Origin of the sequence: Flavobacterium sp. LAR06 (assembly GCF_041946075.1) — a bacterium.
Classification (GTDB): Bacteria; Bacteroidota; Bacteroidia; order Flavobacteriales; family Flavobacteriaceae; genus Flavobacterium.
Genome location: NZ_JAUTYT010000004.1, coordinates 57,672 through 396,501, shown reverse-complemented (window position 1 = coordinate 396,501; position 338,830 = coordinate 57,672). Strand labels below are relative to the sequence as shown.

The window sequence follows — 338,830 nt, the reverse complement described above, 5'->3', positions numbered from 1 at the left end:
CTCCTGCAGCTGTAGTTCCGCAATCACCAGATCCTGTAAATGCATCAGCTTGCGCTTATGCGGATCAGGCTGCTTTGAATGCTGCATTTGAAACTTTCAAATTAGGTTTTGGCGTAACAGGCGGTTGTGATCCAAAAGGCACTTTTGTTGGAGATCCAATTTTGCCAACTTTATGCGAAGGAGGTACAGTAACGGTAAGTTTTATGATCACTGATAAATGTTATAGTAATACAATTACCAGAGATTTTACGATTCTTAAAAGTGATTTACTAAGCGTTGAACGTCCTGCTGATAAAACAGTTGTTTGTGGTGAAGATGTTGATGCTGCATTTGCTGCGTGGATCTCAGGTTTCAAATTTACTGGAGGGTGTCTTGGAAATGTTGACGCTACAGATTTATCTCAGTTTGTAAAACCTCAAATAGGAGTACCATTAGTTATTGAGTATATTGTTTCCAACAGATGTGAAACTGTTACAAAAACTTCAACATTTTTGATTACGCCATGTACCACTCCAATTTGTACTTATACTCAGGGATATTATGGAAATGTAGGAGGTATGGCATGTGCTGGAGGAGTTACTTATACTACCAAAGCGCTTATTGCGAAATCATTAAGTACTTATCCAGGTGGAACAATGAGAATTGGATTAGTAGGAAAATCTGTTTTAGTGTCTAACAATCCAGTTGATATTGATGCTGTGATTGCCGTTTTACCGGGAGGAGGAGCAAGTAAAGTTTTACTAAGCGGGAATCCTCAAATAAGTGCATTGCCACCATCATACCTTAAAAAAGGAACGATCAATAATACCTTATTGGCTCAAACTATTACTTTAGGTCTTAATTTAGGTATTGATAGTGAGTTAGGCAATTTCAAATTACAGGCAGGTATATTGGCAGTAGCAGAACCTGAAGGTGGCTGTGGATCTAAAAATCCAAAAGTGCGTACTTGTAATCCTGACGGAACGGTAAGTAATGAGTATACTTATTACACTATTCCGAATAATGTAGTGAGTAAATTAGGTGGAGGTAAAACTGTTGGTGATCTGTTCAATTTGGCCAATCAGGCACTTGGAGGTGGAGATACTTACGGACTTTCTCTTTCTGATATTGCCAATTTAGTAGACCTGATCAATAATGTATTTGATGAATGTAGAATTTCAATAGGATACAACATACAACCTCTTGCCTGTGTCGCTACTGAAGAAACGATAGTTACGCAACCAACCACACCAGAAACAACTGTAGTTGAAGAGACTGGTAAAGGAGGTAAAAAAGCAGATTTTGATGCTTATCCAATGCCATTTAAAAACTACATCACAATTCGTTATAATTTTGAATATGCAAGTGATGTTAAAATTGAATTATTCAATACATCTGGAGTACTGTTATCTTCAAAAACGGATACAGACTCTTACTCTGGTAAAGAGTACAATTTCAATATTGATTTCTATGTAGGTAAATTCCAGGTTTACATTCTTAAAATTACCACAAGTAAAGGCAGTAGTTCTAAAAAAATTATTTCCGATGGTAATTAATTATTTATAAAATTTTATTTAAAAGCATCCGTTAAAATCGGATGCTTTTTTTTGAAGTTTTTTTTAATATTAGCCTTTGATTGTTAAAGTATTATATTTTAAAAGGTGGCATGAAATGCAAAATAGTATAAAAAGATTAAAAAAAAAGTTATGTAATTTATTTTTTGGTTTGGTTTTTGGAAGTACCTTTATATATAAAACTTAAAAAAAACAAATATTATGAAAAAGATACTTACACTCTTTGCAGTTGTTGGATTAGTTGCATTTTCAAGCTGTGAAGGACCAGAAGGGCCTCCGGGACAAGATGGAGTTAATGTAGAGGCTGAAGTTTATCAGGTTAAAGGTGTTTCATTTACTGATGCTAATGGTTATAACCCAATAATTCCTTTAGATCCTGCAATTTTATCATCTGATATGGTGTTGTTGTATCGACAAGATGGTACCGATAATGGTGCCCCTGTTTGGAAATTAACACCTGAGTTGTATTATTTGCCTGATGGAACATTGGATTTTGGATATAATTATAATTTTACTGTAAGAGATGTTAGTATTTATATGGATGGATTTGATTTAGCAGGTGTTTCAACTGCTCTTAGATTGAATCAAACATTTAGAATTGTAATTATTCCAGGATATTTAACAGGTACAGCTAAATCTGCTAACAAATCTAGTTTTTCAGATTACAATGCGGTAATTAAAAAATACAATATTGATGATAGTAATATAAAATCAATTAAATTGTAAATCAAATAAATAAAAAAAGGAGATCAATTGATCTCCTTTTTTTCTGAAGTATATATTCATAAAACTAATCTAAATCCAAATCTGTCAGTTCTTTTTCTTTACCAAATTTAAGAGAAACCATAATTCCCACTAAAAGAGAAAGTGCAATAAAACCTAAAGAAGCCCATTCCGGAACATGGATGAAATCGTGTAGAATCATTTTTAATCCAACAAAAGCTAAAATGGCAACAAGACTGTATTCTAAATAACTGAATTTCGCCAGCATATTCGCTAGGAAGAAATACATAGAACGTAATCCAAGAATTGCAAAAATATTAGAACTGAACACTAAAAACGGGTCAGAAGTAATAGCAAGAATTGCAGGAACACTATCAACAGCAAATAAAACATCCATTACTTCAATAACAATTAAGGCAACAAACAATGGAGTTGCGGCTCTTTTTGCAGTTTTTGTAGGGATGAAAAATTTCTCCCCATCTGTTTCAGATGTAATCGGAATAATTTTTCCTAATGTTTTGTATACGAAAGAATCTTTTGGATGAAAATCTTCATCTTCACCAGAGAACAACATTTTTAGAGCAGTAAAAATTAAGAACGCACCAAATAAGTAAGTAGTCCAGGTAAATTTATTGATCAGCATTACTCCGAAGAAGATCATTAATCCACGGAAAACAATCGCTCCAAGAATTCCCCAAAATAAAACACGGTGTTGGTATTTTTGCGGAATCTTAAACGAAGCAAAAATAATTGCAATCACAAAAATATTATCAACGCTTAAGGATAGCTCAATTAAGTAACCTGTAATAAACTTCATAGAAGCGACTGCAGGTTTAAGACCATCAGGATTGGCAATATAATCTGTAGTATAAAGCCAGTAGATAACTCCTGAAAAGGCAAATGACAGTGTTACCCAAATCAATGTCCATTTGCTTGCTTCTTTTGTACTAATGATATGAGGTGTTTTGTTGAAAACGCCTAAATCTAAAGCAAGAATAATAATTACGGCCAATAAAAAGAAAATCCAAACCATTATGAGATAATTTTAAATGATTTACAAAGATAGGTTTTGAAGTTTAACTTAAAAATTAATTATTTGAAAAAGTTCTCCCCAAATTAATATAAAATAAAAAAAAGTGCCATCAATTGAGATGGCACTTTTCGGTATAATGTAAGCTTTGAATTATAGTGCTGATTTTACAGTTTTGATAATTCTTGCGGCAATTTTGTATGGGTCTCCGTTTGAAGCTGGTCTTCTGTCTTCTAACCAACCTTTCCATCCTTTTTGAACAGTCATTAAAGGAATTCTGATAGAACATCCTCTGTCTGAAACTCCATAAGAGAAATCGTGGATAGATGCAGTTTCGTGTTTACCAGTTAAACGTTGGTCGTTGTAAGCTCCGTAAACAGCAATGTGCTCAGCAGTAACAGGACGGAAAGCCTCGCAAATTCTTTCGTAAGTTGCTTGATCTCCACATGTTCTTAACACCTCGTTAGAGAAGTTAGCATGCATACCTGAACCATTCCAGTCTGTATCTCCTAATGGTTTTGGGTGATATTCAATATAGTAACCATATTTCTCAGTCAAACGATCTAATAAGTAACGAGCAACCCAAATTTCGTCTCCGGCTTTTTTAGCACCTTTAGCGAATAATTGGAACTCCCATTGTCCGCAAGCAACCTCTTGGTTAATACCTTCAAAGTTAATTCCGGCAGCGATACATAAGTCAGCATGCTCTTCTACTAATTTTCTTCCGTGAGTGTTTTTTCCACCAACAGAGCAGTAGTACATACCTTGTGGAGCAGGATATCCTCCAACAGGGAAACCTAATGGCAATAAAGTTTTAGTATCCATGATGAAATATTCTTGTTCGAAACCAAACCAAAAATCTTCATTATCATCATCAATTGTAGCTCTTCCGTTAGAAGGGTGTGGTGTTCCATCAGCGTACATAACTTCAGACATAACTAAATATCCGTTAATACGTGTTGGATCTGGGTAAATTGCAACAGGAACTAAAAGACAGTCTGAAGAACCACCTTCTGCTTGTTTTGTTGATGAACCATCAAATGACCAGTTTCCAAGTTCTTCTAATGTTCCTTTGAAATTTTCGTGTTCTTCAACTTTAGTTTTACTTCTAAGATTTTGAGTTGGTTCATATCCATCTAACCAAATGTACTCTAACTTAATTTTAGCCATAATAATATAATTTATTTTTTTGTTTTTTTTCGCTGGGTCAAATATAGATTTATTTTTTTAGTCCTAAAAATTAGGGGGCTATTTTGTTTTACGGAGTATAATTTTTTAGAGAAGCGCAATTTAGATGGGGGTATATTTTTAAAAAAGCAATTTTTAACACTATAAAAAAATAAATTCGTAATAATTACGGGAGTTTTTTGAATTTCTGAGTTAAGGAATTATGAAAAAATGTTTATTTAATGAATAATACCGGTGTATTTTGTTACATTTCTTTAAATTGAATTCATTATTCTTTAAAAAAACGACCTTCTGTTGAAATATTACCACATAAATTTCCAAAATATATCTTTCAAATAGCCTCTTTTATTGCTTATATTTGTTCCTCTTTTTTTAGTGAAATTTATTACGAATCTTTAAACTTATATACATGTCAACATTACGTTTCCAAGCTTTAAAAGAAGCTTCGACAAGAAAGCCAGTACATTTTGAAGAAATTGATAGAAAGTCTAACATTTTTGGATCCAATGTATTTAATGAGAAAGCAATGAAGCAATATTTAACTTCAGATGCTTTAAAGGGAGTTAGGGATGCAATTCAGCACGGAACTAAAATAGACAGAAAACTGGCAGATTATATTGCCATGGGAATGAAAGAATGGGCTTTGGCCAAAGGTGTTACGCATTATACGCACTGGTTTCAGCCGCTTACAGGAACAACAGCAGAAAAACATGATGCTTTTTTTGAAACATCATATGACGGAAGTGACCCTGTAGAAAAATTTGGCGGAGCTCAATTGGTTCAGCAAGAGCCTGATGCATCAAGTTTCCCGAATGGAGGAATCAGAAATACATTCGAAGCCAGAGGTTATACGGCTTGGGATCCAACTTCACCAGCATTTATATATGGTACAACTTTATGTATTCCAACGGTTTTTATCGCTTACACAGGTGAGGCTTTAGATAATAAAATTCCATTATTAAGAGCATTATCTGCAATGGATGAAGCGGCGACGGAAGTATGCCGTTATTTTGATAAAAATGTAAAAAAGGTAACAGCAACTTTAGGTTGGGAGCAGGAATATTTCCTTATTGATAAAGCTTTGGCTAATTCACGTCCTGATTTAATGATGACAGGAAGAACCTTATTAGGACATACTTCTGCAAAAGGACAACAGCTTGATGATCATTATTTTGGTTCTATTCCAACTCGTGCCTTAACCTATATGAGAGATTTAGAGCAGGAATGTATGTTGTTAGGGATTCCGGTAAAAACGCGTCATAACGAGGTGGCACCAAATCAATTTGAGTTGGCACCTATTTTCGAAGAAACAAATTTAGCCGTTGATCACAACTCTTTATTAATGGATGTGATGCAAAGAGTGGCAGAGCGCCATGATTTTAAAGTGTTATTCCACGAAAAACCTTTTAAGGGTGTAAACGGTTCAGGAAAACACAACAACTGGTCGTTGGCAACTGATACCGGAGTTAATTTATTGAGTCCGAGTAAGACACCCATGAGTAATTTACAATTCTTGACTTTCTTTATTAATACCATAAAAGCGGTTAACGATTACGAAACTTTATTAAGAGCCTCTATCGCAACAGCAAGTAATGACCACAGGTTAGGAGCCAATGAAGCACCACCGGCAATCATCTCTGTTTTTATTGGAGCACAATTAACTAAGGTTTTATCTGAATTAGAAAGTGTAACTACCGGGAAATTATCACCGGAAGAAAAAACCGATTTAAAACTGAATGTGGTAGGTAAAATTCCGGACGTTCTTTTAGATAATACAGACAGAAACAGAACATCGCCTTTTGCCTTTACAGGAAATAAATTTGAGTTTAGAGCAGTCGGTTCAAATGCAAACTGTTCTAATGCTATGACAACGCTGAATGCAATTGTTGCCAAACAATTGAAAGACTTTAAAATCGAAGTTGACAATTTGATTGACACTAAAGACATGAAAAAAGATGACGCCATCTTTAATGTTTTAAGAGAATACATTAAACAATCTAAAAAAATACTTTTTGAAGGTGACGGTTATAGCGACGCCTGGGAAAAAGAAGCAGCTAAAAGAGGTTTAAGTAATTTTAAAACTACTCCTGAAGCTATTAAAGCAAAAGTTTCTAAGCAAGCACTTGATTTGTTTGATGAATTAGGAATCTTAAATCATGTTGAAGCGGAAGCCCGCTACGAAATTGAATTGGAAGAATACACTAAAAAAATCCAGATTGAAGGAAGAGTTTTAGGGGATATTTCCAGAAATCATGTTATTCCAACAGCGATTCGTTACCAAAATACATTAATTGAGAATGTAAAAGGCCTAAAAGAGATTTTCGGAAAAGAATTCGAAACCATTGCCAAAGAGCAAATTGTTTTGATTAAAGAAATTTCAGGCCATATTGAAGGAATCAATTCTAAAGTATTAGCCATGACGAATGAAAGAAAGAAAGCTAATCAATTGACTGATGCCCAAAAAATGGCTGAAGTGTATTGTAATAATGTAAAACCTTATTTTGAAGATATCCGCAATCACTGTGATAAATTAGAATTATTAGTAGACGACGAAAGCTGGACACTAACTAAGTACAGAGAATTATTGTTTACTAAATAGTTTTTAAGCGACTAATTACACGAATTTGTTTTTTACTATTTGCGAAAAGTATTTAAAGCATGCAAAAATCATCCGATAAGGATGATTTTTGCTTTTTAAGAAAAAAATTAGTGAAAATTTGTGTAATTCGTGGCAAACTTTTTTACAATCAACATCCGAATCAATCAAAGAATTAAAAAAAGGGATTATCTTTGCATCACATCAACACAAACTAATTTTCATGAGTTCAGATTCTAGCAAAAGGTACGCGCAAAGAGGTGTTTCAGCATCAAAAGAAGACGTACACAACGCCATTAAAAATATTGATAAAGGTTTATTTCCTCAGGCATTCTGCAAAATTGTCCCTGATTACTTAACTCAGGATTCAGATCATTGCTTAATTATGCACGCTGACGGAGCCGGAACAAAATCGTCTTTGGCGTATATGTACTGGAAAGAAACTGGCGATATTTCAGTTTGGAAAGGAATTGCTCAGGATGCTTTAATCATGAATATTGATGATTTATTATGTGTTGGTGCAACAGATAATATCCTGCTTTCTTCTACTATAGGAAGAAATAAAAACTTAATTCCTGCTGAAGTTATTTCGGCCATTATCAACGGAACAGAAGAATTAATCAACGAACTAAAATCTTTCGGTGTAACCATTCATTCAACAGGTGGAGAAACTGCCGATGTTGGAGATGTAGTTCGCACTATTATTGTAGATTCGACCGTAACAGCTCGTATGAAACGCAGCGATGTTGTTGATAATGCCAATATTAAAGCAGGCGATGTAATTGTTGGTTTGGCATCTTTTGGTCAGGCAACTTACGAAAAAGGCTATAATGGCGGAATGGGAAGTAACGGATTGACATCGGCACGTCACGATGTATTCGGAAAATATTTAGCTAAAAAATATCCGGAAAGTTATGATGCTCTTGTTCCTGAAGAATTAATTTATTCAGGTCAGGTAAATCTAACAGATGAAGTAGAGAACAGTCCAATAAACGCTGGTCAGCTGGTACTTTCTCCAACAAGAACTTATGCGCCAATTATCAAGAAAATTTTAGATACTTATACGCCAAATGAAATTCACGGAATGGTACATTGCAGTGGAGGAGCGCAGACTAAAATTCTTCATTTCGTTCAAAATTTACACATTATAAAAGATAATTTATTCCCGATTCCACCATTGTTCAAGTTAATTCAGGAACAATCAAAAACCGATTGGAAAGAAATGTATCAGGTTTTCAATTGCGGTCACCGTATGGAAATCTATGTTCCTGAAAATATTGCTCAGGATATTATTGCGATTTCAAAATCATTCAATGTAGATGCACAAATCGTTGGTAGAGTAGAAGCAGCTGATGCTAAGAAATTGACAATTAGCAGCGAATACGGAACTTTTGAATATTAAAAAATATTTCACCATATAAGTATATAAGTTCGTTTAATAAGCTTCAGAAAAACTTTAATGGACTTGTATCGCTTATATGGTTTAAAAAACATATCACTCATGTACGAACTACTTTTTTGGAGATATTTGGATGAGATTTATTTAAATCATCATGAAGTTTATGAAGCACTTCTTGAAAAAGAAGAAGTTGAGGGATTAGAAACACTTCCGGTCGAGGTAATCTTTAACCGAATCGCTTCAGTATTCTCAGAATGGGAAAAAGTAGATGAGAACAGCTGGCAAAACACAAAAGGTAAAGGTGCATTCCAGGTTATTTCAACTCCACAAAGCATCAAAATCGACTGTTACGGAACCGAAGGCAAAACCATGAATAAGCTGGTCGAGCTAATGGAAGAATTCAAATGCCCGTTATACGACCCGCAAGTGCCGGAACGTTACGATGAAATGAGCGAATAATTATAAAGAACTGTCCCAATTTTAGGGACAGTTTTTATTTATATGCAATTCTAATTTTTCGCCATTTCTGTCGATGGATTTAAAAGAATTGGTGCTCCAAAACCAACTTGTTCTAATTTTGGCAGCTGCGTTTTTGCGTCACCTGCTACTACATAAATCATTTCATTTACGTTTAAATATTTGTCGGCAAGTTTTTGAATCTCCTCAATTGTCATACCTTTTACAATGTTTTCACGCTGTTTAGCATAGTCATTTGGAAAGTTATAGTTGCCGATCTCATAAAGCATATTCAGTTTAGCTGATAAAGTTTCAAATGCCCTTGCATTACTTTTAATTAAAAAGTCTTTAGTGACATCAAGATCGCTCTTGCTGAATTTTTTACCGTACTGCTCTGTTATTTCTTTTATCAAACTAATTGATTCATAGGTTATGTTAGATCGTACACCACTTTCAATAGAAAATGAACCTTTGTTGTTTGAACCTTCAAACATAGATGAAATACCATACGTATATCCTTTTCCTTCTCTTAATTGTTGTGTCAGTTCAGAGGCAAAGCCACCTCCTCCCAAACGGTAATTCATTACTTTGGCAGGATAAAAATCTTTGTCAGTAGCGGCAAGAGCAAGATATCCTATTCGAATAACAGATTGTTTTGCATCAGGAACGTCATAAAAATAAATTTTTGATTTGGCTACTCCTTTTGTGCTTTCTATTTTAGGAATAATAATATCTTTCGACTTCCATTCTTCATTTAATGAATTTAATGAACTATTCACATCTGACTCCGAAATGGCACCAACAATTTGAAAATTAGAAACAGAGGGAGAAATATTCTTCGTATAGTAGTTTTTCAAATCTTCAATAGTAGTGTTTTTTACAGAATTCTCGGTTCCAATATTGTTATTGGACAGAATAGATGCTTCGCCGTGAATTATTTTTTTAAACTCATTGTCTGCAATATCGTTTGGACTTGCTTTTTGCTGTAGAATTTTGCTTAAAGTACTTTGTTTGATTAAATCAAATTCTTTTGCATCCCAACGTGGTTGAAGTATTATTTCCTGAACCAGTTTCATTGTTTCGTTATAGTTCTTTGCCAGTGTATTTCCCTTAATAAAAACAGCTTCATCAGTTGCATAGGCTTTAATTACTGCACCAAGACTTTCGATTGCATTTTCTAATTGTTCAGGTGTTTTGTTTTTTGTTCCTTTTGTCATCAATTCTGCCATCATATTAGAAATGCCTATTTTATTTGCAGTTTCTAAAAGCATTCCGCCCTTAATTTGTAATTGAAACTGAACAAGAGGTACTTCATGGTTTTCAATTCCCAAAACGTTTATACCAGATGATAATTTCTTTTTCCAGACCACAGGCAATTTTACATTAGGGCTTTCTCCGTAGGGAGGCTCTACACTTCTGTCAAAAGCTGAAGGTGTTTTTTTATACGTAGCTGCAATACTGGCATCAAAAGTATCCTCTTTACCGTTAATTATTTTTTCTTCCTCAAGCACAGCTAACTCAGAACCTTCCAAAGCTAAATTGGCCTGACCTTTTGGTACGAAACTCGTAGCTACAAAATGTTTTCCTTTTATATATGTATTATAAACCCGCGTAACATCTTCAGAAGTTACTGCAAGAATATTTTTTATATCCTGATTAATATAATCTGGCGTTCCCGCATAAATCTTATATTGGGCCAATTGAAATCCTTTTCCCAGAACACTTGCTAAATCATTGTAAAAGGCGGTTTCCTGTGTGGCTTTAATTCTGTTTAAATCCTGTTGTGAAATTCCTTCGGCTTCAAAATTTTTAAACGATTCGTTTATTCCTTTTTGTACTTCATTTAAATTTGTTTTATCAAAAGCAGTAACCTGAACGAGATACTGTCCCGCTATTTCAGAATTATATTGAGACATATCGACATCGTCAGTCAATTTTTTGTCTTCTACAAGTGTTTTGTATAGAGGTGCTTTTTTACCCCTTGAAAGGTAATTGGCCAAAACTTCTAAGGCATAACTATCAGGGTGATATTTATAAACAGATGGCCATGTAATAGTTAATTGCGGTAAACGGGCAAAATTATCTTCATAATAAAGTTTTTTAGATGCTGTAAGCGTTACAGGTTGCTTCTCCATATTCGGAATATCTACGCCACGTTTTATTTCGCCAAAGTATTTTTCCACCCATTTTTTTGCTTGATTTGTATCAAAATCACCAGCAATGGTTAACGTTACATTATTAGGCACATACCAGCGATTGTAGAAGTTTTTTACGTCATCTAATGTCGCATTTTGTAAATCTTCCAAAGAACCAATAACTTCCCAGCTATACGGATGTGAAGCAGGATATAGATTTTTATCAATTACGGCAAAAGTATTTCCGTAAGGTCTATTATCGTAACTCTGTCTTTTTTCATTTTTAACTACTTGTTTTTCTTTGGAAAGAACAGGATCTGTTACAGTGTTAATAAAATAACCCAGTTTATCGGCTTCGGCCCAAATCATTTTTTCCAAAGCATCTTTAGGTACCGTTTGATAATAATTCGTACGATCTCTGCTTGTTGAACCATTCGCACCAGAGCCACCAATTCGTGCGCTCATTTTATCAAGTCCTCCTTTTCCTAAGTTTTCTGATTCGAGAAAAAGTAAATGTTCAAATAAATGGGCAAATCCAGTACGGCCTGTAGTCTCTCTGGCTGATCCTACATGACAGGTCAAAGCGACAGCAACAACCGGATCAGATCGATCAATATGAAAAATTACATTTAGTCCGTTATCTAATGTAAACTGTTCAAATTCTACCTTAAATTCCTTCGACTGGCTTGTTTTATTCTGATTTTGCGAATAAGAATAAAATCCAGTAAAAAAAACAAAGAGAAGTATTAAAAAAGGGTTTGATTTCATGGTTTGGCTTTTGTAGTTGAAACTTGATTTTTATTTTAACTAATTTGGTTATTGATCTTACAACGAAATTAATGAAATAAAAAGAATAAATTATTGAATGTTAATAAGTTAAATTTTGTTAATTTTTGACTGAAATAAGCACAAATGCGGTTGGTTGTAAAACTTGGTTTTTAATTTTTATTCGATCATTTTTGACAGTTCATATGATCAATGTTTAAAAGAACTTCGTTTCTTTGTATTCATCCAAAATAAGGTAGACATGAATTTGAATTTTCCTCAAAATGTAGTACTCGAAGACGAAATGGTTTTACTTCGTCCGCTAGAACCCACCGACATCGAAAATCTATTAGAAATCTCCATCAACGAACCAGAAACCTGGAAATATTCTTTAGTAGGAGCAGATGGAAAAGAAAACCTCATTAATTATGTTGAGTCGGCACTAAAAGCAAGAGAAGAAAAAAGAGAATTCCCATTTATCGTTTTCGATAAAAAATCTCAAAAATATGCAGGTTCGACTCGTTTTTATGATATTCAGCTTCAATATAAAACTTTACAATTAGGCTACACCTGGTACGGCTCTGCTTTTAGAGGTACCGGTCTTAACAAACATTGTAAATTCTTATTACTTCAATTTGCCTTCGAAACTTTGGGAATGGAACGTGTAGAATTCCGTGCTGATAATAACAACGAAAGAAGTATCGCTGCGATGAAAAGCATCGGATGTAAAGTCGAAGGTGTTTTAAGAAGCCACATGCCAACCGCAAACAGCGAGGTTCGCCGTGATTCGATAGTTTTAAGTATTCTTAAAAACGAATGGTTTGACGAAGTAAAAGAAAATCTGAAAGGGAAATTATAATTGACTAGGAATTCTAATAATAGTCATTATTTTGGAATTCCAGTTTTAGAACTCAAGAGAGTATATAATTTTCTGTTGTCTTTTGACAATGAAGACCAACTATCTATCGATGAATATTTGCATGAAATACTGGTACTGCAATAACTGATTTCGATTGATATATTTTCGCCAGCGCCACAAGTTAGCATTGTATGAGAAAGAGCTGGATTTTTTATGATTTGGTAGGCGTATTTTGCCAAACTGTCACACTCCTTCTTAGTAAAATTTAACTTCTTTTGTACTTTTTCGTATTTCCCATTTTTCTGCTTAACCAATTCTTCTGAAAAACTGTAATCATAAGTTACATAAATACTTTTCTTATTTGATTCAAAAATAATCGTACAATAATCTCTCAAATTCGGATCTTTATTTTCTTTTTTTTGAGAACAAGAGTAAGTTATAATACATAGTATAACTGTTGAAGCAATTAATATATATTTTTTCATAATTCATGAAAGTTGATTCATTAAAGTTGAAAACTTTATTGTTATTGAGTTAGAGTTAACTACCGATCTTTCAATAATAACCCCTGTTCCTTTCTTATTTTCTCGACTAAGTTATCTACATAAACCTTTATTTTCTGCGGTAATAAATTCCAATTCGCATCTTTTTTAAAACTCCTGCATTCATCGAAAACACATTCAACTGCGCGAATTACATATTTTTTATTTTTATAAACGGTAATGATTTTCACTCGGCTTATTTCGTCGTCTTCATTTCTTGTTCCATAAATAATAATGGGTTCAATATAACCATCTCCATCAAGATCTTTAGTACTGCAATATTTCGTCCAAAACCAGATGTTGGTTTCTTGTGGTTCTGTGATTTCAAGTAGATCGTTTATTCGCCATTTTTCGAGAAAACCACCATGATCATTGATAGAACAAATGGCTTGAATTTTAGTATTTAAAGTATCTTTTTTATTAATTTTTTTTTGATTTTCACATAACAGTAATTCATAAACACCGCCTTTATCACTGTACTCAAACGCTTTGTATATTGGAAAATCTGAAACGCCGTCCAGTTCTCGTTCTGTAATTTGCTCTTTTGTCAGTCTGTAACTTTCGACTTTTTGAGCATATATAAATGTCGCAGTTAAATGAAGCAGAATGAAAATATAATTTTTCATGAATGGGATTATATTTTTAGTAACTCAAAGATATTTAAAACGTTTTAAACTCAGAGTAATTTATATTTTTTAAAAAGCATATTTTATTGTATTTTTCTAACCTAAAAGTATTGATAAAACGTTTTAGTAAATGCCTGATATTGTTTTATTCAAAAAATAATGATTAAATAAAATACCCAATGAATAGAGTAAATTGTAAAAAGATTCTTTTTGGATTGTCATTTTTAATGCTTGGATACGTTGCCAATGCACAGAAAAAAGTAAATGAAAAGCGAAGTTTGATTCAATACGTCGATCCCATGATCGGAACAGCGAGAATGGGACATACTTATCCTGGTGCAACAGTGCCTTTTGGAAGTGTACAATTAAGTCCGGAAACAGATACGATTGCTTATGGCTTAAACGGAAAATATAACGGTGAGGTTTATAAATATTGTGCAGGATATCAATATGAAGATAAAACGATCGTTGGTTTCAGTCATACTCATTTCAGCGGAACAGGACATTCTGATTTAGGTGATTTTCTAATTATGCCAACAACGGGTAAGTTGCAATTGAATCCGGGAGTGGCTTCAAAATCTCAATCAGGATATCGTTCTGCATTTTCTCATACAACCGAAAAGGCTGAACCCGCTTATTACAGTGTTGTTTTAGAAGATCATAATATCAAAGCAGAATTGACAGCAACAACTCGTGTTGGAATGCATCAATATACTTTTCCAAAATCGGACGAAGCGCATATTATTCTGGATTTAACTTCGGGAATTTACAATTACGATAAAAAGAATGTCTGGACATTTGTTCGAGTGGAAAATGATACTTTAATTACCGGATATAGACAAACAAACGGTTGGGCAAGAACGAGAACCGTTTATTTTGCAATGTCTTTCAGTAAGCCCATTAAGAGTTACGGACAAGCTGCACAGGAAAAAAGTGTTTACAGAGGTTTTTGGGGAAGATTTGATCAAACCAAAAATTTCCCGGAAATGGCAGGTCAAAATCTAAAATTGTTTTTTGACTTTAATACCGCAGAAGGAGAAAAAATCAAAATAAAAATGGCTTTATCTCCAGTGAGTTCTGCCGGAGCGTTAGAAAACATGAAGAAAGAAGTTCCGGGCTGGGATTTTGAAAAAGTAAAAAAACAAAGTCAGGAAGTGTGGAATAATGAGTTGAATAAAATTCAGATTGACGCCATTCAAAAAGAAGATTATGTCAATTTTTACACTGCCATGTACCACGCCTTTTTAGGTCCAACGGAATACATGGATTTAGATGGAAATTATAAAGGTTTGGATATGAACGTTCATAAAGCAGATAACTTTAAAAATTATACAAGCTATTCTTTATGGGATACTTACAGAGCGTTGCATCCGTTTTTTAATATTGTACAGCCAACAAGAAATTCAGATATGGTGAATTCGATGCTGGTACATTCGGAGCAAAGTGTGCATAAAATGCTGCCAATCTGGTCGCATTATGCGAATGAAAACTGGTGTATGATTGGCTATCATTCGGTTTCTGTAGTGGCTGATGCCATTGTGAAAGGCAATACCAATTTTGATCCGGAAAAAGCACTTCAGGCTTGTGTGAACACAGCAAAAGTACCATATTATGACGGATTGGAATATTATATGAAAATGGGTTATGTTCCTGAAGATAAAAATGGTTCTTCGGTTTCAAAAACTTTAGAATATGCTTATGATGATTGGGCGATTGCACAGGCTGCTAAAAAATTAGGTAAAACAGAAATTTATAATGAATTCATCGAAAGATCTAAAAATTATAAAAACGTTTATGATGCTAAAACAGGTTTTATGCGTCCTAAACTAAATGACGGAACTTTCAAAAAAGAATTTGATCCATTAGATACGCACGGACAAGGTTTTATTGAAGGAAATTCATGGAATTACAGCTTGTACGTACCGCAAGATCCAGCCGAAATGATTAAGATTATGGGTGGAAATGACAAATTCAATGTTCGTTTAGATTCGTTATTCAATATGCATTTGCCGGACAAATATTTTGAGAATACAGAAGATATTACCAGAGAAGGAATTATTGGAAATTATGTTCATGGAAATGAACCTTCGCACCACGTTGTATATTTATACAATTGGACCAATTCTCCTTGGAAAGCACAAGATAAAATAAGAATGATCCTGAAAAAAATGTACCGAAATGGTGCAGACGGTTTAGGAGGAAATGATGATTTCGGGCAAATGAGCGCTTGGTATATTTTTAGCAGTTTAGGATTTTACCCTGTGGCACCGGGCTCTGATGAATATGCATTAGGAAGTCCGCTGGTGAAAAATGCTGTTTTCAATTTAGAAAACGGAAAAACATTTGAAGTTGAAACAGTAAATCAGTCGGATAAAAATGTATTTGTGAGCAAAGTACTTTTAAACGGAAAAGAATTATCGAAACCTTTTCTAAAACATGGAGATGTTATGAATGGTGGAAAAATCACGTTTTATATGAGTAGTAAACCGAACAAGAAGAATTATCAAAATTAATAAAAAGACAAACGTGACAGATTTTGAAAAAACTTCACGAAATTTGCATCTCAAATAAAAGACACGAATTATGAAAATAAATCTAAAATCAGGAATTGATAAATTGCTTTTCGGAATGAAGCAAAATGATGTTACAGCTGTTTTTGGCAAACCTGATAAAAACTATAAAGACGAAGATGATAATGTGATTTTCGTTTACAATGCGCATAAAATCAGATTGACATTTTATGAAGAAGAAGAACTGAAATTAGGTTATTTAGTAGCGTCAAGCAATGATTTAGAAGTTTTTGGATTTAAGATTATTGGAAGGAAAATTGCAGATGTAAAGAAAGATTTAGCAACAAAAGGAATCACAAAATACACTCAGGAAACTTTTGACACTTTTGAAAATTACTTTAATGAAGACAATTGGTTTATTCTTCAAACTGAATTTGATGAAGTTGTAAAATTCGAAGTTGGAGCAATCATCAATGAAAAAGATGAATTTGCTTGGAAGTTTCCAGTTAAAAAATAATTACGCCTATTTTGTGTCATTTCGAGGAACGAGAAATCACATTCAGAGAGCGACGAACTGTATGTCTTTACTTTATGAGATCTCCTTCGTCGACATGAAAAAGCAAACGTCAAAATACCATAAAAAAAACCGACAATCACTTGTCGGTTTTTTTGTTCATTCATTAAAGGAAAATTATCCTTTCAACCATGCATTTTTTAGTTTCTCTTTAGAAGCGTCTGTTGCTTTAAAAGTTTCTGTTTCTTCGTATGGTAATTTCACAGTTCCTTTGATAGTCTGTTCAACACCGGCACGTTTTATTTTAACTGTAATAGGATCATTTTCTTTCCAGTTTTCACTTTCTCCAATTAAATCATAAATGTTGTCTAAGTTGTATGCTTTATCATTAATAGAAACAATTCCATCACCACCTTTAAGATTTAAATTAGTAAAGAATACGTTCAAGTCAATATCAGCACGTACACTAATCGCTTTCGTTGCTTTGTCAACACCAATATAAGGAGTTTGTCCTTTAATGAAAATTGACCCTGGTTTTTTCTCAGTTGCTTTTGTTACGCCTACTTTTGCTAAATAAAAATCATAAGGAATTGGAGTAGTTCCAGCCACATATTTAGTTAAGAATTCACCAACTTCAGGATAAGTCAATTGGGTAATTTTTGCAAAAAGTTCATTGTCATTAAATGGTTTTTCAACACCATATTCATTAGCTAATTTATGCATTAAATCAAGAATACCTCTTTCTCCGTTGCTTTTCTCTCTAATGATAATATCAATGCACATTCCGATTAAAGCTCCTTTTTGATATACGTTTAAGTATTGATCTTTATAAGGCTGCTCTAAAACATTTTTACTCATTACAGTAAACGACATTGTATCATTTAAGCCTTTAGCCTGTTCAATTTTGTCTGCTATACGAGTATAAAATTCTGCTTCATTAATTAATCCCTGATTGATTTGGAAAAGATTCGCAAAATATTCCGTTACACCTTCATACATCCATAAATGTTCAGACATTTGAGGAGCATTATAGTCAAAATACTGAATTTCTTTTGAGTGGATGGTAAGTGGAGTCACAATATGAAAAAATTCATGTGAAACGACATCTTTCATCGATTCTACTAATTTTTCTTTTGGCATTGATTCAGGTAAAACAACTGTAGTTGCCGTTGGATGCTCTAAAGCTCCAAAACCATGTGCATCATCTTTAGCCATGCTTGATAAATATAATAAAACGGTATATTTTTTAGTAGCATTTACTTTTCCTAAAAAGTTTTTCTGAGCCGTCATCATTGTTTTCATTTCCGGAGTAATGCTTTCTGCAGTAAATTTTCCTGTTGGAGAATAAACAGCAATCAAGATATCCATTCCATTAACGTTGAATGTAGTGTAGTCTGGCTTAGAATACATAATTGGATTTTCCACCAAAATAGCATAACGAGGAGTTTTAAAAACGTCATTTGTTTTACTTGCATCTTCATCAGTCATTGAAGTTGCTCCCCATAATGTTTCAGGATGTGTAATCGTAACATTATATGGAACATCTAGTTTATCTTTAAAATAACCTACAAAACCATGCGTGTTAACCATGAAGTTAACTCCTGCATTGATATTAGTTCCTGCTGGCGAAAAAACATCGTCATTACCAAATCCAGTTCCTTTTTCGGTATCAAAAGTATCTCCAACTAAATAAGTAATCTTTTTTAATGTTTTTGCATTCGAAATTGACCATGAATTATCGTCAATTCTTTTTACTGTTAATTCATTTCCTTTAGCATCAAAAGCTTTAAAACCATCTGAATATTTTCCGTAATTATCCGTAGAATACGTTCCCGGAACTGTTTTTGGAATACTGTAGATAATTTCGTCTGTTTTAATTGAAGGAGGAGTAACGGTTACCAAAACTTTGTCGTCTTTCACATCGACAAGATTGATGTTTACATCTACAGTGTTGCTTTTTGCAGCGCCTGATGTACTACCTGTTTTACAGCTCCATAGTGTTACAGCAAGAGCTAAGGTGTAAATTATTTTTTTCATTTGTTCGCGTTTAGTTATGTGTATTTGACTGATAAAATTGAAAATTGTTACAATACTTATATAAAAATAAAAAAAACTCCTGAATTACAGGAGTTTTATGCTAGTCGAGTTTGTTCTTTATATAATATTTACCATCCAAATCTTCATCAAAATCGTCTATTTTAACTGGTTTTGGTTTCGGTTTATTTGCAATTGCCTTCTTTTTCCACATTTCAAATTTTTCAAGCGGCATTTTCTTTTTCATGATTTCCAAAACTTCTTTTTCTGCCAATCCAAATTCTTTTTTAATAATTTCAAATGGATTTCTTTCTTCCAAGGCTAGCGAAACAAGTTTTTCTGTTTGTTCCCAGCTCAACTCTTTGCGGTTACTCTTTTTCATCACGTGAAAATTAATTCAAAATAGGGGTTAATGATTAATAGATTGATTTTCAATTTAAGTATCAATATTAATAAAAAAAATAATTAGTTGGTTCGATCAGGGATGTTTTTTTTAATGATTTTAACTGTTTTTTATTGATCTTGATTTTTGAAACGGAATTTGTAGCAGATTTTTCAATTTGTTGTGCTCTTCGGGGGCCATATGCGTGTCAACTCCATATATTAATTCTCCTTTTGGGAGCGTTGTAAAAGTGCCAAAAAGCCGATCCCAAACAGAAAAAATGTTACCATAATTACTATCTGTGTATGGCAAAACATAATGGTGATGAACTTTATGCATATTGGGAGATACAATGAAATAACTCAGAAAAACATCTAATTTATTTGGTAGGGAAATATTGGCATGATTAAACTGAGAAGCAACCACAGATAAGGATTGATATAGAAAAACCATCCACATCGGACTTCCTACAATTAAAACACCGGCAGTGGTAAATAAAAAGCGAATAACACTTTCTCCTGGATGATGTCTGTTGGCCGTTGTAGTGTCAATCCACGTATCAGTATGATGAATAAGATGAAATCGCCACAGAAATTTTACTTTATGCTGAACAAAATGTGCCAGGTAAGCGCCAATTAAATCCAAAAGAAGCAATCCAATAATAGTATGCAGCCAAATAGGAATTTCAGGTAACCATTGCAGGATTCCGAAATGATTTTCTGTCGTCCAGCTGGCCGTTTTAATCAGGATAAAAGCCAAAACAAAATTGACAATAATTGTAGTAAGTGTCAGGAAAAAGTTGATTCCGGCGTGATGCCATTTTCTGTATTGCATTTGAAATAAGGGGAACGTATTTTCAATTAACCAAAAAATAGTGATTCCTCCAACTAGAATCAAACTTCGGTGCGAAGACGGAATTGTACTGAAATAAGCAATAATATCATTCATGATAATGCGATTTTAAAGGAAGCCATTCATCAAAATAAAGCAATAAAAAAAGAGAAAATCAAATATAAATATATCTGATTTTCTCTTAAAATTTTATAATTGAGTAAAAAAATTACGCCGCGTCCTGATTCTGAAGCAATGACTTATAAATAAAACCAGCCACAATAGCTCCTAAAATTGGTGCAACCCAAAACAACCAAACCTGAGATAGTGGTTCTCCACCAACAAAAACAGCTTGTGATAATGATCTTGCAGGATTTACAGAAGTATTGGTAATAGGAATACTTATTAAGTGAATTAAAGTTAAACCTAATCCGATGGCGATGCCGGCGAATCTTCCGTTTGCAAATTTATCAGTTGCTCCTAAAATGATTAGTAAGAAGAACAATGTTAGTACAAACTCAGCAATAAAAGCCGATTGTAAAGAATATCCATCTGGAGAAAATGCGCCAAAACCATTAGACGCAAAAGCCCCGGCTTTAGTGTTATCAATTGCAAAACCTGCTTTTCCTGAAGCAATTGTGTACAAAGTTCCTGCTGCTGCAACTGCACCAACACATTGTGCGATGATGTATGGAATTAAATCTTTGGCAGAAAATCTTCCTCCAGCCCATAAACCAAAAGATACAGCAGGATTAAAATGCCCGCCTGATATATGCCCAACAGCATAAGCCATTGTTAATACAGTTAAACCAAAAGCTAAGGCTACACCGGCAAATCCAATTCCTAATTCAGGAATTCCAGCAGCAAAAATGGCGCTTCCGCAACCTCCAAATACAAGCCAATAGGTTCCGAAAAATTCTGCAAATAATTTTTTCATAATAAAATAATTTAATGGTTAATGTTAGAATGTATATTGGTAAGCCCAATAAATCAAAATAATTTGTAAAGGTAAACGTATAAATAAAATCCATTTTGGCAAGCAAAAACCAGCTTTTTTATCTTGAAACATGAAGAGGTTAGCAGGAAAAATAGCAATCAATAATGCTATAATTCCCCATGCAGCAAATCTTTTTGAGAAAGGAAACATCAGCAGAACACCAAATAGTATTTCGGCAGCTCCACTTAAAGTATTTATTAATTTAGGGTTTTTAAATATAGGTGGAATGATTCGAATGTACATTCCTGGGCTTCTAAAATGATTAATTCCGGCAATTATATACAGAAAAGCCATTAAATATAAATGCCAGGGTAAGTTCATGATATCTTATTGTTTATCACGAATTTATAAAAAAATTAACAATTATTGCATTACAAGAAGCTTTTTTTTGATAGTATATAAAATGAACTAGTTTTTACGTTTAAAATTTACATTCATTATAATAATGGCGAGGATAATTAAAACAATTCCAACCCATTGAGAAAAGATAACTTTTTCGTTTAAAAGTACATAAGCCATCATTGCCGAAACAGGTAATTCTAAAGCAGAAACAATACTTCCTAAACCAATTCCGGTTAACGGAAAACCTGCATTCATAAGCATCGGAGGGATGATAGTTCCAAATAGAGATAACACAATTCCCCATTTCATAAAAATCTCCAGATTAAATGGCGTTACCTGAGTAACAAATGCAAATGAAAAAACAATTACGGCACCTCCTAAAAGCATATATAAACTACGCTGTGCTGATGAAATTTCAGTAGCAACACGATTTGCGGTAAACATAGTTGTAGTGAAAGAAGTCGCAGCCATTACTCCCCAAGCCAGTCCTCTCCAATCTAATTGTATATCATTATTGATGATATTAGTAGCCAAAACAGTTCCGATAAGGACAATGAAAACGGCAATTACTTTTTGCTTTGAAGGTAATTTTTTCTCTAAAATCATCTCCAGTAAAACACCCATCCAAACAGTTTGCATCAATAAAACGATTCCAATAGAAACTGGAATGTATTTGACAGCCAAATAATAAAACAAACTTGTCATTCCTAAAGAAGTACCAGCCAGCATTAAGCTAAAAATGTTTTTTGGAGTGGCTTTTACCACCTTGTCTTTGTGCTTTATTTTTTGAAAAGTATTAATTAACAGAATTCCAATAATCCCCAAAACAAATTGAGAAGTTGTTACTTCGGCGGTTGTGTATCCTTCAGAATAGGCCATTTTTACAAAAGTGGCTAACATCCCGTAAGTTGTAGCTCCTAAAGCAACTAAAAATACTCCTTTTAATACATTGTTTTGTGACATCTGAATTTATTTTTTAAAAAATTTAAGCCGGCAAAGGTAAGCTATTTTGTTTGTGATTTAGCATAAAATTGAGGCAAACGTTATTCTTTATCTATTTTTTAAGATCTGATTAAAGTGTAAATTGAATATTTCTCAGAATGATAAAAAGGAATTAAAATATAAAAGCCACCAAATTCTGTGATTTGATGGCTTTGTATTTTTGGTTAAAATAATCTGAATGAATTACTTCACAGGTTGATTTTGATACGTTTCAATTTCAAAAATTAAAGTGGCGTTTGGCGGAATTACACCTCCGGCACCTTTTTCTCCATAAGCTAAATTGGATGGCAGGAAGAAAATTGCTTTTTGTCCGTCAGTCATCATGTCAAGCGCTTCAATGAACCCAGGAATCATTCCGTCTTTTTTACCTACTGTAAAAGGAAAAGCTTTGTATCCGCCTTGTGCATCTCTGTTGGCATCATATTTACCGTACGCTTTTGCTACACTTGGCATACTGCTGTCAAATAAGGTTCCATCTTCAAAATAACCTGCGTAATGAAAGTAGATGTTTGATCCCTCAGCACCTTTTACTCCGGTTCCTTTTTGTGTAATTACATATTTTAAACCAGAAGCAGTTGTTGTTGCTTTTGCTTTAGTGGCAGCAAAATAAGCAGCTTTTTCTGAAGCTACTTTTTTAGTTAGTTCCTTTTGTGCTTCTAGTTTTTGAGCTTCTATTTTTTTATCAGCTTCCCGATTTTTTTCATAGTCGCTAAAAACTTTTACAGCGTCAAATTTCTTAGCTGCAGCACCTTTACGCGTAATGGTAATTTTTGTCATAATATCACCCTGAACAATTTTATTTACATTGTCCATTCCAGAAACTACATGTCCAAAAATAGTATGTTTGCCATTTAACCAAGGTGTTTCTTTGTGTGTGATAAAAAACTGGCTTCCATTAGTAGCAGGGCCAGAATTTGCCATTGCTAAAATACCGCCTTTGTCAAATTTTAATTCTTCTCTAAACTCATCTTTAAAAGCATAGCCCGGTCCTCCAGAACCATTTCCATCAGGATCTCCACCCTGAATCATGAAATCGTTAATAACTCTGTGGAATTTTAATCCGTCGTAAAATGGCTTTCCTTTTAGTTTTTCGACTTTAACATTAGGATTTTTACCTTCTGCCAAAGAGATAAAGTTAGCAACCGTAACAGGAGCTTTTACATATTCTAAAGAAACAACAATATCTCCTTTTGTTGTAGCAATAGTAGCAAAAATACCATCATTTGGATCTGCTTTTGCAACTGTTTTTGTTGGCGCAGCTTTTGGCTTGGCGACAGGTTTTTTTGTTGTCTGAGCCTGCATATTTACTATTGCAAGGCAAAATAAAAATAGAAATTTAAATTTCATCGTATTCCGAATTTAAGTCTATGATAAGTTTTAAAATATATTATTGTTGTTTTTCTAATAATTGAATTTCGAAAACAATATTAGCATTTGGTGGAATAACATTACCAGCTCCAGTTGCGCCATAAGCCAAATGAGATGGAATGAAAATAACCGCCTTATCTCCAAATGAAAGTTGTTCAATTCCTTCAATAAAACCTGGAATCAGACCTGATTTGCTTCCCGCTGTAAAAGGAATTGGCTGATATGCTTTTGCCTCAGCTCTTGCAGGATCAAATTTTCCAAAAGTTGTAGCAACTTCTTCTACACTTGAATCAAAAAGAGTTCCGTTTTCTAAGAAACCTGAATAGTGAATGTAAACCTGAGTTCCGGTTGCAGGTTTTTTTCCTGTTCCTTTTTCAGTAATTACATATTCTAATCCAGTACTTGTTTTTGTAGCTTTAGCTTTTAAAGCAGCAAGAGCCTCTACTTTTTCTTTTTGAACGCCTGCATATTTACTTTGTTCTTTTGCTATTTCCGAAAAATAATCATGAAATACTTTTACAGCATCAAACTTTTTAGCGGCCTCGCCATTTCTGATGATCGTTACAGTAACAATTTTATCGTCTTGTTTTACCTGATTTACTATTTCTTGCCCTTTTTCAACTACATGACCAAAAATAGTGTGTTTTCCATCTAACCACGGAGTTTCAACATGTGTGATGAAAAATTGGCTGCTGTTCGTTCCAGGACCGTTATTAGCCATTGCCAGAACGCCACCTTTGTCAAATTTTAAATCAGTGATTTCATCTTTAAATTTATATCCGGTATCTCCAGAACCAGTTCCTTCAGGATCTCCGGTTTGAATCATAAAATCTTCAATTACTCTGTGAAATTTTAAACCATCATAGAAAGGTTTTCCTTTAAGATATTCTTTGGTTACAAATTCGTTTTTACCTTCCGCTAAGGTTACAAAATTGGCTACTGTAATTGGTGCTTTTTTATAATCCAATTCAACAATAATGTGTCCTTTGTTAGTTTCAATGTCAGCATACAAACCATCTGGCAAATTGCTATGCTCGTCTTTACAAGAATAAAATGAGGTAACGGCTAATAGTAATAATAAAATACTTTTTTTCATTTTTAAAATGTTGTTTTTATGGGTTTATTGTATCTTTTTTAGTTTGAACTGCTGGTTTTACTGCCGCAGGTTTTGCTGCTACAGGTTTTGGAGTTTGTCCAGGTGTTGTTGGAGGTGCAGTTTGCCCTGTTGGAGTTTGTGTCGCTGGAACTGCCGCTTTTGGAGCTGCTGGATCCTGAACAAAATTACGTAGGGTAACGGTACAGATTAAGGATTCATTAGGACCAATTTTCTTGTTGTCGCCATGGTATCCATAAGCAATATGCGATGGAAATAAGAAAGTTACGGTTTCGTTTTTATGCATTAGTTTGATACCATCACGTAATCCCATCATGATTTCTTGTTTGTCTACATAATAAGTTTGTGGGCCAAGATCAGCTTCTGAATAAATCACATTACCTTTCATGTCTTTTACTTCCAAATTATAATAAGCAATATCTCCTTTTCGGGGAGTTTGCGTTTCGGTTAGATTTCTTTCGTCATAAGAAAGCCAATAACCTTTTCTTGTTGCGTAATATTTTACTTTTGGATTGCTTTTGATGATCTTCTTAATAACATTTTCTTCGTCTGCTATTAATTTTTTGTTACGATCAACTGATTTTTTCATGAAAGATCCTGAGGCTCTCGAAATAGGTCTTCTGGCATCTTCATGTTGTTTACAGCTAACCAATAAAACAGCAAAAAGGAGCGTGTAAATGCTTAGTTTTATGTAGTTCATAGTAGGTTATATTTTTAGTTTAGTTACTAAATCTTCAAATTTTTTCAAGGTTTCTTCCATCGAAACATCTGATCTTCCACCGGCAGCATTACTATGTCCTCCACCATTAAAATGATCTCTGGCAAACTGATTCACATCAAATCCACCTTGTGAACGGAAAGAAATTTTGATAATTTTCTCGTCTTTATTTTCGATAAAAATAGCAGTAAAAACAATACCTTTTATACTTAACCCATAATTTACAATTCCTTCAGTATCACCTTTAACATAATTAAAAGAGTCAAGTTCGTCCTGAGTAAGCGAAGTATAAGAGGTTTTATGTTCTTCAAATACTTTCATATTCTGCAAAGCACGTCCTAATAATTGTAAACGACTGTATGAACTATTATCAAATAATAAAACAGGAATCTGAGTGTTTTCAACTCCTAAGTCAATCAATTCTGCAATAATTCGATGTGTGTTACCCGTAGTTCCTGGAAAACGGAATGATCCTGAATCGGTTAAAATCCCGGTATAGATACAAGTTGCAATGGTTTTATCTAAATCTTCTTTTTTGTTTAAAAAAGAAATGAAATTGTAAACCATTTCGCAAGTTGATCCGTATGATGTATCAGAGTAAGTGTAAGCAGCATAATCATCAGGTTTTTGATGATGATCAATCATGATAAATGGAGCAGTTAGTTTTACTAAAGTATGTTCCATTTCTCCTGTACGATGAAAAGCATTAAAGTCAAGTGTAAAAATCAACTCGGCTTCTTCTAATATTTTGGTACAGTTTTCAGTATCTTTTTCAAATATTTTTACAGTTTCTGAACCTGGAAGCCAGGCTAAAAAGTCAGGAAAATCATTAGGAGCAATAACCGTTGGCTGGTGATTGTTTTTTAATAAAAAATGGTATAAAGCTAAAGTAGAACCCATAGCATCGCCATCTGGTCCTCTGTGCGGTATAATTGCAATTTTCTTTGGAGTCGCAAGCAACAATTGTATTTCCTGAATATCTTGTATTTTCATAGTGTGCGAATTTACATTTTTTTAATGTAATGTTGAAAACATTTTGGAGATTAACACACTTTTATAAATTATGAGTTAAGAGTTATTAGTTATGAGTTATAGTGAACTTTATTTTATTAAAATAGTATTTGAAATTTGATGAAAGTTATTTTGTTTTATGTGGAGAGCGAAATTCCAATTTTAATTTAAGTCTTAGATTTTGCTTTACTGATTTGATTCATAACACTTGATATTTTGAAGCTTAGAGCAAGCATTTTTTCATCATATAAAGTGCTGTTTTCCACTATTTTTTTATAGGCAAGTTCATAAAAGCTAATTCTCAATTTGCAATATTCGATCAATCTTTCATTTTGCTCGTGAATTTCTTTTGGGAGATATAGTTTATCCAGTTCAGTCATCAAAGTAATATTTTCATTCCAATAATAAATACCTCGGTCTTTAATTAAATACAGAGTACTTTCTTTATTTTCAGAATATGAATTGCCATATTGAACACTATAAGCTTCTAGAGCCATTTTTTCCATATCAACAAACTCTTGCATTCTTTTTTCATATTCCATTATCTGATAAATATAAACTTGAGAACTTTTGAAATTTAGATAGAGACAAATAATTGAAATTATGGCGACTGAGTAAATAGAGGTAAGCCCAATTTTTCTTTTTTCGCCCGAAATAAAAACAGTTAAGCCAAAAACAATTCCTGCAAGAAATCCGCCTATATGAGCGGCAGTGTCAATTCCGTCACTAAAGCTGTAACAAATGTTTAGAACTACCAGAACGACAATTTTACCAGTTAGTTTTGTGTCTATTTTTTTTCCTAGAGCAGCAATCAGCAAAACACCAAACATTCCAAATATAGCTCCCGATGGGCCAGCACTTACAAGGTCCTTATTCCAATATAAACTGCTTAAGCTTGCCAGGATTCCGCAGAATAAATATGTAATTAGAAAACTCCATTTTTTTAGATAAGGTTCTAAAAGCAATCCAACGTAAGCAAGCGTAATGCAATTGGCTGCTAAATGAAAAAATCCAATATGTATAAAACAGGCTGACAATAGCCTCCAATATTGGTTTTCATAAGTAAGCGGACCATAATTTCCTCCCCAATCAATTATTTCCTGAACTTCTGGAGCAAAAAAATGAACCCCTGAAAATATCATTATCAGAAAATATATAATATTTAAATAAATTAAAATTGGCGTGATGAAATAGCCTTTTGTTGGGATAAAAATTGAAAAAACAGAATAAAATGAAGTAATTTTTCGTTCCGTTTCTTTTAGTGTTGAAAGGTTTTTTTGTTCTATTTTAATTTGTTCGTGAAAAGCATCCTGACTCAAATTTAGATTTGAAATTTCTTTTAATTCTTCGAAATAAAGGTTTAAAAAATTGTCAGTGTTTTTTTTATTTCGTCCTCGATCGTAAAATTGATTTCCGTTTGATGAACTTGTAACAATTGCAGTGTTCTCCTCATCAAATGCAATGGTAATAGTTTCATTCCAGGTTTTCTTTTTATTTTTTGAAATAGCAAGAACTTCTTTTTCGTTAACAGAAATCAAATTCCAATCTAGTTTTTTACAAATGCTGATTGTCAACAGTATGAAGGCCGATTGTGATAAATTGTTTAACGGAATTAATTCTGAAAAGTTCGCTGGGAATCCAAATGCCATTGTAGTAAGATTTGATTTAGGAAAAACAATACTACAAAAAAAGTCTTAATTATTTAGAAAAAATATTTGTCTACAAATGTTCCAATTCTTTTTTCTGTAATTTCTGGTACAATTTATATTTTGCACCCCTTACAATCTGCGATTTATATATTCCAACAGAACCTGAAGAAAAATAGGCAATTGTACAGGCGATTGCAATGAAAATTCCAGGCTGAATTCCGAATAATTCCATTCCCATAATCGTACAGGCAATAGGAGTGTGGGTAGCTCCTGAAAATACAGCTACAAACCCTATTCCCGCTAAAAGTGCGATTGGCATGGGTATAATTGCAGAAAGAGCACTTCCTAAAGTTGCACCAACAAAAAATAACGGAGTCACTTCGCCACCTTTAAAGCCAGCACCTAAAGTAAAACCTGTAAATAATATTTTAAGCAAAAAATCATACCATTGATTTTGGTTTGAGAAGGATTCTACAATAACAGGAACACCTAATCCTGAGAATTTTGTAAAACCGAAACCAGCAATTGCAATGGCTAAAATGATTCCGCCAATAAAAGGTTGTAATGGAGGATATTTGATGTTTTTTGAAAAAAGAGAACCCCAAAAATGAGTACTTCTGGAGAATAGTAAAGCGGCAAAGCCCGATAAAACACCAACAATTGCGGTATATATGATATTGTGTAAATTGATTGCTGGAATATCGGGAATGCTATAATGGGTATGTTTTACCTGCCAGAATTCGACAGTAAAGTAAGCGGCGTAAGCAACAAGAAAAGATAAAATAATACTTTTGATATTGATTTTACTGAAGTATAAAACTTCCAAAGCAAAAATAGCACCTGCCAAAGGAGTTCCGAAAACAGAGGCAAATCCGGCGCTGATTCCAAGAATAATCAATATTTTTCTTTCGGAATTGTCTAAATTGAAAATTTTGGTGAGTTGGTCTGCGATAGCGCCTCCCATTTGTACAGCAGTTCCTTCACGGCCCGCAGAACCTCCAAATAAATGTGTGATTAAAGTTCCTAAAAGAACTAAAGGAGCCATTTTAAACGGAATAACTTTCTTTGGATTTTCGTATTCTTCCAGCAATAAATTATTGCCTTTTACAACAGATTCTCCCCAAAAATAATAACTGAATCCGACGATTAATCCGCCTAAGGGCAATAGCCAGACGATCCAGTTGTTGTGAATTCTAAATTGTGTAACCCATTCCAATGAAACTAAAAAAAATGCTGAAGCCGATCCGGACAAAATACCTATCAAAAAACAGATCAAAATCCATTTGAAAGTAGTCAGGAATATTTCTTTTAGTTTTTGAGAGATCATCAATTAGGAAGGGCAGATTTTTCGCCACGAATTCACGAATTTAGAAAAAAATATCTGTTTTGATATTTTTAAAATATTAATTCGTGAATTTGTGGCAAAAAAAATATTTACTGTACAACAGCTGTAAATTCAATTTCAACTAAATATTCAGGAGCAACCAGTTTACTGATTTCATAAAAACCAGTTGTAGGTTTTACGTCTTTAAAGAAGGCAGAGTGCGCTCTGGCAACTTCTTCAAAAGTTGAAATATTGGTAGTAAAAATTCTTGTTCTGATAACATCTTTCATTCCAACATTCAAATCTTCCAGTACTTTTTCAACACGTTCTAAAATATTATAAGTTTGAGCATAAGCATCATCGGCTTTTACTTTATCGCCATCAACAATAGCCACAGTGCCCGAAACTTCAATAATATTGCCAATTCGTACTGCACGGCAATATCCCATTTTGTCTTCCCATGGTGACCCTGTCAAGATGTTTTCTCTTTTCATTTCTTCTGTTTTTGTGAATTATTTTCATCGATTTTTAAAAACAATTCTGGTTAGTTAATACGGTTGCAATTTATAAAATATGTAACTGAAAAGAGTATAGATTTATTTGAAATCAATCTGTAAAATAGTCTTTTTTGTGATATTTAAGAACCAAGTTTCTAATGGCTAGTCAATTCGATGGTGTTCAAAAAGGCGAAGTTTGTTTTGCGTTGCGGTTAAGTTTTGCTGTAAAGTTTCAATCTTGTTTAATAAATGATAAATAGCGTCAATTCCCTCCAGGTTTATTTTGAGATCGTAATGCATGCGAATCATTTTTTCGATGGCTGGCAACTGCTCAGGTTGTAAATATTCATCATCTTCCTGAATAATAATTTCAACAAGACCGTAATTATTCAACTCCGTTATAAACGTGTGTTCAATTTCGTGGTATACGCAAAATTGTTTTATCTGGATTAAGTTTTTACTACTCATGATTTCTTAGTTTAGCTAATTCTTCAAATAATTCTTTTTCTTTTTGAGATAATTTTGTTGGCGTTTTGACCTTATAAGTAATGTATAAATCACCAAACTGATTCTCTTTTTTGTAGACCGGAAATCCTTTTCCTTTCAGTTTGACTTTCGTTCCGGTTTGGGTTTCAGAGAGGACTTTCACTTTTACTTTTCCATCAAAAGTATTTACAAAAACTTCGCCTCCTAAAAGGGCGGTATATAAATCAAGATCGACATCAGAATACAAATTGTTCCCTTCTCTTTTAAAGTCTGAATTGTTTTCGATATTAAAAGTGATATACAAATCTCCATTTGGTCCGCCGTTTGCACCTGGTCCGCCATGTCCTGGAATTTTTATAATCTGACCATTTTCAACACCGGCCGGAATTGTAATTCGGATATTTTTACCATTTACGGTTAAACTCTGTTTGTGTGTAGTGTAAGCCGAAGCTAAATCCAATTGTAATTCGGCATTAAAATCCTGTCCACGATATTTTGATTGGGATCTGTTACTCCTTCCTCCGCCATACATCGAATTGAAGAAATCAGAAAAATCACTTCCCGAAAAATCTCCTCCAAAACCAGAAAAATCCTGAGCACTTCCTTGTTGCTGTTGTCGTGAATACTGTTGCTGACTTGGATCGTAACCTGCTTTTTCGAATTCATCAGCGTGTTTCCAGTCTTTTCCGTATTTATCATATTTTTTACGATTTTCCGGATTACTCAAAACTTCGTTGGCTTCGTTGATTTCCTTGAATTTTTTCTCCGCTTCTTTGTCATTCGGATTCAAATCAGGGTGGTATTTACGAGCCAGTTTTCGATAAGCTTTTTTAATTTCCGCTTCAGTGGCTGATTTTGAAATGTCCAATATTTTGTAATAGTCGATATAATCCATTTTATATGTTTTTTATAAAATTCAATTAAAAGACTCAAGTTATGAATAAGTTGCTAATTATCAAAACAGTGTCTTTTTTTTAAGTAAAAAATAACGAAGTGTTTTATAATTAAGTGAGTTAATTTGAAATTTAGAATTTTTCAAATTGGATTTTAATTTCAGAAGATAGTAATTCTTGGCAAGTTTTTTGTTTCCAAAAATTTGCCTAATATATTGTTATAAAAGTCTTAAAGTTAAAGTGAGTAATTAAATTATGCTATTTTTGCTTTGCTAGACTATTATTTTATAAAATTATAAAAGCCGATTCGATAAAACTTTTTCAATGAAGCACATTTTATTATTCATATTATTTTTTACCGCTGTAACAGTATCAGCCCAGACGGAGTTTGGTACAAAGTATAAAGCTATTCCGGCTCCAAAATTTAGCGCTAAACCCAAGAAAATTCCGAAGCCTGAAACATTAGATCCTTCGGCCCCGGAATCAGACGTACCGAGTATAAAAACGCCAAGTGTTTATGATAATAATACTATTACAACTAAATCAAAATTTCAGATAGGAGAGCAAAAAAGCAAATTTACCATGTCTACAGAAACGGACTTTGCCAATCCAGGCGATCGTTATGTAGCTAAAATGGAAAAAGATTTAAATAAAGCATTAAAAGATGCTGGTTTAAAGGAAGATCAACAACCTTTAGTTACAACCGATGTAAGTTATGGTGATATTAGAACGGGTTCTGCTTATTTTATTATCAAATGTCGTGATTATGGTGCTATAGATGGAGATTTAATTAAAGCTGTTTTAAATCAAGACGTTATAAGAGAGAGGATGCTTTTACAATCTAATTTTCAAGAATTTAAGATATATCTTCAGGAAGGTATCAATACTTTTGAACTACAGGCTCTTAATAAAGGGGAACTTGGAGGGAATACTGGTGAGTTTCAGATATATGATGCTGAAGGTCAGTTTATTTTGTCTGACTATTGGCAGAATTTTAATACAGGGGTACAGGCTAAATTTGTTATTGTAAAGGAGGATAAAAAATTAAAAAAGTAATATTGACTATCGAATACACTTTACGTAAAAATGATTTTTAAAGGAAAATAAGATACTAAGATTATAAGTTTTTCTTTTGAATATAAAATCTTATAATCTTAGTATCTCTGCAGCTTAGAAACTTTAAAGAAAAAAAATCAAAATTCCATTTTTCAAATTCGAATATAAAAAGTATTTTTGCGCATGCAACACAACGTACTTATTTTAGATTTCGGATCGCAATATACTCAGCTTATTGCGCGTAGAGTTCGCGAATTAAATATATTCTGCGAAATTTTCCCTTACAATCACTTTCCTAGTGATTTATCACCTTATAAAGCAGTAATTTTAGGAGGAAGCCCATTTTCTGTTCGTGCAGAAGATGCTCCACATCCTGATTTATCTCAAATTCGAGGCAAGCTTCCTATGTTGGCTGTTTGTTACGGAGCGCAATACTTAGCTCACTTTAGCGGAGGAGAAGTAGCAGCTTCGAACACTAGAGAATATGGTAGAGCTAATTTATCTTTTATTAAGGAGAATGAAGTTTTCTTTAACGGAGTTTCAGAAAACAGCCAGGTTTGGATGAGTCATAGTGATAGTATCAAGGCTTTGCCAACAAATGCAGTAAAATTGGCAAGCACGCATGACGTAGAATATGCGGCTTATAAAATTGAAGGTGAAACAACTTATGCTATTCAATATCACCCTGAAGTTTTCCATTCTACTGATGGATCAAAAATGCTTAAAAACTTTTTAGTAGATATAGCTGAAGTTCCTCAAAACTTTACACCAAACGCTTTCGTAGAAGAGATGGTGGGAGAATTAAAAGAGAAATTAGGTAATGATAAAGTAGTTTTAGGATTATCCGGAGGAGTTGATTCAACTGTAGCAGCAGTTTTATTGCACCAGGCAATTGGTAAAAACCTTTACTGTATTTTCGTAAATAACGGTTTACTTCGTAAGAATGAATTCCAAAATGTATTAGATCAATACAAAGGAATGGGATTGAACGTAAAAGGAGTAGACGCAGGAGATCGTTTCTTGGGCGAATTAGCCGGAATCAGTGATCCTGAAACCAAACGTAAAACGATTGGTCGTGTATTTATCGAAGTTTTTGATGATGAATCACATTTGATCGAAGATGTAAAATGGCTGGCGCAAGGAACTATTTATCCTGACGTTATCGAATCGGTTTCTGTAAAAGGACCATCGGCAACTATTAAATCGCACCACAATGTTGGTGGATTGCCAGATTATATGAAATTAAAAATTGTAGAACCACTAAGAATGTTGTTTAAAGACGAAGTTCGTAGAGTTGGAGCTACTTTAGGAATAGATCCTGAATTATTAGGAAGACACCCTTTCCCGGGACCAGGATTATCAATTAGAATTTTGGGAGATATTACTCCTGAGAAAGTGCAGATTTTACAAGATGTTGATGCTGTTTTTATTGACGGATTAAAATCTTGGGGATTATATGATAAGGTTTGGCAGGCTGGAGCAATTTTGCTTCCGGTTAATTCTGTTGGTGTTATGGGCGATGAGCGTACTTACGAGAAAGTAGTGGCGCTTAGAGCTGTTGAATCTACAGATGGTATGACTGCTGACTGGGTTCATTTACCTTATGACTTCTTGATGAAAGTGTCAAATGACATTATAAACAAGGTAAAAGGCGTGAATCGCGTTGTTTACGATATAAGTTCAAAACCACCTGCAACAATTGAGTGGGAATAGTACTAATTTTCAAATTAAGGCGTTACATTTGTAACGCCTTAATTTTTTAAACCTACTATTTATGAGAGAACTTTTAACGATTTCTCTTGTCTTTATTTTGTCTTTTAACAAAATAACTGCACAAGATTCAATTATTGAACACAAAATTCAAAAAGGGGAGACTGCTTATTTTATTGCCCAAAAATATAAGGTTTCTGTTGATGAAATTTACAAACTCAACCCTGAATCACAAAGCGGAATCCAAGACAATCAAGTTCTTAAAATTCCAGTCCACCCAACAGAAAAACAAAATCAGAAGCAACAAATCACCCACATCGTTGTTGCCAAAGAAACGCTTTACGGCATATCGAAACAATATAAAGTTACAGTTGATGCCATTCAAAATGCAAATGCTGAAGTTCTTGCCGGCGGACTTTAAATTGGTCAGGAATTAGTAATTCCGCAAAATCTTACAAATCTTCCAAAAACTGAAATGGCGACATCTTCAAAAGTGAACCATCAGGTAGTTGCTAAAGAATCGTTGTTTAGTATTGCCAGACAATACAACGTTTCGGTTCAGGATCTTGAAAACCTGAATAAAGAGCTTCTTCAAAATGGTTTGCAAATTGGTCAGACAATTGCTATTCCGAATAAAAGAAAAACGTTGGACGGAAGAGTTCGTGTTATAAATCAGGAAACCATTTTTCATGTTGTTGAAGCTAAAGAAACTAAATTTTCGATTGCTAAAAAATACGGTATTTCAATTGATCAGCTAGAATCTCAAAATCCTGAAATTGTAAACGGATTGGTTGTTGGCAATAAACTAGCCATCAATACAAAAGAGATTAAACCCGCAAATGAAAGCGAAGAATTGATGTTGGCTCTTGCCGAAAAACAAGTTGTGGTCGAAAAAACAAAAGCCAAAACAGTTGAGATTGATGATTTAAAAGACAGGCTTGTTGTTCAGAAGGAAATGAATCAAAAGATCATTAAGATTAATGATTTGAAAGTCAATCTGAATGATATGAATGGTTCTAAGGAAAATTCAGTTGAAAAACTGCGTTTGGTTTTGGAAGCCAATAAAAATGTACAGGATATTTTGATGGCCAAATTAGATTCGTTAGTCAATACGATGAATGATGATTTGATTGAGTTAAAAAGAATGGATGTTTTGAATGTTGATGAATCAAAACGTTTAGAAAAACAATCGTATGAAAGCATTGGAAAAACAAGTGAATTATCTTCTCAATTAAAAAAGGAATTAGCTGAAAACAGAAAAGTGTATGCCGGTTTAATGAATAAAGTAGAGAAGATCGCTGTTGAAGAAAATCAGGAGTACAAAAAGAAACTCCGCGAAAGCGAAAAAAACACTAACATTACTTCATTGCAACAACGACTTTCATTAGAAGAAATAAAGCGTTATAAAATTGAGCAGGAGCAAGGCGACGCGCAAAACCAACTTTTGATTGCTAAAATTGATTCGCTGGATACCCAGAAAAAAATTGAGGTAAAAAGACATATTAGTAAAGCTTCATTTTACAGTATGGAAGCACGTAAATTTGATGATAAACTGGCTTTGATCAAATTGAAAAAATATCAGGATGAAGCACTAAAAAATCAAAGCAAAACTACTTCTGAACAGGTTTCAAAATCAATTTCATTAGAAGAAATGAAGCGAGAACTTAAGGAAAATCCACTTAAAAATGATAAAATAATAAAAGTCGAAGTTTTTGATAATCTTAAAGAAGTTTCAAATGGCTATTACTTAGTTTTAGGTATATTTACAGACGCGACACCGAGAGATAAGTTTATCATGAAACTTATTGATTCCGGGGATTTTAACGCTAGTTTTTTCTTTAATATAAACAGTCTTTCGTATTATGTTTACTCAGACAGATACCAAAATATGGAAGAAGTTTTATATAAATGCAAGAAAAAGGAGGAAGATGAGTTATATAAAGACATCATTATTGCTAAGGCAGAAATTGACCTTAGATAATAATTGGATAAAATTAACAAGTGGCCTGAATCTTGCTTTGAACAAAATTAGTATATTGTTTTTGAATTAAAAATTAAATTGTTTAAGCCATATTATGAAGTATTATTTTGCCTTATTATCTCTTGTGTTTTTTATTACTTTTTCTGCCTTTTCGCAGGAAAAAGTGGTAAAATATACCGTTTCTAGTGGAGAAACTATAAACCAGATTGCCGTAAAATTTAAAATTACTCCTTACGATATCTATCAGTTAAATCCAGATGCAAGGAATGGAGTGAAACCTAATACAGTTTTATTGATTCCAACTAGTGGAGCTAAAACTGCAGAGGTAAAAACGGAAGCGCCTAAAGCTAAAGTAGCTGTAAATTCAAAAGAAGTAATTCATGAAGTTCAACCAAAGGAAACTTTTTACAGTATCGAAAAAAAATACGGTGTTTCTGATGAAGCTTTAAAAGCTGCAAATCCTGGTCTTGAAAAAACGGGAGTGCAGATTGGTCAAAAATTAGTAATTCCAGCAAAAGGATCTGCTCCAAAAGCTAGTTCTGCTGCTACAAAAACAACTAAAGGGCCTGAGAAATATGTTTATCATGATGTTGTAGCAAAAGAAACTAAGTTTTCGATTGCGAAAAAATACAATACTACGGTAGAAGATTTAGAAAAACGCAACCCGGAAATTGTGACTAGTTTGCCAATAGGATACCGAGTTACTGTAAAAGGAACCGCTCCTAAAACAGAAAATTCAACTCCAGTTTCACATGTAGCAAAGCCTGCTGAAGCTCCAAGAAAAGTAACGACTTATATGGAGTATCAGGTAAAACCTAAAGAGACTTTTTATAGTTTAGGAAGAACGTTTCATATTACTCAGGAAGAATTGACTGAATTGAACCCGTCACTTTCTGAGGGAGTAAAAGAAGGAATGGTTTTAAAAGTACCGTCAGGATATTTGGCACCAACTCCAATCATTGCGCAAGCAGTACCAGTTGAAAAGGTAGCTGAGAAACCAATTGCTAATGCAGGTAGTGGTGGTATTTCGGTTTTAGAAAAAGTAAAATCTGAAACGGTTTCTGCAAATCCTGAAGTGGTTGAATTGACAAAAAAAAGAGGACAAACGGAACGTAAAAAAATGGTTTTATTATTACCATTCAATTTAGCTAAAATGCAAAACGATACGACAAGCAGTGCGACTCGTATTAAAAATGATAAGTTCCTGAACATGACACTTGATTTTTATTCAGGTGCTATGATGGCGATCGATTCTGCTAAAACTTTAAAATTACCTATTGATGTTTCCATTTATGATTCTGGAGAAACTAAAACAGCATCGAATGTTTCGAGTTTAATTGCTCAGAATAAATTGCAGGATGCCAGTGCGGTTATTGGGCCATTTTATCAGACTAATGCTGAAGCGACAGCTAATTCATTACGCTTGTATAATGTTCCTGTGATTTCACCATTGTCAAAAGATACGGCGAATCCAATTGATAATTTGTATCAGTCTATACCAACAAATGACGTAGTGAGAAACGCTATTTTTGATTATATGCGTGCTAAAAATGGAAATATTGTTGCGGTTGTAGATAAGAAGAAAGAATCTGTTATCAGTTACATCAAACAAAATCAAAAAGGGGTTGTATTTGCTGCTTTAACAGAAACTGGCGGATTGGATGTTGCCAACTTAAAAAGTTTGTTATTACCAAACCGAATGAATTATGTGGTGATGGAAACCGGAAATACCGCGATGGTTAAAACGACTATAAAAGCCTTGCTTGATGCGCAAAAATCTTGTCAGGTACAATTGGTGATTTTAGAGCCAAACAGCACGCTTGACACAGACGAAATTAGTTTTGAAAACCTAATTAAACTGAAATTAATGTATCCGTCAGTGACGCGCGAAAGTGATGATCAAGGTGTTTTTATTTTTGAAAAGGAATATCGTCTGAAAAATAAGGTAAATCCAAACACGTACGCAACAAGAGGATTTGATGTCACTTTTGATACCATGATGCGTTTGGTTCAAGGAAAAACGTATCAGGAAACAGCGGATTTAATGACAACAGAACAAGTTGATAATAAATTTCAGTATTACAAAAAAGAAGACGGAGGACACGCTAACAAAGGAGTGTACATTTTATATTACGATTCAGATTTAACTTTAAAAGTAGCAAACTAATGACATCAAAAGTAACCTATTTAGGTGATTTAAGAACACAATCAATTCACGTGCAATCAGGAAGCGAAATCATTTCAGATGCACCACTAGATAATAATGGAAAAGGGGAAGCTTTTTCTCCAACAGATACTGTTGCCAATGCTTTAGCAAGCTGCATGATGACTATTATGGGAATCAAAGCGCGCGATTTGAATGTCGATTTTGTTGGATCTACTGCTGAAGTGACAAAAATAATGAATGCTGAACCAAGAAGAATTGGGGCAATTGAGATTGTTTTTGACATGCAAGGAGTTGAAGATGCAAAAAGCAGAACTATTCTGGAACGTGCCGCAATGACTTGCCCGGTGTTTTTAAGTTTAAGTTCAGAAATTGAAAAACGAATTACTTTTAACTGGAAGTAATATTTATAATTTTATAAAATAAGAAAAGGGTACTTTTAAAAGTACCCTTTTCTCGTTCTAACTAACCAAAATATTTATTCTGAGAATTCTAATTTTTGTAATTTGTTCCAGCCACCGCGTGTGAAATCTGGAATTTCTACTGGTGCAGAACCTTTATCAAGTGAAATTTCGGTTAATGGACCTAAACAAGACCATTCTGCTAAATCGTAAACATCCATATCTAATGGAAGTCCTTTTTGAAGACAATGGATCAGACGATAATCCATTACGAAATCCATTCCGCCGTGACCACCAACTTTTTTAGCCTGTTCTTCTATATTTTTAACAATTGGATGTTTGTATTTTTCCATTAAAGCTTTTTTTACTTCTGCAGGAACAAACGAATGTGCACTTAATTTTTCGTGATTTGGCTTAACGTCGTCACCTAATTCTTTTCCATCCAAAGCATAACCTTCCAATGGGTATTTGTTTGCAAAACCTTTAGTTCCACTCACCTGATACATTCTGCTGTAAGGACGCGGAGAAGTTACATCATGCTGAATTTGAATTGTTTTTCCGTTTTCAGTACGAATCATGGTCATAGTATGATCTCCGTTTCTGAAATCTTTAATTTCCTTACCTGATTTTTCTTTGATATAAGCTGGATTTCCAACTGCTTTTGTATCCATAGAAACAAGGAAATTCATTTTATCACCACGGTGAATATTCAATGCCTGACACGCTGGCCCCATACCATGAGTCGCATAAACATCACCGCGGTGTTTGATGTTATAATCCATTCTCCAGTTGTTCCAGTATTCTCCCCAGAAAGGCTGTAAACCGTGAATGTAAGATCCTTCAGCATGAAGTATTTCTCCAAATAATCCTTGTTGTGCCATATTTAAAGTTGTAAGCTCAAAGAAATCGTAAACACAATTTTCAAGTTGCATACAGTGTTTTCTGGTTTTTTCAGAAGTATCAATTAAGTCCCAAATTTCTTTCATAGTCAGGGCACCAGGAACTTCAATAGCGACATGTTTACCATCTTTCATGGCCTGAACACCTATTTGTGCATGATGCAGCCAATCTGTTGCTACATATACTAAATCAACATTTGGAAGAGCTGTTACCTTTCTCCAGGCATTTTCATCACCAAAAAATTCCTGAGCTTTTGGAAGTCCTGCCTTAGTTAAAATTTCATTTGCCGATTGTGTATTTTTTTCTAACATATCGCAAAGTGCAACGATTTCAACTCCTGGAATATGTGTCATTCTTTCTACAGCTCCAGGTCCGCGCATACCAAGCCCAATGAAAGCCACACGAACTGTTGGAAGGGGTGCTGTCGCCAAACGCAAAACATCTTGTTGACCTTTTGGACGAGTAGGAGTTTTGGTTTTAATCATTTGTGCTGATGCAATTGTCCATCCGAAGAAAAGACAAAAGACCAAAATGTACTTTAAAATAGTAGTTTTCATGGTTTAATTATTTTTTAATCAATTATTTAAGGTAAGTTACTAAAATTTATTTCTGGTTTTTTATTGTTTAAAGTTCTGGTATATATTGTTTTTGGTGTGGTATAATTATTGAAGAAACCTCCGTCTTTTAAATAAAAAGAATCTTTTTCAATTCCACCGGCAAAATCCATTCGGTATCCTTGAGCGCCAGTATTATCTGTAGTAAAACGAGCCGAATTCACCTCGATCCAATTTCCTTTTTCATCACAAATCCATTGATTATTGAATAAAACGCGACGGGATAAATCACCTTGTTCCGGAACAAAATTTTCTAAAAAAGAATGGAATCTTTTTAGATAAGTATTCGTTTGAGGACGGTTAAAACTGGCAATTAAAAACCATTTTTTTAATTCCGGAGCAAAAAAGTAGGCCGTATAATTGGTACTATTGTTATTTTGTGGAATTCCGTGCAGCAAAAACTTATAGGTCGTTCCTGCTTTCCAATTGTATTTCAAATAACTTTGACCGCCCGAACCTTCATTTCCGAATTCACCAGTATGCACTTTTTCGCCTTTTTTTAGCATTTTAATTTTATGAGAATCTGGAATACTTTTAGGATCATCTGTAGAAAACGGACTCCAAACGGAGAATAAAATCCTTCTTTCAGTTGACGAATTTACCTGAATACCGAAGTAACCTTCTCCAAAACCATTTGCCATAAAATAAGAACCAATTTTGTCTTCGTTTACAGGAACGGTAACTTCATTGTAATACCATTCGGCATTTGCACTTTCAGGAACCTGATAATTTAAATGTACTGATGGACCACGACGTCCCCAGTGATAAAAATTTCCTTCATCATTTGGTACATAAGAGATTTTGCCATCATAGTCTGTACTGGAAATACTAAGACGATTAATAGAGGGAAAACGATCCCCGGTTTTACTGATTCCTTTTATTCTGATGGCTACATATCCTTCCTGATCGATTTTCCAGTTTCCGATCGTTAATGCTTTTTTGGAAGAAGTAAAATTTACTTTTTTTGATTCTTTATTTATTGAAAATTCAAGTTCTGATTTCCCAAACACTTCCACAGATTCTTCTACAGTAATTTGAAAATTTCCTGCTTTTGAAACTCTAAAATAAGCCGTAAAATATTCATTTGAATCTGTCCAGTTTTCAATTCCATTATCTGTAATAGTATTACTTCCGTCCATGTGTTTAGAGCTAAAAGCATTCCCGGCTAAAGGAAGCGAAATCTTCATTTGAGGATCTGTATTTATCCTTTGATTTTTGGCATACGAGCATGATACTAGTAAAGAGAGAATTAAGTAATAGAAATTTTTCATTTTTTGATGGATATATAAGTTTTTTATTTTAAAAATAACCTCTCTAATGAACCAAATTAGAGAGGCTTCAAAAACAAACAATTCTAAAAATAATTATGAGTTTTGAATTAAAGTTCCATTATTAGGTATTAAAAAAACATTTTTTTATGGATTAAAACTTTTAGTTTGCTTTTGGTATTTCTACGGTTAATTCATTGTTTTTTAAATTTAATTCTTCTCGTTTCATTCCTTTGAGAAGAATATTTTTGCCTAATACATTTTTTCCTATTTTATTGCCACTGATTTCTACATTTTTGCAAGCCTCAATTCTGAAATTATATTTTCCCGGATGCCAGGGCGTGAAAGCAAAACTGCGCGTGATTGTATTGTTTTTAAAACTTAAACCATCTACCGATACAGCATAAAGAATTGGATAATCTGATGGGTTAAAGCTGTTGTTTTCGATTTTTATATTTTTATGGAAAGGTTTTAAAGCATTTGGTTCCGGAATTTCAGGATAAATACTGATAATAGCTTCACAGAATTGATAACTAGACGAGTTACAAGGAAATCTAAATTCATTGTTCTTAATGGTTATCTCTTTTACAGCACCACTTTCATACCAATAATTGGCATCACCGGCAATAAGAATGGCCGAACCGCTGGTTTCGAATGTGTTGTTTTCAATTATGACTTTACCTGGCGTAGAAATCAAATAACCTCGCGCTCGGTTGCTGCCTACAAAACAATTGGTAATTGTGGCATTTGGAGTCCAGCTTAAATTTTCTAAAACAAAATTGGCATCTATATTAGCCGGAATTTTTTCTTTGAATCTGATGATGAAATGATCTACATCTAAAGGTTCAAAACTTGCCACTGTTCCATAAGAAAATGTATTCATTTCTTTCTTTTGAATAAAACCAACCTTGTCTCCAACAACGGCCCACAATAATCCGTGCGACATATCTTGTCCAAATTTGCATTTTACGGCAAAGTCATCTACTTTTTCGACTACAGGTACATAGGTGCCATGAATGTTAATTGGGTCATCCATTAGTCCTTGTGCATCACAATTGTCAATTATAATTTCACCTTTACATCCCATAAAATGTAGTCCATCGTCGTGGCCGCTGAGATAACGATTTTTATGTGGATTAGGGATCATATTTATATTTCGCATTTCTATGTTTTCGCAGTATTGAGATAAAATACCCAATCCGGAGGTGTGATATACATTTATATTCTCGAGTTTGGTGTTTTTACTATGAAATAAAAACATTCCGGCATGATCCCGTCTACCATGTCTAAGGATCAGAAAATTTCCAACCTTTGGAGTTTTGGTAAAATTACCCTGCATTAATACTAATCCGGGTTTTACTTCACTGTATTTTACATTTTTCAGATCACCTTTTACACAACCATTATCACCGGTGTTTGCTGGAATAATGTGATTTTTATCAAATTCAATTAACCAGGAACCCTCAGATAAAGTCCAGTTTTCGTTTGCATTTTCGCCTACGAAAGTCAATCCTTTTTCATGGATTTTATATGGAGATTGAGCGATATCAATTTTCATTAAAATGTGTTTTTCATCTGCTTCAATAACTTCGCTCTCGGAGGTCAAAGGTACGTCCCAATCGATGTTTACATTCTTTATACTTATGTTTTCTGCATTGTCTAATGTGAATGGCTGAATGTGTCCATGATATATAAAATCAGATTGTTGCGCATCTATGATGATGTTTTTTTTGTTTTTAATAAGTATAGCTAATTTTCGACTGTCGGCATCATAAGTATTGCTCTCATAATAGGTTCTGTAATATTTGGCGTCCGGATAGAAGTCATACCGTCCTTTCGGAAAAATTATTTGTACGGATTCGTTACCTATTCCCTCAATAAGCTGATTGACTTTAGCCGTCAAATTTTCCTTTGTATTAGCAAGAATACCATAATCTTTTACATTTATTCTTTTAACCTTCTCTTGCGCGGCACAAAAGGTCAAAATTGAAAATAAGATGTACGTTATAAAAAGTTTTTGCATGAGTGTTTTTTATATTATCAAGAAAAATGATATTTAACTTAGTACTTCAATAAAGCGTAGATTTGTAAAATCAGAATCTTTACTTGATTACTTCTGTTTGGCAATACATAAAATTTTTGTGAACTGTTTTTTATTTATTCAGCCTTTTGATCGATCCCGTTACATGTTTTTTAGTGTCATCATCCAAAGATGACAATGCTTTTTCTCCTTCAGCTGGTGCATATTTAGTCAGACCAATTATACCTCCTGCAATTACATTGTAAGACTGATTTTTGATGCTTTCCTCCATTAATGCTTTATAAGACATATCACCCGTAGCGGCTAATTTTATAATTGCATTTGCTCTGGAAGTTGTCTTTTTATCGTTTTTAGCAATATCAAGCAAAGTCTTAATTGCCTCATCTTTAATTTGATTATCCCCTAAATCAATTGCTTTGATGCTAAGCGTTCGCAAATCATCCTGCTTATCTTTTAACCCTGCTAAAAGGATAAGCTGAGCGTCATGACCTTTATCTTTAGCGGCATATTTTATTGCTTCAATACGGTTGTAATACGTTGGAACATTTTTGTATTGGTACAAATAATCAGCTATTTTTTTGTTGTCTTTTACTTGTCCAACTAAGATTTTATCAGGATCAAGATCTACAAAGGTAGGTTGAGACGGAATGTCAAAACTGAAATTTTGTTCTCTTTGATCGATTAAAATTTCTTTTCTGATTTTCGTTCCGTTTACATAATAATCCACTTTTAAAGGAAGAATAAAGGTCTGAACGGTAGTTTCCTGAACTTGTTTTACTGCAATTGTTGCTTTTCCATTCGAGTATCCGTATTCGATATTCAAAATCGGATTTCCGCCTTGATAATACCATTGATTAAAATAGGGGCTCCAGTCTTTTCCGGTCACTTCTTCCATCGATAGACGCAGTTGGTGAGTTTCTCCCGATTTATAGGCATTAGTTATCAAATAATGGTTTAGAGATTTGAAAAATGCTTCGTCACCCATTTGATTTTTGATGGCATACAAAATGATAGAACCCTTTGAGTAGCTGATATTGTCAAACATATCATCTTTGTTTTTATAGTGAAAACGAGCTAAAATCTGGCTGTCACCGTTTTTCTGAGAACTCAGATAATTTTGTAATTTTCCATATCGTGATCTGTCTTCAGCATCCTGTCCTTCATCATGTCCGTGCCAAAGAACTTCTCCAAAAGTGGCAAAAGATTCATTCATGGTTAAATTTGACCAGGATTCAGCCGTTACATAATCACCAAACCATTGATGAAAAAGTTCATGAGCTACGGTACTTTCTTCGTTATCATCTAATAATTCTCTTTCCGTTTTTTGCACATAACCACCGTGAACTGTTGCAGAAGTATTTTCCATTGCTCCTCCAAAAAAATCAGTTACAACAATCTGAGAATACTTTGCCCAAGGATATTCTACTCCCAGCATTTTGCTGTAAAAGTTCATCATATCAGGCGTTTTCCAGAAAATTTGTTTGGCGTATGGCGCATATTTAGGCTCTAAATAATAGCTCACTTCTTTACCATTATAGCTGTCTTTATATACTTTAAAATCTCCAACTGCCATCATAAATAAGTAGGGTGCATTTGGCTGTTCCATTTTCCAGATATCCGTTCTGGTTCCGTTTTTATTGTCTTTTTGAGAAGTCAATTTTCCGTTTGACAATGTTGTATACTTTGAATCCACCGTCATTGCGATTTCAGAAGTTGTTTTTTGATTTGGTTTATCAATAGTAGGAAACCAAGCCGAAGAAGCTTCTGTTTCGCCTTGTGTCCAAATCTGTACCGGTTTGTCTTCTTTTCCGTCAGGATTAACAAAATACAATCCTTTTGAATCCGTAATTGATTCACCACCTTTTGTTTTTAGTTCATTAGGTTTTGCGATGTAATCTATGTAAACAACATATTTTTCAGTGCTTTTATATTTTCTGTTTAAAGTAATAAAAACCTGTTCGCTGTCCTGCGTATATTTTAATGGAATATTTTTTTTGCCGTCGATGATGGCAATTTCTTTGAACTCCATTCCTTTAGCATCTAGTGTAAGCTGATCAGTTTCGTAGAAATGAGGTTTTAAAGTAATCCACTCTTTTCCATTTAAATGGCGTTTTCCATAATCAAATGAAACATCTAGTTTGGTGTGTACCAAATCATGTACTTTTATGGCAGTAACCCGGTAAGTAGTTAATTCATCTGCTTTTTTATCTGTCGTTTGTGCTTCCATTTTTTGTACCATTATGGCAACAAGACTTAAAAAGGTATATTTTATAAATTGCTTATTCATTTTTTTATAGTAATCTGGTTTAGTATATCTTAAAAATTTCAATTTTTGCTTTGAAAATTAATCAGTCAAGGTTGTTATATCTAAAACGGGTTTAGGATAATTTTTTGATTTTATTTCATTTTTACAATCCATTGCCATTTTTTCGGTCATATTGTAGTGATAGGCTCCATAACAATCTCCTTCAAAACTGCCCACATAAAAGAATCCATAGGAATCAAAAAAATCGGTTAAATCAACTTTACTTACTTCACATGCCGTTTTTATAAAATTGAGTTGGTAAACAGCCGGATTTTCATCGGCTTTTACTTTTAGTTTATCATTGTTGTGAGCTTGTTTTCTAAATGCTTCAAAAAGGTCAGGGTAAAAATCGGGATTTTTGCCTGCTTTTTCAAAGTATAATTGCAGTTGCCAAAAAGGTACAAGTGGTTCAAAACTCCCACCCACTTTTAAATAACTTTCTTTTTTTTCGATAACTTTTTTTCTTGCAGCATCATAGTAGTTACCTTCCATAAGACGAGATTTAATCCCTAATGATTTGAGAACATACATTGTGAAAACATTATTACTTACTTCACAAAGTCCTCCCCAATTAAAATAGGGTTGCAATTGATGTACATGCCCGGTTTCGTGGCTAAATCCCCATGCGGGATCACCAGCTATTACTTTTTGGGGATCAAGTACCATTCCTAATGCATAACCTGATTTACCACCCATATAAGCTATTCCATCTTCGTCTCTAAACATATAGTAATTGTAGTTTACACGAGCCAATATTCTATTGTTTGGTACAAGATTGTATTTAATTAATCCCATAAGGCGATGCTGGCGATAGATCAAAGTGTCATAACAATTTAGTAATTCCACCCCTTTGTTGTAAGCATATTTTTTTAAATCAGCTTTAGGATAAATGGTTTGAATATACTTTCCTCTGGCATCTATCATAGGATAAATAGTGTTGTCCAGAAGTTTATTCCAATCTTCATTTTTTTGTTTTCCTGAATCAAAAAATCCATTTATTTGGGCATCAATAAAATGAATTTTAATTGCATTTTCCTTTTTAGGTTCTTCAGAATAATAATTGATATAAGCCAAACCATCGAAGTCTTTAACATCTATAATGTTTATACCATTTTTTAAAGGATATGATTTTTTTTCAATTCCCCAATTTGGGTCCTGATCAGGGGCAATTCCTGTAGGTGGCTGTCTGTTCCAATTAGGTATAATTAAATCGACAGTTTTATTTTTTGCAATATTGTCTACCAGAATTATGTGTTTACCTAAGGGTAAATAAATACCTGTAATGTTTTCATATTTACTGTAACCATCACCAATGGATAACTTTTTTCCTAGGATTGCTGGCGATAAATAAGCTTTGTAAGTAGCTAATCTATAATTGAAATCATAGTCACCCTTAAGCATTTGTATGGCTGCATTACGAATTTCTTTATTTTTAATCTTATCTAATTGTTGAGATTTTATGTTCTTTTTTAGTTTCGTAGCTAAATTATCTTTAAAAAAAGCTAAATCTTCTTTTAAGGAAATGGAGTCTATAGAACTTTGAGCATAACTATTAGAAAGGAAAAATAAAATGCAAAGTAAAACTAGGTGTTTCATTCGTGTTGGTTTTTATTAACTGTAGTTAGTTTAGTTGGTAATTGATTATGTACTCAGTGGTTTTTTATAATTTTTCAATGATTCTAACTTCGCCATCTTTTTCATCTTCAGTCAAAATATTTGATGGTTTTTTGGTGTAAACCAATAAACTCCATTGAACAATTTTATTTGTCGGATATAATTCTGCCTGATGTTTCAACCATTCTTCTGCTTGCTTTGAAGAAGAAGTTTTTTCAATAGCCCATGCCGAAACCAGTTGGTTAGCCGGTAAAAAGTTCATAACCGTATTATCAATTTTCGGATTGAACGTAACGATTTTTTCTAAAGATTTTTTAGCCGTTTCGGTATCACCAAGACTCGTATAACATTGATAATCTAACCAATTTTCCAGTCTTTCATCAATATTTTCATCGTATGGTTTTCCTACACCTAAATTTTCCGGCCATAATTTTGCTTCGCTAATAAATTGAAGTGCTTTTTTATACTGCTTATTTTTCATTTGCGCGACAGCCTGCATTAGTTTGGCTTCATGGTACAATTGTCTTCCACTTGTTGCTCCTTCAAAAGGAAGGATTTTCAGTTTGGTTAAAAAGGCATCGGCTTCAGCGTATTTTTTATTCAGTAAGAGCGTTTTTCCGTATAACATTCCCACGACATAATTTTCAGTGTGGCGTTTGTAAAAGGGTTCTATAGTCGCTAATGCTTTATCATTTTGTTTTTGGATGATATAGTGTTCGGCCAATAATTTAGGATATCTCCAACTCTGAGCATCTAATTTTATTGCTTGCTGAAGACTCGTTACAACCAGTTGGGAATCATCTTTGAATAACGAAGCTTTAGAGGCATAAAAGGCAGGATCATTTGGTTTTGCACCACATTGAGCGAACAATTCTTTTGCTCTGGAAATGTTATTACGATTCCATTCAATTAAAGCCATATGATATTTCAATTGCCATTGCTCATTGTTTTTTATCAAACTTTCCAGAATTTCGGCAGTTTCGCCACGGAAAGGAAAACTAATTCCAGGTTGAATTTTGCTCAAATCAACTGCTTTGTTTTCTAAAAATGATTTCCAATATATTATTTCAGCACTTGGAGCCGCCACCGTAAAAACTTTTACAGCTTCGTCCGTACGGCCCAGATGCTGATACCAAATACCTAATTCAAGATAAGTCTGCTCTGGTATTTCATTTTGAATTAACGAAGTGAAATCTGATTTTGAAGCATTTGAATTGTTCCAAAGGAATTTTTCAAAACCAACAAAATGATTTAAAGGATCGACTTTATTAATTTTATCTAAGATCGAATTTGCTTTTTCAGATTTGTTTTGAAGACGATAGATCACTGCTAGCAATTGTAAACCTTCGAGATTATTCTGATTGTTTAACAGGCTTTTTTCAGCATATTCAATTGCTTTCGTCTCATCGTTTTCTGCAAAATAAATTTTACTCAACGCAGTGTAAGCAGGGCTGCGATATTCAACGCTTGCAGCAGCAATATCGAAACCATCTTTTGCATCTGTTGTATTACCTAAATGAAGATTTGCAATTCCATAGTAATAGTTCGCAACGGGATTATAGGTGTCGATTGCTAATGCTTTACTGGCAGTTGCAATTGCTTCTTTATATTCTAATTTTCTAATTTGCAAACCAGCCAGATCAGAAAGGGCAGGAGCGTAGTTAGGATCTTTTTTCAAACAAGCCGTCAAGAACTCTTCTGCTTTTATATAATCTTTAAAACTGATATAATTTTTTCCCTGCAGATACAAACCGTACACCGAATTATTATCAAAATCTTTAGGAACTTCTAATGGTCGTGCCAAATTTCCATCTTCAGGAACTGAACTCCAAACCAGTTTATTTTCTCCAAGAACCAATTTTAGTTTGTTCGGATCAACAGCAACCTGAATCGAATCTTTGAATAATTGTAACGTGTTTAAAGTAATATTTTTAGAATACACTTTTTTGCCATTATCAAAAACTTCTAACCTTTCATTTAATTTTTGAAGTGGAGAAACGTAAATTTTAAGCCAACCATTTTCGTTTTTAACATTGACAGAACCATAATTATTTGCTTTTACAAAACCTTTAGTTTGTTTTACCGGAAACCAATATTCTGTCCATGCATCTGTTTGATAAGGTGCAAAAGAGCGTTGTTTAAAAGGTGTTAAATTACTACTGTCACTTGCCTGATTAAACAATCTTCCGCTTTGTACTTCAACATATTGTCCATCTGTATCGGTCAGTAATTTTTCCCAGATCATACCTTGTTGGGATAATCCCCAAATCCATATTTTCTTGCCGGGTTTGTCATCGTGATTACCATATCTTCCCATTCCGAAATCTTCATCATGATAATATCCTCCAAAGAAATCATTGTATTTACCAAAAACATGATAGGATTTATAACCACCAAAATCATTGTTTTTGTAAAAGGATAAATCTTTGCCGTTTTCTTTATCAATAGGCCATGCATTATGTTCGCCATTATGTCCAATATAACTTTGTCCCGGATAGATAAATTGCAAGCTTTGTGATGCCTTAATTCCTGTATTCATCCAGGTATAATAAGGCTGTTCAAATTCAGTTGAGTTGAACCAAAAGGAATTTGTCGTAAAATAGGCTTTATCTTTTGGTAAATTGATGTCCAATTTCCATGAAGTACGCGTCAGTAAATCTAAAGCACCAATTACGCAGCTGATACTTCCGTCTTCTCGTGTTATTATTTTGTAATCAACAGGAGTTGCGCAATTAGGAGTATGACCTATAATTCCGTAATTCCCTTCAACACCACCGCTTGTCCACGGACCACGCATGGCGATATCTCTAAATTTGATTACATGATTGTTGTAAATAAAATCTTTTCCGGTTGATTTTTCGACTGCTGACCAAACTTTTCCTCCAATTTCAGGAAGAATCATCAGTTTAATATAATCGTTTTCTACCTCAATTACTTTCCATTCTTTTTGGACAGGTTTATCTGTAAAACCATCAAAACGGAAATAAGGATACACTTTTGTATCTGGTTTTGGAATTGGATCCGGATCTGAAAAAGGATAGGTTGTAAAGACTTTTTTATATTCCTTATAGGTTGGTTTATTTTGTGCGGTGACAAAGAGGCTTCCAAAGAGTAAAATCGATAAAAAAGGTTTAAGTTTCATATGGAAAGCTATTTAGTGTGGTTATTTGGTAGTTAATTTGATTGCTTTTAATTGGGTAAAAAGCAACCAAATTTATTTTTTGTATTAATCAAATCTTTTTCAGGATCTAATCCCGCTATCCGTTTCAATCTTTTGTAGCGAACCCAGCCACAAAAGGATTTCCACTTCTATCGGGGCTAGGCAATCATTTTCATAATAACATTTTCGCGATCTTGTCATTTCGCGGAACCAAAAATCACATTTACGGATTCACGGTTCGTTGCTCTCTGGATGTGATTTCTCGTTCCTCGAAATGACAAATAATACAGGCAATTATTTATTATTACTTAACAATCAGCAACCATCCTTTTCCTTTGCTTACTGGCAATTCGTCTTTAGCGGTAAAGGTTTGTGCAGGTTGGAAATTAGCAACTTCTGGAGCTGTTATTGTAGCTTTTGAAGGATCGATTCCTAGTTTTTTCCAGTCGATGCTTAATTTTACTTTTACATCAGCATCAGCCCAGCTTGCAATTGAAATTAAAGTTGAACCGTTCTTTTTGTAAACAGTTGCCAGTACTTTTTCGTTATTTGTTTTTACCGGACAGTTTTCGCTCCAATATCCAATCATTTCAGAACCTTTAATTCCGAAAGTATCCCATAATTTCCATACTGGTCTTGGATCAGCATTGTGGCTCCAAGGCATTCTGTTTGTCATTCCGTAAACCATTCCTCTCCAAGGATTTCCTCCATCTTGTAACATTTCGCCCATCAATCCGAAAGGAATTCCGCTTACTTCGGTTAAGAAAAAGTCAGGTTGATTTTTTTCGTAATCAAAATATTCTCCAAACCATAATTTATTGATGTAGGGAAAATGCTCCATGTATAAGTTCGCACTGTTGTTAAATCCGTCACTTTTATTGTACTGATTTGCACTGTGCAAATCGATAATTCCAGGATGTCCGTCTTTAGTCAAAACTCTTTTGATACGTTTCATCGTGATTCTGTCAAAAGCAACATCATCAAGATAAATACCATCAATACCAACGTTTTGCGTTAACCAATTCATTCCTTCAACATAATAATTATGCCAACGGTTCATACCGCTATTAACGATTGCAGCATCTTTAATTTCAGGAACAAACCAAGCCGCGATATAATCGTCGCCAACGTGTTCTTGCAACCATGAGAATCCACCGCCTTTTCCTGGAGAGTAGATTTCGTGGCCTAAACTTCTTAGAGCAAATGTCTCATAAGCTTTGTTTGAAACTTCTCTGACAGTATTGTAAATTTTTACTTTTAATCCTTTTTCATGCGCTTCATCAATATAACTTTTCATCTTTTTAAATTCAATAAAAGGATAATTGATATATGGATTAATTGCATTTGCGTGGTGAATATTAATTACTGTAGCACCAGTTTTAGCAATGGTATCGATTGGACTGTATTTGTGATAGAATTTAGTATTCCATTGAAAGTCTGTGTTTAATGCATGGAAAGGTGTGATTAATAAATTGAAGTTATAGTATAACACATCTCCTTTTTTAACGGTACGCGCTCCACTATAAGCATTTACCAAAACTGATTTTTGGTTTGGTGCTATTGTGATTCCACCTTTGTTATCATTACCCCATGAAGTTGGTAATAATAATGGTTTCTGTAAATAGAAATTTGTGTTTAACGGACGGCTGTATTTTTCATCTCTTAAAGAAAATTGCAACCCGGAATTTACATTTCCGATCCACGCTCCGTCTTGGCTTTTATGAGCGACATCCCATTTCCAGTCAAAAGTTTCAGGACGATTTCCACCTTTTTGACCTAATCCCATCATATATTTTGCTGATGAAGATTGCATTGGTAAATGAATATTGATATCATTAAAAGAAGCATCTTCAAGAGCCGTAATTTTGACAGTATAATGTACAAAACCATCAAATTCAATTGAAGCATTTACATCCATTTGAAGCGATTTCGAAGTCGAAACACTTTCCCATGCTACAGTTCCGGCTTCTTTTTTAAGGAATTTAACTCCTGTATTTTGCCATTGTAATGATTCTTTTCCAGCGCCATCTACAAAATGAAAAGCAATTGGAGCGCTCAAGATATCGTTAGCTTTTGTTCCGATAACAGTCATTTCAGGTGTGAAGAAAGTTTGAATTTGTGCAGGAAAACCATCAGCTCCTAAAATTAATTTTCTACCTAGTAGGGAAATTTCAGAACCTTTTATTTCTAATGGAGTATAAGGCGCGATAACCGTATTTTCCTGTGCTAAAGTTGAGTTTAACCATTTCAGACGCGTCATTTTTTCAGGACTGTCGATTCCTCCATTTTTAGTAACTTCATTTGTTACTTTTATCTGAAGTGTAATTTCTTTTGATTTTCCGTCAGCAACAACGGTAGCTTTTCCTGTGTATGTTCCTGCAGCAGCAGTTTCCGGTACATCAACACCGCACCACATTGCCTGAACTTTTCCTTTTGAAACAGAAACAGTTGCAGCAAAATTAGAGGCGTCATAACGAGTACCGTCTGTATTGATACAATTGAGGTTTTTTGCTGCAATTACAGCACCACTTTCATTTTTTAAATCTGAAAACTGAACTTTTACATTGCTTAAATTTTCTAAGGCATAAACACCTAATTGAAAAGCTAAATATTCACCTTTCATAGCAGTATCAGCAAAACTATTTTGAACTCCTTTTTGAATCCATCTTTGTGGAAAATCATTTTTCATTCGGATAGAATACAATCTGTCTTCCGGGAAAACTAAAAAAGAATTTCCATTGTTTTTAGCAATGATGTCTTTGGTTTCAGCTGCAGTTGCAATGACTTCCATCGGGTAAAAACTATTGAAAGCATTTACACTCTGAATTTCCTTAACCGTACAATTATCTTTTAAATTAGTTTTGATTTTAGACAACCATGCCGCATCAGCTTTGCTTTCTGGTTTTGCATACACTCCTTTCGGGTAATTAGCATCTCCTTCATCAATATAAGGCATATAGTAAACATAATATGTTCCTTTTCCTGAAACAGGCTCGAAGAAAATCGCACCGTTTTCTCTATTGATATTTTCTGTTTTTGTGTTTAAAACTTCTTTTCCGTTCGCATCCTGAACAATAATTCTTTTAAGTTCCGGATTTTCATCTCTTCTGCGCCATTCAATAGTAGTTTTTGCAACATTATCTTTTCCGGTAAATTCAACAACAACGCGATGGTTTCCTAACAAATTAGGATTCCAGCTGTCATTTCCATCTGAATACTTTATTTGTTGTGCAGCCAATGGTATACTGAAAATGCAAAGGCACATAATCAATATTTTACTTAAAAGCGGTCTGTTTTTTAGGTTTAGTTTCATTTTTTTGATGTTCAGGTTAAAAGGGTATGCGTAATTAATAATTTAGTAAACTGCTTTCCATCCATTTTTTTTCCAGTAAGCAATAATAGGTTTGTAAGGCCCATATTTGTGTTGTTCTTCGGTAAAATTGTCCTGAAAAGGACTATGTGAGTAATCAATGGGTTTGCCCATTTTGTTTGGATAATCAAGTGTTTTTGGATTAGGCCTTGGATGTATAGCGTCATCATTTACAAAGGCAGCAATATCCAATGCCTGCTGATCTGTTAAATGAGGTTTTCCAATAGTCACCTTATCATAAGGCATGTTACTTTTTAGCCACTGAGCTTGTTTGATAACACGGTGCATGCTTGAACCAGGTTGGTAGCCGTATTCGCCCCAAAGCGGCGGATAAGTATATCCAGATTTATCAGCGTTGTAAACGCCTTCGCCATTATTTCCGTGGCAACGGGCACAATTTTCAACAAAAAGAGCTTTTCCTCTTTCCGGACTTGCAGCAACATCTGGGAATTCTATTTCTAAGTTTTTAGCACCTTTAAAATCTCCGTCTTTCGGAACAAATTTGCTGATCCATTTGAAATAAGATAAAAAGGCAACCATTTCATCACTGTCAAGTGGAAGCGGTTTTCCTGAATGCGGACGCATAATACAGTTGTTTACACGTTCAGCAAGTGTAAGTACTTTATTTTCGCGTCCACGATATTGCGGATAATTGTCATGAGAAGACATTAAATTGAAAGCATGAGGTTTTGTACCAGCATCCTGATGACAATTGGTACAATTCATTTTATTGCCCAAATATTTTCCTTTAACGCCATTTGGTCCAATATAATAGGCCGTTTTCATCATTAATTCTCTTCCATAACGAACCGATTCTCCAAATTGGTCATCCGGAATTTTCGAAGTATCAATAGTAATGTATGCCTCGTCTTCAGAAGTTTTTTCTGCCAAAGTTTGAGAATTTGAAGTATTGCAGGAATTGAAAACAACAATTGGCAATGCCGAAAAGATACCAATAAGAATTATTTTTTTCATGTCTAAAATTTTTAATCAATTATTTAATTCAGAAGAAAAGGTTTCATATTTTCTTCGGGAATAAACTGTGTACGGTAAGGAGGAATTTCAGACTCTAAAGCCCAAAGTAAAACTCCTTTTTTATTTGTTAATACTGTTATATGTCTTTTTGAACAGCAAACTAAAATGGTTTCTTTGTCAATCATATAAGCACTTCCCATTCTGTCATTGTAAATGTCTCTTGGCAGGTTGATATGGAAATCCAGTTTTACCGTTTTGCCTTTTTCATCAACTTTCAAAGCAAAAACAGAAGATTGTTTTTTATCAACTCCATTATCAAAGAACATTAAACTTCCATCTACGTTAATGTGTGCGGCATGTCCCTGAGAGAAATTAGTATCTGCAGCCATTTTCATGTTGCCATCTTTTCCTAATTTCCAGATTACTTTTCCGGTTTTTGAATCTACTTTCCAAATCTGACCGTTGTTGTAAAATGAAATTAAAAAGTTTCCATCTGTATCATAATTAAGACTGTTGGCGTGCGTCCAGTCTTTTTTTGTTTTCAATAATTTTTTATCTTTCAATGGATCCAAATCATCAAAAACACTCCATTTCCAGAGTTGTTTTCCTTTTCTGTCCATGATCAAAATTCCGTCGCCGTTTATGGTGTCGTTCTTTTTTCCTCCAATGGAAGTTAAATCCATTATTTTTTGATCCACGGTTATCGTAACAATTTCGTTAGCGGATTTTTTGATAATTTCATGGTGAATAACTTGTTTTAAATTGCCTTGTCCCTTTTTGATATGCATTAACGTGTCACCTTGCAAATTGATTTCCAGAATCTCACTTCCGTAACTTGTTGGCTCATCATTTGTGCCTAGTATTGAAAGAATGGTTTGGTCTTTTGTAAAATGAGCCACCTTAAATCCGGTTCCTTCAACAGTATGATACCATCTTAAGTTGCCTTTGTAATCAACAATATAAGCAACGCCAGGTGTTTCTCTTTTGGCTAAAAGCATAAACCCTTTTTTGAAATTTGCTGGCAAAAGTTCCGGTTTTGGACAATTAGCCTTGAATTGCTTTTGTAGCCATTCCGGTAAACTTCTGGATTTAAAATTGTAGATTTTACTACTGTCTTTTTGCTGATTCTGAACAGTTACCAATTGAAAATTGTAATTGGTTTCAGGAGTAATGTTGCAAAGAACTAAAGAGTGGGAGAGACCTGTTTTTGAAATAGGAGAACTTATTTTGCTTTTTATTCCTTTTTTTTCAGACCAATATTCGGCATATACCTGAACATTGTCACTCGTAATAACATCGATTTGAATTTTCAATTCGTTGTTGCTATGTGTCCCAATATTGATATTTGTGATACGCGCCTGATTTTTAGAACAACTTGCCAATGCAAGTAATGCCAAAATAAAACTCCCTTTTACTATTATTTTTTTGATCATCTTTTAGCTCCTTTAATGAAACAGCAAAGTACTTATTTTTATAAAAATCAAGAATAGACAGACAATTTTAACTGTCTATTCTTGATTAACCTTCTTATTATTGTCTATCGGCGTTACTTAATTTAGGATTAAGATCGACCTGACTTTGTGGATAAGTATAATATTTATTTTGTGGCATTTTTATTGGTGCACCATCACCAACTCTAAGGTGGTATGCATTTACAAGAACATCATATTTGCCCATTCTAATTAAATCCGCACGACGTTTTCCTTCGTAGAAGAATTCCCATCCTCTTTCCTGTAAAATGGCATCTCTCAAAGTAGATTGATTGTAATCTGCTAAGACTAATAGTTTAGCGTGCGATCTTCCTTTAACCTGATTAATTAAATTTATTGCTTCTGTAGTTGGGCCACTAATTTCGTTTAGGGCTTCAGCTCTGCATAATAATACATCAGCATAACGTAGAATGTTTACACTATGACCATCATAATAAGTTGTGGTTTCATCATCAGCATATTTTCTTGTTGCCACATCCTGCATATAAAACTCGCCTTCAGGTGGTTCTGCTCCCAATGATGGTGCTTGTTTATATAATAAACCATCGATTCCTACATATTCAGGAAAGAAACATTGTTTTCTTTCATCTTCATCACCAAATTGATTGTAGAAATCCCAATTTACAGTATAATATTGCCATCTGTTTTGAACTACCGGGTGATTAACTGGTCCAAAATGATTTAATAATTCTGTTCCGTTTGTATTGGCATCACTTAAAGAAGAGAAAATGTTCTCACTACACCATTTGTTACTTTCTTTAAACAGTCCTAAGTAGGAAGGGTAAAGACTGTATTCGTTAAGATTTATGATCGTTTGAGTAAGTGTAGCTGCTTTTTGCCAATCATGACTGCGCATGTAAAGTTTCATTAACAAGGTAAGTGCAGCTCCTTTTGTTGCACGACCAACATCATTGGTGCCATATATAGCATTAGTTTTGTAATTGACAGGTAATACATCTGCTGCTTCTGTTAATTCTTTAATAAGAAAAGCATCGATTTCTTCAACTGACGAAGGCGGCGTTTGATCTAAATACCCTGGGTTTCCTAAGTTAGCCTCTGTTATCAAAATAACTGGCCCCCACGCATCAGTCAAATCCATATAAGCAGAGGCTCTTAAAAATTTGGCTTCAGCAATAAACTGTGCTTTTTCCGCACCCGAAATTCCGGCCATTGGTAAAATGTTAAAAATTGCATTGTTTGCGTTTGCAATTAATTTATACATCGCATTCCAGTCTTCTCTAAGTAGTCCGTTAGTTGAGCTCCAGGTACCTAATGATAGTTGTCCGGGATCTCCACCAAATTGACAATGTCCTAAGTCTGTTGCAATATCTGTTAGTGCAAAGTGTCTTGTTGCCCAATAAGAAAAGTTATCGCCAACAGAAGGTCCTTTTAACCTACCGTAAATTGAATTGATCGCTGCTATAGCATCTGACTTTGTTTGATACCCATTGGTATTGGTCAAATTGCTATACACTGTAGGATCAAGATCCTGGTTGCAAGAAAATTGCATTCCTGCAGCAAGTAAAAGTAATATTAGTGTATATTTTTTCATTTTAAATAATTTAATGTTACCAAAAAAGCTTTTTTTGATTAGTGAATAGCTACTTTAATACCTAGGATAAAGGTTCTTGAAGCTGGGAACGAGTTGAAGTCAATTCCTCCACCTAAATTGTTACCTGAGTGTCCATTAATCTCTGGATCGTTTCCAGAATAATTAGTAAATGTTGCTAAATTTTGACCAATAGCATATAATCTGATACTATCTATAAACTTAGCTTGTTTCAGGGCACTTTCTGGAATAGTATATCCAATAGAAATATTTTTTAAACGTAAATAGGATGCTTCTTCAACAAATTTTGAATTTACATAGCTACCATATTTACTTTTGTAATAACCATCTCTTGGAATATCAGTATTTTCGTTTGTTCCGGCAACCCAACGGTTTAAAGCATCCGTACTTGTTGATGATTCACCCACCATATCAGTCATGTTATAAACTGAATAATCAAAAGCACCTTGGAAGAAGATATTTATATCAAAATTTCGATATCTAAAATCATTATTAAGTCCGGCGATAAAATGCGGTGTAGAATTTCCTAAATAAGTTCTGTCAGCTGCTGTAATCGCTCCGTCACCATTCAAATCTTCAAATTTTGGATCTCCTGGTTTAGAAAGAGGCTGTGGAGCATAAGTTTCCCCAGTTTTTACTACTCCGGCATATTTATATCCATATAAAACACCCATTTCTTTTCCTGGTTCTAATCTTGTAAATTCTTGTCCTGAAACGGTACCACTTGGATTTGAAGTGTTTGTGCTAATGATCTTAACATTATCAGCAAGTGATACAATTTCTTGTTTGTTGTAAGCAAGGTTTAAAGAGGTATTCCATGTAAATTTATCCGTTCTATAATTAACCGTACTAATTCCTACTTCAAGTCCTTTGTTATCAATTACTCCTGAATTTACTCTTTGTGTACCGAATCCCCACCATCCTCCGACAGGGACATTTAGTAACGCATCAGTAGTTCTTTTTTTGTAGGCATCAATGGTAACGCTTAATCTGTCGTTAAAGAATCCCATATCTAAACCTAAGTTCGTTTGTGCAGTTTCTTCCCATTTTAAATTAGGGTTTGCCAAATTTGCTGGTTCGGTACCTGCAACAAAATCATCTGGAGCAATGATAACACCCCATGAAGTTAATCTACTCATGTACGAATAGTCACCAATACCATCAGATCCAGTAATACCATAACTAGCTCTTAACTTAAGTTCAGAAAAAGTATTTAAGTTTTGAATGAACGATTCATTAGACATTTTCCATGCAACAGCACCAGAAGGGAAAATTCCGAATTTGTTGTTTGGTCCAAAACGTGAAGAACCGTCTTTTCGTATTGTAAAGGTTGCTAGATACTTGTCATTAAATGAGTAGTTTAGCCTTCCAAAATAAGAAGTTAATTTAGTTTCTGTTTTTTCTGTTTCCGGTTTTGAATAAACTGCTGCGCCCTGAAGATTGTGATAAGTCAGTAGGTCACTTGAAAAACCAGTTCCTGCTGCTCTTAACCTTTCGTAAGTATCTTTTTGATTCGAAGTACCAATCATTGCTGTTATAGCATGTTCTTTAATATTGAACTTATAAGTCAAATATTGCTCTGTACTCCATCTGAAATAAGTTTTGTTTTCTTCTGATCCTGAACCTTTTAATGCAGCTCCGGCTACTAATGTACTTGGAGTGTATTTTCCTTCAATGTTTTCTTGCCATTCAGCTCCAGCCCCAAAATGATAAGTTAAGTTTTTGATAATTTCATAATCAAGGAACATATTTCCATTAACCATTCTGTTTATGACATGATTTGTTGGCTCCAATAGTAAAGCTAAAGCATTATCTTTTCCTTGGTATTTATAATAAGACCCATCAGCATTATAAATTGGGATTGCTGGAGGAGCTGTTTGAATGGAGAACATTGGAGATAAAATATTATCACCGAAGTCACTGTTATTTCCTTCGCTTACAGCACCATAAACATTGGTTCCCATATTTAATTTCTCATTAAATCTCTTTTCAGCGCCCATTCTAACTGTATATCTCTCAAAATCAGTATTTACAATTGCTCCGGTTTGTTTCAGATAGTTTCCTGAAAGGAAAAATTTAGAAGTTTTGTCGCTCCCGCTAAAAGTAAGGGTTCTGTTCAACACTTCTCCGGGACGCGTTGCTGCATCAAACCAATTGGTATTGGCAACTGGAAAACTAGCTGGAAAAAGTGGTGGTATTTTATTTTCAAGTGCAATAGCATTTTGAATGTCAGCATATTGTCGCCCTGTAAGTAATGACGGTTCCTTGATAATATTCTGGAAACCATCTGAAATTTCTGCCTCAACCAACATTTTTCCTGATTTCCCTTTTTTGGTCGTAATAAGGATAACCCCATTTCCTCCTCGTGCACCATAAATTGCTGTAGATGCAGCATCTTTAAGGATTTGAATATTTTCAATATCATTTGGACTAATAGAAGCTCCAGTACTAGTAATAAAACCATCAACTACATATAATGGTGAATTAGAGGTATTAATAGAGTTACCTCCTCTAATTACAACTGATGGAGTAGTTCCCGGTGCATAGCTGTTTTGTTGAACCTGAACTCCCGAAGCGCGTCCTTGTAAAGCCTGACCAACATTTGCTACCGTACCACCTAAATTTAAATTGTCCTTGCCAATAGAAGCAACAGAACCGGTAAGATCTTTTTTCTTTGATTTTCCATATCCAATAACAACTTCTTCTAATTTTTGTCCTGCTTCTTTCATGACAATTTTTAGTGTTGCACCTGTTATTGTTACTTCCTGATCTTCCATACCAATGTAAGTCACAATAAGTTTGGTTGCATTATCTGGAACAGTAATCGCGAAACTTCCGTCAACATCTGTCTGGACACCTGTTTTAGTGCCTTTTACTATTACGTTTGCACCAGGTAAAGGAAGGCCGTTTTGATCGGTTATTGTCCCTTTTACCGTTTTTTCAAAAAACAAGACCGTATTGTTTTTGTGCGATGTAGTTATTGTCGAAGCAGCCGAAGCCTGAAATGTAAAAGCTAACAACGAAAGAACGGTTAGTTTAATTTCTTTTCTGGATAAATTGTTAATCCGAAAATCTCTTGGCTTTTTTTGGGTTAATAATTTCATACTTAAAATTGGTTTTGGTTAATGTTTAATTGTTTTTTCTTGATTGTAAGTTTTGGACTTCTTTTTTTGATTCAGGAATTCATTTTTACTTTTCTATTTGACTATTTTCTTTTTGAAATATTCAGTTCATTTTTCGATCTCAAAACGCATTATTTTATTCGTTTTTCCTCTTTTTTGAAGTGCTGAAATTGCTTTAAATTTTAACGATTTAACTTCGTTTTAAGATTATTGTCTGACGAAACTATAGATTATATTTTTATAAAACAAGAAAAAACACAAAAAATGTGCTCGAACACACAAAATTCATGTTCTCGAGCACATAAAATTGTTCGAAACGTTTTTTTTGACTTAAAAAGATGTGATTTTTACAATTATCTTTGGAAATAAATGACTTCTTTATTTGAGCTTATTTAATGCGAATTTGTTCTTTAGGTGAATAATAAATGATGTTTTTGTAAAATCTTATGAATTTCGCAATGGGCACATTAAATAGATAATAATTAAACAGTATTTTCTTATTGTTTTATTTAACAAAAAAATTGCTTTTATCGAAGTTTTATTTAAAATTTGCTGAACTGTTTTTACTTCCAGTTTTTAGGCTAAATTGGTACCTCCAAAAATGACTTAAAATAACCTCCTGTTTCTGTCATTTACATTTTTGAAGAAAATAAAAATTAACAAAATTTAAAACCCTGCACTGTGAAAGAATATCAAGTTGTTTTAATAGATAAATATCAAAAAATTAATGCAGAAATTTTAGATGCTTCTTTATGGGAAAAAGCAAATTGTTTAACTGATTTTTCTTCTCCGTGGAAAAATGATCCAATTTCAAATATTGAGTTTCGTGCTCTTTATGATTTGGAAAATTTGTATTTTAATTTTCGGGTTTTTGATACTGATATTTATATTGACCAAAAAGATGATAGTGTGGATAGTATCGGGAACTCAGATCGAGTAGAATTATTTTTTAGAGCTAATGATTCTCTCAATCCCTATTATTGTCTTGAAATGGACACTGCAGCGCGAATAATGGATTTTGAAGCGAAACCAAATAAAAATTTTGATTTCAATTGGAATTGGCCTAAAAAGGATTTAGAAGTTCAATCTTCAAATCAGGAGAGTTCTTTTACTGTTGAAGGAAGAATTAGTTTGGCTTCTTTAGAAGCTTTAAATTTAATTCAGAGCAATTGTATTGAAACAGGAGTTTTTAGGGCTAAATTTTCTAAAGATGAAAATCAAAATTATCAGCCAACCTGGATTTCTTGGGTAAATCCAAATACGACGGAACCTAATTTTCATATTGCTTCTTCTTTCGGAAAATTTATTTTAATGAAGTAATTTGCCACGAAGGCACAAAGTCGCAAAGAAGTATAAAATTAGTGTCTTAGTGGCAGGTCTTAGCTTATATAAAAGGAAGCATTCTCTACATTAATAATGTCAATGGGAAGCAAAATAGTTTCCGGAATTTCTTTTCGGAATAAAAAATGCTCTACTAAAGTGCTGACTCCTAAATAAGCCTGTCTCTTTTGATTTTGGTGAATTAAAAAATGAACCAATCCTTCATTTAGAAAGTTTACATTTTTCTTAATTAAATCATAGCCAATAAGTGCAATTTTTCGATCTTTTAGAGGAGATAAAAAAGAGGCAATTTGATAAGCTTTTGAAGTGGTAATGAAAATGCCGCTTAAATTTGGGTTTTCTTCCAGAAATGCAGGCAGCTTAGTGTCAATATTGGAATATTTTAATTTTAATGTTGTTAAAGAAAAATCAGATAACTTTTTTTCTTCAAAATAGTTTCTGAAGCCTTTTTCTTTTTCCTGCATGTGTACTGCATTTTTTAGACTTTCATCAATATGGATAATGGCAATTTGGCCTTTATCTAAAATCAGGTTCATTAAACTGGCTGCAACACGGCCGCTTTTGTATAAATCTTGCCCGACAAAACTTTTAATAGATGAAGATTCAACCTGGTTATTGAAGGTATTAACTATAATTTCTAATTCGTCATATTGCTTAATAATTTCAATAGTTTCTTTATGGAATAAAGGTGCTATCAAAACAGCGTCGGGTGACTTTTCGATTATTTTTTCGTTAGTACTTAAAAACGATTTTGTACTTTCAGGATTAAAAAAATAGGTTTCGATAATAATGCTGTAAGCTTTAAATTCCGTTATAGCCTCCTGAATTCCATTAACGCAAGGATACCAATAAGGATCAATTTCCGGATCAGGCATTAAAACACAAATGTGATAGACTTTCGTGTTTTTTAAATTTCGGGCAATTAAGTTAGGCTCGTAGTTAATGACGTTTAAAACTTCATTTATCTTTTCGAGTGCAGTAGGAGAAACCTTTCCTCTATTATGCAAAACACGATCAACAGTTCCTTTAGAAACTCCTGCCATTTTTGCTATATCCTTAATTGTGTACTTTTTATCCATATAAGCAAATATAGAAACTTTGTTTTAAATATTTGTATAATTTTTTAGAAAAATGAATTAGTGTGCTCGAGAACATTATTTTAGTGTGTTCGAGCACATTTTTTATTTTTTTCTTGTTTTATAGAAATATAATATATAGTTTCGTAGAATCAAAACCGAAATCGTAAAATAAATTCATAACCACATTTCATTGTAAATATTTGAATTACAATGTTTTAATATAAATTTTTCAAGTGATAAAAATTACTTCATTAGCCCCGGGTCGAACATGTCTCTTTGGAGATCATCAGGATTATTTAGGATTACCCGTGATAGCCTGTGCTATAAATCGAAATATAAAACTAGTTGCCGAAGAAAATAAAACCAAAACGTTTGTTCTTAATATGGTCGATATCAATGAAAAACGTGTTATTGATATCGATGCGACTTTTGAAAAACTGGAATCCAGGGATTACTTTGCCTCATCGCTTCGTGTTTTACGCAGGCATGGCTGTGTACCAAAAGTAGGGTACGATATTACCGTTACAGGAGATATTCCAATTAATTCAGGAACATCGAGTTCGTCAGCTTTATTAATGGGCTGGATTCAGTTTTTAATAACGGCCTTTGGAGTTGATGACGAAGTAACACCAGAGTTTATTGCTAAAATTGGATATGCTTCAGAGGTTTTGGAACATGGGGAGCCAGGCGGAATGATGGATCATTTTAGTATTGGAGTAGGGAATATTGTGTATATTAATACAAAAGATCCTTTTTCGTATAAAATTATTGGGACTAATTTGAAAGGCTTAATTACTGGAGTTTCGGGCGTTCCTAAAGAAACGATTGGACTGATTGGTGAATTGAAAGGAAATGCTTTAATGGCAATTGATATGGTAAAACAGCATTTTCCGGCTTTTGATTTGAATACTTCTGAAATTGGAGATATTGATCGTTATCGAAATTGTTTGCCAGACAGATTAATTCCATTTTTTGAAGCAGCCTTAAAGAATTACCATTATACCAAAGAAGCTTTAAAAGAATTCGAAAAACCAGTTTTAGATCTTAAAAAAATTGGGGAATTAATGAATCAGCATCATGAAGTTTTGCGTGATTTATTAAAAATTACAGTTCCGCGAATTGATGATATGATAAATGCGGCCTTACGAGCTGGTGCCTATGGAGCTAAAATTGTAGGTTCTGGCGGTGGCGGAAGTATAGTCGTAATTGCAGATCCTGCAAAAGAGGCCGCCGTAATTGACGCTATTTTGAAAGCCGGAGCACAGGAAGCATATGCTGTTACCGTTGATCCGGGTGTGAGAATTATTGAAAATATTGAAATTTAAAAAATAAATATGCACAACAATTTAGTTATTCTTGCGGGCGGAGCATCTTCCCGTATGAAAAAAGAAGCCATTTTAGATAATTTATCTCCAGAAGAAATTGCACAAGCCAATGAAAGAAGTAAAGGTTTAATTGGAGTCGGAGCAAGCGGAAGACCTTTACTGGATTATCTTTTATTAAATGCTAAAAAAGCGGGTTATAAAAACATCTATATTATTATAGGAGAACAAGGTGAGTTGTTTAAGGAATTTTATGGAAACCAGAATGAAAATAACAATTTTCACGGGCTTACTATTTCTTTTGCTGTTCAATATATTCCTGAAGGCAGAGTGAAACCTTTTGGTACTGCTGATGCCTTGTTTCAGGCAGTAGAACAATTTCCGGAATTAAATACACAGGAATACTCCGTTTGCAATAGTGATAATTTGTATTCGGCGAAAGCTTTACTGGCGTTAAGAGAAACACAAAGTCCAAATGCTTTTATCAGTTATGATCGCGATGCTTTAGAATTTCCTTCTGAAAGAATTTCACGTTTTGCTATCGCCAAATTAGATCAGAATAATCAATTATTGGATATTTTAGAAAAGCCTACAGCAGACGACTTAGAACATTATAAAGACGTTGAAGGAAAAATAAGAGTGAGTATGAATGCTTTCAAGTTCAATGGAAACACTTTGTATACGCATCTTAAAAATTGTCCTGTAAATCCGGAAAGGGATGAAAAAGAATTACCGACAGTACTTTTGAATTCGGTTAAAGCAAATCCCAATACAACTTTAGGTATTCCTTTTTCTGAGCACGTACCAGATTTAACGGCTAAAGAAGATATTGCAGATGTAAAAGAATATCTAAAGAAGCATTATCCGGTTTTAGACTGGAATGTTTAACAAATATTAACACAAAATTGATATTTAAAGTAGTAATAGGTAGCGTATGTTATCTAATTTTTGCTTTACTTTGCAAAAAAAACGCAAAAAAGTGTATTTAATTTGCAAAATTGTCGCAAAAGTGTTGGTGCTATTTTAGATGGATAAAAGTATAATCTATTAACAATCAACCAAAAAGTATTATGTCAAACATTGAAAGTATCATACAAGTAGAAAAAAGGAGTGCAATTCTTCCGATGGTTATCCTGACCGCATTATTTTTTATTCTCGGATTTGTAACCTGGTTAAACGGTCCTTTAATTCCATTTTTTGAGTTAGCTTGTGAGCTTTCTTCTTCACAGGCTTACTTTGTAACTTTTGCCTTTTATATTGCCTATTTTGTAATGGCAGTTCCATCATCATGGGTAATCGAAAAAGTGGGATACAAAAACGGTATCTCTTTAGGATTATTGATCATTGCATTTGGCGCATTCATGTTTTATCCTGCTGCAGGAAGCCGTACGTTTTTACTGTTCTTAATAGCACTTTTTGTAATGGGAACTGGTTTGGCAATTTTACAAACGGCTGCGAATCCTTATGTAGTAGTTATTGGTCCAAGAGAAAGTGCAGCAGCCAGAATAAGTGTTTTAGGAATCGCCAATAAACTCGCTGGTTTTTTGGCGCCACTTATTTTGACAGCATTGGTTTTGTCTAATATGCAGGAGTTTACAGCCGATAAAATTGCGATACTGGATTCCGTTTCAAAAGCAAATGCTTTAAATTCTCTTGCATTACAATTACAAAGACCTTATCTTTATATGGGATTGATAATTACGGTGTTAGCTTTGTTAGTTAAGCTTTCTCCGCTTCCTGAAATTGATTTGGATGAAGAAGGAAATATCTCAAATTTGAGTATTTTCAAACAAATTAAAAACGCCTTCAGACGTCCTCAATTGGTTTTGGGAGTGATCACTTTAATGTTGTATTTGGCTGCCGAAGTTTTGGCTGGAGATTCAATTGGAGGCTTCGGAAAACAATTAGGAGTGTATGGAGAGGAAGGAAATTTTTATTTAAAGTTGACTTCTTTTACTATGTCAGCAATGGTTGTTGGATATATTTTAGGAATAACGTTGATTCCGAAATATCTATCGCAGGTTACGGCTTTAAAAGGTTCAGGGATTTTAGGAATCATTTTGGTTTTAGCAATCGTTATTATTTCACCAAAATTAACGATTCAATTGCCTGGAGTTCCAAATTTGCCAATTGTAATTCTTTTAGTAGCATTACTTGGTTTGGCAAATGCACTTTGCTGGCCGGCAATTTGGCCAATGGCTCTTGAAGATTTAGGAGGATACACTAAAATAGGAAGTGCTATTTTGATTATGGGAATTATCGGTGGAGCTATTTTTCCTTTATTATATGGATTAATTACAGAAACTATAAATACATCAAATATTGCAGCTGGAACTCAGGGTGTTTCAAGAAGCGGAAATCAGCTTGCGTATTTAATGCTATTGCCATCGTATATAATGATCCTTTTCTATGCGGTTAAAGGTCATAAATACAGAAAATGGTAGAATAAACTAGAGAAATTAAATAAAAACTATATCATGTTAAAAAGTAAAATCGACAAAGCAACAGGATTCGAAAAACGATTCGAAAACATCAACACGGTTGTTTTTGAAAATTCTTCTGATGCTTCAAAAGCCGTTGCTCAGGAAATTGCGGCTTTAATTCAATCCAAACAAAAAGAGAATCAACCTTGTATTTTAGGTCTTGCAACTGGTTCTTCTCCAAAAGGATTGTATGCAGAATTAGTTCGTTTGCATAAAGAAGAAGGATTGAGTTTTAAGAACGTAATCAGTTTTAATCTGGATGAATATTATCCGATGGAACCAAACTCAATCAACAGTTATGTTCGTTTTATGAAAGAATTACTGTTTGATCATGTCGATATTTTACCTGAGAACTACCACGTTCCAGACGGACTTTTAACAAAAGAACAAATCGCAGATTATTGCCACGATTATGAAGCTAAAATTGAAGCTTTAGGTGGAATCGATTTGCAGATTTTAGGAATTGGGGGAAACGGGCATATCGGTTTTAACGAATCTGGGTCGCTTCAAAACTCTAAAACGCGTTTAGTCGCTTTGGATCATATTACAAGAGTTGCGGCAAGCAAAGATTTCTTCGGATTAAGTAATACACCAAGAACGGCAATAACGCTTGGGGTGAAAAAAATCATGGAAGCTAAACAAGTTATTTTGATGGCTTGGGGAGAAGGGAAATCAAACATTGTGAAAAAATCGGTAGAAGATGAAGTGACGAATCGAGTGCCAGCTTCATTTTTGCAGGAACACAACAACGCCGTTTTTATTTTAGATAAGGAAGCTTCTTCAAAGCTAACCAGAATCAACAAACCTTGGTTAGTAGAAAAAGTAATCTGGACAGATAAATTGACGCGTAAAGCGGTTTTAGGATTGGCGCTTCAACTTAAAAAACCAATCTTAATGCTAACTGATGCTGATTATATCGAAAACGGAATGAGTGATTTATTGGCAGATTCAGGTCCTGCTTATGATATCAATATCAAAATCTTTAATAAACTTCAGAATACTATTACAGGCTGGCCAGGTGGAAAACCAAATGCAGATGATTCAAATCGTCCGGAAAGAGCTGAACCGGCTAAAAAACGTGTATTGATTTTCAGTCCACACCCTGATGATGATATTATTAGTATGGGAGGAACTTTCATGCGTTTGCAGGAGCAGGGACATGAGGTGCATGTAGCATATCAGACTTCAGGAAATATCGCTGTAGCGGATGATGAAGCATTACGTTTTGCAAGATTCGTTATTGATTACAATGAGAAATTCGGAATTAAAAGTGCGCAGGCAGATGATATTTACCAAAAAGCTGCCACCTTTTTAACTAATAAAAAGAACAGCGAAATTGATATTCCGGAAGTTCGTTATATAAAAGGATTGATTAGAAAAGGAGAAGCAAGAGCAACGAGTCATTTTGTTGGATTGACAGACGATCAGATTCATTTTATGGAATTACCATTTTATGAAACCGGAACAATCGAGAAAAAACCACTTGGAAAAGAAGATATTCAATTGACGATGGATTTGATTGAAAAAATAAAACCACATCAAATTTATGCAGCCGGTGATTTAGCAGATCCACACGGAACACATAAAGTATGTCTGGATGCTATTTTTGAAGCTGTAAAAGCCTTGAAACCAAAATCATTCATGGATGATTGCTGGTTATGGTTGTACAGAGGAGCTTGGCAGGAGTGGGGAATTGATGAAGTCGAAATGGCGGTACCAATGAGCCCGGATCAGGTTTTGGCAAAACGTCATGGAATCTTCAAACACCAATCTCAAAAAGACGGTGTTGTTTTCCAGGGAACCGATGCAAGAGAATTTTGGCAAAGAGCTGAAGACAGAAACGCAGAAACAGCAGCTTTGTACCAACAATTAGGTTTGGCAACTTATGCGGCTATGGAAGCTTTTGTGAGATGGCATTATTAAGATTCTGAGTTGCTGAGATTCTAAGATTTATATTCGTGGCGTTTTTTTTTAATCTATCCTCTAAAAAGTATAAAAAGTACTGAAATAATCATAGCTTTGTACCAACAAGAAGCAAGAAAGAGAATAAATCTATATTCTTTTCTCTTGCTTCTTTCTTCTTTAAAAAATGGAACAAGACAAAAAACTTCTCATAAAATTAGCTCATACCAAAATGCCTTTCGGGAAATACGAAGGTCGTTTTTTAATTGATTTACCTGAATATTACGTGGTCTGGTATCACAATAAAGGGTTTCCCAATGGAGAATTAGGACAGCAATTACAGCTTATTTATGAATTAAAACTTAATGGATTAGAAGAATTAATTCGAAATATTAAGAAGCAATACCCCAAACCAATTAAATAGTAGGAAAAATCTTTGGTAGTTTGATTTTTTTTATTTAAGTTTGATATATATAATATTATAATTTTTAAAAACTAATTGATACCACAGAATTCAAGACTGAATTTGTAAATGTGTACAAGTCAATATTTTGAAATTATAATACACATCAAAAAAATATTATAATTTTTAAAAACAAATTGGCACCACAGAATTCAAGACTGAATTTATAAATGTGTACAGGTCGATGTTTTAAAATTATAATATTTTTTTTGCTTAAACTTTCCTGTAAAACTTATAATTTAGGAAGAAAGTGAAATAACTTTGCAATCATTATTAAATTAGAGAGTAATAATTAGTCTCAATTTAAATACATTCTTCAAAAATAATACTAATAAATCCTTAAAATTATCGATTACAAAACCAAGTAATCGATCTAATTAAAATTTTGCAAATTATCTCATTCTCTTATTGACAAATTATCTAATTAAATTTGTACTTTTGCCAAGTTTTTTACACAACTACAATACAAACAACAACAGAATGAATCAAACAAAATATATTTTTGTTACAGGCGGTGTGACTTCTTCATTAGGAAAAGGAATTATTGCGGCATCTTTAGCAAAATTGTTACAAGGAAGAGGATACCGTACAACTATTCAAAAATTTGATCCGTATATCAATGTAGATCCGGGAACATTAAATCCCTACGAACATGGTGAGTGTTATGTAACAGATGATGGTGCTGAAACGGATTTAGATTTAGGTCACTACGAGCGTTTCTTGAATGTTCCTACTTCTCAGGCAAATAACGTTACTACAGGAAGAGTTTATCTTTCAGTTATTGAGAAAGAAAGAAGAGGGGAATTTTTAGGAAAAACAGTTCAGGTTGTTCCTCATATTACAAACGAAATCAAAGACAGAATGCAATTGCTGGGTAAATCTGGCGATTATGATATTGTTATTACTGAAATTGGTGGAACAGTTGGTGATATTGAGTCTTTACCTTATATCGAGTCTGTTCGTCAGTTGGTTTGGGAATTGGGCGAAAATAACGGAATTGTTATTCATTTAACATTAGTTCCTTATTTGGCTGCAGCAGGTGAGTTAAAAACAAAGCCGACACAGCACTCTGTAAAAACTTTGATGGAAAGTGGTATCAAAGCTGATATTTTAGTTTGTAGAACAGAGCATGAACTTTCAGATGAATTACGTAATAAATTAGCATTATTTTGTAATGTAAAAAGAGAAGCTGTAATTCAGTCTATTGATGCTTCAACAATATATGAAGTTCCAAATTTAATGCTTGAAGAAGGATTAGATGTGGTGGCTTTGAAAAAATTAGATTTACCTAAAAAAGCAGCTCCTGATTTAAAAAACTGGAATACTTTTTTACGCAGATTAAAAAATCCAAAACATACTGTTAATATCGGTTTGATTGGAAAATATGTAGAAATGCAGGATTGTTACAAATCTATTTTAGAGGCGTTTATTCATGCTGGAGCTTCAAATGAAACAAAAGTAAATGTAATTTCTATACATTCAGAGCATATTAATAGTGATAATGTTGCTGAAAAATTAGGGCCTCTTGATGGAGTTTTAGTTGCTCCTGGTTTTGGTGAAAGAGGAATCGAAGGAAAAATTGAAGCGGTTCGTTACGCAAGAGAAAATAATATTCCATTTTTCGGAATTTGTTTAGGAATGCAAATGTCTGTTATCGAATATTCAAGAAATATTTTAGGTTACGCTGAAGCGAATTCTACAGAGATGAATGAGAAAACAAAACATCCTGTGGTGAATTTGATGGAAGAGCAAAAAACAATTACAGACAAAGGCGGTACAATGCGTCTTGGGGCTTGGAAATGTGATATTAAACCAAACTCACTAGCACATAAAATCTACGGTCAAAAAACGATTTCAGAGCGTCACCGTCACCGTTATGAGTATAATAATACTTATAAAGATGAATTGCAGAAAGCTGGTTTGATTGCTTCCGGAGTTAATCCTGATACCGGGTTAGTAGAAATTATAGAACTTGAAAATCACCCATTTTTTATTGGTGTACAATACCATCCTGAATACAAAAGTACGGTTGCAAATCCGCACCCAATTTTCGTAAACTTTGTGGCTGCTGCAGTTATTGCGCATAAAAAATAATAATTAATATTCTAAAGGGATGTAACGTTTGAGTCGAACTCATTACTAATAGCCTTTAACGAATAACTTTTTTAAATTAATAATGGAAGAAAAAAAATTTGATCTTAATTCAATCATTGGTTTTGTATTGATATTTGGAATTTTGATTTGGATTATGTACCAAAATCAACCTTCAGATAAGGAAAGTGCTGCTGAAAAAGCCAAGAAAGAATTAGTTGCTAAGCAAGAAGCTCAGGCTAAAGCTGATAAAACTAAAACAGCTGTTTTACCTGTTGCCGCTGCAACACCTGGTGATACGGTTCAATTGGCAAAATTGCAACAAACTTTAGGTGGTTTTGCTTATTCAGCTACACTTCCTTCTGCAAAAGAAGGCTTTACAACTATTGAAAACGAAAAGATGATACTAAAAATCGCCAATAAAGGTGGTTATATAGTTGAAGCTAAGTTGAAAGAATTCAAAAGATTTGAAAAAAATTCTGGACAGTTAATAGAATTGATTAGAGATAATAATTCGAATTTAAATATTCAATTACAAACGACAGATAACAGAACGTTAAATTCTAAGGATTTATATTTTGAACCAACGTTAACTAAAAATGGAGCAGATCAAATTCTAACGATGCGTTTAAAAGCGGGTGCAAACGAATTTTTAGAATATAAATATATCTTAAAAGCAAACGATTATTTAGTTGGTTTTGATATTCGTTCTCAGGGATTAAATAAAGTCTTAAATTCTTCTAAACCATTAGATTTGCAATGGGATTTAAAAAGCTACAGAAACGAGAAAAGCGTTTCTATTGAAAAGAGATATGCTCTGTTAGAATATGAATATGGTGACGAAAAATACAGTTCAGTAAGTGATGGTGTAGGAAAAGAAGATACTCCTGAAAAAGTGAGTTATATAGCTTTTAAACAGCACTTTTTCACTGCTATTTTAGCAACTGACAAACCATTCGAAAAATCTAAATTGCAATCTGATGCGTTAATTAAAGATGAAGTTATCGACACCACATTTGTAAAGCAATTTAGAGCGACAGTTCCTTTAGCTTTTTCTAATGGAGAAGTTGATTATAAGATGCACTGGTATTTTGGACCATCTGATTACAAAACTTTAAAATCATACGATAAAAACTTCGAAAAAATTATTCCATTAGGTTGGGGAATTTTTGGATGGATTAATAAATGGATTTTCATTCCATTATTCGGATTCTTAAGCTCTACAATTGGATTGTCATTAGGAATTGCAATTATCATTTTTACCATTATTATCAAATTGGCTATGTCGCCAATTACATATAAATCATTCTTGTCACAGGCTAAAATGAAAGTTTTGCGTCCTGAAATTACAGAGTTGGGAGAAAAGTTTAAAAAAGACCCAATGAAGAAACAACAAGAAACAATGAAATTGTACAACAAAGCAGGAGTAAACCCAATGGCCGGATGTATTCCAGCCTTGATTCAGCTTCCTTTTATGTATGCATCATTCCAGTTCTTTCCATCAGCTTTTGAGTTAAGACAAAAAAGTTTCCTTTGGGCAGACGATTTATCATCTTTTGATGCAGTAGTACAATTACCATTTAATATCCCATTATATGGAAGTCATATTAGTTTGTTCCCAATTTTGGCAGCAATTGCGATTTTCTTTTACATGAAAATGACATCTGGAGATCAACAAATGGCAGCGCCTCAGCAAGAAGGTATGCCGGATATGGCTAAAATGATGAAAATCATGATTTATGTTTCGCCATTAATGATGTTGATTTTCTTCAATAGTTATGGTGCTGGTTTGAGTTTGTATAACTTTATTTCAAACTTAATTACTATTGGAATTATGTTTGTAATCAAAAACTATATTGTTGATACAGATAAAATTCACGCTCAGATTCAGGAGAATAAATTAAAAGAGCCTAAAAAACAAAGTAAGTTTCAACAACGCCTTCAGGAAGTTATGGAACAACAAGAGGCTGCAAAAAAGCAAGATAAGAAGAAATAATATTTCTACACATATAAAAAAAACCGCTATTTTAAAACAGCGGTTTTTTTGTGCTTAAAAATTTGGTAATAAAACTTTATCAATTACATGGATAATTCCATTTGCACATTGAACGTCTGTAGCAACAATATTACTTACTCTGTCGCTGGCATCAGTAATTTTTGCTCCGCCAGTTAGGCCAATTGTAAAATTTTGTCCGGCAAATGTGCTCACAACTTGTCCGTTTGTTAATGCGGTTGATTGTACATTTGCTCCAGCAACAACATGATATTTTAAAGTGGTCTCTAAAACATTCGCAGGAATAGCAGCAAGTCCGGAAAATCCAGTTTCAGTTAAGAAACTTGTAAAAGCCGCATTTGTGGGAGCAAAAACAGTAAACGGTGAACTAGCTGTTCCTGATAGTATTCCTGCAAAACCAGATGAAGGATTGAAAGTTAAAGCTGCAACAAGGGTAGTGAAGTTTTTATTGGCTACGGCATGATTAACAATAGTAGGTAATCTGATAACGCCGTCAACTATATGAATAATTCCGTTTGATGCTTCAACATCTGCAGTAGTGACTGTTGCTCCACCATTTGTTTTTCCACCATTGATATCGACACCAGAGCCTTTTTCAAGATACATACTTATGGTATTTGAAGATGAAGCACTTCTTTTTGATAAAGTCTTTACATATCCCGTGGTAATTTCTGTCGATTTTACTTTCGTAATTAAAACATGATTTAATAATATTTCTTTTAGAGCGGGAACAGGAACTGCATTTAAATTGGCATAACCATTGGCAGTTAAAAATACACTAAAAGCGGTATTAGTAGGTGCGAAAACGGTATAATAACCGGAAGTGTTCAGTGTGGTTGCCAAATCAGCTTTTTCAAGAGCCGCAACCAAAGAGGTTAGATTAGGATTTGCTTTCGCAATAGAGACGATCGTTTGGGGTTGTTGAGATGAATCATCATCATCATTGTTACATGAAATACTGACGAAAGCAATTAATGCCAATAAAGCAATTAATTTAATTTTGATTGTTTTCATAAATATTGATTTTTTGTTTGTTATTGCTAAGTTATCTATTTTGTTTAACAATTTGTAAAAAAGATTAAACAATTATTTATTTTAATATTAATTTAACTTTTTTGTTTAATGGATTTAATATGTTGGTTTTCAGTATTTTTTAATTGTTTTGTTGTTTTTTTTGTACTTCCTTGTTTTTTTGTGAGTCACAAAAGTTAAACAGAATTTAAATTTGATTTTAATTAAAAAAAGCGCAATTAATGTTGAAATGATCCTACTTTTGTAAATACTAAAAAGTAATTTTTGCTGTTATATAGAAAAACGAATTATGAGAAAATTTTGGATTTTATTGTTAATAAGCGCTGCTGTCTTTTCACAAGATTTCAATAAACTTGATACTAATGGAAAGAAAGACGGAGTTTGGAAAGGAACTTACGAATTTTCGAAACGCCCGCGTTATGAAGGAGCTTTTAGCCACGGAAAAGAAACTGGACTTTTTAAGTTTTTCGATGATACTAAAAAAGGAGATGTTGTTGCAACACGGGATTTTACTTCTAATGACGGAAGTTCGTACACTATTTTTTATGATCAGAATAAAAATAAAGTAAGTGAGGGAAAAGAAGTAGGTAAAGCACGTGAAGGCGAATGGAAGTATTACCATAAAGCTTCGAAAGTTGTTATGACACTTGAAAATTATAAAAATGGAAAGCTGGAAGGTGTAAGATCTGTTTTTTACCCGGATTCTAAAATTGCGGAAGAAATGACGTATAAGAATGGTTTAAAAGAAGGAACTTATAAAAAATACGGCCAAAACGCATTGCTTCTAGAACAAAGTACCTATAAAAATAATGAATATAACGGAGAAGCTGTTTTTTACGATTCTGATGGAGTAATGGCTTCTAAGGGAAAATTTTTAAATGGAAAGAAAGTTGGAATGTGGCAGTTTTACCTAAAAGGAAAGTTAACCAAAGAAGTAAATATGAGCGATCCAAAAAGCAATTATAAAGCCGATTCAAAACCTAAAATGGAATAATAGTTCTCGAAATTGCTCGAGTAAAAAGAATTTTTTTGCCACGAATTCACGAATTTAAATATTGATTTATAAATTCGTGAATTCGTGGCAAACTTTTTTCTAAATTTGATTAGCTAATACTTTGATTAAATGGATTTAAACGAGCTTATTGGAAGGTTTTTATTATTGTTTTTCTCAATTTTGATTTTGTATTTTTCCTCCAACAGAAAGGATAACGAAACTATAAATCCATTGATGGTAATTGTTGGTCTTTGTACTTTTTCTCTTTGCTATTTATTCACCAAAATAGAAATTGGAGTAGGGATTGGTTTTGGATTATTTGCTATTTTTTCAATTCTAAGATTCAGAACACAGTCTTTTACCGTAAATGCGATTATTTTTCTTTTTGCGACAATCACACTTTCTATTTTAGACATAATGTATCCGTATGAAAAAATTGAGGTGTTATTGTTTTTTCAGGTTATCATTATCGGATTTTATATTTTTGCTTCAATTTTAGTAAATAAAAAAGCTTCTAAATATTTGAATGTTGTTGATGTCAAAATTCCTTTGGAAGGAGATTTTTCATTGGAGCACAAAAGGATTAGTCAATCGGTACAACAAAAAATAAATGTTGACGATTTTGATTTTAAAATCATCCTTATCAATACAGTTTCGAATGAAATAGATTTGCAGGTTTTCTATTGATTATTCGTTAAAAGGACGGACCTGCTTAATATATAAATCACGATTTTCTCCAACAATTTTAAATTCAATATCAACCGGATTTAATCTGTTCTTTTTCCAGTACCGATTCATTTGAGTTTCGATTTTTTGACTGACAAGATTCAATCTGATCATTTCTTTTCTGCTTAACAAAGGCTCATTATTGTTCAGATTGGAATTTGATGTATAATCGACATTAAACTCTTCATCTTTAGTTTGGGTTGGTAAATAATACGCAGTAAATTGTTCGCATATTTCTCCTTTTTCAGGCTTAACAACTGAATTTTCTCCCTTTTGAATATTAACGGTAATACCGGGAAAATTTTTTCTGAAGATATTTTGGGTAATGATGACACCATTGGCTATTTCATCAGGAAAAGATCGATGCACCAAAACACCCATGGCAATACTTTGCTGATCGATTCCGAAAAGTTCTCTTTCAGTATATGATCCTTCATTCCACACGCTTGTCCATACTTGTTTGATTGCTTTTTCGAATGTTTTTATGCTATCACCTAAAATCCCGGTTTTGGAATCGTAAAGACCAGCGCCATTAAAATCATCTAAATCTTCAGCATTGGTTGACGATCTGAATCTGAAATTTTTAAAAGCTGCATTTTTAAAAGTTTCATTTAGTTTTTCAATTAAATTAGGATCAATTGGTTCTTTTTTTATGGCGTCGCGAATCTTTTTTAATTGATGATTGATCCAGACTGTAGAATCTTTGTGTTGATTAGTCAAAAGCTCATTAATTAAAGATGAAATTGATTTTTTCTGAATATGTTGTGTATAGAAATAAAACGGAATGGCATGAGCATCTTCCGGTGTTTTAAAAGAGATTTCTTTTGCTATAGCAATCAGGTAAGCCATATTCTGTGCTTTTGAACCTATAAAATTGACGCCTTTTTTCGGAATTGAATTCAGATCAACTAAATCTGTAACACTATTGTCAACAACCAATAACTTCTTTTTTGAAATGCTTTTTTGTACTATTTTTTTAGTGGTTTCTTTGATGTAAAAAGTATCAATTTCAATTTTTAATTCTACCTTCTTTGAAATTATTTTTTGGATATTATTGTCCTTCAAAACAGTAGTATAGGCCATAATCGGAATTTTTCTGTTTTTACCTAAAAGAACCAAATGACTTAATGGTGTTTGTAGTTCATTCACAATAATTCCTCTTACATCGGGTAAAATATCTGGTGTTCCATCCAAAATTATGATTTCATCTCGGTTTGGCTGAACCTTTTCCAAATCCTTTATTTTGTATTGTTTTAGAACGCCAACAGTGCTTCCTGAAACGACTTCCTGATAGGTGATATCATTAAAAATGTAATCTGATTTTACACACGGAATTTTGAATTTATTTTGTTGAAACCATTCCATTTTTTCAAGATTATTCAAATAAAATTTTAAATCGGGGCCAATAAAACTGGATTTTAAAATTAAATTATAAAAAATCTCAATTAACGGAATGGGCATACGATCTGAAGCTGCTAATTCAAAAATCCATTTCTCAGTTCCTTTGATGTGATTTAGATTTCCTAATAAATAGGTCCTGTCCTTTTCTGTATCGCTATAATTTTCTTTATTAAAAACATCTACTTCTTGGTCATAACTTAAATAGTTGGTTACAAAGTCATAATGATGAGAAATTAATGTACTATTGAAATAATACATTTTTTTAGATTTCAGATCATAAACAATTTTTACGGATTCGATATTGGAGAATTTATCTGATAAAGGTTTACCTCTGAATGCCTTGTACGCTTCGTAATTAGACAAAGTAGCGCTGTAATTTTGAGCACTCAATGAAGTAACTAGAAAGAGAAAAATAAAGCTGTAAACAAATTTTTGCATGACATTTTTATTGATGATTAAAAGTAATTAAAAAAAACGATAGGTTTTGTCTACTATGGGATTATATAAACTAATCAAAACTGCCAGAATTATCTAAAATATGGTTTATCTTTGCACCCTTGTAAAAATATAAACAATTTAGAATGAAACGTGTAGTAGTTGGACTTTCTGGTGGAGTAGATTCGAGTGTTGCAGCTTATTTATTGCAACAACAAGGATACGAAGTTATTGGCCTTTTTATGAAGAACTGGCATGATGACTCGGTTACTATTTCTAACGAATGCCCATGGTTAGAGGATAGTAATGACGCTTTACTGGTTGCTGAAAAACTCGGAATACCGTTTCAAACTGTCGATTTAAGCGAAGAATACAAAGAAAAAATCGTTGATTATATGTTCAACGAATATGAAAAAGGGAGAACTCCAAATCCTGATGTACTTTGTAACCGCGAAATCAAATTTGATGTTTTCATGAAAATTGCCTTAAGTCTTGGTGCTGATTATGTGGCAACAGGACATTATTGTCAAAAAAGTGAAATTGAAGTAGATGGAAAGCCAGTCTATCAATTGATTGCCGGAGCTGACAATAATAAAGATCAATCCTACTTTTTATGTCAATTATCACAAGAGCAATTGGCAAAAGCTTTATTTCCAATTGGTGCTTTAACTAAACCGGAAGTGCGTGAAATCGCTGCCGAAATGGATTTGGTAACCGCTGAAAAGAAAGATTCTCAAGGATTATGTTTTATTGGAAAAGTACGTTTACCGGAATTTTTGCAACAAAAATTGCAGCCTAAAGAAGGTAAAATTGTTCAGATTGATAAAAATGACCCAATCTACAATATAGAAAAACCAGTTGGTTTATCATTAGAAGAGGAGTTAAAATTAGAAGCTCAAAAACGTGCTTATCTTCCAACAATGGGGAAAGTAGTTGGAAAACATCAGGGTGCTCATTATTTTACCATTGGACAAAGAAAAGGGTTGAACGTTGGTGGAACAACAGATCCGTTGTTTATTATTGCAACTGATGTTGAAACCAATACTATTTATACAGGCTTAACGAGCAATCATCCGGGATTATTCAAAAAAGCTTTATTTATTGAAAAATCTGAAGTGCATTGGATTCGCACAGATTTAGCCTTAAAAGCTGGTGAAACAATGGAAGTGATGGCAAGAATTCGTTACCGTCAGCCTCTGCAAAAAGCGACTTTGCTTCAGTTTGAAGATGGAATGTACGTTCATTTTGATGAACCACAATCTGCTATTACTGAAGGTCAGTTTGTTGCCTGGTATTTCGATGATGAATTAGTTGGTTCGGGAGTAATTTCTTAGCTTTATACTTTTTTACGGAGGTTTTTCCTCTAAAAAAAGTATACTATGAAATACTATTTTACGTTTGTTTTATTGTTTATTTTTTCTGCGATGTTTTCGCAAGAAGACGCATGGGTTTATTTTAAAGATAAACCAAGTTCGCAAGTATTTCTAGATAAGCCTTTAGATATGCTAACTCAGCGTTCTTTAGATCGAAGAACGAATCAGAGTATTCCTCTGGCTGATAGTGACGTTCCTATAGAAAAAAGCTATATCAGTCAAATAAATGCAAGTTCAGGAATTACCATTATGGCAAAGTCAAAATGGTTAAATGCACTTCATATCCGAGGAACTCAAGCTAATATTTTGGCACTTAAATCATTTTCATTTGTTGATAAAGTTTCATTTGCGAATAAGGCATTAAATACAACAGCTAAAAAGGTTTCAGTGCATAAAGAATCTCAGACAAACGACAAACTGAAAACTACTATTGATTATGCTTACGGAAATTCTGCAAGTCAAATACAAATGTTGAACGGGCAAGCTTTACACAAGCAAAATTATACTGGCACCGGAAAAATTATTGCAGTTTTAGATGCTGGTTTTCCGGGTGTAAACATAGCACAGCCTTTTCAAAATTTGCAAACCAAAAATCAAATTTTGGGTGGTTATGATTTTGTTAACCGAAATGCCAATTTTTATACAGGAGATGATCACGGAACTTTAGTACTCTCGACTATGGGTGGTTATAAAGAAAATGCATTAGTGGGTACAGCTCCTGATGCTTCATATTACTTATTTATAACAGAAAATGATGCTTCTGAGAACCCGGTTGAAGAATCGCTTTGGGTAGAAGCGGCTGAAAGAGCAGATAGTTTAGGAGTAGATATTATCACTACTTCATTGGGATATTTTGAATTTGATAATGCCAATTATAGTCATACTTACAGTGATATGAATGGCAGTACCAATTTCATTTCTCGTGGCGCAGAAATCGCTTTCAGTAAAGGAATAATCGTGGTAGCTTCAGCAGGAAATGAAGGAAGAACAGCTGAACCTCATATTGGAGCGCCGGCCGATGCGGTTTCAGTTATAACAGTTGGTTCTGTTGATTCAGCAAAAATAAAATCTAATTTCAGTTCGATTGGCCCTAGTTTCGATAATCGAATAAAACCTGATGTGATGGCCCAGGGGACCGCTACTGTTGTTTCTAATGCTTCGGGTACGATCGGAACTTCTAACGGAACTTCATTTTCATGTCCGGTAATGGCTGGAATGATTGCATGTTTATGGCAAGCTTTTCCAACGAAAACAAATAAGGAAATTAGGCAAATACTTTTGGAGATTTCGGATCGATATGCCAATCCAAATAATGATTACGGATATGGGATTCCGAATTTTGGATCTACTTTAGGAGTTGAAAATTTTCTGGCTTCTTCTGATTTTTCAATGTTTCCGAATCCAGCTAAAACTTTTGTTTCTTTTTCTTTTTCAAGTGAAAATTATGAAGCATCAGTCTCAATTTACTCCGTTTTGGGGCAAAAATTAATCGAAAAACAAATTACAAATCAAAACCCAATTCTTTCTGTCGAAGCATTAAATAGTGGACTTTATTTCTATACTTTTGACGCCGAAGGTTTGCATAAAACCGGAAAGATAATCAAACAATAAGAACCTGCCTGTATGAATAAAATTACCCAACTCTTCAATATAAAATACCCAATAATTCAAGGCGGAATGATCTGGAACAGCGGTTATAAACTCGCCTCTGCAGTAAGTAACTCAGGAGGCTTAGGTTTAATTGGTGCTGGTTCAATGTATCCCGAAGTATTAAGAGAGCACATTCAGAAATGTAAAAAAGCGACTGATAAACCTTTTGGCGTTAATATTCCGATGTTATATCCAAATCTTGAAGAAATTATAAATATCGTGGTCGAAGAGGGCGTGAAAATCGTTTTTACTTCGGCAGGAAATCCTAAAACCTGGACTTCTTTTCTTAAGGAAAAAGGAATTACAGTAGTTCATGTAGTAAGTAGTAGTGTTTTTGCCTTAAAAGCGCAGGAAGCAGGAGTAGATGCTATTGTTGCAGAAGGTTTTGAGGCTGGCGGACACAACGGTCGTGATGAAACTACAACATTGACTCTGATTCCGATGGTGAAAGAAAAAATTCAGATTCCGATTATTGCCGCTGGTGGAATTGCTACAGGAAGAGGCATGTTGGCTACAATGATTTTGGGTGCTGATGGCGTTCAGGTTGGAAGCCGTTTTGCAGCATCAATAGAATCTTCTGCGCACAATAATTTCAAAGAAACAATAGTTAAAGTAAAAGAAGGAGATACACAATTAACTTTAAAGGAGTTAGCCCCGGTTCGATTGGTTAAAAATAAGTTTTATCAGGATGTTCAGGAATTGTATGAAAAATGCCCTTCGAAAGAAGATTTAGTACAGCTTTTAGGTCGTGCCAGAGCCAAAAAAGGAATGTTTGAAGGTGACCTTGATGAAGGAGAACTTGAAATTGGACAAATTGCCGGACTCATTCACGAAATTTTGCCTGTTGAACAAATTATTCAACAAATGATGAGTGAATTTGAGGTGGCAGCCAAAGAAAAGGCTAAATTTGAGTTTTAATTATCCCCAAGAAATACAATATGAATTCATTACGAACCTACATACTATTACTTTTTCTGGCATTTGGTCTGCAACAGGTTCAAAGCCAGTCTTATCAGTTTAAAACATCGGGATTTAGTGTTTTAGAAAAAAACGAAAGAGGAAAATGGGGCGATTGGTCGAATCTTGATTTAGTGAATTTATCGGTAATTCTGGATACTAACAAACATCGAATTGTAGTTTATTCGCAGGAAATTCAACTTTTTAATATTTTAAGTTATATTGAAAGAGAAGAGAACGATACTGATGTCGTTTATTCTTTTATGTGTAAAGATAATGATGGGCGAGAGTGTAAGTTGTCTATCATTACACGTAAAAAGCAAGAGTATCGCAAACAGCTTTACATTAACTATGACGATCATATTATTGTTTATAATCTGTCTAGTGTATAGCTATCTTCACAGCGCTTTACCTGAAATAGAAAACCCGATAGTTTTCAAAACCGGATCGGGCTTGTTATTAAATGTTTTTTAAATCGGTATTTTAGGGCTTTCGGAATTACTCTATATCCTTAATAAACTCATCATACTCTAAATAAAACATTTCAAGAGAATGCATTTTCTCATTAAAGAAATCAAAAATAGCATCCCAATTATTTCGGTTGCTAAAGCCTAATCCTGTTTTTTCAACCCAGATTCGGCTAATAGTTTTACCACTTTCTAAGGTGTAATTTTTCTCGTAAACTAAATCCTTAACAAATTCTTCTTCGAGAATATTTTTTAAAGCTTCTATTTTTTCAAAATAAGCTGTTCTTTTTTCGTCACTCCTGTGTTCGATATCAATTAAAACCTGAGCTTTTTTGTTATCAACGAAAAATTTAAAAGAAAAGTCTTTTATTTTAGTGTCATAAAGAACCCATTTGCGTGGATATTTCTCGGCGAAAGCCACCCAAAATTCTCTTTTTATTTTTTGTGATTCTTCTTTACTGTACATTTTTATAGGCTTTGGTTCCGGAAAACTTGTAAAACCGCGTTTTCTGGACTATATTTATATTTTATTTGAAAATACAAAAATAAACTTTGAATATGGATTTTCAAGATTTTTTACAATATGTTCCTAATTTAATTCCAGTTGAATTGCCGGCTACTTTGGCCCACATAAAGATGGCTCCAAAAGGACGCATTGAAGAACTTAAAAATTTTGATATAGCAACCAAAACTCCAAGAATTGCCGCAGTGATGATGTTGTTTTATCCTAAAAATGAGGAAACACATTTGGTTTTAATTGTTCGGAATGCTTATAATGGCGTTCATTCCTCTCAGATAGCCTTTCCAGGAGGTAAATATGAAATTTCAGATGTCAATTTTGAAGAAACAGCACTTAGAGAAACAGAAGAAGAGGTTGGTGTATCATCTGAAAAAATTGAAATAGTTAAGCATTTTACTCCTATGTATATTCCGCCAAGTAATTTTTTAGTACATCCCTTTTTGGGAATTGCCAAAGAAGAACTTTCATTCTTTCCCGATATCAGAGAAGTAGCTGATATTATAGAATTGCCGTTGTCCGTCTTTTTGGATGATGAAATTATTATCGAAACCACATTGTCAACTTCTTACGCTGCAAATGTTTTAGTTCCGGCATTTAATATTCAAAATCATGTTGTTTGGGGAGCGACCGCGATGATATTGAGCGAACTAAGAGAAGTTCTGAAAATAACTTTTGAGGAAAATTCGTAAAAATGAAAAATTAATGATTTGATATTCATTATAATAACAATTTATTTCCGAAATTGCTTATTAGTATTGCTAAAAGAATAATTTTTGTATGTTTGCGACCTAACAAAAAAATACAATAAGCACTTATGGGATTGTTTAAACGAAATCCTTTTGGACATATATTATTCATCAAGAAATGGTTAATCCGAATCTTGGGCTCTATGACGCACCGCAGATACAGAGGTTTTAATGAATTGCAGATTGAAGGATCCGAAATTATTAAAACTTTGCCGGATAATAATGTGTTGTTTATTTCGAATCACCAAACCTATTTTGCTGACGTTGTAGCAATGTTTCATGTCTTTAACGCAAGTTTAAGCGGACGTCAGGATACTATTAAGAATATTGGTTACTTATGGCAACCCAAAATGAATATCTACTATGTTGCTGCAAAAGAGACGATGCAAGCGGGTTTATTACCAAGAATTTTGGCTTACGTTGGTGCTATTACAGTAGAAAGAACATGGCGCGCTAAAGGTGTTGATGTTACTGAAAAACGTGAGGTAAATCCAAATGATACTGAAAATATTAGAATTGCACTTGAAGATGGTTGGGTAATTACTTTTCCGCAAGGAACTACAAAGTCTTTTAAGCCAGTTCGTAAAGGAACAGCTCATATTATCAAACAGCATAAGCCAATTGTAATTCCGATTGTTATTGACGGTTTCCGTCGCTCATTTGACAAAAAAGGATTACGAATGAAGAAAAAAGGGATTCTACAATCTTTTATAATCAAAGAACCTCTTGATATTGATTATGAAAACGATACTATTGAAGAAATTGTAGAAAAAGTTGAATATGCTATCGAACAACATCCGTCATTCTTAAAAGTTATTCCAGCCGAAGTAATTAAGGCAGAGGAAGAACTTAACGAAATGAGAAGATGGAGTTATAAGGAAAATGAAAATTAGATTTATAAATAATTTATCAGGTTTGATGAAAACTTAGGAAGTTAGTTTTTCTTAAGATGCTTAAAAGAAGCCTTTGAACCTTTGCCTCTCTGAACCTTTGTGCCTTTTTTAAAAATCAATTTTTTTCAACTCTTTATAATTAGCATATAATCTTCGCAATAGCGTTCCGTAAAGTAAGCGGTAAAAACACCAGAAGAGCCCAAAAAAGGCGCAGGAAACTAATAATGCTATCCCAAAAGTTATAAACATAGCTCTGCCATTTGCAGCTAATTTTTCTCTTATAAAAGCCATATCAGGATTATATACAAAAGCGACAAAGAAGCTTAATATAGCTATTATAACAATCATTCCCAAGTTATACCAAACATAGTACTGCACGGTTTTTCGAGTTCTTAAAATAGCACTCATTAGTGATTTGGTGGCAACAGTTGTTGAAATTGTGGTGTAGTTTTTATAGAAAATAAATACGAAAATCAATCCTACTAAATAATTTAGGTAAGTCAGATATTCAAGTGCATTGACAATTTCCGGATGATTGATTTTTTGCAAAGCATCATCAGTATTAAGGAATAAGTTTGAAAAAGTCCAAAACGAAATCTCCAAAATACTGATTATCAAAATCCACTTCACAATAGAAGATGATTTTTTGTGAATCATTTTGTAGATTTCCTGTTCAGAAATTTGTTGAAAAGAATCCGAGTTCTTTTTCCAGTCTTTTTTTAATAAATCCAGTTCTTTCATAATAATTTTTAAGGATTTAGTATTTTTTTAAGTTTCCCCTTAATTCTGTTCATTTTCACGCGCGCATTCACTTCGCTGATCCCTAGGGTCTCTGCTATTTCTTGATAATCTTTGTCTTCTAAATACATAAAAACTAATGCTTTTTCGATGTCATTAAGCTGATAAACGGCTTTGTACATCAATTTAATCTGTTCTTCCTCTTCATAGTTGTAATCAACATCTTTTACAAAATGCTGATGACTTTCATATTCTACGGTCGATATGGTTCTTTTGGTTTTTCGGTATAAGGTAATGGCGGTATTTAAAGCCACACGATACGTCCAGGTCGAAAATTTACTGTCACCCCTAAATTTAGGATATGCTTTCCAGAGCTGAATGGTAATTTCCTGAAACAAGTCCTTGTGTGCATCTTCGCCAGCAGTATACAATCTACAAATCTTGTGGATTATATTCTGATTAGCCTTCAATTGCGCAACAAATGACTGTTCTAAATTTTCGCTCATAAAGTATTAGTAGTAGTGTAATCTATTTTGTTACAGCTTGATTATAATTTTCTGGTTTTATAATAATTCACCATCAAATCTACAAATTTACTGTAACTGTCCATGCCGTCTTTTTGATTGTTTGTTTTTAGGAAATTATCATAAAAAACATGAAAACCCTCATCTATGAAAGTGTCATACTTTTTCCAGAAATCATGGCTTTCCTGATAATTTTTTAGGATTCCGATATGAGTCTGTTTCTTTAACTGCTCAAATATCTTATCGTTCTTAACTTGCCAGATTCCTAAACAATAACGTAAAGCAAAACTGTATCCGGAATATTGAAAGTATAAATTTTTGTTTTTTACAGAAGCTAAAACACCAATAAAATTACATTCACTTTCACTTGCAAAACCTATTTGATGCGCCATTTCGTGACTGGTAGTTACTGGAAAATTATACATTGGTAATAAGTCATTTACCTGAGCTTCATTCGTAAAAGGATTCAGATAACCACCAAATCCCATATATGTCAAAGGAAGACTAAAAAGAGATTTTTTGACACTTAAAATTTCATATTTAAAATAAGGGTGTTCTTTCGCTAAGTTTTCATAACCTTTCAAGTTCATCTGAAAAGCTTGTTTTTGAGAGTATGGAAAAATAACTTTTGAACTGTCATTTTTGGTAATTTGAAATTGGATTTCATTTGTTTTTTTAATTAGTTTTTTGGTAAAAACCAATAATTCAGCATCAGTATATTCTCTTTTGATCTCCATTTTTTCAAAAAGTGGTTCGCGATAATAATTAAAAGCCCACAATAGATGAAAGAAAAAGTAAAAAACGGAAATTTTGCCTACGATTTTTAGCAGATGATTTTTCCAGTCTGTTCTCCATGTTTTTCGGATTTGCCAAAACCAGATTACTATTGATATAATAATAATAGCATAAATAAGATCACCAATAGAAAACGGAATTTTGCCTAAAACTATTCTAGAGAAATGTGAAATTCTGATGTATAAATTGTTGCTGTAAGCGCCTTCGACAAAATCCGGGAAGAAAGGAAGGATCTTTAAAAATATAATTTGAATTACTAGAAATAGGGGGAGAATGTATTTTGATTTCACAGTGCAAATTTTGGATACGTAAATATAAATACAATATTATGAGTAAAAAAAGATTGTATTTATGAAATTTAATTTTAAAATTGATAATTAGTGCTAATTCGTGAAATTTGTGGCAGAAAAAAATATAAACTTTGTAACTTTGACATTCTTAATTGTTAAACTTCAAACAAAATATAATGAGTCAGGAAATAAGAAATCTGGAACCTAAGGCACTATGGAATAAGTTTGCCGATTTGAACGCTGTTCCACGTCCGTCAAAGAAAGAAGAACGTGTGATCGAGTTTATGAAAAACTTTGGAAACGGTTTAGGTTTAGAAACTTTTGAAGACGAAATTCGAAATGTAATAATTCGTAAACCCGCAACTCCAGGAATGGAGAATCGTAAAGCAATTGTAATGCAGGGGCATCTTGATATGGTACATCAAAAAAATGCAGATACTGTTTTTGATTTCGATACGCAGGGAATCGACATGTATGTTGATGGTGACTGGGTTCGCGCTCGTGGTACTACACTTGGTGCTGATAATGGATTAGGAGTTGCTACAATTATGGCTATCCTTGAAAGTAAAGATATTCCGCATCCGGCAATCGAAGCTTTGTTTACTATTGATGAAGAAACTGGAATGACAGGAGCTTTAAACCTTAAAGGAGGAATTCTTCAAGGTCAGATTTTATTGAATTTAGATACTGAAGAAGATGACGAGATTGATATTGGATGTGCTGGTGGAATCGATGTAACGGCTACAAGGACCTATCATGAAGAAGAAGTTCCGGAAGGATCAGTTGGTCATATTATTACGGTAAAAGGCTTAAATGGAGGTCATTCAGGAATGGATATTCATAAAGGTTTGGGTAATGCCAATAAAATAATGAACCGTTTGTTGTTTGATGCTTTTGAAAACTTTGGTTTGCAGGTTGCTGAAATCAACGGAGGAAGTTTGCGTAACGCTATCCCAAGAGAAAGTGTTGCAAAAGTGATTATTTCTGAAATGTTTGATGAAGCCTATATTTTTGATATGCAGGAAATCATCAACGATATTAAAGCGGAATATAAAACGACTGAACCAAACTTATCTATCGAAATCGTAAAATGCGATTTACCTGAGAAAGTAATGGATTTAGGTGTTCAGGAAGGAATTATCAGAGCAATTTATGCTGCTCAAAATGGTGTCTACAGAATGAGTGCTGATATGGCTGATTTAGTTGAAACTTCAAATAATATTGCCCGTGTTATTGTAAAAGACGGTGAAATTTTAGTTGGGTGTTTAACGCGTTCCTCTGTTGAAACTTCAAAATTTGATTTGGCTAATTCATTACGTTCTGCTTTTGAATTAGTAGGTTGTGAGGTTGAACTTACGGGCTCTTATCCAGGTTGGACGCCAAATGTAAATTCTGAAATTTTAGATACCTTAGTTGGAATCTACGAAAAGCAGAATAATGAGAAGCCAAAAGTGGTTGCTTGTCATGCTGGTTTAGAATGTGGAATTTTAGGAACAAACTACCCAGATATGGATATGATTTCTTTTGGGCCAACAATTCACGGTGCACATTCACCTGATGAAAGAGCAAGCATTTCATCTGCTCAAAAATATTGGAAATTTATATTAGAAATTCTTTCGAATATTCCAGTTAAGTAATAGTTTTCAGTGTTCAGTTTTTTAGTATCCAGTAAATCTGTATACTAAAAAAACTGGACACTGTTTACTTTTTTTAATCTCTCTTCGGAGAGTTTTTTTTCTCTCTTTTCTCTTCTTTCTTTTCTTTAGCCGTTTTTAACGGTTCTTTTTTTGCTGTTTTTTTAGCATCCTGACTCTTTGACATATTTTTTTTGATTAAGTTATTTTATTTATTTTCAAGTAAATATAAGTTTTGTTTTGGTTTATGCCGTTAGTTTTGCTGATATACTTCAATAGAATCTTTGGCAAGTCTTTGTTTTAGCCACAAATTCATTTTTATTTGTGTTGGTTTACCTAGACTCTTTTTGCTTTGAAAAAGAATTACCGGAATAACTTTCGATTTACTTGTTTCGTTCTCAATAGTATAATTTCCAATCTTAAGAGAAGTTATTTCTGGGAATAAAATTTTAGCTTCATTGTTAATCTGGTTCGCGCTGAAATTATATTGTGATAATTGATTTCTAAGGTTATTGATTAAAATATCCTTTTGATCGACAACACTTTGATTATTGTTAATCTGGTTCATAATGTCTTTTCTCAAATTAACGGTATCTTGTCTAATAATGAGTTTTGTATTGGGTAAGTCGTAATTAATTAGCTTCTTGTTAAGATTTGCAATTTCATTATCATTAAATTTTTTGGTTAAAAAAGCTATCTCAATTTTTTTAGGATCTGCATTGTATCGTATTTTTTTATAAATAATAGGATAATCTTTATTTTGGAATTCATCCTCAAGAAAAACTTCTACTTTAGAATTATAGCTTTTTTGATTATATAACTGGTAAGCAAAATAAACACTAGGTGTAATTAAGAATAAAATTAAAATCGAGATTCCGTATTGTACACGTTTTTGATGTTTTTGATCAAGCTGTTTTGCAATTGGGTATTTTAAGTATTTCACAATCAAAAAGGTAGCGATGCAAATAAAAACACAATTAATAGTGTATAGATACATGGCTCCTAAAAAGTACATGTAATTCCCTAATGCCAATCCATAACCTGCTGTGCAAAGAGGAGGCATTAAAGCGGTTGCAATAGCTACTCCTGGAATCGGATTTCCTTTTTCTACCCGTGTTACGGCTATCACACCCACTAATCCTCCAAAAAAAGCAATTAAAATGTCATAGATATTAGGAGAAGTTCTGGCTAATAATTCTGATTGTGCCTCTTTAAATGGGCTGGCATAAAAATATAGTGTAGAAGTTACTAAACTTACAAGAGTTGCAATTGTCAGATTTTTAATTGATTTTTTTAAAAGCTCAAAATCATACATTCCTAAACCAAATCCGGCACCAACAATTGGTCCCATTAGCGGAGAGATTAACATAGCTCCAATAATGACCGCTGTCGAATTCACATTTAATCCAACAGATGCAATAATTATCGCACAAGCTAAAATCCAAATATTAGAACCTCTAAACGATACAGAACCTGTAATATTTTCTATTACTGATTTTTTGTTTTCTTCTCCTTTGTGAAGATCAATAAAGTTTAGAATTTTTTGAGTTAAATCTGTCATAGTGTTTAAAGAAAAAAAAGTAAGGATGTCTAATTTAGTTAAAAAAGACATTAAATAGGTGATTTGAGAAAGAAACTATGGGAAATAATTCAAAAAGAAAAGTAAATGTTTCTTTTCAGATAAAAAAAATCCCCAACTTAAAATTGAGGATTTTGAATGTTATACTTTAATTGAATATAGGTTTAAGAGTAATTAGTCTTATTTCAAAAAGTCTCCATCAATTATTAGCAATTCAACAGCTTTTGTTGTTATAGATCGATGAGAACTCATATTGTCAGAAACAATATAAGTCATTCCTTTTGATAGTATAAACTTTTGACTATCCTCTAATTCACTAACAAGTTCTCCTTCCAGGCAATGTACAATATGCCCTTTTTGGCACCAGTGGTCAGCAATATAATTTTCAGAATAAGTCACTTTTCGAATACGTAAACCGCCTATTTGCAATGTTTGCCAATAGGCAGTTCCGCTTTCCCCGGGGTGTTCTGTTTTTGCAATTTGATTCCAGTCAATAGTTTCAAAAGGTATCATATTCATGTTTGTTTATTTTAATGGATGTTTCGTTCTAAAGTAAAAAAAAATCCCCAACTTAAAATTGAGGATTTGAATATTTGTAATTAAAGTACAAAATTAATTTCGTTTTAAAACTTTGTATTGTTCGTAACAACCGCTAATAGCATCCAGAATTTGCAAATCGTTTGCAGATTGAATAAAAGAATCAGAATAGTTGCAACGTTGTAAAATGTCGGGAATTTCGTCTTTGCTTATTCCTAAAAGAACAGCAAGTGTTTCTCTATCGTATTTCGATTCCAGAAGATTTCGAATGGTGTCGTCTTTTTTCATATCCTTTAACTTCTTCAGTTCTTTACCGTTTTTTCCAAAGAAATTGTAGAGCATATCAGCTGGATTAAAAATAGATCCCAATACCTTTCCAAAGGCATTTGGAGCATATTCACCAGCTTCATAACCTTGTGTTAGACCAGAAATACTATATCGATAATTTTCTTTGGTTGGAATTAATTTTGAATCGATTTCAAGATATCCTGTCAAATTAAAAGGAGCAATAACTACTTCTTCCAAAGCAATCGCTTTTTCTGTAAGTTGAATCCTTGTTACTTTATTTTTTATCCAGTCATTTGTCACTCTGATTCGCAGAGACTGAAATCCTAGAAGTGAGAAATGAAGTGTGTCGTTTGGCTGCACATCAATTTCAAAATATCCTTTAGCATCAGACTGGGCACCACGTACTTTGTTTGTGTTAATGATATTTACATTAGGAATAGGCTGTTTACTATTATCGTTGTAGATGTAACCAGAAACTCTCTGAGGAGTTGTAGGTTCTGTTTCTTGTGCGAAACTGATGGTCGATACTAGTATAAAAAAGAAAACTGCGAAATATTTCATATCCTGATTTAAAGCACTAAAAGTAGTAAATAGGGATTAAATATTTCGCAGTCTTCGAATATAATTATAAGAAAATTAACAAAGCAAGTTGTGTTGCTTTTACAATTTAGATAAAAAGGTAAAAGGATGATTAGACTAATTGTCTTTTAAGTTACAAAACTTATCCGTGCAGAGTTCAGGGTATAAAAAAGTCCCAAATTCCAAGTATGTCTGGAATTTGGGACTTTATATTTAAAGATAGACTAAATGATTAGTCTCTTCTTGGTCTTCTTGGTCTTGGTGAATCACCAAAGCTTTCAGAACGTCTTGGAGCTCTGTCTGAACTTCCTTCAGTTCTTGGAGTAGAACTTCTAAAACCACCTTCTCTTTTAGGAGCAGATGAATTTCTGTCGCTTCTGAAACCACCTTCTCTTGGAGCTGAGCTTCTGTCGCTTCTGAATCCACCACCAGAACCTTCACGTCTTGGTCCGAAACTTCCACCACCAGAACCTTCACGTCTTGGTCCTCCAGTGCTTCTTCCGCCACCAGAACGTCCGTTATGGTCACGTCTTCCGCCACCATCATTTTTAGAAATTTCAACATTAATACGACGTCCTTCTAATTGTACGTTGTTTAATACTTCCATTACTTTTTCAGTATGCTCAGGATCAGTGTTAAAGAAAGAGAAACCTTCTTTTACATCTACTTTGAAAACGTCATCACGACCTAAGTCTAATGTTTCTTTCAAGTAATCTTTTAGCGTCATCCAATCGAAATTGTCTCTTGAACCGATGTTTACAAAATAACGAACTGCTCCGTTATTATTGAATTCTCTTGGTTCAGAATCACTTCTTTCACGTCTCTCTCCAGCTTGAGATGAAATATCTCTGTTCTTTTTATAGTAAGCAATAAAACGGTTAAATTCTACTGATACCATTTTCTTGATCAACTCTTCTTTAGATAAACCTTCAAGAACATTGTTGATTGCTGGTAAGTAGTTGTCAATTTCGTGATCAACTTCAGTATCTTTAATTTTGGTTGCTAAGTGTAACAACTGAATTTCGCAGATTTCGATTCCAGAAGGAATAGATTTTTCTTCGAATTTCTGTTTGATGATTCTTTCGATAGAAGAAATTTTACGCAACTCACTTTTTGTAACAATTACAATAGAAGTTCCTAATTTTCCAGCTCTACCAGTACGTCCAGAACGGTGATTGTATGTTTCAATTTCGTCAGGAAGTTGGTAATTTACTACGTGAGTAATATTATCAACATCAATACCACGTGCAGCAACGTCAGTAGCAACAAGCATCTGAATTTGTCTTCCACGGAAAGATTTCATTACACCATCACGTTGCGCCTGAGATAAGTCTCCGTGCAATGCAGCAGCGCTGTATCCATCTTCAATTAATTTTTCAGCTACAGCCTGAGTATCTCTTTTAGTACGACAGAAAACCACAGAGAAAATATCTGGATTTGCATCGGCTAAACGTTTTAAAGCTTCGTAACGGTCACGTGCATTTACTAAGTAAAATTCGTGAGAAACTGTTGCAGAACCTGAGTTCTTAGCTCCAACAGTAATTTCAACCGGGTCGCTCATGAATTGTTTTGCAATTCTGGCAACCTCTTGTGGCATAGTTGCAGAGAACAACCATGTACTTTTTTGGTCAGGAGTATCAGATAAAATAGATACGATATCCTCATAAAATCCCATATTCAACATCTCGTCAGCCTCATCCAAAATACAGTAATCTATATTTTTAATGTTAACCAATCCTCTGTTGATCATGTCTTGCATTCTTCCCGGAGTAGCTACAATAATTTGTGCACCTCTTTTAATGTCCCTAGCTTGCTCTGTAATACTAGCCCCGCCGTAAACTGCTACCACATTAATACCTTTCTCGTATTTTGAGTAGTTTTTAAGTTCGTTGGTAATCTGTAAACAAAGTTCTCGTGTTGGCGATAAAACTAATGCTTGTGTATTTCTGTTGTCAGCATCAATTTTTTGAATTAGCGGAAAACCGAAAGCTGCCGTTTTCCCTGTCCCTGTCTGAGCCAACGCAACCATATCTGTGTCTTTTTCCAATAATAGGGGAATCGCTTTCTCCTGTACTTCTGACGGATTCTCAAATCCTAGATCTAAAATCGCCTTCAGTAACGATTCATTCAATCCTAATTGTTCAAATTTATTCATATGTGTATTTAAAATAGGGTGCAAAATTACTGTTAATATTCCATATAAACTAATGCATTTTTAAGAATTATGCATTTGTTATGATTTGATTATCAAAAAGTTATGTTTATCGCAAAATCAATTTGATCAGAAAATGAATAATTTTACGTCTAGTAATATAAAATATACCCTTTAAAATGTTGTATTTTAAACAATTATTTTGTGGAGTTCAGGAAATCAATTAGTTGCTGAGTTGCTTTGGCACGATGACTGATTTTATTTTTGATTTCTGAAGATAATTGGGCAAAAGTCTCCTTATAACTTTCAGGCTGAAAAATAGGATCATATCCAAAACCATGATTTCCTGCCTTGTTGAAAGTAATCTCTCCTTTTGCAAGTCCGGTAAATAAATGTTGTCCTCCTTTTAAATTCAAAGCAATAACAGTCTTGAACTGTGCACTGCGATCTGATTTGTCTTTTAAAGCGTCTAAAAGTTTACTCATATTATCATCAGCAATGCGCTGTTTTCCCGCATATCTTGCAGAATAAACGCCAGGTTCTCCATTTAAAGATGCAACTTCTAACCCAGTATCATCCGCAAAACAATCGTATCCATATTTTTCGGTTACATAATTGGCTTTTAAAATCGCATTTCCTTCTATGGTATCAGCTGTTTCCGGAATTTCTTCAAAACATCCAATTTCTTCAAGACTTAATAATTGAATAGATCCGTTTAAGATGCTTTGAATTTCTTTAATTTTATTTAGATTGTTTGATGCAAAAACGAGTTTCATAATAACGAGTTTAGTTGATGGAGTAATTGTAATACAAATTTAGAATTCTTATATTTGATAAGTTGCCTAAAAATAAAATAAATGGAGATATCTGCCCTCTATAATAAGATAACGCCTTTCGTCAGACCCTATCGAAAAATGGTTATTGCCACTTTGTTACTTACTTTTTTAGGTTCCTTTGCTGCACAGGTAAATGCTTTAATCTTAAAATATACTGTCGATACTATTAGTAATTTGATGGTGGCGCATGAACCATTATCAAAAGGATTTCATTTATTAGGTATTATAAGTGTCGTTTTATTATCAAAAGAATTGATTTATTCAGTAGTTCAATTTGGTCAGAAATTTTATGGAGAAAAATTACGAATCTTTATAACCCGTGATATTTCTCAGACAATTGTCGAAAAGATTTTAAGCTACAGAATGGAATTTTATACTTCTAATGAAAATGAAAGCGGAAAACTTCAAACCAGAATTGATTTAGGAATCAGTAGTCTGACAAGATTGGTACAGAACTTTTTTATCGATATTTTGCCTTTATTTGCTAATGCTTTTGTGGCTTTGCTTTTAATGTTTTATGCTAATGTTTATGTAGGCTTGGTGAGTCTGTGTATTATTCCGATTTATTTTTATGTGAGCCAATTGCAGGCTAGTAAATTGAGTGGTTTTAGAAGAAGAATGCGTTCGTATCGAGAAACAAAAAACAACGGAATTATTAGTTTAATTGAATCGATAACTGTAATTAAATCGTTTGTACGGGAACCCATGGAAGCGGATCGTCATCAGAAAATTCAATTTGAAATGACTGAAAATCAATTGGCGACCAGAAAAACCAGTTTCATTTTTGAAAGTATTAAAGGTTTTATTGAACAAATTGGAGTTGTAATTATTATCATTCTGACGGCTTATTTTGTTTTAAATAATACCATGACCATTGGTGCAATCATGTTTCATATCATGTTGTTTAACAATGTTTCATCGCCTATCAGACAATTGCATAGAATTTATGATGAAGTAAATGATGCCTTAATTTATTCCGAAGGATTTTTTGATATTTTAGAATCGGACAAAGAGAAAGAAACAAGCGGAAAATATATTCCGGAGAAAATTGTGGGACTAATAGAAGTTAAAAATGTCGATTTTAGTTATCCAAACGGAACAAAAGCGCTTTCGGATATTAATTTTACAATTAAGCCAAATGAAACCAGTGCTTTGGTTGGGCTAAGCGGCGCAGGGAAAAGTACGATTATCAATTTATTAGATAAATTTTATCTGCCTTCATCAGGAAAAATTTATTTGGATGGAGTCGATCTAAAAGATTATGATACTGATTTTCTTCGAAAAAATATTGGATTGGTTTTACAAAAGAATCATATTTTTAAAGGAACTATTGCTGAAAATATTCTCTACGGAAATCCTGATGCGACACAATCTGAAATAATAGATGCAGCCAAACAGGCTTATATTCATGAACAAGTGATGCAATTGCCAAAAGGATATGATTCTGATGCGCATCTACTTTCAGGCGGACAACAACAACGAATTGCTATTGCAAGATTGTTTTTAAAAAATCCGCCAATTATTTTTCTGGATGAACCAACAGCCAGTCTCGATGCAATTGCAACAGAACAAATCAAAAAATCACTGGATGCTATTAAAAAAGACAGGACCGTAATTATTATATCACATAGTATTTCTCAAATTATTGATGCATCTCATATAATAGTTTTAGAAAAAGGAAAATGCATAGAACAAGGGACACACGATGAATTATACGATAATAAATCAGTTTATTATGGAATATTTATGGCTATGGCGAATAGTCTGAATATTGAGAAAATTACGCAGACCCTTGATTAGATAAACGTTTTAAAGTCAGGTTTTCGAGTAAAAAAGCAATTGTAGTTCCAAAAGTATACGCAACCATATCAATCCAAAGAAAACCTTGTCCGAGAACATATCTTCCAAAAAGCGTTTTTCTGAGTTCGATCATCCATTCGCCCTGATACAATTGTAGAAATTCGATGGCGTAACAAATCAATAAAGAAGTAATTGCTATCTGAATCCCTTTTTTTTTGATAAATACTAGTCTGGTCAGAACGTAAATCATAACGGCATACAGTAAGTCACCTATAAATAGTGGAATAAAACTTATTTTTCTGGAAAGGATTCCGAGGCAAATAATTCCAAGGCAAATAATGAAATAGTGAAATCGGTATTTTTTCAAAATTAAATTTTATTGGGCGTCATTAGTACATTTTGAGGTAAACAAAAGTACAAAGATTCGAATAGATATACTTTATTTTATAAATTTATCAATTCTAAAAAACTTTACAAAAATAACCACATGATTACAAGATTTACACCATTCATTTTATCCGTGTTTCTTTTAACGGGTTCTGCCTATTCTCAAAAAAGCGATTCATTTAATGTTAAAAAACAACTTGAATATTGTGCTGAGCAAGCTTCAAAAACATTGAAAGTAATTCCAGATGACGGAACTTCTCCAAGAACGGTTCCGAATGGAAGCAAAGAATGGAAGTTTGTAGGGTATAAAGACTGGACAAGCGGATTTTGGCCAGGGGAATTATGGTATTTATATCAGGCAACCGGCGATAAAAAATGGGAAAAAGAAGCGGATAAATTCAGTCGATTTTTAACACCATTGTCAGTAAGTAAAGCTGGTGATCACGATTTAGGTTTTCAGGTTTTCAATAGTTTTGGAAATGGCTATCGCTTAACAAAAAACAAAGAGTATAAAGATGTTATCCTGAAAACGGCTGATACTTTGGCGACACTTTTTAATCCAAAAGTAGGAACAATTCAATCGTGGCCACATAATAAAATGGGAGGGCATAATACGATTATCGATAATATGATGAATTTAGAATTGCTTTTTTGGGCTTCTAAAAACGGTGGAAATAAAAAGTTATATGATATTGCCGTAAAACATGCTGAAACCACAATGGCCAACCACTTTAGACCTGACAATTCATCTTATCATGTTATTATTTATGATTATGAAACAGGTAAAAAAATAAAAGGAAGAACGGCACAAGGTTATTGCGATGACAGTATGTGGGCGCGTGGTCAGGCTTGGGGTATTTATGGATTTACAATGGTTTACAGAGAAACTAAAGATCCTAAATTTTTGGATTTTGCGCATAAAATCACGCGCGTTTATTTGGACAGATTAACAACAGAAGATTTGGTTCCCTATTGGGATTTTAATGCACCAGGCATTCCGGATGAGCCAAGAGATGCTTCGGCAGCAGCCATTGTATCTTCGGCATTGATTGAATTGAGTTCTTATACAAAAGATGCAACTCTGAAAAATGAATATTTGTCAAAATCTAAAAAGATGATTGTGTCACTTTCAGATGATTATCAAAGTCATGATATAAATTCAGCATTCCTGCTTCATTCAACAGGTCATAAACCGGCCGGAAGTGAAGTTGACTGTTCTATAAATTATGCTGATTATTACTATTTAGAAGCGCTTTTAAGACTTCAAAAACTAAAATAAAAAAGATTATGATGAAGAAAATAGGTAGAATTTTATTTGTAATTGCCATTGCATTGATGGTTGTGAGCTGTAAAAACACAAAACAGAAACTTCAGGAATATGTAGTTTCGTACAATAAAACGGCTGTTAGTTTTAAAAGTGAAAATGTTACACTAACCACTGCAAGAGGTTATATTAATGATAATAAAATTGAACTGCGATTTGAAACAGATTTAGAGCAAAATGAATCTAATAAAACAAAAGCGGCATCACAATTCCCAAAGCTGCTGAAAGAGATGATAAATAAGGACGAGAATTTTAAGGGACTGGTAAAAGAAGGGGTGCAGTTTGATGTTTACTTTTTGGCAAATGATAATACCGTTCTGGAGAAAAGAATAATTAATACAGAAGAAATGTCTTCATTATTGAAGTAATAATCCTGAGTATAACTTCCTGAATATTTTAAACCTCTTTGATGCATTTTTAAAGAGGTTTTTTTGTGGAAAATGACCGCTTTTTTGTTTTCATAAAAGGAATGATTTCTTTTCGCTAATCGATTTGTAGTTAAATAATTACGTTTTACTGTTTTTTTTGTCTCATGTTGCTTTTGTGTTAAAAGTTTGTTATGTTTGAGTTAAAAAATAACTATAAAACCAAAAAATTATGAAAAAAATTACCCAAATCGCATTTGCTATTTCCTTTTTATTACTGCTGGCAAGCTGTAAAAACACCAAGCAGAAGATACAGGAGCATGTTAGTAATTATAATACTTCCTCTTCTATAAAAGGTGGAAATGTTGTTAGTACAAGTGCAAAAGCATTTTTAAATGATAACAAAATTGAAATCAGAATTGAGACAAATTTGGAAGGTACTGATGCGAATAAATTAGCCTATAAAGATACTTTTCCTGAATTGTTGAAAGAAATGGTTAAGAATGACCAAATTTCGCCAGAGTTAATCGAAGAAGGAGTAAAATTTGATGTGTACTTTATATCTTACAATAATATAATTCTTGCGCAGCAATTAGTTGATAAGGAAGAATTGGCGGTTATAGAAAATGGTTCTGCAGCTGGGAAAGAAACGGCAAAGCTTTAATTGAAATAAATACCAAAAAACATAAATCACCAAAATATAAGAAAGCCTCTTTGAAATTTACAAAGAGGCTTTTTTTATTCTTAATGTTTGGTAACGTTGGTTAATTGATCAGGGAAATAAGAATCTGATAAATTGGCAAACTCATCACCACGCATGAAGATATTAATATCAACGTCCGCAAAGCTTTTCTTTCCTGCTGCTGCTAAGAGTTCATTAGCTGCGTGCAAAGTATTTTTATGAAAATGATAAACACGTTCTGACTTATCTGTGACAACCAAACCTTTCATCAACATTTTATTTTGAGTTGCGACTCCGGTTGGACATTCATTGTTATGACAACGTAAGGCCTGAATGCAGCCTAATGAAAACATGAATCCACGGGCACTGTTACACATGTCGGCACCTAAAGCTATAGCATGCAGAATAGAATAACCAGAAATAATCTTTCCACTTCCTATAATGCGTATTTTATCACGAATATTTAATCCGACTAAAGTTTTGTTTACAAATATCAGGGCAGGTTCAAAAGGCATTCCAACGCCATCTGCAAATTCAAGTGGAGCGGCTCCGGTTCCGCCTTCGGCACCATCAATAGTTATAAAATCGGGATAGATATCTTCGGCAATCATTTCGTGACAAATGGCTTCAAATTCGGCCGTATTTCCAATACATAATTTAAATCCGATAGGTTTTCCGTTTGATAATTCACGTAGCTGGGCTATAAAACGAATAAGTCCTTTACTGTCTGAAAAAGCATGGTGTCCGGGAGGAGAAAGAATAGTTGTATGTGGTTCAACTCCCCTGATTTTAGCAATCTGAACTGTGTTTTTTGCAGCGGGAAGTACTCCACCATGACCAGGTTTTGCTCCTTGCGAAAGTTTAATTTCAATCATTTTTACATTCGGAAGATTCGCTTTTTCAGAGAATTTTTCCGGACTGAAAGTTCCATCAGCAGCGCGACAACCAAAATAACCTGTACCAATTTGCCATGTAATATCACCACCGCCTGCCAAATGATATTCGGTTAAACCACCTTCTCCGGTATTTTGGTAGAAATTTCCTTTTTTAGCACCAATATTTATGGCACGGACCGCATTTTCACTTAGCGAGCCAAAACTCATTGCAGAAACATTAAATAAAGAAGCTAAATAAGGTTGTTTACAATCTCTTCCACCAACCAAAACACGTGGTAATTCTTCGTTTACTTTGGCAGGAAAAATGGAATGTTTTATTCCTTCGTAATTATCCTGATTTAAATTTAGTTGTGTTCCGAAAGGTGAATTCGAATCAATATTTTTAGCTCTTTGATAAACTAAAGAGCGTTGATTTCTGGAAAAAGGTTTTCCGTCAGTAGATCTTTCAATAAAATACTGCTGAATTTCAGGGGCAATCATTTCAAATAAATACCTGAAATAACCTAATACAGGAAAGTTTCTTAGAATAGCATGTTTTTTCTGAATTGCATTATAGACGCCGACAATAAGTAAGATTGGCAGTATAATGACAAGCAGAAAACCACGTTCTGTATAATAATAAATTGCGGCAACAATTAGAAACAATAAGAATCCGTAGATAAAGAATTTTTTTCTCATGTTTTTAAAATATTTAAAAAGTAATAATTAATTGAATCTTAGGCGAACATAAACGTGCTTAATACCTTTTTTGTCTGATTCTCTCTCGTCGATTTCAAGAATATCAGTTAGTGATTTTAACATAGGCGTAAGCTTGGAAAAGCCATAATTCCTAGGGTCAAATTCAGGTTTTTTCTTAACTATTAAATTTCCGACATCGCCTAAAAATGCCCATCCATCGTCATCTTCAATGTCTTCAATGGTGTCTTCAATTAATTCAATAGTTTGTTTGTCAATTTTGTGCAGTGCTTTTTCTGAAGGTTTTTCTACTGGTTTTTTAGCGTCAGCAGCGATAGTGGTTTTTGGCTTTTTCTTCTGAATAGCGCCATCCAAAACTTCAATATATATAAATCTGTCACAGGCAACGATAAAGGAGTTTGGTGTTTTCTTTTCTCCAATACCAATAACTTTCATGCCAGATTCACGCAAACGTATAGCTAAACGTGTAAAATCGCTGTCACTTGATACAATGCAAAATCCGTCTAATTTTCCAGAATAAAGCAAATCCATTGCATCAATAATTAAGGCAGAATCAGAAGAGTTTTTTCCAACTGTGTAACTGTATTGTTGAATAGGAGTAATGGCATGTTCGAGCAAGACACCTTTCCATCCATTTGAGTTGGGCTTGGTCCAATCTGCGTAGATACGTTTGGTGGTTGGTGTTCCAAATTTTGCTATTTCTTCCATCATACCTTTTACATTGCTGTAAGGTACGTTATCGGCATCTATAAGAACCGCTAATTTTAAATCTTTGGAGTTGCTTAAAGGCATATCTGCATATTAAATATTTACAATACTTCCAAAGGTAAAAACTAAAATTGGTTTTATAGGAATTTGGTATTAAATAAGTCTTTTGTATTTTATAAATTATTTTGGTTATAAATAAGAGATTATATCGTAAAAAACGCATACGATTTAGGTCAAAAAACGCCAATTATTACTTACAAAAAAGCTGTGTATTTTAAAATTTAATCTTTAAATTTTAAGTTTAAACTTATTAAATTTCCGGTATTATTATGCGCTTTCCCCATTAAATATTGATATTCAGATAAATTTTTAATAAAAATAATGGCCCAACTCTATTTTAGAATAATAATCATTATTTTTGCTCGCTGATAAATAAAATTATTACTTCAAATATATTATGGTAAAAGATTTATTCGAAAGAATCCAGAACAATAAAGGTCCTTTAGGAAAATGGGCGTCACAAGCAGAAGGTTATTTTGTATTTCCTAAATTAGAAGGAGAATTAGGTCCAAGAATGCAGTTTGGTGGAAAAGAAATTTTAAACTGGAGTATAAACGACTATTTAGGTCTTGCTAACCATCCGGAAGTTCGTCAGGCTGATATTGATGCTGCAACACAATTTGGAGCAGCTTACCCAATGGGTGCGCGTATGATGTCAGGACATACTAAATACCACGAACAACTAGAAAATGAATTAGCTGAGTTTGTAATGAAACCTGCTGCTTATTTATTGAACTTTGGTTACCAAGGGATGGTTTCGATAATTGATGCATTAGTTACTAAGAATGATATTATTGTTTATGATGTAGATTCTCATGCTTGTATCATTGATGGTGTTCGTTTGCATATGGGTAAGCGTTTTACTTACAAACACAATGATTTAGAAAGTATGGAGAAAAACCTGCAACGTGCTACTAAAATGGCTACCGAAACAGGTGGAGGGATTCTTTTTATTACTGAAGGTGTTTTTGGTATGAGAGGACAACAAGGAAAATTAAAAGAAATTGTTGCTTTAAAAGAAAAATATAATTTCAGATTATTAGTAGACGATGCACACGGTTTTGGTACTCTTGGTAAAACAGGAGCAGGAGCAGGTGAGGAGCAGGGAGTTCAGGATGGTATTGATGTTTACTTCTCTACTTTTGCAAAATCTATGGCAAATATTGGGGCTTTTGTAGCTGCAGATCAGGATATTATTGATTATTTAAAATATAATTTACGTTCTCAAATGTTTGCAAAAGCATTGCCAATGATCCAGACTATTGGTTCATTGAAACGTTTAGAATTATTGCGTAATAATCCTGAATTGAAAGACAAACTTTGGGAAAATGTAAATGCATTACAAAATGGTTTACGTGAAAGAAACTTCAATATTGGAGATACTAATACTTGTGTAACGCCTGTTTATTTAGAAGGAAGTGTTCCGGAAGCAATGGTGATGGTAAATGACTTAAGAGAAAACTACGGTATTTTCTTGTCTATCGTGATTTATCCGGTAATTCCGAAAGGAATTATTTTGTTGAGAATGATTCCAACTACTTCTCATACAATAGCAGATATTGATGAAACTTTGGTTGCTTTTGAAGCAATTCGTGAGAAATTAGTTAACGGAACCTATAAAGAAATTGCTAGTAGAACTACAGTTGATTTAGACGCTTAAGTAGTATTTAAAAAAAAAGAGATTTCCTTAAGTGGAAATTATGTAAAAAAATCCATTCGTTATACGAGTGGATTTTTTTTATTTGGGGTAACTTTATAATTCAAAATAAGTAAATAATAAGAATTATGAAAAAAGTATCAGCATTAATAATCGTTATTTTAAGTGTTTTTATTTCTTGTAAAAAAGAAACAACACTTCCACCTCCCCAAATAGAGCCAAATCCTCCTAAAGAAGCAGAAATTGCAGAGCCTGCAGGAGATCAATGTTATACTTCAAGACTTAATGGTAATATTGTAGCGTTAAGTTTTAATGTGAACTCACATCAGGAAGTAAACGGAAAATTAAGTTATAATATAACAGGAAAAGATAAAAATGAAGGAACTTTAATCGGTAATATGAAAGGAGATACGCTTATTGCAGATTACACTTTCATGTCTGAAGGAGTTTCTTCGGTTAGAGAGGTTGTTTTTTTACAAAAAGACGGTACTCTTATTGAAGGATATGGAGATGTAGTTGATGCTAATAATAAGGTTACTTTTAAAGATAAAAGGAAATTAAAATTTGATGCAAAAAATACGTTGACAAAGTCAGATTGTCCACAATAAAGAAAAAAATGTAAAAAAGAAAAATCCATTCCAATATGTTGGAATGGATTTTTTATTGAAAACGGTCATGATGCTACTCTTCTTAGAGATCTTTTCTATATGTTTTTCTCTGACAATGAATTTTTGGATCAAAGTTCTTCCAAAGTAAATGAATTGCGTTATTTTCTAATAACTCCGGAGTTCTAATACAGTTTTGAATTCCTTTTTCTGAAAAGGTTTTGTAATATTCATCAAAAATAATAGCGGTAACACCTTTGTTTTGATAATCAGGATGAACGCCGATAAGGTAAAAAACAACATCTTTACTGTGTTTTTTTGCTTTTAATAACTGTAAAAAACCAAATGGGAATAATTTACCTTTTATTTTTTGCAATGCCTCTGTAAAACTTGGCATAACAATACTAAAGGCAACTAAATTATCGTCTTTATCAACTACAAACTTAATATATTCAGGATTGATAAAGCTGATGTATTTCTTTTTAAAATATGCTTTCTGAACATCAGAAATGGCAACAAAAGAAGCAAGATTAGCATAAGTTTCATTAAACAAATCAAACATTTTGTCTACATGAGGCATAATGTCTTTAGTCTTAGTAAAATTTAACGCTCTTAACTCATAGCGTTTTTTTATCAAAGCCTGTGCTTTTAAGAAGAACTCAGGTTTTACATTTGAAAAAGGAAATATACTTTCGATATATTGTTTCTCAACCAGAAACCCTAATTGCTCTAAATGTGTTACATAATACGCATGATTGTACCAGGTAATCATGGTTCCAACCTGATCATAACCTTCGGTAAGAACGCCAACTTTATCTAGGTTAGAAAATCCCATTGGACCTTCAGCATGCTCCAGATTATGTTTTCTACCTAATTCATATACTTTTTCAAGCAAAGCCTTCGTTACTTCGATATCATCAATAACGTCAAACCATCCAAAACGAACTTTTCTTTTATGTTGATTATTAACTTCAGACCAATTTATAATTGCGGTAATACGACCAACAACTTCATTGTTTTTGTATGCCATAAAAAAATAGGCTTCCGCATGATCAAAAGCAGGATTTTTTGTTTTGTCAAAAGACTCTAATTCATCAGCAATAATTGGCGGAACCCAATATGGATTGTCTTTATATAATGAAAATGGAAATTTAATATATTCTGTTAATTCCTTTTTGGTTTTGGCTTCTTTAATTGTAATCATTAAAAGTCTTAATTGTTTTCTCTTTTAAGAGAAGTTCAGTTAGTAATTTATTCGTATTTAGCTTTACGCTTTCTTTCTTGCTCCTGATAGTCTATGTTTTCTTCTGTTTCTTTCTTCTTAGACTTTTTGTCTTTCTTGAATGTCATTTCTTGTTTTTCTTTATACCAGCCATCATAACGCCATGAAAATCCAACACCACCATATAATATAGAAGGTGTATCTTTAAAATTAGTACTTATAGAAGCGTCAATCTGCATGTTTGAATTAAGCAAATAGGCAGCACCACCACGAAGAATGGCATCGCTGTAAAAATCGCTTTTATAACCTTGATTTTCAATAAAACCAGACCATTTGTCGTTAAATCCGTGCGTCAAAGTTAATACATATCCGTAACTTGGATAATCAGTTGTGATATAATCGGCAATAAAGTTAGTTACAAAAACCCATTTTCCGCCTCCAAAAAGATTTTGAGTAATCAACATTACTTTAGGTGAAATGCTCGATTCAGGAGAAAAAGAATAAGGGTTATCCGCACCAACAAAATTTGCTCCGGCAAATACCGATACTGCAGGTATCAATTGATGCCAATTGAAAGAGTGATTTGCTTTATAGCTATAGATGTTAGCTGTTGGTTCGTAATTTTTATAAGGATCGTACACTAAATATTTGGCCCCTAAAACAGTCTGTCTGAAATTGTTCTTTTTATAGCTAGTGTATGGAGTGTCAAAGTTTTCCATTTGATATTGTAAATCAAGAACAAATTCCAATTGTTCTAAAAAAGCACCATAACGCACTGTTAAATCGGTTCCAAAACCGCTTGCGTCATAATCTAGTAAATCGTGTTTTTCTTTAATTCCGTAAACACCAATTTCGCCCTGAATAACTGATTTTCCAACGGCATAAGCAGACATTGTTTCGCCGGGACGATTTGAATTGATAACATCTGTGTATTGTGCAAAGAAAAGTTGGGATGATAATAAAAGAGTTGTAATAAATAAGTTTTTAATTTTTAACATAAATGTATTTTTTGATTAAAAAACTATAACGCATTTCAAATGTACTATATTTTATTATTTATTTAAGATTGATATTTTAATTTTAAACAACGGATTTATTAATTTTGGCAAAAATTATACGATTATGCAAGAAGCATCTTTTACAAATTTGTTTAAAACGATAATGTGGATCATTGCGTTTTATTATATTTTTAAATTTTTAGCCAGAATCTTTTTGCCAGTATTGGTAAAAAAAGCGGTTGAAAAAGCAGGTGAAAATTTTCAGAGACAGCAACAATATACCCAGGATAATTCATGGCAAAAAACGCGTACTAATAATGATGAGATAATCATCAACACCGCTAATGCAAAAAATCCTCGCGAAACCAAAAAGGTTGGCGATTATGTTGATTACGAAGAAATAGATTAAGTTTGTGTCCTAGTTAATAGGATTCATCATTTAACCCAAACCAACCTAAATTGAAAATAGTAAATAAGTTCTATCCGCACGCCCTTGTTATATTGGGTTTTATTCTCGTTTCGTTAATTTATTTTTATCCAGTCTTACAAGGAAAACAAATTTTCCAATCGGATATTGCACAATACACCGGAATGGCAAAAGAGCAAAATGACTTTAGAGCCGTTGAACATGCGGAACCTTATTGGACAAACTCTGCTTTTGGTGGAATGCCAACTTACCAGTTAGGAGCTAATTATCCTAATGATTTTGTGGGTAAGCTAGATGATGTTTTACGTTTTTTACCTCGTCCTTCTGATTACCTGTTTTTATACTTTTTAGGTTTTTATGGTTTGTTATTAGTTTTAAAAACAGATCCGCTTAAAGCATTTATCGGCGCAATTGCGTTTGGATTTTCTACGTATTTAATTATTATTCTGGGAGTTGGTCATAATGCAAAAGCGCATGCGATTGCTTATATGCCTCTGGTTATTGCCGGTTTCATATTGGTCTTCCAGAAAAAATATATTTGGGGAGGTTTACTTACCATGTTTGCAGTTGCGTTAGAAGTCAATGCAAACCACTTTCAAATGACGTATTATCTTTTGATTTTCTTACTGATTCTTTCGGGATATTTTGCTTTTCAGTTTATTAAGGGAAAAGATTATAAAGGACTTTTAAAAGCTATTGGAGCTTTAACTGTGGCTGGAATTTTTGCAATTGGTGCCAATGCCGGAAATTTATTAGCAACGAGTGAATATGCAAAGTATAGTATTCGTGATAAAAGTGAATTGACTTTTAATCCTGACGGATCTAAAAATGAAACAACTGCTTCAATGACAACAGACTATATTACAGAATATAGTTATGGAATTGCAGAAAGTTTAAATTTAATTGCACCAAGAATCTTCGGTGGTTCAAGCCATGAAAATGTAGGGACAGACAGTCGAATGTATTCGTTTATGATCGAGCAGGGAGTTCCTTCAGATCAGGCACAGGATTTTGTTTCGGGAATGCCAACATATTGGGGAGATCAGCCTATTGTATCAGCGCCAGCATATATTGGTGTAGTGGTTTTCTTTTTGGCGGTTCTGGCGATGTTTATTGATGAAAGAAAAATAAAATATGTATTTCTTGGTGGAGCTTTATTTACGTTGATGCTATCCTGGGGGAAAAATTTCTCATTGCTGACTAACTTTTTTATAGAATACGTTCCGATGTACGATAAGTTTAGAGCAGTATCTTCGATTCAGGTTATATTAGAATTATGTATTCCTGTACTTGCAGTGATGGGATTACAATCCTTTTTTAAAGCTAAAGATGAACCAAAACTACAGCAAAAAGCTCTAGTTCAGACAGGAGTTTTTGGACTAGGGGTTTTATTGATTTTAGTTATTGCTAAAGGGATGTTCCACTTTACTGGAATGAGTGACAATGCTTACTTGCAAAGTTATGGACCTGCATTTGTAGATGCTTTAAAAGAAGACAGGATGAGTTTATATTCTGCAGATTTATTGCGTTCTGGATTTTTTATTGTGATTACATTTGGAATTTTATGGCTATTTATCAAAAATAAATTTTCGCAAAATACAACTTTAATTATAGTTGGAATTTTAATGATTTTCGACTTGTTTTTTGTTGATAAAAGATACGTTTCTGCTAAAGATTTTGTGAGCCCGGTGCAAATTGCGGCTCCTTTTCAGGAGACTCCAATTGACGCTAAAATTTTAGAAGATAAATCAATCTATCGTGTTTTTGATGTACAGGGACAGTTACAGGGAAGATCTTCTTACTTTCATAAAACCATTGGGGGTTATAGTGCTGTACGCCCGAGAAGAATGCAGCAGTTAATGGATTATCAAATTCAAAAAGGAAATATTGAAGTGCTTAATATGTTAAATGTTAAGTATGTAATTCAAACAGATAAAGAAGGAAATGAAGTTCCTGTTGCAAATCCTGAAGCAAACGGAAACGCATGGTTTGTAAGTGCGGTAAAGCTGGTTAACAAACCAGACGATGTTATGAAAGCTTTGAATAACATCGATACAAAAAAGGTAGCAGTTTTTAACGTTCATGATTATGAAAGTAAATTTGAAAATGCACGAGCCAAAAAACAATGGGATACCACCGGAACAATAAAAGTAGTAGAATATAAACCAAACTACATTAAATATCAATCAGATAATGGAAAAGAAGGTTTAGCTGTTTTCTCTGAAATGTACTATAAAAATGGATGGAATGCTTACGTTGATGGTAAATTGACTGATCATTTTCCTGTAGATTACGTTTTAAGAGCTATGGAAGTTCCAGGCGGAAAACACACTATTGAGTTTAAATTTGAACCACAAGTTGTAAAAACCGGAGGTACAATTACTTTAATAAGTTCTATAGGAATGTTATTGCTTTTGATTGGTGGGATTTATTTTGAAAAATTCTTTCGTAAAGATTCACAAAGAAATCACGGAGATACTGAAAAGTAATTTTAAATAATCTTTGAAAAACTTTGCGGGAACTTTGCTTCTCTGTGAAACCAATTCAATCTAATGGAACCAAAAAAACTCTTAATTATTACTTACTATTTTCCACCTGCTGGAGGTCCTGGCGTTCAGCGATGGTTAAAATTTGTAAAGTATCTACCTGAATTTAATGTTCAGCCAATTGTTTATGTTCCTGAAAATCCGACCTATCCAATTATTGATGAAGGTTTGGTAAGTGAAATATCAGATAAAGTAATTGTTCTTAAAAATAAAATTTGGGAGCCTTATCAACTGGCTTCCATTTTTTCAAAAAAGAAAACCAAGAAAATCAGTTCCGGAATTTTTCCACATCAAAAAAAGCAAACTTTTTTAGATAAAACTTTTCTTTGGGTTCGTGGTAATCTTTTTATTCCGGACGCCCGTGTATTTTGGGTGAAGCCTTCTGTAACTTACCTTGAGAAATATATTAAAGAAAACAATATCGATACAATTGTTACATCTGGACCGCCGCACAGTTTGCATTTGATTGGTCTGGAATTACAAGAAAAATTAAATGTAAAATGGTTTGCAGATTTCCGTGATCCCTGGACCACAATAGGATACCACAAAGCATTACGTTTGTCTGCTTACGCTGCTAAAAAACATAAAAAGTTAGAGCATAAAGTATTAAATAGTGCTGATACGATTATTGTAACCAGTAAAACGACTAAAACCGAATTCCAGGCTATTACCAATAAGCCAATTTCGGTAATTACAAACGGTTACGATATTGAGAATATTGAAAAACAAACTTTAGATGCTAAATTTACTTTAGCTCATATCGGATCTTTTTTATCAGACAGAAATCCTAAGTTTTTATGGGAGTGTCTGGTAGAATTGCTTCAGGAAATACCGGATTTTAAATCGCATTTAGAAATCAAATTGATTGGAGCAGTAAGTCAGGAAGTTCTTGATTCTATTCAGGAGTTTGATTTAAATTCTTATCTAAATCTTCTGGGTTATGTTTCGCACCATGAAGCCATTGCGCATCAAAAGAAATCTCAGGTTTTACTTTTAATCGAAATAAATTCGGATGATACTAAAAGTATTATTCCGGGTAAATTGTTCGAATATATGGTGTCTAACCGCCCAATAATCGCTATTGGTCCACAAGGTTCTGATTTTGCAGATATTATAAAAGAAACCAATACAGGAGTATTTTTTGATTATTCTGAAAAAGCGAGGTTAAAAAGTGTAATTTTGGACTTTTATAATCAATTTTTGGAAGGGAAATTACAAGCTAATGGAGTTGGTTTGCAGCAATATTCTAGAAAAAACCTTACCAAACAATTGGCACAATTGATTAATGAATCATAAGATTACAATAATCTAAAATCTAAAATCTAAATTCAGCAATCAAAAACATGGGTATTGTTTTAAATCAGTCTTTCAAAAATACAATTATTACTTATATAGGCTTCGGAATTGGAGCTATCAATACACTTTATTTGTACCCAATTTATTTAGGGGCAACCTATTATGCCCTTACTAATTACATATTATCTGCCGCAAATGTGATCATGCCATTGTTTGCCATTGGAATGCAAAATACCCTTGTCAAGTTTTATTCACAATATAAAACCGAAGAAGAACGAGAGCAGTTTTTGTCTTTTACTGCGTTATTTCCAATCTTAATGTGTATTCCATTAGGTATAATCGGTATTTTTTTCTTTGATGATATTACTGCTTTTGTTTCTAAGGAAAATCCTGTAGTAAGAGAGTTTATGCTTTTAATTCCGTTCGTGGGATTATGCATGGCTTACTTTGAAATTTTTTATGCTTGGGCAAGAGTTCACATGCATTCTGTTTTTGGGAATTTTATAAAGGAGGTCGGTCTGCGCTTAGTTTCTACTATTGCATTAATCGGTTTGTATTTTAATTGGATGACTTTAATTCAGTTCGTTTACTTTACTGCGGCGATTTATTTTGTAGCATTTTTGATTACAATGTTTTATGCTTTCTATATTAAAAAGCCTAATTTTCAAATAGCAATACCTGCTAATGTAAAAAGTGTTATGGAATATACTTTTTATATTATTTTATCGGGAAGTGTGGCTAATTTGCTTTTAGATGGTGATAAATTAATATTGAATCAATATATGGAAATCGAAAATATTGCATATTATTCGGTTGCGACCTATATTGCTTTAGTTATTTCAGTTCCAAGTCGTGCAATGCACCAAATTGTATATCCAATCACTGCTAAATTAATGCATGAAAATAAACATGATGAACTTAATAGTTTGTATAAAAAAACATCTATAAATCTTCAAATTGTTGGCGGTTTTGTAATGTTGTGTATATTCGTGAATATTAATCAATTGTATGAGATTGTTCCTGAGGATTATAGAGGTGGTATTCCTGTAGTTTTTATGATTGGTTTGTCAAAATATTTTGATCTGATTTTAGGGAATAATAATGCTATTATTTTTAATACAAAATATTACCGCACTGTATTATTTTTAGGATTAGGACTGGTTGTTTTGACTTTTGTTTTAAATGTGATTTTTATACCAATTTTTGGTATTATGGGTTCTGCATTTGCTACGTTATTATCTATAACTTGCTATAGTTTGGCTAAATTACTTTTTGTGGTAAAAAAGCTTGATTTATATCCTTTTACAAAACAAAACTTATATTCTCTTGCAATAACAACGCTTCTGTTTTTGATTTTTTACTTTTGGGAATTTCCAGTTTATCCTTTAGTTGGAATAGCATTAAAATCTATTTTGGTTACAATTGTATATGTTTATCTAAATTATAAATTTAATATTTCTCCGGATATTAATGAGGTGCTAAACAATTTATTGAAAAAGGCAAAAATTAGAATTTAACACGATTTTATTGAGAAAGTAAGAAGTAATTAAATTTCGAAGCTATTTTGTTTTTATATTTGTTAGAAAGGATAATCAATTTATTTCTAGCATTCTATGAAAAAGAAATTACTTTGTTTTTTACTATTGTTTTTTATTTTATTTTCTTCAGTAGTCTCCGCTCAAAAAGACACTTTAAAAACGGGACAAACCACTATTCCTGATTTGAAATTAAAAGGATATCCAATAGTTCCTTTTAAAGACACGCTTTTTTATGTTTATAATAAGGTAGGTTCTTTTTCCGCAGAAAACAGAGCAAACGCTATTACTGAAAAAATCAGGAAACTTTATCATGATTCTTTTTTTGAAAGTGATTCGATTGTTGTTGTTCCTTCAGATATTTCTCAGGATATCACTTATAAAGGAGATTTTATTATAATGTCCGTTTTGGATATTGATGCCAAGGTTGAAAATGAAACCCCTGCATTTATTGCAAAACGTAATTTAAGTTTAATAAAAAATGCTGTTGTTTATCAAAATGCAAACTATTCCCAACTTCCGAAGCGCCTTGGGTACACGGTTTTATTGATTTTAATAATTGGTTTGGTTTTATACTTTGTTGGTAAAATTTTTAATTGGATAAAATACCGAATTTTAAAAAAGAGTGATAAATATTTTAAAGGTTTCAATTATAATAATATCAATATTTTGTCTCCTCATAAACAGCAGTTTGTGTTGATGCGATTATTTGGGGTTATTAAAATCATTACCCTTATTTTTATTGTTTATCTCTCATTGCCAGTTTTATTTAGCATATTTCCGGCAACAGAAGCTTATACAACGACTTTATTACGTTGGATATTGACTCCTGCAAAATTGGCTATAATGGGCTTTGTAGACTTTTTGCCTAGTCTGATCACGATTATTGTTATTATTGTCATTTTTAGATGTAGTATAAAAATTATCAAATTCTTCTTTGATGAGATAAAAAAGGAAAACATAAAAATTGATGGATTTTATAATGATTGGGCCATGCCAACATTTAATATTATCAGATTGTTAATGTACGCTTTTATGCTGGTAATTATTTTCCCCTATTTGCCAGGTTCTGATTCTCCTATTTTTAAAGGTGTTTCCGTATTTGTTGGGGTTTTATTTTCATTAGGTTCCTCCAATGCTATTGCTAATATGGTAGCGGGTTTGGTAATTACGTATATGCGTCCGTTTAAAATTGGCGATTTTATTAAGATTGGCGATGTAAGTGGCGAAGTAATAGAAAAAACAGCATTGGTTACACGTATCAGAACGCCTAAGTTTGAAGATATTACTATTCCAAATGCGACAGTTTTATCCAGTACTTCAACCAACTTTTCAGCCAATACGAAACATGCAACAAATGGACTATTAATTCATACTACCGTTACTATTGGTTATGATGTGCCATGGAAGGGCATTCATAAAGCACTAATTGATGCGGCTTTAAAGACAGACATGACAGAGAAAACGCCAGAGCCTTTTGTTCTGCAAACAAGCCTGGATGATTTTTATGTATCCTATCAAATAAATGTTTATACGAAAGAACCTACGAAGCAGCCAAGAATTTATTCGTCACTGCATCAGAATATTCAGGACTCGTTTAATGCGGCCGGAATCGAAATCATGTCGCCACATTATAATGCGCTACGTGACGGAAATACTACAACTATTCCTGAAAATTATTTAAAACCTGACTACGAATCCCCGTCGTTTAGTTTTAAGAAGAATGATTGATAAAATGATAAGGTATTGATATGGTGTTGTTAATATGTTAAATTTTAACAGTTATTCGCTTTGTAGTTTAATTTATTAAAATTAACTTTATGTTCAATTTTTGACAGCGTTTTATTTGATTAGATATAGAATATGTTATAAAAATGCAATAAAAATAGAACTATAAAGTTTTTATCTGAATTGTTTACCTACTAGAATTGTTAAAGTTAAAGAAGTGTTTATTAATTTTAAAAAAGGAGGGTTATGAAAAAGAATCAACTGAGTCAGGAAAGTTTACAAGTATTTTCTAATATGATATCCAGTAAGGTTCACAAAGGATTTACACTAGAAGAAAGAAATGATAAATTACTTTTTGCAGTTCTTTCTAAGGGAGGAAAGGTTGTTAATCATGGTTTAAATTTTACCATTTTTTGCTTAACCTTAGGATTATGGTCATTTGCCTGGTTATATCTCACCGTACACGCATCTAAAAAGAAAAAAATATTGGTAGCTATCGATGAAGATGGTTATCCATTTGAAGAGAAATGTTTGGTTGCTTAAAAAAAACTACTTTAATCAAAATGTATTAGCCATAAATTACGTATAATCACCGTAATTTATGGCTAATTTATTTATAGCGATTTTGATTTATTAAAGTTTATCTTTTAAATAAATTCCGGTAACAGATTCCTTTATTTTTACAATATCTTCAGGTGTTCCAACTGCTAATAAGTGTCCTCCATTTTCTCCGCCTTCCGGACCAAGATCAATAATCCAGTCTGCACATTTTATTAGATCGAGATTGTGTTCTATTACAATTATTGAATGTCCTTTTTCTATTAAGGCATCAAATGATGCTAATAATTTTTTAATATCGTGAAAATGCAATCCCGTTGTTGGCTCATCGAAAACAAATAGTGCTTTATCTTTTGTGGCTCCTTTTACTAAAAAGGAGGCCAATTTAATACGTTGCGCCTCACCACCTGACAATGTTGAAGAAGATTGCCCTAACTGTACATACCCTAAACCAACATCTTGTAAAGGTTGCAATTTTTGAGTTATTTTAGTTTGTTTGTTTTTTTCAAAGAAAGCAATGGCGTCATCAATAGTCATAGTTAGAATATCATTGATGTTTTTTTCGTCAAAATTGATTTCCAGGATTTCTTTTTTGAAACGTTTTCCTCCACAAGTTTCACACGGTAAAGAAACATCGGCCATAAAGACCATCTCCACGTTTATTGAGCCTTCTCCTTTACAAGTTTCACATCGGCCTCCATCAACATTAAAAGAAAAATGTTTTGCCTGATAACCTCTTATTTTAGATAATTTTTCTTTGGCATACAAATCACGTATATCATCGTAAGCTTTAATATAAGTTACGGGATTCGATCTTGAGCTTCTTCCAATAGGATTTTGATCTACATATTCAATATGTTTGATCTGAGAAAAAGAACCTTTTATTTCGGTAAACTGACCCGCTTTTTCAGCAGCGTTTTCCAGTTTTTTCTGCATAGCAGGAAATAAAATTTTCTTTATTAAGGTGCTTTTTCCACTTCCTGAAACTCCTGTAACAACCGTTAGAACATCTAAAGGAAACGTTACATCAATATTTTTTAAGTTATTTTCCCTCGCGCCAACAATATCGATATGGTTTTTGAATTTTCGTCTTTTCTTCGGAACCGAAATTTCTAAATCTCCATTTAAATATTTGGCAGTAAGTGATTCTGATTTCAGGATTTCGTCATAAGTTCCCTGAGCTACTAAATTCCCTCCAAAAGTTCCTGCTTCGGGACCAATATCAATAATCATATCAGCCGCTTTCATGATGTCTTCATCATGTTCCACTACAATAACCGTATTCCCTAAATCACGAAGCGAAAGTAATACTTTGATCAATCGTTCTGAGTCTTTTGGATGTAAACCTATACTTGGTTCATCCAGAATATACATTGACCCAACCAAACTACTTCCAAGTGAAGTTGCCAAATTAATACGCTGTGACTCTCCTCCTGAAAGTGTTGAAGAGTTTCTGTTTAATGTAAGATAATCCAATCCAACTTCGGTCAAAAACGATAGACGATTGTTGATTTCAACCATCAAACGTTTAGCGATTTGCTGTTCGTATTTGTTTAATTGAAGATCTTTGAAGAATGTAACCAAATGTTTAATCGGAAGATCAACTAAATCTGAAACTGTTCTTCCGCCTATTTTTACATAAGAAGCTTCTTCGCGTAAACGTTTTCCGCGACAAGCATGACATTTTGTTTTTCCACGATAGCGAGACAACATTACACGGTTTTGAATTTTATAATTTTTCTCCTCTAATTCTCTAAAGAAATCATTTAATCCCTGGAAATATTGATTTCCTTTCCAGATTAAATCTTTTTGATCTTCTGTTAATTGGAAATAAGGTTTGTGGATTGGGAAATCGAATTTGTAGGCATGTTTCACCAATTCGTCTTTATACCAGCTCATGCTATCACCTCTCCAAGGATAAATCGCACTTTCAAAAACAGATAAAGAAGTGTTTGGAACCACTAAATCAGCATCAATACCAATTATATTTCCGTAGCCTTCACAAACCGGACATGCACCATATGGATTATTAAAACTGAATAAATGCACATTGGGTTCTAAGAAAGTAATTCCGTCCAATTCAAAATTATTTGAATAGGTAAATCTTTTATCTGAATTTAATTCCTGTAAGTAACAAATACCTTTTCCTTCAAAAAAAGCAGTTTGTACGGCATCGGCTAAACGATTATAGAATTCTTCTTCCTCCTTAACAACAATTCGGTCAATAATCAGGAGAATATCTTTATTATCTAATTTATGGATTTCTGTTGGTGTAAATTCATCTAAACGAACCATTTCGTTATCAACTAAAATACGGGCAAAACCTTGCTGTAAAAGTACTTTTAATTTGTCTTCAAGCTGCCTTCCTTCCTCTAAATGAATAGGAGAAAGTAAAAGCCATTTGCTGTCTAATTCTAATGTTTTTACATCAGAAACAACATCGGTAACCGTATTTTTTTTGACTTCAAGTCCTGAAATTGGCGAATAGGTACGACCAATTCTGGCGAATAAAAGTTTAATGTAATCGTAGATTTCAGTTGATGTTCCAACAGTCGAACGCGCATTGGTAGTATTGACTTTTTGTTCAATAGCAATGGCAGGCGCAATACCTTTTATATATTCAACTTTTGGTTTGTCTAAACGGCCAAGAAATTGACGTGCATATGATGATAAACTTTCAACATAACGACGCTGCCCTTCAGCATATAAAGTATCAAATGCCAAACTTGATTTACCTGATCCTGAAAGACCTGTGATGACAACAAGTTTGTTTCGGGGAATAGCGACATCTACATTTTTTAGATTGTGTACCTGCGCTCCTTTAATGATAATATTATGTTTTGGGTCGAGTGTCGAAAGATCAATTTGCATAAAAAAAGTCAATTTTTACAAAAGTAATCAATTTTGAATTGAGTTTTGTTAATGAGATTGTTCCAAATTTTAACTAAATCTACCAAGTATAGTTGCTTTTTGCCATTGATGCTTTTTTTGCCAAAAACTTGCTGGTTCAACATAAAATAAACTATTTTAGAACTGTTTTTATACTAAATTAATACAATCGTAATTTTGAAAACAAAACTAGCTACACTATTCTTTCTGATGAGTTTTTTCCTGTTTTCTCAGGAGTTTCCACCAATCGTAAAATATTCTTCTTCTGCTTATGGTGCAGGAAATCAAAGTTGGATGATTTCACAGGATGATCAAAACTATTTGTATTTTGCCAATAATGACGGACTTCTGGAATATAACGGAACAACCTGGCAATTGTATCCGGCTCCAAATGAAACTATTATTCGCTCCGTTAAAGTCATCGGAACAAAAATTTATACGGGTTGTTATATGAATTTTGGTTATTGGACCCGACAAGCAAATGGTAAATTAAAATATACTTCGCTTAGCGATACCATTAAAAATAAAATACTAGACGACGAACAGTTTTGGAATATTCTGAAGTACGATCAATGGATTCTGTTTCAATCTTTAAACCGAATCTATATTTATGATACTAAAACAGGAAAGTTCAAAATCATTGCCCCAAAAAATGGCGTTATAAAATCGTTTGCCCCAAAAAATGCCATCTATTTTCAGACGATAAAAGAAGGCCTTTTTGAAATTGAAAGCGGTAAAGCGAAATTAGTTTCAGATCATCCAATTCTTAAGAAATTTACGATTGTCAATATTTTTACTACAGATGATGGATTGCTTATTCAAACCCAATTGGATGGTATTTATAAGTTAGTTGGAAATACAATAAGTCGTTTTGTTACCGATGTTGATGCCGAATTAAAGTCAAGTTTTGTGTATAGCAGTCAATTTCTTCAGAACGGGAGTTTCGCGTTAGGAACAGTTTCGAATGGAATTTTTATTTTATCAAATAACGGAAAATTAAAATATCATATTTCACAGCGCAAAGGGTTAAGTAATAATACCGCCCTTTCACTTTTTGAAGATAAAGATCAGAATTTATGGGCAGGATTAGATAACGGAATCAATTGTATTAATATTAATTCTCCAGTACATAGTTTTACAGACGATTCCGGCGTTTTGGGAACTGTTTATGCATCGGCAACTTTTAATGCTATGCTATATGTTGGAACGAATCAGGGGCTATTTTGTAAACCAAATCAGAGTAATACGGAGTTTAAATTTATAAATGGTACAAAAGGACAAGTCTGGTCGCTTTTTGTGTATGATAATACACTTTTTTGCGGACACGATTCCGGAACTTTTATCATTACAAATGATGCTGCCCGAAGCATATTTTCAGCGTCCGGAACCTGGAAGTTTGAATCTGTACCAAATAATAAAAATCAATTGCTCCAGGGAAATTATTATGGAATTTCAGTTCTTGAAAAAATAAACAATCAATGGGTTTTTAAAAATAAAATTGAAGGTTTTGATTATTCGTCAAGGTACTTTGAGATCACAAATAATTTTGATGTTTATGTAAGTCATGAATATAAAGGGATATTTAGGTTGAAATTAGATAAATCATTATTAAAAACACGTGGTTTTTACACTTATAAATCTCCTCTTAAAGGAATAAATGCAAGTCTTACTAAATTTAATAATCAGATTTATTATGCTTATAAAGGTGGGATTTTTAAGCTAAATCCAAATACAAAATTATTTGAAAAGGATAATTTACTGAGCTCTATTTTTGAAAAAGACGAATATACTTCGGGTAAATTAATTGTCGATAATTCAAATAAAATCTGGCTTTTTTCTAAAAATTATATTCATTATTTCTCTGCCAGCAAATTGAGCAATCAGTTAAAACAAAATGTCATTCCGATTCCTTCTTCTTTGACCAATTCAATGCTTGGTTTTGAAAATATTACGCAAATTTCAAAATCAACTTATTTAATAGGTACAACAGATGGTTATTATACTTTAAATATTGAGGATCTAAGTTTTAAAAATTATACCGTTTTTATAACGGATATCACAATTAACAAACAAAACGAAACGCTTAAAAATGTGGTAATTCAAAATGAGGGAAGTTTTCATTTTAATGAAAATAATATCACTTTAAATTACACGGTTCCGGAGTACAATAAATATATTAATTCAGAATATCAATATTTACTGGAAGGTTTCCAGAATGATTGGAGCGAGTGGAGCACTAAAGCCACAGTAAATTTTAAAAATTTATCTCCTGGGAAGTATACCTTTAAAGTAAGAGCACGATACGCTAATACAATTCTGCAAAATACAGCTACGTACACATTTATCGTTTTAAAACCCTGGTATTTGACTAATTTGGCCTGGTTTATTTATTTTCTGTTTTTTTTAGTGTTAGCCTATTTTATCAATAAGGCCTATATAAATTACTATCATAAACAAAAAGAGAAATTGATTGAAGAAAATAATCTCTTACTTGAGATTAAAGAATTGGAAAATGAAAGACAATTAATGAAAGTAAGAAACGAACAGCTTTCTCAGGATGTAGATAGTAAAAATCGGGAATTAGCTGTTTCCACAATGAGTTTAAATAGTAAAAACGAATTGTTAGCCTTTATTAAAGAAGATTTAAAGAAAACGAGTCAGGACGATAATAAAAACATCAAATCTGTAATCAGTACCATTAATAAAAATATAACGGAAGAAGATTCCTGGAATGTTTTTAAAGAAGCATTTGATAATGCTGATAAAGATTTTCTAAAAAGAATCAAACAGCTTCATCCTTTATTAACTCCTAATGATTTGAGACTTTGTGCTTACCTGCGACTAAATCTTTCTTCGAAGGAAATAGCTCCTTTATTTAATATCTCTGTTCGAAGTGTAGAGATAAAAAGATATCGTTTGCGTAAAAAAATGGATTTACAGCATGAAATTGGCTTAGTCGAATATATTCTAGCTGTATAGGAAGCTTAAAATCGCTTTCAAAAAACTATACATTACCTCAACATTAACGTTTTGTTGTGCTTTTGTCGTGTTTTTGTTAAATAAATTAACATTTGTAATTTATAGTTAAACCAAGGGTTTTTTTGATATATATGTAATTAAGTGATATTTTTTTTGTGATGTATGTTTTTTGTTGAGGTTAACTTTGTCGTTTTCCTAATTGGATCAGATAAATTTATCTTTCAATAAAAACTAACTAATTATGAAATCAAAATTATTACTAACCGTACTATTACTGTTTACATCTTTTGCGTTTTCGCAATCTTTTGATGTTAACGGAACTGTACAAGATGGCGCTGGGTTATCATTACCAGGCGTAAATGTAAAAGTTAAAAATTCGTCAAAAAGTACAACCACAGACTTTGACGGATCCTTTAAACTTTCTGGTGTTTCAACCGGAACCACAATTGTTTTAAGTTATATTGGTTATCGAACGCAGGAAGTTGTTGTTTCAGCTGCCAAAATTACAGTCAAAATGAGCGATGATACCAGATCTCTCGAAGAAGTCGTTGTAATTGGTTATGGATCTCAAAAGAAGAGAGAAGTAACAGGAGCAGTTTCTATAGTAGACAGTAAAACATTAGATCTTTTAAAACCTATAAAGGTAGAACAAGCTTTACAAGGAACTGTTTCAGGAGTAAATGTAACTACCCAATCCGGAGCTCCCGGTGCAAAATTGGATATTCGTATTCGTGGTATTGCAACCAATGGAGAAAATGGCCCGCAAGCAATTATTGATGGTTATGTAGGCGATCTAAGCTTATTAAATCCTAATGACATTGAAACTATTACTGTTTTAAAAGATGCACAAGCTGCCATTTATGGAACTATTGCGGCAAACGGAATTATTTTGATTACTACTAAAATGGGAAAGAAAAATTCAAAAACAAAAGTCTCTCTTAATAGTTATTCAGGATTTCAGGAAGCTTCAAGAAAATTACCAATGCTAGATGCCACTGAATATGCTTTATTATTAAATGAAAGTTATGCTAATGGAGGAAAAGCACTTCCTTATCCAAATGTAAGTGGTTTAGGAAAAGGAACGAACTGGCAAAAAGAAGTTTTAGGAACAGGTGTACCTATTTTAAACACTGATTTAACAATATCCGGAGGATCTGAAAAGATTACGTATTCTATCAGTGGTTCACATTTAGATCAGGAAGGTATAGTGGGACAGGATAAATCAGGTTTCTTAAGAAATACGGCCAGATTAGCTTTGGGAGCTGATTTAAGTGATAAATTCAAAGTAAAAACTAATGTAATTTACACTTATTTTAATAGAAAATCCATTAATGAAAATGGATTAGGATCTGTATTGTTTAATGCTTTAAACGTACCGGCAACTTTTGTTCCTTATGATGCAAATGGCGATTTTACTTTAGTGCCAAGTACAACAGGATTGGGAACAGAAATTATAAATCCGTTAGCGCAAATCGCGAATACTTACAACGATTACAACTATAAAAAACTGAATGGTAATTTTGGTTTGGATTATAAAATTTTCAAAGGATTTACCCTTTCAAGCTCAATAGGATTTAATACCTCAAACAGTGAAGGCAAAACGTTTGGAAAAAAAATAAGTTATGGCGGAAAAGTTTTTGATGTACAAAGAAGTTCTGTAACACAAACCACAACAAATGATAATGATTATTCATTTGATATTTATGGAACATATGTTACGAAAATCGGAGAGAATCATAATATCACAGCAACATTAGGTAATACGATTTACAAGCAATGGGGGAATTCTATGAATGCAACTGGCTTTGATGTTCCTAATAATTCATGGGATTATGCAGATCTTTCTTTAACCAAAGGGTTACCAACAGCCTTGAATACCGGAGGTTATGTTTACGATCAAAGAAGGTTATCTTATTTTGCAAGAGCACAATACGATTATAAAGGGAAATATCTTCTTTCTGCAATGATCAGACGTGATTCCTCGACAAAATTTGGACCAGATAATAAAACGGGATATTTTCCGTCATTTACAGCGGGATGGGTGATTTCTGATGAAGATTTCTTTGGTGAATCGAAAACATTTAATTTCATGAAACTAAGAGCTAGTTATGGTACATTAGGAAATGATCAAATTCCGAATAATGGTTATTTGAGCCTTTTAAATGGAGAAGCGACCTATTTATTTGATGGTAATTTGGTTAGTGGAGTAGCTACAGGGCAAATACCAAATCCTAACTTGAAATGGGAAGAAGCCAAAAAATTTGATGTTGGTTTAGATCTTCGATTATTCAACGATAAAATATCTATAGTAACAGATTATTTTATTGATACCAGAAAAGACTTATTGATACCGGATATTCCAGTTTCAGGGATTACAGGCGTTGGTGCTCCGGGTGCAACCCCACCAACCTTAAATGCGGGTACAGTTAGAAATTCAGGAATTGAATTTGCAATTGATTATAAAGAGAGATTTTCAGAAAACTTTAGCTTGAGTGTAGGTTATAATGCAACCTTTATCAAAAATGAAGTGCTTGAAGTAAAAAACGGAACCGGAATTATTGAACAGGGAAATTTTGGAGTAGGACAGCCAGCGGCATCGCGCATGGAAGCCGGAAAACCAATTGGATATTTCTATGGTTATAAAACTGACGGATTGTTTCAAAATCAGGCCGAAGTCGATGCCCATCCCTCACAATTAGCTTTAGGAGCAAATGCGTCACCAGGAGATATTCGTTATGTAGATGTAAATGGTGATGGAGTGATTGATACTAAAGATAAAACCAATATTGGAGATCCAATTCCAAATGCTACAATGGGTTTTAATATTCAATTAAATTATAAAAATGTTGATTTTGCACTTTATAGCTTCGCTTCTATAGAAAATGGTATGGTTCGTAACTACGAACGTGTACTTTCTGATGCTAATCGATTAGATTATGTTTTGGATAGATGGACAGGTCCCGGAACAAGCAATTCTGTACCTAGAGTAACTACAGGAGCAACTGCAAACAATGTGCTTTCAGATTATTTTGTTGAAGATGCTTCTTACTTCAGAATTCAAAATATACAATTAGGATATACAATTGATCCAAAAGTAACTCAAAAAGCGGGAATTACTAAACTAAGACTTTATACAGGCGTAAATAATTTATACACTTTTACTAAATATAAAGGTTTTGATCCAGGCGCTTCATTTGGGCCAACTAATAAAGATGGAGTTTCTCAATCACCAATTGGTGCCGGAATTGATTATGGATTTTACCCAGTTCCAAGAACCTATTTATTGGGTTTAAACATTAATTTTTAATTTCAATAAAAATGAAAAAGTATTTAATTACAACCATTATAACACTTGCACTGTTCTCGACAATTAGTATTTCTTGTTCAGATGAGTTTGTAAGTCCAAGACCTCAATATTCTATTGATTCTGAAAATTATTTCAATTCAAAAGAAGACTATAATGATGCCTTAGTTGCTGCTTATGATTTATTGCAGTCCTCTTATGCTAATGCTTTATTGGGAGAAATTGCTTCAGATAATACATTAGCAGGAGGTGAGAGCCCAACAGATGTAATTGGCTGGCAGCAAATAGACGACATGATTCATACACCAGTAAACAGTAACTTGAGAGATATATGGAATTGGATGTTTGCAGGAGTTCAGAGAGCGAATTATATTCTTGAATTTAAAGATAAAACCGATTTTGAAGGAAAAAACCAGCTACTTGCAGAAACACGTTTTCTAAGAGCGTATTACCAGTTTGAGTTAGTGAAATGGTTTGGTGGAATCCCGATGAAAGGAGATGTTAGATTTAAAGTTGGAGATGAAAAAATAGTGCCACGTTCATCAGTTGAAGAAGTTTATGCTTCGATAGAAGCTGATTTGATTTTTGCGGTTGCTAATTTATCTCCAACAGCATCTCAAAAAGGGCGTGTTACTAAAGGTGCCGCTCAGGCATTATTAGGAAAAGCTTATCTATACCAAAATAAATTTGCACAGGCGGCTACGGCTCTTGACGGCGTAATAACTTCTGGGGAATATAGTTTGCAAACGGATTATAATGCAATGTTCGAATTGGATGGAGAAAATGGAAGTGAATCTGTTTTTGAAGTACAATATACAGATGTTGAAGGAGCTGGTTTTACATGTTTACAATGTAGTGAAGGTAACGTCGCAGTTGGTTTTAGCGGAGTAAGAAATTATTCAGGACCACTTTTTTCTTCGGGATTTAGTTTTAATGTTCCTACTGCAGAAGCTGCAAGCTCTTTTGAAGTTGGAGATAAACGTAAAGATGTTGCCATACTGGACATTGCAGCATGGGCAGCAGCAAATACAAATTATGATGGAGGAAAAGGAGTTTCATTTGGAAAAGGAAATGAGGACACTGGTTATTTTAATAGAAAATATTTGCCAAGAAAAAGAAGTGATAATGCTCAGGGAGATTTGAATTTGACAAATCCTAACAATTACAGAGCGATACGTTATGCAGATGTTTTATTAATGGCGGCTGAAGCATACAACCGTAGCGCAATTGATGACGGAAAAGCAAGAACTTATTTAAATCAAGTCAGAAGACGTGCTTTTGGCGACAATAACCATGACATTACAGTTTCTGGTGCAGCCCTTACTGATTTTATTTGGGCTGAAAGAAGAGCAGAACTTTTTGGAGAAGGGCAACGTTTCTTTGACTTGGTTAGAACAGGAAAAGCAGTTGGGAAAATCCCGGGTTTTACTGCTAATAAAAATGAATTATTTCCGCTTCCAATTGAAGAAATTCAATTCGCAAATGGAAATTGGCAACAAAACCCTGGATACTAAATAAAAACACTATTATGAAAAAAATACATTTTATTATAAGTCTTTTCGTTATAACCATTTTCAGTGGTTGTTCAAGCGATGAAAGCAGCAATATTGATTTAGATGGTGTAAGCACACCAACTAATATATCTGCTTTGACCACCATAGCACAAGATAATTCAGGTAAGGTCACTTTTTTGCCTAAAGGAGAAGGTGTTACACAGTACAAAGTAAATTTTGGAGATGGAAGTTCAGAATCAGAATATCTGGCGCCGGGAGCTACGGTTGATCACACCTATCCTGAAGGAGTTTATCAAGCCAAAATTAAGGCTATGGGAATTAATGGAAAAATAACAGAGGTAACTCAGGAAGTAGCCGTTTCGTTTTTGGCACCAACTAATTTACAAGTGACATTGGCACATGTTATAGGAGATAATTTGTCAGCCTCAGTTACTGCAAAAGCAAACTTAGAAACTTTCTTTCAGGTTTATTTTGGTGAAACTCCAGATGAAACTCCAGTAGATTTCATGGAAGGCGAAACCATTAAACATACGTATGCTAATGTTGGAGAGTATAATGTAAAAGTGGTAGCATTGAGCGGTGGTGTTGCAACCACAACTTATGAAGAAACAATTACAATCTCGAATCCGGTTTTATTACCAGTTGATTTTGAATCTACAACCCTGAATTATGCTTTTACTAATTTTGGAGGAGCAAACACAGTTGTGGCTAATAATCCAGGTGTAAACGAAGAAAATCCAAGCGCAAAAGTGGCTAAGTTAAATAAAAGTGCAGGTTCAGAAGTTTGGGCCGGTTCGTTTATGGAATTAGGCGCACCAATTGATTTTTCAACATTGAAAAAAATCAAACTGAAAGCATGGTCGCCAAAAGCAGGAATTGTAGTTAAGATGAAATTAGAGAACTTAACAAATCCTGATATTAATGCAGAAGTGGATGTAACTAATACAATTGCAAACGGTTGGGAAGAATTAACTTTCGATTTCTCTGCAGTTGATAATGCTAAGAATTATCAAAGACTGGTAGTGTTCTTCGATTTTGGAAATAATGGAACAGGAGCTGATTACTATTTTGATGATATAGAATTGACTGCAGGTGTGGAAACATTAAAATTACCATTAACTTTTGAATCTTCTGTATTGACCTATGGGTTTACCAGTTTTGGAGGAGCTAATTCAGTATTAGCTGATAATCCGGATAAAGCAGGAATTAATACATCTGCAAAAGTAGGAGCTTTAACAAAAGGAAGTGGTGCTGAAACCTGGGCTGGATCGTTCATTGAATTGGCAAATCCGCTTAATTTTTCTACTTTCAAAAAGATGAAGATGAAAGTATGGTCGCCTCAGGCAGGAATTGTTGTAAAAATGAAGTTTGAAAACATGTCTGATAGTGCAATTAATAAAGAAGTAGATGCAACTACAACTGTAGCGAACGGATGGGAAGAACTAACTTTTGATTTCAATGGAGCCACAACAGCCAATCAATTTCAGCGAGTAGTAGTATTCTTTGACTTTGGAGTTAACGGCACAGGAAAGACCTATTATTTTGATGACATTAAACAATCCAATTAAAAAAACGAAATCATGAGTAAAAAGATAATTATAAATATAATAGGATTACTGTCACTATTTTTGACAGTAAGTTGCCAGAAAGATGATTATGCATTTGGCGATTTGTCAGCACCATCAAATCTTAAAGTAACAGCTGAAATTGTCGGAAAAACTGCCGATGCTCCGGATGGAGATGGTTCAGGAATGGTAAAGCTAATTGCAACCGCAGATAATGCAGTATCTTATAAATATGTATTTAGTGACGGAACCTCAGAAAATTCTCCAAGCGGTGTGTTTACTAAGCGTTTTACAAAAACAGGAGTGAATACTTATACTGTTACAGTAATCGCATCAGGTAAAGGCGGTATAGCTACCAACACGACATTGGATGTTACGGTACTTAGTAACTTTAATGATGAAGAAGCTGTTCAGTTCCTGACCGCCGGAACCTCTAAGAAATGGTATTGGTCAGCCTCAGAACCAGCACATTTAGGAGTAGGTCAAAATGATGGAGATGCTACCAAAAATTACTATTCAAATTATTATTCAGCTGCACCTTTTGAAAAAGCAGGATCACCAACAAGCAGCTGTTTATACGACAACGTATTGACATTCTCTCTCGTAGAAGGACAATTGAAATTCGAACTAGATAATGGAGGAGCAACCTTCTTTAATGCATCATTCAAAAATGTAGCAGGAGGAAGCGGAGATGGAGATGATTGTTTGGCTTATGATGCATCAGGAGTTAAAACAGTTTCATTGAGTCCTTCGGAATCAGTTGTAACAAAAAATCCGGATCATGCAACGCAGACAAGAGGAACAATGTTAAACTTCTCTGATGGTGGATTTATGGGCTACTATATTGGTCAGAGTTCGTATGAGATCTTATCAATTACAGAAAACAGAATGGTGGTTAGAGCTGTTATGGGCGGAAACTCAAGTTTGGCATGGTATCATATTTTTACAACTACAAAACCAACTCAAACTCCACCGGCAGATTTTACAGAACTAGTTTGGTCAGATGAGTTCAATACTGATGGAGCTCCCGATGCAACAAAATGGAACTATGATTTAGGCAGAGGTGATAATGGTTGGGGAAATAATGAGAAACAGAATTACACTAACTCAGCAACAAATGTAATTGTACAAGGAGGAAACCTTAAAATTACAGCGAAAAAGGAAGCTTCTGGTGGTGCAGAATATTCTTCGGCAAGATTAAAAACAGATGCTAAATTTGCCTTTACTTATGGAAAAGTTGAGGTTAGGGCTAAACTTCCAATTGGTGTAGGGACATGGCCGGCAATCTGGATGTTGGGCCAGAATTATGCGACTAAACCGTGGCCTGCCTGCGGAGAGATTGATATTATGGAACATGTTGGGAAAAATCAAAATGTTATTTTGAGTACACTCCATTATCCTGGACATTCAGGAGGAGAAGGGAATACAGGTTCTAAAACAATTCCAAATGTTTCAACTGAATTTCATGTTTATAAAGCAATTTGGAGTCCTGCATCAGTTACAACATTTGTAGATGATGTGCAGATTCATTCCGTTCCTAATGATGGTTCTTTGCCTTTTAATAGCGACTTTTTCTTAATTTTAAATGTCGCAATGGGAGGTAATTTGGGTGGCAATATTGATGCAGCTTTCACACAGTCTTCTTTGGAGATTGATTACGTTAGAGTGTATCAATAGATTATAGATTAATTAGTAATAATGAAATGAGAAGGTCAGTTTTAGGCTGACCTTCTTAATTTTTGTAATTTTAAAATGATACTATGAAAAAAATAATGGTATTGCTATTGATTAGCAGTTTTTGCCTTGCACAAGAAGTAAAAAGAAAACTGGTGTGGGAGGAAAATTTCACTGATAAAAATTTAAATGAGAAGGATTGGAATTTCGAAATAGGCGATGGTTGTCCAAATCTTTGTGGCTTCGGTAATAACGAAAGGCAAATTTATACCAAAACAAACCACGAATTTAAAGATGGAAATTTAATAATAGAGGCTAAAAAAGAAGATAATAAATATACTTCTACCAAAATTACCACGAAAGGTAAAAAAGAGTTTCTGTACGGCCGAATCGAAGCAAGAGCAAAATTACCAGTTGGTCACGGTTTGTGGCCGGCATTCTGGATGTTGGGTGCTAATATAGATGAGGTTCATTGGCCAAAAACAGGTGAAATAGATATTCTGGAATATATTGGTAGAGATCCGGGCATGGTGTATACAACCTTACATACACAAGACAGTCATGGAAATACAATTAATACTAAAAGAACACCTTCTCCTAACATTGAAGAAGGATATCACGTTTATGCAATTGAATGGACAAAAGATAAAATTGCTTTTTTTGTAGATACTGCCTTGGTATATACTTTTAATCCAATAGAAAAAAATGAAAATACCTGGCCTTTTGATAAACCTTTTTATATCATCGTTAATTTAGCAATAGGAGGTAATTTTGGAGGTCCTCAAGTAGATGATAAAGTGTTACCGCAAAAGTTTTATGTAGATTATGTACGTGTATATCAGTAGCAAATAAATGATGAAAAAGTTAGATGTAAATAGTATAAGTGTTTAATTGTAAGTTATTTATGTCTAACTTTTTATAGCATCGCTATTTGTAAAAACTAATGTTTTAACGCACTTTATCGATAAAGTTTAACTTTTGTTTATTTTTTTTACTATATTTCTATTAATTATTCTCGCTTTTATTTGCTTTTTAAAATAATTATTTGTTAAATTTGGTCACGATATTAACATAAACTAAAAAAGATCCGCCTATACAATAAAATTACTTTTTAGAAAAATTACTCCAAATTATAAAAACTAAAAAAGTAGTATTATGGCTGATCTGCATATTCCAGACGCTCTATTAGTAAAGAATTATATCGAAGGCAATGAAACCGCTCTTTCGATACTAATTAAAAGGCACGAGTCTAAAATATATGGATTTATATATTCAAAGATTGCTGATAGAGATATTTCAAATGATATTTTTCAAGATACTTTTATTAAGGTAATTAAAACCTTAAAAAGCAATTCATATAATGAAGAAGGTAAATTTTTGCCTTGGGTTATGCGTATTTCTCACAATTTAATTGTAGATCACTTTCGTAAAACTAAAAAAATGCCAATGTACAGAGAGACAGAAGAGTTTTCTATTTTTTCTGTAATGTCTGACGATTCTCTAACAATCGAAGGAAAAATGATCGTTGATCAGGTCGAAGTTGATCTAAAAAGATTGATTGAAGAACTTCCAGAAGATCAAAAAGAAGTGTTGGTAATGCGTATGTATCAGGATATGAGTTTTAAGGAAATCTCTGAACTTACGAATGTTAGCATCAATACAGCTCTAGGAAGAATGCGTTACGCGCTAATGAATTTAAGAAAAATAATTGATAAACATCAAATTATTTTAACCAACTAATACTATTTTGTAAATTAGCTCGTTATACTTTATATAAACATATTTATAGTATGGCGAAAATTTACTCTAAGAAGGAATTAGCTTCTGAAAATCTAAAACCGAAGAAAGAAGTTGTTTCTTTCTTATTAAACTATTCACAAGCATTGACAGTCGTGAAAGTTAAAGATAAAAGTTTTGAGATTATAGCTAATTAAACAGCCCACTATTTTAGTCGGATGTTTATTTTCAAAACCAATTAACTCTTGGTTTGAAAAACTCACTATTTGCAAATAAATGCAGATAGTGAGTTTTTTTATTTATAAGTAAATTGAAAGTAAGATTATTATTTCTTTTTTGTTTTCACTTATGCAATAGCAGCTGTTTTTGTCTGATTTTTCTCGTGCTTTAGTTAAAATGTTATATTTAGGTTAAAATTTATTTGTTTATTCGGTATTTAGTTTTATTTTAGTTAAAAAAGTTGGATTTAATACTGTTAATTGGGGTAAATGAGGTTTTTTTCGTATTAAAACAATTAAATGAATAGAAACTTAATAATGATAGCGAATAATAAATGTTTAACCAATAACCAATAATCTATGAAGAAAAACTACACTGAATTGTTTTGTTTGTTTGTTGTAAGCGTATTAATGTTTTAAAAAAAAACAATAATGAATGGAGCGTTTTGCCAGCTATTCTTAGTTTGCAATAATAAATTTACGCTGAACTTAACTCCTCTTAAAATTTTGTTCTGCATAAATTGCTCAAAAAAACAGAAGCATTTAACAACCAAACCAAACCCAAATGAAGAAGAACCTACAGATATTATCATTTTTTTTATTGATAAATATTGGAGCATTCGCTCAACAAGACCAGATCAAAGAGGCACAGTCTCTGTACGATAAAGGAAAAAGCCAGGAAGCGCTGGCAATTTTAAATAAAACAGAATATCTTATTCTTAATGCAACTGATGAAGCTAAATCAGATTATTATTTCTTAAAAGGAAATGTTTTAAAAGATTTAGCTGTCAAAAATATAGAGGCGGCTAACAATTTTACGTTGGCTTCTCAGGCGTATCAGGATGTATTTTTATACGAGAATGAATCAGGAAAATTCAAATTTACTATTAAGGCGAATGCAGCATTAAAAGAAATGAAATCTAGCCTTGTAAATGGAGCAATGGCCGATTTTAATAGTGGTAAGTTCAAAGAAAGTGCTGAGAAAAGCTATAAAGTGTATTTGTTTGATAAAAAAGATACCTTAAATCTTTGTAATGCAGCATCTTCCTCTCTAAACGCAAAGGATTTTGATACAGCCATTAAATATTATGAACACCTAAAAAAGATTAATTATTCCGGAAAAGGAGTTTTGTATTACGCTACAAACAAGAAAACAAAAGAAGAAGATGTTTTCGTTTCTCCAAAAGCCAGAGAGTCAGCTATTCAACAAGGATTTTACGAAAAACCAAGAACCGAATCAGTTCCTTCTAAAAAAATAGAGATCAATGGTAATTTAGCTTATGCTTATCTAGAGAAAAAAGAGTACGCCAAATCAGAAAATATTTATAATTATGTTTTAGAGTTAGATCCTAATAATGTTGATGCCTATATTAATATGGCTTACTTGAAGTTAGAAGAGAAAAAAGATTTAGCTAATGAAATAGCGGCTTTAGGAACTTCGGCTGCAGAAATGCAAAAGTACGATCAGTTAAATGCAAAAAAAGATGATATAGCGCGCAGTGCAATTCCATATCTTAAAAAAGCGCTTACTTTAGAGCCTAAAAATACAGATGCGACAAAATCACTTTTAGGTATTTACAGGTCATTAGATATGACAAATGAATACAATGCCTTAAAAGGAAGCATGTAAAAAATAAAAAGAAGCTGCTAGATTATTTTTTAGCAGCTTCTTCTATTATTGATTTTTTGCCAACAGCTCGGGTAATAATATCTTTCTCCAGACTCCAGCCACGCGCAGGCGAATATTCTCTTCCGTACCAAATAATCTGAAGATGTAAATCGTTCCATATTTCTCTGGGGAATAATCTTTTTGCGTCTTTCTCTGTCTGAACCACGTTTTTTCCATTCGAAAGATTCCATCGATACATCAACCTGTGAATATGAGTGTCTACCGGAAATGCAGGAACGCCAAAAGCCTGAGACATGACAACACTGGCCGTTTTATGTCCAACAGCTGGCAACTCTTCAAGAGCTTCAAAACTCTGTGGAACTTTCCCGTCATGTTTGTCAATTAAAATATGTGATAAACCATGAATTCCTTTCGATTTCATTGGAGATAAACCACAAGGTCTAATAATTTCCTTAATTTCTTCCACAGACATTTTGATCATATCATACGGATTGTCAGCCTTTGCAAAAAGTAACGGAGTAATCTGGTTCACACGTACATCAGTACATTGCGCCGATAGCAAAACTGCAATTAATAAAGTATAAGGGTCTTTGTGATCAAGTGGAACAGGGATAGTAGGGTAGAGTTCTTTTAACGTATTTATAACAAATTGTACGCGGGCTTCTTTATTCATTTCCGTATTTTTAATCTCGTAAAAATAGTATAATTTTAATGATGTGCCTAATCCAGCTTTCCGTTTCAACTCCTCATTGTGTTAGTAATATTTTTAAGTAATAAAAAGAGCTTCCGTTGGTCGCTTTTTTATTGCAAAAAATGTAAACTACCACAATTCCGGGGTTTCCACGTCAATCTGGGGCAAAAAAACATATAAAGTATAAGTTATGAATTAATAAGTTAGTAGTAGAAATATTGAACCAAATCCAAAAACTAAAATCTTTATTCTGTACTCTATATTCTTTACTCTAAAAAAACTAAAAACTAAAATAAGAACATGGTAACATTACAAAAAGGCGATAAAGCACCAAACTTTTCCGGAGTAGATCAGGATGGAAAAACACATAAACTGGCCGATTATGCCGGAAAAAAATTAGTCGTTTTCTTTTACCCAAAAGCAAGTACACCTGGCTGTACAGCAGAAGCTTGTGATCTAAGAGATAATTTTGAGCGTTTTAAAGCAAACAATTATGAGCTTTTAGGAGTTAGTGCCGACAGTCAAAAAGCACAATTAAAATTCAAAGACAAATACGAATTTCCTTTTCCATTATTGGCAGACGAAGACAAGTCAGTTATCAATGCATTTGGCGTTTGGGGACCAAAGAAATTCATGGGAAGAGAATACGATGGTATCAATAGAACCACTTTCGTAATCGATGAAAAAGGAATTATCGAAGAAGTAATCGAAAAAGTAAAAACAAAAGAACACGCTTCACAGATTTTGAAGTAGAAGTTTAGTTTCAGGTTTCAGGTTAAGAATGTAAAACAACCCTGAGCGAAAACTTGAAACTTGAAACAAAAAAAACTTGAAACAAAAAAAAATCCCCGAAAGAAAAACTTTTCTTTCAGGGATTTTTTTAAGTATTCTGTTCTAATTCCTTTTCCGGATGATATCCAAAAAGGTGATGTTCCTTTATAATTTCGGCAACTCCGGAAGGAAGCATTGGTTCCCAGCCTGTTTTTCCCTGACTGATCATTTTCAAAACTTCTCTCGAGAATACATTTAATATGTTTGGATCGTAATCTTTAATGTCAACTACTTTTCCGTTGAATTTAAAGAATTTATACAATTCTTTCATTCGTGGATGTACTTTTAGATTGTCAGAAGTAATAATTTCTCCATTTTCACCCAACATTGGATATAAGAATACTTTCATATCACGGTAGAATAGTTTTCCGAAAGCTTCCAGAATTCCTCCACTTAAATGACGGTAGTATTTCTCATCAAAAATATCAACTAAGTTGTTTACACCCATTGCTAATCCCATTCTTGCTTTGGTATAATTAGCAAAATATTCCACAACTTTATAATATTCCTGGAAATTAGAAATCATTACAGTTTGACCTAATGAACATAACAATTCTGCTCTGTCCATGAAATCGCGTTCATCAATTTCACCATCAGAACGTAAATTCGAAAGTGTAATTTCAAAAACAACTAAAGTATTATCTTTTTCAACCTTGTTTTCTTCCAGAAACATTGTTAATGATTTCTGATACATATCAAGATTTACATTGGTAACCGGACGGAAACTTCCTCTAAAGGCAAGAAGGTTTTTCTTGTACAAAACGGCAGCAGGCAATACGTTTTTCCCTTCAGGGTTAAACATTACGGCATCTGTCATTCCGTTTTTAACCAGTTGTAAACTCATCAAACGATTATCAACATCTGCAAAACGAGGTCCTGAGAAGTTAATAGTATCGATTTCAAGCTGGTCTTTGTCTAAGTGATCGTATAAATAACGAAGTAATCGTTTTGGATCATTGTATTTGTAAAAAGCACCGTAAATTAAGTTTACACCTAAAATTCCCAGTGTTTCTTGTTGTAGTCGGGCATCAGTCTCTTTAAAACGAATATGAAGAATAATTTCGTTATAAGCTTCGTCTGGCTCAATTTGGTATCGTATTCCAACCCAGCCGTGACCTTTAAATTGTTTTGCAAAATCAATAGTAGCAACCGTATTGGCGTAACTAAAGAAAAGTTTATTAGGGTGTTTTTCTCTACTTAAACGCTCTTCAATAAGTTCACCTTCAAAGGTCAACATTTTTTTAAGTCGGTTTTCAGTAACGTAACGACCGTCGCCTTCAATTCCGTAAACGGCATCACTAAAATCTTTGTCATAGGCAGACATTGCTTTTGCAATAGTTCCCGATGAACCTCCGGATCTGAAAAAATGCCTAACCGTTTCTTGTCCAGCACCAATTTCAGCAAATGTTCCGTAAATATTCTCGTTTAAATTAATGCGTAACGCTTTGTCTTTTATAGAAGGAATCTGTTCGATGACCTTGTCACCTTTGAGTTTTATTTCTGTACCCATTTTATTTTAAATAGATTTGTTACAAAGTTAGCAAATTAGGCTTCTAATGAAAGAGAAATAATCCTATTTTTGTAAAAAAAATAAGTTCAATTGAAGGTATATTTTTTAGGCACTGGTACTTCTCAAGGTATCCCGATTATTGGGGTTGATCATCCCGTTTGTAAAAGCACTGATGTTAAGGACAAAAGGCTTCGCGTTTCTATTTGGATAAGGTGGGATGAACACTCATATGTAATCGATTGTGGGCCCGATTTTAGGCAGCAAATGCTTTCGTGTGGCTGCCGAAAACTCGATGCTATTCTATTTACGCATGAACACGCAGATCATACAGCTGGTTTAGATGATATTCGTCCGTTTAATTTCCGTCAGGGAGAAATTCCGGTTTACGGACACGAACGTGTAATCGACAATCTAAAACGTCGTTTTGAATATGTTTTTGAAACCGTAAACAAATATCCGGGAGCCCCAAGCGTTAAAACTATCGAAGTTGTAAATAACGAACCGTTTGCCGTGGGAGATAAAATGGCAATTCCGGTTAACGTAATGCACGGCGATTTACAGGTTTTTGGTTATCGTATTGATGATTTTGCCTATTTAACCGATGTCAAAACAATTGACGAGGTCGAAGTTGAAAAATTAAAAAACCTTAAAGTTTTAGTGGTAAACGCTTTGCGTGTCGAACCTCATGATACGCATTTTAATTTGCAGGAAGCACTTGATTTTATAAATTTAGTCAAACCAGAGAAAGCTTATTTAACGCACATTAGCCATGTTTTAGGGTTTCACGAAGAAGTACAAAAACAACTTCCTGAAAACGTCTTCCTGGCTTATGATAATCTAGAAATTACAATTTAATATAATACACAAAATGAAAAAATCCTTAATGCTTTACCTTTTTATCCTTGCGATATTAATGAATATTTTTACTTATATGTTCTACAGCCGAGAAGTAAAATTTGGACAAGAACGATATGATAAAACAACTAAGAAGCTTAGAGATAGTATAAATTTAGTGTCGGGAAAATTGGCCGAAGCCGATTATTTTTCTTTAGAACACAATGAAAATGCTCAGAATTATTTTGACAACAGCGCTTCTGGTGGAAAAGTAATTTTATATGAAAAATTAATTCCGGTTGTAACCGAAAAGTTATTGGATTTAAATGCTAATCCAAACGGGAATCCTTATACAGGTCAGGATAAAATTGGTCCGAACAAATTTATTATCAATAAAATAAAAATTCTAAACCACAGATGGATCATTGCAGATTACAGTAATGGAGAATTATGGGGAGAAGTCTTGTTAAAATATTTTGTTGATAACGATGATAATATTACTTTTGAAGTTAATCAAAGCTGGTTGTATCAAAAATAGTATTTAAAATGCTATTTTTTATCACCACTTTTTAAAAAATAGGATTTATGAAAAAGATATTTTTATTTTCAATTATTATTGGTCTTTCATTTTCTTGTGCCAAAAAAGTTTCTGAAGAAAAGAAGCCATCACAAGAAACTACAAAAGCAGCAAAAGAAGAAACTGACTCACAGGCTGTAGTTGGTGGTGATTCAGATTCTCATGGTTGTAAAGGGTCTGCAGGTTATACCTGGTCCATTCTTAAAAAGGAATGCATTCGAATTTTTGAAAACAGCACTAAATTATCTCACGCCGAAGACGGAAAAACCTATACAACAGTTGCCTACGTAATCTTTGATGGTGATAAAGCGGAACTTTTCTTAGATACACAAAAGGAATCTATTATTCTGGAAAGAAAATCAGAAGGAGAGCCCTGGATTAAAGATGATTTTCAGTTAATTCCCTGGAAAGGTTATGTTTTGCAAAAAGGAGAGAAGATTATTTATACAGGGGAATAGCAATTCTAAAAGTTAAAAACCATTTTAATATAAAATATAAAAGGCGAGAACTATTTCTCGCCTTTTGTATTTAAAGGAGTTTCTATTAAACTATTTCTTTTATAAAATCAGAAGTAACAACCTGCGCAAATTCCTCATTTAAACTTGCTAAAGCGGTTTGATGAATTGTTTCTGCAGAAAAATCTTCTCCGTTTATGCCTTTTTTATTAAAAGTTGCCGTTGCATCAGCAACTAAATACGTCGAATAACCAAAATTTCCAGCCATTCTGGTAGTTGTAGAAACACAATGATCTGTTGTTAAGCCTACAATCACAAGATTTGTAATTTTTGCATCATCAAGTAGCTCTTTTAAATTTGTTCCTATAAAAGCACTGTTTACGTTCTTTTTGATGATGGTTTCACCTGCAATCGGTTTTACAACATCCTGGAATTCGTTTCCGGGATTTGTTTCGTTTAAAATGGAATTCGGATTAGAGGAGCAATGTTGAATATGGAAAATAGGCAGCTTTTTAGCTCTCCAGATTTCCAGAAGTTCACCAGCTTTTTGTTCTGCATTTACATTATTGCGATCGCCACCCCAATAAGAAACATCATTAAATCCTTTTTGAATATCGATTAAGACTAATGCCGGATTTTCAAGTTTTGTAATGCTCATTTTTTAAGGATTTAGATTGTTGTAAACTGAGACTGAAAACTAACCCACAAGCCAGTTTTTAAAATCAAAGAAATTCTGAGGTGCAACTCCATGCCCGACAGGATATTCTTTATAAGTAATTGGAATATTTAAGCTTTCTAAAGCTGCAGGCGTTTTTCTTGCCCAATCTACAGGAATCACCTGATCGACAGTTCCGTGTGAAGCAAATATTTTAAGATTTTTGAAGTCGTTTTTCTCGAAACCTTCCCTGATAATTTCGTTATTAAAATAACCACTCATTGCAACTACTCTCTGAATCTTTTCAGGATAAGAAAGTGCAACTGAATAGCTCAAAATAGAACCTTGGCTAAAACCAATTAAAGTTACATTGTTGGCATCAATTGGATAATTAGCCACTAATTCGTCAATGAATTTCGCAATTAAATCGCGTGAAGTTTTGGCTTGTTCGTTATCTGAAAATTTATTCTGATCAGCATCAAAATTGATTGCGTACCAGGCGTAAGCTCCGTATTGTAAATCATAAGGCGCTCTGGCAGAAATAATATAATAATTATCCGGAAGTTCAGTTGCAAATGAGAATAAATCAGCTTCGTTGCTTCCGTATCCGTGTAATAATATTAAAACGGGATTTTTGTCTAAAATGACTTTTGGTTCTTGTATTTTATATTCTAAAGATAGATTCATTTTTTTAATTGTGAATTGTAAGTTGTGAATTGTGAATTGTTGGAATTTGGAATTTAAAAAGATTGGAATTTTACTATCCGATAGATTTAAACCATTTCTGAAAAAGATTTCCAACTAACGGAATCGGTCTTGTTTGTCCCTGAATAGCACTAAAAATTCCGTAAGTCCATAAAATTGAAATACAGATCCACATTGGGAAAGTAATCATAAAACTATCAAAGTTGCTGATAATAGCTCCGAAAGAAATAAAAGTCAAAGACAAACCTAAAGCCTGACGGATATGAAAAGAGGCAAAACTGTTTTTATTTTCAGAGTTCATCGACATCGCAATTAAAACACCAATGATCAAAATGTAACTGGTTATTGCGATTGATTTTCCCTCTTGTATTGAATTATTCATTTTAATTATTTTGTGGTAACAAGTTTATTTTGATTTAAAATCCCGTAAACTGAGCCTTTAATTTCAGTTCCTAAAAAGGTAGAATTTTTAGATTTTGAAAGAATATTTTCTTTCGTAAAAGTTGATTTTCCTTCCGGTGTAAAGAAAGTAAAGTTAGCTTTAGAACCTTCAGCAATTGAATTGTTTTCGATTCCAAAAACCGCTTTTCCTAAGGTTAGTTTTTCAATAACCGTTTCTAAAGGTAAAACAGTTAACAAAGCTCCAAAAGCACTTTCTAAACCAATTGTCCCGTTTTTAGCGGTATCAAATTCCATTTTCTTGAACTCAATATCAATCGGATTGTGATCTGAAGTAATTATGTCGATTGTTCCGTCAAGAACAGCGTTAATAAGCGCTTTTCTGTCGGTTTCAGTTCGCAACGGTGGAGTTACTTTAAATCTCGTATCAAATCCTTCTAATTTTTCATCAGTAAGAACTAAATGATGTACAGATACGCTACAGGTAACTTGTAATCCTTTGGCTTTAGCTTCCTTAATTAATTCAACTGATTTTGCTGTAGAAATTGTCGGAATATGAAGTTTTCCTCCGGCATATTCTAATAAAAATAAGTTTCGGGCTACTTGCAATTCTTCGGCTAAATTTGGAATTCCTTTTAAGCCTAATTTTGTCGATACGATTCCTTCATTGGCAACGCCATTTCCTTTGATGTTAGCATCTTGAGAATAACCAATTACCAAACCATCAAAGTCCTGAACATATTGTAAAGCGATTTTTAGCAGATTGGCGTTATCAAGACTTTTATTATAATCTCCAAAAGCGATTGCTCCTGCTTTTTTCATGTCAAATAATTCTGCCATATCTTTTCCTTCGCTGGCTTTGGTTAAAGCTCCTATCGGGAAAAGTTCTGTAGCAAAACCATTTGCTTTGTTTTTTACAAAATTTACCTGCGATTGATTGTCGATAACAGGGAAGGAGTTGGGTTGTAAAGCCACGCCTGTAAATCCGCTTTTTGCAGCGACATTTAAGCCGTTTGCAATAGTTTCTCTGTCTTCGTAACCTGGTTCTCCAAACGAAACACTACTGTCAAACCAACCTTGAGAAAGATGTAAATTATCAAATTTCACTTCCGTTGTGTCCTCAATGTCAAGAATTGAAGTTCCAATTTTTTCTATTAAACCATCTGCAATTAAAAGATCAACAGTCTGGTTATGAAACGGACTTTTTGAATCGATAATTTTGGCGCTTCTGATGATTATTTTCATATGTAGATAAATTTATTTTGTACTTAAATCGTAAAATGATTTTTGTAAAAAGTAAGAAGCTTTAAAGAAATCTAAGCTTTACTTTACAAATTTGATAATTGCCATTTCTAATGCTAAAAATAACAGTGCAAAGATAACAAACCATTTCCAAATTTGGCTGTCAGTTCGTTCAGTTTGTAAGGTGTTAAATATGGTCGAAATTGTATCGGCAGTTTTAAAATTGGAAACAGCATTTGTATTTACCTGGCTCAAATCACTTTCACTTCGTTTGTAATTGAAACTCAAGTTTTCAATCGATTCTTTTTTATCAAAAACAGTATAATTTCCAGCCGTTTCAGGAAAGTCGTTGAAGGTTAATTTTACCTTACTATTCAATATCTGTTGAATCGGAATGAAAGAATCTTCGTTTCCTTTCACTTCCAAAATAGCATCTTTTGTCAATAAAACATCCACAAAATAAGGTTGATTATTGCCGATCGTTAACGCATTTACACCTGTTTTTTGATTGTTCTGTCCCATTTTATAAAAAAGAGGTACAATTAAAGGGGATTGCTGAAAGTTTGAATTCTCAGAATTTATTGGTGCTGAGAAAACAGTAATTCCTGAAACCGGATTTTGAATCGCCGTTACAAATACACTTTGATCTTCATAAGATAAAACGGCCGGATAGGGACTTGAAATAGCAAAAGAACTATTTGTCTTTGGATATTGAAAATTAGTGATTTTATTCTCAAAAACTCCTGAAAATAAAGGATGATCAAAGTTGATTTGGGTAATTAACTTGCTTTTGGCTTCAAGATTTTGAAACTGAACCTTCCCAAAATTCCCAAGAAAAGAATTAAGATTTGAAACCGAAGTTTTTTCAGAAGGAATTACAACTAAATTTCCACCTTTAGCAACAAATGCTTTTAAAGTAGTTTGCAAAGCCTGTGGAACTTCAGCTAATTCATTTAGAATAATGGTATTTTGTTCTTCAAGACTATTGTAATCTAAACTGCTGATGGAATAATTATGATAATTGAACTCGGCTGAAGTATAAATTCTCGATAAGAAATTGCTTTTTTCAGGCTCTCCAATACTAATTACGTTTGTTTTTTTTGCTTTTGAAATACTGAAATAAAGTTTGTTATCGTACGTCAGGCCATTATCTTCAATACTTACATAACCATGAAAAGCTTCTTTTGGAATTGTAAAATTGATTTCTTTTTTCTTGGTGTCAAAAGTAATAATGGTTTTGGCAATCAGTTTGTTTTGATTGTATAATGCCATCGAAATGGGCTTAAAATCATCGCCATAAGCCGATAAATTAATTCCGATTTCATAAAAATTTTCTAATGTTTGATTTATGAAAACGCTATCAATGGCGACATTGTTTTTTTGTTCGGCTTCCGGAATGATAAAATAAGGCTTCTCTTCAGTATCAATATTTTTCACATCTTTTTCGGCTAAACCTACAGCATCCGTAATAATAACAATATCTTTTTTATGCGCCGATTTATGCGCTTTGATTTTTGACATTATCGCAGAAAGTTCGAAAGGTGTGGCACTGTATTTTAAATTCTGCAAAGTACTTTTTGAAGATTTTATATCGGTATTCCAGAAATTTTCAGTGTTGGTTAATAAAGAAAATTGAGCTGTTTCCGGCGTGTTTTCTAATAATTCCTGAACGGCACGTTTTAATAGTTCCCCTTTTTTACCTTTGGCCTGCATACTAAACGAATTATCTAATATAATATACATTTCGTTTGAGGCATTTTTACTGTCTTTGGCTTCGAAAAAAGGCTGAGCAAAAGCCACTATAACGCATGTCAACAATAATAATCGGGTAGCTAATAATAATCTTTTTTTAATTTTAGAACTTTTACGCGTCTGAATAGCAAGTTCTTTTAAGAATTTGACGTTTGTAAAATAAGAAGTCTTAAAACGTCGTAATTGAAACAAATGCACCAAAATTGGAACAATCAATAAAAACAGAAAGTATAGAATTTCGGGGTGTTTAAAATGCATTCCGGCTTCGATTTATTTCACTACGTTTTGTAGATACTGGTCAAAAATACAAATTTTTGATCAAACCCATATAAGTAATATAAGAGATTATAAACAAAGATTAATATGTGCTAAAATTTAAATGAACTTATATTTCTTATATGGTTTAAAACTTTACAATGACCTTTTAAAAATGTAATTTTTGATAATTCATTTGTAACAGAAAATGTAATTTCTAATGATATTATTGAGTATTTTAGCATATTCAAAAAACCACAAAAAACTATGAAAGGATTATATATGCTGCTTTTTTCAGCGTTAGCTTTTACCACTCAGGCCCAGAATAAATTTAATTTATTGATTGGGACGTATACTAATACTTGCCCGAGCAAGGGAATTTATGTTTATGAATTTAATGCTGCTTCAGGCGAATTTAAGTTTAAAAATTCTTCAGAAGGTGTTATTAGTCCGAGTTATTTATCGGTTTCAGCAGATAATAAATTTATTTATGCTGTAAATGAAAATGGAGATCAAAGTGCCGTGAGCGCTTTTGGATATAATGCAAAGTCAGGAAAAGTTACTTTTTTAAATACGAATAAAGCTCTAGGAGCTGACCCTTGTCATTTAATAAATGACGATAAAAACGTTATTGTGGCCAATTATTCAGGCGGTAATATTGTTGTTTTTAAGAAAAAAGCGGATGGAAGTATTACTGAAGTGCAACAGCTAATTCAGCACGAAGGAAAAGGACCTAAGGCAGCGCGTCAGGAGAAAGCGCACGTACATATGGTGATGTTTTCTCCGGATAAAAAGTTCGTTTTGTCTAATGATTTAGGTTTAGATAAAGTGTTTATTTATAAATATAACCCGAATTCTAAGAACGAAATGCTGACATTAAAAGGAAGTGTTGATGTAAAACCAGGAAGTGGACCAAGACATTTGACATTTAGTAAAGATGGTAAATTTGTCTATTTAATTCAGGAATTAGATGCCACTCTGACAACTTTTAGCTATGATAAAAACGGAAGCTTAAAAAAGATTGCTGAAACAAATATTCTGGCTAAAGATTTTAAAGGAGGGACTGGAGCAGCGGCAATCAAAATTTCGCCTGACGGAAAGTTTTTATATGTAACAGATAGAGTAGATGCTAATAACATCACAGTTTATAAAATTCTCAAAAACGGAGCTATTGAATTAGTAGAACAACAAAGTACTTTAGGAAAAGGTCCACGAGATTTTGCAATTGACCCAACAGGAAATTACCTTTTAGTAGGGCATCAATACACCAATAATATCGTGATATTCAAAAGAGATAAAACAACTGGAAAACTTACTGACACAGGAAAAAGAATAGAATTGTGTTCGCCAGTTGGATTGGTGTTTACTAAATAATAGATGATCAGTTTAGAAAAAATTGCAAAAGCATTAGGATTGCTTTTGGTTATTTGTTCAATTGTCTTTATTTTAATTGATTTACAACTTTTAATGACCAATTGGAAAGAACTATCTTTTCAATCTTATAAGATGGTTGGAAGTGGAATTCCGCAACGAAATGTTTTATTATTTGATATTTTTCGTTGGACATTATTACTTGTAGGGGGAATTGGTTTAATTGAAAAAAACATTCTTGGATGGATTTTTCCGCAAGCTTTCTTACTACTAAGTTTTATTAATTCGTTTAATAGTTTGGTTGTATCTTACAGCATACATCAACAGATTAATTTAAGTTCTTTTGCTGCCTTGATTATTGTTATATCCTTTATGGTTGTTGTATTCAGGTTTATGAATTTGAGAGAGGTAAAAGAATATTTAGAATTTAATAAATATAAAAGAACGTGGCTTTGGGTGAGTATTTTTATTTTGAATAGTATTGGCCTTCTAATTCACACTATATTTTAAATAAAAAATCCAAATTCCTATCTTTACTAAGTTTGGAATTTGGATTTTTTTTATTGGAATTTTATATCTTATTTGTCCTTATCTTTTCTCTTCTTGTCTCTCGTTTTCAACATATTTCGATTGACAGATCCATGAGTTTTCTTTTTTGTTTTAGAAGGTCCTCCAAGGTTGACTTTCTTGTTCTTTTTTGCTTTATCATGGAAAGCACCATCGCCATCAAGTTTCACTTTTTTCATTAAAAACTTAATAGGCTGTTTGTCTTTTTCAGGTTCAATTAATTTGGTCGAAATTTCAACTTCTTCAGGGAATTCTGCTATTTCTAATTCCTGATTCATTAAAACTTCCACTTCTACTTTAAATTCTTCCTCACGAGGTGTGATAAAACTAATGGCAGTTCCTGTAGCATCTGCACGACCTGTACGACCAATTCTGTGCATGTATAATTCAGGAAACTCAGGAAGCTCGAAGTTAATTACGTGAGAGATATTCGAAATATCCAAACCTCTCGCCATAATATCAGTAGTAATCAATCCACGAAGATTTCCTTCCTGGAATTCAGCCATGGTGCTTAAACGGTAATTTTGAGATTTGTTAGAGTGAATTACACCAAACTGACCTTCGAAATCTTCTTCAATACGCGTGTGAAGCATATCTGAAATCTTTTTATTATTCACAAAAACCAAAACACGTTCCATGCTTTCGTTTGTTTCTAATAAATGTTTTAACAAATTTACTTTTGTATTGAAATTCGGAACGTTATAAGTGATCTGAGTTATATTTTCAAGCGGAGTTCCTGAAGCGGCAAGGGTAACTTCTTCTGGGAAATCAAAAAAGTCATTCAAAACAGCATCAACTTCATCAGTCATGGTTGCAGAGAATAAGATGTTTTGACGTTTTGTTTTCATCATTGCCAAAAGCGCCGTTAATTGCGTACGAAAACCTAAATTCAGCATTTCATCAAACTCATCGATAACTAATTTTTGAGTTTCATCAAAACGAACTACGGCATCCAAAGCCAAATCCATCATTCTACCTGGCGTTCCAACTAAAACGTCAACACCTTCGTAAACAGCTTTTTTTTGTGTATTAATGTTTACACCACCAAAAATACCAAGCGTACTAACCGACATGTATTTGGTCAATTTCTCGATTTCATCTACAACCTGAACAACTAGTTCACGTGTCGGAACCAGAATTACAATTTTAGGTGTATTGGTTGGTGTAAATTTATATAGTTTTAAAAGTGGCAATAAATAAGCAAATGTTTTACCGGTCCCGGTTTGTGCAATTCCCATCATATCTCGGCCAGACATAATCACAGAGAAAGATTTTTCCTGAATAGGAGTAGGCGTAACAAATCCTAATTCGTCGATTGCTTTTTGTACTGATTTTGGAAGATTGAATTTTTCGAAAGTGCTCATTTGCATTAAATTTTGTGCAAAGATAGCTATAAATAGCTGAAAAATTGATGTTTCTTAGAAATTACGACAGTTTGGGGCATTCGTATTTCTCAAAATTAGGCTTTAAATTGCTATAAAAATCGTTTTATTCGCAATAAAAGCTCATTTGGATTAAAAGGTTTTGCTATAAAATCATCAACACCCAATTCAAAAGCTTCTTCAACAGTGCTTTCTTCTTCACCAAGTGAAGAAAGCGCAATAACCTTAATATTTTTGAAATTTTGTTTGATCTCACTAATAATTTGCATCCCCGATTTTAGTGGAATAATTATGGTAGTAATAACTAAGTCAGGCATAATGATCGGAATCCGTTCCAATGCACTAACCCCATCATTGGCAATACTTACATTATACCCTTCTTTTTTCAGAATAAATTTTAGAATTTCGATAGTCATTTCATCATTATCGATAATCAGAATTTTTTTTTCGCTGCTATCCATGTTGGCTTTTATTTTTTATATAACTCAATTTCGTCCATCATTAGCATAGGTTTTTTATTTTTTCGTTTCCTCCAGCTAGGTAGTTCAGTTTGGGGTTTAATAAGTATTTTGATTTTTATAAAGCTACTAAATTTTTGATTTATAATTTCCCATGATTTTGTTGTAATTTGGTCATTTTCAGTTAAATTATCACAAGTTTTTTCTTCTAAAAGTACCCATTTTTGATTTTCATAACCATAAACAAATATTTTTTTTGGTGTAAAAATCCAATGCCTCTGATCATCGAGAAAGTTTAATTTCAACGTATTAAAGTTTAACTTTTTTGTTTCTATTTCAAGAGAAGGCTCAGTTCCATACCATCCAATCCAGTTGATATTGAAGTCTTTATAGCCTTTATTTCCATCAACTAAGCCTACGCTTCCTTTTCCTTTAAAATCATCTGATGGAGGTGTTAGAAAACTCACTTTCAAATCCTCTCCCAAATGAGTTGTTGTATTTTTGCAGATTTCCAGCCATTCTTTGTAATAGTTATCTGGTGAAAGTCCCCCTTCACTTAATTCGTAAATTCCAAATTCATTGCAGGCTTTCGTAAATTTTAAAACTCGTTCTGTTAATCCCTTTTTTACTTCTTTATTACCTTTATCATTTACGATAAACATTCCATGTTGGTTTTTTCCATAAAATTTAGATTGCTCGAAATAAACAAATTCCAAGGCTAAGCGTAATTTTTGAATTCTGAGATTTAGTGTTTTATCGTCTTCAACTGCGATTGATGCTTTCTCGAGTAATTTATCATATTGATCCATTGCTTCCGGAGTCAAAAAGGAATTTCTGGATTGGACAGGACCAGAATAAATATCTAAATAGGTATTGCTTTTGTTTTGATTTTCAGATAAAAGAGTTAAATAATTTCCAACAAATGGTGCTGCTTTTCCATAAAAACCTCTCAAAAAATCGGCAGTTATAGCTTTAATATCAATATCAGTATCCCACAGTAATTTGGCGAGAAGATATTGTCTTAATTCTGAAAAATCCCCAGGAACATCAGCGTACCCCTGCACAAACATACCCTTTACCTTATTTTTTTTAAAGAGTTGATAGTTGCTCTGAAAAGGTTCTAAATTGGGAAACGGCGACATATAATTAGAAAACTGAACCGTATAATCCCAAAGAAATAAATGTGGAGAGGTAACACTCCAGTTTTCCAGCATTTTTATAAATGAAGCGGAATTATGAGCTGTAATTGCTTTTCCGCGATTTAATTCAATCGGACAAAAAATAGTATAAATGTTAGCTTCTATTTTTAGATTTACCGGCGGTTTTAGAGTATGTAAATAGGCTAGTGTGGTGATTTTTGTTTTTGGAAAATGTTTTGCTATTTTATTTAAGAAATAATAAAAAGAGCCTTGAGGACCACCATATTTGTCATTCAATTTTTTGCATTCAGCACATTCACAATAAACCACATCATCATTCTGGCTAACCGAATAAAATTGGGCAGTTGGTGTATCGGAAATAATTTTAGTCATCTTTTTTTGCACCAAATCCACGACAGTATCATTGCTCATGCACAATGATTCTCCATTTCTTTTTCCTTCGTACAAAGCAAAAAGTTTGGGATTATTTTTGAAATATTCTTTTGGAGAAACCAGGACACTAAACGAATGTCCCCAAATACCAAAATCATCGACCTGCCAATCGAGTTTATGCCAGTCTCTAAAATCTTCATCATAACTATCAGGATAAAAAAGGGCTCTGTAATCAAATGCGGGCTGATAGATTTTTTTGAAATTTTTCGGAAATGTCAGCTGTTCCACTTTTGGAATATAGGTTTCAGTGCCAGTAAATTTTCTGAATTCCCAAATTTCAAGTAAGGTGTAAACCGCGTAACGAAGATATTTAGAGTTTTGTGCTATTAAATAGATAGATTTTGAATCACTTTTGATGATAAATTCGTTTGCTTTTAGTTTTTCCTGATCTGATATTTCTAAGATTATGGCAGATGAATCGTCGCTACTATTTCCGGAGATCTCTCCAAATGGTTTTAGAAATGCTTTATCCAGGTATTTTTTCAAAAGTAAAGCAGCGCTTTCGGCATTTTCAGACTTTAAAATAATGCTGTTTTTGTTTGATATAATGATTTCAGATTGTGCCATGATAGTATAGCTGATTAAGAAAAAAAAGAGTTGAAGTAAACAGATGTAATGCTTTTTTTTCATAATATTTAAAATTTGTATTGCAATAAAAAGGCAAAATCAAGTTCGGTTTGAAATTTATTTGCCGTGTATTCCTGTTCATTATCTGTAATTAGAATTCCAACAATATAGTGGCTTTTAATCAATTTAAAAAAACCGGCACTTAATCGATAGGACCGTAAAGACATTCTCGCTTGATATTCTATTGCCCTTGTCCTGTCGTCCGGAGAAGTCCCATAACCAGCAATAAGGGTAAGATAATCATATTTCGTTTTATAATAATATCTCGAAGTCAATGTAAATGAAGTGCCATCTTCCTGAATAAAGGATCTTAAGTTTAGCCAATAAGATCCAAAATATTTCCCAATTCCAACATTTAGTGTTTTTACATTACTATTATCCTGCATTAAAATATAACGTGCTCCCAAATCGGATTCCCAACCTTTGTTAAAATTATAAAAATAAGAATAAGCCAGCCTCCATTGGGGAAAAGCATTGTCTTTACTAAAAGCAACGTCAATATAGGAGTAATTATTTTTTTTTGAAAAAATATAAGATTCTCCTTCAAACTGGAGGCCACTTGCCATAACCTGATCAGAGGAAAGTCTTTTTGCATAATTTATTTTTCCACTTACACTTCCCCAAATACGCTGTCTTACATAGTCGGTACTTACAAAATGCCACGGACCAGCGCCGTCACGATCAATTGTTGTTATATTATAATAAACACCAATCCGGTCAAAATTTGTTTTTGAATACAATAGAAAAAGGCGCTGTCCAATATCCGGATCATTAGGATATTTAGATTTTATTGATTTAAGATATTTTTCTTCGTTGTAAGTGTCGTTCTGCAAAGAATAAATAGCAATTCTTCTTATTCGAAATGGTTTGCTGTCTGGAAATAATTCAATGGCCTTATTAGTAGTATTTAAAGCCTCATCGTATTTTTTTTCTTCAATGTCTAAATTGATAAGATATAGAAAAGCATCTTCATATCCTGGATTTTTATCAATTACGTAGTTATAATAATATCTCGCGCTGTCTTTTACCCTGTTTAAATCATAATTACGACCTAAAACCAAATGAAAATCAAGATAATCCGGGGCTAATTTTTTTCCCAGCAATGCTCTCTGAATGTTCAGCTTATAATTTGGTTTGCTTGTTTTCATGTCCTGGACAATAACAGTTAAGAGACTATCAGTGTCGATTTTTTTTTGCGCTTCTATATTTTGATTAGAAAATAAAAACAAGCAAAAAAACATTTTGGCTAAATTGGTTATTTTAATGTTTTTCATCTTCAAATTATTTTTTAATTGGTTTTTCATAACCTTTTCGGACCATAACACCCCATTTTTGTTCTTTTTGAGCGAAGAAATACCAATATCCTTTTAGTGAGGCATATACATTAATAGGGTGATATACAAGAGGTTCAATAATCGCCATTCCAATCAACATTAGTAATTCTTTGTAATTGGCGTAACTTTTATATAATACTTCATCAATCAGAATGGATATTATCGTTATCGAAAGATAAAACAGATAAATTATTGTCGTAATTATTAGTAAGTATTGAAAATCGGTAGTTCCAAATATAAAACTGAAAATTAAAGTTAGGATGCCCAGAAGTTCAATTAGTGGAACTAAAAATTCAAAGGTGAAAAAAAAAGGCAAAACCAGAAAAGCCGTTCGTCCGTATTTTGGATTTAAAAACATTTTTCGATGCAAATAAAGCGTTTGAACTAATCCTCTTGCCCAGCGTATTCGTTGTCTTAAAAAAACCGTTTTAGTACTCGGAACTTCTGTCCAGCAAAGAGACTCCGGAATATATTTAATCAAAAATTTTTCATTGGTATCATGCATGTATTTTCGCATTCGGGTTACGAGCTCCATATCTTCCCCTAATGATTTATGCCAATAGCCACCTGCTTTTATAACAATATCTTTATCAAACATGCCTAATCCGCCAGACACAAGAAGAAGCCCGTTTATTTGACTCCATGCCATTCGCCCAAATATAAAAGAACGAACATATTCTAATTCCTGAAAACAGGGATACCATTCTCTTGGATAATGAACTTTAAATAAAAAGCCTTCTTTTATTTCACAGGAGTTCGAAATCCGAATTCCTGCACCGGTTGCAATAACTCTCGTTTCGTTTTCCATGAAGGGTTTTGCCAATTTTAAGATCGTATCACTTTTTAAAATACAATCGACATCAGTACACAAAAACAACGGATATTGCGAGGTGTTTATTCCTGCGTTGGAGGCGTCAGCCTTACTTTTTCCGTTTACTTTGTCAACAACCAGTAATTTTGAATATACAGGGTTTTTAGATCTGTAATGCCCTTTTACGGGTTGGGTTGCAATTTTTTCCTGATAATAAAAGTCAATTTTAACCAAATCAAATTCGGTAATTAACTTATCAAGTGTATCATCAGTACTTCCATCATTTACAATGATAATTTCGAATTTTGGATAAGTTAAGGAAAGCAATGATTTTACATTGTATACAATATTTACTCCCTCATTAAAGGCTGGTGCTACCACCGACACACCCCAGATGTGGTTAGAACGAAGGAGAACCTCTTCTTCCAGATATTTTTGTTCTTTTAAATGTTTAATAATGGCCAAATACGATAATATGGCTAAAAAAATATAAAACAGTATGTAGGCAAGAGAAAAAGACGCGACAAAAATATCATAAATGCGAACCAGATAAGATAAAAACTCATATATCATAATGCTAACTTTCTAGTGTGATTAATCATTTTTTGTGTGTCAGCATCCTGATTTCCTAATAAATCTAAACCTACAGGATCTAAATTGTTTAACGAACAAACCATTCTCAATTTAATATCCTTTATTTCTTGTTTTGGAATTTCATTTTTTAAAAAAGCTATTGTTTTTTCAGAACCTATAACGCCGAGAGCCTCCAACATTTCCAGCTGAATTACTAGTTGTTCATTAGGAAACAAAAACAATAAATCATCCTCGGCTTCTTCTAAAAAAAGATCCTGCACAGCTGTAATTACATCTATTTTCAAGACTGTATTTTCATGATAAAGCAATTTTATTATTTCGGCTGATTTATTTCTATAATTGTAAAAAACCATCGTCATGACCGCTAATTTTAAAACCATTGGATCTTGAGACTGAATCCAAAGATCCAGATGTATTGGCTGCGGAATTTTTTCTTTGTGTAAAACATCCATTACTTTTATTGTAGCAATGATGGAACGTTTAATGGGAACTTTACCAACTGCCTTCCAATCACCTTTTGAGAGGGCTAAATAAGCAATATTTACATTAGAGCGAATCACCTTGTTAGGATGAAATAGGTATTTTTGTAAAAGTGAAACCCCAGGTTTATAACCTAAAGCCTGAAAATGACGGATTCCTTCGTATTTTTTATATTTTCTAAAGTCCCGAATTAAACTGGCCGAATAGTGGTTTAAGTCTAATGCTTTATAAATTATGAGAATGTTTTTGGCTGTTTTACCTTTCAGATTGTTTTTTATTTTGATAAGATCCTCTACGAGTATCTCTTTGCACCATGTTTTATGAATTGGAATCTGAGATTTAAATTCGGCTATTTTTTGTTTAATCGTATTTTTATCATAGTTTGATAATGTGATTTCAGTTAAAAATCGCTGTGATTCAAGTGTAACGTGATATCTGTAAGGTAAATTATATTGATAATAGATTCTATTCAATAATAGAAAAATAACAAGTGCTAAAGCTAAAACTAAAAAAAACGGAATTACATAGTAATGTTTAATGTTGTGGATAACATATTCCATATAAGCAGCTTTTATATCGTAATATTACGAAAAAAAAGCGAGAAATCCGAATATTATGGGTTGATATTCAGGTTAAAAGCCTTCGAATACGCCTAATCCGAAAAGTGCAAAATCATATTTTACGGGATCTTTTGAGTCCATTTGGCGAAGCTTAAAATCCAATTCTGCTAAAGCTTTTCCGTCATTTTGTTTTCTTGAAAGGATCCCTAATTTTCGGGCTACATTTCCGGAATGAACATCAAGCGGACAGGATAATGAGGATGGAGAAATGGTTTTCCAAATGCCTAAATCGACACCTTTTGTGTCCTGACGGACCATCCAGCGAAGATACATGTTAATTCTTTTTGCTGCCGAATTGTTTACTGGATCTGAAATGTGCTTTTGTGTTCGAGGTAAATGATCAATTTCGAAGAAGATTTTTTTGAATTCATGTATGCTTTTCTGCAAACTATTTTGTTCCTGATTTTTTGCAAATACTGCTTCCAGACCATTGTGATTTTTATAAATATGCTGTAATCCTTTTATAAATCCGCCTAAATCTTTTCCGTTGAAAGTACGATGTACGAAGTTTTCCAATCTTTCTAAATCTTCATCAGAATGCGACATGACAAAATCATATGGTGTGTTACCCATTAATTCCATCATTTGGTGCGAGTTTTTAATGATCATTTTTCGATTTCCCCAGGCAATAGTTGCGCTTAAAAAACCGGCAATTTCAATATCCTCTTTTTGAGTAAACAAATGAGGAATCTGTACAGGATCACTCTCAATAAAATCCTGATTATTGTATTGAATGACTTTTTCGTCTAGAAATTCTTTGAGTTCTGCTTTATTCATTTTTAGATATTTTTTTGGCGTAGAATCCGTCTTTTAGATCGTTTGTACGCATTTGTGGAATAATGTGAAAAAAATTTTCAAAATAATCCAGCTGTTCCTTATTTACACAAGGCAGGTTACCATTTCCATTCGCCCAGAAAAATTCATTTTTTATGGGTGAATTGTATTTTAAATTTTCAAGCTGAATGGTTTCAAAAGCGGTGCTATTCTTAGTATTTTGATAAGGTGAAACAAGATTTTTGACCGAAAAATTACTGATTTCAAGCATAAATTTATGATTGGAAAACTGATTTAAATTTATTGGTAAAAATAAAATAACGATAGTTGGTATAAGCGTAAGCACTAATAATGAATTGATTATTTTTTTATCCTGAACAATAGAAATAAAACAAAACAAAGAGAAGAACAATATGAAATTCATGAAAAATCGATATTGTGGTGACGTTATAAAAAGTAAAAAAAGCTGTAGTAGCATAATGAAATACAGCATCCATAATGCTTTTTTATTTTGAAATTTAAAAATGAAGAAGGGCACAGCCAAAATTAATAAAATACTTAGTTTGTTGAATATACCATTTAGCTTTGGCATTGAAATCCATTTTTTGAATAAATCAAAAACTGACATAGAATTGTATTGGTCCATATCAACAAAAAAGCCATAATATTTGATTTGGTCATAGTAAAAATGAGCCATCGAATTAGGGATTGCATAATTTGTTGAGAAAGAATCACCTATTTTTGAAGGGAAAATTGGTGCCCCGCATACAATCATGTTTTTTATGACAAAAAGGGAAAGTATTAAGGTGGCTAAAATAACCGGTATTAAAAGCTTCTTAGACAAAAAATGAAAATGAAGAACTAGCAATATAATAGGAATAATGGCAAAAGTTAAGGTTGTATTTTTAATGTAAAGCAAAAACAAAACTAATATCATTATTAAATAAAAGTTCTCCACAGTTATTTTTTTAAAGTTCTCTAAGAAATAGAAAAAGAGAATAAAAGAGAAAACATACACAGGGATGTCTGGTGATGGTGCACTAATAAATTGAAAGAAAAAAATATTAAAGACAGGTAATAGCCCGGTTAAGATGAAATTTTTGTTTCCATTTTTGTAAAACTCATTTAATTTTTGAATAGCGAAAATATTTCCCAACAATAAGCAAAAGCCACTTAAGTCATTGAAATTTTGATATAAAAAGGAGAAATTAAAAGCACTTTGGGCAATATGCCAGCCACTCATTTGACCGTAAAATAAATGCAGGTTTACAAGTCCTTTTACAAAACCATATTCATTAAGCCATTTTATAGTCTGAATGTAATAGGATTCATTATCTATCACATAGGGAATTGAGGAGCATTGTGCGATTATCAAAAAAGAAATAAGCGCTAAAAAGACTTTTAGAATATTTTGTAAATCGCAGATTTCTAGTAGAAATGATTTATAGGTTTGAACAATTTGATTTCGAAATCTAAGTAATAAAATAACATTAAGTAGTAATAAGAAGGCATGAAATTCAATATTAATCCTGCCAAAAATAGCCCAAATGGAGGTAATAATAGTTGCTGAAAATAATCCAAGAATGGATGTGATTACAAAATTATTGTTTTTTAAACCTAAAATTTTATCAAAACCAAAACCTAAATTTATGGTTGTAAATAAAATGTAAATCCAACTGATTAAAATTAAAATCATTAAGAAAGAATTTGCCCATCAGACATTATCAATTTTCTATCAGCCATATTAGCTAATTCTTCATTGTGTGTTACGATCACAAAGGTTTGTCCGAACTCATCACGAAGCTGGAAAAATAACTGATGCAAATTTTCAGCAGAATGAGTGTCTAAATTTCCTGAAGGTTCATCTGCAAAAATAACATCAGGTTTATTGATTAAAGCCCTCGCAACAGCGACACGTTGTTGTTCACCGCCCGAAAGTTCGTTTGGTTTATGATGGATACGATGTGATAATCCTAAAAAAGTCAATAATTTTTTGGCTTCAGCTTCGGTTTCAGATGGTTTTTTACCAGCAATATAAGCCGGAATACATACGTTTTCTAAGGCCGTAAATTCAGGTAAAAGCTGGTGAAACTGAAAAATGAAACCTAAATTTAAATTTCTGAATTTAGATAATGTTTTATCATTCAGTCCTAAAATATTTTCACCATTAATAGTTAATGTAGTTTCGGTTTCAGATTTTGACGGTTTATCTAAAGTCCCTAAAATCTGTAATAAAGTTGTTTTTCCGGCACCAGAAGCGCCAACTATAGAAACAATTTCACCCTTTTTAATATGCAGATCAACTCCTTTTAAAACTTCAAGCTGATCGTAGAATTTATGTATATTTTTTGCGTGTATCATTTTTGAAACTGTTTCTACAAAGAAACAAAGATTCTGATTAGAATCAAATTCCAATCCCGAAGTTTCGGATAAATTCCAAATTCTAATTTGAAAAATAAAATTGGCTTGAAAATTGAATAAGTGGTAATTAAAGAAAAAAACAGGCATTAGAAATAAATTACTTTGCCAATTTCTTTTTAAATTCGAATAATCTCTAATTGAATTGAAAATGCAGGATTTAAAAGTTATAAATGAAGAAGATAAAATGAGGAAACTCCTTTTAGGTTTGCTTTTGGATGGAATTGGTATGATTTCTTTCAGCATTCCTTTAATTGGTGAGTTTTCAGATGTGATTTGGGCGCCAATTGCCGCATTTATCATGACCAGAATGTATAAAGGAAGAGTAGGAAAAGTGGCGAGTATTTTGACTTTTGTCGAAGAGATAGTTCCGTTTACAGATGTGATTCCCTCTTTTACACTTATGTGGATTTATACTTACTATTTTCAGAAAAGCAGTAAGGAAATTTAGTTTTTGAAAAGAAATCCGAGTCCCATATTTTTGAGCATTTTCTTTTCGAAGTTCCAAAAGAAACGAAATTGACCAAAAATGGTTCCAATAGCAACTAATAGAACCTGATAAATAGGGAAGATAATTAACAAACGAATTAAAGTAAACCAACCACCAAAATCTTCTTTGGTGATGCCTAGCCAAACACAAAAAGGTTTAGACAACCACGCAGATGCCGATCCTGTGATGGCAAAAACGATTAGTATAATTATGGCTTGTACATTTGAGGTAATACCCCAACGTTTCTTTAATTTATCCATGCTTTATTTAAAACGATTACAAATATAGCAACATTATCTGGATGGAACATACCCCCAAAGCTTTTGTTTGTAAGTATTTTGAAAATAAATCATATAGTTGTAAATCAAGTAATTTACTTCGTAACCATAATGAATGTCAGGTCTATAATCAATTGACATTTCGTATAAATTTGGATCGAAACGTTGTGGTTGCAGCACACGATTATTCCATTCGGTTACGTACAAATAATTTTTTTGCTCAAGATAAGACAAAGCATGATAATTTCTTGGATATGCCCGCGAAGCCAGCCAGGTATTAAAACCGACATCTATAATAATAACTTCGTATTCTAAAGAATCATTTGCAATTCGAACAGTATCATTCACTCCCGAATTTGATTTAGGAGAAGTTGAAACAACTGCATTACTTTTCGAAGCCGTAGAACATGCGACGATAGTAAAAATTAAGATCAATATGTAAATTATCTTTTTCATGATCTACTTTTGAACCTTAAATTTACGAATAAATTTTGGAAAAGGCCCTAAGGTTCTGAGATACTAAGTTGTTAAGGTTTTTTTAAAACACAAAAAAAGCTGTTAGAAACAGCTTTTTATATTTATAAAGTTGAGAAAATTCAGAATCTTAGTACCTTCTTTCTTATTTACTTCCAAAGATTTTCCCAATAAAACCAGCTATACCACCTTTAGTTTTAGCAACTACCATAACATCAGCTACATCCAGTTTTCCATCGGCGTTTTGATCTAAACCAAATTGAGTTCCGTATTTAGAAATAGTATCCATTATGTTAGAAGCTTGTCCGCTATTTCCGGAAATCGAACTTATAATGTCTGAAATATTAAAGCTGCTATCATTTGGGTCTTTTGCTTTATTTACAAGTGAGTTAAGAATTTGTGGAATCATACTTGCTGCAACTCCTGAAGAAGCCTCGCTGCTTAATCCAAATTTTTCACCAAGCTTTCCACTCACTTGTTGTGTTAGTTGCTGCACAACCGGATTAGAACTGTCGATTGATGATGTTCCGTTAAATAAGCCTGCCAATTGTTCTGCACCGCCTTCTGAAGCAATTTTTTGCAAGCCTGCGAATATTGAATTACTAGTCTCACCAATTACGGCTTCATTATGCTCATTTGGGACAGCAGTGTTGTTTACAACAGCATCGCCTCCGTATTGTTGTACTAATTGTGTTAATTGTTCAAACATGATTTAAAGAATTTAGATTAGATTTAAACTCAAATTTAATCAAAAAAAGAAAGGGATTTATTAAACGATGTTAATAAATCCCTTCTAAATAATTTAATTATAATTAATTAACTCAACAAAGAAATAATTTGTGATGCTAATTCGGTACCAATTCTGTCTTGTGCTTCTCCAGTCGCAGCTCCAATATGAGGAGTCAACGAAATTTTAGTGTGCATTAAAATTGCCATTTCTGGTTTTGGTTCGCTTTCGAAAACGTCTAAACCTGCAAAAGCAACTTTTCCTGAGTCTAAAGCTTTTACTAAAGCAACTTCATCAATAACACCACCACGAGCGCAGTTTACGATTCCAACACCATCTTTCATGATTGCTAATTCTTTCTCACCAATGATGTAACCATCCTGAGCAGGAACGTGCAATGTAATGAAATCAGCTTCTTTAAATAAAGATTCTAATGATTGGGAAACGATTGTTGTAGTTATAGATTGTCCGTCAAAGAATTCTACTTTTACATCAACTTGCGGAATAAAACTATCTGCAGCGATAACTTTCATACCTAAACCAAGCGCCATTTTTGCAGTAGCTTGCCCGATACGACCGATACCAACGATACCAAGAGTTTTTCCTCTTAATTCAGTTCCGTTTGCGTAAGCTTTTTTCAAGCCATCAAAGTTTGAATCTCCTTCAAGAGGCATATTTCTGTTAGAATCGTGTAAAAAACGAACACCAGAAAACAAGTGACCGAATACCAACTCAGCAACAGATTCTGATGATGAAGCAGGTGTGTTAATTACGTGGATTCCTTTACTTTTAGCATAATCAACATCGATATTATCCATACCAACACCACCACGTCCAATAATTTTAAGACCAGGACAAGCGTCAATAATATCTTTACGAACTTTAGTCGCACTACGCACTAAAACTACGTCTACATTGTTTTCATTCACAAAATTAGCTACTTGTTCCTGAGCTACTTTTGTAGTTATAACTTCAAATCCACCTTTTTCTAAAGCCAGAATTCCACTTTTAGAAATTCCATCATTCGCTAATACTTTCATTGTGTATATTTTGTTTATTTGGTTTGTCGTTTAATTGTTTAATCGACGAACCAACTATTATAGTTTTTTCTTTTTTGATATTTTAAAGGAAGCATTTTTACGATTAAACAGTTAAACAAATTAACGATTAAACGTATAAAACGATTAAACTTTAGACTCCAAAGCTTTCATCACATCCACTAAAACCTGAACACTTTCGATAGGCATGGCGTTGTAAATAGAAGCTCTGTAACCACCAACAGAACGGTGTCCTGGCAATCCTGAAATTCCGGCTTCTTTCCATAAAGCATCAAAAGTAGCAGTATGGTCAGCGTTGTTTAACAAGAAAGTAACGTTCATTTTAGAACGATCTTCAACCGCTGCAGCACCTTTGAATAATGGGTTTCTGTCGATTTCAGTATAAAGTAAATCAGCTTTTGCGTTGTTTAATTTTTCAACAGCAGCAATTCCGCCTTTTTCTTTGATCCATTGTAATGTCAATAATGAAACGTAAACAGCAAAAACAGGTGGCGTATTGTACATACTCTCTGCTTTAATGTGTTTAGCGTAATCTAACATACTTGGAATTGTTCTTCCGCTTTTTTCTAAAATTTCCTCTTTAACGACTACCAAAGTAGTTCCTGCAGGACCCATATTTTTTTGAGCTCCGGCATAGATTAAGTCAAATTTTGAGAAATCTAATTCGCGTGAAAAGATATCAGAACTCATGTCACAAACAACAGGCACGTTAGTTGCCGGAAATTCTTTCATTTGAGTTCCAAATATGGTATTGTTACTTGTGCAGTGAAAATAATCTGCATCACTTGGTATTGTGTATCCTTTTGGAATATGGTTGTAATTTTCTTCTTTTGAAGAAGCTACAACAACAGTTTCTCCAAAATACTTAGCTTCTTTTATTGCAGCAGTCGCCCATGTACCTGAATCTAAATAAGCTGCTTTTCCGTTTTCTTTCATCAAGTTGTACGGAGCCATTAAGAATGCTGTACTTGCACCACCTTGTAAAAATAATGCCTGATATCCTTTTCCCTGAAGTCCTAATAACTCTAAAGCAAGGGAGCGAGCTTCATCCATAACAGCAACGAAATCTTTACTTCGGTGCGAAATTTCAAGGATTGATAATCCTGAATCATTAAAGTTTAAAACTGCTTTTGATGCTTTCTCAAAAACTTCCTGAGGTAAAATACTTGGACCTGCGCTGTAGTTGTGTTTTTTCATGGTTCTTGTTAATAGTCGAAAATTTTAAAGATGCAAATTTCGGCAATAGGAGCTGAAAAAGCGATAAATTATTCGAAATAATTAAACATATTTTTACTTTGTTGTTAACAAAAACGTTATAGTATCTACGTTATCTGCGTAATCCCACAATTGCGGATTTTGCGTTTGGCCGAATGGGATGCTATTTTTGATTAAATCGTTGCTAACGATGCATTGAATTTGTTCAGAATCAGCCTCAAGGCGAGTCTGTAAATCTTCGATATTTTCATAAAATTCATAAAAAACACTCGAAATAGGTGAGGCGTAGCTTGAATCTTCTTTTATAGTCAAAAATCCATTATCCAATAATTTGAAATTACTCATTAAAAATACGGCTTTGTTGTAGTCGTAATTATTAGCATACTTTTCATAATGAATAACATCCTGAAATTTGAAAATAGCTTCAAAAAAAGCATCAAAAGAATAACCCTTTGGAACAAAAATCTTGGAAACATTACGGCATCCTAATCCGAAATAACGGAAAATATCCTCGCCTAAAGCTTCTAATTCTTCTTTAGATTCTTTTCCGTTTAAAACAGCTGCCGAATTTCTGTTTTTTCGAATGATCGACGGTTTATCTTTAAAGTAATATTCAAAATAGCGTGCTGTATTATTGCTTCCGGTGGCGATAACGGTGTCAAAATTCTCCAGTTTGCCTTCCACGAAAGTGATTTTATCTTTTAAATTTTCATCAACAGCGATAAGATATTTAGCTAAAAAAGGCAATAAATGCTGATCATTTGATGATGTTTTAATTAAAGCTTTGTTTCCTGTTATTAAAACCGATAAAAAATCATGAAAACCTACTAACGGAATATTTCCGGCTAAAATTAAAGCAACATTTTTTTCGTTTTCATTGTTTTTAGAAAACTCGGTCTGGTAATTTGAAAGCCATTTATCAAGATTTTCTTCGGTCAAGGCCTCTGCCCAGGAATGTATTGCAAAATACACTTGTTCAGGTGTGTACCATCCATTATGAGATTGCGATAAATAGATCAGCTTTTCGAAATCATCAAAAAATAAATCGTTATGCAGAACATTCGATTTTCGAATTGTATCGTTTTCGGAAAATTGTTTCAGAAATTTTCCTAATTCAACAAAAACACTTTTTTTTGTTTCTAATGTCATAATGTTTGTTTATGAATAGTTTTGATTGTAATTTTGCACAAAAATAAGCTATATTAAGTTATAAGACAAAGCAGAATAAAATCTTCGCATTATTATTTCTGAACTTGTAACTTTTAACTCGTAACTAAGAAAAAAATGGCAATAATTATAACAGACGAATGCATCAATTGTGGGGCTTGTGAACCAGAGTGCCCAAATACAGCAATTTATGAAGGTGCTGATGATTGGAGATACAAAGATGGAACTAGTCTTAAAGGAAAAGTGATTTTACCTGACGGAACTGAAGTGGATGCAGAAGATGCTCAAACTCCAATTTCTGACGAAGTGTATTACATTGTACCTGGAAAATGTACAGAGTGTAAGGGTTTCCATGACGAACCTCAATGTGCTGCAGTATGTCCTGTGGATTGTTGTGTGCCAGATGATAATCACGTAGAAGATGAAGAAACCTTGTTGAATAGACAAGCGTTTTTACATGGTGAATAAACGTAAAGCGTTTATTAGGAATAATGCCAAAACTATCGCTTTCCTTCTTGTCTATATTGTGTTTATTTATTTGAAGGTTACTAATCTTGATAATTATTATTTTTATGATGGAAAAGTAACTGGATTATATAAAGTAGTTAAAAGTCACTCTACAGGTGCTCGCGGTTCAGTATTAATTGGACGAGAAATTCCTGAAATTGAATATTACAAAAATAATGATACAATAAAATGTGATCAAGGAGATTTAAGATTAGTAAGTAATTTTGAAGTAAACGAAAAAATAAAAGTTTTAGAAGATAAGGATAACAATTACGAAACGAAAATTTATAGCCTATTTTATTATTGGATTGACTTTAATGAATTAATACTGTTCTTGTTTGCTTTCCTGTTTATTTTAGGGTTTATTAAAAATTTTATATAACAAAATCCTGAGTTTAGTTACTCAGGATTTTTTTTATTTATTAATATAAGTTTTTTTTGATTTTTTTGAGGTAGTTTACTGTTACTTAATTATTTATTTTGTTAATTTGATGATAATATTTTAAGAATTGCCTATGAGAGGATTACTACTATTATTAATTATTTTCGTTAACACTACTGCTTTTGCTCAAAAAGCGGAATATTCTATTGTCATAAAAGATATTGAAACACAATTACCGATAGAAAATGCAATAGTGTTTATCATGAAAACGAAACAGACATTAATAAGTAATCAGGAAGGAAAGGTAACTTTTGAATTGAACGGCGCCTCTAGTCTTCAGGTTTCGGAGACCAACTATGAAACAGTGACACTTCGTTGGGGGCCCTTAAAACCAGATCTGTTTGTAGTTTATCTTAAAAATAACAACAATAAACTAGAGGAAATTGTTGTTTCAAAAGAAAAACCGGAAAAAAATCTTCAAAAAATTGTTTCGAATTCTAGGCAGAAATTAGCCAGTGCTTATCGGTTAAAAGTATATGTAAGAGAGTTTTTTATGTTAGATAATAAATACTCTTATTATAATGACGGATTGGTAAATTTTCAATTTGAAGGAAGCCAAAAAAAGGCAACTACAACCTTATTAGTAGAACAAAATAGGTCTTACGGATTGTTAGAAACAGATGTTTCCGCCGATTTAATGGGATATAATTTGAATAATATCATGGAGAATTATGCAAATTTAAAATATTTTGATCCTCTTCTTGATTCAAAAACAAAAAAAGAATACGAGTTCACAACAACAGGGCATCCAAATAATAAAGAGTATTATATAATGTCTGTAACACCTTTGGATAAATCTAAAAAAGCGCTGGATACGTTTGAGATTATTTATGATCCTGTTAAAAAGTTAATTGTAGAGTTTAGTATTCTTATTGCACCCGGAAATCTTGCCCAAATTGAAGAACAAACAAAAGCGGGTTCTAAGAATGTTACCCGATCACAAGTTAAGGTAACGTACAGAATTGATGGTGAAGATTATTATTTATTAAGTGCAAATGAAGAAATTGCATATGATCTGATTTTAAAAGATCAGGCCAAAAAAAATATTCAGGTTCGTAATAATTTTATCACAACCAATTTCAACAGACAAAACTTTACTTATAAAGAAAGTGATGTTTTTAAAGAGAAAACTCTTTTTAATAAACAGAATAAAATTCTAACCAAGTACTGGGATATATCCGGATTTACTGCTACTGAGGAAGAAAAGGGAATTATATCTTCATTAGAATTTAAGCTGTAAATTTTTAAAGAAAACAATAAAAAAAATCCTGAGTGTGAACTCAGGATTTTTTGTTTTATAGTTTTTTTGAAACGCATAGAAGATAGACTAGACTAGCGATCTAAAGAACGCATTTTACTTTTAAATCATAGAATAGAACTATGCGAAAATAAGTTCTTACCTATACTAATTCGATGAAAGAGAGAAGATCTACGTTTCTATGTGTTTTGAAATTTTGATTAGAAATTAAATCCAAGTCTGGCATAGTAATAAGCGCCGCTGAAACCCATTTGAACGGCATCCCAGTAACCTCCGGCTTCTGTATTACCTTGTTCATCTTGTTTCGTTGGATATACGTTGAATAAGTTATTGCTACCAATACTCAATTTTAGATTTTTGTTAATTCTGTAACCTAATGTTAAATCAGTTACCAATCTTGGGTTGTAAACATCATCCTCATCAGCATAATCAACCAAAACTACTTTGCTGAAACGAGTAAAAGCTAATCCTCCATCAAATTTGTTTTTCGAGTAAGTCAGGTTTAATCCAAATTTGCTGTCAGGAGCAGAAGCTAATAAGAATGCTTTTTCACGTTTTCCAAAGAAAGTATCTGCATCTAAATTGCCATTTTTAACTTCATCGATTTTCATATCATTGATGTTTCCAACTAAAGTTGCTCCAATATTTCCAAAATCATATGTTTTTTTCCACGAGAAAACTAAATCTAAACCATGTGTATTAGTATCAACACCATTGGCAAAAAATTGAGCTTCAGAAACACCAAGATTTAAACTGCTCGCATCAAAATATCCTGTAAGAACGATACGATCTTTTACTTTAATGTAATAGCCATCAACAGTTGCTGTGAAATCTCCAAAAGTACCAGTTAAACCCAAAGAAGCATTTACTGCTTTTTCTTCGTTTAATTTTTCAATTCCAAAAGCTCTTGTTACAGGACTGTCGTTTGGAGCTAAAAGCACTTCAGTTGCACCACTTGCATTAAAGTTGGTGAAGCGTAAATTATAATAAATTTGAGCTAATGAAGGTGCACGGAAGCCAGTACTGATAGATCCTCTAGCGTTGATTTGGTCACTAAGTTTAACTCTTGAAGCTAATTTTCCGTTTAAAGTACTTCCAAAATCGCTGTAGTTTTCAAAACGAACAGCTCCACTTACCATAAAACCTTCAGTAACATCTAACTCTGCGTCCGTATATAAAGAGAAGTTATTACGGCTTTTGTTTACCTCATTTGCAGGGCTGTATCCAGGGAAACCCTGAGAGCTTCCAGGTCTTGGCTCTCCAGAAATAGGATCAATTGGGGCACTTTGAGTTGTTGGGTCTGTAATTGGCTGCCCGTTAGTGTCGTAAGTAGTGTAGGAACCTTCTTCACCTGCAAATATTTTGAATTGCTCTACTCTAAATTCTGTTCCAAAAGCGATATTAAAACCGCTCATCACATCAGTATAGTTTTTTGAAACGTCAAAATTGGTTGTGTTTTGCAATAAACTATGTCCTCCTGCATCAAATTCTGTTGGAGAATTTTCTTCAAGAGACGCATTTAAAGTTCCTTTAATATCGTATTGAAATTTATTTTGCCCTAAAGTATTGCTAAAATCTAATTTCCATCCGCCAGAAGTTTCTGTTCTAATTCCGGCTGCAATCGAATTGTCATTTATTTTTGAGGTAATTCTTGGCGTATAACCACCTGGGTAAATTTCTTCTACAACCCTCTCTCCGTCATTTCTTGTAAAGGCGTAGGCGTCGGTATTTCTAAAGTTACTGCCGCCAAAAGCATAAAATTCTGTTTTATCAGAAATCGGAATAGCTATATTAGCAAATAAGTTCACACCTTGAATTTCAGCATCACCAAAACCTTTTCTAAAATCATAGCTAGGTCTTAAAGTTTTGTTTTTGTTTAAAAATTCACCGGTAACGTTTACATAACCGCCTTTACTTCCAATTGATGTACCGTAATTGGCTGCTATTTTTACAGACCCTCCGTCAAAATCCTGGTCTTTTCCATAAGAATTTCCGTTACCATCCTGATCTAATCTAAATCCTTTTGTATTTGGAGTGCCCGGTAAAAAATCGCCTTTTGCATTGGTATTGAAAACGCCATAAGTTATAGAACCTGTAAGTTCATTTACGTTGTCATTAGTTACAATATTAATAACCCCTGCAATAGCATCAGAACCGTATTGTGCGGCAGCACCATCTCTCAAAATTTCAATTCTTTTAATAGAAGCCGCTGGAATCGCATTCAAATCGGTTCCTGTATTTCCACGTCCACGTGTTCCAAATAAATTGATTAAAGAAGATTGGTGTCTTCTTTTTCCGTTGATCAAAACTAAAGTTTGATCAGGTCCCATACCTCTTAATGAAGCAGGGTCAACGTGATCGGCTCCATCAGAACCAGATTGTTTGTTGGCATTAAACGATGGCGCGACATATTGTAAAAGCTCGTTGATTTCTAACTTTCCACTTTGTGTTGTAACATCTTTTACATTTATAACATCAATTGGAACAGCAGAATTTACAACAGTTCTTTTAGTATTTCTCGAACCCACAACGACAACATCATTTAAAACCTGTCCGCCGCTTTCATCTAGAGTAACTTCAATTTTACCTTCTGTAGTTGATTTTTCAATGGTTGAATAACCAACATAAGTAAAAATTAAAGTTGCACCTTCTTTTACTTTTATAGTAAAACCACCTTCATAATCAGTAGAAACTCCATTTGTTGTTCCTTTTTCAACAATATTAACCCCTGGTAATGGTGTGCCAGTTTTGTCTTTAACGATTCCCGTAACTTCTTTTTGAGCAAAAAGAAATGCCGTATTTAATAGAAATAATAATAATACAATCTTTTTCATGGTTTGGTTAAGTTTGGTTTACTGTTTTGTTTGTTATTTGCTAAAAGTAATGTTTTTTAACAAAAACTTAATAAAAAGTTTATTTTTTTTTAAGACGATATTTTAAAATACATTAATCGTCATTTTTACTTCACTTACGAGCTATTAAATCTTATATTTGCAAAATTTTAAAGCCAAAAAATATCATTTTGGCAGAAACAAAAAATGAGATACAAAATATAAATCAGTAAAATTGACTCTTTTATAGTTTAAAGAAGAGTACTATTGCTGTAACCCTGAAAACTTCAGGATCAAAAAAAAATAAACAAAAACAACATATGAAAGCAGGAATTGTAGGATTACCAAATGTTGGAAAATCAACATTATTTAATTGTTTATCTAATGCAAAAGCGCAAAGTGCCAACTTTCCGTTTTGTACAATCGAACCTAATATTGGTGTTGTAAACGTTCCGGATCCAAGAATCAACAAATTAGAAGAATTGGTAAAACCAGAACGTGTACAAATGGCAACAGTTGATATCGTAGATATCGCAGGTTTGGTAAAAGGGGCTAGTAAAGGTGAAGGTCTTGGAAACCAGTTTTTAGGAAACATTAGAGAGTGTAATGCTATCATTCACGTTTTGCGTTGTTTTGATAATGACAATATCGTTCACGTTGACGGAAATGTAAATCCAATTCGTGATAAAGAAACAATTGATATCGAATTACAGCTAAAAGATTTAGAAACGGTTGAAAAACGTTTAGAGAAAGTAAATCGTGCTGCTAAAACCGGAAATAAAGAAGCGCAAACTGAAAAAGCACTTTTAGACAGAATCAGAGAGGCATTATTACAGGCTAAATCGGCTCGTACTATTACTCCTCAAGGAAATGACGAAGAAGTTTTAATGGAATCTTTCCAGTTAATTACTGCTAAGCCAGTATTATACGTTTGTAATGTTGATGAAAATTCAGCAGTAAACGGAAACAAATATGTAGATCAGGTTCGTGAATTAGTAAAAGACGAAGAGGCTGAAGTTATCATTCTTTCAGTAGGAGCAGAAGCTGATATTACAGAGTTAGAAAGCTACGAGGAGCGTCAGGTTTTTCTTGAAGATATGGGATTAACTGAGCCAGGAGCATCAGTATTAATTCGTGCAGCTTATAAATTATTGAAACAACAAACTTATTTTACGGCAGGAGTAAAAGAAGTTCGTGCCTGGACAATTAATATTGGAGCTACAGCGCCACAGGCTGCCGGAGTTATCCATACTGATTTTGAAAAAGGTTTCATCCGTGCAGAAGTTATCTCATACGAAGATTACGTTCAATACGGCTCTGAAGCAAAAGCAAAAGAAGCAGGAAAATTCAAAGTGGAAGGAAAAGAATATATTGTTAAGGATGGAGATGTAATGCACTTCCGTTTTAACGTGTAATTTTTTTAGAACATAGAATAGAGAATAAAGAGAATAGATTTGAACTGCTGGAGAAATTCAGCAGTTTTTTTATGTTTAAAATAATCTGCTAAATCTGCAGAAACTGCGAGAGAAAATAAAATAAAAAAATCCGTCTAAATCCGCGTTTTCGGTTTAGTGAATCCATCTCATCCGCGTGCCATTTCCAAACTTTACTCTCCAATATTTTTCGTGAATTAATTTTTGGCTCAAAAATTGGTTACCACAAAATAACCTAATTCATTAATCTAAAAACAATCAACCAAATGCTAAAAAAATCTTTTAAATTTCTCGGCTGGATAATCCTCGGAATTATTACTTTTCTCGTTTTATATTTAATCTCGATGTATCTGATTTCGAAAATTACGGTCAATGCAGATATTGCAAAAGTTGAAGAAAAAGACGCAATTCCTATTTACATTCTTTCCAACGGAGTTCATACGGATATTGTAGTTCCGGTTGCAAATGAAATTAAAGATTGGCGAAAAGAAATACAATTCAGCCAGACACAGTCTAAAGATTCATTAGCAAACCTAGTAGCTTTTGGCTGGGGCGATAAAGGTTTTTATTTACATACACCGGAATGGTCCGATTTAAAAGCGAGTACGGCTTTAAAAGCAATCTTTGGAGTGAGTTCTTCGGCTATGCATACTTCATTTTATAAAGGTCTTGCCGAAAATGAAAATTGCAAACGCATTTATATTTCAAAAGAAAATTATCAAAAATTAGTCTCCTACATTTCTGAAAGTTTCAATAATCCAACAAATCCAGAATGGATTCAAGGTTACAGCTATGGTAAAAAAGATGCTTTTTATGAAGCAAAAGGAAGTTACAGCCTTTTTTATACTTGCAATACCTGGGCAAATAGCGCTTTGAAAGCCGCCAATCAAAAAGCAAGTTTATGGACGGTTTATGATAGAGGAATTTTTTGTCATTATCAATAAGAACGATTATGAAAAAGATGATTTTAGTTGTGATTTTAATGGTGCTATCAAGTTCATGTAAAAAAGCAGAAGCAGCAGCCGAACCTTATGGAAGTTTTTCATTTTATTTTGAGAGCCCTCAGCCTATTAATGATTCAGAATTAAATAGTTTTCCTTCTAAATTTAAAGGATTATATATGACCTCAGATTCTACTTTTTTAAGAATTGAAGATTCCAGAATTGTAAGGGAGTATTTTTATAAATTTAAGGTTCACAGAAAAGAAATGGATTCCTTAAAATCTGAATATGATCTTGTTGATGGAAAATTAATTACCAGGGACACTAAAGATAAATTTGATATAAAAGTAGTTGGTGATTCTATAGAATTGTCTCAAAAAAATACGGATGTATTATATAGATTATCATATAATCAAAAGGTAAAACGTGTCGATGGAAACTTGGTTTTAAGTACAAGGGATTCTATTTTTTGGGAGGCTGAAATAGTTTCATTAGAACACAATGTACTTAGATTTAAGAGTATTTATCAACCAGAAGACTTATCGAAATTAGACTCCGTTACCGCCATAAAAGGGAAAATGTTAGATTCACTTTCCTATTTGATGAAGCCAACAAGAAAAGAATTCAAGACTATTTTAAAAATTAAAAATTTGGGTGTAGATCGCGAATATACCAAAGTTTCAAAATAACATTATTTTAAAAAAAACAATATGGTAAAAATATAAGATTTCCTCAAAAAGCCACAATTCAAAATTTTTGAGTAAATCTTAAATTTGAGAGAATATCAAAAAGACAGCAAATGAACATTAAAAACATATTCGCAAAAACATGGTTTCTTCTAAAAAATACTTTTTTAGAGTTTAACGATGATAATGCTATTAAGCTAAGTGCGGCATTGGCTTATTATACCATATTTGCATTACCGCCTTTATTAATTATTATCATCACGATTTGTGGTTTCTTTTTTGGAGAAGAAGCTGTAACAGGAGAATTGTACGGACAAATTAATGGTTTGGTAGGTAACGGCGCGGCGAGTCAGATTCAGGAAGCGATAAAAAACGTGCAATTATCGGGCGATAATGTTTTTGCAACCGTATTTGGAATTGTGATGTTATTAATAGGAGCGTCTGGAGTTTTTGCAGAAATACAAAGCTCTATAAATTATATTTGGGGATTACGAGCAAAACCAGATAAGGGAATTAAGAAATTTATTCAAAACCGTTTAATGTCATTCTCGATGATTGCTTCGGTTGGATTTTTAATGTTGGTCAGCCTTTTTATAAGTACAACTTTAGATTTACTTAGTTCGCGTTTAAAAGTATATTTTCCGGAGAGTACCGTTTATTTATTTTATGTGGTTAATATAGTTATTGTGCTAGCGAGTATTACAACTCTCTTTGCGATTATTTTTAGAACATTGCCTGATGGAAAAATAAGATGGAAGGATGCTTTTATAGGATCAGGAGTTACAGCTATACTTTTTATGATTGGTAAGTTTGCCATCGGATTTTATTTAGGGAGTTCCACGGTTGCCTCGGTTTATGGTGCAGCGGGATCTGTAATTATTATTTTGGTTTGGGTCTATTATTCGGCAATAATTCTGTATTTTGGAGCAGAATTTACGAAAGTTTACGCAAAATCTTACGGAGGGAAAATCTATCCAAATGAGTATTCCGTAGAAATTGCTAAAGAGATTTATGAAATCGACAAACCAAAAAAAGAACCAATAGAAGAAACATTACAAAAAGAGAAACCATGAAAATAGTAGCCTTTGGAGGAAGTAACAGTACGCAGTCAATTAATAAACATTTAGCCACTTATGCGGCGAGTTTATTCGAAAATGCCGAAGTTGAAGTTTTAGATTTAAACAATTTTGCAATGCCATTATTTAGCGTTGATCTTGAAAAAGAAGTTGGGCAGCATGATCTTGCAAAAGCATTTCTGGCTAAACTGGGAAGTGCAGATATTTTAGTAGTTTCTCTGGCAGAGAATAACAATAACTATTCAGCAGCATTTAAAAATCTATTTGATTGGTGCTCCCGAATTGCTAAAGAAGTTTTTCAGCAAAAGCCAATGTTGTTATTAGCGACGTCACCTGGCGCAAGAGGAGGTGCTTCCGTTTTAGAAATCGGGCGCAATGCTTTACCAAGATATGGCGCAGATATAAAAGCGACTTTTTCATTGCCTGCTTTTAATGCCAATTTTGATTTAGACCAAAATAAAATCACAAATGCTGAGTTAGATAAAGAACTCAGAAACCTTATTAAAGAATGTTTCTAATTCCATGAAAATAAAAAAGATTTTTTTTCTGTTCCTTTTTTTGAATTTATTTTTTCTCCAGTATTCTCATGCGCAAAAATATAGCGCTGTGGATAAGGCTGTTTTGAAATATCCAAAAAGTTTTGATACCACAGAAGATCTAGCGCAAAGAATCGATAAAGATTTTAATTCAGATTATGACAAAGCGAGGGCTATTTACAGTTGGATAGCCTTCAATATTAAATATGATTTTAACGCTTATCTTAATCCTCCAAGAACGCAAAGTTTTTCTTATCGTAATGAGGCTGAAAAGCAGCGAAAACTGCAAGAATTGAATGATAATATGCTTCAAAAAACATTCAGGTCTCGAAAAGCTGTTTGCGAGGGATTCACACTTTTGTACCAGCATTTGGCAGCGTTAGTCGGAATAAAAGCGGAAATTATTCGTGGCGATTCCAAAATCAGACTGGCAGACATTGGTCGAAAAAACACCACATCAAATCATGCCTGGAATACCGTTTTAATTGATGGGAAATGGCGTTTGGTTGACGTTACCTGGGGGCAGGGCTATTATGATAATTCTAAAGGCAGAATGGTAAAAGATTTTGAACCTGCCTATTTCGATACGGAACCCGATTACTTTTTTGCAAAACATTTCCCGGATTCAGGCTCCTATTTAGGTCATAGATTAAGTAAAGATGATTTTCTAGATGGACCTTTAATTTATAATAAAACAATAGCCGGAGATAATAAAATTATTGCTCCCGAATCTGGAATTATTGAAGTTAATAAAGGTCAAAAAATAACATTTCAGATAAAAAATATTTCAAAATCTAGTCAGTTTTTTTATTTAAACAAAAGAAATCAGGCTGTTAGAGTTGTAAATGCAAAAGAAAAAAGAGGAGGTTTGGAATTTCAAATTACGTTTGACAATACGATAGGAGATTATATCACATTTTTCCTGGATACCAATAGTATTGCATCTTTTAAAATAGTTTCAAAATAAGTACAGAAGGATCTTTGTTATGACAATTTTATTCTTTTCTCAAATTGCCGTATCTTAGCAGTTAAGGAATTTGAAAAAGAACTTGTCTTATGGAAACTACTTTTTTGAAATCAATCTTAGATAATGATTTCTATAAATTTACGATGCAGCACGCCGTAATAAGGCTTTTTCCAAAAGCAAAAGTACGTTATGGTTTTATTAATCGCGGTAAACATATTTTTCCGGCGGGTTTTGCAGATTTGCTCCGAAAGTCGGTTGACGCAATGGCTGATCTCCGATTGACAAAAGACGAGAAAAATTATTTGTCACATCATTGCCCTTATCTTGATCCCACTTATTTAGATTTTCTGCAAGGATATAGTTATGATCCGACTGAAGTTCATATTTCTCAGGAAGGTTCTGATATAAAAGTTACTGTTGAAGGTTTTTGGTATCGTACTGTTTTATGGGAGGTACCCTTAATGTCTTTAATCTCTGAAATTTTTTATAAATCAAATCATTTAATTCGTTTGAATGATGAAGCTGTCAAAGAGCTGACAAAAAATAAAATTGACAATTATAATAAACTTGGAGTGTCAATATTAGAATTCGGCACAAGACGTCGTCATTCTTACGATGTGCATGTTTTAGTCAACGAAACATTAAACGCTTACGGTTCTCAAAGTTTTATTGGCACAAGCAATGTGCATTTTGCCATGGTCAATAATAAAAGACCTTTAGGTACTCACGCACACGAATGGTTTATGTTTCATGCCGCACAATATGGCTTTAAAATGGCGAATTTGATGAGCCTGGAACATTGGACACAAGTGTATGGCGGTGATCTCGGAATCGCACTTACAGACACCTATACAACAGATATCTTTTTTAATCAGTTTGATAAAAAATATTCCAAACTTTTTGACGGTGTGCGACATGATAGTGGAGACCCGATTGAGTTTGCTCAAAAAGTGATCATGCACTATACAAAAATGGGAATTGATCCGAAATCTAAAATTATTGTTTTTTCTGATTCGCTCAATTTTGAGAAAGTAAAAACGATAACTGATTTTTGTAGGGACAAAATTAAAATGTCCTTTGGCATTGGGACCAATTTTACGAATGATGTCGGACTTCCTTCCATGAATATGGTTATTAAATTAACCGATACAAAACCTGATAATACACATTGGCAAGGCGTTGTAAAACTCTCTGATGAAAAAAATAAAAATACGGGAACTCCCGAAATGATTGCTTTAGCAAAAGAAGTACTGGGAATCAAGTAGTAATTTTTTGATTTAGAACTGATTTTTTCTACTTTTAAAGCTTGTTTTTTTTTAAAATCAATTTAAATAGAATTCAAAGCTGTTATTATTCATAACAAAAAAAAAATACGCTTTTATTTTTTGCGTAGAAATGGTACATTAGCCAAAAATCCAATTCATTTATGCTAGAGCAAAATCAATATAACGAAGATAATATCCGATCACTCGATTGGAAGGAACATATTCGTATGCGTCCCGGAATGTATATCGGGAAATTGGGAGATGGATCTTCACCGGATGACGGTATTTATATTCTTTTAAAAGAGGTTTTAGATAACTGTATCGATGAGTTCGTAATGGGCTCAGGAAAAACTATTGAAGTGACTATCAAAGACAAAACGGTTTCGGTTCGTGATTACGGACGTGGAATTCCGTTAGGAAAAGTAGTCGATGTAGTTTCGAAAATGAACACCGGTGGAAAGTACGATTCTAAAGCTTTCCAGAAATCAGTTGGTTTGAACGGTGTCGGAACAAAAGCCGTAAATGCTTTATCTAATTATTTTCGCGTAGAATCGGTTCGTGATGATAAACAAAAAGCAGCCGAATTTTCAGGTGGAAATTTGGTTTTAGAAGAAGATGTAGTTGATACAACAAAACGTAAAGGAACGAAAGTAACTTTTACGCCAGACGAAACGATCTTCAAAAACTATAAATTCCGTATGGAATATGTAATTAAAATGGTCAAAAACTATTGTTACCTAAACAATGGTTTGACGATTATTTTTAATGGAGAAAAATATATTTCTGAAAATGGTCTTCGTGATTTATTAGAAGAAACAATCAGCGAAGAAGATTTAGAATATCCAATAATTCACTTGAAAGACCATGATATTGAAATCGCTTTAACGCACAGTAAAACACAATACAGCGAAGAGTATCACTCGTTTGTAAATGGTCAGAATACCACACAAGGAGGAACGCACTTAGCAGCCTACAGAGAAGCACTTGTAAAAACCATCCGAGAGTTTTATAATAAAAACTTTGAAGCCTCAGACGTTCGTAAATCGATTGTAAGTGCGATCAGTATAAAAGTAATGGAACCTGTTTTTGAATCTCAGACCAAAACAAAATTGGGTTCTACAGATATGGGGTCTGATGATGGAACGCCTGCAGTTTCAGTTCGTACTTTTGTAAATGATTTTGTAAAGAACAAACTGGATAATTATTTACATAAAAATCCGCAGACTGCAGAAGCCTTATTGCGTAAAATTCTACAGGCCGAAAGAGAGCGTAAAGAGTTATCGGGAATTAGAAAACTGGCAACAGATCGTGCAAAAAAAGCCAATCTTCACAATAAAAAATTAAGAGATTGCCGAGCGCATCTTCCAGATACTAAGAATCCCAGAAATTTAGAAAGCACTCTTTTTATTACCGAAGGGGATTCGGCTTCCGGATCGATTACAAAGTCGCGTGACGTAAACACCCAAGCCGTGTTCAGTTTGCGTGGTAAGCCTTTGAATTCCTACGGAATGACGAAGAAAATCGTGTATGAAAATGAAGAATTCAATTTATTGCAAGCCGCTTTAGATATAGAAGATGGTTTAGAAAAATTAAGGTACAACAACATCGTAATCGCAACCGATGCCGATGTCGATGGTATGCACATTCGTTTGTTGTTAATTACTTTCTTTCTTCAGTTTTTCCCGGAATTAATCAAAGAAGGGCATTTGTATATTTTACAAACACCGCTTTTCAGGGTTCGAAATAAAAAAGAAACCATCTATTGTTATTCTGAAGAAGAAAGAAAAGACGCGATCGAAAAACTAAAACCAAAACCAGAAATTACCCGATTTAAAGGTTTGGGAGAAATTTCGCCAGATGAGTTCAAGAATTTCATTGGAGAAACGATTCGCCTTGACCCAATTATGATGGATAAAAACACTTCAATTGAGCAGTTATTGTCTTTTTATATGGGAAAAAATACGCCGGACAGGCAAGAGTTTATTATCAAGAATTTGAAGGTGGAGTTGGATGCCGTTGAAGATGTTGCTATTTAAAAAGTAATATTATAAAAAAAACCGCATCAAATGATTGCGGTTTTTGAGATTTTGAATTTTGTCAACAGTGTCGACGAAATTTATGCTTTTATAATTAGAAATTGAATAACTATATGAAGAGAATACTGTTTTTGATCATAATGTTAGGTTTAATTTCATGTAATAAGAATAAAGATTCTGAGGACAATGTTGAAGTTGACCAAATAATGGATTATTCTGATAATATTGATTTCGAGCTAGAACAAATTCAAAAGGTAGAAATACTTTCTTATCCAGACAGATTATCTTGGGATACACTGAGGCATAGAGAAGAAATTATTAGAAACAATAAAATTGATTTTGATACTTCAATGATTAATGAAAAAATAACATTATTGAAGAAACCAAAAATCAAAGAATTATTTGATTTAATAAAAAATCATTGTAAAATTGAAGGGGATGTTGCTCCTTACTCTACATGTATATGCCTAGAAATTTGATGCTTTTTTATAATAACAAAAATAAAATAATTGCTCATATTGAACTTTGTTTTACGTGTGGAACCTCAAGTAATTCTAATAACTTAAAAGAAAATTTGGATTATTGTAAAGATGATTTAAAAGTTTTTTTGAAAAAAGAAGGGATTAAATATTTTGTTGATACCGAAGAATTGGAGAAAAAAGAAATATTATTTTTAGATAGCTTAAAAGCAAAGAAGAAAATAGTTGACTAAATAATATAAAGTTATACATATAAATACTGAAATAATTCAGCATATAAAATGAAAGACGAAGAAGACGATAACATAATTCCAAACGACGACGAAAATAATTCAGATGAAAACCCTCTTGATGAAAATCAGGAAGGAGATGAAATTATCAACGTAGATGCTAAACATTTTGAGGGACAGCATTTTTACGAAAATCAGGAAGAAGAAGGCGAAGATGTAATCACCAAAGTAACCGGGATGTACAAAGACTGGTTTTTGGATTATGCTTCGTACGTAATTCTGGAACGTGCAGTTCCGGCAATTGAAGATGGATTCAAACCTGTTCAGCGTCGTATAATGCACTCTTTAAAAGAGCTGGATGATGGTCGTTATAATAAAGTTGCCAATGTTGTTGGTCACACCATGCAGTATCACCCACACGGAGATGCAAGTATTGGAGATGCTATGGTACAAATTGGACAGAAAGACTTATTAATTGATTGCCAGGGAAACTGGGGAAATATTCTAACAGGCGATGGAGCGGCAGCTTCTCGTTACATTGAGGCACGTTTGTCTAAATTTGCTTTAGAGGTTTTATATTCGCCAAAAATTACCGATTGGGGTGTTTCGTATGACGGTCGTCGTGCTGAACCAAATAATCTTCCGGTAAAGTTTCCGTTGCTTTTGGCACAAGGAGCAGAGGGAATTGCAGTTGGTTTGTCAACCAAAGTTTTGCCTCACAACTTCAATGAGTTAATTGATGCTTCTGTTAAAATTTTAAAAGGAAAACCTTTTACATTATATCCTGATTTCATGACACAAGGTATTGCCGATGTGTCTAATTATAATGACGGATTGCGTGGCGGACGTGTGCGTGTGCGTGCTAAAATTGCGCAATTAGACAAAAATACTTTGGTAATTACGCAAATTCCGTTTTCGACCAATACAACGACTTTGATTGATAGTATTTTGAAAGCCAATGACAAAGGTAAAATTAAAATTAAGAAAATTGAAGATAATACGGCGGCAGATGTAGAGATTTTAATTCACTTATTTCCGGGAGTTTCTCCAGATAAAACAATTGATGCATTATTTGCTTTTACTGCCTGCGAAACTTCTGTCGCACCTTTAGGCTGTGTTATTGAAGATAACAAACCCTTGTTTATTGGAGTTTCTGAAATGTTGAAAATTTCAACACACAGAACAGTAGATTTGTTGCGTCAGGAATTGGAAATTCAGTTAGAAGAATTAAAGAATAAATGGCATTTCTCTACTTTGGAGAAAATCTTCATTCGTGAAGAAATGTACATTGATTTCAAATTGTATTCTGATAGAGAATCGCTTTATAAATATTTATACGATCGTTTTGAGCCTTTCAAAAAATCATTCGTCAGAGAAATCAATGACGATGATTTACAAAGATTGACTCAGATTCCGATGATTCGTATTACTCGTTTTGACTCTGATAAAGCCGATGATTTTATCTCTAAGTTAGAAGAGGAAATGAAAGAAGTAGAGCATAATTTGGCTAATTTAACCGATTTTGCTATTGCTTATTTCACAAAATTAAAAGAGAAATACGGGAAAGGTCGTGAACGTCAGACAGAACTTCGTGTTTTTGATAATGTTGAGGCTACAAAAGTAGTTTTAAGAAATACAAAACTTTACGTAAATCGCGAAGAAGGTTTTGTTGGAACAAGTTTGAAAAAAGACGAATATCTTACCGATTGTTCTGATATTGATGATGTAATTGTGTTTTTACGAGATGGTAAAATGATTATTACTAAAGTCGACGCCAAGACATTTGTAGGCAAAGATATTATACACGTTGCGATTTTCGATAAGAGCGATAAACGTACAATTTACAATATGATTTATCGTGACGGGAAATCTGGACCTTCGTATATTAAACGTTTCAATGTTACAGGAGTAACACGTGATAAGCCATACGATTTAACAAATGAAACGGCAGGGTCGCAAGTAGTTTATTTTTCACACAATCCAAATGGAGAAGCTGAGGTAATTACTATTTTATTGCGTCAGGTGGGAACGATTAAGAAATTGAAATTCGATATTGATTTTGCCAAGTTAGCCATTAAAGGACGTGCTTCAAAAGGAAATTTAGTTACTAAATATCCAATCAAGAAAATCGAATTAAAAGAAAAAGGAATTTCGACATTATTGCCAAGAAAAGTTTGGTTTGATGACACTGTAAAACGTTTGAATGTTGATGCTCGAGGAGAACTGCTAGGAGAATTTAAGCCAAGTGATAAAATTTTGATTATCAATCAAACAGGAAAATTAAAAGTTATCATTCCGGAACTGTCTACTCACTTTGATGAAGATATGATAGTGTTGGAAAAATGGAATCCAAAGAAACCAATTTCTGCAATTTATTATGATGGAGAAAAAGAACGTTATTTCTTAAAACGTTTCTTGGTTGAAAGTGAAGGAAAGGAAGAAAGCTTTATTACCGATCATCCAAATTCGCAACTAGAAATTGTATCGACAGATTATCGTCCGTTGGCACAATTGGTTTTTGCAAAAGTAAAAGGAGTTCAGAAAGAAGATTTACACATAGATGTTGAAGATTTTATAGCTGTAAAAGGTTTTAAAGCTTTAGGAAATCAATTAACGGCTGATAAATTAAAACAAGTTAATTTATTAGAGCCATTACCATATGAAGAACCAGTTGAAGAAGTTCCGGAAACGCCTGAAATTTCAGAGGATGATTCGGTTGAAACTGAATTAGACGATGATGGGCAAATAGGACTGGTATTAGAATAAAACGAAAAAACGCTAAGAGAATTTCTTAGCGTTTTTTTTAGTTTTGTTTTCAAGTTTAGGGTTCAACTAAAACTTCTTCTTTAATCCATTTAATTATATCGTTTTCAATTCTAACGACCATTTTATCGCCATCTTTAACTTCTCCTGAAATGATTTTCTTAGCCAATGGTCTTCTTAAATGACTTCTAATGTTTTTTATAAGCCAGACACTTACGTTAATGACCAATACAGTTGGAGGTTTAAACAAACAGAATAATAAAGATCGAATTTTAGCATATAGAAATGCATTACTGACAAGAGGCAGAATAGTTACTTTTGCCGACATTAAAGCATTTGGGTTTAATCATTTTAAAAACTCAATTTTAGATATTAAAATAGAAAAAGGAACGCGAAAAGAAATCTCGGTAAAAGCTGGTTTTAGCCGAACTGTAGACATTTTTATTACAAAAAAACCGAAGAAATCGAACATTTGTCAAAAAATGAATGGGATTATTTGTGTGATAGCTTTTTGAAAAATCTTAAAAACAAATCTTCAAATGTATTTCCCTATCGAATATTTGTAGATTAAAATCAAAAATGCCAGACTTTAAATTCAGGCATTTTTGATTTAATTTGTTTTCGATTTTACTGATATTTTTTATCTGTCAACGTTTTCATAAAGGTAACAAGAGCTTGTTCCTCTTTTACAGTTAAATTCAATTTATCAAAAGGGAGTGTTTGATTTTCTACTTCATAACCCAAACCTTGTCCACCTCCTTTATTGTAAAATGAAACTACTTCTTCTAAAGTTTTAAAAACTCCATTATGCATGTATGGAGCAGTTACAGCTATATTTCTAACCGTTGGTGTTTTGAACGCACCAACCAATTGTGGCATTTTATTGTATAGATACCTTCCCAAATCAGGACTTAGTTTTTTTCCTGATGCTTCGTTCGGAGTTCCTATAACTTCATGCTCGGTTTTAGAATAGCTTGGTGGAACAGTTCCATTAAATATTGGTGTGAAATGACAAGTGGCACATTTCGCTTTTCCCATAAAGAGATTCATTCCTTCAATTTCCTGATCATTCAGAGTGCTTTTTTCTCCTCTCATATAAAGATCGAATCTAGAGTCAAAAGAATTCAAAGACCGTACATAACTTGCAATAGCATTTTGAATTTGCCAGGCCTCTGTTTTTGTGGTTTTAGGAAAAGCTTTTTTAAATAGTTTTATATACTCTTTATCTACTAAAATTTTTGCGTGAATATTTTCCATTGATCCATGCATTTCATCTTTATTCTGAATTACATCAACACTTTGTTTTTCTAAATCTAATTGTCGCAAATCCCAAAACTGGGCATTTTGCAATGAAGCATATGTTAGAGTAGGAGTGTTTCTTGCTAAATTAGATCCGGTTAAGGAAACATTTGTTTTTAAACCATCTGTAAATGCTTTTTCAGGGTGATGGCATGTCGCACAGCTTCTGTCGTTATTTTTAGAAAGACTTTTGTCGTAAAATAATTTTTCTCCTAAAAGGGATTTATCCGGACTAAAATTATATTCTTTAGAAAGAACAAATCCGTTGGCATCAAAAGCATCTTTATCAAATAAAGTTTCTATGGTTGGTTTTAAGGGACTGTTTTTCTTTACGTTTTTAATATTTTCTTCTTTCTGGAAAGCTTTAATTTTCTTCGAAATTGGATTTAGGTATTCGGTTATAAAAAAGGCTCTGTTAAAGGCATTGAAATTATTGTTTTCGATACAGTAGGTTTGTGCTTTTTGTGTCAATTTTTTTATTTCGGACAATGATTTGTTCTTAGAATTGATTTTCTCCAAAGATTCAGGAATCACAATCAAACTTTCACCAGCTTCTAAAACTGAAGATTGTAAAATTGGACTATCAAAACCTGTAATTCCTAACGAAATAACTCTGAAAACATTTTGTTGTATTGCATCCAGAACATAATCATCACTTATCGTTATTACTTCAAAAGTGGTTGTGATCTGCTTAATATTAGATTGAAAAATATGTAATTCTCTGATTATATTTTTCTTGTTTTCAATTTGATATTCTGGGTAAATTGTTTCTTCAATAACCTGAAAACCATGAGGTTCAAAAGATTTGTTCTCTTCCAATTCCATTTCATCCAATGCTGGCCCATTCATAAATCGGGCAGTTTCCGGAATAAAATATTCAATTGCCCATTCGACTTTTTTATAAGCTAATCGAGACTTCTTAAATTGAGTTAAAATTTCTTTTTGTGATGAATTGCTATTTACCAACTTTTCAAACTGAATAATTTCATTATTTAGCTTGGTTAAATCAATCAGTAAATCTTGTTTAATCGTTGTTTCTGAAACTTCATTTTTTTGGCATGAAAAGAAAAAACAAAGCGTTAAAAGTACGAAGATAAAATGCTTTAATTTCATAATAGATTGTAATAGAAGCAACCCTTATTGAAAAATAAGGGTTGCTTTTAATGTTATTTTGGCTGAATTATTATCGTTGTACGTTTCTAATAATTACAGTTTGACCACCTTCTTTATTAGTGTTAATTCCAGAACCATCAGCATTTTTAAACGCATCAGTTTGCCAAGTGTGTGGGTGAATATTTACTGTGAATGTATCCGGAACACCAATGATGTCTGAAATGTCCTCCATAGCGCCAAATTCCCAGCTTCCGAATCTCATTTCACCAGTCTGGTTATATAAAGTATTCCACGCAGTATCTGTTCTCTTATGGTTCATGTTTAACCATGGCTTATTTTGTTTTGTAGCGATGTTAAATTGCCAGATATAAGAATCATGTTTAGAATCAGCATAATAACTGTCACCATCTTCCTGAATATAAACGTAATTCTCAGTTACGCATATATTATCAGGATTGATAATCCCTGTTCCCGGTGTACTGTCCCCTTCAACGGCCAATTCCAAAGTACCTTTAAGAGGATCATTAGCATCCATTTTTAATCTGTAAACGCGTCCCCACATAGTGTAACCTTCAACCGGAGCGTTTGATGTTGCTTGTCCTGTAGCAGTGAAGTAAATTTCTCTATTATTGCTTGCACTTCCTTTTCTGTAATCTACATCTTCAACTCTTGAAAAACGAATCGCTCCTAAAGCATTTACAGTTGTATTGATAACAGCACCAGTTAGGTTTTTTGCATCTGGAATTTCAACAAATGAAACAGGATATGAATTGTTTAATTTCATTGTCGTTTCTACTTGGTTTCCGTCTGTTCTTTTTAAAGCGTATAATTTTCCATTAGATAAATCTCCAACAGCACTCATATACATAATTAATTGTCCTGCACTTGCGTGTGAAGTTGCATAAGATTGATCTTCTCCAATAAGAATAACAGTTTTCCCAGGATAAGCTTCTTTTGGAAGTGGAACCGCATTTTCCATACTTGCTTTTCCTAGTGCTGGTAAAACCCTGTCGGTTTTGCTTTTATCAGCTGATGAACCTAAAGGATTAATCCCGTGTACCATACTTTCCTGACCGCTTTCTCCAGCTGTTAAGAAAAGTGGACCAAATCCGTGCACTGCAGGAGTTGCCAAAGTTGCTGAACACAAACGTGTCATTCCACCAATTCCGTCAACAAGATAGTCTCCTTTTACAGGTTTGAATGTTTTGTCAAGATAAACTCTTGAAACAGATTGTAAAATTTCATGATTGGTAATCAAAATATAACCTTCTCCATTTGGGTCTTTCATAAGTCCGGCTCCGTCAGGCTGAGCTCCGTAAACAAAAGAAGGAGAACCTGGCAATACATCTGCACTGGTAATAAGTGTACTGATTTTTAGGCTTTCGAACCCCGTCATTGGATAAACAAAAGCAGGTACTTTTGAATGTGATGTAAAGTCAATGTCAGCATTAACATCTTTTGAAGAATCTTTGTCATCATTTTGACAACTAATTACAGAAAGACCTGTAATACCTAACAACGCAATTGATTTGAAAAAATTAAGTTTCATAACTGTTTTTTGTTTTTTTTGATTAGAGCAAAGCTATCTCTCAAAAACAAAATGTATGTTATGCTAATCTTTTAAAATTGCTAACAAATAATAAGGTATGTATTACTAAAAAGTAAATTTAATAGTTTAAATGTAAATTTAAGCCTCACAAATAAATCTTAAAAACCAGTTTTCCTTTATTTAAATAATGAGTTCAGGTTAATGGCTTTTTTCTCTTTCAGTTTTTTTACAATTTTTAGGAAAGCAATTGCGGTTATGTAAGCATCTCCCAAAGCGGTATGTCTGTCTTTTTTAGAAATATCAAATTTGTCTGCTAGATCGTCTAATGTATAATGATCTTTTCTTTCAAACAAATGAGATTTTATTAAGGTTTTTTTATACAAAAAAGCGGTGTCTAATCTATGGTTTTTCAATTCAGGTAAACCATTCCGCTCTAAAGCCTTGTTGATCATGGTAACATCAAAAACAGTGTGATGAGCGATAATAATGGAATCTCCTAAAAAAGCTAAAAATTGCTGTAAAGCCTCTAGTTCACTAGGGCGTTTCAAAATAAATGCTTTTAAGATACCGTGAATCTGAGCTGTTGATTTATCATAATGATCTTGTTCAATATAGACTTCGAAACTATTTTGAATGGAGATTACACCATTTTGCAAAACAAGTGCTCCAATGCATAAGATCCTGTCATTTTCATAATCAAAGCCTGTCGTTTCAGTATCTAAAACAACAAAACGAGTTTCTTCAATCGTGATATTTTCATCGAACAGATTTTCTTCTTTTTTCCAAAAATTAAGTAAACTCATAATTATACTACGTTTGAAACATTAAATCTTACGCTAATTAATTCCTGAAGTTCCTTTATGGTTTTAAAAGTTCTTTTGAGCTTTATTTTTTCCATTTTAGATAAAGATTCTAAGGCGATAAATTGGCCTGAATCATGATGTAAAAGCCCTTGTTTGGTCCTAAATTTCAACAAAGCTTTAAAAGAATAGGAGCAAGATAAATACAATTCACTATTAGTAGGTTCCAACTCTGCCAGTTTCTCAAAACGTTCGGCTGTGTTACTGATTCCTTTAACAGAATGGGATAGAATCAAGACACGTGCGGCATCTGTCAAAGGCATCAAAGCTCTTCTTTTTATGTCAAAATTGTCTTTGTTGGCACCGTCTTGTTCTACTAAAAATTGCCTAAAAAAGCCTGTTGGAGACGGACTTTGTAAAGCACCACTAACTAAATGAACATAAAAAATTGGATTTGCCTTTACATCTTCAAAAATAGAATCAGATAATTGACTAGCAATTTCCGTATCGCCATAAGTTACACTGTAATCAAAAAATATGAACGACAATAAAACTTCATTTTTTCCAGGATTTGTAATCCAATGATGAACCTGGCTTTTCCATTCATCCAGACTCATACACCATTTTGGGTTCGAAGCCATCATTTCAGCCGGACAATAATCATATCCAATTTCAAAAAGTCCTTTATTGACAAGGCCGGCAAATTTCAAAAAGTATATTCGGGTTTCGTCTCTAAAAACCTCAGAAACATTTTCATAAACAATTGCATTATCCTGATCGGTATGCAGCATTTGCTCACTTCGTCCCTGGCTTCCCAGGGCCAGCCATGCAAATTTTACAGGTGGCGGACTGCTCATTTTTTCAATACACATTTCAATAACACGAGTCGTGCAGGCTTCATTTAATTCGGTTATGATTTTAGAAATCAATGTCATCGGAATGTTTTGATCTAAATATCCCTGAAGCAACTGCATTATTCTGTTTCTGATAGGCTTAATCTCTTTGATTTTTTTTGCTCTTTTTAAAGCTTTAATCAAAACAGCAGGATTATTTCCCAGTGCAACCATTACATCATGTTTGGATAGTATTCCAACTGCTTTTGTATTGATAGTACCGTCTTTCGTTAAACACAAATGACTGATATTACTTTTCATCATCGCCATTTGAGCTTCCGTAACTGTCATTTTCTTCGGATAAGTAATAACTGGTTTCGTCATGATCGTTTCGGCCGTTGTCATAATCGAGTATTCTCCGGTTACGATTTTATTGCGTAAATCTTTATCAGTCAAAATACCTATTGGAAGCATTTCATCAACAATTAATATGGCTCCAACCTTCTTTTTGTTCATGATTTTGGCTACATCTCTTGCGGTAGTTGATGGCGAACAAGTAACAATTTTCTTTGAATATTTTATAGGGGTTAAATCAAAGGAATTAGTGTCTGACTGCATTGTATTATGTGCCAAATCATCGCCATATAATTTATCTTTATGTATATCAGAATAAGGATTTTTGGTGTTTGAGGCATAACTTTCGATCAGGAAATTGCCAACTGTTCTGTTCTCCAGTGCATAAGGTTTAAAAACCGCAATAGGAATGGCATATAAAATACTTTCTTCGTGCGCTACAGCTTCCATAATATAATTTTCCTGCGCCAAAAGCGGACGCAATCCAAAAATATCTCCTTCATCACACATGTCCAAAACAGTGTTTTTGGAGTTTTTCTTTAAAGCTACAGCACCTTTATGAACAACATAAAAAGAATCATGTGTTTTTTCGTTTTCGGCAAAAATCATTGCATCTTTATCTTTGTAGATAATCGAAATTTGTTCTGATAGCTTTTCTAAATCCATTTTATGTAAAAAGCTAAAAGGAGGGAAGTCCTTTAAAAAGTCGGCAACTCTATGTGATATGGTATTTTTCATGCGTGAGATTTAGGTTCTAAAATACTATTTTAAATAGAAATGTAAAAGAAACACGTTATTTTTTTATAGCCACAAAGGCGCTAAGGCACAAAGTTTATAATTCTTTGCGACTTGGCGCCTTTGCGGAAGAATTCCCAAATTGGAACTTATGATTTAGTTTTGTGATTGTTTTTTCCGAATTCGCATATTAACAAACTCAACTGCAAGTGAAAATGTAATAGCAAAGTACAAATAACCTTTTGGAACTGCTCCAATATGTTCACCAGCAAGTGTAGCATCTGATAAATGCATACTTTCAGTAATTAACATGAATCCGATAAGGATTAAAAAGGAAAGTCCTAATATTTGAATCGACGGGTTTTTATTTACAAAATTCCCAACAGGAACGGCAAATAACATCATAATTAAAACAGAAATAATAACAGCAGTAATCATTATAGTTAAAGCGCCCTGAACGCCATTTGTCATACCTACTGCAGTTAGTATTGAGTCGACAGAAAAAATTAAATCGATCAACAATATCTGAACAATAACATTTGAAAAAGATTTCTTTGCAGCCTCTTTAATCGTTTTTTCTTCTTCACCGTGATGATCTACCTTTTCGCTAATTTCTTTAGTACTTTTATAAATTAAGAATAATCCCCCTAAGAATAAAATCAAAGCCTGACCTGTAAAATCACCTTCAAACCAGCCCCAGTGAATACTAAATATTGTGGCTTTCATGGCAATCAAATACGAAATCCCCATTAAAAGTCCGATACGCATAAACATAGCCAGAAATAAACCAATTCGTGTTGCCTTTTTGCGATCTTCTTCGGGTAATTTACCGGTCACAATCGATATAAAAATGATATTGTCAATTCCTAAAACAATTTCAAGAAAAGTTAGTGTCAATAAAGCGATCCAGGCGTCAGGATTAAAAAGTATTTCCATTTTTAAAACGTATTTGTTTAATTAAACGATCAGTCTATTTTAGTAACTGTACCGCGCTGTTTTTCTTCAGAACCTACCATTCCAAATTCAAAAGTATAAGAATCTTTAGAAGTCGTTAAAATCTTCATGCTGATTGCTTTTTCCTCAGCCATGTTTTTTGGATGTTTCTTCTGTAAAACATACTCACAATCACTTACCCAGCGTACTGTTGAGGTATCTGTTTTTCCATCAAAAGTCTCGATTTCGATATTATCTTTTCGTTCAAAAATGGTTGTTTTTTTAACACCATTTACTTCAAACTCAAATTTGAACTTTCCGTTTTTAAAGTCTTTGCAATTGTGTTCTGTGTTATAACAAGAAAATAATGTGATTAACGGTAAAAGGAATATAATTTTTTTCATTTTTAAATAAGTTGTTTTTTTTAGGAGCTGTTTCCTGCTATCCTTCCAAATCTTTTGTGCCGAACCCCGGCACAAAAGGATCTTTCCTCCCATCGGGGCTAGAAGAATATCGGATATATAAGAAATAATGTTACTATAGATGCAATAATGATATTAAGAAATGCCAAAAAATATAAATTTCGTCTTCGGTTTTTATCAGACTGTTCATCGGCTAATTTTGTTCTGCAAAACCGAATCAGAATCCACCAAAGACCTCCAAAATACGCATGAAATTCTATCATTTCAATCTTTTTAGTTCATCATCTGTAAAGTTCTTGATTTCTTTTTCTTTGGCAAACTTTTCGGCATTGTAATTTCCGGATTTATTCTTCGGAATTGATAAACTTTCCCAATCGCTATTTTTCAATTGCTTGGCATAGAAAACGATTTGTCCAACATGATAAGGATAATGTGCCAATTGACGATTTACAGCTTCAATGACAGTATGGCCTTCATTTCGGATATAAATAATATCCGAAAGCTGTTCCGCTTTTAGGCTATTTAATGTATTAATAAATACATCCCAACCTTTATTCCAAACTTCTACAACTGCTTCTTTTGATTGTAAATCATTTTCGAATTCGGCATCACGATTGCGCCATTCTTTTTCTCCGTCACAAGTTAAAAAATCTGTCCAACGCGATAACATATTGCCGGAAATGTGTTTTATGATGGTTGCAATACTATTGGTGTCTTCGTTTATTGCGACAAAAAGCTGTTCTGGTTCTAATTGATCCATCGCTTTTTCACCTAACATTTTATAGTATAAAAATTGCTTTTTAACGCTTTCTAAATAGGATTCCGTTGCTTCCATATTTATACAATTTTAATGTCGTACTTATCTAATAGTCCTACAATTCCCTGATTCGAAAATTGTGCTTTTCTCATCGGATTAAATTCCGGATCAATTTTATAATTGTAAGCCGTTCTAAAATCGACCGCTGCCAATTGTGTTTCATTAAAAATTGCGCCATCCAAATCACAATTATCAAAAACCGAACTCGTTAAATTGGTTCCTATAAAAGTAACTTCTCGAACAGAACAATTAATAAATTTTGTTTTAGGCATTTTTTTGTTGGAGAAAATAGCATAATCTAAAGCGGTTTCTTCAAAATAAACCTGAAATAAAAAGTCATCACATTCGTTAAAAGCAATTCCTAAAAGTTTACAGTTTTTAAAAGTAACATTCTTTAAATTAGTACCGGCCAAACTAGTCATCGACAAATTACAGTCAATAAATTCACAGTCTAAAAAAGTATTGTAAGCAAAATTACTGTTTGAAAAATCACAGTTCTTAAAAACACAATCCTCAAACTCCCGATTGTTTATTTTTTTGTCAATATAAATGACTTTCTCGAATGTTTTCTGAATATGAATTATACCTTCCATGGATGTTTTTTGGATTTTCGTGCGTTGTGAGGTACACGAAGAATGTAGATTGAATCGTTATTTATTTGATAGGAAATGCTATAATCAGAAACACTATAAACTCTAAAACTTCCATCATTGTTAGTTTTTTGTTTATCAAGTTTGTAAATTTCTGGTTGTGTTTTTATTATTTCAGTGCTTTCAAAAATGGTATTAGCTACTTTATCTGCTATTGTGATAGACTTACTTTCAAAGAAAATATAAAAATGAATGTCTTCTAATTGATCTAAAGCATCTTTTGACCAAATTATTTTCTTCCCCATTTTTTAGCAATTTCTTTGGCTTCGTCTTCAGTATAAAAATTTCCTTTTTTGATGTTTTCTAAAGCATTTTCAATGTCTAAATTGTAAGATGCATCTGAATCAGCCGTAGTATTGTTGATTGATTGTAGAAGATGTTTTAATTTTTCTACAAAAGAAGGATCTTTTACTTTATCAATTTCTTGATGAATCCAATTTATTTCTGCTTGAATATCCATAATTGTGAATTTTAGTAAAGATACAAATTAGTCGTTAAACAAACCTTTCATAATGATTTTCAATCCGTAAAAAATCAAAAACATAGCACTTAAACAAGCGACAATCCCAATTCCTAAAACTAAATAATGCCAATTTGTATGCTGATTCATAAAAGCATTATAAATCAACGAAGGACCAATAAATAGTAGAGGCAACGAACCTGATAAATATTTAATTCCTTTTCCTAATAATTCTTTATTTGTTGCCATTTGTTTTTGTTTCAAGTTTGAAAAGTTTCAGGTTTCAAGTTGATCAACTTTGCGAACCTTGCGTAAAACCTTGCGAGCTTTGCGGTTAAATATTTTTACGCATTATAATTATCAACAGCATTTCTCACACTGCCATATTTTTTCAATAATTCAGACGCCTCATCATACGAAACCGGAATTTCGCCCATAATCATTTTCACACCACGATCGACCAATTTGATGTTGCTCAACTGCATATCGACCATTTTGTTTCCTTTCACTTTTCCAAGTTGAATCATCGCTGCAGTCGAAATCATATTTAAAACTAATTTCTGAGCTGTTCCGGCTTTCATTCTCGAACTTCCGGTAACGAATTCTGGTCCAACCACAACTTCAACTGGAAATTGCACTGTCAAAGCCAATGGGCTTCCGGCGTTATTAGTGATGCATCCTGTAAGAATATTATTTTGATTGCAAGTTTCTAAACCACCAATTACATAAGGTGTAGTTCCCGAGGCAGCAATACCAATTACAACATCATTTACACCAATATTATTTGCTTGTAAATCGATCCAGGCCTGTGTTGCATTGTCTTCGGCGTTTTCTACGGCACGACGAATCGCAGTGTCACCACCCGCAATAATTCCGTTTACCAAATCAAAAGGAACGCCAAAAGTAGGAGGGCATTCTGAAGCATCAACAACGCCTAAACGGCCAGAAGTTCCGGCTCCGATATAAAAAATTCGTCCGCCTAGTTTTAATTTAGCAACAACCTGAGCCACTAAAGCTTCAATTTGTGGTATCGCTTTTTCAACTGCATTCGGGACAGTTTTGTCTTCATTATTGATATTGGTAAGCAATTCATGAACCGACATTTTTTCTAAATGTTCGTATTTTGATGCTTGTTCTGTAGTTTTTGTAAAGGTCATTTTTCGTAGTTATAGAATAGCCCAAAAATACTCATTTTTATTGCAATTTTTAAAACCTTTTTAAAACAACTAAAATATTATATTTGTTGAATAATCAAAAGAAGGAATGGATAAATTAGGCTTTTTAGATGGCATTGCTCGGATTGCTGTTTTTGTTTCATTACTGTTGGCATTTTTTTTACTTACAGTAAAAACGGAAAATAAATTAGCCAATCGATTATTTGCCTGCTTTATTATTTTTTCAGGAATTGATTTCAGTGGACTTCTAGCTTATTCTTTTCCAGAGGAATATGTAGATTTTGAGATTTTGAGAAGTACAACATGCTTACTGGAAATGCCTTTGATTTATTTGTATGTTTTAGCGGTGTGTTATTCTGACTTTCGATTAAAATGGAAGCATCTGATATACACACTTCCTTTTGTTGTGATGAATTTGGTATTGATGCCAAGATTTTATTTTCAATCTGGAATTGAGAAAGAGCATTTTTTGGCTAATTATAGCCAAATGCCTGAAATTTACTTTTTTCAAATTTTAATTGAAATTCAATATTGGTTTTATATTATCAGCGTTTTTTTAATTTTGAGGAAATACCGAAAAATTTATCTCGAAAATTATACGAATCCCAGTACTTCGACTTATAAATGGCTTTTTCAGATGAACTGTGTTTTTGTAGTAATGCATTGTATTACCGCTTCAAAAAACTTATTGCGTTATACAGCATCAAGAGAGACTTTTCTTTGGGGAAATGTTTTTATGGTAATTATGGCGTTGTGTGTAATATGCTGGTTTGTAATGAAAGCACTAAATCATCCTGAACTTTTTAGAGGAATTAATTCTAAATTAAAGCTAACGAAAGACATTCTTCCCCAAAACAATGAAAATCCAATTGAAGTAAAAGAACATCAGGATGAAGTTGTTGATACTCAAATCTTGACATTGAAACAATATATGGCTGAGAAAGAACCTTTTCTGGATCCGTCGCTTACGATTCAGGAATTGGCAAATCAAATTGATATTCCGGTCCGGGATTTATCCGTTTTGATTAATCATAAAATGGATCAGCACTTTTTTGATTTTGTAAATGAATATCGAATCCAAAAAGCAATGAATATTTTAAAAGATGAGTCTAAAAGGGAGCTTACCGTTTTAGAAATTTTATATGAAGTTGGTTTTAATTCAAAATCCTCATTCAATACTTCTTTTAAAAAATATACAAATCTCACGCCTACAGCTTATAGAAATGCAGTATAATAAATCAGTAATCAAAAAAATAAATGGATATAGATAGCTTTTTGAGCGTTATGGGCCGGATGTCAGTTTTTGTTTCATTATTGCTGGCATTCTTTTTATTCACTGTAAAAACCCAAAATAAATTAGCAAATAGACTATTTGCTTCTTATTTACTATTTTTTGTAGTTGATGATATTGGAATTTTTATGAGTGAAGCTTTCATTAAAGATTATCTTAATTTAGAATTTTTCAGATGGACTACTTGTGCTTTGGTACTTCCTATTTTCTATCTGTATATAATCTCCGTTTGTTTTGCGGATTTTCGATTAAGAACCAAGCATTTGCTTCATGCAATTCCGTTTGTATTTATAAATGCAGTTTTTATAAGCAGCATCTATTTTTTAAATGATGTAGATAAAATGCAGTTTTATGAGCAGCGTAGTCAAATGCCTGAATTTTACTTTTTGCAGTTGATGTTGGCTTTGCAAATTGTATTGTACAGCATTGGAGTATTTTTAGTTTTAAAAAAGTATAAAGAAATATATCGGGAAAATTATACTAATCCTAAGACTTCTATTTTTAAGTGGCTGTTTCAAATATCGACTGTGTTTTTTAGTTTGTATTATTTATCAATAGCTAAGAATATTTTAAGATTTACTGATTTTGAAGTACTATGGATTTGGGCAAATGTAATCATGCAATTTTTAGCCTTAGTAGCAACTTGCTGGTTTGTGTTAAAAGCATTGAATGATCCTGAACTTTTTAGAGGTATAAATTCTAAATTGCAATTAACAAGAGATATTCTTCCTAAGGAAAATGAAAGTGCTGTTGAAACAAAGGAGCTTCAAAACGATTTAATTACAGCTCAGATTTCGACATTAAAAAAATATATGGCCGAGAAAGAACCTTTTCTTGATCCGTCGCTTACCATTCAGGAACTCTCAAATCAAATAGATATTCCGGTTCGTGATTTATCCATTTTGATTAATCATCATATGGAACAACATTTTTTTGATTTTGTAAACGAATATCGCATTCAAAAAGCCATGGGTATTTTGAAAAATCCCTTAAAAAAGGATCTTACAGTTTTAGAAATTCTCTATGAAGTAGGTTTTAATTCTAAATCGTCTTTTAATACATCTTTTAAAAAATACACTAATTTAACGCCTACAGCATACCGAAACGCTTCATAATAAAGGTTTTGTAAAAAGTCGTACGCCATGTTAAATAAAGTCGAACTAATTTCCTAAATAGAAATTGGTTCGACTTTTTTTTGTCGGTCGCCTTCTTAAAATTTCTAAGGCAACTTTGCTTCAAATTAATCGAACAAGTTAAAATTAGAAATTATGAAAAAAGTTAACCTCTTTATTTTTTTACTATTGCCTCTCTTTTGTTTAGCACAAACATCCTTTAAATTAAATGGAAAAATTGCCGATGAAAAAACACCGGTAGCATGGACAGATGTCGAAATTTTAAATCAAGACGGAAAAATTATAAATGGAACAACAACAAAAGAAGACGGAAGTTTTGAAGTGATTTTGAATAAAGGTTTCTACAGAGTCAAAATTAATGCAGCGGGATATTCTGAATTTGAGAAAGAAATTACCGTTGAAAAAGATATCAATTTAGGTTTGATTATTTTAAAGGATAATGTAACCAATTTGGGAGAAGTGGTCATTCAATCCAAAAAAAGTACAATTGAACAAAAAACAGATCGTTTGGTTTATAATCTTGAAAATAATGTAACAAACGTTGGTGGGGATGCTTTGAGCGCCATAAATACTGCGCCAGGCGTTGTAGTACAAAATAATGCTATCAACATATTAGGAAAGGGGACTTCTCGTGTTATGATTGAAGGAAGAATGATTGAATTAACTGGCGAAGAACTTAATAATTTCTTGAAATCTATTTCGGCAAGTGATATTAAAAATATTGAAATTATAAGTAACCCTTCATCAAAATATGAAGCCGAAGGAACTGGCGGACTAATCAATATTATTATGAAAAAAGGAGCTCGTAATTCCTGGAAAAATACAACTACAGCTTCCTATGACCAAAATAAATATGGAATTTATGCTTTAAGGAATAATTTCTTTTACAATAAAAACAAGTTTAGGGTTTCAGCCAGTATCAATGCAAAAACAGGTTATAGAAATATTAAGGAAGCTCTTGATATGTACTTTGTTGAAGGACCTTCGAAAATGAAGGCAGTAACGAAATTAAATGAAGATAACTTATCTGGAAAAGTAGCTTTAGATTATGATTTGTCAGAAAAAACAAGCATTGGATTTCAATTTTTAAAAGATAAAAGCAATCCTGATTTTGACTCAGATATTAGAATAGATCAGTATAATACTCAAAATCAATTAGAAAGTTATGTAATTAATGAGAGCTTTTTAGACCGAAAAACGGGTAATCAAACTTATAATCTGCATTTGATTACAAAACTGGATTCTCTAAACCGAAAATTGTCTTTTGATGTGGATTATTTTGATTATGATTCGAAATTCGACAGAGATTTTATAGCAAACAATTATGCATCAGATGGAACTTTTGTGGATGTAAATCAGGCGGGACGAAATATTTCGAATCAGGATATTAATAATTTGAGTTTTAAAGCTGATATGGAACATCCGCTTCAGGCGCTAAATTTATCTTATGGAGCAAAAATGAGTTTTACAAAAAGCAATAGCGATGTGTTTTTTTTTAATACAATCACTGGAACTCCGGTATTAGACACAAATCAATCAAATCAATTTGAATACACCGAAAACAATCAGGCGGTTTATCTTAGTGCGGATAAAAAAATCAATGAAAAATGGAATTTTCAAGCAGGACTACGATTAGAAAATACACAGACAAATGGCTTTTCAAAAACTTTAAATCAGGAAACTGTAAATAATTATTTTAAATTATTTCCAACTTTTTATACTTCTTACCAGAAAAATGAAAACAATAGCTTTAGTTTTAATTATGGAAGGAGAATTAAAAGACCAACTTTTTCTCTGTTAAATCCGTTTCGAATTTATATCAGCAGTAACAGTTATTCAGAAGGAAATCCGTTTTTAAAACCTTCTTTTAGTGACAATTTTGAGTTTGTACATTCTTATAAAAAAATATTGAGAACCAGTATTTATTTGAATTCAGTATCTGATGGATATGGCGTCATTTTTACTGCAAATCCAGAAACATTGACACAGGTGGTATCGAGAGAGAATTACTTTAAAGGCCTTAATTATGGAATTGGAGAAACGTATTCAGCCACATTTGCAGATTGGTGGGAGAGCGAGAACTCTTTGTATTTTTTAGGCTCAAATATTAAATTCATAAAAGATATTAATGCCACACCAGTAAATGGTCTTGAAGTCGATTTTTCGACCAACAATACATTTTCACTTGGCAAAACGAGTAAATTACAAATAGATTTTAATTATACTACGCCTTATAAAAGCGGTTTGTATGAAACAGGATATACATCAAGTTTAAATATTGGTTTTAAACAAGATTTGTTAAACAAAACCATGCAGATTGCCTTTTTAGTAAATGATATTTTTAATACGTCATATTTAAAAGATGATGTTTCGATTGTAAATGGTGTAAAACAAGTGTATACCCAAAATGAAAGCAACCGATTTGCCCGATTATCTGTAGTTTATAATTTTGGAAACAAAAAAATTAATGTGAGCGAGCGTACTTTAGGAAATCAAGACGAAAAGAATAGAGCTAGGTAAATTAGATAATTGAATTATGAAAATGAGAAATCGATACGTTCTTTTGTTTTGTTGCGTGAGGGAGATATGAGGAAGCTACCGAATTAGCCTGGATAGCCCGACCAGATTTGCGAAAGGCGCACATAAGCGGTTTGTTAAATAGCGCCTTTTGTGAATATGGGCACGCCCTAATTATAATACGAATGCCAATAGAATACCGAGAACGATCATGGAAACTTTAGCAACATTAAATTTGTGTCCTTCACTGCTTTCAAAAATAATAGTCGATGAAATATGGAATAGGATTCCGATAACAACGGCTGTGATTTCAGTGTAATATTTGTTTAAAACAGGTAAATATTCGGAGGCGATTGTACCAAGTGGCGTCATAATGGCGAAAGTCAGCATGAAGGCGAAAATGGCTTTTTTGTTCAGACTTGCATTGATGAAAAACGTGGTTAGAATCACGGCAATTGGCAAATGGTGAATCGCAATTCCGAGGGCTAAACCATGATGATGACTTACAGGGAAACCCTCTAAGAAGGCATGGATACACAAACTGATAAAAAGCAGCCACGGAATCTGTGACATTTGTGCGTGCCCGTGAACGTGTCCGTGTTCGGCTCCTTTAGAGAAAAATTCAAGAATGATCTGGAATAAAATCCCGACCATTATGAATAAACCAATATTGTGATTGTGTGATTCGTAAACTTCAGGCAACAAATGCATGACAGTTAACGATAATAAAAATGAACCGCTAAAAGCAAGCAATAATTTTAGATTGGTTTTGTTTTTTGGTTTTATAAATAAAGCCACAGCATAACCTAAAAGTACAGAAAATAAGGGTAGTAAATAGTTCATTTGTTATTTTGTGTAATCGTTGATTTGTTTAATCGGTTAATTGTTTTTTTTGCTTAGCGTTTAAACGGTTAAACAATTAAACGATTCACCAATTTATTTAAAAATCATGATTAATCGTTCGCTTTCGGTTTTATGAAATTTTTTGAGTTTGTAATCTCCAAAAATATCCAATAGAAAAATTCCGGCTTCGGCCATTAATTCTTCAAAATCTTTTAACTTTAAAGCTTTTACTTTTTCGGTAAAATGATATTTATGTCCTTGATCTTCAAAATCAATTTCTTTAAAAATATGTCCGTCTTCAACATATCTTTTGATTTTAAAATCGATTCCGTCAACGGTTTTTACTTCTTCTGGAACTAAAGTTTCGATTACCTGAGCCACATTCATAAAGTCAATTACGGCAAAACCATATTCAGATAAACTTTCTTTGATGGCTTTTAAAGTCGTAAGATTGTCATCATCGCTTTCGAAATAACCAAAACTGGTAAACAAATTAAAAATAGCATCGAATTTTTCTTCGAATGGCTCGCGCATATCGTGCACTTTAAAATGCAGGGTTTCGTTGCTGTTTTTGCTGGCCTCGGCAATACTGTTTTCAGACAAATCGGCGCCTAAAACATCAAATCCAAGTTGGTTTAAATAAATAGAATGACGTCCTTTTCCGCAGGCCAAATCTAATACTTTTGCTTTTTCAGGAAGATTTAGGTAATGCGTAAGATTATCCATAAAAATCTGAGCCTCACGGTAATTTCGGTCTTTATAAAGAATGTGATAATAAGGAGTATCAAACCATGAAGAGAACCAGTTTTCGGTGTTACGCTCCTGATTTGGTGTTGATGAGTTTGGTGCTTCAGACATTTATTCTATTTCAATTAATTCAAAGTACCGCAAATTTAGTGTATTTTTGCCGAAAAATAACTATTTCGCGAGGGGTAATATGCCTTTGCGATTGGAGTTGTTTTTTTAAACAAAAATAAAGATGGAAGAAAATTTTAGAATGATAGCCAAATGTTTTTTTGGTTTTGAAGAAATATTAGAAAAAGAATTACGTGATCTTGGTGCTCAGGATGTCGAAAAAGGAGTGAGAATGGTAAGCTTTAAGGGCGATAAAGGTTTTATGTACAAAGCCAATTTATCGTTGCGTACTGCACTTAAAGTTTTAAAACCAATTTATTCGTTCAGAGCAAACAACGAGCAGGCATTATACAAAGGAATTTCTGGTGTAAACTGGTCTAAGCTTTTAAATGCTAACCAAACGTTTGTAATTGATGCGACAGTGCATTCGACTTATTTTAATCACTCTGAATTTGTTTCTCAGAAATGTAAAGATGCGATTGTGGATCAGTTTAGAGAAAGAACAGGTCAGCGTCCGAGCATTGATAAAGCTTTTCCGGACTTAAGAATCAACGTTCATATCGATAAAGATCAGGTTTCGGTTGCATTGGATACTTCAGGGAATTCATTGCACCAACGTGGTTACAGAACCGCTACGAATATTGCACCAATCAACGAAGTTCTGGCAGCAGGAATTTTAATGTTATCAGGTTGGGAAGGGCAAAGTCATTTTTTAGATCCAATGTGCGGATCCGGAACATTTTTAGCGGAAGCTGCTATGATTGCTTGTAATATTCCAGCGAACATCAACAGGAAAGAATTTGCTTTCGAAAAATGGAAAGACTGGGATAATGATTTATTTGATCAGATTGTAAACAGTTTGATGAAAAAAACAAAGGAATTCCACTATACGATAAAAGGTTTTGATAAAGCACCAAGTGCGGTAAACAAAGCTAAGGATAATATCAAAAATGCTAATTTGGACGATTACGTTACCATTTCAGAAGATAACTTTTTTGATACTGAAAAAGCGGTTGAAGGAAAATTGCATATGGTTTTCAATCCTCCATACGATGAGCGTTTGGATATTCATATGGAAGAATTCTACAAAAACATCGGTGATACTTTGAAGAAAAGCTATCCGGGAACAAACGCCTGGTTTATCACGGCAAATCTTGAAGCATTGAAATTTGTTGGACTAAAACCTTCAAGAAAAATCAAGCTTTTCAACGCAAGTTTAGAAGCACGTTTGGTAAAATACGAAATGTACGAAGGAAGTAAGAGAACGAAATTTCAGGTCTAAGGTTCTAAGATTCTGAGATACTAAGATGCTAAGATTTTTGCTTTGCATTTTAATATTTTTCATAAACAAACAAAACAAATTATGGTTCAGTAAATTGAGTTTCTAAATGAAAACTTAGAAGCTTAGAGTCTTAGAACCTTAGCAACTCAAAAGAAATGACAAAACTACAAGTAAGAGGTTTTTTATATCAATTAGGATGTTTCGCGATTTTATTTATTGCGGGCAGATTTGTAATTGCAAACTATACACAATTAACGGGAATCTGGATTCCGATGACGGCTTTTATAGTGGCCACTTTGATTGCGCCTAAATTTCAGGCGGTAAAAACGAAAGATGGCGAGAAGCTTTTCATGAAATGGATTTTTATAAAGGGAATTAGAGAAATTGGATAACTAACTATTTTTTATATGAGGAAAATTGGACTTATAGGCGGTATTAGCTGGGTTTCTACAGCAGACTATTACAAACTTATAAACGAAGGAATAAACGAAAAAATGGGAGGATTGAACTTCTCAGAATGTTTGATTTATTCGTTCAATTATTCTGATATAAAAAAGAATAACGAAACCAATAATTGGGATTCGACTTTTGAAATGCTTTTTAAAGCTTGTCAATTTTTAAAATCGGGCGGGGCAGAAGCGATTGTTTTATGTGCCAATACCATGCATCTTATTGCAGATCGATTAGAAGAAGCTATTGATTTGCCTCTTATTCATATTGCAACGGCTACTGCTGTTGAAATTGAGAAACAAGAAATCAAAAAAGTCGGCTTATTGGGAACTAAGTTTACAATGGAACTCGACTTCTTTACGGATAAATTGAAAGCAAAAGGAATAGAAGCGATCATTCCGGAAAGTCAGGAAGATAAAGATTTTATTCATACTACAATTTTTGAAGAACTAGGGAGAGGACTAGTAACTGAAGAAACAAAAAAGCGTTACTTAGAAATTGCTAATAAATTAATCGAAAGAGGTGCTGAGGGAATAATTTTAGGATGTACTGAAATTCCGTTAGTAATTTTGCCAGGAGATCTTTCTGTTCCAATTTTTGATACGACTTTAATTCATTCAAATGCTGCGGTTCAATTCCAGTTATCATAATTTAATAACATACCATAAAAAAGCCCCGAATTCATGAATCCGGGGTTTTTGTTTTATCTGTAAAAATTACTTTTTAGGAGTTTCTTTTTTGATTATAGGAATAACTGTTTTCTTCTTATAAATTGGAATGAAATAAGAAACGGTATAATTAAATCCGATTCCGAAACTTCCGTCATAAGTTCTGTTGAAACCAGGTATGTAAAGATTGTCGAAACCATCTGGTTTCGTATTAGCAACCAACATTTTTAGTTGAACGCCAAAACCTACAAACACGTTATTAAAAACTTGCGCTTTTATTCCCATAGCAACTTCAAGCCATCCGGCTGTAAGGCCATTATATTTTTTGTCAGCAATAATTGCAGGCTGTTCTCCCCAATATGGGTTTGAATTATAGATTTTATAACTGTTTAAGTCCTGACTAAAAGTACTGAAACCTCCTCGTAAACCTATTGTGATTAAGTTTTCCATGTCAAGCCAGTTTTGATACAAATTATAATCAAAACCTCCTTTAATATACGTTCCTGTCGCAGTCGAATTTAATCTGTCGTCGTCTGTCGTTTTATCCTCAAATCCAAGCTCTGCAGCAATGTAGTATTTTTTAGTTAAACGAAAGTCTCCAGTAATTTCGATTCCTTTATAATCTTTGTCATAAAGACCACGTGTCAATTTATACAAATCAACCCCAACACGAAGACCATAACGATCCGTTTTTATACTGTCTGGCTTAGCAGCAGTTTGCTGAAGTTCCGGTTTGACACTTTCCGTTTTTGGTTTCGCGGGAACAGTTTCTTTTGTTACTGTTGTAGTTGATGTTTCCTGGGCCTGAACCAAAACCATTGAAAACAATAAACAACTACTAAAAAAATACTTTAATGTGTGTTTCATTTTCGTTTTCAATGTTAGGATTTATTACAAAAACTTCCTGCATCCAAAGTCCGTTCCCGTCTGTATCACTTTGAACAAAAGGAACGCTTAATGGAGGGCTTGTTGAGAGCGGGTCTAGCGTAAATGTGGTTTTAAAACCACAAGCTCTGGAAACATATACATCATTATGCGTATAATTGATTTTTATAGCATCAGTGTTTATGGCAGCAGGATTATCATTTTGCGAATCTAAAACAAAAGTATAAGTTGTTGAAAGTGCATTTGTTTTTAATGGAATAGAAATAGTACTTCCGTTAGCTAAATATTTTGTTGTATCAGTTGCAGTTTCATTAAAAATAATTCCGGCCTTTTCACCTTCACCAATAACCATTAAATCAGTTACATTTTGAAGTTCGCTCGGGCTATTGATTTTATAAAATGTAAATACTAAACGCGGAGTTGTTGGAGTATCTGGATCACAAATATCATCTTTCTCGCAGCTCGACAAGCCAAAAGTAAAGACTAATAAAAGAGAAATTATTTTTTTCATTTATAAATTGTGTTATCTAAGTTCTAAAAGTACAACATTTTCGACATGGTGCGTCTGCGGAAACATATCAACTGGTCGAACGCGGGTAACTTTGTATTTTTCATCCATTAAAGCAAGGTCTCTCGCCTGTGTAGCCGAGTTGCAACTTACATATACTACTTTTTTAGGAGCAATTTTAAGGATTTGATCAATAACAGCTGCATGCATACCATCTCTTGGCGGATCTGTAATGATAACATCCGGTTTTCCGTGTTGTGCAATGAAACTTTCATTGAATACTACTTTCATGTCTCCAACAAAAAACTCGCAATTGGTAATATTATTGCGTTCTGCGTTTGCTTTAGCATCTAAAATAGCTTCAGGAACACTTTCTACACCAATTACTTTTTTTGCTTTTTTAGATACGAATTGAGCAATTGTTCCTGTTCCTGTATATAAATCGTAAACCGTTTCATTACCGGTAAGTCCGGCAAAGTCACGTGTTATTTTGTACAATTCATAAGCCTGGTCAGAATTGGTCTGGTAAAAAGATTTAGCATTGATACTGAATTTTAAACCTTCCATTTCTTCAAGAATGTAATCTCTGCCTTTATATAGTTTAATATCCTGATCGTAGATGGTGTCGTTTTGTTTTGAATTTACAACATATTGCAATGAAGTAATTTGTGGAAATTTATCGTAAAGATGATCTAAAATCAATTCGCGATTTTTCTTGTCATTTTCAAAAAACTGAATCAGAACCATGATTTCACCAGTCGAAGCAGTACGAATCATGAAAGTTCTTAACAAACCTGATTGTTCTCTCGGGTTAAAAAAGGCTAAATTATGTTCGTTAGCAAAATCTCTGATTTCGTTTCTGATGGCATTTGAGGGATCTTCCTGTAGATGACATTTTTGAATGTCAAGGATTTTATCCCACATTTTAGGAATATGAAACCCTAAAGCATTTCGGTTACCTAAATCCTCAGTGCTTCCAATTTCTTTTTCTGTTAACCAACGGCTGTTAGAAAACGAAAATTCCATTTTATTTCTATAGAAAAATTGTTTTTCTGAGCCCAAAATAGTTTCGAATTCAGGAAGCTCCACTTTTCCTATACGCTGCAAGTGGTTTTTTACTTCATTTTGTTTGTAATACAACTGTTGGCTGTATTTCATATTTTGCCATTTACATCCCCCACAAACGCCAAAATGTTCGCAAATTGGTTCAATGCGATGTTCTGATAATTCGTGAAATTTTACGGCTTTGCCTTCATAGTAGGCTTTTCTTTTTTTGAAAGTTTGTACGTCAACTACATCACCCGGCACTACATTCGGAATAAATATTACTTTTCCGTCTGGAGCCTTAGCTACTGATACTCCTTTTGCTCCAGCATCAAGAACCTGGATTTGATGAAAGACAACTTTGTCTGTATTTTTTCTTCCCATAGCGCAAAAATAAGGGTTTGTAAACTTTTATAAATTTAAATTTCAAAATATTTTATCAAATTGTTGAATTTATTAGTTTAATTAAGTTTAAAAGTTAACTTTGTTTTTAGTATTATCCCTAAATTCTACATTTCTAACCAGTCGTTTTTGTTATGTTTTTATGAATTTGTATCACAATCTTTCACAAATAAACTTTCTGAAAAAAAGTTATGCATTCAAATTTCTGTTTGTTGCCTTCATAGGTATTCACATTCCTTTAATCGGAATTTTATTTTTTGTGCTATTTTACTCGCATAATGTTTCGCCTACATCTATTTTGATTTTTTCTTTAGCAATGACTTTGTTGGCGACTGCAATAACGCTATTGGTATTGAATCAATTGATAAAACCTATTTCAAAAGCTTCAAAAGCATTAGATGATTATAGAAGTAGCAGAAAACTTTCTGTTTTGCCTACTGAATATACTGATGAAGCAGGTTTGTTAATGTGTAATATTCAGGAATCGATATATGAAGCAGAAAGTTTTATAAACGAAAAACAAGATTTGATTTATATGCTTTCGCATGATTTGAAAAATTTCGCAGGAAACCCACAAGGACTGGCAAAATTGATTCTTAGCGAAAATCCTTCAGAATCAATTAAACATTTAGCCGATTTAATTTGTGAATCTACCAATTTGCAATTTCGCTATATCGAGAATTTTATAAAACTGTTAAAAGAACAAGATCAGGTTGCAAAATTTAATCAGGAACCCCGGGAAATAATATTTCCTAATATTTTACCTTTTATTAATGAGCAGATTGAGCAACGTTTAATTGATAAGAATATTAAATTAAGTCTGAGTTTAGAAACGGAATCGGCAGTTCTTAAAATTGATGAAGGTTTATTGATTCAGGTAATGGTCAATCTAATAAGCAATGCGGTGAAATTTTCTTATTTTGACAGTGAAATTAAGGCCAGAATCTATAAGGAAGACTCAAAATTGATATTTACAGTGGTAGATAAAGGAATTGGTTTTGATAAAAATCAGATTGAAGAATTGTTTAAAAAATTCACCAAAATGAGCCGGTTAGGAACTGCAAATGAATCTTCAACTGGAATAGGGCTTTATTTATGCAAGAAAATTATTGAAAGAAATAAAGGGACTTTAAGTGCTGCCAGTGAAGGTAAGAACAGGGGTGCTGAGTTTAAGATTGAATTTGATATTTAATTCTCTCTCTTTTTGATAAGCTCATAATTGACAATAGTAAAAAAGTAAAAACATAAATCGGCTGCTATTTTTCCAAAAATAATTCCGAAAAAATAATTCCCAAATAAAATGGGCATCCAGTACATGCAAAAAGGACGAATTACCAAAAAGTCTAAAAATGCCGGATAGCCAAACTCTAAGACTAAATTTTTCAACAGTAAAAGAATTTCCTTCGAAGTTGTTACTTTATGTAGTGCTTTATTTTGCTTTGCAAGTTTTTTATAAGCTGAAATAAAAATGACACTGTAAAAAGCCAAATATTCTGAAAAAGTTATAATATAGGCTGTTGTTAATCCATTATAAATTTTACTAAATAAAGAAGCAGTAAGTGCGGCACTAGTACTTGCTAATTCAGCATATTTGTAACGATCAAACCATTCTTTAAATTTAGATTTTTTTCGCATTTTTTTTAAGTCACTACGTTTCTGAGTCTCTAAGGCACTAAGTTTTGTCAGATTTTGATTATTCTATCTTTCTGACTCAGAATTTTAGCACCTATGATTACTTTTCAGACGGTGTTATGTAAGAAAGTTTAGGTTTTCCGTCAACACATTCAACTCCTGCAGGAGGTGTTACAACATCGCAAGTTGATACTACGCTCCATTTTTTATTAAAAGCAGTCTCTGCATCTGTATAGGCTTTTGCCTTAGCGAGAAATTCAGTTTTGTCGATTTTTTTTGAATAAGCAATATAACCTGCAGATCCGCCACAAGCTTTAGAACCAATTGCAGTAAAGTCCCATCCATCAGAATCTGTGCAAAGCTCTGAATTAACTTTAGAAAGCGAAAGTATTTCGCGATACATCTTTCCTAAATTTTGATAATCTCTTTCTCTGTCAGCACTATCATCGTTGCTGCACGAAAAAAATACCAGACAAATTGTACAGATAATAAAAGTCAGTTTCTTCATGGTTAGTGAAATGTTAGGTTGTTTTATTATCAGATGCTTTAATAGGAAAAAGGTTGCGTTAAAAAGAGACTAAGTTTCTGAGCCTTTACTTTTTTAGATTTAAGTATCATAATAAAAAAAAACTTAGAATCTTAGTGCCTTAGAACTTCAGAACCTTAGATTACCATAAATGATGTACCGAAGGTTTTATATATTCTTCGTAAATCGCGTTCATGGCTTTAATTTTTTCCGGAGTTAATTCAGGTAAATCATAAACCGATAAATTTGACATAACATGATTTGCTGTAGAAGCTCCGGGAATAATACAGCTGATATCTTGAAAATTCAAAATCCATTGTAAAGCAATAGGAGCAAGATTACTTGCTTCAGGAAATAATGCTTTAAGTTTTTCAACAGCTTCTAATCCTAAATTGTAATCGATACCTGAAAAAGTTTCACCTTTATCAAAAGCATCTCCATTACGATTAAAATTGCGATGGTCTTGTGGTTCAAAAGTCGTTTTGGCATCAAATTTACCTGTTAAAAGGCCACTTGCTAAAGGAACTCGGGCAATGATTCCAATGTCTTTTTTTCTGGCTTCAGAGAAGAATAATTGTGAAGGGCGCTGACGAAATAAATTAAAAATAATTTGTACCGTCGTTACATTCGAATATTCAATTGCTTTTAGAGCTTCTTCGACTTTTTCGACACTGACACCAAGATTTAAAATTTTCCCCTGATCTTTTAAGCGATCAAACATTTCAAAGATCTCAGGTCTGTAGTAAACTTCAGTAGGAGGGCAGTGCAGCTGAATTAAATCCAGTGTTTCTAAATTCATTCTTTTCAAACTGTCTTCAACAAATTTCTGAAGGACTTTTGGTTGGTACCCATCATTAACATGCGGATTAATTTGACGGCCGCATTTTGTGGCTACATAAATTCGTTCGGATCTTGAACGCACAACTCTTCCTACAGCAGTTTCGCTTAAGCCGTTTTCATAAACATCTGCAGTATCAATAAAATTTACACCATTATCAATTGCAGCGTTTAAAAGTTCGTCTGCTGTTTTATTATCAAAAGCCGATCCCCATTTTCCTCCAACCTGCCAGGTGCCAAGTGAGATTTCTGATATATTAAAGTTTGTTTTTCCGAGTTTTCTGTAGTTCATGTTTTTAAGTTGCTAAGGTTCTGAGATGCTAAGATTCTAAGTTTTTTTAGTTATGAAAGCTATGTTTTAGGGCTAATTTTTTAAGTTTCTAAAATCTTAGCATCTTTTTTTTAATCAAATAAATCCGAAGAAAGATATCGATCGCCGCGATCACAGATAACGGCTACAATAACGCCAGATTCTAGTTGCTCAGCTATTTTTAAGGCTACCGCAACAGAGCCTCCACTGCTCATTCCGGCAAAAACACCTTCTTCAAGCGCTAATCTTTTGGTCATTGCTCTGGCTTCTTCTTCGCTTACATCAATAACAGTGTCAACTTTTGAAGCATCAAATATTTTCGGTAAATATTCCTGAGGCCATTTACGAATTCCGGGAATTTGAGATCCATCACTTGGTTGCGCCCCTATGATTTGGATCGCCGGATTTTTTTCTTTCAAATAAGTCGAAGTTCCAATGATTGTTCCTGTTGTTCCCATTGCCGAAACAAAATGCGTTACAGTTCCTTCAGTGTCATTCCAGATTTCCGGACCAGTGGTTTTATAATGCGCTTTCCAGTTGTCATCATTAGCAAACTGATTTAACATCAAATAACCGCCTTCTGCGACTTTTTTATCGGCATAGTCACGTGAACCAATAATTCCTTCGCTAGCAGGTGTTAAAATCACTGTAGCGCCATAAGCGCGCATGGTTTGAGTTCTTTCTTTTGTAGAATCTTCCGGTAATACCAATTCAATCTCTATTTGAAATAATTGAGCAATCATGGCAAGGGCAATTCCGGTATTGCCACTTGTTGCCTCAATTAATTTATCTCCTTTTTTAATGTCACCTCTCTCAAGTGCAGATGCAATCATGTTGTAAGCCGCTCTGTCTTTTACGCTTCCTCCGGGATTATTTCCTTCAAGTTTCAGCAAAAGCTTTACGTTTTTATTTTTAACCAAATTGACAGTTTCCATTAATGGAGTATTTCCAATTAGGTTTAGCAATTTCTGTGGACCCATTTTATTTTTTTTCTTTTATTTTAACTTCAGTTGTTGTGGTGTTCAAAACGATAGAATCTGCGGGTATAGATTTGGTAATCCAGGCATTTCCTCCAACAATACTATTTTTTCCAATAATAGTTTCGCCTCCCAAAATTGTTGCATTGGCATAAATACATACATTTTTTTCTACTGTAGGATGTCGTTTTGCGTTTTTCATTTCTTTGCTTACACTCAAAGCTCCAAGCGTAACACCCTGATAAATTTTTACGTGTTTTTCGATAACGGTAGTTTCTCCAATTACAATTCCGGTAGCGTGATCAATAAAAAACGGCGAAGCAATTTTAGCACCTGCGTGAATATCAGTTCCGGTAATTCTATGTGCATATTCGCTCATTAATCTTGAAAATAATAATAAATCAAGCTGATACAGTTCATGACTTAATCTGTAAATGGCAATCGCATAAAAACCTGGGTAACCTAAATACACTTCGTCAATGCTGTTTGATGCAGGATCATTTTCTAAAATATATTCGGCATCCTGATTTAATTTTTCCAAAACTCCAGGAAGTTTTTCCAGAAAACGATCCCAAATAGATTCGCATAAGTTTTCTGGTTTTTTACAGGCTAAAACCGCAATTTCCTTAAAGCGTATTTCGAGTTCGTCGATGCTTTGATCTAAGGGTGCATTTGAATCAAAAAGGGTATAGAAAAGCTTTTCCGTAAAATCTTCTGTTTTAGTTTTGATTCCGTAGTTAATATTGGAATGGCTTTTTAAAGCTTTTATATTTTGTATGATGAGATTTCTAGACACAATTATAAAAATTGAATGGATAAATTTGAAACGTTAAAAGTAAGGTGTTTTTTGTAAATAGAAGTACGAAATGCCTAAAGAAATTTTGTTCTGAGAATTCGATTTGTGATAATTAAAGGAATTTTAGAAACATAGGAATTATGTTATTGCTAAAAAGTTAAATGCTTAAATTAGCCAGTAAATTTTATACAAATGAAAAACAATTCGACTTTTAAAAGTGCTATTTCTAATCGTGAATTTCCGGAAAGTGAGAAAATTTATGGAAAATCAATACATGACCCTGTTTTAGGGCTTATTATTAAAGATTATCCATCATTTTGTGATACTGATTGCATTGGGGTTCAGGAATTAAATGTGTATCGACAAAAATACATTTCTAATTATTTATCTGCAGAAATGGGTGCACTGTCAGATCTGGAAAAAAATGTAATTACATCTTTAAAAGAAGATAAATCGATAGTAAGCATTGTTGAAGATGAAGAAGAAACAAGAAGTTTTGGTCAAAAAATAGCAGATAAGGTGGCTGATTTTGGCGGAAGCTGGACTTTTATCATTTCGTTTTTAGCTTTTATTGTAGTTTGGATTGGTTCGAATGTTTATATTTTGGTAAACAAAGGTTTTGATCCGTATCCGTTTATTTTGTTGAATTTAATTTTATCCTGTATAGCAGCTTTGCAAGCTCCGGTAATTATGATGAGTCAAAATCGTCAGGAAGAAAAAGATCGCACTCGAGCAAAAAAGGATTATATGATCAACCTGAAATCAGAATTAGAGATCAGAATGATTCATGATAAAATTGATCATTTGATCATGCATCAGCAACAAGAATTAATTGAAATTCAGAAAGTGCAAATCGAAATGATGAATGATATTTTGAATCAGATCAAAAAATAATTCTTACAAAAACTACAAATAGAAATGTTTGTAATAATATCCGCCAAGCATAAAAACGATATTTATGATCGCCATATTCCAGGCCATTTTTTTTCGGGTCTGCGATTTATTTAAAAAATAAAAAAACAAAAAAATAAAAAATAAGAGGGTCGAGTAGAGTGCCGGATACATCTTAAAAGCGGCTAAGAATTCACCTTTAAAAAGTAAGAATACAGAACGCTGAAAGCCACACCCTAAACACTCAATTCCGAAGAGTGTTTTGAACAGACAAGGCAGCATATATTTCTCTAAAACCACAGCGTTTATTTTTTACAATTTTACAAAAAAAATATTGATAACAATTCAGGAGTTGGAAACTGCTATTTTAAAGTTTCATACTTTTGAACTCTTATACTTAAATATATGAAAGCTTTTAAAATTTTAATAATGATTCTTGCGATTTCGGTTGCGTTATATGAGCAGGTGTCAGAAGAAAAAAATGTCTATATAATGGTAGTTGCAATTGCAGTTTTCATGTATGGAATGATGCAGTTAAGTGCAAAAACACCAAGTAAAAATCAAGATAAAGAGGAGCAGGATGTTGACTAAAGGAGATAAGGTTTCAGTCTTAGACGAGGCCATAAACGGAATAGTGGTTTCAGTGAAAAACAATGAGGTTTTGATTGAAACTGAGGATGGTTTTATGATGACATTTTTTGTCAATGAATTACTTAAGATTCAGGATTCCAGTAATTTAATGAATTCTATTAAAAGAATTGATTTAGATGCTGTTTCAAAAGAGAAAGCAGAGCCGAAAGCAAGGAGTTTTGTGAAAGAAAAGAAAGATAAGCGCGAAATTTCGGCTCCTGAATTTGATTTGCACATCGAAAAACTGGTTCCAAATAAACGCGGAATGTCTAATTATGATATTTTGACTTTGCAAATAGAAACAGCAAAAAGACACATAGAATTTGCGATCAGAAACCGAATTCCAAAAATCGTTTTTATTCACGGTGTCGGCGAAGGAATTTTAAAGGCAGAACTTGATTTTTTATTGGGCCGTTACGACGGAGTAGATTTTCAGGATGCCAATTATCAAAAATATGGCTTAGGTGCAACAGAAGTTTATTTTAGGCAAAATATTAAATAAGAGTAATTTTTGCATATTGAATAGCTGTTTTATAAGCATAAAAAAACATCCGTTTTTCTTTCTGAATTTGTAATGAAATCAGTTTTGAAAAGTGGATGTTTTTATAAGAATTTAGATTTGCTTTTTAATGCTAGATATAAGGTTGTGTTTTATGGTGCAATAGTTGTTACTGTTCCTAATATAAAATTAGTTGCAAGTTTAAAAGTACTGTTGTCTTTTGTGAGTGTTACGTTTTTAAGTACAATCTGATGTTTAAAAACCTTAAGACTAGATGTTGTGGTAACTTCGATTATACCACTTACATTTGCAACTCCTGCTACACCTACCCACGTATCTTTTACAGTTGGATTAGTTGGTGTTTTTTCCAGACAATAATAATTTTCATTTGCAGCTAAAGGAAGGTTACCATTATAGGTTCTGTAATAAAGATTGTTTGTTGTAGCATTCAAATTAATAAGACTTGTTCTCGGTGTTCCAGTTGGAGTATCTTCGTTTTTGATTAAATTTGCTCCATCAAAATTTTCAATAACCAATGAATTGGAAGTATTATTATTGAATACTTTTTTGAATTCAGGGCAATACTTTGCATTTTCAGGTTCTAAGAAACTCACAACTACGGCATCAACATTGGTGAGAAAATCCCCAAAGACGTATTCCGGTTGAACTTGTTCTGGTTGATTAGGTTTTAGAAAGGTAATGTTTCTGAAAATAATATTGTGGTTGTAGCCTATAATTTCAGTATGACCATCGGCTGGTGCGGGTGTTCTATAAACTTCACTAGTTCTAATTTCAATTGTTCCACCTGGCTTTGCTATCCATTCCTCGGTAACATTAGGTGTCTTTGGAGGTATTGAGCCACAAATGTTTTCTTGTGCAACGGTACCATCATAGGCTCTATACACAACACGGTAATCTTTGTCATCAATTGTATAAGTTAGGGGATCTGCACCTTCTAGTGTTGGTTTGTTAAGAATTTTGTTCGGAAGCATGTTCAATAATAATGATTCCTGAGGTTTTAATTTATAAATTAAAGTATTGGTAAGAGGGTCACAACTTGCCGAAGTGACATCTTCAAAATCGATCGTATCAACTGTTAAATCACCATCATCGCAACCGTTTAGTAATAGAGCGAATAATAGAAGGCTTGCATATTTTTTCATTGTAAATTTTATTTGGCTCAAAAATAGTGAAAAATTTGGCAAATGATATTTAAGATTTGACAATTGATATTTCTTAACTTTGCAGTAATGAAAAAAGTATATCTCGATAACGCCTCAACAACAGCGATGCGTCCTGAAGTGATTCAGGAAATGACTAAGGTTATGACGGAAGATTTTGGTAATCCATCTTCTACACATAGTTTTGGACGAAATGGTAAGACTATTTTAGAGCTTTCCAGAAAAAGCATTGCTAAACATTTAAATTGCTCTGCCCAGGAAATTATTTTTACTTCTGGTGGAACAGAAGCAGATAACTGGGTTCTTCGTTCAGCTGTAGAAGATTTGGGTGTGGAGCGCATTATTACTTCTAAAATCGAACATCACGCAGTTTTATATACTGTTTTAGCATTGCAGTCTGATTATAATATTCAGGTTGATTATGTAAAAATAAACCATGATGGAAGTATCGATCTAACTCATTTATCTAATTTATTATCTGAAGAAAAAAAGACTATAGTAAGTTTGATGCATGTTAATAACGAAACCGGAACTATTTTAGATTTGGATCGAGTTGGTGTAATCTGCAAGCAATATAACACTTTATTTCACTCAGATACTGTGCAGTCAGTTGGTAAAACTGAGATCGACCTGCAAAAAACTACAGTTGATTTTATAGTGGCAAGTGCACATAAATTTCACGGTCCAAAAGGAGTTGGTTTTGCTTTTGTTCGTAAAAACTCGGGTTTACAGCCTTTGCTTTTTGGAGGAGAGCAAGAAAAGGGTCTGCGTGCTGGAACCGAAGCAGTACATCAAATAGCTGGAATGGCTAAAGCTTTGTCTGTTTCTTATGAAAATTTAGATGTAGAAAGAAAATACATTTCCGACTTAAAAATGTACCTGATAGAACAACTTGAAAATCATTTTCCAGATTTTAGAATCAACGGAAAAAAAGAAGATTTTTACAATATCATAAATATCATTTTGCCTTTTTCTTCAGAGAAAACTTCAATGTTGTTGTTTAGCTTGGATATGAAAGGAATTGCTGTTTCAAGAGGAAGTGCCTGCCAATCCGGAAGCATAAAGCCTTCACATGTATTAAAAGAAATGCTATCGGAGACGGATTTAAAATTACCAAATCTCCGAATTTCATTTAGTCATTACAACACCAAAGAAGATATTGATTGGCTTATTGAGAGTTTGAAAACTGTTTAAGAGGTGTAAAGGCTCAAATAAAAAGAGATTCAGAGGTTTTTTGCAGATTTTAATAATCTAAAATCTGCAATCTAAAATTACTTACGTATCACTTTCACCTGCGAATCATTCGTCAGTTTTATGATTGTAGAGGGTTTTCCTGCAACTTTATCATGATATAAATTCACAACATAATCAACTCCTTTCACAATTTCAGGATTGATATCTTTGAATGCAATTGGAGTTGGTTGTCCTGAAATATTAGCCGAAGTTGAAACTAAAGGTTTTTTCATTCGTTCTAATAATTTAAAGCAAAAAGGTTCTTTTACTAAACGTATTCCAAGAGAGTTATCTGCTGCAATGATATTGGCAGCCACATTTCTTGGTCCGTCTAATATTAAAGTAGTTGGTTTTTCAGATAAATCTAAAATCTGCCAGGCAACTTCTGGAATGTCTTTGAAAACATTATACATCATTTTTTCTCCATTCATCAAAACAATCATGCTTTGTGTTTCGGCACGTTGCTTTAATTTGTAGATTTTTGCAACAGCTTCTGGATTTGTTGCATCACAACCAATTCCCCAAACGGTATCAGTAGGATAGAGGATAATTCCGCCTTCTTTAATAACTTCGTAAGCGTTATGGATTTCAGTGTTTATGTCTTGATTCATAATTTTAGAAATATTTGATTAAAATGAAACAAATACTATAAGGTGTGAGTATTAATAATATCGACTATCTTTTTTAAAGTTTCCGTCGGAATTCCTACGTAAAGCGGTAAACACAATATTCGGGAAGCAATAGCTTCTGAAATTGGCATTTCATCTCCTTTTATATATTCAATTGTGTTTAAGGAAGGATAAAAGTAGCGTCTTGGCAGAATGTTTTCTTGCAGTAATGCTACCTGAACTTTAAATAAAGTAGTTTCAGAATCAAAAATTAAAGGATAATAGCTATAATTCCATTCCGTATTTTCTCTTATTTTTATAGTACTTACAGTTTTGAAGTCTAAATTTTCATTATAAAAATTCACTACTTTTTCCCTTTCAGTGATAATATGGTCCATGTACGGAAATACAGCCAGACCCATTGCTGATTGTAGCTCAGAAATCTTTGCATTAATTCCTAACCCATGAAATTCTAATGGGCCGTTATGGCCAAAGTTATGGCTATAAAATAATTGATGATAAATGTCTTTGGTATTGCAGAACATTGCACCGCCCTCGCCAGTATGAAATAGTTTGGTCGCATGAAAACTACAGGTGCTTACGTCTCCAAAGTTAAATACTGATTTATTGTTGTATTTCACCCCAAAACAATGCGCTGCATCATAAATGACTTTTAGGTTGTGTTTTTTTGCAATACTTTCAATAGCCTCAATATTACATGGATTTCCAAAAACATGAGTGGCTAATATAGCAGTTGTTTTTGCTGTTATTGCGCTTTCTATTTTAGTCTCATCAATAGTTAAATACTCTGAATGGATATCGACAAAAACAGGTGTGCAATTTTCCCACACAATGGCTGCAGAAGTTGCAACATAAGAAAAAGGTGTTGTGATGATTTCTCCACCTTTACCAAATAATTTTAATGCAATTTGAATAGGAATTGTACCGTTATTTGTAATTATCAGATGAGAGACATCAAGATAGTTCTTTAGTTTGTCTTCTAATTCTAAGGTAAGTTCACCTCGATTTGTGAGCCAAGCTTTATCCCATGCACGTTTTACAAAAGAATTGTATTCTTCTTGTGGTGGTAAAAAGGTTTTGGTTACAGGAATCATTTAATTATTTGATTAGTGAGTTTAATTTACCTTAAAAGGGCAAACTATTGTTATATTTGTGGGGTAAAAATAGGAAAAGAAACCTTAATTTTCGACATAAGTGCTCATTATAACTATATGTGGAAGAATATTAGTAACCGACATGTTTGAATGACAGTATTTTAAGATCATTTTTTTCTTACCATCAAATGAATATTTTTTTATTTGATTTTTTTATAAAACTAAATTTAAATAATAAACTCAAAATAATTTAAGAATACTATGGAAATCAACACTTTTTTGCGAAATTTTGCAGACATTTTAGATGATACGGACGCGGCATTAATTACACAAGAAACTGTTTTTAGAGATTTAGACGAGTGGAATTCATTAACTGCACTTTCATTAATTGCTATGGCTGATGAAGAATATTCTGTGAAATTGACAGGAGATGATATTAAATCTTCTAACTCATTAAACGATATTTTCGAAATCATTAAAAATAAAGGATAATTAAATGGCAGCTTTTTCAGTAAATGATATTGCAATAAAAGGTATTTCTTCCTGTGTTCCTAAAAATAAGGAACGTAATGTCGATTTGGAAATATTAACGCAGGAGGAAATTCAAAAATTCATTGATGCAACCGGAGTTGAAGAACGTCGTATTGCGACAAAAGAAATTTGTACCTCTGACTTATGCTGTGAGGCTGCTGAAAAATTAATTACAGATCTAAATTGGCAGAAAGACGAAATCGAAATCCTGGTTTTTGTTTCTCAGACTGCCGACTATATTTTACCGGTTTCTGCAGCAATACTTCAGAATCGATTAGGTTTTTCTACAGACTGTATTGCCTTTGATGTTCCTTTGGGGTGTTCTGGTTATGTGTACGGGATTTCTATTATTGCGGGTATGATGAAAGCGGCAGGTTTAAAAAAAGGGATGCTTTTAGCCGGAGATACCAGCAGTAAATTGCTTTCAAAAACAGATAAGAGTACCGTTCCGCTTTTTGGTGACGGAGGAAGTGCGACAGCGTTTGAATTTGATGAGAGTGCAGAAAATCTATTGTTTGATTTAGGTACAGATGGTTCTGGATATAAAGCTATTATTATACCAGACGGAGGATCAAGAAACAGAATAAATGAAGATTCTCTTAAAGTAACAAAAAGCGAAGAGGGAATTAGCCGTAATTCCTGCAATTTGGTTCTCGACGGAATGGATGTTTTTGGCTTCGGAATTTCACAAGCTCCAAAAACGGTAAATAAACTTATTGAGAAATTTGAAATTGATAAGGATGCCATAGATCATTTTGTATTTCATCAGGCTAATTTAATGATGAATAAAATGATTGTTAAAAAATTAAAGTTACCAGTTGAAAAAGTTCCGTATTCTCTAAAAGAATTTGGAAATACTTCTTCTGCTACAATTCCTTTAACTATCGTTGCTGAATTGAAAGAAAATTTGACAAACACTTCTAAAGATTTGATAATTTGTGGATTTGGAGTTGGTTTATCATGGGGAACAGCTAAAATCAGGCTCAATAATGTTGTGATTTCAGATTTGATCGAAATATGATAAAGAATTTAGATTATATAGAGGAAGAGGTTTATTCAAAAGAGAAGTCTTTGTTTTCTAATGAATCCTGGATTTTAGCAGGACATAAAAAGGAATTAGAAAATAATAATGACTTTTTGACTTTTGAATATTATGGAAATAAAATTTTCATTCAGAATTTTAATGGTTCAATAAAATCTTTTCAGAATGTTTGTCTTCACAGATTTAATACCATACACGAGGAACCTTGTGGGAACAGAGTATCGTCATGCTTGTATCATAACTGGACTTACGGAAAAAAAGGGAATGTTATTGGTTTAATGTGCCGAAATTCATTTGAAAAAGATCATATAAATGAATTAAGGCTTAAAGAGTATGAAATTGCCTTTTGTGGGGATTTTGTTTTTCTGAAATTAAACAAGGAATTCGATAAAAATTTAGAACAGTATTTAGGAAATATATATGCTCCACTTGAAGAGATAAGTTTACATTTTGGGACAAAGACAATAGATTATACTATAGAACATAAAGCAAATTGGAAACTTTTGGTTGAAAATGTTTTAGAGTGTTATCATTGTACCTCTATACACGAAAATTCATTTGCAAAAATGGGATTTGGCTCTGTACCTCCTGAGAAATTTGATTTTTTTGAAGGACATAGCTGGTGTGAATTCCCAAAAAGAGAGGATGTAAAGCCTAATAAAATTATCGAAAAATCTTTGTCAAACAGAACTTTAAAAACACAAGGATATCTGCATTTTTATATTTATCCTAATGCATTTATAAGTTCTGTAGAGGGAAAAGGATTTTACTTTGGATTTATGCTTCCCGAATCTCCTTCTAAAACAAATTTAAGAGTACGCTATTTTTCTTCAAAATTTGAAAAAGAGTTAAGCGAATCAGAACAAAATATTATTGATTTTATTAATAATAGTTCTAATGATTCTCTCGATTTAGTCTTAAATGAAGATAAAAAAATTGTAGAAAATATTCAGTCCAATCTCGTTAATTTTAAGAACCACTCTCCGATTTTTGGTGATGAAGAGTTTCGAATTTTAAAGTTTTACGAATATTTTAATAAACAAAAAGAATTAAAAAATATATAATGAATCCATTTGATTTATCAGGAAAAAAAATACTTGTAACTGGAGCTTCTTCAGGAATTGGTTATGAAACCTGTCTGGCAATTGCAAGGCAAGGCGGTACTTTTATAGCGGTAGCCAGACGTAAAGATTTTCTGGAAAAACTAGTAGAAGAATGCAGAACGGGACATAGTTTTATAACCGCAGATTTATCTAAAATGGAGGATATTAAAATTATTGTTGATACAATTGAAAATATTGACGGAATTGTTCATTCTGCAGGAATTGTTTCTTTGGCTCCTGTTAAATTTTATTCAGAAGAATTAATGAATGAAATGAGAAGTATAAATTTTGATTCGATTGCCTATTTGATAAACTTAATTTTCAAAAAGAAAAAAATTAATAAAGGCAGTTCAATTGTTTTAGTTTCTTCAATTGCGGGTTTGTTTGGAATGAAAGGAAATGGAATCTATGCCGCAAGTAAAGGTGCATTGATTGCTATTTCAAAAGTTTGGGCAAGTGAGTTTGCAGTAAGTAAAACCCGTGTAAATTGCGTTTCACCAGGAATGGTAAAAACGGAGATTACTTCAAAATCAATAGAGGATCTATCTCTGGAAGTTATCCAGCAGGATGAAAAAAAGTATCCTTTAGGATATGGTGATCCGGTTCAGGTTGCCAATCCAATTGTGTTTTTGTTATCGGAAGCAAGCAGTTGGATCACGGGACAAAACATAGTTTTAGATGGAGGAAGAACTTCAACAATATAATTTAAAGATGAAAGCGAGTATAAAAGCCATTTCATATTATCTCCCTGAAACTGTTTTATCTAATGATTTGATCAATCAGGAATTTCCGGAATGGGACATTGAAAAAATAAGTTCAAAAACAGGAATCAGTTCACGCCACATAAGTGCAAGTGATGAATTTTCATCTGATATGGCTGTTTCGGCTGCCGAAAAATTATTTGCAGAACATAATATAGATCGGTCAACAATTGATTACTTGTTGTTTTGTACCCAAAGTCCAGATTATTTTTTACCAACAACAGCTTGTATTATTCAGGAAAAACTAGGATTAAAAACCTCAATTGGAGCTTTAGATTTTAATTTAGGATGTTCTGGTTTTGTTTATGGATTGAGTTTGGCAAAGGGGCTTATTGCGGGTGGAATGGCTGAAAACATTTTGTTAATTACTTCAGAAACCTATTCAAAATTTATTCATCCGAAAGATAAAAGCAATAAAACCATTTTTGGAGATGCGGCAGCAGCCACTCTGATAACAAGTGAGAAAGGTTTTTGCTCTATTGAGAATTTTGTTTTTGGTACCGATGGAAAAGGAGCAGAAAATTTGATTGTAAAACAAGGCGGAATGCGTTTTCCGGTTTCTAATGAAAATGAGGATATTAAAGATGAATATGGAAACATTCGAAATGACAAAAATCTGTTCATGAACGGAACTGAAATCTTCAATTTTACTGGAGAATTTGTTCCAAAACTTACAGAATCAATTCTGGAAAAATCTAGCTTATCAAAAGACGATATTGATTTGTATATTTTTCATCAGGCGAATAAATACATGCTCAACCATTTAAGAAAGAAAATAAAAATCCCTGAAGAAAAATTCTTTATAGCAATGGAACATTGTGGTAATACAGTTTCTTCAACAATTCCAATTGCGCTTTATGAAGCTCAAAAACAAGAAAAACTGCATAATATTAAAAATTTAATTCTGGCAGGTTTTGGAGTGGGTTACTCTTGGGCAGCATGTAATTTAAAAATAGAGCAATGAAAAATTTGATAATCATAGGAGCAAGAGGCTTTGGACGTGAAGTTTATGATCTTGCTATACAATGTTCAGGATATAATATCGAATATGTTGTTAAGGGGTTTTTAGATAATAAAATTGATGCCCTTAATGGTTTTGAAAATTATCCTCAAATTATCTCATCTGTTGAAGATTATGAAATTCAGGAAAATGATATTTTTGTCTGTGCATTGGGAACTGTAAAATGGAAAAAACATTATGCCGAATTAATTTTGGAAAAGGGTGGAAGATTTATAAACTTAATTCATCCCTCTACAAAATTAAATACAAATGTTTGTGTTGGAATAGGTTTAATTGTTTTTATGTATGCCAATATTAGCAATGATTGTATTATTGAGGATTTTGTTACGATTCAGGGTTATGTTGGTTTAGGGCATGATACTAAAATTAAAAAATGGGCTCATTTGAGTTCTTATTCCTTTACAGGTGGATTTGTCATTCTTGAAGAAGAGTCAACGCTCAATACCCGTGCGACAGTACTGCCGCATATAATCGTTCGTAAAGGTGCGACAGTTGGTGCATCAAGTTTAGTTATTAAAAACGTAAAAGAGAATACTACCGTTTTTGGAGTTCCGGCAAAGAAATTGGATTTTTAGAATCCTTTAGCAGCACTACATTTATCAAAATTTTTAGAAATATTTCATGAGAGACGAAAACACTATTATTTTAAATTGGAAAGAACGTGGGCAAAAACCATTTGTAAGCATTTTATGTGATGCTTATAATCATGAAAAGTTTATCAGAGAAACTTTGGAAAGTTTTTTAAAACAACGTACCCAATTTCCTTTTGAAATAATAATACATGATGATGCCTCTACAGATAATACTCAGGCTATTATAAAAGAATTTGCAGAAGAATATCCGCAGATTATTAAGTGTATTTTACAAAAAGAAAATCAGTATTCTAAAAAAGTTAATTTTTGGAGCGATATTACTTTTCCTATGGCACAAGGGAAATATATTGCATTATGCGAAGGTGATGATTACTGGATCGATGAATTAAAACTGCAAAAACAAGTTGATTTTTTAGAAAATAATCAGGATTATGTTATTGCGTGGACTGATTTTTACAATAAAAAAGAAGATGAACTAGTGTCTAATGATTTCAAGAACACGTTGCCAGAAGTTTATACTATCGATTTTGATACCCTTTTTAATCCTTATTGCACTTATACCCTGACATGTGTTTTTAGAAAAGATGTGGTCGATCCTTTAGATTATAAAAAATTTAAATACGGAAAAGATAATACTCTTTATTCACTGGCTCTATGTAATGGAAAAGGTGCTTTTATGAATTTTCAAGCTGCGGCTTACAGATGGCACCCAGGTGGGGTTTATTCTTTGCAGAAACCTTTTTTTCAACGCTATTCATCTTATCTCAATATAAAGGAAATAGTAGAAAATATTCCGGAATCCAGAACAAAAAACATTCAAAAAGTTATGTTCTCCCTTTTAAAAGCTTCCGTTTTTGAAGCTTTAAAATTGGATAAAAATGAGGAATTTAAAAAAGATGAACAATTTAAAAGGATTGTAAGTGACTTTTTAGATAAAGCAAGCTTATCATTAAAACTTAAATACTGGTGGCGCTATATTAAATCACAAATATAATTATCCCATTAAAGACTTAAAATAAATAATAGTCTTGTCAAGTAAATTTATCTTTTGGAATAATTGATTTTCATTATTCTTTAAATGTTTGAAAAATGAAATATTATAGGAGCCAGCGTTGCGAACTATGCGTATTAAATTTTTTATAATATGTTTTTGAAGTAGTTCCTGATTAAAGTATCCTAATTTTTCATTCTGCGAGAACAAAAAATGAGAAGCAGTAATTGTTTCAATAATTTCTTCAGGAGATAGACCTTTTTTAAATGAAACAGCATTTAAGTAAAATTCAATTTTAGAATCTTCAGCATCTATTTCCAGATTGCGCAATTGATTAATTTTAATCTTTTTTACAGATCTTTCTGTATTTTCAATTTTTGTCTTACTTATATTGTTATCGTGAAGTCTATAATTTAAAAGAGATTCAGGAATATTACAGAAATTCGTTTTACTTAATAATCTGCTCCATAAATCATAATCCTCAGCCGGAACATATTCATTATCGAATTTTAAATGACCTAAAACTTCTTTTTTAAACATTACAGTTGGATTTCCAATGTTACAACTGTGTAAAAAAGATACTTTTATTGCATCGTGATTTGTATTGTGTTTTATGGTTTTGTTTTTTGTTGATCCAAAAAAAGTAAACCATGTACCGCAAACTCCAATTTCCGGATTTTTCTCTAATATTTCCAGCTGTTTTTCAAAACGAGTTGGCAAAGAAATGTCATCAGCGTCCATCAAGGCAATAAACTTACCTTTTGCAGCGTTAATTCCTTCATTCCTAAGGTTTGCTGGCCCCACGTTTTCTAATTTGTCAATAATAATAATTCTATTATCTAGTGACTGTAATTCTTTAATGATATCTAAACTATTATCAGTCGATTTATCATTTAAGATTATAAGTTCAAAATTTGAAAGGGACTGGTTTAAGATACTTTTAATACTTTCTTTTAAAAAAGGGCCTGCATTAAAAACAGGAATTATAACAGAAATTTGAGGAATTTCAAGCATTAGCATGGTTTTTGTTTAAGCAAAGCAAAGATAAGGTTAAAGTTAAAATTATCTTAAAGAATCAGTAGTAAATTTCATCGATAATTTCGGAATGTTATTATCTTTGCTCTAACAAAACTAAATAAATGAAGAAAATCCACGTTGGCTTTTTATTTTCTTATGATTACGAAAAACTAAAAATTTCGATTCCACTAGTGTATAATGATTCTGATGCAATCTTTATTGCAGTGGATGAAAAATTCCGCACCTGGTCAGGTGAAATTTTTGATGCTGATGAGCAGTTTTTTGAATGGATAAAACAGTTTGATTCTCAAAATAAAATTACCATTTATCGAGACAATTTTTATGTACCGGAACTTTCTGCTATTGAGAATGATAATAGAGAGCGTCATATGTTGTCTTTGAAAATGGGAATTGGAAATTGGCTTATACAGGTCGATAGTGATGAGTATTTTATAGATTTTAAAAAGTTTGTACATGATTTAAGAAAGTACGATCGTTTTTTAGATAATCCCGAAAAAAACAGGGTACAAATTTCTGCTTATTTAATTAATATGTTTAAATATACAGATGGAGGCTTATTATATGTAGATAAAGCTACCAGAGGTCTTATGGCGACCAATTACCCAGATTATAAAGTTGCTCGAAATACTCGTCGCAGAATTATTTATACACCTAATGTGTTATGGCATGAGACTTTATCCAGAACAGCTGAGGAAATAGAATATAAGTTTAAGAATTGGGGCCACAATAATGAGGTGAATGTAGATTCTTTTATGCGAAAATGGAAGCAGGTTAATAAAAGTAACTATAAGGAAATGCGTGGTTTCTTTTATATTGAACCGGAAAAATGGAATCGTTTAGACTTCGTAGAGGGTAATAGTATTGATGAAATTATCAAAAATTTTGATGCACAAAAATTAATGCCCTCAGCTTTTTATATTTGGAAGAAAAACTTTGGGCAATGGTTTAAGCACTTAACAAGGAAATAGCTTTATTTTAGAATTTCCTTGTAAATATCTAAGTATTCTGAAGCTGCAATTTTCCAATCGAAACTTGCAGCTCTTTTTTTTAGCTGTCTTTCTATTTCGTTTTTATTATTCTCAAAATGATTTAATCCATTAAAAAGAACTTCTTTCATGTATTCCGGATCAAAATTTGTCCAGTAATTTGCTATATCACCACCGATTTCGGGCAATGAGGTTTTGTCTGATAAAAATACCGGCGTACCAAAGCTCATAGCTTCAATAGGAGGTAAACCAAAACCTTCTCTAATTGATGGAAAAAGAAAAGCAGTACAATTTTTCATATAGTATTGTTTGCCTTCGTCACTTACTTTGCCAGTTAAAAAAACCTGATTTTGCAAGCCATTATCATCAATTAATTTTCGAATTACTTCTCCGTATTTTTTGGTGTTATTTCCTGAAATAATTAAATTAAAATCTTTGATTTCTTTCATCATATTAATGATTGAAACATAATTTTTCCTCTCTATAAAATCGCCAATAGTGTAAAAGAAAGGTTTATTTACAGGAACATTGCCTACAAAATTTGAAGTATCCAGTAAAGTTGAAATTGGATTTCCGTTGTAAATTATATGTTCAGGAATATTTGGAACTTGAAAATATTGATGTGTCTGTTTTTTTGCAAATTCAGAAATGTAAGTTATCGCTGTAGCTTTTTGTAGTTTATCAATGAACAAGCGATTGCGTTTATGATTCATATCAGAAGATATTTCCTCAACAAAATTTACATCATGAATTGTTAGAAGATATTTAGTATTAGTTCTGGGTTCTAACTTAGAATTCTGATTTACAGAATGCCACAGATCGAATTTTCCCATCGGTCTAAAAGGCTTATACCTGTGAAATGACATGTATTTATGATATGCAAATTTATCTCCAAATTCACTTTTAAGTAAATCAGGTTTGCCAGAATTAAGATGAAGCTCCAGACTATCAAAATTTAATTGATTTAATCCCTTAATAAGCTCATAATTAAACGTACCCAGACCGGTAGCCCTGTTGTTTATATTGTGAGTTTCTAGAAAGACGTTTTTCTTATCTGACATGTTTTTTTTAACGAAAATACAATAATAATTTGAAGTCTAAAATTCTATCCGTATTTTTGTTTTCATAAAATAAACTGATGAATTTTAAAGTAAATCCCATTTTTGAGAATAGTAAAGAATCGATTCTTTATCAAATTAAAACATTTAATAGCTCAGGAACTCTTTTTGGCAATGGCGATCGAAATAAAATCAAGCTTTTTGACTTAAATGGAAAGACGATTAACATAAAATCGTTTAAAGTTCCAAATATCGTGAATAAAGTTGCCTATAAATATTTTAGGAAATCAAAAGCAAAACGTTCGTTTGAATATGCGACTATTTTGCTTGAAAAGGGTATTGGAACTCCGCAACCAATCGCATTTCTTGAAAATTTTACTTCGATAGGATTAAAGGATAGTTATTATGCCAGCGAACATTTGGTAACTGAATTGACTTATAGAGAATTAGTAGAAGTTCCTGATTATCCGGATCATGATACTATTTTAAGACAGTTTGTTAAATTTACTTTTGATTTACATGAAAAAGGAGTGGAGTTTTTAGATCATTCGCCTGGAAATACCTTGATTAAAAAAGTTGATGAAAATAAATACGATTTCTTTTTGGTTGATTTAAACAGAATGAATTTTTATGATTCTATGAGTTTTGAACAACGTATGAATAATTTCAGCCGTTTAACGCCGCAAAAAGGAATGATTGCGACAATGAGTAACGAGTATGCAAAATTTTACACAGATAAACCGGAAAGTGAAATTTTCGAAAAAATGTGGAAAGCTACAAGCGATTTTCAGGAAGAATTTGCCAGAAAGAAAAGACTGAAAAAGAAGCTTAAATTCTGGAAATCTTAGCTCTTTATTCGGATCTTTTTAAGCTCCTGAAAACGAACAGCGACGCTTAATGCATTTAAGTAGCAAATTATAATTCCTTTTTTGCCATCCAGAATTCCAAATCTCAGTAAATATTGATTTAAGAATTGATAGGCAGGACGAATATAGAAATGGAAAGCGTTAGGTTTTGTGTTTTTTAAAAACTCTTCCTGTGCTTTTAATTGCCCATAAAAAATCATTTTTTGTTTGTAATCTTCAAAATTAGAATACGAATAATGAATTAGTTTATTTTTTAATTTACCAATTTTTCCGTTTACAATTAATTTTTCATGCACGATTTTTTCATGATTATAAATGGCATTTTCTTTTCTAAAAAGACGAATAATTTTGTCTGTCTGCCAGCCACTAAAACGTAATTTGCTATTCTGGAACATAAAGTTTCTGTGAACAAAATAAGCTGCCGCACTATTTTTCTGATTGATAACAAATTTGATTTCCTTTTGAAGTTCGGAAGGTAATCTTTCATCGGCATCAACAAACAAAATCCACGAATTAGAAGCTAAACTTAGAGCATAATTGCGTTGGGAAGCAAAGTTGTCAAAAACACGTTGAACCACTTTTACATTGTTGAATGTTGAAACGACTTCAAAAGTCTTATCAGTGCTAAAAGAATCAACCACGATAATTTCATCAGCGAAAGCCAAATGATCAAGAACAGTTTTTATATTTTGTTCTTCATTATAGGTGATAACCAAAGCTGTCAAAAGTTGTTTTTCCGGCAAAATCATTTTACTGAAGTGCTTAAGTTCTGATTCAGAAACAACTCGATTTTGTCTTTGAAAAATTCCGGCTTAAATTCCTGATATAGAGATAATGCCTCTTTTTTGAGCATTTTTTCCTTTTTTTGCTCAAATAATTCAGGACGATAATCTTTTAAATGTACCGAAAGATGATGAACTCCGTCCTCAAAAGTAGCCCAGATTTTCTTTTCTATCCAAGGAGAAAAAATGATGAAAGAAGGTTTGTCTAAAGCTTTCGCCATATTGATTGCGCCGCCGTCATTTCCAATAATCAGATCGCATTTATTTACCAGTCCTATAAAAGAACGCAAATCTCCTCCCAATAAATCAAAATAAACTTTTTCCTGAGTCGAAGGTTTACAACTGTTAAAAACAGTTTTAGCTTCTTCAATTTGTTTGGGGAAATAATTAAATAGAATATTTACATCAGCATTATCGGCAACATAATCAACCACTTTAGACATAAATTCTAAAGGGTAAGTTTTTAATGTCTCACTTCCTAAAAGACTGATCATAACGGTCTTTCGATCTTTTTGGACATTATGTTTTTCAAAAAGAGCAATAGCCTCCTGGTTTTCTTTTTCAGAAACAAATAATTTCGGAATTGGATCTATTGTTATTTTAAGATTTAAAGGTTCTAACAATGAAAGTCTTCTTTCGATTGCTAAACCTAAGTTGGTTTTTGGAAGAGCTTCAAATAGAATATTATCATTATATAAAAAGGTTCTTCCGGGTTTTTTATAAGAGATTTTTCTTTTGGCATTGCTCAATAAAACCAAAATCCAGCTTTCTAATTTTGAATAGGCATCAATTAATAAATCATATTTTTCATTCCGAATTTGAAAGCCCAGATTTAATAATTCTTTTTTGCTTTTTCGGTGTTTTTCTTCAAAAAGTATAATATTGTCAATACTTGAATTGCCTTCTAAAACAGGGGTTGTCGAGGCATAAACCAAATAATCGATTTGAGCATCAGGATAAGCAGTACGCAAATTATTGCATATAATACTGCTGATCAAAACATCGCCAATCATTTTTTGCTGAATTACAAGTATCTTCATATAGAAAACGGAATCTTATTTGTTGGTTACAAATTGAAGCAAAAAAAATCCAAATTCCAATCATTAAATTGGAATTTGGATTTTTTAATTTAGATTTTTTAAAATCTATACAGCAACATCGTATTCACGAAGTGCATTGTTTAATGACGTTTTTAAATCTGTAGATGGTTTACGAGTACCAATAATCAAAGCACATGGAACCTGGAATTCACCTGCAGCGAATTTTTTAGTATAACTTCCAGGAATTACAACTGAACGAGCAGGAACAAAACCTTTCATTTCAACAGGCTCATCACCAGTAACATCGATTATTTTTGTTGATGCAGTCAAACAAACGTTAGCACCAAGAACGGCCTCTTTACCAACATGAACACCTTCTACAACAATACAACGAGAACCGATAAAAGCGCCATCTTCAATGATAACCGGAGCAGCTTGCAATGGCTCTAAAACACCACCAATTCCAACTCCACCACTTAAGTGAACGTTTTTACCAATTTGAGCACAACTACCAACAGTTGCCCAGGTATCAACCATAGTTCCTTCATCTACATACGCTCCAATATTTACATAACTTGGCATCAAGATAACACCGCTTGAAATATAAGCTCCGTAACGTGCAACAGCGTTTGGTACTACACGAATTCCTTTTTCAGCATAACCTCTCTTTAGCAACATTTTGTCGTGATATTCGAAGATACCTGACTCCCATGTTTCCATTTTTTGAATTGGGAAATACATTACAACGGCTTTCTTAACCCATTCGTTTACTTGCCATTTGTCGCCAACAGGTTCAGCACAGCGTAATTTTCCTGCATCAACCAATTCGATAACTTCTCTAATAGCATCAGTTGTAGTAGTTTCTTGTAATAAAGCTCTGTTTTCCCAAGCTTGTTCAATTATAGTCTGTAAAGAATTCATAGTTTTAATTTTTGGCAAAGATAACGTATTTAAGGAAAAGCAGAAAAGTAAAACCTTTTGAAAATGTTATATATGTAACTTTTTGTTTTTAATTTGATAAATAAAAATAACATTCTTATTAATTAAGAAACAGTCAAATTACCATTAAAAGTTTTTTGCTATCAGAATATGACAAAAGTCAGATTTTGAGTTTTTTCTTCGCTTTACTTTCGCGGTATAATTCCAAAAGCAAAGCGGAATTATAAATACCATTCCAAAACTAAACTATATAAGCAGTAAAACATGAATCAGGAAAATCAGCTTCAGAATCGAATAACAGTAATTGATAAAGAAGTTACTTGGGACAAAACACAAGTAATTATGAGTAAAACAAATGCTTTTGGTATAATTGAATATGCTAATGAAGTTTTTGTAGATGTTTCAGGTTATGAAGATTATGAATTAATGGGACAACCACATAATATTATTCGCCACCCGGAGATGCCAAAAGTCATCTTTAAAGTGCTGTGGGAAAATCTGAAACAAGGTAAAAACTTTCATGCAATAGTGAAAAATTTAGCGAAATCAGGCAGATACTATTGGGTCATAACTGATTTTGAAATTGCAAAAGATGAAAATGGTGTGATTGTTAATTATTTTGGAAGAAGACAAGCTGTTCCTCATGAAGTGATTTCATTGCATATCGAACCATTGTATAAGAAACTTTTGCAGATTGAAGCGGCAAGTGGGGTTGAGTTTAGTGAAAAATATTTAATAGGATTCCTTGAGGAAAAAAAGAGATCGTATGTAGAGTATATTAAGGAGTTAATTTTTGACCATGAAAAAGCGCAGTCGAAGTTTGCTAATTATGAGCCAGAGGAAGAAGAGGAAGAAATAGGTTTTTTTAGACGTCTATTTAATAGATAATAGTTGATTTTTTTTAGGTTTTAAATATTTGGAGTAAAAATCCGTTTTGAATTTTCAAAGCGGATTTTTTATTGCTGAAAATTGGAAAATTAAAATAGTTATCTTTGTCAAAAATTACATAATGCCAAGAATTCTATCCATAGACTACGGACAAAAGCGTACCGGAATTGCAGTTACTGATGAAATGCAAATTATTGCTTCAGGTTTAACTACGATCCCGACAAACACTGTAATTGATTTTCTGAAAGATTATTTTGCAAAAGAAAAAGTAGAAGCTGTCTTAATTGGCGAGCCCAAGCAAATGAGCGGACAGCCATCAGAAAGCGCTTCAATTGTTAAAGGTTTTGTAACTCATTTTTCCAATATTTTTCCAGATATGAAAGTCGTTCGCGTAGATGAACGGTTTACTTCAAAAATGGCATTTCAAACTATGATCGATAGTGGATTGAGTAAAAAACAGCGCCAAAATAAAGGTTTGATTGATGAAATTTCAGCCACAATTATGCTTCAGGATTATCTTTCTGCAAAACGCTTTTAAATTTTTTTAACCTACAACGGTATAGCCTTTTAATTTTTAGAAAAACATAACTTTTATCATAGAAAATTAGTTTTTTTTTGCAATTATAAAAAGTACCTTTGCACTTTAAATAAAATACTGTTATGCCTGACGAAACAATACGTTCAAATAGTGAAGTAGTACTCATTGGAGCTGGAATTATGAGTGCCACTCTTGGAGTAATTTTGAAAGAATTACAACCGGATATTAAAATTGAAATTTACGAAAGACTGGATGTCGCTGCAGCTGAAAGTTCAGATGCCTGGAATAACGCCGGCACAGGACACTCTGCTTTTTGTGAATTAAATTACACTCCCGAGAAGGCAGACGGAAGTATTGATCCTAAAAAAGCGATAAGTATTGCAGAATCATTCGAGGTTTCTCGTCAGTTTTGGTCGTACTTAGTGCAACAAAACAAAGTACCGTCTCCAGATAATTTTATTAAAAGTGTTCCTCATATGAGTTTTGTGTGGGGTGATAAAAACGTAAAATATCTTAAAAAACGTTTTGAAGCTTTGCAAAGCAATCCAATTTTTTCTCAAATGGAATTCAGTACCGATTTTGAGCAATTAAAAAAATGGATGCCGCTTGTAATGGAAGGCAGAGAAGCCAACGAAAAATTAGCAGCAACTCATATGGAAATTGGGACCGACGTAAATTTCGGAGCTTTAACCAGAAGTATGTTCAATTATTTAGAAAAATTAGATGGTGTCTCGATATACTTTAATCATGAAGTTAAAAAGTTAAGACAGCGCGAAGACAAATCATGGCGTATCAAAATCACAGATTTAGATACCGGTAAAGTAAGAAAAGCGTATACTAAATTTGTATTTATTGGTGCTGGTGGTGGTTCATTGCCTTTGTTGGAAAAAGCAAATGTACCTGAGGGAAATGGTTACGGTGGTTTCCCGGTTAGCGGACAATGGTTAAAATGTACAAATCCGGAAGTTATTGCTAAACATCAGGCAAAAGTTTACGGTAAAGCAAGTGTTGGTGCACCTCCAATGTCTGTTCCACATATTGATACCCGTGTAATTGATGGCGAAAAAGCATTGCTTTTTGGGCCATTTGCAGGGTTTTCAACTCGTTTCCTGAAGAATGGTTCTTATTTAGATTTACCATTATCGATAAAAGCTAATAATTTAATTCCGATGTTATCAGCGGGATTTCATAATATTCCATTGACAAAATATTTAATAGAGCAAGTTCGTCAAAAACCAAAAGACAGAATGGCTGCTTTACGCGAATATTTACCATCCGCACGTTCTAAAGATTGGAAATTAGAAAAAGCAGGACAACGTGTTCAGGTAATTAAAAAAGATGAAAAAGAAGGTGGAGTCTTAGAATTTGGAACAGAAGTAATTAATACACATGATGGAACTTTAGCTGTTTTATTGGGAGCTTCTCCTGGAGCATCAACTGCTGTTTCAATTATGGTTGATTTAATCAGCAGATGTTTTACAAGTCAGATTAAAACACAGGAATGGGAAGCAAAAATGAAAAATATGATTCCTTCTTACGGCCAGACTTTAAACGATAAACCAGAGCTTTTAGCAGAACTTAGAAAGCATACTTCTGAAGTTTTGAAATTAAGAAATAATTAAGCTCACATTTACTATAAAAAGCAATAAATCCAGATGAATTAATCTGGATTTGTTGCTTTTAGTTCTTTTGTAATTTTTAAAATCTTCTCAGCTAGATTACTCATCCAGATCAGCTGCTCGATAACCATTTGAGCTTCCTGCATTTTCGCCTGGCGTGTTTCTTTATCCAGATCTTCATCTGTGGCCAAACGTGTAAAGTTTTTACGCTTTAACTCTTCAAATTGCAGTGTAACATCTTCTTTATCAAAAAAAGTATCTTTTATAATCGTCTCATTCTTTAAAATAGATATGGACTGATCTAAATTCGATAAAATAGTTTTTATAATATAATTGAATGAGTCAGATGCTGATGTTGTTTGATGCGATTGAATATAGGTTGATAATGAAGCCAAAGCAGAAAGTATGGAATGGTTTAAAACAACCAATTTATTAACCAATGGTAATGTTTTTTGCTTCGACTTTGGTTCTTGCATCATGCGCTGAAAAGAGGTCATCAAATTGCCAATTTCAACAAAAGCATTTTTTCGAGCAAGTCTATATGAAGTTGGCACTTCTCCTTTTTTATTGTAAAAGTCTGCAATTTCCTTTAGGTAATTTCTGTTGGCCCTAACTGCGTTTTCGATATGTATTGGTGTATTGATAAATTCCCAGGCTGGCCATAAAAACTGATTGGCTAAAAATGCCAGAATAGCTCCTGCAAGAGAATCTAAAATTCTAAACTGAATTACCTCTACAACATCTGGTGTCAAAATTCCGTAAATAAAGACCACATACATGGTGACAAAAGTCGCACTGATTTTGTAATTGATCTGTGTAAACGAAATTCCAAGCAGCATACAAACAATGGAGAAAATACTCAACACAACATGGTTTTGGACAACTGATACGATTCCAAAAGCAAACAATCCTCCTAAAATAGTTCCGAATATTCTATTATAAGATCGTTCTTTCGTTAGCCCATAGCCTGGTCGCATGATTACAACGATGGTTAGTAAAATCCAATAAACGTTTTGAAACGGAAGAATTTTACCGATTAAAAAACCAATTAAAATAGTAATAGTTAATCGTAAAGAATGTCTGAAAATTGAAGAAGAAAAACTCAAATTTTCAATTAAAGTACGTAAAGGATAATATTGTGGTGTCAGGAATTTTTCCAGTTCTTTATCTTTGTCTTTCAGCTTGTAAGACTGCATAGCAAGTGAAAAAGCACGTTGGATAATTTTGATTTTCCCAACTTGATTTTTAGCATATTTCAGCATATTGGTCAACATCAAAACGCCTTCTGAAGCTTCGTCTTTTCCTAACTTTTTTTCATAGTCAAAAATGGCAAATTCCAGCGCATCCAACTCATTTTTCAAATCATTCTTATCTACATAAACGGCAATATGATGTACGTTTTTAGAAAGTTTCTTTAAAGTTGAAGCCAGTTTGTAAGCCACGTTTTGATAGGTTCGGAGTACTTCAGGATGTTTGTCAAATTTTTCATGAAGTTTGCTATGATCAAAAGATGTGTATAAAGCGAGTTCCTGAATCTCAACCAAAGTAATGAAAACCAATAACATTTTTCGGTTTTGGGCTGTAGCCGCTGATGTATTTTGGTTGCCAATCAACATTTTTCTTAAATCTTCATGAATCAAATTCAATTCAACCTGAACAGCTAATTGTTTTTCTATAATTGTTTTTCTATTCGCTTCAGGATTCCATAAATCACCTCTTAATTTTAGGTATTTTGCGGTTAGTTTTATGCCTTCTGCGATTTGTAATTCTACATATTTATAAGGTTGTATAAAATGAAATACAAGCGATACAATCAAGTATAAAATTCCTCCAATAAAAATAAAACCCGAATATTCAAAAGCTTCCCAACCTGTATGTAAGTGACCAAATGATAAGGAAATTGATAACAAAGCAGAAAACGATACCAATGTGGCGCGTTGCCCATATACCGAAATCATAGAACATAAAAACAGTAAGAATCCGAGAAAGGGATAAAATATAAAAGGATAAGGATAAGCAAGATTGACTAATAAATTGACACCTGAAACAATTAATGAAGCAACAATTAATCCTTTTATTTTATGACTTAACGAACTTGGAATATCACTAGGGTAGGTATAAAAAGCACCAAGAGCAATTGTAAAACCGATTTCAAAATGACCTAAAAAGTTTAAAATCAGCACAGGAACTACAGAAGCAATGGTTACTTTTGAGGCGTTTAAAAAAGAGGTACTGTTCGTGAATTTCGAGATGCGATCAAACATATAGTGAGGTTTACTAACAAAGGTAAGAATTGTACGAATTAATTTGGCATAATTATAGCTGAGATTTTAACAGACAGGCAAAAAATACGATTTAATATGTTGTTTAGAATTATTCGTTGACTATTTTTTACTATTTTTGCCAGCTGAATTAGGAGAACTAAATTCAGGGTTTTTCAGTAGATAATACATAAATTAATACAAATGATTTTACCAATTGTAGGATATGGTGATCCTGTTTTAAGAAAAGTTGGTGAGGCGATTACGCCTGATTATCCAAACTTAAAAGAAACAATAGCAAACATGTATGAGACGATGTACAATGCTTATGGTGTTGGGCTTGCTGCACCACAGGTAGGTATGGCGATTCGTTTGTTCGTTATTGATACGACTCCTTTTAGTGACGATGACGATTTACCGTCTGAAGAACAAAAAGATTTAAAAGGTTTTAAAAAGACTTTTATCAATGCGAAAATTGTTAAAGAAGAAGGAGAAGAGTGGAGTTTTAACGAAGGATGCCTGAGTATTCCTGATGTTCGTGAAGATGTATACAGAAAGCCTACTGTAACAATTGAATATTGCGAAGAAGATTTCGTAATGAAAACAGAGGTTTTTGATGGTTTGATAGCAAGGGTGATTCAACATGAGTACGATCATATTGAAGGTGTTTTGTTTACAGATAAAATATCTTCATTGAAAAAACGTTTGATTCAGAAGAAATTGAAAAATATTACGGAAGGTAAAACTTTTCAAGAGTACCGAATGAAATTTGCTGCCGCAAAAAAAGGAAGATAATTGTTCTTGAGAAAATTAGAACATAATAAAATATAAAAAGAAATTCTTAATACTAATTTTAATAAACATGAATTTAGATAAAATTTTAGCCATTTCTGGTAAACCAGGTTTATATGTATTGAAAGTACAAACTCGTACAGGTTTTGTGGCAGAATCATTAACAGACGGAAAAAAAATTACAGTAAACTTAAAAAGTAATGTAAGTTTATTATCAGAGATTTCAATTTATACATATGAAGGCGAAAAACCTTTAACAGAAGTAATGCAAAATATTGCTGTTAAAGAAAATAAAGGTCAGGCAATTTCTCATAAAGAAGACAATGCAAAATTGATCGCTTACTTTAAAGAAATTTTGTCTGAATATGATGAAGAAAGAGTTTATCCTTCAGACATCAAAAAAGTATTAAACTGGTACAATACACTTCAGGCTAAAGGTTTAGTTACTGATTTAGCTCCAGCTCCAATTGAAACTGCTGATGAAGCTCCGATAACGGAAGAAAAACCAAAAAAAGCTCTGGCTGCTAAAAAAGCAAAAGCTAAAAAAGAAGAATAGTAGTTATCTATTTTCAAATATATTGATCCTGTTAAGATGTTTTCTTGACAGGATTTTTTACTTTTACATTATTCGGTTTCAACCAAAAAAACTTCAAAAATGAGCAAAGAACTTCAACTAAAAGCTTTCGAAAGATTGTTAATTATCATGGATGAACTTCGTGAGCAGTGTCCTTGGGATAAAAAACAAACTTTGCAAACGCTTAGACATCTGACAATTGAAGAAACTTATGAATTAGGAGATGCTATTTTGGATAATGATTTAAACGAAGTGAAGAAAGAGCTGGGAGATTTGCTTTTGCATATTGTTTTTTATGCTAAAATAGGCTCTGAAACCAATAATTTTGATATTGCTGATGTTTGTAATGAAATCTGCGATAAATTGATTCACCGCCATCCTCATATTTATAGCGATACCGTAGTTAAAGATGAAGAAGAAGTAAAGCAAAATTGGGAGAAATTAAAACTGAAGGAAGGTAAAAAATCAGTTTTAGAAGGAGTTCCAAGAAGTTTGCCCGCACTTGTCAAAGCAAGCCGAATTCAGGATAAAGTAAAAGGTGTTGGTTTTGATTGGGAAGAACCACATCAGGTTTGGGATAAAGTACAAGAAGAACTGGAAGAATTACAAGAAGAAGTAAAAGCTCGTGATCAGGATAAAATTGAAGCCGAATTTGGAGATGTTTTATTCTCAATGATTAATTATGCCCGATTTCTAAATGTAAATCCGGAAGATGCTTTAGAACGTACCAATAAAAAATTCATTAAACGTTTTCAGTACTTAGAAAGTAAAGCGGGTGAATTGGGAAAACCTTTAGCAGATATGACTTTAGCAGAAATGGATGTTTTTTGGAACGAGGCTAAAAAACTATAATTAATCCGCTATTTTTTTTAACGCTTTTAGATCCTTAAGTAGAATCTTTTTACCCGTCAATTCAATCAGCCCTAATTTATTAAAGTCAGATAATAAACGTATGCAGCTTTCAGTTGCAGTTCCTATCATTCCGGCTAATTCTTCTCTGGTTAATTGTACCTTTAGTGTTTTATCTTCGTTTTCTCCAAAAAAGTCATGTAAGTAAAGTAAAGTCTCAGCTAAGCGCTGTTTTACTGTTTTTTGAACTAATGCAATCTTATCATTTTCAGATTCTTTCAAATCTTCACATACAGTCTGCATCAATTTCATTGAAAATTGATTATTGGTATTAAAAAAGCCAATAATCTCAGATTTCGGAATAAAGCAAACTTCCATGTCAGCTACTGCTTTTGCAGTTAAATTGGCGGGCTCGTTACTAATCATAGAACGCTGTCCTAAAAGCTCTCCGGATTTAACCAATTTTACAATCTGATCTTTTCCGTTAGCACTTAGTTTAGAAAGTTTTCCAACACCATCTTTTATGCAAAAAACGCCATTTGTTACTTCACCTTCTTCAAAAATAGCTTCACCTTTTTTTATTTTATAAGTGGTTTTACTATTGGCTAGCTTTATTACTTCTTCTTTATTTAAGGCTTGCAAAGAAGTTAGTTGGCGTACAATACACTGGTCACATTTATTCATGACAAAAATTTTAAGCAAAATTAACCATTATTAACGTCTTAAGGTATAATAATTACATAAAAAAGATAAGAAATAATGTACGAGTGCTATTTGCCTTTTTTTATTTCTTAAATTAGAATCATAATTTATTAAAACGTGATAAATGTCATATTTATAGTGTTTTTCAATTTATAAACTTTGCATAAGTTAAAAAAACAAATTATGAGTGACCAAGGTTGTTTTCATTGCGGGTTGACCATTGCCAAAAATGAAGAAATCTATTTTGACGGAAAAAAGTTTTGCTGCAATGGATGTAAAACGGTTTACGAAATTTTCAGTCTTCATGATTTGACGTGTTATTATGATTTTGAAAAATCTCCTGGCGCAACTCCTCAGGACATTCAAGGAAAATATGATTTTTTAGAGAACGAAGCTATTCTTTCAAAAGTATTAGAGTTTCAGGAAGGAAATACTTCGATTATTTCTTTAAATATTCCACACATTCATTGTAGTTCTTGTATTTGGATTCTGGAAAATCTAAATAGAATGCAAAAAGGTATAAGTATTTCACAAGTTAATTTCCCGGAAAAGAGAGTTCGAATTACCTTTAATTCTGATCTGGTTTCACTCAAATCTATTGCTTACCTGTTAAGTTCCATCGGATACGAGCCTTATATAAGTTTAGAGAATTATGAAGCAGGGAAAAATAATGTAGACAGAAGTTTAACTTATAGATTGGGAGTTGCCTTTTTTTGTTTTGGAAATATAATGTTATTGTCATTTCCCGAATATTTCGAAATTAAAGAATTCTGGCTGGACAACTACAAACCTTTTTTTAGAATATTAATCTTTCTGTTAGCATTACCAAGTTTTTTGTATTCTGCCAGCGGTTATTATGTTTCGGCATACAAGAGTATTAAATCACGAATGTTGAATATTGATATTCCTATTGCCTTAGGGATCATCGTAATGTTTGTTCGAAGTACTTTTGATATTGTAATGAATTACGGATCAGGTTTTTTTGACAGCTTAACAGGCTTGGTTTTCTTTATGTTGCTGGGAAAAATGTTTCAAATTAAAACTTACAGTTTCTTAAGTTTCGAAAGAGATTTTAAATCATATTTTCCTATTGCAGTTACTAAAATTAATACAAACACTTCAGAGGAGAGCGTTGCAATTTATGATGTTATAAAAGGAGATAGATTATTAATTAGAAATCAGGAATTGATTCCGGTTGATGGTATATTAATTAGTGAAAAGGCTGAAATTGATTATAGTTTTGTAACCGGAGAAGCAGTTCCTATAACTAAAAAATCGGGAGACAAAGTATTCGCTGGAGGAAAACAGATCGGGAAGGTGGTAGAAATGGAAGTACTGCATTCTGTTTCACAAAGTTATTTGACACAGTTGTGGAGTAATGAAATTTTTCAAAAAAATGTTGAGCAAAAACACAAAACAATTACCGATAAAATTAGCCGCTATTTTACTCCAATATTACTATTAATTGCTTTTGCAGGATTTGGTTACTGGATTTTTATTGATGCCAATATAGCTTTTAATGTTTTTACAGCAGTATTAATCGTTGCCTGTCCATGTGCTCTTGCACTGACAGCGCCTTTTACTTTCGGGAATATTTTGAGAATTATGGGCAGGCAAAAAATGTATCTTAAAAATGCTCTGGTCATTGAACAATTAGCAAAAGTTGATACTATAGTTTTTGATAAAACAGGGACAATTACAACAAATAAAAAATCGAACATTGTTTATGAAGGAAATCCTATTTCCGATGAGAATTATGTATTTATAAAAAATGTGCTCCGTGCTTCCAATCATCCGTTAAGTCGAATGTTATATGACTTCTTGCCCGATTCAAAACGACTTAAAGTGGACTACTTTGAAGAGATAACAGGAAAAGGAATTTTAGCTTCAATTGAGAATAAAACGATTCAAATTGGTTCGGCCGCATTTGTTGGTATTTCAGATTTAGAGACTGGCGAACCGGAAAAAACAGCGCTTCATATCAAAATTAATAATGAGTATTACGGACAGTTTAATTTTCAAAATCAATATAGAGATGGCCTTGCAACGTTATTTTTAACACTTAGTAAAAATTATCAGTTAAAAGTACTATCCGGCGATAACGATGGAGAAAGGAGCAATCTCGAAGCAATTCTGCCAAAAGGTACTGAGCTTATCTTTAGTCAGAAGCCTGAACAGAAACTGGAATTTATTAAAAACTTACAAGAAAAAGGCCAGAATGTTATGATGGTTGGCGATGGTTTAAATGATGCAGGTGCTTTGGCGCAAAGTAATGTTGGGATATCTATTTCTGAAAACGTCAATGTTTTTTCTCCTGCATGTGATGCAATACTTGATGCTAATGAATTTTCCCGATTAGATTATTTCTTAAAATTATCCCAAAAATCTATTTTGATCATCAAAATGAGCTTTGTTTTATCGCTGTTATATAATGTTATCGGACTTTCTTTTGCAGTGACAGGCAATTTACTTCCTTTAGTAGCGGCGATTATTATGCCTTTAAGCACAATTACGATAGTAAGTTTTGTGACTTTGATGTCTAACTATTTCAGTAACAACAATTTAAAATGATTATAAATAATTGTAGTTAAATTTTTATTAAATTTAACTTAAGTCTTTGACTATGATAATTATCATATTTTAAATGCCTGTAACCTATTAATTTTGTTAACATAAATTTAAGGTATGAGTGTAATTTATCTATTAATTTCAGTTAGTATTTTCGTAGCAATCGGCTTCTTCATTGCCTTTATTATCGCTGTTAAATCTGGACAATACGATGATGATTATACGCCTTCAGTCAGAATGCTTTTTGACGATGAAACCAAAATTACTTCTCAGAATAATAATTCACCAACCGAAGAAAAACAAGTATAATTATGGAAATGGAACAGTTTTATTACGACAACAAAATTGTAAAAAAATTCATTTACGCCACTATCCTTTTTGGAGTAGTAGGTATGTTAGTGGGACTGACCCTGGCGGTTATGTACCTTTTTCCCAACATGACTGATGGGATTTCATGGCTGAGTTACGGACGATTAAGACCGTTACATACAAACGCTGTTATTTTTGCCTTTGTTGGGAATGCCTTTTTTGCAGGTCTTTATTACTCACTTCAGCGATTGTTGAAAGCCAGAATGTTTAGTGATTTTTTGAGTAACTTACATTTTTGGGGTTGGCAGCTAATTATCGTTGCTGCGGCAATAACATTACCGTTAGGGTATACTTCTTCAAAAGAATACGCTGAGTTAGAATGGCCAATCGATATCGCAATTGCATTAATTTGGGTAGTAATGGGTATCAATATGATTGGTACAATGTTGAGAAGAAGAGAAAGACATTTGTATGTTGCAATTTGGTTTTACTTAGCCACTTTCGTTACAGTTGCAGTTCTTCATATTTTTAATAATATAGAATTACCAGTTTCGGCTTTAAAAAGCTATTCCGTTTATGCTGGTGTTCAGGATGCTTTAGTACAATGGTGGTACGGTCATAATGCGGTTGCATTTTTCTTAACTACTCCGTTTTTAGGTCTGATGTATTATTTTATTCCTAAGGTAGCAAATCGCCCGATTTATTCTTATAGATTATCTATTATTCACTTTTGGTCTCTTATATTTATTTATATCTGGGCTGGTCCTCATCACTTACTGTATTCAGCTTTGCCAAACTGGGCTCAGAATTTAGGTGTTGTATTTTCAATAATGCTTATTGCTCCATCTTGGGGAGGTATGATCAACGGACTTTTAACGTTGAGAGGTGCCTGGGATAAAGTTAGAGAAGAACCAGTTTTGAAATTCTTTGTTGTCGCGATTACCGGTTACGGGATGGCAACTTTTGAAGGTCCAATGCTTTCTTTTAAAAATGTAAACGCGATTGCACATTATACAGATTGGATTATTGCACATGTACACGTTGGGGCATTAGCGTGGAACGGATTTATGTCTTTTGGTATTATTTATTGGTTGATTCCAAGAATGACAAAAAGCACTTTGTTTTCAACGAAATTAGCCAACTTCCACTTCTGGATTGGAACGTTAGGAATTATTTTATATGCGTTACCAATGTACGTGGCAGGTTTTCAACAAGCATCAATGTGGAAACAATTTAATCCGGATGGAACCTTAACTTATGGTAACTTCCTTGAAACAGTTACAGCGATCATGCCTTTGTATTGGATGAGAGCAATAGGGGGGACTCTATATCTGATTGGAATGCTGACATTGGTTTATAATATTATAATGACGGTAAAAGCTGGTCAAACTATTGAAGACGAATTAGCTCAGGCTCCAGCTTTACAACGAATAAGCAGTAACAGACTTAATGGCGAAAAATTCCATACCTGGTTAGAAAGAAAACCAATTCAGTTAACTATTCTGGCTACAATAGCTATTTTAATTGGTGGTGTTATTCAAATTGTGCCAACAATTATGGTAAAATCTAATATTCCAACTATTTCGAGCGTAAAACCCTATTCTCCTTTAGAACTTGAAGGACGTGATTTATACATTAGAGAAGGTTGTGTAGGATGCCATTCTCAATCAGTTCGTCCGTTTAGAAGTGAAGTGGAGCGTTATGGACCACAAGCTAAAGCTGGAGAGTTTGTATATGATCATCCATTTTTATGGGGATCAAAACGTACTGGTCCAGATTTACTAAGAGTCGGTGGAAAATACAATGATAACTGGCATTTTAACCACTTTTGGAATCCACAAAGTACTTCTGCAGGTTCGATTATGCCAGGTTATAAATGGTTATTCGATAACAAGGCAATGGATGTTTCATTGACGCAAAAGAAAATGGAGGCTATGGTTTCGCTTGGTGTTCCTTACACTGGAGATGAAATTGCAAATGCTCAAAAAACATTGAGAACGCAGGCTTTATTAATTGAGAAGAGTTTAGAAAACGATCCTGATTTTGTAAAAAGTTACCAGGACAGCAAGAACAAGGCGGCTGCAAAAGGGGAGAAGTTTGTTCCAATGAATGAAAGAGAAATTGTAGCTCTTATTGCTTATATACAAAGACTTGGAACTGATATTAAAGTAAAAGAAACGGCTAAAAAATAAAACCATGTTTGAACAGATAAAACACAATATGGAGAATATATCGGGTATAGAAATTTACCCGATTCTGTCTCTCTTAATTTTCTTTTTCTTTTTTGTGGGATTAGGCTTTTGGGTATTCTCCTATCAAAAGGATAAAATTAAAGAAATGAGTGAAATTCCTTTAAATGAAGGACTTGGTGTAATTTCAAAAGATAAATAAGATGAAAAAGTTTTTCCCGGCATATGTAAGAGTACCACTGTTTTTTTTCATTGGTTTTGCGTTGATGGAATATTGTATAGATTCTGGTGATAAGCCAGCTTTTATAAAATACCCGATGGTTTCTGTTTTTTTGTTTGTATTTCTATTTATTTTGGTTGCGATCGAAATTACATTGAATGCAGTTAATCGTGTCATGTACCAATTGTTGACACCTGAAGAGAAAGCAAAACTGGATTATGAAGATAGTTTGAGTTTACAAGAAAGTACTTGGTTTAAAGACTTAATGCATAAACTTACTAAAACAGAACCAATTGAAAAAGAAGGGGATTTGTTACTGCATCATGATTATGATGGGATTAAAGAATTGGATAACAATCTGCCACCATGGTGGGTGTATTTATTTTACATCACTATAATTTTTGGTGTTGTTTATCTTGCCCGCTACGAAATTTTTGGAGCAGATAATCAGGAAATGGAGCTTAAGAAAGAAATGGCAAAAGCAAAAATTGATGTTGAAGAGTATCTAAAAACGGCTCCGGATTTAATGGATGAAAAAACGGTTGTTTTATTAACGGATAAGGAAAGTTTAGAAGCTGGTAAAGAAATTTTCACAACGAATTGCGCTGCTTGTCACAGAGCAGATGGTGGCGGGCAAATTGGTCCGAACTTAACAGATGCTCATTGGATTTTAGGTGGAGGAATTAAAGAAATTTTTCACACTATAACGAATGGTGGACGTGATGGTAAAGGAATGGTTTCCTGGAAAACTAACGGTATGAAACCAAAAGAAATTCAAAAAGTGGCTAGTTACATTTTGTCTTTGCAGGGAAGCAACCCTAAAGATCCAAAAGCTCCGGAAGGAGAAATTTGGGTAGATGAAAGTGCTCCTAAAAAAGATATCACAATTAAAACAACAGATAGTACAGAAGTTAAAAAATAAGAATCATGTCAAATTTACCAGACGAAGCTTTTAGAGATACCATCGGAACTATTGATGAAGGCGGTAATCGTAAATTTATTTTCCCTAAGAAACCGTCTGGTAAGTTCTATGATTATCGAAAAATTGTCAGTTATATTTTATTGGCAATTTTAATTGCAAATCCGTTTATAAAGGTAAATGGTAACCAATTTATGATGTTCAATGTTTTGGAACGTCGTTTTAATATTTTTGGGTTCCCTTTTTGGCCGCAGGACTTTTATCTTTTTGTAATATCGATGCTTGTCGGTGTTGTTTTTGTGATTTTGTTTACTGTTGTCTTTGGCCGAATATTTTGCGGTTGGATTTGTCCTCAGACTATTTTTTTGGAAATGGTTTTCCGCAGAATTGAATATTGGATTGATGGTGATCGAGGTGCACAATCACGTTTAGCACGCCAGGAATGGAACGGTGAGAAAATCCGAAAAAGACTTATTAAATGGACGATCTTTTTTCTAATTTCTTTTGGTATAGCTAATGTATTTTTGGCCTATTTAGTTGGTAGTGATGCATTGTTTTTAATGATTGAAGAAGGACCAGTTAAGGAGTCCAGTAATTTTATAGCACTTCTGATTTTTACTAGTGTTTTCTATTTTGTTTTTGTTTGGTTCAGGGAACAGGTTTGTATAATAGCTTGTCCCTACGGTAGATTACAAGGTGTACTTTTAGATAATAAATCTATTAATGTTGCCTACGATTTTGTTCGTGGAGAAAAAGAAGAAGGGCGTGCTAAGTTTAATAAAAAAGAAGACAGGGCAGCAACAGGAAAAGGAGATTGTATTGATTGTCACCAATGTGTACATGTATGTCCGATGGGAATTGACATTCGTAACGGAACCCAATTAGAGTGTACCAATTGCACCGCTTGTATTGACGAATGCGACACAATAATGGAAACAGTAGGTTTGCCTAAAGGTCTTATTCGCTATGCTTCTGAAGATGAAATAGCCAAGAAAGAACCTTTCAAATTTACAGCCAGAATGAAAGGTTATACAGCTGTCTTATTCATATTGTTAAGTGTCTTTGTCGGAATGTTATTTTTACGAACTAATGTTGAAGCTATCATTCTGCGTTTGCCAGGTCAATTGTTTCAGCATAAGGGAGATAAGATAAGTAATGTTTATACCTATAAAATTGTAAACAAAACAATGAAGGATTATAATGATATTCATTTTGAATTGATTGATCAGAAAGGTGAAATTACAAATGTTGGAAAAGAACATTTTAAAATACAGAAAGAAGGTATTTCTCAAGGAACTTTGTTTATAGAAATTAATGAAGTGCTTTTGGAAAGTGATAAAACTAAAGTTAAAATTGGTGTTTACAACGGCAAGGAATTGCTCGAAACGACAACAACAAACTTTTTAGGCCCGCGAAGTTTTAATTAAAAAGAATACCACCATGACATCGCCACTATAAGACTTAGTGAAACAAAAACAAATAGTTAAAAGGCGATACCATATTCGACAACTAACAAATTAAATTTACAGATATGAAAATTAATTGGGGAACCGGAATTGTCATTGCTTTTGCATTATTCATGACTTTTATATTATACTTTGTGTTTGAAGTACAATCTAACAGTAAATATGACAATGACCTGGTAGTTGAAGAATATTACAAACACGACTCGCATTTCCAGGAAGAAATGGCGCGTATTCAAAATGCACATGACTTGGAACAAAAACCTTCAATTGTATTTAGTGAGGAAGGTGTAAAAGTTGCTTTTCCGGCCAATTTTGAAAGCGATAAAATAAAAGGAAATATTTTGCTATATCGTCCTTCAAATAAAAAATTTGATTTCAACACTCAAATTGCGTTGACTAATTCAGCTTTGCTAATTCCGAAATCTAAATTGGTTAAAGGCCGTTGGGATGTTAATATGGAGTGGCAGTATAACGGAACAAAGTATTTAACTAAAGAGGTGATTTACGTAAATTAAGTATACATGTTATATTCTGCATTCATATTAGGTTTAATCAGTAGTTTGCATTGTATCGGAATGTGCGGTCCAATTGCTATGATGTTGCCTGTAGATCATCAGAATGAAGCTAAAAAAGTCACTCAAATTGTAACTTATCATTTAGGCAGATTAACTGCTTATGCAACAATCGGATTGATTTTTGGATTATTAGGAAGAGGTTTTTTTCTGGCTGGACTTCAACAGAATATGTCAATTTTTATTGGCGTGGCGATGATAATAGTTGTTTTGATTCCGGAGAAAATTTTTTCGAGATATAATTTTTCAAAACCTGTTTATAAAATCATTTCAAAAATTAAATCAAGCTTAGGAAATCAGTTTAAAAACAGAAGTTATAAATCTCTTTTTACAATTGGATTATTAAATGGCTTTCTGCCTTGCGGAATGGTTTATGTTGCTTTATTTGGAGCGATCGCTATGCAGAGTGCTGGTTTTGGTGTTTTGTATATGTTATTGTTCGGACTAGGAACTATGCCATTAATGACGATTGTAGTGTACATTCATTCTTTAATAAAACTACCCTTTCGAAATAAAATTCAAAAAGCTATTCCTTATGTTGCCGGCCTTATTGGCGTTTTGTTTATCCTTAGAGGTCTTGGTTTAGGAATTCCATATGTTTCGCCTTCTAATATTAGCTTATTTGTTCAGGGAACTCCTAATTGTCATTAAACGGTCATCGAAAACAAATTCGTTTCCGGTAACTTTCTTTTTAGATGTAAATCAAAAGCCATACATATATTTCGGACAAAAGGTTTTCCCGCTTCTGTAATTGTAATTTTATTTTCGTCAATTACAATCAATTTGTCTTTTTCCAGCTCTCTTAAATCAGAAATTACATTTCCAAGATCATTAAAATAAAAGCTTTCTTTTGTCCATGAAGTTTCAAATTGGCAAGTTAAGTTTAGAATGTGTTTTCGGATAATCAAATCTTCCTCATTTAGAATATGCCCCTTCCCAATAGGCAATTTATCCCATTCTAATAATTGGTAATAATCTTCCAAATTCTTAGTGTTTTGTGCAAAACTATACCAGCTATCACTGATAGAAGAAACCCCTAAACCAATCATTAATTGTGTTTTTGATGCACTATAGCCCATGAAGTTTCTGTGCAAACTTTTGTTTTCAGATGCTTTGTATAAACTATCAGATTCTAAGGCAAAATGATCCATTCCAATTTCGTGATAACCGTTTTTAGAAAGTAATTGTTTTCCTATTTCATATAGTTTTCGTTTTTCAGCGTCTTTAGGAAGATTCTCTTCATTGAATCCGCGTTGTCCATTTCCTTTAATCCAGGGCACGTGTGCATAGCTGTAAAAGGCTAGCCGGTCTGGTTTTAAAGAATTTGTTTTTTCGACAGTATCGACAACATCTTCGATAGTTTGAAATGGAAGGCCAAATATTATATCATGACCGATAGAGGTATACCCAATTTCTTTAGCCCAGAAAGTTACTTTTGCTACATTATGAAAAGGTTGAATTCTATGAATTGCTTTCTGCACTTTTTCTGCGTAATCCTGAACACCAAAACTTACTCGGCGAAAGCCCAAATCATATAATTTTTGAAGTTGCTCGTAGGTTGTATTATTAGGATGGCCTTCAAAACTAAATTCATATTTATCAGTTTTATTGGAAAAAGTAAAAATGCCATTGATAAGATGTTCTAAGTTGTTTTTTGAAAAAAATGTTGGAGTTCCGCCACCTAAATGTATTTCTTTAATAAAAGGTTTTTCAGGTAACAATTTGCAGTATAAGCTCCATTCTTTTAAGAGTGCTTTTATATAGTCCTCTTCAACAGAATGATTTTTAGTTATCCTTTTATTGCAACCGCAAAAAGTACACATACTTTCGCAAAAAGGTAAATGAATATATAAACTGATTCCGTTTTGAGAATTGCTTTCTGAAAAGGCTTTTTGAAAGGATGCTTTCCATTTTTGTTCTGAAAATTCGCCTTCATTCCAATATGGAACTGTTGGATAGCTAGTATATCTTGGACCTGGAACATTGTACTTCTGAATCAGTGAAATTTTCATAAAAAAGTATTTTGGATTCATCAAAATTACTTCTTCATATTAGGATATAAAATGATAAATGTCATAAAAAAAAGAGACTCAAAATTGAGCCTCTTCCCTGAATTAAATAACTAACATTAAATAGAATCCTGAATGATTTTAAGCCATTTCTTTGCAAACATATGATCTTGGTATGCGCTAATTTGTTTGATACGATCGTCATCAAAATCATAGAATGGAATCGTAATTTTTTTAGAAGTTTCTCTTTCCTGAAATTCGAAATCAATTTTGAGAATGGTATCTGAATTCCCATCGGTAGTCAAAATTAATTTACAGGATGAAACTGATTTTAAATCAACAAATGTCGATTCTTGTTGATTTGGATTGAAGTTCATTAAAATGAATCTTCTATGCTTTTGATCTATGGTCAGCGTTTTGTTGCTTTGTGACTCTGTTAAATCAAAATTTTCCGGGTGAGTTGGATTGAATTTCTTTTTAATATTTAGAATTTTGGATTTGTTTGCCGCGCTCGTTCGTGCAGAAAAATATATTGGAATGGCTACTATGATTGCGATCACAATACCAATAATGGTTACACTTGTTTCCATGTTTTTGAATTTGATAAATAATATGAATAGTAAACAGTTTTCAGAAAGAAAACGGTTCAATTGTTTATGAAGAAATAAATTCTTCTAACTAATTTTTCATGTATTTATCTACCAAAAAAAATGGAAAGGGTAGAGCAGTAATAAGACTTTTTTACTCTGAGTAGAGAATTGATTGGCAAAGTTAGATGCTGTTTTTGCAATTTGATGTTGTGGAATAACCACAAGTAAAGAATCAAACCATTTAATGATAGCAGGATGGTTTGTCTTAATATTTGCAGTAAATTGATAACTTGCCTGAGGCTGTATAAAAGCCAGCGAATCGGCGTAGTCTTTAGAAAAATTGGTATCTGTTTTTTGAGTATCGATTTTTTGCATAGCAACATTGCTTTCTTGCGATGCAAAAAAGGCAAATATCAAAAGTGATACAAAAATAACGGTTTTACGAATCCAATTCATGTTTGCGAATTTAGTTCATAAAACACAATTAAAGAAATTTTAAAATGCTAATTACTTCTTAAAACCAGCTTTATTATTTTATCCCCAACATTTATTGAGATAAGTTGAGGATAAAATCTATATTATTGCTGCATTTTGAAATAATAATCAGCCGAGTGTTTTCCACCTCCATAAAATAAGAAGAAGATACAAAGTAATAGTACAACTATTGCTAAGATTAAACTTTCAGAATGCATACGTCCCATAAAATTTACAAGTACCGCACCAAAAAGGATAGGTAATTGGGCAGCAATTGCCCAGCGGGTGAGTAGCCCAAAAACAATCATTATTCCTCCAATCATGTGGGCAGGGGCGATATAATGCAAAAGAAACATTCCGCCTCCATATTGATCAATGGGAGAAATTAAATCATGTAAATATTGAGCATTAGTTACAAATGAAACTCCTTTCATAAATAAAAAAACACCCAAAACAATACGTACTAAATCTACTGGTAAATAAGTGTGCGAATTTGCCCATTTATTCAAACTTTTTACATTTTCCATGATACTACGTGATTTAAAATAATATACTAAGTTAGTAATTTTTAGTGATATATTTATTTTTAAGTAGCTGGAAATAAGTTTTTTACTTTTTGTTTAACTTATTTTGAGAATTCGCAAAACGACATTAAACCTGAATGACACCTAAATTAAAAGCTTTTTGAATTGGTGCGTGATTTGCGGCTTCAATACCCATCGAAATCCAGGTACGCGTATCTAAAGGATCGATGATAGCATCTGTCCATAATCTTGAAGCGGCATAATAAGGAGAAGTTTGTTCGTCGTAACGCGCTTTTATTTTGTTAAATAGCTCAGTTTCCTTGGCCTCATCTATGATTTCTCCTTTTGCTTTAAGGGATGATGCTTCTATTTGAGCTAATACTTTAGCAGCCTGCGTTCCACCCATTACAGCAAGTTCCGCACTTGGCCATGCAAAAATTAATCTTGGATCATATGCTTTTCCGCACATTGCATAGTTTCCCGCACCATAAGAATTACCCACAATGACAGTAAATTTTGGTACTACAGAATTACTAACTGCATTTACCATTTTAGCACCATCTTTTATAATTCCACCATGCTCAGATTTTGATCCTACCATAAATCCGGTAACATCTTGTAAAAAAACTAAAGGAATTTTCTTTTGATTGCAGTTTGCAATAAAACGAGTTGCTTTATCAGCACTGTCAGAATAGATAACACCACCAAATTGCATTTCGCCTTTTTTGGTTTTAACTACTTTTCTTTGGTTAGCGATAATTCCAACTGCCCAGCCGTCAATTCTGGCGTATCCGGTAATAATGGTTTGACCGTAGCCATCTTTATAAGCTTCAAATTCCGAATTATCGACCAAACGATTGATAATTTCCATCATGTCGTATTGTTCGTTTCGGGCTTTTGGTAGAATTCCGTAAATATCTTTTGGCTCTAAAGCAGGTTTTTCAGCTTTGATTCGGCTGTACCCGGCTTTATCAAAATCGCCAATTTTATCTACGATATTTTTTATTTTATCTAGAGCATCTTTATCGTCTTTTGCCTTATAATCTGTAACTCCGGAAATTTCGCAATGAGTTGTAGCTCCTCCTAAAGTTTCATTATCTATAGTTTCGCCGATAGCCGCTTTGACCAAATAACTTCCGGCAAGGAAAATACTTCCGGTTTTATCTACAATCAAGGCTTCATCACTCATAATAGGTAAATAAGCTCCTCCCGCAACACAACTTCCCATAACGGCTGCAATTTGCGTAATTCCCATACTGCTCATTTGGGCATTATTTCTAAAGATTCTTCCGAAATGTTCTTTATCAGGAAAAATTTCATCTTGCAACGGCAAATAAACGCCTGCACTGTCCACTAAATAGATAATTGGCAATCTGTTTTCCATCGCAATTTCCTGTGCGCGTAGATTTTTCTTTCCTGTAATTGGGAACCAGGCACCCGCTTTTACAGTAGCATCATTAGCGACAACAATACATTGTTTACCTCTTACATATCCTATTTTTATCACAACTCCACCAGAAGGGCATCCACCATGTTCGGCATACATTCCTTCACCAACAAAACCGCCTATTTCTATACTTTTAGAATTTTCGTCTAATAAATAATCAATACGCTCGCGAGCCGTCATTTTGCCTTCAGCATGTAGTTTTTCAATACGTTTTTCGCCTCCGCCTAATTTTACTTTGGCAAATTTTTGTTTTAATTCAGAAAGTAATAGTTTATTGTGATCTTCGTTTTTATTGAAGTTTAAATCCATAAGAAATTGATGTTTTTACAAAATACTGTTGGCTAATTTACAAAATCAATTGAAAATAACCAGAATATTGAAACTATCTTTAAAACTAAGTTTTTTATGACTTCAAAATGGCTTATAAAAAGAAAAACCAGAAGATAGCTTCTGGTTTTGTAAAGTATTGAGTTTGCTTTATTTTTTAGAATCGAAAACCATTCGTTTTAAGATTGCCCATTGTTTTAATGCGTCACGAGCTTCCACAGCAGGATATCCTAACATTGTTTTCCCTGCAGGAATATCGCAAGTTACACCTGAACCTGCTCCAACAATAGCACCGTCACCAATAGTAGTATGGTCTTTTATAGAAGCACTTCCACCAATTATAACGCCATTCCCTAATGTTACAGAACCTGCAAGGCCACTATTTCCAGCCATAATACAAAATTTACCTAAATTGCTGTTATGGCCAATTTGTACTAAATTGTCAATTTTGCATCCATCACCAAGAATTGTAGAACTGAATTTACCTCGGTCAACACAAGTGTTTGCACCAATTTCAACTCCGTTTCCAATAATTACGTTTCCGATTTGTGGAATTTTAACCAAGCCTTTTTCTTTACAAGGACGAAATCCGAAACCATCTGCACCAATAGTTGCATTTGGATGGATAATACAGTCGCTTCCTATATGACAACGCTCACGAACAACTGTTCCTGACCAGATAATCGTATTTTTTCCGATAGTACATTCATCTAAAATTGTCACATTTGGATAGATAGTTGCATTTGCACCAATTTCAACTTTTGGGCCAATATAGCATCCAGCACCAATTCTGGCTCCTTCGCCAATAATTGCTGTTTCATCAACGGTTGCGGTTTTGTGAATATTGGTATGAAAAACAGGAGTAGGAGGAGCAAAGAGAGCTAAAATTTGAGACATTGCCAAATCGGCATTTTTTACTTTAATAAAAGCACGGTTTTCTCCTGGCTCGATTGAAATATCTTCGTTAACAACCGCAATAGAGGCATTTGAAGCAGACCAGTATTTTTCATATTTTTTGTTTCCTATAAACGAAATTTCTGAAGTTGTTGCTTTTTCTAATTGCTCTGTTGCAGTTATACTTTGAGAAGTCGTGCCGTAAATTACGCCATTGATCACTTCGTTAATTTCTTGAATTGAATAGGATTTCATTTAATGAATTTAATTGATTTAGGGGTTAATTTTTGCCAAATAAAATCAATTAGATTCTAATTACCTAATATTTTTTTTGTGTTTATTGAAATATGTTTAAAATAATAGTTTAAATATTACAAAATTAACACTTTAGGTATTAATTTGTTGAAAGTATTCTAATTTGCTGAGGATGCTGTATAATTGACTTTTTCAATAAGAATGGTTTGAAAAAAAGTATTTTTATTAGAATAAATTTCAATTATTGTATTGATAAGTAGTGGATTACACTTTTTTTGTTAATTATTTTCTTATCGGAAATAAGAAAGCGATTCTTTTAAAGGAATCGCTTTTCTTGAAATTATTATTTTGTAATTTTAGATAATGAAACGGCATTAATACAATATCGTAATCCGCTTGGTTCTGGCCCGTCTGGAAAAATATGTCCTAAATGCGCATCGCACACATTACAAACAACTTCAACACGAATCATTCCGTATGATTTGTCGGCATAATAGGCAACAGCATTTTCTTTTATGGGTTGTGTAAAAGATGGCCATCCCGTTCCTGATTCAAATTTTTCAGAAGCATCAAAAAGTAAAGTGCCACAGCATTTACATTCATAAATTCCGGGATCAAACAAACTGCAAAGTTCAGAGCTAAAAGATCTTTCAGTACCTTTTAAGCGTGTTACCTGATATTCTTCAGGAGTTAAGATCTGTTTCCATTCGTCCTCTGTTTTTTCCACTCTTTTTTCAGGAGTCGGATTTCCTTTATTTGTAAAATGAATTACATCTGCCCACTTTATCATAACTTATCTTTTAGTTTCAGGTTTCAAGTTTCAGTCACTGTTACTAAAAACTGCGACTGAATACTTTAATTATTCCTCTTCCTTTTGTCCCATCATCATTAAAAATGCTTTTAAGAATGGGTCAATATTACCGTTCATTACGCCATCTACATCACTGGTTTCATAACCGGTACGAACATCTTTAACTAATTTATAAGGTTGCATAACATAATTACGTATTTGCGAACCCCATTCAATTTTCATTTTTCCGGCTTCAATATCAGCGCGTTGTGCTTGCTGTTTCTTCAATTCGATTTCATACAATTGAGAACGTAACATTTGCATGGCACGCTGCCTGTTGTCTTGCTGAGATCGTGTTTCAGAACACTGAATCTGAATTCCGGATGGTTTGTGTACCAATTGTACTTTCGTTTCTACCTTATTTACGTTTTGTCCTCCAGCACCACTAGAGCGGGAAGTTGTAATTTCGATATCAGCAGGGTTGATGTCAATTTCGATACTGTCATCAACAAGTGGATAAACATAAACCGATACAAACGAAGTATGGCGTTTTGCATTACTGTCAAAAGGTGAAATTCGAACCAAACGATGTACCCCGTTTTCTCCTTTTAAGTAACCAAAAGAATAATCTCCTTCGAACTCTAAAGTTACCGTTTTAATACCGGCAACCTCACCTTCCTGAAAGTTCAGTTCTTTTATTTTATAGCCATAACTTTCGCCCCACATCATATACATACGCATTAACATTCCGGCCCAGTCACAGCTTTCAGTTCCACCGGCTCCGGCAGTAATTTGAACAACAGCGCTTAAACTATCACCTTCGTCAGAAAGCATGTTTTTGAACTCGATGTTTTCAATATGATCCTGTGTTGTTTTATAATGCTCGTCTAATTCTTCTGCAGAAAGTTCTCCTTCTTTATAAAAATCATAAGCAAGCTGAAGCTCGTCAGTAAGTTCGATGGCTTTGTTGTAATCTTCGATCCATTTTTTCTTGTTTCGAAGGTTTTTTACAATGACTTCGGCTTCTTTTGCATTGTTCCAAAAGTCGGGAGCAAACGTTTTTTCTTCTTCGTTGGCAATTTCGATTAGTTTGGCATCAACGTCAAAGATACCTCCTCAACGCACCAAGGCGCTCCACAATACCTTTTATTTGTTCGGTAGTTGTCATAAATTAATAGTAGTTTTATATGTTTTTTATAAATATTACGTTAATTTGGTTGTATGGTAATTTGCTAGTTAAAATTTACTAAAACTTGCCGAGATTAACAAACAGTAATACGTAATTTTGTTGCACAAAAATAAGATATAGTTTTTAGAATATGGAAATAAATTTAATTAGCGATACCATAACAAAGCCTACCCACGAAATGTTGCAGTATATGTTCAATGCCCAGGTTGGTGATGATGTATACAAACAAGATCCAACAGTTATCGAATTAGAGGCCAGAGTAGCTGAATTTTTTGGTATGGAAGCGGGACTATTTTTTCCTTCTGGAACTATGGCGAACCAAACCGCAATTAAATTACATACACAACCCGGCGAACAGTTGATTGCTGATAAATATGCACATGTGTATCATTATGAAGGAGGAGGAGTTTCCTTTAACAGCGGCGTTTCTTGTTGTTTGTTAGATGGAGACAGAGGAATGATAAATGCAACGCAGGTAGCTGCAGCGATTAATGACCCTGAGTTTTATCATAGTCCCTTAACGAGTTTGGTTTGTGTAGAAAATACAACCAATAAGGGAGGTGGAGCTTGTTACGAATTAGAAGATTTAAGAGAAATAAAAAAAGTTTGTGATGCTAATAATTTGAAATTCCATTTAGATGGTGCCAGAATTTGGAATGCGTTAGTTGCTAAAAGGCAAAATCCAAAAGAATTTGGAGCTATTTTCGATACTATTTCAGTTTGTTTGTCAAAAGGATTAGGTGCTCCAATAGGGTCTATATTATTAGGAAGTAAAGTTGATATTCACAGAGCGTTGAGAATCAGAAAGATACTAGGGGGTGGGATGCGCCAGGTTGGTTATTTAGCAGCAGCAGGATTATATGCTTTAGCACATAATATTGAAAGATTGGCTGAAGACCATCGCAGAGCCAAAGAGATTGCAGCAGTTTTAAGTACGAAGTCCTGGATTGCAGCAATTGAGCCTGTAGAAACTAATATTTTGATTTTTTCTTTAGCTGAAGGGTACAGCGATCAGCTTTTAATAGAGAAATTAAAGCAGAAAAATATTTTAATCAGTGCACTTGGACATAACAAACTCCGAATTGTAACGCATTTAGATTATAAAGAAGTAATGCATACTTATGTGATTGAAACACTTCAAAAGTTTTAATTATTGTTTCAGGTTTCAGGTTTTGCGTTACGAAATAACCAGAAACCTGAAACAATTTAACTTTCTACTTAAACAGGTTATCCATCCCAGGAATCATTGGCATATCCATTTTTGCAACGGCATCCAATTCTCTTTCGTTTACGTTTGTTGCTTTTTCAATAGCTTTATTTAAAGTTACGATTAAGTAGTCTTCTAGTTGTTCTTTGTCTTCTAATAAAGAGTCATCAATAGAGATTGATGTAATTTTTCTGTTAGCAGTTAATGTCACTTTCAATAATCCGTCAGCGCTTTGTTCATCAATTAAAACAGTATCCAAACGCTTTTTTGTATCTTCAATTTTTTGTTGGGTTTCTTTAAGTTTACCCATCATTCCCATTAAATCCATTTTGTTGATTTTTAAATTATTTCAGACAAAATTAGTATATTGCTGTATTATATCAATACAATATTTTATGAAAAAATTAATTCTGTTCTATTGTGTTTATAGTATTTTTGCCCTGTCTTATATAAAAATTAATGCTCAATCAATGCAAAACGATATAAAGGCTCCACAGGCCAAAGTAATTCCAAAAAAATTAAAAAAACATAAAGAAACCAGAATTGATAATTATTTTTGGCTCAATGACAGAGAAAATTCAGAGGTTATTGATTATCTAAATCAGGAGAATGCCTATTATCAAAATATGACTTCACATACAAAGGAGTTACAAGAATCTTTGTATGAGGAGATGAAGGGCAGAATTAAAGAAGATGATTCATCTGTTCCTTATTTTTATAATGGTTACTATTATATTACCCGATTTGAAACGGGACAGGATTATCCAATTTTTTCAAGAAAAAAAGGAAGTCTTTCTGCAGAAGAAGAAATTATGTTCAATTGCAATGAAATGGCAAAAGGGCATGCTTACTTTAAATTGGGAGGTTTAAGTATTAGTCCGGATAACAAATTTGCAAGTTTTGGACTTGATCTTGTTGGTAGAAGAATTTATACTATTCAGGTTAAAAACTTAGAGACAAACGAAATCTTAACCGATAAAATTGAAAATGCAACCGGTGGATCTGTTTGGGCAAATGACAATAAAACTATTTTTTATGTCAAACAGGATGAAGTTACTTTAAGGTCTGATAAGGTGTTTAGGCATAAAATTAATAGCGATTCTGCAACTGATGTTTTGGTTTTTGATGAAACTGATGACACTTTTAATGTTTCAATCAGTAAAGAAAAATCCAGAAAATATATAGTAATTGGTTCAGGAAGTACTTTAACAACTGAATACAGGATTTTAAATTCAGATAATCCGGATGGAGAATTTGAGGTATTTCAGCCTCGTGTTCGTGGTCTTGAATATAGTATTTCGCACTATGAAGATTCGTTTTATATTTTAACGAATAAAGATAAGGCTACCAACTTTAAGTTGATGAAAACACCTGAAAATAAAACAGCAAAAAAATATTGGGTAGATCTTATTCCGCACCGTGAAGATGTTTTATTGGAAGATATTGAAATCTTTAAAAATTACTTAGTTGTAGAAGAACGTTCAAACGGATTAAATCATATTCGAATCATGCCTTGGAGTGATGAACCGGATTACTATTTGCCTTTTGGAAGTGAAACTTACAATGCTTACACCACAACGAATATTGATTTTGATACCGATGTTTTACGTTATAGTTATCAATCACTTGCAACGCCATCGTCTGTAATTGATTTCAATATGAAAACCCAAACCAAAGAAATATTAAAGGAACAACAGGTTTTAGGTGGTAAATTTGATAAAGAAAACTACATCGAAGAAAGAGTTTGGGCAACGGCCAGCGACGGTGTTAAGGTACCAATTTCGATGATTTATAAAAAAGGATTAGAAAAAAATGGTAAAAATCCGTTATTGCTCTATTCTTATGGTTCCTATGGAATTACGATGGATACTTATTTTTCTTCGACAAGACTTTCATTGTTAGACCGTGGTTTTGTTTATGCTATTGCTCATATTAGAGGAGGAGAAGACTTAGGAAGGCAATGGTATGAAGACGGAAAACTGTTAAAAAAGAAAAATACCTTTACAGATTTCATCGATTGCTCTAAATTTGTAATTAACGAAAAATTTACTTCTGCTGAACATTTGTATGCAGAAGGAGGATCTGCAGGAGGACTTTTGATGGGTGTTATAGTAAATGAAGCCCCGCAATTGTATAATGGAGTTATAGCTCAGGTTCCTTTTGTAGATGTTATTACAACAATGCTTGACGATAGTATTCCGCTGACAACCGGAGAGTATGATGAATGGGGAAACCCAAACAATAAGAAATATTATGATTATATGTTATCCTATTCACCATATGATAATGTAAAAGCACAAAAATATCCTAATATGTATGTTTCCACAGGATTGCACGATTCACAAGTGCAGTATTGGGAGCCTGCAAAATGGGTCGCCAAGTTGAGAACTATGAAAACAAATGATAATCTTTTGTTTTTAGACACCAATATGGATGCTGGACATGGTGGCGCTTCAGGAAGATTTGAAGCTTTAAAAGACTTAGCAAAAGAATTTAGTTTTTTATTAGATTTAGAAAAAATTAAAAGCTAATTAGAAATTTTTTGTTAAATTTGCAACCTATCGGGGTTATTTTAAAATGCCTTCGATTAACTATTTTTTTATGAAAGAAGAAATAAATGCTTATAATAATGTTTTAGAGTTAATAGGTAACACCCCACTTATTAAACTAAATAAAATCACCGAAGAGTTAGAAGGAAATTTCTACGCAAAGGTAGAAGCTTTTAATCCGGGTCATTCCTCAAAAGATAGAATAGCGTTATATATTATTGAAGAAGCCGAGAAAAAAGGAATCCTTTCTCCTGGAGATACGATCATCGAAACTACATCCGGTAATACTGGTTTTAGTTTGGCAATGGTCAGCATTATTAAAGGTTACAACTGTATTTTGGCAGTAAGTTCAAAATCATCAAAAGACAAAATTGACATGTTGAGAAGTTTAGGAGCAAAAGTTTATGTTTGCCCTGCTCACGTTTCAGCTGATGATGAAAGATCTTACTATAATGTTGCCAAACGTTTACACGAAGAAACTAAAGGTTCAGTTTACATCAATCAATACTTTAATCAGTTGAATATTGATGCACATTATAACACTACAGGTCCTGAAATTTGGGAACAGACAAAGGGACAAATAACACACCTTGTTGCTTGTAGCGGAACTGGAGGAACAATCTCAGGAACGGCTAAATTCTTAAAAGAGCAAAATCCAAATATTAGAATCTTAGGTGTAGATGCGTTTGGATCGGTATTGAAGAAATACCACGAAACAAGAGAATTTGATAACAAAGAAATTTACCCTTACCGTATTGAAGGATTAGGTAAAAACTTAATTCCATCTGCTACAGATTTTGATATTATTGATAAATTCATGAAAGTAACCGACGAAGAAAGTGCGCACTCGGCAAGAGAGATCACTCGTAAAGAAGGTTTATTTGTTGGATATACTTCTGGAGCTGTAATGCAAGCCATAAAGCAATATGCCGAGGAGGGCGAGTTTACAAAAGACAGTAATATTATTGCTATTTTTCCTGATCACGGTTCTCGTTATATGAGTAAAGTCTTTAGTGATGACTGGATGAATGAACAAGGATTCTTTGATAGTATTAATGAGGAAGAAGTTCAAAAAATTGAATTTGTAAAATAAGAAGAAAAAGTCTTAACAATATAAAACTCCGAATATTTAATTATTCGGAGTTTTTTTGTTTTAAGAAGTGTACTTTGGAAAAAAAAGTTTTTTTGTATTAGTGAATGTTTCTTAAAAACTTATTAATACCGTATTTATACGTAAGAAATTTTAGTTTTGAATGAGTTAAATTTATTTTTTTAATACTATCTCTAAAAGTATAAGTAAATGTAATTAACTGTGTAAAATAATCAATTTTGGTTATTTAAACGATTATTTAGGTTTTTTGTCGGGAAAATTTCCGACTAAAAACTTAAAAATATAGATTAGAGGTGTTAAAATGACACAATGTTATTTTACATTCTAAATCTACTACAATGAAAAAAATACTGCTAACATTAATGTTTGTAAGTTTTTTGAGTATAAATGCTCAAAATCCAATACAGGAGTTCGATTTTAATGGAACTTTGGTTAATACTAAAAATACAACTTCCTTTATGGGAACAAACAACTTTGTTGCCGATAGAAATGGAGTTGCAAATAGTGCTCAGCGTTTAGTTAATAAAGGTATGGAGGCTATTATAGCCGATCTTCCTCAAGATAATAAGGCACGTACAGTTACAATTTGGGTAAAACTTAATGATATTGCATCGGCAAATTATATTTGGGGTTATGGAACTGCTTACAATGCCCAATATTGTGGTTTGTTGCAGCAAGGTACAGCTTCTACTAATTCTGATCTAAGTTTAGCTGGTTGGGGAGCTTCAAATGATGTTATTGTTTCAACTCCTTTAGTGAAAAATTCCTGGTATCATTACAGCATCACTTTTGATGGAACAGTTTCTAAAATATATCGCGACGGACAATTGTTAAAATCGGTGAGTGGAATATCCCGATCGACAAAAGGAGATATCTTCAGATTGGGTGAGATTAACACAACAGTTGGTATAAATGCTGATATTGACGATTTAAAGATATATAATGTTGCAATGACAGATGAGCAGATTTTAGATCAGTATAATAGCTCAAAGCCATTGATTGTTGCAAAAGAACCGATAGTAGCTTCAAAAGCTGGAAAAACAGTAGAAAAAACAAAAGTTGCTTCGAAGGCAGTACCATCAAATGCAATTATAGCAACCAGTGATGTAAATGGTGTGACGAAAAATGTTGAGGTGTACTCTCAGGGACAAAAAATAGTTGGCGACAGTGCAATGAGTATTAACGATTTGCCGGAAGGGACTTATTTATTAAAAATTACAAGTAAGCCTGCAAACAAGATAACTTCAAAATAAAATTTGGTTTATAAATATAGTTCGTTAGTTTTTTTGTGTTAGTAGAATTAAATTTTTTGAATAGTGGAAGAAGCCTTTTAAAGTTGGATTTTAAAAGGCTTTTTTGTTTTTATTAGTGTTTTTTCTGTTGTCCAGGTGCGTAAGCTTTTGCGCTTTTACTTCCAGACATTTTTTTAGCTTGTCCCGGTGGAACTTTGCCTGAGCTATGGCTGTGTGTATGAACACTACAGCTTATTACGCTAATAACTACAAACAGAATAACCATAATGATTACGGCAACTTTTGTGTATTTTGATGTTTTCATATTTTCTTTTATTATTATTTTGAGGAGCCACAAATATAATAGTTAATATGAACTTTCATAATTCTGTGTTTTAGTTTAAAATCATTATAAACAATGTATAATTTCAAACTTAAAATTGTTCGGAAGTGTATTGTTTTTTTTGGAAATGGTAAACTAGTTTTAAACAAAGAGATTGTTTTGTAAAAATGTTTTTACAAATATTGGGTTTTGTTATTCTGAAAAATATTATTTTCTTTATTTTAGTGAGAATACCGTATTTATACGCGATATAAGTTTGTAAAATTGAATTAAATTTATAGTTTTAACAAAATTTATAAAAGTATAAGTAAATGTAATGAGCGGCTTTTAAGTATCAATTTTGATTATTTAAAAGGGCTTGGATTAAATTTTTACAAGCTATATTATTATTTAAAAGTGTGTCGTTTAGATACACTTTACTAAATGACTAAAAACCATAAATATGAAGAAACTATTACTCACTTTACTGTTTGTAAGCTTTTTTAATACTAATGCCCAAAATCCGGTTCAGGAGTTCAACTTCAACGGGACATTAAGTAGTAAAGATAATACGATTTCGCTTTTAGGAATACCTAACTTTGTAAATGACAGAATGGGAGTTGGTAAAGGAGCACAGCGACTTACTAATAAGGCTTTACAAGGTGTAGTAGGGGATCTTCCGCAAGATAATAAACCAAGATCAATATCTGTTTGGGTAAAGTTTAATAATATTGCTTCAGTCAATTATATTTTTGGGTATGGCAGTTCAGTAAATACGCAGTATTTTGGGTTATTGCAACAAGCTGCATCTGCTGGTAATTCGGATGTAAGTATGGTGGGTTGGGGAGATACAAGTAATATTGTAGTTTCAGTTCCGCTTCAAAAAGAAGTTTGGTGCCAATATAGCATTACTTATGATGGTACCAGCTCCAAAATATACCGCAATGGTGAGTTGTTAAAGTCAGTAGACGGAATTCAACGCTTAACTAAAGGTTATATATTTAAATTGGGACAATTAAATGCTGCAGTTAGTATCAATGCGGATATAGATGATCTTAAAATATATAATGTTGCGATGACAGGCGAGCAGGTTATGGAATCTTACAATAGTTCAAAACCATCAGTTTCTGTAGTAGCTGAAACAGCGCAAACTTTAGGTGTAGTAAAAAAAGCTACTACGACACCAATTGCAAAGGCTCCAGTAGCAGTAAAAAGTCCCGCTTCTGCACCAACAAATGATACACATATTCCTAAAACTGTTGAGGTTTTCTCGCAAGGAAGAAAAATAACAGGTGCCAATGCGTCTAATATTGATGATTTACCGGAAGGAACTTATTTGATTAAGGTAACAAATAATGCTGCAAAGAAGTAAATTAGATAATTTTATAAATTAGTTATAACAAAAAGCCCTGAAATAGTAATTCCAGGGCTTTTTGTTGCTATAAAAAGAAAAATACTATTCCTCTTTCATCGTATGATAAACGTTCATTACGTCATCATCTTCTTCAATTTTTTCGATTAATTTCTCAACATCAGCAATTTGAGCTTCTGTCAATTCTTTAGTGATTTGAGGAATACGCTCAAAACCAGAAGATAAAATTTCAAGTCCTCTGTTTTCTAATTCTTTCTGTAAAGCACCAAAGCTTCCAAAAGGAGCATAGATTAAGATTCCGTCTTCGTCTTCGAAAACTTCTTCAGCACCAAAATCAATAAGTTCTAATTCTAATTCTTCCGGATCAAGATTGCCTTTTGCAATTCTGAAGTTACAAGTATGGTCGAACATAAATTCAACAGAACCCTGAGTTCCCATAGTTCCGTTGCATTTGTTAAAATAACTACGAATATTGGCTACAGTTCTGTTATTGTTGTCAGATGCTGTTTCAATCAAAATCGCAATTCCGTGAGGAGCGTATCCTTCAAACAAAATTTCTTTATAGTTGGCAGTATCTTTATTACTTGCATTTTTTATCGCGCGCTCCACATTGTCCTTAGGCATGTTGGCTGCTTTCGCATTTTGTATAACGGCTCTTAATCTAGAATTGGCATCAGGGTTAGGTCCGCCTTCTTTAACAGCCATAACGATGTCTTTACCAATTCTGGTAAATGTTTTGGCCATTGCTGACCAACGTTTCATTTTTCTTCCTTTTCTAAATTCGAACGCTCTTCCCATTTCTAATTTTTAGTTTTGTGATGCAAAAATACGGTTATTCCTTATTTTTCCAAAATCAATCGTATTCTTTTTTAAATTATGTTCTTATGAAATTTTAACTGTGATTTTAAAGACATTCATGCCGAATTTAACCGCAAGGTTCGCAAGGCTTTTACGCAAAGGACGCTATGAACAGCTTTGCGAACTTAATAAACATCTGCAAACGCAACGAAAAAAAAACTTTGCGAACTTTGCGGTTAAAATCTATGTTCAAAGTGAGACAACCTGAAACCTATTTCGAAGCATTAAACTCCGTAATAATATTCACCGCTTCATTTAGATAGGGATTTGTTTTTAGATTATCGATCTGGTATTGGTTTATTGTTTTTTCTGTGGGATAAACACCTAGTAAAAATTGATTTACAGTTGAATTATAAACGTCTAAAGGATTGTTTTCGTCATTAAAGGTGTTAATCTCTTTCCAAAGTGAATTCACTAATTTTTTCTGATTAAAAACAGCATCGATTGTCATCGGAATTTCTGATTTTGGAGTGTTTACCAATTGATCAATTTTTAAATTGATTTTTTTTACGTCGTTAAAAAAATAGTTATCCGCCAAACGTGTTGTGCTATTTTGGGCAAGTTTATCAATTAAAGGACGTTTTACAAAAGGTTTGTATTTTAAAAACGGCTGGATACTATCATTTTTAATAGCAGTCGGAAAATCGCTTTCCTTTTGGTAAACACCTTCATAAAATTCAGGCACTATAACATCCGGCTTAACTCCAATATATTGATGACTTTTTCCAGTTACTCTGTAAAATTTATTAATGGTAATTTTCAAAAAATCGGTATTTTTTTCTTCGTCAAGCGAAAGAATAGTTTGCATTGTAGCTTTGCCAAGTGTAGTGCTGCCCAGTATTAAAGCGCGATTGTAATCTTGCAATATAGAGGAAAAAAATTCGCTTGCAGAGGCTGTATTGCTATTCACCAACACTACAATCGGGCCTTTGTAAATCATACCTCTGTAAGGATCATTAATGACAGAGGTGCCTTGTTTGTTGTCTATTACAATCGAAAGCGGACCATAATCAACAAACATTCCGGCTAGTTTGATGGCTTCTTCCATAGATCCGCCGCCATTATCAATTAAATCAATTACAAGACCTTTTATATTGTCACGATCAAGTTTTATCACTTCCCTGGCAACATCATCAGCGCAACCTTTTCGACTGTTGCCATCTAAGTCAGCATAAAAACTCGGAATCTTGATATAGCCAATTTTACTTTCTTTGCCTACAATAAAACTGAAAACCGAATTTTCCTCATCTTTCATGACTTGTTTTTCGATATAAACGTCAAAACTTTTGCCTGAATTTCTTTTTAGTGTAAGCGTAATACTCTTATTAGATTCTGATAAAATCATTGTAGAAATAGATTCCAGGGACGCACAGGAAACCTGTAATGTATCTTTATGGTTAGTGATAGAAACAATCTGATCGCCTTTTTTTATTTGGCCCGTTTTAAATGCCGGACCGTTTGGATCTATTTCATCAATAATAATTTCGTTTTTCTCGTTCAGATTAACGGTCATTCCAAGTGATAAATGTTCTTTTGACAAAGAAGCAACAAAACTAGATTTTGAATCATCACTAAAATAAGCCGTATGCGGATCAAAATAAGTGCAAAAGAAGTTGTATATCCTCTCTTCCAGTTTTGTATTGGTCTCTAAGAGTGTGTTAAAACGACAAATTTCATTGGTTAAAATAGTGGCTCTTGAAGCAAGCTCAATCGATTTGAAGTTCGCTTTAATAGAATCTAGATTATCACTGGTTTCAGCAATATCATCTAAAATCTGATAACGTAACTTCTTAAGCCACACTTTCTCTAAATCTTCTTTCTTAAGATAAAAAGGAAACGATTTTTTATAAAACCGAATAGTGTCTTTTTTTGTATAATCAATAGTTTCAGCCTGAATTTTTTCTAGTACGGCTTTTGTTCTAAGCAGCCCATCTTTATATTTGTTAGAAATATCATCTGCAAAATTACAATCCCCTTCCATGATCATATCATCTAAACTAACACGATATTTTTTAGCTAACTCATCGTATTCATTCTTAAAAAAAATATTTCTTGAGGGATCCAGTTCATTAATAAGATTATCAAACACAAAAATGGATAAACTGTCATCTACTGGTTTTGGCTTAATATGCTCCTTCTGAATGAGTCGATTTATCTTGTATAAGATTTCGCAGGTTGTCGCGCTATTTTGACTAAATAGTGCATTTGTAGTCATCAAAAAAAATAATAGTATTTTTTTCATAAATCGAAAGTCTTCGTTTAGCTTAAAATTACGCTTATTTTTTTGATTAAAAGTTATATTTTTTCTAAAATATCTTATATTTAATCGATTTGTTTTCGGTGAAATGCACAGAAATTTGACATAAAAAAAATGCATTACTTTTTGAGTAATGCATTTTCGTAATAATATGTCTTAAAAATTATTTCTTGTAAAAAGGTAATTTTACCACTTTTGCTGGAACGTCATTTTTTCTGATTCTGATAAAAATGTCGCTATCAACAGCGCTATTGCTTACTGTAACATATCCTAAACCAATCCCTTTATTCATAGAAGGAGACATTGTTCCAGAAGTTACAATACCAATTACAGCACCAGAAGCATCAACAATTTCGTAATCATGTCTTGGTACAGCGCGTTCCTGCATTTCAAAAGCAACTAATTTTTTAGTAACACCTTCTTCTTTTTGTTTTTTCAAACTTTCAGAATTAGTAAAATCTTTATTGAATTTTGTAATCCATCCTAATCCGGCTTCAAGCGGAGAAGTAGTGTCATTAATGTCATTTCCGTACAAACAGAATCCCATCTCTAAACGTAAAGTATCACGAGCTGCCAATCCAATTGGTTTAATTCCATAAGCTGCTCCAGCTTCAAAAACTTTTTTCCAAATCGCTTCAGCATCAGCATTTTTGCAATAAATTTCAAATCCGCCAGAACCAGTATAACCAGTTGCAGAGATAATTACATCATTAAAACCAGCAAAATCAGCTACTTCAAAATGATAATAAGCAATTGCAGCTAAATCAATAGACGATAAAGGCTGCATAGCCTCAACCGCTTTTGGCCCCTGAATAGCCAATAAAGAATAATCGTCAGAAAGGTTTTTCATCTCAACACCCAAATCATTGTGCGAAGAAATCCAGTTCCAGTCTTTTTCAATATTCGAAGCATTTACCACAAGTAAATACTCTTCCTCTTTCATTTTATATACAATCAAATCATCAACGATTCCGCCGTCATTGTTTGGTAAACAAGAATATTGCGCTCTTCCGATAGTCAAAGTCGAAGCATCATTCGAAGTTACTTTCTGAATCAAAGCCAAAGCATTTGGTCCGGTAAGTAAAAATTCTCCCATATGCGAAACGTCAAAAACGCCCACACTGTTACGAACTGTTTCGTGTTCAGCATTTACGCCTTCATAGGTAATAGGCATGTTATAACCGGCAAAAGGTAGCATTTTCGCTCCCAAACTCTCATGTATGTGCGTAAGCGCAGTATTTTTCATTGTGTGTTGTTTTATAAAAGTGAGTCGCAAATTTATTTAAAAAATATCGGAAATTAATAGTCTAAATTATAAATTTCGCAATATTTAGTAGCTATTTCCTGCTATCCGCTATATCTTTTTGTTTTTAAAGAAAAAACAGAAAGGATACCGCTTCTATCAGAGCTAGGGACTCAGCTATTAAGAAAGAACTTTTTCTTCAAATTTTATGTAACTTTAGATAAGATTGACATATTTAATTCATTATTTTTTACATTCAGCTAATGTGTTTTGAGGTCAATGAAATGCCTTTTTGCGTAAAGAAAAACCATGATTCTATGTGTTTAAAAAAATAAGCCAACAAAATAAGCTAAATGAAAACGCCATTTTTAATAACAAAAGAAGAAATTCTAAAATGCTATAAACCTGTAAATCCTCATACACATAAAGGACTGCAAGGCCACGCCGTGATTATTGCCGGAAGTTACGGCAAAATTGGAGCTGCCGTTTTAGCTTCAAAAGCCTGCCTAAAATCAGGTTGTGGCCTCGTAACCACGTTTACACCCAAATGCGGTTACCAAATTGTGCAAATCTCGATTCCGGAAGTTATGGTTGTCACCGATGAAAATACAAATTCGATCACCAATATTCACCTCCCATTAATTCCACAAGCAATCGGAATTGGTCCGGGAATCGGGCAGGAGCTGGCAACTCAAAAAGCATTATTTGAATTTTTAAGAAGCAATAACACACCTCTGGTTCTCGATGCTGATGCATTGAATATTTTAGCAGATAATCAATCCTGGTTAGAATTAGTTCCGGAAAACACCATCCTGACACCACATCCAAAAGAGCTGGAGCGCTTAATCGGTAAGTGGAATTCGGAATCTGAGAAGTTTCAAAAAACAATGGCCTTTTCAGAGAAATACAAACTGATTATCGTAATGAAAGGCTCACCAACATATATCATCAACAAACAAGAAATCCACGAAAATACGACAGGAAACGCTGCCCTTGCAACCGCAGGAAGTGGCGATACCCTAACCGGAATCATCACAAGTTTTCTGGCGCAAGGCTACGAACCCAATCATGCTGCAAAATTAGGAGTTTTCATACATGGTTTAACCGCAGATATTGCTTTACCAGAAACGGGTTATCAGTCTTTTATAGCATCGGATATTATTGAGAATCTTGGGAAAGCTTTTTTGGAATTAGATAATTAGATAATTTTCATCACCATGAGGAGTCTTTTTTCTAAATCTAAACTCTACAATCAGAAATCTAAATTCGTAAGTTTGTATTTATGAAAAACAACTTCGATCTCAGAACGGTAAATGTTACCCGTTACATCACACCACTGCGCGAAGGCGGTTCTTTACCCGCTTTGGCAGAAGCCGATGACGATTTTAAATACGTCCTAAAATTCAAAGGAGCCGGTCACGGTGTAAAAGCTTTGATAGCCGAATTAGTTGGCGGACAAATAGCAAAAGCCTTAAAACTACAACTTCCGGAACTAGTTTTCGCCAATCTCGACGAAGCTTTTGGAAGATCTGAGGGTGACGAAGAAATTCAGGATTTACTGCAGGGAAGTCAGGGATTGAATTTAGCACTTCATTTTTTGTCAGGCTCGATCACTTTTGACTCCGTTGTAACGACTGTAGATGATAAATTAGCTTCTCAAATTGTCTGGCTTGACGCTTATATAACTAATGTAGACAGAACATTTAGAAATACCAATATGCTGATCTGGCATAAAGAACTATGGCTTATCGATCACGGTGCCTGTTTGTATTTTCACCATTCCTGGAACAATTGGGAACAACATGCCAAAAGTCCGTTTGCGTTAATAAAAGATCATGTTTTACTGCCTCAGGCTTCACTTTTAAAAGAAGTTGATGCTGAATTCAAAGCGCTCCTAACTAACGAAATATTAGAAGAAATTGTCAATACAATTCCAGAAGAATGGCTGGTTTGGGAAGACACAGGCGAAACTCCAGAAGCCTTGCGAAATGTATATTTACAATTCTTGCAAACCCGATTAAATAATTCCGAAATCTTTGTAAATCAAGCTCAAAATGCAAGATAATCACTTATATGAGTATGCCGTAATTCGTGTGGTACCCAGAGTGGAGCGCGAAGAATTCCTTAATATCGGAATCATTTTGTTTTGCAAAAAAGCCAAATTTATAAAAGTATTATCTCATATTGATGATGCCAAAATAGAAGCCCTTTCCAATGATTTTGATATCGAGCAATTGCATTGCAACATTACAGCTCTAAATAAAATTGCAGCTGGAGAAAAAGACGGCGGACCAATTGGACAAATGGAAATTCCGGAGCGTTTTCGCTGGTTGACCGCAATTCGTAGTTCAGCCATTCAAACCTCAAGACCACATTCTGGTTTGTGTGAGAATTTGGAGAAAACGATTCAGAGATTGTTTGAAGAGTTGGTTCTTTAAAAAGAGGTACAAAGGTTCAAATGGGCAGAGCGACAAAGGTTTTTCTGTAGAGACGCACAGCAGTGCGTCTAACATATAATATGAATTTAATTTATTTCAGATCAATCGAAAAACCGAAAACAATTAAAAGCAGGCTTGAGATTGGACCAGAGATAATACATAGCAATGGAGTTTGTCCGTCTCCATGACAGGCAATATTTACTCCCGCCAAAAGGATAAAAACAGCAGTATGTATTAAAAAGTAAAGAATAAAATTAAGTAACATGAATTTTTCTTTAATAGTTTTTTCGTCGTTCAATAAAAGGGAATCTGTTTTTCGAATAAATAGAATACCAATTAATAAAATCAAAATAATTGAAAGACATAAAACAATTATATAACTCATTTCGCAATTATTGACTAGTTTTTCAATACCCATTGCTAAAAATACAGCAGGAAAAAGGCTAAAAATCGGAAACACAGGAATCAAAGTCCATAAAGCATTTATAAAAGCATATTTTGTAAATCGTAATTCCATTTAGAGTAGATATTAATTTTAATAAAGTATTAGTTCAAACAAAAAAACTCCGTGCCTTAGTGTCTTCGTATCAAAATCTAATTAAAAGTCCAATATTCCAAAGAGGCATTCATGAGACAAATTAAGCATAATATTTTCCTTTTTTGGATTTTCAATAACTAAAAGATCATAAGGTTTTAGATGGTATGGCTTGTCATTAATTATAATAACTGTTGTATCTAAAGAAAATAAAATTAGTATTTCAGCATTACAATTCTGAATATTAGTCGTTATTTTTAGTTTATGATGACGTATTTTATCAGAAACCATCCAGTTAAAATCAATGCCTTTTGTATAAGAAGTCACTTCGTCATCCGAATTAAATTCCATGATTTCATATTTCTCATATACTTTTCTTTCTTCGTTTACCTCAATATCTAAACAGTTATCAAGCATAACCAAATAGCGGTGATAGCCCTTAAATTTGGTAAATTCGGAAGGCTCTTGCTCTATCGTAGCACTGCTTATTCTGAATATAAAAGCCCTATCTGCATAGCTTGCTGTTTCAGGATGTATCATATATTCATATGTCAATCCGCCACTCCAAACGGAGACTTTACTATTTTTTTTAGACAAAAGGCGTATGTTCATTTTTATTTTTTCATGTGATTAGTTTACGTTCGTGACTTTAAAAAAGGTTTAATGTTGCAAAGTTACAAAGAGGCAATGGTTTTTTGTAGAGGCAGACAGCAGTACGTTCAGGATATAATTTAAAAATTTCAACAGACGCCAGGTCGGGAAGATATATAAGTAAAGAAAACCTTGAGATTTTGTCTCCCTATTTCACGCTAACTTTTTTTTTTAAAATCTTTCACTAATCGTTTAGTCATTTGCTTTATAATTTCTATTGGTTTTTCAGAAAATGCTTATTTATTCTTTAATAATTTTTTAAGTTTGCCTTAAATTATAATAGCCCATTTAGTTAAAACATTTCACTTTTAAAAACCTACCAAATATGAAATTTAATTTTTTTTCATTGTTATCATTAACTATAACTTTACTTAGTTTATCTGCGTGCTCATCAGAGGATTCTCCAAAACCAGATCAACCGGAAACAATTGATCCGGCAACACAAAATTTGGTTTCTATTACGTTTCCCACTAGTGCTAATATGGCGTATATGTCTGACAAGCAAGAATTCAAATATGACGATAAAAGGCGTATTAACTTAATAGGAAGTTATTATGCTATAACGTATGTCAATGATGACTTGATTGAAACCAAAAATTTAGGAGATGATGTGTCTAATGCTGACATTGAAAATAAAACATCTATTATATTAAAGAATAAAAATATTTCATTGGTTATTAGTAATACTGTTTTCAGAAGAACAACTGGAGAAGTTTATAGTATCGAAAGAGATTCAAGTGTGTATAGTTATGAAAATGAATATATAGCTAAAATTGTTAAATATCACAAAATGTCTATTGATGGTGACGGAAAATATCGTCTTGATAAACAAATTGATTTTATAGTTACTGATGGTAATATTACGCAAGTTAAAACTCTTGAGTATGGAGAAGTTGTAGTCAGTAATTATAAATACGATTCTGAACCGAATATCTTTTTGGGAGATATGGCTTATGAAACACCATTGTTTAAGGTTGATGGATATGAAATTTTAGCTCACGATAAACTTGGAAAAAGAAATAAAAACAATGTAATTTCAATGGAAAATATCTTTACTGAAACTCCATTTCAAAAATCTTATAAAACTGTTAACTTCAAAAGAAATTTAGATAAATCAGGAAGAATAAGCGAAATTATAATATCTGGGAGTTGCGTGACAAGTAATCCACAAAATTCAGCAACAAATTTTATCGACGAAAAAGTTATTTTCGAGTATAAATAAATTTCAGCTTATTTCGGGAAATTTAAAATATAAAGTAGTAAAGAAGCCAAGTCACAAAGTAATAAAAAACTTTGCGACTTAGCGCCTTTGCTAGATTAAAAAAACTTTGTGCCTTAGTGCCTTCGTGGCAAAAAACTTAAAGCCTTTTCTCCAAATAAATAAATTCCAAAGGCACATCAGAAATCGTAACATGAATGCCACTCTCCGGAAAAGCTTCTCTTTCGCCTGTATCTACATAACCGTGACGTTTGTACCACGCAATAAGCTCTTCACGAACTGAAATAACCGTCATAATAATACTTGACAACCCCAAAGCTTTAGCATGATTTTCGGCTTCAGCCAACATCTTTTTGCCGATTCCGCTGTTTTGTAATTCAGGAGATACGGTTAGCATTCCCAAATACAATTGGTGCTCTTTTTCGACCAATAAAACCGAACCAATAATTTTATCGTTCTCCGTATATTTCAAAATGGTATTCTTCGGATTTAGAATCGTTTCTGTTAATTCTTCTTCGTTCGTTCTTTTTCCTTCTAATAAATTGGCTTCCGTAGTCCAGCCTTTTTTAGAAGTTTCGCCTCTGTAAGCTGAATTGATTAAAGTATTTAATGCGGGAATATCTTGTAAGGTTGCTTTTGTAATCATGGTAATATTTATGCTGTAAGATTTTTTAAATTTTTAAATTGCCTCCGACTTTAGCTGGAGGAACAAAATTATATTATTTAAGGAATGGCTTTCTCCAAATCTTTAATTATTTTTTTTGGCTTTTCGATTAAGTAAAAAGCAGTAAGTAAAATGAGTTACTAGAACTAAAGAAATTCCAATATTCCAATAAATTTCAAAATAAGCAAATGCATTATAAAAACAGAAAAAGGAATCTATATTTTCATCAACTCGGAAATAAAAGGGAAAAACAATTAAAAAAAGAGAAAGGAATATGGACAGAATTATGAAACGACCAAATTTGATTTTAAAATGATCAACTAAGCCATAACCTAGCATTTGAACGATCAATAGTATTAGAAATAGTTTCTCCATAATTTTAAGTTTCTAATTGTTTTAATAACCATCAGTACAAACTTCTCGATCGTGCCTGTTCCAATTAATATTTTGGTGTAATGCTTTTTGTCTTTTCAAGCAATTGATTTTCTTTTTCAATTACTTTTTCAAATGGAGATTTGTTTGGCAGATGTTGCTTTTGATATTGCTCAATAAGCGGAATCGTTAAAATAATTTTTAAAGCAGTATGATAATTTGTTATCTCACTACGTTTTTTATTGATAGTATTTACCAAATTTTCCAGATCAGCTTTTTGAGAGCCGTATTTATCGCTACTTTTCGTAATTAAATTTATCATTTTCTGTTTCATTACGCTATCCCTTATACCATTAATATGACTTTCTACAGAATTATAATAATCATCAGATTTTTGATCATAATTATAAAAAATAGCCGTTGTATCTCTTGGATTCAATTCACTTAACTCGTTTTCCAAAGCTTTCAACTCAGGAGATTTTTCTACAAGTTCCTGATACAAGTCATCGACTAAATCGCCTCCTTTTCTAAATCTTCCTATTTCAATAGTTTTTTCCTCAAAAGCTTTTGGTTCTTCTTTACTCACGTGAATAGTTTCATTTTCTCGACAAGATATTAGGAGAATTAATGAAAGAAAAGCGATTTTTTTAAGCATAGTTTTATTTTAAATTATTTAATAATCATAAACATGTTCAACAGTAAGATTTTCACTTTTAGCCTCTTTAATAAAAGGCAATAATTTCTCAACCGGCATCAAGTAAGCATTCCTTTTCAAACTATCATCCGTAACAATTTGAGATTGATATAATAATTTTACACCATCCAAATTTAGATTTTTCGATTTACTCATAATTACAGAAACCGCAATTTCATCATTCCCTGAAATTTCATAAATTTTTACATCCTGATTAGATAGTTTTTTCATTTCAGTCGTGAAAATTGCCCATCTTGTAACCGCAATAATCATTTTGTGGCCAATTCCTCTTTTGATGATTTTTAAGTCTTTACTTTCTTTAATGGAATCAGTATCCGAAACAATTAAATAAATAACATTCGATGGGGTTTCATAGGATGATTTCGCTCCCCATTCAATAAGTTTGGAATAAAAAGCTTTAAACGAAAATTCAACCGTAAACAACATCGTTCTTTCCCATTTTCGTAAAGTACTGCAATCCGAATTATCAGAGGCAGACCAAACTTTTTTAACCCACGGCAGAAATTCAAATTCATACCAGGCAGTTTGATACACAAAGTCGCTGTAGGCTTTTTGAGCTTCAATTATGATTTCTTCTTGTTTGGATATTTTGTCTTCTGTAAACCAAGAAAAGAATCTTCCTGTTGTATTTTCATAAATGATTTTCAGACCATATTCCATCGTCATACTTACGCCGATCACTTGCAACATCGTTTTGTATTCGCCGTTTTCAGGATAAGCTTTTGAAGTCAGTTTTATAGACCGATCGTACAATTTCCAATATTCATCAATAGATTTGTAAAAAGGAAAATCAGATGGATTTTTACCACTTCCTAAATAATCAGCATACTCTTTTGGATTGTACACCAAATACCATTCAGGAACCGTCAGCACCGTTTGTTCTTCTGCTCTGAAGTATTCTTTTATTTTCTTTTTTTGATGCGCTAAATTGTCTTTTGTATACGGATTATACTTGTCCAATAACTTGTTTGTAAAGCGCTGGTCCGGATCTAATTTATTTTTTAAGGCGAAATATTTAGCACTATTTGGATATCCTTTTTGAAACTGTTCAACAGTCGCATGAGACTGATAGGGAAGGTACCAAGTTCCGTTTTCGCTTAAAATGGCGTCCGTCATTTCAAGTGTCCATTTTTTTACATGGTCTTTTGCTTCGGGATTGGTTCCTTGTTTATAATAAATTACAAAAGCAAAAACCTCTTTGTTTGCCCACGAAAGATAACTTTCATGATCCGGCAAAGCGTGTCTCAGCGAAACATTGATCACATTGACTTTATTATTCTGGAAAATGGCACTCATTTTCGGAATAAATGATTTTATATTCTCCACCGGAATAAAGTATTCCTGCAATACATACGTCGATTTTTCGCGGGAAGAAGGTTCTAATTCCTTCACATCATAACTTGCTTCTTTATTGCGCCATCGAACCGTTTTCGGAATAAAATATAAAGGATCAATCGTGTATTCGCGAATCCATTTTCCTGAATTTCCCCAGGAAACCACTCCTGATAAATTCGATTCCAGCCAATAATTTTGAGTTTCATCTATTAATCGGTCGGTATCTGTTAGGGGTATGTTTGTTTTCTCCCATGAAATACTCATTATTTTGTCATATTTCGGTGGATACAAATTCCCATTCTGAAAAACGACTTTGGAATTATTTCTAATATTTTTATCAAAATAAGCTTTGTAATCTTCAATCGGCATAACTTGGTGGAATCGTTCTATTTTTTCGTTATCGACCAATTGCAAAGTCGCTTCGGCGATAACGCCAATTCCGCCATAACCCCCAATTGTAGCATAAAAAACATCCTGATTTACTTTTCGGTTCGCAATGATAATATCGCCATTTGCCGTAATTATTTTCAATTCTAAAACCGAAGAAATAATTGGACCATAACCCACATATCTTCCGTGGCAGTTTACCGAAATCGCTCCGCCAACCGTAAAATTAGAATACGTCTGCATGATTTTGATGGATAAATTTAAAGGATCAATTACCGTCTGAATATCTCTCCAACGAATTCCGGCTTGTACTGTAATCTGCTTTTTTGTGGTATCAATACGGACAATTTTATTGAAAGAGCGCATATCAATATGCAAACTATTTTCAAAGGCCGTTTGTCCGCCCATACTGTATTTTCCTCCGCCAATCGAAATAGGGCCGGTAGTATTTTTAATGGCGTAAACAATCTCATTTACCGTTTTAGGTTTGATAATTTGATTGACCTGAATCGGGTTGATTTGCGTAATATCATTTAGGGTTTTATTATCAATCGTCGTATCGAATTTTGAATCGCCGGAGAATTGTATTAATAAGAAAATGTATAAAACGAATAAAAGGAAACCGTAAAACGGAATTGCTCTTCGCTTTTTTCTATTCATAAACCGAATCGCTTTTTTGATTCCGGCGTAAATGAATTGTATAATTTTGAGTAACCAGGCGAATAGCAAAAGAATAAAACGGTAGATTTTTTTCATAAAACAGGCGGAGAAAAGAAATTATATTTTGGTAAAAACCATTAAAGCATTTTTGGTAGGATCGCCTTTTTGATACAATGTTTTTTTGTTGAATTTAAATCCAATGTTTTCAACAAAAGCACAAATAAAGTCTAAGGAATAAAAGTTTCTGATCTCTTTGGCATTGTATTCCCAGCTTTCGTTTACGCCCAAATTAAAGACATCGTGAGCCAATGCCACTAATACTTTTTGATCTTCATTATCGCAATTATGATCTCTTAAAATCAATTTTCCGCCAATGCGCATCGTATCTCTGATCGAAGAAATATATTGCGTTCGCAACTCTAAAGGACAATGATGAAAACCGATATAAACAGTAACCAAATCTACACTATTGTGCGGAACATGATCAGCAAATTTGGTTTCGTAATTCGTAAACTGAATGTATTCTGCGCCAACGGCAATTTGCCCACGCTCGACCATTTCGGTAAAAGAATATTTTGGTTTTCGGCCATCAGCATAATATCTTTTTCCTTTGATGGAAATGCTTTCTTCCAGATAATCCAGATACCGGCCTGAAGAACCAATTTCTAAATAACCATTATAATAAGTGCCTGCTCCCAACAAAGCAACCGTTTCTACCGACATCTCATTTTTTTGATGCATTAAGGCAGGAAGCTGATAACGAACGCTTGATAACATAGGCGTAATGTCGTCTAACTGCGATTGTGTTGCCGTATAAATCTCTTTATCAGTGCTTTTTGAAATCGAGTTGTCATAAATTAATTTATGGAATTCCTCCTCTGGATATAAATTAAACACGTTTTTCAAAAACAAAAAGAACTGATTTTTAAGTTTAGAATTCGTATAAATATATTTGAAATTACTTCTAATGATGGAAGTGGAGTTAAGCAATTTGTTAGGAAACAATTGTACGGATGTGACAAAAAGCAATGTTGTTTTAACGAAGTCTCTTCTTTTCATAGTTGGTTTTTGGTGAATCAAACATAGTGATTATGCTTACAAAAAACTAATTTCAAGATTAGAAAAGAAAACTACGAATTACTTAAATTCCTGTAATGAAATTTTGTGTAATTCTTAGTTAAGAATAATTTGTAAAATAAGATAACCTACTTATTTATTTATTTGTGATTCAATTAAATCTAATCGATTTTTAATTCTTTCTAATGTAGCAGAATCATTATCATTATAAATATCTCTTAAAGTATAATTTGGGTTTCTAGAATCAATAGTTTCATTAAATTCATTAATATTTAGATTAAAAAGTGCCTGACCAAATCTCTGACTGGGATTCTTTTCTAGATAAGATTCTAATAACTCAAGTATGAGTTTATGTTCTTGTTTCATCTGAACTATTTTTATTCAAATATGCCCCATATATACTGATCGTCTACAATTGCTATTGGATTCGCTTTTACTTTCTCTAAAAAAAGATTAAAATTGCTATAGCTTCTTATCTTATAAATAATTTGTTTTCCTGAATTGTCGATGATTATTTTCAAACTCTTCGATCATTAATCATGACATTGGTTCTTCTCACTTCAATAATTGTCAAAAGCGGATATTTTATTACTGGATCGTCGGATTTAGTAATATATAAATTATTGTCATCAAAATAAAAAACAGTCCTTTTAAATAAGAATGTTTCTAATCCCCACATAAATTGACTTGGAGCTGATAATCTTATTAATGTGTATAAATCTAAATGGGTTCTTTTTTTAAAGTCAATTGCTCTTTGTTTGTTACAATATTCAATGCCGTATTGTATTTTTTTATAACTAAGAAGGAAAATAAGAACTATTGATAAAAAGATTAAAACAATATTTACAAACATATTTAGTGATAAAAGTCTTTGGTTATTTTTTATCAAACATAACAATTTAACTTACAAAAAGCTAATTAGATTAAAATTAAAAAAGCCACGAATTCACAATTAAATTCGTGGCTTTTAAAAATTATATGAGATGAATTGTTACCCCAAAAATGCCTTCAATTCCTCATAAGTCTTAATCTTCACACTAACCTTATCCTCATTCATAACACTTTCAATTTGTTCTGGAATCGGAAGTGTAATGCCTAATGCAGGTTCAACTACATCTAAGAATTTAATAGGATGTGCGGTTTCTAAGAAAACACCAATGGCATTATCGTGTTTTTGCAATTCTTTTTTCAAACCTAAATAACCTACAGCACCGTGTGGTTCTGCGATGTAACCGTCGGTATTGTAAATTTGTTTTAGGGCCACGAGTGTTTCTTCATCTGTATAACTGTATGATGAGAAATCTTTTTCGAAAGCTTTTAAATCGTTGTTGTACAATTCCTGAATTCTGATAAAGTTACTAGGATTTCCAACATCCATAGCGTTTGAAATCGTTGCTTTAGAAGGTTTTGGATCGTATTTTCCGCTTTCTAAGAATCTTGGTACGGTATCATTTACGTTAGTAGAAGCTACAAAATGTTCAATTGGCAAACCTAATTTCTTTGCCATAATTCCGGCACAGATATTCCCGAAATTCCCGCTTGGACAAGAGAAAATCAACGGTTTGTTTTGGCTTTTCAACGCTTTGTAAGCAAAGAAGAAATAGAACATTTGTGGCAACCAGCGCGCAATATTAATAGAATTCGCCGAAGTCAGGTTTTTATGCGTTAAAGTTTGATCTAAAAACGCTTTTTTAACCATATCCTGGCAATCATCAAAAACGCCATCTACTTCAAGTGCTTTAATGTTTTTTCCTAAAGTCGTCAATTGTTTTTCCTGAATGTCGCTCACTTTTCCTGACGGATATAAAATCACAACATCAACACCATCAACGCCAAGAAACCCGCTCGCAACCGCACCGCCCGTATCTCCGGAAGTCGCTACTAAAACGGTATTTTTAATGTCTTTTTTATCTTTATTAAAATACGCCAGACAACGTGACATAAATCGCGCTCCAACGTCTTTAAAAGCCATTGTGGGTCCGTGAAATAATTCTAACGAATAAAGGCCGTTTTCAACTTCCACAACCGGAAAATCAAAAGATAATGTGTCTTTAATAATTTCTCTTAAATTGTCTTCAGGAATGTCATCGCCTACAAATTGCTGAATCACATCAAAAGCAATATCGTTATGGCTTAAATTCTCGATTACATTAAAAAACGCAGGATTTAAAGGCGTAATTATTTGCGGAAAATACAATCCTTTATCACTCGCTAATCCTTGTATTACAGCTTCTTTGAATGAAACTTCTGGTGCATTATGGTTTAAACTATAGTATTTCATGGTTATTTTGCTTTAGACTTTAAACTTTAAGCTTTAGGCTTTTTCCTAATGCTGGCTTATAGCTTTTCATTTTTTTGGCTTTATGCTTAAGGCACTAGACTTTTTTCTAATGCGTTTAGCTTCTTCTTTCTTCTTTTTCGCAAAGGTTTTAAGCTTATAGCCTAAAACCTATAGCTTACAGCGTCCTGCCTAAAGGACACGGACTCCGTCGGGATTAATCTTCGAAACGTGAATTTCATAAGGCAAATTCATCTTCTCATAAACTTCGCTCATGGCTTTGGCGATTTGGTCGGCGGTGTTTTTTCCTCTGCTTAGAGCAAAAATTGATGGGCCGGAACCTGAAATTCCGGAACCTAACGCACCATTTTCTAATGCCGTTTGTTTGATTAAATCAAAACCCGGAATCAAAACGCTTCTTAATGGTTCAACGATTTCGTCATGAAGCGATCTTCCAATCAAATCATAATCTTTGGTGTATAAACCGGCAATTAATCCGCCCACATTTCCCCATTGCATAATCGCACTTTTCAGGGAAACGTTTTGTTTTAATACCGAACGCGCATCTGACGTTTTCAACTCAATTTGAGGATGAACCACAGTTGCATACAATTCCTCCGGACTATCAATTCGGATAATATCAAGCGGTGCATAACTTCTTACCAACGTAAAGCCGCCTAAAAGGGCAGGGGCAACGTTGTCTGCATGCGCGTTTCCACTGGCTAATTTCTCGCCCTGCATCGCAAACTGCACCAAATTTTTACGCGAATAAGGTCTTCCTAATAATTCATTAATTCCGAAAACCGCTCCGGCAGAACTGGCAGCACTGCTTCCAATTCCGCTTCCGGCTTTAATGTTTTTGTAGATTTCGATTTCAAAACCAAAATCTAGTTGATCTAAAGTTTCCAACATTGCCAAAGCTGCAACACCAGAAACATTTTTCTCGGTTTCTAAAGGCAAATCGGCACCTACAATTTTAGTAATACGAACGCCTTTTTGATCGACTTTTCGAACAATCATTTCATCGCCCGCATTGTCTAAGCAAAGTCCAAGTACGTCAAATCCGCACGAAAGATTCGCGATAGTTGCCGGGCAAAATAGTTTAATTTCCATTTTTTTAAAGGTTCTGAGTTGCTAAGGTTCTAAGGTTTCATTGCAACTGTTTATTTTAAGCTTAAGGCTCTGAGGTTCTAAGAGGCTAAGATCAGGTTAAAAAAACCTTAGAACCTTAGCATCTCAGAACCTTAGTACCTCTAATTATTTCCAATTCGAATTACATCTGCAAAAATTCCTGAAGCTGTAACCGCAGCTCCAGCTCCGGCGCCTTTGATCAATAACGGCTGATCTACGTAACGATCTGTGTAGAACAATACGATATTGTCTTTTCCTTCTAAATTGTAGAAAGGATGATCTTTTGGAATGAATTGCAGGCCAACACTTGCTTTTCCGTTTTCGAATTGTGCTACGTATTTCAATCTTGAATCTTTAGCTAATGCTTCGTCATAGATTTTCTCAAAATGAGGAGCATATTTGATTAGCGATGTAAAAAAGGCCTCGTTGTTTGTTGTGTCCAAACATTCAGCTGGCAAGAATGATTCGTTTGCGATAGCGTCAATATCCATTTCGTAACCGCTTTCGCGAATAAGAATCAGGATTTTACGGGCAACGTCAACACCGCTTAAGTCAATTTTTGGATCTGGTTCTGTGAAACCTTGTACTCCGGCTTCTTTAACCACATCATGAAAGGAGTTGTTCTTATCAAAATTGTTGAAAATGAAGTTCAGACTTCCCGATAAAACCGCTTGAATTTTATGCACTTTATCGCCAGAAGCAATTAAGTTTTTCACGGTATCAATAATTGGTAATCCTGCGCCCACATTTGTTTCAAACAAAAACGGAGCGTTGTATTGACGTGATAAGCTTTTTAGTTTTTTATAATTGTCGTACGCTGATGAACAGGCAATTTTGTTGCAAGTTACAACGGCAATACTTTCTTTTAAGAATTTCTCATACATTTCAGAAACGCTTGCATTTGCTGTAATATCCACAAAAATACTGTTACGTAAATTAAGTTCTTTGGCGCGTGCAATAAATTCTGTAGGAATCGCATGTTCGCCTTTTTCTAAAGTCGATTTCCAGTCTTTTAATGAAATTCCGTCTTCATCAAAAAGCATTTTTCTAGAGTTTGACAAAGCAATAACACGAACGTTGATCTTTAAATTATCTTTTAAAAATTTTCTTTGGTTGTGAATTTGCTCGATGAATTTTTCGCCCACATTTCCAACGCCCATTACGAATAAATTCAGCTGTTTGGTATTTTCTTCAAAGAAGTTTTCGTGCAAAGTATTCAATGCTTTTTTAACGTCTCTTTCGTTGATTACAGTCGAAATATTACGTTCAGAAGCACCTTGCGCAATCGCACGGATATTTACGTTGTTTTTTCCTAAAGTACTGAACATTCTACCGCTCAAACCCTGGTGGTTTTTCATGTTTTCTCCCACCAAAGCTATAATACAAAGGTCTTTTTCTACAATGGCAGGATCAATTTTGTTTTGAAGAATTTCTACTTCAAAAGCTCTGTTAATCGCTGCTTCGGCATTATCTGCATCCGAATTTAAAATTCCGATACAAATAGAGTGCTCAGAAGAAGCCTGAGTAATGAAAATAACGTTAATTTTTTCCTGAGATAATACTTCAAACAAACGTCTTGATGAACCCGCAACACCAATCATTCCTGGGCCTTCAAGTGTTACAAGCGAAATATTATCGATATGGCTGATTCCTTTTACGACAGTGTCATTTGAAGAAACCTGATCAGAAATTAAAGTTCCTTCAGCTTCCGGCTCAAAAGTATTTTTAATTAAAATTGGAATATTTTTTCTTAAAACAGGCTGAATTGTCGGCGGATACAATACTTTGGCACCAAAATGCGATAATTCCATTGCTTCCTGGTAAGAAATTGTTGCAATTGGTCGTGCTTGTTTTACAATTTTCGGGTTGGCAGTAAACATTCCGTTTACATCTGTCCAGATTTCTAATTGTGATGCATCAAGTGCTCCGGCAATAATAGCAGCAGTATAATCAGAACCTCCACGGCCTAAAGTAGTCGTGATTCCATCAAGAGTCAAGGCAATAAATCCAGGTAAAATATTGATTTGCGATTTGTTTTCAGCAAAATAATCCTGAATCAATTGATTTGAAATTTCAAAATTCACGGTCGCTTTTCCGAAATCAGCGTTTGTTTTGATGATTTCACGGCTGTCTTTATAAACGACATCTTTGTCGATTTGCTGGTACGCCTGCGCAATGATGTAAGACGAAAGCAATTCTCCAAAACTCAAAATAGTATCTGCCGTCCTTGGAGATAATTCGCCTAATAAGAAACAGCCATCCAACAATGTTTCTAAATGGTTGATGATTCTTTTTACATGACTTAATAAACTGCTTTGCTCGCTTACCGGAATAAGTTCTTTTAAGGTGTCAAGGTGTTTTTTCTCGATTTCAGCCACAATTTCTCTGAAACTTTCATCGTTAGCTGCTGCTTTTGCTGCTGCCAATTGCAATAAATCGGTTACTTTGCTTAAAGCAGAAACAACAACAACTAATTGATCTTGTTTAGATTTTTGGTTTATAATTTCGAGAACGAGTTTTATATTCTGAGCATTGGCAACCGAAGTTCCGCCAAATTTTAATACTTTCATTTTGATGATTTTTTTCTTTTTATGCAAATATTTTTATGTATCCAATGCCTTTCTTCTTTCATGAAAAAAGTATAGATAACCAGGATTATATGTAAAATGTATACCCCTAAGGGGTAGTAGTTGTTGTAGAAATTGTTGTAGCAGCAATTGCAACTCCAGTTTGAGTTGTCATTGTAGATTGATATTTTACGCTGTTACTTTTCATTTTTGATGTTTCAAAAGTACAGATTTTTATAAAAGCGAAAAACCTTTATTTTCTTTTTGCGAATATTTTAATAATTTAAATCTCATTCATTCAATATTGAGCTTTTGTTAAGATTGAATATCATAAATTGATGGATTCGTATATTTAAACCTGTATTTATGGCAAGTGCAGGAGCTTAAAAAGCTGATTTCTAATCGAAATATTCGGTAGAAACTGTCATTAGTCTATAAAATAAGTAGGAAATTAATTTTTTAGAATAAATTTTGAAGGTTGATTTTGGTGAAGAAAATTAAAGTGCTGATTTTGTATGATTAGTATTGTCAAATAACTAAATACGTAGAATTTGTTTTGTTGAAATTTTAATTATTATGAACAAATGTTGCTTTTTAATATTGATTTGTTGAATTTTGATGCCTTAAATTAAAAATGACATGAGAGAAGTCCATTATATAAGTACTGAAACATTAGGTTTAGAAGATTTACAAGAAATTATTGTAAATCAGAAAATGCTTGAATTATCTGAAGAAGCAAAAGTAAACGTTCAGAAATGCCGTGATTATTTAGATAAAAAGATGGCTTCGCATTCTGAACCTATTTACGGAATCAATACTGGTTTTGGATCACTTTGTAATGTAAAAATCTCAAATGAGAATTTATCTAAGCTTCAGGAAAACCTTGTTAAGTCTCACGCTTGTGGAACTGGAGAAGAAGTTCCGGCTGAAATTGTAAAAATAATGTTGCTGCTTAAGATTCAATCTTTGAGCTACGGACATTCTGGAATCCAATTGCAAACAGTAAGTCGTTTGGTTGATTTCTATAATAATGACATCCTTCCTATTATATATACGCAAGGTTCACTTGGGGCTTCTGGAGATTTAGCGCCATTGGCACATTTATCTTTGCCTTTATTAGGAGAAGGAGAAGTTTTGTTTGAAGGAAAGAAAGTGGCTTCCGCAGAAGTTTTAAAACATTTTAACTGGGAACCAATCGTTTTACAGTCAAAAGAAGGTTTGGCTTTGTTAAACGGTACTCAGTTTATGAGTGCTTACGGAGCTCATATTTTATTAAAAGCCTATAAATATTCTTATTTGGCAGATTTAATCGGAACTATTTCTTTGGAAGGTTTTGATGGGAGAATCGAACCTTTTAACGAATTGATTCATTTTATTCGTCCTCACAAAGGACAAATTGTAACGGCGCAGCGTATTAATGAGTTTTTAGAAGGAAGCGAAATTATTGAACAAGAGAAAAAACACGTTCAGGATCCGTATTCTTTCCGTTGTATACCTCAGGTTCATGGCGCTTCAAAAGATGCTATTGATTATGTTCGAAAAGTATTCAAAACAGAAATTAATTCTGTTACGGATAATCCAAATATATTTATTGAGTCTGATCAGATCATCTCTGGAGGAAATTTCCACGGGCAGCCTTTAGCTTTAGCCTTAGATTTTATGGCAATCGCTTTGGCAGAACTAGGAAGTATTTCTGAAAGAAGAACGTACCAATTGATTTCAGGCTTAAGAAATCTTCCTGCATTTTTGGTTGATAATCCGGGATTAAATTCAGGATTTATGATTCCGCAATACACCGCTGCAAGTATTGCAAGTCAGAACAAACAATTGGCAACTCCCTCAAGTATTGATAGTATTGTTTCGAGTAATGGACAAGAAGATCACGTAAGTATGGGGGCAAACGGAGCAACAAAAGCGTTGCGTGTTATGGATAATTTAGAGCGTATTTTAGCGATCGAATTAATGAATGCTTCTCAGGCAATTGCGTACAGAGAGCCTTTAAAATCAAGTGATTTCATCGAAATGTTCTTAAGTAGTTATAGAGAAGTTGTGCCTTTGGTTAAGGAAGACAGAATCTTACATTACGATATTGAGAAGACAGTTGCGTTTCTGGATAGTTTTCAAATTGAAAACGATTTGTTAACACTGGCTTAACATAACAGAATATTAATGAAGTAATTTTGCACTATCAAAAATATAAAAATGTCAATAAACAGTATTTTCCAATTTTTAGTGCCGAAAGACAAAAAATTCTTTCCACTTTTTGAAGAAGCTTCAAGCAATTTAATTGAATTAGCTTCTAATTTACACGAAGCTGTAAACCTTCCATTAAAAGAAAGAGAAGTTCTTTTTCAAAAAATTGATGAGTTAGAGCAAAGAGGAGAAGACATTACACGTCAAACCAATCTTGAATTGAGCAGAAACTTCATTACGCCATTTGATAGAGAGGATATTCACACTTTAATTACTTCTATTGATAACGTTGCTGATTACCTTCACGGTGCAGCAAGCAGAATGAGATTGTATCAGGTAGATAAGATTACAAAATCTATCAGAAAGATGACAGAAATCAACCTTGAAGCTTGTCAAAACATTGACAGTGCTGTAAAAGAGTTGAGCAACTTAAAAAATATGAACATTATTAAAGATGCTTGTGCTAGAATTAACAAACTAGAAAACAAGTCTGATAATGTATATAACAAAGCAGTTTTTGAAATTTTTGAAAACGAAACAGACGCTAAAAATATCATTAAATATAAAGAGGTGTTATCTGTTTTAGAATCAGCAACAGACAAATGTAAGAGTGTTGCTAACATACTGGAATCTATTTCTGTAAAACATTCTTAATTCAATTTATTTCATTCTGAAGTTATAATTTTATGACGCTACTTATAATTATTATAGTATTAGCTTTAATTTTTGATTACATCAATGGTTTTCATGATGCGGCAAATGCTATAGCGACTGTTGTTGCTACAAAGGTTTTAACGCCTTTTCAGGCCGTTCTTTGGGCAGCATTTTTTAACTTTCTGGCTTATTGGGTTTTTGGATTTGGTGTTGCAGATACTGTTGCAAAAACAGCGCACACTATGGAAATTAACCTTGTTGTTATCCTTGCCGGTGTTATTGCAGCTATTTGTTGGAATTTATTGACCTGGTGGTTGGGAATTCCTTCAAGTTCTTCACATACTTTAATTGGTGGTTTTGCTGGAGCAGCTGTTGCGCATGCGATCGCTGTACACGGTTTTTCAGGTTATGCAGGAGAAGATGGAACTATTCATTATTGGTACGAAATCGTAAGCTGGTACAAGGCAGGAAAAGATGGTGGAATGCCTTCGGGAGTTCTTATTATTATTGCTTTTATCGTTTTAGCGCCATTATTGGGAGCATTGGCTTCTTATTTAATATCAATTTGGTTGTTAAATGCTTCTCGTAAAATCATAGGTCCTAAAATATTCACAGTTGCTTTAATGATTGCAACGGTTTGGGTTGTTAGTAATCTAATGGTTCCTTACGCTGATATTGAAAAACCTCGTTTTGAATCTCATTTTTGGAGTGTAGCTTTTGATCCGCATAATATTAAATGGTGTTTAGTTGGTTTTATTATCCTAACAGTTAGTGCTTTTTGTTTGATATTCAGTAGTTTAAATTTACATCAGGCTGATGCAGCTTTGAAAAAAATGCAATTGTTATCTTCTGCAGCCTTTAGTTTAGGACACGGAGGAAATGATTCTCAAAAAGTAATGGGTATTATTGCTGCAGCTGTTGCAGTATATATCAATACAAATCCTGGAGTTCATATGGCATCATGGTTAGACGTTGTTTTGCCAAATGATGATTTAGGAATAAAAGGAGTAATGCCAGGCTGGATCCCGTTAGCATGTTACTCTGCTATTGCAGCCGGAACTTTGAGCGGTGGTTGGAAAATTGTAAAAACAATGGGTTCTAAAATCACAAAAGTAACTTCATTTGAAGGTGTTGCTGCTGAAACTGCTGGAGCTTTGACACTTTACTTTACTGAACACTTAAAAATTCCGGTAAGTACAACGCATACTATTACAGGTTCTATCATCGGGGTTGGATTAACAAAACGTGTATCTGCTGTCCGTTGGGGTGTAACTGTTAGTTTGATTTGGGCTTGGATATTGACTATTCCTATTTCGGCTCTTTTAGCTGGATTGGTTTACTTTGTATTGAGCGTATTTATTTCGTAGTAAAATGATTTTTTTAAAATGTGAGAAGTTTTGATCGCATTTTATCGACATAAAAAAAGCCGATTTCAATTTGAAATCGGCTTTTTTATTTGAGTAAAATAATGTAGATTTAATGATTGCATTTTATTACTTAACAAAAGAATGTAAAACAAGAATGGAAGAATTGAAGCAGTTAGAAAGGATTAAAAGTAAGCTGTTAATGGCTAAAAATGCCGACAATAAATTAGAAGTATTTGGAGCAGACAGTCATAAATATATTTTAGGAAATACCGTAAGACAAGAAGATATCTTAAATTTTGAAAATGAATATCAGTTGGAACTTCCTAAAGGTTACAAATCATTTTTGTTTAATATTGGTAATGGCGGAATTTCTTATTCAGATTCAGGTGCCGGACCTTCTTATGGAATTTATCCTTTTGGAAAAAATACAAATGAATTTATCTATGAAAATTCAAAAGAATATTTAAAAGAAGATTGTAGAATTTCTCCAAATATGTCAGATGATTTTTGGAATAATCTAAACAAAAACATCGAAGAAAATGAAACTATTTCGGATGAAGAATTTGATATAGAGCTAGGAAAAATATTTTCGGGATTATTGCCTATCGGAAGTCAGGGATGTAGTTATTATCACGCACTTGTTTTGAATGGGGAATTTAAAGGAAGAGTTGTAAATGTGGATGTTGACAGGCAAAAGCCCTATTTCGCTTTCGAATCAAATTTTTTGGACTGGTATGAAAGATGGCTCGATGAAATTATACCTGAAAATTTAAAATCAAGAAATTCTGATTTGTTTTGTTATTCTTTTGGGGGATCATCAGCTTATATTTTAGAAGTGTATTTTTCTGCCAATGAAAAGGAAATAAAATTTGAATGCCTAAGGAGTCTTTTAAAGAAACGAAATCTGGACTCTGAAACGATTAATGTCCTGGAGGAACAATGTAAATTGAGTGCAGGTGAAAATCAAAAACTGCTAATTCAGATACTTACAAAATTTGATTATCAACGTGCTTATCCGTATTTAGTTGCCTTTGCAAATGAGAGTTTATTAGATGTTTTTCGATTTGTATTTTGGTATGCAAAGGATAAGAGTTCTGATTGGCTGGAGTTTATAAAGGAAAATATTAAAAAAATAAATGAGGAGGAAACATTTGAAATTTGTACTTATTTATTAAAAGAAATGAAATTGGATTATGGAAGTATTATTATTCCATTTACTTCAAATATAAATGAAAAGATAAGAGTTAGTGCTTATTATTCACTAGGGTTGTTGAAGAATAAGAGTAAATATTTAGATACTTTTATTTTAGGTTTAAGTGATCATTCAAATCGAGTTGTACATACTGTTTTGCAAGCTCTGGATGGAGTAGAAGATCATAAACTTTTGAAGTATTACAAACTACTGGCGGAAAAATTCCCCAAAGAGCAAGATTATATTTTAGCTAATCTTAACCACAGATTAAAAGCTTACGATTTAACTAACAGAACTATTAGAGATATTAACATAGAAAACCACTTTCAAAACAAAGTTAAACGTAAACAATGGTATGAGTTTTGGAAATAAAAAAAGACTGGTATTCAAGTGAAACCAGTCTTTTTTATGTAAATCCCAATAATTTAAAATTCTAAATCCCAATGTTAACACGCTTTTCAGTTTTGGAATTTGGAATTTTCCTTTTGTAATTTGTTACTTTTTATTTCCTTAAATTCTTATGATTGTGCTTACGTTTATAATGTGTCTCTTTTAAATTAATTTTATCTTTTGAAATAATACTAATTGTACCGTCAATTTCTAGCGTACAGAGCTTAATATCTGTCAAATGCTCTAAACCATGTTCACGTGCCGCTTCTTTTAATTCTTCGTGTGAAATGTCTAATTTGCTTAAAGCATTAAAATCTAATGTTCCATTATGAATTAGGATTTCGGGTTTGTCTAAAAGCAAATCGTTGACTAGTTTGTATTTGTGTGTTAATTTCTTAATAATAAAGTTAATCACAAATAAAGCCAACGCAGCGACTAAACCTCCCCAAAGACTGGTATCCGGACCAACCATTGCATTTTGAACAGAATTGCTGATCAATAAAATCAGAATAATATCTGCTGTATTTAATTGCGAAAGTTCTTTTTTTCCGAAGATTCGAAGGGCAATTGTCATGAAAAAATAGACTGCGAGACTTCTGAAAATAATATCTAAATAGGGGTTTAGCATTGTTTTTTATTTTAAAGATAAAAAAAAACTTTGTCAAAGTTTTAAACTTTGACAAAGTTGCTAAAATAAATATCGAATATTAAGTTAGGATGAACTAACTAATTATTTTGAAGTTCTTTTCAATGGCTTTGATCATTTCTCCGGCAACATCTTTATTTGTTGCTCCTTCAATTCCTTCAAGTCCAGGAGAAGAGTTTACCTCAAGTAATAATGGTCCTTTTGAAGAGCGAATAATGTCAACTCCAGCTACTTTTAAGTCCATTGCTTTTGCAGCTTTTATAGCGATTTTTTTCTCTTCTGCTGTTACTTTAATTACAGATGCCGTTCCGCCAAGGTGAATGTTCGCTCTAAACTCTCCCGGCATAGCTTCACGCTGAATGGCAGCCACTACTTTTCCGTCAATTACAAAACAACGAATGTCTTTTCCATTGGCTTCTTTAATGAATTCCTGAACTAGTATATTAGCATTTAAGCTTTTGAACGCGTTGATAACACTTTCTGCCGCTTTTTTAGTTTCTGCCAAAACAACACCTTTTCCTTGTGTTCCTTCCAGTAATTTTACAATTAAAGGTGAACCTCCAACCATCTTAATTAAGTTATCTGTATCTAAAGGAGAATTAGCAAAACCAGTAGTTGGGATATCAATTCCGCTGTTTAAAAGCAATTGTAATGAATACAATTTATCACGTGATTGTGTGATGGCTGTAGCCGAATTTAAAACGAAAACCTTCAAGGCTTCGAATTGGCGTGTCAGCGCACAACCGTAGAAAGTAATGCTTGGACGGATTCTGGGAATAATAGCATCAAATTGATTTAATATTTTTCCGCCTCTATAATGAATTTCAGGAGTTTTGGCATCCAGTTTCATGTAGCATTCTTTGATATTCAAAAAATGCATTTCATGGCCGCGCATTTCACCGGCTTCCATGATTCTTTTATTGCTATATAACTCTGGATTACTGGCTAGAAGTCCAATTCTTAAACCAGAAGTTGCTTTTTCAGAGTTTTGGTATAATTCTTTAAGTGTTTCGGTTGTAGGTTGTCCTAAAAGGTACTTTTCTTCCGGGTCAACTAGTACACGCCCGCTCATGGCTTCACGCCCTAAAAGCATTCGAAAACCCATTGAATCACGATTGGTCAACGTCATTTCGATTGGCCATTTTACATCGCCAATTTTTAGATTGGTCTGAATTACGTACCGATGTTCTCTAAAACCGCTTGAGCTTTTTACAATTCTTTTGTCAACCAACGGAGCTTCGCAATGAATGATGGTTTTAATATTGTTCTGAATTGGATTAATATCAAATTTCACCCAATTGGCATCATTTTTTATAAAAGGGGCTATGTTGATGGCGTGCATTGCAGAAGTCTTGGCACCAGAATCAACACGAGCCTTGATTGTCGGGATTCCGAGTTCTGGAAATGAGCACCATTCTTCACTGCCTAAAATGACTTTATTTTGAAGCATACGTTGTTTTATTGTTATTTAATTTAAATTCAAAAATAGCTATTTGCTTTTACTAAAGATAGTAAATTATTCAAAAAAAATACCCGTTATGTTATGAAAACGTAACGGGTATATTATTTTTGTTAAAAATTTAAACTAATTTATTGATTAGTCGGCTCTTCTGCTTTGTGTATTTCTACTGAAAGTTCTTGAGAGTCATCTTTCAAATCCATTAGAATTTCATCTCCTGAATGAATTTTTGAAGTGATGATTTCTTCAGCTAACAAATCTTCAACATATTTCTGAATCGCTCTTTTAAGCGGTCTTGCACCAAATTGTCTGTCAAAACCTTTTTCAGCGATAAACGCTTTTGCTTTATCAGTAAGACTTAGTTTATAACCTAATTCAGCAATACGAGAATATAGTTTTTTAAGCTCGATCTCGATAATCAAATCAATATCAGCTTTTTCTAAAGCATTGAATACAATTACGTCATCAATTCTGTTTAAGAATTCAGGAGCAAAAGTTTTTTTCAATGCATTTTCGATGATGCTTTTTGAATTTTCATCGGCTTGAGCCACTTTTGCAGCAGTTCCAAAACCAACACCTTGTCCGAAATCTTTCAATTGACGTGCGCCAACATTAGAAGTCATGATGATAATTGTGTTTTTAAAGTCAATTTTGCGACCTAAACTATCTGTCAAATAACCATCGTCTAAAACCTGAAGCATCATATTAAATACATCTGGATGGGCTTTTTCGATCTCATCTAAAAGAACCACGCAATATGGTTTTCTACGAACTTTTTCAGTCAATTGACCTCCTTCTTCGTATCCTACGTATCCCGGAGGCGCTCCAACTAAACGAGAAATTGCAAATTTCTCCATGTATTCGCTCATATCAATACGTACCAATGCATCTTCAGAATCGAATAATTCTTTTGCTAAAACTTTAGCCAATTGTGTTTTACCAACTCCAGTCTGACCTAAGAAAATAAACGAACCAATTGGTTTGTTAGGATCTTTAAGTCCGGCTCTGTTACGTTGAATAGAACGTGCAATTTTCAATACAGCTTCATTTTGACCAATTACTTTATTCTGAATCAATTCAGGTAATTTAGCCAGTTTGTTACTTTCTGTTTGTGCAATTCTGTTAACAGGAATCCCGGTCATCATCGAAACAACATCAGCTACATTATCTTCTGTAACTTCAATTCTGTTGTTCTTAGAGTCTTCTTCCCATTGTTCTTGTGCAACGGCAAGATCTTTTTCAATACGTTTTTCATCATCACGAAGTTTGGCAGCCTCTTCATATTTTTGTTTTTTAACTACCATGTTTTTGTTTTCACGCACTTCTTCTAACTGACGCTCCAAATCAAGAATTTGTTTAGGAACATCAATATTAGTAATGTGTACACGAGAACCAGCTTCGTCAAGAGCATCAATAGCTTTGTCCGGTAAAAAACGCTCAGACATATATCTGTTTGTTAATTTAACGCAGGCTTCAATCGCTTCCTGAGTATAGGTAACATTGTGGTGATCTTCATATTTGTCTTTTACGTTATTCAAAATTGCAATAGTTTCCTCAACAGAAGTTGGTTCTACAATTACTTTTTGGAAACGTCTTTCTAAAGCACCATCTTTTTCAATGTATTGTCTGTACTCATCAAGAGTTGTAGCGCCAATACATTGGATTTCTCCTCTTGCTAAAGCAGGTTTGAACATGTTTGAAGCATCAAGTGAACCAGTTGCTCCACCTGCACCTACAATAGTGTGAATCTCATCAATAAAAAGAATAATGTCGTCGTTTTTCTCAAGCTCGTTCATAACGGCTTTCATTCTTTCTTCAAACTGACCACGGTATTTTGTTCCGGCTACTAAACTAGCCAAATCAAGAGTAACCACACGTTTGTGGAAAAGAATACGAGATACTTTCTTTTGGATAATACGCAAAGCAAGTCCTTCTGCAATAGCAGACTTACCAACTCCAGGCTCTCCAATAAGTAGTGGGTTGTTCTTTTTTCTACGGCTTAGGATTTGTGAAACACGTTCTATTTCTTTCTCGCGTCCTACAACCGGATCTAGTTTTCCTTCCTCGGCCATTTCTGTTAAATCTCTCCCAAAATTATCTAAAACCGGAGTCTTGGATTTTTTGTTTGACTTATTGGCCGGATTGTTAAAACTACTTTCTTTAAGACTGTCATCTTGTCCTGAATCGTCATTGTACGATTCGTTTCTTGGCAAGTTTTCTAAGAATTCTTCTTCGTTTGGCGTCATGTTTAAATATTGTTCTTTAGCTATGTCATAATCTATTTTTAGCTTATTCAATAGCTTGGTTGTTGGATCGTTTTCGTTTCGTAAGATGCATAAAAGCAAGTGTGCCGTGCTAATCGACGAACTTTGAAATACTTTAGCTTCAAGAAAGGTTGTCTTCAGAGCTCTTTCTGCCTGTCGGGTAAGATGAAGATTTTTCTTTTCAGCATTTACTTCAACGCTCTGGTTGGCTGGACTCAGTATTTCTACCTTCCTGCGTAAATGGTCTAAATCGACTGCTAGGTTATTAAGTATATGAATAGCTTTTCCGTTACCATCTCTTAAAATGCCCAGCATTAGATGTTCAGTACCAATAAAGTCGTGTCCTAAACGAAGGGCCTCTTCCTTACTGTATGTAATAACATCTTTTACTCTTGGTGAAAAATTATCATCCATAATATATTTATTGGTATTGTAAATTTAGTGAATTACAGTTTGAAAAACAAAAACCGTACCCTTCGAGAACTACTGTCAGCTAATTGACAAAAAAAATAACAATAAAACCGTTAAAAAACGCTTAATTTATTAACCAAAAGAGTAAATAAAGTTGTTAATAAATCATTGAAATAAGTGTAAGTAAATAGCTGAAAAAATTTGAAAAAAACGTATCTTGGCACGCTTTGAAACTAATATAATTATTTAATATAACAACTTATGTCTGAAGGAGAAAAGTTAATTCCTATTAACATAGAAGATGAAATGAAATCAGCTTACATCGATTATTCGATGTCAGTAATCGTATCTAGAGCACTTCCTGATGTTAGAGATGGCTTGAAACCAGTGCATCGAAGAGTTCTTTACGGAATGTATGACTTAGGAGTAACATCAAGATCTGCCCACAAAAAATCTGCGAGAATCGTAGGAGAGGTTCTGGGTAAGTATCACCCACACGGAGATACCTCTGTTTATGATGCCATGGTACGTATGGCTCAGGAATGGAGTATGCGATATTTATTAGTAGATGGTCAGGGTAACTTTGGTTCTGTTGATGGTGACAGTCCGGCAGCAATGCGTTATACTGAGGCCAGAATGCGCAAAATTTCAGAAGATATTATGGCAGATATCGAAAAAGAAACAGTTGACTTTCAGTTGAACTTTGACGATACATTATATGAGCCAAAAGTAATGCCAACAAGAGTTCCTACTTTATTAGTAAACGGAGCAACTGGTATTGCGGTTGGTATGGCTACTAATATGCCTCCACACAATTTAACTGAAGTAATCAACGGTACTTTAGCGTATCTTGACAATAATGATATTGAAATAGACGAATTAATGACGCATATTAAAGCTCCGGATTTTCCAACTGGAGGTGTAATATATGGTTATGAAGGCGTTCGTGAAGCTTTTAAAACGGGTAGAGGACGTATTGTAATGCGTGCTAAAGTTGGTTTTGAAGAAGTTGACGGAAGAGAATGTATCATTGTTACCGAAATTCCATATCAGGTTAACAAAGCCGAAATGATCAAACGTACGGCTGATTTAGTTAACGATAAAAAAATTGAAGGTATTGCGAATATTCGTGACGAATCGGATAGAAATGGTATGCGTATCGTTTATATCCTGAAACGTGATGCTACGCCAAACGTAGTTTTGAATACCTTATATAAGTTTACCTCATTACAATCTTCTTTTAGTGTGAATAATATTGCACTTGTGAAAGGTCGCCCACAAATGTTGAATCTAAAAGATATGATTCACTATTTTATTGAGCACCGTCATGATGTTGTGGTTCGTAGAACACAGTTTGAATTGCGTAAAGCTGAAGAAAGAGCGCATATTTTAGAAGGTTTAATTATAGCATCTGATAATATTGATGAAGTAATTGCTATCATCAGAGGTTCTAAGAATACAGAAGAAGCTCGTGAGAAATTAATCGAAAGATTTAATTTATCTGATATTCAGGCGCGTGCTATTGTTGAGATGCGTTTACGTCAGTTAACAGGTCTGGAACAAGACAAGCTAAGAGCTGAGTTCGAAGAATTGATGAAGTTAATCGAGCACTTAAAAGCATTATTAGCAGATGTTAATTTGAGAACTAACCTTATTAAGGAAGAACTTGAAGAAATTCGTGAGAAATACGGAGATGAGCGTCGTTCTGTAATTGAATATTCTGGTGGAGATGTAAGTATCGAAGATTTAATTGCTGATGAGAATGTGGTAATTACCATTTCGCACGCAGGTTATATAAAACGTACCAATTTGACAGAGTATAAAACTCAAAATAGAGGTGGAGTTGGACAAAAAAGCGCAGGAACAAGAGATCAGGATTTCCTTGAGCATATGTTCGTTGCAACCAACCACCAATATATGATGTTCTTTACACAAAAAGGAAAATGTTTCTGGATGCGTGTTTATGAAATTCCCGAAGGAAGCAAAACGGCAAAAGGTAGAGCGATTCAGAATTTAGTGAATATTGAAAGTGATGATAAAGTTAAAGCTTTCATTTGCACGCAAGATCTAAAAGATAAAGAGTATATCAACAGTCATAATCTTGTAATGGTTACCAAACAAGGTCAGGTTAAGAAAACTTCTTTAGAGAAATATTCTAAACCAAGGGTAAACGGTGTTGCTGCTATTACTATTAAGGAGGGTGACGAATTAATGGGAGCGCAATTGACTAATGGAGAAAGCCAAATTATCTTAGCTGTTAAGTCTGGTAAATTGGTTCGTTTTGAAGAAACCAAAACACGTCCAATGGGAAGAACAGCTTCTGGAGTTCGTGGAATTACCTTAAAAGATGATACTGATGAAGTAATTGGTATGGTTACTGTAGATAAAAACGATATTAACGATTCACAAATCTTAGTTGTAACTGAAAATGGATACGGAAAACGTACCAAATTAGTTGACGAAGATGGTGAAGATGTTTACAGAATCACAAACCGTGGTGGTAAAGGTGTTAAAACACTTAATATCACTGAGAAAACAGGAAAACTGATTTCTATTAATGCAGTAACTGATGCTGATGATTTAATGATTATCAACAAATCTGGATTAACAATTAGAATGGCTATTGAAGATTTACGTGTTATGGGTCGTGCAACACAAGGTGTTCGATTAATTAACCTAAAAGGTAAAGATTCTATCGCTGCTGTAACAAAAGTAATGAAAGATGATGTTGAAGAAGTTGTTGTTGACGAAGAAGGAAATGTAGTTGGACCTGTTATTGAAAGAGTTAAGCCGGACTTAGAAGTTCTTGAAGATGACGGAACTGTTGAAGATGACGATGATGATGATTCTGATGAAGAAGTAATAGACGAGGATGATTCTGAAGAAGAAGAGTCAGAGGAATAAATAAAAAACCACATTTAAAATTAAATACACAAATTGAATATTATGAAAAGTAAATATGTAATACTTGCATCAGCATTATTGATTTCAGTAGCTACTTTTGCTCAAAAAGATCAGATTAAAGGTGCTGAAAAAGCATTAAAAAGCGGAGATGCTCAGGGAGCAATTGCGATACTAAAAGATGCAGAAAATTTAATAGTTAATGCTAAAGATGTTGAACAAGCACAATACTATTCTGTACAAGGAAATGCTTATTTAGAATTAGCTAACAAAAAAGTTGAAGAAAGTAAAAATTTATCTCTTGCAGCTGAAAGCTATAAAAAGTTAATTGAGATTGAAAAAACTTCTGGAAAACAAAAGTACTCTACGCAGGCTGCTGCTTCAATTACTCAAATTAAAGGTTTGTTAATTAATTCAGCTATTGCAGACACTCAGGCAAATAAAAATTCAGAAGGTGCAAAAAAATTGTATGATGCTTATTCGTTAGATAAAAAAGATACTATCAATTTATACTATGCTGCTTCTACTGCAGTAAATGCTCAGGATTATGACGCTGCTTTGCCTATGTATGAAGAATTAAAGAAACTGAATTATTCTGGTAAAGGTACTAGTTACACCGCGTTAAATAAAGCTTCAGGTAATGAAGATGGTTTTAATACTGCTAGTGAAAGAGATTTAGCTGTAAAACTAGGAACTCACGAAAAACCGAAAACAGAAGCTATTCCTTCTAAGAGAGGTGAGATTTATAAAAATTTAGCTTTAATTTTAGTTCAAAAAGGACGTATTGAAGATGCTAAGAAAGCGGTTGCTGATGCAAGAAAAACAAATCCGGAAGATAGTTCTTTGCTTCTAACTGAAGCTAATTTGTATCTTGAAACTAAAGATTTTGAAACTTACAAAAAATTAGTTGGTGAGGCTTTACAAAAAGATCCAAATAATGCTGATTTAGTTTTTAATTTAGGAGTTATTAGTGCCAATGCTAATAACAAAGCAGATGCTGAGAAATATTATTTGAAAGCAATTGAGATTAATCCAAATTATACAAACGCATATTTGAATCTTGCTGCTTTAAAATTAGAAGCAGAGAAACCAATTATTGATGAAATGAATAAATTGGGAACTTCTGATAAGGATACTAAGCGTTATGAAGTTTTGAAGAAGCAAAGAGAAAGTGTTTTTAAAGGTGTTATTCCTTACCTTAAAAAAGCAAATGAATTAGATCCTAAAAATGAAGATGTATCTAAAACATTATTAGGTGTTTACAAAGCTTTAGAAATGACTGCTGAAGCAAAAGCATTGAAAGCTACAATGAACTAAGAATTAATTTCTGTAACTATAAAAAAAACCATTCGTTATGACGAATGGTTTTTTTATGCGTAATAATTAAATAAAACTATACCAAAGTGGCTGTTAATGTAATTGTGGTGTTTAAAAGTTTAGAGATTGGACAGATTTCTTTAGCTTTTGCAGCTGTTTTTTCAAATTCTTCAGTTGAAATGGATGGCACTTTTCCTTTTAAATCTAAATGAATTAGTGTTATAGTTCCATCTTCAAAAGTCACTGTTGCCTCCGTAGACAAATCATCTGCGGTAAAACCTCCTTCATTCAATAAGAAGCTTAATTGCATCGTAAAACAGCCTGAATGTGCTGCAGCAACAAGTTCCTCTGGGTTAGTACCCACTCCATCTGCAAATCTGGTTTTAAATGATAGTTGTGCGTTATCTAAAGTGGTACTTTGAGTGCTAATGGTCCCTTTTCCTTCCATACCGGTTCCTTTCCAGTTGGCATTTGCTTTTCTTGTAAATTTCATTTTTTAATATTTTAGTGTTAATGTTTGTTGTTAAGGTATTGACTATCAAATATAAGTAATATTTTGCATTGTTGTTTTATGAATTTGTTATCTGAAGGTAAATGCATGAAAGGATGGGATAAAAAAAAGGAGTAATGAATTTTCATTACTCCTTAATATTTAAATACTAAATTAGATCTATTCCTGGCCTAAATTACGTAATTGTTTTAGTTTATCTTTCCAGACTTCAAGACTTTCCTTATGGATAGCGATGTTTTTACGAACTTCGAGAACAATTGAATTTTCTTTTTTCGCGTTTTTAGTATTTGTGAAAAATTGAATATTATTCTCTAACTGAAAAATTTCATTTTGAACTTCTTCAATTTTGCGCATTAGGAATATCTTTTCATTATCTAATTTACGTGTATCGTTACTTTCAGATAAAGAATCAATTCTGTTAGAAAAACGCATCATCTCCGTTTCTTTTTTACTCAAACTTAGTTTTTCAAAAAGCGCGTCTAAAATTTTATTGAACTTCCCTTCAATATGACGTCTTGAAAAGGGTACTTTTCCAAATCCTTTCCATGTTTCAATATGTAATTTAATAGCGTCTAAATCTGTTTTATGGTCTCCTGTTAACTGATAAGCTCTCAAAATATCCAAGTATGCTTTTTTGTTATCAAAAGCCGCTACTTCGTCTCCGTTTTCCTCAGATTTATGTTCTTTTAGCTTGTTGAAATAGTGATTGCAAGCGTCTTTGAATTCTTTCCAGATTTTGTCTGAATATTTTTTAGGAACGTGACCAATTTGTTTCCACTCTTCCTGAATTTGTTTCATTATTGGAGTAGTGGTACCAAAATCGGTACTTTCCTGTAGTTCTTTTGCTTTTGCAACAAGAGCCATTTTTTTGTTTAGATTGTCGTTTTGATCTTTTTTAATGTCTTTATAAAATGAATTTTTAAAAGAATTAAAGTTTCTAACGGCAGTTTTAAAAGCAGCCCAGGTTTCTTCATTTACGTCTGATGGAACTTTCCCGGCAGCAAAAAACTCATTTCTAAGTGCTTCTACTTTTTGAATTTGTATCAGCCATTGTGAGTGAGATCCAACTTTTTCAGTAGCTAAAACCTCTATTGTGGCAATAATACCTTTTTTAACTTCGAGGTTTTGTTGCTCATTAGCTCTTTGGCTTTCAAATAAAAGTTCTCTCTTATCGTGAATCTTTTTGGTCAACTCGCTAAATTTATTCCAGATAGCATCGCGATGTTCCTTAGAAACTGGTCCGATATCTTCTTTCCAGATTCTATGTAAATCTTGTAATTCTCTAAATGCTTTACTGATATCAGTCTCATTTACTAATTCCTCTACACGAGCAATTATTTTTTGCTTTTGGTCAAGGTTGTATTTGAAATCTAAATCTCTGGCTTCACGATCTAAATGTAGGTAATCATAGAAATTCTCCACATGAAAATGGTAATTATTCCAAACGTGATTGTATTTGTCTTTTGGAATTGCTCCGGCATTTTTCCATCTTTCTCTTAAATCATTGAAATGTTTAAGCGTATCTTTGATGTTCTCCTGTGGATTTATAAGTTCTTTTAGTTCTTCAACAATGGCAAGTCGATTCTCTAAATTTGATTTTAAATTGGTTTGCAAATGTTTAAAATGGGCATTCCTTTTTTCTCTGAAGATATTATAATATTCATCAAATTTAGATTTTAGCGGAGAATGATATTCGAACTCTTCGTTTGGATCTTGTTTAGAGGCATTAAATTCCTCTTTTTTCTCTTCAATAAGATGATTGTATTGTAATAAAAAAGATTTTTTAATTTCTTCGATATGATCCTTTACAGACATTGCTTTATCTGTATGGACAAGCTTTTTTAATTCATCAACAAGGGCATCTAATGAAAAAGTATCATAATCCTGCATAGGAATATCATGGCGCTCTTTTAGCGTTTCATCTTCGCTTTCTTCAGCATTAGAATTTGTTATAGCGTCAAGTGCTGTTTGATGATTGGTTTCTTCAGCTTCTGCAGTATTCTCTATTTCAGTTTCAGGTGAAATTTCGTTTTCCGCCGTTGTTTCAGAACTCAATGTTTCAATTGCATCATTTTGTATAGAATCGCTAATTTCGATTCCTGATTTTCCATCTGCTTCTTGCAGGTTATCATTCTTTTCTTCTAACATTTTAAATGTATAAGGTTTTTATTTTAAACATTGCGAAAGATAGTAAAGGTGTTTCTAAATACAAAATAAATCCTTTGTTTATACGCTATTTTACGATTAAATTCATGTTTATTCAAGGAATTTGCGATTATGATGTGATTTTTTTTATTGATTTTTTAAAGTTTATTTAAATTAGGAATAAATAGTGTTTTAAGAAAAACAGTCATAAATTTACCTTGTAACTGAAGATTGGTTGTTTTTTCCGGATATTGATAGAGTATGGTATAATGAAGATTTTTTGAATTACTCGTAAACTAGAATAAAATTAGAAAACCAGCTTCTATACCGTAATTGTATGTTTTATCTCCACCAAATGCAACACTTGGATGAATATAGATCAGATTTGTAGGGGTTATTTTTCTGCCATATTCAACGTATGCATTATTTTGGTAGCCATTTAAAGTACTATTATATCGAAATGCAACGTCGCCAGCGATCCAGTTTTTGCCAAAAAAATGAAAGAGTACACTTTCGAGAACAGCAATGCTAATGTCAGTGCGTTCACTTGAGCCTGCAAAACTTTGTTGGTATTCAAAGGAGGAAATCCATAGAAATTTTTTCTCATTAAAATATCTGCCATAAAAAAAGGCCGGCATAATTACCCATTTTCCGGATCCAAATGCCGGATCTACTGCGGAATTAGCATAGACCCTTGCTCTTAGAGCAATGCCCTGGCTGTTTTTCATAAAGGGGATATAACTTATGCCCATACCAACATCTCCAAGCCCGGTTTTGTTTGTCTCATTAGTATTGGCGGATACTAAAGGGAGGTCAAACCTTAAGTTCCATGCCTTGCTGCCAATAGGAATTAAGGCACGTGCTTGTGTAGTATTAAACGAACCATTTTTGGTATCCAGGTATTCGTTGTAAAAAAGTAAAGTTTGCAGATAATAACGAAAACGCGGTTCAGTAAATGGAATTTTTTCTTCGACTTCTGTCCCTTGCGCTTTTGAAGTTGTAATTCCTAGAAATATAAAAATACAGAGTAAGTATATTTTTTCCATAACTACCTATTAATGAATAGACTAAGTTACGAAAATTACTTTAACATTTTATTTGTTAAGATTTTTTTTATTTATTCCATATTTTCCATGCTTTTTCAGCTTGAAAAATAAGCATGTCGTATCCGTTTTTAGTAATTGCTCCGTACTTTTTAGCGTTTTTCATAAACTGCGTTTCTGCAGGATTATAAATTAAGTCGTATGCAATGTGTTTTTCAGTAAAGAATTCGTAGGGTAAATCTGGACAAGCCTCAATATTAGGGCTTGTTCCAACGGGAGTACAATTGATTATAATTTGGAAATTGTCAAAAGTCGTCGCATTGATTAGATCATAATCAATGATGTTCTCCTTAGCTTCTCTAGATACAAAAGTATAAGGAATATCAAGCTCATCAAGAGCAAATGCAACACCTTTTGAAGCACCACCTGTTCCTAAAATAAGCGCTTTTTTATGATGTGGTTCTAATAATGGTTTTAATGATTTTTTAAATCCGTAATAGTCGGTATTATAGCCTTTTAGTTTTCCATTTTTGGTAAACTTAATGGTATTAACAGCACCAATTAATTTTGCTTTTGTTGATAGTTTATCCAAATAAGGAATTACTTGTTCCTTATAAGGAATAGTAACATTTAAACCTTTTAAATCTGGGTTGTTTTTTAGCAATCCGGTAAAATGATTGATTTCAGAAATATCGAAATTTTCATAGCTGTTACCAACAAAAACTTCATCGCTAAATTTTTCTGTAAAATATCCCTTTGAAAATGAGTAGCTAATATTACGCCCTAATAAGCCAAAACGTCTTTTTAAAATATCAATCATTATTGTTTTCTATGTTTTTCAATATAATTTTTTACCATTTTTTTTGTCCAGACCACAGGAAATAAATCTTCGATCAAAATGTAATTGTCAAAGTTTAAACGTAAACCATTGCTTAAATGGAATTTTGCTTTTGTATTATCCTGAATCATGAAATACAATCCTGCCAAACGATATTCGATTTCGTTTTCCTCCGGAAAGTATTCTGAAGCTTGCAATAAGGTTTGAATAGCGCTTTCGAATTCTCCTAAAAATTGTAAGATGTCAACCCAATATAACCAGGTATCCAAAGCATAATCACCAAATTCAACTGCTTTTCTATAGCCAAATTCTGCTTCCTCAAAAAAGTTCATTTGTTTATTGATCGTTGCATAACGTTTCCAATACAGACGATTTTGATTGTCAATTGCTAAAGCTTTGTTGACAAAAAATAATGCTTTTTGAAAGTTTTTCTGGCGAACATAAAAGTCGGTAATGGCAATCCAGCCTTTGTCCAAAAGAGGATCTTCATGAACAGTTTGGTTGTAATATTGAAGTGCTTTTACAGCATTTCCCAGTTTTTCGTAACATTTTCCAATACGCAATAGTGCATATGAAGTTGCATCGTCCAATTCGATAGTTCTGTTGTAGCTTTCAATTGCTTCAGCGTATTTTTTCAAACGCTCGTAAGCTTTTGCTTTTTCCATGAAAGCACCTAAAAACTCGTCATCGATTAACGTTGCATAATCAAAAGCACGAATTGCGTTTTCATATTCTTTTACGCCATAATGCAAGCGCCCAAGCTGATGCCAGGCAATTTCGCTATATGGGTTTTTATTGATATAATTGTTTAGATAAACAATTGCTTCTTGATTTTGATCTAAAAATTCAAAACAATATACTACGTTATACAAAGCAGATTGATCTTCTAAGTCTTCTTCAAGACATTTGATAAAACTGTCTTTTGCCATCTCAAGGTTATCCATAAAAAGATATTCCATTCCAATAAGGTTGTACACGTCAGCGTAGTCGTCAGTATATTGCAAGGCAATTTTAAGCAATTCTACCGCTTTTTCGTGTTGATCTCTTTTAGAACAAATATTGGCTTTCTGGATGTAAATTTCCTCGTTGTTAGGTTCAATTGCATACAACTCATTCAAAAGCTTTTCAGCGATCTCCAGTTTGTCGTCGTAAACCAGCATTTCTACTTGTACTAATTTTAAGCCTGTAGATTTTGGATGTTGGTCTAATGCAAGTTTTAAGGCCTTTTTTGCTAAATTAGCCTTGCCTATGTCTAAGTAATGAAGAATAATTTCTTCAAATTCTTCAGAATCAAAAAAGAGTACTTTGTTAGTTTTTAACATTGACTCAAATTTGGATAGGGATAGGTTATAATCTTCTTCTTCGTTGCTTAATTGCATACTGTCTTTATTTGAAATTAGCCTGTTATAAATTTAGGCAACCATATTATTGTTGTGGGGAAAGGAAATTAATTGTTTTGAACAATTTAATTAACAATATGGACAGAATTTTGATTCTGTTTTTAGTCATAATCTTCTGATATATAAAAGATTATTTTGATTATTATTCTAATTTTATTTTTGTTGGATAACAGACTCAGATCGCTTTAAACTAAGCTTTTTGTTCTTTTTTTATAATGTCATCCATAACGCTTAAAATTATAGCGCATCCTTCTTTTATTTCTTCTTCAGAAATGGTCAATGGCGGTGTAATTCGAATGGCGCATCCTTCAAACAGCAACCAGAATAAAATCAATCCTTTATCCTGACAATTTAAAATAACCTCATTGGTTATTTCAGCTGTTTCAGTCATCGCAGCAAGCATTAATCCTTTTCCTCTAACTTCCTTTATCAAAGGATGTACCAAAAGCGATCGAAAGAGTTTTTCTTTCTCTAAGGCTTCCTGCATTAAATTAGTCTCAGTTAATTCCTGCAAAGTCGCTAAACAAGCTGACGCAATGACAGGGTGCCCCCCAAATGTAGTAATATGTCCCAGTTTAGGGTTTTCTGTTAAAAGATCCATTTTTTCCGCAGAAGCTGTAAAAGCACCAACAGGCATTCCGCCTCCCATTCCTTTGCCCATAACTACAATATCCGGAATGACATCGTAGTTTTGAAAACCAAAAAGTTTTCCGGTTCTACCGAAACCTGGCTGAATTTCGTCTACAATCATAATGGCTCCAACTTCATCACAACGTTTTCGAACTTTCTGTAAAAAGTTGTTCTCAGGCTGAATAAATCCGGCACCGCCTTGAATGGTCTCTAAAAGAATGGCTGCAGTTCGGGTTGTTATTTTTTGTAAATCGGCTTCGTTGTTGAAAGTGATAAAATCGACATCTGGCAGTAAAGGACGAAAAGCTTGTTTGCGCTCTTCAAATCCCATAACACTCATTGATCCCATTGTGTTTCCGTGATAAGCATTGTGACACGAAATAAGTTGACTTCTACCTGTTGTTCGTTTAGCCAATTTAAGTGCGCCTTCGATAGCTTCTGTACCTGAGTTTACTAAATAGGTTTTATTAAGAGATTCCGGTAGGAGTGAAGCTAATAATTTACAATACTGAACAGCTGGGCTTTGTGAATATTCGCCATAAACCATCACATGCGAATATTTATCCAACTGATCTTTTATCGCCTGATTCACTCTCGGATGCTGATGCCCAAGTGTGCAGGCAGACACGCCGGCAACAAAATCTAAATATTTTTTATCGTTTGTATCGTAAATATAGGAGCCAATAGCATGTGAAACTTCCATTCCCAGTGGATAAGGAGATGTTTGTGCCTGATATTTTATAAAATCTGAATTCACTGTTATTTGTTTAAAAGTTGCATGTTTCAAGTTGATTGAAAACTGAAAAAAGCGAATGCTTCTTAATCGCAAAGATCGCAAAGTTTTGTATACTATAAACTGAGGTTGGGCCTTTAATAAGGTTGCAAAGCTTTACGCTGAAAACTGCGACTGAGACTGAAAATTACTTCTTAGCCTTTGCTGTTTTTGTTGTATCTGATTTAGCTGCATTTGTTTTTACTGCGGGTTTCTTTTTGTCGTAATCACGCGTTTCTTTCCTGACTTTCATCGGGACGTCTTTATCTTTTGCTTCCTGGTCTTTTCCTTGCTGAATTAGTTTGTCATTTTCTTCATTATCTTCAGAAGTAAAAATATCATCTTTCGATTTAATTCTTTCATCGCCACGCCAGACCAAACCTCTTAATTTACGGGCATTCTCGGGTAAATCAGCCTCTGGGTAAATATCGCCGTCTACTTTATTGTAAAATGTAATCGTTTCAATAGCATTATTCTCTAAAATAAGATTGATTTTACTGCTAACATTTTTATTAATTCCGATGAGCTCATTGGCGTCATTTCGCATATAATAAATCACTTCGGTATTTTTGATGACATCGACATCGTGGAGTTTACCATCCCTGAACTTTCCGAATAAATTGAGTCCTTTTACCTGATTAAATCCGGTTCCGAGTGTATCCCGCGAGACAAGAAAAGTGTTATTGAGCACCTTTAATGAATCTAGTTTTTTGGTAGTATTGTCACCAATTAAATGCATGACATCTCCAGTAATCTGATTATCTCCGTTCCATAAAATCGGATTACCTATTAATTTTGTCAAAGCCGTTTTGGAGTTTGAATGTATAGAATCACATTTTCCGCTCATATCAACTTTAAAAAAACGAACGTTGTTGTAAGCTCTTAAAATTCGTTCGCCTTCTTTTCCGGTAACCATTAGTTTTTTTCCGTGAATATAAACCGAATCGTTTTCTACAAAATTAACTGCAACCGCTCTTTTGGTCACAAACATAGAATCTTTCAGTTTGTAAACTTCGGCATAATGTCCTTTTACGATTCCGCGATTGATCGAATCCGTAATTTTTACATTTCGCGTTGCCGATGCAAATTCGATATTTCGGTTATAATACAAACTATCGCCCTCAATGCGCCTGTCATCGTATTTTATATAAGATTTCCTGAGGAAATGCGCGAGGTTTTTCTTGGTGTCATAAAAGCCTTTTTCAGTATAAATGTAGTTGGCTTTACTTGTAATTGTTGATGGCCCAAGTAAGTAGGTATGCCCCGAATTACTGTAATAATCCAAGTGATTTGATTTTACCACATATTTAGGATTCGTCAGCGTTACCTCAGTCAAAAACTGAAACTTTTTTTCAGCTACATAATACCTGCCTGATTTACTAACTAGTGTATTGTCTTTGTTGATGATAGTTCCTTTTGTATTATAAAAAACCTCCTGAACATTTCGATCAAAATTAATTGTGTCAGTTGCTAAAGTTGCATCAGGAGAAGTCATAACAGCATTTCCAGTCGCAAATGCCTTTTTTACATTTCCGTTATATTCAGCGTATTTACTATTTAAAAACAATGTATCACCCTGAACTAATTGTACATTACCAAAAGCTTTTAGATAATTTTCTTTTTGAAAAAAGTAAGCTTTATTGCATGTTAGTACAACTCCGTCATGATTTACTTTTACATTTCCTGTTAATAAAAGTGCATCCGGCATTAATTCCTGATCCACATCAGAAAAATCAGCATTTTCTACAATAATTTTTTTAGGTGCCTGCGCAAAAATGGTTTGAACACTTAATAGAAACAAACAATAAGATATGAAAAAGAGTGATTTCTTCAATTGATTAAATTTTTGTCAAATTTATGAAAAAGGATATAACCTTTATGGATATTAGGATTAATTTATATTTTTTAGATGTAATCCCGAAGCTTCGGGACAAAGCGATAAAGGTTCAAAGGTTTGTTGATGTTTTTTAAATGAGTTTTTATATATAAATTTATATCATAGACAAACACAGCGGTCATCCAACATTAAAAAGTAATATTTATAAAAGTTGTCAAATCTTTAAATCATAAAAAATGGTCGCTTTTTAAGTTACCAACAAAACGGAGAACTATTACGTTGTAGTTTGGTTTTTTTGATTAGAAGTTAAAATGACTTTCTTTTGAGTTTTAAAAATTACATTAAATTTAGAAAATGGTTTTTTAGAAGAAGTAATTTATTAAAGCTCAAAAAAAAGATCATATTATAAATAAGAGTATGATAAATAAAAAAATTATAGTTGCAGGAATGGCTGTAACCGTGCTGTTTTCGGCATGTAAAACAAAAGATTTGAAAATGAATACGTCTAAAGAAGAAATTCCTACAGAGAAGAAAATTGTAGTGTATCAGGTTTTTACACGCTTATTTGGAAATAAAAAGACAACGAACAAACCCTGGGGAACCATTGAAGAAAATGGAGTCGGAAAGTTTAATGATTTTACAGATACTGCACTTCATGAAATCAAAGATTTAGGAGTCACCTATATTTGGTACACCGGCGTTCCTCACCATGCATTGGTTAGGGATTATACCGCTTATGGAATTTCAAATGATGATCCTGAAGTAGTAAAAGGTCGTGCAGGGTCACCTTACGCGGTTAAAGATTATTATAATGTAAATCCTGATTTAGCTGTAAATCCTGCAAATCGATTACAGGAATTTGAAGCATTAATTGCTCGTACACACAAGGCAGGTTTGAAGCTTATTATTGATATTGTACCCAATCATATTGCACGAAAGTATGAAGGGAAAAGTAATCCGGAAGGGGTGAAGGATTTTGGGGCTGATGATGATGTAAATGTGGAGTATAAAATAGATAATAATTTCTACTACATACCAAAAGAACATTTTCAAATCCCGGATGGAGATGTCCCTTTAAATGGTGAAAAGAATCCATTAGTTGATGGTGTCTTTGATGAGAATCCTGCAAAATGGACAGGTAATGGTTCCAGAAAAGTGAAGCCGGACCAAAATGATTGGTACGAAACTGTAAAAGTCAACTATGGAATTCGTCCGGATGGTTCGAAAGACTTTCCTGAACTTCCGGCTGGATTTGATCAAAAATCTTATCAGGAACATTTTGCTTTTTGGCAGGATAAAGATGTGCCTGATTCATGGAAAAAGTTTAAATCTATTGCTTTGTACTGGACAGCAAAAGGGGTTGACGGTTTTCGTTATGATATGGCCGAAATGGTTCCATACGAGTTCTGGAGTTATATGAATTCCGCTATTAAGATGAAAAATCCAAATGTGTTTTTGTTGGCAGAAGTTTACAATCCAAATGAATATCGTAATTATATTCGTTTAGGAAAGATGGATTATTTATATGATAAAGTAGAAACTTACGATAAGTTGAAAGATATCATAAAAGGAAAATCATCACCAGACGGTTTATCAGATATTCAAAAGGGAATGTCAGATATTGAGCATCATATGCTTCATTTTTTGGATAATCATGATGAACAACGTTTAGCAAGTCCTGAATTTGCAGGGTCTCCTGAGTGTGGAAAACCTTTGATGGTTGTTTCAACTACAATAAGTACGTCACCAACAATGGTTTATTTTGGTCAGGAAGTAGGAGAGGCCGGAAATGAAAATGCAGGTTTCGGAACACATTCCAGAACTTCTATTTTTGATTATATAGGAGTGCCAAATCACCAACGCTGGATGAATGAAGGAAAATTTGACGGAGGACAACTTTCTGACTCAGAGAAAAATTTACGTGATTTTTACAAACGATTGCTGAATTTTTCAATTAATAGTTCAGCTTTGATGGGGAGTTTTCAGGAAATTCAATCTCTAAATCGTCAGAACAATGCAGGTTATGACGACTCTATTTATTCTTATGTGCGTTGGTCCGGAAAACAAAAACTAATTGTTGTTGTGAACTTTTCTTCTGAAAAAACAAGTGAATTTGAATTAAAAGTTCCTTTTGATATTATTTCAAAATGGAATTTAAAAGAAGGAGAATATCAATTGAGAGATCAGTTGTATCAAAAGAGTTCAGTACAGTTAAAAGTGAATAATGGAGAAGGAACTGCAAAAGTAAAAATTGGGCCCTCAGAGTCGTTTATTTATGAGTTGAAATAAGATTTGTTTGAGAGCAGATATAAAAAAAGCTGATACATTGTATCAGCTTTTTTGTTTTATACTTTTTTGACTTTCTTTAAAGCCTCTTTATAATTTTCGTTTACCTTTTCCCAGTTAACATGTTTATAAAAAGCATCAATATAAGTTCCTTTTCTATTTTGATAATCTAGATAATAAGCATGTTCCCATAAATCAATCCCCATTATTGGAGTTCCCAGAATCAAGGCATTTTTCATTAATGGATTATCCTGATCTCCTGTAAGGGTTACTTGAAGTTTTCCATATCTGTCAACAACTAACCAAACCCATCCTGAACCAAATTGTTTGGTGGCCATAGCTTTAAATTGGTTAGTTAAGTTATTAAAAGAACCAAATTCTTTATTTATAGAACCAGCTAAAGTATCTTTTGGAGTTTGTTCTTTTGGTGTCAAAAGATTAAAATACATGGTATGATTGTAATATCCTCCCGCATTTTGACGAAGCTTAGCATTACTAAGATCCATTTTTTTTAGAATATCTTCAATTGGCATGTTTTCAAATTCAGTCGAAACAATTTCTTTGTTTAAATTATTTGTATACGTTAAATAATGTTTCGAATAATGTGTTTCTAAAGTTAGAGAACGAATGTCAGGCGCCAATCCATCATAAGGAAAAGTCAATTTCGTAAGTTCAAATGAACCCGGGTCTGCTTTTACTTCTTCAGGTGTTCCAATTGTTATTTTCTCTTCTTTTGTTGGTAGAGGAACTTCAACAACTTCGGTTAATTTATTACTATCATTACAAGAAAATAATACGAAGAATGAAGTTAAAATGCCAAAGCGAATAAAATTTTTCTTCATAATGTAATTTATTTTGATGTTAAAGAATTTATGATTTCAATGTAATTTTCCTTTGCTTCGTCAATGGATATATGACTAATTTGCATCCATGCATTTGTTTTAAATGCATCACGTAAATCAAAGTTCTCAGATTGGTTGTATACTGCTGTGCCAAAAGTAGCCTGTTTATAATAAGCATACAGTCTTAGCTGCACATCTTGTGGCAGTGAGGACTGAGTCATTTTTAAAGCAGTTTCTACAGCCTCTGAGAAACGAGTATCTAAATCTTTTTTGGTCATTTATGCTTTTGTAGCGATAATGGTTTTTCCACCAATTGCTTTTTGATTCAATTCTACATTAATTTGGGTACCTAAAGGTAAAAATAAATCTACTCTTGAACCAAATTTTATGAAACCTGCATCAGTACCCTGAACAACCTGCATTCCTTCTTGTGCATAGTTTACAATTCTACGCGCTAAGGCACCGGCAATTTGTCTGTATAGTATCTGACCAAAGGTTTCGTTTTCAATAACAACAGTGGTTCTTTCGTTTTCTTCACTTGCTTTTGGATGCCATGCAACCAAAAATTTACCCGGATGATATTTACTGAATTTGATAATTCCGTCCATAGCATAACGCGTAACATGTACGTTTATTGGTGACATAAAAATAGAAACCTGTAAACGTTTGTCTTTAAAAAATTCACCTTCATAAACTTCTTCGATAACCACAACTTTCCCATCAACCGGAGCAAGAATGTGATCGCTGTTTCTGATTGCGATTCTTTTTGGATTTCTGAAAAATTGCAGAATAATAATCAATACAGCTAATCCAGCTATTTGAACTAAAATTCTTAACCAGCTAATATCAATGAATTTGTCAGCAATTAAAAGTACAGCAACTGCAAAAACAGTACCTAATAAAATGGATGGGCCTCCCTCTTTATGAAACATAGTATAAAATTTGATAAAATAAAAATATAATTGGTGCTACAAATATAACACTATCTAGTCGATCTAAGATGCCTCCATGGCCTGGCATTATGGAACCGCTGTCCTTTACTCCGGCAATTCTTTTAAATTTTGATTCAATCAAATCTCCAATGGTGCCAAAAATACTTACAATTAAAGCGATAATCGTCCAGATTAGAATTGATTTACTACTAAATTCAGGTTTTGGCTGGATATATAATTTCGAAATTAAAAATCCTGCAAAAGCAGCAAAAACGACTCCGCCAATAAAACCTTCAATAGTTTTTTTAGGAGAAACGCGTTCAAATAATTTATGTTTTCCCATCGATTTTCCAACAAGATAAGCAAAAGTATCATTGGTCCAGATTAAGATGAATAAACCAAGAATAATTTTTGGATTATAATCATTGGTACCAAAAGAAATTTTAATAATAAATATAAATGGTAATACAATATATCCTAATAAATACAAATATTTTGAAGATGTACTGACACTCTGTATATTGTCATAAAACAAAAACAAAATGCATTTTATAGCGATTACTAATGTTACAGCCAGCAACACAAGATCTAATTGCTGGATATTAGTATTTAAAATTAAGTTTGTATTGAATGTAGTGTTTAAATACGAAGTAGTCTCTTTGTTGTAATGACTGACTAACAGAATTGAACTGTATAACAGAATTCCAAAAAGAATAGAAAAGATTTTGCTAAGATTTACTAAACTGCAAAACTCGTAAATTGTAATTATTAAGAAAAGACCAAAAAGGATGATAAAGCTTTCAGTTGAAAACAAAATTGCAGTTAATAATAAAGCGATATAAACAGCACCAGAAATGGTTCTCTTGAGTGTTTCGTTCATCTTAAAGGTCCTCTAAAAGCAGTAAATAAAGATTTTTTGCAACGCTTCCGTATTGTGTAAAATCTTCCTCTTTTGCTTTTTCGAAATATTTTATTGTAGTAATATTGGTAGGGTAGTCTCTTTCGTATTTTCGTTTAATAGCGCTCAATCCATCACTTTTCATTGGTAAGATCTGACTGGTAGTGGCTATGATAACGATATTTGCCGGCAATTCATTTGGTTTGTCCTGTCTGATTTGTTTAGATGAAAACAAAATCGAACCTTCATCGGCTATAAGGTTTTCACAAGAAGCTAATAAAAATTTAGGAGCTCTTGGGGAAATATAAATGAGTTTGTTCTCTTCTAACAAATGAAAAAGACCTGGTTCATAACATAAAACTTCGTTTTCGAACCAATCGTTTTCTTCTAAAATGTTTTCAAATTGTTCTGCAACTTCTTGTTTGTTTTCACAATACAAAAATTTACCACCATTTTTCTTGAAATTGAAAATGAATTGCTCGTCAATAGATAAATGACTGTTCGGAATTGGATTTCCTCCTCCATATTCGCTTTCATGTTCTTCGTCAGATGCGGCGTCGCTAGAACCAAATATTTTTTTGAAAAAATTCATTTTATATGAAATACTTTACATGTTAATTGAAAACGTTCAAAGATAAAAAAATCTTAATTCAAAAGGCTATTTTGAATTAAGATTTTAAAAAATATTACATATTTCTGAATAATTTACGAAACCACTTCTTCCAGATTTTTGTCAAAAGTACGTTTTCCGAAAATTGTTTCTAAGTCATCTTTAAAAATAACTTCTTTTTCTATTAGTATATCAGCAAGCTGATTTAACTTGTCTTTGTTCTCTTCTAAGATTTGAATTGCTCTTTGGTATTGACCTTCAATTAATTCCGAAATTTCTTTGTCAATAACTTTTGCAGTTTCATCAGAATACGGTTTAGAGAAGTTGTATTCACTTTGTCCGCTTGAGTCATAATAAGTAACGTTTCCGATTTTTTCATTCAAACCGTAAATTGTTACCATAGCACGAGCCTGACGTGTAACTTTTTCTAAATCGCTTAATGCACCAGTTGAAATTCTGTCAAAAGTTACTTTTTCAGCAGCTCTTCCGCCCATAGTAGCACACATTTCGTCTAACATTTGATCTGTTCTAACGATTTGTCTTTCTTCTGGTAAATACCATGCAGCTCCTAAACTTTGTCCACGAGGAACAATTGTTACTTTAATAAGTGGTGCAGCATGCTCTAACATCCAGCTTACAGTAGCGTGTCCAGCTTCGTGAATTGCGATTGCTCTTTTTTCTTCCGGAGTAATAATTTTGTTTTTCTTTTCAAGACCACCAATGATTCTGTCAACAGCATCAAGGAAATCTTGTCTATCAACTGCAGTTTTGTTGTTACGTGCAGCAATTAAGGCAGCTTCGTTACAAACGTTTGCAATATCAGCACCAGAGAATCCTGGGGTTTGTTTTGCTAAGAAATCTAAATCAAGACCTTCGATTTTTTTGATAGGCGCTAAGTGAACTTTAAAGATTTCAGCTCTTTCGCGAATGTCTGGTAAGTCAACAAAAATTTGTCTGTCAAAACGCCCAGCACGCATTAAAGCTTTGTCAAGAACATCAGCTCTGTTGGTTGCAGCCAAAACGATTACGTTAGAGTTTGTACCAAAGCCATCCATTTCTGTCAATAATTGGTTCAAAGTATTTTCTCTTTCATCATTTCCTCCTGACATATTGCTTTTTCCTCTTGCTCTACCAACGGCATCGATCTCATCGATGAAAATGATAGCGGGAGATTTTTCCTTAGCTTGTTTGAATAAGTCACGAACACGTGAAGCACCAACTCCTACGAACATCTCCACGAAGTCAGAACCTGATAAAGAGAAGAAAGGTACCTGTGCTTCGCCGGCAACAGCTTTCGCTAATAAAGTTTTACCAGTTCCCGGAGGTCCTACAAGTAAAGCTCCTTTTGGAATTTTACCTCCAAGGTTTGTATATTTTTCAGGGTTTTTCAGGAATTCTACAATTTCTTGTATTTCTTCTTTCGCACCTTCTAAACCTGCAACATCTTTAAATGTTGTTTTGATATCTGTTTTTTCATCAAATAATTTAGCTTTCGATTTTCCAATGTTGAAAATTTGCCCGCCACCGCCACCAGCGCCGCCTGACATTTTACGCATAATGAAAATCCATACACCAATAATGATGATGATTGGAAGCAGACTGATTAAAATGTCGCTCCAATTGTTTTTCTGCAAGAAATTAAAATCTTTTAGTTTGCCTTCGCCAACCGCTTTTTCAAGTTTAGTTTGAAAAATCTGGTCGTTACCAATTTCTAAAGTGTAGTGTGGACCTTTGTTTACTCTATCAAACATGTCCTTTGCTACCTTTTTATTAGCTGCATCTTTAAGAGCAGCGGCAGTTAAATAAACTTCTGCTTCAGCTTTATTATAAACGATCACTTTTTCAATTTGACCTTTTTCTAATAAAACATTGAATTTAGAAGAAGTTAATTGAGCAGGTTCGCTTAAGTTAGATCCTCCGGTTGCAAAACTTATAAATAAAAAAACTAGAAGTATTGCGGTATATATTAACCAGGGACTTATTTTAAATTTACTCGGATTTGGATTATTATCTTTAGCCATTAGAAAAAATTTTCTTTAGTATTTGTTTTCGATTGTAGTTATTTTGGCGTCACCCCAAAGGCTTTCGATATTATAGTATTCACGAATGTGTTTTTGGAAAACATGTACCACGATGTGCACATAATCCATAAGAACCCATTCCGCGTTATCGGTTCCTTCTACATGCCACGGTTTATCTTTTAAATCTTTAGATACTGTTTTTTGGATTGAGTTTACAATGGCGTTAACTTGAGTGTTAGAGCTTCCGTTGCAAATGACAAAATAGTCACAAACAGCCGTGTCTATTTCTCTTAAGTCAAGAATATCAATATCATTTCCTTTTACTTCTTCAATTCCCTTTATTATGTTCGCCAGTAGAACATCATTATTAATAGTCTTTTTCGCCATGAATTATTTTATATGAATTTGTAAAGTTACCAAAATTTGTGATTATTTTTGAACCTTAACAAAATATTAAATTAAGTTATTTAAATTACTTGAATGAAACTAATCAAACTCGATGCCATAGATTCGACAAACGACTTTCTTAAGGCATTATCAAGCCAGGACGAACTTTATAATTTTACTGTGGTAACAGCTGAAAATCAGACAAAAGGCAAGGGGCAAATGGGGTCGAAATGGGAGTCGGAATCAGGTAAAAACTTAATTATGAGCGCCTTGGTCAAGGATTTTCTGTATGATTATGAACAGGTATTTAATTTGAGTCTAATCGTTTCCCTGTCCGTAATTGAGGCTTTAAAATCATTAAATATTCCTGATTTAAGTATAAAATGGCCTAACGACATTATGTCATACAATAAAAAGATTGGTGGCATACTAATCGAAAATACCATCAAAAGCGATGGCAGGATCGTGTCAGTAGTTGGATTAGGACTAAATGTAAATCAAACAAATTTTGACGAATTACCAAATGCTTCTTCTTTGGCAGTCATTTCGGGTCATGCTTTTGATAAAGAAATATTACCGGCTTTAATTATTGAAAAAATACAGCAGAAAATAGAATCCTGGGAATCAAATACAGCTATTTTCTGGAAAGAATATTTTAATACGCTATTCAGAAAAGGCGTTCCAATGCCCTTTAAAAATCTAAATCCTGAAGCAGGCGGGCAAAACTTCATGGGAATAATTCAAGGCGTTTCTTCAGTCGGAAAAATTCAAATTTTACTTGAAGATGATTCTGTTTCAGAGTTTGATATTAAGGAAGTTCAAATGCTTTATTAAGAGGTTCAAAGGTGCAGAGTTACAAAGGTTCAGAGGTTCAGAGGTTTTAAAACTGTGTACCTTAGTGCCTTCGTGGCAGATTACACTTGACTAGATTTTCTTTTTTTTGGCGCTATTTTTCTGTTCCAGTAAACGATATAGATTGTTCCTACAACAGAAGGCATCATCCAGGAAATTAAATTACCAATTCCCATTCCGGCGACAATAAAAGCGGTGATGGAAGCTATTAATGCGCCAACCATTTTTCCAATGTGTTTGGAAAGCCACTTTTTCCTGAATTCAGAAGCATTCCTGAAAAACATAAAATCTTTTGTAGTCATGTAAAGTCCAAATCCGCCGAAGAAAATAAATAATATACCATTTTCAATTGAGTTTAACTGACAGTATAGGCCGATAGAAACCATTATTACAGAAAAGAACAACATACTTCCAGAAATTAATTTATCCATAAAATCGGCTTTTAATTTGTGTTTGAAAGAAGAAGTCCTGTTTCCTGAGATGACAAGATAAATGGTATATAACCCAATCAGAAATAAAAATATATTTTGATGACCGGGAAGCCCGCAAATTTGGAGAGAAATTAAACAGCTTGTAATCATTCCGATAGAGAATAATTTTCCCATTTTTTTATGTAGTGCACTTCCTTTTTTTACCAAAACACTTCCAATTCCGGTCATTAAACCGATTCCTCCAAAAAAAGCGTGAATGTAAATTAAAATCTTAATCGTTGTTTCCATTTTGGTTTGTGTTAGTTTTATGGATCAAACTTCGATTAATTATTTTTTCTGCTATAATTTATAATTCCCAATTGGGGTTTTTTGAGGATGAATTGTTTTTTTTGAAGGTTCAAAGGCTCATAGCAACAAAGGCTCAGAGGTTTGTTTATGGAAGTGATAAAGTGTAAAAAAAAACTTTGTTTCTTAGTGCCTTCGTGGCAACAAAAAAAAGCCCAATCATAAGATCAGGCTTTTAAAGTTTTATGCAAATAGCGAATTAACAACTAATAATTTATAATTAACAATTACAATTTAGTCATATTGTTGGCTAAAGTTTCAATGAATTTGCTAATTGGTCCTTTGATCATCATCGCCATCATGGCGTTGAATTCTCCTTCAAACAAAAGTTGTACTTCACTTGATGAATCTGAAATGCTATCAATGTTTGAAACCAAAGTAAAAGGAAGTTTGTCGCTTGCAGCTCCCAAAACAATTTTGTTTGGCGCTACTTTTTCCTTCATTTTTAGTTTTATTTCCGGCATACCTTTCAATCCAAAAATAAAAGCATCTTCGCCGATCACTTCAAATTTAGCGATATTATCCGGCATTAATTTTTCAAAATTCTTAACATCAGTCAATTGATCAAACAGATCTTGAGCTGATTTCTGAACAGTAACTTTTGGACTTTCTAAGTTCATATTTTATTTTTTATTTTTTTTAACCGCAAAGGGTGCAAAGGTTCTTTTATATTGTAAATTTATTATAAACACAAAGTTCGCAAAGCTAGATCTAATCTAAAAGCTAAAATTAATCCTGTCCCCAAGTTGATGGAATTGCGTTCCATTCTTGTAAAGTAGATTGTTGCTCTTCTGTAATATATTGTTTTTGAACTGCTAGCTCCAATAAATTTTCGTAGTTGCTTAGCGTGTACAAGTCAATATTTGCGCTTTTAAAGTTTTCTTCGGCAACACCGAAGCCGTAGGTAAAAATCGCTGCCATCCCTTTAATATTAGCACCTTCATTACGTAAAGCTTCAACAGCCATCAAACTGCTGTTTCCGGTGCTGATTAAATCTTCAACGACAACTACATTTTGTCCTTTCTGTAAAAAACCTTCAACCTGGTTTTGTCTTCCGTGTTTTTTAGCTTCCGGGCGCACGTATACGAATGGTAATCCAAGGCTTTCAGCAACAAGAATTCCAATTCCAATAGCTCCAGTGGCAACACCGGCAATAACATCTGGCTTTCCAAATTGTTTTTCAATGTTTTTCGCAAATTCATCACGAACATAATTTCGGATGATCGGAAATGAAAGAATTAACCTATTATCACAATAAATAGGCGATTTCCATCCAGAAGCCCATGTAAAAGGATTTTCTGGATTCAATTTAATTGCATTTATTTGCAAAAGCAATTCGGCTGTTTTTTCGGCAGTATCTTTATTAAAAATCATAATACAAATGTATAAAGTTTTTGTGAACGACAAACCACTTTTTTTGACAAATGAAATCTCAAGAGAGACTAATTTTCAATTGTTCTTGTTGGAGAGTATTGATATTGAGCAGCTTATAGTGAAAATTTTTCAAAATAAAATTCAAAAGGCTTACTTATATCATCCCGACGAAAGAGAGATTATGAAGACTCTCAAAGCTAAAATCCCTGTTAGTAAAGCAGGTGGAGGCTTTGTGTACAATAAAAATGGAGAAGTTTTATTCATTTTCAGAAACGGAAAATGGGATTTGCCAAAGGGCGGCATCGAAAAAGGCGAGGAAATTGAAAACACTGCCATGCGTGAAGTAGAGGAGGAAACCGGCGTAGGTAAACTCCGAATCACCAATAAACTCCAAAAAACCTATCACGTTTTTAAACGTAACGGAAAATACAAACTTAAAATTACGCATTGGTTCGAGATGTTTTCTGATTTTGAAGGAACACCGCAAGGTCAAATCGAAGAAGGTATAGAGAAAGTGGCCTGGTTAAATCCCGAACAAATCAAAGAAGCTTTGAAGAACTCTTATGAAAACATTAAATTACTTTTTGAAGAAGAGAGTAAGATTTCTGTTGAAGAGTAGGATAGAGGCAAGATGTAAGAAGCAAGAGGCAAGATAAGACTTTATTGCAACGCTTGGAGGCAGAATATTAGTTGTTTAGTAAATCTAAATTTTTATTTGTATTTTCGTACATATAGATTAACTAACTAATAGATATTGTTATGTCATTTCAAGGATATTTAAAAACAATTAAAGAAAAGACTGGTAATGGTCCTGCTGAATTCAGGGCTTTGGCAGAACAAAAAAGCTTCACACAAGATGGAAAACTCAAAACCGATGTGAAAGCTGGAGCTATCGTTACTTGGCTTAAAGAAGATTTTGACTTAGGTCAGGGACATGCAATGGCAATTTATGCTTTGCTTAAAGGTATAAAAGACGAGAATAGTCAGTAATTAATTCAATTTATTATTTATCGGATATAATTAGGGCGTGCCACCATCCCGATAAGTGGGCAAATTACTTTGCTTATATACGCCCACTTATCGGGATGCTGTCGGGCTATCCACGCTACTTCGGTAGCTAGCTTCTATCCCTCACGCAAACTCATTTTCAAAAGCGCGTTTTACTTTCCATATTAATTTTTTTTCTCCATTTATTCAAAGCTAGAGAAGATAAAAAGCCACATAAAACGAGTAGAATTAAAAACAAACTTCTTAAAGGTCTTTCATTAAATGCTGAAAATGGTAAAATGCTAGTGATGATCAAAAGAAAAAATCCGATCCAATAATTATTTCGTTTAAAAAAATCAAAATAAAAATTAAACGCAAGAATGCAGAGCATAAAAATAATTCCGGTTAAAAAAACAGTCAATCCAAATCCAACTGATCTATGTTGTATTGGATAGAAGTAATTCAGACTTTGATGAATAATTGCTACAACAATAATTTGAATTGCTGAAATTATTATTGGGCTTAGTACTTTTTTAATCATTTTTAATCCTTTGGTTTACAGATATTTTTACGAACATCTTTGCGATCTTAGAGTTTTTTCAATAGGCTAAAAAAATTAAAGCAATCGATAAACCGGATACTGCATATGCGCTTTTTCATAATGCACAGAGTTTTTATAAATCCAATTTAATTGCGCTTCGGAGCTTTTTGCAAATTCACGATCGTTTTGTTTTTTGGTTTCTAATTCAGATTTTAATTGTGGATTATCTTTTAGCAATTTCGCCGCCGTATCTTCAAAAATATATTCTGAGTAATGCTCTTTTTGCTGTAGAATTGGATCAAAGAAATTCCAGTTAAAGAACGAATCAACACCTTCCGGTTCAAAAGCTTCTACTAAATATTTTACGCCTTTCTGTTTTGTTGAAACAAGATAGTCACCTTTGGCAAAAGTCATTTTTACATTTTTAGAAGTTATTTTTGTATTGTAGTGTAAATAATGCCCTTCGTATGCGTTAGTGAACGTTTTGAAATCCGAAATTTTATAACTTTCCACTTCAATAATCGTATCATTTTTAAGTTGTGTATACGAGATGTTATTGTTCTTCAAAAGCTCAATAATATTCCAATAACCACGCGGAATGATATAAGCAGACGGAATAACAACGTCTTTTAGTGATTTGAATTCTTTTATATAAGGTACATCTTTTTTATACGGTTTGCTACGATCATAATACAAACGATCTCCTGTTGTAGCGTCACTTTTTTTGTATCCGGCTTCATAACCTAAAAACGAAAAAGTCGTCGCTTTTGTGCTGTCCAGTTCCCATTTTAAAGTGTATGCTTTTTTAGGCTGATATTGCTCAAGGTTTTTTGCACGTAATTCTTTTATTTTTTGATAATTGGCATCGGTAAAATCCAGAGTCGATTTCATGTATTCATAAGTCATTTTCACGCGCTCTGCATATTTTTTCAGCATATGTGTTTCAACCACAAATCCAATAGTGTTAAACAAAGAAGTATAACCCGTTGTATATCTAGGACTGTCAACAAACTGTCCAAAACCTTTGTCCGGCGTATCTTTAAATGAATCAACATAAGGTGTCGTTTCGATTTTCTTTTGCTGTAAATCTTTCACCAAAGCCGGCATCATTACATCGTTCATATAATCGCCCAAAACAGTTCCTAATTTATTATGTTGTGTCATAATATAGGTTAGTTTGTATTGATAATCAGAGCCATTACTCACATGATTGTCAATAAAAACATCTGCATTTATTTTTTGGAATATCTCGACAAAACTCTTTGTATTTCGTGTATCTGATTTCATTAAATCACGATTCAAATCATAGTTTCGGGCATTTCCTCTAAAACCATAAACTTCCGGTCCGTCCTGATTAGCACGTGTTGTAGAATTTCGGTTTAAAGCACCGCCAATATTATAAACCGGAATACAAACTAAAACCGTGTTTTTAGGTGCTTTCATTTTACCAGTAACTAAATCTCTGTAGAATTGCATAGTCGCATCGATTCCGTCAGGCTCTCCAGCGTGGATTCCATTATTAATAAAAAGTACTGCTTTATTTTTTTGTATTTTATTAAAATCAAATTCCTTGTCAGGATTAAAAGTTACCATGTGCAACGGTTCTCCCGAATCTGTCAATCCCATTTCTTTAATCTGAATGGTTGGAAAATCGGTGGCTAAAAGCTTGAAATACTTAATTATTTCCTCATATGAGGCGGATTGATTTCCGTTTCCTTTCTCAAAAAAAGTATCGTATTTTTTATTGTTTTGAGTGAAAGCTGTTATTGTGAAAAGTGAAATGAAAATGGTAAAAAGTTTCATGAATTTGGGTTTTTAATAGAAATCAAATATAGGAATTTTGATTTGTTTAAAAGGTTTCAGGTTTCAAGTTTCAGGTTGAAATGAGGATAGATTCACTTTGGCATTTTACCGCAAAGAACGCAAAGTTTTTTATTTGACAAGTTTTACAAAATACAAAGTTCGGAGAGCCTTTCTGAATATAACTTTGCGACTTCGCGTCTTTGCGAGATTAAAAAAGAAAAACTTTGTGAACTTTGCGTAAACCTTTGCGAACTTTGCGGTTAAATTTTTTGAACTTTTTTTACCTACTTTTGCAAAATGAATAAAAAACACCATTCCAACAACATACTTTCGAATTTAGGAATTGAGAGCCTAAACGAAATGCAAGAAGTTGCTCAAGACGCAATTTTAAACGATAACAATGTTTTACTGCTTTCTCCAACAGGGTCAGGAAAAACATTGGCTTTTTTGCTTCCAGTTTTAGAATTATTACAGCCTGAAATTCTTTCAGTGCAATGTTTAATTCTTGTGCCATCGCGCGAATTAGGTTTACAAATTGAGCAGGTTTGGAAAAAAATGGGAACGCAATACAAAGTAAACATTTGTTATGGTGGACATTCCATAGATACTGAAATCAAAAATTTAAGCAATCCACCAGCGGTTTTAATTGGAACTCCGGGAAGAATTGCCGATCATATCGACAGAGATACTTTTCGCACAGATAAAATCCAGACTTTAATTTTAGATGAATTTGATAAATCATTGCAATTGGGTTTCCATGAGCAAATGTCCTATATCATTGGAAAGTTAACAAAACTGAACAAACGGGTTTTGGTTTCGGCTACTTCAGATATCGAGATTCCTAGATATACAAGAGTGGTTAATCCAACGGTTTTAGATTTTATTCCGGAAGAAGAAGAAAAAGCAAACCTTTCTATGAAGATGGTGGTTTCGCCAGTAAAAGATAAATTAGAGAGTTTATTCAATTTGATTTGTTCGTTAAAATCACAATCGGCTATTATATTTTGTAATCACCGTGATGCTGCAGAACGTATTAGTGATACGTTAAACGAAAAAGGAATCTATGCTACCTATTATCATGGCGGAATGGATCAGGATGAGCGTGAGCGCGCTTTGATTCAGTTTAGAAACGGAAGTATGAGTTATTTAATCACAACCGATTTAGCGGCACGTGGATTAGATATCCCTGAAATGAAACACGTAATACATTATCATTTACCTTTAAAAGAAGACGAATTTACGCATCGTAACGGTCGTACCGCACGTATGCAGGCTTCCGGAACGGCTTACATTATCATCCACGAAAGTGAAAAGAAACTGGATTATATCGACTACGGAATGGAAGTTCTAAAAGTTGAGAATACGACAACATTGCCAAAGCCACCAGAATATCAAACGATCTACATCAGTGGAGGAAAGAAAACAAAACTGAATAAAATTGATATTGTTGGTTTCTTTTCTCAAAAAGGAAAATTGGAAAAAGGTGATTTAGGATTGATTGAAGTAAAAGATTTTATTTCGTTTGCGGCGGTGCGTTACAATAAAGTAAAAGATTTGTTGAAAAACATCAAAGATGAAAAAATGAAAGGCAAGAAATTTAAAATTGAGGTTGCCAGAAAAGTGGTGAAGAAGGAAGAGGAAAGGTAAGGTTTTTTGTTTCTGGTGTCTCGTTTCAGCTTTTTTTGAGGTTAAAGGGACATAAAATTGAAAACCTACGCATGGATTTTTAGTCATTTTTGTAGTAAAATTTTTTCTTTTTTCAAGCTTTTTGAGGTCTGTAAAATCGGGATTTTAAGTTGTTTTCTATGGTCTTTTACATGTTTGTGTCTTGATTAATTTGTTGATTTTCAATATTTTAATTTGTTGTTTTCACTGACGAAAATTGATTTTAAACAAAAATCTTAATCTTTTGTTAATAAATTAACCGGTAACGCTTTATTTTATCATAATTTCTGCGTTTATTGTACTAGTAAATAATAAACCCCAAATTAATTATGAAAAGAATTATTACGATTGCCGTTTTATTGTTGAGTGTTGCCTCTTTCGCACAAATTAAAGTTCTTGAAACTGTTCCTGTTGAGAAATTAGGAAAAGTAAACAACAACTACATTCAAAAAATCGGAGATGAATACACTGTATACTACACAAGTATTCAGAACGACGATGAAGAAGGTTCATCCTTGAGAAAATTTACGTTTAAAAACGTTAATAACGATTACGCGAGTCTTTACAATATTATCATGAATGGTTTTGGTGCAAGCCCATTATATGATATTAAATTAGAATTGCCAAACAATTATATTTGGTTGCATTACACAGGAAGTGTTACTCCTGAGAAAGCTACAGTGCAGTTTATGGTTTCAAGCAAAGAAGCTTCTTCAGCAACAAGCAATGTTTCTGAACCATTCGTAAAAGATCAGATTAATAAATTATTCCAAAAATAATTTACAAAAAAAACATAAAATTAAAAAAGGCTATTCACATTTGAATAGCCTTTTTTATTTAGTTTCAGGTTTCAAGTTTTTTAGTTTGCTTCGCCAATTCGACTAAAGTCTCGTGTCAAGTTGTAAACCTTTGAACCTTTGGTACTCTGAACCTTTGGACCTTAAAAAAATTATATTTTCTTCACATACTGTGTAATAATAACAATTTGCTGTCCGTCTACTTTTCCTTCAATATATTCAGCGTTTTCATGGTCTAAACGGATGTTTCTAACTGCGGTTCCTTGTTTGGCAACCATGCTTGAACCTTTTACTTTTAAATCTTTAATTAAAACTACAGAATCACCGTGTTCTAAAATAACTCCGTTGCTGTCACGGTGAACCAGTTTATTTTCGTCATCTTCGCCTTCGCCAGTTGCTTGTGCCCAGGCTAAAGTATCTTCGTCTAAATACATCATGTCTAGCAATTCCTGTGGCCATCCTGCGGCGCGCATACGGCTTAACATTCTCCATGCTACTACTTGGACGGCAACATTCTCGTTCCACATGCTGTCATTCAAACATCTCCAATGATTTAAATCAACATTATCCGGATTTTCAATTTGGTCAATACAAGTACTACAAGCTAATATACTTTCATCAAGTCCGCCTTTTTTCGTTGGCAATACCTGATATACTTTTAAATTTTCTTCGGCGCCACAAAGTTCACATTTAGATCCACTTCGTTTGTTCAATTCTCTTTCGATGCTCATTATTTCTGTTTGTTTTAAAGATGCGAAATTACTTATAATTGCTTTCGCTTGCAAGTTTATGTTTTGTCATTGCGAGGAACGAAGCAATCACATTTAGTTTGTTTGTTAGTGTGGTTGCTTCGTTCCTCGCAATGACTTGTGCTTTATTATTTTTTAACCCTAACCGCATCCGGAACCAGCATTTCATACTCGCCACCATTTCGCAATACATCACGAACAATACTTGAGCTGATATAAGATGTTCTTGCGGCAGTTAATAAAAATACCGTTTCAATTTTAGAAAGGCGTCTGTTAGTATGTGCAATGGCTTTTTCGAATTCGAAATCGGCTGGGTTGCGCAAACCTCTTAAAATAAAATGCGCTTTTTCCTTATGCGCTAAATCTATGGTCAATCCTTCATAAGTGATAACGGAGATTTTTGGCTCATCCTTGAAAGTTTCTTCAATAAATTGCTTTCTTTCTTCGAGTGAAAACATATATTTTTTTTCGGCATTAACACCAATGGCAATTACGATTTCGTCAAAAAGTGAAATTCCTCTTTTGATAATATCTTCGTGACCAAGTGTAATAGGGTCAAATGATCCTGGAAATATGGCTTTTCGCATTTTTTTTCTTTTTAAGGTTCAAAGCTACAAAGGCACAAAGGCGCAAAGGCTTTTTTATTTTGTTATTGGAAAATATTCTGATTTCTGTGGTTCCATAGGATACTCACTTCGTTTTATTTTTATGATTTCATCATTTTCATAAAGTTGTATTAATGCAGTTTTTGAATAAGCAGCCTGTCGATTAGAATAATTTTCAGCTTTATCCAAATCATCGGCTTCATACGGTAAATAGGCATCAAAATCATTATGAGTCGTGTAAATGCTATCTTTAGTTACTTTGTCAATTCTCATGTTTGAATAACAACCATTTGATAGCTTTAAATTATAAATATCCCCTTCGACTGGATTTTTTATTAAAAGACGGGTTTCATCTTTTTGATCAAAATAATTATTGATTGTAAAAATAAGCAATAAAGCTAAAACAGCAGAACCGGAAAACATCCAAATTGAATTGTCTAATTTTTCATTTCGAAGTTGAAGTTGCGTACTTTCAGATAAATCTTCATAATCAAAGTTCTCTTGACAGTGATTACATTTTATAAAAACTGATTTTCCAACAGGAAATAAAGGAATTAAAGTTATATGAGTGTACTTTCTATAAATGCTGAAATATAACTCGTTTTCCGATTTACATTTTGGGCATTTTTCATTTAAAATGACTCCATTTTTTAAATTTGAATCCCGAGTTCCAATTAGAAATAGCATAAATTATTTTGATTAAAGTAATTTAAGGTTTATGTTATTCTAAGTGTTTTGATTGCCGGAACCCATTCGTCTTTTTGACAAACTTTGCATTTTGCTGTTCCTGTTTTTTGTTCTTCGGTATGGCCGCAAAAGGTGCAGGCGTGCACACCTTCATTTAAAATGTTTTTGCTTTTGTCGTTAAATAAGCCGGGTAGAATAGGTAAGCCATATTTCACCTCTTTATCTTCATAGAAAAACACACTAATTTCTCCGCTGGTTTCTATAAAAGCATGTTTTATCTGTCCTAAATGCTCGATAGATTTGATGCGTAATTCGGAGAAAAATTCATCTTGTGCGAGGCTTTCTTTTTTAAAAGTTGTAATCGAAAATTTGCCATCCTGAATAAGACATTCCGTTTTTCCTTCAATAAATTCTTCGAACTTTTTGCTTTTTCCTGTCAGCCAGGTTACTGAACGATATAGAATGATGATAACTAAAAAAACAATTGCTGCAGGTACGATACCTACATCTTCGTAAAACATTGGATCGCCGGCTGCAGATCCTAATGCAATGATAATTACCGTTTCGAAAATAGACAATTGTTTTACACCTCGTTTTCCTGCTAATTTTAAAGTCAGCAATAAAATGATGAACATGACAGTGGAGCGAAATACAACTTCTAAGGCAAAATTTGCCGGTAAATTATTGTAGAATAATCTATTCCATTCGAAGATTTGTTTCATTTTTTCTTTTGAGGTTCAAAGGTTCAGAGTGGCAAAGGTTCAAAGGTTTTTTTTGGAAACCAGATAAATTGTTTTTATGTAAAAAAAGGTTCTGAGATCTTAGCATCTCAGAACCTTAGTATCTTGGCTACGCCAAAGCTAGCTCGATTGCGTTTGTGAACAAATCTTCAAGAGAAATTCCGGCTGCTTTGGCTTGTTGTGGAATCAAACTTTCGGTTGTTAAACCAGGAATTGTGTTCATTTCGAGCATGTAGGGTTCGTTGTCTACGATGATGAATTCGCTTCTTGAGAAACCTTTCATTTTTAAGACTTCGTAAGCACGTTTTGCAGTTTCACCCACTTTTTGCGTTAGTTCGTCTGAAATTCTGGCTGGGGTGATTTCTTGTGATTTTCCTTCGTATTTAGCTTCATAATCGAAGAAATCATTGTCTGAAACAATTTCTGTGATTGGTAACACTTTAATTTCTCCTTTGTAATTGATTACGCCGACAGAAACTTCAGTTCCGTCAAGGAAACTTTCGATTATAATTTCGTTGTCTTCTTTATAAGCCACTTCAATCGCAATTGGCAATTCGGCTTCCGATTTTACTTTTGAAATTCCGAAACTTGAACCTGCTTTATTTGGTTTAACAAAACATGGTAGCCCCACTTTTTTTACGATCTCTTCCGTATTGATTACGTCGCCTTTGTTTAGGTAATAAGAAATTGCCGTTTTGATTCCGTATGGTTTTAAAACCGATAATAAATCACGTTTATTGAAAGTCAATGCCGATTGGTAATAATCACAAGACGATTGTGGAATTCCTAATAATTCGAAATACGCTTGCATTAATCCGTCTTCGCCCGGAGTTCCGTGAATTGCGTTGAAAACACAGTCAAAAGTGATTTTTTGATCGTTTACAGTTACAGAAAAATCATTCTTATCAATGGCAAATTCGGCGTTGTTTTCGTCTACATAAACCCATTTTTCTTTAAAAATATGAATTCGGAATCCGTTGTATTTTGTTTTGTCAAGATATTGATGAACGACGTTTCCTGAAATAAGAGAAATTTTATATTCGCTCGAATACCCGCCCATGATAATGGCAATATTTTTCATGTTTTACTGTTTATTTGTTTAATCGAAATGTTGTTTAATTGTTGATTTGTTAAATCGTTTAATCGGAATCTTGTTTTGAAACTGAGTGCCCTAGCCCTGATGGGAGCGGCATCCTTTTATGGTGGGTTCACCATAAAGATACAGTCGGACAGCAGGAAATTGTTCCTTAAAATTATCCTTGGACTTCGCTCAGGATGACAATCACTCGACTTTCTTCCCTAAAACAAAATTATCATTTTTTTTGAAACGAAATAGCTTTATCTTTGCGACTAATAAAAATAAATTTATGAGCTTACGTCAGTATTTAACAAGCCGGGTTTTTTTCGTGCAAATTTTAATAGCATTTGCTATTATTGCGGTTTTAGGTTATTTGTTTATGCATTGGTTGACTTTTACCACTGATCACGGACATGAAATTGCGGTTCCGAATTTATCAAAATTGACTGAAGAACAAGTCGAAGAGAAATTGGACGAATTAGACTTAGATTACGTGCTTTTGGATAGTGTGGATTATAGAAGTGAATTCCCAAAATACAGTGTTGTTGAGCAAGATCCGTTGCCGGGAACAAAAGTAAAAGTGGGAAGAAAAATATATATTAAAATTAATTCTTCAGGATTTTCATCAGTTAAAATTCCTGATTTAATTGAGAAAACGTATCGTGAAGCGGTTCCGACTCTGAAGGCCTTAGGTCTTGAAGCGGGAACGATTACTTATATTCCGAACCTTGGAAAAGACATGGTTTTGGAGATGCGTTACAAAGGAAGAAACTTAAAAGTAGGAGATCGTGTGCTGAAAGCTTCTAAAATCGACTTGGTTTTAGGAGACGGAAAAGCAACGTATGTAGATGACAGTCAGGCAGCAGACAGTTTAGCAACGCCGGAGACAGAAACCCCAAAAGATGAACAATAATATTGAAAATTTAGATCTGGAAGACGAATTATTCGAACATTTCAGATTTGAAGTCCCTAAAGGTCAGGCGCTTTTGCGTATTGACAAATATTTAATGAATTTGATTCAGAATGCGACGCGAAATAAGATTCAGAACGCCGCTACTGAAGGAAACATTTTTGTAAATGATATTCCGGTAAAATCAAATTATAAAGTAAAACCATTTGATGTTGTAACGGTTATGTTATCACATCCACCGTTTGAAAACCATATTCTTCCGGAAGATCTTCCGTTGAATATTGTTTATGAAGATGATGCTTTGTTGTTGATTAACAAAGAACCAGGAATGGTAGTACATCCAGGTCACGGAAATTATACCGGAACTTTGGTTAATGCTTTGGCGCATCATTTTGATAATTTGCCAATGAACAGCAGTGAGCGTCCGGGATTGGTACACCGAATTGACAAAGATACATCCGGACTTTTGGTTGTGGCTAAAACGGAAGCGGCCATGACACATTTGGCAAAACAATTTGAAGCCAAAACTTCTGAACGCGAATATATTGCCCTGGTTTGGGGAAATGTTACTGAAGAAGAAGGAACGATTGAAGGAAACCTTGCCAGACATTTGAAAGACCGCATGCAAATGGCTGTTTTTGCTGAGCCTGAAATTGGAAAACCAGCAATTACACATTATAAAGTTTTGGAGCGTTTTGGTTATGTGACTTTGATTTCCTGTAGATTAGAAACCGGAAGAACACACCAGATTCGTGCACATATGAAACACATTGGGCATCCGTTGTTTAATGACGAACGTTACGGTGGTCATTTGATTTTGAAAGGAACTACGTTTACGAAATACAAACAGTTTATTGAGAACTGTTTCAAAGCATTGCCACGTCAGGCTTTGCATGCGAAAACACTTGGTTTTGTACATCCGAATACAGGAGAAATGATGCGTTTTGATACGGAACTGCCTCAGGATTTTCAGGATTGTATTGAGAAATGGCGTAATTATGGAAAGACGCACAGTATTGAAGAAGACGAAAACTAATTAGATAATTTGTCAATTAGAAAATTAGATAATTTCTTGAACACGAATTCCACTAATTTACACAGATTAATTTCGTGTGCATTAGTGGAATTTGTGTTTTACGTCTATTTATTCAATCGTTTTAATGGTCAAATCTATTATTTTGACTTCGCCGTTGGTTAAGAAACCTAATTTTCCTTGTTGGCTTAAATTGCTTTTTTCGATGGAACATTCTAAGAAAGTTTCGTTATTGACAGAAAAGTACAGTTGATTATTGACAACTCTTATTTTAACCGAATAGCATTTGTTATTTTCTAACTTCATTGGCTTTTTGAATAAAGTTGGGCCGCCTCGTTTACCATATTCATCGCTGTTTTTACTGTAAACCCCTTGTCCAATCACGATATTTTGATCGATTTGATACAGATACGTTCTAATGTATTTTTCTTTGTTGATATTTAACATAACCTCAAATAAAGATTCTTTGGTCATGTTTACTTTAAAATCGATTTCATAATTTTTTGGAAGCTGCTTTTTAGATTCTATAACGCCCCAATGCATTGGACCTCCAATTCCGATTAAGGTATCTTTTTGCAAAAACCATTCTTTGGATTTAAAGTGCCAATCTGATTTGAATTTAGAAACTTTGGTAATTTTATATTCTTTATTTGCTGTTGAAATTGTTGTAGAACATGAAATTGCTATTAACGCTACAGCTGATACAGCTATTGATTTAATTCTCATTTGTGTGTTTTAATTTGACTCTGAAGTTTATCAATATAAGAAAACTCAAAACTTCATATTGAAATGTGATTAAAATGAAATAGAACTATCTTTTAATATTTTTTGTAGACGTATAATTTCGCTTACTAATTGAGGTACAACATTTCTTGACATCGCGATAAAATCTTGATCATCTTTTCGAATATTAAAAAATTCTATATCATAATCTCTATCATTTTCGTCTCCTGTCATAATAAAATTTGATCCGCTTTCGTGATCTCTTTCTTCTATGAAAGAATTCCAAGGTGGTCTGGTGGCTTTATTACAAATTTTAATAATGTTCTCCAGTTCTTTAGTTTCCATACTTTTTAGTTTAACTCCGAGTGGTATTTTATTTTTCCGATTGATCCCGTTGATGCTGGTAATAATTCAAAAACAGAAGTAGGAGCTAGGCCGGATTCTATTCGATGCGAAACATATAAAATGCTCACATTGGTTTCTTGCTTTATTGTGTTGATCAATTGAATTACCATATCTACATTTTCATCGTCTAGACCTTCCACAGGTTCATCTAAAATTAATAGAGGCGGATGTTTTAAAACTGCACGAACAATTAATCCAACTCTTTGCTGACCGATGGAAAGATCAATAAAACGTTTTTTTCTTAAATGCGTCATTTCGATTACTTCAAGCCATTGCGAAACAATTTGTTTTTGGTGTGTGGTTGGTTTAATATAAAGTCCGATGGAATCGAAAAATCCGGAAAGAATCATTTCTTCCAGCGTATGAGCTTTTTGAAATAAATCGGTCATAGAAGTAGCGAAGATTCCGATTTGCTTTTTGATGTCCCAAACGCTTTCTCCGGTTCCTTTTTTTCTTCCGAATAAATATAGATCCTGTCCAAATCCTTTTGGATTATCACCTGTAATTAAAGATAAAATCGTGCTTTTTCCTGAACCGTTTGGACCAATTAATTGCCAGAATTCGCCTTGTTTTATCGTCCATGAAATATTGTCCAGGATTTTCCTATCATCATAACTAACCGAAACATTTTCCATTTTGATTAATACACTTTCGTGGAAAGAATGCGGTTCAATCGCTTTTGGAATTGCCGCTGTATTTAGCGTTTTAAAATGATTCTCCGTTTTTGAAATTGGATGTAATTCAAAAGAATTGTCTTTGATTTGTGCTTTGTTGGGAACAAAATCCAAAATATCAGAAACTCGATTCACCAATTGAATAATGGCAATATCATCTGTTAGTTTTTCTAATGATTGTGCCAGAACCACTCTTGAAGCCTGATCTAAATGATCAAAAGGATTATCAAAAATGATAAAATCAGGTTTTTGGTTGATGCAGTATTTTAAAAATTCTTTTTTGCGTTCACCTGAAGAAAAAGTTCGAAGTTGTCTATGTGATTCCGGAGAAGCTTCTACCGAATCATACTGATACTCTTTTTCGATGAATTTTTCAATGGCGATGTCTGAAAACAAAATTCCTTTTTGGTTGTTAAAAACGGCTAATTCTCCTTTGGCGCTGCCGGAAAGCAATTGATCTATAAGGGTTTTTTTATTTACTAAGTTTGATAAAAGGATATCCCAATGCTGCATTTTAAAATTATTTATGTGGGCATAGAGTAATATTTATTTTTCTTGCCACAGATTAAAAGATTAAAAAGATTAATCATTGTAATCTGTTAATCTGTAGCAAATAATTACGTGTCTATGTGTTGTTTTTTTTAATCTATTTTATTTTTTGGTTGCCATCTCGCGATCGTTTCTCGACCATTCGCTCCAAGAGCCAACATATAATTTTGGAATTTCAATTCCGGCATAATCCATCGCTAATAAAGTGTGGCAGGCTGTTACGCCAGAACCGCAATGAACGATTACATTTTCAGGTTTTGTATCGCCTATAAGAGCGGTGTATTTTTTATTTAATTCTTCTGCCGATTTATAAAAACCATCTTCACTTAAATTTTCGCTAAACGGAACGTTAATCGCTCCGGGAATATGTCCCGCAATTAAATCCAACGGTTCTGTGAGACCATCAAAACGATTCTTGTCTCTAACATCGATTACTATGTTTTCGCTATTATTTCGGGCTTTTTCGACTTCTTCGATATCGGCGACAGCCAATTTCCATGCTGAAACTTTATATTCAGTCGCATCAAAATGTTCTATTTCTGAACTTGTTGGAAAACCAGTTTTTATAGCTGCCTGTAATCCTCCATTTAAAACCTGAATTTTTTCATGACCAATTGCTCTCAACATCCACCAAAATCGTGACGAAGCGTTTGATCCGTTTTTATCATCATAAATAACAACGTGACTTGTCAGAGAAATTCCGAGTGTGGAAAGTACTTGCGAAAATTTTTCTAAAGAGGGTAAAGGATGTCTTCCACCATTGGCAGGATTTTCTTCAAGAGTTGCTAAATCCCGATTCAAATCGACATAACGCGCGCCTTTTAAGTGCTCGTTTTTATAGTTTTCTTCAGCATTGACTCCGGCTCTGGCATCAATTAAAACAATTTCTGATGAATCTTTTAATGGCAATAAATCTTCAGAATTTATAATAGGAGAAAGTTTGTGTGACATTTTGAAATCATTTATTTTTTTGAATTTCCGAATATTTGTAAGGCATTCAGAATTAGTTTATTTTGATTCTCATTTTCAAAAGTATTTGAAAGTGTTTTATTCGTTCCGTGTTCGTAATCAATATCATTATGGCCCATGTTTATATAGAGCATTTTATATTTTTTATTTGTCCAAACGACAGGGTAGTAGCCGCTATGCCAAATTTCATGTGCTTTTGGTCCGGTTCCGAGCGGAAAACTGCTTTCATCGATCGCTACCAGAATTTTGATATCCGGATTTTTCGTCAAAGCATTACTCCATCGGTACCATTCGTTGGGCTGTGATGAAAAAGTTTTAGGAAGTCCTATCGTTATCGGATCTTTATTCTCCACTCTTAAAACTGCCGATGTAGGTCTCCAGGTATTGCTTCCGTATTCGCCGGAACCTAAAAAAGTATTATGATACCAATCCCAGTTTTGCGGATAAGAAGAATTATTTAAAGCAAAAGCCGAAAAATGAAATCCAATAAATCCGCCACCGTTTTCCATATATTTTTGGAAAGCCACACGCTGATCTGAAGTTTCTGGTCTTGTGTCTAAAAACAATACTACTTTATATTGCTCCAAAAATTTAGCATTCAGATTATCCCAATTACTGGTGGAATCATATTCAAAATGATTTTCTTCCGCAATTTTAGGAAACCACTTATTGGCTTCGTGAACAAAACTGATATGTGCCTGATCATTTTTTGCCGTATAAAAAGCAATTACTTTAAATTTTGGACTTGCTTTTTTAGCTTGTGAAAATCCTAAAAAGCAAATCGAAAAAAGAGCAATCAGAATATATTTTTTAGACATAGAGATCTATTTTTATCAGACTAGCCTGGAATTTTTTCGATTAGTATTTCATTACCGGCCAGATCAAAATAAATACAAGTCATTTCGATAATATCAACTCTCCATTTTGCTATTCCGCATTGCCCACATTGATTACAAAAAGTCATATAATCAGTCTGTCCGTCCTGATGCGCTACTAAAAACTCGATAAAGCGTTCTTTATTTACTGTTGACGAAATTGGTATTAAATCATATTTTTCATCAGAGGCAACGGTATAATTATTTACACCATAATATTCAGTATGTCCGTCATTGACAAACGTATCATAGCCTTTTACGCCTAAAATGATTAAATCTTGTATGTAGTTTGGGAAATCTGCTCCGCTTTTTACTTTAGCATGTGCTTCTTTGATTTGTTCGATTGTAAACATATATTTTTAGTTTTAGTTATCAATATTTATTGTTTCAAAAATACGATTAATGGTTTTATAAATTGATCGAAAGATTCAATATGTGGTAAATGTCCCGTGTTTGGCACTTCAACTAATTTTGAATTTGGAATTGCTTTTTGTGTCTTTTTGCCGAGTTCAGCATAATTTCCCATTGTTTTTTTGACTTCTTCAGAAACCAGGTTTTTGCCTAAAGCCGTTTTGTCTCTTGTTCCGATAATTAAAAGGGTAGGGCTTTTGATGTTTTTGAATTCGTATACAACGGGCTGTGTAAAAATTATATCATATAAAAGCGCCGAATTCCATGCCACGCGATCATAATCCGGAGCTGAAGTCCAACCGGCGCCAAGTTCCGCCCATTTTTGAAAATCGACATTCCATTTTCCATCATAATAATTTGCCATCTGATACTTTTTGATAGCCTCATAATTTTGTTTTAATTCTGATTCGTACCACCAATCAACCGGTTTGTAAGGAACGACTAATTTCCAGTCTTCTAAACCAATTGGGTTTTCCAATACTAGTTTTTCAGTAGTTTCCGGATACATTAAAGCAAATCTTGTCGCCAGCATTCCGCCCATGGAATGTCCCAAAATCGTTGTTTTTTCAATTCCCAAATGAGCTAATAATTTTTTTGTATTCTCCGCCAATTGCTGAAAAGTATATTGAAAATTATCAGGTTTGGTAGATTTTCCAAAACCAATCTGATCCGGAACGATGACACGAAAACCTTCTTTAGCCAAAGCTTTAATGGTTGTTTCCCAATAAGCACCGTTGAAGTTTTTACCATGAAGCAGCACGATATTTTTCTTGTTGTAATTTTCAGGAATGATATCCATATACGCCATTTTCAAAGATTGACGTTGATTGCTCAATTCTATAAATTTTACTGGAAAAGGATATTCGTAATTGGTTAAGTTAATGTCTAAAGACTTAATGTTTCCTTCCTGAGAAAAGCAAACTATAGGAAAAAGCGCTAAGAGCAGTTTTATAATTTTCATTGTAAGACAGATTTAGGATTAAGAACTATAAAATTACCGTTAACCATTTTGAAAAGCAAAAATTAAAGTCTTAAAGTTATGAGAAAATTATAGCAAATATACCTCCTTAATTTTAGTATTTCCTTTGAATATTGATTAAATGTGGGAATTTGATTACTTAAAATTTACACTTAATCGAGTAATATGGTTATTTGAAGAACTTCTTTTATTAACAAGAAAAATAGATGTAAATTAGAGTAAGAATGTTGTCAGCTAAACTTGGTATTATGAAAAAAACAATACTATTACTCTTGCTCACAGTCCCCACATTTGCCCAGGAAATCAATACATTTGATTTCGCCGTTATAAACTCTACATTAATCTCTGCCAATATCGATCTCGATAAGGGACGGAGCGTTGTCGCGGCCAATGAAGATCAATATTCGGCCTATTTTCAGTACGCACTTAATATGTGTGATGATGATATTATTTTTGGTGCCGGAATCGATAAGTCGGAAATTGACCGAACCTATATTGGGTATGTCGGAAAAATTTGCGGCAAATTCAGAGCTACTATTGGTCTTGGTTATCTTGAATCGAGAAGCGGTTATGATGGAACCTTTACTGGTTTTAGTGTTTCATGGCATTTTTCTGAAAACACCTATATTGGTGGAAATCTTGAAAACCTGCATTCTACCAGTGTCGATTACGAAACCGATGAAAGCTTCGATTACTATAAAAAACTGGTTCCGAAGGTTTTTGGAAGTTATGAAGTTATTCCCCACGTTATTGTTTTCGGGCAATTGAGCAGTAGGGTAAATGATATTGCTCTGAAATATCAGGTTCGTCGTTTTTCCGCCGGTGGATTTTATTCCGGACATGGAGTAGAGGGTATTTTTGGAACCGTCAATTTGGGCCGATTTGCAGTTTCCTGCAGCACAACTTTTGATAAAGTGAATTTTGGATTGAAATTTCAGTAAATTAATCAGGCGATTTTATTATTTTGAGGATTCTTCAGTACTTGTTTTGTCTTTTTTAAAGTCACAACTCGCTGAGGATACGGAATGTCAATAGCTGCTTCATCAAAACGTTTTTTGATGCTTTGCAGCAAATCGCAGTACATTACAAAACCATCTGTCGAATTTTTTGCCCAGGCCCAGGCTTTTAGTGTTACACTGGAATCTGCCAGTGCCACAACACGCGCGACAACCAAGGGCGTTTTTTGTTTCTTGGTCTCAGCTGTTCTGGTATCAATAAAAAGTGGATGTTTGCCAATTTCGTTTTTCATGATTTCTAATGCTTTCTCAACATCAGAGTCATAACCAATTCCAATTTCTATGATTTTGCAGCATTTCGTGTCATGCATATTGGTGTTCACAATAATTTGATTGCTGATGACTGCATTCGGAATAATGATTCGGTTGTTTTCAGCATCTTTCAAAACAACTTGTCTTAAATTTATGTCTTCAACTGTACCAACAAAATTATTGATCGTGATTTTATCATTAATTCTGAAAGGCTTAAAAATGACTAAAAGAACACCGCTGACAATATTGCTCAGGGCTTGTTGAGAAGCCAAACCAGCAACTAAAGAAATCATTCCCGCACCCGCTAAAACAGAGTGCCCAATGATTTTAAACTCCGGAATTTGTATGAGTGCAAAAGCAAAACCAAGAATATAAATTACTGTTATAATTAAATGTTTAAGAAACTTGAATCCAGTTGCATCATAATCTTTATTGGCCTGTTTGCGATAGAGAAAATAGCGAAGCACTTTATCTGTTATCGCACCCAGAATAATTGTTGTAATGGCAATAAAAGCAATAAAGAAGCCTATTCTAAAGTCTTTTAAATAGTCAATCATAATTTTTGATTTAAGAAAAAAATCCAAAAAACGTATGTAAATACTATTTTTTGGATTTGATAAAGTTATGAAAAAGGATGTTTGTTTTTATAAACCAACGAAATCATCACTTTTTGGGAAAATACTTAAAGCTTCAATAGCGATTTCCGGAGTAGGAGAAGCTAATTTGCGGAGTTTTGTATCCATCCAGGCACCATCAACCGTAATGGTAGCGCAAAGTGTATCATCTTCTCTTCTAAATTCGTGAATGATTGACCAACGCGAAGCATCGGCTTTCATTTTTGATGTTTTGGTATGAATAAATATTTTGTCTGAAAGTTTTAGTTCTTTTCTAAAAACACATTCTTCTCTAAATAAGACCGGACCAAAACCCTGCGTTTGCATTACTCTCAGCGTTAAACCCAATTCTTCAAGAATTTCGATACGGTGTTGTGCACCAAAATCATAATAAGCACTATGACGAACGTGGAAGTTAGGGTCAAGATCAGACCAGCGAAAAGAAATTTCTTTAATAAATGAAGCCATTTTTATTGTATTTTAATTTTTATTAAGATTGTTTTTAAAAGAACTTAGTCTTTAAAATAGCAATCCTTTTTGGAAAATCGAAATTACGAATTAAAAAGGAAATGTATGTATTAAATTAAAAATTATTATGCATGCATATAAAAAGAACTTGCGTTTTTACTTCATTATAAAGTTTTCAAAAAAGAAGAAAGAGCTGTTTTTATTTGAATTACAAACTTTCAAGATTATCCCATTCATATTCAATTTTATTTATTTTGATGTAATAAGGAATGAGCAAAAGAATTTCTAATCTAATAGGGATATGTCCGTCTCCGGAAGTAAATGGTAAGACAAACATTGACGCAATACAAATTACAATTCCTACGATAGCATCAATTTTGGCGATTATTATGGCATTTGGCTTCTCAAACCATAATGAATACGCTGCAAAACCTTTAAGTGTCATGGTTGCAATAATAAAAATACCAACTCCCGAATATGCTGTGTTGCTTGAGAAACCATAAAGAGATAAACTAACGTTGTCTGTAAAAGCATTTCCAATTAACGATGCCAGACCGCAAATACCTAATAGCATAAAAATCCAACAAAATGTTTTAATCCACCATGGAAGGAGTTTTCTTCTAATAATTGCTGGTTTGTCAAATTCGTCAAATTTGCTTTCTAATTCCTGGTTCATGTTTTTAAGTTTATGGTTTTGGTTGACGAATATAGATTAAATTTTAATATTACTTTATTGAATTAATGTTTTTGATTATTGTCGCCTTATCCGCAGGAGAGCTAGTAATCTGCAATGCCTTTTCGAAATTTTCTATGGCTTTTTTATTGTCAATATTTGTGTAAAGATTGCCTAATAACGAATAATAAAAAGGATTTTGAGTAAGATTTAATTTTTCGGCTTCAATAATAGCTTTCTTTTTTCCATTTGTTTTGGCTAAAGCAAAAGTTCTGTTCAAAGCGGCAATAGGCGAATATTCTAAAAAGAGTAAATGATTATAAAGATGCAGGATATTTTGCCATTTTTCAGGAGTATCCTCTTTTTGCGTATGCCAGTAGGCGATGCTGGCTTCCAGGTGGTATTTTGAAAGTGTATTTCCTGTTGATGCCTGAACAAGATAATATTGGCCTTTTTCGATTAATTCCTGATTCCACAATGATTCGTCCTGATCCTGATATAAGATCGTTTCGCCATTTTCGTTTGTTCTGGCATCAAATCTTGAGCTATGAAAACACATTAGGGAAAGTAAGGCGTTTGCAGCAGGCAAATTAGTTGTTGGATTTTCGATTAATAAAAAAGTCAATCTCATGGCTTCTGCGCAAAGATCTTTTCTGAGAATAGTATTTTGCGAAGTTGAATAATAACCTTCAGAAAACAATAAATATAAAGTTGTTAAAACAGTTTCTAAGCGATTGTTGATTTCAGCAATGGTAGGTTGTTCAATTTTAATATTGGCCTCTTTAAGCTTTTCTTTGGCGCGATTGATTCTTTTGTAAATGACTTCTTTATTGGTTAAAAAGCCATCTGATATTTCCTGAATTCCGAATCCGCATAATAAATTTAAAGCCAGTGCAATTTGTGCTTCGGCAGAATTGACCGGATTACAAACGGTAAATATCATGGCCAGCTGACTGTCATTGATATTTTTGTTTGATAAATCAATTTCAATTTCTTCTGACTTATTTGCTGTGTGTTTTATTTCAACAGCAAGTTTTTGTTCGAAAATGGCATCTCGTTTTAAGTAATTTTTGGTTTTGTTTTTTGCCACTGTATAAAGCCAGGCTGTCGGGTTTTCAGGAATTCCTTTTATGCTCCAGCTTTCGGTTGCGGCAAGGAAAGTATCACTTGTAATGTCTTCGGCAATTTCGATATTATCGATTCCAAACAAGTAACAGAGTACCGAAACTATTTTTCGATACTCTGTTCTGAATAAATTGGGTAAAAGCTGACTTTCTTCCATAATTTTAAAAATGCAATCAGGAAATAAAATTAAAATTAATAGGTTCCGGTAACCGCCATACGTATTTCAACATTGCCGCCTAAATCTAATATTGGGCATCCGTTTGCAATCGCAACGGCTTCGCCATAATCTGCTGCTTTTATCATAATTAACCCGCCAATCGACTCTTTGATTTCAACGTAAGGTCCATTGATGACACTTTTATTTTTAGTTACAATTTTTCCTTCGCCATCCCATCGCTGCAAAGGTTTTGCTAATTTATCCTGCGCTGCAATGCCACCCAGCCAGTCCTGCCATAATTTTAATGAATCCTGCAATTCCTGTGGTGAAGGCTGGGTTTCTTTAGTGCTAAAATCTCTGCGAAATATTAATACAAATTCGTTCATAATATTATTTTTTGATGTTGTAAATCAGTTTTCCTTTTATTTCAAATTAACCAAATTGTCCTACTTTGTAAGTTCCAGGTTCGTTAGGAAAAGCAAGATTAATACGGTTCCAGGTATTAATGTTTGTGATAGCTAAAGTTAAATCAATTAATTCTTGTTCTGAAAATTCTTTTGCAGTTTCGTTGTAAACAGAATCGGTTACGTCACATTTAGTTAAAGCTTCTGCCCATGCAAATGCTGCTCTTTCGCGGTTAGTGTAATATCCTGCTTCTCTCCAGGCACTTAATCCATATAATCTTTGTTCTGTTTCGCCTTTATCACGCGCATCTTTGTAATGCATGTCAAGGCAATAGGCGCATTGGTTGATTTGAGAAACTCTAAAAAGAACTAATTCGATAAGGGATTGCTCTAGAGGAGATTTTTTCAAATATCCACCAATTGGATAAAGAGTTTTTAATGCATTTTGTCCTTTTTCGTGAATGTTAATTCGATTTTTCATTTTGTTTAAATTTTATATTTATAAATGTTGTTATAATGGAATAACAATCGAACTTTCAGAATTGGACAAATTATTTTATTTTTTTTTAAAATTATTTTTCTTCCTCTTTAATATTTAATTTTTTGACGATCCACGGAAGTGAAAGTCCTTGCCCTACAATGGTTAAGAGTACAACCGCTACAGAAATAAATAATATTGCATTTCGTTCAGGAAAAGGAGTTCCGTCCGGAAGGAATTTTGGTAAACCCAGCGCAATAGCCAACGAAACAATACCGCGCATTCCGGACCATGCAATAACTAAACTGTTTTTAGAATCGAGTAAGGCATGTTCGTTAACTTTTCGTTTTTTTCGATCATTTTTTTGAAAAGCTTTTTGCAGATTTATTTTCTGAAAAAAGATTCTTATCATTCTGGTCAATAAGGCTACGACGGTTATAATGGCGGCATAACCAATATAAGGGAGAATCATAACGTTATCAATGTCTTTTAGAATATATCTAAAATTGAGTCCGATTAAAATGAAAATTAATCCGTTTAGAATAAAAATAATGACGTCCCAAAGATTCTTTGAATTGTTTTTTAAACTCTCAGGAAAGATCTTTTTACTGAAACGCGATATTGATAAACCTAAGCAAACAACAGCAATTACTCCGGAAACATGCAGATGCTCCGCGACTAAATAAGTGACAAAAGGCATCAAAAGCATAAAACTAACTGTAACATTTATGTTTTTGCGGACTTTGGTGAGAATGAACGCCAGAATTTTGGACATTACAAAACCAATTAAGAAGCCGCCTGCCAATAAAAGGACAAACTGAAATGTTGCCTTCCAGATTATAAAAGCAGAGCCCATTGCAGTCGCCACGGCAAAACGATAAGCAACCAATGCGGAAGCATCGTTAATTAAACTTTCGCCTTCGAGTATGGTAATGGTTTTTTCTGGTATTGCGAGGCCTTTTGTTACGTTTACAGCAGCAACCGCGTCAGTAGCTGATAAGATAGCTCCGAGTACAAATGATAACGGCCAGGTCATACCGGGAATCATATAATGGGAGACTATGGCAATCCAAAATGTTGTTAGAAAAACAAGAGGTATTGCTAATGTGCTTATTGTACTAAGATTTGTTTTGAAATGTTTAGGCGAAATATTAAACGAAGCATCATATAATAAAGGAGGAAGAAATATCAGGAAAATAACTTCCGGATTGATTTCAATTTCTGCCATTGTTGGTATAAAACCAATAGCAACTCCAACAATAACCAAAAGAATAGGATAGGGGATTTTTGATTTGTCAGCAAATGCAGAAAGACCAATGACAATGGCCAGAATAAAAATGATGATGGTATAATTTTCCATTAAACAGATTTAGTGAATTTTAGGAATAGCTAATTTAATTAAAAAGATTTTGCTTTTAATTGAAATAATTCTTCTTTTGAAACCGGGTCTCCTAGCCCTGATGGGAACGGCATCCTTTTGTGGTGGGGTTCACCACAAAAGATACAGTGGACGGCAGGAATCAGCTCCTTAAAATAACAACAAAAGCTCTTCATAATGACACGTAAAGTACTGATATGCCACGGCTGTCAGGTTTTAAAAATGTCATGTTGTCAGATGATTTTTAATGTGCCGACATGAAAACTGACAATTTACTTTGGTTTTTTATATTGGCACAGAGATTGACTTATGCCACCTGAGTTATAAAATGTATATCAAAATTAAATATATAAAAAATGGGTAAAATAATCGGAATTGACTTAGGTACGACGAACTCTTGTGTTTCTGTAATGGAAGGTAACGAAGCAGTTGTTATTCCTAACGCAGAAGGAAAAAGAACAACTCCATCTATCATCGCTTTTGTTGAAGGTGGCGAAATTAAAGTGGGTGATCCTGCAAAAAGACAAGCAGTAACGAATCCTACAAAAACGATTGCTTCTATTAAACGTTTTATGGGACACACTTTTGCTGAAACTCAGGATGAGGCAAAAAGAGTTCCTTACAGTGTTGTAAAAGGTGACAACAATACTCCACGTGTGGATATTGACGGTCGTTTATACACTGCTCAGGAATTGTCAGCAATGACACTTCAAAAAATGAAAAAAACTGCTGAAGACTATTTAGGTCAAACTGTAACTGAAGCGGTTATTACTGTTCCTGCTTACTTTAACGATGCACAACGTCAAGCTACAAAAGAAGCTGGAGAAATTGCTGGTCTTAAAGTTATGCGTATCATCAACGAGCCAACTGCTGCTGCACTTGCTTACGGATTAGATAAAAAAGGAACTGATCAAAAAATTGCTGTTTACGATTTAGGTGGAGGTACTTTTGATATCTCTGTTCTTGAATTAGGAGACGGTGTATTTGAAGTATTATCTACAAATGGTGATACTCACTTAGGTGGAGATGATTTTGACCAGGTTATTATTGACTGGTTAGCTGACGAATTCAAATCTGAAGAAGGTATTGATTTACGTTTAGATCCAATGTCATTGCAACGTTTGAAAGAAGCTGCTGAGAAAGCTAAGATTGAATTATCATCTTCTGCTGAAACTGAAATCAACTTGCCTTACGTAACTGCTACTGCTTCAGGACCAAAACACTTAGTAAAAAAATTAACCAGAGCTAAATTTGAGCAATTATCTGATACTTTGGTAAAACGTTCTATGGAGCCAGTTGCTAAAGCATTAAAAGATGCAGGTTTATCTACATCTGATATCGACGAAGTAATCCTTGTTGGAGGTTCTACTCGTATGCCAAGAATCGCTGACGAAGTGGAGAAATTCTTTGGTAAAAAAGCATCTAAAGGAGTTAATCCTGATGAAGTTGTTGCTATTGGAGCAGCTATTCAAGGTGGAGTTTTATCTGGAGATGTAAAAGATGTATTGTTACTTGATGTTACTCCTTTATCTTTAGGTATCGAAACTATGGGTGGTGTAATGACTATCTTGATTGAGGCTAACACAACTATCCCAACTAAAAAATCTCAAGTATTCTCTACTGCTTCTGATTCTCAACCATCTGTTGAGCTTCACGTTCTACAAGGAGCTAGAGCAATGGCTGTTGATAACAAAACTATCGGTCGTTTCCACTTAGATGGTATTCCACCAGCACCAAGAGGAGTTCCTCAAATCGAAGTTGCTTTTGACATCGATGCTAATGGTATCATCAAAGTAACTGCTACTGATAAAGGAACAGGTAAATCTCACGATATTCGTATCGAAGCTTCTTCTGGATTAACTTCTGAAGAAATCGAGAAAATGAAGCAAGATGCTGAAGCTAATGCTGAATCTGACAAAATCGCAAGAGAAAGAGCTGAAAAATTGAACGAAGCTGACGGAATGATCTTCCAAACGGAGTCTCAGTTGAAAGAGTTAGGAAGCAAATTAGCTGACGATCACAAAGTTGCTGTAGAGTACGCTTTAACTGAATTGAGAATGGCTCACCAA

General features: G+C 33.3%; 303 protein-coding genes (1 of these 303 running past the window's edge). 132 read left to right on the top strand and 171 right to left on the bottom strand.

Going from position 1 to position 338,830, the window contains the following annotated elements; all coding sequences use genetic code 11:
- Nucleotides 1-1,535: T9SS type A sorting domain-containing protein (locus tag Q7C23_RS08565; RefSeq protein ID WP_375032116.1), on the top strand; the 1,535-nt coding region annotated here is incomplete at its 5' end.
- A gap of 219 nt (nt 1,536-1,754) precedes the next feature.
- Nucleotides 1,755-2,279 carry a hypothetical protein gene (locus Q7C23_RS08560; RefSeq protein WP_375032115.1) on the top strand — a complete coding sequence of 175 codons (525 nt, stop codon included), beginning with the start codon at nt 1,755-1,757 and terminating at the stop codon, nt 2,277-2,279.
- A gap of 64 nt (nt 2,280-2,343) precedes the next feature.
- Here Q7C23_RS08560 and Q7C23_RS08555 read toward each other — a convergent pair whose 3' ends face one another.
- Together Q7C23_RS08555 and Q7C23_RS08550 are read right to left on the bottom strand one after the other, a co-directional pair.
- A complete protein-coding gene (locus Q7C23_RS08555; protein ID WP_375032117.1) occupies nt 2,344-3,312 on the bottom strand; it encodes a TerC family protein in 969 nt (322 codons plus the stop codon).
- Nucleotides 3,313-3,459: 147 nt separating this feature from the next.
- A complete protein-coding gene (locus Q7C23_RS08550) occupies nt 3,460-4,476 on the bottom strand; it encodes a glutamine synthetase beta-grasp domain-containing protein (RefSeq protein ID WP_072971733.1) in 1,017 nt (338 codons plus the stop codon).
- 427 nt (nt 4,477-4,903) lie between these two features.
- On the opposite strand from Q7C23_RS08550, the gene Q7C23_RS08545 reads away from it, so the two are divergent.
- The 3 genes from Q7C23_RS08545 (at nt 4,904) to Q7C23_RS08535 (ending at nt 8,948) form a co-directional block, all read left to right on the top strand.
- Nucleotides 4,904-7,093: a glutamine synthetase III gene (locus Q7C23_RS08545; protein ID WP_375032114.1), complete on the top strand. Its 2,190-nt coding sequence runs from the start codon at nt 4,904-4,906 to the stop codon at nt 7,091-7,093.
- Between the two features lie 220 nt (nt 7,094-7,313).
- Complete coding sequence (locus Q7C23_RS08540) at nt 7,314-8,492, top strand: AIR synthase related protein (RefSeq protein ID WP_375032113.1); 1,179 nt, start codon at nt 7,314-7,316, stop codon at nt 8,490-8,492.
- A 99-nt stretch (nt 8,493-8,591) separates the two neighbouring features.
- A complete protein-coding gene (locus Q7C23_RS08535) occupies nt 8,592-8,948 on the top strand; it encodes a hypothetical protein (protein ID WP_375032112.1) in 357 nt (118 codons plus the stop codon).
- Between the two features lie 50 nt (nt 8,949-8,998).
- Here Q7C23_RS08535 and Q7C23_RS08530 read toward each other — a convergent pair whose 3' ends face one another.
- Nucleotides 8,999-11,848 carry a M16 family metallopeptidase gene (locus tag Q7C23_RS08530; protein WP_375032111.1) on the bottom strand — a complete coding sequence of 950 codons (2,850 nt, stop codon included), beginning with the start codon at nt 11,846-11,848 and terminating at the stop codon, nt 8,999-9,001.
- A 259-nt stretch (nt 11,849-12,107) separates the two neighbouring features.
- On the opposite strand from Q7C23_RS08530, the gene Q7C23_RS08525 reads away from it, so the two are divergent.
- Nucleotides 12,108-12,704: a GNAT family N-acetyltransferase gene (locus tag Q7C23_RS08525; RefSeq protein WP_375032110.1), complete on the top strand. Its 597-nt coding sequence runs from the start codon at nt 12,108-12,110 to the stop codon at nt 12,702-12,704.
- 26 nt (nt 12,705-12,730) lie between these two features.
- On the opposite strand, the gene Q7C23_RS08520 is transcribed toward Q7C23_RS08525, so the two are convergent.
- Together Q7C23_RS08520 and Q7C23_RS08515 are read right to left on the bottom strand one after the other, a co-directional pair.
- Complete coding sequence (locus Q7C23_RS08520) at nt 12,731-13,189, bottom strand: hypothetical protein (RefSeq protein ID WP_375032109.1); 459 nt, start codon at nt 13,187-13,189, stop codon at nt 12,731-12,733.
- Nucleotides 13,190-13,248: 59 nt separating this feature from the next.
- A complete protein-coding gene (locus tag Q7C23_RS08515) occupies nt 13,249-13,872 on the bottom strand; it encodes a M949_RS01915 family surface polysaccharide biosynthesis protein (RefSeq protein ID WP_375032108.1) in 624 nt (207 codons plus the stop codon).
- Between the two features lie 179 nt (nt 13,873-14,051).
- On the opposite strand from Q7C23_RS08515, the gene Q7C23_RS08510 reads away from it, so the two are divergent.
- Both Q7C23_RS08510 and Q7C23_RS08505 read left to right on the top strand, forming a co-directional pair.
- Nucleotides 14,052-16,385: a GH92 family glycosyl hydrolase gene (locus Q7C23_RS08510; RefSeq protein WP_375032107.1), complete on the top strand. Its 2,334-nt coding sequence runs from the start codon at nt 14,052-14,054 to the stop codon at nt 16,383-16,385.
- A gap of 70 nt (nt 16,386-16,455) precedes the next feature.
- Nucleotides 16,456-16,899 carry a hypothetical protein gene (locus tag Q7C23_RS08505; protein ID WP_375032106.1) on the top strand — a complete coding sequence of 148 codons (444 nt, stop codon included), beginning with the start codon at nt 16,456-16,458 and terminating at the stop codon, nt 16,897-16,899.
- A gap of 174 nt (nt 16,900-17,073) precedes the next feature.
- Here Q7C23_RS08505 and Q7C23_RS08500 read toward each other — a convergent pair whose 3' ends face one another.
- The 15 genes from Q7C23_RS08500 to Q7C23_RS08430 all read right to left on the bottom strand — a co-directional run bounded on the left by Q7C23_RS08500 (nt 17,074) and on the right by Q7C23_RS08430 (nt 31,546).
- The gene (locus Q7C23_RS08500; RefSeq protein ID WP_375032105.1) at nt 17,074-18,933 is read right to left on the bottom strand and encodes a peptidase M61; all 1,860 of its coding nucleotides are present in this window, start codon (nt 18,931-18,933) and stop codon (nt 17,074-17,076) included.
- A gap of 100 nt (nt 18,934-19,033) precedes the next feature.
- On the bottom strand, nt 19,034-19,312 hold the full coding sequence (locus Q7C23_RS08495) for a DUF2805 domain-containing protein (protein ID WP_042563191.1): 279 nt from the start codon (nt 19,310-19,312) through the stop codon (nt 19,034-19,036).
- 120 nt (nt 19,313-19,432) lie between these two features.
- On the bottom strand, nt 19,433-20,260 hold the full coding sequence (locus Q7C23_RS08490; RefSeq protein ID WP_375032104.1) for a sterol desaturase family protein: 828 nt from the start codon (nt 20,258-20,260) through the stop codon (nt 19,433-19,435).
- Between the two features lie 112 nt (nt 20,261-20,372).
- Entirely contained in the window at nt 20,373-21,080 is a 708-nt protein-coding gene (aqpZ, locus tag Q7C23_RS08485) for an aquaporin Z (protein ID WP_375032103.1), read from the bottom strand.
- A gap of 24 nt (nt 21,081-21,104) precedes the next feature.
- Complete coding sequence (locus tag Q7C23_RS08480) at nt 21,105-21,461, bottom strand: DoxX family protein (protein WP_375032102.1); 357 nt, start codon at nt 21,459-21,461, stop codon at nt 21,105-21,107.
- An 87-nt stretch (nt 21,462-21,548) separates the two neighbouring features.
- Complete coding sequence (locus tag Q7C23_RS08475; protein ID WP_375032101.1) at nt 21,549-22,445, bottom strand: DMT family transporter; 897 nt, start codon at nt 22,443-22,445, stop codon at nt 21,549-21,551.
- Between the two features lie 222 nt (nt 22,446-22,667).
- Nucleotides 22,668-23,831: a peptidylprolyl isomerase gene (locus tag Q7C23_RS08470; RefSeq protein ID WP_375032100.1), complete on the bottom strand. Its 1,164-nt coding sequence runs from the start codon at nt 23,829-23,831 to the stop codon at nt 22,668-22,670.
- 40 nt (nt 23,832-23,871) lie between these two features.
- On the bottom strand, nt 23,872-24,948 hold the full coding sequence (locus Q7C23_RS08465) for a peptidylprolyl isomerase (RefSeq protein WP_375032099.1): 1,077 nt from the start codon (nt 24,946-24,948) through the stop codon (nt 23,872-23,874).
- Nucleotides 24,949-24,964: 16 nt separating this feature from the next.
- Complete coding sequence (gldI, locus tag Q7C23_RS08460; protein WP_375032098.1) at nt 24,965-25,666, bottom strand: gliding motility-associated peptidyl-prolyl isomerase GldI; 702 nt, start codon at nt 25,664-25,666, stop codon at nt 24,965-24,967.
- 6 nt (nt 25,667-25,672) lie between these two features.
- On the bottom strand, nt 25,673-26,677 hold the full coding sequence (locus tag Q7C23_RS08455; RefSeq protein WP_375032097.1) for a bifunctional oligoribonuclease/PAP phosphatase NrnA: 1,005 nt from the start codon (nt 26,675-26,677) through the stop codon (nt 25,673-25,675).
- A gap of 185 nt (nt 26,678-26,862) precedes the next feature.
- Nucleotides 26,863-28,344 (bottom strand): rhomboid family intramembrane serine protease, encoded by a 1,482-nt coding sequence (locus Q7C23_RS08450; RefSeq protein ID WP_375032096.1) that lies wholly within the window; start codon nt 28,342-28,344, stop codon nt 26,863-26,865.
- 70 nt (nt 28,345-28,414) lie between these two features.
- Nucleotides 28,415-29,671 carry a voltage-gated chloride channel family protein gene (locus Q7C23_RS08445; RefSeq protein WP_375032095.1) on the bottom strand — a complete coding sequence of 419 codons (1,257 nt, stop codon included), beginning with the start codon at nt 29,669-29,671 and terminating at the stop codon, nt 28,415-28,417.
- Between the two features lie 107 nt (nt 29,672-29,778).
- Nucleotides 29,779-30,162: a RidA family protein gene (locus Q7C23_RS08440; protein WP_056186290.1), complete on the bottom strand. Its 384-nt coding sequence runs from the start codon at nt 30,160-30,162 to the stop codon at nt 29,779-29,781.
- Nucleotides 30,163-30,327: 165 nt separating this feature from the next.
- Nucleotides 30,328-30,633 (bottom strand): chaperone modulator CbpM, encoded by a 306-nt coding sequence (locus tag Q7C23_RS08435; protein ID WP_375032094.1) that lies wholly within the window; start codon nt 30,631-30,633, stop codon nt 30,328-30,330.
- Complete coding sequence (locus Q7C23_RS08430) at nt 30,626-31,546, bottom strand: DnaJ C-terminal domain-containing protein (RefSeq protein WP_375032093.1); 921 nt, start codon at nt 31,544-31,546, stop codon at nt 30,626-30,628. The genes Q7C23_RS08435 and Q7C23_RS08430 overlap by 8 nt, the downstream gene beginning before the upstream one ends.
- Before the next feature lie 322 nt (nt 31,547-31,868).
- Here Q7C23_RS08430 and Q7C23_RS08425 point away from each other — a divergent pair, with 322 nt between their 5' ends.
- The 6 genes from Q7C23_RS08425 to Q7C23_RS08400 all read left to right on the top strand — a co-directional run bounded on the left by Q7C23_RS08425 (nt 31,869) and on the right by Q7C23_RS08400 (nt 38,859).
- The gene (locus Q7C23_RS08425) at nt 31,869-32,600 is read left to right on the top strand and encodes a hypothetical protein (RefSeq protein ID WP_375032092.1); all 732 of its coding nucleotides are present in this window, start codon (nt 31,869-31,871) and stop codon (nt 32,598-32,600) included.
- A 183-nt stretch (nt 32,601-32,783) separates the two neighbouring features.
- Nucleotides 32,784-34,313: a glutamine-hydrolyzing GMP synthase gene (gene guaA, locus Q7C23_RS08420; protein WP_375032091.1), complete on the top strand. Its 1,530-nt coding sequence runs from the start codon at nt 32,784-32,786 to the stop codon at nt 34,311-34,313.
- Between the two features lie 61 nt (nt 34,314-34,374).
- The gene (locus Q7C23_RS08415; RefSeq protein WP_375032090.1) at nt 34,375-34,731 is read left to right on the top strand and encodes a LysM peptidoglycan-binding domain-containing protein; all 357 of its coding nucleotides are present in this window, start codon (nt 34,375-34,377) and stop codon (nt 34,729-34,731) included.
- Between the two features lie 54 nt (nt 34,732-34,785).
- Complete coding sequence (locus Q7C23_RS08410) at nt 34,786-36,291, top strand: LysM peptidoglycan-binding domain-containing protein (RefSeq protein WP_375032089.1); 1,506 nt, start codon at nt 34,786-34,788, stop codon at nt 36,289-36,291.
- A gap of 94 nt (nt 36,292-36,385) precedes the next feature.
- On the top strand, nt 36,386-38,458 hold the full coding sequence (locus tag Q7C23_RS08405) for a LysM peptidoglycan-binding domain-containing protein (RefSeq protein ID WP_375032088.1): 2,073 nt from the start codon (nt 36,386-36,388) through the stop codon (nt 38,456-38,458).
- Nucleotides 38,458-38,859, top strand: a complete 402-nt coding sequence (locus Q7C23_RS08400; protein WP_375032087.1) for an OsmC family protein — start codon at nt 38,458-38,460, stop codon at nt 38,857-38,859. The genes Q7C23_RS08405 and Q7C23_RS08400 overlap by 1 nt, the downstream gene beginning before the upstream one ends.
- 74 nt (nt 38,860-38,933) lie before the next feature.
- Here the strand turns inward: Q7C23_RS08400 and Q7C23_RS08395 are convergent, their stop codons facing one another.
- The 11 genes from Q7C23_RS08395 to Q7C23_RS08345 form a co-directional block, all read right to left on the bottom strand.
- Nucleotides 38,934-40,313 carry a Gfo/Idh/MocA family protein gene (locus Q7C23_RS08395; RefSeq protein WP_099049340.1) on the bottom strand — a complete coding sequence of 460 codons (1,380 nt, stop codon included), beginning with the start codon at nt 40,311-40,313 and terminating at the stop codon, nt 38,934-38,936.
- 26 nt (nt 40,314-40,339) lie between these two features.
- Complete coding sequence (locus Q7C23_RS08390; RefSeq protein WP_375032086.1) at nt 40,340-41,641, bottom strand: DUF3472 domain-containing protein; 1,302 nt, start codon at nt 41,639-41,641, stop codon at nt 40,340-40,342.
- A 160-nt stretch (nt 41,642-41,801) separates the two neighbouring features.
- Nucleotides 41,802-43,661, bottom strand: coding sequence for a hypothetical protein (locus Q7C23_RS08385; protein WP_375032085.1), 1,860 nt, complete (start codon nt 43,659-43,661; stop codon nt 41,802-41,804).
- Between the two features lie 130 nt (nt 43,662-43,791).
- Nucleotides 43,792-45,966, bottom strand: a complete 2,175-nt coding sequence (locus Q7C23_RS08380; protein ID WP_375032084.1) for a M1 family metallopeptidase — start codon at nt 45,964-45,966, stop codon at nt 43,792-43,794.
- 57 nt (nt 45,967-46,023) lie between these two features.
- Nucleotides 46,024-47,580: a M60 family metallopeptidase gene (locus Q7C23_RS08375; protein ID WP_375032083.1), complete on the bottom strand. Its 1,557-nt coding sequence runs from the start codon at nt 47,578-47,580 to the stop codon at nt 46,024-46,026.
- Between the two features lie 64 nt (nt 47,581-47,644).
- Nucleotides 47,645-50,740: a DUF5107 domain-containing protein gene (locus Q7C23_RS08370; RefSeq protein ID WP_375032082.1), complete on the bottom strand. Its 3,096-nt coding sequence runs from the start codon at nt 50,738-50,740 to the stop codon at nt 47,645-47,647.
- A 322-nt stretch (nt 50,741-51,062) separates the two neighbouring features.
- Nucleotides 51,063-54,071, bottom strand: a complete 3,009-nt coding sequence (locus Q7C23_RS08365; protein WP_375032081.1) for a glycoside hydrolase domain-containing protein — start codon at nt 54,069-54,071, stop codon at nt 51,063-51,065.
- Between the two features lie 42 nt (nt 54,072-54,113).
- Nucleotides 54,114-55,103 (bottom strand): c-type cytochrome, encoded by a 990-nt coding sequence (locus Q7C23_RS08360; protein WP_375032080.1) that lies wholly within the window; start codon nt 55,101-55,103, stop codon nt 54,114-54,116.
- A 23-nt stretch (nt 55,104-55,126) separates the two neighbouring features.
- A complete protein-coding gene (locus Q7C23_RS08355; RefSeq protein WP_375032079.1) occupies nt 55,127-56,536 on the bottom strand; it encodes an aryl-sulfate sulfotransferase in 1,410 nt (469 codons plus the stop codon).
- Nucleotides 56,537-56,633: 97 nt separating this feature from the next.
- Complete coding sequence (locus Q7C23_RS08350; protein ID WP_375032078.1) at nt 56,634-58,145, bottom strand: RagB/SusD family nutrient uptake outer membrane protein; 1,512 nt, start codon at nt 58,143-58,145, stop codon at nt 56,634-56,636.
- A 38-nt stretch (nt 58,146-58,183) separates the two neighbouring features.
- On the bottom strand, nt 58,184-61,267 hold the full coding sequence (locus tag Q7C23_RS08345; protein WP_375032077.1) for a SusC/RagA family TonB-linked outer membrane protein: 3,084 nt from the start codon (nt 61,265-61,267) through the stop codon (nt 58,184-58,186).
- Nucleotides 61,268-61,966: 699 nt separating this feature from the next.
- On the opposite strand from Q7C23_RS08345, the gene Q7C23_RS08340 reads away from it, so the two are divergent.
- The gene (locus Q7C23_RS08340) at nt 61,967-62,605 is read left to right on the top strand and encodes a sugar-binding protein (protein ID WP_375032076.1); all 639 of its coding nucleotides are present in this window, start codon (nt 61,967-61,969) and stop codon (nt 62,603-62,605) included.
- A gap of 59 nt (nt 62,606-62,664) precedes the next feature.
- Here the strand turns inward: Q7C23_RS08340 and Q7C23_RS08335 are convergent, their stop codons facing one another.
- Nucleotides 62,665-63,705: a LacI family DNA-binding transcriptional regulator gene (locus Q7C23_RS08335; RefSeq protein WP_375032075.1), complete on the bottom strand. Its 1,041-nt coding sequence runs from the start codon at nt 63,703-63,705 to the stop codon at nt 62,665-62,667.
- 233 nt (nt 63,706-63,938) lie between these two features.
- Here Q7C23_RS08335 and Q7C23_RS08330 point away from each other — a divergent pair, with 233 nt between their 5' ends.
- From Q7C23_RS08330 to yidC, 7 genes are all read left to right on the top strand, one after another.
- Nucleotides 63,939-65,030, top strand: coding sequence for a galactokinase family protein (locus tag Q7C23_RS08330; protein ID WP_375032074.1), 1,092 nt, complete (start codon nt 63,939-63,941; stop codon nt 65,028-65,030).
- Between the two features lie 9 nt (nt 65,031-65,039).
- A complete protein-coding gene (locus Q7C23_RS08325) occupies nt 65,040-65,915 on the top strand; it encodes a sugar phosphate nucleotidyltransferase (protein ID WP_375032073.1) in 876 nt (291 codons plus the stop codon).
- A 182-nt stretch (nt 65,916-66,097) separates the two neighbouring features.
- On the top strand, nt 66,098-67,471 hold the full coding sequence (locus Q7C23_RS08320) for a sugar MFS transporter (protein WP_375032072.1): 1,374 nt from the start codon (nt 66,098-66,100) through the stop codon (nt 67,469-67,471).
- Between the two features lie 33 nt (nt 67,472-67,504).
- Nucleotides 67,505-69,433 carry a glucosamine-6-phosphate deaminase gene (gene nagB, locus Q7C23_RS08315; protein ID WP_375032071.1) on the top strand — a complete coding sequence of 643 codons (1,929 nt, stop codon included), beginning with the start codon at nt 67,505-67,507 and terminating at the stop codon, nt 69,431-69,433.
- Between the two features lie 166 nt (nt 69,434-69,599).
- Entirely contained in the window at nt 69,600-69,836 is a 237-nt protein-coding gene (locus Q7C23_RS08310) for a DUF3820 family protein (protein ID WP_155100644.1), read from the top strand.
- Between the two features lie 519 nt (nt 69,837-70,355).
- Nucleotides 70,356-71,969, top strand: a complete 1,614-nt coding sequence (locus Q7C23_RS08305; RefSeq protein ID WP_375032070.1) for a CTP synthase — start codon at nt 70,356-70,358, stop codon at nt 71,967-71,969.
- A gap of 82 nt (nt 71,970-72,051) precedes the next feature.
- The gene (gene yidC / locus Q7C23_RS08300) at nt 72,052-73,962 is read left to right on the top strand and encodes a membrane protein insertase YidC (protein WP_375032069.1); all 1,911 of its coding nucleotides are present in this window, start codon (nt 72,052-72,054) and stop codon (nt 73,960-73,962) included.
- Nucleotides 73,963-74,016: 54 nt separating this feature from the next.
- Here the strand turns inward: yidC and Q7C23_RS08295 are convergent, their stop codons facing one another.
- Nucleotides 74,017-74,994, bottom strand: coding sequence for a fasciclin domain-containing protein (locus tag Q7C23_RS08295; protein WP_375032068.1), 978 nt, complete (start codon nt 74,992-74,994; stop codon nt 74,017-74,019).
- 307 nt (nt 74,995-75,301) lie between these two features.
- Here Q7C23_RS08295 and Q7C23_RS08290 point away from each other — a divergent pair, with 307 nt between their 5' ends.
- Nucleotides 75,302-76,006, top strand: coding sequence for a toxin-antitoxin system YwqK family antitoxin (locus Q7C23_RS08290; RefSeq protein ID WP_375032067.1), 705 nt, complete (start codon nt 75,302-75,304; stop codon nt 76,004-76,006).
- Between the two features lie 129 nt (nt 76,007-76,135).
- Nucleotides 76,136-76,693 (top strand): DUF4956 domain-containing protein, encoded by a 558-nt coding sequence (locus Q7C23_RS08285; RefSeq protein WP_375032066.1) that lies wholly within the window; start codon nt 76,136-76,138, stop codon nt 76,691-76,693.
- Here the strand turns inward: Q7C23_RS08285 and Q7C23_RS08280 are convergent, their stop codons facing one another.
- The gene (locus Q7C23_RS08280; protein WP_375032065.1) at nt 76,694-78,571 is read right to left on the bottom strand and encodes a PEP/pyruvate-binding domain-containing protein; all 1,878 of its coding nucleotides are present in this window, start codon (nt 78,569-78,571) and stop codon (nt 76,694-76,696) included.
- Between the two features lie 143 nt (nt 78,572-78,714).
- Here Q7C23_RS08280 and mnmA point away from each other — a divergent pair, with 143 nt between their 5' ends.
- Genes mnmA through Q7C23_RS08260 form a run of 4 tightly spaced genes read left to right on the top strand, consistent with a single transcriptional unit; the run spans nt 78,715 to nt 82,940 of the window.
- Nucleotides 78,715-79,902 (top strand): tRNA 2-thiouridine(34) synthase MnmA, encoded by a 1,188-nt coding sequence (gene mnmA, locus Q7C23_RS08275; protein ID WP_375032064.1) that lies wholly within the window; start codon nt 78,715-78,717, stop codon nt 79,900-79,902.
- A gap of 45 nt (nt 79,903-79,947) precedes the next feature.
- A complete protein-coding gene (locus Q7C23_RS08270) occupies nt 79,948-81,552 on the top strand; it encodes a S8 family serine peptidase (protein ID WP_375032063.1) in 1,605 nt (534 codons plus the stop codon).
- Nucleotides 81,553-81,564: 12 nt separating this feature from the next.
- Nucleotides 81,565-82,509, top strand: a complete 945-nt coding sequence (locus Q7C23_RS08265) for an NAD(P)H-dependent flavin oxidoreductase (protein ID WP_375032062.1) — start codon at nt 81,565-81,567, stop codon at nt 82,507-82,509.
- Between the two features lie 20 nt (nt 82,510-82,529).
- Nucleotides 82,530-82,940: a hypothetical protein gene (locus Q7C23_RS08260; RefSeq protein ID WP_375032061.1), complete on the top strand. Its 411-nt coding sequence runs from the start codon at nt 82,530-82,532 to the stop codon at nt 82,938-82,940.
- A 106-nt stretch (nt 82,941-83,046) separates the two neighbouring features.
- Here the strand turns inward: Q7C23_RS08260 and Q7C23_RS08255 are convergent, their stop codons facing one another.
- Entirely contained in the window at nt 83,047-83,481 is a 435-nt protein-coding gene (locus tag Q7C23_RS08255; RefSeq protein ID WP_375032060.1) for a DUF4268 domain-containing protein, read from the bottom strand.
- A 92-nt stretch (nt 83,482-83,573) separates the two neighbouring features.
- On the opposite strand from Q7C23_RS08255, the gene Q7C23_RS08250 reads away from it, so the two are divergent.
- Both Q7C23_RS08250 and Q7C23_RS08245 read left to right on the top strand, forming a co-directional pair.
- Complete coding sequence (locus tag Q7C23_RS08250; RefSeq protein WP_375032059.1) at nt 83,574-84,224, top strand: NUDIX hydrolase; 651 nt, start codon at nt 83,574-83,576, stop codon at nt 84,222-84,224.
- Between the two features lie 125 nt (nt 84,225-84,349).
- A complete protein-coding gene (locus Q7C23_RS08245) occupies nt 84,350-85,174 on the top strand; it encodes a lysophospholipid acyltransferase family protein (protein WP_375032058.1) in 825 nt (274 codons plus the stop codon).
- Between the two features lie 108 nt (nt 85,175-85,282).
- On the opposite strand, the gene Q7C23_RS08240 is transcribed toward Q7C23_RS08245, so the two are convergent.
- From Q7C23_RS08240 to Q7C23_RS08230, 3 genes are read right to left on the bottom strand one after another with little or no spacing between them, the layout of a single operon-like run.
- Entirely contained in the window at nt 85,283-85,915 is a 633-nt protein-coding gene (locus tag Q7C23_RS08240; protein ID WP_375032057.1) for a hypothetical protein, read from the bottom strand.
- 8 nt (nt 85,916-85,923) lie between these two features.
- Nucleotides 85,924-86,418 (bottom strand): RNA polymerase sigma factor, encoded by a 495-nt coding sequence (locus Q7C23_RS08235; RefSeq protein ID WP_026982022.1) that lies wholly within the window; start codon nt 86,416-86,418, stop codon nt 85,924-85,926.
- A 41-nt stretch (nt 86,419-86,459) separates the two neighbouring features.
- Nucleotides 86,460-87,521, bottom strand: a complete 1,062-nt coding sequence (locus Q7C23_RS08230; protein ID WP_375032056.1) for a DUF3810 domain-containing protein — start codon at nt 87,519-87,521, stop codon at nt 86,460-86,462.
- Between the two features lie 176 nt (nt 87,522-87,697).
- Between Q7C23_RS08230 and Q7C23_RS08225 the strand changes: the two genes are divergently transcribed.
- Complete coding sequence (locus Q7C23_RS08225; RefSeq protein ID WP_375032055.1) at nt 87,698-89,158, top strand: aminoacyl-histidine dipeptidase; 1,461 nt, start codon at nt 87,698-87,700, stop codon at nt 89,156-89,158.
- A gap of 250 nt (nt 89,159-89,408) precedes the next feature.
- Here the strand turns inward: Q7C23_RS08225 and Q7C23_RS08220 are convergent, their stop codons facing one another.
- The 5 genes from Q7C23_RS08220 to Q7C23_RS08200 form a co-directional block, all read right to left on the bottom strand.
- The gene (locus tag Q7C23_RS08220; protein WP_375032054.1) at nt 89,409-90,716 is read right to left on the bottom strand and encodes a DUF389 domain-containing protein; all 1,308 of its coding nucleotides are present in this window, start codon (nt 90,714-90,716) and stop codon (nt 89,409-89,411) included.
- Between the two features lie 198 nt (nt 90,717-90,914).
- Nucleotides 90,915-91,253, bottom strand: coding sequence for a DHCW motif cupin fold protein (locus Q7C23_RS08215; protein WP_375032053.1), 339 nt, complete (start codon nt 91,251-91,253; stop codon nt 90,915-90,917).
- Between the two features lie 93 nt (nt 91,254-91,346).
- Nucleotides 91,347-92,120, bottom strand: a complete 774-nt coding sequence (locus tag Q7C23_RS08210; RefSeq protein WP_375032052.1) for a carboxypeptidase-like regulatory domain-containing protein — start codon at nt 92,118-92,120, stop codon at nt 91,347-91,349.
- Between the two features lie 250 nt (nt 92,121-92,370).
- Complete coding sequence (locus tag Q7C23_RS08205) at nt 92,371-94,293, bottom strand: DEAD/DEAH box helicase (RefSeq protein ID WP_375032051.1); 1,923 nt, start codon at nt 94,291-94,293, stop codon at nt 92,371-92,373.
- Between the two features lie 194 nt (nt 94,294-94,487).
- Entirely contained in the window at nt 94,488-95,066 is a 579-nt protein-coding gene (locus tag Q7C23_RS08200; RefSeq protein ID WP_375032050.1) for a non-canonical purine NTP diphosphatase, read from the bottom strand.
- An 81-nt stretch (nt 95,067-95,147) separates the two neighbouring features.
- Between Q7C23_RS08200 and Q7C23_RS08195 the strand changes: the two genes are divergently transcribed.
- Entirely contained in the window at nt 95,148-96,926 is a 1,779-nt protein-coding gene (locus Q7C23_RS08195) for an ABC transporter ATP-binding protein (RefSeq protein ID WP_375032049.1), read from the top strand.
- Here Q7C23_RS08195 and Q7C23_RS08190 read toward each other — a convergent pair.
- On the bottom strand, nt 96,907-97,293 hold the full coding sequence (locus tag Q7C23_RS08190) for a DUF2809 domain-containing protein (protein ID WP_375032048.1): 387 nt from the start codon (nt 97,291-97,293) through the stop codon (nt 96,907-96,909). The genes Q7C23_RS08195 and Q7C23_RS08190 overlap by 20 nt on opposite strands.
- A 120-nt stretch (nt 97,294-97,413) precedes the next feature.
- Between Q7C23_RS08190 and Q7C23_RS08185 the strand changes: the two genes are divergently transcribed.
- The 3 genes from Q7C23_RS08185 (at nt 97,414) to Q7C23_RS08175 (ending at nt 99,666) form a co-directional block, all read left to right on the top strand.
- Nucleotides 97,414-98,592, top strand: a complete 1,179-nt coding sequence (locus Q7C23_RS08185; protein WP_375032047.1) for a glycoside hydrolase family 88 protein — start codon at nt 97,414-97,416, stop codon at nt 98,590-98,592.
- 8 nt (nt 98,593-98,600) lie between these two features.
- Nucleotides 98,601-99,005: a hypothetical protein gene (locus Q7C23_RS08180; RefSeq protein WP_375032046.1), complete on the top strand. Its 405-nt coding sequence runs from the start codon at nt 98,601-98,603 to the stop codon at nt 99,003-99,005.
- Between the two features lie 229 nt (nt 99,006-99,234).
- On the top strand, nt 99,235-99,666 hold the full coding sequence (locus tag Q7C23_RS08175; RefSeq protein ID WP_375032045.1) for a hypothetical protein: 432 nt from the start codon (nt 99,235-99,237) through the stop codon (nt 99,664-99,666).
- Nucleotides 99,667-99,746: 80 nt separating this feature from the next.
- On the opposite strand, the gene Q7C23_RS08170 is transcribed toward Q7C23_RS08175, so the two are convergent.
- Both Q7C23_RS08170 and Q7C23_RS08165 read right to left on the bottom strand, forming a co-directional pair.
- Nucleotides 99,747-101,258 carry an FMN-binding glutamate synthase family protein gene (locus Q7C23_RS08170; protein WP_375032044.1) on the bottom strand — a complete coding sequence of 504 codons (1,512 nt, stop codon included), beginning with the start codon at nt 101,256-101,258 and terminating at the stop codon, nt 99,747-99,749.
- A gap of 27 nt (nt 101,259-101,285) precedes the next feature.
- Entirely contained in the window at nt 101,286-102,068 is a 783-nt protein-coding gene (locus tag Q7C23_RS08165; RefSeq protein ID WP_375032043.1) for an NYN domain-containing protein, read from the bottom strand.
- A 373-nt stretch (nt 102,069-102,441) separates the two neighbouring features.
- On the opposite strand from Q7C23_RS08165, the gene Q7C23_RS08160 reads away from it, so the two are divergent.
- Together Q7C23_RS08160 and Q7C23_RS08155 are read left to right on the top strand one after the other, a co-directional pair.
- Nucleotides 102,442-103,704 (top strand): pyridoxal phosphate-dependent aminotransferase family protein, encoded by a 1,263-nt coding sequence (locus tag Q7C23_RS08160; RefSeq protein WP_194655452.1) that lies wholly within the window; start codon nt 102,442-102,444, stop codon nt 103,702-103,704.
- 125 nt (nt 103,705-103,829) lie between these two features.
- The gene (locus tag Q7C23_RS08155) at nt 103,830-104,309 is read left to right on the top strand and encodes a hypothetical protein (protein ID WP_375032042.1); all 480 of its coding nucleotides are present in this window, start codon (nt 103,830-103,832) and stop codon (nt 104,307-104,309) included.
- An 82-nt stretch (nt 104,310-104,391) separates the two neighbouring features.
- Here the strand turns inward: Q7C23_RS08155 and Q7C23_RS08150 are convergent, their stop codons facing one another.
- Entirely contained in the window at nt 104,392-105,510 is a 1,119-nt protein-coding gene (locus Q7C23_RS08150; RefSeq protein ID WP_375032041.1) for a GTP cyclohydrolase, read from the bottom strand.
- Nucleotides 105,511-105,557: 47 nt separating this feature from the next.
- Nucleotides 105,558-106,526, bottom strand: coding sequence for a transporter (locus Q7C23_RS08145; protein ID WP_375032040.1), 969 nt, complete (start codon nt 106,524-106,526; stop codon nt 105,558-105,560).
- A gap of 124 nt (nt 106,527-106,650) precedes the next feature.
- Here Q7C23_RS08145 and Q7C23_RS08140 point away from each other — a divergent pair, with 124 nt between their 5' ends.
- The 6 genes from Q7C23_RS08140 to Q7C23_RS08115 all read left to right on the top strand — a co-directional run bounded on the left by Q7C23_RS08140 (nt 106,651) and on the right by Q7C23_RS08115 (nt 114,601).
- Nucleotides 106,651-106,935 (top strand): DUF4834 family protein, encoded by a 285-nt coding sequence (locus Q7C23_RS08140; RefSeq protein ID WP_375032039.1) that lies wholly within the window; start codon nt 106,651-106,653, stop codon nt 106,933-106,935.
- A 50-nt stretch (nt 106,936-106,985) separates the two neighbouring features.
- Complete coding sequence (locus Q7C23_RS08135) at nt 106,986-109,442, top strand: YfhO family protein (RefSeq protein WP_375032038.1); 2,457 nt, start codon at nt 106,986-106,988, stop codon at nt 109,440-109,442.
- A 63-nt stretch (nt 109,443-109,505) separates the two neighbouring features.
- Nucleotides 109,506-110,795: a glycosyltransferase family 4 protein gene (locus Q7C23_RS08130; protein WP_375032037.1), complete on the top strand. Its 1,290-nt coding sequence runs from the start codon at nt 109,506-109,508 to the stop codon at nt 110,793-110,795.
- A 47-nt stretch (nt 110,796-110,842) separates the two neighbouring features.
- Nucleotides 110,843-112,312, top strand: a complete 1,470-nt coding sequence (locus Q7C23_RS08125) for a polysaccharide biosynthesis C-terminal domain-containing protein (RefSeq protein ID WP_375032036.1) — start codon at nt 110,843-110,845, stop codon at nt 112,310-112,312.
- Between the two features lie 96 nt (nt 112,313-112,408).
- Complete coding sequence (locus tag Q7C23_RS08120; protein ID WP_375032035.1) at nt 112,409-114,061, top strand: mechanosensitive ion channel family protein; 1,653 nt, start codon at nt 112,409-112,411, stop codon at nt 114,059-114,061.
- 243 nt (nt 114,062-114,304) lie between these two features.
- Nucleotides 114,305-114,601: a hypothetical protein gene (locus Q7C23_RS08115; RefSeq protein ID WP_375032034.1), complete on the top strand. Its 297-nt coding sequence runs from the start codon at nt 114,305-114,307 to the stop codon at nt 114,599-114,601.
- A gap of 90 nt (nt 114,602-114,691) precedes the next feature.
- Here Q7C23_RS08115 and uvrA read toward each other — a convergent pair whose 3' ends face one another.
- Nucleotides 114,692-117,487 (bottom strand): excinuclease ABC subunit UvrA, encoded by a 2,796-nt coding sequence (gene uvrA / locus Q7C23_RS08110; RefSeq protein ID WP_375032033.1) that lies wholly within the window; start codon nt 117,485-117,487, stop codon nt 114,692-114,694.
- A 195-nt stretch (nt 117,488-117,682) separates the two neighbouring features.
- Here uvrA and Q7C23_RS08105 point away from each other — a divergent pair, with 195 nt between their 5' ends.
- The 9 genes from Q7C23_RS08105 (at nt 117,683) to Q7C23_RS08065 (ending at nt 132,126) form a co-directional block, all read left to right on the top strand.
- On the top strand, nt 117,683-120,484 hold the full coding sequence (locus Q7C23_RS08105) for a triple tyrosine motif-containing protein (protein WP_375032032.1): 2,802 nt from the start codon (nt 117,683-117,685) through the stop codon (nt 120,482-120,484).
- 241 nt (nt 120,485-120,725) lie between these two features.
- Nucleotides 120,726-123,791: a SusC/RagA family TonB-linked outer membrane protein gene (locus tag Q7C23_RS08100; protein ID WP_375032031.1), complete on the top strand. Its 3,066-nt coding sequence runs from the start codon at nt 120,726-120,728 to the stop codon at nt 123,789-123,791.
- 11 nt (nt 123,792-123,802) lie between these two features.
- Nucleotides 123,803-125,302, top strand: coding sequence for a RagB/SusD family nutrient uptake outer membrane protein (locus Q7C23_RS08095; RefSeq protein WP_375032030.1), 1,500 nt, complete (start codon nt 123,803-123,805; stop codon nt 125,300-125,302).
- Nucleotides 125,303-125,316: 14 nt separating this feature from the next.
- Nucleotides 125,317-126,870: a hypothetical protein gene (locus Q7C23_RS08090; RefSeq protein ID WP_375032029.1), complete on the top strand. Its 1,554-nt coding sequence runs from the start codon at nt 125,317-125,319 to the stop codon at nt 126,868-126,870.
- Nucleotides 126,871-126,882: 12 nt separating this feature from the next.
- Complete coding sequence (locus Q7C23_RS08085; protein ID WP_375032028.1) at nt 126,883-128,544, top strand: family 16 glycosylhydrolase; 1,662 nt, start codon at nt 126,883-126,885, stop codon at nt 128,542-128,544.
- 83 nt (nt 128,545-128,627) lie between these two features.
- Entirely contained in the window at nt 128,628-129,386 is a 759-nt protein-coding gene (locus tag Q7C23_RS08080) for a family 16 glycosylhydrolase (RefSeq protein WP_375032027.1), read from the top strand.
- A gap of 310 nt (nt 129,387-129,696) precedes the next feature.
- On the top strand, nt 129,697-130,281 hold the full coding sequence (locus Q7C23_RS08075) for an RNA polymerase sigma factor (protein ID WP_375032026.1): 585 nt from the start codon (nt 129,697-129,699) through the stop codon (nt 130,279-130,281).
- 50 nt (nt 130,282-130,331) lie between these two features.
- Nucleotides 130,332-130,475, top strand: coding sequence for a hypothetical protein (locus tag Q7C23_RS08070; protein ID WP_375032025.1), 144 nt, complete (start codon nt 130,332-130,334; stop codon nt 130,473-130,475).
- 586 nt (nt 130,476-131,061) lie between these two features.
- Nucleotides 131,062-132,126: a tetratricopeptide repeat protein gene (locus Q7C23_RS08065; RefSeq protein WP_375032024.1), complete on the top strand. Its 1,065-nt coding sequence runs from the start codon at nt 131,062-131,064 to the stop codon at nt 132,124-132,126.
- Nucleotides 132,127-132,148: 22 nt separating this feature from the next.
- On the opposite strand, the gene nth is transcribed toward Q7C23_RS08065, so the two are convergent.
- The gene (nth, locus tag Q7C23_RS08060) at nt 132,149-132,799 is read right to left on the bottom strand and encodes an endonuclease III domain-containing protein (RefSeq protein WP_375032023.1); all 651 of its coding nucleotides are present in this window, start codon (nt 132,797-132,799) and stop codon (nt 132,149-132,151) included.
- A 318-nt stretch (nt 132,800-133,117) separates the two neighbouring features.
- Here nth and bcp point away from each other — a divergent pair, with 318 nt between their 5' ends.
- Entirely contained in the window at nt 133,118-133,570 is a 453-nt protein-coding gene (gene bcp, locus Q7C23_RS08055; protein WP_375032022.1) for a thioredoxin-dependent thiol peroxidase, read from the top strand.
- 127 nt (nt 133,571-133,697) lie between these two features.
- Here the strand turns inward: bcp and Q7C23_RS08050 are convergent, their stop codons facing one another.
- Nucleotides 133,698-135,158 carry a TonB-dependent receptor gene (locus Q7C23_RS08050; RefSeq protein WP_375032021.1) on the bottom strand — a complete coding sequence of 487 codons (1,461 nt, stop codon included), beginning with the start codon at nt 135,156-135,158 and terminating at the stop codon, nt 133,698-133,700.
- A gap of 90 nt (nt 135,159-135,248) precedes the next feature.
- On the opposite strand from Q7C23_RS08050, the gene Q7C23_RS08045 reads away from it, so the two are divergent.
- The 3 genes from Q7C23_RS08045 to Q7C23_RS08035 are packed head-to-tail and all read left to right on the top strand — an operon-like array spanning nt 135,249 to nt 137,027.
- Nucleotides 135,249-136,013 carry an MBL fold metallo-hydrolase gene (locus Q7C23_RS08045; protein WP_375032020.1) on the top strand — a complete coding sequence of 255 codons (765 nt, stop codon included), beginning with the start codon at nt 135,249-135,251 and terminating at the stop codon, nt 136,011-136,013.
- A gap of 13 nt (nt 136,014-136,026) precedes the next feature.
- Nucleotides 136,027-136,530, top strand: a complete 504-nt coding sequence (locus Q7C23_RS08040) for a hypothetical protein (RefSeq protein WP_072971453.1) — start codon at nt 136,027-136,029, stop codon at nt 136,528-136,530.
- Nucleotides 136,531-136,577: 47 nt separating this feature from the next.
- Nucleotides 136,578-137,027, top strand: a complete 450-nt coding sequence (locus Q7C23_RS08035) for a hypothetical protein (protein ID WP_375032019.1) — start codon at nt 136,578-136,580, stop codon at nt 137,025-137,027.
- 85 nt (nt 137,028-137,112) lie between these two features.
- Here Q7C23_RS08035 and Q7C23_RS08030 read toward each other — a convergent pair whose 3' ends face one another.
- The 5 genes from Q7C23_RS08030 to Q7C23_RS08010 form a co-directional block, all read right to left on the bottom strand.
- Entirely contained in the window at nt 137,113-137,682 is a 570-nt protein-coding gene (locus Q7C23_RS08030) for a cysteine hydrolase family protein (RefSeq protein ID WP_375032018.1), read from the bottom strand.
- Nucleotides 137,683-137,721: 39 nt separating this feature from the next.
- Nucleotides 137,722-138,366 (bottom strand): alpha/beta hydrolase, encoded by a 645-nt coding sequence (locus Q7C23_RS08025; RefSeq protein WP_375032017.1) that lies wholly within the window; start codon nt 138,364-138,366, stop codon nt 137,722-137,724.
- A 73-nt stretch (nt 138,367-138,439) separates the two neighbouring features.
- Nucleotides 138,440-138,766 carry a hypothetical protein gene (locus Q7C23_RS08020; RefSeq protein WP_056186039.1) on the bottom strand — a complete coding sequence of 109 codons (327 nt, stop codon included), beginning with the start codon at nt 138,764-138,766 and terminating at the stop codon, nt 138,440-138,442.
- A gap of 5 nt (nt 138,767-138,771) precedes the next feature.
- Nucleotides 138,772-140,028 (bottom strand): dihydroorotase family protein, encoded by a 1,257-nt coding sequence (locus tag Q7C23_RS08015; protein ID WP_375032016.1) that lies wholly within the window; start codon nt 140,026-140,028, stop codon nt 138,772-138,774.
- 78 nt (nt 140,029-140,106) lie between these two features.
- Nucleotides 140,107-142,035, bottom strand: coding sequence for a BatA domain-containing protein (locus tag Q7C23_RS08010; RefSeq protein ID WP_375032015.1), 1,929 nt, complete (start codon nt 142,033-142,035; stop codon nt 140,107-140,109).
- Between the two features lie 264 nt (nt 142,036-142,299).
- On the opposite strand from Q7C23_RS08010, the gene Q7C23_RS08005 reads away from it, so the two are divergent.
- Complete coding sequence (locus Q7C23_RS08005; protein WP_375032014.1) at nt 142,300-143,406, top strand: lactonase family protein; 1,107 nt, start codon at nt 142,300-142,302, stop codon at nt 143,404-143,406.
- 3 nt (nt 143,407-143,409) lie between these two features.
- Entirely contained in the window at nt 143,410-143,913 is a 504-nt protein-coding gene (locus Q7C23_RS08000; protein ID WP_375032013.1) for a hypothetical protein, read from the top strand.
- 68 nt (nt 143,914-143,981) lie between these two features.
- Here Q7C23_RS08000 and Q7C23_RS07995 read toward each other — a convergent pair whose 3' ends face one another.
- The 9 genes from Q7C23_RS07995 to Q7C23_RS07955 form a co-directional block, all read right to left on the bottom strand.
- The gene (locus Q7C23_RS07995; RefSeq protein ID WP_375032012.1) at nt 143,982-145,334 is read right to left on the bottom strand and encodes a DEAD/DEAH box helicase; all 1,353 of its coding nucleotides are present in this window, start codon (nt 145,332-145,334) and stop codon (nt 143,982-143,984) included.
- 110 nt (nt 145,335-145,444) lie between these two features.
- Nucleotides 145,445-145,813, bottom strand: coding sequence for a response regulator transcription factor (locus Q7C23_RS07990; protein WP_375032011.1), 369 nt, complete (start codon nt 145,811-145,813; stop codon nt 145,445-145,447).
- A gap of 8 nt (nt 145,814-145,821) precedes the next feature.
- Complete coding sequence (locus Q7C23_RS07985) at nt 145,822-148,032, bottom strand: DUF4838 domain-containing protein (protein WP_375032010.1); 2,211 nt, start codon at nt 148,030-148,032, stop codon at nt 145,822-145,824.
- A 5-nt stretch (nt 148,033-148,037) separates the two neighbouring features.
- The gene (locus Q7C23_RS07980; protein ID WP_375032009.1) at nt 148,038-149,303 is read right to left on the bottom strand and encodes a YaiO family outer membrane beta-barrel protein; all 1,266 of its coding nucleotides are present in this window, start codon (nt 149,301-149,303) and stop codon (nt 148,038-148,040) included.
- 7 nt (nt 149,304-149,310) lie between these two features.
- On the bottom strand, nt 149,311-150,747 hold the full coding sequence (locus tag Q7C23_RS07975; RefSeq protein ID WP_375032008.1) for a glycosyltransferase family 2 protein: 1,437 nt from the start codon (nt 150,745-150,747) through the stop codon (nt 149,311-149,313).
- Nucleotides 150,744-151,808 carry a hypothetical protein gene (locus Q7C23_RS07970; RefSeq protein ID WP_375032007.1) on the bottom strand — a complete coding sequence of 355 codons (1,065 nt, stop codon included), beginning with the start codon at nt 151,806-151,808 and terminating at the stop codon, nt 150,744-150,746. The genes Q7C23_RS07975 and Q7C23_RS07970 overlap by 4 nt, the downstream gene beginning before the upstream one ends.
- A gap of 72 nt (nt 151,809-151,880) precedes the next feature.
- Nucleotides 151,881-152,645: a TIGR02757 family protein gene (locus Q7C23_RS07965; protein ID WP_375032006.1), complete on the bottom strand. Its 765-nt coding sequence runs from the start codon at nt 152,643-152,645 to the stop codon at nt 151,881-151,883.
- Nucleotides 152,638-154,338, bottom strand: coding sequence for an LIC_10190 family membrane protein (locus tag Q7C23_RS07960; protein WP_375032005.1), 1,701 nt, complete (start codon nt 154,336-154,338; stop codon nt 152,638-152,640). Before Q7C23_RS07960 ends, Q7C23_RS07965 begins: the two co-directional genes overlap by 8 nt.
- Nucleotides 154,338-155,003 carry an ABC transporter ATP-binding protein gene (locus Q7C23_RS07955; protein WP_375032004.1) on the bottom strand — a complete coding sequence of 222 codons (666 nt, stop codon included), beginning with the start codon at nt 155,001-155,003 and terminating at the stop codon, nt 154,338-154,340. The genes Q7C23_RS07960 and Q7C23_RS07955 overlap by 1 nt, the downstream gene beginning before the upstream one ends.
- 208 nt (nt 155,004-155,211) lie before the next feature.
- On the opposite strand from Q7C23_RS07955, the gene Q7C23_RS07950 reads away from it, so the two are divergent.
- Entirely contained in the window at nt 155,212-155,511 is a 300-nt protein-coding gene (locus Q7C23_RS07950; RefSeq protein WP_375032003.1) for a hypothetical protein, read from the top strand.
- Here the strand turns inward: Q7C23_RS07950 and Q7C23_RS07945 are convergent.
- The 6 genes from Q7C23_RS07945 to Q7C23_RS07920 form a co-directional block, all read right to left on the bottom strand.
- Nucleotides 155,508-155,810 carry a DUF6787 family protein gene (locus Q7C23_RS07945; RefSeq protein WP_375032002.1) on the bottom strand — a complete coding sequence of 101 codons (303 nt, stop codon included), beginning with the start codon at nt 155,808-155,810 and terminating at the stop codon, nt 155,508-155,510. The two genes, Q7C23_RS07950 and Q7C23_RS07945, sit on opposite strands and share 4 nt — an antisense overlap.
- 33 nt (nt 155,811-155,843) lie before the next feature.
- Nucleotides 155,844-156,284 carry a DUF6146 family protein gene (locus Q7C23_RS07940; protein WP_375032001.1) on the bottom strand — a complete coding sequence of 147 codons (441 nt, stop codon included), beginning with the start codon at nt 156,282-156,284 and terminating at the stop codon, nt 155,844-155,846.
- A 163-nt stretch (nt 156,285-156,447) separates the two neighbouring features.
- Nucleotides 156,448-157,011, bottom strand: coding sequence for a hypothetical protein (locus Q7C23_RS07935; RefSeq protein WP_375032000.1), 564 nt, complete (start codon nt 157,009-157,011; stop codon nt 156,448-156,450).
- Nucleotides 157,012-157,118: 107 nt separating this feature from the next.
- Complete coding sequence (locus Q7C23_RS07930; protein WP_074656980.1) at nt 157,119-158,069, bottom strand: D-2-hydroxyacid dehydrogenase; 951 nt, start codon at nt 158,067-158,069, stop codon at nt 157,119-157,121.
- Nucleotides 158,070-158,213: 144 nt separating this feature from the next.
- Nucleotides 158,214-159,284 carry a 3-phosphoserine/phosphohydroxythreonine transaminase gene (gene serC, locus Q7C23_RS07925; RefSeq protein ID WP_375031999.1) on the bottom strand — a complete coding sequence of 357 codons (1,071 nt, stop codon included), beginning with the start codon at nt 159,282-159,284 and terminating at the stop codon, nt 158,214-158,216.
- 93 nt (nt 159,285-159,377) lie between these two features.
- Nucleotides 159,378-160,451 carry an acyl-CoA reductase gene (locus tag Q7C23_RS07920; protein ID WP_375031998.1) on the bottom strand — a complete coding sequence of 358 codons (1,074 nt, stop codon included), beginning with the start codon at nt 160,449-160,451 and terminating at the stop codon, nt 159,378-159,380.
- 135 nt (nt 160,452-160,586) lie between these two features.
- On the opposite strand from Q7C23_RS07920, the gene Q7C23_RS07915 reads away from it, so the two are divergent.
- The 3 genes from Q7C23_RS07915 (at nt 160,587) to Q7C23_RS07905 (ending at nt 162,658) form a co-directional block, all read left to right on the top strand.
- The gene (locus Q7C23_RS07915) at nt 160,587-160,937 is read left to right on the top strand and encodes a 4Fe-4S dicluster domain-containing protein (RefSeq protein ID WP_173972650.1); all 351 of its coding nucleotides are present in this window, start codon (nt 160,587-160,589) and stop codon (nt 160,935-160,937) included.
- On the top strand, nt 160,927-161,358 hold the full coding sequence (locus tag Q7C23_RS07910) for a hypothetical protein (protein ID WP_375031997.1): 432 nt from the start codon (nt 160,927-160,929) through the stop codon (nt 161,356-161,358). The genes Q7C23_RS07915 and Q7C23_RS07910 overlap by 11 nt, the downstream gene beginning before the upstream one ends.
- Nucleotides 161,359-161,491: 133 nt before the next feature.
- Entirely contained in the window at nt 161,492-162,658 is a 1,167-nt protein-coding gene (locus Q7C23_RS07905; protein WP_375031996.1) for a hypothetical protein, read from the top strand.
- A gap of 218 nt (nt 162,659-162,876) precedes the next feature.
- Here Q7C23_RS07905 and Q7C23_RS07900 read toward each other — a convergent pair whose 3' ends face one another.
- A complete protein-coding gene (locus tag Q7C23_RS07900; RefSeq protein WP_375031995.1) occupies nt 162,877-165,510 on the bottom strand; it encodes a TonB-dependent receptor domain-containing protein in 2,634 nt (877 codons plus the stop codon).
- 317 nt (nt 165,511-165,827) lie between these two features.
- On the opposite strand from Q7C23_RS07900, the gene ychF reads away from it, so the two are divergent.
- From ychF to Q7C23_RS07845, 11 genes are all read left to right on the top strand, one after another.
- Complete coding sequence (ychF, locus tag Q7C23_RS07895; protein WP_375031994.1) at nt 165,828-166,922, top strand: redox-regulated ATPase YchF; 1,095 nt, start codon at nt 165,828-165,830, stop codon at nt 166,920-166,922.
- A gap of 284 nt (nt 166,923-167,206) precedes the next feature.
- Complete coding sequence (locus Q7C23_RS07890) at nt 167,207-167,884, top strand: TIGR02117 family protein (RefSeq protein WP_375031993.1); 678 nt, start codon at nt 167,207-167,209, stop codon at nt 167,882-167,884.
- An 8-nt stretch (nt 167,885-167,892) separates the two neighbouring features.
- Complete coding sequence (locus Q7C23_RS07885; RefSeq protein WP_375031992.1) at nt 167,893-168,570, top strand: hypothetical protein; 678 nt, start codon at nt 167,893-167,895, stop codon at nt 168,568-168,570.
- A gap of 110 nt (nt 168,571-168,680) precedes the next feature.
- Nucleotides 168,681-169,640: a YihY/virulence factor BrkB family protein gene (locus tag Q7C23_RS07880; RefSeq protein WP_375031991.1), complete on the top strand. Its 960-nt coding sequence runs from the start codon at nt 168,681-168,683 to the stop codon at nt 169,638-169,640.
- Complete coding sequence (locus Q7C23_RS07875; RefSeq protein ID WP_375031990.1) at nt 169,637-170,161, top strand: NADPH-dependent FMN reductase; 525 nt, start codon at nt 169,637-169,639, stop codon at nt 170,159-170,161. Before Q7C23_RS07880 ends, Q7C23_RS07875 begins: the two co-directional genes overlap by 4 nt.
- A gap of 88 nt (nt 170,162-170,249) precedes the next feature.
- Nucleotides 170,250-171,146, top strand: coding sequence for a transglutaminase domain-containing protein (locus tag Q7C23_RS07870; protein ID WP_375031989.1), 897 nt, complete (start codon nt 170,250-170,252; stop codon nt 171,144-171,146).
- 89 nt (nt 171,147-171,235) lie between these two features.
- On the top strand, nt 171,236-172,411 hold the full coding sequence (pncB, locus tag Q7C23_RS07865; protein ID WP_375031988.1) for a nicotinate phosphoribosyltransferase: 1,176 nt from the start codon (nt 171,236-171,238) through the stop codon (nt 172,409-172,411).
- Nucleotides 172,412-172,572: 161 nt separating this feature from the next.
- Complete coding sequence (locus Q7C23_RS07860) at nt 172,573-174,447, top strand: DNA topoisomerase IV subunit B (protein WP_375031987.1); 1,875 nt, start codon at nt 172,573-172,575, stop codon at nt 174,445-174,447.
- Between the two features lie 113 nt (nt 174,448-174,560).
- Nucleotides 174,561-174,926 (top strand): hypothetical protein, encoded by a 366-nt coding sequence (locus Q7C23_RS07855; RefSeq protein WP_375031986.1) that lies wholly within the window; start codon nt 174,561-174,563, stop codon nt 174,924-174,926.
- Nucleotides 174,911-175,159 carry a hypothetical protein gene (locus Q7C23_RS07850; RefSeq protein WP_375031985.1) on the top strand — a complete coding sequence of 83 codons (249 nt, stop codon included), beginning with the start codon at nt 174,911-174,913 and terminating at the stop codon, nt 175,157-175,159. Before Q7C23_RS07855 ends, Q7C23_RS07850 begins: the two co-directional genes overlap by 16 nt.
- Nucleotides 175,160-175,207: 48 nt before the next feature.
- Entirely contained in the window at nt 175,208-177,922 is a 2,715-nt protein-coding gene (locus Q7C23_RS07845; RefSeq protein WP_375031984.1) for a DNA gyrase/topoisomerase IV subunit A, read from the top strand.
- A 55-nt stretch (nt 177,923-177,977) separates the two neighbouring features.
- On the opposite strand, the gene Q7C23_RS07840 is transcribed toward Q7C23_RS07845, so the two are convergent.
- The 14 genes from Q7C23_RS07840 to murQ form a co-directional block, all read right to left on the bottom strand.
- Entirely contained in the window at nt 177,978-178,247 is a 270-nt protein-coding gene (locus Q7C23_RS07840; protein ID WP_375031983.1) for a hypothetical protein, read from the bottom strand.
- A gap of 299 nt (nt 178,248-178,546) precedes the next feature.
- Nucleotides 178,547-180,331, bottom strand: coding sequence for a cytochrome-c peroxidase (locus Q7C23_RS07835; protein WP_375031982.1), 1,785 nt, complete (start codon nt 180,329-180,331; stop codon nt 178,547-178,549).
- A 70-nt stretch (nt 180,332-180,401) separates the two neighbouring features.
- On the bottom strand, nt 180,402-181,880 hold the full coding sequence (locus Q7C23_RS07830) for an alkaline phosphatase PhoX (protein WP_375031981.1): 1,479 nt from the start codon (nt 181,878-181,880) through the stop codon (nt 180,402-180,404).
- Nucleotides 181,881-182,056: 176 nt separating this feature from the next.
- Nucleotides 182,057-182,683, bottom strand: a complete 627-nt coding sequence (locus Q7C23_RS07825; protein WP_375031980.1) for a PolC-type DNA polymerase III — start codon at nt 182,681-182,683, stop codon at nt 182,057-182,059.
- 2 nt (nt 182,684-182,685) lie between these two features.
- Entirely contained in the window at nt 182,686-184,605 is a 1,920-nt protein-coding gene (locus tag Q7C23_RS07820) for a DUF294 nucleotidyltransferase-like domain-containing protein (protein WP_375031979.1), read from the bottom strand.
- A 153-nt stretch (nt 184,606-184,758) separates the two neighbouring features.
- A complete protein-coding gene (locus tag Q7C23_RS07815; RefSeq protein ID WP_375031978.1) occupies nt 184,759-185,538 on the bottom strand; it encodes a TerC family protein in 780 nt (259 codons plus the stop codon).
- Between the two features lie 29 nt (nt 185,539-185,567).
- A complete protein-coding gene (locus Q7C23_RS07810; RefSeq protein WP_375031977.1) occupies nt 185,568-185,939 on the bottom strand; it encodes a DNA topoisomerase IV in 372 nt (123 codons plus the stop codon).
- A gap of 98 nt (nt 185,940-186,037) precedes the next feature.
- On the bottom strand, nt 186,038-186,220 hold the full coding sequence (locus tag Q7C23_RS07805; RefSeq protein ID WP_375031976.1) for a hypothetical protein: 183 nt from the start codon (nt 186,218-186,220) through the stop codon (nt 186,038-186,040).
- Nucleotides 186,217-186,792 carry a DUF1572 family protein gene (locus Q7C23_RS07800; RefSeq protein ID WP_375031975.1) on the bottom strand — a complete coding sequence of 192 codons (576 nt, stop codon included), beginning with the start codon at nt 186,790-186,792 and terminating at the stop codon, nt 186,217-186,219. Before Q7C23_RS07800 ends, Q7C23_RS07805 begins: the two co-directional genes overlap by 4 nt.
- Nucleotides 186,793-186,794: 2 nt before the next feature.
- Nucleotides 186,795-187,367, bottom strand: a complete 573-nt coding sequence (locus Q7C23_RS07795; protein WP_375031974.1) for a pentapeptide repeat-containing protein — start codon at nt 187,365-187,367, stop codon at nt 186,795-186,797.
- On the bottom strand, nt 187,355-187,669 hold the full coding sequence (locus Q7C23_RS07790) for a type II toxin-antitoxin system RelE/ParE family toxin (protein WP_375031973.1): 315 nt from the start codon (nt 187,667-187,669) through the stop codon (nt 187,355-187,357). The genes Q7C23_RS07795 and Q7C23_RS07790 overlap by 13 nt, the downstream gene beginning before the upstream one ends.
- Nucleotides 187,654-187,884: a hypothetical protein gene (locus Q7C23_RS07785; RefSeq protein ID WP_072971306.1), complete on the bottom strand. Its 231-nt coding sequence runs from the start codon at nt 187,882-187,884 to the stop codon at nt 187,654-187,656. The genes Q7C23_RS07790 and Q7C23_RS07785 overlap by 16 nt, the downstream gene beginning before the upstream one ends.
- A 27-nt stretch (nt 187,885-187,911) precedes the next feature.
- A complete protein-coding gene (locus Q7C23_RS07780; RefSeq protein ID WP_017498392.1) occupies nt 187,912-188,133 on the bottom strand; it encodes a DUF6095 family protein in 222 nt (73 codons plus the stop codon).
- A gap of 95 nt (nt 188,134-188,228) precedes the next feature.
- On the bottom strand, nt 188,229-189,041 hold the full coding sequence (gene murQ, locus Q7C23_RS07775; protein ID WP_375031972.1) for an N-acetylmuramic acid 6-phosphate etherase: 813 nt from the start codon (nt 189,039-189,041) through the stop codon (nt 188,229-188,231).
- A gap of 106 nt (nt 189,042-189,147) precedes the next feature.
- On the opposite strand from murQ, the gene Q7C23_RS07770 reads away from it, so the two are divergent.
- The 3 genes from Q7C23_RS07770 (at nt 189,148) to Q7C23_RS07760 (ending at nt 194,003) form a co-directional block, all read left to right on the top strand.
- On the top strand, nt 189,148-190,293 hold the full coding sequence (locus tag Q7C23_RS07770) for a helix-turn-helix domain-containing protein (RefSeq protein ID WP_375031971.1): 1,146 nt from the start codon (nt 189,148-189,150) through the stop codon (nt 190,291-190,293).
- Between the two features lie 23 nt (nt 190,294-190,316).
- The gene (locus Q7C23_RS07765; protein ID WP_375031970.1) at nt 190,317-191,465 is read left to right on the top strand and encodes a helix-turn-helix domain-containing protein; all 1,149 of its coding nucleotides are present in this window, start codon (nt 190,317-190,319) and stop codon (nt 191,463-191,465) included.
- Between the two features lie 153 nt (nt 191,466-191,618).
- On the top strand, nt 191,619-194,003 hold the full coding sequence (locus Q7C23_RS07760) for a TonB-dependent receptor domain-containing protein (RefSeq protein WP_375031969.1): 2,385 nt from the start codon (nt 191,619-191,621) through the stop codon (nt 194,001-194,003).
- Between the two features lie 171 nt (nt 194,004-194,174).
- On the opposite strand, the gene Q7C23_RS07755 is transcribed toward Q7C23_RS07760, so the two are convergent.
- Both Q7C23_RS07755 and Q7C23_RS07750 read right to left on the bottom strand, forming a co-directional pair.
- Nucleotides 194,175-194,843 carry a ZIP family metal transporter gene (locus tag Q7C23_RS07755; RefSeq protein ID WP_375031968.1) on the bottom strand — a complete coding sequence of 223 codons (669 nt, stop codon included), beginning with the start codon at nt 194,841-194,843 and terminating at the stop codon, nt 194,175-194,177.
- Between the two features lie 93 nt (nt 194,844-194,936).
- A complete protein-coding gene (locus Q7C23_RS07750; protein ID WP_375031967.1) occupies nt 194,937-195,701 on the bottom strand; it encodes a class I SAM-dependent methyltransferase in 765 nt (254 codons plus the stop codon).
- Between the two features lie 121 nt (nt 195,702-195,822).
- On the opposite strand from Q7C23_RS07750, the gene Q7C23_RS07745 reads away from it, so the two are divergent.
- From Q7C23_RS07745 to Q7C23_RS07735, 3 genes are all read left to right on the top strand, one after another.
- Nucleotides 195,823-196,980 (top strand): class I SAM-dependent RNA methyltransferase, encoded by a 1,158-nt coding sequence (locus tag Q7C23_RS07745; RefSeq protein ID WP_375031966.1) that lies wholly within the window; start codon nt 195,823-195,825, stop codon nt 196,978-196,980.
- Between the two features lie 155 nt (nt 196,981-197,135).
- Nucleotides 197,136-197,372 carry a hypothetical protein gene (locus tag Q7C23_RS07740; protein ID WP_056185923.1) on the top strand — a complete coding sequence of 79 codons (237 nt, stop codon included), beginning with the start codon at nt 197,136-197,138 and terminating at the stop codon, nt 197,370-197,372.
- A gap of 15 nt (nt 197,373-197,387) precedes the next feature.
- The gene (locus tag Q7C23_RS07735) at nt 197,388-198,080 is read left to right on the top strand and encodes an aspartate/glutamate racemase family protein (RefSeq protein WP_375031965.1); all 693 of its coding nucleotides are present in this window, start codon (nt 197,388-197,390) and stop codon (nt 198,078-198,080) included.
- A 66-nt stretch (nt 198,081-198,146) separates the two neighbouring features.
- On the opposite strand, the gene Q7C23_RS07730 is transcribed toward Q7C23_RS07735, so the two are convergent.
- Genes Q7C23_RS07730 through rlmD form a run of 3 tightly spaced genes read right to left on the bottom strand, consistent with a single transcriptional unit; the run spans nt 198,147 to nt 200,919 of the window.
- Complete coding sequence (locus tag Q7C23_RS07730; RefSeq protein WP_375031964.1) at nt 198,147-198,965, bottom strand: DUF6048 family protein; 819 nt, start codon at nt 198,963-198,965, stop codon at nt 198,147-198,149.
- On the bottom strand, nt 198,937-199,494 hold the full coding sequence (locus tag Q7C23_RS07725; RefSeq protein WP_375031963.1) for a DUF6452 family protein: 558 nt from the start codon (nt 199,492-199,494) through the stop codon (nt 198,937-198,939). Before Q7C23_RS07725 ends, Q7C23_RS07730 begins: the two co-directional genes overlap by 29 nt.
- A gap of 12 nt (nt 199,495-199,506) precedes the next feature.
- Nucleotides 199,507-200,919: a 23S rRNA (uracil(1939)-C(5))-methyltransferase RlmD gene (gene rlmD / locus Q7C23_RS07720; protein ID WP_375031962.1), complete on the bottom strand. Its 1,413-nt coding sequence runs from the start codon at nt 200,917-200,919 to the stop codon at nt 199,507-199,509.
- A 316-nt stretch (nt 200,920-201,235) separates the two neighbouring features.
- Between rlmD and Q7C23_RS07715 the strand changes: the two genes are divergently transcribed.
- The gene (locus tag Q7C23_RS07715; protein ID WP_375031961.1) at nt 201,236-202,129 is read left to right on the top strand and encodes a sensor histidine kinase; all 894 of its coding nucleotides are present in this window, start codon (nt 201,236-201,238) and stop codon (nt 202,127-202,129) included.
- Here Q7C23_RS07715 and Q7C23_RS07710 read toward each other — a convergent pair.
- From Q7C23_RS07710 to Q7C23_RS07690, 5 genes are all read right to left on the bottom strand, one after another.
- Nucleotides 202,126-202,572, bottom strand: coding sequence for a hypothetical protein (locus tag Q7C23_RS07710; protein ID WP_375031960.1), 447 nt, complete (start codon nt 202,570-202,572; stop codon nt 202,126-202,128). The two genes, Q7C23_RS07715 and Q7C23_RS07710, sit on opposite strands and share 4 nt — an antisense overlap.
- Nucleotides 202,573-202,669: 97 nt before the next feature.
- Nucleotides 202,670-203,077 (bottom strand): hypothetical protein, encoded by a 408-nt coding sequence (locus Q7C23_RS07705; RefSeq protein ID WP_375031959.1) that lies wholly within the window; start codon nt 203,075-203,077, stop codon nt 202,670-202,672.
- Between the two features lie 160 nt (nt 203,078-203,237).
- On the bottom strand, nt 203,238-204,224 hold the full coding sequence (locus Q7C23_RS07700) for an aldo/keto reductase (RefSeq protein ID WP_375031958.1): 987 nt from the start codon (nt 204,222-204,224) through the stop codon (nt 203,238-203,240).
- A 110-nt stretch (nt 204,225-204,334) separates the two neighbouring features.
- Nucleotides 204,335-205,222, bottom strand: a complete 888-nt coding sequence (gene cysM, locus Q7C23_RS07695; protein WP_375031957.1) for a cysteine synthase CysM — start codon at nt 205,220-205,222, stop codon at nt 204,335-204,337.
- A gap of 1 nt (nt 205,223) precedes the next feature.
- A complete protein-coding gene (locus Q7C23_RS07690; RefSeq protein ID WP_375031956.1) occupies nt 205,224-206,015 on the bottom strand; it encodes a serine O-acetyltransferase in 792 nt (263 codons plus the stop codon).
- A gap of 192 nt (nt 206,016-206,207) precedes the next feature.
- Here Q7C23_RS07690 and Q7C23_RS07685 point away from each other — a divergent pair, with 192 nt between their 5' ends.
- On the top strand, nt 206,208-206,909 hold the full coding sequence (locus Q7C23_RS07685; RefSeq protein WP_375031955.1) for a DUF1003 domain-containing protein: 702 nt from the start codon (nt 206,208-206,210) through the stop codon (nt 206,907-206,909).
- A 12-nt stretch (nt 206,910-206,921) separates the two neighbouring features.
- Here Q7C23_RS07685 and Q7C23_RS07680 read toward each other — a convergent pair whose 3' ends face one another.
- Nucleotides 206,922-207,188, bottom strand: coding sequence for a DUF2752 domain-containing protein (locus Q7C23_RS07680; RefSeq protein WP_228519012.1), 267 nt, complete (start codon nt 207,186-207,188; stop codon nt 206,922-206,924).
- A gap of 123 nt (nt 207,189-207,311) precedes the next feature.
- Here Q7C23_RS07680 and Q7C23_RS07675 point away from each other — a divergent pair, with 123 nt between their 5' ends.
- The gene (locus Q7C23_RS07675; protein WP_375031954.1) at nt 207,312-207,497 is read left to right on the top strand and encodes a hypothetical protein; all 186 of its coding nucleotides are present in this window, start codon (nt 207,312-207,314) and stop codon (nt 207,495-207,497) included.
- Nucleotides 207,487-208,038 (top strand): Smr/MutS family protein, encoded by a 552-nt coding sequence (locus Q7C23_RS07670; RefSeq protein ID WP_375031953.1) that lies wholly within the window; start codon nt 207,487-207,489, stop codon nt 208,036-208,038. The genes Q7C23_RS07675 and Q7C23_RS07670 overlap by 11 nt, the downstream gene beginning before the upstream one ends.
- Nucleotides 208,039-208,187: 149 nt before the next feature.
- Here Q7C23_RS07670 and Q7C23_RS07665 read toward each other — a convergent pair whose 3' ends face one another.
- The gene (locus tag Q7C23_RS07665) at nt 208,188-209,198 is read right to left on the bottom strand and encodes a hypothetical protein (protein ID WP_375031952.1); all 1,011 of its coding nucleotides are present in this window, start codon (nt 209,196-209,198) and stop codon (nt 208,188-208,190) included.
- Between the two features lie 87 nt (nt 209,199-209,285).
- Between Q7C23_RS07665 and Q7C23_RS07660 the strand changes: the two genes are divergently transcribed.
- A complete protein-coding gene (locus tag Q7C23_RS07660) occupies nt 209,286-210,410 on the top strand; it encodes a cysteine desulfurase family protein (RefSeq protein ID WP_375031951.1) in 1,125 nt (374 codons plus the stop codon).
- 77 nt (nt 210,411-210,487) lie between these two features.
- On the opposite strand, the gene Q7C23_RS07655 is transcribed toward Q7C23_RS07660, so the two are convergent.
- Together Q7C23_RS07655 and Q7C23_RS07650 are read right to left on the bottom strand one after the other, a co-directional pair.
- Nucleotides 210,488-211,060, bottom strand: coding sequence for an L-threonylcarbamoyladenylate synthase (locus Q7C23_RS07655; protein ID WP_375031950.1), 573 nt, complete (start codon nt 211,058-211,060; stop codon nt 210,488-210,490).
- 35 nt (nt 211,061-211,095) lie between these two features.
- The gene (locus Q7C23_RS07650; RefSeq protein WP_375031949.1) at nt 211,096-212,172 is read right to left on the bottom strand and encodes a DegT/DnrJ/EryC1/StrS family aminotransferase; all 1,077 of its coding nucleotides are present in this window, start codon (nt 212,170-212,172) and stop codon (nt 211,096-211,098) included.
- A 261-nt stretch (nt 212,173-212,433) separates the two neighbouring features.
- Here Q7C23_RS07650 and Q7C23_RS07645 point away from each other — a divergent pair, with 261 nt between their 5' ends.
- Genes Q7C23_RS07645 through Q7C23_RS07615 form a run of 7 tightly spaced genes read left to right on the top strand, consistent with a single transcriptional unit; the run spans nt 212,434 to nt 218,217 of the window.
- Nucleotides 212,434-212,664, top strand: coding sequence for a phosphopantetheine-binding protein (locus tag Q7C23_RS07645; RefSeq protein WP_089352348.1), 231 nt, complete (start codon nt 212,434-212,436; stop codon nt 212,662-212,664).
- A 4-nt stretch (nt 212,665-212,668) separates the two neighbouring features.
- Nucleotides 212,669-213,724 (top strand): 3-oxoacyl-ACP synthase III family protein, encoded by a 1,056-nt coding sequence (locus Q7C23_RS07640; RefSeq protein ID WP_375031948.1) that lies wholly within the window; start codon nt 212,669-212,671, stop codon nt 213,722-213,724.
- Complete coding sequence (locus Q7C23_RS07635; protein ID WP_375031947.1) at nt 213,721-214,809, top strand: aromatic ring-hydroxylating dioxygenase subunit alpha; 1,089 nt, start codon at nt 213,721-213,723, stop codon at nt 214,807-214,809. Before Q7C23_RS07640 ends, Q7C23_RS07635 begins: the two co-directional genes overlap by 4 nt.
- Nucleotides 214,809-215,552, top strand: coding sequence for an SDR family NAD(P)-dependent oxidoreductase (locus Q7C23_RS07630; RefSeq protein WP_375031946.1), 744 nt, complete (start codon nt 214,809-214,811; stop codon nt 215,550-215,552). The genes Q7C23_RS07635 and Q7C23_RS07630 overlap by 1 nt, the downstream gene beginning before the upstream one ends.
- A complete protein-coding gene (locus Q7C23_RS07625) occupies nt 215,527-216,573 on the top strand; it encodes a 3-oxoacyl-ACP synthase III family protein (RefSeq protein ID WP_375031945.1) in 1,047 nt (348 codons plus the stop codon). The genes Q7C23_RS07630 and Q7C23_RS07625 overlap by 26 nt, the downstream gene beginning before the upstream one ends.
- On the top strand, nt 216,570-217,205 hold the full coding sequence (locus Q7C23_RS07620) for an acetyltransferase (RefSeq protein ID WP_375031944.1): 636 nt from the start codon (nt 216,570-216,572) through the stop codon (nt 217,203-217,205). The genes Q7C23_RS07625 and Q7C23_RS07620 overlap by 4 nt, the downstream gene beginning before the upstream one ends.
- Nucleotides 217,206-217,251: 46 nt before the next feature.
- A complete protein-coding gene (locus tag Q7C23_RS07615; protein WP_375031943.1) occupies nt 217,252-218,217 on the top strand; it encodes a glycosyltransferase in 966 nt (321 codons plus the stop codon).
- On the opposite strand, the gene Q7C23_RS07610 is transcribed toward Q7C23_RS07615, so the two are convergent.
- Nucleotides 218,218-219,228 (bottom strand): glycosyltransferase family 2 protein, encoded by a 1,011-nt coding sequence (locus Q7C23_RS07610; protein ID WP_375031942.1) that lies wholly within the window; start codon nt 219,226-219,228, stop codon nt 218,218-218,220.
- 125 nt (nt 219,229-219,353) lie between these two features.
- On the opposite strand from Q7C23_RS07610, the gene Q7C23_RS07605 reads away from it, so the two are divergent.
- Nucleotides 219,354-220,220, top strand: a complete 867-nt coding sequence (locus tag Q7C23_RS07605) for a hypothetical protein (RefSeq protein WP_375031941.1) — start codon at nt 219,354-219,356, stop codon at nt 220,218-220,220.
- Between the two features lie 2 nt (nt 220,221-220,222).
- Here the strand turns inward: Q7C23_RS07605 and Q7C23_RS07600 are convergent, their stop codons facing one another.
- Complete coding sequence (locus Q7C23_RS07600; protein WP_375031940.1) at nt 220,223-221,299, bottom strand: glycosyltransferase family 4 protein; 1,077 nt, start codon at nt 221,297-221,299, stop codon at nt 220,223-220,225.
- A gap of 77 nt (nt 221,300-221,376) precedes the next feature.
- Between Q7C23_RS07600 and Q7C23_RS07595 the strand changes: the two genes are divergently transcribed.
- The gene (locus Q7C23_RS07595; RefSeq protein WP_375031939.1) at nt 221,377-222,144 is read left to right on the top strand and encodes a Kdo domain containing protein; all 768 of its coding nucleotides are present in this window, start codon (nt 221,377-221,379) and stop codon (nt 222,142-222,144) included.
- On the opposite strand, the gene Q7C23_RS07590 is transcribed toward Q7C23_RS07595, so the two are convergent.
- The 3 genes from Q7C23_RS07590 to Q7C23_RS07580 all read right to left on the bottom strand — a co-directional run bounded on the left by Q7C23_RS07590 (nt 222,141) and on the right by Q7C23_RS07580 (nt 224,905).
- Nucleotides 222,141-222,911: a glycosyltransferase family 2 protein gene (locus Q7C23_RS07590; protein ID WP_375031938.1), complete on the bottom strand. Its 771-nt coding sequence runs from the start codon at nt 222,909-222,911 to the stop codon at nt 222,141-222,143. The genes Q7C23_RS07595 and Q7C23_RS07590 overlap by 4 nt on opposite strands.
- Nucleotides 222,908-223,984: a glycosyltransferase family 9 protein gene (locus Q7C23_RS07585; RefSeq protein ID WP_375031937.1), complete on the bottom strand. Its 1,077-nt coding sequence runs from the start codon at nt 223,982-223,984 to the stop codon at nt 222,908-222,910. The genes Q7C23_RS07590 and Q7C23_RS07585 overlap by 4 nt, the downstream gene beginning before the upstream one ends.
- A gap of 105 nt (nt 223,985-224,089) precedes the next feature.
- On the bottom strand, nt 224,090-224,905 hold the full coding sequence (locus Q7C23_RS07580; RefSeq protein WP_026982140.1) for a 2,3,4,5-tetrahydropyridine-2,6-dicarboxylate N-succinyltransferase: 816 nt from the start codon (nt 224,903-224,905) through the stop codon (nt 224,090-224,092).
- Between the two features lie 282 nt (nt 224,906-225,187).
- Here Q7C23_RS07580 and Q7C23_RS07575 point away from each other — a divergent pair, with 282 nt between their 5' ends.
- The 3 genes from Q7C23_RS07575 to Q7C23_RS07565 all read left to right on the top strand — a co-directional run bounded on the left by Q7C23_RS07575 (nt 225,188) and on the right by Q7C23_RS07565 (nt 227,971).
- Nucleotides 225,188-225,811, top strand: coding sequence for a PAS domain-containing protein (locus tag Q7C23_RS07575; protein WP_375031936.1), 624 nt, complete (start codon nt 225,188-225,190; stop codon nt 225,809-225,811).
- A 121-nt stretch (nt 225,812-225,932) separates the two neighbouring features.
- Entirely contained in the window at nt 225,933-226,349 is a 417-nt protein-coding gene (gene ruvX / locus Q7C23_RS07570) for a Holliday junction resolvase RuvX (RefSeq protein ID WP_375031935.1), read from the top strand.
- 122 nt (nt 226,350-226,471) lie between these two features.
- Nucleotides 226,472-227,971, top strand: coding sequence for a malate:quinone oxidoreductase (locus Q7C23_RS07565; protein ID WP_375031934.1), 1,500 nt, complete (start codon nt 226,472-226,474; stop codon nt 227,969-227,971).
- Nucleotides 227,972-228,009: 38 nt separating this feature from the next.
- On the opposite strand, the gene Q7C23_RS07560 is transcribed toward Q7C23_RS07565, so the two are convergent.
- Nucleotides 228,010-230,232, bottom strand: a complete 2,223-nt coding sequence (locus Q7C23_RS07560) for an FUSC family membrane protein (protein WP_375031933.1) — start codon at nt 230,230-230,232, stop codon at nt 228,010-228,012.
- Between the two features lie 201 nt (nt 230,233-230,433).
- On the opposite strand from Q7C23_RS07560, the gene def reads away from it, so the two are divergent.
- The 3 genes from def (at nt 230,434) to mazG (ending at nt 232,447) form a co-directional block, all read left to right on the top strand.
- Nucleotides 230,434-231,024 (top strand): peptide deformylase, encoded by a 591-nt coding sequence (gene def / locus Q7C23_RS07555; protein WP_074657145.1) that lies wholly within the window; start codon nt 230,434-230,436, stop codon nt 231,022-231,024.
- A 67-nt stretch (nt 231,025-231,091) separates the two neighbouring features.
- Nucleotides 231,092-231,577 carry a DUF5606 domain-containing protein gene (locus Q7C23_RS07550; protein WP_375031932.1) on the top strand — a complete coding sequence of 162 codons (486 nt, stop codon included), beginning with the start codon at nt 231,092-231,094 and terminating at the stop codon, nt 231,575-231,577.
- Nucleotides 231,578-231,676: 99 nt separating this feature from the next.
- Nucleotides 231,677-232,447 (top strand): nucleoside triphosphate pyrophosphohydrolase, encoded by a 771-nt coding sequence (mazG, locus tag Q7C23_RS07545; RefSeq protein WP_375031931.1) that lies wholly within the window; start codon nt 231,677-231,679, stop codon nt 232,445-232,447.
- Here mazG and Q7C23_RS07540 read toward each other — a convergent pair whose 3' ends face one another.
- Nucleotides 232,448-233,128, bottom strand: a complete 681-nt coding sequence (locus Q7C23_RS07540; protein WP_375031930.1) for a Crp/Fnr family transcriptional regulator — start codon at nt 233,126-233,128, stop codon at nt 232,448-232,450.
- Nucleotides 233,129-233,329: 201 nt separating this feature from the next.
- On the opposite strand from Q7C23_RS07540, the gene Q7C23_RS07535 reads away from it, so the two are divergent.
- From Q7C23_RS07535 to Q7C23_RS07500, 8 genes are all read left to right on the top strand, one after another.
- On the top strand, nt 233,330-235,717 hold the full coding sequence (locus tag Q7C23_RS07535; RefSeq protein ID WP_375031929.1) for a heavy metal translocating P-type ATPase metal-binding domain-containing protein: 2,388 nt from the start codon (nt 233,330-233,332) through the stop codon (nt 235,715-235,717).
- A 114-nt stretch (nt 235,718-235,831) separates the two neighbouring features.
- Nucleotides 235,832-236,023, top strand: a complete 192-nt coding sequence (ccoS, locus tag Q7C23_RS07530; RefSeq protein WP_056185817.1) for a cbb3-type cytochrome oxidase assembly protein CcoS — start codon at nt 235,832-235,834, stop codon at nt 236,021-236,023.
- Between the two features lie 2 nt (nt 236,024-236,025).
- Nucleotides 236,026-238,215 (top strand): cytochrome-c oxidase, cbb3-type subunit I, encoded by a 2,190-nt coding sequence (gene ccoN / locus Q7C23_RS07525; protein WP_375031928.1) that lies wholly within the window; start codon nt 236,026-236,028, stop codon nt 238,213-238,215.
- Nucleotides 238,216-238,219: 4 nt separating this feature from the next.
- Nucleotides 238,220-238,414: a cytochrome C oxidase subunit IV gene (locus Q7C23_RS07520; RefSeq protein ID WP_072971258.1), complete on the top strand. Its 195-nt coding sequence runs from the start codon at nt 238,220-238,222 to the stop codon at nt 238,412-238,414.
- Nucleotide 238,415: 1 nt separating this feature from the next.
- Nucleotides 238,416-239,354: a cbb3-type cytochrome c oxidase N-terminal domain-containing protein gene (locus Q7C23_RS07515; RefSeq protein ID WP_375031927.1), complete on the top strand. Its 939-nt coding sequence runs from the start codon at nt 238,416-238,418 to the stop codon at nt 239,352-239,354.
- A gap of 5 nt (nt 239,355-239,359) precedes the next feature.
- Complete coding sequence (gene ccoG, locus Q7C23_RS07510; RefSeq protein WP_375031926.1) at nt 239,360-240,778, top strand: cytochrome c oxidase accessory protein CcoG; 1,419 nt, start codon at nt 239,360-239,362, stop codon at nt 240,776-240,778.
- 104 nt (nt 240,779-240,882) lie between these two features.
- Nucleotides 240,883-241,332: a FixH family protein gene (locus Q7C23_RS07505; protein ID WP_375031925.1), complete on the top strand. Its 450-nt coding sequence runs from the start codon at nt 240,883-240,885 to the stop codon at nt 241,330-241,332.
- A gap of 6 nt (nt 241,333-241,338) precedes the next feature.
- Entirely contained in the window at nt 241,339-242,040 is a 702-nt protein-coding gene (locus Q7C23_RS07500) for a sulfite exporter TauE/SafE family protein (RefSeq protein ID WP_375031924.1), read from the top strand.
- Here Q7C23_RS07500 and hemN read toward each other — a convergent pair.
- From hemN to prfB, 8 genes are all read right to left on the bottom strand, one after another.
- A complete protein-coding gene (hemN, locus tag Q7C23_RS07495) occupies nt 242,037-243,401 on the bottom strand; it encodes an oxygen-independent coproporphyrinogen III oxidase (RefSeq protein WP_375031923.1) in 1,365 nt (454 codons plus the stop codon). The two genes, Q7C23_RS07500 and hemN, sit on opposite strands and share 4 nt — an antisense overlap.
- Before the next feature lie 116 nt (nt 243,402-243,517).
- Nucleotides 243,518-243,988 carry a hypothetical protein gene (locus tag Q7C23_RS07490; protein WP_375031922.1) on the bottom strand — a complete coding sequence of 157 codons (471 nt, stop codon included), beginning with the start codon at nt 243,986-243,988 and terminating at the stop codon, nt 243,518-243,520.
- Between the two features lie 108 nt (nt 243,989-244,096).
- Nucleotides 244,097-244,444: a hypothetical protein gene (locus Q7C23_RS07485; RefSeq protein ID WP_375031921.1), complete on the bottom strand. Its 348-nt coding sequence runs from the start codon at nt 244,442-244,444 to the stop codon at nt 244,097-244,099.
- A 122-nt stretch (nt 244,445-244,566) separates the two neighbouring features.
- Nucleotides 244,567-244,989 carry a DoxX family protein gene (locus tag Q7C23_RS07480; RefSeq protein WP_375031920.1) on the bottom strand — a complete coding sequence of 141 codons (423 nt, stop codon included), beginning with the start codon at nt 244,987-244,989 and terminating at the stop codon, nt 244,567-244,569.
- A 124-nt stretch (nt 244,990-245,113) separates the two neighbouring features.
- Nucleotides 245,114-246,742 (bottom strand): acyl-CoA carboxylase subunit beta, encoded by a 1,629-nt coding sequence (locus tag Q7C23_RS07475; protein WP_375031919.1) that lies wholly within the window; start codon nt 246,740-246,742, stop codon nt 245,114-245,116.
- Between the two features lie 168 nt (nt 246,743-246,910).
- Nucleotides 246,911-247,909 (bottom strand): UDP-3-O-(3-hydroxymyristoyl)glucosamine N-acyltransferase, encoded by a 999-nt coding sequence (gene lpxD / locus Q7C23_RS07470; RefSeq protein ID WP_375031918.1) that lies wholly within the window; start codon nt 247,907-247,909, stop codon nt 246,911-246,913.
- 343 nt (nt 247,910-248,252) lie between these two features.
- Nucleotides 248,253-248,699, bottom strand: coding sequence for a peptide-methionine (R)-S-oxide reductase MsrB (gene msrB / locus Q7C23_RS07465; RefSeq protein ID WP_375031917.1), 447 nt, complete (start codon nt 248,697-248,699; stop codon nt 248,253-248,255).
- A gap of 69 nt (nt 248,700-248,768) precedes the next feature.
- Nucleotides 248,769-249,867, bottom strand: a protein-coding gene (prfB, locus tag Q7C23_RS07460) for a peptide chain release factor 2 (RefSeq protein ID WP_375031916.1) whose coding sequence is annotated in 2 segments (ribosomal slippage) — nt 248,769-249,803 and nt 249,805-249,867 — 1,098 coding nt in all. Because the reading frame shifts where the segments join, the coding sequence is not laid out codon by codon here.
- A gap of 151 nt (nt 249,868-250,018) precedes the next feature.
- On the opposite strand from prfB, the gene Q7C23_RS07455 reads away from it, so the two are divergent.
- Nucleotides 250,019-251,038 (top strand): threonine aldolase family protein, encoded by a 1,020-nt coding sequence (locus Q7C23_RS07455; protein WP_375031915.1) that lies wholly within the window; start codon nt 250,019-250,021, stop codon nt 251,036-251,038.
- 64 nt (nt 251,039-251,102) lie between these two features.
- Here the strand turns inward: Q7C23_RS07455 and Q7C23_RS07450 are convergent, their stop codons facing one another.
- Complete coding sequence (locus tag Q7C23_RS07450) at nt 251,103-251,423, bottom strand: YbaB/EbfC family nucleoid-associated protein (protein WP_375031914.1); 321 nt, start codon at nt 251,421-251,423, stop codon at nt 251,103-251,105.
- A gap of 67 nt (nt 251,424-251,490) precedes the next feature.
- On the opposite strand from Q7C23_RS07450, the gene Q7C23_RS07445 reads away from it, so the two are divergent.
- The 3 genes from Q7C23_RS07445 to Q7C23_RS07435 all read left to right on the top strand — a co-directional run bounded on the left by Q7C23_RS07445 (nt 251,491) and on the right by Q7C23_RS07435 (nt 256,008).
- Nucleotides 251,491-253,626 (top strand): S9 family peptidase, encoded by a 2,136-nt coding sequence (locus Q7C23_RS07445; protein ID WP_375031913.1) that lies wholly within the window; start codon nt 251,491-251,493, stop codon nt 253,624-253,626.
- Between the two features lie 70 nt (nt 253,627-253,696).
- Nucleotides 253,697-254,737 (top strand): PLP-dependent cysteine synthase family protein, encoded by a 1,041-nt coding sequence (locus tag Q7C23_RS07440; protein ID WP_026982168.1) that lies wholly within the window; start codon nt 253,697-253,699, stop codon nt 254,735-254,737.
- 356 nt (nt 254,738-255,093) lie between these two features.
- Nucleotides 255,094-256,008, top strand: a complete 915-nt coding sequence (locus tag Q7C23_RS07435) for a LamG domain-containing protein (RefSeq protein WP_375031912.1) — start codon at nt 255,094-255,096, stop codon at nt 256,006-256,008.
- 112 nt (nt 256,009-256,120) lie between these two features.
- Here Q7C23_RS07435 and Q7C23_RS07430 read toward each other — a convergent pair whose 3' ends face one another.
- Nucleotides 256,121-256,312: a hypothetical protein gene (locus Q7C23_RS07430; RefSeq protein WP_072971243.1), complete on the bottom strand. Its 192-nt coding sequence runs from the start codon at nt 256,310-256,312 to the stop codon at nt 256,121-256,123.
- Between the two features lie 460 nt (nt 256,313-256,772).
- Between Q7C23_RS07430 and Q7C23_RS07425 the strand changes: the two genes are divergently transcribed.
- Complete coding sequence (locus Q7C23_RS07425) at nt 256,773-257,681, top strand: LamG-like jellyroll fold domain-containing protein (RefSeq protein WP_375031911.1); 909 nt, start codon at nt 256,773-256,775, stop codon at nt 257,679-257,681.
- 84 nt (nt 257,682-257,765) lie between these two features.
- Here Q7C23_RS07425 and Q7C23_RS07420 read toward each other — a convergent pair whose 3' ends face one another.
- The 3 genes from Q7C23_RS07420 to gcvT form a co-directional block, all read right to left on the bottom strand.
- Nucleotides 257,766-258,479, bottom strand: coding sequence for a YebC/PmpR family DNA-binding transcriptional regulator (locus Q7C23_RS07420; protein ID WP_007811539.1), 714 nt, complete (start codon nt 258,477-258,479; stop codon nt 257,766-257,768).
- A gap of 271 nt (nt 258,480-258,750) precedes the next feature.
- Nucleotides 258,751-260,781, bottom strand: coding sequence for a S41 family peptidase (locus Q7C23_RS07415; RefSeq protein WP_375031910.1), 2,031 nt, complete (start codon nt 260,779-260,781; stop codon nt 258,751-258,753).
- Nucleotides 260,782-260,959: 178 nt separating this feature from the next.
- Nucleotides 260,960-262,042, bottom strand: coding sequence for a glycine cleavage system aminomethyltransferase GcvT (gcvT, locus tag Q7C23_RS07410; protein ID WP_375031909.1), 1,083 nt, complete (start codon nt 262,040-262,042; stop codon nt 260,960-260,962).
- Between the two features lie 350 nt (nt 262,043-262,392).
- Between gcvT and Q7C23_RS07405 the strand changes: the two genes are divergently transcribed.
- The 3 genes from Q7C23_RS07405 to Q7C23_RS07395 all read left to right on the top strand — a co-directional run bounded on the left by Q7C23_RS07405 (nt 262,393) and on the right by Q7C23_RS07395 (nt 264,477).
- Nucleotides 262,393-263,241 (top strand): NAD(P)H-hydrate dehydratase, encoded by an 849-nt coding sequence (locus Q7C23_RS07405; RefSeq protein ID WP_375031908.1) that lies wholly within the window; start codon nt 262,393-262,395, stop codon nt 263,239-263,241.
- Nucleotides 263,242-263,321: 80 nt separating this feature from the next.
- Nucleotides 263,322-264,104: a HipA family kinase gene (locus Q7C23_RS07400; RefSeq protein WP_375031907.1), complete on the top strand. Its 783-nt coding sequence runs from the start codon at nt 263,322-263,324 to the stop codon at nt 264,102-264,104.
- Nucleotides 264,094-264,477, top strand: coding sequence for a DUF3037 domain-containing protein (locus tag Q7C23_RS07395; RefSeq protein ID WP_375031906.1), 384 nt, complete (start codon nt 264,094-264,096; stop codon nt 264,475-264,477). The genes Q7C23_RS07400 and Q7C23_RS07395 overlap by 11 nt, the downstream gene beginning before the upstream one ends.
- Before the next feature lie 91 nt (nt 264,478-264,568).
- On the opposite strand, the gene Q7C23_RS07390 is transcribed toward Q7C23_RS07395, so the two are convergent.
- A complete protein-coding gene (locus Q7C23_RS07390; protein ID WP_375031905.1) occupies nt 264,569-264,994 on the bottom strand; it encodes a hypothetical protein in 426 nt (141 codons plus the stop codon).
- Nucleotides 264,995-265,075: 81 nt separating this feature from the next.
- Nucleotides 265,076-265,624, bottom strand: coding sequence for a HutD family protein (locus Q7C23_RS07385; protein WP_375031904.1), 549 nt, complete (start codon nt 265,622-265,624; stop codon nt 265,076-265,078).
- A gap of 364 nt (nt 265,625-265,988) precedes the next feature.
- Here Q7C23_RS07385 and Q7C23_RS07380 point away from each other — a divergent pair, with 364 nt between their 5' ends.
- Nucleotides 265,989-266,885: a hypothetical protein gene (locus Q7C23_RS07380; RefSeq protein ID WP_375031903.1), complete on the top strand. Its 897-nt coding sequence runs from the start codon at nt 265,989-265,991 to the stop codon at nt 266,883-266,885.
- A gap of 136 nt (nt 266,886-267,021) precedes the next feature.
- Here Q7C23_RS07380 and Q7C23_RS07375 read toward each other — a convergent pair whose 3' ends face one another.
- The 8 genes from Q7C23_RS07375 to thrA all read right to left on the bottom strand — a co-directional run bounded on the left by Q7C23_RS07375 (nt 267,022) and on the right by thrA (nt 278,071).
- The gene (locus tag Q7C23_RS07375) at nt 267,022-267,528 is read right to left on the bottom strand and encodes a GNAT family N-acetyltransferase (protein WP_375031902.1); all 507 of its coding nucleotides are present in this window, start codon (nt 267,526-267,528) and stop codon (nt 267,022-267,024) included.
- Between the two features lie 457 nt (nt 267,529-267,985).
- The gene (locus tag Q7C23_RS07370; protein ID WP_375031901.1) at nt 267,986-268,573 is read right to left on the bottom strand and encodes a hypothetical protein; all 588 of its coding nucleotides are present in this window, start codon (nt 268,571-268,573) and stop codon (nt 267,986-267,988) included.
- Nucleotides 268,574-268,591: 18 nt separating this feature from the next.
- Nucleotides 268,592-271,015: an FAD-binding protein gene (locus tag Q7C23_RS07365; RefSeq protein ID WP_375031900.1), complete on the bottom strand. Its 2,424-nt coding sequence runs from the start codon at nt 271,013-271,015 to the stop codon at nt 268,592-268,594.
- 117 nt (nt 271,016-271,132) lie between these two features.
- Nucleotides 271,133-272,074 (bottom strand): hypothetical protein, encoded by a 942-nt coding sequence (locus tag Q7C23_RS07360; RefSeq protein WP_375031899.1) that lies wholly within the window; start codon nt 272,072-272,074, stop codon nt 271,133-271,135.
- A 150-nt stretch (nt 272,075-272,224) separates the two neighbouring features.
- On the bottom strand, nt 272,225-272,458 hold the full coding sequence (locus Q7C23_RS07355) for a hypothetical protein (RefSeq protein WP_375031897.1): 234 nt from the start codon (nt 272,456-272,458) through the stop codon (nt 272,225-272,227).
- 625 nt (nt 272,459-273,083) lie between these two features.
- Entirely contained in the window at nt 273,084-274,373 is a 1,290-nt protein-coding gene (gene thrC, locus Q7C23_RS07350) for a threonine synthase (protein ID WP_375031896.1), read from the bottom strand.
- Nucleotides 274,374-274,562: 189 nt separating this feature from the next.
- Nucleotides 274,563-275,483, bottom strand: a complete 921-nt coding sequence (locus Q7C23_RS07345) for a homoserine kinase (protein WP_375031895.1) — start codon at nt 275,481-275,483, stop codon at nt 274,563-274,565.
- Between the two features lie 140 nt (nt 275,484-275,623).
- Nucleotides 275,624-278,071 (bottom strand): bifunctional aspartate kinase/homoserine dehydrogenase I, encoded by a 2,448-nt coding sequence (gene thrA / locus Q7C23_RS07340; protein ID WP_375031894.1) that lies wholly within the window; start codon nt 278,069-278,071, stop codon nt 275,624-275,626.
- A gap of 636 nt (nt 278,072-278,707) precedes the next feature.
- Here thrA and hutH point away from each other — a divergent pair.
- From hutH to Q7C23_RS07320, 4 genes are all read left to right on the top strand, one after another.
- Nucleotides 278,708-280,222, top strand: coding sequence for a histidine ammonia-lyase (hutH, locus tag Q7C23_RS07335; protein ID WP_375031893.1), 1,515 nt, complete (start codon nt 278,708-278,710; stop codon nt 280,220-280,222).
- A gap of 48 nt (nt 280,223-280,270) precedes the next feature.
- Nucleotides 280,271-280,915 carry a DUF47 domain-containing protein gene (locus tag Q7C23_RS07330; RefSeq protein WP_026982186.1) on the top strand — a complete coding sequence of 215 codons (645 nt, stop codon included), beginning with the start codon at nt 280,271-280,273 and terminating at the stop codon, nt 280,913-280,915.
- A 32-nt stretch (nt 280,916-280,947) separates the two neighbouring features.
- Complete coding sequence (locus Q7C23_RS07325) at nt 280,948-282,282, top strand: anion permease (protein WP_375031892.1); 1,335 nt, start codon at nt 280,948-280,950, stop codon at nt 282,280-282,282.
- Nucleotides 282,283-282,481: 199 nt separating this feature from the next.
- Nucleotides 282,482-283,846 carry an SMI1/KNR4 family protein gene (locus Q7C23_RS07320; protein WP_375031891.1) on the top strand — a complete coding sequence of 455 codons (1,365 nt, stop codon included), beginning with the start codon at nt 282,482-282,484 and terminating at the stop codon, nt 283,844-283,846.
- Between the two features lie 130 nt (nt 283,847-283,976).
- Here Q7C23_RS07320 and Q7C23_RS07315 read toward each other — a convergent pair whose 3' ends face one another.
- The 3 genes from Q7C23_RS07315 to Q7C23_RS07305 form a co-directional block, all read right to left on the bottom strand.
- Complete coding sequence (locus Q7C23_RS07315; RefSeq protein WP_375031890.1) at nt 283,977-284,492, bottom strand: DUF421 domain-containing protein; 516 nt, start codon at nt 284,490-284,492, stop codon at nt 283,977-283,979.
- 94 nt (nt 284,493-284,586) lie between these two features.
- Entirely contained in the window at nt 284,587-285,960 is a 1,374-nt protein-coding gene (rimK, locus tag Q7C23_RS07310) for a 30S ribosomal protein S6--L-glutamate ligase (protein ID WP_375031889.1), read from the bottom strand.
- Between the two features lie 140 nt (nt 285,961-286,100).
- A complete protein-coding gene (locus Q7C23_RS07305) occupies nt 286,101-288,647 on the bottom strand; it encodes an ATP-dependent Clp protease ATP-binding subunit (protein ID WP_072971217.1) in 2,547 nt (848 codons plus the stop codon).
- Between the two features lie 258 nt (nt 288,648-288,905).
- Here Q7C23_RS07305 and gyrA point away from each other — a divergent pair, with 258 nt between their 5' ends.
- Together gyrA and Q7C23_RS07295 are read left to right on the top strand one after the other, a co-directional pair.
- Complete coding sequence (gene gyrA, locus Q7C23_RS07300) at nt 288,906-291,548, top strand: DNA gyrase subunit A (RefSeq protein WP_375031888.1); 2,643 nt, start codon at nt 288,906-288,908, stop codon at nt 291,546-291,548.
- Nucleotides 291,549-291,590: 42 nt separating this feature from the next.
- The gene (locus tag Q7C23_RS07295; RefSeq protein WP_375031887.1) at nt 291,591-292,862 is read left to right on the top strand and encodes a tetratricopeptide repeat protein; all 1,272 of its coding nucleotides are present in this window, start codon (nt 291,591-291,593) and stop codon (nt 292,860-292,862) included.
- Nucleotides 292,863-292,938: 76 nt separating this feature from the next.
- On the opposite strand, the gene Q7C23_RS07290 is transcribed toward Q7C23_RS07295, so the two are convergent.
- The 7 genes from Q7C23_RS07290 to Q7C23_RS07260 all read right to left on the bottom strand — a co-directional run bounded on the left by Q7C23_RS07290 (nt 292,939) and on the right by Q7C23_RS07260 (nt 302,035).
- On the bottom strand, nt 292,939-293,355 hold the full coding sequence (locus Q7C23_RS07290) for an OsmC family protein (RefSeq protein ID WP_375031886.1): 417 nt from the start codon (nt 293,353-293,355) through the stop codon (nt 292,939-292,941).
- A gap of 177 nt (nt 293,356-293,532) precedes the next feature.
- A complete protein-coding gene (locus Q7C23_RS07285; protein WP_375031885.1) occupies nt 293,533-295,521 on the bottom strand; it encodes a DUF349 domain-containing protein in 1,989 nt (662 codons plus the stop codon).
- Between the two features lie 293 nt (nt 295,522-295,814).
- Nucleotides 295,815-296,564, bottom strand: coding sequence for a lipid A phosphoethanolamine transferase (locus tag Q7C23_RS07280; protein ID WP_375031884.1), 750 nt, complete (start codon nt 296,562-296,564; stop codon nt 295,815-295,817).
- Nucleotides 296,565-296,631: 67 nt separating this feature from the next.
- Nucleotides 296,632-297,381, bottom strand: coding sequence for a shikimate dehydrogenase family protein (locus tag Q7C23_RS07275; RefSeq protein ID WP_375031883.1), 750 nt, complete (start codon nt 297,379-297,381; stop codon nt 296,632-296,634).
- Nucleotides 297,381-298,778: a tetratricopeptide repeat protein gene (locus tag Q7C23_RS07270; protein ID WP_375031882.1), complete on the bottom strand. Its 1,398-nt coding sequence runs from the start codon at nt 298,776-298,778 to the stop codon at nt 297,381-297,383. Before Q7C23_RS07270 ends, Q7C23_RS07275 begins: the two co-directional genes overlap by 1 nt.
- A 211-nt stretch (nt 298,779-298,989) precedes the next feature.
- Complete coding sequence (locus Q7C23_RS07265; protein ID WP_375031881.1) at nt 298,990-300,186, bottom strand: aspartate aminotransferase family protein; 1,197 nt, start codon at nt 300,184-300,186, stop codon at nt 298,990-298,992.
- Nucleotides 300,187-300,349: 163 nt separating this feature from the next.
- A complete protein-coding gene (locus tag Q7C23_RS07260; protein ID WP_375031880.1) occupies nt 300,350-302,035 on the bottom strand; it encodes an OstA-like protein in 1,686 nt (561 codons plus the stop codon).
- Nucleotides 302,036-302,455: 420 nt separating this feature from the next.
- Between Q7C23_RS07260 and Q7C23_RS07255 the strand changes: the two genes are divergently transcribed.
- Complete coding sequence (locus Q7C23_RS07255; protein ID WP_375031879.1) at nt 302,456-304,327, top strand: alpha-amylase family glycosyl hydrolase; 1,872 nt, start codon at nt 302,456-302,458, stop codon at nt 304,325-304,327.
- Between the two features lie 56 nt (nt 304,328-304,383).
- Here the strand turns inward: Q7C23_RS07255 and Q7C23_RS07250 are convergent, their stop codons facing one another.
- The 7 genes from Q7C23_RS07250 to rsfS form a co-directional block, all read right to left on the bottom strand.
- Nucleotides 304,384-305,166 (bottom strand): superoxide dismutase, encoded by a 783-nt coding sequence (locus Q7C23_RS07250; RefSeq protein ID WP_375031878.1) that lies wholly within the window; start codon nt 305,164-305,166, stop codon nt 304,384-304,386.
- A gap of 8 nt (nt 305,167-305,174) precedes the next feature.
- On the bottom strand, nt 305,175-305,444 hold the full coding sequence (locus Q7C23_RS07245) for an acyl-CoA-binding protein (protein WP_194655616.1): 270 nt from the start codon (nt 305,442-305,444) through the stop codon (nt 305,175-305,177).
- Nucleotides 305,445-306,098 carry a phosphatidylserine decarboxylase family protein gene (locus tag Q7C23_RS07240; RefSeq protein ID WP_375031877.1) on the bottom strand — a complete coding sequence of 218 codons (654 nt, stop codon included), beginning with the start codon at nt 306,096-306,098 and terminating at the stop codon, nt 305,445-305,447. It lies immediately after the preceding gene.
- Nucleotides 306,088-306,978, bottom strand: coding sequence for a phosphatidate cytidylyltransferase (locus Q7C23_RS07235; protein WP_375031876.1), 891 nt, complete (start codon nt 306,976-306,978; stop codon nt 306,088-306,090). The genes Q7C23_RS07240 and Q7C23_RS07235 overlap by 11 nt, the downstream gene beginning before the upstream one ends.
- A gap of 1 nt (nt 306,979) precedes the next feature.
- Nucleotides 306,980-307,588, bottom strand: a complete 609-nt coding sequence (locus Q7C23_RS07230) for a lactate utilization protein B/C (RefSeq protein ID WP_375031875.1) — start codon at nt 307,586-307,588, stop codon at nt 306,980-306,982.
- A 113-nt stretch (nt 307,589-307,701) separates the two neighbouring features.
- Nucleotides 307,702-309,627 carry an ATP-dependent zinc metalloprotease FtsH gene (gene ftsH, locus Q7C23_RS07225; protein WP_072971201.1) on the bottom strand — a complete coding sequence of 642 codons (1,926 nt, stop codon included), beginning with the start codon at nt 309,625-309,627 and terminating at the stop codon, nt 307,702-307,704.
- A gap of 15 nt (nt 309,628-309,642) precedes the next feature.
- Nucleotides 309,643-310,014, bottom strand: a complete 372-nt coding sequence (gene rsfS / locus Q7C23_RS07220) for a ribosome silencing factor (RefSeq protein WP_007809313.1) — start codon at nt 310,012-310,014, stop codon at nt 309,643-309,645.
- Nucleotides 310,015-310,107: 93 nt separating this feature from the next.
- Between rsfS and Q7C23_RS07215 the strand changes: the two genes are divergently transcribed.
- Entirely contained in the window at nt 310,108-310,848 is a 741-nt protein-coding gene (locus tag Q7C23_RS07215; RefSeq protein ID WP_375031874.1) for a biotin--[acetyl-CoA-carboxylase] ligase, read from the top strand.
- A gap of 80 nt (nt 310,849-310,928) precedes the next feature.
- On the opposite strand, the gene Q7C23_RS07210 is transcribed toward Q7C23_RS07215, so the two are convergent.
- From Q7C23_RS07210 to pyrE, 3 genes are all read right to left on the bottom strand, one after another.
- Complete coding sequence (locus Q7C23_RS07210; RefSeq protein WP_375031873.1) at nt 310,929-311,585, bottom strand: hypothetical protein; 657 nt, start codon at nt 311,583-311,585, stop codon at nt 310,929-310,931.
- Between the two features lie 284 nt (nt 311,586-311,869).
- The gene (locus Q7C23_RS07205; protein ID WP_375031872.1) at nt 311,870-312,262 is read right to left on the bottom strand and encodes an SRPBCC family protein; all 393 of its coding nucleotides are present in this window, start codon (nt 312,260-312,262) and stop codon (nt 311,870-311,872) included.
- Between the two features lie 109 nt (nt 312,263-312,371).
- Nucleotides 312,372-313,016, bottom strand: coding sequence for an orotate phosphoribosyltransferase (gene pyrE / locus Q7C23_RS07200; RefSeq protein WP_026982211.1), 645 nt, complete (start codon nt 313,014-313,016; stop codon nt 312,372-312,374).
- Between the two features lie 7 nt (nt 313,017-313,023).
- Here pyrE and Q7C23_RS07195 point away from each other — a divergent pair, with 7 nt between their 5' ends.
- Both Q7C23_RS07195 and Q7C23_RS07190 read left to right on the top strand, forming a co-directional pair.
- A complete protein-coding gene (locus tag Q7C23_RS07195; RefSeq protein ID WP_375031871.1) occupies nt 313,024-313,635 on the top strand; it encodes an NUDIX hydrolase in 612 nt (203 codons plus the stop codon).
- Between the two features lie 140 nt (nt 313,636-313,775).
- Entirely contained in the window at nt 313,776-314,006 is a 231-nt protein-coding gene (locus tag Q7C23_RS07190) for a DUF4287 domain-containing protein (protein ID WP_375031870.1), read from the top strand.
- A gap of 157 nt (nt 314,007-314,163) precedes the next feature.
- On the opposite strand, the gene Q7C23_RS07185 is transcribed toward Q7C23_RS07190, so the two are convergent.
- Both Q7C23_RS07185 and Q7C23_RS07180 read right to left on the bottom strand, forming a co-directional pair.
- Entirely contained in the window at nt 314,164-314,544 is a 381-nt protein-coding gene (locus Q7C23_RS07185) for a hypothetical protein (RefSeq protein WP_375031869.1), read from the bottom strand.
- A gap of 75 nt (nt 314,545-314,619) precedes the next feature.
- Complete coding sequence (locus Q7C23_RS07180) at nt 314,620-316,347, bottom strand: M14 family metallopeptidase (RefSeq protein WP_375031868.1); 1,728 nt, start codon at nt 316,345-316,347, stop codon at nt 314,620-314,622.
- 297 nt (nt 316,348-316,644) lie between these two features.
- On the opposite strand from Q7C23_RS07180, the gene Q7C23_RS07175 reads away from it, so the two are divergent.
- Entirely contained in the window at nt 316,645-317,994 is a 1,350-nt protein-coding gene (locus Q7C23_RS07175) for a DEAD/DEAH box helicase (protein ID WP_375031867.1), read from the top strand.
- Nucleotides 317,995-318,341: 347 nt separating this feature from the next.
- On the top strand, nt 318,342-318,791 hold the full coding sequence (locus Q7C23_RS07170; RefSeq protein WP_194655626.1) for a hypothetical protein: 450 nt from the start codon (nt 318,342-318,344) through the stop codon (nt 318,789-318,791).
- 170 nt (nt 318,792-318,961) lie between these two features.
- On the opposite strand, the gene Q7C23_RS07165 is transcribed toward Q7C23_RS07170, so the two are convergent.
- From Q7C23_RS07165 to Q7C23_RS07145, 5 genes are all read right to left on the bottom strand, one after another.
- Nucleotides 318,962-319,540, bottom strand: a complete 579-nt coding sequence (locus Q7C23_RS07165) for a PhnA domain-containing protein (protein ID WP_310295860.1) — start codon at nt 319,538-319,540, stop codon at nt 318,962-318,964.
- A 146-nt stretch (nt 319,541-319,686) separates the two neighbouring features.
- The gene (gene coaD, locus Q7C23_RS07160) at nt 319,687-320,145 is read right to left on the bottom strand and encodes a pantetheine-phosphate adenylyltransferase (RefSeq protein WP_026982220.1); all 459 of its coding nucleotides are present in this window, start codon (nt 320,143-320,145) and stop codon (nt 319,687-319,689) included.
- 54 nt (nt 320,146-320,199) lie between these two features.
- Nucleotides 320,200-320,850: a hypothetical protein gene (locus Q7C23_RS07155; protein ID WP_375031866.1), complete on the bottom strand. Its 651-nt coding sequence runs from the start codon at nt 320,848-320,850 to the stop codon at nt 320,200-320,202.
- 29 nt (nt 320,851-320,879) lie between these two features.
- Complete coding sequence (locus Q7C23_RS07150) at nt 320,880-321,572, bottom strand: DUF421 domain-containing protein (RefSeq protein ID WP_375031865.1); 693 nt, start codon at nt 321,570-321,572, stop codon at nt 320,880-320,882.
- A gap of 127 nt (nt 321,573-321,699) precedes the next feature.
- Nucleotides 321,700-322,671, bottom strand: coding sequence for a D-alanine--D-alanine ligase (locus Q7C23_RS07145; RefSeq protein ID WP_375031864.1), 972 nt, complete (start codon nt 322,669-322,671; stop codon nt 321,700-321,702).
- Nucleotides 322,672-322,957: 286 nt separating this feature from the next.
- Here Q7C23_RS07145 and Q7C23_RS07140 point away from each other — a divergent pair, with 286 nt between their 5' ends.
- Together Q7C23_RS07140 and Q7C23_RS07135 are read left to right on the top strand one after the other, a co-directional pair.
- A complete protein-coding gene (locus Q7C23_RS07140) occupies nt 322,958-323,581 on the top strand; it encodes a PASTA domain-containing protein (protein ID WP_375031863.1) in 624 nt (207 codons plus the stop codon).
- Nucleotides 323,571-324,614, top strand: a complete 1,044-nt coding sequence (locus Q7C23_RS07135; protein WP_375031862.1) for an RluA family pseudouridine synthase — start codon at nt 323,571-323,573, stop codon at nt 324,612-324,614. Before Q7C23_RS07140 ends, Q7C23_RS07135 begins: the two co-directional genes overlap by 11 nt.
- Nucleotides 324,615-324,722: 108 nt before the next feature.
- Here Q7C23_RS07135 and Q7C23_RS07130 read toward each other — a convergent pair whose 3' ends face one another.
- The 7 genes from Q7C23_RS07130 to Q7C23_RS07100 all read right to left on the bottom strand — a co-directional run bounded on the left by Q7C23_RS07130 (nt 324,723) and on the right by Q7C23_RS07100 (nt 330,178).
- Complete coding sequence (locus Q7C23_RS07130) at nt 324,723-325,337, bottom strand: hypothetical protein (protein ID WP_375031861.1); 615 nt, start codon at nt 325,335-325,337, stop codon at nt 324,723-324,725.
- Nucleotides 325,338-325,406: 69 nt separating this feature from the next.
- On the bottom strand, nt 325,407-325,679 hold the full coding sequence (locus Q7C23_RS07125; protein ID WP_375031860.1) for a hypothetical protein: 273 nt from the start codon (nt 325,677-325,679) through the stop codon (nt 325,407-325,409).
- Between the two features lie 5 nt (nt 325,680-325,684).
- Nucleotides 325,685-326,926: an ATP-binding cassette domain-containing protein gene (locus Q7C23_RS07120; RefSeq protein ID WP_375031859.1), complete on the bottom strand. Its 1,242-nt coding sequence runs from the start codon at nt 326,924-326,926 to the stop codon at nt 325,685-325,687.
- Between the two features lie 138 nt (nt 326,927-327,064).
- Complete coding sequence (locus Q7C23_RS07115) at nt 327,065-327,913, bottom strand: sulfurtransferase (protein ID WP_375031858.1); 849 nt, start codon at nt 327,911-327,913, stop codon at nt 327,065-327,067.
- 11 nt (nt 327,914-327,924) lie between these two features.
- On the bottom strand, nt 327,925-328,749 hold the full coding sequence (locus Q7C23_RS07110) for a ThuA domain-containing protein (protein WP_375031857.1): 825 nt from the start codon (nt 328,747-328,749) through the stop codon (nt 327,925-327,927).
- 20 nt (nt 328,750-328,769) lie between these two features.
- Nucleotides 328,770-329,159 carry a DUF1398 domain-containing protein gene (locus tag Q7C23_RS07105; protein WP_375031856.1) on the bottom strand — a complete coding sequence of 130 codons (390 nt, stop codon included), beginning with the start codon at nt 329,157-329,159 and terminating at the stop codon, nt 328,770-328,772.
- Between the two features lie 26 nt (nt 329,160-329,185).
- A complete protein-coding gene (locus tag Q7C23_RS07100) occupies nt 329,186-330,178 on the bottom strand; it encodes an alpha/beta fold hydrolase (protein WP_375031855.1) in 993 nt (330 codons plus the stop codon).
- A 266-nt stretch (nt 330,179-330,444) separates the two neighbouring features.
- On the opposite strand from Q7C23_RS07100, the gene Q7C23_RS07095 reads away from it, so the two are divergent.
- On the top strand, nt 330,445-331,137 hold the full coding sequence (locus Q7C23_RS07095; protein WP_375031854.1) for a hypothetical protein: 693 nt from the start codon (nt 330,445-330,447) through the stop codon (nt 331,135-331,137).
- 5 nt (nt 331,138-331,142) lie between these two features.
- On the opposite strand, the gene Q7C23_RS07090 is transcribed toward Q7C23_RS07095, so the two are convergent.
- The 7 genes from Q7C23_RS07090 to Q7C23_RS07060 all read right to left on the bottom strand — a co-directional run bounded on the left by Q7C23_RS07090 (nt 331,143) and on the right by Q7C23_RS07060 (nt 336,743).
- Nucleotides 331,143-332,021: a mechanosensitive ion channel family protein gene (locus tag Q7C23_RS07090; RefSeq protein ID WP_375031853.1), complete on the bottom strand. Its 879-nt coding sequence runs from the start codon at nt 332,019-332,021 to the stop codon at nt 331,143-331,145.
- An 87-nt stretch (nt 332,022-332,108) separates the two neighbouring features.
- The gene (locus tag Q7C23_RS07085; RefSeq protein WP_026982233.1) at nt 332,109-332,546 is read right to left on the bottom strand and encodes a thioesterase family protein; all 438 of its coding nucleotides are present in this window, start codon (nt 332,544-332,546) and stop codon (nt 332,109-332,111) included.
- 208 nt (nt 332,547-332,754) lie between these two features.
- Nucleotides 332,755-333,222, bottom strand: coding sequence for a hypothetical protein (locus Q7C23_RS07080; RefSeq protein WP_375031852.1), 468 nt, complete (start codon nt 333,220-333,222; stop codon nt 332,755-332,757).
- Nucleotides 333,223-333,271: 49 nt separating this feature from the next.
- Nucleotides 333,272-334,501, bottom strand: a complete 1,230-nt coding sequence (locus Q7C23_RS07075; protein ID WP_375031851.1) for an RNA polymerase sigma factor — start codon at nt 334,499-334,501, stop codon at nt 333,272-333,274.
- 35 nt (nt 334,502-334,536) lie between these two features.
- Nucleotides 334,537-334,887, bottom strand: a complete 351-nt coding sequence (locus tag Q7C23_RS07070; protein WP_375031850.1) for a YciI family protein — start codon at nt 334,885-334,887, stop codon at nt 334,537-334,539.
- A 46-nt stretch (nt 334,888-334,933) separates the two neighbouring features.
- Nucleotides 334,934-335,386: a carboxymuconolactone decarboxylase family protein gene (locus Q7C23_RS07065; protein ID WP_375031849.1), complete on the bottom strand. Its 453-nt coding sequence runs from the start codon at nt 335,384-335,386 to the stop codon at nt 334,934-334,936.
- 91 nt (nt 335,387-335,477) lie between these two features.
- Nucleotides 335,478-336,743, bottom strand: coding sequence for a Na+/H+ antiporter (locus Q7C23_RS07060; RefSeq protein ID WP_375031848.1), 1,266 nt, complete (start codon nt 336,741-336,743; stop codon nt 335,478-335,480).
- A 374-nt stretch (nt 336,744-337,117) separates the two neighbouring features.
- Between Q7C23_RS07060 and dnaK the strand changes: the two genes are divergently transcribed.
- Nucleotides 337,118-338,830: the 5' portion of a molecular chaperone DnaK gene (dnaK, locus tag Q7C23_RS07055; protein ID WP_194655646.1), read on the top strand. It continues 171 nt past the right edge of the window; only the first 1,713 of its 1,884 coding nucleotides appear in the window; its start codon is at nt 337,118-337,120; the stop codon falls past the right edge of the window.

Bases quoted from the DNA above. Each gene is read 5' to 3' on its own strand.
- Q7C23_RS07425 (WP_375031911.1), top strand. From the start codon at position 256,773: ATGAAGAAACTATTACTCACTTTACTGTTTGTAAGCTTTTTTAATACT.
- Q7C23_RS08085 (WP_375032028.1), top strand. From the start codon at position 126,883: ATGAGTAAAAAGATAATTATAAATATAATAGGATTACTGTCACTATTT.
- Q7C23_RS07860 (WP_375031987.1), top strand. From the start codon at position 172,573: ATGCTAGAGCAAAATCAATATAACGAAGATAATATCCGATCACTCGAT.
- Q7C23_RS07915 (WP_173972650.1), top strand. From the start codon at position 160,587: ATGGCAATAATTATAACAGACGAATGCATCAATTGTGGGGCTTGTGAA.
- Q7C23_RS08030 (WP_375032018.1), bottom strand. From the start codon at position 137,682: ATGAGCATTACAAAACTTGAAAATCCGGCATTAGTCTTAATCGATATT.
- gyrA (WP_375031888.1), top strand. From the start codon at position 288,906: ATGTCTGAAGGAGAAAAGTTAATTCCTATTAACATAGAAGATGAAATG.
- Q7C23_RS07305 (WP_072971217.1), bottom strand. From the start codon at position 288,647: ATGGATGATAATTTTTCACCAAGAGTAAAAGATGTTATTACATACAGT.
- Q7C23_RS08115 (WP_375032034.1), top strand. From the start codon at position 114,305: ATGAAAAAGAATCAACTGAGTCAGGAAAGTTTACAAGTATTTTCTAAT.
- Q7C23_RS08295 (WP_375032068.1), bottom strand. From the start codon at position 74,994: ATGAAAACAATCAAAATTAAATTAATTGCTTTATTGGCATTAATTGCT.
- Q7C23_RS07105 (WP_375031856.1), bottom strand. From the start codon at position 329,159: ATGTTTACAATCGAACAAATCAAAGAAGCACATGCTAAAGTAAAAAGC.
- Q7C23_RS07815 (WP_375031978.1), bottom strand. From the start codon at position 185,538: ATGGAAATACTTTTTAATCCTGACGCCTGGATCGCTTTATTGACACTA.
- Q7C23_RS08075 (WP_375032026.1), top strand. From the start codon at position 129,697: ATGGCTGATCTGCATATTCCAGACGCTCTATTAGTAAAGAATTATATC.
- Q7C23_RS07790 (WP_375031973.1), bottom strand. From the start codon at position 187,669: ATGGGGAAGAAAATAATTTGGTCAAAAGATGCTTTAGATCAATTAGAA.
- Q7C23_RS07785 (WP_072971306.1), bottom strand. From the start codon at position 187,884: ATGGATATTCAAGCAGAAATAAATTGGATTCATCAAGAAATTGATAAA.
- Q7C23_RS08490 (WP_375032104.1), bottom strand. From the start codon at position 20,260: ATGAATGATATTATTGCTTATTTCAGTACAATTCCGTCTTCGCACCGA.
- Q7C23_RS08515 (WP_375032108.1), bottom strand. From the start codon at position 13,872: ATGAAAAATTATATTTTCATTCTGCTTCATTTAACTGCGACATTTATA.
- Q7C23_RS07740 (WP_056185923.1), top strand. From the start codon at position 197,136: ATGACAAAACTACAAGTAAGAGGTTTTTTATATCAATTAGGATGTTTC.
- Q7C23_RS07210 (WP_375031873.1), bottom strand. From the start codon at position 311,585: ATGGAAACAACGATTAAGATTTTAATTTACATTCACGCTTTTTTTGGA.
- ccoS (WP_056185817.1), top strand. From the start codon at position 235,832: ATGAGTGTAATTTATCTATTAATTTCAGTTAGTATTTTCGTAGCAATC.
- Q7C23_RS07725 (WP_375031963.1), bottom strand. From the start codon at position 199,494: ATGAAAAAAATAATTTCTCTTTTATTAGTCTTTACTTTTGGCTTGTCG.
- Q7C23_RS08400 (WP_375032087.1), top strand. From the start codon at position 38,458: ATGACATCAAAAGTAACCTATTTAGGTGATTTAAGAACACAATCAATT.
- Q7C23_RS07390 (WP_375031905.1), bottom strand. From the start codon at position 264,994: ATGGAATTACGATTTACAAAATATGCTTTTATAAATGCTTTATGGACT.
- Q7C23_RS07370 (WP_375031901.1), bottom strand. From the start codon at position 268,573: ATGCTTAAAAAAATCGCTTTTCTTTCATTAATTCTCCTAATATCTTGT.
- Q7C23_RS07970 (WP_375032007.1), bottom strand. From the start codon at position 151,808: ATGGAATATGTTATCCACAACATTAAACATTACTATGTAATTCCGTTT.
- Q7C23_RS08095 (WP_375032030.1), top strand. From the start codon at position 123,803: ATGAAAAAGTATTTAATTACAACCATTATAACACTTGCACTGTTCTCG.
- Q7C23_RS07435 (WP_375031912.1), top strand. From the start codon at position 255,094: ATGAAAAAAATACTGCTAACATTAATGTTTGTAAGTTTTTTGAGTATA.
- Q7C23_RS07215 (WP_375031874.1), top strand. From the start codon at position 310,108: ATGAAACTAATCAAACTCGATGCCATAGATTCGACAAACGACTTTCTT.
- Q7C23_RS07670 (WP_375031953.1), top strand. From the start codon at position 207,487: ATGTTGACTAAAGGAGATAAGGTTTCAGTCTTAGACGAGGCCATAAAC.
- ruvX (WP_375031935.1), top strand. From the start codon at position 225,933: ATGCCAAGAATTCTATCCATAGACTACGGACAAAAGCGTACCGGAATT.
- Q7C23_RS07520 (WP_072971258.1), top strand. From the start codon at position 238,220: ATGTTTGAACAGATAAAACACAATATGGAGAATATATCGGGTATAGAA.
- Q7C23_RS07125 (WP_375031860.1), bottom strand. From the start codon at position 325,679: ATGGAAACTAAAGAACTGGAGAACATTATTAAAATTTGTAATAAAGCC.
- Q7C23_RS07230 (WP_375031875.1), bottom strand. From the start codon at position 307,588: ATGAATTTTTTCAAAAAAATATTTGGTTCTAGCGACGCCGCATCTGAC.
- Q7C23_RS08350 (WP_375032078.1), bottom strand. From the start codon at position 58,145: ATGAAAAAATATACACTAATATTACTTTTACTTGCTGCAGGAATGCAA.
- Q7C23_RS07285 (WP_375031885.1), bottom strand. From the start codon at position 295,521: ATGTTAGAAGAAAAGAATGATAACCTGCAAGAAGCAGATGGAAAATCA.
- Q7C23_RS07705 (WP_375031959.1), bottom strand. From the start codon at position 203,077: ATGAAGAAACTGACTTTTATTATCTGTACAATTTGTCTGGTATTTTTT.
- Q7C23_RS07315 (WP_375031890.1), bottom strand. From the start codon at position 284,492: ATGCTAAACCCCTATTTAGATATTATTTTCAGAAGTCTCGCAGTCTAT.
- Q7C23_RS07145 (WP_375031864.1), bottom strand. From the start codon at position 322,671: ATGAAAAATATTGCCATTATCATGGGCGGGTATTCGAGCGAATATAAA.
- Q7C23_RS08000 (WP_375032013.1), top strand. From the start codon at position 143,410: ATGATCAGTTTAGAAAAAATTGCAAAAGCATTAGGATTGCTTTTGGTT.
- Q7C23_RS07250 (WP_375031878.1), bottom strand. From the start codon at position 305,166: ATGAAGAAAAATTTTATTCGCTTTGGCATTTTAACTTCATTCTTCGTA.
- Q7C23_RS08325 (WP_375032073.1), top strand. From the start codon at position 65,040: ATGCACAACAATTTAGTTATTCTTGCGGGCGGAGCATCTTCCCGTATG.
- Q7C23_RS07085 (WP_026982233.1), bottom strand. From the start codon at position 332,546: ATGGCTTCATTTATTAAAGAAATTTCTTTTCGCTGGTCTGATCTTGAC.
- Q7C23_RS08130 (WP_375032037.1), top strand. From the start codon at position 109,506: ATGGAACCAAAAAAACTCTTAATTATTACTTACTATTTTCCACCTGCT.
- Q7C23_RS07400 (WP_375031907.1), top strand. From the start codon at position 263,322: ATGAAAAACAACTTCGATCTCAGAACGGTAAATGTTACCCGTTACATC.
- rsfS (WP_007809313.1), bottom strand. From the start codon at position 310,014: ATGGCGAAAAAGACTATTAATAATGATGTTCTACTGGCGAACATAATA.
- Q7C23_RS08015 (WP_375032016.1), bottom strand. From the start codon at position 140,028: ATGAAAATAATCATCAGAAGCGCCAAAATTATCGATTCAAAAAGTCCG.
- Q7C23_RS08215 (WP_375032053.1), bottom strand. From the start codon at position 91,253: ATGAATATGATACCTTTTGAAACTATTGACTGGAATCAAATTGCAAAA.
- Q7C23_RS08200 (WP_375032050.1), bottom strand. From the start codon at position 95,066: ATGAAACTCGTTTTTGCATCAAACAATCTAAATAAAATTAAAGAAATT.
- Q7C23_RS07165 (WP_310295860.1), bottom strand. From the start codon at position 319,540: ATGAGCATCGAAAGAGAATTGAACAAACGAAGTGGATCTAAATGTGAA.
- Q7C23_RS07070 (WP_375031850.1), bottom strand. From the start codon at position 334,887: ATGAACGAATTTGTATTAATATTTCGCAGAGATTTTAGCACTAAAGAA.
- Q7C23_RS07100 (WP_375031855.1), bottom strand. From the start codon at position 330,178: ATGAAAATTATAAAACTGCTCTTAGCGCTTTTTCCTATAGTTTGCTTT.
- Q7C23_RS08070 (WP_375032025.1), top strand. From the start codon at position 130,332: ATGGCGAAAATTTACTCTAAGAAGGAATTAGCTTCTGAAAATCTAAAA.
- Q7C23_RS08040 (WP_072971453.1), top strand. From the start codon at position 136,027: ATGAAAAAATCCTTAATGCTTTACCTTTTTATCCTTGCGATATTAATG.
- Q7C23_RS07825 (WP_375031980.1), bottom strand. From the start codon at position 182,683: ATGAGTTTACTTAATTTTTGGAAAAAAGAAGAAAATCTGTTCGATGAA.
- Q7C23_RS07475 (WP_375031919.1), bottom strand. From the start codon at position 246,742: ATGGATTTAAACTTCAATAAAAACGAAGATCACAATAAACTATTACTT.
- Q7C23_RS08560 (WP_375032115.1), top strand. From the start codon at position 1,755: ATGAAAAAGATACTTACACTCTTTGCAGTTGTTGGATTAGTTGCATTT.
- Q7C23_RS07805 (WP_375031976.1), bottom strand. From the start codon at position 186,220: ATGATAGAATTTCATGCGTATTTTGGAGGTCTTTGGTGGATTCTGATT.
- Q7C23_RS08495 (WP_042563191.1), bottom strand. From the start codon at position 19,312: ATGAAAAAGAGTAACCGCAAAGAGTTGAGCTGGGAACAAACAGAAAAA.
- ccoG (WP_375031926.1), top strand. From the start codon at position 239,360: ATGTCAAATTTACCAGACGAAGCTTTTAGAGATACCATCGGAACTATT.
- Q7C23_RS07700 (WP_375031958.1), bottom strand. From the start codon at position 204,224: ATGAACTACAGAAAACTCGGAAAAACAAACTTTAATATATCAGAAATC.
- Q7C23_RS07445 (WP_375031913.1), top strand. From the start codon at position 251,491: ATGAAAAAATTAATTCTGTTCTATTGTGTTTATAGTATTTTTGCCCTG.
- Q7C23_RS08145 (WP_375032040.1), bottom strand. From the start codon at position 106,526: ATGTTAAAAATTAAAAACTTATTTATTACAACTCTTTTATTATCATCC.
- Q7C23_RS07355 (WP_375031897.1), bottom strand. From the start codon at position 272,458: ATGAAACAAGAACATAAACTCATACTTGAGTTATTAGAATCTTATCTA.
- Q7C23_RS07795 (WP_375031974.1), bottom strand. From the start codon at position 187,367: ATGGAAGGTATAATTCATATTCAGAAAACATTCGAGAAAGTCATTTAT.
- Q7C23_RS08140 (WP_375032039.1), top strand. From the start codon at position 106,651: ATGCAAGAAGCATCTTTTACAAATTTGTTTAAAACGATAATGTGGATC.
- Q7C23_RS07290 (WP_375031886.1), bottom strand. From the start codon at position 293,355: ATGAAATTTACAAGAAAAGCAAATGCCAACTGGAAAGGAACCGGTATG.
- Q7C23_RS07780 (WP_017498392.1), bottom strand. From the start codon at position 188,133: ATGGCAACAAATAAAGAATTATTAGGAAAAGGAATTAAATATTTATCA.
- Q7C23_RS07515 (WP_375031927.1), top strand. From the start codon at position 238,416: ATGAAAAAGTTTTTCCCGGCATATGTAAGAGTACCACTGTTTTTTTTC.
- Q7C23_RS08375 (WP_375032083.1), bottom strand. From the start codon at position 47,580: ATGAAACACCTAGTTTTACTTTGCATTTTATTTTTCCTTTCTAATAGT.
- Q7C23_RS07090 (WP_375031853.1), bottom strand. From the start codon at position 332,021: ATGATTGACTATTTAAAAGACTTTAGAATAGGCTTCTTTATTGCTTTT.
- Q7C23_RS07180 (WP_375031868.1), bottom strand. From the start codon at position 316,347: ATGAAACTTTTTACCATTTTCATTTCACTTTTCACAATAACAGCTTTC.
- Q7C23_RS08250 (WP_375032059.1), top strand. From the start codon at position 83,574: ATGGATTTTCAAGATTTTTTACAATATGTTCCTAATTTAATTCCAGTT.
- nagB (WP_375032071.1), top strand. From the start codon at position 67,505: ATGTTAAAAAGTAAAATCGACAAAGCAACAGGATTCGAAAAACGATTC.
- Q7C23_RS07810 (WP_375031977.1), bottom strand. From the start codon at position 185,939: ATGAAAAAAATTATATTCCTTTTACCGTTAATCACATTATTTTCTTGT.
- Q7C23_RS08385 (WP_375032085.1), bottom strand. From the start codon at position 43,661: ATGCAAAAACTTTTTATAACGTACATCTTATTTTCAATTTTGACCTTT.
- cysM (WP_375031957.1), bottom strand. From the start codon at position 205,222: ATGGGTCCACAGAAATTGCTAAACCTAATTGGAAATACTCCATTAATG.
- Q7C23_RS07605 (WP_375031941.1), top strand. From the start codon at position 219,354: ATGAAGAAAATCCACGTTGGCTTTTTATTTTCTTATGATTACGAAAAA.
- Q7C23_RS07765 (WP_375031970.1), top strand. From the start codon at position 190,317: ATGGATATAGATAGCTTTTTGAGCGTTATGGGCCGGATGTCAGTTTTT.
- ccoN (WP_375031928.1), top strand. From the start codon at position 236,026: ATGGAAATGGAACAGTTTTATTACGACAACAAAATTGTAAAAAAATTC.
- Q7C23_RS07980 (WP_375032009.1), bottom strand. From the start codon at position 149,303: ATGAAAAACATTAAAATAACCAATTTAGCCAAAATGTTTTTTTGCTTG.
- Q7C23_RS07060 (WP_375031848.1), bottom strand. From the start codon at position 336,743: ATGGAAAATTATACCATCATCATTTTTATTCTGGCCATTGTCATTGGT.
- Q7C23_RS07950 (WP_375032003.1), top strand. From the start codon at position 155,212: ATGCAGGATTTAAAAGTTATAAATGAAGAAGATAAAATGAGGAAACTC.
- Q7C23_RS07405 (WP_375031908.1), top strand. From the start codon at position 262,393: ATGAAAACGCCATTTTTAATAACAAAAGAAGAAATTCTAAAATGCTAT.
- Q7C23_RS07240 (WP_375031877.1), bottom strand. From the start codon at position 306,098: ATGTTTCATAAAGAGGGAGGCCCATCCATTTTATTAGGTACTGTTTTT.
- Q7C23_RS08235 (WP_026982022.1), bottom strand. From the start codon at position 86,418: ATGAGCGAAAATTTAGAACAGTCATTTGTTGCGCAATTGAAGGCTAAT.
- Q7C23_RS08270 (WP_375032063.1), top strand. From the start codon at position 79,948: ATGAAATACTATTTTACGTTTGTTTTATTGTTTATTTTTTCTGCGATG.
- Q7C23_RS07945 (WP_375032002.1), bottom strand. From the start codon at position 155,810: ATGGATAAATTAAAGAAACGTTGGGGTATTACCTCAAATGTACAAGCC.
- Q7C23_RS07635 (WP_375031947.1), top strand. From the start codon at position 213,721: ATGATAAAGAATTTAGATTATATAGAGGAAGAGGTTTATTCAAAAGAG.
- Q7C23_RS07910 (WP_375031997.1), top strand. From the start codon at position 160,927: ATGGTGAATAAACGTAAAGCGTTTATTAGGAATAATGCCAAAACTATC.
- ychF (WP_375031994.1), top strand. From the start codon at position 165,828: ATGAAAGCAGGAATTGTAGGATTACCAAATGTTGGAAAATCAACATTA.
- Q7C23_RS08550 (WP_072971733.1), bottom strand. From the start codon at position 4,476: ATGGCTAAAATTAAGTTAGAGTACATTTGGTTAGATGGATATGAACCA.
- Q7C23_RS08240 (WP_375032057.1), bottom strand. From the start codon at position 85,915: ATGAAAGAACTGGATTTATTAAAAAAAGACTGGAAAAAGAACTCGGAT.
- Q7C23_RS08500 (WP_375032105.1), bottom strand. From the start codon at position 18,933: ATGAAAAAAATAATTTACACCTTAGCTCTTGCTGTAACACTATGGAGC.
- Q7C23_RS07075 (WP_375031851.1), bottom strand. From the start codon at position 334,501: ATGGAAGAAAGTCAGCTTTTACCCAATTTATTCAGAACAGAGTATCGA.
- Q7C23_RS08305 (WP_375032070.1), top strand. From the start codon at position 70,356: ATGAATCAAACAAAATATATTTTTGTTACAGGCGGTGTGACTTCTTCA.
- Q7C23_RS07295 (WP_375031887.1), top strand. From the start codon at position 291,591: ATGAAAAGTAAATATGTAATACTTGCATCAGCATTATTGATTTCAGTA.
- mazG (WP_375031931.1), top strand. From the start codon at position 231,677: ATGAGCAAAGAACTTCAACTAAAAGCTTTCGAAAGATTGTTAATTATC.
- Q7C23_RS07940 (WP_375032001.1), bottom strand. From the start codon at position 156,284: ATGAAAAAGATAATTTACATATTGATCTTAATTTTTACTATCGTCGCA.
- Q7C23_RS07855 (WP_375031986.1), top strand. From the start codon at position 174,561: ATGAAGAGAATACTGTTTTTGATCATAATGTTAGGTTTAATTTCATGT.
- Q7C23_RS08280 (WP_375032065.1), bottom strand. From the start codon at position 78,571: ATGCAAAAATTTGTTTACAGCTTTATTTTTCTCTTTCTAGTTACTTCA.
- thrA (WP_375031894.1), bottom strand. From the start codon at position 278,071: ATGAAAGTATTAAAATTTGGCGGAACTTCGGTTGCCAATGCTCAGAAT.
- Q7C23_RS07820 (WP_375031979.1), bottom strand. From the start codon at position 184,605: ATGAAAAATACCATATCACATAGAGTTGCCGACTTTTTAAAGGACTTC.
- Q7C23_RS07640 (WP_375031948.1), top strand. From the start codon at position 212,669: ATGGCAGCTTTTTCAGTAAATGATATTGCAATAAAAGGTATTTCTTCC.
- Q7C23_RS07450 (WP_375031914.1), bottom strand. From the start codon at position 251,423: ATGGATTTAATGGGAATGATGGGTAAACTTAAAGAAACCCAACAAAAA.
- Q7C23_RS08475 (WP_375032101.1), bottom strand. From the start codon at position 22,445: ATGTCACAAAACAATGTATTAAAAGGAGTATTTTTAGTTGCTTTAGGA.
- Q7C23_RS07140 (WP_375031863.1), top strand. From the start codon at position 322,958: ATGAGCTTACGTCAGTATTTAACAAGCCGGGTTTTTTTCGTGCAAATT.
- Q7C23_RS07665 (WP_375031952.1), bottom strand. From the start codon at position 209,198: ATGAAAAAATATGCAAGCCTTCTATTATTCGCTCTATTACTAAACGGT.
- Q7C23_RS07360 (WP_375031899.1), bottom strand. From the start codon at position 272,074: ATGAAAAGAAGAGACTTCGTTAAAACAACATTGCTTTTTGTCACATCC.
- Q7C23_RS08090 (WP_375032029.1), top strand. From the start codon at position 125,317: ATGAAAAAAATACATTTTATTATAAGTCTTTTCGTTATAACCATTTTC.
- Q7C23_RS08245 (WP_375032058.1), top strand. From the start codon at position 84,350: ATGGGATTGTTTAAACGAAATCCTTTTGGACATATATTATTCATCAAG.
- Q7C23_RS08260 (WP_375032061.1), top strand. From the start codon at position 82,530: ATGAATTCATTACGAACCTACATACTATTACTTTTTCTGGCATTTGGT.
- Q7C23_RS08210 (WP_375032052.1), bottom strand. From the start codon at position 92,120: ATGAAATATTTCGCAGTTTTCTTTTTTATACTAGTATCGACCATCAGT.
- Q7C23_RS07375 (WP_375031902.1), bottom strand. From the start codon at position 267,528: ATGATTACAAAAGCAACCTTACAAGATATTCCCGCATTAAATACTTTA.
- Q7C23_RS08175 (WP_375032045.1), top strand. From the start codon at position 99,235: ATGAAAAAAATTACCCAAATCGCATTTGCTATTTCCTTTTTATTACTG.
- thrC (WP_375031896.1), bottom strand. From the start codon at position 274,373: ATGAAATACTATAGTTTAAACCATAATGCACCAGAAGTTTCATTCAAA.
- Q7C23_RS07650 (WP_375031949.1), bottom strand. From the start codon at position 212,172: ATGATTCCTGTAACCAAAACCTTTTTACCACCACAAGAAGAATACAAT.
- Q7C23_RS07205 (WP_375031872.1), bottom strand. From the start codon at position 312,262: ATGAACTTAGAAAGTCCAAAAGTTACTGTTCAGAAATCAGCTCAAGAT.
- Q7C23_RS07535 (WP_375031929.1), top strand. From the start codon at position 233,330: ATGAGTGACCAAGGTTGTTTTCATTGCGGGTTGACCATTGCCAAAAAT.
- Q7C23_RS07615 (WP_375031943.1), top strand. From the start codon at position 217,252: ATGAGAGACGAAAACACTATTATTTTAAATTGGAAAGAACGTGGGCAA.
- Q7C23_RS08370 (WP_375032082.1), bottom strand. From the start codon at position 50,740: ATGAAACTTAAACCTTTTTTATCGATTTTACTCTTTGGAAGCCTCTTT.
- rlmD (WP_375031962.1), bottom strand. From the start codon at position 200,919: ATGGGAAGAAAAAATACAGACAAAGTTGTCTTTCATCAAATCCAGGTT.
- Q7C23_RS07900 (WP_375031995.1), bottom strand. From the start codon at position 165,510: ATGAAAAAGATTGTATTATTATTATTTCTATTAAATACGGCATTTCTT.
- Q7C23_RS07065 (WP_375031849.1), bottom strand. From the start codon at position 335,386: ATGAAAAATCGAATTAACATTCACGAAAAAGGACAAAATGCATTAAAA.
- Q7C23_RS07575 (WP_375031936.1), top strand. From the start codon at position 225,188: ATGAATCAGGAAAATCAGCTTCAGAATCGAATAACAGTAATTGATAAA.
- Q7C23_RS08035 (WP_375032019.1), top strand. From the start codon at position 136,578: ATGAAAAAGATATTTTTATTTTCAATTATTATTGGTCTTTCATTTTCT.
- Q7C23_RS07905 (WP_375031996.1), top strand. From the start codon at position 161,492: ATGAGAGGATTACTACTATTATTAATTATTTTCGTTAACACTACTGCT.
- Q7C23_RS08345 (WP_375032077.1), bottom strand. From the start codon at position 61,267: ATGAAATTATTAACCCAAAAAAAGCCAAGAGATTTTCGGATTAACAAT.
- Q7C23_RS07985 (WP_375032010.1), bottom strand. From the start codon at position 148,032: ATGAAAAAAAAGCATTACATCTGTTTACTTCAACTCTTTTTTTTCTTA.
- Q7C23_RS08380 (WP_375032084.1), bottom strand. From the start codon at position 45,966: ATGAATAAGCAATTTATAAAATATACCTTTTTAAGTCTTGTTGCCATA.
- Q7C23_RS08220 (WP_375032054.1), bottom strand. From the start codon at position 90,716: ATGACAGATTTAACTCAAAAAATTCTAAACTTTATTGATCTTCACAAA.
- Q7C23_RS07600 (WP_375031940.1), bottom strand. From the start codon at position 221,299: ATGTCAGATAAGAAAAACGTCTTTCTAGAAACTCACAATATAAACAAC.
- Q7C23_RS08505 (WP_375032106.1), top strand. From the start codon at position 16,456: ATGAAAATAAATCTAAAATCAGGAATTGATAAATTGCTTTTCGGAATG.
- hutH (WP_375031893.1), top strand. From the start codon at position 278,708: ATGAGAGAAGTCCATTATATAAGTACTGAAACATTAGGTTTAGAAGAT.
- Q7C23_RS07850 (WP_375031985.1), top strand. From the start codon at position 174,911: ATGCCTAGAAATTTGATGCTTTTTTATAATAACAAAAATAAAATAATT.
- Q7C23_RS07735 (WP_375031965.1), top strand. From the start codon at position 197,388: ATGAGGAAAATTGGACTTATAGGCGGTATTAGCTGGGTTTCTACAGCA.
- Q7C23_RS08310 (WP_155100644.1), top strand. From the start codon at position 69,600: ATGGAACAAGACAAAAAACTTCTCATAAAATTAGCTCATACCAAAATG.
- Q7C23_RS07620 (WP_375031944.1), top strand. From the start codon at position 216,570: ATGAAAAATTTGATAATCATAGGAGCAAGAGGCTTTGGACGTGAAGTT.
- Q7C23_RS07590 (WP_375031938.1), bottom strand. From the start codon at position 222,911: ATGATTTTGCCGGAAAAACAACTTTTGACAGCTTTGGTTATCACCTAT.
- Q7C23_RS07170 (WP_194655626.1), top strand. From the start codon at position 318,342: ATGAAAAGAATTATTACGATTGCCGTTTTATTGTTGAGTGTTGCCTCT.
- Q7C23_RS07245 (WP_194655616.1), bottom strand. From the start codon at position 305,444: ATGACCAAAAAAGATTTAGATACTCGTTTCTCAGAGGCTGTAGAAACT.
- Q7C23_RS07420 (WP_007811539.1), bottom strand. From the start codon at position 258,479: ATGGGAAGAGCGTTCGAATTTAGAAAAGGAAGAAAAATGAAACGTTGG.
- aqpZ (WP_375032103.1), bottom strand. From the start codon at position 21,080: ATGAAAAAATTATTTGCAGAATTTTTCGGAACCTATTGGCTTGTATTT.
- Q7C23_RS07110 (WP_375031857.1), bottom strand. From the start codon at position 328,749: ATGTCTAAAAAATATATTCTGATTGCTCTTTTTTCGATTTGCTTTTTA.
- Q7C23_RS07770 (WP_375031971.1), top strand. From the start codon at position 189,148: ATGGATAAATTAGGCTTTTTAGATGGCATTGCTCGGATTGCTGTTTTT.
- Q7C23_RS07885 (WP_375031992.1), top strand. From the start codon at position 167,893: ATGAAAAAGATGATTTTAGTTGTGATTTTAATGGTGCTATCAAGTTCA.
- Q7C23_RS07880 (WP_375031991.1), top strand. From the start codon at position 168,681: ATGAACATTAAAAACATATTCGCAAAAACATGGTTTCTTCTAAAAAAT.
- Q7C23_RS07275 (WP_375031883.1), bottom strand. From the start codon at position 297,381: ATGATTGATATTTTAAAAAGACGTTTTGGCTTATTAGGGCGTAATATT.
- Q7C23_RS08435 (WP_375032094.1), bottom strand. From the start codon at position 30,633: ATGAGTAGTAAAAACTTAATCCAGATAAAACAATTTTGCGTATACCAC.
- Q7C23_RS08520 (WP_375032109.1), bottom strand. From the start codon at position 13,189: ATGAAAAAATATATATTAATTGCTTCAACAGTTATACTATGTATTATA.
- Q7C23_RS07280 (WP_375031884.1), bottom strand. From the start codon at position 296,564: ATGGAAAAAATATACTTACTCTGTATTTTTATATTTCTAGGAATTACA.
- Q7C23_RS07150 (WP_375031865.1), bottom strand. From the start codon at position 321,572: ATGAAACAAATCTTCGAATGGAATAGATTATTCTACAATAATTTACCG.
- Q7C23_RS08010 (WP_375032015.1), bottom strand. From the start codon at position 142,035: ATGCATTTTAAACACCCCGAAATTCTATACTTTCTGTTTTTATTGATT.
- Q7C23_RS08025 (WP_375032017.1), bottom strand. From the start codon at position 138,366: ATGAATCTATCTTTAGAATATAAAATACAAGAACCAAAAGTCATTTTA.
- Q7C23_RS08355 (WP_375032079.1), bottom strand. From the start codon at position 56,536: ATGATCAAAAAAATAATAGTAAAAGGGAGTTTTATTTTGGCATTACTT.
- Q7C23_RS08065 (WP_375032024.1), top strand. From the start codon at position 131,062: ATGAAGAAGAACCTACAGATATTATCATTTTTTTTATTGATAAATATT.
- Q7C23_RS07685 (WP_375031955.1), top strand. From the start codon at position 206,208: ATGAAAAACAATTCGACTTTTAAAAGTGCTATTTCTAATCGTGAATTT.
- Q7C23_RS07835 (WP_375031982.1), bottom strand. From the start codon at position 180,331: ATGAAATTAAAGCATTTTATCTTCGTACTTTTAACGCTTTGTTTTTTC.
- Q7C23_RS08540 (WP_375032113.1), top strand. From the start codon at position 7,314: ATGAGTTCAGATTCTAGCAAAAGGTACGCGCAAAGAGGTGTTTCAGCA.
- Q7C23_RS07490 (WP_375031922.1), bottom strand. From the start codon at position 243,988: ATGGAAACAAGTGTAACCATTATTGGTATTGTGATCGCAATCATAGTA.
- gldI (WP_375032098.1), bottom strand. From the start codon at position 25,666: ATGAACTACATAAAACTAAGCATTTACACGCTCCTTTTTGCTGTTTTA.
- guaA (WP_375032091.1), top strand. From the start codon at position 32,784: ATGCAACACAACGTACTTATTTTAGATTTCGGATCGCAATATACTCAG.
- Q7C23_RS07440 (WP_026982168.1), top strand. From the start codon at position 253,697: ATGAAAGAAGAAATAAATGCTTATAATAATGTTTTAGAGTTAATAGGT.
- Q7C23_RS08100 (WP_375032031.1), top strand. From the start codon at position 120,726: ATGAAATCAAAATTATTACTAACCGTACTATTACTGTTTACATCTTTT.
- bcp (WP_375032022.1), top strand. From the start codon at position 133,118: ATGGTAACATTACAAAAAGGCGATAAAGCACCAAACTTTTCCGGAGTA.
- Q7C23_RS07730 (WP_375031964.1), bottom strand. From the start codon at position 198,965: ATGAAACACACATTAAAGTATTTTTTTAGTAGTTGTTTATTGTTTTCA.
- Q7C23_RS08425 (WP_375032092.1), top strand. From the start codon at position 31,869: ATGAAGCACATTTTATTATTCATATTATTTTTTACCGCTGTAACAGTA.
- Q7C23_RS07680 (WP_228519012.1), bottom strand. From the start codon at position 207,188: ATGCTGCCTTGTCTGTTCAAAACACTCTTCGGAATTGAGTGTTTAGGG.
- Q7C23_RS07415 (WP_375031910.1), bottom strand. From the start codon at position 260,781: ATGAAAAAAATACTATTATTTTTTTTGATGACTACAAATGCACTATTT.
- pyrE (WP_026982211.1), bottom strand. From the start codon at position 313,016: ATGATTTTTAATAAAGATACTGCCGAAAAAACAGCCGAATTGCTTTTG.
- Q7C23_RS08225 (WP_375032055.1), top strand. From the start codon at position 87,698: ATGAGTCAGGAAATAAGAAATCTGGAACCTAAGGCACTATGGAATAAG.
- Q7C23_RS07135 (WP_375031862.1), top strand. From the start codon at position 323,571: ATGAACAATAATATTGAAAATTTAGATCTGGAAGACGAATTATTCGAA.
- Q7C23_RS07645 (WP_089352348.1), top strand. From the start codon at position 212,434: ATGGAAATCAACACTTTTTTGCGAAATTTTGCAGACATTTTAGATGAT.
- Q7C23_RS08170 (WP_375032044.1), bottom strand. From the start codon at position 101,258: ATGAGAAAAAAATTCTTTATCTACGGATTCTTATTGTTTCTAATTGTT.
- Q7C23_RS08390 (WP_375032086.1), bottom strand. From the start codon at position 41,641: ATGAAAAATTTCTATTACTTAATTCTCTCTTTACTAGTATCATGCTCG.
- Q7C23_RS08255 (WP_375032060.1), bottom strand. From the start codon at position 83,481: ATGTACAGTAAAGAAGAATCACAAAAAATAAAAAGAGAATTTTGGGTG.
- Q7C23_RS08535 (WP_375032112.1), top strand. From the start codon at position 8,592: ATGTACGAACTACTTTTTTGGAGATATTTGGATGAGATTTATTTAAAT.
- Q7C23_RS07485 (WP_375031921.1), bottom strand. From the start codon at position 244,444: ATGAATTGGATTCGTAAAACCGTTATTTTTGTATCACTTTTGATATTT.
- Q7C23_RS07175 (WP_375031867.1), top strand. From the start codon at position 316,645: ATGAATAAAAAACACCATTCCAACAACATACTTTCGAATTTAGGAATT.
- Q7C23_RS08335 (WP_375032075.1), bottom strand. From the start codon at position 63,705: ATGGATAAAAAGTACACAATTAAGGATATAGCAAAAATGGCAGGAGTT.
- lpxD (WP_375031918.1), bottom strand. From the start codon at position 247,909: ATGAAATCCTATTCAATTCAAGAAATTAACGAAGTGATCAATGGCGTA.
- Q7C23_RS07155 (WP_375031866.1), bottom strand. From the start codon at position 320,850: ATGCTATTTCTAATTGGAACTCGGGATTCAAATTTAAAAAATGGAGTC.
- rimK (WP_375031889.1), bottom strand. From the start codon at position 285,960: ATGCTTCAAAATAAAGTCATTTTAGGCAGTGAAGAATGGTGCTCATTT.
- Q7C23_RS08395 (WP_099049340.1), bottom strand. From the start codon at position 40,313: ATGAAAACTACTATTTTAAAGTACATTTTGGTCTTTTGTCTTTTCTTC.
- Q7C23_RS07540 (WP_375031930.1), bottom strand. From the start codon at position 233,128: ATGAATAAATGTGACCAGTGTATTGTACGCCAACTAACTTCTTTGCAA.
- Q7C23_RS07480 (WP_375031920.1), bottom strand. From the start codon at position 244,989: ATGGAAAATGTAAAAAGTTTGAATAAATGGGCAAATTCGCACACTTAT.
- Q7C23_RS07185 (WP_375031869.1), bottom strand. From the start codon at position 314,544: ATGATTAAAAAAGTACTAAGCCCAATAATAATTTCAGCAATTCAAATT.
- Q7C23_RS07800 (WP_375031975.1), bottom strand. From the start codon at position 186,792: ATGGAAGCAACGGAATCCTATTTAGAAAGCGTTAAAAAGCAATTTTTA.
- Q7C23_RS07430 (WP_072971243.1), bottom strand. From the start codon at position 256,312: ATGAAAACATCAAAATACACAAAAGTTGCCGTAATCATTATGGTTATT.
- Q7C23_RS07890 (WP_375031993.1), top strand. From the start codon at position 167,207: ATGCTAAAAAAATCTTTTAAATTTCTCGGCTGGATAATCCTCGGAATT.
- Q7C23_RS07365 (WP_375031900.1), bottom strand. From the start codon at position 271,015: ATGAATAGAAAAAAGCGAAGAGCAATTCCGTTTTACGGTTTCCTTTTA.
- pncB (WP_375031988.1), top strand. From the start codon at position 171,236: ATGGAAACTACTTTTTTGAAATCAATCTTAGATAATGATTTCTATAAA.
- Q7C23_RS08005 (WP_375032014.1), top strand. From the start codon at position 142,300: ATGAAAGGATTATATATGCTGCTTTTTTCAGCGTTAGCTTTTACCACT.
- Q7C23_RS08440 (WP_056186290.1), bottom strand. From the start codon at position 30,162: ATGAAAAGAGAAAACATCTTGACAGGGTCACCATGGGAAGACAAAATG.
- Q7C23_RS07745 (WP_375031966.1), top strand. From the start codon at position 195,823: ATGGAAGAAAATTTTAGAATGATAGCCAAATGTTTTTTTGGTTTTGAA.
- Q7C23_RS07115 (WP_375031858.1), bottom strand. From the start codon at position 327,913: ATGTCACACAAACTTTCTCCTATTATAAATTCTGAAGATTTATTGCCA.
- Q7C23_RS07120 (WP_375031859.1), bottom strand. From the start codon at position 326,926: ATGCAGCATTGGGATATCCTTTTATCAAACTTAGTAAATAAAAAAACC.
- uvrA (WP_375032033.1), bottom strand. From the start codon at position 117,487: ATGCAAATTGATCTTTCGACACTCGACCCAAAACATAATATTATCATT.
- Q7C23_RS08125 (WP_375032036.1), top strand. From the start codon at position 110,843: ATGGGTATTGTTTTAAATCAGTCTTTCAAAAATACAATTATTACTTAT.
- Q7C23_RS08050 (WP_375032021.1), bottom strand. From the start codon at position 135,158: ATGGGTACAGAAATAAAACTCAAAGGTGACAAGGTCATCGAACAGATT.
- Q7C23_RS08430 (WP_375032093.1), bottom strand. From the start codon at position 31,546: ATGGATTATATCGACTATTACAAAATATTGGACATTTCAAAATCAGCC.
- Q7C23_RS08080 (WP_375032027.1), top strand. From the start codon at position 128,628: ATGAAAAAAATAATGGTATTGCTATTGATTAGCAGTTTTTGCCTTGCA.
- Q7C23_RS07955 (WP_375032004.1), bottom strand. From the start codon at position 155,003: ATGATACACGCAAAAAATATACATAAATTCTACGATCAGCTTGAAGTT.
- Q7C23_RS08470 (WP_375032100.1), bottom strand. From the start codon at position 23,831: ATGAAATTTAAATTTCTATTTTTATTTTGCCTTGCAATAGTAAATATG.
- Q7C23_RS07990 (WP_375032011.1), bottom strand. From the start codon at position 145,813: ATGGATAGCAGCGAAAAAAAAATTCTGATTATCGATAATGATGAAATG.
- Q7C23_RS08150 (WP_375032041.1), bottom strand. From the start codon at position 105,510: ATGATTACAATTAAAGAAGCCAAAACCAAAAAGGAATTAACAGAATAT.
- Q7C23_RS08020 (WP_056186039.1), bottom strand. From the start codon at position 138,766: ATGAATAATTCAATACAAGAGGGAAAATCAATCGCAATAACCAGTTAC.
- Q7C23_RS07585 (WP_375031937.1), bottom strand. From the start codon at position 223,984: ATGAAGATACTTGTAATTCAGCAAAAAATGATTGGCGATGTTTTGATC.
- Q7C23_RS07080 (WP_375031852.1), bottom strand. From the start codon at position 333,222: ATGAACCAGGAATTAGAAAGCAAATTTGACGAATTTGACAAACCAGCA.
- coaD (WP_026982220.1), bottom strand. From the start codon at position 320,145: ATGCGAAAAGCCATATTTCCAGGATCATTTGACCCTATTACACTTGGT.
- Q7C23_RS07190 (WP_375031870.1), top strand. From the start codon at position 313,776: ATGTCATTTCAAGGATATTTAAAAACAATTAAAGAAAAGACTGGTAAT.
- Q7C23_RS08165 (WP_375032043.1), bottom strand. From the start codon at position 102,068: ATGCCTTTAAGCAACTCCAAAGATTTAAAATTAGCGGTTCTTATAGAT.
- Q7C23_RS07500 (WP_375031924.1), top strand. From the start codon at position 241,339: ATGTTATATTCTGCATTCATATTAGGTTTAATCAGTAGTTTGCATTGT.
- Q7C23_RS08455 (WP_375032097.1), bottom strand. From the start codon at position 26,677: ATGAAAATACAAGATATTCAGGAAATACAATTGTTGCTTGCGACTCCA.
- Q7C23_RS07760 (WP_375031969.1), top strand. From the start codon at position 191,619: ATGAAAAAAGTTAACCTCTTTATTTTTTTACTATTGCCTCTCTTTTGT.
- ftsH (WP_072971201.1), bottom strand. From the start codon at position 309,627: ATGGCTAAAGATAATAATCCAAATCCGAGTAAATTTAAAATAAGTCCC.
- Q7C23_RS07675 (WP_375031954.1), top strand. From the start codon at position 207,312: ATGAAAGCTTTTAAAATTTTAATAATGATTCTTGCGATTTCGGTTGCG.
- Q7C23_RS08155 (WP_375032042.1), top strand. From the start codon at position 103,830: ATGAAAAAAGTATCAGCATTAATAATCGTTATTTTAAGTGTTTTTATT.
- nth (WP_375032023.1), bottom strand. From the start codon at position 132,799: ATGAATAAAGAAGCCCGCGTACAATTTGTTATAAATACGTTAAAAGAA.
- yidC (WP_375032069.1), top strand. From the start codon at position 72,052: ATGGAAGAAAAAAAATTTGATCTTAATTCAATCATTGGTTTTGTATTG.
- Q7C23_RS07845 (WP_375031984.1), top strand. From the start codon at position 175,208: ATGAAAGACGAAGAAGACGATAACATAATTCCAAACGACGACGAAAAT.
- serC (WP_375031999.1), bottom strand. From the start codon at position 159,284: ATGAAAAAACACAACTACAGCGCAGGTCCAAGTATTTTACCTCAGGAA.
- Q7C23_RS07385 (WP_375031904.1), bottom strand. From the start codon at position 265,624: ATGAACATACGCCTTTTGTCTAAAAAAAATAGTAAAGTCTCCGTTTGG.
- Q7C23_RS07995 (WP_375032012.1), bottom strand. From the start codon at position 145,334: ATGAGCACTTTCGAAAAATTCAATCTTCCAAAATCAGTACAAAAAGCA.
- def (WP_074657145.1), top strand. From the start codon at position 230,434: ATGATTTTACCAATTGTAGGATATGGTGATCCTGTTTTAAGAAAAGTT.
- gcvT (WP_375031909.1), bottom strand. From the start codon at position 262,042: ATGAAAAATACTGCGCTTACGCACATACATGAGAGTTTGGGAGCGAAA.
- hemN (WP_375031923.1), bottom strand. From the start codon at position 243,401: ATGAAAATTTCACTGATTCAGAAGTACAATGTTCCAGGTCCAAGATAT.
- Q7C23_RS08320 (WP_375032072.1), top strand. From the start codon at position 66,098: ATGTCAAACATTGAAAGTATCATACAAGTAGAAAAAAGGAGTGCAATT.
- msrB (WP_375031917.1), bottom strand. From the start codon at position 248,699: ATGATAAAGTGGGCAGATGTAATTCATTTTACAAATAAAGGAAATCCG.
- Q7C23_RS08450 (WP_375032096.1), bottom strand. From the start codon at position 28,344: ATGGCATTTGGATTCCCAGCGAACTTTTCAGAATTAATTCCGTTAAAC.
- Q7C23_RS07710 (WP_375031960.1), bottom strand. From the start codon at position 202,572: ATGCGAAAAAAATCTAAATTTAAAGAATGGTTTGATCGTTACAAATAT.
- Q7C23_RS07255 (WP_375031879.1), top strand. From the start codon at position 302,456: ATGATAAATAAAAAAATTATAGTTGCAGGAATGGCTGTAACCGTGCTG.
- Q7C23_RS07455 (WP_375031915.1), top strand. From the start codon at position 250,019: ATGGAAATAAATTTAATTAGCGATACCATAACAAAGCCTACCCACGAA.
- Q7C23_RS07920 (WP_375031998.1), bottom strand. From the start codon at position 160,451: ATGACATTAGAAACAAAAAAAAGTGTTTTTGTTGAATTAGGAAAATTT.
- Q7C23_RS07095 (WP_375031854.1), top strand. From the start codon at position 330,445: ATGAAAAAAACAATACTATTACTCTTGCTCACAGTCCCCACATTTGCC.
- Q7C23_RS07550 (WP_375031932.1), top strand. From the start codon at position 231,092: ATGAATTTAGATAAAATTTTAGCCATTTCTGGTAAACCAGGTTTATAT.
- murQ (WP_375031972.1), bottom strand. From the start codon at position 189,041: ATGACCTTTACAAAAACTACAGAACAAGCATCAAAATACGAACATTTA.
- Q7C23_RS07380 (WP_375031903.1), top strand. From the start codon at position 265,989: ATGAAATTTAATTTTTTTTCATTGTTATCATTAACTATAACTTTACTT.
- Q7C23_RS07930 (WP_074656980.1), bottom strand. From the start codon at position 158,069: ATGAAAGTATTAGCGAATGATGGAATTTCTAAAAGTGGAATTCTGGCT.
- Q7C23_RS07395 (WP_375031906.1), top strand. From the start codon at position 264,094: ATGCAAGATAATCACTTATATGAGTATGCCGTAATTCGTGTGGTACCC.
- Q7C23_RS08180 (WP_375032046.1), top strand. From the start codon at position 98,601: ATGATGAAGAAAATAGGTAGAATTTTATTTGTAATTGCCATTGCATTG.
- Q7C23_RS08285 (WP_375032066.1), top strand. From the start codon at position 76,136: ATGGATTTAAACGAGCTTATTGGAAGGTTTTTATTATTGTTTTTCTCA.
- Q7C23_RS07505 (WP_375031925.1), top strand. From the start codon at position 240,883: ATGAAAATTAATTGGGGAACCGGAATTGTCATTGCTTTTGCATTATTC.
- Q7C23_RS07320 (WP_375031891.1), top strand. From the start codon at position 282,482: ATGGCTAAAAATGCCGACAATAAATTAGAAGTATTTGGAGCAGACAGT.
- Q7C23_RS07965 (WP_375032006.1), bottom strand. From the start codon at position 152,645: ATGAATAAAGCAGAACTCAAAGAATTTCTAGACGAAAAAGTCATTCAA.
- Q7C23_RS08195 (WP_375032049.1), top strand. From the start codon at position 95,148: ATGGAGATATCTGCCCTCTATAATAAGATAACGCCTTTCGTCAGACCC.
- Q7C23_RS07235 (WP_375031876.1), bottom strand. From the start codon at position 306,978: ATGAACGAAACACTCAAGAGAACCATTTCTGGTGCTGTTTATATCGCT.
- Q7C23_RS08185 (WP_375032047.1), top strand. From the start codon at position 97,414: ATGATTACAAGATTTACACCATTCATTTTATCCGTGTTTCTTTTAACG.
- Q7C23_RS07330 (WP_026982186.1), top strand. From the start codon at position 280,271: ATGTCAATAAACAGTATTTTCCAATTTTTAGTGCCGAAAGACAAAAAA.
- Q7C23_RS08120 (WP_375032035.1), top strand. From the start codon at position 112,409: ATGAAAAAGAAATTACTTTGTTTTTTACTATTGTTTTTTATTTTATTT.
- Q7C23_RS08205 (WP_375032051.1), bottom strand. From the start codon at position 94,293: ATGAATAAATTTGAACAATTAGGATTGAATGAATCGTTACTGAAGGCG.
- Q7C23_RS07875 (WP_375031990.1), top strand. From the start codon at position 169,637: ATGAAAATAGTAGCCTTTGGAGGAAGTAACAGTACGCAGTCAATTAAT.
- Q7C23_RS07270 (WP_375031882.1), bottom strand. From the start codon at position 298,778: ATGCAATTAAGCAACGAAGAAGAAGATTATAACCTATCCCTATCCAAA.
- Q7C23_RS07345 (WP_375031895.1), bottom strand. From the start codon at position 275,483: ATGGAAATTAAACTATTTTGCCCGGCAACTATCGCGAATCTTTCGTGC.
- Q7C23_RS07580 (WP_026982140.1), bottom strand. From the start codon at position 224,905: ATGAATTCTTTACAGACTATAATTGAACAAGCTTGGGAAAACAGAGCT.
- Q7C23_RS07595 (WP_375031939.1), top strand. From the start codon at position 221,377: ATGAATTTTAAAGTAAATCCCATTTTTGAGAATAGTAAAGAATCGATT.
- Q7C23_RS07325 (WP_375031892.1), top strand. From the start codon at position 280,948: ATGACGCTACTTATAATTATTATAGTATTAGCTTTAATTTTTGATTAC.
- Q7C23_RS07660 (WP_375031951.1), top strand. From the start codon at position 209,286: ATGAAAAAAGTATATCTCGATAACGCCTCAACAACAGCGATGCGTCCT.
- Q7C23_RS07755 (WP_375031968.1), bottom strand. From the start codon at position 194,843: ATGAACTATTTACTACCCTTATTTTCTGTACTTTTAGGTTATGCTGTG.
- Q7C23_RS08465 (WP_375032099.1), bottom strand. From the start codon at position 24,948: ATGAAAAAAAGTATTTTATTATTACTATTAGCCGTTACCTCATTTTAT.
- Q7C23_RS07840 (WP_375031983.1), bottom strand. From the start codon at position 178,247: ATGTCGGCAAAAGTAACTATTCTGCCTCTTGTCAGTAATGCATTTCTA.
- Q7C23_RS07610 (WP_375031942.1), bottom strand. From the start codon at position 219,228: ATGCTTGAAATTCCTCAAATTTCTGTTATAATTCCTGTTTTTAATGCA.
- Q7C23_RS08530 (WP_375032111.1), bottom strand. From the start codon at position 11,848: ATGAAATCAAACCCTTTTTTAATACTTCTCTTTGTTTTTTTTACTGGA.
- Q7C23_RS08445 (WP_375032095.1), bottom strand. From the start codon at position 29,671: ATGATCTCTCAAAAACTAAAAGAAATATTCCTGACTACTTTCAAATGG.
- Q7C23_RS08365 (WP_375032081.1), bottom strand. From the start codon at position 54,071: ATGAAACTAAACCTAAAAAACAGACCGCTTTTAAGTAAAATATTGATT.
- Q7C23_RS07130 (WP_375031861.1), bottom strand. From the start codon at position 325,337: ATGAGAATTAAATCAATAGCTGTATCAGCTGTAGCGTTAATAGCAATT.
- Q7C23_RS07830 (WP_375031981.1), bottom strand. From the start codon at position 181,880: ATGAAACTTAATTTTTTCAAATCAATTGCGTTGTTAGGTATTACAGGT.
- Q7C23_RS08545 (WP_375032114.1), top strand. From the start codon at position 4,904: ATGTCAACATTACGTTTCCAAGCTTTAAAAGAAGCTTCGACAAGAAAG.
- Q7C23_RS08290 (WP_375032067.1), top strand. From the start codon at position 75,302: ATGAGAAAATTTTGGATTTTATTGTTAATAAGCGCTGCTGTCTTTTCA.
- Q7C23_RS07960 (WP_375032005.1), bottom strand. From the start codon at position 154,338: ATGATTTTAATTTTAATCAGTTGGATTTACATTTTATTTACAACCATA.
- Q7C23_RS08360 (WP_375032080.1), bottom strand. From the start codon at position 55,103: ATGAAAAAAATAATTCTTATTGGTATCTTTTCGGCATTGCCAATTGTT.
- Q7C23_RS07565 (WP_375031934.1), top strand. From the start codon at position 226,472: ATGCCTGACGAAACAATACGTTCAAATAGTGAAGTAGTACTCATTGGA.
- Q7C23_RS07625 (WP_375031945.1), top strand. From the start codon at position 215,527: ATGGAGGAAGAACTTCAACAATATAATTTAAAGATGAAAGCGAGTATA.
- Q7C23_RS08525 (WP_375032110.1), top strand. From the start codon at position 12,108: ATGAATTTGAATTTTCCTCAAAATGTAGTACTCGAAGACGAAATGGTT.
- Q7C23_RS08160 (WP_194655452.1), top strand. From the start codon at position 102,442: ATGGTAAAAGATTTATTCGAAAGAATCCAGAACAATAAAGGTCCTTTA.
- Q7C23_RS07195 (WP_375031871.1), top strand. From the start codon at position 313,024: ATGTATAAAGTTTTTGTGAACGACAAACCACTTTTTTTGACAAATGAA.
- mnmA (WP_375032064.1), top strand. From the start codon at position 78,715: ATGAAACGTGTAGTAGTTGGACTTTCTGGTGGAGTAGATTCGAGTGTT.
- Q7C23_RS08480 (WP_375032102.1), bottom strand. From the start codon at position 21,461: ATGAACTTACCCTGGCATTTATATTTAATGGCTTTTCTGTATATAATT.
- Q7C23_RS07655 (WP_375031950.1), bottom strand. From the start codon at position 211,060: ATGAATCAAGACATAAACACTGAAATCCATAACGCTTACGAAGTTATT.
- Q7C23_RS08415 (WP_375032090.1), top strand. From the start codon at position 34,375: ATGAGAGAACTTTTAACGATTTCTCTTGTCTTTATTTTGTCTTTTAAC.
- Q7C23_RS08405 (WP_375032088.1), top strand. From the start codon at position 36,386: ATGAAGTATTATTTTGCCTTATTATCTCTTGTGTTTTTTATTACTTTT.
- Q7C23_RS07975 (WP_375032008.1), bottom strand. From the start codon at position 150,747: ATGATATATGAGTTTTTATCTTATCTGGTTCGCATTTATGATATTTTT.
- Q7C23_RS07935 (WP_375032000.1), bottom strand. From the start codon at position 157,011: ATGTTTGAACAATTAACACAATTAGTACAACAATACGGAGGCGATGCT.
- Q7C23_RS08510 (WP_375032107.1), top strand. From the start codon at position 14,052: ATGAATAGAGTAAATTGTAAAAAGATTCTTTTTGGATTGTCATTTTTA.
- Q7C23_RS07750 (WP_375031967.1), bottom strand. From the start codon at position 195,701: ATGTCTGAAGCACCAAACTCATCAACACCAAATCAGGAGCGTAACACC.
- Q7C23_RS07630 (WP_375031946.1), top strand. From the start codon at position 214,809: ATGAATCCATTTGATTTATCAGGAAAAAAAATACTTGTAACTGGAGCT.
- Q7C23_RS08265 (WP_375032062.1), top strand. From the start codon at position 81,565: ATGAATAAAATTACCCAACTCTTCAATATAAAATACCCAATAATTCAA.
- Q7C23_RS07560 (WP_375031933.1), bottom strand. From the start codon at position 230,232: ATGTTTGATCGCATCTCGAAATTCACGAACAGTACCTCTTTTTTAAAC.
- Q7C23_RS08410 (WP_375032089.1), top strand. From the start codon at position 34,786: ATGGCGACATCTTCAAAAGTGAACCATCAGGTAGTTGCTAAAGAATCG.